The 461,373-nt window shown below is 57.3% G+C and carries 364 protein-coding genes, 14 tRNA genes, 58 pseudogenes and 1 riboswitch (2 of these 437 cut by a window edge); of the genes and pseudogenes, 203 read left to right on the top strand and 233 right to left on the bottom strand.

Going from position 1 to position 461,373, the window contains the following annotated elements; genetic code table 11:
• The 4 genes and pseudogenes from AAHB66_RS08140 to AAHB66_RS08125 form a co-directional block, all read left to right on the top strand.
• Positions 1–776: pseudogene (locus AAHB66_RS08140) on the top strand (SDR family oxidoreductase) (it extends 110 nt beyond the left edge of the window).
• Between the two features lie 427 nt (positions 777–1,203).
• Positions 1,204–2,205 (top strand): hypothetical protein, encoded by a 1,002-nt coding sequence (locus AAHB66_RS08135; RefSeq protein WP_347115817.1) that lies wholly within the window; start codon positions 1,204–1,206, stop codon positions 2,203–2,205.
• A 216-nt stretch (positions 2,206–2,421) separates the two neighbouring features.
• A complete protein-coding gene (locus tag AAHB66_RS08130) occupies positions 2,422–2,652 on the top strand; it encodes a hypothetical protein (protein ID WP_347115816.1) in 231 nt (76 codons plus the stop codon).
• Between the two features lie 178 nt (positions 2,653–2,830).
• On the top strand, positions 2,831–3,625 hold the full coding sequence (locus AAHB66_RS08125) for an SDR family oxidoreductase (protein WP_347115815.1): 795 nt from the start codon (positions 2,831–2,833) through the stop codon (positions 3,623–3,625).
• A 3-nt stretch (positions 3,626–3,628) separates the two neighbouring features.
• Here AAHB66_RS08125 and AAHB66_RS08120 read toward each other — a convergent pair whose 3' ends face one another.
• On the bottom strand, positions 3,629–3,988 hold the full coding sequence (locus AAHB66_RS08120; protein WP_307762532.1) for a winged helix-turn-helix transcriptional regulator: 360 nt from the start codon (positions 3,986–3,988) through the stop codon (positions 3,629–3,631).
• Positions 3,989–4,089: 101 nt separating this feature from the next.
• Between AAHB66_RS08120 and AAHB66_RS08115 the strand changes: the two genes are divergently transcribed.
• From AAHB66_RS08115 to AAHB66_RS08090, 6 genes and pseudogenes are all read left to right on the top strand, one after another.
• Positions 4,090–4,842, top strand: coding sequence for an SDR family oxidoreductase (locus AAHB66_RS08115; RefSeq protein ID WP_347115814.1), 753 nt, complete (start codon positions 4,090–4,092; stop codon positions 4,840–4,842).
• 118 nt (positions 4,843–4,960) lie between these two features.
• Entirely contained in the window at positions 4,961–5,197 is a 237-nt protein-coding gene (locus AAHB66_RS08110; protein WP_347115813.1) for a DUF1272 domain-containing protein, read from the top strand.
• A gap of 27 nt (positions 5,198–5,224) precedes the next feature.
• On the top strand, positions 5,225–6,598 hold the full coding sequence (locus tag AAHB66_RS08105; protein ID WP_347115812.1) for a M24 family metallopeptidase: 1,374 nt from the start codon (positions 5,225–5,227) through the stop codon (positions 6,596–6,598).
• Positions 6,599–6,750: 152 nt separating this feature from the next.
• Positions 6,751–7,689, top strand: coding sequence for a chromate resistance protein ChrB domain-containing protein (locus AAHB66_RS08100; RefSeq protein WP_347115811.1), 939 nt, complete (start codon positions 6,751–6,753; stop codon positions 7,687–7,689).
• Positions 7,682–9,051 (top strand): annotated as a pseudogene (gene chrA, locus AAHB66_RS08095) (chromate efflux transporter). The gene AAHB66_RS08100 and the pseudogene chrA overlap by 8 nt, the downstream one beginning before the upstream one ends.
• Before the next feature lie 34 nt (positions 9,052–9,085).
• Positions 9,086–9,538, top strand: a complete 453-nt coding sequence (locus tag AAHB66_RS08090) for a GNAT family N-acetyltransferase (protein WP_347115810.1) — start codon at positions 9,086–9,088, stop codon at positions 9,536–9,538.
• Here AAHB66_RS08090 and ttrA read toward each other — a convergent pair.
• From ttrA to ttrB, 3 genes and pseudogenes are all read right to left on the bottom strand, one after another.
• Positions 9,512–12,581 (bottom strand): annotated as a pseudogene (gene ttrA, locus AAHB66_RS08085) (tetrathionate reductase subunit TtrA). The gene AAHB66_RS08090 and the pseudogene ttrA sit on opposite strands and share 27 nt — an antisense overlap.
• Positions 12,574–13,569, bottom strand: coding sequence for a tetrathionate reductase subunit TtrC (gene ttrC, locus AAHB66_RS08080; protein WP_347115809.1), 996 nt, complete (start codon positions 13,567–13,569; stop codon positions 12,574–12,576). Before ttrC ends, ttrA begins: the two are co-directional and overlap by 8 nt.
• Positions 13,559–14,306: pseudogene (gene ttrB, locus AAHB66_RS08075) on the bottom strand (tetrathionate reductase subunit TtrB). Before ttrB ends, ttrC begins: the two are co-directional and overlap by 11 nt.
• Before the next feature lie 164 nt (positions 14,307–14,470).
• On the opposite strand from ttrB, the pseudogene ttrS reads away from it, so the two are divergent.
• Both ttrS and ttrR read left to right on the top strand, forming a co-directional pair.
• Positions 14,471–16,211 (top strand): annotated as a pseudogene (gene ttrS / locus AAHB66_RS08070) (tetrathionate respiration histidine kinase TtrS).
• A complete protein-coding gene (gene ttrR / locus AAHB66_RS08065; RefSeq protein WP_347116445.1) occupies positions 16,202–16,789 on the top strand; it encodes a tetrathionate respiration response regulator TtrR in 588 nt (195 codons plus the stop codon). Before ttrS ends, ttrR begins: the two are co-directional and overlap by 10 nt.
• Positions 16,790–16,818: 29 nt before the next feature.
• Here ttrR and ampC read toward each other — a convergent pair whose 3' ends face one another.
• The 6 genes from ampC to AAHB66_RS08035 form a co-directional block, all read right to left on the bottom strand.
• Positions 16,819–17,961 (bottom strand): CMY2/MIR/ACT/EC family class C beta-lactamase, encoded by a 1,143-nt coding sequence (ampC, locus tag AAHB66_RS08060; RefSeq protein WP_347115808.1) that lies wholly within the window; start codon positions 17,959–17,961, stop codon positions 16,819–16,821.
• Positions 17,962–18,061: 100 nt separating this feature from the next.
• Complete coding sequence (locus AAHB66_RS08055; protein ID WP_347115807.1) at positions 18,062–18,763, bottom strand: isoprenylcysteine carboxylmethyltransferase family protein; 702 nt, start codon at positions 18,761–18,763, stop codon at positions 18,062–18,064.
• Positions 18,760–19,482 (bottom strand): carboxy-S-adenosyl-L-methionine synthase CmoA, encoded by a 723-nt coding sequence (cmoA, locus tag AAHB66_RS08050; RefSeq protein WP_347115806.1) that lies wholly within the window; start codon positions 19,480–19,482, stop codon positions 18,760–18,762. Before cmoA ends, AAHB66_RS08055 begins: the two co-directional genes overlap by 4 nt.
• 211 nt (positions 19,483–19,693) lie before the next feature.
• A complete protein-coding gene (locus AAHB66_RS08045; RefSeq protein ID WP_347115805.1) occupies positions 19,694–19,918 on the bottom strand; it encodes a hypothetical protein in 225 nt (74 codons plus the stop codon).
• 16 nt (positions 19,919–19,934) lie between these two features.
• Positions 19,935–20,768 (bottom strand): hypothetical protein, encoded by an 834-nt coding sequence (locus AAHB66_RS08040; protein WP_347115804.1) that lies wholly within the window; start codon positions 20,766–20,768, stop codon positions 19,935–19,937.
• 65 nt (positions 20,769–20,833) lie between these two features.
• On the bottom strand, positions 20,834–21,499 hold the full coding sequence (locus AAHB66_RS08035) for a DsbA family oxidoreductase (RefSeq protein WP_347115803.1): 666 nt from the start codon (positions 21,497–21,499) through the stop codon (positions 20,834–20,836).
• A 108-nt stretch (positions 21,500–21,607) separates the two neighbouring features.
• Between AAHB66_RS08035 and AAHB66_RS08030 the strand changes: the two genes are divergently transcribed.
• Positions 21,608–22,522 (top strand): LysR substrate-binding domain-containing protein, encoded by a 915-nt coding sequence (locus AAHB66_RS08030; RefSeq protein ID WP_347115802.1) that lies wholly within the window; start codon positions 21,608–21,610, stop codon positions 22,520–22,522.
• 148 nt (positions 22,523–22,670) lie between these two features.
• On the top strand, positions 22,671–23,774 hold the full coding sequence (locus tag AAHB66_RS08025; protein WP_347115801.1) for an NADH:flavin oxidoreductase/NADH oxidase: 1,104 nt from the start codon (positions 22,671–22,673) through the stop codon (positions 23,772–23,774).
• Positions 23,775–23,944: 170 nt separating this feature from the next.
• Here AAHB66_RS08025 and AAHB66_RS08020 read toward each other — a convergent pair whose 3' ends face one another.
• Together AAHB66_RS08020 and AAHB66_RS08015 are read right to left on the bottom strand one after the other, a co-directional pair.
• Entirely contained in the window at positions 23,945–24,391 is a 447-nt protein-coding gene (locus AAHB66_RS08020) for a transposase (RefSeq protein ID WP_347115800.1), read from the bottom strand.
• Between the two features lie 178 nt (positions 24,392–24,569).
• Positions 24,570–24,657 (bottom strand) — tRNA-Ser (locus AAHB66_RS08015).
• A 178-nt stretch (positions 24,658–24,835) separates the two neighbouring features.
• On the opposite strand from AAHB66_RS08015, the gene AAHB66_RS08010 reads away from it, so the two are divergent.
• Genes AAHB66_RS08010 through AAHB66_RS07985 form a run of 6 tightly spaced genes read left to right on the top strand, consistent with a single transcriptional unit; the run spans position 24,836 to position 31,362 of the window.
• Positions 24,836–26,659, top strand: coding sequence for an iron ABC transporter permease (locus AAHB66_RS08010; protein WP_347115799.1), 1,824 nt, complete (start codon positions 24,836–24,838; stop codon positions 26,657–26,659).
• Position 26,660: 1 nt separating this feature from the next.
• Positions 26,661–27,740, top strand: a complete 1,080-nt coding sequence (locus tag AAHB66_RS08005) for an ABC transporter ATP-binding protein (RefSeq protein WP_347115798.1) — start codon at positions 26,661–26,663, stop codon at positions 27,738–27,740.
• Positions 27,741–27,766: 26 nt separating this feature from the next.
• On the top strand, positions 27,767–28,192 hold the full coding sequence (locus tag AAHB66_RS08000) for a hypothetical protein (RefSeq protein ID WP_347115797.1): 426 nt from the start codon (positions 27,767–27,769) through the stop codon (positions 28,190–28,192).
• Positions 28,107–28,871, top strand: coding sequence for a substrate-binding domain-containing protein (locus AAHB66_RS07995; RefSeq protein ID WP_347115796.1), 765 nt, complete (start codon positions 28,107–28,109; stop codon positions 28,869–28,871). Before AAHB66_RS08000 ends, AAHB66_RS07995 begins: the two co-directional genes overlap by 86 nt.
• A 39-nt stretch (positions 28,872–28,910) precedes the next feature.
• Entirely contained in the window at positions 28,911–30,338 is a 1,428-nt protein-coding gene (locus AAHB66_RS07990; RefSeq protein WP_347115795.1) for an inositol monophosphatase family protein, read from the top strand.
• The gene (locus AAHB66_RS07985; protein WP_347115794.1) at positions 30,328–31,362 is read left to right on the top strand and encodes a substrate-binding domain-containing protein; all 1,035 of its coding nucleotides are present in this window, start codon (positions 30,328–30,330) and stop codon (positions 31,360–31,362) included. Before AAHB66_RS07990 ends, AAHB66_RS07985 begins: the two co-directional genes overlap by 11 nt.
• Positions 31,363–31,540: 178 nt before the next feature.
• On the opposite strand, the gene AAHB66_RS07980 is transcribed toward AAHB66_RS07985, so the two are convergent.
• On the bottom strand, positions 31,541–32,920 hold the full coding sequence (locus AAHB66_RS07980; RefSeq protein WP_347114806.1) for a carbohydrate porin: 1,380 nt from the start codon (positions 32,918–32,920) through the stop codon (positions 31,541–31,543).
• Between the two features lie 447 nt (positions 32,921–33,367).
• Between AAHB66_RS07980 and AAHB66_RS07975 the strand changes: the two are divergent.
• Both AAHB66_RS07975 and AAHB66_RS07970 read left to right on the top strand, forming a co-directional pair.
• Positions 33,368–34,808 (top strand): annotated as a pseudogene (locus tag AAHB66_RS07975) (MFS transporter).
• Between the two features lie 46 nt (positions 34,809–34,854).
• Positions 34,855–36,535: pseudogene (locus AAHB66_RS07970) on the top strand (glycoside hydrolase family 43 protein).
• A 48-nt stretch (positions 36,536–36,583) separates the two neighbouring features.
• On the opposite strand, the gene AAHB66_RS07965 reads toward AAHB66_RS07970, so the two are convergent.
• Positions 36,584–36,671 (bottom strand) — tRNA-Ser (locus AAHB66_RS07965).
• A gap of 145 nt (positions 36,672–36,816) precedes the next feature.
• Positions 36,817–38,445, bottom strand: coding sequence for an ABC transporter substrate-binding protein (locus tag AAHB66_RS07960; protein ID WP_347115793.1), 1,629 nt, complete (start codon positions 38,443–38,445; stop codon positions 36,817–36,819).
• A gap of 267 nt (positions 38,446–38,712) precedes the next feature.
• Between AAHB66_RS07960 and yccA the strand changes: the two genes are divergently transcribed.
• Positions 38,713–39,372 carry an FtsH protease modulator YccA gene (gene yccA / locus AAHB66_RS07955; RefSeq protein WP_347115792.1) on the top strand — a complete coding sequence of 220 codons (660 nt, stop codon included), beginning with the start codon at positions 38,713–38,715 and terminating at the stop codon, positions 39,370–39,372.
• An 87-nt stretch (positions 39,373–39,459) separates the two neighbouring features.
• Positions 39,460–39,789 carry a sulfurtransferase TusE gene (tusE, locus tag AAHB66_RS07950; RefSeq protein WP_032617485.1) on the top strand — a complete coding sequence of 110 codons (330 nt, stop codon included), beginning with the start codon at positions 39,460–39,462 and terminating at the stop codon, positions 39,787–39,789.
• Here the strand turns inward: tusE and yccX are convergent.
• The 3 genes from yccX to AAHB66_RS07935 all read right to left on the bottom strand — a co-directional run bounded on the left by yccX (position 39,786) and on the right by AAHB66_RS07935 (position 41,486).
• A complete protein-coding gene (gene yccX / locus AAHB66_RS07945; protein WP_347115791.1) occupies positions 39,786–40,067 on the bottom strand; it encodes an acylphosphatase in 282 nt (93 codons plus the stop codon). The two genes, tusE and yccX, sit on opposite strands and share 4 nt — an antisense overlap.
• Positions 40,068–40,129: 62 nt before the next feature.
• On the bottom strand, positions 40,130–40,918 hold the full coding sequence (locus AAHB66_RS07940; protein WP_347115790.1) for a helix-turn-helix transcriptional regulator: 789 nt from the start codon (positions 40,916–40,918) through the stop codon (positions 40,130–40,132).
• 10 nt (positions 40,919–40,928) lie between these two features.
• Positions 40,929–41,486 (bottom strand): kinase inhibitor, encoded by a 558-nt coding sequence (locus AAHB66_RS07935; protein ID WP_347115789.1) that lies wholly within the window; start codon positions 41,484–41,486, stop codon positions 40,929–40,931.
• A 176-nt stretch (positions 41,487–41,662) separates the two neighbouring features.
• On the opposite strand from AAHB66_RS07935, the pseudogene rlmI reads away from it, so the two are divergent.
• Both rlmI and hspQ read left to right on the top strand, forming a co-directional pair.
• Positions 41,663–42,854, top strand: a pseudogene (gene rlmI / locus AAHB66_RS07930) (23S rRNA (cytosine(1962)-C(5))-methyltransferase RlmI).
• Positions 42,855–42,914: 60 nt separating this feature from the next.
• Positions 42,915–43,232 (top strand): heat shock protein HspQ, encoded by a 318-nt coding sequence (hspQ, locus tag AAHB66_RS07925; protein ID WP_032617412.1) that lies wholly within the window; start codon positions 42,915–42,917, stop codon positions 43,230–43,232.
• A gap of 39 nt (positions 43,233–43,271) precedes the next feature.
• Here hspQ and AAHB66_RS07920 read toward each other — a convergent pair whose 3' ends face one another.
• Positions 43,272–43,685, bottom strand: coding sequence for a CoA-binding protein (locus AAHB66_RS07920; protein ID WP_106992629.1), 414 nt, complete (start codon positions 43,683–43,685; stop codon positions 43,272–43,274).
• A gap of 171 nt (positions 43,686–43,856) precedes the next feature.
• On the opposite strand from AAHB66_RS07920, the gene AAHB66_RS07915 reads away from it, so the two are divergent.
• Complete coding sequence (locus tag AAHB66_RS07915; RefSeq protein ID WP_347115788.1) at positions 43,857–44,519, top strand: DUF2057 family protein; 663 nt, start codon at positions 43,857–43,859, stop codon at positions 44,517–44,519.
• A gap of 79 nt (positions 44,520–44,598) precedes the next feature.
• Positions 44,599–45,057, top strand: a complete 459-nt coding sequence (mgsA, locus tag AAHB66_RS07910; RefSeq protein ID WP_337015702.1) for a methylglyoxal synthase — start codon at positions 44,599–44,601, stop codon at positions 45,055–45,057.
• Between the two features lie 102 nt (positions 45,058–45,159).
• Here the strand turns inward: mgsA and helD are convergent.
• Positions 45,160–47,215 (bottom strand): annotated as a pseudogene (gene helD, locus AAHB66_RS07905) (DNA helicase IV).
• A 123-nt stretch (positions 47,216–47,338) separates the two neighbouring features.
• Between helD and AAHB66_RS07900 the strand changes: the two are divergent.
• Positions 47,339–47,785 (top strand): YccF domain-containing protein, encoded by a 447-nt coding sequence (locus tag AAHB66_RS07900; protein WP_347115787.1) that lies wholly within the window; start codon positions 47,339–47,341, stop codon positions 47,783–47,785.
• 18 nt (positions 47,786–47,803) lie between these two features.
• Positions 47,804–49,939, top strand: coding sequence for a YccS family putative transporter (yccS, locus tag AAHB66_RS07895; RefSeq protein WP_347115786.1), 2,136 nt, complete (start codon positions 47,804–47,806; stop codon positions 49,937–49,939).
• Here yccS and AAHB66_RS07890 read toward each other — a convergent pair.
• Entirely contained in the window at positions 49,924–50,550 is a 627-nt protein-coding gene (locus tag AAHB66_RS07890; RefSeq protein WP_347115785.1) for a TfoX/Sxy family DNA transformation protein, read from the bottom strand. The genes yccS and AAHB66_RS07890 overlap by 16 nt on opposite strands.
• A gap of 217 nt (positions 50,551–50,767) precedes the next feature.
• On the opposite strand from AAHB66_RS07890, the gene sulA reads away from it, so the two are divergent.
• Positions 50,768–51,280: an SOS-induced cell division inhibitor SulA gene (gene sulA, locus AAHB66_RS07885; RefSeq protein WP_347116444.1), complete on the top strand. Its 513-nt coding sequence runs from the start codon at positions 50,768–50,770 to the stop codon at positions 51,278–51,280.
• Positions 51,281–51,633: 353 nt separating this feature from the next.
• Complete coding sequence (gene ompA, locus AAHB66_RS07880) at positions 51,634–52,689, top strand: porin OmpA (protein ID WP_347115784.1); 1,056 nt, start codon at positions 51,634–51,636, stop codon at positions 52,687–52,689.
• A 67-nt stretch (positions 52,690–52,756) separates the two neighbouring features.
• Here ompA and matP read toward each other — a convergent pair whose 3' ends face one another.
• Positions 52,757–53,212, bottom strand: coding sequence for a macrodomain Ter protein MatP (gene matP / locus AAHB66_RS07875; protein WP_347115783.1), 456 nt, complete (start codon positions 53,210–53,212; stop codon positions 52,757–52,759).
• Positions 53,213–53,398: 186 nt separating this feature from the next.
• Here matP and AAHB66_RS07870 point away from each other — a divergent pair, with 186 nt between their 5' ends.
• Entirely contained in the window at positions 53,399–55,159 is a 1,761-nt protein-coding gene (locus tag AAHB66_RS07870; RefSeq protein ID WP_347115782.1) for a Lon protease family protein, read from the top strand.
• A 68-nt stretch (positions 55,160–55,227) separates the two neighbouring features.
• A complete protein-coding gene (gene fabA / locus AAHB66_RS07865) occupies positions 55,228–55,746 on the top strand; it encodes a bifunctional 3-hydroxydecanoyl-ACP dehydratase/trans-2-decenoyl-ACP isomerase (RefSeq protein ID WP_312188723.1) in 519 nt (172 codons plus the stop codon).
• Between the two features lie 73 nt (positions 55,747–55,819).
• On the opposite strand, the gene rmf is transcribed toward fabA, so the two are convergent.
• The 6 genes from rmf to rlmKL all read right to left on the bottom strand — a co-directional run bounded on the left by rmf (position 55,820) and on the right by rlmKL (position 63,751).
• On the bottom strand, positions 55,820–55,987 hold the full coding sequence (gene rmf, locus AAHB66_RS07860; RefSeq protein WP_032617397.1) for a ribosome modulation factor: 168 nt from the start codon (positions 55,985–55,987) through the stop codon (positions 55,820–55,822).
• Positions 55,988–56,242: 255 nt separating this feature from the next.
• Positions 56,243–56,809, bottom strand: a complete 567-nt coding sequence (gene pqiC, locus AAHB66_RS07855) for a membrane integrity-associated transporter subunit PqiC (RefSeq protein ID WP_347115781.1) — start codon at positions 56,807–56,809, stop codon at positions 56,243–56,245.
• A complete protein-coding gene (gene pqiB, locus AAHB66_RS07850; RefSeq protein ID WP_347115780.1) occupies positions 56,809–58,446 on the bottom strand; it encodes an intermembrane transport protein PqiB in 1,638 nt (545 codons plus the stop codon). Before pqiB ends, pqiC begins: the two co-directional genes overlap by 1 nt.
• A complete protein-coding gene (gene pqiA / locus AAHB66_RS07845) occupies positions 58,436–59,704 on the bottom strand; it encodes a membrane integrity-associated transporter subunit PqiA (RefSeq protein ID WP_347115779.1) in 1,269 nt (422 codons plus the stop codon). Before pqiA ends, pqiB begins: the two co-directional genes overlap by 11 nt.
• An 18-nt stretch (positions 59,705–59,722) precedes the next feature.
• Positions 59,723–61,630 (bottom strand): ABC transporter ATP-binding protein, encoded by a 1,908-nt coding sequence (locus tag AAHB66_RS07840; protein WP_347115778.1) that lies wholly within the window; start codon positions 61,628–61,630, stop codon positions 59,723–59,725.
• 12 nt (positions 61,631–61,642) lie between these two features.
• Complete coding sequence (gene rlmKL, locus AAHB66_RS07835) at positions 61,643–63,751, bottom strand: bifunctional 23S rRNA (guanine(2069)-N(7))-methyltransferase RlmK/23S rRNA (guanine(2445)-N(2))-methyltransferase RlmL (protein WP_347115777.1); 2,109 nt, start codon at positions 63,749–63,751, stop codon at positions 61,643–61,645.
• A gap of 99 nt (positions 63,752–63,850) precedes the next feature.
• Between rlmKL and AAHB66_RS07830 the strand changes: the two genes are divergently transcribed.
• The gene (locus AAHB66_RS07830; protein WP_347115776.1) at positions 63,851–64,960 is read left to right on the top strand and encodes a YcbX family protein; all 1,110 of its coding nucleotides are present in this window, start codon (positions 63,851–63,853) and stop codon (positions 64,958–64,960) included.
• Here AAHB66_RS07830 and zapC read toward each other — a convergent pair.
• Positions 64,957–65,493 (bottom strand): cell division protein ZapC, encoded by a 537-nt coding sequence (zapC, locus tag AAHB66_RS07825; protein ID WP_347115775.1) that lies wholly within the window; start codon positions 65,491–65,493, stop codon positions 64,957–64,959. The two genes, AAHB66_RS07830 and zapC, sit on opposite strands and share 4 nt — an antisense overlap.
• A gap of 168 nt (positions 65,494–65,661) precedes the next feature.
• Positions 65,662–66,672 carry a quinone-dependent dihydroorotate dehydrogenase gene (pyrD, locus tag AAHB66_RS07820; protein WP_347115774.1) on the bottom strand — a complete coding sequence of 337 codons (1,011 nt, stop codon included), beginning with the start codon at positions 66,670–66,672 and terminating at the stop codon, positions 65,662–65,664.
• A 248-nt stretch (positions 66,673–66,920) separates the two neighbouring features.
• Here pyrD and ssuE point away from each other — a divergent pair, with 248 nt between their 5' ends.
• From ssuE to ssuB, 5 genes are read left to right on the top strand one after another with little or no spacing between them, the layout of a single operon-like run.
• Positions 66,921–67,496, top strand: a complete 576-nt coding sequence (gene ssuE / locus AAHB66_RS07815; RefSeq protein WP_106992609.1) for an NADPH-dependent FMN reductase — start codon at positions 66,921–66,923, stop codon at positions 67,494–67,496.
• Positions 67,489–68,451, top strand: coding sequence for a sulfonate ABC transporter substrate-binding protein (locus tag AAHB66_RS07810; protein ID WP_347115773.1), 963 nt, complete (start codon positions 67,489–67,491; stop codon positions 68,449–68,451). Before ssuE ends, AAHB66_RS07810 begins: the two co-directional genes overlap by 8 nt.
• Complete coding sequence (ssuD, locus tag AAHB66_RS07805; protein WP_347115772.1) at positions 68,448–69,593, top strand: FMNH2-dependent alkanesulfonate monooxygenase; 1,146 nt, start codon at positions 68,448–68,450, stop codon at positions 69,591–69,593. Before AAHB66_RS07810 ends, ssuD begins: the two co-directional genes overlap by 4 nt.
• Positions 69,594–69,601: 8 nt before the next feature.
• Complete coding sequence (gene ssuC / locus AAHB66_RS07800; protein WP_347115771.1) at positions 69,602–70,393, top strand: aliphatic sulfonate ABC transporter permease SsuC; 792 nt, start codon at positions 69,602–69,604, stop codon at positions 70,391–70,393.
• Entirely contained in the window at positions 70,390–71,157 is a 768-nt protein-coding gene (gene ssuB / locus AAHB66_RS07795; protein ID WP_347115770.1) for an aliphatic sulfonates ABC transporter ATP-binding protein, read from the top strand. The genes ssuC and ssuB overlap by 4 nt, the downstream gene beginning before the upstream one ends.
• 149 nt (positions 71,158–71,306) lie before the next feature.
• On the opposite strand, the gene pepN is transcribed toward ssuB, so the two are convergent.
• Positions 71,307–73,919, bottom strand: coding sequence for an aminopeptidase N (gene pepN / locus AAHB66_RS07790; RefSeq protein ID WP_347115769.1), 2,613 nt, complete (start codon positions 73,917–73,919; stop codon positions 71,307–71,309).
• 264 nt (positions 73,920–74,183) lie between these two features.
• Here pepN and pncB point away from each other — a divergent pair, with 264 nt between their 5' ends.
• Positions 74,184–75,386, top strand: coding sequence for a nicotinate phosphoribosyltransferase (gene pncB / locus AAHB66_RS07785; protein WP_347115768.1), 1,203 nt, complete (start codon positions 74,184–74,186; stop codon positions 75,384–75,386).
• Between the two features lie 56 nt (positions 75,387–75,442).
• On the opposite strand, the gene AAHB66_RS07780 is transcribed toward pncB, so the two are convergent.
• The 4 genes and pseudogenes from AAHB66_RS07780 to dpaL all read right to left on the bottom strand — a co-directional run bounded on the left by AAHB66_RS07780 (position 75,443) and on the right by dpaL (position 80,463).
• Positions 75,443–76,606, bottom strand: coding sequence for a M20 aminoacylase family protein (locus AAHB66_RS07780; protein WP_347116442.1), 1,164 nt, complete (start codon positions 76,604–76,606; stop codon positions 75,443–75,445).
• Positions 76,607–76,623: 17 nt separating this feature from the next.
• A pseudogene (locus tag AAHB66_RS07775) lies at positions 76,624–77,863 on the bottom strand (Zn-dependent hydrolase).
• Positions 77,864–77,886: 23 nt separating this feature from the next.
• Complete coding sequence (locus AAHB66_RS07770; protein WP_347115767.1) at positions 77,887–79,176, bottom strand: aromatic amino acid transport family protein; 1,290 nt, start codon at positions 79,174–79,176, stop codon at positions 77,887–77,889.
• Between the two features lie 117 nt (positions 79,177–79,293).
• The gene (dpaL, locus tag AAHB66_RS07765) at positions 79,294–80,463 is read right to left on the bottom strand and encodes a diaminopropionate ammonia-lyase (RefSeq protein ID WP_347115766.1); all 1,170 of its coding nucleotides are present in this window, start codon (positions 80,461–80,463) and stop codon (positions 79,294–79,296) included.
• A 242-nt stretch (positions 80,464–80,705) separates the two neighbouring features.
• On the opposite strand from dpaL, the gene AAHB66_RS07760 reads away from it, so the two are divergent.
• The 4 genes from AAHB66_RS07760 (at position 80,706) to AAHB66_RS07745 (ending at position 85,892) form a co-directional block, all read left to right on the top strand.
• Complete coding sequence (locus AAHB66_RS07760; RefSeq protein WP_347115765.1) at positions 80,706–81,167, top strand: Lrp/AsnC family transcriptional regulator; 462 nt, start codon at positions 80,706–80,708, stop codon at positions 81,165–81,167.
• A 176-nt stretch (positions 81,168–81,343) separates the two neighbouring features.
• Positions 81,344–82,744, top strand: coding sequence for an asparagine--tRNA ligase (asnS, locus tag AAHB66_RS07755; RefSeq protein ID WP_347115764.1), 1,401 nt, complete (start codon positions 81,344–81,346; stop codon positions 82,742–82,744).
• 612 nt (positions 82,745–83,356) lie between these two features.
• Entirely contained in the window at positions 83,357–84,517 is a 1,161-nt protein-coding gene (locus AAHB66_RS07750) for a porin (protein WP_347115763.1), read from the top strand.
• Between the two features lie 184 nt (positions 84,518–84,701).
• The gene (locus AAHB66_RS07745) at positions 84,702–85,892 is read left to right on the top strand and encodes an amino acid aminotransferase (protein ID WP_347115762.1); all 1,191 of its coding nucleotides are present in this window, start codon (positions 84,702–84,704) and stop codon (positions 85,890–85,892) included.
• A gap of 110 nt (positions 85,893–86,002) precedes the next feature.
• Here the strand turns inward: AAHB66_RS07745 and AAHB66_RS07740 are convergent, their stop codons facing one another.
• The 7 genes from AAHB66_RS07740 to cmoM all read right to left on the bottom strand — a co-directional run bounded on the left by AAHB66_RS07740 (position 86,003) and on the right by cmoM (position 96,641).
• The gene (locus AAHB66_RS07740) at positions 86,003–86,650 is read right to left on the bottom strand and encodes an MBL fold metallo-hydrolase (RefSeq protein WP_347115761.1); all 648 of its coding nucleotides are present in this window, start codon (positions 86,648–86,650) and stop codon (positions 86,003–86,005) included.
• 19 nt (positions 86,651–86,669) lie between these two features.
• On the bottom strand, positions 86,670–87,218 hold the full coding sequence (locus AAHB66_RS07735; protein ID WP_347115760.1) for a YcbK family protein: 549 nt from the start codon (positions 87,216–87,218) through the stop codon (positions 86,670–86,672).
• A 178-nt stretch (positions 87,219–87,396) separates the two neighbouring features.
• Positions 87,397–89,220 carry a L,D-transpeptidase gene (gene ldtD, locus AAHB66_RS07730; protein WP_347115759.1) on the bottom strand — a complete coding sequence of 608 codons (1,824 nt, stop codon included), beginning with the start codon at positions 89,218–89,220 and terminating at the stop codon, positions 87,397–87,399.
• Between the two features lie 183 nt (positions 89,221–89,403).
• Positions 89,404–93,852: a chromosome partition protein MukB gene (gene mukB / locus AAHB66_RS07725; protein WP_347115758.1), complete on the bottom strand. Its 4,449-nt coding sequence runs from the start codon at positions 93,850–93,852 to the stop codon at positions 89,404–89,406.
• Positions 93,852–94,556: a chromosome partition protein MukE gene (gene mukE / locus AAHB66_RS07720; RefSeq protein ID WP_142488927.1), complete on the bottom strand. Its 705-nt coding sequence runs from the start codon at positions 94,554–94,556 to the stop codon at positions 93,852–93,854. Before mukE ends, mukB begins: the two co-directional genes overlap by 1 nt.
• Positions 94,537–95,859 carry a chromosome partition protein MukF gene (gene mukF / locus AAHB66_RS07715; RefSeq protein WP_347115757.1) on the bottom strand — a complete coding sequence of 441 codons (1,323 nt, stop codon included), beginning with the start codon at positions 95,857–95,859 and terminating at the stop codon, positions 94,537–94,539. The genes mukE and mukF overlap by 20 nt, the downstream gene beginning before the upstream one ends.
• Positions 95,856–96,641, bottom strand: a complete 786-nt coding sequence (cmoM, locus tag AAHB66_RS07710; protein ID WP_347115756.1) for a tRNA uridine 5-oxyacetic acid(34) methyltransferase CmoM — start codon at positions 96,639–96,641, stop codon at positions 95,856–95,858. Before cmoM ends, mukF begins: the two co-directional genes overlap by 4 nt.
• Before the next feature lie 124 nt (positions 96,642–96,765).
• Here cmoM and elyC point away from each other — a divergent pair, with 124 nt between their 5' ends.
• The gene (gene elyC / locus AAHB66_RS07705; protein ID WP_347115755.1) at positions 96,766–97,545 is read left to right on the top strand and encodes an envelope biogenesis factor ElyC; all 780 of its coding nucleotides are present in this window, start codon (positions 96,766–96,768) and stop codon (positions 97,543–97,545) included.
• On the opposite strand, the gene AAHB66_RS07700 is transcribed toward elyC, so the two are convergent.
• The 13 genes and pseudogenes from AAHB66_RS07700 to AAHB66_RS07640 form a co-directional block, all read right to left on the bottom strand.
• The gene (locus tag AAHB66_RS07700; RefSeq protein ID WP_347115754.1) at positions 97,522–98,415 is read right to left on the bottom strand and encodes a YcbJ family phosphotransferase; all 894 of its coding nucleotides are present in this window, start codon (positions 98,413–98,415) and stop codon (positions 97,522–97,524) included. The two genes, elyC and AAHB66_RS07700, sit on opposite strands and share 24 nt — an antisense overlap.
• 132 nt (positions 98,416–98,547) lie before the next feature.
• Positions 98,548–99,294, bottom strand: coding sequence for a 3-deoxy-manno-octulosonate cytidylyltransferase (gene kdsB, locus AAHB66_RS07695; protein WP_347115753.1), 747 nt, complete (start codon positions 99,292–99,294; stop codon positions 98,548–98,550).
• Positions 99,291–99,473, bottom strand: a complete 183-nt coding sequence (ycaR, locus tag AAHB66_RS07690) for a protein YcaR (RefSeq protein WP_039029479.1) — start codon at positions 99,471–99,473, stop codon at positions 99,291–99,293. Before ycaR ends, kdsB begins: the two co-directional genes overlap by 4 nt.
• A gap of 45 nt (positions 99,474–99,518) precedes the next feature.
• Positions 99,519–100,749, bottom strand: a pseudogene (locus AAHB66_RS07685) (winged helix-turn-helix domain-containing protein).
• Between the two features lie 15 nt (positions 100,750–100,764).
• Positions 100,765–101,769, bottom strand: coding sequence for a tetraacyldisaccharide 4'-kinase (gene lpxK, locus AAHB66_RS07680; RefSeq protein WP_347115752.1), 1,005 nt, complete (start codon positions 101,767–101,769; stop codon positions 100,765–100,767).
• Positions 101,766–103,514 carry a lipid A ABC transporter ATP-binding protein/permease MsbA gene (msbA, locus tag AAHB66_RS07675; RefSeq protein WP_333850269.1) on the bottom strand — a complete coding sequence of 583 codons (1,749 nt, stop codon included), beginning with the start codon at positions 103,512–103,514 and terminating at the stop codon, positions 101,766–101,768. Before msbA ends, lpxK begins: the two co-directional genes overlap by 4 nt.
• A gap of 36 nt (positions 103,515–103,550) precedes the next feature.
• A pseudogene (locus AAHB66_RS07670) lies at positions 103,551–105,816 on the bottom strand (ComEC family protein).
• 213 nt (positions 105,817–106,029) lie between these two features.
• On the bottom strand, positions 106,030–106,317 hold the full coding sequence (gene ihfB / locus AAHB66_RS07665; protein ID WP_032617358.1) for an integration host factor subunit beta: 288 nt from the start codon (positions 106,315–106,317) through the stop codon (positions 106,030–106,032).
• Positions 106,318–106,437: 120 nt separating this feature from the next.
• Positions 106,438–108,111, bottom strand: coding sequence for a 30S ribosomal protein S1 (gene rpsA, locus AAHB66_RS07660; RefSeq protein ID WP_010429251.1), 1,674 nt, complete (start codon positions 108,109–108,111; stop codon positions 106,438–106,440).
• A 111-nt stretch (positions 108,112–108,222) separates the two neighbouring features.
• Positions 108,223–108,906 carry a (d)CMP kinase gene (gene cmk / locus AAHB66_RS07655; protein WP_032617356.1) on the bottom strand — a complete coding sequence of 228 codons (684 nt, stop codon included), beginning with the start codon at positions 108,904–108,906 and terminating at the stop codon, positions 108,223–108,225.
• 188 nt (positions 108,907–109,094) lie between these two features.
• The gene (gene aroA, locus AAHB66_RS07650) at positions 109,095–110,378 is read right to left on the bottom strand and encodes a 3-phosphoshikimate 1-carboxyvinyltransferase (RefSeq protein ID WP_347115751.1); all 1,284 of its coding nucleotides are present in this window, start codon (positions 110,376–110,378) and stop codon (positions 109,095–109,097) included.
• 71 nt (positions 110,379–110,449) lie between these two features.
• Positions 110,450–111,538, bottom strand: coding sequence for a 3-phosphoserine/phosphohydroxythreonine transaminase (gene serC, locus AAHB66_RS07645; RefSeq protein WP_347115750.1), 1,089 nt, complete (start codon positions 111,536–111,538; stop codon positions 110,450–110,452).
• Between the two features lie 162 nt (positions 111,539–111,700).
• Positions 111,701–112,393 (bottom strand): DUF421 domain-containing protein, encoded by a 693-nt coding sequence (locus AAHB66_RS07640; protein ID WP_347115749.1) that lies wholly within the window; start codon positions 112,391–112,393, stop codon positions 111,701–111,703.
• A 139-nt stretch (positions 112,394–112,532) separates the two neighbouring features.
• Here AAHB66_RS07640 and ycaO point away from each other — a divergent pair, with 139 nt between their 5' ends.
• The 4 genes from ycaO to pflA all read left to right on the top strand — a co-directional run bounded on the left by ycaO (position 112,533) and on the right by pflA (position 118,834).
• Complete coding sequence (gene ycaO, locus AAHB66_RS07635; RefSeq protein ID WP_347115748.1) at positions 112,533–114,293, top strand: 30S ribosomal protein S12 methylthiotransferase accessory factor YcaO; 1,761 nt, start codon at positions 112,533–112,535, stop codon at positions 114,291–114,293.
• 405 nt (positions 114,294–114,698) lie between these two features.
• Positions 114,699–115,556: a formate transporter FocA gene (focA, locus tag AAHB66_RS07630; protein WP_347115747.1), complete on the top strand. Its 858-nt coding sequence runs from the start codon at positions 114,699–114,701 to the stop codon at positions 115,554–115,556.
• Positions 115,557–115,607: 51 nt separating this feature from the next.
• Positions 115,608–117,890, top strand: a complete 2,283-nt coding sequence (gene pflB / locus AAHB66_RS07625) for a formate C-acetyltransferase (protein ID WP_347115746.1) — start codon at positions 115,608–115,610, stop codon at positions 117,888–117,890.
• Positions 117,891–118,093: 203 nt separating this feature from the next.
• A complete protein-coding gene (gene pflA / locus AAHB66_RS07620) occupies positions 118,094–118,834 on the top strand; it encodes a pyruvate formate lyase 1-activating protein (protein WP_142488912.1) in 741 nt (246 codons plus the stop codon).
• 34 nt (positions 118,835–118,868) lie between these two features.
• Here the strand turns inward: pflA and AAHB66_RS07615 are convergent, their stop codons facing one another.
• The 10 genes and pseudogenes from AAHB66_RS07615 to lrp all read right to left on the bottom strand — a co-directional run bounded on the left by AAHB66_RS07615 (position 118,869) and on the right by lrp (position 133,100).
• Positions 118,869–119,381: an anti-virulence regulator CigR family protein gene (locus AAHB66_RS07615; RefSeq protein WP_347115745.1), complete on the bottom strand. Its 513-nt coding sequence runs from the start codon at positions 119,379–119,381 to the stop codon at positions 118,869–118,871.
• Between the two features lie 124 nt (positions 119,382–119,505).
• Positions 119,506–120,654: an MFS transporter gene (locus AAHB66_RS07610; RefSeq protein ID WP_347115744.1), complete on the bottom strand. Its 1,149-nt coding sequence runs from the start codon at positions 120,652–120,654 to the stop codon at positions 119,506–119,508.
• A gap of 274 nt (positions 120,655–120,928) precedes the next feature.
• The gene (locus tag AAHB66_RS07605) at positions 120,929–121,792 is read right to left on the bottom strand and encodes a dimethyl sulfoxide reductase anchor subunit family protein (RefSeq protein WP_347115743.1); all 864 of its coding nucleotides are present in this window, start codon (positions 121,790–121,792) and stop codon (positions 120,929–120,931) included.
• A 1-nt stretch (position 121,793) separates the two neighbouring features.
• Positions 121,794–122,411: a DMSO/selenate family reductase complex B subunit gene (locus AAHB66_RS07600; RefSeq protein WP_347115742.1), complete on the bottom strand. Its 618-nt coding sequence runs from the start codon at positions 122,409–122,411 to the stop codon at positions 121,794–121,796.
• A 10-nt stretch (positions 122,412–122,421) separates the two neighbouring features.
• The gene (gene dmsA / locus AAHB66_RS07595; protein ID WP_347115741.1) at positions 122,422–124,866 is read right to left on the bottom strand and encodes a dimethylsulfoxide reductase subunit A; all 2,445 of its coding nucleotides are present in this window, start codon (positions 124,864–124,866) and stop codon (positions 122,422–122,424) included.
• A gap of 208 nt (positions 124,867–125,074) precedes the next feature.
• The gene (serS, locus tag AAHB66_RS07590) at positions 125,075–126,367 is read right to left on the bottom strand and encodes a serine--tRNA ligase (RefSeq protein ID WP_142488906.1); all 1,293 of its coding nucleotides are present in this window, start codon (positions 126,365–126,367) and stop codon (positions 125,075–125,077) included.
• A 93-nt stretch (positions 126,368–126,460) separates the two neighbouring features.
• The gene (gene rarA / locus AAHB66_RS07585; protein ID WP_347115740.1) at positions 126,461–127,804 is read right to left on the bottom strand and encodes a replication-associated recombination protein RarA; all 1,344 of its coding nucleotides are present in this window, start codon (positions 127,802–127,804) and stop codon (positions 126,461–126,463) included.
• A 9-nt stretch (positions 127,805–127,813) separates the two neighbouring features.
• Positions 127,814–128,428, bottom strand: a complete 615-nt coding sequence (gene lolA / locus AAHB66_RS07580) for an outer membrane lipoprotein chaperone LolA (protein WP_347115739.1) — start codon at positions 128,426–128,428, stop codon at positions 127,814–127,816.
• A 131-nt stretch (positions 128,429–128,559) separates the two neighbouring features.
• Positions 128,560–132,472: pseudogene (ftsK, locus tag AAHB66_RS07575) on the bottom strand (DNA translocase FtsK).
• Positions 132,473–132,605: 133 nt separating this feature from the next.
• Entirely contained in the window at positions 132,606–133,100 is a 495-nt protein-coding gene (lrp, locus tag AAHB66_RS07570) for a leucine-responsive transcriptional regulator Lrp (RefSeq protein WP_000228469.1), read from the bottom strand.
• 549 nt (positions 133,101–133,649) lie between these two features.
• Here lrp and trxB point away from each other — a divergent pair.
• From trxB to infA, 6 genes and pseudogenes are all read left to right on the top strand, one after another.
• Entirely contained in the window at positions 133,650–134,618 is a 969-nt protein-coding gene (gene trxB, locus AAHB66_RS07565; RefSeq protein WP_347115738.1) for a thioredoxin-disulfide reductase, read from the top strand.
• A gap of 114 nt (positions 134,619–134,732) precedes the next feature.
• The gene (cydD, locus tag AAHB66_RS07560) at positions 134,733–136,499 is read left to right on the top strand and encodes a cysteine/glutathione ABC transporter permease/ATP-binding protein CydD (RefSeq protein WP_347115737.1); all 1,767 of its coding nucleotides are present in this window, start codon (positions 134,733–134,735) and stop codon (positions 136,497–136,499) included.
• Positions 136,499–138,220, top strand: a complete 1,722-nt coding sequence (gene cydC / locus AAHB66_RS07555) for a cysteine/glutathione ABC transporter ATP-binding protein/permease CydC (protein WP_347115736.1) — start codon at positions 136,499–136,501, stop codon at positions 138,218–138,220. Before cydD ends, cydC begins: the two co-directional genes overlap by 1 nt.
• Before the next feature lie 47 nt (positions 138,221–138,267).
• Positions 138,268–138,973: pseudogene (aat, locus tag AAHB66_RS07550) on the top strand (leucyl/phenylalanyl-tRNA--protein transferase).
• 173 nt (positions 138,974–139,146) lie between these two features.
• Positions 139,147–139,332, top strand: a pseudogene (locus AAHB66_RS07545) (hypothetical protein); the annotation flags it as partial.
• Positions 139,260–139,478: a translation initiation factor IF-1 gene (gene infA / locus AAHB66_RS07540; RefSeq protein WP_001040187.1), complete on the top strand. Its 219-nt coding sequence runs from the start codon at positions 139,260–139,262 to the stop codon at positions 139,476–139,478. The pseudogene AAHB66_RS07545 and the gene infA, both read left to right, overlap by 73 nt.
• A gap of 73 nt (positions 139,479–139,551) precedes the next feature.
• On the opposite strand, the gene AAHB66_RS07535 is transcribed toward infA, so the two are convergent.
• The 3 genes from AAHB66_RS07535 to clpS form a co-directional block, all read right to left on the bottom strand.
• Positions 139,552–139,968 carry a hypothetical protein gene (locus AAHB66_RS07535; protein ID WP_347115735.1) on the bottom strand — a complete coding sequence of 139 codons (417 nt, stop codon included), beginning with the start codon at positions 139,966–139,968 and terminating at the stop codon, positions 139,552–139,554.
• 644 nt (positions 139,969–140,612) lie between these two features.
• Positions 140,613–142,889: an ATP-dependent Clp protease ATP-binding subunit ClpA gene (gene clpA / locus AAHB66_RS07530; protein ID WP_106992563.1), complete on the bottom strand. Its 2,277-nt coding sequence runs from the start codon at positions 142,887–142,889 to the stop codon at positions 140,613–140,615.
• 30 nt (positions 142,890–142,919) lie between these two features.
• Positions 142,920–143,240 carry an ATP-dependent Clp protease adapter ClpS gene (clpS, locus tag AAHB66_RS07525; RefSeq protein WP_032617325.1) on the bottom strand — a complete coding sequence of 107 codons (321 nt, stop codon included), beginning with the start codon at positions 143,238–143,240 and terminating at the stop codon, positions 142,920–142,922.
• Positions 143,241–143,561: 321 nt separating this feature from the next.
• Between clpS and cspD the strand changes: the two genes are divergently transcribed.
• Complete coding sequence (gene cspD, locus AAHB66_RS07520; RefSeq protein ID WP_032617324.1) at positions 143,562–143,783, top strand: cold shock-like protein CspD; 222 nt, start codon at positions 143,562–143,564, stop codon at positions 143,781–143,783.
• Between the two features lie 140 nt (positions 143,784–143,923).
• Here the strand turns inward: cspD and macB are convergent.
• Both macB and macA read right to left on the bottom strand, forming a co-directional pair.
• Positions 143,924–145,865: pseudogene (macB, locus tag AAHB66_RS07515) on the bottom strand (macrolide ABC transporter ATP-binding protein/permease MacB).
• Entirely contained in the window at positions 145,862–146,977 is a 1,116-nt protein-coding gene (macA, locus tag AAHB66_RS07510) for a macrolide transporter subunit MacA (RefSeq protein ID WP_347115734.1), read from the bottom strand. Before macA ends, macB begins: the two are co-directional and overlap by 4 nt.
• 159 nt (positions 146,978–147,136) lie before the next feature.
• Between macA and AAHB66_RS07505 the strand changes: the two are divergent.
• Positions 147,137–148,094, top strand: a pseudogene (locus tag AAHB66_RS07505) (VirK/YbjX family protein).
• Here the strand turns inward: AAHB66_RS07505 and AAHB66_RS07500 are convergent.
• Positions 148,091–149,751, bottom strand: a pseudogene (locus tag AAHB66_RS07500) (ATP-dependent endonuclease). The pseudogenes AAHB66_RS07505 and AAHB66_RS07500 sit on opposite strands and share 4 nt — an antisense overlap.
• Before the next feature lie 156 nt (positions 149,752–149,907).
• On the bottom strand, positions 149,908–150,147 hold the full coding sequence (locus AAHB66_RS07495) for a hypothetical protein (protein WP_347115733.1): 240 nt from the start codon (positions 150,145–150,147) through the stop codon (positions 149,908–149,910).
• A 418-nt stretch (positions 150,148–150,565) separates the two neighbouring features.
• On the opposite strand from AAHB66_RS07495, the gene aqpZ reads away from it, so the two are divergent.
• The 4 genes from aqpZ (at position 150,566) to hcr (ending at position 155,121) form a co-directional block, all read left to right on the top strand.
• Positions 150,566–151,261: an aquaporin Z gene (aqpZ, locus tag AAHB66_RS07490; RefSeq protein ID WP_142488888.1), complete on the top strand. Its 696-nt coding sequence runs from the start codon at positions 150,566–150,568 to the stop codon at positions 151,259–151,261.
• A 184-nt stretch (positions 151,262–151,445) separates the two neighbouring features.
• Positions 151,446–152,345, top strand: coding sequence for a lysine exporter LysO family protein (locus AAHB66_RS07485; protein ID WP_347115732.1), 900 nt, complete (start codon positions 151,446–151,448; stop codon positions 152,343–152,345).
• A 143-nt stretch (positions 152,346–152,488) separates the two neighbouring features.
• Positions 152,489–154,141 (top strand): hydroxylamine reductase, encoded by a 1,653-nt coding sequence (hcp, locus tag AAHB66_RS07480; protein WP_347115731.1) that lies wholly within the window; start codon positions 152,489–152,491, stop codon positions 154,139–154,141.
• Positions 154,142–154,152: 11 nt separating this feature from the next.
• Positions 154,153–155,121 carry an NADH oxidoreductase gene (gene hcr, locus AAHB66_RS07475; protein WP_347115730.1) on the top strand — a complete coding sequence of 323 codons (969 nt, stop codon included), beginning with the start codon at positions 154,153–154,155 and terminating at the stop codon, positions 155,119–155,121.
• Positions 155,122–155,225: 104 nt separating this feature from the next.
• On the opposite strand, the gene AAHB66_RS07470 is transcribed toward hcr, so the two are convergent.
• On the bottom strand, positions 155,226–155,660 hold the full coding sequence (locus AAHB66_RS07470) for a DoxX family protein (protein WP_347115729.1): 435 nt from the start codon (positions 155,658–155,660) through the stop codon (positions 155,226–155,228).
• A 153-nt stretch (positions 155,661–155,813) separates the two neighbouring features.
• Between AAHB66_RS07470 and poxB the strand changes: the two genes are divergently transcribed.
• The 4 genes and pseudogenes from poxB (at position 155,814) to AAHB66_RS07450 (ending at position 161,125) form a co-directional block, all read left to right on the top strand.
• The gene (gene poxB, locus AAHB66_RS07465) at positions 155,814–157,532 is read left to right on the top strand and encodes a ubiquinone-dependent pyruvate dehydrogenase (RefSeq protein WP_347115728.1); all 1,719 of its coding nucleotides are present in this window, start codon (positions 155,814–155,816) and stop codon (positions 157,530–157,532) included.
• 38 nt (positions 157,533–157,570) lie between these two features.
• Positions 157,571–158,573, top strand: a pseudogene (gene ltaE / locus AAHB66_RS07460) (low-specificity L-threonine aldolase).
• 9 nt (positions 158,574–158,582) lie between these two features.
• A complete protein-coding gene (locus tag AAHB66_RS07455; RefSeq protein ID WP_347115727.1) occupies positions 158,583–160,019 on the top strand; it encodes a DUF2867 domain-containing protein in 1,437 nt (478 codons plus the stop codon).
• Positions 160,020–160,111: 92 nt separating this feature from the next.
• Positions 160,112–161,125 (top strand): NAD(P)-dependent oxidoreductase, encoded by a 1,014-nt coding sequence (locus tag AAHB66_RS07450; protein WP_347115726.1) that lies wholly within the window; start codon positions 160,112–160,114, stop codon positions 161,123–161,125.
• Here AAHB66_RS07450 and iagB read toward each other — a convergent pair whose 3' ends face one another.
• The 14 genes and pseudogenes from iagB to gspC all read right to left on the bottom strand — a co-directional run bounded on the left by iagB (position 161,126) and on the right by gspC (position 175,193).
• Positions 161,126–161,566: a type III secretion system invasion protein IagB gene (gene iagB / locus AAHB66_RS07445; protein WP_347115725.1), complete on the bottom strand. Its 441-nt coding sequence runs from the start codon at positions 161,564–161,566 to the stop codon at positions 161,126–161,128.
• Between the two features lie 63 nt (positions 161,567–161,629).
• Positions 161,630–164,290: a glycosyl hydrolase family 18 protein gene (locus AAHB66_RS07440; RefSeq protein ID WP_347115723.1), complete on the bottom strand. Its 2,661-nt coding sequence runs from the start codon at positions 164,288–164,290 to the stop codon at positions 161,630–161,632.
• A gap of 158 nt (positions 164,291–164,448) precedes the next feature.
• On the bottom strand, positions 164,449–165,219 hold the full coding sequence (locus tag AAHB66_RS07435) for a prepilin peptidase (RefSeq protein WP_347115722.1): 771 nt from the start codon (positions 165,217–165,219) through the stop codon (positions 164,449–164,451).
• A complete protein-coding gene (locus AAHB66_RS07430; RefSeq protein WP_347115721.1) occupies positions 165,216–165,701 on the bottom strand; it encodes a type II secretion system protein M in 486 nt (161 codons plus the stop codon). The genes AAHB66_RS07435 and AAHB66_RS07430 overlap by 4 nt, the downstream gene beginning before the upstream one ends.
• Complete coding sequence (gene gspL / locus AAHB66_RS07425) at positions 165,698–166,840, bottom strand: type II secretion system protein GspL (protein WP_347115720.1); 1,143 nt, start codon at positions 166,838–166,840, stop codon at positions 165,698–165,700. The genes AAHB66_RS07430 and gspL overlap by 4 nt, the downstream gene beginning before the upstream one ends.
• 15 nt (positions 166,841–166,855) lie before the next feature.
• Positions 166,856–167,872: a type II secretion system minor pseudopilin GspK gene (gene gspK, locus AAHB66_RS07420; protein ID WP_347115719.1), complete on the bottom strand. Its 1,017-nt coding sequence runs from the start codon at positions 167,870–167,872 to the stop codon at positions 166,856–166,858.
• A pseudogene (locus tag AAHB66_RS07415) lies at positions 167,869–168,545 on the bottom strand (type II secretion system protein GspJ). Before AAHB66_RS07415 ends, gspK begins: the two are co-directional and overlap by 4 nt.
• Positions 168,542–168,916 carry a type II secretion system minor pseudopilin GspI gene (gene gspI, locus AAHB66_RS07410; protein ID WP_347115718.1) on the bottom strand — a complete coding sequence of 125 codons (375 nt, stop codon included), beginning with the start codon at positions 168,914–168,916 and terminating at the stop codon, positions 168,542–168,544. The pseudogene AAHB66_RS07415 and the gene gspI overlap by 4 nt, the downstream one beginning before the upstream one ends.
• A complete protein-coding gene (gene gspH, locus AAHB66_RS07405) occupies positions 168,909–169,394 on the bottom strand; it encodes a type II secretion system minor pseudopilin GspH (protein WP_347116441.1) in 486 nt (161 codons plus the stop codon). The genes gspI and gspH overlap by 8 nt, the downstream gene beginning before the upstream one ends.
• A 3-nt stretch (positions 169,395–169,397) precedes the next feature.
• Positions 169,398–169,838: pseudogene (gene gspG / locus AAHB66_RS07400) on the bottom strand (type II secretion system major pseudopilin GspG); the annotation flags it as partial.
• Positions 169,839–169,840: 2 nt separating this feature from the next.
• Positions 169,841–171,049, bottom strand: a complete 1,209-nt coding sequence (gspF, locus tag AAHB66_RS07395) for a type II secretion system inner membrane protein GspF (RefSeq protein ID WP_347115717.1) — start codon at positions 171,047–171,049, stop codon at positions 169,841–169,843.
• Entirely contained in the window at positions 171,049–172,527 is a 1,479-nt protein-coding gene (gene gspE / locus AAHB66_RS07390; protein WP_347115715.1) for a type II secretion system ATPase GspE, read from the bottom strand. Before gspE ends, gspF begins: the two co-directional genes overlap by 1 nt.
• 14 nt (positions 172,528–172,541) lie before the next feature.
• Positions 172,542–174,449 (bottom strand): type II secretion system secretin GspD, encoded by a 1,908-nt coding sequence (gene gspD, locus AAHB66_RS07385; RefSeq protein ID WP_347115714.1) that lies wholly within the window; start codon positions 174,447–174,449, stop codon positions 172,542–172,544.
• A gap of 13 nt (positions 174,450–174,462) precedes the next feature.
• Positions 174,463–175,193: pseudogene (gene gspC, locus AAHB66_RS07380) on the bottom strand (type II secretion system protein GspC).
• Positions 175,194–175,494: 301 nt separating this feature from the next.
• Between gspC and AAHB66_RS07375 the strand changes: the two are divergent.
• Both AAHB66_RS07375 and AAHB66_RS07370 read left to right on the top strand, forming a co-directional pair.
• A pseudogene (locus AAHB66_RS07375) lies at positions 175,495–177,072 on the top strand (peptidoglycan-binding protein).
• Positions 177,072–177,671, top strand: coding sequence for a hypothetical protein (locus tag AAHB66_RS07370; protein ID WP_347115713.1), 600 nt, complete (start codon positions 177,072–177,074; stop codon positions 177,669–177,671). The pseudogene AAHB66_RS07375 and the gene AAHB66_RS07370 overlap by 1 nt, the downstream one beginning before the upstream one ends.
• Here AAHB66_RS07370 and AAHB66_RS07365 read toward each other — a convergent pair.
• From AAHB66_RS07365 to AAHB66_RS07355, 3 genes are all read right to left on the bottom strand, one after another.
• Complete coding sequence (locus AAHB66_RS07365; protein ID WP_347115712.1) at positions 177,646–178,269, bottom strand: helix-turn-helix domain-containing protein; 624 nt, start codon at positions 178,267–178,269, stop codon at positions 177,646–177,648. The two genes, AAHB66_RS07370 and AAHB66_RS07365, sit on opposite strands and share 26 nt — an antisense overlap.
• 281 nt (positions 178,270–178,550) lie before the next feature.
• Positions 178,551–179,381: an N-acetylmuramoyl-L-alanine amidase gene (locus AAHB66_RS07360; protein WP_347115711.1), complete on the bottom strand. Its 831-nt coding sequence runs from the start codon at positions 179,379–179,381 to the stop codon at positions 178,551–178,553.
• Complete coding sequence (locus AAHB66_RS07355; RefSeq protein ID WP_271269368.1) at positions 179,378–179,701, bottom strand: heavy metal-binding domain-containing protein; 324 nt, start codon at positions 179,699–179,701, stop codon at positions 179,378–179,380. Before AAHB66_RS07355 ends, AAHB66_RS07360 begins: the two co-directional genes overlap by 4 nt.
• A gap of 109 nt (positions 179,702–179,810) precedes the next feature.
• Between AAHB66_RS07355 and AAHB66_RS07350 the strand changes: the two genes are divergently transcribed.
• The 6 genes from AAHB66_RS07350 to artJ all read left to right on the top strand — a co-directional run bounded on the left by AAHB66_RS07350 (position 179,811) and on the right by artJ (position 184,319).
• On the top strand, positions 179,811–180,329 hold the full coding sequence (locus tag AAHB66_RS07350; RefSeq protein WP_347115710.1) for a lipoprotein: 519 nt from the start codon (positions 179,811–179,813) through the stop codon (positions 180,327–180,329).
• A 213-nt stretch (positions 180,330–180,542) separates the two neighbouring features.
• Positions 180,543–181,271, top strand: a complete 729-nt coding sequence (gene artP, locus AAHB66_RS07345) for an arginine ABC transporter ATP-binding protein ArtP (RefSeq protein WP_059308406.1) — start codon at positions 180,543–180,545, stop codon at positions 181,269–181,271.
• Between the two features lie 19 nt (positions 181,272–181,290).
• Positions 181,291–182,022 carry an arginine ABC transporter substrate-binding protein ArtI gene (gene artI / locus AAHB66_RS07340; RefSeq protein ID WP_347115709.1) on the top strand — a complete coding sequence of 244 codons (732 nt, stop codon included), beginning with the start codon at positions 181,291–181,293 and terminating at the stop codon, positions 182,020–182,022.
• 6 nt (positions 182,023–182,028) lie between these two features.
• Entirely contained in the window at positions 182,029–182,745 is a 717-nt protein-coding gene (artQ, locus tag AAHB66_RS07335; RefSeq protein ID WP_032617286.1) for an arginine ABC transporter permease ArtQ, read from the top strand.
• A complete protein-coding gene (gene artM / locus AAHB66_RS07330; protein WP_333850369.1) occupies positions 182,745–183,413 on the top strand; it encodes an arginine ABC transporter permease ArtM in 669 nt (222 codons plus the stop codon). Before artQ ends, artM begins: the two co-directional genes overlap by 1 nt.
• A 174-nt stretch (positions 183,414–183,587) precedes the next feature.
• Complete coding sequence (artJ, locus tag AAHB66_RS07325) at positions 183,588–184,319, top strand: arginine ABC transporter substrate-binding protein ArtJ (RefSeq protein WP_347115708.1); 732 nt, start codon at positions 183,588–183,590, stop codon at positions 184,317–184,319.
• Between the two features lie 91 nt (positions 184,320–184,410).
• Here artJ and AAHB66_RS07320 read toward each other — a convergent pair.
• The 11 genes and pseudogenes from AAHB66_RS07320 to nfsA all read right to left on the bottom strand — a co-directional run bounded on the left by AAHB66_RS07320 (position 184,411) and on the right by nfsA (position 195,130).
• Positions 184,411–185,867 (bottom strand): annotated as a pseudogene (locus AAHB66_RS07320) (ATP-binding protein).
• Complete coding sequence (locus tag AAHB66_RS07315; protein ID WP_347115707.1) at positions 185,864–186,556, bottom strand: response regulator transcription factor; 693 nt, start codon at positions 186,554–186,556, stop codon at positions 185,864–185,866. Before AAHB66_RS07315 ends, AAHB66_RS07320 begins: the two are co-directional and overlap by 4 nt.
• A gap of 145 nt (positions 186,557–186,701) precedes the next feature.
• Positions 186,702–187,829, bottom strand: coding sequence for a 23S rRNA (uracil(747)-C(5))-methyltransferase RlmC (gene rlmC, locus AAHB66_RS07310; RefSeq protein WP_347115706.1), 1,128 nt, complete (start codon positions 187,827–187,829; stop codon positions 186,702–186,704).
• Positions 187,830–187,869: 40 nt separating this feature from the next.
• The gene (locus AAHB66_RS07305) at positions 187,870–188,358 is read right to left on the bottom strand and encodes a YbjO family protein (protein WP_347115704.1); all 489 of its coding nucleotides are present in this window, start codon (positions 188,356–188,358) and stop codon (positions 187,870–187,872) included.
• Between the two features lie 59 nt (positions 188,359–188,417).
• A complete protein-coding gene (gene potI, locus AAHB66_RS07300; protein ID WP_333850378.1) occupies positions 188,418–189,263 on the bottom strand; it encodes a putrescine ABC transporter permease PotI in 846 nt (281 codons plus the stop codon).
• Positions 189,260–190,211: pseudogene (gene potH, locus AAHB66_RS07295) on the bottom strand (putrescine ABC transporter permease PotH). The gene potI and the pseudogene potH overlap by 4 nt, the downstream one beginning before the upstream one ends.
• A gap of 9 nt (positions 190,212–190,220) precedes the next feature.
• Positions 190,221–191,354 carry a putrescine ABC transporter ATP-binding subunit PotG gene (potG, locus tag AAHB66_RS07290; protein WP_347115703.1) on the bottom strand — a complete coding sequence of 378 codons (1,134 nt, stop codon included), beginning with the start codon at positions 191,352–191,354 and terminating at the stop codon, positions 190,221–190,223.
• Between the two features lie 96 nt (positions 191,355–191,450).
• Positions 191,451–192,563, bottom strand: a complete 1,113-nt coding sequence (potF, locus tag AAHB66_RS07285; RefSeq protein ID WP_347115701.1) for a spermidine/putrescine ABC transporter substrate-binding protein PotF — start codon at positions 192,561–192,563, stop codon at positions 191,451–191,453.
• Between the two features lie 349 nt (positions 192,564–192,912).
• On the bottom strand, positions 192,913–193,389 hold the full coding sequence (locus AAHB66_RS07280) for a YbjN domain-containing protein (protein ID WP_347115700.1): 477 nt from the start codon (positions 193,387–193,389) through the stop codon (positions 192,913–192,915).
• A gap of 43 nt (positions 193,390–193,432) precedes the next feature.
• Complete coding sequence (gene rimK, locus AAHB66_RS07275; protein ID WP_347115699.1) at positions 193,433–194,335, bottom strand: 30S ribosomal protein S6--L-glutamate ligase; 903 nt, start codon at positions 194,333–194,335, stop codon at positions 193,433–193,435.
• A gap of 72 nt (positions 194,336–194,407) precedes the next feature.
• Positions 194,408–195,130, bottom strand: a complete 723-nt coding sequence (gene nfsA / locus AAHB66_RS07270) for an oxygen-insensitive NADPH nitroreductase (RefSeq protein WP_347115698.1) — start codon at positions 195,128–195,130, stop codon at positions 194,408–194,410.
• 180 nt (positions 195,131–195,310) lie between these two features.
• On the opposite strand from nfsA, the gene AAHB66_RS07265 reads away from it, so the two are divergent.
• Positions 195,311–195,580: a GrxA family glutaredoxin gene (locus AAHB66_RS07265; RefSeq protein WP_337015837.1), complete on the top strand. Its 270-nt coding sequence runs from the start codon at positions 195,311–195,313 to the stop codon at positions 195,578–195,580.
• 13 nt (positions 195,581–195,593) lie between these two features.
• Here the strand turns inward: AAHB66_RS07265 and AAHB66_RS07260 are convergent.
• Positions 195,594–195,984: pseudogene (locus AAHB66_RS07260) on the bottom strand (inner membrane protein YbjM).
• Between the two features lie 275 nt (positions 195,985–196,259).
• Here AAHB66_RS07260 and AAHB66_RS07255 point away from each other — a divergent pair.
• Entirely contained in the window at positions 196,260–197,945 is a 1,686-nt protein-coding gene (locus AAHB66_RS07255) for an aspartate:alanine antiporter (RefSeq protein ID WP_347115696.1), read from the top strand.
• A 184-nt stretch (positions 197,946–198,129) separates the two neighbouring features.
• Here AAHB66_RS07255 and AAHB66_RS07250 read toward each other — a convergent pair whose 3' ends face one another.
• Positions 198,130–198,933 carry an FRG domain-containing protein gene (locus AAHB66_RS07250; protein ID WP_347115695.1) on the bottom strand — a complete coding sequence of 268 codons (804 nt, stop codon included), beginning with the start codon at positions 198,931–198,933 and terminating at the stop codon, positions 198,130–198,132.
• A gap of 346 nt (positions 198,934–199,279) precedes the next feature.
• On the opposite strand from AAHB66_RS07250, the gene AAHB66_RS07245 reads away from it, so the two are divergent.
• On the top strand, positions 199,280–200,272 hold the full coding sequence (locus AAHB66_RS07245; RefSeq protein WP_347115693.1) for a hypothetical protein: 993 nt from the start codon (positions 199,280–199,282) through the stop codon (positions 200,270–200,272).
• A gap of 397 nt (positions 200,273–200,669) precedes the next feature.
• Here AAHB66_RS07245 and AAHB66_RS07240 read toward each other — a convergent pair whose 3' ends face one another.
• Positions 200,670–201,518, bottom strand: a complete 849-nt coding sequence (locus AAHB66_RS07240) for a hypothetical protein (RefSeq protein WP_347115692.1) — start codon at positions 201,516–201,518, stop codon at positions 200,670–200,672.
• Positions 201,519–202,094: 576 nt separating this feature from the next.
• On the opposite strand from AAHB66_RS07240, the gene AAHB66_RS07235 reads away from it, so the two are divergent.
• Positions 202,095–202,631 (top strand): sterol desaturase family protein, encoded by a 537-nt coding sequence (locus AAHB66_RS07235; RefSeq protein ID WP_347115691.1) that lies wholly within the window; start codon positions 202,095–202,097, stop codon positions 202,629–202,631.
• Here AAHB66_RS07235 and crtB read toward each other — a convergent pair.
• From crtB to AAHB66_RS07205, 6 genes and pseudogenes are all read right to left on the bottom strand, one after another.
• Positions 202,570–203,496, bottom strand: coding sequence for a 15-cis-phytoene synthase CrtB (gene crtB, locus AAHB66_RS07230; protein WP_347115690.1), 927 nt, complete (start codon positions 203,494–203,496; stop codon positions 202,570–202,572). The two genes, AAHB66_RS07235 and crtB, sit on opposite strands and share 62 nt — an antisense overlap.
• Positions 203,493–204,972, bottom strand: a pseudogene (locus tag AAHB66_RS07225) (phytoene desaturase). The gene crtB and the pseudogene AAHB66_RS07225 overlap by 4 nt, the downstream one beginning before the upstream one ends.
• Positions 204,965–206,141, bottom strand: a pseudogene (crtY, locus tag AAHB66_RS07220) (lycopene beta-cyclase CrtY). The pseudogenes AAHB66_RS07225 and crtY overlap by 8 nt, the downstream one beginning before the upstream one ends.
• On the bottom strand, positions 206,141–207,046 hold the full coding sequence (gene fni / locus AAHB66_RS07215; protein WP_347116440.1) for a type 2 isopentenyl-diphosphate Delta-isomerase: 906 nt from the start codon (positions 207,044–207,046) through the stop codon (positions 206,141–206,143). Before fni ends, crtY begins: the two are co-directional and overlap by 1 nt.
• 120 nt (positions 207,047–207,166) lie before the next feature.
• Positions 207,167–208,087: a polyprenyl synthetase family protein gene (locus tag AAHB66_RS07210; protein ID WP_347115689.1), complete on the bottom strand. Its 921-nt coding sequence runs from the start codon at positions 208,085–208,087 to the stop codon at positions 207,167–207,169.
• Positions 208,088–208,297: 210 nt separating this feature from the next.
• A complete protein-coding gene (locus AAHB66_RS07205) occupies positions 208,298–208,864 on the bottom strand; it encodes a DUF2239 family protein (protein WP_347115688.1) in 567 nt (188 codons plus the stop codon).
• Between the two features lie 221 nt (positions 208,865–209,085).
• Between AAHB66_RS07205 and AAHB66_RS07200 the strand changes: the two genes are divergently transcribed.
• The 3 genes from AAHB66_RS07200 to AAHB66_RS07190 all read left to right on the top strand — a co-directional run bounded on the left by AAHB66_RS07200 (position 209,086) and on the right by AAHB66_RS07190 (position 212,689).
• Positions 209,086–209,820: a hypothetical protein gene (locus tag AAHB66_RS07200; RefSeq protein ID WP_347115687.1), complete on the top strand. Its 735-nt coding sequence runs from the start codon at positions 209,086–209,088 to the stop codon at positions 209,818–209,820.
• The gene (locus AAHB66_RS07195; RefSeq protein ID WP_347115686.1) at positions 209,817–211,493 is read left to right on the top strand and encodes a hypothetical protein; all 1,677 of its coding nucleotides are present in this window, start codon (positions 209,817–209,819) and stop codon (positions 211,491–211,493) included. The genes AAHB66_RS07200 and AAHB66_RS07195 overlap by 4 nt, the downstream gene beginning before the upstream one ends.
• Before the next feature lie 158 nt (positions 211,494–211,651).
• The gene (locus AAHB66_RS07190; RefSeq protein ID WP_347115685.1) at positions 211,652–212,689 is read left to right on the top strand and encodes an acyltransferase family protein; all 1,038 of its coding nucleotides are present in this window, start codon (positions 211,652–211,654) and stop codon (positions 212,687–212,689) included.
• Between the two features lie 46 nt (positions 212,690–212,735).
• On the opposite strand, the gene AAHB66_RS07185 is transcribed toward AAHB66_RS07190, so the two are convergent.
• Positions 212,736–213,281 carry a TetR family transcriptional regulator gene (locus AAHB66_RS07185; protein ID WP_347115684.1) on the bottom strand — a complete coding sequence of 182 codons (546 nt, stop codon included), beginning with the start codon at positions 213,279–213,281 and terminating at the stop codon, positions 212,736–212,738.
• 81 nt (positions 213,282–213,362) lie between these two features.
• Between AAHB66_RS07185 and AAHB66_RS07180 the strand changes: the two genes are divergently transcribed.
• On the top strand, positions 213,363–214,580 hold the full coding sequence (locus AAHB66_RS07180; protein WP_347115683.1) for an MFS transporter: 1,218 nt from the start codon (positions 213,363–213,365) through the stop codon (positions 214,578–214,580).
• Positions 214,570–215,382 carry a Cof-type HAD-IIB family hydrolase gene (locus AAHB66_RS07175; RefSeq protein ID WP_347115682.1) on the top strand — a complete coding sequence of 271 codons (813 nt, stop codon included), beginning with the start codon at positions 214,570–214,572 and terminating at the stop codon, positions 215,380–215,382. Before AAHB66_RS07180 ends, AAHB66_RS07175 begins: the two co-directional genes overlap by 11 nt.
• 54 nt (positions 215,383–215,436) lie before the next feature.
• Here the strand turns inward: AAHB66_RS07175 and AAHB66_RS07170 are convergent.
• A pseudogene (locus tag AAHB66_RS07170) lies at positions 215,437–216,674 on the bottom strand (MFS transporter).
• A 167-nt stretch (positions 216,675–216,841) separates the two neighbouring features.
• Between AAHB66_RS07170 and AAHB66_RS07165 the strand changes: the two are divergent.
• The 3 genes from AAHB66_RS07165 (at position 216,842) to deoR (ending at position 219,012) form a co-directional block, all read left to right on the top strand.
• Positions 216,842–217,570, top strand: coding sequence for a phosphatase PAP2 family protein (locus AAHB66_RS07165; protein WP_347115681.1), 729 nt, complete (start codon positions 216,842–216,844; stop codon positions 217,568–217,570).
• Positions 217,571–217,577: 7 nt separating this feature from the next.
• Positions 217,578–218,186, top strand: coding sequence for an undecaprenyl-diphosphate phosphatase (gene ybjG / locus AAHB66_RS07160; RefSeq protein WP_347115680.1), 609 nt, complete (start codon positions 217,578–217,580; stop codon positions 218,184–218,186).
• Positions 218,187–218,253: 67 nt separating this feature from the next.
• Entirely contained in the window at positions 218,254–219,012 is a 759-nt protein-coding gene (deoR, locus tag AAHB66_RS07155; RefSeq protein ID WP_347115679.1) for a DNA-binding transcriptional repressor DeoR, read from the top strand.
• A 106-nt stretch (positions 219,013–219,118) separates the two neighbouring features.
• Here the strand turns inward: deoR and dacC are convergent, their stop codons facing one another.
• Complete coding sequence (gene dacC / locus AAHB66_RS07150) at positions 219,119–220,324, bottom strand: serine-type D-Ala-D-Ala carboxypeptidase (protein WP_347115678.1); 1,206 nt, start codon at positions 220,322–220,324, stop codon at positions 219,119–219,121.
• Between the two features lie 256 nt (positions 220,325–220,580).
• Between dacC and AAHB66_RS07145 the strand changes: the two genes are divergently transcribed.
• Positions 220,581–221,207 (top strand): glutathione S-transferase family protein, encoded by a 627-nt coding sequence (locus AAHB66_RS07145; RefSeq protein ID WP_347115677.1) that lies wholly within the window; start codon positions 220,581–220,583, stop codon positions 221,205–221,207.
• 1 nt (position 221,208) lies between these two features.
• Here AAHB66_RS07145 and AAHB66_RS07140 read toward each other — a convergent pair whose 3' ends face one another.
• Both AAHB66_RS07140 and bssR read right to left on the bottom strand, forming a co-directional pair.
• Complete coding sequence (locus AAHB66_RS07140) at positions 221,209–222,327, bottom strand: PQQ-dependent sugar dehydrogenase (protein ID WP_347115676.1); 1,119 nt, start codon at positions 222,325–222,327, stop codon at positions 221,209–221,211.
• A 105-nt stretch (positions 222,328–222,432) separates the two neighbouring features.
• The gene (gene bssR / locus AAHB66_RS07135) at positions 222,433–222,816 is read right to left on the bottom strand and encodes a biofilm formation regulator BssR (protein ID WP_347115675.1); all 384 of its coding nucleotides are present in this window, start codon (positions 222,814–222,816) and stop codon (positions 222,433–222,435) included.
• A 244-nt stretch (positions 222,817–223,060) separates the two neighbouring features.
• Between bssR and AAHB66_RS07130 the strand changes: the two genes are divergently transcribed.
• On the top strand, positions 223,061–223,981 hold the full coding sequence (locus AAHB66_RS07130; protein WP_347115674.1) for a LysR family transcriptional regulator: 921 nt from the start codon (positions 223,061–223,063) through the stop codon (positions 223,979–223,981).
• 14 nt (positions 223,982–223,995) lie between these two features.
• Here AAHB66_RS07130 and AAHB66_RS07125 read toward each other — a convergent pair whose 3' ends face one another.
• Entirely contained in the window at positions 223,996–224,166 is a 171-nt protein-coding gene (locus AAHB66_RS07125) for a glycine cleavage system protein T (protein WP_347115673.1), read from the bottom strand.
• Positions 224,167–224,411: 245 nt separating this feature from the next.
• The gene (locus AAHB66_RS07120) at positions 224,412–225,011 is read right to left on the bottom strand and encodes a hypothetical protein (protein WP_347115672.1); all 600 of its coding nucleotides are present in this window, start codon (positions 225,009–225,011) and stop codon (positions 224,412–224,414) included.
• A 216-nt stretch (positions 225,012–225,227) separates the two neighbouring features.
• Here AAHB66_RS07120 and rimO point away from each other — a divergent pair, with 216 nt between their 5' ends.
• Positions 225,228–226,553 carry a 30S ribosomal protein S12 methylthiotransferase RimO gene (gene rimO, locus AAHB66_RS07115; protein WP_347115670.1) on the top strand — a complete coding sequence of 442 codons (1,326 nt, stop codon included), beginning with the start codon at positions 225,228–225,230 and terminating at the stop codon, positions 226,551–226,553.
• Between the two features lie 88 nt (positions 226,554–226,641).
• Here the strand turns inward: rimO and AAHB66_RS07110 are convergent, their stop codons facing one another.
• The 7 genes from AAHB66_RS07110 to AAHB66_RS07080 form a co-directional block, all read right to left on the bottom strand.
• Entirely contained in the window at positions 226,642–227,652 is a 1,011-nt protein-coding gene (locus AAHB66_RS07110) for an SIS domain-containing protein (RefSeq protein WP_347115669.1), read from the bottom strand.
• Positions 227,653–227,664: 12 nt separating this feature from the next.
• On the bottom strand, positions 227,665–228,726 hold the full coding sequence (locus AAHB66_RS07105; RefSeq protein ID WP_347115668.1) for an SIS domain-containing protein: 1,062 nt from the start codon (positions 228,724–228,726) through the stop codon (positions 227,665–227,667).
• 12 nt (positions 228,727–228,738) lie between these two features.
• Positions 228,739–229,584, bottom strand: coding sequence for a PTS system mannose/fructose/sorbose family transporter subunit IID (locus tag AAHB66_RS07100; protein ID WP_285128253.1), 846 nt, complete (start codon positions 229,582–229,584; stop codon positions 228,739–228,741).
• A complete protein-coding gene (locus tag AAHB66_RS07095; protein WP_106992490.1) occupies positions 229,565–230,341 on the bottom strand; it encodes a PTS mannose/fructose/sorbose/N-acetylgalactosamine transporter subunit IIC in 777 nt (258 codons plus the stop codon). The genes AAHB66_RS07100 and AAHB66_RS07095 overlap by 20 nt, the downstream gene beginning before the upstream one ends.
• A gap of 16 nt (positions 230,342–230,357) precedes the next feature.
• Complete coding sequence (locus tag AAHB66_RS07090; protein WP_347115667.1) at positions 230,358–230,828, bottom strand: PTS sugar transporter subunit IIB; 471 nt, start codon at positions 230,826–230,828, stop codon at positions 230,358–230,360.
• 16 nt (positions 230,829–230,844) lie between these two features.
• Positions 230,845–231,267 (bottom strand): PTS sugar transporter subunit IIA, encoded by a 423-nt coding sequence (locus tag AAHB66_RS07085; RefSeq protein ID WP_347115666.1) that lies wholly within the window; start codon positions 231,265–231,267, stop codon positions 230,845–230,847.
• A 95-nt stretch (positions 231,268–231,362) separates the two neighbouring features.
• Positions 231,363–234,125, bottom strand: a complete 2,763-nt coding sequence (locus AAHB66_RS07080; RefSeq protein ID WP_347115665.1) for a sigma 54-interacting transcriptional regulator — start codon at positions 234,123–234,125, stop codon at positions 231,363–231,365.
• Between the two features lie 455 nt (positions 234,126–234,580).
• On the opposite strand from AAHB66_RS07080, the gene AAHB66_RS07075 reads away from it, so the two are divergent.
• Positions 234,581–235,042 (top strand): hypothetical protein, encoded by a 462-nt coding sequence (locus AAHB66_RS07075; RefSeq protein WP_347115664.1) that lies wholly within the window; start codon positions 234,581–234,583, stop codon positions 235,040–235,042.
• Positions 235,043–235,232: 190 nt separating this feature from the next.
• Here AAHB66_RS07075 and AAHB66_RS07070 read toward each other — a convergent pair whose 3' ends face one another.
• A complete protein-coding gene (locus AAHB66_RS07070; protein WP_347115663.1) occupies positions 235,233–235,670 on the bottom strand; it encodes a GNAT family N-acetyltransferase in 438 nt (145 codons plus the stop codon).
• A 191-nt stretch (positions 235,671–235,861) separates the two neighbouring features.
• On the opposite strand from AAHB66_RS07070, the gene AAHB66_RS07065 reads away from it, so the two are divergent.
• The 3 genes from AAHB66_RS07065 to AAHB66_RS07055 all read left to right on the top strand — a co-directional run bounded on the left by AAHB66_RS07065 (position 235,862) and on the right by AAHB66_RS07055 (position 239,905).
• The gene (locus tag AAHB66_RS07065; RefSeq protein WP_347115662.1) at positions 235,862–238,291 is read left to right on the top strand and encodes a membrane-bound PQQ-dependent dehydrogenase, glucose/quinate/shikimate family; all 2,430 of its coding nucleotides are present in this window, start codon (positions 235,862–235,864) and stop codon (positions 238,289–238,291) included.
• A gap of 83 nt (positions 238,292–238,374) precedes the next feature.
• Positions 238,375–239,052 carry a type 1 glutamine amidotransferase domain-containing protein gene (locus tag AAHB66_RS07060; RefSeq protein WP_347115661.1) on the top strand — a complete coding sequence of 226 codons (678 nt, stop codon included), beginning with the start codon at positions 238,375–238,377 and terminating at the stop codon, positions 239,050–239,052.
• Positions 239,053–239,164: 112 nt separating this feature from the next.
• Positions 239,165–239,905, top strand: a complete 741-nt coding sequence (locus AAHB66_RS07055) for a nitroreductase family protein (RefSeq protein ID WP_347115660.1) — start codon at positions 239,165–239,167, stop codon at positions 239,903–239,905.
• Between the two features lie 390 nt (positions 239,906–240,295).
• Here the strand turns inward: AAHB66_RS07055 and AAHB66_RS07050 are convergent, their stop codons facing one another.
• The 6 genes and pseudogenes from AAHB66_RS07050 to iaaA form a co-directional block, all read right to left on the bottom strand.
• Complete coding sequence (locus AAHB66_RS07050; protein ID WP_347115659.1) at positions 240,296–240,685, bottom strand: hypothetical protein; 390 nt, start codon at positions 240,683–240,685, stop codon at positions 240,296–240,298.
• Positions 240,686–240,831: 146 nt separating this feature from the next.
• A pseudogene (gsiD, locus tag AAHB66_RS07045) lies at positions 240,832–241,744 on the bottom strand (glutathione ABC transporter permease GsiD).
• Positions 241,745–242,665, bottom strand: a complete 921-nt coding sequence (gene gsiC / locus AAHB66_RS07040; RefSeq protein WP_347115658.1) for a glutathione ABC transporter permease GsiC — start codon at positions 242,663–242,665, stop codon at positions 241,745–241,747.
• A gap of 47 nt (positions 242,666–242,712) precedes the next feature.
• A complete protein-coding gene (gene gsiB, locus AAHB66_RS07035) occupies positions 242,713–244,251 on the bottom strand; it encodes a glutathione ABC transporter substrate-binding protein GsiB (RefSeq protein ID WP_347115657.1) in 1,539 nt (512 codons plus the stop codon).
• Between the two features lie 35 nt (positions 244,252–244,286).
• Positions 244,287–246,158 (bottom strand): glutathione ABC transporter ATP-binding protein GsiA, encoded by a 1,872-nt coding sequence (gene gsiA, locus AAHB66_RS07030; protein ID WP_347116438.1) that lies wholly within the window; start codon positions 246,156–246,158, stop codon positions 244,287–244,289.
• 10 nt (positions 246,159–246,168) lie between these two features.
• A pseudogene (gene iaaA / locus AAHB66_RS07025) lies at positions 246,169–247,109 on the bottom strand (beta-aspartyl-peptidase).
• 189 nt (positions 247,110–247,298) lie between these two features.
• On the opposite strand from iaaA, the gene moeA reads away from it, so the two are divergent.
• Both moeA and moeB read left to right on the top strand, forming a co-directional pair.
• A complete protein-coding gene (gene moeA / locus AAHB66_RS07020) occupies positions 247,299–248,531 on the top strand; it encodes a molybdopterin molybdotransferase MoeA (RefSeq protein ID WP_347115656.1) in 1,233 nt (410 codons plus the stop codon).
• Positions 248,528–249,280 (top strand): molybdopterin-synthase adenylyltransferase MoeB, encoded by a 753-nt coding sequence (gene moeB / locus AAHB66_RS07015; protein ID WP_347116437.1) that lies wholly within the window; start codon positions 248,528–248,530, stop codon positions 249,278–249,280. The genes moeA and moeB overlap by 4 nt, the downstream gene beginning before the upstream one ends.
• Before the next feature lie 151 nt (positions 249,281–249,431).
• On the opposite strand, the gene fsa is transcribed toward moeB, so the two are convergent.
• Complete coding sequence (gene fsa / locus AAHB66_RS07010) at positions 249,432–250,094, bottom strand: fructose-6-phosphate aldolase (RefSeq protein ID WP_347115655.1); 663 nt, start codon at positions 250,092–250,094, stop codon at positions 249,432–249,434.
• A 126-nt stretch (positions 250,095–250,220) separates the two neighbouring features.
• Between fsa and AAHB66_RS07005 the strand changes: the two genes are divergently transcribed.
• The 4 genes from AAHB66_RS07005 to AAHB66_RS06990 all read left to right on the top strand — a co-directional run bounded on the left by AAHB66_RS07005 (position 250,221) and on the right by AAHB66_RS06990 (position 256,030).
• On the top strand, positions 250,221–251,120 hold the full coding sequence (locus AAHB66_RS07005) for a glycyl-radical enzyme activating protein (protein WP_347115654.1): 900 nt from the start codon (positions 250,221–250,223) through the stop codon (positions 251,118–251,120).
• 4 nt (positions 251,121–251,124) lie between these two features.
• Positions 251,125–253,557, top strand: a complete 2,433-nt coding sequence (locus tag AAHB66_RS07000) for a formate C-acetyltransferase/glycerol dehydratase family glycyl radical enzyme (RefSeq protein ID WP_347115651.1) — start codon at positions 251,125–251,127, stop codon at positions 253,555–253,557.
• Positions 253,558–253,800: 243 nt separating this feature from the next.
• A complete protein-coding gene (locus AAHB66_RS06995; RefSeq protein ID WP_347115650.1) occupies positions 253,801–254,616 on the top strand; it encodes a Cof-type HAD-IIB family hydrolase in 816 nt (271 codons plus the stop codon).
• A 151-nt stretch (positions 254,617–254,767) separates the two neighbouring features.
• Entirely contained in the window at positions 254,768–256,030 is a 1,263-nt protein-coding gene (locus tag AAHB66_RS06990) for a DUF1479 domain-containing protein (protein WP_347115649.1), read from the top strand.
• Here AAHB66_RS06990 and AAHB66_RS06985 read toward each other — a convergent pair.
• Complete coding sequence (locus AAHB66_RS06985) at positions 256,027–257,100, bottom strand: LacI family DNA-binding transcriptional regulator (protein WP_347115648.1); 1,074 nt, start codon at positions 257,098–257,100, stop codon at positions 256,027–256,029. The two genes, AAHB66_RS06990 and AAHB66_RS06985, sit on opposite strands and share 4 nt — an antisense overlap.
• Before the next feature lie 266 nt (positions 257,101–257,366).
• Here AAHB66_RS06985 and AAHB66_RS06980 point away from each other — a divergent pair, with 266 nt between their 5' ends.
• Positions 257,367–258,668: an MFS transporter gene (locus AAHB66_RS06980; RefSeq protein ID WP_166181929.1), complete on the top strand. Its 1,302-nt coding sequence runs from the start codon at positions 257,367–257,369 to the stop codon at positions 258,666–258,668.
• Between the two features lie 17 nt (positions 258,669–258,685).
• Complete coding sequence (locus tag AAHB66_RS06975) at positions 258,686–261,049, top strand: glycoside hydrolase family 31 protein (RefSeq protein ID WP_347115647.1); 2,364 nt, start codon at positions 258,686–258,688, stop codon at positions 261,047–261,049.
• A gap of 92 nt (positions 261,050–261,141) precedes the next feature.
• On the opposite strand, the gene AAHB66_RS06970 is transcribed toward AAHB66_RS06975, so the two are convergent.
• Positions 261,142–262,737 carry an ABC-F family ATPase gene (locus tag AAHB66_RS06970; protein ID WP_142488798.1) on the bottom strand — a complete coding sequence of 532 codons (1,596 nt, stop codon included), beginning with the start codon at positions 262,735–262,737 and terminating at the stop codon, positions 261,142–261,144.
• 219 nt (positions 262,738–262,956) lie between these two features.
• On the opposite strand from AAHB66_RS06970, the gene ldtB reads away from it, so the two are divergent.
• Positions 262,957–263,877 (top strand): L,D-transpeptidase, encoded by a 921-nt coding sequence (gene ldtB, locus AAHB66_RS06965; protein ID WP_347115646.1) that lies wholly within the window; start codon positions 262,957–262,959, stop codon positions 263,875–263,877.
• A 152-nt stretch (positions 263,878–264,029) separates the two neighbouring features.
• Here the strand turns inward: ldtB and AAHB66_RS06960 are convergent, their stop codons facing one another.
• The 6 genes from AAHB66_RS06960 to mntR all read right to left on the bottom strand — a co-directional run bounded on the left by AAHB66_RS06960 (position 264,030) and on the right by mntR (position 271,033).
• Positions 264,030–265,070, bottom strand: a complete 1,041-nt coding sequence (locus tag AAHB66_RS06960) for an aldo/keto reductase (protein WP_347115645.1) — start codon at positions 265,068–265,070, stop codon at positions 264,030–264,032.
• A gap of 98 nt (positions 265,071–265,168) precedes the next feature.
• Positions 265,169–266,692 (bottom strand): efflux transporter outer membrane subunit, encoded by a 1,524-nt coding sequence (locus tag AAHB66_RS06955; protein WP_347115644.1) that lies wholly within the window; start codon positions 266,690–266,692, stop codon positions 265,169–265,171.
• Positions 266,692–268,263: a DHA2 family efflux MFS transporter permease subunit gene (locus AAHB66_RS06950; protein ID WP_347115643.1), complete on the bottom strand. Its 1,572-nt coding sequence runs from the start codon at positions 268,261–268,263 to the stop codon at positions 266,692–266,694. The genes AAHB66_RS06955 and AAHB66_RS06950 overlap by 1 nt, the downstream gene beginning before the upstream one ends.
• The gene (locus AAHB66_RS06945) at positions 268,260–269,351 is read right to left on the bottom strand and encodes an HlyD family secretion protein (RefSeq protein ID WP_347115642.1); all 1,092 of its coding nucleotides are present in this window, start codon (positions 269,349–269,351) and stop codon (positions 268,260–268,262) included. Before AAHB66_RS06945 ends, AAHB66_RS06950 begins: the two co-directional genes overlap by 4 nt.
• A gap of 102 nt (positions 269,352–269,453) precedes the next feature.
• Positions 269,454–270,563 (bottom strand): anion transporter, encoded by a 1,110-nt coding sequence (locus AAHB66_RS06940; protein ID WP_347115641.1) that lies wholly within the window; start codon positions 270,561–270,563, stop codon positions 269,454–269,456.
• Positions 270,560–271,033 (bottom strand): manganese-binding transcriptional regulator MntR, encoded by a 474-nt coding sequence (mntR, locus tag AAHB66_RS06935; RefSeq protein ID WP_347115640.1) that lies wholly within the window; start codon positions 271,031–271,033, stop codon positions 270,560–270,562. The genes AAHB66_RS06940 and mntR overlap by 4 nt, the downstream gene beginning before the upstream one ends.
• Before the next feature lie 184 nt (positions 271,034–271,217).
• Here mntR and mntS point away from each other — a divergent pair, with 184 nt between their 5' ends.
• Together mntS and AAHB66_RS06925 are read left to right on the top strand one after the other, a co-directional pair.
• The gene (gene mntS / locus AAHB66_RS06930) at positions 271,218–271,343 is read left to right on the top strand and encodes a manganase accumulation protein MntS (protein ID WP_347115639.1); all 126 of its coding nucleotides are present in this window, start codon (positions 271,218–271,220) and stop codon (positions 271,341–271,343) included.
• A gap of 279 nt (positions 271,344–271,622) precedes the next feature.
• Positions 271,623–273,207 (top strand): annotated as a pseudogene (locus AAHB66_RS06925) (phosphoethanolamine transferase).
• A gap of 111 nt (positions 273,208–273,318) precedes the next feature.
• Here the strand turns inward: AAHB66_RS06925 and ompX are convergent.
• Positions 273,319–273,837 (bottom strand): outer membrane protein OmpX, encoded by a 519-nt coding sequence (gene ompX / locus AAHB66_RS06920; RefSeq protein WP_337015907.1) that lies wholly within the window; start codon positions 273,835–273,837, stop codon positions 273,319–273,321.
• A gap of 355 nt (positions 273,838–274,192) precedes the next feature.
• On the opposite strand from ompX, the gene rhtA reads away from it, so the two are divergent.
• The 6 genes and pseudogenes from rhtA (at position 274,193) to ybiO (ending at position 280,810) form a co-directional block, all read left to right on the top strand.
• Positions 274,193–275,080, top strand: a complete 888-nt coding sequence (gene rhtA / locus AAHB66_RS06915) for a threonine/homoserine exporter RhtA (protein ID WP_347115638.1) — start codon at positions 274,193–274,195, stop codon at positions 275,078–275,080.
• A 282-nt stretch (positions 275,081–275,362) separates the two neighbouring features.
• Positions 275,363–275,866, top strand: coding sequence for a DNA starvation/stationary phase protection protein Dps (gene dps, locus AAHB66_RS06910; RefSeq protein ID WP_142488788.1), 504 nt, complete (start codon positions 275,363–275,365; stop codon positions 275,864–275,866).
• Positions 275,867–276,227: 361 nt separating this feature from the next.
• Positions 276,228–276,975, top strand: a pseudogene (gene glnH, locus AAHB66_RS06905) (glutamine ABC transporter substrate-binding protein GlnH).
• A gap of 117 nt (positions 276,976–277,092) precedes the next feature.
• Positions 277,093–277,752 carry a glutamine ABC transporter permease GlnP gene (gene glnP, locus AAHB66_RS06900; RefSeq protein WP_039029408.1) on the top strand — a complete coding sequence of 220 codons (660 nt, stop codon included), beginning with the start codon at positions 277,093–277,095 and terminating at the stop codon, positions 277,750–277,752.
• The gene (gene glnQ, locus AAHB66_RS06895) at positions 277,749–278,471 is read left to right on the top strand and encodes a glutamine ABC transporter ATP-binding protein GlnQ (protein ID WP_347115636.1); all 723 of its coding nucleotides are present in this window, start codon (positions 277,749–277,751) and stop codon (positions 278,469–278,471) included. The genes glnP and glnQ overlap by 4 nt, the downstream gene beginning before the upstream one ends.
• 125 nt (positions 278,472–278,596) lie before the next feature.
• Positions 278,597–280,810, top strand: a complete 2,214-nt coding sequence (gene ybiO / locus AAHB66_RS06890) for a mechanosensitive channel protein (protein ID WP_347115635.1) — start codon at positions 278,597–278,599, stop codon at positions 280,808–280,810.
• Between the two features lie 36 nt (positions 280,811–280,846).
• On the opposite strand, the gene rlmF is transcribed toward ybiO, so the two are convergent.
• Positions 280,847–281,761: a 23S rRNA (adenine(1618)-N(6))-methyltransferase RlmF gene (gene rlmF, locus AAHB66_RS06885; RefSeq protein WP_347115634.1), complete on the bottom strand. Its 915-nt coding sequence runs from the start codon at positions 281,759–281,761 to the stop codon at positions 280,847–280,849.
• A 241-nt stretch (positions 281,762–282,002) separates the two neighbouring features.
• Between rlmF and mcbA the strand changes: the two genes are divergently transcribed.
• The 5 genes and pseudogenes from mcbA (at position 282,003) to ybiJ (ending at position 286,428) form a co-directional block, all read left to right on the top strand.
• Positions 282,003–282,263: a DUF1471 family periplasmic protein McbA gene (gene mcbA / locus AAHB66_RS06880; protein WP_333850447.1), complete on the top strand. Its 261-nt coding sequence runs from the start codon at positions 282,003–282,005 to the stop codon at positions 282,261–282,263.
• Between the two features lie 273 nt (positions 282,264–282,536).
• Positions 282,537–284,823: pseudogene (locus AAHB66_RS06875) on the top strand (catecholate siderophore receptor Fiu).
• Between the two features lie 41 nt (positions 284,824–284,864).
• On the top strand, positions 284,865–285,542 hold the full coding sequence (ybiX, locus tag AAHB66_RS06870; RefSeq protein ID WP_347115633.1) for a PKHD-type hydroxylase YbiX: 678 nt from the start codon (positions 284,865–284,867) through the stop codon (positions 285,540–285,542).
• Positions 285,543–285,614: 72 nt separating this feature from the next.
• Positions 285,615–285,881, top strand: a complete 267-nt coding sequence (locus tag AAHB66_RS06865) for a DksA/TraR family C4-type zinc finger protein (protein WP_337015918.1) — start codon at positions 285,615–285,617, stop codon at positions 285,879–285,881.
• Between the two features lie 286 nt (positions 285,882–286,167).
• Positions 286,168–286,428 carry a DUF1471 family protein YbiJ gene (ybiJ, locus tag AAHB66_RS06860; protein WP_103178785.1) on the top strand — a complete coding sequence of 87 codons (261 nt, stop codon included), beginning with the start codon at positions 286,168–286,170 and terminating at the stop codon, positions 286,426–286,428.
• 112 nt (positions 286,429–286,540) lie between these two features.
• On the opposite strand, the gene ybiB is transcribed toward ybiJ, so the two are convergent.
• Positions 286,541–287,506, bottom strand: coding sequence for a DNA-binding protein YbiB (ybiB, locus tag AAHB66_RS06855; RefSeq protein WP_347115632.1), 966 nt, complete (start codon positions 287,504–287,506; stop codon positions 286,541–286,543).
• Between the two features lie 279 nt (positions 287,507–287,785).
• Between ybiB and AAHB66_RS06850 the strand changes: the two genes are divergently transcribed.
• From AAHB66_RS06850 to AAHB66_RS06825, 6 genes are read left to right on the top strand one after another with little or no spacing between them, the layout of a single operon-like run.
• Positions 287,786–288,322: a fimbrial protein gene (locus AAHB66_RS06850; RefSeq protein ID WP_347115630.1), complete on the top strand. Its 537-nt coding sequence runs from the start codon at positions 287,786–287,788 to the stop codon at positions 288,320–288,322.
• Between the two features lie 58 nt (positions 288,323–288,380).
• The gene (locus AAHB66_RS06845; protein WP_347115629.1) at positions 288,381–289,055 is read left to right on the top strand and encodes a molecular chaperone; all 675 of its coding nucleotides are present in this window, start codon (positions 288,381–288,383) and stop codon (positions 289,053–289,055) included.
• Positions 289,056–289,062: 7 nt separating this feature from the next.
• The gene (locus tag AAHB66_RS06840; protein WP_347115628.1) at positions 289,063–291,030 is read left to right on the top strand and encodes a fimbria/pilus outer membrane usher protein; all 1,968 of its coding nucleotides are present in this window, start codon (positions 289,063–289,065) and stop codon (positions 291,028–291,030) included.
• The gene (locus tag AAHB66_RS06835) at positions 290,930–291,604 is read left to right on the top strand and encodes a fimbria/pilus outer membrane usher protein (RefSeq protein ID WP_347115627.1); all 675 of its coding nucleotides are present in this window, start codon (positions 290,930–290,932) and stop codon (positions 291,602–291,604) included. The genes AAHB66_RS06840 and AAHB66_RS06835 overlap by 101 nt, the downstream gene beginning before the upstream one ends.
• A gap of 16 nt (positions 291,605–291,620) precedes the next feature.
• On the top strand, positions 291,621–292,610 hold the full coding sequence (locus AAHB66_RS06830) for a fimbrial protein (RefSeq protein ID WP_347115626.1): 990 nt from the start codon (positions 291,621–291,623) through the stop codon (positions 292,608–292,610).
• An 8-nt stretch (positions 292,611–292,618) separates the two neighbouring features.
• A complete protein-coding gene (locus AAHB66_RS06825; protein ID WP_347115625.1) occupies positions 292,619–293,119 on the top strand; it encodes a fimbrial protein in 501 nt (166 codons plus the stop codon).
• On the opposite strand, the gene dinG is transcribed toward AAHB66_RS06825, so the two are convergent.
• Both dinG and rhlE read right to left on the bottom strand, forming a co-directional pair.
• On the bottom strand, positions 293,106–295,283 hold the full coding sequence (gene dinG, locus AAHB66_RS06820) for an ATP-dependent DNA helicase DinG (RefSeq protein WP_347115624.1): 2,178 nt from the start codon (positions 295,281–295,283) through the stop codon (positions 293,106–293,108). The two genes, AAHB66_RS06825 and dinG, sit on opposite strands and share 14 nt — an antisense overlap.
• A 95-nt stretch (positions 295,284–295,378) precedes the next feature.
• A complete protein-coding gene (gene rhlE / locus AAHB66_RS06815) occupies positions 295,379–296,743 on the bottom strand; it encodes an ATP-dependent RNA helicase RhlE (protein ID WP_347115623.1) in 1,365 nt (454 codons plus the stop codon).
• 246 nt (positions 296,744–296,989) lie between these two features.
• Between rhlE and cecR the strand changes: the two genes are divergently transcribed.
• The 5 genes from cecR to AAHB66_RS06790 all read left to right on the top strand — a co-directional run bounded on the left by cecR (position 296,990) and on the right by AAHB66_RS06790 (position 302,717).
• Positions 296,990–297,667, top strand: coding sequence for a transcriptional regulator CecR (gene cecR, locus AAHB66_RS06810; protein WP_347115622.1), 678 nt, complete (start codon positions 296,990–296,992; stop codon positions 297,665–297,667).
• Positions 297,664–298,659, top strand: coding sequence for a secretion protein HlyD (gene hlyD, locus AAHB66_RS06805; protein ID WP_347115621.1), 996 nt, complete (start codon positions 297,664–297,666; stop codon positions 298,657–298,659). The genes cecR and hlyD overlap by 4 nt, the downstream gene beginning before the upstream one ends.
• Entirely contained in the window at positions 298,652–300,388 is a 1,737-nt protein-coding gene (locus AAHB66_RS06800; protein WP_347115620.1) for an ATP-binding cassette domain-containing protein, read from the top strand. Before hlyD ends, AAHB66_RS06800 begins: the two co-directional genes overlap by 8 nt.
• A complete protein-coding gene (locus AAHB66_RS06795) occupies positions 300,381–301,514 on the top strand; it encodes an ABC transporter permease (protein WP_347115619.1) in 1,134 nt (377 codons plus the stop codon). Before AAHB66_RS06800 ends, AAHB66_RS06795 begins: the two co-directional genes overlap by 8 nt.
• Positions 301,515–301,610: 96 nt before the next feature.
• Positions 301,611–302,717: an ABC transporter permease gene (locus AAHB66_RS06790; RefSeq protein WP_347115618.1), complete on the top strand. Its 1,107-nt coding sequence runs from the start codon at positions 301,611–301,613 to the stop codon at positions 302,715–302,717.
• Here AAHB66_RS06790 and AAHB66_RS06785 read toward each other — a convergent pair.
• Positions 302,679–303,089 (bottom strand): YbhQ family protein, encoded by a 411-nt coding sequence (locus AAHB66_RS06785; protein WP_347115617.1) that lies wholly within the window; start codon positions 303,087–303,089, stop codon positions 302,679–302,681. The two genes, AAHB66_RS06790 and AAHB66_RS06785, sit on opposite strands and share 39 nt — an antisense overlap.
• A gap of 132 nt (positions 303,090–303,221) precedes the next feature.
• Here AAHB66_RS06785 and AAHB66_RS06780 point away from each other — a divergent pair, with 132 nt between their 5' ends.
• From AAHB66_RS06780 to AAHB66_RS06770, 3 genes are read left to right on the top strand one after another with little or no spacing between them, the layout of a single operon-like run.
• Entirely contained in the window at positions 303,222–303,983 is a 762-nt protein-coding gene (locus tag AAHB66_RS06780) for an endonuclease/exonuclease/phosphatase family protein (RefSeq protein WP_347115616.1), read from the top strand.
• A complete protein-coding gene (gene clsB / locus AAHB66_RS06775; RefSeq protein WP_347115615.1) occupies positions 303,980–305,221 on the top strand; it encodes a cardiolipin synthase ClsB in 1,242 nt (413 codons plus the stop codon). The genes AAHB66_RS06780 and clsB overlap by 4 nt, the downstream gene beginning before the upstream one ends.
• Positions 305,221–306,183, top strand: a complete 963-nt coding sequence (locus AAHB66_RS06770) for a YbhN family protein (RefSeq protein ID WP_347115614.1) — start codon at positions 305,221–305,223, stop codon at positions 306,181–306,183. The genes clsB and AAHB66_RS06770 overlap by 1 nt, the downstream gene beginning before the upstream one ends.
• A gap of 272 nt (positions 306,184–306,455) precedes the next feature.
• Here the strand turns inward: AAHB66_RS06770 and AAHB66_RS06765 are convergent, their stop codons facing one another.
• From AAHB66_RS06765 to moaA, 9 genes and pseudogenes are all read right to left on the bottom strand, one after another.
• Positions 306,456–307,337 (bottom strand): hypothetical protein, encoded by an 882-nt coding sequence (locus tag AAHB66_RS06765; RefSeq protein ID WP_347115613.1) that lies wholly within the window; start codon positions 307,335–307,337, stop codon positions 306,456–306,458.
• Positions 307,330–307,500, bottom strand: a complete 171-nt coding sequence (locus AAHB66_RS06760) for a hypothetical protein (RefSeq protein ID WP_347115612.1) — start codon at positions 307,498–307,500, stop codon at positions 307,330–307,332. The genes AAHB66_RS06765 and AAHB66_RS06760 overlap by 8 nt, the downstream gene beginning before the upstream one ends.
• Positions 307,463–309,824: pseudogene (gene vgrG, locus AAHB66_RS06755) on the bottom strand (type VI secretion system tip protein VgrG). The gene AAHB66_RS06760 and the pseudogene vgrG overlap by 38 nt, the downstream one beginning before the upstream one ends.
• Before the next feature lie 351 nt (positions 309,825–310,175).
• Entirely contained in the window at positions 310,176–310,880 is a 705-nt protein-coding gene (locus AAHB66_RS06750; protein WP_347115611.1) for a Bax inhibitor-1/YccA family protein, read from the bottom strand.
• A gap of 58 nt (positions 310,881–310,938) precedes the next feature.
• Positions 310,939–311,391 (bottom strand): molybdopterin synthase catalytic subunit MoaE, encoded by a 453-nt coding sequence (moaE, locus tag AAHB66_RS06745; protein ID WP_347115610.1) that lies wholly within the window; start codon positions 311,389–311,391, stop codon positions 310,939–310,941.
• A gap of 1 nt (position 311,392) precedes the next feature.
• Entirely contained in the window at positions 311,393–311,638 is a 246-nt protein-coding gene (gene moaD, locus AAHB66_RS06740; protein WP_347115609.1) for a molybdopterin synthase sulfur carrier subunit, read from the bottom strand.
• Complete coding sequence (gene moaC, locus AAHB66_RS06735) at positions 311,631–312,116, bottom strand: cyclic pyranopterin monophosphate synthase MoaC (protein WP_059308466.1); 486 nt, start codon at positions 312,114–312,116, stop codon at positions 311,631–311,633. Before moaC ends, moaD begins: the two co-directional genes overlap by 8 nt.
• A gap of 3 nt (positions 312,117–312,119) precedes the next feature.
• Positions 312,120–312,632 (bottom strand): molybdenum cofactor biosynthesis protein B, encoded by a 513-nt coding sequence (moaB, locus tag AAHB66_RS06730; protein WP_347115608.1) that lies wholly within the window; start codon positions 312,630–312,632, stop codon positions 312,120–312,122.
• A 19-nt stretch (positions 312,633–312,651) separates the two neighbouring features.
• Positions 312,652–313,641 carry a GTP 3',8-cyclase MoaA gene (moaA, locus tag AAHB66_RS06725; protein ID WP_347115607.1) on the bottom strand — a complete coding sequence of 330 codons (990 nt, stop codon included), beginning with the start codon at positions 313,639–313,641 and terminating at the stop codon, positions 312,652–312,654.
• Positions 313,629–313,763, bottom strand: a riboswitch (molybdenum cofactor riboswitch). (Overlaps the previous gene by 13 nt.)
• Before the next feature lie 225 nt (positions 313,764–313,988).
• Between moaA and yvcK the strand changes: the two genes are divergently transcribed.
• Positions 313,989–314,897: a uridine diphosphate-N-acetylglucosamine-binding protein YvcK gene (yvcK, locus tag AAHB66_RS06720; RefSeq protein ID WP_347115606.1), complete on the top strand. Its 909-nt coding sequence runs from the start codon at positions 313,989–313,991 to the stop codon at positions 314,895–314,897.
• Positions 314,898–314,990: 93 nt separating this feature from the next.
• Here yvcK and uvrB read toward each other — a convergent pair whose 3' ends face one another.
• Positions 314,991–317,006 carry an excinuclease ABC subunit UvrB gene (gene uvrB / locus AAHB66_RS06715; protein ID WP_347115605.1) on the bottom strand — a complete coding sequence of 672 codons (2,016 nt, stop codon included), beginning with the start codon at positions 317,004–317,006 and terminating at the stop codon, positions 314,991–314,993.
• Between the two features lie 747 nt (positions 317,007–317,753).
• Here uvrB and AAHB66_RS06710 point away from each other — a divergent pair.
• Positions 317,754–318,463, top strand: a pseudogene (locus tag AAHB66_RS06710) (ATP-binding cassette domain-containing protein).
• On the opposite strand, the gene bioD reads toward AAHB66_RS06710, so the two are convergent.
• The 4 genes and pseudogenes from bioD to bioB all read right to left on the bottom strand — a co-directional run bounded on the left by bioD (position 318,402) and on the right by bioB (position 322,054).
• Positions 318,402–319,127 (bottom strand): dethiobiotin synthase, encoded by a 726-nt coding sequence (gene bioD, locus AAHB66_RS06705; RefSeq protein ID WP_347115604.1) that lies wholly within the window; start codon positions 319,125–319,127, stop codon positions 318,402–318,404. The pseudogene AAHB66_RS06710 and the gene bioD sit on opposite strands and share 62 nt — an antisense overlap.
• Complete coding sequence (bioC, locus tag AAHB66_RS06700) at positions 319,120–319,875, bottom strand: malonyl-ACP O-methyltransferase BioC (RefSeq protein WP_347115603.1); 756 nt, start codon at positions 319,873–319,875, stop codon at positions 319,120–319,122. Before bioC ends, bioD begins: the two co-directional genes overlap by 8 nt.
• Positions 319,859–321,017 (bottom strand): annotated as a pseudogene (gene bioF / locus AAHB66_RS06695) (8-amino-7-oxononanoate synthase). Before bioF ends, bioC begins: the two are co-directional and overlap by 17 nt.
• Positions 321,014–322,054: a biotin synthase BioB gene (gene bioB / locus AAHB66_RS06690; RefSeq protein WP_337015954.1), complete on the bottom strand. Its 1,041-nt coding sequence runs from the start codon at positions 322,052–322,054 to the stop codon at positions 321,014–321,016. Before bioB ends, bioF begins: the two are co-directional and overlap by 4 nt.
• 70 nt (positions 322,055–322,124) lie before the next feature.
• Between bioB and bioA the strand changes: the two genes are divergently transcribed.
• Both bioA and AAHB66_RS06680 read left to right on the top strand, forming a co-directional pair.
• The gene (gene bioA / locus AAHB66_RS06685) at positions 322,125–323,432 is read left to right on the top strand and encodes an adenosylmethionine--8-amino-7-oxononanoate transaminase (RefSeq protein WP_347116436.1); all 1,308 of its coding nucleotides are present in this window, start codon (positions 322,125–322,127) and stop codon (positions 323,430–323,432) included.
• A 43-nt stretch (positions 323,433–323,475) separates the two neighbouring features.
• A complete protein-coding gene (locus tag AAHB66_RS06680) occupies positions 323,476–323,952 on the top strand; it encodes a kinase inhibitor (RefSeq protein ID WP_347115602.1) in 477 nt (158 codons plus the stop codon).
• 113 nt (positions 323,953–324,065) lie between these two features.
• On the opposite strand, the pseudogene hutH reads toward AAHB66_RS06680, so the two are convergent.
• The 5 genes and pseudogenes from hutH to hutI form a co-directional block, all read right to left on the bottom strand.
• Positions 324,066–325,587: pseudogene (gene hutH / locus AAHB66_RS06675) on the bottom strand (histidine ammonia-lyase).
• On the bottom strand, positions 325,587–327,272 hold the full coding sequence (gene hutU / locus AAHB66_RS06670; RefSeq protein ID WP_347115601.1) for a urocanate hydratase: 1,686 nt from the start codon (positions 327,270–327,272) through the stop codon (positions 325,587–325,589). The pseudogene hutH and the gene hutU overlap by 1 nt, the downstream one beginning before the upstream one ends.
• A 125-nt stretch (positions 327,273–327,397) precedes the next feature.
• Positions 327,398–328,132 (bottom strand): histidine utilization repressor, encoded by a 735-nt coding sequence (locus AAHB66_RS06665; protein ID WP_347115600.1) that lies wholly within the window; start codon positions 328,130–328,132, stop codon positions 327,398–327,400.
• Between the two features lie 44 nt (positions 328,133–328,176).
• Positions 328,177–329,116 (bottom strand): annotated as a pseudogene (hutG, locus tag AAHB66_RS06660) (formimidoylglutamase).
• Entirely contained in the window at positions 329,113–330,336 is a 1,224-nt protein-coding gene (gene hutI / locus AAHB66_RS06655) for an imidazolonepropionase (protein ID WP_347116435.1), read from the bottom strand. Before hutI ends, hutG begins: the two are co-directional and overlap by 4 nt.
• Positions 330,337–330,560: 224 nt before the next feature.
• Between hutI and AAHB66_RS06650 the strand changes: the two genes are divergently transcribed.
• The gene (locus AAHB66_RS06650; RefSeq protein WP_347115599.1) at positions 330,561–331,844 is read left to right on the top strand and encodes a putative acyl-CoA thioester hydrolase; all 1,284 of its coding nucleotides are present in this window, start codon (positions 330,561–330,563) and stop codon (positions 331,842–331,844) included.
• Between the two features lie 55 nt (positions 331,845–331,899).
• Here AAHB66_RS06650 and tisB read toward each other — a convergent pair whose 3' ends face one another.
• Entirely contained in the window at positions 331,900–331,989 is a 90-nt protein-coding gene (gene tisB / locus AAHB66_RS06645) for a type I toxin-antitoxin system toxin TisB (protein WP_347115598.1), read from the bottom strand.
• A 438-nt stretch (positions 331,990–332,427) separates the two neighbouring features.
• Complete coding sequence (gene pgl, locus AAHB66_RS06640; protein ID WP_347115597.1) at positions 332,428–333,423, bottom strand: 6-phosphogluconolactonase; 996 nt, start codon at positions 333,421–333,423, stop codon at positions 332,428–332,430.
• A 153-nt stretch (positions 333,424–333,576) separates the two neighbouring features.
• On the opposite strand from pgl, the pseudogene AAHB66_RS06635 reads away from it, so the two are divergent.
• A pseudogene (locus tag AAHB66_RS06635) lies at positions 333,577–333,789 on the top strand (HAD-IIB family hydrolase); the annotation flags it as partial.
• A gap of 159 nt (positions 333,790–333,948) precedes the next feature.
• Positions 333,949–334,779, top strand: a complete 831-nt coding sequence (locus AAHB66_RS06630; RefSeq protein WP_347116434.1) for a pyridoxal phosphatase — start codon at positions 333,949–333,951, stop codon at positions 334,777–334,779.
• Positions 334,780–334,821: 42 nt separating this feature from the next.
• On the opposite strand, the gene AAHB66_RS06625 is transcribed toward AAHB66_RS06630, so the two are convergent.
• Genes AAHB66_RS06625 through AAHB66_RS06615 form a run of 3 tightly spaced genes read right to left on the bottom strand, consistent with a single transcriptional unit; the run spans position 334,822 to position 336,307 of the window.
• Entirely contained in the window at positions 334,822–335,604 is a 783-nt protein-coding gene (locus tag AAHB66_RS06625) for a hypothetical protein (RefSeq protein ID WP_347115596.1), read from the bottom strand.
• 17 nt (positions 335,605–335,621) lie between these two features.
• Positions 335,622–335,873, bottom strand: coding sequence for a hypothetical protein (locus tag AAHB66_RS06620; RefSeq protein ID WP_347115595.1), 252 nt, complete (start codon positions 335,871–335,873; stop codon positions 335,622–335,624).
• Positions 335,870–336,307: a hypothetical protein gene (locus tag AAHB66_RS06615; protein ID WP_347115594.1), complete on the bottom strand. Its 438-nt coding sequence runs from the start codon at positions 336,305–336,307 to the stop codon at positions 335,870–335,872. The genes AAHB66_RS06620 and AAHB66_RS06615 overlap by 4 nt, the downstream gene beginning before the upstream one ends.
• A 55-nt stretch (positions 336,308–336,362) precedes the next feature.
• Here AAHB66_RS06615 and AAHB66_RS06610 point away from each other — a divergent pair, with 55 nt between their 5' ends.
• Positions 336,363–336,836, top strand: coding sequence for a glycoside hydrolase family protein (locus AAHB66_RS06610; RefSeq protein ID WP_347115593.1), 474 nt, complete (start codon positions 336,363–336,365; stop codon positions 336,834–336,836).
• Positions 336,837–336,860: 24 nt separating this feature from the next.
• Here AAHB66_RS06610 and AAHB66_RS06605 read toward each other — a convergent pair whose 3' ends face one another.
• From AAHB66_RS06605 to AAHB66_RS06590, 4 genes are all read right to left on the bottom strand, one after another.
• A complete protein-coding gene (locus AAHB66_RS06605; RefSeq protein WP_200143023.1) occupies positions 336,861–337,148 on the bottom strand; it encodes a hypothetical protein in 288 nt (95 codons plus the stop codon).
• A 166-nt stretch (positions 337,149–337,314) separates the two neighbouring features.
• The gene (locus AAHB66_RS06600) at positions 337,315–337,578 is read right to left on the bottom strand and encodes a hypothetical protein (protein WP_347115592.1); all 264 of its coding nucleotides are present in this window, start codon (positions 337,576–337,578) and stop codon (positions 337,315–337,317) included.
• 35 nt (positions 337,579–337,613) lie between these two features.
• A protein-coding gene (locus AAHB66_RS06595) for an IS3 family transposase (RefSeq protein ID WP_105580531.1) occupies positions 337,614–338,734 on the bottom strand; the annotation gives its coding sequence in 2 pieces (ribosomal slippage) (positions 337,614–338,476 and positions 338,476–338,734; 1,122 coding nt in all).
• A 68-nt stretch (positions 338,735–338,802) separates the two neighbouring features.
• Positions 338,803–339,243, bottom strand: coding sequence for a recombinase family protein (locus AAHB66_RS06590; RefSeq protein WP_347115591.1), 441 nt, complete (start codon positions 339,241–339,243; stop codon positions 338,803–338,805).
• A 40-nt stretch (positions 339,244–339,283) separates the two neighbouring features.
• Here AAHB66_RS06590 and AAHB66_RS06585 point away from each other — a divergent pair.
• Positions 339,284–339,895 (top strand): annotated as a pseudogene (locus AAHB66_RS06585) (pyridoxal phosphatase); the annotation flags it as partial.
• Here the strand turns inward: AAHB66_RS06585 and modC are convergent.
• From modC to AAHB66_RS06565, 4 genes are all read right to left on the bottom strand, one after another.
• A complete protein-coding gene (modC, locus tag AAHB66_RS06580) occupies positions 339,896–340,954 on the bottom strand; it encodes a molybdenum ABC transporter ATP-binding protein ModC (protein WP_347115590.1) in 1,059 nt (352 codons plus the stop codon).
• Between the two features lie 2 nt (positions 340,955–340,956).
• Positions 340,957–341,646, bottom strand: a complete 690-nt coding sequence (gene modB / locus AAHB66_RS06575) for a molybdate ABC transporter permease subunit (protein WP_347115589.1) — start codon at positions 341,644–341,646, stop codon at positions 340,957–340,959.
• A complete protein-coding gene (gene modA / locus AAHB66_RS06570; protein WP_347115587.1) occupies positions 341,643–342,419 on the bottom strand; it encodes a molybdate ABC transporter substrate-binding protein in 777 nt (258 codons plus the stop codon). Before modA ends, modB begins: the two co-directional genes overlap by 4 nt.
• A 179-nt stretch (positions 342,420–342,598) precedes the next feature.
• Complete coding sequence (locus AAHB66_RS06565; RefSeq protein WP_347115585.1) at positions 342,599–342,748, bottom strand: AcrZ family multidrug efflux pump-associated protein; 150 nt, start codon at positions 342,746–342,748, stop codon at positions 342,599–342,601.
• Between the two features lie 127 nt (positions 342,749–342,875).
• Here AAHB66_RS06565 and modE point away from each other — a divergent pair.
• The 7 genes and pseudogenes from modE to gpmA all read left to right on the top strand — a co-directional run bounded on the left by modE (position 342,876) and on the right by gpmA (position 350,630).
• Positions 342,876–343,665 (top strand): annotated as a pseudogene (modE, locus tag AAHB66_RS06560) (molybdenum-dependent transcriptional regulator).
• 67 nt (positions 343,666–343,732) lie between these two features.
• On the top strand, positions 343,733–345,202 hold the full coding sequence (modF, locus tag AAHB66_RS06555) for a molybdate ABC transporter ATP-binding protein ModF (RefSeq protein WP_347115584.1): 1,470 nt from the start codon (positions 343,733–343,735) through the stop codon (positions 345,200–345,202).
• Between the two features lie 205 nt (positions 345,203–345,407).
• Positions 345,408–346,424 (top strand): UDP-glucose 4-epimerase GalE, encoded by a 1,017-nt coding sequence (gene galE / locus AAHB66_RS06550; protein WP_347115583.1) that lies wholly within the window; start codon positions 345,408–345,410, stop codon positions 346,422–346,424.
• A gap of 9 nt (positions 346,425–346,433) precedes the next feature.
• A complete protein-coding gene (gene galT, locus AAHB66_RS06545) occupies positions 346,434–347,480 on the top strand; it encodes a galactose-1-phosphate uridylyltransferase (protein WP_347115582.1) in 1,047 nt (348 codons plus the stop codon).
• Between the two features lies 1 nt (position 347,481).
• Positions 347,482–348,631: pseudogene (galK, locus tag AAHB66_RS06540) on the top strand (galactokinase).
• Complete coding sequence (gene galM, locus AAHB66_RS06535; protein WP_347115581.1) at positions 348,625–349,665, top strand: galactose-1-epimerase; 1,041 nt, start codon at positions 348,625–348,627, stop codon at positions 349,663–349,665. The pseudogene galK and the gene galM overlap by 7 nt, the downstream one beginning before the upstream one ends.
• A gap of 212 nt (positions 349,666–349,877) precedes the next feature.
• On the top strand, positions 349,878–350,630 hold the full coding sequence (gene gpmA / locus AAHB66_RS06530; protein WP_032617105.1) for a 2,3-diphosphoglycerate-dependent phosphoglycerate mutase: 753 nt from the start codon (positions 349,878–349,880) through the stop codon (positions 350,628–350,630).
• A 67-nt stretch (positions 350,631–350,697) separates the two neighbouring features.
• Here gpmA and aroG read toward each other — a convergent pair whose 3' ends face one another.
• The gene (aroG, locus tag AAHB66_RS06525; protein ID WP_347115580.1) at positions 350,698–351,750 is read right to left on the bottom strand and encodes a 3-deoxy-7-phosphoheptulonate synthase AroG; all 1,053 of its coding nucleotides are present in this window, start codon (positions 351,748–351,750) and stop codon (positions 350,698–350,700) included.
• Positions 351,751–352,071: 321 nt separating this feature from the next.
• Here aroG and AAHB66_RS06520 point away from each other — a divergent pair, with 321 nt between their 5' ends.
• The gene (locus AAHB66_RS06520) at positions 352,072–352,569 is read left to right on the top strand and encodes a protein YbgS (protein WP_347116433.1); all 498 of its coding nucleotides are present in this window, start codon (positions 352,072–352,074) and stop codon (positions 352,567–352,569) included.
• 107 nt (positions 352,570–352,676) lie between these two features.
• A pseudogene (zitB, locus tag AAHB66_RS06515) lies at positions 352,677–353,613 on the top strand (CDF family zinc transporter ZitB).
• Here the strand turns inward: zitB and pnuC are convergent.
• The 26 genes and pseudogenes from pnuC to sdhC form a co-directional block, all read right to left on the bottom strand.
• Entirely contained in the window at positions 353,610–354,329 is a 720-nt protein-coding gene (pnuC, locus tag AAHB66_RS06510; protein WP_347115579.1) for a nicotinamide riboside transporter PnuC, read from the bottom strand. The pseudogene zitB and the gene pnuC overlap by 4 nt on opposite strands.
• A 29-nt stretch (positions 354,330–354,358) precedes the next feature.
• Positions 354,359–355,402 (bottom strand): quinolinate synthase NadA, encoded by a 1,044-nt coding sequence (nadA, locus tag AAHB66_RS06505; protein ID WP_347115578.1) that lies wholly within the window; start codon positions 355,400–355,402, stop codon positions 354,359–354,361.
• 261 nt (positions 355,403–355,663) lie between these two features.
• Positions 355,664–355,739 (bottom strand) — tRNA-Lys (locus tag AAHB66_RS06500).
• Between the two features lie 31 nt (positions 355,740–355,770).
• Positions 355,771–355,846, bottom strand: a tRNA-Lys gene (locus AAHB66_RS06495).
• A gap of 40 nt (positions 355,847–355,886) precedes the next feature.
• Positions 355,887–355,962, bottom strand: a tRNA-Lys gene (locus AAHB66_RS06490).
• Between the two features lie 3 nt (positions 355,963–355,965).
• Positions 355,966–356,042: transfer RNA gene (locus AAHB66_RS06485), tRNA-Val, on the bottom strand.
• Between the two features lie 27 nt (positions 356,043–356,069).
• Positions 356,070–356,145: transfer RNA gene (locus tag AAHB66_RS06480), tRNA-Lys, on the bottom strand.
• Between the two features lie 162 nt (positions 356,146–356,307).
• Complete coding sequence (gene cpoB, locus AAHB66_RS06475; protein ID WP_333850520.1) at positions 356,308–357,102, bottom strand: cell division protein CpoB; 795 nt, start codon at positions 357,100–357,102, stop codon at positions 356,308–356,310.
• A 9-nt stretch (positions 357,103–357,111) separates the two neighbouring features.
• Positions 357,112–357,633, bottom strand: a complete 522-nt coding sequence (pal, locus tag AAHB66_RS06470) for a peptidoglycan-associated lipoprotein Pal (protein ID WP_032617096.1) — start codon at positions 357,631–357,633, stop codon at positions 357,112–357,114.
• Positions 357,634–357,667: 34 nt separating this feature from the next.
• Positions 357,668–358,961 (bottom strand): annotated as a pseudogene (tolB, locus tag AAHB66_RS06465) (Tol-Pal system beta propeller repeat protein TolB).
• Positions 358,962–359,089: 128 nt separating this feature from the next.
• Entirely contained in the window at positions 359,090–360,436 is a 1,347-nt protein-coding gene (gene tolA, locus AAHB66_RS06460; RefSeq protein WP_347115577.1) for a cell envelope integrity protein TolA, read from the bottom strand.
• Between the two features lie 37 nt (positions 360,437–360,473).
• Positions 360,474–360,902, bottom strand: a complete 429-nt coding sequence (gene tolR / locus AAHB66_RS06455; protein ID WP_032617094.1) for a colicin uptake protein TolR — start codon at positions 360,900–360,902, stop codon at positions 360,474–360,476.
• Positions 360,903–360,905: 3 nt separating this feature from the next.
• Positions 360,906–361,598: a Tol-Pal system protein TolQ gene (gene tolQ, locus AAHB66_RS06450; RefSeq protein ID WP_072036639.1), complete on the bottom strand. Its 693-nt coding sequence runs from the start codon at positions 361,596–361,598 to the stop codon at positions 360,906–360,908.
• Positions 361,595–361,999: a tol-pal system-associated acyl-CoA thioesterase gene (gene ybgC / locus AAHB66_RS06445; protein WP_032617092.1), complete on the bottom strand. Its 405-nt coding sequence runs from the start codon at positions 361,997–361,999 to the stop codon at positions 361,595–361,597. The genes tolQ and ybgC overlap by 4 nt, the downstream gene beginning before the upstream one ends.
• A gap of 148 nt (positions 362,000–362,147) precedes the next feature.
• Positions 362,148–362,432, bottom strand: a complete 285-nt coding sequence (gene ybgE / locus AAHB66_RS06440; RefSeq protein WP_347115576.1) for a cyd operon protein YbgE — start codon at positions 362,430–362,432, stop codon at positions 362,148–362,150.
• On the bottom strand, positions 362,432–362,545 hold the full coding sequence (cydX, locus tag AAHB66_RS06435; RefSeq protein ID WP_006177208.1) for a cytochrome bd-I oxidase subunit CydX: 114 nt from the start codon (positions 362,543–362,545) through the stop codon (positions 362,432–362,434). The genes ybgE and cydX overlap by 1 nt, the downstream gene beginning before the upstream one ends.
• 14 nt (positions 362,546–362,559) lie before the next feature.
• Positions 362,560–363,700, bottom strand: a pseudogene (gene cydB, locus AAHB66_RS06430) (cytochrome d ubiquinol oxidase subunit II).
• A 15-nt stretch (positions 363,701–363,715) separates the two neighbouring features.
• The gene (gene cydA / locus AAHB66_RS06425) at positions 363,716–365,317 is read right to left on the bottom strand and encodes a cytochrome ubiquinol oxidase subunit I (RefSeq protein ID WP_347115575.1); all 1,602 of its coding nucleotides are present in this window, start codon (positions 365,315–365,317) and stop codon (positions 363,716–363,718) included.
• A gap of 733 nt (positions 365,318–366,050) precedes the next feature.
• A complete protein-coding gene (gene sucD, locus AAHB66_RS06420; RefSeq protein ID WP_032617085.1) occupies positions 366,051–366,920 on the bottom strand; it encodes a succinate--CoA ligase subunit alpha in 870 nt (289 codons plus the stop codon).
• Positions 366,920–368,086: an ADP-forming succinate--CoA ligase subunit beta gene (sucC, locus tag AAHB66_RS06415; protein WP_142488718.1), complete on the bottom strand. Its 1,167-nt coding sequence runs from the start codon at positions 368,084–368,086 to the stop codon at positions 366,920–366,922. The genes sucD and sucC overlap by 1 nt, the downstream gene beginning before the upstream one ends.
• 87 nt (positions 368,087–368,173) lie before the next feature.
• Positions 368,174–369,400, bottom strand: a complete 1,227-nt coding sequence (odhB, locus tag AAHB66_RS06410; RefSeq protein WP_347115574.1) for a 2-oxoglutarate dehydrogenase complex dihydrolipoyllysine-residue succinyltransferase — start codon at positions 369,398–369,400, stop codon at positions 368,174–368,176.
• A gap of 14 nt (positions 369,401–369,414) precedes the next feature.
• A complete protein-coding gene (gene sucA, locus AAHB66_RS06405) occupies positions 369,415–372,222 on the bottom strand; it encodes a 2-oxoglutarate dehydrogenase E1 component (protein WP_347115573.1) in 2,808 nt (935 codons plus the stop codon).
• A 242-nt stretch (positions 372,223–372,464) separates the two neighbouring features.
• The gene (gene sdhB / locus AAHB66_RS06400) at positions 372,465–373,181 is read right to left on the bottom strand and encodes a succinate dehydrogenase iron-sulfur subunit SdhB (RefSeq protein WP_039029333.1); all 717 of its coding nucleotides are present in this window, start codon (positions 373,179–373,181) and stop codon (positions 372,465–372,467) included.
• Positions 373,182–373,196: 15 nt separating this feature from the next.
• A complete protein-coding gene (gene sdhA, locus AAHB66_RS06395) occupies positions 373,197–374,963 on the bottom strand; it encodes a succinate dehydrogenase flavoprotein subunit (protein WP_337015998.1) in 1,767 nt (588 codons plus the stop codon).
• On the bottom strand, positions 374,963–375,310 hold the full coding sequence (sdhD, locus tag AAHB66_RS06390; protein WP_347115572.1) for a succinate dehydrogenase membrane anchor subunit: 348 nt from the start codon (positions 375,308–375,310) through the stop codon (positions 374,963–374,965). Before sdhD ends, sdhA begins: the two co-directional genes overlap by 1 nt.
• Complete coding sequence (gene sdhC, locus AAHB66_RS06385) at positions 375,304–375,708, bottom strand: succinate dehydrogenase cytochrome b556 subunit (RefSeq protein ID WP_337016656.1); 405 nt, start codon at positions 375,706–375,708, stop codon at positions 375,304–375,306. Before sdhC ends, sdhD begins: the two co-directional genes overlap by 7 nt.
• A gap of 640 nt (positions 375,709–376,348) precedes the next feature.
• Between sdhC and AAHB66_RS06380 the strand changes: the two genes are divergently transcribed.
• Complete coding sequence (locus AAHB66_RS06380; protein ID WP_166181881.1) at positions 376,349–377,635, top strand: citrate synthase; 1,287 nt, start codon at positions 376,349–376,351, stop codon at positions 377,633–377,635.
• A gap of 81 nt (positions 377,636–377,716) precedes the next feature.
• On the opposite strand, the gene nei is transcribed toward AAHB66_RS06380, so the two are convergent.
• From nei to AAHB66_RS06330, 10 genes and pseudogenes are all read right to left on the bottom strand, one after another.
• The gene (gene nei, locus AAHB66_RS06375; protein ID WP_347116431.1) at positions 377,717–378,508 is read right to left on the bottom strand and encodes an endonuclease VIII; all 792 of its coding nucleotides are present in this window, start codon (positions 378,506–378,508) and stop codon (positions 377,717–377,719) included.
• A gap of 13 nt (positions 378,509–378,521) precedes the next feature.
• Entirely contained in the window at positions 378,522–379,166 is a 645-nt protein-coding gene (pcp, locus tag AAHB66_RS06370; RefSeq protein ID WP_347115571.1) for a pyroglutamyl-peptidase I, read from the bottom strand.
• Between the two features lie 9 nt (positions 379,167–379,175).
• Positions 379,176–380,171, bottom strand: a complete 996-nt coding sequence (locus tag AAHB66_RS06365) for a DUF979 domain-containing protein (protein ID WP_347115570.1) — start codon at positions 380,169–380,171, stop codon at positions 379,176–379,178.
• On the bottom strand, positions 380,168–380,878 hold the full coding sequence (locus tag AAHB66_RS06360) for a DUF969 domain-containing protein (RefSeq protein WP_347115569.1): 711 nt from the start codon (positions 380,876–380,878) through the stop codon (positions 380,168–380,170). Before AAHB66_RS06360 ends, AAHB66_RS06365 begins: the two co-directional genes overlap by 4 nt.
• A 40-nt stretch (positions 380,879–380,918) precedes the next feature.
• Complete coding sequence (pxpA, locus tag AAHB66_RS06355) at positions 380,919–381,653, bottom strand: 5-oxoprolinase subunit PxpA (protein WP_347116430.1); 735 nt, start codon at positions 381,651–381,653, stop codon at positions 380,919–380,921.
• Positions 381,643–382,575 carry a 5-oxoprolinase subunit PxpC gene (gene pxpC, locus AAHB66_RS06350; protein WP_347115568.1) on the bottom strand — a complete coding sequence of 311 codons (933 nt, stop codon included), beginning with the start codon at positions 382,573–382,575 and terminating at the stop codon, positions 381,643–381,645. Before pxpC ends, pxpA begins: the two co-directional genes overlap by 11 nt.
• The gene (gene pxpB, locus AAHB66_RS06345) at positions 382,569–383,225 is read right to left on the bottom strand and encodes a 5-oxoprolinase subunit PxpB (RefSeq protein WP_347115567.1); all 657 of its coding nucleotides are present in this window, start codon (positions 383,223–383,225) and stop codon (positions 382,569–382,571) included. Before pxpB ends, pxpC begins: the two co-directional genes overlap by 7 nt.
• A 14-nt stretch (positions 383,226–383,239) precedes the next feature.
• On the bottom strand, positions 383,240–383,983 hold the full coding sequence (locus tag AAHB66_RS06340) for a type 2 GTP cyclohydrolase I (RefSeq protein WP_347115566.1): 744 nt from the start codon (positions 383,981–383,983) through the stop codon (positions 383,240–383,242).
• Between the two features lie 10 nt (positions 383,984–383,993).
• Positions 383,994–385,407 (bottom strand): annotated as a pseudogene (phrB, locus tag AAHB66_RS06335) (deoxyribodipyrimidine photo-lyase).
• A 591-nt stretch (positions 385,408–385,998) separates the two neighbouring features.
• The gene (locus AAHB66_RS06330; protein ID WP_106992808.1) at positions 385,999–386,205 is read right to left on the bottom strand and encodes a YbfA family protein; all 207 of its coding nucleotides are present in this window, start codon (positions 386,203–386,205) and stop codon (positions 385,999–386,001) included.
• Between the two features lie 310 nt (positions 386,206–386,515).
• Here AAHB66_RS06330 and kdpF point away from each other — a divergent pair, with 310 nt between their 5' ends.
• The 9 genes and pseudogenes from kdpF to potE all read left to right on the top strand — a co-directional run bounded on the left by kdpF (position 386,516) and on the right by potE (position 398,441).
• Entirely contained in the window at positions 386,516–386,605 is a 90-nt protein-coding gene (gene kdpF / locus AAHB66_RS06325) for a K(+)-transporting ATPase subunit F (RefSeq protein ID WP_071886481.1), read from the top strand.
• Positions 386,605–388,285 (top strand): annotated as a pseudogene (gene kdpA, locus AAHB66_RS06320) (potassium-transporting ATPase subunit KdpA). The gene kdpF and the pseudogene kdpA overlap by 1 nt, the downstream one beginning before the upstream one ends.
• An 18-nt stretch (positions 388,286–388,303) precedes the next feature.
• Positions 388,304–390,353, top strand: a pseudogene (gene kdpB / locus AAHB66_RS06315) (potassium-transporting ATPase subunit KdpB).
• A gap of 12 nt (positions 390,354–390,365) precedes the next feature.
• On the top strand, positions 390,366–390,941 hold the full coding sequence (kdpC, locus tag AAHB66_RS06310; RefSeq protein WP_347115565.1) for a potassium-transporting ATPase subunit KdpC: 576 nt from the start codon (positions 390,366–390,368) through the stop codon (positions 390,939–390,941).
• A pseudogene (gene kdpD / locus AAHB66_RS06305) lies at positions 390,942–393,619 on the top strand (two-component system sensor histidine kinase KdpD). It begins immediately after the preceding gene.
• The gene (gene kdpE, locus AAHB66_RS06300; protein WP_347115564.1) at positions 393,616–394,293 is read left to right on the top strand and encodes a two-component system response regulator KdpE; all 678 of its coding nucleotides are present in this window, start codon (positions 393,616–393,618) and stop codon (positions 394,291–394,293) included. Before kdpD ends, kdpE begins: the two are co-directional and overlap by 4 nt.
• Positions 394,294–394,572: 279 nt before the next feature.
• A complete protein-coding gene (gene speFL, locus AAHB66_RS06295; protein ID WP_138369585.1) occupies positions 394,573–394,677 on the top strand; it encodes a leader peptide SpeFL in 105 nt (34 codons plus the stop codon).
• 254 nt (positions 394,678–394,931) lie between these two features.
• Positions 394,932–397,130: an ornithine decarboxylase SpeF gene (gene speF / locus AAHB66_RS06290; RefSeq protein ID WP_347115563.1), complete on the top strand. Its 2,199-nt coding sequence runs from the start codon at positions 394,932–394,934 to the stop codon at positions 397,128–397,130.
• Positions 397,127–398,441, top strand: a pseudogene (potE, locus tag AAHB66_RS06285) (putrescine-ornithine antiporter). Before speF ends, potE begins: the two are co-directional and overlap by 4 nt.
• 80 nt (positions 398,442–398,521) lie before the next feature.
• Here the strand turns inward: potE and pgm are convergent.
• On the bottom strand, positions 398,522–400,162 hold the full coding sequence (gene pgm, locus AAHB66_RS06280; protein ID WP_337016020.1) for a phosphoglucomutase (alpha-D-glucose-1,6-bisphosphate-dependent): 1,641 nt from the start codon (positions 400,160–400,162) through the stop codon (positions 398,522–398,524).
• A 24-nt stretch (positions 400,163–400,186) separates the two neighbouring features.
• Positions 400,187–400,729: a replication initiation negative regulator SeqA gene (gene seqA, locus AAHB66_RS06275; protein WP_142488699.1), complete on the bottom strand. Its 543-nt coding sequence runs from the start codon at positions 400,727–400,729 to the stop codon at positions 400,187–400,189.
• A 183-nt stretch (positions 400,730–400,912) separates the two neighbouring features.
• Here seqA and ybfF point away from each other — a divergent pair, with 183 nt between their 5' ends.
• The 4 genes from ybfF (at position 400,913) to fur (ending at position 403,526) form a co-directional block, all read left to right on the top strand.
• Positions 400,913–401,686 (top strand): esterase, encoded by a 774-nt coding sequence (gene ybfF, locus AAHB66_RS06270; RefSeq protein WP_347115562.1) that lies wholly within the window; start codon positions 400,913–400,915, stop codon positions 401,684–401,686.
• 128 nt (positions 401,687–401,814) lie between these two features.
• Positions 401,815–402,102, top strand: coding sequence for a LexA regulated protein (ybfE, locus tag AAHB66_RS06265; RefSeq protein ID WP_347115561.1), 288 nt, complete (start codon positions 401,815–401,817; stop codon positions 402,100–402,102).
• A gap of 155 nt (positions 402,103–402,257) precedes the next feature.
• Positions 402,258–402,788, top strand: a complete 531-nt coding sequence (gene fldA / locus AAHB66_RS06260; protein WP_181247199.1) for a flavodoxin FldA — start codon at positions 402,258–402,260, stop codon at positions 402,786–402,788.
• A gap of 291 nt (positions 402,789–403,079) precedes the next feature.
• Positions 403,080–403,526, top strand: coding sequence for a ferric iron uptake transcriptional regulator (gene fur, locus AAHB66_RS06255; protein WP_032617055.1), 447 nt, complete (start codon positions 403,080–403,082; stop codon positions 403,524–403,526).
• Between the two features lie 125 nt (positions 403,527–403,651).
• On the opposite strand, the gene chiQ is transcribed toward fur, so the two are convergent.
• The 4 genes from chiQ to nagE form a co-directional block, all read right to left on the bottom strand.
• Entirely contained in the window at positions 403,652–403,987 is a 336-nt protein-coding gene (chiQ, locus tag AAHB66_RS06250) for a ChiQ/YbfN family lipoprotein (protein WP_347115560.1), read from the bottom strand.
• 44 nt (positions 403,988–404,031) lie between these two features.
• Positions 404,032–405,438, bottom strand: coding sequence for a chitoporin (chiP, locus tag AAHB66_RS06245; RefSeq protein WP_347115559.1), 1,407 nt, complete (start codon positions 405,436–405,438; stop codon positions 404,032–404,034).
• Positions 405,439–405,873: 435 nt separating this feature from the next.
• Complete coding sequence (gene glnS, locus AAHB66_RS06240) at positions 405,874–407,541, bottom strand: glutamine--tRNA ligase (RefSeq protein ID WP_347115558.1); 1,668 nt, start codon at positions 407,539–407,541, stop codon at positions 405,874–405,876.
• 179 nt (positions 407,542–407,720) lie between these two features.
• A complete protein-coding gene (gene nagE, locus AAHB66_RS06235; RefSeq protein ID WP_347115557.1) occupies positions 407,721–409,745 on the bottom strand; it encodes an N-acetylglucosamine-specific PTS transporter subunit IIBC in 2,025 nt (674 codons plus the stop codon).
• 326 nt (positions 409,746–410,071) lie between these two features.
• Between nagE and nagB the strand changes: the two genes are divergently transcribed.
• From nagB to AAHB66_RS06175, 12 genes are all read left to right on the top strand, one after another.
• Positions 410,072–410,872, top strand: a complete 801-nt coding sequence (gene nagB, locus AAHB66_RS06230) for a glucosamine-6-phosphate deaminase (RefSeq protein ID WP_337016032.1) — start codon at positions 410,072–410,074, stop codon at positions 410,870–410,872.
• A 56-nt stretch (positions 410,873–410,928) separates the two neighbouring features.
• Positions 410,929–412,077, top strand: a complete 1,149-nt coding sequence (nagA, locus tag AAHB66_RS06225; RefSeq protein WP_347115556.1) for an N-acetylglucosamine-6-phosphate deacetylase — start codon at positions 410,929–410,931, stop codon at positions 412,075–412,077.
• 8 nt (positions 412,078–412,085) lie between these two features.
• Entirely contained in the window at positions 412,086–413,306 is a 1,221-nt protein-coding gene (locus AAHB66_RS06220; protein ID WP_347115555.1) for an N-acetylglucosamine repressor, read from the top strand.
• 45 nt (positions 413,307–413,351) lie between these two features.
• A complete protein-coding gene (gene nagD, locus AAHB66_RS06215) occupies positions 413,352–414,104 on the top strand; it encodes a ribonucleotide monophosphatase NagD (RefSeq protein WP_347115554.1) in 753 nt (250 codons plus the stop codon).
• Positions 414,105–414,354: 250 nt separating this feature from the next.
• A complete protein-coding gene (gene asnB / locus AAHB66_RS06210; RefSeq protein WP_333850573.1) occupies positions 414,355–416,019 on the top strand; it encodes an asparagine synthase B in 1,665 nt (554 codons plus the stop codon).
• Between the two features lie 226 nt (positions 416,020–416,245).
• Positions 416,246–416,322 (top strand) — tRNA-Met (locus AAHB66_RS06205).
• Between the two features lie 8 nt (positions 416,323–416,330).
• Positions 416,331–416,415 (top strand) — tRNA-Leu (locus AAHB66_RS06200).
• 23 nt (positions 416,416–416,438) lie between these two features.
• Positions 416,439–416,513: transfer RNA gene (locus AAHB66_RS06195), tRNA-Gln, on the top strand.
• Positions 416,514–416,546: 33 nt separating this feature from the next.
• Positions 416,547–416,621: transfer RNA gene (locus AAHB66_RS06190), tRNA-Gln, on the top strand.
• A gap of 16 nt (positions 416,622–416,637) precedes the next feature.
• Positions 416,638–416,714: transfer RNA gene (locus tag AAHB66_RS06185), tRNA-Met, on the top strand.
• A gap of 44 nt (positions 416,715–416,758) precedes the next feature.
• Positions 416,759–416,833 (top strand) — tRNA-Gln (locus tag AAHB66_RS06180).
• Between the two features lie 39 nt (positions 416,834–416,872).
• Positions 416,873–416,947, top strand: a tRNA-Gln gene (locus AAHB66_RS06175).
• Between the two features lie 95 nt (positions 416,948–417,042).
• Here the strand turns inward: AAHB66_RS06175 and ubiF are convergent.
• Positions 417,043–418,219: pseudogene (gene ubiF / locus AAHB66_RS06170) on the bottom strand (3-demethoxyubiquinol 3-hydroxylase).
• 135 nt (positions 418,220–418,354) lie between these two features.
• Here ubiF and miaB point away from each other — a divergent pair.
• The 12 genes and pseudogenes from miaB (at position 418,355) to AAHB66_RS06110 (ending at position 432,533) form a co-directional block, all read left to right on the top strand.
• Positions 418,355–419,785 carry a tRNA (N6-isopentenyl adenosine(37)-C2)-methylthiotransferase MiaB gene (gene miaB / locus AAHB66_RS06165; protein WP_347115553.1) on the top strand — a complete coding sequence of 477 codons (1,431 nt, stop codon included), beginning with the start codon at positions 418,355–418,357 and terminating at the stop codon, positions 419,783–419,785.
• Positions 419,786–419,936: 151 nt separating this feature from the next.
• Complete coding sequence (locus AAHB66_RS06160; RefSeq protein WP_347115552.1) at positions 419,937–420,983, top strand: PhoH family protein; 1,047 nt, start codon at positions 419,937–419,939, stop codon at positions 420,981–420,983.
• Complete coding sequence (gene ybeY / locus AAHB66_RS06155; RefSeq protein WP_337016039.1) at positions 420,980–421,447, top strand: rRNA maturation RNase YbeY; 468 nt, start codon at positions 420,980–420,982, stop codon at positions 421,445–421,447. The genes AAHB66_RS06160 and ybeY overlap by 4 nt, the downstream gene beginning before the upstream one ends.
• A 103-nt stretch (positions 421,448–421,550) precedes the next feature.
• Positions 421,551–422,429 carry a CNNM family magnesium/cobalt transport protein CorC gene (gene corC, locus AAHB66_RS06150; protein WP_142488683.1) on the top strand — a complete coding sequence of 293 codons (879 nt, stop codon included), beginning with the start codon at positions 421,551–421,553 and terminating at the stop codon, positions 422,427–422,429.
• A gap of 5 nt (positions 422,430–422,434) precedes the next feature.
• Entirely contained in the window at positions 422,435–423,973 is a 1,539-nt protein-coding gene (gene lnt / locus AAHB66_RS06145) for an apolipoprotein N-acyltransferase (RefSeq protein WP_347115551.1), read from the top strand.
• Between the two features lie 395 nt (positions 423,974–424,368).
• Positions 424,369–425,277, top strand: a complete 909-nt coding sequence (locus AAHB66_RS06140) for an amino acid ABC transporter substrate-binding protein (RefSeq protein WP_347115550.1) — start codon at positions 424,369–424,371, stop codon at positions 425,275–425,277.
• Between the two features lie 158 nt (positions 425,278–425,435).
• Positions 425,436–426,173: pseudogene (locus AAHB66_RS06135) on the top strand (amino acid ABC transporter permease); the annotation flags it as partial.
• Positions 426,174–426,176: 3 nt separating this feature from the next.
• Entirely contained in the window at positions 426,177–426,851 is a 675-nt protein-coding gene (gltK, locus tag AAHB66_RS06130) for a glutamate/aspartate ABC transporter permease GltK (protein WP_337016042.1), read from the top strand.
• Positions 426,851–427,576: an amino acid ABC transporter ATP-binding protein gene (locus tag AAHB66_RS06125; protein ID WP_347115549.1), complete on the top strand. Its 726-nt coding sequence runs from the start codon at positions 426,851–426,853 to the stop codon at positions 427,574–427,576. Before gltK ends, AAHB66_RS06125 begins: the two co-directional genes overlap by 1 nt.
• Before the next feature lie 122 nt (positions 427,577–427,698).
• Positions 427,699–428,631, top strand: a complete 933-nt coding sequence (gene rihA, locus AAHB66_RS06120) for a pyrimidine-specific ribonucleoside hydrolase RihA (RefSeq protein WP_347115548.1) — start codon at positions 427,699–427,701, stop codon at positions 428,629–428,631.
• A gap of 374 nt (positions 428,632–429,005) precedes the next feature.
• Positions 429,006–430,683 (top strand): annotated as a pseudogene (locus AAHB66_RS06115) (ShlB/FhaC/HecB family hemolysin secretion/activation protein).
• Positions 430,684–430,751: 68 nt separating this feature from the next.
• Positions 430,752–432,533 (top strand): filamentous hemagglutinin N-terminal domain-containing protein, encoded by a 1,782-nt coding sequence (locus AAHB66_RS06110; RefSeq protein WP_347115547.1) that lies wholly within the window; start codon positions 430,752–430,754, stop codon positions 432,531–432,533.
• Between the two features lie 43 nt (positions 432,534–432,576).
• Here the strand turns inward: AAHB66_RS06110 and AAHB66_RS06105 are convergent, their stop codons facing one another.
• Positions 432,577–433,059 (bottom strand): zinc ribbon-containing protein, encoded by a 483-nt coding sequence (locus tag AAHB66_RS06105; protein WP_337016048.1) that lies wholly within the window; start codon positions 433,057–433,059, stop codon positions 432,577–432,579.
• A gap of 213 nt (positions 433,060–433,272) precedes the next feature.
• On the opposite strand from AAHB66_RS06105, the gene leuS reads away from it, so the two are divergent.
• The 14 genes and pseudogenes from leuS (at position 433,273) to lipA (ending at position 448,263) form a co-directional block, all read left to right on the top strand.
• Positions 433,273–435,855, top strand: a complete 2,583-nt coding sequence (gene leuS / locus AAHB66_RS06100) for a leucine--tRNA ligase (RefSeq protein ID WP_347115546.1) — start codon at positions 433,273–433,275, stop codon at positions 435,853–435,855.
• Positions 435,856–435,869: 14 nt separating this feature from the next.
• On the top strand, positions 435,870–436,448 hold the full coding sequence (lptE, locus tag AAHB66_RS06095; protein ID WP_347115545.1) for an LPS assembly lipoprotein LptE: 579 nt from the start codon (positions 435,870–435,872) through the stop codon (positions 436,446–436,448).
• Positions 436,448–437,479 (top strand): DNA polymerase III subunit delta, encoded by a 1,032-nt coding sequence (holA, locus tag AAHB66_RS06090; RefSeq protein WP_347115544.1) that lies wholly within the window; start codon positions 436,448–436,450, stop codon positions 437,477–437,479. Before lptE ends, holA begins: the two co-directional genes overlap by 1 nt.
• Positions 437,480–437,482: 3 nt before the next feature.
• Complete coding sequence (gene nadD, locus AAHB66_RS06085) at positions 437,483–438,136, top strand: nicotinate-nucleotide adenylyltransferase (RefSeq protein ID WP_347115543.1); 654 nt, start codon at positions 437,483–437,485, stop codon at positions 438,134–438,136.
• Between the two features lie 271 nt (positions 438,137–438,407).
• On the top strand, positions 438,408–438,725 hold the full coding sequence (gene rsfS / locus AAHB66_RS06080; RefSeq protein ID WP_032617029.1) for a ribosome silencing factor: 318 nt from the start codon (positions 438,408–438,410) through the stop codon (positions 438,723–438,725).
• A gap of 3 nt (positions 438,726–438,728) precedes the next feature.
• Positions 438,729–439,196 carry a 23S rRNA (pseudouridine(1915)-N(3))-methyltransferase RlmH gene (gene rlmH, locus AAHB66_RS06075; RefSeq protein ID WP_003858701.1) on the top strand — a complete coding sequence of 156 codons (468 nt, stop codon included), beginning with the start codon at positions 438,729–438,731 and terminating at the stop codon, positions 439,194–439,196.
• 30 nt (positions 439,197–439,226) lie between these two features.
• Positions 439,227–441,131 (top strand): annotated as a pseudogene (mrdA, locus tag AAHB66_RS06070) (peptidoglycan DD-transpeptidase MrdA).
• A gap of 2 nt (positions 441,132–441,133) precedes the next feature.
• Positions 441,134–442,246, top strand: coding sequence for a peptidoglycan glycosyltransferase MrdB (gene mrdB / locus AAHB66_RS06065; protein WP_039031364.1), 1,113 nt, complete (start codon positions 441,134–441,136; stop codon positions 442,244–442,246).
• A gap of 10 nt (positions 442,247–442,256) precedes the next feature.
• Entirely contained in the window at positions 442,257–443,378 is a 1,122-nt protein-coding gene (rlpA, locus tag AAHB66_RS06060) for an endolytic peptidoglycan transglycosylase RlpA (RefSeq protein ID WP_347115542.1), read from the top strand.
• Positions 443,379–443,518: 140 nt separating this feature from the next.
• Positions 443,519–444,730 carry a D-alanyl-D-alanine carboxypeptidase DacA gene (gene dacA, locus AAHB66_RS06055; RefSeq protein WP_347115541.1) on the top strand — a complete coding sequence of 404 codons (1,212 nt, stop codon included), beginning with the start codon at positions 443,519–443,521 and terminating at the stop codon, positions 444,728–444,730.
• Between the two features lie 107 nt (positions 444,731–444,837).
• A complete protein-coding gene (ybeD, locus tag AAHB66_RS06050) occupies positions 444,838–445,101 on the top strand; it encodes a DUF493 family protein YbeD (protein ID WP_003022706.1) in 264 nt (87 codons plus the stop codon).
• A 92-nt stretch (positions 445,102–445,193) separates the two neighbouring features.
• The gene (gene lipB, locus AAHB66_RS06045; protein WP_347115540.1) at positions 445,194–445,835 is read left to right on the top strand and encodes a lipoyl(octanoyl) transferase LipB; all 642 of its coding nucleotides are present in this window, start codon (positions 445,194–445,196) and stop codon (positions 445,833–445,835) included.
• 301 nt (positions 445,836–446,136) lie between these two features.
• Positions 446,137–447,090, top strand: a complete 954-nt coding sequence (locus AAHB66_RS06040) for a YbeF family transcriptional regulator (protein ID WP_347115539.1) — start codon at positions 446,137–446,139, stop codon at positions 447,088–447,090.
• Between the two features lie 207 nt (positions 447,091–447,297).
• On the top strand, positions 447,298–448,263 hold the full coding sequence (gene lipA, locus AAHB66_RS06035; protein WP_347115538.1) for a lipoyl synthase: 966 nt from the start codon (positions 447,298–447,300) through the stop codon (positions 448,261–448,263).
• 85 nt (positions 448,264–448,348) lie between these two features.
• Here lipA and tatE read toward each other — a convergent pair whose 3' ends face one another.
• Both tatE and AAHB66_RS06025 read right to left on the bottom strand, forming a co-directional pair.
• A complete protein-coding gene (gene tatE, locus AAHB66_RS06030; RefSeq protein WP_347115537.1) occupies positions 448,349–448,552 on the bottom strand; it encodes a twin-arginine translocase subunit TatE in 204 nt (67 codons plus the stop codon).
• A 126-nt stretch (positions 448,553–448,678) separates the two neighbouring features.
• Positions 448,679–449,467, bottom strand: a complete 789-nt coding sequence (locus AAHB66_RS06025) for a deaminated glutathione amidase (RefSeq protein WP_347115536.1) — start codon at positions 449,465–449,467, stop codon at positions 448,679–448,681.
• Positions 449,468–449,533: 66 nt separating this feature from the next.
• Between AAHB66_RS06025 and crcB the strand changes: the two genes are divergently transcribed.
• Positions 449,534–449,917: a fluoride efflux transporter CrcB gene (crcB, locus tag AAHB66_RS06020; RefSeq protein WP_347115535.1), complete on the top strand. Its 384-nt coding sequence runs from the start codon at positions 449,534–449,536 to the stop codon at positions 449,915–449,917.
• A gap of 220 nt (positions 449,918–450,137) precedes the next feature.
• Here the strand turns inward: crcB and cspE are convergent, their stop codons facing one another.
• The 7 genes and pseudogenes from cspE to AAHB66_RS05985 all read right to left on the bottom strand — a co-directional run bounded on the left by cspE (position 450,138) and on the right by AAHB66_RS05985 (position 457,629).
• Positions 450,138–450,347, bottom strand: a complete 210-nt coding sequence (gene cspE / locus AAHB66_RS06015) for a transcription antiterminator/RNA stability regulator CspE (protein WP_002439184.1) — start codon at positions 450,345–450,347, stop codon at positions 450,138–450,140.
• 190 nt (positions 450,348–450,537) lie between these two features.
• Positions 450,538–451,105 (bottom strand): annotated as a pseudogene (pagP, locus tag AAHB66_RS06010) (lipid IV(A) palmitoyltransferase PagP).
• A 172-nt stretch (positions 451,106–451,277) separates the two neighbouring features.
• A pseudogene (locus tag AAHB66_RS06005) lies at positions 451,278–454,396 on the bottom strand (efflux RND transporter permease subunit).
• Positions 454,393–455,592: an efflux RND transporter periplasmic adaptor subunit gene (locus AAHB66_RS06000; RefSeq protein ID WP_347115534.1), complete on the bottom strand. Its 1,200-nt coding sequence runs from the start codon at positions 455,590–455,592 to the stop codon at positions 454,393–454,395. Before AAHB66_RS06000 ends, AAHB66_RS06005 begins: the two are co-directional and overlap by 4 nt.
• Positions 455,589–456,845, bottom strand: a complete 1,257-nt coding sequence (locus AAHB66_RS05995) for a TolC family protein (RefSeq protein WP_347115533.1) — start codon at positions 456,843–456,845, stop codon at positions 455,589–455,591. Before AAHB66_RS05995 ends, AAHB66_RS06000 begins: the two co-directional genes overlap by 4 nt.
• Positions 456,846–456,856: 11 nt before the next feature.
• On the bottom strand, positions 456,857–457,171 hold the full coding sequence (locus AAHB66_RS05990; protein ID WP_347115532.1) for a copper-binding protein: 315 nt from the start codon (positions 457,169–457,171) through the stop codon (positions 456,857–456,859).
• Between the two features lie 56 nt (positions 457,172–457,227).
• Entirely contained in the window at positions 457,228–457,629 is a 402-nt protein-coding gene (locus AAHB66_RS05985) for a hypothetical protein (protein WP_347115531.1), read from the bottom strand.
• A 296-nt stretch (positions 457,630–457,925) separates the two neighbouring features.
• Here AAHB66_RS05985 and dcuC point away from each other — a divergent pair, with 296 nt between their 5' ends.
• The gene (gene dcuC, locus AAHB66_RS05980) at positions 457,926–459,299 is read left to right on the top strand and encodes an anaerobic C4-dicarboxylate transporter DcuC (RefSeq protein WP_347115530.1); all 1,374 of its coding nucleotides are present in this window, start codon (positions 457,926–457,928) and stop codon (positions 459,297–459,299) included.
• Between the two features lie 88 nt (positions 459,300–459,387).
• Positions 459,388–460,198: pseudogene (rna, locus tag AAHB66_RS05975) on the top strand (ribonuclease I).
• Here rna and AAHB66_RS05970 read toward each other — a convergent pair.
• Positions 460,192–460,821 (bottom strand): flavin reductase family protein, encoded by a 630-nt coding sequence (locus AAHB66_RS05970; protein WP_347115529.1) that lies wholly within the window; start codon positions 460,819–460,821, stop codon positions 460,192–460,194. The pseudogene rna and the gene AAHB66_RS05970 sit on opposite strands and share 7 nt — an antisense overlap.
• 411 nt (positions 460,822–461,232) lie before the next feature.
• Between AAHB66_RS05970 and rnk the strand changes: the two genes are divergently transcribed.
• Positions 461,233–461,373, top strand: partial view of a nucleoside diphosphate kinase regulator gene (gene rnk, locus AAHB66_RS05965; protein ID WP_347115528.1) — the 5' end (the start) only. 270 nt of this gene lie beyond the right edge of the window; only the first 141 of its 411 coding nucleotides appear in the window; it begins with the start codon at positions 461,233–461,235; its stop codon lies off the right edge, out of view.

Genomic DNA, 461,373 nt, shown 5'->3' with positions numbered 1-461,373 from the left:
CGAGACAAGTTATATCGGTTCAGGGAAACTCGCAGGCAAAAAAAGCGCTTATTACCGGCGGTGACTCCGGGATTGGCCGCGCCGTCGCGATTGCTTACGCCCGGGAAGGTGCCGATGTGGCCATTGGGTATTTACCGGAAGAAGAAACCGATGCGGCGGCCGTTATCGCGCTTATTCAGGCTGAAGGGCGTAAAGCCGTCGCTATTCCTGGTGATATTCGGGTGGAGTCGTTTTGCGATAACCTGGTTGAGCGGGCAGTGAGTGAACTGGGCGGTCTCGATATTCTGGTTAACAACGCCGGCCGACAGCAGTATTGCGAGTCCATTGAAGAGCTGACGACAGCCGCTTTTGATGCGACCTTTAAAACCAACGTTTATGCCCCCTTCTGGATCACGCGTGCCGCCCTGCGCCACCTGACGGAAGGCGCGGTGATTATTAATACCTCTTCGGTGCAAGCCTTTAAGCCCAGCGAAATCCTGCTGGATTATGCCCAGACTAAAGCCTGCAACGTGGCGTTCACCAAATCACTGGCCAAACAGCTGGGTCCGAAAGGCATTCGGGTCAATGCCGTGGCGCCGGGCCCCTACTGGACCCCTCTGCAATCCAGCGGCGGTCAGCCTCAGGAAAAAGTGCAGCAGTTTGGCGCAGATACCCCGCTGGGTAGACCTGGGCAGCCAGTAGAGATTGCGCCCCTGTATGTTCTGCTGGCGTCCGACAGCTGCTCCTATGCCTCCGGTCAGGTCTGGTGCTCAGACGGTGGTACAGGCGTCGCATAGTGGGTTATTAAATCCGGCGCGCCTGATAAAGCGTAAGGAATATTATAAAAACCGTTACCTTAAGCGGTAACGGTTTTTTAATGAGAGCGGCACATCCCTGAAATATTATTGCAGGCGGCCAGGTTGTGCCGGAAATTCGCAACTCATGCATCATCGCTGCCGCTACGCTTATTTGTTTGGATCAAAACGTGCCCGGAGTAAATTTATCAACTATCCTAAGATCATTGATTAGATGTCGCTATTCAATTTTCAGCTGTTTTATTTTCTTTAACTTTTAGCGATTGCCTCGTTATAAGTTGTACCGTTCGGTCTTTAAAGCGCTTCGATGTAGAAGTTGATAATGTTTGCTGTTTTTTCAATCAGTTCCTGGTACTGAACGCATTACAGACCTGCGTTCCGGCGTAAGATTATTTAAAGGACAACAGCTATGACTCACATTCACGATCATTCCACTGTTAACACTCAGTATGTTGATCCGCGTCTGCCCCTGCCCGACGCGGGCAGCAGCAGTGCCGTATCATGGGGCGCCATCTTTGCTGGCGCGGCGGCGGCGGCCTCCTTGTCGTTGATCCTGCTGATGCTGGGCGCCGGGCTTGGCCTGACGTCCATCTCGCCATGGGAAAACGAGGGGCTTGAAGCCGGTACGGTAGGTATTGCGGCGATAGGATGGCTGACGTTCACGCAGATCGTGGCGTCAGGGATGGGCGGCTATTTAGCCGGACGACTGCGCACTAAATGGGTTTCTACCCATACCAATGAAATCTACTTCCGCGATACCGCGCATGGATTTTTGGCGTGGGCCGTTGCTGCGCTGGTCTCAGCCATGCTGTTGACCACCACCGTGAGTTCCATCGTGGGAGGAAGCGCTAAAGTCGTGGGTTCCGTTGCCGGCGGTGCTGCCGCAGCCACCGTAGGCGGCGCGGCGGGTATGGCCAACGCCTCATCCGATTCATCAAGTTCACCGATGGCCTATTTCGTGAATTCGATGTTCCGTCCTGGTGCCCCTGCTGGCACACCTGCGACACCTAACACCTCAGTATCACCCGATGCAACAGCTCCCGCTCCCGCTGCTCCGGCACCCGCCGCGCCTCAGCAGGATCTCTCCCCTGCTCAGCTGAGTGAAGTGACCGGTATTTTCACCAACAGCATCACCACCGGCCAGCTGCCGCAGGAAGATCGCCAGTATGTTGCCCAGCTGATTGCTCAACGTACCGGTATCAGTCAGCAAGAGGCTGAACAGCGAGTACAAGCCACCTATGACAAAGCCCAGGCGAAGTTAAAAGAAACGAAAGAGAAAGCCCAGCAAGCGGCTGATACCGCACGCAAAACTACCAGCTATCTCATGCTCTGGACATTCATCTCTCTGCTGGCGGGTGCTTTCGTCGCCAGCCTGTGTGCGACCTTCGGTGGCCGTCAACGCGATCTTTAATACTTAATTTTGCAGGAGGTTTACATGCGCTCATTACTACTGTTCTTTTTAGGCGTCCCGATCCCAATCATTATCCTGATTGCGCTGTTCTGGCACTAACCGGTATCTGACAGGATACATTCAGTCAAAACATAAATGCCCGGAAGGGCATTTATGTTTTTTACCATTACAGTCAGTGATACAGTGGCTTGTAAACATATCAAAGGATTATAAGAAATGACGATTGTGTTTATCCCTGCGCTGATCGCCGTGCTGGTGGCTAAAGAACGCGAAATGGGACGGGAACTGACCCAGGAAGACGTTGAATTGATACGCGACAGCGCCACGGCCATCGAGCTGCCATCTGAGATTGCTGAAGATATGGCCAAAGAGCGCGGCTACCCTGACATCGATCCGGAGAATGTCTGGAGCGAGTGGCTGGCGTACAAAGCGACGCGATCGGCATAACAGTAAAATAATTTAGCGTTTCTCCCTACCCGGCGGCCAGCACCCTGCTGGGTCTTCGCCTCCTCCTCCACCGCAAAGATCAAAAAACCCCTCGTGAATGGTTGCATTATGAAACCAAATGACGCAGGCTCTATTTAGTTTCATGTTAAAACCAATTAACGCATTCCGAGGTATCACGATGACTACGCAACGTTCAACAGCTTTGATTACAGGTGCATCTTCCGGGATTGGCGCGGTTTACGCCGACCGTCTCGCCGCTCGCGGTTACGATCTGGTGCTGGTGGCCCGCCGGGAAGCGCGTCTGCTGACGCTGGCGGAACAGCTGGAGCAGCGCTATGGCGTGAAGGTCACCACCCTGACGGCGGATCTTACCGATGAAACCGGGATCCGCGCCGTGGAGGAGATCCTGCGCAGCAACACCGCTATCGACACGCTGGTCAATAACGCCGGCACCGCGCAGATGGCCCCCTTCCTCGCGGGGGATGTGGCGCAGCATCAGGCAATTAATATGCTCAACACCACCGCCATGATGCGCCTGACGTATGCCCTGCTGCCGCGTCTGGCGCAGAACAATCGCGGCACTCTGATTAATATCGCCTCGGTACTGTCGATCCATGCCCGGGCGGGCAGCGCACTCTACAGCGCCACCAAAGCCTGGGTGCTGAATTTTACGCGTGGATTGCAGGAGGAATTTGCCGACAGCCAGGTGCGGATCCAGGCGGTATTACCGGCGGCCACCGCCACCGAGATCTGGGAGCTGTCCGGCATCACTGCTGACGACCTGCCCGCCGGGTCGGTCATGACCACCGACAATATGGTGGATGCGGCGCTGGCGGGGCTGGATCAGGGGGAGCTGATTACCATTCCGCCGATGCACGATGAAGCCCTGTGGGCACGCTACGAAGAGGCCCGGCTGGCGCTCTTTGCCAGCGCCCGCACCGGCGAACCGGCGCCGCGCTATCTCCCGCGCTGAGGGTTACTGCTTAAGCTGGTCGCCGTACTCGTTCATCCAGGCGGCCAGCGGCGCCAGCGCGCTTTGCAGCGTCAGGCCGAGGTCGGTGATCTGGTACTCCACCCGGGGTGGGATCTCGGCAAACACGGTGCGGGTGACCAGCCCGCGCTGCTCAAACAGACGCAGCTGGCGGGTGAGCTCCTTCTGGGTAATCGGCGCCGCGGCGCGCAGCAGATCGCCAAAGCGCACCGGCGTATTAAGCACAATCAGCCGATAGATAATCGGAATTGCCCACTTGCCGGAGAGCAGGCCGATAAAGCGGGTCATCGGACAGGGTTGATGCTGACAATTTTTTTCATCTGCGCAGTTCAGTAATTCCGCCATCGCACACCTTTCGCCTCTTTAGTATCCATTTGGTACCTGGTTTCTTTTGGATACTAACGTTTCTATAGTGCTTTCTCCAGTGACAAATCAGGAGAAGCAAAATGGGTCGTTTAACTGATAAATACACGCTGATCACCGGCGGCACCAGCGGCATTGGTCTGGCAACGGCGCAGGCCTTTCTCGCCGAAGGGGCGCAGGTGGCGGTGACCGGGCGCAACCCGCAGACCCGTGCCGAGGCGCAGCGCGTGCTGGGTGATAACGCCTGGGTGATCGACGCCGATGCGGGCGATATCCGCGCGCAGCAGGCGCTGGCCGATACCCTTGCCACACGCTGGCCGCGACTGGATGCGCTGTTCATCAACGCCGGAGACGTGACGCATGGCCCGCTGGAGAGCTGGCAGGAGGAGACATGGGACAGGCTGATGGGCACCAACCTCAAGGGGCCGTTCTTTTTGATTCAGGCGCTGCTGCCGCTGCTGAATAATCCGTCGTCGGTGATTTTATGTGGTTCGGTCAGCGCCCATATCGGGCTGCCCACCAGCAGCGTTTACGCCGCCAGCAAGGCCGGATTGCTCTCCCTGGCCCGCACCCTCTCCGTTGAGTTATTGCCGCGCGGGATCCGCGTCAACGGCCTGAGCCCGGGACCGGTCGAAACCCCGGCGCTGAGCAAGCTGGGGTTAGACGATGAAGCGCTAAAAACCCTGCAGAGCGATATCGCCAGTCTGGTGCCGCTCGGGCGCTTAGGCCGGCCGGACGAGCTGGCGAAAGCTGCGCTGTATCTGGCGTCGGATGAGTCCAGCTATACCGTCGGCACCGAGCTGCTGGTGGATGGCGGAACGGCGGTCGGGCGGTAGAGGCGAAAGCAGTCCCTGAGCTTTGGACGCTGATCTCAACCCTGCGATATCGCTGTCGCGGGGTTGCGATCTCTCTGGCATAGTGAGACAGAAGCAACCTGCTGAAAGGAAGGAAACTATGCTCGAACTTCGCCCGAACTGTGAATGGTGTGACCGTGACCTGCCCCCTGACGCTCAGGACGCCAGAATCTGCTCCTTTGAGTGCACCTTCTGCGCCGACTGCGTAGAAACCCATCTCAACCATCGCTGCCCCAACTGCCAGGGGGAGCTTGTGCGCCGCCCGGTACGTCCGGCCAATAAACTGATCAACTCGCCTGCCTCCACCGTGCGGGTCCACGCGAAAAAAAGCGCCTGACTTCCCCGCTTTCTGACGATGAGGTAAATGATGATCCAGCTGCAGACCATCCCGCCCCCGCGCAACTTCTCCGACGTGGCCCCGGTATTGCTCACCGATGCCACGATGCTTGAGCGCAAAAATAAAGTGCTGACCCGCATGAGCGAGGCGGACTATGACGCCCTCGTGATCTATGCCGATAAGGAGCACGGAGGAAACTTCGAGTACCTGACCGGCTTTGTCCCGCGCTTCGAGGAAGGTCTGCTGATTGTCGATAAAACGGGCGCAGCAACGGCGATCCTCGGCAATGAAAACCTGAAGATGGCGCAGCATTCCAGGCTCCCGGTCACGCTGAAGCACTGCCCGTACTTCTCGCTGCCGAATCAACCGATGGACAATGAGACCTCGCTGGAGACGCTGTTCACCGACACAGGCCTTCATAAAGTCAACCGAATCGGGCTGGTCGGCTGGAAAATGTTTACCTCTGCCGGGACCGATAACAGGCAGCTTTTCGATCTGCCCTGGTTTATCGTCGAGGCGCTGAAAAACAGCACCGGCGCCCAGCTGGAAAACGCCGCGCACCTGTTTATTGGCGGCGATAACGGCGCCCGCGTGACCAACAACGAGAACGAAATCGCCCATTACGAATATGGCGCTAACCTCGCTTCCGGCTGCATGCTGAATGCCATGAACGCAGTAGAGCCGGGGATCCGTGAGACCGAACTGGGGGCGCTGCTCGCGGCGGAAGGCCAGTATCAGACGGTGGTGACCATTGCCGCTGCCGGGCAGCGTTTTGAGAAAGCGAATTTTTATCCCACCTATAAAAAGCTGGAACGCGGCCAGCCGCTGTCGATGACCACCGGGTTTAAAGGCGGGCTATCGAGCCGGACCGGGTTTGTGATTGCCGACGAGAGCGAGCTGCCTGACGCGCAAAAAGATTATCTGGATCGGGTAGCGAAACCCTATTTCGCCGCGGTCGCCAGCTGGCTTGAGACTGTCCGTATCGGGATGCCGGGCGGTGAGATGTATGCCCATATCGAACGGGTGCTTAACAAAGTACAGTATGGCTGGCATCTCAATCCGGGGCATCTCAGCGCCGATGAAGAGTGGATGTCCTCCCCCATTTATCCTCACTCCGCCGAGACGCTGAAAAGCGGGATGATCCTGCAGATCGATATTATCCCTTCGGTGCCGGGCTACACCGGCGTCAGCGCCGAAGAGAGCATCGCGCTGGCGGATGCGGCGCTGCAAAGCAAAATCCAGGCAGCCTACCCGGAACTGTGGGGACGGATCGTCACCCGACGGACGTACATTCGCGACGTATTGAAGATTAATCTCGCGGATGAGGTGATCCCGCTGTCGAATACCGTGGCCTATTTGCGCCCGTTCCTGCTGGCGAAAGAGAAGGCGTTCACCTGCTAAAGCACATCGCAAACCCGGGGGTGCCACGCCGCGTCGCCGTGACACCTTTTTTAGCGATACAGCCAGGGTCACTTGTTCGATTGTCACGAGCGGCTATATCATATTCCAAAACAATATGTAGAGCATGTTTCATCCTGTACTAATCTCTACATATGAAAATGCTGATCCTTATTCTCACGCTCTCGACAGAGCAAGCCACACTCCGGATGCGGGTCTGGCGCACCTTAAAAGCCTCCGGCGCGGCGGTATTACGCGACGGTGTTTACCTTATGCCGGAACGCCCGGAGGGTAGAGACACCTTTGAGCAGATAGCGCATGAAGTCTGTGCAGGCGGCGGCAGCGCCTTTGTGTTATTAGCCGAAGAGCCTGAAGGCGCGGATTTCCGTTCCCTGTTCGATCGCAGCGAAAATTACGCTGAACTGATGTCAGAGATACAGCGAACCCGTGCTGCTCTCACCCCGGATGCGGTGCTGATCCAACTGAAACAGATCCGTAAACTGCGAAAAGCCTTTCTCAAAACAGAGGCTATCGATTTCTTCCCCTCCGGTGCCAGGCAGCAGGCCGAATCCGCCCTGCAGGAGCTGGAGCTGTACGTTAATCGCATAATTTCCCCCGACGAACCCCAGCCTACGCAAGGCGAGCTGAGCCCGCTGGCTGTCAGCGACTTTAAAAATAAGATCTGGGTGACCCGCAGCCGTCCCTGGGTAGACAGGCTGGCCAGCGCCTGGCTGATCCGCCGTTTTATCGATCCAGAGGCCCGCTTTTTATGGCTGGAGGATATCGCCGCCTGTCCCGCGGATGGAGTGGGTTTCGATTTTGACGGAGCACGGTTCAGCCATGTGGATTCCAGGGTGACATTTGAAGTGCTGCTGAAAAGATTTGCGCTTGAAACCCGCCCCCTGACGCAGTTTGGGCTGTTAGTGCATTACCTGGATATCGGCGGTGTACAACCGCCCGAAGCCGCCGGGGTGGAAAGTGTGCTGGCAGGGCTCAGGGAGAGCATCACGGACGACGACACCTTGCTGGCCACAGCATGCACGCTGTTTGATGGCCTGTTGATGAATTATAAACTGGGGTCCGATCATGACTAAAAATCCGTCGCACGTTATCACCGATACAGAAAGCCCGCCTCATCCGGTGAGCTTCCGGGATGCGTTTTTGTTCTGGCTCAAGCTGGGGTTTATCAGCTTCGGCGGTCCGGCAGGTCAAATCTCGATCATGCACCAGGAGCTGGTGGAGAACCGGCGCTGGATCTCTGAGCAACGTTTCCTGCACGCCCTGAATTATTGCATGGTTCTCCCGGGCCCCGAGGCGCAGCAGCTGGCGACCTATATCGGCTGGCTGATGCACCGTACCTGGGGTGGGGTGGTGGCCGGCGTCCTGTTTGTGCTCCCCTCGCTGTTGATCCTGATTGCGCTCTCGTGGATCTATATCGCCTGGGGCGATCTGCCCGTGGTTGCAGGATTATTTTATGGGATCAAACCGGCGATCACCGCGATTGTGGTCCAGGCGGCGCACCGTATCGGTTCGCGCGCGTTGAAAAATAATACCCAGTGGGCAATTGCCGGTGCAGCGTTTGTCGCCATCTTCACCCTTAATGTCCCTTTCCCGCTTATTGTTCTGTCGGCAGCCATTATCGGTTTCCTCGGGGGGGCGTCTGTCGCCGGAGAGATTTTCCGGCGGCGCAGGCCACGGCACCGCCGGAAAATCTTATGGGCCCGCCATCATTGATGATGATACCCCGACTCCGGCACATGCCGTTTTCAAATGGTCACGACTGATGTGGGTGATCATCACAGGGGCGCTCCTGTGGGGGATACCGATGGCCACGCTCTGGTTGACGCTGGGATGGGAACACCCCATTACCCAGATGAGCTGGTTCTTTACCAAAGCGGCGCTTCTCACCTTTGGCGGTGCGTATGCGGTGCTGCCGTATATCTATCAGGGCGCCGTGACCCACTATCACTGGCTCACCCCTACCCAGATGATCGACGGGCTGGCGCTGGGTGAAACAACGCCGGGTCCGTTAATTATGGTTGTCGCCTTCGTTGGCTTCGTCGGCGGGTATGTAAAGGCGGTGTCTGGACCCGACATGCTTTTCCTCGGGGGGAGCGGTGGCCGCGACGATGGTGACATGGTTTACCTTTCTTCCGTCCTTTCTGTTTATCCTCGCAGGCGGACCTTTTGTTGAAACGACCCATAATGACATTAAATTTACCGCGCCCCTGACTGCCATCACGGCAGCCGTCGTCGGGGTTATCCTCAACCTGGCCCTGTTCTTTGGCTATCATGTGCTGTGGCCCGACGGTTTTTCAGGTCATTTTGACTGGCTGGCTGCGGTCATTGCGCTCTCCGCGGCGATCGCCTTGTTCCGTTTTAAACTGAAGGTGACGCAGGTGATTGCGGGCTGCGCCGTTGCGGGACTAATGTTGCATTTACTTTTTCGGGTGTAACGGCTGCCGGGAGGCAGCTCGGTTGAAGGTAATTATGATCAGAACCCTGCATGATGGAGACGCCCCCGCGCTGGCGCAGCTGTTCCTCGACGCGCGACGCCGCACCTTCTACTGGGTGGATCCGTCGCGGTTTCAGCTGGATGATTTTGCCCGCCAGACCCAGGATGAGCAGATCTGGGTGGCAGAGCAGGACGGGCGTCTGTGCGGTTTTATCGCCATCTGGGCCGAAGAGAACTTCGTCCACCATCTGTATGTCGACGAAGCCTGCCACGGCCAGGGACTGGGGCGCGCGCTGTTGGCGCACGGACTGGCGGATACAACGCAGCCGGCCTCACTGAAGGTGGCGACCCGCAACGCCCAGGCGCTGGCCTTCTATCACCGGCTGGGCTGGCAGGAGACCGATGAGATGGGCGTCTGTAACATCACCGGGCCGTGGCGAAGGCTGGTGCTGCCGTTTACATCACGCTTTCTCAATCCTCGCCGGTAACCCCTGGCGCACTGAGGATCCCGTGACCCATTCCAGCCACGGACCCGGCACTTTGCGGGTGGGATCGGCAAAACCGAGATCGTTGAGATTCACCCCGGAGGCAATCTGGCTGCGCTGCGCCAGCGGCTCGCCATCCAGCCAGTGCTGCCGTGCCCCCATCTCCCTGTGACCGTAGCCATGCTCCATGGCAATCACCCCCGGCATCACCCCGGAGAGTAAACTCACCTGCGCCTCCACGCTGCCGCCCGGCGTCTGTATCCGTGCGAGGTCGCCGTGCTGTAGGCCAAACCGTGCGCCATCCTGCGGGTGGATCGCCACCAGCCCCGTCGGCTTCACGTGATGCAACCGTTCCACGACGGTGCTTGAACTGCTCATCACGTTCGATTTAAACGACATTAGCTGCATCGGCCACTCCGCTGGCGGATAGACTGCCTCCAGCGCCCGGCCATCAGACAGGCGGGCCGGATACCAGGTCGGACAGCCGCTGAAGCGCTCGCCGGTGATGGCGTGTTTGTAAGCCGCCACCTGCGGGTTCCAGATATGCAGCGGTTTAGTCCACTCTGTCCCCATCATCTCCCCTTTGCGACCTGAGGCCTCCGGTGCAAACCGCCCTCCCCGGCTGTAGAGAAATGCCACCGGCAGGACCTCCTGAGCCGTCAGGGTCTGTTCGATCGCCGGGAAGATGCGATCCACACCCGACAAAACCCTATCCTGCTCGCTGGCGGCGGGCAGCGGCTTCTGCCCGGCAAAAGCGATATTGGCGGCAACGCGCAGATAGTAATCTTCAGCACGATGGAGAGGGTGCATTTCCCCCTGCGCATCCGGGATGGCGTTGTCGCCAAACCCCGGAAGCTGCATCCGTTTTGCCACCGCAATACAGAACGCCTCCATGGACACCGGCTCGCCCCCGGCGGTTTTCGCCGTCGCGGCGGCCACCACCGGCCAGCGTGCGGTGGACGTTTTACTCGCCACCCCGCCCCAGGGGGGCGCTGAATCCCCAGCTTTCGAAATTATGGGTATCCGGGACGATATAGTCCGCCAGGGCGGTGGTCTCATTCATGAACGCATCAATGGCGATAAACAGCGGCAGGCGCTGCGGATCCGCCAGGCGCTCCTCAATCACCGCCCGCAGCCCCGGAACGCCGTACAGCGGGTTGGTCATGTTGGAGATCCACGCCTTCAGCGGATAGGGATAGCCCGCCAGCGCGGAGGGTAACAGCTCGGTCAGTTGCCCGGCGACAAAGGGATACCATGGCGCTGCGGCGGGCCACGGCGACTGGCCTGCGGCGATTTTCGCCCGGTACTCCTCCGAGCCGGCATAATCGGCTTTACTGCGGGCGATATTGAGCCCTTTGGGCGCCACCTTGCCGGGGAACTGCTCCAGGTTATAGCAGGCCCCATTCACCTCACCGTTGAATTTGCCGCCGCCGACGAACACCCCGCCGCTGAGGCTCATGTTTCCCAGCAGCACGTTAAGCATCATCACCGCCCAGGCGTTATAGAACCCGTTTCCGGACATCATGCCGCCGTGAGTCACCACCGCCGCCTTACGACCGTAGCTTGTGAAAGCCGTGGCCAGCGCGACGATCCGATCGACTGCCACACCGCACTGCTGGCTGTAGGCTTCCAGGGTAAAGCGCTGCGCCGACTCTTTCAGACACTGGAAGCTGCTTTTCACCGTTACCCTGGTGCCATCGTGCAGGGTCACCTGCCGGGTCACCAACAGCGCGCCGCGATCGCACTGGCTGACGGGCACCAGACCACCCGCCTCGTTCACCACCAGCGCCTCATCTGCCTGCCCCTCCTCCCCGTAAAGATGGGAAAGGTGCAGGTGTTGCCCCGTCAGAGGGTGGTTTTCATCGGCAATCGCCAGCCAGGTGGCGTTGCTCCAGCTCTTCTCCCCGGCGCGCGCCATCGCCTCACGGCTGGTGAGCGTCAGATAGTCCGCAGCATAGCGCTCGTTATCGATGATCCAGCGGATCATCGCCATCGCCAGCGCCGAATCCGTGCCGGGCTTCACCGCCAGCCAGTGGCCATGATCGTCGGCCAGCACCGTGGTCAGCGGCAGGGCCGGTGAGACCACCACGTAGTTAAATTTCCGCAGCCGGGCGCTGGCAAGCTGGCGGGCCTGGCGCTTGAAAGGGTTGCCCGACTGGGCCGGCGAGGTGCCCATAAACAGCGCGAACTCGACGTTTTCCCAGTCCGGTTTGACGTGCGGGTTTTTATCCAGATCGCCCATCAGCGCCCCGGATCCTGCGCGGTAGGCCAGCCCGCAATAGGCCCCGTGGGCACCAAAGTTCTTCGATCCAAAGCTGTTGAGGGCAAAACGGTGCAGGAAGCCATCCCGGCCCTCATCGCTGGTGTTGGTCACCAGCAGCTGATTGACCTTTGGACCGTACGCTGGATGGCGGGCATCCACCGGAGTGGTGAGATCGCGAATGGCGCGCAGTCCGTCCACGTGCCCCTCCCCGAACAGATCCCCACCCTCCACGACCTCTTCGATCAGCTGCTCGAAGCTGATGCGCTGCCATTTCCCCTCGCCGCGTTTGCCCGCGCGCTTCATCGGGGTGAGGAGCCGCAGCGGGCTGGTCAGGCTCTCCAGCAGCGTAGCCCCGCGCGCGCAGGCGGTGGAGCGGGATTCGAGTCCGCTTTCTCCGGCAAGCCGGGCCATCGCTTCGGCAAACGGCATCGTGCCGGGAAACGGTTTTTCATGGGAGAGCGGATGCCAGGGGTTACCGGCGATGCGCAGCACCTGGTTCGCCTGCTTATCCACCCGTACCCGGATGCCGCACAGCGTCCAGCAGCCAAAACACTGGGTCATGGAGACCATCTGGCCGGGCGTGTTCTCCCAGCCGTTGCGGGCGCAGCCTTCCGGGGGAAGCGAGTTGCCGTGGATCCGGTCGCGGGTCACTTTGCCGGAGGTGCCGTTGACCAGCCCTTCAACGGCCCGCCGGGCGACATCGCGATAGCTCAGACCGAACGCGGCAAAACCACCGGCGGCCACGCCGATTTTCAGCCATTGACGGCGGGATAATTTAGGCATGCGGGTATCTCCTTGAAAGCCAGGTCACGCACTCCCCGAGGACGATCGTCAGGGCCAGCCACAGACCGAAGGTGCCGATAATCGCCAGCAGGCCGTCGGTCCCCATCGGCAGAGAGTAGTCATTCGTCAGGGCGTTGTATTTCGGGATAATTTGCCCACCCAGCAGCACAGCCCAGCGCAGCGTCCAGCAGAGGATCGCCACCAGCAGCGCGCTTGCGAGCGTGATAAAGAACGGGGGTTGATACCGGCTGGCATACAACGAGACCGCCAGCGCCGCTGTCCACAGCAGCATCAGGGTAAGCAGGTAAAGGCGGATCTCACCGCCGAGCTGCCACTGCTGGCGCAGCGCTTCCCCCGACAGGGTATCGCCGAGATACCACGCCAGCATCACCGCCCCGAGCAGGACGAGGGTCACAACCTGCCCCTGCGCCAGCCGCCGGGTAAGATCGCGCATCGCCAGGCCGAGCATCGCCAGCAGCACGCTCATGGCGCTGAAGAACATCGCCGCCGGGAGCCAGTAGCTGAACCACACCGGTCTGGCGCGCACCACGGAGACTTCCCGCCCGGTATAGAGCAGCAGACCGATGGCCGTCAGCGCCGTCGCCAGCGCCAGCGCGCGCAGCAGCCGGGTATCGCCCCTGCGCAGATGAAAAAGCAGGAACCACAGCCCCAGCAGCAGCGTGAACAGCGGTAAAAAGAGCGCGCCCCAGGGCATCCACGACCAGGGGGTCGGCCAGGCGTAAAAGTGCCAGAAGCGGGCAGTCTGGTGCAGGTCGGCGGTCAACGCCAGCGGAGCGGTGATCCCGCAGGTGAGAGCGATAAACAGGCACACCCGCTCACACTGCTCGCCGTGCCGGTGTCGCAGCCAGCGGGCCGCGCAGGCCAACAGGGCGGCGCAGGCGGCAATCCCGATAAAGAAAAAGTACTGCACGGCCCAGGGCAGCCAGGTAATCGCCTGGGGTTGAGCCAGCATCTCATTAATGACCATAGTCTACCTCCTGCCAGAGTGCAGGCCGGGCGCGGCCCTGCAGCGGCGAGACAAAGGCCTCATCCAGCCCGAGATAGAAGACGTGCGGCCGGGTGTTGTTTTCCGGCTTCAGCACCTTGATGTTGTCCCGGTGCGCCGCCAGCATCCGGCTCAGGGTGCTGCGGGGATCTTTCATATCGCCAATGATTCGTGCTCCCCCCCACGCAGGATTCCACGCAGGCCGGCAGCAGCCCGGCTTCGAGACGGTGCGCGCAGAAGGTGCATTTATCCGCCGTCTGGGTGGCATGGTTGATAAAGCGGGCATCGTACGGACAGGCCTGCACGCAGTAGGCGCAGCCGACGCAGCGGGTGTTGTCGATCACCACGATGCCGTCCTTACGCTGGAAGGTGGCCTGCACCGGGCAGACCGGCACGCAGGGCGGGTTATCGCAATGGTTGCACAGTCGGGGCAACAGCACGTTAGTCACGTCGTCGCGGTCGGCAAGCCGGACCTGATACTGGTTGACGGTGGTACGAAACGCCCCTTGCGGTGTCTGGTTCTCAATGGTGCAGCTCACCGTGCAGGACTGGCAGCCGATGCAGCGGCGCAGATCGATCAGCATGGCGTAGCGATGCTGGGCAGAACCTTCATGCCGCTCCGGGCCAAACGCGATCCCCGCCTCCGCCAGCGGTACCAGCGCCGCACCGGCCGTGACAACGCCCATTTGCTGTAAAAACTGGCGCTTACTGATGTCCATGTTGCCCTCCACTCAGTGCCCGTAAGAAAACGATCAGGGATGGTATTACCTGACCAAATGTGGTTATTTACAGTCTAAAAATCTGGCCGGGTCGCTCACTATTGTGGTTAACCACATAAACCCGACGGGCTTGATCTAACGCAAAAGAAAGGGGCAGGTATTGCATGGAGCGCAGCGTAAAAATCCTTTTGTTCCTGATCCTTACCGGCCTCACCTCCCCGCTGCGGGCAGCCGACTGGACCATCGGCATCCTGGCCTTACGCGGTGAAACCGCCACCCGCACCCATTGGCAACCGCTGGTCGACTCGCTCAATCACGCCGTGCCCGGCGCCCACTTCCGCCTGCTGCCGCTGGATCTCGACGGCATGCGCGAGGCGGTGAACCAGGGCAACATCCAGTTTGTGCTGACCAACCCGGGGCAGTTTGTGCAACTCAACAGCCACTATCATCTGCGCTGGCTGTCGTCGTTGCGCTCCGGGCAGGGCGACACCGTGGAGAGCATGACCACCGGCAGCGCCATTGTGGTCAGAGATGCCAGCGGCATTACCCGTCCACAGGATCTGACCGGAAAAACGCTGGGTGCGGTGGATGCGCAGGCCTTCGGCGGCTATCTGCTCGGCTACCGGGCGCTGCGGGATGCCGGGCTGCAGGTGGATGAAAGCAAGGTGCGCTTTGTCGGCTTTCCGGCCGATGCCCTGCTCTATCTGCTGCGTGAGGACGCTATCCAGGCCGCCATCGTGCCGGTCTGTTTACTTGAGAGCATGGACAGCGAGGGGCTGATCGACAAAAGCCAGTTTCGCGTGCTGCTGCAAAAAAACGTCGCCTGGCACTGCCTGACCAGCACCCCGCTCTATCCTGACTGGTCATTTGCCGCGCTGCCCGGCGTGGACGATCGGGTGGCGGATGCGGTGACCCGGGCCCTGCTGAGTTCTCCCCGCTGGGGTGCCCCTACCTCCACCAGCGACACCGAAGCCCTGCTGCGCGAACTTAATCGCCACCCGGAACAGCAGCGGATTGGACAGACGATAATCGACTGGGTGCGCCAGCACCGGCTGGCTATCGGGCTGTGTTTACTGCTGGTGGCGCTGTTCATCGCCAACTATGGCTGGGTGATGGTGCTGGTGAATCGCCGCGGCAAAGCGCTGGAGCAGGCAAACAGCCAGCTGCGCGCCCAGCAGCAGGCCCTGGAGCAGGCCCGGCAGATGAACATGCTGGGGGAGATGGCCTCCGGCTTTGCCCATGAGCTTAACCAGCCGCTGGCGGCCATCCGCATGTATGCCCAGGGCGGGCTGAACCATCTGTCAGGGGCTGAAAAACGTGGCGCAGTCGAGAAGGCGCTGATCAATATCGAATCACAGGCCGAACGCTGCGGGTTGATTATCCGCCACCTGCGGGAGTGGGCCAACCCGGCGCGGCAGACTGAACCTGCGACGGAAAATTACACCCCTTGCGATGTTGCCGGGACCCTGAGGCAGGTGCTGACCCTTCTGCAGCTGGATAAGGCCGCGCCCGGCCTGAGCGTTTATCTCAACAGCCACCAGAGCGTCCTGCTCTTTCTGCCCCCCGGTGGTACTGGAGCAGGTGCTGGCGAATATTATTTTGAACGCGGTTCAGGCGGGGGCCAGCAACCTGTGGATAGACCTCCACCCTGATGATCAGCAGTACCAGATTGTCCTGCAGGACGATGCTGGCGGCATCCCCGCAGAGCAGCTCTCTGACCTGTTCCGCCCTTTCCATTCCGGCAAAAAAACCGGCATGGGGCTGGGGCTGGTCATCTGCCAGCGGCTGCTGCGTGGCGTCGATGGCGATATCAGCGTGCACAACCACCGCGCGCCGGACGGCAGCGAGGGGGTACGCGTGACCCTCACCTTCCCCACTGATGAGAACAACGGAAAATCGCAATGATTCACCTGGTTGACGACGACGAGGCAGTTACCAGCGCCTGCAGTTATTTACTCGAGAGCCTGGGCCACAGCGTCCGGTGCTGGAACAAGAGTGAGCAGTTTCTGCACGAAGCCCCGCTAGACACAACGGGCGTCGCATTGCTGGATATGCGGATGCCGGAGATGGACGGGCATGCGTTATTTCAGGCCATGCGCGAAGCTCACAGCACCCTGGCGGTGATCTTCCTCACCGGGCACGGCGACGTGCCGATGGCCGTCCAGGAGATCCAGTCTGGCGCGGTCGATTTTTTACAGAAACCTGTCGCCGCCGGGGCGCTGAAGGCGGCCATTGAGAAAGGGTTTGCCCACTCGGCGCGCCTGACGCAGACCAACGATCTCCGGCTGCGCTACGCCACGCTGACGCCAAAAGAGAAAGAGGTGGCACACTGCGTCGCCGCCGGCCTGATGAATAAAGATATTGCGCTGAAAATGCATATCGCGCTCCGCACGGTGGAAGTTCATCGGGCGCGGGTAATGGAGAAAATGGACGCGAAGAGTATGGCGGAGCTGGTGATGCAGATTAACCGTTCAGGGGCATAAAAAAGGCCTGCCGGAGCAGGCCCCTGAATTTACTGCAACGCGTCGAGAATGCGATACGCCGCCTTCACCCGTTCCGGGTTGGGGTAATTTTTATTCGCCAGCATCACAATGCCGAGGTGCTTTTCAGGAATAAAGGCGATGTAGCTGCCAAACCCGCCGGTCGCCCCGGTCTTATGCACCCACGAGGCCTTCACCGGCGGCTGCGCCGGGGTGATGGCTGTAACATCGCGCGCCGCCAGGGCGTACTTATTATCTGCCCCCTGCTCCAGGGTGCGGGATGTCACCGGCCAGTTGAGCATCTCCCAGCCCAGGCCCTGATACATCTCCCCCACCTGCCAGTAGCGCGACCGGGCGATGGACATCCCTTTTTTCAGCGTCGCGTTCTGAATGTTTTCCGGCTGGAGGTTGGCCTGCAGCCAGCCCGCCATATCGACGATAGAGGTTTTCACCCCATAGGCTTCTGCATCCAGCATGCCCGGCGAGACGTGGACCGCCTTGCCGTCCCGATAGCCCCAGGCATAGTTCGCCTGTTCACTGGCCGGGACGGTAACCCACGTATGGTTAAGGTTTAGCGGTTTCAGCACCCGGCGGGTGAGCGCCTGCTCGAAATCCATCTTCGAGGGTTTGACCGCCAGGGCACCAAACAGGCCAATACTGGCGTTGGCATACAAACGCTTCGTACCCGGGGCCCACTCAGGCTGCCAGGACTGATAGTATTTTTCCAGCGCCGCGGCGTCGGTGACGCTGTCCGGCACCTGCAGCGGCAGGCCGCCCGCGGTGTAGGTCGCAAGATGCAGAAGCGTGATCCCTTCCCACTGTTTGCCCGATAACGCCGTCCAGTATTTACTTGCCGGATCGCTGAGCGCAATCTCCCCGCGCGCCACCGCATCGCCGCCCAGCACCCCGGTAAAGGTTTTGCTCACCGAGCCCAGCTCAAACAGCGTCTGGCGGGTGACGGGCCTGTTCCCGGCGACGTCCGCCTGCCCCCAGGTGAAGAAGTACGGTTTGCCCTGATAAACCACTGCCACCGCCATACCCGGGATCGCCTGCGCCTTCATCAGCGCCGTGATGGTGGGGTTAACCACCTGCGCGACCTGCGCCTCCTCCGGCGTGGTGGCCAACGCGGAGCCGGACAGGCAGACAAGGAGCGTACAGAGCAGAGATTTTTTCATCTGGATGATCTTTATCGAAAAGTGAGGAGGACTATTTTGCCGGTCTGGCGCGGGGATGTAAAACGGGGGCCCTGCAGCCCCCCTTGTTTACGGATAACGTTTAACGTGCCGGTTTCGCGCTGAGTCGCCCCGACTTCTTTAACGCCCGAATGCCAATGCAGGCCAGCAGAATCAGCCCCACCAGCCCGGCGGAGAGCACCCAGTCGTCTGAGGAGTCGTTCAGCACCCGCCCGCTCAGCAGGACCAGCACCAGCAGCGTGATGCTGATGGTGCTGTACTCTTTCACCACCACCCGACGCCAGTTAAATGAGAAGGTGCGTAGCGTCTGGCTCAGCCCGCGCAGGCGGGGCATCAGGCGCGGCGTGGTGGCGCAGTAGTGGCGGTAGGCGTCGCCAAAACGCCCCAGCAGGTAGTGCTCTTCGGCGGCGATAATGCAGGCATAGGCCAGGAAGAACAGCGGAAGGGTGATCGCCAGATACCAGGGGTTATTCGACGCCACACCAAACCCGACAATCATCAGCAGATTGCCGAGATAGAGCGGATTGCGGCAGTGCGCGAACAGCCCGTTCTGTACCAGGTCGTTGGCATAGACGCGCTTGTTACGCCCGCCACGGACAATATAGTCCAGCCCCACGGTGAGAATACGTATCCCCTGCCCGACCAGGGCGATCAGGCTGCCCAGGATCAGCATCATCACACTGGCATCGCTGACCCGCTGAAAGCCCGCAAAGAGGGTCAGGTACAGCAGGGGAAACAGGGCGTTGCGGGTGCGGAATAAGAAATTGCCGACAGAGACCATCATTTGATCGCCACCATGCCGCAGAAGTTATACCAGCGGAAGAAGACCTCCACCCGGCTGAACCCGGCATCGGCCAGCAGCTGTCGGTTCTCACTCTCCGTATAGGGGATCAGCACATTTTCCAGGGCTTCGCGCTTCTGGCTGATCTCCAGTTCGCTGTACCCGTGCCGCCGCTTCATGTCGTAGTAGTACCTGATAAATCGCCGGTTAAGATCGGGGGCGTCGCAGACCACCTTCTCCACCAGAATCAGCGCCCCGCCCGGATTCAGCGCCTGCGCGATAGAAGTCAGTACCGCCCGACGGTGAACCGGACGCACGAACATCAGCGTCAGCAGCATCGTGACCACCGAGGTATTTTCCGGGAGCTGCATCTCTTTCAGGTCGTGGCACAGAAAGTGCGGGGTGCGCCCCGAAGGACGTTGTTCAAATTTCGCCCGGCATCTCTCCAGCATCTCGGGAGAGTTATCAATGCCGATAAAGCTGACATCCGGCGCCACGACCCCGTCCATCAGCGCCAGGGTGGTGCCGGTGGCGCACCCCAGATCGCACAGGTGGCTACCCGGGACGGCAAAATCCGCCGCCAGTTCGCTCACCATCCGCTGTATTTCCTGATAAAACGGCACAGAGCGATCGACCATATCGTCAAATACCCCTGCCACCTGCTCATCAAAGCGAAAATCTTCGGCTTCTTTTTGCTGTGCAAACACCTTATCCAGAGTCATAAGTTATTCCGGTAAAAATACATCACAACGTTCCCCCGCCAGGAGAGGACGGGGCCTGAAATTAAATTTTTTATTAGTCAGAATTGAAATGCAGTTTATGGCGTCAGGCTTAAGAAAAGCTTAGTAACATATAGACGGGGGCAGAAGAGAGTGCCAGTGGAGTCAACCAACATGGCACGGTGGCATGGCGATCGTGCAGCATGGATCCCGATTATGCGCGGCCAAACAGCAGTCGGTCACCCATACTCATCCCCATTTTACGTAAATATTTACCATGAATAATTTGCTCCTGTTCCCACTCGGAGAGGGCCCTGTCCGTGTCATCAGGCCAGGCTCGCAGGGCATCCCCTAACGCCAGAGCATTGGCGGCCGCTTTTGAGGTGCTTGCTGCGGTATGAGGCCGGGGAATAGAAGCGGCATCACCCAGTAGAATCACCCTGCCCTTTACCATCTTATCGACGGCCAGATCGCGTATCGCCTGGGCAAAGGGCTCCTTTGTTGCCTGCACGATGTCGCGAAAACCAGGGGGGGAGCAAAGTTTTCGCTTCAGCATAAAGATGCGCCTTCCAGCGTGCGTCCAGCAGCCCTTCCGGCACGGAATAGCTTCGCGCAACACCGTCGGTCCCCGTCATGATCGCTTCCCGCTGCGCGTCGTCGACAACCCGGTACCAGACCCAGTTGTAAAAGCGGTGACCTGGCCGTAAATCGTTATCCGCGCCCGGCACCAGATAGCCCAGAATGTGCGACCCCGCGTTGCTGGCGAAAGCAAAGTCGCCGTGAAGCTGCTGTCTGGCCTGCTCGGGCATGTCGTTTTCCGGCACCAGCCCGCGCCATGCAATATACCCGGCGTATTCCGGCGTGTCGTTCCACAGCAGTGTGCGGACAAACGAACCGTTGCCGTCAGCCCCGATAAGCAGATCCCCTGTCTCCCTTGCGCCATCTTCAAAAATGGCGGTGACGTGCTGGTTATCAGGAAAGGCTAAATCCGTAAGCACACGGTTTTTATGGTAATGAATATCGCTAATCGTCGAGCGCATCAGGGAATAGATCAACGACCACGAGGTTTGCACCTGGGGCGCAGGCTGCCGTTGTTCCACCGATCCGTCCGGGCGGTAGACCACTCTGTGGGCCGAGCGCACACCCAGATTGTCCCAGTCGCGTTCGATGCCGCTGCGGCGGATTAACGCCACCACTTCGGGCTGCAGCACAATGCCGCCGCCCCGGCTGTCGAGATCCCGGGCCGAGCGTTCGAAAATATCGACGTCCCAGCCCGCCTGCTGCAGCATGTTTCCTGCAAATAATCCCCCCTAACGAGCCGCCGATAATCAGGGCGCGTTTTCTGGGGCGCATTTCACCGATCATGGCGGACTCCTCCACCTTTAAGCAGGTCGCGATAAGCATCCATAATGTAATAGCGCAGCTGATCCACCGGAACGGCGCCCGTCAGCCGGATACCGGCAATATCAAAGGTGGGAACGCTGTTGATATCGCCCTGCCGCGCCAGGTCTTCCAGCCGGATCACCTCCGCCTCTCCCGCGGTACTGAGCAGATAATGACGCGCGGCCTCTTTGTCCATCCCGCACTCGCCGGCCACCTCCGCCAGAACATCAGGGTCGCCAATATCTCTCCCCTCCTCGAAGTACGCCTGAAACAGTCGCTTTACCAACAGGGCTCGGGACGTTCCGGCAGGAGCAAACTGCGTCAGTCGATGCGCCGCAAAGGTATTGGGGACGCGTTGAATGGCAGGATAGTTAAAGGTGACATCGTCCGTTTCCCCTTTCTCAACGGTATGCTCATCCAGCTGATGTGAATATTCCCAGCTCCCGAATTTAGCGCGGCGATAGGCGACCCGGTCCATGCCCTCCAGCGGCATACCCGGGTTAAGCTCAATGGGCAGCCAGTCGACCGCGACCTCGACGTCTTCGGGTAACGATTGCAGCACTTTTTCCAGCCGGGCATCCGCAATCCGGCACCAGGGACAGATAAAATCTGATGTTACGTTGATGGAGACTTTCATGTTTCACCTCTCAGGATGGAGAAGGCTAACACTGTTACTTACAGGTGATAATATGGTTAAAACAGCTAACAGAGTTGCGCAAGGCGCAACGATTTGGGGAGAGTAATAATGGATATGCTGGCATCGCTTGAGGCCTTTATTACGGTCGTCGAAGAGGGCGGGTTTGCACCGGCGGGGAGAAAGCTGGCCCTGGCAACCTCTTCGGTCACCCGACAGATTGACGGCCTGGAGAAGGTGCTGGGCACGCAGCTGCTGACCCGCTCGACCCGCAGCGTGGCGCTGACGGCGGCCGGACATGTCTATTTCGAGCACGCGGTGAGGATCCTCAACGACCTGGAGTATGCCAATCAGGAGGTGCGGGACCAGACCGGGGAACCCCGGGGGGTGTTAAGGATCAGCCTGCCGGTCTCGTTTTCCAGGCTGCATATCGCCCCGCTGCTGGCCCCCTTCTCTCGCCGCTATCCGTTAATCTCCCTAGATCTGACCTTTACCGATGAAGTCGTCGATCTGGTGGAAAAGCGGCTAGACTTGACTGTCCGACTGGGCAAAGTCGACTCCCCCAACCTGATCGCCCGTAAGTTGCTTTCCCAGCGCCGGTGCATCTGCGCCAGCCCGGATTACCTGAAAGCGCAGGGTTATCCTGATGCGCCCGGGGATCTTAAAAACCATAACTGCCTGATCTTTTCCTATTCGTCCGGCAAAACGAAGTGGTATTTCAGCGGGGAGAGCCAGGTCGCTATCGATGTGAAAGGCACCCTGAAGTGCAACAACTCGGAAATATTGCGCGAGGCGGTGTTGAGCGGGTATGGCATCGCGCTGCTGCCTGACTGGCTGATAGGCAAGGATATTGAGGAAGGGAAGCTGATCCGGTTACTGCCGCAATGGCGCGCGGAAGTAAACGACGGGGAGGATGATTCCGCAATTTATGCCATCTACCATCCCACCCGCAGGAACACCAAAAAAGTGAAGGTGTTTGTCGATTTTCTGATGGCGCATCTTTCATCAGAGTCGGAAAGTGAATAGCGCAAATGGTGCAGCATTGCGTCTGACGCAACGTACTTTTGCGTAAAGGTGAGGTTCTGTTATCGCTGGCTGTGCGGTATGTTGATGAATATTCAAGGATAAAAATCGCCATATTTTATTTCTAACGCTGCAATCTGGAGTGACATGTATGTCTAAACCCAAGCTGTTTACACCGTTACGTATCCGCAATCTTGAACTCGAAAACCGTATCGTGATCGCCCCCATGTGCCAGTATTCCGCCGAAGAGGGCTGCATGACCGACTGGCACACGCTCCATCTGGGGCAACTCGCCCAGTCCGGTGCGGGCCTGCTCACCATTGAGGCGGCAGCCGTCTCCCCGGAAGGCCGCATTACCTACGCAGACGTCGGGCTCTATGATGACAAAACCGAGGAAGCGATGGCCGGGGTGCTCAAGACTATCCGTAAGTGGTCAGATATCCCTGTCGGCATCCAGCTGGCCCACGCCGGCCGCAAAGCCTCAACGTACAAGCCGTGGGATAAGCACGGTCAAATCCCACCCGATCAGGAGGGTGGCTGGCAAACCTTAGCCCCGTCTGCGGTGCCTTACAGCGAAGGCTATACGATCCCGACCGCCCTCGACAGCAACGGCTTAGCCGAAATCCGCAACCAGTTCGCGGAGGCTGCAAAACGTGCCGCCCGACTGAATATTGATCTGATCCAGATCCACGCCGCGCATGGCTACCTGCTACATCAATTCTTATCCCCGCTCTCTAACCAGCGCACGGATAATTACGGCGGCTCGCTGGAAAACCGCGCCCGCTTCCCGCTGGAGATCGTCGACGCGGTGCGGGAAGCCTTCCCTGCCGATAAAGCGATCAGCGTGCGTATCTCCGCGACCGACTGGGTCGAGGGCGGATTTAACCTTGATGAGGCCGTGGAATTCTCGAAAATGCTGGAAGCTCGCGGCGTGGATGCGATTCACGTCTCCAGCGGCGGTCTGCATCCCGATCAGCAGATTGAGGTCTACCCTGGCTATCAGGTGCCGCTGGCAAGAGCGGTGAAAGCTGCCGTGAATATTCCGGTGGTGGCGGTGGGCTTAATTACCGACCCTGAACATGCGGAATCCATCGTCGCCAGCGGGGATGCGGATATCATTGGTATTGCCCGTGGCGCGCTCTACAACCCGCGCTGGCCGTGGCATGCGGCGGCGGAGCTGGGAGCCCAGGTGCATGCGCCCGATCAGTATCTGCGCTGTCAGCCGCACACGCTGAAGAATCTGTTTAAGTCCTGATCCTGTCTCTGACAAGTACCCGTGGCATCACGGGTATTTTTCATGCGCCCAGGAATTAAAAAGCCAATACTCTGCGATAGCAGACAAGATAATGATGAAGCGAACCAAAGAACTCACAATTGCTCAGTTAAAAAAGAGTCAAGTTCTGCTCACAGCCGCGGGAATAAGAATTAATGCAAAATCATATATGCCGTGCAGAACGTAAACAAAATAACAAATATCCAGCTGAACCAGTAGAATGCATTACTTGCACCCACCCCTGTGCGAGAAACAAAGACATTATCCGTTGCAACAAATAACCCGGACGTCCTACGAAATTGAGCAATATAATAAACGCAATAACCCAGCATGAGAAATATGAATAACACACCGCCGACCTTATGAGAAAAGATCGCAAGCAGCAAGCTAACAGCTATTATGCCCAAATAGACGACTGCTGCGGTAGATTCCATTTTTTTTAATTTGTTCCTGATAGCGCTATCATGCAGCGCTTTCCAGCGTCGAAGCGTACTGATACTGAAAGCATATTTTTCGCACAACGCTTTATCAGGTACGCCTTCTTTAGCCTGGCGAAGAAAATCTGCAATTTGTTCCTCTGTAAAACGCTTTCTACTCATAGAGTCTCTTCCTTCGCAGAACATAGAGGGGATTTGTCCTCACCTGAAAGATGAGTAACGGAAAAGATTCTAAGTGAGAGAGGTACAGATTTTAGATACAAAAAAAGCCCGTTTTCACGGGCTTTTTTTATGCAGGAGAAACCAAAAGTTATCGTAAATTTTGATTTCGCCTTAAATTTGGCGGAAGCGTAGAGATTCGAACTCTAGAACCCTTTCGGGTCGCCGGTTTTCAAGACCGGTGCCTTCAACCGCTCGGCCACGCTTCCAGAGTGAGGCGCACTATAAACATCTCTGCGCGCTATGTAAAGGGGAGAAGTGAAGAATTTGATAATGTTCCGGTTTTGCACCCTGCGCACTTTTTTGCACATATGTGCAAACTGTTAGCAAAAATGTAACATTGCGTCGATATATTCCGGACTGTCTATCACAGCCAGGGATAAGCCCGTGTCTTACCAGTCTGATATCCACCCACGCCACAGCGCGTGGCAAAAGCTCCGCCATACGCTGTCGATTGTCAGCCATGAGCCCGCCAACCTGCTGGCGGTGCTGCTGCTCGCGCTGTTCAGCTGGATAATCCTGGCTCCGGTCATTTCCGTGTTGCTGAATGCGCTGCTGGTGCAGAGCGGGGATGAAGGTCGCACCGGGGCAACCGAAGGGGCATTTACCGCCTACTATCTGCTGCGCACGCTTAGCTCGCGCATGGCCGATCTCCTGCTCTGGACGCCGTTGCTCAATACCCTGGCGGTGGCGCTGAGTACCGTCGCCATCGCCCTGGTGGTCGGGATCGTTCTGGCGTGGCTGGTGAATCGTACCGATATCGCGGGCCGCAAGTGGTTTGCCACCCTGCTTATCGTGCCTTTCATGCTGCCCTCCTGGACCTTTGCCCTGGCGTGGAGCACGATTTTCAAGAACCATGCCATCGGCGGGCAGCCGGGATGGCTGGAGGCGATGGGGATCCAGACCCCGAACTGGATGGCCTACGGCTATTTCCCGATTGTGACCATTATGGTGCTGCACTACGCCCCGCTGGTGATCCTGATTGTCGGCAACGCCCTGAAGCGCATGGACAGCCAGATGGAGGAGTGCGCCCAGGTTCTCGGCGCATCCCGTCGGGTTATCGCTTTTAAAATTATCATCCCGCTGGTCCGCCCGGCGCTGCTCTCCGCCGCCCTGCTGATTTTTGCCGACTGTATCGGCGAGTTCGCCCTGCCCTATATTCTCGGCCTGCCGGTGCATTTCGATACGCTCTCTACCGGGCTGTACCGGGCCATTGGCACGCGTCAGTCCGGCGTGGCGGCGGTGATTGCGGCGGTGATCATGCTGATGGGCATGCTGACCCTGCTGCTGGATATGAAAATGCTGCGCGAGGCGAAACGCTTCGTGACCCTGGGCGGCAAAGGGGTGATGGAGCGCCGCCGCAGTCTGGGACGCTGGCGCAGCGCCGCGACCGCCCTGCCGCTGGCATTCGTCCTGCTGGGGGTGGCGATCCCGCTCCTGACCCTGTTCCTGTCGACGGTGATGATCCTTCCGGGCCGCTTCAGCGCCGACAACTTCACCCTCGATTACTGGATTGGTCACAACCTCGACACCGTGGCGTTGCACAACGGGATCCTGCTGAGCCGCGAGTTCTGGCACACGGTGTGGAACACCCTGGTCATCGTTGGCTCGGCCTCCCTCGCCTGCGGCGTGCTGGGTCTGCTGGTGGGCTACGCGGTGCTGCGCTGCCACTTCCGCTGGGCCGCCGCCGTCCTGCGCCAGCTGACCTTCCTGCCCTATCTGGTGCCGGGCATTGCCTTCGCCGCCGCCTTTCTGTCGCTGTTTGCCGTGGCGCGCGGACCGGTCCCGGCCCTGTACGGCACCCCGCTGATCCTGATCCTCGCGCTGATTGCCGAAAAAATGCCGTACGCCAGCCGCTCCGGCATTGCGGCGATGACCCAGCTCGGGAAAGAGGCCGAAGAAGCGGCGCGGATCGCCGGGGCCGGCTGGTTTGCCCGCCTCCGCCGTATCGTCATTCCGATTCAGGCCGCCCCGCTGGCGACCGGGATCTTATTGCCGTTTATCTCAGGGATTAAAGGGGTCAGCCTGTTCGTCATTCTTGCCACCCCGGCTACCGACGTGCTGACCACCTGGTCCCTGCGCCTGATTGACTACAACTACCAGCAGGCGGCCAATGCCGTGGTGCTGATGATTGCCCTCATTTCATGGGCTGGCACGGTGATGATCCAGAAGATCACCGGCACCGGTCTGGCTGATGGTCTGGAGAAATAAGATGCCCACTATACACTTAACGAATCTCAGCAAAACCTACCCGGGCAGCGATGCCCCGGCGGTCAACAACATTAACCTGACGGTGAAGGATGGCGAGTTTATGTGTCTGCTGGGGCCGTCCGGCTGCGGCAAGACCACCATCCTGCGGATGATTGCCGGTATCGAGCACGCCAGCGGCGGAGAGATTAGCATCGGCGACAGGGTTGTTGATTCCATCGCCCGGGGCACGTACGTGCCGCCGGAGAAACGCGGCATCGGGCTGGTCTTCCAGAGCTATGCGCTCTGGCCGCATATGACCGTCGAGCAGAACGTGGATTTCGGCCTGCGGTTGCAGAAAGTGCCGACCAAAGCGCGTATCGCCCGCTGTCAGGACGTAATGGAAAAGCTGCGCATTGCCGATTACGCCAAACGCTATCCGGCGCAGCTCTCCGGCGGTCAGCAGCAGCGCGTGGCCCTGGCCCGCATGCTGGCGGTCAATCCTGGCGTACTGCTGCTGGACGAGCCGCTGTCGAACCTCGACGCTACGCTGCGCCTGGAGATGCGCGCCGAACTGCGCCGCCTGCATGAAACCTTTGGCACCACCATCGTCTTTGTCAGCCACGATCAGTGGGAGGCGATGACCCTTGCCACCACCATTGCGGTGATGAGCGCCGGGCAGATGCAGCAGGTGGGCACCCCGGATGAGATTTACGCCACCCCGGCCAACCGCTTTGTCGCGGAGTTTATCGGTACCCCGCGCCTGAACATGATCCCGCTTCATCAACCCTGCAGCGAGCTGGCGCAGCATCTGCAGCGGCGCTTTACCCTGCACGATCAGACCCAGCTCTGCGGCATCCGTCCGGAGGAGATCGTGCTGAGCGCCGAGTCATGCAGCAACGCCGTTCCAATGACCATCGATAACATTATGCCCACCGGCGGAAGCTGGGTGATTGAGCTGGTGGCGGGCGAAGACCGGCTGTTCCACTCCACGCAGCTGCGACCGCGCTGGCAGGCGCGTCAGCAGGTGCATTGCCAGCTCCCGACCTCGTCCCTGCACTTTTTTAACCGCAACGGACTGCGTCACGACGTGACCGCGAATTAACCTCAATTGACTCTTAAGGAACACACATGAAGCGCAAGTTGTCCGCCGTCCTTATCGCCACTGCCCTGCTGAGCAGCACGCTTGCTCAGGCTGAAACCTTCGATCTGCAAAAGCTGATCGCCGCCGCAAAACAGGAGCAGCCGATTACCGTTTATGCCTCGACCGGTAAAATCGTGCAGCAGGCCAAAGCCTTTAGCGAGCAGTACGGATTGCAGGCCGTGGGGGTCAAAGCCGATGCGCCGCAGATCATTGAGATCATGAGCCGGGAAGCGCAGGCCAAAAACGTCCGCGCCGATGTTGCCATCGTGGAAGACGCCCCTGCCGGGATGACGCAGTTACTCAAAAAAAGGCTATGTTCAGAGCTGGGTGCCGGACGATCTGAAAGGCGACATTGCCGCCCGCTATCAGGACCCCCTGACCGTCGTGCTGGCCCCGAATGTGTTTGCCTATAATACCGATCATCACGCCACCTGCCCGGTGGCCAATCTCTGGCAGCTGACCGAGCCGAAATGGCGGGGCCGCGTCGCGATGCAGGATCCCACCAGCAAACCGGCCTATACCGACTGGTTCAGCCAGATGGAAACCCACTACGACCAGCAGGTTCGCGATGCTTATCAGCAGGAATTTGGCAAGCCGCTGCACACCGACGAGAAATCTGCCACCGCGGCCTTTGTGAAGGCGCTGGCGGGCAACGGCGTGCTGCTTACCCATTCTGATAACGATGCGGCCTCTGCCATCGGCGCGCCGGACAGCAAAACCGACTTTGTCGGCCTGGTGTCGACCGCCAAGTTTCGGGACAACAAGCAGGGAATGAAGCTGGGGCTGTGCAGCGGCCTGAAGCCGTTTATCGGCTGGAATTACCCAAGCCTCGGCGTGGTAGCCACCGGCAGCAAAAGCCCGAACACCGCGAAGCTCTTTGCCCACTATCTGCTGACCGCCGAAGGCATTGCGCCTCAGGGGGTGGACGGCAAAATGTCCACCAACCAGAAGGTGAACCTCCCCGCCGATGAAGCCTCCGGTATTGAGAAGCATCGCGGCGAGCTGATGGAATACCTGACCGCCACCGCCCAGGGCGACTGGGAAAGCCGCCAGGACTGGCAGGACATCTGGAGCCTGAACTACAAGAAGTAGTTTTTAGCGAACATTTTCATTCTGAACAGGCAGCACACTTTGACAACTCATGATATTGAACAGCGGGAAGCCGCGCTGAAGCGCATTATCGTTGACGCCGGAGATACCGCCCTGCGCTTCTTCCAGTCGCGCAAAGCCGGCGAGTATGAGCTGAAGGGCCATCAGGATATCCTGACCGAGGCCGATACTTTCGTTGAGAAGCAGGTTCTGGAAGCCCTTGCCGGGGCGTTCCCGGACGATCTGATCCTCGGCGAAGAGTCCGCCAGCCAGCCTGCCAGCGCGGAGAGCCTGTGGGTGGTGGATCCCATTGATGGCACCGCCAACTTCGCCCGCGGCATCCCCCATTTTTGCGTCTGTATGGCGTGGGCTCGCCAGGGCGTGACCGAGCTGGGGGCGATTTATAACCCGGTCAGCCAGGAGCTGTATCTGGCCCGTCGCGGCCATTACGCCCTGAAAAACGGTCAGCCGCTGCGCTGCACCGCCATTACCGACCCGCAGCGGGCCGCCGTTGAGCTGGGCTGGTCTTCCCGTCACAGCCAGAATCACTATCTGAATGTCATGAAAGCGCTGCTGATTCTGGGAACCAGCGTGCGCCGGGGCGGCTCCGGGGCGCTGGCGCTGGCCTGGGTGGCGGAAGGTCGTACCGACGGGTATCTCGAAATCCATATGAACGCCTGGGATTGCCTTGCGGGGCTGCTGCTGGTGCGTGAAGCGGGCGGCCTGACGGGGGTGGTTCCTGAAAGTGCCGAGGGTATTTTCAACGGCCTGCCGGTGCTGGCCGCCGCGCCGGGTATTGCGGCGGAACTTTCGGCTGCGGCGGGTATTCCCCTGACCATCGAAACAGAGGCGAAGCCCGCGGCAGGCCACTTCCCTCGCCCGCCCATCAGCCTGATCGCCGAGGATTTTCCCGGCTGGGACGTGAATATTTACATCGGCGGATCCAGCGGGGTAAGCGATGCGGCCCTGCTGGCCGAACATGATATTGGGATCGTGATTAACTGCGCGGTGAACCTCGATATCGACTGGGTGACGCACCCGGAAGCCAGCGCGCCTGTACAGCTGCTTGCCCATGGTGCAGGCCCGGTCCGCTATTACAAGCTGGGGCTGGTCGACGGCGAAGGCAACGTCCCTGAGATGCTGCACGCCGGCTATCAGCTGATGCGTTCCGCCCTGCTACAGCAGATCCCGGATAAAGCCTCTTATCGAAACCGTAAACGCGGCAATATCCTCGTCAACTGTCGCGGCGGGCGTAGTCGCTCTGTCGCCCTGGTGGCGCTGTTTATGCATCTGGAGTGCCCGGAACGCTTCCCGACGCTCGATGCGGCTATCGATCTTATTCGCGACCGACGCCAGCTCCATCCGGACGAGTGGTATGAAACGCCGAAGCCGTCGCTGATCCGCCTGGCAGAACATGCCATTATCCGCGAACGGGCCCTCGCCGGAGTGGAACAGCGTCATGAGCAATAACAGCCTGAGGAAAAACCCCGGCTTCGCCAGCGCCACCGAGGTGGCGCGCCTGGCGGGGGTTTCTCGTTCTGCGGTGTCGCGGACCTTTACGCCGGGCCGCTGCGTGTCTGAGGATACCCGGCGTAAGGTGCTGGCCGCCGCCGAAGCGCTGAATTATCACGTCAACCATCTGGCGCGGGGGCTCTCCCGGGAGGAGAGCCGCCCGGTCTGCATTCTTGGCGGCAATCTGTCGTTCCCCTGGCAGTCCAGCCTGCTTGACCATCTGACCCGCCGCCTGCACCAGGCCGGACGCGCGGTGATGGTGATCAACACCGATGACGACGAAGCCAGTGCCCGGGAGGCACTGCAGCAAACCCTGAACTATCGCTCAACCGCCACCATCGTGCTGTCGGGCAAACCGCCCGCGTCGCTGATTGAACTCTGCCTGCAGAGCGGGCAGCAGGTGATTGCCATCAACCGCATGGGGCAGTTCCCCAGCGCGGACAATATTGATATCGACTACAGCTCGACGATGAAGGAGGCTTTTGACCACCTGTTGGCTGCGCATTGCCGTCGTCTGGCTGTGGTCTCCTCCTCTGCCCGCTCCCCGAGCATGATTACCCGTGAAACCCGCTTTCTGGAGGCCGCCGCCGAAACGAACACCGAGGTCACGCTTATCCGCCCCGGCAGCGCCAGTTACCAGACCGGCGTCCTCGCCGCCCGGGAGTTGCTCAGCCAGGCCTCACCGCCGGACGGCGTCTTCTGCGTCACCGACTTAATCGCCTGCGGCTTTATCGATGCCGCGCGCCACGAGTTTGGCCTGCGGGTTCCTGAAGACATCAGCGTGATGGGTTTTGATGATATCGAACAGGCCAGCTGGCTGGGGTATCAGCTGACAACCTTCGCCCAGCCGCTGGCAGAGATGGCGGAGGCGGCCTGCGAGATGCTGCTCGCCGCCGATGCGGCAAAACCAGCCAGCCGGGTATTTACGGCGCGGCTGGTGGAACGGAGGACCACGGGTCCTGCTGGCTGCGGTGCGGCCTGATGCCCTCACCTCAGCCCTCTCCCACGGGGAGAGGGAGAAAATCGTAGGCCGGGTAAGCGCAGCGCCACCCGGCAGAGCAAGGGCCGGTGCGGCCTGATGCCCTCACCCCGACCCTCTCCCACGGGGAGAGGGCGCAAACACCAAAAACGGCAACGTTGCGTTGCCGTTTTGCTTTTACCTAGAACCACGCCTCCCACATCGCGCCGACGTTGAAGTCGTCGAGCGTTTCGTCCTGGGTGTTGTTCACGCGGGCGGTGCGTTCGTTATCCACCTTGCCGCCGGTGACGTAGAAGCGCAGCATCGGACGGAACTCCGGGCCCATGGCGATGGACATGTTCTGCGACAGGGTCAGCTTCCAGCCCTTGTTATCCCCGCCGTTGTCGTAATCAACATGCTGCCAGCCCGCTTCCAGCCAGGTGGAGTGCACGTCGTTCCACCAGTGCATCGGACGCACGATGGCGTTGTAGTTCTTGCGGTTGTCGGTGCTGTCCCGGCTGTTGTCGTAGTCGTGGAAGGCCAGGATGTACTCCACCTGGGTCGCCTGGGTGAACCTGTGCAGCCCTTCGAAGCTGGCGTACACCGTGGTCAGGTCCTCGGTTTTGTTGAACACGCTGTTGTCCGAGTTATCGGAGTAGCGGGCGATCACCTTGTTCACGCCGCTGTCGTTGGTGTGGCTCAGGACCACGCCACCCTGCCAGGCGTTGGTACGCTCTTCGGTGTCGATGGCTTTCGAGTCAAAGCCGTAGTTGGCGTACAGCTCCAGGTCGATCGGGCCGAGCTTCATGCCGTGAATTTTGGAGGTGGCGGCATAGTTGCCTTTGTCGCCGGTGCCGGAGCCGCCGGTACAGGTGATGCGCGAAGGGTTGGCCTCGTCATTCATCACCTGCGGGCTGCAGGATTCCACCGCTGCGACGGTCGCCACGTCAAACTGCACGCCGCCGATGTCGAAGTTCTTCACCCCGGCACCCTGGCCGTCGTGGTTCATCCAGAAGTAGTCGTTGATGCCCTGCTGCGGACGCTGGTGGAAGTCACGCCCGGCCCAGATGTAGGCGTTCGGGTTGGATTCCAGAATGTTGGTCACCCCGGCGTAGGCCTTTTTCAGGTTAACCTCGTCGCCCCAGTGGTCGATCATCACATTGACGTCCCAGATGGCGCCGTTTTCGCCCTTAAAGGCTTTGGAGAGCTGGAACTCGCCGCCGTTGCCTTCGTTACCCAGTCGGCCAATCGCTGACGCCCCGTTGTAGGAGCCGTCCACGGCGACGTATTTCTGGTCGGCGGCCTGGAAGTGCGCCCCGTAGCGGGCATAGCCGGTAAATTTAATCCCGAACGGGATCGCCATATCCGGGGACTGGGCGGCGCTTTGGGGCTCGGTCACCACGTCGGCTTTTTTCGCCACCGCGGCATCCATTTTCGCCTGGCGATCCGCCAGAGCTTTATCCACCGCTTTGGCCACAATGGCGTCGATTTGCTCCTGCGTAAACTCCTGGGCGAGGACAGAAATCGGGCAAAGCGCGGCGATAACCGCCATTGTTAATGGAAGTTTTTTAATCATATTCATGGTTATCTCAATATATTTAAATTTTATTCAGACAATAACCATCCCGTTCCGGATGGACAGAATATGTCGCTATCATCAGAACAGGTTGATTTTATTTTTTTAGGGTCCAGAGGTTTCACACTATTATCGTAAGGCTATCTCCTTCACTCAGATTTATTATTCAAAACGCTCTTTTGCCAAACGCGGAATGCGGCAAATAATCGACTGGGACATACCCTCTATTTTCCTGGCCGCTTGCTCAATTACGTTATTTCACTATCAGAGTAAGATAATGCTCAAACGTGAACCTCGTCGCAAAAATACCCTTATGTTTCGACGATCACAGAAATAAAAAAACATAATTACTTAATTTAAAAACGTAATGGATTCTCCCAGGCCACCTGTGTCAGAAAGAGCCTCACATTCATAAAACAAATCGGAGATCGGATTAGAATGAGTAAAAAGATAATGCAAAGCCGGCATGATGAATATCATAAATTATCTCGTGGGGAGCGCATTGGCTACGGGATGGGGGACTTTGCGCAAAACCTGGTGTTTGGCACTATTGGTGGTTTTCTGGCACTTCACATGTTGACGGTAAATACCATCGGTACCGCCACGGCAGGATTCATATTTCTTTTCGTCCGCATCATCAATGTTTTTTGGGATCCGATGGTCGGCACCTATGTCGACAAAAAGAAGTTCAACGGCCGGGAAGTATCGCCCCTGGATTTTAAGGGCGGGCGTTCCGCTCGTTATTCTTTCCGCTTTACTGTTTGCGCCCATTCCTGGCGTTAAAGGTTCCGTTCCCTTTGCCTTTATGGTTTATCTGGCCCTGGATCTCGTCTATTCCGTGGTGAACATTCCTTACGGTTCACTGAATGCGTCATTGACGCGAGATCCTGAATCCATTGATAAACTAACCAGCACGCGCATGATGCTGGCCAATAGTGCTAATCTTCTGGTCTATACCCTCTTTCCCATGTTTGTCCAGATGGCCTCGCCAAAGGATCGCAGCCTCAAGGATACGGGCTTCTTTGGGCTTGAACTCAATATGGGGAATTATACCGATCCCTCAGCGAACTACGCCTGGTTTGGCGTTTACGCGATCTATATGGTCATCGGCGCCGTTGCACTTTTCATCTGCTACAAGTTCACAAAAGAGCGCGTGGTTGCCTCTGCCGAGCAAACGGCTAACGTTAAAACGACAGATTTATTCCTTGAACTCAAAAATAATCGCCCTCTGGTTATTCTGGGATTATTTTTCATGCTGGCCTTTACGTTCATGTTCTTCATGAACACGGTGAATGGCTTTTTCAATCAGTTTGTTGTCGGCCATTCTGAATGGATGGGTGCCGTTGGCCTTGTCGCGTCCATTCCGGGTATCCTGTTCCCTATTTTTTGGCCAAAACTGAAAAAAATCTTTGGTAAAAAAGGTTTCTTCCATATCTTCCTGGGCATGTTTATTGTCGGTGAATTGCTGACTTACGTTTGGTCTCGCGAGGGTATGCATGATGCACTCTGGCTGGCTTATATCGCCACCTTCATTAAACAGTGGGGTTTAACCTCGGCGACCGGGTTCATGTGGGCGCTTGTCCCTGAAGTCATTGCTTATGGTGAATTAAAATCAGGCAAGCGAAATGCTGCCATCATCAATGCCATTATGGGGCTCTTTTTCAAGATTGGTTTTACTATCGGCGGAGCGATTCCACTCTGGTTACTGGCAGCCTATGGCTTTAGCGAAACAGGCGCGCAGCAAAGCGCGAACGCTATCGACGGAATAATTGTCACCGCGGTCTGGATCCCCATTGTTTTAGCCTTTATCTCGATGATCGTTATTCACATTTATCCTATCTCAGATAAACACGTCACAGACATTAATCGTCAGCTTGATGAGATCCGCGTTTAGTCTCAGAAGAATATCAGTCAGAAAAACATTAAAAAGGTAGAATGATATGTCGCTTATTCAGAACCCTGTACTCCCTGGTTTTAACCCAGACCCAAGCATTATCCGTGTAGAAGACACCTACTATATTGCAAACTCAACCTTTGAGTGGTTTCCCGGCGTTCGTTTACATGAATCCAAAGACCTGCAAAACTGGAATCTGCTGCCCAGCCCATTATCAACCACAGCGCTGTTAGATATGCGAGGCAATCCTTCGTCAGGGGGGGATTTGGGCTCCGGCACTCTCTTACGCCGACGGCAAATTCTGGTTGGTTTATACGGACGTGAAAATCACAGAAGGTGCGTTTAAGGACATGATCAATTATCTGACCACCGCCACCGATATTCGTGGTCCCTGGACAGATCCTGTCAAACTTAACGGCGTCGGTTTTGATGCGTCACTCTTCCATGACGACGATGGGCGTAAATATATCGTTCAGCAAACCTGGGACCATCGCGAATACCATCATCCTTTTGATGGCATCACCTTAACGGAGCTGGATACCCGGACCTTAAAATTAAAACCGGAGACCGCGCGGACTATTTATCGCGGCACTGCCGTTGCACTGGTTGAGGGGCCACATCTCTATAAACTGAACGGCTATTACTATCTTTTCGCCGCTCAGGGCGGGACTGTATTTACCCACCAGGAGGTGGTTGCGCGATCCAGAACCTTAGAGGCCAACAGCTTTGAAACACAACCGGGAGAGGTATTCTTAACGAACGTCGATACGCCAGACAGCTATATCCAGAAGCAGGGTCATGGTGCGTTGGTTTCGACCCCCGGCGGTGAATGGTATTATGCCTCGCTTTGCGCGCGTCCGTGGAATCGCCCGGGTGAATCAGCCTACGATCCGCGTGGCTGGTCAACCCTTGGCCGTGAAACGTCCATCCAGAAAGTGTATTGGGATGAAGATGGCTGGCCACGTATTGCAGGAGGCCATGGTGGAAAGACCTTTGTCGAAGGGCCAGCCGATGCCATTTTTACCGAAAGCGCAAAAGATCATAGCCAGCACGATAATTTCACCACCGCGACACTGGATATTAACTGGAATACGCTTCGCGTCCCGTTCACAGAAAAAATGGGGACCACGGGCGATGGAAAGCTGACGTTAACTGGACAAGGTTCTTTAGCGAATACCCATGACCTTTCGCTGATTGCCCGACGCTGGCAGGCCTTTTATTTTGATGCTCAGGTGAAAGTCAAATTTAATCCATTTAGTTATCAGCAAATGGCTGGCCTGACAAATTATTATAATGACCGTCACTGGAGTTTTGTGTTCATCACCTGGAATGAAATGAATGGCTCGGTGATCGAAATCGGTGAAAATAACCGTGGAAAATATACGTCTTATTTGAAAGATAACGCCATCAAGATCCCCGAGGGGACAGAATACGTCTGGTTCCGCACGAAAGTTCGTAAGCAAAGTTATACCTATGAATACAGCTTTGACGGCGTCAGTTTCACTGAGATCCCGGTCAAATTAGATGCTGCTGTTCTTTCCGATGATTATGTCCTGCAAAGCTATGGCGGGTTCTTTACCGGCGCATTCGTGGGCCTCGCGGTCGTCGATTACTCGGGTTACGATACTAGCGCCGATTTTTATGACTTCGTTTATCAGGAGCTTGGCGATAGGTTAACGGCAGATGGCGCCTTTAGCTGGGACGCCAGCGAATCACGGTTTAGTTAAGCAAAAGAAAAAACCCTGCGATATTGCTATCGCAGGGTTTTCCAAATTTGGCGGAAGCGTAGAGATTCGAACTCTAGAACCCTTTCGGGTCGCCGGTTTTCAAGACCGGTGCCTTCAACCGCTCGGCCACGCTTCCTAAGTGAGGCGAACTATAAACACCTCCGTATGCGCTGTAAAGTATGAGCACAATCGTTCGCCTGAAAAATAGTCAAAATGCGTTTAATCGGTTGAATAGACGACACTCTGACCATTTTATCAGCACAACATCTTACCGCCGGCCCTTAGTGCTTTTTGATGTACATATCTTTGGTGAAATAGTACCCCAACTTATCCGGCGTAAAGCCCCCAACCCACGGCTTCACCAGGTGGGTGCGCACGTAGTGATAGACCGGGATCGCCGGTACGTCCCGCGCCAGCAAATCCTCGGCCTGCTGGTAGAAAGTGCCGCGCTCGGCGGTGGTCTTCGCTTTTGCCGCATTAACCAGCGCTTCGTCATAAGCCGGGTTGCTGTACTGGCTGGTGTTCTCGCTGTCGCCGGTACGGAAGTTATTCAGGAAGGTGGCCGCATCGTCGTAATCGGCGATCCAGGCGTAGCGCACCGCATCAAAGTTGTGGGTGTGCATGGTGTCCAGCATCGTTTTCCACTCCTGGTTTTGCAGCTTCGCCTCCACGCCGAGGTTTTTCTTCCACATCGAGCTGGCGGCGATGGCAATCCGCTGGTGCGACTCCGAGGTGTTATACAGCAGCTTAAAGCTCAGCGGATGGCTGTCGTTATAGCCCGCCTCGTTCAGCAGCTTCTTCGCTTCGGCAATGCGTTTCTCCAGCGGCCAGCTGGCGTAGTCCGGATTGTGCAGTTTGACCCCGCCGATATCCGGCTGGCTGATAACCCACGCCGGACGCTGTCCCTGCCCTAACACTTTCCCGGCAATGACGTCTTTATCCAGCGCCATATTCAGGGCCTGACGCACGCGCGGGTCGTTAAACGGCGGACGGGTGGTGTTGAATTCGTAGTAATAGGTCGCCAGCTGCGGAGAGACATCCAGCTCGCTGCCCATCGTTTTTTGCAGCTGGGCAAACTGGTTGATCGGCACGGTGTAGACAATGTCAATTTCGCCCGCCTTGTAGCGGTTCACCTCGGCGGCTTCGGAGGTGATGGGCAGGTACGTCACTTTGTTGATCACCGTATGGGCGTTATCCCAGTAGCGCGGGTTACGCTCGGCAACGATCCGCTCGTTGACTACCCACTGGCTGAGGGTATAGGCCCCGCTGCTGACAAAGTGCTCCGGCTTGGTCCACTTATCACCATAGCGGCCAATCAGCACCTTATCGACCGGCACCAGCGACGGGTGCGCCAGCATGGCAAGAAATGCCGCGTTTGGCTGAGTCAGCGTCACTTCCAGGGTGGTGTCGTTCAGGGCTTTGACCCCCAGGGTGTCAGGCGCTTTTTTACCCTGGGCGATGTCGGCGGCGTTCACCAGGTGCATGTTGCCGAGGTAGCTGGCATACGGTGAGGCGGTTTTCGCATCCACCAGCCGTTGCCAGCTCCAGACCACGTCCTGAGCGGTGATGGCGGTGCCGTCGCTCCAGGTGATGCCCGGGCGGAGATGGAACGTCCAGACGGTGTTGTCCTTGTTCTCCCATTTTTCGGCCAGCCGCGGTTGGATCTCCCCGTCCGGCGAGACGCTGACCAGTCCGTCGAACAAATCGCTGATAATATTGAATTCGACGTCGCTTTCAACTTTATGCGGATCGAGCGATGCCGGTTCATTGCCATTATTCCTGACCAGTTCCTGCTTCTTTGCCAGCTCAGTGCCTGCCGGTACGCTGGCGGCAAAGGCCGTTGCGCTTGCGCAAAGGATACCTGCCGTCAGCAAAGAGAGTGTAAATGTAGCGCGTGATGAGGGTTTCATGTCCTTCGCCTTATAGTTTAGTTTTGACAATGCAAAATAACTCTTAGCGTTGCGGCTGGAATAAGGCAATATATTTCAGTGACCTATAAGAGCTTGATCTGATTAATCCTGACAAACCGCGGTTCGTTCTGTATATAGCGCGCTGTGGAACATTTCATGCTGGCTCTGCCCCTAAGACGCTGAGTAAAGATGGGTAAAACCACTTTGTAACCGGCGCGTCGTTTCCTATTCTTGCCGTTAATTACATCTGTCATAAGAGAGTGACTCATGGATCGTATAATTAGTTCTTCACGCGACCGCACATCGCTACTCAGCACCCACAAGGTGCTGCGCAATACTTACTTTATGCTCAGCCTGACGCTGGCCTTCTCCGCGCTGACGGCAACCGCCAGCACCGTGCTGATGCTGCCGTCTCCGGGGCTGATCCTGACTCTGGTCGGCATGTACGGTCTGATGTTCCTGACCTACAAAACCGCTGACAAGCCGGTCGGTATTTTGTCCGCGTTCGCCTTCACCGGTTTCCTGGGCTACATCCTGGGGCCAATGCTTAACACCTATCTGTCTGCCGGTATGGGCGATCTGATCGGTATGGCGCTGGGCGGTACGGCGCTGGTGTTCTTCTGCTGTTCCGCCTACGTGCTGACCACCCGCAAAGACATGTCTTTCCTCGGCGGTATGCTGATGGCGGGCATCGTGGTCGTGCTGGTTGGTATGGTGGCAAACATCTTCCTGCAGCTGCCGGCTCTGCACCTGGCCATCAGCGCGGTGTTCATCCTGATCTCTTCCGGGGCGATCCTGATGGAAACCAGCAACATCATTCATGGCGGCGAGACCAACTACATCCGCGCCACCGTGAGCCTGTATGTGTCGCTGTACAACATCTTTGTCAGCCTGCTGAGCATCCTTGGCTTCGCCAGCCGCGATTAACCGACAGTGCTGTATAAAAAAGCCCCGCTTATGCGGGGCTTTCTTTTTTTGGTAAACTGCGGCGGTTTTGATAAACCTGTGATGATTATGCTGAACTTTGAAGGTAAAGAGATTGAGACCGATAGCGAAGGCTATCTGAAAGAGACCAGCCAGTGGAGCGAAGGTCTGGCGGCCGTTATTGCCGAAAAAGAGTCTATCGCCCTGACGCCGGAGCACTGGGAAGTGGTGCGGTTCGTGCGTGATTTCTATCTGGAATTTAACACTTCTCCCGCCATCCGCATGCTGGTGAAAGCGATGGCCAATAAGTATGGCGAGGAGAAAGGCAACAGCCGCTATTTGTATCGACTGTTCCCGAAAGGCCCGGCAAAACAGGCGACCAAGATCGCCGGCCTGCCTAAGCCTGTGAAATGTATTTAATGGCGAATGCCGAAATTAACGTATTCCCGCTCGGGTTGATGCGGTTCTGACAGAACCTTTTCAACCCGGGCGATGCGCGGCCCGCCCGCCTTAAGCCAGGCAAGCAGTTTGTCGACCTGCTCCGCCTCGCCGCAGGCCACCACCTCGACGCTCCCGTCATCCATATTGCGCGCGTATCCGGTCAACCCCAGATCTGTGGCTTCACGCTGTGTACTGTAACGAAAGCCAACCCCCTGAACCGTGCCATGAACCCACGCGATGGTGCAGACTTTTGCCATGATATTTCCCCTTATCCGTGCCTGGCCCTGAACCACAAGAATAGCAAATTATGGCCGGGCGATTAGCGTAACGTTTTGGGTAAGCAGCCATAATGCTGGCGGAAACGGGCCGTAAAACGCGAGCTGGAAAGATATCCGCACTGCATGGCGATCTCCCCGACAGACAGCCGGGTCGACTGCAATTGAGACAGCGCAACCGCCATGCGCACCTCCTCCACAATCTGGCGAAAGCTGTGCGACTCTTCGCGTAAGCGTCGGCGTAGGGTCGGCACGCTGACGGCCAGGCGACTGGCGATATCCTGGGCGGTCCATGCCCGGGCGGGTGACATCATGATGAACTGCCGCACCTGCTCCGTGAGATTGACGTTGCGCTCGATAAGCAGCGGCCCCGCCATCCCGTCATGCAGCAGCGCCAGCAGCAGTCCGAAAGCCTGATGCTTTTGCAGCTCGTCGGAAAAATCATGCCGCACCGCGTGCAGCAGATTGCCCCACATAAAGGCCAGCCCTTCGCTGAGCGGCGCGCAGAGCGAGTCTGTTTTGCTCCGTGGCCAGTCCTGCAGGTAGCGGGTTTTAAACTCCGCAATAATCTCCGGTGACAACAGCAGCAAGTCAGAATGAAAAATGCCCTGTGCAGGCTGATTAACGATCTCCATCGGCGTATTCGCCGGGATGATGATTAACTCATCGGGCGTGGCGACCAGACGGCTATCCTCATGAATAATTACCTTGCTGCCGTGCGTAATATGACAGATGGCAGGATAAAACAGCTTAACCTGATGCAGGCGATGCATTTTGCTGGCACTGATCTCAGCCGTGGTCAGATGTTTATGTTGAAAATGAAAATCCTGCACCGGTCCCTCCCTATCTTGCGTATGTTGCGGTTAATTGCGCCTTCGCCAGCGCGTGGCTGTTGAGCATGAAGCCGACCAGTGCGCCGCTGGCGCTCTTATCGATGGGCAGCTCATCCACATCCAGCGCCCAGACGGTGATCTGGTACGGGTGAGGCTTGTCCCCTTCTGGCGGGCACGCGCCACCAAAGCCAGAGTAACCGAAATCATTACGCCCCTGTACCGCCCCGGCGGGTAATTTCTCGTTATTCTGGTTGCCGGCACCGGCAGGGAGATCCCGGGTTTGTACAGGTATGTTCACCACGGTCCAGTGCCACCAGCCGCTGCCGGTAGGCGCCGCGGGGTCATACACCGTAATGGCAAAACTTTTGGTGCCCTGTGGCTGATTTTTCCATGTCAGCTGCGGCGATTGGTTGCCGCCATGACAGCCAAACCCGTCGAAGACCTGATGCTGCGTTAATCGCTGGTCGCCGGAAATATCCCGACTGCTGATGCTGAAAGGTAATGCCGCTGAGACCGTAAAACTCATCCCCGCCAGAGTGGCTGCTGCGATTGCAATGTGCTTTTTCATTAGAGTTTCCTTTTGCTGAGCTGGAAACACCAATGTAAATCCTGCAGCAAAGGGGGGAATGTGCCAGAGCGATTTTAATTTGTGCCGAAACGCTCAATAGTGTCCGCAGATGATTGCCCCTGACCATCTGTGCTACTCTACGCGCCATTTCCCTGGAATCGACAGAATAGTAAATTATGAGTGTACGTTTAGTGTTAGCCAAAGGGCGCGAGAAATCCTTGTTGCGCCGCCATCCCTGGGTCTTCTCCGGCGCGGTTGCGCGTATGGAAGGCAAAGCCAACCTCGGTGAAACCATCGATATCGTTGATCATCAGGGGAAATGGCTAGCGCGCGGCGCATACTCGCCGGCGTCTCAGATCCGCGCCCGCGTCTGGACCTTCGATAAAGACGAAACCATCGATATCGCGTTCTTCGTGCGTCGTCTGCAGCAGGCGCAGCAGTGGCGCGACTGGCTGGCAAAACGCGACGGGCTGGACAGCTATCGCCTGATCGCCGGTGAATCCGACGGTCTTCCGGGCGTGACCATCGACCGTTTCGGTAACTTCCTGGTGCTGCAGCTGTTAAGCGCGGGGGCTGAATATCAGCGTGCGGCGTTAATCAGCGCCCTGCAGGCGCAGTATCCTGAATGCGCCATTTACGATCGCAGCGACGTTGCGGTGCGTAAAAAAGAGGGGATGGAGCTGACCCAGGGTCCGGTCACCGGTGAACTGCCGCCGGCCCTGCTGCCTATTGAAGAACACGGTATGAAACTGCTGGTGGATATTCAGGGGGGGCCATAAGACCGGTTATTACCTCGATCAGCGCGACAGCCGTCTGGCGACCCGCCAGTACGTTGCCGATAAACGCGTCCTGAACTGCTTCTCCTACACCGGTGGCTTTGCCGTTTCAGCCCTGATGGGCGGCTGCCGCCAGGTTGTCAGCGTCGACACGTCGCAGGAAGCGCTGGACGTGGCAAAGCAGAACGTTGAGCTGAACAAGCTGGATCTGAGCAAAGCCGAATTTGTCCGCGATGATGTCTTCAAGCTGCTGCGCAAATACCGCGACCAGGGCGAGAAGTTTGACGTGATCGTGATGGATCCGCCGAAGTTCGTCGAAAATAAAAACCAGCTGATGGGTGCCTGCCGCGGCTATAAAGACATCAACATGCTGGCGATCCAGCTGCTTAACCCGGGCGGCGTGCTGCTGACCTTCTCCTGTTCCGGCCTGATGACCACCGAATTGTTCCAGAAAATTATCGCGGATGCCGCTGTAGATGCTGGCCGTGATGTACAATTTATAGAGCAGTTCCGTCAGGCGGCCGATCATCCGGTGATCGCTACCTATCCGGAAGGGCTGTATCTGAAAGGATTTGCCTGTCGCATCATGTAACTTGAAAAGTGGAATGTTGCCCTCACCTATAGAGTAAGTAACGTTTCCCGGGAGGTGACTATGATTGCCAGCAAATTCGGTATCGGCCAGCAGGTCCGCCACTCCCTGTTAGGATACCTGGGCGTGGTCGTGGATATCGACCCGGAATATTCCCTCGATGAACCGTCAGCGGATGAGCTGGCGGTGAACGCAGAACTCCGCGCCGCCCCCTGGTACCACGTGGTGATGGAAGACGACGAAGGCCAGGCCGTGCATACCTATCTTGCCGAAGCTCAGCTCAGTGGCGAGCAGCAGGATGAACACCCTGAACAGCCTTCCATGGATGAACTGGCGCAAACGATCCGCAGACAGTTACAGGCCCCGCGCCTGCGCAACTAAAGAGAAACCCGGTAGCCCTCGGCTGACCGGGTTTTTTTATTACTTCGCCATGCCCAGGCGTGGGATCTCGATTGCCGGGCAACGGTCCATCACCACGTTCATCCCTGCGTCACGTGCCAGCACCGCGGCCTGTTCGTTAATCACCCCAAGCTGTAACCACAGGGTTTTCGCCCCAACCGCAATGGCTTCCTGAGCCACTCCCCAGGCGGCTTCCGAATTACGGAATACGTCCACCATATCGATTTTTTCCGGTACCTCCGCCAGGGTGCCGTATCCCTGCTGGCCTAACAGCGTTTTGCCCGCCACTTTTGGCGATACCGGGATCACGTGATAGCCCTGATCGAGAAGATATTTCATTACCCGGTAACTTGGGCGATCGGGTTTGTCGCTTGCTCCCACCAGCGCAATCGTTCGAGTGGTGGAAAGGATTTCAGCTATATCGTTCTGTTTCATGAACTTCCTCCTGGCGTGTTCAACATCAATATCAAGGCAGTATGAGCAACCGGCCATCCCATACGTCTGCATGAGGGCAAATGGCCAGATAATGTCTATATGTTAGTAAATATGTTTGAAGAAAAAATTTGATACATTCTTCGCGATGCGCGTCTTTTAAGAGGGCTTTTTATGAAAACCGGCATTGCCTGGAGTCTGTTTGCGCTGCTCATGCCGGTTTGCGTTTTTGCCACAACGCTGCGGCTCTCTACGGACATCGACCTGCTGGTGCTGGACGGAAAAAAAGTCTCCAGTTCCCTGCTGCGCGGTGCGGACAGCATTGAGCTGGATAACGGCCCGCATCAGATTGTGTTTCGGGTAGAGAAGACCATTCGCATCGGCAACCATGAAGAACGGGTCTATATCTCCCCTCCCCTGGTCGCCAGCTTCAACACCCAGCGCATCAGTCAGGTTAATTTTAGCCTTCCCCGGCTGGAAACAGAAAAAGAGTCGCAACTTTTTGATCGTTCACCGCATATTGAACTGCTGGATGGCGATGCGACCCCGATCCCGGTGAAGCTGGATATTCTGGCGATCACCGATACGCCGACCGGCGTGAACTACGAGTACGATACCGAGCGTTATAACAAAGCCGGTCAGAGCGCCTCGATACCGCAGTTCTCCACCACCATGGCCGATGACAGTACCCTGCTATCCGGCGTGTCGGAGCTGGATATGCCGCCGCCGCAGTCCCAGAATCTGACGGAGCAGCGGCTCAAATACTGGTTTGCCCAGGCCGATCCCGAAACCCGCAGCCGTTTTCTGCAGTGGGCGAAGCAACAACCCTCGTCCTGAGCCGCATTTTTTATCCCTTTCCCTTGCAGCGTCAGGTGCTTCCAGTAATCTGTAACCAGTTAACTAACGGATAGAGATTATGGAACTCACAACCCGCACACTGCCGGACCGCAAACATATCGCGCTGGTGGCGCACGATCACTGCAAACAGATGCTGCTCAACTGGGTTCAGCGTCACAAATCCCTGCTGGAAAAACACCAGCTGTCAGCCACCGGGACCACCGGTAATCTGATCCATCGCGAAACCGGGCTTCAGGTTAATGCGTTGCTGAGCGGCCCGATGGGCGGCGACCAGCAGGTGGGCGCGCTGATTTCGGAAGGCAAGATTGATGTGCTGATCTTCTTCTGGGATCCCCTGAATGCCGTACCGCACGATCCGGATGTTAAAGCGCTGCTGCGTCTGGCGACGGTCTGGAACATTCCGGTCGCCACCAACCTGTCGACGGCGGACTTTATCATTGCCTCTCCGCAGTTCAACGACCAGGTGGAGATTTTAATCCCGGATTATCAGCGCTATCTGGCTGAACGTCTGAAATAGTGGCCCTGCCGGGTGGCGGCTTCGCCTTACCCGGCCTACAAAAACCACAAACCGCACAACCCGTAGGCCCGCGCAAGCGAAGCGCCGCCGGGCAAATTATCGCTACGGTTTTCGCGCCACCGGCACATCAATCTCTTTCAACATGTCCACAAAGCGTGAAGGCTGCTCTTTGTTAAACAGCAGCCAGACGCGGTGACGGGCGCGGGTTATCGCCACGTACAACAACCGCCGCTCCTCGGCATCGGGAAAATCTTCCACCTCAGGTAGCAGCGCTTGCTCCATCACCGATTCACGCGCAGGTGCCGGGAAACCATCGCTCCCTTCCTGCAACCCCACCACAATGACGTAATCTGCCTGCTGCCCCTTGCTGGCGTGAATGGTCAAAAAATCGAGCTGCAGTTTCGGCCAGCGGGTCGCGGCTTTCTCCAGGCTGGCGGGCTTGAGGTGGTGATAGCGCGCCAGCACCAGAATGCGCTCTTCCGGCCTGGCGTAACCGCTCAGTTTATCCAGCAGGGCATCGAGCTGATCTTCAGCCAGCAGCGTGACCGCTTTTTTATCGCCTGCCGACAGGCTGTTCAGCGGTTTTGCCAGCTGGTGCGGGTTCTGCTGGATAAACCGGTTGGCGATCTCACCGATCCGGTTATTGAAGCGGTAGGTGGTGTCGAGATCGCAGCGATCGCCCTCGCCAAAGTAGTGATGAAACGCCGTGGTCAGTGACAGTTGCGCGCCGCTAAAGCGGTAGATCGCCTGCCAGTCATCCCCCACGGCAAAGAGGGTGGTGTGCTTATTCTGCGCCCGCAGCGCTGCCAGCAGCGCCGCGCGCTGGGGGGAGATATCCTGAAACTCGTCCACCAGGATGTGCTTCCAGGGGCTGATAAAGCGGCCTTTCTCGAGGATCACGATCGCCTGATGGATCAACCCGGAAAAATCGACGGCATTTTCTTCCTTGAGGGCGGTTTTCCACGCTTTTAACAGCGGGGCCATTAACTTCACCCGTTTTGAGAACAGGGCCCGGACCTCTTCGGGCGCACCGGCAATCATCTCGGCCTGCGCGCCGCCGTGCATCCGCATCAGGCTTACCCAGCGATCGAGCCGCGGAGCCAGCCGACGCGCCAGCTTCTCGTTTTGCCAGAAACTGCCTTCCGGTACGCTCCAGTCAAGCTCCTCTTCGAGCCACTGACGCCAGCCCTTGGCCTGCGCTTTTTTCTCACTGCACTGCTGTTTCCAGGCCTCGATAAAAATCTGTTGCCGCGCCACGGTGTCATTCTCAAGCTTGCTGACGACCGGCACCTTTTTGCTCCCCTGCTGGATGATGTGCAGGGCCAGGGAGTGGAAGGTTCTGGCGGTAATGTCGCGGGTGTGCAGCCGCGCCTCGATCCGCTCATCCATCTCCTGGGCTGCCTTACGGCCAAAGGCCAGGAGTAAGATTTGCTCGGGAACGGCTTCATTGCGGGTCAGCAGCCAGCCCGCCCGCGCCACCAGCACCGAGGTTTTACCGCTGCCGGCTCCCGCCAGCACCAGCAGCGACTGCTCACCGTTAACCACCGCCCGGGCCTGGGCCGGATTCAAAGGGGAAGACTCAATACCGGCAAAAAAAGTCAGCATACTGGCTGAGCATGGCGGTGGTCCACGCCTGGTTATGCGCCAGCCGGCTCTGGTCAATATCCTCCAGCCAGGCCCGGCACTGACGCCAGGCGTCCCGGCAGTTATCGAACTCCTCCAGACGTGAAACCGACAGCGGAAGGGCCTGGATCGCCTGGTTAATCTTTTGCTGCAGGCCCTGCGTTTTATCCCGCGTCATCCAGCTGTTTTGCGCGTTGCTGGTGGCGATGTCATTCAGCGCGTTTTGCAGCACCTGCGCCGCCACCTCACTCATTTCAGCACTCCATTGCTGCCAGAGCGTGTTCAGATGATGGTGAAAACGCTGGGTTTCCGCCCACTCCGTACCGTGCAGCCGCACCACTTTCTCTTCCGGCAGGACAAACTCCAGCTCGCCCCAGACCAGGCCGCGCTTGCAGTGAATCGCCAGCAGCTGATTGAAGGGAATGAGGTATTCGTGGCGTTCACCTGAGACTTTCACCCCGGCGTTGAGCAGAACGACTTTGTCGTACGGATGTTGTGCCAGGCGCTTGCCTAACGAAGTTGCTTTCAGTTCCATGTCCAGCCCGATCCACAACGTGAGTAATTGCCTGATAGTTTAACTGCCAGTTTTCAGGTGCTCCAGCGCAAAAAAACGTTACAATCAGCAGGGCTTCAACATTACGGAAAGAATTGAGGTTTTATGCGTACCGTTCTGAATATTTTGAATTTTGTCCTCGGTGGTTTTGCCACCACGCTCGCCTGGCTGCTGGCAACGCTGATCAGCGTGGTGCTGATCTTCACCCTGCCGCTGACCCGTTCCTGCTGGGAGATCACCAAACTGTCGCTGGTTCCGTACGGTAATGAAGCGGTCCACGTGGATGAGCTGGAGCCTGGCAGCAAAAACGCGCTGATGAACACCGGCGGAACACTGCTCAACATCCTGTGGCTGATCTTCTTCGGCTGGTGGCTGTGTGTCATGCACATTGCGGCGGGGATCGCCCAGTGCATTACGCTTATTGGTATCCCGGTCGGGATCGCCAATTTCAAAATTGCCGCCATTGCCCTGTGGCCTGTCGGACGCCGGGTCGTTCCGGTAGAAGTGGCCCGCGCCGCCCGGGAAGCCAACGCCCGCCGTCGTTTTCCGTAACAAGGATCCCGAGCGCTCATGCTAAGCCCGCTGCTTCGCCGCTACACCCTCAACAGCGCCTGGCTGTATAACGTCAGGATCTTTATTGCCCTGTGCGGCAGCACCGCCCTGCCCTGGTGGCTGGGCGACGTGAAGCTCACCATTCCGCTGACGCTGGGCGTCGTGGCCGGTGCGCTGGCCGATCTGGATGACCGTCTCGCCGGTCGGCTGCGCAATCTGGTGATCACGCTGATCTGCTTTTTTATCGCCTCGGCGTCGGTAGAGCTGCTTTTCCCCTGGCCGTGGCTGTTCGCCATCGGCCTGATGCTCTCCACCAGCGTATTCATCCTGCTGGGCGGGCTGGGACAGCGCTACGCCACCATTGCCTTTGGCGCGCTGCTGATTGCTATCTATACCATGCTGGGGGTGTCGCTTTACGACCAGTGGTATCAGCAGCCGGTTCTGCTGTTGCTGGGGGCTGTCTGGTATAACCTGCTTACCCTGGCCGGACACCTGATTTTCCCCATTCGCCCCTTGCAGGACAATCTGGCCCGCAGCTATGAGCAGCTGGCGCACTATCTGGAGCTCAAGTCCCGGCTCTTTGACCCGGACATTGAAGGCGATGGCCAGGCGCCGCTGTACGATCTGGCGCTGGCGAACGGCCAGCTGGTGACCACGCTGAACCAGACTAAAGCCTCGCTGCTTACCCGGTTGCGCGGCGATCGCGGTCAGCGCGGCACCCGCCGCACCCTGCACTACTACTTTGTGGCGCAGGATATTCACGAGCGCGCCAGCTCCTCGCATATTCAGTACGCCGATCTGCGCGAGAAGTTTCGCTACAGCGACGTGATGTTTCGCTTCCAGCGCCTGCTCTCCATGCAGTCGCAGGCCTGCCATCAGCTGTCACGATCTATCCTGCTGCGCACCCCCTATCAGCACGATCCACGGTTTGAGCGGGCCTTCACGCACCTGGATGCGGCGCTCGATCGCGTCCAGGCCAGCGGGACCTCAGCAGAACAGATGAAAGCGCTGGGTTTTCTGCTGAACAACCTGCGCGCCATTGACGCCCAGCTCGCCACCATCGAATCCGAGCAGGCGCTGGCTATGCCCCGCAATGATGTGGAGAACCAGCTTGCCGACGATAGCCTGCACGGTTTCAGCGATATGTGGCTGCGCTTAAGCCGCAACTTTTCACCGGAATCAGCGCTGTTCCGCCATGCGGTGAGGATGTCGCTAGTACTTTGTATTGGCTATGCCTTTATACAGATAACCGGGCTTAATCACGGCTACTGGATTTTGCTGACCAGCCTGTTTGTCTGTCAGCCGAACTACAATGCCACCCGCCACCGGCTGGCGCTGCGTATTATCGGTACGCTGGTCGGGGTCGCCATCGGGCTGCCCATCCTCTACTTCGTTCCCTCCCTGGAAGGCCAGCTGATCTTGATTGTGATCACCGGGGTGCTGTTTTTTGCGTTTCGCAATGTTCAGTACGCGCATGCCACCATGTTTATTACCCTGCTGGTGTTGCTCTGTTTCAACCTGCTCGGGGAAGGCTTTGAAGTGGCGCTACCGCGCGTCATCGATACCCTGATTGGCTGCGCCATTGCCTGGGCCGCAGTAAGCTTTATCTGGCCAGACTGGCGCTTCCGTAATCTGCCGCGCGTGCTGGATCAGGCGATGAATGCCAACTGCCGGTATCTGGATGCCATCCTTGAGCAGTATCATCAGGGCCGCGATAATCGCCTGGCGTATCGCATTGCCCGGCGTGATGCCTATAACCGCGACGCGGAACTGGCGTCGGTAGTCTCAAACATGTCCACGGAACCGCGGGCGACAGCGGAAACGCGCGAGGTTGCGTTCCGTCTGTTGTGCCTGAACCACACCTTTACCAGCTACATTTCGGCGTTGGGTGCGCACCGCGAGCGGCTGACCAGCCCAGCCATCCTGGCATTGCTTGATGATGCCGTTTGCTATGTAGATGATGCGCTGCATCAACGCCCGGCGGATGAACCTCGGGTTCAGCAGGCTCTGACCGAACTGGCGCAACGCATTTCGCATATTGAACCGGGTGCCGAGAGCAAAGCGCCGCTGGTGCTGCAGCAAATCGGTCTGCTTATCGCGTTGCTGCCAGAAATTTGTCGTTTACAGCAGCACGTTAATCAACTGCCAGAGTGAGTGCTGTTATCCACCGGCAGCCTTTTGTACCACTCCACCAGCTCCCGGCGTCTGTTCTCCGGGAGCGCCGCCTCGTGCAGACCGACGATTGCCCCTTCCAGCGCAAACAGCACCTTGTAGCTCAGGTGCTTGTTAAGTTCCCTGATCTTCAGCCAGCACTTCTCGGCGCCGAGGGTGCGTAACGCCTCTTCGTTGCTGATGCCCGCCTCGTTTAGCAGGATCTCAAGCTGAAAGGTGAGATTGGGTAAATCTTTCAGCCTGTCGCGCTTGTACCGCTCGCGGCGCTCCCGCCGCGCGGCTTCGAGGGCAAATGAGGAGAGCTGCAGGAGCTTATCCCGATCCTGCCAGAGCGCCTCATCGACACGGTAATAGTTCAGCAATACCGCGCGCCCCCGCTTCACCAGCGTTAAGTAAGAGGAGGCATTTTTGACGCAGTACTGTGCGCTCTCTTCACAGGCGCGCAGGTATAACTCCCCCTCTGAGACCATCGCAAAGACCGCATCATCCACCGCCAGGGTGTATCCGCCGAACAGGGCCCGATGCTCAACATCACCGAGTGATGAAAGATATTTCGTAGATTGATAGATCCGCTCATAGGATAACTTTTTCATGATATTTCCCTTTTAAATCATGCAGTAATAGTAAAGTCGTTTGTTAACGGATCCGTTAGCCAAAAAATAGGTAAGTTATGATCGAACGGCAAGATGATTTTTCAATCGGTCTGAATAACAAACCAAATTTGCGAGGAGCTTTCCGAAAATGAGGTTGATCTTTAGACGTACAGGGGTTACTGTATATCCATACAGTAACTACAGGGCTGGATTGATTATGTACTCTTCAGGCTATGCAAACCGTTCAACAACTTTCTCTTCTTCCGCTGGCAAAAGTGCACGGAGTTCCGCTGCTGCGTACATGTCCACCGGGCTGATTAGTGAAGTGCTTTACCGTGAAGACCAGCCCATGATGACGCAGCTGTTATTGCTGCCCCTGTTACAGCAGCTTGGTCAGCAGGATCGCTGGCAGCTGTGGCTGACGCCGCAGCAGAAATTGAGCCGTGAATGGGTACAATCCGCAGGTTTACCGCTGACTAAAGTGATGCAGGTGAGCCAGATGGATCCCTGCCATACTGTAGAATCGATGGTGAGGGCCCTGCGTACCGGGAATTACAGCGTGGTGATTGGCTGGTTTACGGAAGAATTAACCGAAACGGAACAACATCGCCTGGCCGAAGCGGCCGAAGAAGGTAACGCACTGGGCTTTATTATGCGTCCTGTTCGAATGAATGCTCTGGGCAACGGACACCTTTCTGGGCTAAAAATTCACTCGAATTTGTATCATTAAGTAAAAATAAGAGTTTTCCTGGAATTTTTTTTGCAAGCGCTGTACGCCATTGGTTCCCTTTCTAAAAGCCGCGACAAGTCTTGTCTGCCGCGGCTTCCTCCAGTTTAGCACGCCTAAATCTTCGCCATAAATGTTAAATATTGTGTATACAAAACTTTTTTTTCATATGCCTGACGGAGTTCACACTTGTAAGTTTTCAGGTACGTTGTAGACTTTACATCGCCAGGGGTGCTCGGCCTAAACCGAAGATATCGGTAGCTTTACTCTTTGTCCCCGCCCCCCGGTGAAGGATTTAACCGTGACTCTCATTGAGATTCTCATGGCGATTTTTGGATGATAACGAGGCGCAAAAAATGAAAAAGACAGCTATCGCGATTGCAGTGGCACTGGCAGGTTTCGCTACCGTAGCGCAGGCCGCTCCGAAAGATAATACCTGGTATGCAGGTGCTAAACTGGGCTGGTCTCAGTTCCATGACACTGGCTGGTATAACGACGCTCTGAACAACGACGGCCCAACTCACGAAAGCCAGCTGGGCGCAGGCGCGTTCGGTGGTTATCAGGTTAACCCGTACGTTGGCTTCGAAATGGGCTACGACTGGCTGGGCCGCATGCCTTACAAAGGCGACAACGTTAACGGTGCTTTCAAAGCACAGGGCGTTCAGCTGACTGCTAAACTGGGCTACCCAGTAAATGACGCTGTAGACATCTACACCCGTCTGGGCGGCATGGTATGGCGTGCAGACTCCAGCAACAGCATCGCTGGCGACGACCACGACACTGGCGTATCTCCAGTATTCGCAGGTGGCGTTGAGTGGGCAATGACCCGTGACGTTGCTACCCGTCTGGAATACCAGTGGGTTAACAACATCGGCGACGGCAACACCGTTGGTGTTCGTCCAGACAACGGCATGCTGAGCGTAGGTGTTTCCTACCGTTTCGGCCAGCAGGAAGAAGCAGCGCCAATCGTTGCTCCAGCTCCAGCACCAGCTCCAGAAGTACAGACCAAGCACTTCACTCTGAAGTCTGACGTTCTGTTCAACTTCAACAAAGCAACCCTGAAACCAGAAGGTCAGCAGGCACTGGATCAGCTGTACACCCAGCTGAGCAACCTGGATCCTAAAGATGGTTCCGTAGTGGTTCTGGGCTACACCGACCGTATCGGTTCTGACGCTTACAACCAGGGTCTGTCCGAGAAACGTGCTCAGTCCGTTGTTGACTACCTGATCTCTAAAGGTATCCCGGCTAACAAGATCTCCCCACGTGGTATGGGCGAATCTAACCCAGTTACCGGTTCTACCTGTGACAACGTGAAAGCTCGCGCTGCACTGATCGACTGCCTGGCACCAGATCGTCGCGTAGAGATCGAAGTTAAAGGCATCAAAGACGTTGTAACTCAGCCAGCGGCATAAGTTATCGTCTTATAAAAAAACCCCGCCATGTTGCGGGGTTTTTTATTGTCTGAAGAAAAGTAAAACACTACTTCTTACCGGAAAGCAGCGCCTGCAAATCGGTTTTCAGGGTGGACATCTGACTGGCGTACTTCTCTTTATGTTCCGCATCTTCAATCAGCTGCACGATGGTCTCTGACAAGGTTTTTCCGCGGCGCTGGGCAAGCCCGGCCAGACGTTGCCAGACCATAAACTCCAGATCGATCGACTTCTTCCGGGTATGCTGGTGCTCAGCATTAAAATGCCGTTTTCGCCGCGCGCGGATGGTCTGCTTCATGCGGTTCAGTAGCGCCGGATTGATGTGTTTATCTATCCAGCCGTTGACCAGAATGGGTTCGTTTTCGAGGGTCAGCAATAAATCTACAGCTTCTTTTGCAGCACTGGCTTCGAGGTAGCACGTGATCAATTCCCCTTCACGGTGTTTTTTGACCAGATACTTCCATTTCCAGCCGCTTTCGAGATTTTCCAGTTGTTGGTATTTCATCGCGATCTCAGTGTGACCGTGTAACTGTGTTCAGAATATCAGTTTTTTGGCAATCTGCTGAAAAGAAATCATATCCTGTGATACGCGGCGATGCATTCATCTCCGGAAACGCCCATTCCCTCATGGGCAGAGCCTGCGCCTTACGGTATACTCCATCGTTTTACTTCTGACTAAAAAACATCAACTTTGACCATTACGAAACTTGCATGGCGTGACCTGGTTCCGGATACCGATAGCTATCAGGAACTGTTTGCACAGCCAGATCTCGCGAAAGAACACGAATATATCCTCAGCGACACACAGCCCCGCTTGCATTACGCACTGGAGCAGGTGTTAAGCCCGTGGGCAACCTCACCATTCATGTTGTTGAAAGCGCCAGACGAAGCGGAGTACCTGAGTCTTCTGGCGGATGCCATGCGGCAGCTGCAACCAGAAACCGGGACGGTCTTTGGGGGTGAGTACAGCATTGACGGCCGTACTGTTACCTTTGAACCGGCAACCGTACCCGATGGCCGTTTTGCGGTCACAGGCAACATTGTCCCGGCGGGCTGGACAGAAGCAGAACAGCTGTTTGGCTGCCTGCGCCAGTTTAACGGCGAGCTGACCCTGCATCCCGGCCTGGTTCATCAGGCCAACGGCGGCGTGTTGCTCATCTCCCTGCGCACGCTTCTGGCCCAGCCTCTGCTGTGGATGCGCCTGAAAAACAGCGTCAGCCAGCAGCGCTTTGACTGGGTAGCCTATGATGAGTCACGCCCTCTTCCGGTCGCCGTGCCTTCTATGCCGCTCTCCCTGAAAGTGGTGCTGATTGGCGATCGCGAAGCGCTGGCCGATTTCCAAGAGATGGAACCCGAGCTGGCCGACCAGGTGGTATACAGCGAGTTTGAAGACAGCACGCAGATCGCGGACGCCGAAGATATGCTGCAATGGCTCCAGTGGGTACATGCCGTCTGTGAACGCGCGCAGCTGCCAACCCTGGCGGCAGATGCCTGGCCGGTGCTGATCCGCGAAGCGGTGCGCTACACTGGCGATCAGGAGACCCTGCCGCTTTGTCCCCTCTGGCTGGGTAAGCAGCTGCGTGAAGCTGCGGCCATGACCGAAGACGACACTATTACCGGCGAACAGCTCTCCCAGATGCTGGTGCAGCGAGAGTGGCGCGAAGGCTACCTTGCGGATCGCATGCAGGACGAGATCCTGCTGGAGCAGATCCTGGTCGAAACCGAAGGTGAACGCGTCGGACAGATCAACGCCCTGTCGGTGATTGAGTTCCCTGGCCATCCGCGCGCCTTTGGCGAGCCGTCTCGTATCAGCTGCGTCGTGCACATCGGTGACGGTGAGTTTATCGACGTGGAACGTAAAGCCGAGCTGGGCGGGAACATTCACGCCAAGGGCATGATGATTATGCAGGCTTATCTGATGTCGGAACTGCAGCTTGAGCAGCAGATCCCCTTCACCGCCTCCCTGACCTTTGAACAGTCTTACAGCGAAGTCGATGGCGACAGCGCCTCGATGGCAGAACTCTGTGCGTTAATTAGCGCCCTGGCCGATGTGCCGGTGAATCAGAGCATTGCCATTACCGGTTCGGTGGATCAGTTTGGTCGCGCGCAGCCGGTCGGCGGTCTGAACGAGAAGATCGAAGGCTTCTTTACCGTCTGCCAGCAGCGCGGGCTGAGCGGTAAACAGGGCGTCATTATTCCCCTGCCGAACGTTCGTCATCTCAGCCTCAGCCAGGAGCTGCTGACCGCGGTAGAAGAGGAACAATTCAGCCTCTGGGCGATCGAAGATATTGCAGATGCGCTACCCTTACTGACAAACCTGGAGTGGGATGCCGAAGGGCAGACAACGCTGATGCATACCATCCAGGAGCGTATTGCGCAGGCAACACAGCAGGAAGCACGCCATCGTTATCCCTGGCCGTTACGCTGGTTGAACTGGTTCACGCCAAACTGATCGGACTTGTTCAGCGTACACGTGTTAGCTATCCTGCGTCCTTCACTAAAATAAGGCATACTGAGAACATGGTAGATAAACGCGAATCCTATACAAAAGAAGATCTTCTTGCCTCTGGTCGCGGTGAACTGTTTGGCGCGAAAGGCCCGCAGTTACCGGCCCCGAACATGCTGATGATGGACCGTGTCGTGAAGATGACGGAAACCGGCGGCAACTTCGATAAGGGTTACGTAGAAGCAGAGCTCGATATCAATCCGGACCTGTGGTTCTTTGGTTGCCACTTTATTGGCGATCCGGTGATGCCAGGCTGCCTGGGTCTGGACGCGATGTGGCAGCTGGTTGGTTTCTACCTCGGCTGGCTGGGTGGCGAAGGCAAAGGCCGCGCCCTGGGCGTTGGCGAAGTGAAATTCACCGGTCAGGTTCTGCCGACCGCGAAAAAAGTGACCTACCGTATTCACTTCAAACGCATTGTTAACCGTCGCCTGATCATGGGCCTGGCGGATGGCGAAGTGCTGGTCGACGGTCGTCAGATCTACACGGCTAATGATCTGAAAGTGGGCCTGTTCCAGGACACTTCCGCATTCTGATTTTTGCTTTTACACAAGCATAAAACGGCGAAACCTCCGCACTGCGGAGGTTTCTTTTTTTAAAGAGACGCTATCAAGCAAGTACTGCCCTGTCTCCGATGGCTTCTCGCCAGCCCCCTAACCATTGCGACCTTTGATTAATGGTCTGATAGGGACACATTTCTTTAGAACGTCCGGCGATGCCAGCCTGATAACCACGTTGATGAGCCCTTTCAAGGCGATCTCGTTTCTGTCTCTTCATGCCTCGTTTCCCTCATTATTTGATCTGGTGGAAAAGAAAACAGTGATTACAAAATGTGCAACCACAGATAACGAATACCCTGATTACCGCTTAGCGTCAATGCGCAAAATTCACGCCAGTGTCATAAATGTGAGCTACTCAAAAGTTCATTTGTACAAAAAGTGTGACGCGGCACAAGTAACGGCCTGAGCGTAAAACGAAAAAAAGGCCGCAATTAGCGTCATGCTAAATGCGGCCCGGTGCGATGAATTTTACTTATGGCAGGCGGGAAATCTCTCTGGCAATGCTGGCGGACTCCTGCGCCCAGCCCTGCGCCAGCACCTTCACCATCTCATCGTAACCATCTTTCTGCTGCTTGAGCTCCAGATGGAAAGGCCGCTTAATCAGCTGGCCCTGATGGTTCAGCAACCACTCCCCGCTGACGATCACGCTGCCATCATAGCGACCATGGAAGTTGGTCACGTTGACGTTCAGCGTATCCTGAACGCTACCCAGCGGCTGCGACGCCACCACCCATCCCGGCAGCTGGCTGCTGAGATTGGCGACCAGCGTATTGCGCAGCTGCTGATCCAGCGGGCTGGCCCACAGGTTGTTGTTGGCGATGACATACTGCACATCGCTGGTTTGATATACCACGCCATTACCGGCCAGATAATCCGGCACTGCCACCTGCTCAACCCACAGCAGGCGGTTGCCCTGGCTGGCGATGCTTTGCCCGCCCGCCTGCGCTGCCACGGGCAGCTGGTAGTAGCTCTTGTTCTCTGCTGAGCTGCAGGCGGTCAGGAGCGCCGCCACTGCGGTGATCATTAGCCATTTTTTCATTATTTAGCCCCCTTCGGCTCAGGGTCCTTTTTGTCTTTCGCTTCGAATACCAGCGCGTTGCTCTTCGTGTTCAGCGTCTTCAGCACCGGCTGGAGTTCACGCAGAACCTGATCGAGGCGCTGCATATCTGCCACCATCTTGTTGTACGCCGCTGAACCCGGCTGGAAGCCCTGCATGCTGCGGTTCAGCTCACGCAGGGTTTTCTGCATGTCCTGAGGCAGCTGCTGCATCGACTGGCTGGCGGTCAGCTTGTTGAGGTTATCCAGCGTAGCCTGCAGACGGCGCATCGTCGCCTGGCTCTCACTGAGCGTGTTGGTCGCCTGCTGAATCATCGGATTAAGCGGCAGATTGTTGATCTTATCCAGCGTCTCCATCAGTCGCTGCTGGATCTGCGCCAGACCCCCGCTCACGGTCGGGATGATTTTATAGCCCGAGAATTCACGGATCTCTTTTACCGGCGGCTCTTTCGGGAAGAAGTCCATATCCACGTACAGCGCCCCGGTCACCAGGTTACCGGTTTTGAGCGAGCCGCGCAGGCCGCGCTTCATCAACCCGTCAATATGCTGAGCAATATCAGGTGTGTCGCCAACCTGATTAATCAGACGCTCCGGCTCGATGCGGATCAGCACCGGAATACGGTAGTCGTCATCCAGCACCTGACGCATCCCCGGCGCGAAGAACGGCACTTTGCCGACGGTGCCGAGACGGATGCCGCGGAATTCAACCGGCGCGCCCGGCTGCAGGCCACGGACCGAATCCTTGAAGAACATCAGGTAATCGATATGGTCGGTATAGAGCGAATCCTGAATGCTCTTCTGGTCGTCATACAGTCTGAACGCGGTCTTCTGCGCCACCGGCTGCCCCTGATCCATCCCTTCCGGCACGTCAAAGCTCACCCCGCCGCCAAACAGCGTGGAGAGTGAACCCATCTCGACGCGCATCCCCGCTGAAGTTAAGTCCACGGCGATACCGCTGTCTTTCCAGAAGCGGACGTTACCGGTGACCAGACGATCGTTCGGCGCATTGATAAACAGCTGATAGCTGATGGTCCGTTTTTGCGTATCAAAGGTGCTGGTTTCTACGGAACCGACACGGTAGCCGCGGAACAGCACCGGATCGCCCGGGCTTAGCTGACCGGCTTTTTTGCTGTCGAGGATCACGCGAATGCCTTTCGCATCAGGCGGTGCCAGAGGCGGGGAGTCAAGCAGCTGATACTGCCCCGGTTGCGAGCCCTTTTTCCCCGGCTGCAGTTCGATATAGGCCCCGGATAACAGGGTGCCAAGGCCGCTAATGCCTTCACGACCCACCTGCGGTTTTACCACCCAAAACACCGAGTCGCCATGCAGCAGCTTTTCCATCCCGGCATTGAGGCGGGCTGTAATCTGTACGTGCGTCAGGTCGTCGGTCAGGGTCGCGCTTTCGACCACACCCACATCCACGCTGCGGCTCTTGATGGTCGTTTTACCGCCCTCAATCCCCTCGGCGTTGGTGGTGATCAGCGTCACGACCGGGCCCTGGTGGCTGTAATGATAAAACAGGATCCAGGCACCGATCAGCGCGGTCACGATGGGGAAGATCCACACCGGCGACCAGTTCCTGACCTTCTGCACTTTCGCCTCTCCACTCTTATTTTCCATGCTTTTGCTCATCCTCATGGCTCGACTCTGGCTTACGATCCCACGATAAACGCGGGTCGAAGGTCATGGCAGCAAACATTGTCATTATCACAACCAATGCAAACATTAGCGCCCCTATTGCAGGGTAAATACTCATTAGCCCGCCTATCCGCACCAGTGCAGACAGAACGGCAATCACGAAAACGTCGATCATGGACCAGCGTCCGACAAACTCGACAACTTCATAAATCAAATGCATCCGCTCACTATCACGCTTGCCGTGTCCTTTGGCATCCCAGCAGAGCCAGGCAATGGCAATCATTTTGAGCGTAGGCACCATGATACTGGCAATAAAAATGACCAGCGCCACGGGATAAGACCCCTCCCCCCACAACAGGATCACCCCGGCCATGATGGTCGACGGCATTTCATCACCCAGCAGGTCGGTGATCATAATGGGCAGAATATTGGCAGGCAGATAGAGCATGATGGAGGTGACGAGCAGCGCCATCGTCCACTGAAGACTGTTTTTACGCCGCACGTACCCTTTCGTTTCACAACGCGGGCAGATTTCCTGGTCGGCCGGGAGAATGGCCGTACAGCAGGAGCAGCGACGCAGGTTCTGGTTGATCCCCGGCACGCCGACCTTCAGGGTTTGCGGTAGCGCCGGTGCAGGGGCGATATTATCCCATGCCCAGCGGCGGTCCACGCACTGAAATGCGCGTAGCTGCAGGACACAGTACAGGCACCAGGGAATAAAACTGAGTCCTATCCCTACGTCACCGTAGGCCATCAGTTTGACGAAGCTCACCAGGATCCCGGCAAGGAAGATCTCCGCCATGCCCCAGCTTTTTAGCTGGAACAGGATGCGTGCCATCCAGATTTTTAATGCCGCAGGCATCTGCACGCGGTTAACGAGCAGTAAAATAATCACCAGGCAACACGCCGGTACGATCTGGACGAACAGGAGGAAGAAAGTGCCCAGGCTGGCGTAATCTTCCGAGAACATTACGCCGGGTATCTCCAGTAAATCGACTTCACTGGTGATACCGCCCACTTTCATATAGATAAAGGGAAACAGGTTGGAGAGCAATAGCATGAACAGCGCAGCAATAGCGTAAGCAGTGGGACGCTGCCGGGGCGCGTCCCACTCTGTTGTCAGCGTCGCCCCGCATCGCGGGCATGCCGCTTTGTGTCCATGCTCGAGCGCGGGAAGCGCCACGAGCATATCGCACTGGGAACATAAAATATGCCGATCGGCATGGTGATGTTCACACATACTGGCTCCATGTTTAACTTATGCGCCGTTTTTCAGAGCCTCAAGATATTCCCAGCGTTCAAATGCCTCTTCCAGCGCCTGCTCAGCCTGGGCCATATCGGCCAGGACCTTTTGCGTATGGTCATGCGGCTGGCTAAAGAATGACGCGTCGGCCACCTGAGCCTGCAAACTTTCGAGACTGGCTTCGAGCTCTTCCAGACGCTGCGGCAAGCCTTCCAGTTCGCGCTGTAGGTTATAACTTAGTTTGTTACTGCTGCGTTTGACCGTTTCTGCTTTGTTAACAGCAACTTCCGCTTCGCTCTTCACTTTTGACTGTTTTGTCGCCAGCGACTGCGCCTGCTGCCCACGGGCATCGTGGTAACCGCCCACATAGCGTCCGATACGGCCCTGGCCTTCGAAGATCCAGCATTCGGTCACGGTGTTGTCGACGAACTGACGATCGTGGCTGACGAGCATGACGGTTCCCTGATAACTATCTATCAGTTCTTCAAGAAGTTCCAGCGTTTCTACATCAAGATCGTTCGTTGGTTCATCGAGGATCAGCAGGTTGCTGGGTTTCAGGAATAAACGCGCCAGTAACAAGCGGTTACGCTCCCCACCGGAGAGGGCACGAACCGGCGTCATCGCCCGTTTTGGATGGAACAGGAAGTCCTGCAGATAGCCCAGCACATGGCGCGGTTTCCCGTTCACCATCACTTCCTGCTTACCTTCTGCGAGGTTATCCATCACCGTTCTGTCCGGGTCCAGTTCGGCACGGTGCTGGTCGAAGTAAGCCACTTCCAGCTTGGTTCCGCAGTGGATGCGGCCGCTGTCGGCTTTCAGTTGATCCAGCATCAGCTTCAGCAGCGTGGTTTTGCCGCAGCCGTTCGGGCCAATCAGGGCGATTTTATCCCCACGCTGAACCTGAGCGGAGAAGTCTCGCACCAGCACTTTGCCGTCCACCTGGTAGTTGACGTTTTCCATCTCAAAGACGATTTTGCCGGAACGGCTCGCCTCTTCAACCTGCATCCTGGCGCTGCCCATCACCTCACGGCGCTCGCTGCGCTCACGGCGCATCGCTTTCAGGGCGCGGACGCGACCTTCGTTACGTGTACGACGGGCTTTAATCCCCTGACGGATCCACACCTCTTCCTGGGCCAGCTTGCGGTCGAATTCGGCATTCTGCAGCTCTTCTACCCGCAGGTTTTCCTCTTTTTCCAGCAGATAGGTGTCGTAATCGCCCGGATAGGTCACCAGCTTGCCGCGGTCGAGATCGACGATGCGGGTAGCCATGTTGCGAATAAACGAACGGTCGTGCGAGATAAAGATAATGGTGCCGCCGAAGGTTTTCAGGAACCCTTCCAGCCAGTCGATGGTTTCGATATCCAGGTGGTTAGTCGGCTCATCGAGCAGCAGCACTTTCGGCCCGCTGACCAGCGCCCGGCCCAGCGCGGCTTTACGCAGCCAGCCGCCGGAGAGGGAAGCCAGCGGCATGTCCGCTTCCAGACCCAGCTGGGCCAGCACTTCGTTGATGCGGTTTTCGAGCTGCCACAAACCGTGGTGATCCAGCAGCTCCTGCAGACGCGCCATCTCGTTGAGGTTTTTGGTGCTCGGGTCGGTCATTACCAGGTGCGAGATCTCGTGGTAGCCCTTCAGGTACTCCGCCTGCTCGGCGATCCCCTCGGCCACAAAATCATACACGCTGCCCTGCACGTTACGCGGCGGATCCTGTTGCAGACGCGCCACCACCAGGTCCTGCTCGTAAACGATACGCCCGTCGTCCAGCCCCTGCTCGCGGTTCAGGATCTTCATCAGGGTCGATTTACCGGCGCCATTACGGCCTACCAGACAGACGCGTTCGTTATCTTCGATATGCAGTTCGGCGTTATCGAGAAGCGGTGCGTCGCTGAATGACAGCCACGCGCCATGCATACTAATTAATGACATTTACTTTTCCTTTCAGGCGGCGGTGATCAGCCAGCAGTTGTGGATCTGACGGTTACGGGCAAAATCCTGAGACAGGGTTTTTTGACTGATTTCTTGTGCTTTCAGCCCCAGTTGTTCCAGCCCTTCGTGATCCATGCGGAAGCCGCGCTTGTTGTTCGAGAACATGATGGTGCCGCCTTTACGCAGCATCCGTTTAAGATCCTTCATCAGCGCCAGGTGGTCGCGCTGCACATCAAAAGACTCTTCCATGCGTTTGGAGTTGGAGAAGGTTGGCGGATCGATAAAGATCAGATCGAACTGCTCTTCTGATTCGCGCAGCCAGCCCAGCACGTCGGCCTGCAGCATACGGTGCGCCCGGCCGGTCAGGCCGTTGAGACGCAGGTTGCGCTCTGCCCACTCCAGATAGGTGCGGGACATATCCACGGTGGTTGTGGTCCGTGCGCCACCCAGACCCGCATGCACGCTGGCGCTGCCGGTATAGGAGAAGAGGTTCAGGAAGTCCTTACCTTTGCTCATCTGGCCCAGCATGCGACGGGCGATACGGTGGTCGAGGAACAGACCGGTATCGAGGTAATCGGTGAGGTTGACCCACAGGCGTGCGTTATATTCGCCCACTTCGATAAACTCGCCCTTACTGTTCATCTTCTCGTACTGATTTTTACCCTTCTGGCGCTCACGCGTTTTCAGGATCAGCTTGTTCGGGGCGATGTTCAGCACGCTGATGGTCGCGGCAATGATATCCAGCATACGCTGACGCGCTTTCTGCGGATCGATAGTTTTTGGCGGGGCATACTCCTGCACCACCACCCACTCGCCGTAGCGGTCGACCGCCACGTTGTACTCCGGCAGATCGGCGTCATACAGGCGATAGCACTCAATGCCTTCCTGCTTCGCCCATTTTTCAAATTTCTTCAGATTCTTACGCAGACGGTTGGCGTAATCTTCCGCAATGCTGGCCGGCTTGCTGTCGGCTTCTTTCTCGGCGAGATGGTAGTTTTTCTGCACGCAGTCCAGCGGGCCGTTTTTGGCTTTGAACTGACGCTCGGCGCGCAGCTGCAGGCAGCTCAGCAGCTCCGGCGAGGCGCTGAACAGGGAGAGGTTCCAGCCGCCAAACAGATCTTTCATGGTGCGACCCAGCAGGCTGTGCAGGGCAATCAGGGCCGGCTCGCTGTCCAGACGTTCGCCGTAAGGCGGGTTGCTGATCACCGTCCCGTACGGGCCTTTCGGCAGCGGGTTGGTGAGCTGGGAGACGTCTTTCACCTCAAAGGAGACCAGATCGCCAATCCCGGCGCGACGGGCGTTACTGCGCGCGCGTTCAATCACGCGGCTGTCGCTGTCAGAGCCGTAGAAACGGGATTCATAGGCCGCCAGACCGGCACGGGCGCGGGTCTGGGCTTCGGCTTTCACGTCCTGCCAGGTGGCTTCGTCGTGCTGTGCCCAGCCCTTAAAGCCCCACTGGCCGCGGTGCAGGCCCGGTGCGCGATCGGTTGCCAGCATGGCCGCTTCAATCAGCAGCGTACCGGAACCGCACATCGGATCGAGCAGCGGCGTGCCCGGCTGCCAGCCGGAACGCATCACAATGGCCGCCGCCAGGTTCTCTTTGATTGGCGCGATACCCGCCCGGTCGCGGTAGCCGCGCTGGTGCAGACCTTCGCCACAGAGATCCAGCGCAATACTGGCGATCTCTTTGTTCAGGCGTACGTTGATACGCAGGTCCGGGTTTTCGCGATCGACGTTCGGACGCTCAAGATTTTTGCGGGTGAAGCAGTCGACGATGGCATCTTTCACCTTCAGCGCGCCGTACTGGCTGTTGCGGATCTCGTCGTTCAGGCCGCTGAAGTGCACGGCAAAAGTGGCGCCCGGCGCAAAAATTTCTGTCCAGTCGATAGTCTGCACGCCCAGATAGAGATCGAGATCGCTGTAAACCTTACACTCTCTCATCGGCAACATGATGCGTGAGGCCAGGCGACTCCACATCAGGCTCTGGTAAATAAGCCGCGTGTCGCCCTGAAAATGGACACCACCCTGAACCACCTGGCACTCTTGCGCGCCCAGGCTTTCCAGTTCAGTTTTTAACAGCTCTTCCAGCCCACGGGCCGTACTGGCAAACAGAGAATTCATATCGTCACTTTTACTCTAAGAAAATTGCTGCGCATTATAGCCAATCTGGGCTCTATGTCATAAAGTTGAGGGCTTATTTTCATTTGAGGGGACGGTGCCGTGGCGACGTTATCCAGGCTTTTCATTCATCCGGTCAAATCCATGCGCGGTATTGGGCTTACCCATGCCTTCGCAGACGTCAGCGGTTTTGCCTACGATCGCATTTTTATGGTCACCGAACCGGACGGCACGTTCATTACCGCCCGCCAGTTCCCGCAGATGGTTCGCTTCACCCCAGCCCCGGTTCAGGATGGTCTGCATCTCACCGCGCCGGACGGTTCCAGTAGTCTCGTTCGCTTCAGCGATTTTGCGCCAGCGGATGCCCCTACCGAAGTATGGGGCAACCACTTTACCGCGCGTATCGCCCCGGAGGCGATCAATCGCTGGCTGAGCGAATTCTTTTCCCGCCCGGTGCAGCTCCGCTGGGTCGGGCCTGAAATGACGCGCCGCGTCAAAAATTATGCTGCGGTGCCGCTGTCGTTTGCCGACGGCTTCCCGTTCCTGCTCACCAACGACGCCTCGCTGCGCGATCTGCAAAAGCGCTGCCCGGCCAGCGTACAGATGGAGCAGTTCCGTCCGAATCTGGTGGTCACAGGCGCCACGGCCTGGGAAGAAGACACCTGGAAAGTGATCCGCATTGGCGACGTTATCTTTGACGTGGTTAAACCCTGCAGCCGCTGCATCTTTACCACCGTCAGCCCGGAAAAGGGCCAGAAGCACCCTGCCGGGGAGCCGCTGAAAACCCTGCAATCCTTCCGTACCGCCCAGGATAATGGCGATGTGGATTTCGGCCAGAACCTGATCCCGCGAACCAGCGGGGTGATCCGCGTGGGCGACGAGGTGGAAATCCTCTCGACCGGGCCAGGGCGGATTTACGGCGCAGGCGCTAAGGAAGAGGCTACCGAGGTGGAGACACAGCCCGCCACGGCGGTGACCATCCAGTGGCAGGGTCAGACGATACGCGGTAACAATCAGCAGGTATTACTGGAACAGCTGGAACAGGCCGGTATTCGCGTGCCCTATTCCTGTCGTGCGGGTATCTGCGGATGCTGTCGCATCACGCTGGTCGAAGGCGAAGTGAGTGCGCTGAAGAAATCGGCCATCGGCGGCGACGGCACTATTCTGTGCTGCAGCTGCGTACCGAAAACCTCGTTACAGCTGGAAGCTTAAACGGCCTGCTCGAGACTGAAGCTGACCGGCTGTGGTTTCAGTCGGTCGTTCATCACTTTAATCGGATCGCCGAGCTGCATGGTGCGCCCGGCGATAGTTACCGCCGGCTGCGCCAGTAAACAGAGCGCGGCGTTGTCACCCGGCTCCACCACCAGCAAATTCACCTGCTCGGCATTTTCACTCAGGCTGACGCACGCAGCATCGCCAGTAACCGGCGTCCAGCGCTCACCATGAGCAAGAAAGTGCCAGCTTTTTGGCATCTGAGGTTTAAGGAAGCGGATCGCCACCAGCGCATTAAGCACCAGTTCAGCGCGTTGCTCTTTCGACAGTTCGAGATCGCGGCACTTCTCTTCAAAGGAGAAATAGAGTGCGGCATCGTCGACGCAAAAACCGGTATCGGCAAAGGCGTCCGGGGTTAACATCCGGCGGGCAAAACGAGAGCGAAACAACATACCATTGGCCAGATCGAGCATCATGCGATCGTGCTCGTCACAGAAATACCAGCGCCAGTTATCGTCAGGTTTAATTCGCATCTGTCTCTCCCGTTCCCGAAACGTCCTGTCGTAAGAAAGTCCTTATTGCCGCTTCGCTTTTTTTAACTTCAATAATCAAAGACTACAATGTCTAATAAAGCAACAGTCCGGGAATATAAAACAACCAGAGCTGGAAATAAAGCCCTGGTTGTTAGTCATGCTAAAAGATTAGATATGATTAACGATTTCTTTAATCAGCGGCGGGCCTTTAAAAATAAAGCCGGAATATATCTGCACCAGCGAAGCGCCGGCCGCCATTTTCTCGCGTGCGGCCATCACCGAATCAATACCACCTACCCCAATAATCGGTAGGCGACCATTTAATTCCTGCGACAGGCGGCGGATAATTTCGGTGCTTTTTAACTGAACCGGACGCCCGCTCAGGCCACCCATTTCGTCGCAATGTTTCATCCCCTGAACCAGGGAACGATCGAGCGTGGTATTGGTGGCAATAACACCATCAATATTATGGCGAACCAAACTATCAGCGACCTGCGCCAGCTCTTCTTCGGTCAGATCCGGGGCAATTTTAACAGCCACCGGCACATATTTATGGTGCGTCGCCTGGAGTTCATTTTGCTTATTCTTGATGGCGAGTAATAAATCGTCGAGCGCTTCACCATATTGCAGCGTGCGCAGACCCGGGGTGTTAGGCGAAGAGATATTCACCGCAATATACCCGGCGTAGGCGTAGACTTTTTCCATACAAATCAGATAGTCATCTTTACCCTGCTCGACCGGCGTGTCTTTATTTTTGCCGATATTAATGCCCAGAACGCCATCGAAATGGGCTTTCTTCACATTCTCAACCAGATGATCGACGCCGAGGTTATTAAAGCCCATGCGGTTGATCAGCCCTTCGGCCTCTACCAGTCGGAACAGGCGCGGCTTGTCGTTACCCGGCTGCGGGCGTGGCGTGACGGTGCCAATTTCGATGGAGCCAAAGCCCATCGCACCCAGGGCATCGATGCACTCGCCGTTTTTATCCAGCCCTGCCGCCAGACCCAGTGGGTTCTTAAAGGTTAAACCCATGCAGGTGACCGGCTTCTCCATCACTCTCTGGCGCACCAGCGCTTGGAGCGGGGTTCCCGTAATACGACGTAACTGCTGGAATGTAAATTCATGAGCGCGCTCAGGATCGAGCTGGAAAAGGGCTTTACGAACGAAGGGGTAGTACATGAACTCTCCTGGATTCCCGGTGTGCAAACCGGGGCCGAATTATCAGCGATCGCAGCCGGAAAGGGAATTGACCTGCGGCAAAAAAAACCTCACCAGACGCAATCGTTTACTTTTCACCCCTCCTTTATTCATTTTTTGGCATTTATTCTGCGGATAAATCATTTAGTGGAATAAGTCGGCAATGCCACACTGCCAACAAATGTTATCAATGTTAGATAAAAGCAAATAATTGGTTATAAGGAGCATCTATGCGCGTCATTACATTGGCCGGCAGTCCGCGATTTCCTTCCCGCTCCAGCGCGCTGCTGGAGTACGCCCGGGAGCAACTGACTTCCCTGGATGTCGAAGTGTTCCACTGGAATCTGCATAACTTCGCCCCGGAAGATCTTCTCTATGCCCGCTTCGACAGCCCGGCGCTGAAAACCCTGAACGAACAACTTAAGGATGCCGACGGGCTGATCGTCGCTACGCCGGTTTATAAAGCCTCGTTTTCCGGTGCGCTGAAAACCCTGCTCGATCTGCTGCCGGAACGCGCGCTGGAGAACAAAATCGTACTGCCGCTGGCGACCGGCGGCACCGTGGCTCACCTGCTGGCGGTGGATTATGCCCTGAAGCCGGTGCTCAGCGCCCTGAAGGCTCAGGAGATCCTGCACGGCGTGTTTGCCGATGACTCACAGGTGATCGACTACCAGCACAAACCCCACTTTACCCCGAACCTGCAGACCCGTCTCGACAGCGCCCTGGAGACCTTCTGGCAGGCGCTGCATCGCCGCGACGTTCAGGTTCCCGCTTTTGGTCTTCAGAAAGGAGTCGCCCATGTTTAAATCCCTTTTACGCCTGAGCCTGGCGGGTCTGGTTGCCCTCTCTGGCCTGGCGCACGCCGCCGATCCGGCCCCTGAGAACCTGCGAATTGGCTACCAGAAAGGCAGCGTCAGCATGGTGCTGGCTAAGAGCCATCAGCTGCTGGAAAAACGCTACCCGGACACCAAATTCTCCTGGGTGGAGTTCCCGGCAGGGCCGCAGATGCTGGAGGCGCTGAACGTCGGCAGTATCGATCTCGGCAGCACCGGCGATATCCCGCCGATCTTCGCCCAGGCCGCCGGCGCGGACCTGGTTTACGTCGGCGTTGAGCCGCCAAAACCGAAAGCCGAAGTGATCCTGGTGCCTGAAAACAGCCCGATTAAAACCGTGGCGGATCTTAAAGGCCATAAGGTGGCTTTCCAGAAAGGCTCCAGCTCGCACAATCTGTTATTGCGTGCCCTGCAGCAGGCGGGTCTGACCTTTAAAGATATTCAGCCGGTTTATCTTTCCCCGGCGGATGCCCGCGCCGCCTTCCAGCAAAACAACGTCGATGCCTGGGCAATCTGGGATCCCTACTACTCCGCGGCCCTGCTGCAGGGTGGCGTCCGGGTGCTGAAGGACGGCGAAACCCTGAAACAGACCGGCTCATTCTATCTGGCCGCTCGCCCTTATGCGGAGAAAAACGGTGAGTTTGTTCAGGGCGTACTGAATACCTTTAGCGAAGCGGATGCTCTCACCCAGAGCCAGCGTCAGGCCAGTATCGCCCTGCTGGCAAAAACGATGGGTCTCCCGGAGCCGGTCATCGCCACCTACCTTGACCACCGCCCGCCAACCGTCATCAAACCGGTGGATGCCCATACCGCCGTGTTACAGCAGCAAACCGCTGACCTCTTCTATGACAACCGCCTGGTGCCGAAAAAAATCGATATTCGTGACCGTATCTGGCAACCCACTGCGCCAAAAGGAGCTAAATCATGAGTCTGAATCTGTTCTGGTTTTTACCTACCCACGGTGATGGGTACTATCTGGGCACCGATGAGGGCGCCCGCCCGGTGGATCATGCTTATCTTCAGCAGATTGCCCAGGCCGCAGACCGGATTGGCTTTACCGGAGTGCTGATCCCGACCGGACGCTCCTGCGAAGATGCATGGCTGGTGGCGGCGTCGATGATCCCGGTGACCCAGCGCCTGAAGTTCCTGGTGGCCCTGCGCCCGAGCGTGACCTCTCCGACGGTGGCCGCCCGCCAGGCCGCGACCCTCGACCGCCTGTCGAACGGACGCGCACTGTTTAACCTGGTGACCGGCAGCGATCCGCAGGAGCTGGCGGGAGACGGCGTCTTCCTGGATCACACCGAGCGTTACGAAGCTTCCTCTGAGTTCACCCACGTCTGGCGTCGTCTGCTGGAAGGCGAGAACGTCACTTTCGAGGGCAAACATATTCATGTTCGTGATGCTAAACTCTTCTTCCCGCCGATCCAGCAGCCACGTCCACCGCTCTATTTTGGCGGTTCGTCGGACGTCGCTCAGGATCTGGCCGCCGAACAGGTAGACCTCTACCTCACCTGGGGCGAGCCGCCGGAACTGGTCAAAGAGAAGATCGAGCAGGTACGTGCCAAGGCCGCGGCCCACGGTCGTAAGGTTCGCTTCGGTATTCGTCTGCACGTGATTGTGCGCGAAACCACTGAAGAGGCGTGGCAGGCCGCCGACCGCCTGATTGCCCATCTGGACGATGACACCATCGCCAAAGCCCAGGCCGCCTTTGCCCGTACCGACTCCGTAGGGCAGCACCGGATGGCCTCCCTGCACAACGGCAAGCGGGAAAATCTGGAGATCAGCCCGAACCTGTGGGCAGGCGTGGGGCTGGTGCGCGGCGGGGCGGGTACGGCCTTAGTGGGTGATGGCCCGACCGTGGCGGCGCGGATTAATGAGTACGCCGACCTCGGTATCGACAGTTTTATTCTGTCCGGCTATCCGCATCTGGAGGAGGCGTACAAGGTGGGCGAACTTCTGTTCCCGCATCTGGATGTCGCCATTCCGCAGATCCCGCAGCCGCAGCCGCTGTTGCAGCAGGGTGAAGCGGTCGCCAACGAATTTATCCCGCGTAAAGTCGCCCAGAGCTAAGGAGCCGCATGGCTAACCCATCCCAAAAATGGCTGCTGCGCATTGCGCCCTGGCTGCTCCCTGTGGGCATCGTCCTTATCTGGCAGCTGGCGTCCTCCGTGGGTTGGCTGTCGAGCCGCATTCTGCCCTCCCCGGAGGGCGTTGTGGAGGCGCTCTGGTCCCTGAGCGCCAGCGGTGAGCTGTGGCAGCATCTGGCGATCAGCTCCTGGCGCGCGGTAATTGGTTTTTCCATCGGCGGATCGATTGGCCTGACGCTGGGCCTGATCAGCGGCCTGTCCCGCTGGGGCGAGCGTCTGCTGGACACCTCCATCCAGATGCTGCGCAACGTGCCGCACCTGGCGCTAATCCCGCTGGTGATCCTGTGGTTTGGTATCGATGAGTCGGCGAAGATTTTTCTCGTCGCCCTCGGCACCCTGTTCCCGATCTATATCAACACCTGGCACGGCATTCGTAATATCGACCGCGGGCTGGTGGAAATGTCGCGCAGCTACGGCTTGTCCGGCTTCGCCCTGTTCATCCACGTTATCCTGCCTGGCGCGCTGCCCTCGATTATGGTCGGCGTGCGTTTCGCCCTCGGCCTGATGTGGCTGACGCTGATCGTGGCGGAAACCATCTCCGCTAACTCCGGGATTGGCTACCTGGCGATGAACGCCCGCGAATTCCTGCAGACCGACGTGGTAGTGGTGGCGATCGTTCTCTACGCCCTGCTCGGCAAACTGGCGGATGTCAGCGCCCAGTGGCTTGAACGCCGCTGGCTGCGCTGGAATCCGGCCTACGCGATAAAGGAGGCACACACATGAATACGGCTCGCTTAAATCAGGGTACGCCGCTGCTGCTCAACGGCGTGACTAAACGCTACGGCGAAAACACCATTCTGAATGAACTGGAACTGCACATTCCCGCCGGGCAATTCGTGGCGGTGGTGGGCCGCAGCGGCGGCGGTAAAAGCACCCTGCTGCGCCTGCTGGCCGGGCTGGAGCAGCCTAACGGCGGTGAACTGCTGGCCGGGAATACCCCGCTGGCGGAGATCCAGGACGATACCCGAATGATGTTCCAGGATGCGCGTCTGCTGCCGTGGAAATCGGTAATTGATAACGTCGGCCTGGGGCTGAAAGGCAACTGGAAAGCGCAGGCGCTGCAGGCCCTGGCCTCCGTCGGGCTGGATAATCGCGCGGGCGAGTGGCCTGCCGCGCTGTCCGGCGGACAAAAACAGCGCGTGGCGCTGGCCCGGGCGCTGATCCATCGCCCGGGGCTGCTGCTGCTGGATGAGCCGCTGGGGGCGCTGGATGCGCTGACGCGGATCGAGATGCAGGATCTCATCGTCTCGTTATGGCAGGAGCACGGCTTTACGGTGCTGCTGGTGACTCACGATGTGAGTGAAGCCGTGGCCATGGCCGACCGGGTGCTGCTGATTGAGGATGGCAAGATAGGGCTGGATCTGACGGTGGATATTCCTCGCCCTCGCCGGGTGGGTTCAGCACGGCTGGCGGAGCTGGAAGCGGAGGTGTTGGATCGGGTGATGAAGCGTGGCGCAAATGAGGTGCACGCCAGAAAGCACGGATAAAAAAAGCCGGGCGGCGCTTACGCCTGCCCGGCCTACATATTTGACCTTGTAGGCCCGGTAAGCGTAGCGCCACCGGGCATCAGGCCGCACAGCATTGCCGGGTGGCGGCTTCGCCTTACCCGGCCTACAAAACCGGCCCCAACTTTCTGTCAGGCCAGTGCCTTGCTGATCTTCTCGTACAGATCGCCAGACAGGTTCTCCAGCCCTTTCAGCTGCTCCAGTGCCGCACGCATCTTCGCCTGACGCTGTGCATCGTAGCGTTTCAGACGGATCAGCGGCTCAATCAGACGAGACGCCACCTGCGGGTTACGGCTGTTGAGCTCGGTCAGCATCTCCACCATAAACTGGTAGCCGCTGCCATCTTCCGCGTGGAAGGCGGCCGGGTTGCTGCTGGCGAAAGCGCCAATCAGGGAGCGGACGCGGTTCGGGTTGCTCAGGGTGAATGAGCGGTGCTGAAGCAGGCTGCGCACCTTGTTCACCACATCCGCGGCCGGGCTGGTGGACTGCAGAATAAACCACTTGTCCATCACCAGACCGTCCTGATGCCATTTGTCGTCATACTCCTGCATCAGGGCATCACGGCACGGCAGTTCTGCGGCAACGCTTGCGGCCAGCGCGGCCAGGGCGTCGGTCATGTTGTCGGCAGTGTGATACTGCTGGCTGACCAGCTCGTTAGCGAGCGCCGTCTCACCAAACGCCAGATAGCGCAGGCAGGTATTACGCAGCGCACGCTTGCCGATATCGGCATGCTCCACGCGGTACGCATCCAGCTTGTGGTGGTTGTAGATGGCGAGGAACTCATCCGCCAGCTCGGTCGCCAGCGTGCGGGTCAGCGCTTCACGCACCGCCACGATCGCAATCGGGTCGATAATCTCGAACAGCTCGGCGATTTCCGTCGCGGACGGCAGGGTCAGAATTTCAGCCGCCAGCGCCGGGTCAATCTTCTCATCCAGCAGAATGGCGCGGAAGGCGTCGGCCACATGGACCGGCAGAGACAGCGGCTGGCCCTGCTGATGACGATTGACGTTCAGCTTGATGTAGGTTGCCAGCAGGCTCTGCGCGGCATCCCAGCGGGAAAAGTCGTTGCGCGCGTGACGCATCAGGAAGGTCAGCTGCTGATCGCTCCACTTGTACTCCAGCTTGACCGGCGCGGAGAATTCGCACAGCAGCGCAGGCACCGGCTGGAAGTAGACGTTATCAAAGACGAAGGTCTGCTCGGCCTGGGTCACGTTCAGCACGTTATGCACCGGATGACCGCCCTTCTGCAGTGGGATCACCTTGCCTTCGTTATCGTACAGCTCAATGGCGAACGGAATATGTAGCGGGTGCTTCTCTTCCTGCTCGGCCGTCGGCGGCGTGCGCTGGCTGATGGTCAGGGTGTACTGCTCGGTTTCCGGGTTGTAGTCGTCTTTGACGGTCACAATCGGCGTACCGGCCTGGCTGTACCAGCGGCGGAAGTGGGACAGATCGATGTTGGAGGCATCTTCCATCGCCTGAACGAAGTCGTCGCAGGTGGCCGCGCTGCCGTCATGGCGCTCGAAATAGAGCTGCATCCCTTTCTGGAAATTCACTTCGCCGAGCAGGGTGTGGATCATGCGGATGATTTCAGAACCCTTCTCATACACCGTCAGGGTGTAGAAGTTGTTCATCTCGATCACTTTGTCCGGACGGATCGGGTGCGCCATCGGGCTGGCGTCTTCGGCAAACTGCAGGCCGCGCATGGTGCGCACGTTGTTGATGCGGTTAACCGCGCGCGAGCCGAGGTCGGAGCTGAACTCCTGATCGCGGAAAACGGTTAAGCCCTCTTTCAGGCTCAGCTGGAACCAGTCGCGGCAGGTGACGCGGTTACCGGTCCAGTTATGGAAATATTCGTGGCCGATGACGCGCTCGATATCGAGGTAGTCTTTATCGGTGGCGGTATCGGTACGCGCCAGCACGTATTTGGAGTTAAAGACGTTGAGGCCTTTGTTCTCCATCGCGCCCATATTAAAGAAGTCGACGGCGACGATCATATAGATGTCGAGGTCATATTCGAGGCCGAAACGCTCTTCGTCCCACTTCATGGAGTTGATGAGCGAGGTCATCGCCCACGGGGCACGGTCGAGGTTACCGCGATCGACAAACAGCTCCAGCGCCACTTCGCGGCCGGAACGGGTGGTGAAGGTGTCGCGCAGGACGTCGAAATCGCCCGCCACCAGCGCAAACAGGTAACAAGGTTTAGGGAACGGATCCTGCCACTGCACCCAGTGACGACCGTTCTCCAGATCGCCCTCGCCTACGCGGTTGCCGTTGGAGAGAAGGAACGGATAGGTGGCTTTATCGGCGATGATTTTAGTGGTGAAGCGGGCCAGCACATCCGGGCGGTCGAGATACCAGGTAATGTGGCGGAAACCTTCGGCTTCACACTGGGTACAGAGAGCGACACCCGACTGGTATAACCCCTCCAGCGCGGTGTTGGAGGCCGGGCTGATTTCGTTGACGATGCGTAAGGTAAAACGCTCCGGCAGGTTGTCGAGCACCAGCTGGTTGTTTTCTTCTTTATAGTCGGTCCATGCGGTGTCGTTGACGTGCACCGACACTAAGGTGAGGTCTTCGCCATCAAGACGCAGCGGCACCGCCGTGGCGTTATGGCGCGTGACCTGGCTGACCGCCGTGACAACGGTTTTTGTGGCATCCAGGTCAAAAGTCAGATCGATATCGCTAATCAGGTAATCCGGCGCACGGTAGTCGTGGCGGTATTTGGCTTGAGGCTGTTGTGTCATAGAAAACCTTTTGCATCGTTTGTCGAATAACGAGTCAGTCTATTCCTGTTGTGTAAATCGCGCTATGCAGAATGTTCATCTTTTCAGTCACAAACACTCTATTTGCTACATTTATATAACATGCGGCACGAAATGCACTCGACCCTGGTCCAGGCTTATGGTGTGATCGGGGTTCAATAAATCGCTAAACAAGGTATACTCCAGCGGTTTCAATAGTTGTTTATTGTACTAAACGCTCCCGTGAGAGGATGCTATTGCGCGCCTATGACTCGATTCGCTTCACCTGTTCTGCATACGCTGCTGGATACCGACGCGTATAAACTGCATATGCAGCAAGCTGTTTTTCACCACTACCACGACGTACAGGTTGCGGCTGAGTTCCGCTGCCGTGGTGATGATTTGCTTGGGATCTATGCTGATGCCATTCGTGAGCAAGTCGACGCTATGCAGCATCTTCGTCTGCAGGATGATGAGTTCCAGTGGCTTTCCGGCCTGCCTTTCTTTAAAGAAGACTACCTGCAATGGCTGCGGAATTTCCGCTACGACCCGACCCAGGTGCATATCAGCAATGATAACGGCAAGCTGCATATCCGCCTGGAAGGCCCGTGGCGGGAAGTGATCATGTGGGAAGTGCCGCTGCTGGCGGTGATCAGCGAGCTGGTCCACCGCTTCCGTACCCCGGAAGCTGGCGTTGAGCAGGCGCTGTCTGAGCTGGAACGCAAGCTGGTTGATTTTGCCCAACTGACCGACTCGCTGGATATGTCGCGCTTCCGCCTGATGGACTTTGGCACCCGCCGCCGTTTCTCCCGCGAAGTGCAGCAGGCCATCGTCGAGCGTCTGCAGCAGGAGCCGTGGTTTGTCGGCACCAGCAATTACGATCTGGCCCGCCGTCTGAACCTTACCCCGATGGGCACTCAGGCGCATGAGTGGTTCCAGGCGCACCAGCAGATCAGCCCGGAACTGGCGACCAGCCAGCGTGCGGCGCTGGCGGCCTGGCTTGAGGAATACCCGAACCAGCTCGGCATCGCCTTAACCGACTGTATTACGATGGATGCCTTCCTGCGCGATTTCGGCCCGGAGTTCGCCACGGCCTATCAGGGGCTGCGCCACGACTCCGGCGATCCGCAGGAGTGGGGTGAGAAAGCCGTCGCCCATTATCAGAAACTGGGCATCGACCCGATGAGTAAAGTGCTGGTCTTCTCCGATAACCTCGACCTGCCAAAAGCGGTAGGCCTGTACCGCCACTTCTCCTCGCGCATCAATCTGGGCTTTGGCATCGGCACCCGTCTGACCTGCGATATCCCCCAGGTAAAACCGCTGAATATCGTCATTAAACTGGTGGAATGTAACGGCAAGCCGGTGGCGAAACTCTCCGATAGCCCGGGCAAAACCATTTGTCATGACAAAGCCTTCGTGCGGGCGCTGCGCAAAGCGTTCGACCTGCCGCAGGTTAAAATCGCCAGCTGATTTCCAAAACAAAGGGCCCCTGCAGCGATGCAGAGGCCCTTTTGCTTTCCCTCGCGCTACAGCGGCAGACGGGTTCTGACGATCTCCGCGAAATACTCCGCCCCGGTCAGTAAAATCTCATCGTTAAAGTCATAGCAGGCATTGTGCAGCGGCGTATTGCCCTGCGGATCCGATGCATCGCCATTACCTAAAAAGACAAAGCAGCCGGGCACCTGCTGCAGGAAAGCACCGAAATCTTCCGAGATCATCATCGGCGCGACGTTGCCCTCCACCCGCTCTGCGCCCACCACGTTTACCGCCGCGTTCACGGCCACATCCACGCACTGCTGCCAGTTTACGGTCGGCGCGAATTCATGAGTGTAGCTGAACTCGCACTGGGCCCCGTGCATGGCGCAAATCGCTTCGCTGAGAGTCCGCATCCGCTCCTCCAGCAGGGTCTGCACCGCCGGAGAGTCGCTGCGGGTGTCGCCTTTGATTTCAACATGGGTTGGAATGGCATTGCGGATGCCGTCAGTGTGTAACTCCGTGCAGGAGATCACCGCCGGGACGTTCGGATCGACGTTGCGCGAGACGATGGTTTGCAGCGCAAGAATAATTTCCGCCGCAATCACCAGCGGATCTTTGGCCATATGCGGTCTTGCGGCGTGCGCCCCCTGGCCGGTAATACGGATAATAAAGTTATCTTCGCTGGCCATAATGCCGCCGACCCGGGTGGCGATCGTCCCGGCCTTCATCCCCGGCATATTGTGCAGGCCATAAATCTCTTCAATCCCAAAGCGCCCGATAACCCCGTCCGCCATCATCGCCTTCGCACCGTAACCCGGTTCCTCGGCTGGCTGGAAAACAAAGCAGACGGTGCCATTGAAGTTCTGGCGCTGTAACAACAGCTGCGCCGCCCCCAGCGCAATGCAGGTATGGCCGTCATGGCCGCAGCCGTGCATGCGTTCAGGAGTGTCTGAGCGATAAGGCACCTCACCCTTTTCCGTCAGCTGAATGGCGTCGATATCGGCGCGGATCGCGATAACACCTTTTCCCTCACCGCATTTCAGCACGCCAACCAGACCGGTTTTGCCAATGCCACGATGCACCTCAATCCCCATACTCTGGAGTTTATCGGCAATAAACTGCGCGGTTTTAACCTCCTCAAAGGCACTTTCCGGGTTGGCATGCAGGTGGTGACGCCATGCGATAAGCTGCTGCCTGAGCTGTTCCTGATTCATCATTCTCTCCAGTGAAGTTACGCCGGTCGTTGGGCGCGCTGTAAAACCACCTGCAGCAGCACGTTGGCGCCGGCAATCAGGTCTTTAGGGTCGCTGTGTTCGTTGACGTTATGGCTGATGCCGTCGACGCAGGGTACGAAGATCATCCCGGCCGGGCACAGCGAGGCCATAAACTGCGCATCGTGGCCTGCGCCGCTCGGCAGTCGCCGGAAGCTCAGGTTCTGACGCTGCGCCTCGTCTTCCACGGCGTTGACGATGTCATCGGCAAAAATGACAGGATTAAAACGCACCAGCGACCGGCGGGTAATCTTCACCCCTTCGTCCTGCGCCGTGGTGGCGACAAAGTCCGCCAGCCTTTGTTCAGCCAGTTTCAGGATCGCGTTATCGGTATTGCGCAGATCCACCGACATCACCACCTGGTTGGGAATGACGTTAATCAGATTGGGCTTGACGCTGATGTGCCCCACCGTGGCGACCTGATCGCCACCGAGAGTCATTGCCAGTTCACGGGCAAAAACAGCGATTCTGGCCGCAGCCAGACCGGCGTCGTGACGCATCGACATCGGCGTGGTTCCGGCGTGGTTAGAGACGCCGGTCAGGGTCAACTCCTGCCAGGATATCCCCTGGACGCCGGTGACTACCCCGATATCGGTTCCCTCTTTATCGAGGATCGGCCCCTGCTCAATATGCAGTTCGACGTAGCTGTCCACCGACATATCGCCAGGCCTGCGTTCACCTTTGTAGCCAATCGCCTGCAGCGCCTCGTCAAGGGTTATGCCATCGCGATCTTTCGCCGCCAGCGCCGTCTCCAGGGGATACTCTCCGGCAAAAACAACGCTGCCCATCATATCGGGCTGGAAGCGTACCCCCCTCTTCATTGGTAAAGAAGGTGACCGCCAGCGGACGCCGGGGGCGGATGCCCGCCTCCTGTAGCGTGGCGATAACCTCAAGCCCGGCCATGACGCCGTAGTTGCCGTCGTACAGGCCACCGGTGCCGACGGTATCAATATGCGAACCCATCATCACCATGGGCAGCGCCTCTTCGCCGGCATAAACGCCGGTGACGTTGCCGATCGCATCAATACTGATATCCAGCCCCAGGGCCTTCATTCTGGCGACAACAAAATCCCTGCCCGCTTTATCCTCTGCGGTGGCAGCGAGGCGACAAACGCCCCCACCCTCCAGCGCGCCGCATTCGCCGAGAGCGAAGAGAGAATCGATAAGCCGCTGGCCGTTAATCTGTAGATTGTGACGCATAAAAATCTCGCTATTGATCGTGGTTACTGGAACATGCCGTAAAAAATGGCGGATACGGTAATCAGCCCAATCAGGGTGACAAAAACATTGCTGGCTTTGCCGCGATACGGTGCCAGCGCGGGTAATTTATGGATGGCGTACATGGGTAACAGCAGCAGAATCACCGCCCCCGTGGGGCCGCTGATGTACTCAATGATCCCGAGGATGCTGGGATTTTTGTAAGCGGCGAACCAGCAGGTCAGAACCATAAAAATCAGGATCGCCGCGTCTACCGAGCGGATGGCCGGTTTTTTCCCCCGCGCGGCTGCGGCTTCAACGATCAGATCGCGCAGCGATTCATAGGCACCGATATAGTGGCCCAGAAAGGATTTGGTAATGGCGACAAAGGCGATAATCGGTGACAGCCAGGCGATGACCGGAGTATCAAACTGGTTGGCCAGATACGAGAGAATGGAGAGATTCTGTACCTTTGCCTCCGCCAACTGCTGTGGCGACAGGCTCAAGACGCAGCTGAGAACAAAAAAGAGCACCACCAGGGTCATCAACAGGATGCCGTAGCGCTGGATCTGGCCGCATTTACGCTCGGCCAGCGTCAGGCCGTAGCGCTGCTTCTGGCGCACCACCATCGGGGAGATGATCGGATAGTGGTTAAAGGACATCACCAGCACCGGAAACGTCATCCACAGCGTCAATATCATGCCGTATCCGTTACCCACCGTGCTGAGGTTCAGGGTGTGCAGGATCGCCCCGTTCCAGTGGGGGATCAGAAACAGCGCCATAAAAATAAGCGAGAGAATAAAGGGGTAAACCAGCGCGCTCATTACCCGCATGATCAACCGCTGCCCGAGTCGGACGATAAACATCAGTCCGAGGATCAGCACGATGGCCACCAGCGCACGCGGCGGTTCCGCCATCCCCAGTTGATGCGTGATAAAACTCTGCGCGGTATTGGTTATCGCCACCGCATACATAATCAGAATGGTGTAGACGGCAAAGAAATAGATGACGGTAAACACCTTTCCCGCCAGGGCACCAAAATGTTCACCGATCGCATCGGTAATGGTGCTTTCCGGGGTAGTAGATGAGTAAATTAATCGCGCCAGCCCGCGGTGTGCCAGATACGTAATGGGAAAAGCGAGGAGGAAAACAATCAGCAGCGGCCAGAAGCCGCCAATCCCGGCATTTATTGGCAGAAACAGCACTCCGGCCCCAATCGCCGTCCCGAACAGGCCAAGTACCCAGACGGTATCTTCGCTATGCCATTTTGCGGGATTGCAGCATCCTCTTTCTGTAACAGCATTTTCACTCTTCATCGGTCATGTTCTCTCTGTGCATTACGCGATACCGCGTATGTTTTATTGTCAGAACGCGTGCCATACCGAGGGCTTGTAGGGTAGGTAAAATGGCCCTCTTGTGATTACTGTGGGCGATTAACCGTTACGGCCAAACCAGACGATCTCCTCATAGATATCCGGGGAGGTGTCTCCTTCTGTGCTGATTAACAGGACGTGGGCATCGGTATTAAGGCGCAATGATTCGGCGAGTTCACGGTATTCCGGTTGCGTCATGAGGGCATGCAGCACCCCGACGCCGATCGCGCCAGACTCACCGGAAATAAAGGATTCATCGGTACCGGGGCGCGGCGCGGCAAGAAGGCGCATACCGTTGGCGGCAAGATGATCATCGGCGGAGATAAAACAGGTGGCGTGGTCGCGTAGCATCGGCCAGCTGGTAATATTCGGCTCGCCACAGGCCAGCCCGGCCATCAGGGTGGCCATATCGCCGCCCACGCTGTGTGGTTGCCCGTCATTAATGATCGCCGAGCGATACAGACAGTTGGCTTTATGCGGTTCCACAATGACGATCGTTGGCGCCTGGGGCTGCATCTTCTCGACAAAATAGCCCATGATGCTGCCCGCGAATGACCCCACTCCGGCCTGTAGAAAGAGATGTGTCGGTAACGGCGCACCGCTTTGCCGCAGCTGCTCCCAGGCCTCGACGGCAAGGGTCATATAGCCCTGCATAATCCAGGTGGGGATCTGCTCATAGCCCTGCCAGGCCGTATCCTGCAGCAGCACCCAGCCCTGCTCGCGGGCCATTTTGTCGGCCAGCCGCACGGTATCGTCGTAGTTGAGGTCAGTAATGGTGCACTCGGCCCCGTGCTGGCGAATATTTTGCGCCCGCACCGGCGAGGAACCTTTCGGCATATAGACCACCGCCCGCAGCCCGAGTTGCTCTGCCGCCCAGGCAACGCCGCGACCATGGTTGCCATCGGTGGCGGTGACAAAAACAATATCTTTTATACGCGCTTTAATTTCCGCTGAATTAAGGTCGCTGAAACTCAGGGTATTAATATCGCGATCGAGCAGGCCGGCGAGATATTTTCCCATGGCATAGGAGCCACCGAGCCCTTTAAAGGCATTGAGGCCAAATCGCTGGGCCTCATCTTTGATATGTAGCGACCCGAGCCCCAGACGCTGGCTTAAGTGGTTGAGCCTACGCAGCGGCGTCACCCGGTATGCCGGGAATTTTTGATGGAAAGCCAGCACCTCGCCGCCGACCTGCTCATTGAGCAGGCTGAGGCTCCCCCCCCTGAGCATACCCTTTGCGTCGGGCGTTAAATTGATAATTTATTTTATCCGTCATAAGTGCACCTTTATCGTGTGGACTGACTATTTGAAGCGGGTTAACGCTTTCCCGGTAACTGTGATGGTACACTTCGCCCGACGCGTAAATGGCGCAATATTGACCACAGATACGCAACTTTCACCCTTACCTGCCCCTTAAGCGCAACAAAATTGCATTAGTGAGGCCGATCACACTGTTTAAGGTTATCGACACGATGAAACTGGATACCTGGGATAAAAAAATCCTCACGCTTTTGCAGCAGACGAGTCGCCTCTCACAGCGGGAAATTGCCGATCGCGTCAGCCTGTCTGCCTCGGCGGTCAATCGCCGGATCGCCGCACTGGAGGAGGCGGGCATTATCAAGGGCAGCGTCAGCGTGGTGGACGCCAGCAAGGTGGGTCGCCCAATCACCATCATGGTTCAGGTCACGATTGAGAACGAACGTCTGGACCTGCTGGAGGAAGATAAGCAGCGGTTCGTGAATTGCCCGCAGGTGCAGCAGGTCTATTACGTCACCGGAGATTTCGATTTTCTGCTGGTGGTTAATGTGCGCGATATGGCGGAATACGAGGCGCTGACCCGCGAACTGTTCTTCGCTTCGGGAAATATTAAGTCCTTCCGCACCATCGTCTCGATGCAAAATGCCAAGCAGGAGATGACGGTAATGATTGAGTAGTTCACGCGAAAGGCAATAGCAGAGGGTACGTAAGCTGTCTGCACCATTATTATTTCCGAAATCCGCTCTTTCATATGCGAATTCTACTTGTCTGATGGAAGATGACAGGTAACATAGATATCCCCCCCATTGAAGGGGATACAGATTTTATTTTTGGACTACATAGAGAGACTATTATGAGCGTTGTGCCTGTAGCCGACGTACTCCAGGGCCGCGTTACCGTTGACAGCGAAGTCACCGTGCGCGGATGGGTGCGTACCCGCCGAGATTCAAAAGCTGGCTTTTCATTCCTCGCCGTTTATGACGGTTCCTGCTTTGATCCTGTACAGGCCGTTATTAATAATTCTCTGCCCAATTACAATCAGGAAGTGCTGCGTCTGACCACCGGCTGTTCCGTGGTGGTTACCGGCAAGATCGTAGCCTCTCAGGGCCAGGGTCAGAGCTTTGAACTGCAGGCCACCTCGATTGAAGTGACCGGCTGGGTTGAAGATCCGGATACTTACCCGATGGCGGCAAAACGCCACAGCATCGAGTATCTGCGTGAAGTGGCTCACCTGCGCCCGCGTACCAACATGATTGGTGCCGTGGCCCGTGTTCGTCATACTCTGGCGCAGGCGCTGCATCGTTTCTTTGACGAGCAGGGTTACTTCTGGGTCTCCACTCCGCTGATCACCGCCTCCGACACCGAAGGCGCTGGCGAAATGTTCCGCGTCTCCACGCTGGACATGGAAAACCTGCCGCGCACGCCGGAAGGCAAAGTGGACTACGACAAAGATTTCTTTGGCAAAGAGTCCTTCCTGACCGTATCTGGCCAGCTGAACGGCGAAACCTACGCCTGTGCACTGTCCAAAATCTACACCTTCGGCCCAACCTTCCGCGCCGAGAACTCCAACACCAGCCGTCACCTGGCGGAATTCTGGATGCTGGAGCCGGAAGTGGCATTTGCCAACCTCGATGACGTGGCTGGCCTGGCGGAAGCGATGCTGAAGTATGTCTTTAACGCAGTGCTCACCGAGCGCGCGGATGACATGAAGTTCTTCGCCGAGCGCGTCGACAGCGATGCCATTTCCCGTCTGGAGCGTTTCGTCTCTGCTGATTTTGCGCAGGTCGATTACACCGATGCGGTGAAAATCCTCGAAACCTGCGGCCAGAAATTTGAGAACCCGGTTTACTGGGGTGTTGACCTCTCCTCCGAGCACGAACGCTACCTGGCCGAGAAACACTTCAAAGCCCCGGTGGTTGTTAAAAACTATCCGAAAGACATTAAGGCGTTCTATATGCGCCTTAACGAAGACGGCAAAACCGTTGCCGCGATGGACGTGCTTGCCCCGGGCATCGGTGAAATCATCGGTGGTTCTCAGCGTGAAGAGCGTCTGGATGTGCTGGATGCGCGTATGGCGGAGATGGGCCTCAACAAAGAGGACTACTGGTGGTACCGCGATTTACGTCGTTACGGCACCGTGCCGCATTCCGGTTTCGGTCTCGGCTTCGAGCGTCTGATCGCTTACGTGACCGGCGTTCAGAACGTGCGTGATGTGATTCCTTTCCCGCGCACCCCGCGCAGCGCCACATTCTGATTCTGATTAAGTAGCACTCAATGGCCAGCCTCTGCTGGCCATTATTTTATTCTGCACTGTCAACTTATGTCAGTTGAAAGTCATCATCCTTAAAGAGCAACCCCGCAAAATCCTCTCCACTGTTACCTTTTATTTCCATGAAATATCTTTGCACACAAAATAAACCACAGTCTTATTGCGCCTAATACTTATCTCAAGCATTAGCACATTTTTTGTGCAAAAACCTGGCTATCCAGATGTCCATCTCCAGAGATAAGAAAAATAGTGCGCTAATGCTTCGGATCATAAAAAAAGTCATTAGCTAAAATTAAGATAAGCAATTCATATAGATAGAATTAGTGAAGCTTTAATTTTCACCATGTAACTCTGAACTTTGAGATGCCTCACAAAGTTCCTTAAAATACACCTTTTGTTACACATATTTTCTTTTTGTAACTCTATCTTGAGGTTTGTAGCACTTTCAGGGTGGCGGAACGGTAATTTGAATGGAAAGATGCCTGTCAGACACATAAAGACACCAAACTCTCATCAATAGTTCCGGAAATATTTATTGACAGAATTTATTGACGGCAGTGGCGAGTGTCATAAAAAAACCAATGAGGGTAATAAATAATGATGAAGCGCAATATCCTGGCAGTGGTTATCCCTGCCCTGCTGGCAGCCGGTGCAGCTAACGCAGCAGAAATCTATAACAAAAACGCTAACAAGCTGGACTTCTACGGTAAAGCTGTAGGTGAGCACATCTGGACCACCAACGGTGACACCAGCAACGAAGACACCACCTATGCCCGTATCGGCTTCAAAGGTGAAACCCAGATCAACGACCAGATCACTGGTTACGGTCACTGGGAATACAACATGGACGCATCCAACACCGAAGGCTCCCAGGGTACTAAAACCCGTCTGGCCTTTGCTGGTCTGAACTTCGGTGATGCAGGTTCTATCGACTACGGTCGTAACTACGGCGCAATCTATGACGTCGCAGCTTACACCGATATGCTGGTTGAGTGGGGCGGCGACTCCTGGGTTGCTACCGACAACTTCATGAACGGTCGTGCTACCGGCCTGCTGACCTACCGTAACAGCAACTTCTTTGGTCTGGTTGATGGCCTGAGCTTCGCTCTCCAGTACCAGGGCAAAAACGAGCGCAGCAACGCAATCTCTGCTTCCTACACTGACGACGGCCAGCTGATCAGCATCGGTCGCGGCGGTAACGGCGCTAAAGGTAACGGCGACGGCTTCAGCTCCTCTGTACAGTATGATTTCGGCGAAGGCTTCGCGCTGTCTGCAGGTTATGAAACCGCTGACCGTACCAACGAGCAGGTTGCTGCTGGCACCTCTACTGCATGGGCAAGCGCAGGCGGTGACCGTGCTGAAGCATGGGCAACTGCAGCTAAATATGATGCAAACAACGTCTATGCTGCGGTTCAGTACGCTGAAACCACTAACATGACCCGTGAAGCTGACAACAACTTCGCCAACAAAACCCAGAACATCGAAGCTGTGGTTCAGTACCAGTTCGACTTCGGTCTGCGTCCATCCGTGGGCTACGTGCAGTCTAAAGGTAAAGACCTGAAATCCCGTGGTACCTTCGGTGGCGGCGATGCTGACCTGGTTAAATACGTCGAAGTGGGTACCTGGTACTACTTCAACAAAAACATGAACGTGTACGCTGCGTACAAATTCAACCTGCTGGACGACAACAACTACTCTGAGTCTGCTGGTCTGGCGACCGACGACCAGGCAGCTGTTGGTATCGTTTACCAGTTCTAATCAGTACACCACTTTGTTATATGTTTAAAAAACAGGGCTTCGGCCCTGTTTTTTTATGCCTGAAAGCAAAAGATGGCGTCTTTTGAAAAGCCGCACGCTTTTTGTAGCAAACGGTTGGCATTTTGTAGAACTATCGTTAACCTGATAGCGGATTTCACTTCCGTAACCACAATGGAACTTCGTCATGTTTGAGAACATTACCGCCGCCCCTGCCGACCCGATTCTGGGCCTGGCCGATCTGTTTCGTGCCGATGACCGCCCTGGAAAAATCAACCTGGGTATTGGTGTCTATAAAGATGAGACCGGCAAGACCCCGGTGCTGACCAGCGTAAAAAAAGCTGAGCAGTATCTGCTGGAAAACGAAAATACCAAAAACTACCTCGGCATCGACGGTATTCCGGAATTTGGTCGCTGCACTCAGGAGCTGCTGTTCGGCAAAGGCAACGCGATTATCAGCGATAAACGTGCCCGCACCGCACAGACCCCTGGCGGTACTGGCGCCCTGCGCGTGGCGGCGGATTTCCTCGCCAAAAACACCAGCGTAAAAACGGTCTGGGTGAGCAACCCAAGCTGGCCGAACCATAAGAGCGTCTTCAACTCTGCCGGTCTGGAAGTGCGTGAGTACGCTTACTACGACGCGGCGAACCACGCTCTGGACTTTGACGGCCTGCTGGCCAGCCTGAGCGAAGCGCAGGCAGGTGATGTGGTGCTGTTCCACGGCTGCTGCCATAACCCAACCGGTATCGATCCAACGCTGGAACAGTGGGAACAGCTGGCGAAACTGTCCGTTGAAAAAGGCTGGCTGCCACTGTTCGACTTCGCCTACCAGGGCTTTGCTCGCGGCCTGGAAGAGGACGCCGAAGGCCTGCGTGCGTTCGCAGCGCTGCATAAAGAGCTGATTGTTGCCAGCTCCTATTCCAAGAACTTCGGTCTGTACAACGAGCGCGTTGGTGCCTGTACGCTGGTGGCTGCTGATGAGCAGACCGTTGATCGTGCGTTCAGCCAGATGAAATCCGTTATTCGTGCTAACTACTCCAACCCACCGGCTCACGGTGCGTCTGTGGTGGCGACCATCCTCAGCAATGACGCGCTGCGCGCCATTTGGGAGCAGGAGCTGAACGACATGCGTGAACGCATCCAGCGCATGCGCCTGCTGTTCGTGAACACCCTGGCGGAGAAAGGCGCGGATCGCGACTTTAGCTTCATCATCAAGCAGAACGGCATGTTCTCCTTCAGCGGCCTGACCAAAGAACAGGTTCTGCGTCTGCGTGAAGAGTTTGGCGTGTACGCGGTGGCTTCCGGTCGTGTTAACGTGGCGGGTATGACGCCGGATAACATGGCGCCGCTGTGCGAAGCGATTGTGGCTGTGCTGTAAACGTTAAGCCGGGCGGCACTGCGTTTGCCCGGCCTACACGTAGGCCCGGTAAGCGTCAGCGCCACCGGGCAAAAAAAAGCCTGCTTAAAGCAGGCTTTTTTTAATGTTCGTTACCAGACCGGCAGTTCATCCTGCAGGAACGGGTTGTGCAGCCGCTCGTAGCCCAGCGTCGACATCGGGCCGTGGCCGGAGATAAAGGTCACGTCATCACCCAGCGGCAATAACTTCTCTTTGATCGAGCGGATCAGCTGCGCATGATCGCCACGCGGGAAGTCGCTGCGCCCTACTCCACCTTTGAAGAGCACGTCGCCGGAAATCAGCAGACGCGACTGGTCATCAAAGAAGACAATGTGACCTGGCGTATGTCCCGGACAGTGTAAGACCTGTAAGGTCACATTACCGACGCTGACACTCTCACCTTCATTCAGCCAGCGACCCGGCGTCAGCGGCAGACACTCATCCAGACCAAACATGCGGCTTTGCGCCGGCAAGCCCTGCAGCCAGAACTCATCTTCTTTTTCCGGACCGACGATCGGCACACCGTAGTGCTGCGCCAGCTCGGCCGCCGCCCCCACGTGATCGAGATGACCGTGGGTGAGTAAAATCTGCATTAAGGTCACGCCAGCGGCAGCGACTTCCTGTTTGATCTTCTCTGCATCACCACCAGGATCGACCAGCGCTGCCAGTTTGGTTTGCTCACACCAGATAATCGAACAGTTCTGAGAGAACGCGGTGACCGGAATAATACGATAGTTCATACTGCTCCTGATTTCGTTATTACCAGTGCCGCAATGGCCCGGTATCAATATGCACAAAGTTGCTACGTGGGTAATATCCTACACCACCTGCGCGCATAGATAACGCAGCTTTGCGAACATTGGCTAACGAAACGCCTTCAATATGGAAATCCATCGCCTGCCCTTTGGTGTGATAACTTTTTTTAGCGACTCCACGACTGCGGGCGCGTAGTTCGTTATTGGTATCAAGGGAGCGGTAACCGGAGACAAGCTGGACCGGATTACGGGTTCCCAGCAGGCCCTGCAGGCGGTAAAGCTGATCGAATAATCCCGGATCGATGGCTTTAATCTTATTTGCGCGGAAATCACGGAAAAAATGATTAAGCTTTGCTAATTCATCCTGAATATAGCCCCGGCCGTCAAAAAACTCCGCTTTTATTGACTCACCTGTATGCAGGTTATTAAGCGTCAGAATGCGTGGTCGAGGGGTGGAGAGCGTGGCAAATGATGGCGTCGGTAAGATGGCAGCGCCCAGCGCAATGCCCCCTAACGCCAGCAACTTACGGCGATTAGCGTCGAATTTGTCCATGGTAATCAGGTCTACAGGTCAGTGTTATCGTCTATATGCACTACAGCGCACGAAGGGCACCTTACCGGGCAAACCTGTCACCGTCAAGGTAGCAGAATCCAGGAAATACGGGGCTTGCAGCCGCAAACCCCGTTCCTGTTTTTTACTTAGGCTAGCAGAATTTTCCGAACTTCTTCATTTACCTGATCAATTGCTCGGCCCTGGCAATAATTTGTGTGTTGGACCTGGCGATCTCATCATAATTGTAAATATCTGTACGATACTGGGTCCGACCGTCCTTGCCGACGAATGCAGTCAGATAATACAGATTAACCGGAATATTTTGGCGGATATTCACATAGCGCGTGTCGCCTTGCTTCAGCGCGTCGGAGATGCGTGTGTCGTTCCAGCCCGCATCCTGTAACAGCATGTTAGCCAGTTCTGACGCCTTGTTCACGCGCACGCAACCGGAGCTGAGCGCGCGAACGTCTTTCTGGAACAGGTTGTGGTTAGGCGTATCGTGCAGATAGATGGCATCCGAGCTGGGCATGTTGAACTTATAGCGCCCCAGCGAGTTATGCGCCCCGGGCGCCTGCTGGAAACGGAATGGCAGATTCGCAGGCGTAATAGTCGCCCAGTCTACCCGCCACGGATCGATCGCCTCTTTACTGTTCCAGCCGCGCAGAACGGTATAGTTGTGGCGTTCAAGATATCCGGGATCATCCCGCAGTTTCGGCAGGATATCGTTGCGCGCCAGCGTCGGCGGCACATTCCACGGCGGGTTGACCACCACGTTATTCAGGGCGCTGCTCATCATCGGCGTTTTACGATCCGGACGGCCAACGATGACTCTCGATGCCAGCACCTCGTTACCGTTCTGATAGTAGACCAGCGAGAAGGCCGGGATATTCACCATAATGCCGGTGGAGAGCGTGGCCGGCAGCAGGCGCAGACGCTGGATATTGAGCGCCAGCACCCCGGCACGCTGAGCAGGAGTGAGATTCAGCGCGTCACGCGTGCCCTGGCCAATCACGCCATCCGCGCCCAGCCCCTGGGTGGTCTGGAAGGCTTTGACCGCCTCTACAAGACTGCGGTCATAGGCGGCCGGCTTGCTGGAGACAGACTTCTTTTTCTTCTCAACCGGCGGGGCTGACGGACTGACAACCACGCTTTGCGGATCGTCGCCCGGCAGGGCTATTTTTGGCCCGCCGTCAATCATCCCGGAGCGTTTGAGGATCTCGCGCAGGGCCGGGACATCACTACTCCACTGCCCCGGACTCAGTTTGGCGGTTCCCTGCATTTGCGGCCAGGGTTGCGTATCGGCCACCAGCTGCAGCAGCGACTGGTGCATCACCGCATACTGCGGATGGGCCGGAGCGAGTCTGGTAATAAAGTTCGGTACCGTCCCGTTATCCAGCGCCAGCTGCCACTGGTTAATCACCGACAGCGGCGGGGTCGTCATCTTGTAGGGTTTTGTGCTGTAGAGCCAGCGGTTACCGTTGACCGGGATCCCCGCGACAAACTGCAGATAGCCCATCATCGCATCGGACAGGATCACGTCCCGCGCCATGCCGGTCACCGAAGGCTGGGTCAGCAGCTCCACCCAGGCGGTAAACTGCGGCTGAAAACCGGCGATAGCGACTTCGGCAAGCTGCTGCTGGAACGCCCGCACGGCATCGCGATCGTCCCACATGGGTTTCATGTCGCGTGCGGCATACAGCAGCGTAAGCTGATTGAGATAGACCGGAGAGTAGCCCGCCGGCAGAGCCGACAGCAGCTGTTGGCGGCGTTGTTCCGCGCTGACATCGGCAGGCAGCGGCCGGATACCGGCCATGATGGCGGTGGCTGGCGATTGTTCCAGCGGTTGTGACAGCGACGTAGGCTGCGCGCCCATCGTGGCAGAGCTGTCGACAGGAACCAGTTCGGGCTCATCGGCCCGGGCAGAAAACAGTGGAGCCACTACTACCGTCAGGCACAAACTGAGTGCCGACAGCTGACGACCGTACATTTTATTCAGCAACATCCCTTGCCCCCTGTTTGCTTTACGTCGCGCCCTCATCACCGGGGCTTCATTTCATTATAGGAAGACAGACCGGCACCAGCCTTGCCTTATGTAAAGAAGTTTAAAGTTAACGCAGCCGCCAGTACAAGCTTAAGGAACAAAAAAAGGCGGCCCTGAGGCCGCCATGGTGAACTTTCAGAATCGTCAGGAGGCGTCAGCCGTTCCCGGAAGGGATTCCGGCGGCTGCGGAGCAAAACCGCGCAGGCCGACAACGTGAACGTGCTCGCTGTTCTGGTAGACCTTACGCACCAGTTTATAGGTGGTGCCTTTCTCCGGACTGATGTTCTCCGGCGCGGCGATAATCAGCTGCATATCCAGACGGTCGCACAGCTCAAACAGCGTGGCGATAGAACGGGCATCAAGACGCGCCGCTTCATCGAGGAACAGCAGGCGGCATGGGGAGATATCCTTGCCGCGCAGGCGTCGGGATTCATCTTCCCAGCTCTGCACCACCATCACCAGAATCGACATCCCGGTACCGATCGCTTCCCCGGTCGACAGGGCGCCGGATTCCGCACGCAGCCAGCCGTCGGATCCACGGTTAACTTCAACTTCCATCTCGAGATAGTTGCGGTAGTCCAGCAGCTCCTCACCGATGGTTTGCGGCGTGCGCTGGCCCATGTCAATCTGCGGGTTCAGACGCTGATACAGCTTCGCCAGCGCTTCGGAGAAGGTCAGACGGTTGCTGTTGAACAGATCCTGATGCTGCTCGTGCTGCTCAGCCAGCACGTCCAGCAGCGTGGCGTGGGCTTCACGCACGTTAACGTTCAGCCGCACGCTGTTGACCTGGCCGAAGGAGACGCTTTGCAGGCCCTGGTTCAGCTGACGAATACGGTTCTGCTCTCGCTGGATCGTCTTACGGATGATATTGGCCACGCTGCGGGAGCTGATGGCCAGCTTCTGCTCGCGGGAGGTCAGCTCTTCCGTCAGACGGCCCAGCTCGATCTCCATCTGCTCGATGGCTTCGACCGGGTCGTCGGTACGGATGATGTCCTGACGAATACGCTCGCGCAGGTGCTGATAGACCGCCACGAAGAACTGAATTTTGCGCTCAGGGCGTTTCGGATCTTCCGACATGCGCAGCACATCGCGCAGGTGTTCGTTATCCGCCACCGCCAGACGCAGCGCGCCCAGCGCCTTATCCGACATGGAGCGCAGCTCATCCCCGGAGAGATAGGCCAGCTCGCGGCGGTGCAGACGGCGTTCAACGCCGTTGTCTTTCACCATCCGCATCACGGCGCACCAGCCCGCTTTGGCGGTGACCACCTGCTCGCGCTTCTCGTGGTAGTCGCGTTCCAGCTTGCGCAGACGACGGGTCAGGTTATCCATCTCCGCTTCGCAGAAGGTCAGCGCTTTTTCCAGCTGGTTGCGACGCGCGCGGTTGTTGCTGAGCTGGGCATGCAGTTCGTCGCGACGAATACGCGCCCGCTCCTCTGCCCCGCTGTCAGCCCGTACGCCGATATCCTGCAGTTCTTTATGCAGGTCGGTCAGCAGCTCTTTCTTGGTATCAAACGAGCTTTTCAGCGACGCCAGCACCTGGCTGTACTGACTCAGCTGTGCGGCATGGCTACGCATCGCCTCACGGGCGCGGGTACGTTCTGCTTCCGCCTGCTCCAGACGATGGCGCAGCTTCTCGTTCAGATCGCTGTTGCCATTCAGCATTTCCGCTGAATCGGAGTAGCTGAAGTGCGCGCGACGCTGGGCCACTTCGGTCAGGGCAAAGGCCTGCTGACGGGCTTCGCGCTGAACCTGCTGGGACCAGGCGTAATCTTCTTTCAGTTGTTCGAACTGTTCCGGGTCGCTCTGCAGGACTGAGAGCATCGGCTCCAGCTTCGCCAGCTGGTTGCCGTGCTGCTGCACAAAGCGCGCGGCTTCCTGCGCTTCATCGAGGCGCTCCTGGATCTCATCCACCCGATCGGCGAGGGTGTCATCCGCCAGCAGGTTGAGGCGCGGCAGAATGCGGTTAAGCGCCGCGACGCCCTCTTTGGCCTGTTCAAACTGAACGCGGCTCTGCTGGTTGTCGTTTTCGTGAGCGGAAAGCGCGCGTTCAAGTTCGGTACGACGCGTGGTGAACTTGCGGATCTCCGCTTCCGGATCGGCTTCAAAGGCTACTGCCAGATGGCTGCCGATAAAGCGGCTGAACGCCTGGTGCAGACGCTGGGTTTTCTGGACATCGAAAGAGAGCGTGGCGAAGCGTTCGGACAGCGCTTCGCGCTCGGTGTGCAGGCTCTCAATGCGGCTTTCACGCGCGGCGCGGCCAAACAGCGGCAGCGACGGGAAGCGCGAATAACGCCACTGGCGATCGGCGATCTTCACCACTACCGCTTTTTCCAGCTCGTCGACGCCAAAGACGCTGTCATCGAACGACTGCGGATCCCCTTCGATCAGATAGAGGTCTTCCGGGCAATCTTCCAGGCCTTCGAGCTGATCGGCGATCAGGGACAGATCCGGCACCACGATAGCGTGGCGGGATGGACCGTACAGCGCAGAGTAGTACGGCGCATCTTCGAGGCTGACGTCGTCATAGATTTCGGACAGCAGTACACCGCCAAAACGTTCGGCCAGGGTGTTCAGGCGCGCATCTTCTGCCCCGCCCGGCTGGCTTAAGCGCTCAATTTCTTCGTCGACGGCACGCTTGCGGGCGCCCACTTCATCACGCTCAACAATGGCTTCGCGTTCACGCTCCAGCAGCTGCTGGAGATACTCTGTCACGTCCTGCCCGGATTCGAACGCCTCGCCGCACTGCTCGCTGAGCTGGCTGAGGCTGCTCTGGGCTGCCAGCCAGATCGGGGCGCGCTGCATCAGCGTCTGAATACGCGACTGCAGCTGCTCCAGCTCCTGGCGCAGCTGCATGCGCTGCTCGCTGGCGCTGGAGACGCTGTCGGACAACGACGCGATACGGGCTTCCAGCTCCTGATGCAGAGCTTCCAGATCGTCAATATCGACCCGTTTGCCGTGGCGCTTGCAGAACTCAGCCAGCAGGCGTTCCGCCTCCTGCTGTTCGCGCAAACGTTGTTCCAGCTCGTTCAGACGCATGCGCAGCGGCTGAACCTGTTCTGCCATATGGCGCTGATTGACGCCATCGCGCAGCAGCTCGCGGGCCACTTCCCAGGCCTCAGCGCGCGCCAGCGGGCCGTTAATGGCCCCCACCAGCTGGTAAGCCTGTTCAAACTGGCTGTGCGCGGTTTGCGCCACGCTCATTTTCTGTTCGAGATTCAGGAGCTTCTCGGTGGCTTCCTGCTCTTTGGCCTGGAAGGTTTCCAGCCACCGATCCGCGCTCTCCGGGGTCAGATCCGGCAGATGGCAGAGGTCTTTCGCACGCTGCAGGGCCTGCAGCGCCTGGTTGTACTGAATGGCGCGGGTTTGCTGGACGTCCAGCGCCTGCTGGTAATCGGCAAGCTGGCTTTTCAGCTCATCCACCTCCAGCTCGGCGGCTTCGGCACGGCCTTCGTTCTCTTCCTGCTTATCGGCGGCTTCGGCCACCACTTCGTTCTGCTCTTCCAGACGAATTTGCAGCTCATCGAGATCGGCTTCGTAGCGCTCAATTTTTTCCTGCTGACGCAGCGCGGTCTGGACCAGATTCAGGTGATCGCTGGCGGCCTGGTAATCGGCCTCCAGATCCCCTTCCGCGCCGTTGTGCTCGGACAGCTCGCGCGCCATCTCGACGTGTTTGTACTGCTCGGACGCCAGCAGCTGGCGCGAGGTAAACAGCTCGCGGCGATACTCGAGGGCCTGATCCAGATGGATGCGGCGCTCGTTGGCGTGGCGCATATAGTCGGCGGCCACATAGTTGGTGGCTTCGCTGATCAGATGCTTGAACAGATCGCGGTCCGACTGGGTCACGCGGATCGCTTCCAGCGTCATGCGGTTTTCACGCAGCGCCGCTTCCATATCCTGGAAGGCCTTACGCACGCCGCTGTTCTCCGGCAACAGGTAGTCGCGTAGGGAACGGGTAATGGCGCTGGAGATCCCGCCGTACAGCGAGGCTTCGATCAGACGATAGTACTTGCTACGATCCGAGGCCGAGCGCAGACGACGCGCCACCACGCCCAGATCGAACATCAGCGAGTGGTAATCGGTAATGGAGTTGAACTGCTTAAACTGCACGCCTTCGATGGCTTCCAGCTTGTCTTTCAGCTCCTGGAGCGTCAGCACGCGCGCCTGACGTTCATTGAGGGTTTCCGTTAACAGCGAGGTTGGCTGAACGGAGGTTGGCAGCCCCTGAATGGCGAACGGCTTGATGTCGACCTTACGGTCACGTCCGGCGACCTGCTGCAGACGTACGCCGACGACCACGCGCTGGTGACGGGAGTTGATCACGTCCAGCACGGAGTAACAGACGCCCGCCTTCAGCTTACCGTGCAGACCCTTATCGCGGGAGCCGCTGGTGGCACCGGCTTCGGTGGTATTACGGAAATGCAGCAGCGTCAGATCCGGGATCAGGGCGGTGACGAACGCCGCCATGGTGGTGGATTTCCCGGCCCCGTTACCGCCCGAGAGCGTGGTTACCAGCTCATCGAGATCGAAGGTGCGGGCAAAGAAACCGTTCCAGTTAATCAGCGTCAGTGAGCGAAATTTACCGCGTTCAATCATTACTCTTCCTCCCCGCTATCCGGCTGATTGTCTTCATGCTCATCATTGAGCTGCAGATGGTTTTCCACCGGCATCGCTTCGCCATCGCGGATCATGCGCAGCTGCGCTTCACGGGCGTCGTCGCCCACGCGCACGTCGGCGCCAAAGCGGAATACCGATTCCGTGATGCGGAATTTACTGCTGTCGTGGCCCATAAACCACACCATCCCCAGACGGCGCAGGCGGTTCAGGGAGGAGCGCACTTTTTCCTGTAACTTCTGACGGTCAACGTCGGAACCGGTGGAGCGGTTGTTCACCAGCTTCAGCAGCTTGCCTTCGTCCGCCAGCGTCAGCAGCTCGTCATAGAGCTCCTGCTGGGTAAAGATGCCTTCGTTAGCCAGACGCTCCGGGCTGAGATAGAGGTAGCAAAGAATTTTACCGACCATCATGTCCAGCTCGGACAGCACCGAGCGCGGGATCAGCGTGGTGGAGCGCGGGCGCAGGTAGAAGAAACCTTCCGGGGCGCGGATCAGCTCCACGTTATAGCGGGCGTAAAACTCTTCCAGGTATTCCTGAAAATCCATCAAAAAGGCGTGATTATCCAGCTCGTCGAGACCAATGTGACGACCGGCACGCAGCTGGCTGTCCAGCGCCGGAAAGATCGGATTTGCCAGCGCCTGGGCCAGCTTAACTGGCATCACGTGTTCAATATTTGTCAATGACATGCGCCTGTACCTTGGCTCCGTAATCGTTAATCGGCTGCCACTTCGGCGGCAGGCCGGTGAAATCTGCTTGCGCGACGCCCAGACGTACCGCCTGATCGACCACGATGCGGGCGATATCGAAATGGCGCGCACGTGGGTATTGGGCGAGATAGTCGCGCACCACCAGACCGAGATCCAGCGGTGTGTTTTTGGCTTTGAAGATCGCCAGCTGCGCCTCGATCATCGCGGCTAGCTGTTCGCGTATTTCGTTAAACTCTTCGTATTCCAGATCGGCTGGCAGTTCGCCGGTCACCTCTTCGTCGCGCAGGCTCATCTCTTCGTCACGCATATCAAGCAGACGGTCGGCACTGGCGTAGGTCAGCGCCCATGGCGCATCGAAGTAGGTCTGGACCGACTGGCGCAGACGCTGGGCAAAGACGCGGTTTTTATCCATGTCGATGGCGGTACGGATAAATTTATGCACGTGGCGGTCATAGCCGATCCACAGGTCGATAGACTGCTGGCCCCAGCTGATAATGCGATCGAGTTTGCTTTGCAGGTCGAAGACCAGACGATCGACAAAATGCAGGTTGTCATGGGCCAGCGTGGCATCCTGGATGCGCAGCAGGTTGGCCTGCAGCTTGTCGCCCGCGGCCTCCAGCGTATCCTGCAGTTCACGCAGGGTACCTGAGGTTTCTGACAGCAGCATTTCGCAGCTGGAGATCGCCGCACGCCAGTCTTTGTTCAGCAGCTGGGCGATGTCGTCCTTCACCAGCTGCTGCTGCTCGTCCATGATGCGCTGGGTCAGATCGATGCTGTCGAAGATTTCGGCCACCGAATATTTCAGCGGCGCGTAGACGTTACGATGCCAGTGGAATTCGTCGCCGTCTTCTTCAGCGGCATCGGCCGCACGCTTCAGTTCGCCCGCCACAATGGAGAGCTGCATCGAGAGACGCAGGGTTGAGAATTCGCGCTGGCGAATGTAGTAGTCGGTGATGCCGATGCCCAGCGGCGTCAGGCGATAGATGGCGTTTCCTTCCGCCTGTTCGCTGGTAAAGCGGTTCAGCAGACGTTGACGCACCATATCGTTAATCGCGTTATTGGCACGCACATTAATGGTTTCGCTGGTTTGCTCAAACGCATCACTGACATGGCGGAACGCATCCACCAGTTCGCCCTCGCTCATTTCTCCATCCAGCCGTTCGCCGTTCAGCGTGGCAACCGCCAGCAGAAAAGAGAGTCTGTCGACCGGCAGCGAGAGGGAGAAATCGTTTTTTCGGGCCCAGGCAACCAGTTCGGGGACTGTCTGGGAAAATTCACTCATAAGTTATCCTTGCTCTGCGGCTTGTACGCGGTGACGTGTATGTAGCGGCCAAGGCTAATCCAGGGCTCCTGGCGACAGTACCGCGTCTCTAATTCTGTGAGGGCGTCAAAGCACTCATGCTGCTTTTGTTTATCACGCAGATAATCGTGAAACACCCTGATGCCGGTTTTCCCGGCGATCTGCCAGCCCATCGCTTCCAGCCAGCCGTAAACCTGCTGCGGATCGCGCGGAAAGTCCGGTGAAAGCGTGCGCCGTTTCTTTTTGTACATGCCCTGCTGCACATAGCCGAAATTGCCCACCAGCACGTTACGCATCAGCAGGCCGTTGGCGTTGTAGAACATCAACGACAGCGCACCGCCGGGGCAGAGTATCGACCACAGCGTCTGCAACAGCGCCTGGGGATCGGCCACCCACTCCAGCACCGCATGAGACAATATCAGATCAACCGGGCTTTCCAAATGTTGAGCGATGTCCTGAGCGGCGCAATGTATAAATTGCATGTTATCGCTCACACCTTTCTCCTTCGCGGCGCTTTCGGCCCGGACGATCATCTCTGCCGACAGATCGCAAAGGATGACATGGTGTCCGCGTTCGGCCATTTTTATTGCGGTCTGACCTTCACCGCCGCCGGCATCGAGAACGCGCAATTTTTTCGACCCAAAGCGGTCGAGCAGGATGTCCAGATCCTGCCAGAGGATCGTTTGACGCAGCTGGCCCTTGGTCGTGCCATAAATATTGCGGGCAAACTTTTCCGCGATGTCATCAAAATTGCGATCCCGCATTGGGAGAGCTCCACCCACTAACAACAAAACCGCTATTTTGTCACAGCCGGACGGAGAATGAACCTCTCTGGTGTAATATCGCTAACAATCCTCAGCTGTATGGTCAAAAAAGGAGCCAGAAAGGATGCTTTTTACCCTAAAAAAATATATTGGCGGCATGATGCTTCCCCTCCCTCTTCTTCTGCTGTGTATCGCGCTGGGTCTGGGGTTGCTGTGGTTCAGCCGCTTTCAGAAAACCGGTAAAATGATGACCACGGCAGGTTGGCTGATGCTGCTGCTGTTGAGCCTGCAGCCGGTGGCGGACGGTCTGCTACGTCCGGTGGAAGATAAGTACCCGACCTGGCAGGGAAATCAAAAAGTTGAGTACATTGTGGTGCTCGGCGGGGGCTATACCTGGGATACGGACTGGGCGCCCAGCTCTAATCTCATCAACAACAGCCTGCCGCGACTCAATGAAGGGATGCGCCTGTGGCTGGCTAATCCGGGCTCGAAGATGATCTTCACCGGGGCGGCGGCGCAAAGCAATCCGGTGAGTACCGCCGAGGCCGGGGCGCGCGTGGCGCAGTCGCTGGGGGTCCCGCGCGAGGACATTATCACCCTCGACAGCCCGAAAGATACCGAAGAGGAAGCCGCGGCGGTGAAGCAGGCGATCGGCGATGCCCCGTTCCTGCTGGTGACCTCCGCCTCGCATCTGCCGCGGGCGATGATCTTCTTTGAACAGCAGGGGTTACACCCGCTGCCCGCCCCCGCCAATCAGCTGGCGATTAGCGCCCCGCTCAACCCCTGGGAACGGATTATTCCGTCCCCGGTGTGGCTGATGCACAGCGATCGTGTCGGTTACGAGACGCTCGGACGCGTCTGGCAGTGGCTTAAAGGCCCTTCAGACGAGCCAGGGAATCAGTGATTTTGACGCCAGATCGAAGTTGGCACGGTTGAAGCGTCCGGTATTCACCAGCTGCGCCACTTCGTCCCATAATATGTACAGCCAGCGCCGCCAGAGGAATGACTCTGAGACCGGCGCGCGCTGCAGATAGTACCAGAGGAGATCCTCTGCCAGCCCGCTTTCGCTCAGGCGAAACAGTTCATACTCCCGCGGAGCCCACAGCATTACCCCCGGCCCGACCATCGCCAGAAGCTGATCGCTGCGCGGATCCTTGAGCATGCTGCGCAGGGTAAAGCTGCCGTGGATCAGCACGCTGTTGTCGTTGAAGCCTTCAAACAGGGCGGGCAGGCATTCACGGGTCCGAAACAGGATCCGTTTATCCTGCATGGTCAGGCCGGTGTTGCGATACTGGTTCAGCGTTCCCCACAACACCTCCACCCGCTGGCGATACCAGAGCGGCCAGAGGTTCTCCTGGGTGCTGTCCACCGCCCCGACCAACCCGCCGCTGTCCATCCGGTGCCAGGCCAGTAGCGCCTCGACAATTTGGTCTTTGAGCTGTTCCCAGCGTTCCGGGGAGCGGGCCGGCGCTTCAACTGAGACGCCGCGCAGGCGCTCGATCAGCAGTACGTCAGGACCCGGATGCTCTTCATGGGTCATTACGCCATACACGGTCGGCATTCTGACCGTACCGCTGCGAGCCAGCATGGAGATTTTCCACGCCAGCTGTCGGGCAACATCCGGTGAAGTGAAGCTTCGCGCCAGTAACGGCATGGGGTTTCCCTGGCTGTCATACAACGACCACAGCGTGGTATCCGCCTTTTCATGCACACATTCCAGACGGCTCAGTTTTTCACCCAGCAGATGGCTGAGTTCGGCACGCAGCTGTTCCATTTTAGATTACCCCCATTAAGACTACTGCTTTTATAATGAGCGTCTGGCGGGCGGATGTCACTCTTGTGAGGCGATTCTGATGAAGAAATTCGGAAGAAAAGCATCCCCCCCGGATGGGGGGGATGGCGGGGATTAACGCATCTCAGCGCGAACGCGGGCGAGATCCTCTGGCGTATCAACGCCCGTACCAGGCACTTCCTGCGCGACGGCAACATGGATCTTCTCGCCGTACCACAGCACGCGCAGCTGCTCGAGCATCTCGATGTTTTCCAGCGGGCTCGGCTGCCAGGTCACGTAACGGCGAATAAAGCCGGCGCGATAGCCATAAATACCCAGATGGCGCAGGATGCTGTCGCCGATCTCTTCGCGGGAGTGTGCGAAGCGGTCACGATCCCAGGGAATGGTCGCGCGGGAGAAATAGAGCGCGTAGCCTTCGCCGTCCAGCACTACTTTCACCGCGTTGGGGTTGAACGCCTCTTCGGCGCTGTGCACCGGCACGGCCAGCGTCGCCATACCCACCTGACGCTGGGCGAGGTTTTCAGCCACCTGGCGAATAATAACCGCCGGGATCATCGGCTCATCGCCCTGCACGTTGACAATCACCGTGTCGTCGCTGAAACCGCATTTTTCCACTACTTCCGCCAGACGTTCGGTACCGGACTGGTGATCGGCGCGGGTCATGCACACTTCGCCGCCCGCTGCTTCAACCGCTCGCGCTACGTCTTCATGATCGGTGGCGACGATAATACGCTCCGCGCCGGACTCGCGCGCACGCTCCAGCACGTGGACGATCATCGGCTTACCGTTGATGTCGACCAGCGGTTTACCCGGCAAGCGCGTGGAGGCGAAGCGCGCCGGAATGATGACAACAAAACTCATGGTTTGCTCTCTTCTGCCGCCAGCGAACGGGCTTCGGTTTCCAGCAGAACGGGAATGCCGTCGCGCAGTGGGAAGGCAAGGCTGTCCAGTTTGCAGATTAACTCCTGCTTATCCTGGCTGTAGTAGAGTTTGCCGTTGCACACCGGGCAGGCAATAATTTCCAGTAAACGGTGATCCATAGTTCCTCCGTATCAATGATCGGTAAAGCTTACCATATTCCTTTTTCAGACCGCGTCTATTTCCCAGCCACTTCGACAGGCAGCAAAAAGCCCGTCAGGAAGATGGCCCAGCGCGATCCGTGTTGCCCCCCTGCCAGCCCGCAAAGTCGCTGATTGCGGCAGTGAGCCCCTTTTCCAGCCCGGCGCTGACCCGGACACCCTCTTCCAGAAAGAGGGCGATAATCTGTAGCTCACCGGTTTTGCGGTGCATTTTGGCATCCATCCGCCCCACCAGCTGCCCTTTATGCAGCAGCGGCAGGACGAAATAGCCGTACTGGCGTTTCGGAGCCGGGGTATAGCACTCCAGCCGGTAGCTGAAGTTAAACAGCTGCTCCGCGCGTTTACGATCCCAGACCACCGGATCAAACGGTGACAGGACAGCGCTGTGGGTGGCGGTGAGCTTGCCTTCCTCTGCAAGAGGAAGCAGCGGCAGCAGATCGGCATGCAGCCACATCTCTCCCAGAGCCTCCACCTCAACGCGAACGACCTGCTGCTGCGCCTGCCAGCGCTCAAGCAGCGGGGCCAGAACTGGCCGACGGAGGCGATAATAATCGGCTAACCACTGGGCGCGGAAAATGCCCAGACTGCGGGCGCTGTTTTCCAGCATTACGGCTTCGGCCGCCGCCTGGGTCAGCATATCCCGGCTGTCATCCCACTCCGGCATCACCCGATGGGTGAGATCGTAAACGCGCTGGAAGTTACGTCTTTCTACAACCATCACTTTCCCGGCGGTAAACAGCCCCTCAAGATGGCGTTTGTGCGGCTTCCACTCCCACCATCCGCTGGCCCCTTTGCGGGGATGTTCGAAATCGGCAGAACGTACCGGACCCTTCTCATGAATATGGGCGATTAGCTGCTCAATGTCTTCCGCGTGCTCCTGCATCCAGGCCTGGCGGTATTTCCAGCCCATGTTGTCGGGGGAGAGCATCCGGTGACGCACCAGGGCAAAATCGCTGCGCGGCAGGAAGCACGCCTCATGCGCCCAGTACTCCATCAGCTCGCCCTGACGCAGCGCGTTATCCAGCCAGTCTGGCTGATAGTGGCCGAGACGGCTGAACAGCACCAGATACGGGCTGCGGGCAACGATATTGATGGTGTCGATCTGCAGCAGCGACATGCGCTGGATGGTGGTAAGAATATCGGCGGGCTGCGCGCGACGACGGGGCTTTTTCAAAAGCCCCTGCGCGGCGAGATGAAGATGACGTGCGGCTGAAAGCGTGAGTTGCGGTAGAGCCATGCCATGTCCTGTCAGTTAGTGCGCGGGTGAAACCTCGTTAACCTGCCCTGCGAGGGCGATAAGTTCCTGCAGCAGCCGTTCAGGCTGTTCGCCCTGCAGTTCAGCATCAACCGGTAAATACCACCAGTTGTCGCGGGCAAACGCGCGGCATTTCACCGCATCTTTTTCGGTCATGATCAGCGTCTGGCCGGGTGCGGTAAAGCCTGACACCTGATCCAGAGTCAGCGCCTGATGGTCGGCTAGCGGCACCGTATTAACGAGCCGGGCACCGCAGGCTTCGAGAGTAGTGAAAAAGCGCGGGGGATGACCGATCCCGGCCATCGCCACCAGATTATTAAGTTCAGCGACATCGCGCCGCTCGCCGGTCAGCAGATTCACCGCCAGACCAGGACGCAGCTGCATGGGGATCTCCCCCGCCTGCGCCGTACCGCCGTTAACGATGACCGCATCCACAGAACCTAAGCGAGACGCGCGCTCGCGCATCGGCCCGGCGGGTAACCACCAGCCGTTACCAAAGCGGCGCACGCCGTCAATCACCACGATCTCTTTGTCCCGGGCCAGGGCGTAGTGCTGCAGCCCATCGTCGGTAATAACAATCTGCACATTCGCCTGGCTCAGCAGAACCTGAACGGCCTCGCTGCGCACCGGCGAGACCGCCACCGGCGCACCGGTGCGCTGAAAGATCAGCACCGGCTCATCCCCCGCTTGCGCAGTAGTGGTTTGCGCGGTCAACAGTAGCGGATAGCGCTCCGCCTTACCGCCGTAGCCCCGGGAGACGACCCCCACGCGGATACCGCGTCGGGTCAGCTGTTCCACCAGCCAGATCACCACCGGCGTTTTACCGTTGCCGCCAGCAGTGAGGTTGCCCACCACCACCACCGGCACGGGGGCACGCCAGGCCCGCTTGAGCCCCACTTTATAGCTGAGGCGGATCAGGCCGCTGACCAGGCCATACAGCCAGGAGAGCGGCAACAGCAGCAGCCAGAGCGGAGACTCACCGGACCAGATGCGGGCAATCATGCGCCAAACTGCATCTTATGAAGTTGCGCATACACGCCCTGATGCGCCAGCAGATCGGTATGGCTGCCGCGCTCGACGATATAGCCATCTTCCACCACCACGATTTCATCGGCTTTTTCGATGGTCGACAGGCGGTGCGCGATCACCAGCGAGGTACGGTTCTTCTGCAACTCATCCAGCGCAGACTGGATAGCACGTTCGGATTCCGTATCCAGCGCCGAGGTGGCTTCATCGAGGATCAGGATTGGGCTGTCACGCAGCAGCGCGCGCGCAATGGCGATACGCTGGCGCTGACCGCCGGAGAGCAGCACACCGTTTTCACCGATAATGGTATCCAGGCCGTTATCCATCTTGTTGATAAAGTCCATGGCGTAGGCCATCCGCGCTGCGGCTTCAATCTGCTCGCGGCTGTACTCTTCATTACGGGCATAGGCGATGTTATTGGCCACGGTGTCGTTGAACAGGTGCACATTCTGGGAGACCAGCGCGACCTGATTACGCAGCGACCGCAAGGTGTACTCGCGCAGATCGTGGCCATCAATCAGGATCTCACCCTCATCAATATCGTAGAAGCGGGTGATCAGGCTGGCGATGGTCGATTTACCCGAGCCAGAACGGCCCACCAGCGCTACGGTCTTGCCTGCCGGGATCTTCAGATTGATGTTACGCAGAGCAGGCGTATCGCGACCCGGGTAGGTAAAGGTCACGTTGCGGAACTCCACGTCGCCGGTTGAGCGCTCGATTACGCGTTTGCCTTCGTCTTTTTCCTGTTCGGAATCGAGGATGGCAAACAGCGTCTGGCAGGCTGCCATCCCGCGCTGGAACTGGGCGTTAACGTTGGTTAACGATTTCAGCGGGCGCATCAGGGCAATCATCGACGAGAAGACCACGGTGATGGTACCGGCGGTTAAGGTTTCCATCACGCTCGGGAAGCTGGCGGCATACAGCACAAATGCCAGCGCCAGAGAGGCGATAAGCTGAATGATCGGATCGGAGATGGAAGAGGCGGAAACCATTTTCATCCCCTGCAGACGCATCTTATTGCTGACCTTATCGAAGCGCTTAGTTTCCACTTCCTGGCCGCCAAAAATCAGCACCTCTTTGTGCCCTTTCAGCATCTGCTCTGCGCTGGTGGTCACCTGCCCCATCGTGTTCTGCATGTTTTTACTGATGCTGCGGAAACGTTTGGAGACGACGCGGATGGCGATCGAGACGATTGGTGCCAGCACGATCAGGATCAGCGACAGCTGCCAGCTGTACCAGAACATCAGGACGAACAGGCCAATGATCGAGGCCCCTTCACGCACCACGGTGATCAGCGCGCTGGAGGAGGAAGACGCAACCTGCTCGGAATCGTAGGTAATGCGCGACAGCAGAGTACCGGTGGACTGTTTATCGAAGAACGCCACCGGCATGCCCATCATGTGGCTGAACAGGCGACGACGCATGGTCATGACCACTTTGCCCGATACCCAGGAGAGGCAATAGCTGGAGATATAGCTGGTGATGCCGCGTAAAATCATCAGGCCGATAACCACCAGTGGCATCCAGAGCAGCACTGAGCGATCCGTTTTACCAAAACCGTCGTCCAGTAACGGTTTGAGGAGCGATAACATGAAGGTATCGCTGGCTGCGTTGAGGATTAACGCTACGCCCGCCACGATAAGGCCCGTTCTGAAGGGTGCTATCACCGGCCAGAGTCGGCGGAAGGTCTGCCACGTGGAGAGATCTTTGTCGTTATGCATTCAAAAAACCAGCATTTGTTGAAATAGCCGCATATTCTACCCGTTATCTCCGGGCGCGCCAAACCACTGATGATACCAACGGGGTAAAATTTGATCCCGTAAGCGTTGGATTTGCCAGCCATGTTGCGAAAATGAAACCGTGATTTGTCCAGATCGGGGCGTTGTTAACCAGAGATACCCCTCCTTTCTGTAACGGCGAGCCACCTTGTTTGAGGGCAGTCGCCACGCGTTATAGCGGGATGCAGACACCAGGGCGATGCGTCCGCCCACGCGCTGCACCAGAGGAAGTGACGAAGAGGTATTACTGCCATGGTGCGGCACCTGGATAAGTGTAGACGCAAGATATTGCCAGTGACGGCTGAGCATCGCTTTTTCTCCCTGCGCCTCAATATCCCCGGTTAACAACAGGCTATGGGTGCCGTCCTCAATTTTAACCACGCAGGAACCGTTGTTGCCGCGCTGCGGTGTGGTGGCGAGGGGCCAGTGGGCGCTGAAGGTCAGCCCTTGCCACTGCCAGCGTTCACCGCGAAAACAGGGATCATGTCCGTCCTGGCGCAGCGGGCTGCGTATCCAGATGTTCGGCCATGCCTGGCGCAACGATGCCAGCCCGCCGATATGGTCCAGGTGTTCATGGCTGACAACCACCCCTTCCGGACGTAGATGGTGCCAGCGTAGCCAGGGGATAATCAGCTGTTGCGCGCTGTCGCCGCCCGGCCACGCAGGACCGGTGTCATATAAAATCGCTTTCCCCTGGCGCTCGATAACCACTGCCAGCCCCTGCCCGACATCCAGCATATGTACCGCCCACCCTTCCGTTTTGTTCGCCCGCCATAACGGACTCGTTGCCAGCACCAGTGCCGAGATACAGACCACCGGCCAGGTTCGCGTGCCGCACATCCGCCAGGCGATAATGGCCCCCCCAGGGCAGCAGGGTCAGCCACAGCCAGCGTTTATCGACCGGGATCCAGCCGTCTGGCAGCGAGGTCAGGAAGCCAAACAGCAGGGAAAGCGAGCCATCCGCCAGCGTCCAGACCATCTGTTCCGCCAGGGGCCACATCCCGAGATGCAGCCACATTGCCAGCAGAATGAGCGGCACCGAGATAAAGGTCACCAGGGGTACTGCCACCAGGTTCGCGACCAGGGATGATAGGCTAAATCCGTGAAAGACCATCACCTGCACCGGCAGTAACAGCAGCAGCATGCCAAGCTGCAGGTGCAGCAGATTAACCATCGCCCTGACTGCCCACGGCCCGGACAGACGGGGTTTGGGCACCCACTGATACCAGAAAATTAGCACCGCCACTGCAAAAGCCGATAGCAAAAGACTATGCGATAACACCGCCATCGGATCGACCAGCAGAATGGCGGCGATGCAGACCCGCCATACCTGCCAGGGCGACCAGAGACGCCCACTGAGCTGTAGCGCCAGGCAGGCCCCCAGCGAGACCACTGTGCGCAGCGCGGGGGGCTGCATTCCGGTGAGCCAGGCGTAAAAGGCGGCAAAGCAGAATCCCGCCACCAGCGGGGCGCGCCAGCCTACCCAGCGGGCGGGAATGACAAACTGTATGCCACGCACCAGCAACCAGATAACCGACGCCGCCAGCGCAATGTGTAATCCCGAGATCGCCATCAGATGCGATGTGCCCGTTTCCCGCATCAGGTTTTTAATTTCGGGCGTTACCGCCAGGCGCTCCCCCATGCCCAGCCCCAGTAACACCGGCCCCCAGGTATAAGACGAGAGCCTGGCCGTTAGCGTTGCCAGATACCGGGCGCGGAGGCTGCAGCGGGCATCCACCACTTCTGCGGCGGTAAAGCGCCCGGTCAGCGGCTGATGCTGCGCCAGAGCATAGCGCTGGGCATCGAATCCCCCTTCGTTAAGCTGGCCGTGAACGGGCCGTAACGATAAGGTCATCTTCCAGCGTTGTCCGGCACAGCCAGGCTGCGGCAGCGAGTTGCCATACAGCGTAACCCCCACCGCGGGCAGCATCGCTCTGCCGTTGAGTCGGACAATGCGGGCCTGGTACATCCTGTCGCTCCCGGCCGCCAGAATTTCCAGCTCAGCCTTCTGCGGCCCGGTGGTCAAATGCTGCATCGGCCAGACGGCGCTCAGCGCGGCAAGCCCGCCCCAGGCAAAAAAGAGCAGCCAGAAGCCCATGTAGCGCGCAATCTGATGGCGGATTAAGGCCAACAGGACCCCGGCAACAATCGTGGCCTGGATAACCGGCAACGTCGGCAGCGCGGGCAACCAGAGCAGCGGTAAGATGGCCAGGATCAGACATGTCGCGAGCGTTGACAGACACATACACACCTCCCTGTATCAGCGCAGTGTGCGGCAGGTCACGTGGCGTGTCAGGCAGGGAAATGTGAGGTTGCGGCGCAGGCTGGCGGGAATCGATCGGTTTGCAGCAACCGGGTGCAGAACTTGCAGCGCCGATTCAGGATCGGAAAAACAGAAACAAAAAAAGCACCCGAAGGTGCTTTCTTGAGGTGGCTCAGTTTCGCCCGCAGGCCAAACTCAGTCGCCGTAAATATTGGCGCGATCGCGCAGTTCTTTACCCGGCTTAAAGTGCGGAACGTATTTACCTTCCAGCTCTACTTTGTCGCCAGTCTTCGGGTTACGTCCGGTGCGTGGAGCACGATAGTGCAGAGAAAAACTACCGAAACCGCGGATTTCAATGCGCTCGCCCTGTGCAAGAGTGGTCGCCATATGCTCCAGCATCTCTTTTACGGCATCTTCCACTGCTTTAGCAGGTATGTGCGATTGCTGGCTGGCAAGTCTTTCAATCAATTCTGACTTGGTCATGATTCCTCCGGTTCCTTCAAACCCATTAGCTAAACAGCTTAAACAAGGGCGGCCGTAGCCGCCCTTTGTTATTGATTACAGGACGAATCCTGCAATCTGTCAAGTTACTCTACGAGTAACTTATTCGCCTTTAGCTGCTTTGAAAGCTTCAGCCATTGCGTTGTTAGAGAAGTTTGCATCTTCCTGTTTGTTAACAGTTGCGATTGCATCTTTCTCATCAGCTTCGTCTTTAGCACGAACAGACAGGCTGATTGCACGGTTTTTGCGGTCAACGCCGGTGAATTTAGCTTCAACGTCGTCGCCTACGCTCAGAACCAGAGTTGCATCTTCAACGCGGTCACGTGAAGCTTCAGAAGCGCGCAGGTAACCTTCAACGCCGTCAGCCAGTTCTACGGTTGCGCCTTTCGCGTCAACTGCAGTCACTTTACCGTTTACGATTGCGCCTTTCTTGTTCAGTGCAACCCAGTTGTTGAACGGATCTTCTGCGAGCTGTTTAACGCCCAGGGAGATACGCTCACGCTCTGCGTCAACCTGCAGAACAACTGCTGCGATTTCGTCGCCTTTTTTGTATTCACGTACTGCTTCTTCGCCTGCAACGTTCCAGGAGATGTCAGACAGGTGAACCAGGCCGTCGATGCCGCCGTCCAGGCCGATGAAGATACCGAAGTCAGTGATAGACTTGATTTTACCTTCAACACGGTCGCCCTTGTTGTGGGTTTCCGCGAACTGCTGCCATGGGTTGTTTTTGCACTGCTTCAGGCCCAGGGAGATACGACGACGTTCTTCGTCGATATCCAGAACCATAACTTCCACTACATCACCAACGTTAACAACTTTGGATGGGTGGATGTTTTTGTTGGTCCAGTCCATTTCGGAAACGTGAACCAGGCCTTCAACGCCTTCTTCGATTTCAACGAAGCAGCCGTAGTCGGTCAGGTTGGTAACGCGACCAGTCAGTTTAGTACCTTCTGGGTAACGTTTAGCGATAGCAACCCATGGATCTTCGCCCAGCTGTTTCAGGCCGAGGGATACACGAGTACGCTCGCGGTCGAACTTCAGCACTTTAACAGTGATTTCGTCGCCCACGTTCACGATTTCGCTTGGGTGCTTAACGCGTTTCCACGCCATGTCGGTGATGTGCAGCAGGCCATCAACGCCGCCCAGGTCAACGAATGCGCCGTAGTCAGTGAGGTTCTTAACGATACCTTTGACTTCCATGCCTTCCTGCAGGTTTTCCAGCAGCTGATCGCGTTCTGCGCTGTTCTCGGATTCGATAACGGCACGACGGGAAACAACAACGTTGTTACGCTTCTGGTCCAGCTTGATTACTTTGAACTCAAGCTCTTTGCCTTCCAGGTGCAGGGTGTCACGAACTGGACGAACGTCTACCAGTGAACCTGGCAGGAACGCACGAATACCATTCAGCTCAACAGTGAAGCCGCCTTTAACTTTGCCGTTGATAACACCGACCACAGTTTCAGCTTCTTCGTAAGCTTTTTCCAGCGTGATCCAAGCTTCGTGACGTTTAGCTTTCTCACGGGACAGCAGGGTTTCACCGAAGCCGTCTTCTACTGCATCCAGAGCAACGTCAACTTCGTCACCAACCTGGATTTCCAGCTCGCCCTGGGCGTTTTTGAACTGCTCTGCCGGAATGGCGGACTCAGATTTCAGACCGGCGTCAACCAGTACTACGTCTTTGTCGATAGCAACAACAACACCACGAACGATGGAACCCGGACGGGTTTCGATTGTTTTTAAGGATTCTTCAAATAGTTGAGCAAAAGATTCAGTCATGTTTAATCTTCAGGTTAATATTAACGTCCACCTGGCTCCGTGCCGGATGGGGTTGTTTCACATACCCGCCGTCAATCCATTGCAGCGGGGGTACTGCTAAATCGGTCGCGATTACGCGATTGCCAGTTTTTGGCGCGCATATTGTAGCGCTTTTTCAATCACTTGCTCAATAGTTAAACTGGTAGAATCCAGAACTAATGCATCATCTGCAGGAACAAGCGGTGCAACGGCGCGATTGCGGTCGCGATCGTCGCGCTCTTTTATCTCAGACAAAAGACGTTCAAAGTTAACACTAAAGCCCTTTTCCTGCAACTGCAGCATGCGGCGCTGCGCACGCTCTTCCGAGGAAGCGTCAAGGAAAATTTTGACCGGCGCATCAGGGAAAACCACGGTTCCCATGTCGCGTCCGTCAGCGATCAAACCCGGCGCATCACGGAAAGCACGCTGGCGACGTAACAGCGCCTCGCGAACGCGCGGGAAGGCCGCAACCTGAGAGGCGGCGTTCGCCACGTCCTGAGTGCGGATCTCACCGCTGACGTCTTCGCCTTCCAGAATCACTTCCAGGTTGCCGTTGGTGGAGACAAAACGCACGTCCAGATGGGCGGCCAGCGGAACAAGCGCCTCTTCAGAGGCCACATCAACATGGTGATGCAAAGCAGCCAGCGCCAGCACACGATAGATTGCGCCCGAATCTAAAAGATGCCATTGCAGTGCTTCCGCCATCGCTTTGCACAGGGTACCTTTCCCTGCGCCACTCGGCCCGTCAATGGTGATAACCGGGGCAATTGCCGTCATCTTTTTCTCCTTAAATTAGGCATACCGTTGTGTAAACGCCGCGCATTATACGCGTCAACGTCCACAACTGTTACCTTTGCGTGCAAATTACGAAATGTTTGAAGCTGAGTGTAGAAGAAATGGACGATGACAGCGTCATGAAGTGTAAGTAATTAAGCTGCCGCACCGGGCGGTGCGGCAGGGGATCGTCAGGCAAGCGTACTGATACGCGCCAGCTGGTCGAAATAGTCCGGGAAGGTTTTCGCGGTGCATTTTGGATCGAGAATGGTAACCGGCGTATCCGACAGCGCCACCAGCGAGAAGCACATCGCCATCCGGTGGTCGTTATAGGTACCAATTTCCGCAGCCTGCAGCTGTGCCGGTGGGGTTACGCGGATGTAGTCCTCGCCCTCTTCCACCTCGGCCCCCACTTTACGCAGCTCAGTGGCCATCGCGAACAGGCGATCGGTCTCTTTCACACGCCAGTTGTAGATGTTGCGCATCGTGGTCGTGCCTTTAGCAAACAGGGCCGCCGTGGCAATGGTCATCGCCGCGTCGGGAATATGGTTCATGTCCATGTCGATGGCGTTCAGTTCGCCGCGGGTACAGGAGATGAAGTCATCGCCCCAGGTGACTACCGCGCCCATCTTCTCCAGCACATCGGCAAAGCGAATATCGCCCTGCACGCTGTTGCGGCCAATACCGGTCACTTTAACGGTGCCGCCTTTAATGGCGCCCGCCGCCAGGAAGTAGGAGGCCGATGAGGCATCACCTTCCACCAGGTAGTTACCCGGCGTCTGGTACTGCTGCCCGCCGCGCACCACGAAGCGCTGGTAGCTGTGGTTTTCAACCTCAACGCCAAAGGTCTTCATCAGGTGCAGGGTGATATCAATATAGGGTTTGGAAACCAGCTCACCTTTGATGGTGATAGTGGTGTCCTGAGGTGCCAGCGGTGCGGTCATCAGCAGCGCGGTCAGGAACTGGCTGGAGACGCTGCCGTCCACCGCCACTTCGCCACCGGTAAAGCCCCCGCGCAGGCGCAGCGGCGGATAGTTTTCCTGCTCCAGATAATCAATCTGCGCGCCGCCCTGACGCAGCGCATCCACCAGGTGGCCAATCGGACGCTCTTTCATGCGCGGCTCGCCGGTCAGCACGATGTCGTTGCTGCCCAGGCACAGGGCCGCTGCCAGCGGACGCATTGCCGTACCGGCATTGCCGAGGAACAGTTCCAGCGCCTCAGCGGAGTGCAGCGCCCCGGCATTGCCCGTCACTTCGCAGCGGGTGCGATCGGCGGACAGGGTATAGTGGACTCCCAACGCTTTCAGCGCATTGAGCATATGGCGAACGTCATCGCTGTCCAGCAGGTTAGTGAGAACAGTGGTGCCATTTGCCAGCGCTGCCAGCAGCAAAGCGCGGTTCGAGACACTTTTTGAACCAGGCAGATTAATGGTGCCATCTACCCGCGCGATAGGTTGTAACGTCAGGGATTCCATGAAACTTAACTCTCAATTCAACATAATAAAAACCCCGCAGCCAGGCCGCGGGGGAATAAACACGGGCGTGATTAACCGTGGCGACGTTCGAAGTCAGTCATGAAGTCGGTCAGGGCCTGAACGCCTTCGAGCGGCATCGCGTTATAAATAGACGCACGCATCCCGCCCACTACGCGGTGGCCTTTCAGCGCGTGCAGACCAGCGGCGAAGGACTCTTCCAGGAACAGCTTATCGAGATTGCTATCGGCCAGCTGGAACGGCACGTTCATGCGAGAACGGTTCGCTTTGGCAACGTCATTACGGTAGAAGTCGCTACCGTCGATCACGCTGTACAGCAGCTCAGATTTCTGCTGGTTGATCTTATCCATCTGCGCCACGCCACCGTTGGTTCTCAGCCATTTAAAGACCAGGCCAGAGAGGTACCAGGCAAAGGTCGGCGGGGTGTTAAACATGGAGTCGTTATCGTTCAGCACGGTGTAATCCAGAATCGACGGGCAGGATTTGTGGGCTTTACCCAGCAGATCTTCACGCACGATCACAAGGGTCAGACCGGCCGGACCGATGTTTTTCTGCGCGCCGGCGTAGATTACGCCGTAGCGGCTGACATCCAGCGGCGCAGAGAGAATGGTGGAGGAGAAGTCTGCCGTGACCACTACATTTTCGCCAAAGTTTGGCTCTTCGTGGATGGCGATCCCGTCGATGGTCTCATTCGGGCAGTAGTGCAGGTAGGCCGCATCCCGGGAGAGCTGCCATTCGCTCATCGGCTTCACCGCGCGTAAACCGTCTACGGTAACCTTGGCATCAATCACGTTCGGGGAGCAATATTTGTGCGCTTCTTTTACTGCGCTGGCTGCCCAGTAACCGGCATCAACGTAATCCGCGGTGGTTTTGTCACCCAGCAGGTTCAGCGGAATGCCCGCAAACTGGCCGCGTCCGCCGCCGTGGCAGAATAATACTTTGTAATTTGAGGGGATATTCAGCAGGAAACGAAAATCTGCTTCTGCCTCTTCTGCCACCTGAATAAACTCTTTACCACGGTGGCTGACTTCCATCACCGACGTGCCAAGACCGTTCCAGTCACACAGCTCCTGTTGAGCCTGTTTGAGCACATCCGCCGGTAACATTGCCGGACCTGAACTAAAATTAAAGACCTGAGCCATTTCCCCTCACCACGCTAAAAGCAATAAGTTATAACTGTGGATATCGGTTTTATCATTCAGTGACACGCGCCGCAATGTCTAAAACTTATGACCCGGAAAATGTGCCCGCCGTCACACAATACATTCTGCCAGCGGGCTGTCACAAAACCGACAAAATTGCTGTCAGGTGATGCGTTTGGCCCGGCTAACCTTCGTCCATTCCGGATTCTTGCAGCGTGGGCATAATTGATGCGCCCCGGCCGATAGAGTCTCAACATGACCACAACGTCGGCAGGCATATTCGCCGACTTCCGGTATCGTCATAAAACGTTCCACAAATTCATCCGGCAGTATGCACAGCCCGGGCTTAACCTCGTCATCGTCGTAAAAGTAGACGCTTATCTGCCCGTTGGTCTCCATAATAGCAAGCTTAACCTGCCCAAGTTGCTCGACGCTGCTCACCCGCAGTTCCATAAAGAATTCAAACTCGGTCATGTTGGCGCGCTGTACCTTTTCCCAGGCCAGCTTGCCCTCTTCGACAATGGCTACCGGTTTTCCCTCAAGCAGATCTTCCAGCTTTTCACTTTTTGACATCAGCCACATCACCAGCCGGTAGAGCAACGCCAGGGTGACAAAAACGATAAAGACGGGAATCATCGGCACATCGTCATAAAACGCCACGTCACCCGCCGCCGACCCCAGCGTCAGAATGATTAACACTTCGAAGAGCGACATCTGGCGCACGCCGCGCCGCCCGGTAATTTTGAGGAACAGGAAAACCAGTACAAAGGTAAAGAGACTTCGCAGCGCGACCTCGCCCAAAAACTCAACGGGTACTTTATCAAAGGCCATTCGTTGAAGATCGAATGCTTTCATTTTTTATATTCCTTTACAGTAGGTTACTGGATGTAAGCATAGCCCAGCCTTTTATTTTCGCCGAAACTGCCGGGGAGATAGCGCCTGTCATGCAAAACCCGTATCATTGCGCGCTTTCCGTACGATATAAGTGATCGCCATGACTCAAACGTTTATCCCCGGCAAAGACGCCGCCCTGGAAGATTCCATTGCTCGCTTCCAGCAAAAACTGACCGACCTGGGCTTTAACATCGAAGAGGCCTCCTGGCTCAACCCGGTTCCCCACGTCTGGTCCGTGCATATTCGCGATAAAGAGTGCGCGCTGTGCTTTACCAACGGCAAAGGCGCCACCAAAAAAGCGGCGCTGGCCTCTGCGCTGGGTGAATATTTTGAGCGTCTGTCCACCAACTATTTCTTTGCCGATTTCTGGCTGGGCGACACCGTGGCAAATGGCCCGTTCGTTCACTACCCGAACGAAAAATGGTTCCCGCTGACCGAAGACGACGAGCTGCCGGAAGGGATCCTCGACGATCGCCTGCGCGCGTTCTACGATCTGGAAAACCAGCTGACCGCCAGCATGCTGATCGATCTGCAGTCAGGTAATGAAGATCGCGGTATCTGCGCCCTGCCGTTTACCCGTCAGTCTGACGAGCAAACCGTCTATATTCCGATGAACATCGTCGGCAACCTGTATGTCTCCAACGGCATGTCCGCCGGCAACACCCGCAACGAAGCGCGTGTTCAGGGGCTGTCCGAGGTGTTTGAGCGTCACATCAAAAACCGCATTATCGCGGAATCCATCAGCCTGCCGGAGATCCCGGCTGACGTGCTGGCCCGCTACCCGGGCGTGGTAGAGTCCATTGCCAAACTGGAAGCCGAAGGTTTCCCAATCTTTGCCTATGACGGCTCCCTGGGCGGGAAGTACCCGGTTATCTGCGTGGTGCTGTTCAACCCGGCGAACGGCACCTGCTTCGCCTCCTTCGGTGCACACCCGGACTTCGGCGTGGCGCTGGAGCGTACCGTTACCGAGCTGCTGCAGGGCCGCAGCCTGAAAGATCTCGACGTGTTTACCCCGCCAACCTTCGATGACGAAGAAGTGGCTGAACACGCCAACCTGGAGACCCACTTCATCGATTCCAGCGGCTCTATCTCCTGGGATATGTTCAAGCAGGACGCAGATTATCCGTTTGTTGACTGGAGCTTCGCCGGTACCACGGAAGAAGAGTTCGCCACCCTGATGGCGATCTTCACTGCCGAAGGCCAGGAAGTGTATATCGCGGATTACGAACACCTGAGCGTGTATGCGTGCCGTATTCTGGTCCCGGGCATGTCCGACATCTATCCGGTGGAAGATCTGTGGCTGGCGAACAACAGCATGGGTGCGCATCTGCGCGAAACCCTGCTGGCCCTGCCGGAGAGCGCGTGGGAGAAAGAGGACTACCTGAACCTCATCACCCAGCTGGACGACGAAGGCCACGACGACTTTACCCGCGTGCGCGAGCTGCTGGGCCTGGCGACAGGCAAAGATAACGGCTGGTACACCCTGCGTATCGGTGAGCTGAAGGCGATGCTGGCGCTGGCGGGCGGCGACCTGGAGCAGGCGCTGATCTGGACCGAATGGACTATCGAGTTCAACGCCTCGGTATTCAGCGCAGAGCGCGCGAACTACTACCGCTGCCTGCAGACGCTGCTGTTACTGGCGCAGGAAGAGGATCGTGAGCCGCTGCAATATCTTAACGCCTTTACCCGTATGTACGGTGCCGAAGCGGTAGAGAACGCCAGTGCAGCCCTGAGCGGTGAAGCGCCATTCCACGGCCTGCAGGCAGTGGATAGCGATCTGAAAGCCTTCCCTGCTCACCAGTCGCTGCTGAAGGCCTATGAGAAATTACAGAAGGCTAAAAGCGCTTACTGGGCTAAATAACGTTACATAACATTACAAACTGTAGGCGTATACAATCACCTACGTTATATTACGGGGCAATTTTATTGCCCCGTTTTTTATTTCTGCGGCAATAACTTTTAGTTGTAATAATAAAGTTAAATATTGGTAGCTATAATTATGGCGCCCTGGCGATTATTGTTACTTTTTATATGAAATACTCCATTCTAATTAACTGTCCGGGGGAAGGTCGGAAGAAAAAAATCAAATCATTTAGTAACTTTTAAAATTTATTTTTATACGTATAATCAAATACTTACTCCGCATTTGCTGAAAAACCACGCACTTTGCGGGCCTATAAGCCAGGCGAGATATGATCTACATCAATTTCTCTTCTATAATGCTTTGTTAGTATCTCGTCGCCGACTTAATAAAGAGAGAGTTAGTGTGAAAGCTGACAACCCTTTTGATCTTTTACTCCCAGCTGCAATGGCGAAAGTTGCCGAAGAAGCGGGTGTCTATAAAGCAACGAAACAACCGATGACGACGTTCTTCCTGGCCATCACTGCCGGGGTGTTCATCTCCATTGCCTTTGTTTTCTATATCACCGCCACCACCGGTACTGCCGGGATGCCTTTCGGTATCGCTAAGCTGATCGGCGGCATCTGTTTCTCACTGGGTCTGATCCTGTGCGTTATCTGCGGCGCTGACCTCTTTACCTCGACGGTTCTTATCGTGGTCGCGAAAGCCAGCGGTAAGATCACCTGGGGCCAACTGGCAAAAAACTGGCTCAACGTTTACGTTGGAAACCTGATTGGCTGCCTGCTGTTTGTCCTGTTGATGTGGTTGTCGGGTGAATATATGACCGCCAACGGCGCGTGGGGGCTAAACGTCCTGCAAACCGCCGACCACAAAGTACACCACACATTTATTGAAGCCGTTGCGCTGGGCATTCTTGCCAACCTGATGGTCTGCCTGGCCGTCTGGATGAGCTACTCCGGCCGCAGCCTGATGGACAAAGCCATGATTATGGTTCTGCCTGTCGCCATGTTCGTTGCCAGCGGCTTTGAACACAGTATTGCAAACATGTTTATGATTCCATTCGGTATCGTAATCCGTGACTTTGCCAGCCCGGAGTTCTGGACTGCAGTAGGTTCCAGCCCGGAAAGTTTCTCTCACCTGACCGTTATGAACTTCATCTCTGATAACCTGATCCCAGTCACAATCGGGAACATTATTGGCGGTGGTCTGCTGGTTGGGTTGACATACTGGGTCATTTACCTGCGTGGCGATAACCATCATTAATGGTTTTCTCAGGCAGTAAATAAAAAATCCACTTAAGAAGGTAGGTGTTACATGTCCGAACTTAATGAAAAGTTAGCCACAGCATGGGAAGGTTTTGCCAAAGGTGATTGGCAGAATGAAGTCAACGTTCGTGACTTCATCCAGAAAAACTACACCCCATATGAAGGTGACGAATCCTTCCTGGCCGGTGCCACCGACGCGACCACTGCCCTGTGGGACAGCGTTATGGAAGGCGTTAAGCAGGAAAACCGCACTCACGCGCCTGTTGATTTCGACACCTCCATTGCATCCACTATTACTTCTCACGACGCGGGTTACATCAACAAATCCCTCGAGAAGATCGTTGGTCTGCAAACTGAAGCTCCACTGAAACGTGCGATTATCCCGTTCGGTGGTATCAAAATGGTTGAAGGTTCCTGCAAAGCGTACGATCGCGAGCTGGACCCAATGCTGAAGAAAATCTTCACCGAATACCGCAAAACTCACAACCAGGGCGTGTTTGACGTTTACACCAAAGACATCCTGAACTGCCGTAAATCAGGCGTCCTGACCGGTCTGCCAGATGCGTATGGCCGTGGCCGTATCATCGGTGACTACCGTCGCGTTGCGCTGTACGGTATCGACTTCCTGATGAAAGACAAATACGCACAGTTCCTGTCCCTGCAGTCCGACATGGAAAACGGCGTAAACCTGGAAGCGACTATCCGTCTGCGTGAAGAGATCTCCGAACAGCACCGTGCGCTGGGTCAGATCAAAGAGATGGCCGCCAAATACGGTTACGACATCTCCGGTCCTGCGACCAACGCTCAGGAAGCTATCCAGTGGACCTATTTCGGTTACCTGGCGGCGGTTAAATCTCAGAACGGCGCGGCAATGTCCTTCGGTCGTGTGTCCACCTTCCTGGATGCCTACATCGAACGTGACCTGAAAGCTGGCAAAATCACCGAGCTCGAAGCACAGGAAATGATTGACCACCTGGTCATGAAACTGCGTATGGTTCGCTTCCTGCGTACCCCTGAGTATGATGAACTGTTCTCCGGTGACCCAATCTGGGCAACTGAATCTATCGCCGGTATGGGCGTAGATGGCCGTACCCTGGTGACCAAAAGCAGCTTCCGTTTCCTGAACACCCTGTACACCATGGGGCCGTCTCCGGAGCCGAACATCACTATTCTGTGGTCTGAAAAACTGCCACTGAACTTCAAAAAATTTGCCGCTAAAGTGTCCATCGACACCTCTTCTCTGCAGTACGAGAACGATGACCTGATGCGTCCTGACTTCAACAACGACGACTACGCGATCGCTTGCTGCGTAAGCCCGATGGTTGTTGGTAAGCAAATGCAGTTCTTCGGTGCTCGCGCTAACCTCGCGAAAACCATGCTGTATGCAATCAACGGCGGCGTTGATGAAAAACTGAAAATCCAGGTTGGTCCTAAATCTGAACCAATCAAAGGCGATGTGCTGAACTTCGACGAAGTGATGGATCGTATGGATCACTTCATGGACTGGCTGGCTAAACAGTACGTTACCGCACTGAACGTCATCCACTACATGCACGACAAGTACAGCTACGAAGCCTCTCTGATGGCGCTGCACGACCGTGACGTTGTTCGCACCATGGCATGCGGTATCGCAGGTCTGTCCGTTGCGGCTGACTCCCTGTCCGCAATCAAATATGCGAAAGTTAAACCAATTCGTGACGAAGACGGCCTGGCTGTAGACTTCGAAATCGACGGTGAATACCCGCAGTTTGGTAACAACGACGCTCGCGTTGATGACATGGCGGTTGACCTGGTAGAACGTTTCATGAAGAAAATTCAGAAACTGACCACCTACCGTAACGCTATCCCGACTCAGTCTGTTCTGACCATTACCTCTAACGTGGTTTATGGTAAGAAAACCGGTAACACCCCGGACGGTCGTCGTGCTGGCGCGCCATTCGGACCAGGTGCTAACCCAATGCACGGCCGCGACCAGAAAGGTGCTGTTGCCTCTCTGACCTCCGTTGCTAAACTGCCGTTTGCTTACGCGAAAGATGGTATCTCTTACACCTTCTCTATCGTGCCAAACGCGCTGGGTAAAGACGACGAAGTGCGTAAAACCAACCTCGCGGGCCTGATGGACGGTTACTTCCATCACGAAGCGTCCATCGAAGGTGGTCAGCACCTGAACGTGAACGTCATGAACCGTGAAATGCTGCTCGATGCGATGGAACACCCTGAGAAATATCCTCAGCTGACCATCCGTGTATCTGGCTACGCAGTACGTTTCAACTCGCTGACTAAAGAGCAGCAGAAAGACGTGATTACCCGTACTTTCACTCAGTCCATGTAAGTGGATTTGACTGAAATCACGCCGTAAAACGCGTACAATAAAGGCTCCACGCAAGTGGGGCCTTTTTAACACCTCCCGCACCATAGTCTCTTTTGCCCGGTATCTATAATAAATGGATAACAGCCAAAACAGACTCGACACAGCCGCTTGAGTTGTGCACATACACAGGCCCCGGACGGGCCGAATCTGGAGATATCACCGCAATGTCAACTATTGGTCGCATTCACTCCTTTGAGTCCTGTGGCACCGTCGATGGCCCGGGCATCCGCTTTATTACCTTCTTCCAGGGCTGCCTGATGCGCTGCCTGTACTGCCATAACCGCGATACCTGGGATACCCATGGCGGTAAAGAAGTCACCGTTGATGAATTAATGAAAGAGGTGGTGACCTATCGCCACTTTATGAACGCTTCCGGCGGCGGCGTGACCGCTTCCGGCGGGGAAGCAATCCTGCAGGCGGAGTTTGTCCGCGACTGGTTCCGCGCCTGCCATAAAGAGAGCATTCATACCTGTCTGGATACCAACGGTTTTGTCCGTCGCTACGATCCGGTGATTGATGAACTGCTGGAAGTGACCGACCTGGTCATGCTGGATCTCAAGCAGATGAACGACGAAATTCACCAGAATCTGGTCGGCGTCTCTAACCATCGCACCCTGGAGTTCGCGAAATACATCTCCGCCAAAGGCATCAAAACCTGGATCCGCTATGTCGTGGTGCCGGGCTGGTCAGATGACGACGACTCTGCCCACCGCCTGGGTGAGTTCACCCGTGATATGGGCAACGTTGAGAAAATTGAATTGCTGCCGTATCACGAGCTGGGCAAACATAAATGGGTAGCGATGGGCGAAGAGTACAAGCTGGATGGCGTTAAGCCGCCGAAGAAAGAGACTATGGAACGCGTAAAAGGCATTCTGGAGCAGTACGGTCACAAAGTCATGTATTAACAAAACGCCCGGTTTTCACCGGGCGTTTTATTTATTAGTCAAAGACGCCATTAATAATGGTGGTCACAATCGCCGTACTCAGCGCAATTAAGACCAGATCTTTACCGACCACCCGCCATTCATACCCCGGATAAGAAGGTAATTGACCCAGCATCGAGGCCGGTACGGCCTTTTTCGCGATGCCCGGAGGCAGCGGTTTACCGCGCGCGAGGTTTTTTGCAATACCCGGCGGCAGGGAGTCATAACCCGTCAGGCCATAATTTAACGCCAGATGCCGGGCATGATCGTAACTGACGCGTGCATCGACATCATCTTTAACGCTCTTATTTGATTTGCCTGAATTCTGGTGACCGTTATTTTGTTTATGGTCCTGGTTACCGGCATTCCCTTTACCGGAATTGCCGTTGCCATGATTGCCGCTATTACCTTGCCCGTTACCGTGGCCATTTCCGTTTCCATTGCCCGGATTGGCCATAGCAGGTGCAGTTGCAAAGGTTAAAGACAATACTACTGCCAGCGCTGTAGTGGTAAAACGACGAGTAGACATGATCGCTGCCTTTTAGTGATAGAACGCCTCTGAATTATCGTCTGACGCAATAAACAAACAATGCGTAAAACTCTTATATGTGACAGAGACAAAAAAAGCCTGTCAGCGACAGGCTTTTATTTATTCAGGCATGGGCCACGGGCGTGGGATGCTCGCCCACTTTACGCAGCAGCATGAGCAGATAAATAAATGACACGCTGGCGATCATGATAAACAGCAGATTGTCAGAATAGTTCTGCATCAGCATGGCGGTAAAGGTCGGGCCCAGCAGGCTGCCGATGGTATAGCTCAGCAGCAGCGCCTGGTTCATGGCCACCAGCTGATGATGTTCCACTTTCTCACAGGCCCAGGCCATCGCGACCGGATAGAGGGTAAAGCCCGCCGCACCCAGAATAAACAGCGCCGGTGCCATCGCGGCATTGCTGAGCATGGCGAGACAGCCCATGATCACCACAAAGACCTGAACGCGCAGCACCAGCAGGCGCCCGAAGCGGTCGGCAAGACGACCAACCGGCCACTGCCCGACAATCCCGGCGCTGACCATCACCGCCATCCAGAAACCGATCCCGGAATCACTGACTCCCTGATGGTTCAGGTAGAGCGGCATCAGGCCATACAGCGAGCCCAGCACAATCCCGGAGATAATGCAGCCGTTCACCCCGAGACGCGCATGACGCAGTCTCAGCATCGGCCAGATATGCGTTGCCTCCTGATGCTCGCTGCTCTGGTTCACAATGCGCGTAAAGAGCAGCGGCAGGATAGCGGCCAGCACCATGCCGGTCACCCACGGCAGGACGCTCATCAGGTCGGTTGGCAGTTTGCTGACCATCAGCTGGCCCAGCACGGTCCCGACATAATAGACCATCATATAGGCCGCCAGCAGACGCCCACGGTTGCGGGAGGTGCCGCTGCACATCAGAGCGCTCTCCACCACTACCCAGATCATGGCGCAGCCGACGCCCGCAATAAAGCGCCAGGCCATCCAGCTCCAGAAACCGACCATCAGCCCTAACCCGGCGCAGCCGGCGGCAAAAATAAGCGATGCCAGATAATAGCTGCGGTTAAAGCCAAACCGTTTAATCAGGCTTCCCGTCATCAGGGTGCCCAGCAGATTACCGGTAAAAAAGGACGAGCTGACCATACCCACCTGCCAGGTCGGTAAGTTTTCATGGGCGAGCCACAGCGGAACGAGCGTATTTAACACTGCGATCGCGAGGGTCAGCAAAAGCAGGCCACAGAGCAACAGGAGCACTGGCCGGGTATAGGTCGACATGGATTAAAAACCGTGAGGAAGTTCAGATTTCGTGCGCATCATGCCACTGGCAAAAACAAAGTCAATCCACCCAATCGAGCCGCGCGCACGATATGCTCCCTGTCGATTGAAAAAACTCATCCTGCTAATGCAAAGTCTGCTATCGATAATAATTATGTATTTGTTTTTGTTTATTTAAGGCCAACATTAAAGCCAAACGACAGTCGAAAAATTTCATGATTGAAAAAAGAAAAGCCGGGCACTAAGTCCCGGCTTTATATAACAATAATCTGCGTTAACTGGCGACGGCCATTCCAACGGTCATATGCAGACCGTAAAACACCCCGCGTCCGATCATTTCTCCTGCCAGCACCAGCAAAAATGCCAGCGACAATAGCGGGATTGCAGGCTGATAGCCTTTCAGCTGCGGCACAATCCAGCACACCAGCGCCGCCGCCAGCAGCAGCACGCGCCAGGCCATCAGCGAGCCGTAATCCGGCACCAGGGATGACGCCTGCTGAATGGCACTGTGGATCGTTGCCAGCTCTGCACCCTGCATCAGGGCCACCACCGTACTCACCGCCAGCGCCAGCAGCGACACGGCAGGTAGTAGACGCATGGCCCAGCCATCGACGCCCGCCACCCGCAGAAGCAGGAAGCCCAGCAGCGGGCCACCGATAAACATCGTCAGGAAGAAGCTCATCGGCGTCCAGACGCTGTACCAGGTCGGCACCGTGTCGATGGTGTTATAGACCCGCACCATCATCCAGACGAACACCACGCCCAGCACCATGGTCACCACCAGCCACAGAGTGCGTAAGCCTGCCGGCAGTTTTTTCAGCACCGCCAGCAGCCAGCCCAGCCCGCCAACCGCAAAGAAGATCGCGCCGCTGGCGATCTCGTTGCTGAGCGAGGACGCGCCTATGCGGTTCAGGGAGTTGAACGCGCGCAGGGGCGAACCGAGGTGCAGCGTGGAAGCGATAAATCCGATCCCCATCAGCACCCACAAACCAAACATGCTCAGCACCAGCCGCTGCTGCTGTTCCCTGTTCAGATTGCCTTTTAACAACGCCAGGGCGAGGACGATAAAACCGCCCGCCACACACTGTCCGAAGACCGTAAAAATCATCAACGGCCATTCATGCCATCCGCTTCCCATCTCACACCTCCTTCGGATTGGCCAGATAGCCGGTGGTATCACCCGTAGGTCGGCTGTTGGCATTGGGTTTTATGACGATACTCGGCTTCGTGAAGTGCGCCGACGGCAGCGGCGCAACCGCCGCCAGTTTGCCGTGTTTCTTACGCAGCTCCTCAATCGGGCCGAAATCCAGGGCCCGCAGCGGGCAGGACTCGACGCAGATCGGCTTGTGGCCTTCGGCGACGCGCTCGTGGCAGCCGTCGCACTTGGTCATATGACCTTTCGCGGCGTTGTACTGCGGCGCGCCGTACGGACAGGCCATGTGGCAGTAGCGACACCCGATGCAGACATCCTCATCCACCACCACAAAGCCGTCATCGCGCTTGTGCATCGCCCCGCTGGGGCAGACTTTGGTGCAGGCCGGATCCTCGCAGTGGTTGCAGGCAATCGACAGGTAGTAGGCAAACACGTTCTGCTGCCAGACGCCGTTGTCCTCCTGCCAGTCGCCGCCTGCGTACTCGTAGATGCGGCGGAAGCTGACGTCCGGGGTCAGGTCCTTGTAATCCTTGCACGCCAGCTCGCAGGTTTTGCACCCGGTGCAGCGGCTGGAATCAATAAAAAATCCATACTGAGTGGTCATCGGCTACTCCTTACGCCTTTTCAACCTGAACCAGGTTACTGTGAGACGGGTTACCTTTCGCCAGCGGCGACGGGCGTTGGGTGGTCAGCACGTTAATGCATCCCGCCTGATCGACACGGTTCGCGTCCGGGTTGTACCAGGCCCCTTCGCCTAACGCCACTACGCCCGGCAGGATGCGCGGCGTGACTTTGGCTTCGATATGCACTTCGCCGCGTCCGTTGAAGATCCGCACCCGGTCGCCGTTGGCGATCCCGCGTCGCTGCGCATCCAGCGGGTTGATCCAGATCTCCTGACGGCAGGCCGCCTTCAGGACATCAACGTTGCCGTAGGTGGAGTGCGTTCGCGCTTTGTAGTGGAAGCCGGTCAGCTGCAGCGGGAAGTCTTTGCTCTGCGGATCGTCGTAGTTCTCAAAGCCCGGACTGTAAATCGGAAGCGGATCGATCACATCGCCCTGCTCCAGCTCCCAGGTCGCGGCGATCTGCGCCAGCTCTGCGGAGTAGATCTCAATTTTGCCTGACGGCGTGGTGAGCGGATTCGCGGCCGGATCGGCGCGGAAGGCTTTATAGGCCACGTGATGCCCTTCCGGGTCACGCTGCTTGAACATGCCCTGCTGACGGAACGCATCAAACGACGGCAGCTCCGGAATAGCCTGCCGTGACTGTTCATACAGATGACGCATCCACTCTTCCTGGGTCCGGCCTTCGGTGAACTGCTGCTCAACGCCCATGCGTTTCGCCAGTGCCGAGGTCATCTCATAGATGGTTTTGCATTCAAAACGCGGTTTGATCGCCTGGTCGGCAAAAATCACGTACGACATATTGCCGCAGGAGGCGTCCAGGGCGAAGTCCATCTGCTCAGAGGCGGTGCAGTCCGGCAGCAGGATATCGGCATATTTCGCCGAGGAGGTCATATGGCAATCCACCACCACAATCAGCTCGCATTTTTTGTCGTCCTGCAGAATATCGTGGGTGCGGTTGATCTGTGAATGCTGGTTGATAAGGCAGTTTCCGGCGTAGTTCCAGATCATCTTGATCGGCACGTCGAGCTTCTCTTTGCCGCGCACCCCGTCGCGGGTGGCGGTCATCTCCGGGCCGCGCTCGATGGCGTCGGTCCACATAAACATCGAGATGCTGGTCTGAACCGGGTTTTCCAGGGTCGGCATGCGCACAAACGGCAGGGAGTACGAGCCTTCACGCGCCCCGCTGTTGCCGCCGTTGATCCCCACGTTACCGGTCAAAATCGCCAGCATGGCGATAGCGCGGGAGACCAGCTCCCCGTTGGCATGACGCTGCGGGCCCCAGCCCTGGGAGATAAAGGCCGGTTTCGCCGTAGCGATTTCACGCGCCAGCTTCACGATGCGCGCCTCAGGAATACCGGTAATGGCTGCAGCCCAGGCCGGGGTTTTGGCAATCCCGTCATTGCCCTGACCGAGAATATAGGCTTTATAGTGGCCGTTCGCCGGTGCGCCTTCCGGCAGCGTTTTCTCGTCGTAGCCGACGCAGTATTTATCGAGGAACGGCTGATCGACGAGGTTCTCTTCGATCATCACCCAGGCCAGAGCAGAGATCAGTGCCGCATCGGTTCCCGGGCGGATCGGGATCCACTCATCCTCGCGCCCTGCCCCGGTGTCGGTGTAGCGCGGATCGATAATGATCATGCGAGCGTTCGATTTTTGCCGTGCCTGTTCAACGTAGTAGGTCACCCCGCCGCCGCTCATGCGCGTTTCACCCGGGTTGTTACCGAACAGCACCACCAGCTGGCTGTTTTCAATATCCGACGGGCTGTTGCCATCGGCCCAGCCGCCGTAGGTGTAGTTAAGACCGGCGGCAATCTGCGCGGTGGAGTAGTCACCGTAATGGTTGAGATAGCCCCCGCAGCAGTTCATCAGGCGGGCAATCAGGGTTTTGCCCGGCGGCCAGGAGCGGGTCAGGGTCCCGCCGAGGGTGCCGGTACCGTAGTTAAGGTAGATGGACTCGTTGCCGTAATCCTTAATCAGGCGCTGCATATTACTGGCGATGGTGTCGAAGGCCTCGTCCCAGCTGATGCGCTCGAATTTGCCCTCGCCGCGTTTGCCCACCCGCTTCATCGGGTATTTCAGGCGATCCGGGTTATAGACGCGACGGCGCATGGAACGGCCACGCAGGCAAGCGCGAACCTGGTGCAATCCCTCGTAGTTATCATCCCCGGTATTGTCGGTCTCGACGTATTTGATCTCACCGTCGATGACATGCATTCGCAACGGGCAGCGACTGCCGCAGTTCACCGTGCAGGCGCTCCAGACCACTTTTTCATCCGACTTGATGGCTGCTACGGCTTCAGCCGCTGACGTCAGGCGTGAAAAAGGCAATGTTAATGCGCTACTGGCAACAGCCAGGCCGCCAATCGCGGTGGTTTTCATCAGCCCGCGACGGCTCACCTCGGCAGCCAGTAAGGCATCAGGCGTTTTTATTTTCATAGACTCTCACTTTGATTGCTCACAAAGATCCCTGTGCGGCAGCAACCGCTATATAGTTATTTATATAAGGAGTGATTGCGTTAGCAGAGGTTTATGCTACCAACTGCCAGGGGAGTATTACCCCTTTAGAGGGAGGGGGTATTGCCTGATGTCAAAAGCGGGGCATAAAAAAAAGCGCCCGCAGGCGCTTTTTTTACGTTAAGGCAAATTAGCCGATGTACTGCTGGCCTTTCATGTAAGGGCGCAGAACTTCAGGAATTTCGATACGACCGTCAGCCTGCTGGTAGTTTTCCAGCACCGCCACCAGGGTACGCCCCACTGCCAGGCCGGAGCCGTTCAGAGTGTGCACCAGACGGGTTTTCTTATCGGACTTGCTGCGGCAGCGTGCCTGCATACGACGCGCCTGGAAATCGCCAACGTTGGAGCAGGAGGAGATCTCACGATAGGTGCCCTGCGCCGGAACCCACACTTCCAGATCGAAGGTTTTGCAGGCGCCAAAGCCCATGTCACCGGTGCAAAGCGCCATGCGGCGGTACGGCAGCCCCAGCAGCTCCAGCACTTTTTCCGCGTGACCGGTCATCTCTTCCAGCGCATCCATGGAGGTTTCCGGACGCACGATCTGCACCATCTCAACTTTATCGAACTGGTGCATACGGATCAGACCGCGGGTATCACGGCCATAAGATCCTGCTTCAGAACGGAAGCACGGAGAGTGTGCAGTCAGTTTGATCGGCAGATCGTCTTCGTCGATGATCTCATCACGCACGAGGTTGGTCAGCGGTACTTCTGCGGTTGGGATCAGCGCGTAGTTGCTGCTGTCCGCTTCTTCGTCCAGCGGACGGGTATGGAACAGATCGCCGGCAAATTTCGGCAGCTGGCCGGTACCGTACAGCGTATCGTGGTTGACCAGATACGGAACGTAGGTTTCGCTGTAGCCGTGCTGCTCGGTGTGCAGATCCAGCATAAACTGGGCCAGCGCACGGTGCAGATGGGCAATCTGACCTTTCATCACCACAAAACGGGAACCGGTCAGCTTAACCGCAGCCGCAAAATCGAGCCCCGCGTGCATTTCGCCCAGCGTGACGTGATCGCGAACCTCAAAATCGAACTCGCGTGGGGTGCCCCAGCGTTTCACTTCGACGTTGTCATTTTCGTCTTTGCCGACAGGTACGCTGTCGTCAGGGGTGTTCGGGATCGCCAGCGCGATATCACGAATTTCGGCCTGAAGAACGTCCAGATCGGCTTTCGCCTGATCCAGCTCTTCACCGAGTTTGTTCACTTCCAGGCGTAATGGCTCAATGTCTTCCCCGCGCGCTTTCGCCTGGCCGATGGATTTCGATCGAGAGTTACGCTCTGCCTGCAAGTTTTCGGTTTGTACCTGCAGAACTTTACGACGCTCTTCAAGAGCGCGCAGCTTATCTACATCCAGTTTAAAGCCCCGGCGTGCCAGTTTTTCAGCGACTGCGTCTGGCTCGTTACGCAGCAGATTGGGATCGAGCATGCTTATCCTGTGCTTATCGAATTAAAAAATAGGAGAAAATGACCGCAGCCTGCGGTCATTAGATACATTGCCAACATTACCGCAACGATCGCCCTAACGGTAGCGTTTTATAGGGCTATTTTGATCCTGTCCGGCAAGCCAGGTGAGCTTTTCGCCAATCTTGCCCTCAAGGCCTCTGTTTGTCGGGCGATAATAGCGAGTTTGTGCCATTTCCTGCGGGAAATACTCCTCCCCGGCGGCGTAGGCATTGGGCTCGTCGTGGGCGTAACGGTATTGCTGACCGTAACCCAGCTCTTTCATCAGCCTGGTCGGGGCATTACGCAAGTGGTCAGGAACATCGTAATCCGGGCGCTCGCGGGCATCGGACATCGCCGCTTTGAAGGCGGTATAGACCGCATTGCTTTTCGGGGCGCAGGCCAGATAGACAATCGCCTGGGCAATGGCGCGCTCGCCTTCAGCGGGCCCGACGCGGGTGAAGCAGTCCCAGGCGGAGATCGCCACCTGCATCGCGCGCGGATCGGCATTACCAACATCTTCCGAAGCGATCGCCAGACAGCGGCGAGCCACGTACAGCGGATCGCCTCCGGCGGTAATAATGCGCGCATACCAGTAGAGCGCGGCATCAGGTGCGCTGCCGCGTACCGATTTATGCAGCGCCGAGATCAGATCGTAAAAGCGGTCGCCTTTATTATCAAAGCGCGCGCTGCGTTCGCCGGCGATTTCGGTCAGCAGTGCCGGGAGCAGCACCCGCTTGCCGCTGTCGTCGGCTTCGGCCATATCGGCCATCATCTCCAGGGTATTCAGCGCCCGGCGCGCATCCCCGTTCACCAGCTCTGCAATGGCCCGACGGGTATCGTCAGGCAGCACGATATCCTGGCCGCCGTAGCCTCGGGCCTTATCATCCATCGCCTGAGTCAGCACCTGCTCAATGTCTTCGGTGGTTAACGATTTCAGCAGATAGACGCGGGCGCGGGATAACAGTGCGGAGTTGAGTTCAAATGAGGGGTTTTCGGTGGTGGCACCGATAAAGGTGATGGTACCGTCTTCGATGTGCGGCAGGAAAGCATCCTGCTGGCTCTTGTTAAAGCGGTGCACCTCATCGACAAACAGGATGGTGCGACGACCGGCGTTGCGGCTCTGACGGGCACGCTCGATGGCTTCGCGGATCTCTTTCACCCCGGAGGTAACAGCGGAAATACGCTCGACGTCGGCATCGGCATAGCGGGCAATCACTTCCGCCAGCGTCGTTTTACCGGTGCCTGGCGGCCCCCAGAGGATCATCGAGTGCAGATGCCCGGCCTCAATGGCGCGTGGCAAAGGTTTGCCCGCAGCCAGCAGATGCTGCTGGCCAATATACTGCGCTAAATTTTCTGGCCGCATACGGGCGGCCAGAGGTTGAAACGCATTATCTGAAAAATCGAGCGACAGGTTGCTCACGCACGCCTCTTACTTATTACGTTGGTCATCCACCGTCACGCCCTTCGGCGGGGTAAAGGTGAATTTAGATGTATCAACCGCCCCGTTCTGCTGGGATTTCAGCTGATAGCTACTGCGCTGATCGTCCTGCTCAACCGCACCGAACTGATTGATGGTCCCATTAGTACTCACGTTAATGGTGAACTGCTTCAGGTTGCCGTTGTTGCCTTTCGGGGTCAGCACGAAGTCATCGCCGTTCTGTTTAATGTTGTACTGCTGCCAGTCGCTGGACTGGTTACGGGCAATCAGCATAAATGGCGTGTTGCTGGCGGCATCCTTCAGCCAGGTCGCCGTAGCCTGCTCAACAAACGGGTTGAAGAACCACAGGGTTTTCCCGTCGGAAACCAGAATGCTCTCATCCGGCTGCGTCATATGCCAGTTGAACAGATTTGGACGTTTCACCCACAGGTCACCCTGACCTTCCTGCACCGCATTGCCGCTGCCGTCAGTCACTTTCTGGGTGAAGCTGGCGTGGAAGCTGCTGACTTTGTCCAGACGGTTTTTGAGATCGCTGGCGGCATCAGCCCAGACGCTGCTCGCCACAAAGCTGGTCAGTAATGCACAGGTGATTGCAATTTTTTTCATTGGTAGTCCTTACAAAGCGTCATCCCGAAATGGGGGTTTTCTGTCAACTATTCTGGACCTGCCCGCAGGCAGGCGACAGAAGAAAATGCTTAATTATTGCTGATTTACCCATCTTTGCAATCGACGGAGGATTACTCAAACGGCGGCGGGGCAAGCACTTCACGGTTGCCGTTGTGCCCCTGCTCGCTGACGATGCCCTGCGCTTCCATCTGCTCAATGATGCGCGCCGCGCGGTTGTAGCCGATGCGGAACTGGCGCTGAACCCCGGAGATAGAGGCTTTGCGCTTCTCGGTGACGAAGTTAACCGCCTGATCGAACAGGGGATCGAGCTCTTCACCGCTATCAGCACCGCCACCACCGCCACCGCCTTCGCTTTCGCTGTCAGAGGTGATGCCATCAACGTACTGTGGACGACCGCGCGCCTTCCAATCCTGCACCACGGCATGCACTTCCTGGTCACGCACGAAGGCGCCGTGGACACGCACCGGCGAGGTGGAGTTCGGGCCGGAGTAAAGCATGTCCCCCATGCCGAGCAGCGATTCCGCGCCCCCCCTGGTCGAGAATGGTACGGGAGTCGATTTTGCTCGACACGGTAAAGGCGATACGGGTTGGGATGTTGGCTTTAATCAGGCCGGTGATCACATCCACCGACGGACGCTGGGTCGCCAGCACCAGGTGGATCCCCGCCGCACGTGCTTTTTGTGCCAGGCGAGCGATCAGCTCTTCCACCTTCTTACCGACGGTCATCATCAGGTCAGCGAACTCGTCCACCAGCACCACGATGTACGGCAGTTTTTCCAGCACCGGATGCTCGGCATCCATGCTGTCGCCCGGCTTCCAGTACGGATCCGGGATCGGACGGCCCATCTTCGCCGCTTCGGCGATGATCTCGTTATAACCGGCGAGGTTACGCACGCCCAGCGCGGACATCAGCTTGTAGCGGCGCTCCATCTCGTTAACGCTCCAGCGCAGGGCGTTGGCGGCATCTTTCATGTCGGTCACGACTTCGGTCAGCAGGTGCGGAATACCTTCGTATACCGACAGTTCCAGCATTTTCGGGTCGATCATGATGAAGCGCACATCTTCCGGCTGCGCCTTATACAGGATGCTGAGGATCATGGCGTTCACGCCAACAGACTTACCGGAACCGGTCGTACCCGCCACCAGCAGGTGCGGCATTTTCGCCAGATCGGCCACCACCGGTTCACCAGCGATGTCTTTACCCAGCACCACGCTCAGCGGCGAAGGATTATCGCGGAATTTGGCGTTATCCAGCACTTCGCGCAGGTAAACGGTCTGACGTTTTTTGTTCGGCAGCTCCAGGCCAACATAAGGTTTGCCCGGAATAACTTCGACCACACGCACGGCCACGGTGGACAGCGAACGCGCCAGGTCGCGGGAAAGATTGGAGATACGCGCGGCTTTCACTCCCGGAGCCAGATTCAGCTCGAAACGGGTGATCACCGGACCCGGTGAATAATTCACTACATCCGCTTTAATCCGGAAATCGGCCAGGCGGAGTTCAACCAGGCGCGCCATCTGATCGAGGGCGAAGGTATCAACCGGCTCGACTTCCGTTGGCGGCGGTGTTAACAGGTCAAATGACGGCAGCGGCGTGGTCGGTCTTTGCAGCGGACGGCTGTCACCGTTACGCATCAGCAGCGGATGGATCAGGCTCTGTTGAGACTGAGGCTGAGCCGGTGGCTGCTGCGGCTGTACGGGCTGCTGTGGCTGAGCATACTGCTGCGGCTGCGCGGGCTGCTGAGGTTGAGCGTACTGCTGCGGCTGCGCAGGTTGCTGAGGCTGAGCGTACTGCTGCGGCTGCGCAGGTTGCTGAGGCTGAGCGTACTGCTGCGGCTGCGCAGGTTGCTGAGGCTGAGCATATTGCTGCGGCTGTGCAGGCTGCGGCGGCGTAAAGGCCTGGCGCGGCGGCTCGGCTTCCGGCATCACGCCCGGCGTGAACAGCGGTTCGCTTGGCGTATCATCCACCAGATCTTTCATCGGTGAGAATTCAAAATCAGCCAGCGAGAACGGGTTCGCCCCTGTCGGCTGTTCACCGGCGTAACGCTGCTGCTGCGTGGCGGCGAACTGGCGAGCCAGCTCCGCTTCGGCGGCATCATCTTCGTCATCCCGGGCCTGATACGGCTGTGGCTCCGGCTGATATTCCTCGCCATAACGCTGCTGTTGCTGCTGGGCGAACTGGCGTGCCAGCTCATCCTGATGCATTTCGTCAGCGTCGTCTTCGTACTGGTCGTCATCGTATTGCTGACGCCCGGCTTTACGTGCTTCCTCTTCCGCTATTCGCTGAGAAGGCAGCTTGATGCCATACGAGGCCAGTTCACGACGGGTAGGAACGCGCACGCGGTTAGGACGCGGCAGCTGCGGGCCAATCCCCTCTTTCACCTGTGGACGCGGTGCGCCACTGGTCGCCAGGCTGAATAACGGTGCGGCAGCGCTGGCCGCTGCGGCACCCGCGGCCGTTGCCTGCTGGACGCTCGCCGCAACCGGAGCGACAACGGAGGCAGGCTCTACGGCCGGAACCGGTACAGACGGGATCTCAGCTGCTTTGACCGGGGCAGGCTCTTGCACTGCCTCTGGTACAGGCTGATACCAGGCGGCGAGCTGTTCGCGCTCACGGGCACGCTTCTCTTCCACCTCTTCAAAGTAATAAAGCGGCGGACGGGTCGGTTTCACCTCTTCAACCGGCGGCGCTTCGACGACCGGCGGGGTTACCACCGGCTCAGGCTGATACTCGGCCTGCTGCGGTTCATACTGCTGCGGCTGTGCATACTGAGGTTGTTCGTACTGTGGCTGCTCGTACTGAGGTTGCTGATATTGCGGCTGTTCGTACTGCGGCTGTGCGTACACCGGTTCAGGCTGATAAGGTGGCTGCCACTGCTCCTGTGGCGCGGCGGCATAAGGCTGCGGCTCCGGCGTATAGACCGGCGCTGCGGGTGCAGCAGGTTCCGCATGCCAATCAACTGCAGGCGGCTGCAGATGGGCATCCGGCATCGACGGGGTTGGAGGCGTCACCGGATCGACCGGGGCAGCAAAGGCCTGAGTGGCGGTGGTCGCAGCGGCAGCGGCGGCAAGCGGCTCAGCCACCGAGTGACCGTTGAGCAACGGATCGTACTCATCATAGTCGGAGGCCAGCGCGCGATTACCGGAGAACAGCACATCATCCGGATCGGCGGCCACGCCACGGGCGCTGTAAGCCACCTCTTCGTCGTCCATCCGTTTCCCGGAGAACAGCGCGGCATCGGTCTTGCGGCCTAACGGATTGGCAAACTTCTCTGCCACGCGCTTACGGCGCGCCAGGGCCCCACGCATAATGCGCGCGCGGCGGGATTCGCTACGCTCTACGGCTGGCTCAGCCTCGTCGTAGTCGTCGTCTTCATACTCTTCCTCAATCCAGGTGTCATCGCGACGGGTGCGGTTGCTGGCAAAGGTCAGGACGTTGAGGATCACGCTGCCGATTTTTTCAGCAATGCTGACCCAGGACCAGCCGGTAAACAGCGTCAGCCCCGCGCCCCACACGCAGAGCAGCGCGATGGTGCCGCCGCTGCTGTGCAGCATCGGCTGTAAAGCGGTGCTCAGCAGGCTGCCGATCACCCCACCGGAGGCAAAATACCAGATGTCATCGGCGTTAATTGCCGCCAGACCGCAGGAGGTGAGGATCAGCGCCAGCGCGCCAATCAGGCGCAGCGAAACGGCAAAGTAGTCGATGTAGTCATCGTTCTGGCGATGGCGCCAGGCAAACCAACAGCCACCAATAATGATGACGGGAAGGGTGTAGGCCATCACGCCAAAGATAAAGAACAGCGTATCCGCCAGCCAGGCGCCCGGTACGCCGCCTAAATTATGGATAGGCTCGTGCCATGCGGTCTGTGACCAGCTGGGATCGGAGGGATTGAAACTGAGTAAGGCTGCCATCAACCAGACGGCAAAAAGAGCAACAAGGATCAGTAACGCCTCAAGGAGTCGGCGCCCACTGCTGAGCTTGGTTAAATTGACTTCTTTGTCTTCGGTATATTCCTGGCTCAAAACAGGCTCTCCAGGTATCAGGCAATTCCTGCCTGAGTGCTAAACGGACAACAGTGCCGGGAGGCCCGACACTGTTGCTGTATGGATTACCAGGAGTGTAATCAAAGTACGCTGATAATGCACCTGTTCCGTGTTAGCGCGTCTTAATAACCAGACGATTGCTCTGTTTGACTTCTTCCATTACCACATAGGTACGGGTGTCGTTCACGCCAGGCAGTCGCAGCAGGGTTTCGCCCAGCAGCTTACGGTATGCAGACATATCAGGTACGCGGGTTTTCAACAGGTAGTCGAAATCACCGGAAACCAGATGACACTCTTGAATTTCTTCAAGTTTTTGCACGGCGGCATTGAACTGTTCAAACACATCCGGCGCACCACGATTCAGAGTAATCTCAACAAATACCAGAAGTGAGGCATCCAGGTAATGCGGGTTCAGCAGCGCTGTATAGCCCTGAATAAAACCCTGTCTTTCCAGTCGGCGCACACGCTCAAGGCATGGCGTCGGGGAAAGTCCCACACGTTTTGAAAGCTCGACGTTGGAAATACGCCCATCCTTTTGCAATTCATTAAGAATGTTACGATCGATACGGTCGAGATCTTTGCCAGGGCGCTTCTTGCTATCTACCATTATTATTGTCTCTCTGTATTCCTTCCCTAACTCCTGCCAGGACCCTGTGCACTTCACTGTTCAGAGTCTTTCCCCGCGGTTAATCGCATCGCCTGTTTTTTAGTTTGCGCGATTCGATTGGGGTTATGTGGTATGAAGACCGTTGCCCAGAGGCGGCCATCAACATCACGAATGGCATCTGTCCACACCATGCGTAGATTTCGCTGACCCGGTAAAAATGGTGATTTTGTGCATGACTATGCGTTACACAAAGACCGTTTTTTTTCTTCCTTGAATGTTTTCGCAAAAGCGCAGGGGATTGTCAAAGCAAAACATCGATTTTTAGTACAACATGCCGGATATTCATTACGACCGGCGATTAATCCTCATTTTATCGCCGTCGTTTCGAGCGATTTGCCATGATTATTGTTATAAAATCACCTTCCCTGCTCCGCCGTTGATTGGCGATTTCTATTACACACATCGTTAACAAAATCGCTACGCCCTTTTTTTACGACCGCAAATTCCCTACAATCCGGGAAAATGTCTGCCAACAACAATGGGGATCTCATGGGCACGGCCAAACACAGTAAGCTGCTAATCCTTGGTTCTGGACCTGCGGGATACACCGCAGCGGTCTACGCTGCACGCGCTAACCTGCAACCGGTACTGATTACGGGCATGGAAAAAGGCGGTCAGCTGACCACCACCACCGAAGTAGAAAACTGGCCAGGCGATCCTGAAGGCCTGACCGGGCCGCTGCTGATGGAACGCATGCACGAGCATGCCGCCAAATTTGATACCGAAATCATTTTTGACCACATCAACAAGGTCGATCTGCAGAACCGTCCGTTCCGCCTGACCGGTGACAACGCAGAATACACCTGCGATGCGCTGATTATTGCGACCGGCGCCTCTGCCCGCTATCTGGGCCTGCCGTCTGAAGAAGCCTTCAAAGGTCGCGGCGTTTCCGCCTGCGCTACCTGCGACGGTTTCTTCTATCGCAACCAGAAGGTCGCGGTCATCGGTGGCGGCAATACCGCCGTGGAAGAAGCACTGTACCTGGCGAATATCGCCTCTGAAGTGCATCTCATTCATCGCCGTGATACCTTCCGCGCGGAAAAAATTCTGATCAAGCGCCTGATGGATAAAGTGGCCAGCGGCAACATCGTGCTGCACACCCACCGCACGCTGGAAGAAGTGACCGGCGATCAGATGGGCGTAGCGGGTCTGCGCATTCGCGATACGCAGAACACCGACAACGTTGAAACGCTGGAAGTGGCAGGTCTGTTTGTTGCCATCGGCCACAGCCCGAACACTGCGATCTTCGACGGTCAGCTGGAGCTGGAGAACGGCTACATCAAAGTGCAGTCCGGGATCCACGGCAATGCCACCCAGACCAGCATCCCGGGCGTGTTCGCTGCGGGCGACGTGATGGACCACATTTATCGTCAGGCGATCACCTCTGCGGGCACCGGTTGTATGGCGGCGCTGGATGCAGAACGTTATCTCGACGGACTGGCCGATCAGAGTAAATAATTTTTACAAATCAGCAACAAACGTAAAAAAAGGCGGCGATAAGTCGCCTTTATTGTCTCTGCGATGTAACATTGCCGTGCCCAATACCTAATAACATCACCTGCAAATCACGCAATGGAAAAAACCCGTCAACAAGAGTTAACACGCTGGCTGAAACAGCAAAGCGTTCTTTCCCGCCGCTGGCTGAATATTTCCCGTCTTTTAGGGTTTATCAGCGGCGTGTTGATTGTAGGCCAGGCATGGCTGCTGGCCCGCATTCTTAACCATATGATCATGGAAAACATCCCGCGTGAGGCCCTGTTACTGCCTTTCATTGTGCTGATTCTGGTCTTTATTCTGCGTGCCTGGGTGGTCTGGTTGCGTGAGCGCGTGGGTTTTCACGCCGGACAGAACATCCGCTACGAAATTCGCCGCCAGGTGCTCGACAGGCTGCAGGAAGCCGGTCCAGCCTGGATCCAGGGCAAGCCCGCCGGTAGCTGGGCGACGCTTATCCTCGAGCAAATCGACGATATGCATGACTACTACGCCCGCTATCTGCCGCAGATGGCGCTGGCCGTCTTTGTTCCTCTGCTGATTGTGCTGGCGATCTTCCCGTATAACTGGGTCGCGGCGCTGATCCTGCTGGGTACCGCTCCGCTGATCCCGCTGTTTATGGCAATGGTCGGCATGGGCGCCGCCGATGCCAACCGCCGCAACTTCCTGGCGCTGGGTCGCCTCAGCGGCCACTTCCTTGACCGCCTGCGCGGCATGGAGACGCTGCGCATTTTTGGGCGCGGTGAAGCCGAAACCGACAACATTCGCCACGCCTCTCAGGACTTCCGTCAGCGCACCATGGAGGTGTTACGCCTGGCGTTCTTATCCTCCGGGGTGCTGGAGTTCTTTACCTCTCTGTCGATTGCCCTGGTCGCCGTCTATTTTGGTTTCTCCTATCTGGGCGCCCTCGATTTTGGTCACTACGGCACTGCCGTGACCCTCTCAGCAGGCTTCCTGGCATTGATTCTGGCCCCGGAGTTCTTCCAGCCGCTGCGCGATCTGGGCACCTTCTATCATGCGAAGGCCCAGGCCGTGGGCGCAGCCGACAGCCTGAAAACCTTCCTCGAAACGCCGCTGGCCCATCCGCAGCGCGGTGACTTGACCCTGAGCACCAGCAAACCGGTCAGCATTGAGGCAGAGAATTTCTGCGTGCTGTCGCCGGAAGGTAAGGTGCTGGCGGGGCCATTAAACTTTACACTCGCGGCAGGCCAGCGCGTGGTGCTGGTCGGTACCAGCGGCTCGGGCAAAAGCTCGCTGCTGAATGCGCTCTCCGGCTTTATGGCCTACAGCGGGTCGCTGCGCATAAATCAGGCCGAACTCTCCGCGCTCGATCCTGATGAATGGCGCACCCATTTAAGCTGGGTGGGTCAGAATCCGCAGCTTCCGGCAGCCACGCTGCGGGAAAACGTGCTGCTGGCGCGCCCGGATGCCAGCGACGAAGAGCTGCAGTCGGTGCTCGATCGCGCCTGGGTCAGCGAGTTCCTGCCCCTGCTGCCGAACGGGGTGGATACGATTGTCGGCGATCAGTCGGCTGGGCTTTCCGTCGGACAGGCGCAGCGTATCGCCGTGGCCCGCGCCCTGCTTAATCCCTGCCAGCTTTTACTGCTGGATGAGCCCGCTGCCAGCCTGGACGCGCACAGCGAACAGCGCGTAATGCTGGCCCTTGATGCCGCCTCGCAGCAGCAGACCACGCTGATGGTCACCCACCAGCTGGAGGGCATTGCTCACTGGGATCAGGTCTGGGTGATGGAAAACGGACAGCTTGTCGAGCAGGGCGATTATGCCACGCTCGCGGCAGCACAGGGGCCGTTTGCGGCCCTGCTGGCGAACCGTCAGGAGGATATCTGATGCGCGCTTTACTGCCTTATCTGGCGCTCTATATGCGCCACAAATGGATGCTAACCCTCGGCGTGGTGCTGGCGATCCTCACCCTGCTGGCCAGTATCGGCCTGTTAACGCTCTCCGGCTGGTTCCTTTCTGCCTCGGCGGTGGCCGGGTTTGCCGGGCTGTACAGCTTCAACTATATGCTGCCCGCCGCAGGCGTTCGCGGCACCGCCATTGCCCGCACCGCCGGGCGCTACTTCGAACGTCTGGTCAGCCATGACGCCACCTTCCGCGTGCTGCAGCACCTGCGCGTGACCACCTTCAGCAAGCTGCTGCCCCTCTCCCCTGCCGGGCTGGCGCGCTATCGCCAGGGCGAACTGTTGAACCGCGTGGTCGCGGATGTTGATACGCTCGATCACCTCTACCTGCGCGTTATCTCCCCGCTGGTGGGTGCCCTGGTGGTGATTGTGGTCGTTACTCTCGGCCTGTGCCTGCTTGACGTCAACATCGCGCTGGTGCTCGGCGGGATCATGCTCCTTACGCTGTTTCTGCTGCCGCCGCTGTTTTACCGCGCCGGGAAACCGACCGGTGAAAACCTGACCCGTCTGCGCGGCGAATATCGCCAGCAGCTGACGGGCTGGCTGCAGGGGCAGGCAGAGTTGACTATTTTTGGCGCCAGCCGTCGTTACCGCGCGCAGATGGAAAACACCGAGCTGAACTGGCACGAAGCCCAGCGCAAGCAGTCAGAACTCACGGCCCTGTCTCAGGCGCTGATGCTGTTGATTGGCGGTGTTGCGGTGATGGCGATGCTGTGGATGGCCTCCGGCGGCGTGGGCGATAATTCCCAGCCGGGTCCGCTCATTGCGCTGTTTGTCTTCTGCGCGCTGGCGGCGTTTGAAGCGCTGGCCCCGGTGACCGGGGCCTTTCAGCACCTGGGCCAGGTGGTGGCTTCCGCGCTACGTATCACCCAGATCACCGGCCAACAGCCGGAAGTGCAGTTCAGCACCGCCGCGTCCGACGTGCCTGAGCAGCTGGCCCTCCGCCTGGCGGATGTCAGCTTTGCCTACGACGGCCAGGCGCAACCGGCGCTGGACCATATAAACCTGACTATTCCTGCAGGCGCTCACGTTGCGGTACTGGGTCGTACCGGCTGCGGGAAGTCGACGCTGCTGCAGCTCCTGACCCGGGCCTGGGATCCGGCTCAGGGCCAGATCCTGTTCAACGATACGCCGCTGGCAGCGATGAGCGAGCCTGCGCTACGCAAAACGGTGAGCGTGGTGCCGCAGCGGGTCCATCTTTTCAGCGCCACCCTGCGGGATAACCTGCTGTTAGCCGCGCCCGGTGCCGCCGATGACGCGTTAAGCGCGATGCTGGAAAAAGTGGGTCTGCATAAGCTACTGGACGACGAGGGTCTGAACAGCTGGCTCGGTGAAGGGGGTCGTCAGCTCTCCGGCGGTGAGCTGCGTCGCCTGGCGATTGCCCGCGCGCTGCTGCACGATGCGCCGCTGATGCTGCTGGACGAACCCACCGAAGGTCTCGACGCAACCACAGAGCGACAAATTCTTGATTTACTGGAAAAAGAGATGCAGGGCAAAACGGTGCTGATGGTGACGCACCGCCTGCGCGGACTGGCGGATTTCGATCAAATTATTGTGATGGACAACGGACAGATTATTGAGCAAGGTAGTCACGCAGAGCTGTTAGCAAAACAGGGTCGCTACTACCAGTTTAAACAACGTCTGTAGTCTATATTTGAACCGATCCCCACTTCGCGTACTGGAGTTTTGTTGTCATGCGCCTGGTCCAGCTCTCTCGTCATTCTCTTGCGTTCCCTTCTCCGGAAGGGGCGCTGCGTGAACCTAATGGTTTGCTGGCCCTCGGCGGCGATCTGAGCCCGTCGCGTTTATTAATGGCGTACCAGCGCGGAATTTTTCCGTGGTTTTCCCCCGGCGATCCGATCTTATGGTGGTCGCCCGACCCTCGCGCCGTTCTGTGGCCCGCACAGTTTCATATCAGCCGCAGCATGAAGCGCTTTCACGCTCATTCCCCCCTATCGCGTCACACTTAATCACGCGTTTGGTCAGGTGATCGAGGGATGCGCCGACGATCGCTTCGAAGGAACCTGGATCACCCCCGAGGTGATCACCGCCTATCACCGCCTGCACGAACTGGGTTACGCCCACTCGATTGAGGTATGGGATAAGGATGAACTGGTGGGCGGGATGTACGGCGTGGCGCAGGGCACCTTGTTTTGCGGCGAGTCGATGTTCAGCCGCGCGGTCAATGCCTCGAAAACTGCCCTGCTGGTTTTCTGCGAGCGTTTTACCCGCAGCGGCGGCCAGTTGATTGATTGCCAGGTGCTGAACGAGCATACCGCCTCGCTGGGTGCGGTTGAGATCTCCCGCCATGAATATCTGCATCAACTGGCGACGCTGCGAATGCAGAAATTACCGCAGAATTTCTGGGTCCCCGGGACGTTATTTATGCCCCAAAGATAAATGTTTTCCGCATATTTTTCCTCAAGGTGCTATAATTCTGCCGCAGAGTAGGTTCTGCCTGTTGCCCCGCCGCCGTTTGGGAATAGTTCGCATCCGATAACGCCCTATCGTTTATCCTGCCACCTCCCCTTTACGTATGCGCTTTTCGTACGGTTCATCCGTGACGTCCGGGTAATACGCTGAAACTGCTTTGCTGCGTTTTAAACGCGCAAATCTTTACTTAATTGATGAATTTCGGCATTATCTTGCCGGTTCAAAACTTGGTAGTGATACCCCAGAGGATTAGATGGCCAAAGAAGACAATATTGAAATGCAGGGTACCGTTCTTGAAACGTTGCCTAACACCATGTTTCGCGTAGAACTGGAAAACGGTCACGTTGTTACCGCGCATATCTCCGGTAAAATGCGTAAGAACTATATCCGTATTCTGACGGGCGACAAAGTGACTGTTGAGCTGACCCCGTACGACCTGAGCAAAGGCCGCATTGTCTTCCGTAGTCGCTAAGAGTTTTTCGCCGCGAATGGCGTAGAGAGAATACTAAAGGCCGGGTTATCCCGGCCTTTTTTTATGCGCAGCGTCAGTGAACGCGCACCACAGTCAGATCCGCCAGCATCGCATGGCTGATCTCGTGCAGCAGGCCGGTGAGATGCGGAAGCATATCGCGGTCAAAATGCGACACCAGCAGCACGTGGTTTAACGCCCGGCAGTAATCACACTGGGCTTCGGTGCTGTCCAGCAGCCACTTCTGTTTGTGCGAGGGCGGGATCTCATCGTCCTCCAGCACGCGAAAATCGCTCATCGATTTTTCCAGCTCGCTTCTGAATGCGTCCAGGTATGCCGCAAGGCAGCGGCACACGGGCTGCGTTTGCGGCAACGAATTGCAATCGACCAGGATTTCGGTGAGCAGGTTGCAGCGCGCGGCAAGGGTGGAGAGATCGGGAGTGCTGAGTTCGAGTTCGCTATAAAGCTGGGCAACATTATTTTCATTAGTCATAAATCATCCTTTATGCACGGGAACATATCTGTGCACACAATTCAGGACGCCAATCCTGGCACCTGATTTTGCAGGTGCATCGCCATTCTATTACTGGGGTTTTATCCAGCAATACTCACATTTACATTCTGGATAACGCCTCGCAAAGTTTTGACGATGGTGCTCGCGATTCCCCCTCACCCTAACCCTCTCCCTCAAGGGAGAGGGAACCGATCGAGCTTGCAGCGAAAAGAGTGCTCGATAGTTACTCAGCACCTATAGCGATGCCCTGGTCCGGCTGAAAATCGCTGAGGCGTTGACCGCAGGCCGGGGCGAGGCGCATGGATGCGCCGAGAGGAGGCGACCTACATGGATGTAGGATCGCCCCCCGACCCGAAAGCCGAAGGGAATAAGCCGAAGGGACCGCGCAGCGGCGATTTTCTTTGCCGGAAGCCGGGATTGTTAAGGGGGCGGCGATAGCCCCCCTTAACACGTTCACCGGTGACGTGGTTTACAGAGAAGCAGCGAACGTGAGGTGAACGGAACCCCCACCGGAGTCGCATGTTTCCCCTCACCCTAACCCTCTCCCCAAAGAGGAGAGGGAACCGATCGAGCAGGCATAAAAAACCGGGCTTTCGCCCGGTTTTTATCATCATTCAACAAGGTTAGTGAGCCGCTTCCGGCTTGTGCTTCGCCGCACTCTGGAAATCGTACGTCAGCTCGTTCTTCGCCTGATCCAGCGCCACGGTCACCTGTCCGCCGTCCACCAGCGAACCAAACAGCAGTTCGTTAGCCAACGGTTTTTTCAGATTGTCCTGGATAACACGCGCCATCGGACGCGCACCCATCGCACGATCGTAGCCTTTCTCTGCCAGCCAGTCGCGGGCTTCCTGACTCACTTCCAGGGAGACCCCTTTCTGATCCAGCTGAACCTGCAGCTCGACGATGAACTTATCCACCACCTGATGGATCACCTCGGTAGAGAGATGATCGAACCAGATAATGTTGTCCAGACGGTTACGGAATTCCGGCGTAAAGACCTTCTTGATCTCTTCCATCGCATCGGTGCTGTTATCCTGGTGGATCAGGCCGATGGATTTACGCTCGGTTTCACGTACCCCGGCGTTGGTGGTCATCACCATCACCACGTTGCGGAAGTCCGCCTTGCGCCCGTTGTTGTCGGTCAGCGTTCCGTTATCCATCACCTGCAGCAGCAGGTTAAAGACGTCCGGGTGCGCTTTCTCGATCTCATCGAGCAGCAGAACCGCGTGCGGATGCTTGATCACCGCGTCGGTGAGCAGGCCACCCTGGTCAAAGCCCACGTAGCCCGGAGGCGCACCGATCAGACGGCTGACGGTGTGACGCTCCATATACTCGGACATATCAAAGCGCAGCAGCTCAATGCCCAGCGCTTTGGAGAGCTGAACCGTCACCTCGGTTTTCCCCACCCCGGTCGGGCCGGCGAACAGGAAGGAACCGACAGGCTTGTGCTCGTGCCCCAGCCCGGCGCGGGCCATCTTGATGGCTTCGGTTAAAGCCTCAATGGCTTTATCCTGGCCAAAGACCAGCATTTTCAGGCGATCGCCAAGATTTTTCAGCGTATCGCGGTCGCTCTGAGAAACGCTCTTCTCAGGGATACGCGCGATGCGGGCTACCACAGATTCGATATCCGCCACGTTGACCGTTTTCTTGCGCTTGCTGACCGGCATCAGACGCGCACGCGCGCCCGCTTCGTCGATCACGTCAATCGCTTTATCCGGCAGATGACGGTCGTTGATGTATTTCACCGCCAGCTCCACCGCTGCACGCACCGCTTTCGCGGTATAACGCACGTCGTGGTGCGCTTCGTACTTCGGTTTCAGGCCGTTGATGATCTGCACCGTTTCTTCAACGGATGGTTCAGTAATGTCGATTTTCTGGAAGCGACGCGCCAGGGCGCGGTCTTTTTCGAAAATATTGCTGAACTCCTGGTAGGTGGTCGAGCCAATCACCCGGATCTTGCCGCTGGAGAGCAGCGGTTTAATCAGGTTGGCTGCATCCACCTGGCCACCCGATGCCGCACCGGCGCCGATGATGGTATGGATCTCGTCGATAAACAGGATGCTGTTGGTATCCTGCTCCAGCTGTTTCAGCAGCGCTTTGAAACGCTTTTCAAAATCACCGCGATATTTGGTCCCGGCCAGCAGGGAACCGATATCCAGCGAGTAGATGGTGCAATCGGCAATCACTTCCGGAACGTCGCCCTGCACAATGCGCCAGGCGAGCCCTTCGGCGATGGCGGTTTTACCGACGCCCGACTCGCCCACCAGCAGCGGGTTGTTCTTGCGACGGCGGCACAGGACCTGAATCGCCCGTTCCAGCTCTTTTTCGCGGCCAATCAGCGGGTCAATACCGCCGACGCGGGCAAGCTGGTTAAGATTGGTGGTGAAGTTTTCCATACGTTCCTCCCCGCCTGCTTGCTCTTCGCTGTTGGCCTGATGGCCGGAATCCGATGCCTGATTCGGCTCGTCTTTTCGCGTTCCGTGAGAGATGAAGTTCACCACGTCGAGGCGGCTGACTTCGTGTTTGCGCAGCAGGTAGGCGGCTTGCGACTCCTGCTCGCTGAAGATGGCAACCAGCACGTTGGCACCGGTGACTTCGCTACGTCCGGAGGACTGGACGTGAAATACCGCACGCTGGAGTACACGCTGGAAGCTGAGCGTCGGCTGCGTGTCGCGCTCCTCTTCACTGACGGGCAGTACAGGTGTGGTCTGTTCGATGAAGGCTTCAAGTTCCTGACGCAGCGCCACCAGGTCCACGGAGCAGGCTTCAAGCGCTTCGCGGGCGGATGGATTGCTGAGCAGTGCAAGCAGCAAGTGCTCGACCGTCATAAACTCATGTCGGTGCTCACGCGCTCTGGCGAAAGCCATGTTTAAACTGAGTTCCAGTTCTTGATTGAGCATAGGCACCTCCCCCAATTTTCATTGCCTTATTCAGGCTTTTTCCAGCGTACACAGCAACGGATGCTCGTTCTCCCTCGCATACTGGTTCACCATCGCCACCTTCGTCTCTGCGACTTCTGCAGTAAAAACACCGCAGATGGCTTTGCCATGATAGTGAACGGTAAGCATCAGTTGCGTTGCACGTTCTACATCATAAGAAAAGAACTTTTGTAGCACGTCAATAACAAATTCCATCGGCGTGTAGTCATCGTTCATTAACATAACTTTATACATAGATGGCGGTTTTAGCGCGTCGCGCACTTTATCTTCCGCCAGCTTGTCGAAATCGAGCCAGTCGTTCGTCTTACCCATTGTCAGTCGTCATCTTCGTTTACGGTCTCCGGTCGCGGTTCTGATGCTGACAGGAGGCTATACATAACCTGAATCTACCTTAGATGTCAGATAACTCACATCTATTATTGCCATCCGCGATGTCTGTCACAATACCCACCAATAGCGTTAACTGCTTCAAATTTTGACGCATTTTCCCCCTCCCTTCCCCGGCAAATGCTTGACGCTGCCTTTGGTTTATCTAAATTGTACAGGCGTGAGTTGGCGAGGTTTTGAACAGCCCCCACTTCACCACCGGTTCATTACATCTAACTCAATAAGATTTACGAAGGATGTCGAAGCATGGAAACGGGTACAGTTAAGTGGTTCAACAACGCCAAAGGGTTTGGTTTTATCTGCCCTGAAGGCGGCGGCGAAGACATCTTCGCGCATTACTCCACCATTCAGATGGATGGTTACAGAACGCTGAAAGCCGGACAAGCCGTTCGGTTCGATGTACACCTCGGGCCAAAAGGCAATCATGCCAGCGTTATTGTGCCCATCGAAGCAGAAGTGGTGGCATAGCCCTCTGTTTCATTGTGTACACCCCGCACTCAAAATGCCAGCCCGATGCGCTGGCATTTTTATTTGTGGGCTTCCGTGCGGTCTGGTGCCCGGCGGCGCTGCGCTTGCACGGGCCTACGAATATTTGTGGGCCAACCGACTCACTCCCGGGCTAACGCATCCACCGGATCCAGCCGCGCGGCATTTCTTGCCGGCAGCCAGCCAAACAGCACCCCGGTAAAGGTAGAACAAAGGAAGGCGGTTAACAGCGCCATCGGTGAAAAACCAATTTCCCAGCCGGATAAAAACAGCTGCAGCGTAAAGGCAATTAACAGGGAGAGCGTAATCCCCAGCGCGCCGCCCACCAGACAGACCAATACCGCCTCAATTAAAAACTGCTGCAGCACGTCGCTGGCCCGGGCGCCGACCGCCATGCGAATGCCGATTTCACGCGTACGTTCTGTCACCGACACCAGCATGATATTCATTACCCCAATCCCCCCCGACCAGCAGGGAGATGATCGCCACCAGCGTGAGGAAGAGCTGAAGAGTACGTGTGGTCTTTTCAGCCGTTTTCAAGAGCCCGTCCATGTTCCAGGTGAAGAAATCTTTCTTGCCGTGGCGCAGGGTCAGCAGGCGTTCGAGCTGTTGTTCCGCCTGGGCGCTGTCGTAGCCCTCTTTCACCCGGACGGTAATCGAGTTTAGCCACGACTGCCCCATAATGCGCCCGGAGATGGTGGTGTACGGCAGCCAGACGCGCAAAATCTTGCTGCTGCCAAACATAGACTGCTTCTCCTCCGCCACGCCGATTACCGTGGCGGGCATATTGCCCACCAGCACGATCTCGCCCACCACCTTCGCTTTATTGGGGAACAGCTGTCGCCGCGAGTTGGCATCCAGCACCACCACCTGCGCCCTGCCCGCCAGCTGCTCTGCGTTAAAGGTGCCCCCTTCGCTGAAGGTCATGCCGTAGACGTTAAAGTAATCGCCGCTGACGCCGTTGGCGCTGGCCGCCACGTCGATGTTGGCGTAGCGCAGACGCAGGTTCTGCGACACCGCCGGGGTGGCAGAGTTGACCCACGGCTGCTTCTGGATCGCCGCCAGATCGTCATATTTCAGCGCCTGCTGGTACTGCGGTTCATCGTCGCCAAAGTCTTTGCCGGGATAGACGTCGATAGTGTTGGTGCCGATGGAGCGAATGTCCGACAGCACCAGCTGTTTGGCGGCATCGCCCACCACCACGATCGAGACCACCGAGGCGATACCGATGATGATGCCGAGCATGGTCAACAGGGTGCGCATTTTGTTGGCGGCCATCGCCAGCCAGGCCATGGTCAGCGCTTCACGAAAGCTGCTGGCAAACTGCCGCCAGCCGGACGGCGGAGGCAGTGCCACTTCCTGTCTGCGGGTAGCGTTAGTCGTTGCGGGAGGATTGCTGACCAGCTCGCCGTCGTGGATCTCCACAATCCGCCCGGCCTGGGAGGCCACCTGCGGGTCGTGGGTCACAATGATCACCGTATGCCCCTGATCCCGCAGCTGGTGCAGGATCGCCATCACCTCTTCCCCGGAGTGGCTGTCCAGCGCCCCGGTCGGTTCATCGGCGAGGATCACCTGCCCGCCGTTCATCAGCGCCCGGGCGATACTCACCCGCTGCTGCTGGCCGCCGGAGAGCTGTGAGGGCTGATAATCGACCCGCTCCCCCAGCCCCAGCCGCGTAAGCAGCGCCTGGGCCCGCTCAAGGCGCTTTTTGCGCTCCACGCCGGCATAGACCGCCGGTACTTCGACGTTCTGCGCCGCGCTCAGGTGCGAGAGCAGATGGTAACGCTGGAAGATAAAGCCGAAATGTTCCCGCCGCAGTTTGGCCAGCGCATCGCCGTCCAGCGTCGCGACATCGGTGCCTGCCACGCGGTAGGTGCCGCTGGTGGGTTTATCCAGACAGCCGAGAATGTTCATCAGCGTCGATTTACCAGAACCCGAGGCCCCGACAATCGCCACCATCTCTCCGGCCTCAACCCGCAGGGTGATGCCCTTCAGCACCTCCACCGGCCCGTCGCCGGAGGGGTAGCTCCGGCGGATATCATTCAGCTCCAGCAGGGCCGTCATTTGGCCGCCCCGGGCTGGCTCTCGCTGATGACGACCTCTTCACCCTCTTCCAGCCCTTTCACCACCACCACGTCGGTGTCGTTACGCGAGCCGAGGCTCACCTCACGCTCGCGCGTCTCGCCGTTACGCAGCACCCTCACTTTATAGCTGTTATCGCCCGCCGGTTCACCCAGCGCCGCCAGCGGAATGGTCAGCACGTTTTTCACCCCGGCCAGCTGGATATGCACCTGCGCGGTCATGTCCAGGCGCAGCACCCCCTGCGGGTTGGGCACTTCAAAACGGGCGTGATAGAAAATGGCGTCGTTGACCTTCTCCGGGGTCGGGAGAATGTCTTTCAGCACCCCTTCGTAACGGGTCTGCGGATCCCCCAGCACGGTGAACCAGGCTTTTTGCCCAGGCTTAAGGTGGATCACATCCGCCTCCGAGACCTGAGCTTTCACCAGCATGGTGCCCATATCTGCCAGAGTCAGAATGTTTGGCGCCTGCTGGGCAGCAATCACCGTCTGCCCCTGGAGGGTAGTGATTTGCGTCACTTCCCCGGCCATCGGCGCGACGATACGGGTGTAGTCGAGGTTGGTTTTGGCGCTGTCCAGCGAGGCCTGATTGCGTTTGATCTGCGCATCGATGGTGCCGATCTGCGCCTGTTTGACCGCCAGTTCGGTCACCGAGGTATCCAGATCCTGCTGCGAGATCGCCTGGGTGGTGGCGAGCTGCCGCTGGCGGTTCAGGGTCACCTGAGCCAGCTTACGCTCCGCTTCGGCCTGACTGCGCTGGGCGCGCAGCTCCATCAGGGTCGCCTCTACCTCTTTGATCTGGTTTTCGGCCTGCTCCGGGTCGATGACCCCCAGCAGCTGCCCTTTTTTCACCTTATCGCCAATCTCCACCGACAGCGTTTTCAGCTGCCCGCTGACCTGGGCCCCGACGTCCACCTTGCGCAACGCGTCCAGCTTGCCGGTGGCAAGCACGTTTTGCTGCAGCTCGCCCGGACGGACAATCAGCGTCTGATAGTGTGGCACCGGAGCGTTAAGCACCCGCCACAGCCAGAATCCAGCGACCAGTACAATCAGCACCAGCAGCAGAAACAGCTTCCTGCGTTTTCCCTTAAAGTTCATAAATATTCCAAATAGCTATTCTGGCTTACATAACTGTTGATTCTAACTAAACCGTTCCTCAACGAAACCCCTGCTTTCCAGGATGGTTGAAAATCGTTGAGGAGAGGTTGATAAAGCCCCTGCTGAAATAAAGATCTGGCAACAAGACCGGAATTTATTATGTCATCCATCGCAGAGTCATCTTATCCACATCAGCCGCAACCCAAATCGGGCTGGCAGCTGTTTCAACGTCTGGCCTCCGGGACATTAACCCCAGGACTTGCCTGGCGCAACCCGGCCTACCGCCGCAAGTTTATGCTGCGATCGCTGATGACGCCATTCAGCACCGCCCGCCTGCTGTCAAACCTGGCACAACAGCCGCAGCTGCTGCAGCTGCTGCAGGTTCAGCCAGGTCTGCCCTGCCGCCTGCATCGCCCGTGGCTGTCCGTTGCCATCAACCGCCAGCAAACCCTGCAGGCGCTGAGCTGGCACTATCAGACCATGCAGCGCCAGCTTCCGGCCGCGCTGATGAACGGCTATCTCTCCCGGGAAGGGGTGACGTTACTGACTCTGACCGGTAAAGACGACCAGCAGTTTACCCTGCGCCTGTGCGCCGATGCGTTTCTGGATAAAGAGGGGGGAAGCCACGCTGGCGTTTTGCGATGCTGAGCAGACGGTGCTGGCGGAGATAACCTTCACGCTGTGTCAGATTAACGGTACCGCGTCGCTGTTTATCGGCGGGATGCAGGGGGCCAAAGCCTTTGTGCCGCACGAGGCGATCCAGAGCGCCACCAAAGCCTGTCATGGTCTGTTCCCGAAGCGCCTGCTGGTAGAGGCCGCCATGACGCTGGGCAGCGCCCTGGCCGTGGAGCAGATCGTGGCGGTCAGCAACAGCACCCATATTTACCGCAGCTGGCGCTATCGCAAGAAAAAAGAGGGGAAACTGCTGGCCGATTACGACGGCTTCTGGCTGTCGCTCGGCGGCGAGCGCACCGACGAGGGCAACTTCCGTCTGCCGCTGGTCATGCCACGCAAACCGATGGAGGAGATCGCCAGCAAAAAGCGCGCCGAGTACCGCCGCCGCTTTGCCCTGCTGGACAGCCTGATTGAGCAGGTCAACCAGGCAACCCGCCGTTAATCGGCTCTCCCGCGCGCCAGCCACAGCACGCGGGAGAACATTTTCCGCAACAGGGTCGGTACGGCCTCAACCCCGCGCCGCCCGGCCTCCATCGCTACTTCAATCGCCAGATCGGGCTTCGACGAGCGGTGAATGGCTTTCACGATCACCCGCCGCATGTTCATCGGAATATCGTCAGGCACCATCGCCACCCGGTGAAAGACGTCCGAGAAGCCCTGACGGTACATGAAGTGCTCCATATCCATGGCGGGCAGCGCCGTCAGGTGCTCGCGCTCCTCTTCCCGGTCGTTGTTGATCAGCCCGCGCACGGTGGCAGCATATTTCTTGCCCGCCTCGTCGCCGTCTACCAGCACGTGCCACTCGATGCCCATCCGCCGGGCAAATTTGATCAGCGGTTTTAAGCCGGACTGGGCAAACTCAATCACCTTGATCCCTTCGGCATCGAAGTGGTGGCCGCACTGGCGGGCCAGCTCGTTAATCACCCAGGTTTCGGTCTCCCCTTCCACCAGCAGCCAGCAGCGGGCGAACAGGGAGGAGGCGCGATTAAAGCGAATATGGAAGGCGATCCGGCGGCTGTCTTCGGCGTTCATTCCCCCCCGGCCCGAGGCGAAAGGCCGTGACGCGCGACGATTCGCGCACCAGGCGACAGACGTGCTCCACCGGGGTTAATGACAGCAGTTCGCCGGAGTTGGTGGTGGTGATGCGCTGCAAAGGCAACAGATTCAGCAGGTGCCACGCCACCGAGAGCATAATCGGGTGCAGGCGCGTCTCGGGATCTTCCACCAGCAGCAGCGGGCGAGCATCCCGGTCGAGCCGGACGGTGCCTTTGGCCTGCAGCAGCGTCGAGAAGAGCCCCAGCAGGATCACCCGGTGCGAACGGCCGCCGGGCTTGTCGATCATCCGGTTGATAATGTCGAGATAGCGCCAGCTGCGCTGCTCATCGTGGGACCGTCGCCGCATCAGCCGGTTGCGGACCGGCGAGGTGCCCTGCTCGGTAAAGTAGTGCTCCAGCAGCTGCACCATCGCCGACAATCCCTGGCGGATCTGGCCGTCGGTTAAGTTTTGCGGACGGGCCACCAGCTCGCGCGCCAGATAATCCAGCTCGCGGGCGGTGACTTCCACGTCGGGCATATTGGGCACGGTGCCGTTGCGGATCCGGCGCATAAAGCGGGCGTCGCGCAGGCGCAGCACCGGCATCAGGCGTACCAGATGGCGCGCCCGCTCGTCGATATCCGCCAGCGGCAGAGGGTTGCCGTCGTTATCGAGAAAACCGCGCAGCGTCAGCACGCTATCGTCTTCTGCCAGCTCGCCCTCCAGACGATAAAAGATGCGCTGGTAGTCGTCCTGACACGGCACCCAGCAGTCGGCCAGGGGGGCGGTAGCGACGGACGCGATGACGGCCCGGCTCGGATTCGCGGAAGGTGAGAATGATATGCAGATGGTGCTCGCGCCCCAGCAGATCCCCGGGCGGGAACCAGAAGTCCTCCCGGACAAAGTGGTACAGGTCCGATTCAGGAGAGAGCAGCAGCGTCAGGGCGTCCAGCAGGCTGGATTTACCCCAGGCGTTTTCCCCGATCAGCACGTTATTGTGCTCAAGCATCAGCGACAGACGGTTAATGCCGCGGAACCCCACGATTTCCACACGTTCAAGCAACATGTACCCTCCGGGAGAGATAAACTTTTTCCTTTAAGTTATCAGGAGTATAGCGCTGGTGGCGAGGAGAGAGTACCCGGATGTGCGTCGGGTAAAGCTATTTGGCATACGAGAGGGTAAAAAAGGAGAGCAGGCTCTCCTTGTCAGACGGGCATTTAGTTATTTTTTAGAGAACAGGTCAGAGATACCGCCCAGGAGGCCCTGAAAAAGCGTTACGGAGACTTCCACAACCATTCCGATACCCCGGCCGAGCACTTCGCCAGCGGCGGTAGCGGCCGTGTTACCCTTATGGGCTGCGTCGATAATGCTACCGATGCCTTTGCCCAGCAGCGCTGCCGCGTCGGCAATATTGCCTGCGCCAGTAACAGAGGCCTGCTCTACGGTGTTTAATTCACGCATGTTGATAATCCTTATCCTGATAGTTAATAGAAGAATGCGTTATTTGGCACGATTAAAACTGAAAAATAGGTTAATTATATTTTTCGGGCAAATACTATTTCTTAACATTTATGCCTGTCAATGGCGCGCCAATTATTCGGAATTTAACCCGAGTTTATTTTCTATGAATTAAGATTATTCATTATCGTTACGTACTTAAATTAACTTTCTGTCGCGCTAAGACCAGGTTATATTGCGCCCCGCAGCAAATCATAGTCCGTTATCATTGTTCCAAATCAATTTTACCGGACTTATTCCTCTGGTGAAGGCATTACGCCCTATATAAAATATGGCCGTTTTCCGTTTTGCCCTCCTCCTTTGGGACAAGAAAACACTGCGCGCGGGAACAAGCGCAGAATATTAATATTATGAGGTGGTTATGTTCAGAAAGTTAGCAGCTGAATGTTTTGGTACATTCTGGTTGGTATTTGGTGGCTGCGGTAGCGCAGTGTTGGCGGCAGGTTTTCCGGAATTAGGGATTGGTTTTGTCGGGGTTTCCCTGGCCTTCGGTTTAACGGTATTAACCATGGCTTATGCCGTGGGGCATATTTCCGGTGGGCATTTTAACCCGGCGGTCACATTAGGTCTGTGGGCGGGCGGGCGTTTTCCGGCGAAAGATATTCTTGGCTATATTATTGCCCAGGTGATTGGTGGGATTATTGCTGCCGCTATTCTGTATGTCATTGCCAGCGGTAAAGCGGGCTTTGACGCTGCGGCCAGCGGTTTTGCTTCAAACGGTTTTGGCGAACACTCCCCGGGTGGGTTCTCCATGCTGTCTGCCATCGTGATTGAAATCGTGCTGACGGCCGGTTTCCTGCTGGTGATCCACGGCGCGACCGACAAACACGCTCCGGCCGGTTTTGCGCCGATTGCGATTGGCCTGGCGCTGACCCTGATCCACCTGATCAGCATCCCGGTGACCAACACCTCGGTTAACCCGGCGCGCAGCACCGCGGTCGCCATCTTCCAGGGCGGCTGGGCGCTGGAGCAGCTGTGGCTGTTCTGGGTGATGCCGATTGTCGGCGGTATCCTTGGCGGCGTGCTGTATCGCACCCTGCTTGAGAAACGCGATTAAGATTGTGCGCGTTGTGGTGCCGGGTGGCGGCTTCGCCTTACCCGGCCTACGAAATGCCAAACCGTAGGCCGGGCAAGCGTCAGCGCCACCCGGCATTAAACCGCCCCCCCCCATTTTCCACCTTTACTGAACAGCCTGAATTGGGTAGTGTCACAGCGCCACTCATATAAAGGACCGGTTGTTCATGTTTTCAGGACTCTTAATCATTCTGATCCCGCTGATCGTGGGTTATCTCATTCCTCTTCGTCAGCTGTCAGCGTTAAAACTGATCAATCGTTTACTGAGCTGGATTGTCTACGTCATTCTGTTTTTTATGGGCATCAGCCTCGCCTTCCTCGATAATCTGGCGACCAACCTGCTCTCGATCCTGCATTACTCGGTCATTACGATGGCGGTTATTTTGCTATGCAATATCGCGGCCCTGTTCTGGCTGGAACGCGTTATTCCGTGGAAAAACCACCACCATCAGGAAAAATTACCCTCGCGTATTGCCATGGCGCTGGAGTCACTGAAATTATGCGGCGTAGTGGTGCTCGGTTTTCTGCTGGGGCTGACCGGGTTCGCCTTTTTACAGCACGCCACCGAAGCCAGCGAATATACCCTGATCTTCCTGCTTTTCCTGATTGGTATTCAGCTGCGCAATAACGGCATGACCCTGAAACAGATCGTGCTCAATCGTCGCGGCATGATGGTCGCCGTCGTCGTGGTGGGCAGTTCGCTGGTGGGCGGGGTGATTAACGCCTTTATTCTCGGTCTGCCGCTTAATACCGCCCTGGCGATGGCCTCCGGTTTTGGCTGGTATTCCCTGTCCGGCATTCTGTTAACCGAATCTTTTGGCCCGGTGATTGGTAGCGCCGCCTTCTTTAACGATCTGGGCCGCGAGCTGATTGCCATTATGCTGATCCCGGGCCTGGTGCGTCGCAGTCGATCCACGGCGCTGGGCCTGTGCGGCGCCACCTCGATGGACTTTACCCTGCCGGTGCTGCAACGCTCGGGCGGGCTGGAGATGGTCCCTGCCGCCATTGTCCACGGCTTTATCTTAAGCCTGCTGGTGCCAATCATGATGGCCTTCTTCTCCGCCTGATACTTCTTTGGCGGTAGCCAGCTACCGCCAAAATTGCGCTAAATCAATAACCCTCTCGTTTGTAGCAGAAAGCCCTTTTCTCCGTATCGCCACAGGCATAATCTTAAACATGTATATCAAATATAACTTTAACAGGTGTGATTATGTTTTGTGTGCAATGTGAACAAACCATCCGTACCCCAGCTGGCAACGGCTGCTCTTACGCACAGGGCATGTGCGGTAAAACCGCCGAAACCTCCGATCTGCAGGATCTGCTGATTGCCGCCCTGCAGGGTTTATCCGCCTGGGCGGTGAAGGCCCGGGAATATGGCATTATCGACCACTACGTTGATAACTTCGCCCCGCGCGCGTTTTTCTCTACCCTGACCAACGTTAACTTCGATTCGCCACGCATTGTCGGCTACGCCCGCGAAGCTATTGCCCTGCGTGACGCCCTGAAAGCACAGGCCCTGAACGTTGATGCCAGTGCCCACGTTGATAACCCAATGGCCGAACTGCAACTGGTCAGCGACGATCTCGGCGACCTGCAGCGTCAGGCGGCAGAATTTACCCCGAACAAAGACAAAGCGGCGATTGGCGAGAACATCCTCGGCCTGCGTCTGCTGTGCCTGTACGGCCTGAAAGGTGCCGCGGCCTATATGGAACACGCGCACGTTCTGGATCAGTACGACAACGACATTTACGCCCAGTACCATAAAATCATGGCGTGGCTGGGAACCTGGCCTTCCGACATGAACGCCCTGCTGGAGTGTTCCATGGAAATCGGCCAGATGAACTTCAAAGTGATGAGCATCCTGGACGCGGGTGAAACCACTAAATACGGCCACCCGACGCCAACTCAGGTCAACGTTAAAGCGACCGAAGGCAAGTGCATCCTGATCTCCGGTCACGACCTGAAAGATCTCTACAACCTGCTGGAGCAGACCGACGGCACCGGCGTGAACGTCTACACCCACGGTGAGATGCTGCCTGCCCACGGCTACCCTGAGCTGCGCAAATTCAAACATCTGATCGGGAACTATGGCAGCGGCTGGCAGAACCAGCAGGTCGAATTCGCCCGCTTCCCGGGCCCAATCGTGATGACCTCTAACTGCATCATCGACCCTACCGTTGGCGCTTACGACGATCGTATCTGGACCCGCAGCATCGTCGGCTGGCCGGGCGTGAGCCACCTGGAAGGTGACGATTTTGGTCCGGTGATTGCCCAGGCGCAGCAGATGGCGGGCTTCCCGTACAGCGAAATTCCTCACCTGATCACCGTTGGTTTTGGCCGTCAGACCCTGCTGGGCGCGGCGGATTCCCTGATTGACCTGGTGAGCCGCGAAAAACTGCGTCACATCTTCCTGGTTGGCGGCTGTGACGGCGCACGTGGGGAACGTAACTACTTCACCGATTTCGCCACCAGCGTGCCGGACGACTGCCTGATCCTGACCCTGGCCTGCGGTAAGTACCGTTTCAACAAGCTGGAGTTCGGGGATATCGAAGGCCTGCCGCGTCTGATCGATGCCGGTCAGTGTAACGACGCCTACTCGGCGATTATCCTGGCGGTAACCCTGGCAGAAAAACTGGGCTGTGGCGTGAACGACCTGCCGCTGTCGCTGGTGCTCTCCTGGTTCGAACAGAAAGCGATTGTGATCCTGCTGACACTGCTGTCGCTGGGCGTGAAAAACATCGTCACCGGCCCGACCGCGCCAGGCTTCTTTACGCCGGATCTGCTGGCCGTCCTCAATGAGAAGTTTGGTCTGCGTTCCGTGACCACCGTTGAAGAAGACATGAAGCAACTGCTGAGCGCGTAAGGAGTTAACGAATGACAATGCCAACCCATCAGTGCCCATGGCGGATGCAGGTTCATCACATCCATCAGGAAACACCGGATGTCTGGACGATTTCGCTGCTGTGCCACGACTATTATCCGTACCGTGCCGGGCAGTATGCGCTGGTCAGCGTGCGTAACTCAGCCCAGACGCTGCGGGCGTACACGATCTCCTCAACGCCGGGTATCAGCGAGTACATTACGCTGACCATCCGCCGCATTGATGAGGGGGCAGGCTCTCAGTGGTTGACGCACGACGTGAAGCGTGGGGATTACATCTGGCTCTCCGACGCGCAGGGTGATTTTACCTGTGACGATAAGCCGGAAGATAAATTCCTGCTGCTGGCCGCCGGCTGCGGCGTGACGCCGGTGATGTCGATGCGTCGCTGGCTGGCGAAGCACCGCCCGCAGGCCGACGTGGAGGTGATCTTCAGCGTGCGCTCGCCGCAGGATGTGATCTTCGCGGACGAATGGCGTAACTACCCGGTCACCCTGGTGGCCGAAACCAACGCCACCGAGGGTTTTGTTGCCGGTCGTCTGACCCGCGAGCTGCTGCAGCGCGTGCCGGATCTGGCCTCACGCACCGTGATGACCTGTGGTCCGGCGCCCTATATGGACATCGTTGAAGAAGAGGTGAAGGCTCTCGGCGTGACCCGCTTCTTTAAAGAGCAGTTCTTTACTCCGGTCGCGGAAGCTGCCACCAGCGGACTGAAGTTCACCAAACTGCAGCCGGCGCAGACCTTCTTTGGCCGCGTGGGCAGCACGCTGCTGGAAGCGCTGGAGAGCAATAACGTGCCGGTGGTGGCCGCCTGCCGTGCAGGCGTCTGCGGCTGCTGTAAAACGAAGGTGGTGGACGGGAACTATACCGTCTCCAGCACCATGACGCTGACGGATGCCGAAGTGGCGGAAGGCTACGTGCTGGCCTGCTCCTGTCATCCGCAGGGGGATCTGGTGCTGGCCTGATGAAAAGCCCGGTGGCGCTGCGCTTACCGGGCCTACAACGTCCGTGCGTTAATGCAACATAAGGCAATGAACCGTAGGCCGGGCAAACGCAGTGCCGCCCGGCGTTACTTCCAGACGGGATCGTTTACTACCGCGTACCGCCCCGCCCCTAAAAATGCCACGGCCAGCGCGCCAACGAAGAAGTAGACCAGACTCTCAATCGCCCACGCCCCGACCGCATCCAGCGCGAAGGTTTTACCGGTGCCCACCATCAGCCACGCCACCACCATGGTAAAGGCCAGCACCAGCGCCGCCGGACGGGTAAGAATACCGAGGATAATCAGGATCGGGGCCACCACTTCGCCAATCAACACGCCGTAAGCAATAAAGGCCGGTAGCCCCTTCGCCACCAGCATGCCGGCAATACCCCCCACTCCGTCGATGGCCTTATGCATGCCGTGAAACAGCATTAAGCCCCCCACCGCCAGACGCAGCAACAGCTTGCCAGCATCGTCACTCGTTAGCGTTTTATTAACAGCCATTAACAATGATTTAACCATTTGAATTTACTCCTCTTTTTATTGGATACCTCACCACAATATGACGAAATGTTGCACATTGAAAGCAACGATTAATCAGGGGGGTTTAAACAGGCAGGGCGGTCAGTTTCATCTAAGCTTGAAAGCGTTATCACATTCAGGAGACGGACTACCATGAAACAAACCGTGGCGAACTACATCGCGAAAATGCTGGAACAGGCCGGAGTGAAACGGATCTGGGGTGTCACCGGGGATTCCCTCAACGGCCTGAGCGACAGCCTGAACCGGATGGGCACCATTGAGTGGATGCCCACCCGTCATGAGGAGGTCGCCGCGTTCGCCGCCGGGGCCGAGGCCCAGCTCACCGGGGAACTGGCGGTGTGCGCCGGATCCTGCGGGCCGGGCAACCTGCACCTGATCAACGGCCTGTTTGATTGTCATCGTAACAACGTCCCGGTGCTGGCCATCGCGGCGCATATTCCGTCGAGTGAAATCGGCAGCGGCTATTTTCAGGAGACGCACCCGCAGGAGCTGTTCCGGGAGTGCAGCCACTACTGTGAGCTGGTCTCCTCGCCGGAGCAGATCCCGCAGGTGCTGGCCCTGGCCCTGCGCAACGCCATCTTAAAGCGCGGCGTCTCGGTGATTGTGCTGCCCGGCGACGTGGCCCTGCAGGCGGCCCCGGAAAGTGCCAGCAACCACTGGTATCCGGCCCCCCTGCCGGTGGTCACCCCCGCCCATGCCGAACTGAAAAAGCTGGCGCAGCTGCTGCGCTACTCCAGCAACATCGCCCTGATGTGCGGCAGCGGCTGCGCCGGGGCCCATGACGAGCTGGTGGAATTTGCCGGCATGCTCAAGGCGCCGATCGTTCACGCCCTGCGCGGTAAAGAGCACGTGGAGTACGATAACCCCTATGACGTGGGGATGACCGGGCTGATCGGCTTCTCGTCCGGGTTCCACACCATGATGAACGCCGATACCCTGGTGCTGCTCGGCACCCGCTTCCCCTATCGCGCCTTCTACCCTACCGACGCGAAGATTATCCAGATCGACATCAACCCGGCCAGCATTGGGGCGCACAGCAAGGTGGATATGGCGCTGGTGGGCGACATCAAGGCCACCCTCGCCGCGCTGATGCCGCTACTGGAGGAGAAAACCGATCGTAAGTTTCTTGATAAAGCGCTCAGTGACTATCGTGACGCACGTAAAGGGCTGGATGACAAGGCGAAACCCAGCGACAAAGCGCTGCACCCGCAGTATCTGGCGCAGCAGATCAGCCACTACGCCGATGAGGATGCCATCTTTACCTGCGACGTGGGGACGCCTACCGTCTGGGCGGCACGCTACCTGAAGATGAACGGCAAGCGCCGTCTGATTGGCTCGTTTAACCACGGCTCGATGGCTAACGCCATGCCGCAGGCGCTGGGGGCCAAAGCCACCGCGCCGGAGCGGCAGGTAGTGGCGATGTGCGGCGACGGCGGCTTCAGCATGCTGATGGGCGACTTCCTCTCGGTGGCGCAGATGAAGCTGCCGATTAAAATCATCGTCTTTAACAACAGCGTGCTGGGCTTTGTGGCGATGGAGATGAAGGCCGGGGGCTATCTGACCGACGGCACCGAGCTGCACGACACCAACTTCGCTGCCATCGCCGAAGCCTGCGGTATCACCGGCATCCGCGTGGAGAAAGCCTCCGAGGTGGACGATGCCCTACAGCGCGCCTTCTCCACCGAGGGTCCGGTGCTGGTGGACGTGGTGGTCGCCAAAGACGAGCTGGCGATCCCACCGCAGATCAAACTTGAGCAGGCCAAGGGCTTTAGCCTGTATATGCTGCGCGCCATCATCAGCGGTCGCGGTGACGAAGTTCTGGAGCTAGCCAAAACCAACTGGCTCAGGTAAAACAATCGGCATCGCCTTTAAAATAATAAGGAAATGCCATGATTGATTTACGCAGTGATACTGTCACCCGTCCGACGCAGGCCATGCTCAGGGAGATGCTGGCCGCGCCGGTCGGGGACGACGTCTACGGTGACGACCCGACCGTTAACGAACTTCAGCGCTATGCCGCCGAACTGAGCGGCCACGAGGCCGCTCTTTTCCTGCCAACCGGCACCCAGGCCAACCTGGTGGCCCTGCTCAGCCACTGCGAACGCGGCGAAGAGTATATCGTCGGCCAGGGGGGCGCATAACTATCTCTACGAAGCCGGTGGCGCAGCGGTGCTCGGCAGCATTCAGCCGCAGCCGATCGATGCCGCATCTGACGGCTCCCTGCCGCTGGACAAAGTTGCCGCCAAAATCAAAGCCGACGACATCCACTTCGCCCGTACCAAACTCCTCAGCCTCGAAAATACCCATAACGGCAAAGTGCTGCCGCGTGAGTACCTGAAAGCGGCGTGGGAGTTTACCCGCGAGCGCAAGCTGGGGCTGCACGTCGACGGCGCGCGCATCTTTAACGCCGTGGTGGAGTATGGCTGCGAGCTGAAAGAGATTACGCAATATTGCGACTCGTTCACCATTTGCCTCTCGAAAGGGCTGGGCACGCCGGTGGGCTCCCTGCTGGTGGGCAATGCCGACTACATCAGGCGCGCCAACCGTTGGCGTAAAATGACCGGCGGCGGCATGCGCCAGGCCGGATTCCTTGCCGCAGCGGGTCTGTACGCCCTGAAAAATAACGTTGCCCGTCTGAAGGACGATCACGACAACGCGGCGTGGATGGCGACGCAGCTGCGCGAGATCGGCGCAGATGTGATGCGTCACGACACCAACATGCTGTTCATCCGCGTCGGGGAGGACAACGCCGCGGCGCTGGGTGAGTTTATGAAGGCGCGCGGCGTGCTGATCAACGCTTCGCCGGTGGTGCGTCTGGTGATGCATCTCGACGTCAACCGCGAGCAGCTTGCCGAGGTGGTTGCCCATTGGCAGGCGTTTTTGCAGCGCTAAGGAGCGAACGTGCCGCAACGTATTCTGGTGCTGGGTGCCAGCGGGTATATCGGCCAACATCTGGTGGCCGCCCTCAGCGCGCGCGGGCATCAGGTACGGGCTGCGGCACGCAACGTTGAGCGCCTGCAAAAGCAGAGCCTGCCCAACGTGACCTGTCATGCTATCGATCTCAACTGGCCGCAGGATCTGGCGGCCCTGCTTGAGGGGGTGGATACTCTCTACTATCTGGTGCACAGCATGGGCGAAGGCGGTAACTTTATCGCCCACGAGCGTCAGGTGGCGATGAACGTGCGCGATCTGCTGCTGGAGCACCCGGTCAAACAGATCATTTTCCTCAGTTCACTACAGGCACCCGAGCATGAGCAGTCCGATCACCTGCGCGCCCGGCAGCTGACCGCTGAAACGCTGCGCAGCGCCGGGATCCCGCTCACCGAGCTGCGGGCCGGGATCATCGTCGGGGCGGGCTCTGCCGCCTTCGAGGTGATGCGCGACATGGTCTATAACCTGCCGGTGCTGACTCCGCCACGCTGGGTGCGCTCCCGCACCACCCCGATTGCGCTGGAGAACCTGCTGCATTATCTGGTGGAGCTGCTCAATCACCCGGCCACAGAGCACCGGGTGCTGGAGGCCGCCGGGCCCGAGGTGCTGAGCTATCAGCAGCAGTTCGAACACTTTATGGCGGTGAGCGGCCGTCGTCGTCCGCTGATCCCCATCCCCTTCCCGACCCGCTGGATTTCGGTGTGGTTTTTAAACGTCATCACCTCCGTGCCGCCGACCACCGCCAAAGCTTTAATCCAGGGGCTGAAGCACGATCTGCTGGCCGACGACCGGGAACTGCGGGCGCTGATCCCGCAGGACTTAATCCGCTTCGATGACGCGGTGCGCAACACCCTGAAAGAAGAGGAGAAGCTGGTAAACTCCAGCGACTGGGGCTACGACGCGCAGGCCTTCGCCCGCTGGCGACCGGAGTACGGCTACTACCCGAAACAGGCCGGCTGTACGGTAAAAACTGCCGCCAGCCTGAGCGCCTTGTGGGAAGTGGTAAATCAGCTCGGCGGCAAAGAGGGCTACTTCTTTGGTAATGCCCTGTGGCAGACCCGGGCGATGATGGATCTGCTGGTCGGCCACAGGCTGGCGAAAGGCCGCCCGGCGGCGCCGTACCTGCAAACCGGCGATGCGGTCGACAGCTGGAAGGTGATTATCGTCGAACCGGAGAAGCAGCTGGCGCTGCTGTTTGGCATGAAAGCTCCGGGCCTCGGGCGGTTGTGCTTTACTCTCAAGGACAAAGGCGACCACCGGGAGCTGGACGTCCGTGCCTGGTGGCACCCGCACGGCATGCCGGGTCTGTTCTACTGGCTGCTGATGATCCCGGCGCACCTGTTTATCTTCCGGGGAATGGCCCGGCGTATTGCACTTCTGGCAGAACAAAAGTCAGAAAAAGTCTGATTAAAACTCCGAATCTTTCACGTTTCCCATTGCATACAGGCGTAATTCACGGAAGAATGCGCACGAAATTCTTTTCAAAACAGTGGATCGATATGAAGGTACTGGTTACCGGCGCCACCAGCGGCTTAGGCCGCAATGCGGTGGAGTTTTTGCGCAATAAAGGCATCAGCGTCCGGGCCACCGGTCGCAATGAAGCGATGGGTAAATTGCTGCAAAAAATGGGCGCAGAATTTGTCCATGCCGACCTGACGGAACTGGTCTCTTCCCAGGCAAAGGTGATGTTGGCCGGGATCGATACGCTGTGGCACTGCTCCAGCTTTACCTCGCCCTGGGGCACCCAGGAAGCCTTCGATCTGGCGAACGTGCGCGCCACCCGCCGTCTGGGCGAGTGGGCCGTGGCCTGGGGAGTGCGCAACTTTGTCCATCTCTCGTCCCCGTCGCTCTATTTCGACTATCACCACCATCGCGATATCCAGGAGGATTTCCGTCCGGCGCGCTACGCCTGCGAATTTGCCCGCAGCAAGGCCGCCAGCGAACAGGTGATCGATCTGCTGGCGCAGTCCAACCCGCATACCCGCTTTACCATCCTGCGTCCGCAGAGCCTGTTTGGCCCGCACGACAAAGTGTTTATTCCGCGCCTGGCGCAGATGATGCACCACTACGGCAGCGTGCTGCTGCCGCGCGGCGGGGATGCGCTGGTGGACATGACCTATTTCGATAACGCCATTCACGCCATGTGGCTGGCCAGCCAGAGCGAGTGCGACAGTCTGCCGTCGGGCCGGGCGTATAACATCACCAACGGCGAACCACGCTCCCTGCGCAGCATTGTGCAGAAGCTGATCGATGAGCTGAATATTGAGTGCCGGATCCGCTCGGTGCCCTACCCGATGCTGGACATCATTGCCCGCAGCATGGAGCGGCTGGGTAACAAGGCGGCTAAAGAGCCTGCCCTGACCCACTACGGGGTGTCGAAACTGAACTTTGACTTTACCCTCGATACGCAACGCGCCGAGAGCGAGTTGGGCTATAAGCCGCTGGTGACGCTGGATGAAGGCATTGAGCGCACCGCCGCCTGGCTGCGGGATCACGGTAAGCTGCCCCGCTGATTAACGCCTGCTGCGGGATTTGAGCTGCTGATATTTGTGCCACACCTTGCGGGCGTAGAGCATCCGCTGCGGGTAGTTCTCTTTTTTTAATCCGGCGTTATAGGCCCCCACCGCCTCCCAGTTGTAACCGTAGACCCGGATCATCCCCGACAGGATCGAGGCCCCGACCATAATCGAGGTGCAGGGCTCGGCGATCAGGCGATACTCGTCGATCCCCGCGCGCTGCAGTTCGGCAAAATGGATGCTGTTGATTTGCATCAGCCCGACATCCCGGGTGCCGTCGTGGTTCCAGCCTACCGCATAGGGATTCATTCCCGACTCGACGTTAGCAATGGCATACAGCAGATAAGGATCGACGTGATAGCGCTGCCCGGCGCTGTCCCAGCAGTTTGCCAGCGCGCTCTGACTGAGCAGCAACAGCAGAAGAAGTACGCGTTTCATTTTCATACCCGCCAGACGCAAAAAAGACGGGGGCTGAGCCCCCGTCATATCCGGTGCGGAAGATTATTTACAATCTGGTGCCGCGCCCACTTTCACCCAGACGTCGTTCTGGCCTGGTTTGTCACCTTTGGTCCACCATTTGGCACGGTACTCGTTGCCTTCGAAGGTGGTGGTGTCGCCGCCGTTGTAGACCATGGTCGGCATCCAGCCCATTTTCACGTTGCTTACCAGCTCCCAGGCATCCACGCCGAAGCCCGGCTGATTGCCCTGAGTCCAGTACTTCGCTTTCCAGACCAGGTTATCGAAGCTGACGGTGTTGCCGCTGGTGTAAACCTTGCTGCTGCTCCACGCCGGGTAGTTGCTGGCGTTAGCATCAACCGGGGTGCTGTCACAGCTGCCGTTATCGGTCGCCTCATCCGCAGGTGGGGTCACCTCGTCGGCCGGTGGCGTCACCTCATCGGCGGGCTCCTGCGCTTTTGGCGTCACGGTCACCTGGACGTTAGCCTGCACGGCGGTTTTACCGTCGCTCACCACCACGCTCAGGGTATAAGCGGTATCGCTACTTACGTCCGGGGCGGTAATGCTCAGGTTGGCGGTGTCGGTGCCGGTGGCGTTCATGTCACCCGGTACGCTCCAGGCGTAGGTCAGGGCATCCCCATCCGGATCCGCAGCCTGGGCATGCAGCGTCAGAGGCTGACCCGCTTCAACCGAGACCGGCGCCATAGTGTTGATTACCGGGGCCTGGTTGGCTTTCGGCGCTTTGTTCACCACCTGCACGTCGGCGGTGCTGCTCAGCCCTTTGCTGTCGGTCACGGTCAGACGGAAGGCCAGAGTCTGGTCATTCGCCAACGCCGCCACGCTGAAGCTGGCTTTCGCGCTGTTGCTGTTGGTCAGGGTGACCGATGGGCCGGCGATCTGGGTCCATTTGTAGGTCAGGGTATCGCCGTCCTGGTCGCTGGACGCGGAGCCATCAAGCGTGACGCTCGCCGGGCCGGTGACCGTCAGGTCGCTGGCGGAGGCCGCCGGCGCATGGTTGGTCACCGCCGGTACGTCAGACGAGGAGCCGCTCAGCAGGCTTTCGTTCATCGCATTCAGGATGTCGCCGTTATCGGATTCCAGTGACCAGGCAAACAGGCCGCCGAGGTTTTTGTTCAGCACGAATTTGCCTTTCGCCTCGACGGAACGGGCGTCGTCATAGGTGATCAGGGTGCCGCTGGCCTTGTTGAACAGGTATGGCGCTTCCGCGGTGGCGTCATATTTGTACTCCCAGCCCGCTTTGCCTTTGTATTTGTTGACGATATCGCGGTAATCGACGATGCCAGCCTCCCAGGAGCCCGGGATCGCACCGGTGGCGGTGCCGGTGAACGGATTGTCGCCGGTGTAGCCGTGAACGCCGGTCCAGCCGCGACCGTACATCGCCGCGCCGACCACGATTTTGCCCGGCTGGACGCCCTGGGCCAGCATCGCGTTAACGCTGCCTTCAGTGGTCACGCTGTCCGGTTTCCAGGTCGGGGCGTGCAGCGCGGTCTGGTGGCCGAGGTCGGTCATGCTCCAGGAGCCGTAGAAGTCGTAGCTCATCAGGAAGATGTAGTCCATGTACTTCTGCGCCGCGTTGTAGTCCACGTTGGCGATTTTCGAGGTGCCTGCGCCAATAGCGGAGGTCAGCTCATAGGTGCGGCCGGTCTGGGCGGAGAGCTCGTTGAGCATCGCGCGCAGATCGCGCATCAGCAGGGTGTAGGTCTCTTTGTCCACCTGCGGGTTGCCCAGCGCCGGGTTCTCACCGCCGCCGCCCGGGAACTCCCAGTCGATGTCCACGCCGTCATAGAATTTCCAGGTTTGCAGGAACTCTTTCACCGAGGAGACAAAGCGGGCGCGGATGGCGCTGTCGTGCATCTGGAAGAACGGATCGGAGAGGGTCCAGCCGCCAATGGATGGCAGAATTTTCAGGCCCGGATGCGCTTTTTTCAGCGCCATCATCTGGCCGTAGGTGCCTTTGTAGGCGTCGTCGTAGTTCGAGACGCCGGCCTGTGGCATCTGCAGCGCCGCCCACGGGTCGTGGATCGCCAGGGTGTAATCCGGACGGCCCTGGCAGGCTTTCTTCAGCGCTTCCAGCGCATTACCGGCGCTGGCGTTGATGTTGTCGCCGCACATCGGAATGAAGCCATAAATAATGTGGTTCACGTTATCCGCAGGAATTTGATCGATGTTGAACTTACGGTCGTAGACACCCCATTCCGGATAATACGCTGCCACCACTTTATCCGAATGCTGGGCGAAGGATTTGTTGTTTTCCTTCATGGTCGTGTTCAGCGGCAGCAGGTGGCTTCCGTCGGTATCGGCCACGATGATCAGCTTGCTGTCGCTGGTGCTGCAGCCGCTGGCGTTACACAGCTGGACCTGCTCCTGATAGCGACCGCCTTTTTTCACCTTGAAGGTGGCTTTGCCGGAGGCGCTGCCCGCGCCGCTCCAGACTTCCTGACCGTCCAGCAGAACTTTGGCTGATGTCGGGACATCACCGCTGTACACGTTCCACTCTACGGTCACGTCAGCACCGTCCTTGACCTTGATCAGCGAGTTATACGCCTGCGCTGACTGATCCACCTCAACAATGGCAAATTTGTCATTTCCGCTACTCAGCGACGGTTTACCCGGCACCGCTGCAAATACCGGGCTGACCGCCGCAGCGACAAATAAAGCCAGATATTTAGGCTGCATGATTTTCATTATTCATTCCTGTCGATATACGTGAACTTAAATAGACCATGCGATCCATTCGTCATGGTAAAAGGGTTAATTAACCCGCAGTTACGATATCGTTCGCCGCGCTATTTTTCGCCTCTTCACTTTTATGAAAAAAACTCAGGAAAAACTTGACCGGCAAATTAAAAAGTGAAAAACGCGTGCTGCAGAATAAATATCACCAGCCCGGAAAACGCCAGAAAAGGGCCGAACGGAATAACGTTGTCATTCTCCTGATGCCGGAAGCAGACCGCCCAGCCGAGAATACCGCCCAGCGCCGCCAGCAGCAGGATCGAGGGTAATGCCTGCCAGCCGCACCAGGCCCCGAGCGCCGCCAGCAGCTTAAAGTCACCGTAGCCCAGCCCTTTCCGGCCGGTGACCAACCGGTGCCCCTGATAGACCAGCCACAGCGCCAGATAGCCCGCCACCGCGCCATACAACGCATCGGTAAGCGGCAGCAGGTGGGTATGCAGGTTCAACAGCAGCCCCGCCCACAGCAGCGGCTGGGTCAGGCAGTCCGGCAGCAGCCGCTCTCGCAGGTCGATTATCGCCAGCGGCAGCAGGGCGCACCACAGCAGCCACAGGGCCAGCAGGACCGGTAAGGCGGGTATCAGCCAGGCGCTGAAGGCGAAAAAGAGCGCGCTCAGCAGCTCCACCATCAGCACCCGCAGGGGGATCGGCGCGCGGCAGCAGCGACAGCGTCCGCGCAGCATCAGCCAGCTCACCAGCGGGATGTTCTCCCACCAGCGCAGCCGGTGCTGGCACGCCGGGCAGTGCGACGGCGGGTACAGCAGGTTCCCGGCCCCCTCCTCTTCACGCATCCATCCCGGCAGGCGTTCCACCGCCACGCCAAGAAAACTGCCGAGGATCGCCCCCAGCATGCCGCTGGCAGCAAACAACCCGGGGCTCATCATGCGCGTTTTTTCCAGCTCAGCTGGATATCCGCTTTCACGTCGCTGAGGTGATCCACCGGCGTCAGGTTCATCCTCTCCAGCTGCACGCCGGTGGCGAGATTCATCTCCCGCAGCCAGTTTTTCAGCACATAGACGTTCACCCGGTTAATGGCAAAGGTCAGGGATTGTCCGTCCTGATGCACGTCGCTGAGCGTCAGGTTGATCTCATGGGCGCTGTTTTCCACCGCGCTGCGTGGATTATTGGTTTTCAACTGCTGAACCTGTAGATGATTTTTGGCAATTTCGTCGCGCATCCAGCGCAACGTCTCCTGTTGTCGGTTCAGCGTCGACTGGCTGCGACCGATCATCGTGTCCAGCGGCACCATGCCGCCATAATACACCGCCGCACAGCAGAGGGCCGCCGCGCCAACCTTTATCAGGTTGCGCTCGCGAGCGCTGTACTGCTGATAGCGATTTTTTAACTGCGCTATTTTTGTTTTCATTTATATTTCCCTGTCACCATCGCGGTATAAGGTGCCACCGTGGAAATAGGCTGTAAGGCAAAGGCAAAATTAGCGCTCGCCTGCTGCACAAATTCCTGCAGCTGCTGCGGGTTTTGTGCTTTTACGCTGAGCGTCATATTATTTTGCGCGTTGTCGTATTCGATACCCTCTATTTCCATCCCCGGCACGCGGCGTTTAATTTGCTCCAGCGCATCCAGCTGCTGGAAGAAACCTTTCTTCTGCTTTTTAATATTCTGACCAAAATGGTATTTGATGTTGCTCTGCTGGCGCAGGCTGGGGAAATGGTGCTGATAGAGCTGCACGATCTCCTGCTGGAGCTGGTTCTCCTCCTGCACCAGCATCCACGCCGTGGCGGCACGCGGTCCGGTCAGCAACCCGACGCACAGCAGCGCCATCAGCGCGGTGGCGAGGCGGATCTTTTTCGCCGCGCCGCTGTCTGCCACCCGCAGGTCAAACTCACCGTGCAGCAGGTTCACCCGGCATTTTTCCCAGCGCGGCTGGATCAATGCCAGCGGATGCTGCCACGGCAGGGTTTCACTGCATGCCACCCCGGCCGGGGCCTCACCGTAGCAGACGATCTCCCCGGCGGTTTTCGCCAGCAGCAGCGGCAGCATGGCGGCTTCTACCTGGCAGGCACCGCCCTCGGCGAAGCGCAGCCAGACCTGCTCCTCCAGCGGCACCAGCGTGCTGCTGTTTGCCTCGCCCGGCAGCAGCCAGGCATCCGGCAGCACCTGAACCACCTTCAGCCCGGCGTCATGGAAGCGCGCCAGCCACTGATGCAGGCGCGGGGCGTCGATGGCCACCGCATCCACCTCGCGTCCGGCTTTGCCCAGCACCGTCCAGTGGAGGGTATCGACATCGCCGATCAGCGTCTCTTCCGCCATCCACGAGAAGGGGATGCTCTGCGTCGAGAGCGTCTTTTTCGCCAGCGTGAAGTGGCGGAAGATCATCTCGCTTGCCGGTAACAGCAGACAGACGCGGGACGCCAGCGGATGAGTTGCCAGCTCGCTGAGCGCCTGATATCCGTTTAACGCCATCACCTGCTGACTGCCCGATTCGCACCACCATACTTTTGCGTCCTCGCGACTATCGGGACGCACAAAAATTACCTGTTTCATAGACTCAGACTTTTGTTATTCAATCATTCGGTAACGGCGCTGCCAGGTTCTGACCTCGCCCGCTTCGCGCTCTGCCCGCAGCTGGCTGACCACGCGCAGGGTCAACTCGTCGGTATTGCCGGTATAGTCCACGCGGAAAAAGCGGCTGTTGACGTCGAGCAGATCGGCGGCCTGCTTCAGATCGTCTTTCAGCTGCGGGGCGTTACGCTCCAGCTGCTCGCTGAACGCCTTAACGCTCTCCCAGCCGTCGTCCGGGCGGGATTCAATCACCCGCTTCGCCTCTTCTTCAGTCAGCTTGCCGGGGAACAGCGCCGCCAGCAGGCCCGCCTGCTGCGGCGTCAGGGTGTTGACATCCACCCGGCTGGCGGTGGTCGGCAGGGCGCAGAACAGCGTGCTCACCTTCGGCCAGGCCGCCGCCGGAAACGCGGGCAGCAGCTTTAGTTCGTTCAGACTGAGCATCATCCGGTTCGCCGGCAGGCGCGCGTGCTGGAGCCCGGCCCAGGCGTCATCCTCCTGACCCGCTCTGGCGGTGGTGGTGTCCTCATCGAGGTAATCCACCAGCTGGAGGTAAATCTCTTCTGCCGTGAGGGTGCTGACGCCGCTGTCGGTCAGCAGCTGCTCAACGATCTGCTGCTGGCGCGGCTTTTCCGTCACCGCAGGCGCGGGCGTCTGTTCCTTCCCGGCGGAGGCCGGCACCGCCAGCAGGTTATTGACGTTAAAGCAGTCCTGAGCGTCCTCCACCTGGCTGACCACCGTATAGAACTCGCCCTGGGTCTCCAGCGGCTCATGCCACTCGCCTTTCAGGGTCAGGACGCTCTCCTCGCCGCTGATGGCGGCCAGCAGTCGCTGTTTGACCGCCTCTTCCTGACGCTGCATCGCCCAGCGCAGCTGCTGCTGGCTCACCTGGTAGTGGGTTTTCTGCAAATTGCGGCAGAACTGCTGGCTGATTTTGGCCGCCAGGGCCGACATCATCACCAGCAGGATCAGCACCACCAGCAGGGCCACCCCCTGCTGTTTACGCACCCGGCTCATGGCTGTGCCTCCGCGGCGGGCGGGATCTCTGGAGAGGCCGACGCATCTGGCGGCGTCTCTGCCGGGACATCTGTCGGTTTATCCGCCGTCGGCTCTGCCGGTTTTGCCGCTTCCGGCGGCAGCTCGCCCGGCGTCGTAAAGACCCAGCGCCAGCGATCTCCGTTCTCCATGGTGAGCGTCAGCTCCACGCCGTCCGGCTGGGCGTCGCTGTCGTTCCATGCGTTTTGCCAGCCCCCCTGCCAGAATCGCCACTGCACGGCTTTCACCTCGTGAACGATCGGCACCTCGTCCGGTTTGCTGTTGGCCGGGCCGTCCAGGGTCGGCCAGACGTCGCGCCACAGGCGGCCGCCCTCCAGCCGCCAGCGCACGCGCTCCAGCTGGAGCTGACCGCTGACGCCGTTGAGAGTGGTCATCTCCAGAGCGTTGTTTTTCAGGCGAAATGCCCCCGTACCGTTACGCGGCGCGCGCCCCTGGAGCTGAAAAAATCGCGCTCCAGCAGGCTCCAGGCACGCTGCAGCTGGTTGAGCTTCGCCGCGCTGGCATCGGTGGCGGAGCTGGTGCGCATCGCGCCGTCCAGAATTTGCCAGGCCAGAGTGCTGATCACCGCGAAGATGGTCAGCGCAATCATGATCTCCAGCAGGGTGAACCCCTGCTGGCGCCTTGTCTGTTTCACTTGTTCTCTCCTGGCGGGATGATATCCAGGGTAATCACCGGCTGGCTGTCGTCGCCGTCGGCCCAGACGCGGATCTCATCCACCAGGCCGTGTTCGGTGGTTTTCACCCGCTGCTTGCGCCAGGTCCAGCTGCGCCCGCCCTGGGTTTCGTTCCCCTCTTCTTCGCTATCGGGGAAGTCGCTCTGCATCAGCTGCGCTTCCGCCAGCTGGTTTTCCGCTACCCAGCTGGCCTGTAACGTATCCGCCAGCCCGTAGGTAAAGCGCACGTTCAGCGACACCGAGTTCATCAGCGCCAGCGCGGCGGTGGAGAAGATCACCAGGGCGACCATCACCTCCAGCAGCGTCATGCCCTGTTGCTTTGCCTTAGCCATCGTTCTCTACCGTTACCGGGGCTGCGCCCCGGGAGACCACGCGGAAGACATGCTGTTTGTCGTCACTTTGCAGCGACAGGGTGAAGCGGCTGATTTCGCCATCCGGCAAAAAGAGGATCTGCGGATCGGCATCCGGCGTGGCTGCCAGCCGCTGGGGTGACAGCGAAACGTGCATCGCCTCCGGGAAATCACCGCGGGTAGTAATTCGCCCGGCGGATAAAGGCACCCAGCCGCGTTTGCCGTTTTTCTCTTCGAAGGTCACCAGCTGATAACGATCGGGAGTTATCGTCAGGCCAATAATATTGCCGTCCATCACCGCGCGATCGGATCCATATTCCACAAGGGCTTTTAACTGCTGGCCAAATATATCCGCGCCGCTGCGCGACGGAATGGTCGACACCACCATCATCGCGCAGCTGGCAAATATCACCAGCGCGAGAATAATTTCCAGCAGGGTAAAGCCGCGTTGCTTACTCATTATTTTTTTCGCGAGCGACCAGTTAGTAATATCGTCGGCGGTATTGGCTTCGCCGTCCGGACCGGCAGAGAAGACATCAATCGCGCCGTGTTCGCCAGGGCTGACCAGCAGATAGTCGTTGCCCCACGGATCCTGCGGCAGGCGGCGGATATAGCCGTCGGCGCGGTAGCCGTTCGGGATGGGCGCGATTTCCGGTTTGCTGACCAGCGCCTGCAGGCCCTGCTCGGTGGTCGGGTAGCGGTGGTTATCGAGCTTATACATATCCAGCGAGCCTTCGAGCGCAACAATATCGCTGGTGGCTTTCTGGCTATCGGCTTTCTTTTTATTGCCCATTAAATTCGGCACCACCATGCTGGCCAGCACCCCGAGAATAACAATCACCACCATTAATTCGAGCAAAGTGAAGCCCGCCTGACGGGTCAGGTTTTTACGTTTCATCGCCATGATTAACCTACCATGTTATTAAGTTGCAGAAGCGGCTGTAATATTGACAGCACAATAAACAGAACAATGGTTGCCATCGACACCACCAGCGCCGGTTCAAATACCGACAGCGTTAAGGTAATGCGATGCTGTAATGCTGATTCCTGGTTTTCCGCCGCGCGGTCCATTAAATTGCCTAATTCCCCGCTCTCTTCGCCGGAGGCGATCATATACAGCATGGTGGGCGGGAATAATTTCGCCTGATCCAGCGCGTTATACAAAGACGCCCCCTGACGCACGGTATCGGCCGCCTGCTCCAGCACCTGCCGGGCATAAAGGTTTTCGATACCGTCCATCGCGATATACATCCCCTCCAGCAGCGGCACGCTGCTGGCCTGTAAAATACTCAGGGTGCGGATATAGCGGGCGCTGTTGATGGCGCAGACCAGCTTTTTAATCGGGGCGTTGTTCACCAGCCAGCTGTGCCACAGAAAACGGTTTTTGCTGTTTCGCAGCCAGGTTTTGAAGCCGATAAAGGCCCCGGCGAGGCTGCCAGCGATATAAATGCCGTATGCCTGCAGGAAATCGCTCACCGCAATCAGGGTGCGGGTGGTGATCGGCAGCTGCTGCTTCATATGGGTGAACTGCTCGATCACCTGCGGCACCACCGCCACCAGCAAAATACTGATCACCGCGATGGCCACCACCGTCAGGGTGATCGGGTAGACCATCGCCTGGGTGAGCTTGCTTTTCATCTTCTGACGCTGCTCGTTGTATTCCGCCAACTTCTCCAGCACGTCGCCGAGGTGGCCGGTTTTCTCCCCGGCCATCACCAGGGTGCAGTAGAGCTTGTCGAAGGTGCGGGGAAACTGGCTGAAGGCGTCAAACAGCGTATGCCCTTCCACCACTTTTTCGCGGATCTCCACCACCATCGCCGCCAGCTTTTTGTCTTCCGTCTGTTTCGAGATCGCCTTCAGGGCGCTCTCCAGCGGCAGCGCGGCGTTGACAAGGGTCGAGAGCTGCCGGGTAAACATCGACAGCACCGGCGTCGAGAGCTTCGCCCCGGCTGCCGCTTTACCGGCAGCCGCCTTCTCGCGGGTTTCGGTGATGCTGACCGGGATCAGCTTTTGATCGCGCAGCATCTGGCGAACCTGCTTTTGCCCTTCGGCCTGCAGCGTCCCGCGCCGGGTTTTGCCCGCCGCGTCGGTCGCTGTCCATGCGTAGAAGGCCATTACTCGTCTCCTCCACGCTCGGCGGTCACGCGCATCACCTCTTCCAGCGAGGTGACACCGCTGATGACTTTCAGCAGGCCGTTCTCCCGCAGGCTGTAGGCCTGTTTGAAGAGCTGGGTTTCGATGGACATCTCATCTTTGTCTTCATGAATGGCGCGACGCATGGTGCTGTCCACTACCAGAAATTCATGAATGCCCGCCCGCCCCTGATAGCCGCTCTGACGACAGTGCTCGCAGCCCACCGCGCGATAGATCGCCTTCGGCGGAGTCTCCATAAAGCTGAACAGCGCCTTTTCATTGTCGTCCAGCGGACTGGTGGTCCGGCAGTGGCTACACAGCCGACGCACCAGACGCTGGGCAATGACACCGAGCAACGATGATCCGATTAAAAAGGACTCCAGCCCCATATCGCGCAGACGGGTAATGGCCCCGGCGGCGCTGTTGGTGTGCAGGGTGGACATCACCAGGTGACCGGTCAGCGACGCCTGGACCGCGATTTGCGCGGTTTCGCCGTCACGGATCTCACCGATCATCACCACGTCCGGATCCTGGCGCAGAATGGCGCGCAGCCCGCGGGCAAAGGTCATGTCCACGCGCGGATTCACCTGGGTCTGCCCGACCCCTTCCAGCTCATATTCAATCGGATCTTCGACGGTCAGAATATTGCGCTCGTGGCCGTTCAGCGCCGACAGGATGGCGTACAGGGTGGTACTTTTCCCGGAGCCGGTCGGCCCGGTAACCAGGATGATGCCGTGCGGGCGGTCGATCAGCCCTTTTAATTTCTCCAGCTCTTCATCAATCAGGCCGAGCTTGTTGATATCCGGCTTGAGATTGCTTTTATCCAGCAGACGCATCACCACCCGCTCGCCATACTGCGACGGAATGGTGGAGACACGCACGTCGATGGCCTTGCGGCCAATGCGCAGGGAGATACGCCCATCCTGCGGGAGACGTTTCTCGGCGATATCCAGCTTTGACATCACCTTAATGCGCGACACCAGCAGCGGCGCGAGCTTGCGCGCCGGTTGCAATACCGGGCGCAGTACGCCATCGACGCGAAAACGGATGCTCAGGGTGCGCTCAAAGGTTTCAATATGAATATCCGAGGCACCGTCCTTTACCGCTTCGCCCAGAATGGCATTGATCAGGCGGATCACCGGCGAGTTTTCGTCGTTATCCAGCAGATCCTCGTTATCGGGGATCTCCTCGGTTAACGCCATCAGGTCGATGTCGGCGTCCATATCGTCCACCAGCTGCTGGGAGACGCCGCTGTTCTGCTGCCAGATCTTCGCCAGCATCTCGTCAAAGGCCTCGGCCGTCAGGATCGTCGGGATGAAGGATCGCCCCAGCACCCGGCGCATCTCCAGCAGGGCAAACGCCGGGGCGTCATCACGCACCCAGACCTGATCCTGCCAGAAGAGGATCCCGTGGGTTTTGGCGTAGTTGCTGGTGCATAACTCTTGACTCAGTCCGTCCATGTTGCGCCTCGCCCTTACTCTTTAAACGGGTTGCGACTGGCCGGCGTGGCGCTGGCCGCGGTCGGGTAAGCGGGCAGCACGGCGTTGCTCTCAGGGGCGACGATACCGAGCTTTTTCTCCTCCAGGCGCTGCTGCTGACGGGCGCGGATCTGGTCGTATTTCTCTTTCGACGAGGCGCTGTAGGTGTCGTCGTCACGCAGAACGGTGGTATGGATAAAGACCATCAGGTTACGTTTCGAGGTGTCCTGGGAGGTGTAGCGGAACAGCTGCCCCACCAGCGGAATGTCGCCCAGCAGCGGCACCTTCGAGACGTTCTGCTTAGTGACGTTCTCCATCAGCCCGCCGAGCACCACGGTCTGCCCGCTGTGCACCATCACTTCGTTATTGATGGTGCGGGTGTTGAAGGTCGGGCCGAGGCTCGCATCTTCGGTGGCGCTGGCGTCAACGCTGGAGACTTCCTGCTCAATCTTGAGGTGGATAATGTCGCCGTCGTTAATCTGCGGCACAATTTTCAGCTTGGTACCGACGGTTTTACGCTCCACCGAGTTAAAGACGTTGTCGCCGCTGGTGGTCTGGGATCCGGCCAGCACCGGCACATCCTGACCGACGTTGAACGACGCCTCTTTGTTATCGAGGGTAACGACGCTCGGGGTCGAGAGAATGTCGTTTTTACCGTCGGTCGAGAGCGCGGTCATCAGGGCGCCAAAGTCGCCGTTAAAGAAGCCGGTCGCCAGGCCAGTGAAGCTGGCCCCTTTGATGGCCCCGCTCTTAATCTGGCTAATCGGCAGCCCGGTCGAGCCAAACTGCACCCCGCCGTGTTTGCCGGTCCACTGCACGCCGAGGTCAAGACCGCTCCCGTCCTGCACTTCAGCAATGATCGCCTCCACCAGCACCTGCGGACGGCGGATATCCAGCTTGTCGATCACCTTTTCCAGCGAGTTCATCACGTTCGGCTGGGCGGTGATCACCAGCGAGTTGGTGGCTTCGTCCGCGGTGATGTTCAAATCGCTGCTGGCTGAAGTGGTTTTGCCTTTCGCCGCCCCGGCTTTGTCTTTCAGCTGCTCGCCAATGCCGGTCAGCACCGGCACCACTTTGCTGGCGTTGGCGTATTTCAGGTAGAAGACGCGGGTGTTGCCTTCGTTGTTCTGCTCGCGATCCAGCTGGCCCACCAGCGACCGGGTGCGCGCCCGGGCTTCTTCCGGGCCGCTGATGATCAGGCTGTTGGTTTCGTCGTCGGCCACGACTTTAGTCGCCAGCTGCGGCGCGTTCTGCCCTTTCTGCTCCTCGTTATTGAGGTTGTTCAACATCTCGGAGAGCTCTTTGGCAGAGGCGTAGCGCAGCGGGACGATCTCCCGGCGCTGCACCCCGGAGCGATCGACGCGCTCCACCAGATCCACCAGCCGGTTAACCACCGAGGCGCGCCCGGTCAGCAACAGCACGTTGGAAGGCTCAAAGTGCACCACGTTACCGATGCCCGAGGCATCGTTCAGCTGACGTAGCAGCGGGGCCAGTTCGCGCACCGGCACGTTCTCCATGCGCACCACGCGGGTGATGATCTCATCGCCCTTGCCCGGATTTTTGCTGTCCGCTACCGGCACCCCGGCGGTGCGCGCCACGCTGGAGCGCACCACTTTGACCATGCCGTTATCCATCGGGATCACCGACAGGCCGTAGACATCCAGCACGCTGAGGAAGAACTGATAATATTCATCCTCGGTCAGCACGTTATAGGTTCTGACAGAAACGGTGCCCTGTACGGACGGATCGACCAGAATCGTCTTATTCAGGTTGCGGCTTACCGTATCGATAAATTCGCGAATATCGGTATTTTTAAAGCTGGCGCTAAAATTGGCCGCCAGCAATGAACTGGAATAGAGCGAGGCGGCGGTCAATACCAGACACGCCCAGGGAATTTTCTTCATGGCTTTACACTTGTTAATTGTTTAAAACATTAACCCGAATATTTTCAAGGTGAGCGTGACGTCTGACGACAACTTCCGCTTCTCTCATTTTCGACCAGCTGGCGATAATATTTTTCGCCTGTTCTTCTTTCGTCATGTCGACGGTATTCACTTTCACAACCACATCGCCTTTTTGCAGTCCGCTATGACTGAAAAAGGCGGAGGCATTCTTCGGCTTAATTTGATAGCCCTCGAGCTGCCCGTTATCGAACCAGGGCTTCAGCACGAAATAGTCGTTGAGATGTAAATTATCTAACCCCGCATCGGCCACGGGCCGCGGGGTGGGCGTATTACTGGTATCGCCTTTAAAGTAGTCGGGGCGTTTTATGGCCAGCGTCTGGGGAGTGCCCTGGTAGTTGATCACCACGTTGTCGCGGTTGATCTCCTCTATCCAGGCATCGTTGTAGCCCGTCAGGCTCTCGCCTTCCCGGTAGCTCTGCTGCCCGGAGGGGGGTTTTTATGACCGCAAACGACATCCATGCTTCGTCACTGTTGATAATCCCTTCCACCTCGGCGCTGATGGGTGCTTTTACCGCACGCTGGGGGACATCCTGATAAACGGCAGGCTGGAACAGGGCAAAATCCTGTGCCTTAACCGGCTCGCTTATCGCCTTGTCAGGATCCGATACCTTTTCGCTGACTTTTTTTATACTCTTTGAAGACCACATATCCCTGTTGTCCGCTAAATATCAGCGTAATAAACATTACGCAGGGCGTGATGAGTCCATATAAGCGCTGCATCTTCATTATTTAACGGGCCTTTTAAAATGCAGAAATACGCAGCCTGACGCTGCACCAAATTTCCGCTCATATTAATAAGGCCTTACCTGCCGCTCCATCGGCTTTGCCATTAACTTTAATGCAGAAAAATATTGACCCTCTACAGGGGGGGATGTTAGGCCCGATATTCAGGATATTTTTCTCCAGCCTGCAAATTGACCATCAATGCACCGTCCCGTACTTTCGGCAGCGAATATCTGTTTCTGTCATCCCAGGGTGTGTCGTTATGTATCTGAGCCATTTTAAATTCACCGGTCAGCCTTTCAGCAAGGTGACCCGTTCTGCGGGGGAGTTCTTCGTGCCCTACCACCAGGATGTGTTCGGCATGCTGAAGGACAAATCGCGCACACCTGGGATCGTGGGGCTGTTTTCCGACGACGAATCCCTGCTCGGCCAGTTCAGCAGCGAGCTGCTGGCGCAGACCTCTGCCGGGGTGGCGATCAATGCGTTTCCGAAACTGAGCGCCAGCGCCCTGCTCTATAAGCTCAATCCAAAGAACACCGATGCCAAAAACAGACTTCATGCCATTGATGCAGTGCTGCGCCAATGGCATGAGGCATTCCCGCGCTGTCGCACCCAGGGCCTGGTGCTGAGTATCTCGGCAGTCCAGGCGATGCGCGACAACAGTTGGGAGGTTCTGGGCATGCTGCTGACGCGGGCGCAGGAGAGCGCGTTGCCGCTGACCATCCTGCTGACCGGCACGGCGGATCAGGAGGCGCGTCTGCTGGCCGATACCGGCCTCGGCGCCCGGATGCATACCCGTCATACGCTGCGCGCCCTCACCGGCCGCGAGTGTCTGCACTATATTCAGGCGCAGATCGCCCACCACGGCGCAGATACTTCGCCGTTTACCCCGGCCCGCATTCGTCGGATGCAGGCCCTGACCAAAGGTTCCGTCAGCCAGCTGAACGCGCTGGCGCACCTGGCGTTGCTGGCCGCATGGACTGAACGTGCCGGGCTGGTGGGGACACGCCATCTGCGCCTCGCGGCGGGGGAAGTGTTACCGGTCAAACGCAGCAATAGACGTCTGGCGACAGTGGGGCTGTTTGCCTGCGTGCTGTTTGCTGCCTGCGGCTGGCACTTCTCTGACGCCATCACCGCGGCGCTGCCGTTCAAACCGCCGGTGCCGGCGCGCTGGATCCCGCAGGTGACTAAGACTCAGGCTCCGGTACAGCCGGCGATCGATCGCGAGGTGGTGAACCAGCCGGATGCCATGCATCAGCTCTACACCATGTGGGGATACGATGCCTCCGCCGAGGAGGCGCTGTGCCAGAATGCCGGGCGGGTGAATTTGCAGTGTAAACAGGGCAGCGCGCCGCTGGCGACGCTGGAGCAGGAGGGGTATCCGTGGATCGGCGAGCTAAAAACCGGGGATCATCTGAACTATGCGGTGGTCGCGCGGGTCGGGAAAGACTCTCTCGATCTGCTGATGAACAACCGCACCTAGCAGGTGAGTCGGACCTGGTTCACTCAACACGCTACCGGCAGCTATACCCTGCTGCACCGTCTGACGCCGTCGGGCAAAGAGGCGATCACCGCCGCCAGCGACAGCCAGGATGTGGGCTGGATCGATGCCCAGCTGAGCCAGGCCCTGAATGAGCCTGAAACGCATACCCACGTCTGGACACAAACGCTGGAGGCGCGCACTAAAGCCTTCCAGAAAAACATGCACTTAAACGTTGATGGCCTGCCGGGAGAAGAGACCCTGATGCAGCTGATGCGCGTCAATCACACCACACCCGCCATTCTGACGTCGGTGAGCGACAGCGCTTCCGCCACGCCGGTCCAGGGGAAAACGTCATAATGTCTACAATATGTCTTGCTGCCCAGCGCAGCTATACCACCGGCGAGGCGGTTTGGTTCTCATACCGCCTGCCGTCGATGAAACGCGTGCTGGGCGGAGTGCTGGCCAGTATTTTCTGCCTGTGCGCGATGGTTATCGCCGGACTCTACGCCCACCTTTACCATGACCTGCGCCATCCGGCGCCCGCGCCGAAACCGGTGGCCGTCGCCACGCCTGAAACCCAGGTGTCGGATATGCACTATGTATATGTGTCGAAACCCTTCCCGCAGCCGAAGCCAAAACCGGTGCCTGTGGCCCCGCTGCCTGCACCGGAAGAGAGCCCGATCGTAGACAGTGACGCCGACTGGCAACAGGCCCCGGACGGTGTACCTTTGGATCAGGCCCTGCCCGATACGCACGAGGAGGTACATACCCCCTCACTGCAGGAACGGTTTATGCAGGCCGTGAAAGAGCAGCAATTAGATTATTCTCAAGGGAAAATTCCGCCACAGCCGGAAGATGAGAACCTGGATACAGGACAAGAGGTAAAAAAATCTCCTCCGCTGGACACGAAGGAGATCGGGCGGGTGAATTTCAGTAGCGCTCCGGCAGATTATTAATGGTAATCAACTTGCCTTTTTCGACCACGATATAGTGACCTTTCTTAAGGTCGGAGAGAATTTTAATAATGGTGCTGCGTGCCAGGTTAGTGTATTCCTGAATATAGTCATAAACATTAACATCGCGTTTATGTAAAACGATCAAATCATTAATTTCGAGCAGGAATTCACGCACCACAGAATAGGCACTGCGGGCAACCAGGACATCGTCACGTTTAGTAAGGATGCCAATATACCAGACCAGAACCTGAGTCAGTTCAGCCCAGAGATTATTTTCGCGGATGATACGTTCGAAATCGGATTTTTTGATGGTGCGGATCACCGTGGTGGTGCGGGCCAGGCCGTACATGTGTGCCGCATTGTTGTAAACGGCTGCGACACCTAAAATGCTCTGATTACGCATGGTAAACATGCTCAATTCATCGGACATGCGGCGGATTTCTACCTCTCCGCTCACGACAACCTGAATATAATTGGTATCAGAAGTGACGATTTTCTGCCATTTCTTTAACGTTTTTTCCGGACAATCAGCAGTTGCTGCAATAATTGCTTCTATAGCCTGTTGCGGACGACAATTGTTACCGTAGATACTTAACATTATTATGCCTGTTTTCAATTTTTTATAAATAAAAGAGGTGCAGCGACAGAAATGTCACAGCAGATAAAAAGGGATCAGGTTCAGATAAAAAAGAAGATGTACGTTCTATTGAGAGTAACTCTCATATTTTGTTTTTATTTGCTAAATTGCTTAGCAAGCTATGCGTACATATTAAATGTGGGTAATTTTAAGTCAATTAACTAAAAATGAATTGCGGATGTACTTAAGATTAATCTCAATCAAATAAGGTAAAATTACTCAAAAAGGGTTATTTTTTAGGGCTATCCCTGCCCGTATTTTTCCAGTAAGGCTTCGGCAATGGCCATTGTTTCTTTATCAGAAACACCATTCCATAATTGTGGGCGAAAATGCATCTGAAACGCCATGATGACTCTTTTTTGCTGTGCTGAAGATATATTCTCCGGCACCTCATAACCGTAACGGGCTAACAGATCGAGCAAGGCCGACGTCTCCACCGGCTGATACGGCGACTGCCCGTTGAGGTAAAACGCCACCCGGGCCGGATCCGGCCAGGCCCCTATCCCCTGCTGCGCCAGCGCCTGCCAGGGAAACAGCGGCCCCGGATCGTCTTTGCGCTGCGGGGCGATATCAGCATGGGCCACCACGTTCTGCGGCTTGATGTCGTAGCGCTGAATAATGTCCTTTGCCAGCGGGATCAGGGCGGCAATCTGCGCCGGTTCAAACGGGACGAAGCGTTTCTGTCCGCCGCTTTTTTGCCAGCCGCGGTTTTCCAGCTCAATACCGATCGAGGTGTCATTAATCCGGGTCGCGCCGCGCCAGAAGCTGACTCCGGCATGCCAGGCCAGATCGCGCTCCGGCACCAGCTGCCAGATCCGCGGCTTGCCGTTGTGCTGCGGCGGGATCGCCGGGATCAAATAGTGGGAGCTGACGTTTTTATCGGTCAGGGTGGCCAGCGAGCTGTCGAAGTCGTCGGCGGTGTAGTGGATCACCAGCACTTTGATGCGCGGGTAAGCCGCCTGGGCCTGACGCCGGGTATCCAGCTCGTAAGCGCCTTTATCCACGACCCCTTTTTCTGTCGCACAGCCTGCCAGCAGCAGCGCCAGCAGGACGGGCACAATGGCACACTTCATCGGCGGGTTTTCACCGCCGTACCGCTGACGCTGACCATCAGCATGCTGGCGTCTTTACCGACGGTTTCGTAGTCGATGTCGATACCCACCACGGCATCGGCGCCCAGCGCCTTCGCCTGCTCGCCCAGCTCTTTGAAGGCGATCTCACGGGCTTTACGCAACTCTTTCTCATAGGCCCCGGAGCGGCCACCAACGATATCGCGGATACCGGCAAAAAAGTCGCGGAAGATATTGGCCCCAAGAATGGCTTCGCCGGTCACCACGCCGCAGTATTCGCTGATCGGCTGTCCTTCCAGAGTGGGAGTGGTTGAAAATTGCATCATTGTCTCCTTGTTACCTGCCTAACCGATTAAGAACAAAACCATTATCCGATCGTTACGCTATCATTTAAAGGTTAGTTAATTATTGCAGCCTAATAAGGAAATCAACATGCGCTATTCTGCTTTGACGCTTTTAGTGCCGTGCGCGCTGCTGCTCAGCGCCTGCACGACCCCGGTCACCCCGGCTTTTAAGGATATCGGAACCCGCAGCGGCAGCTGCATCACCGGCGGTCCGGATGCCGTGGCTCAACAGTTCTATGACTATCGCATTTCGCACAGCAGCAATGACTACACCGCGCTGCGCCCATACCTGAGCGATAACCTGGCCCAGCTGCTGAGCGATGCCAGCCGCGATCCGCAGCATAAAAACCTGCTGAAAGACGATCCGTTCTCCAGCCGCACCATTGCGCCGCAAACGGCCGAAGTTGCCAGCGCCTCGACCATCCCCAATACCGATGCGCGCAATATTCCGCTGCGGGTGAAACTGACCCAGGGCAGCGAAAGCTGGCAGGATGAAGTGCTGATGATCCGCGAAGGCCAGTGCTGGGCCATTGATGACGTGCGCTACCTCGGCGGAAGCGTCCATGCCCCGGCGGGCACCCTACGCCAGTCTATTGAGAACCGTTAAGCAGATAAAACCCCGCAAAATGTCTGGCATTTCGTGAGGAATGCCGACATTTATTCTCGTCGCCATCTCCGCTCGCTACTTTGTGCTATGTTTAGGGATAGATTCGGTTTATATTTAACTTTTAACGCATAAATATTGCATAACTATTCTGTCAACGGTACTATTTGCGGCCTCAATTGCTATAGATTGCCTGGATGAGTAAAGACTGCCCCGATGAGTATTCAACTAAACGGCATTAACTGCTTCTACGGCGCACACCAGGCGCTGTTCGACATCACACTGAATTGTCCTGAGGGCGAAACGCTGGTGCTGTTAGGCCCAAGCGGCGCGGGTAAAAGCTCGCTGCTTCGCGTCCTCAATCTGCTTGAAATGCCGCGCTCCGGTACTCTGGATATCGCCGGTAATCACTTTAATTTTGCCAAAGCGCCGTCTGAGAAAGCGATCCGCGATCTGCGTCAGAACGTCGGTATGGTCTTCCAGCAATACAATCTCTGGCCGCACCTCACCGTGCAGCAGAACCTGATCGAAGCGCCGTGCCGCGTGCTGGGCCTCTCCAAAGAGCAGGCGCTGGCCCGTGCCGAGAAGCTGCTGGAACGTCTGCGCCTGAAGCCCTACAGCGATCGTTATCCGCTGCACCTCTCCGGCGGTCAGCAGCAGCGTGTGGCCATTGCCCGCGCCCTGATGATGGAGCCTGCCGTGCTGCTGTTTGACGAACCGACCGCCGCGCTGGACCCGGAAATCACCGCCCAGATCGTCAGCATTATTCGCGAGCTGGCGGAAACCAACATTACGCAGGTGATCGTAACCCACGAAGTGGAAGTGGCGCGTAAAACCGCCAGTCGTGTGGTCTATATGGAAAACGGTCATATCGTCGAGCAAGGGGATGCGAGCTGCTTTGCCCAGCCGCAGACCGACGCGTTCAGAAATTATCTGTCTCACTAATCGAATCGAGAAAACGACAATGAAAAAACTAGTGATTGCCGCCCTGCTTGCAAGCGTTAGCCTCTCGGCAACAGCCGCTGAGACCATTCGTTTCGCCACCGAAGCCTCCTACCCTCCGTTTGAGTCTATGGATGCCAACAACAAGATCGTCGGCTTCGATGTGGATCTGGCGAACGCCCTGTGTAAAGAGATCGACGCCACCTGTACCTTCGCCAATCAGTCTTTCGACAGCCTGATCCCGAGCCTGAAGTTTCGCCGTATCGACGCGGTGATGGCCGGTATGGATATCACCCCTGAGCGTGAGAAGCAGGTTCTGTTCAGCACCCCGTATTACGAGAACTCTGCCCTGTTCATCGGTCAGAAGGGCAAATACGCGTCTATTGATGCGCTGAAAGGCAAGAAAGTGGGCGTGCAGAACGGTACCACCCACCAGAAATTCATCATGGATAAGCACCCGGAAATCACCACCGTCCCTTACGACAGCTACCAGAACGCCCGTCTGGATCTGCAGAACGGCCGTATTGATGCCGTCTTTGGTGACAACGCGGTGGTCACCGAATGGCTGAAGGCCAACGACAAGCTGGCTGCGGTCGGCGATAAAGTGACGGATAAAGATTACTTCGGTACCGGTCTGGGTATTGCCGTGCGCCAGGGTAACACCGCGCTGCAGCAGAAATTCAACACCGCGCTGGAAAAAGTGAAGAAAGATGGCACTTACGATTCCATCTATAAAAAATGGTTCCAGAAGTAAGATCTGATGAACGAAATTTTTCCATTAGCAAGCGCCGCCGGGATGACCGTCGGCCTTGCCGTTTGTGCGCTGATCATCGGCCTGGTGCTGGCGATGATCTTTGCCGTGTGGGAGTCGGCTAAGTGGCGACCTGTCGCCTGGACCGGCTCTGCACTGGTGACCCTTCTGCGCGGCCTGCCGGAAATCCTGGTGGTCCTGTTTATCTATTTCGGCTCCTCGCAGCTGCTGTTGATGCTGTCGGACGGCTTTACGCTCAATCTGGGCGTGGTGCAGATCCCGATTCAGATGCAGATCGAAAACTTCGACGTCAGCCCGTTCCTGTGCGGCGTGATTGCTCTCTCCCTGCTCTATTCCGCCTATGCCTCGCAGACCCTGCGCGGCGCGCTGAAAGCGGTGCCGGTGGGTCAGTGGGAGTCCGGTCAGGCGCTGGGGCTGTCGAAAACGGCGATCTTCTTCCGTCTGGTGATGCCGCAGATGTGGCGTCATGCCCTGCCGGGCCTCGGTAACCAGTGGCTGGTGCTGCTGAAAGATACCGCTCTGGTGAGCTTAATCAGCGTCAACGACCTGATGCTGCAGACCAAAAGCATCGCCACCCGTACCCAGGAGCCTTTTACCTGGTACATCGTGGCGGCGGCTATCTACCTGGTGATCACGTTGCTCAGTCAGTACATCCTCAAGCGTATTGACCTGCGTGCGACGCGTTTTGAACGGAGACCAGGCTGATGCTGGATTACTTACCCGAACTGATGAAAGGGCTGCACACCAGCCTGACGCTGACCGTCGCCTCCATTATCGTGGCGCTGGTGCTGGCGTTGATTTTCACCATCATCCTGACGCTGAAAACGCCGGTGCTGGTGTGGATCGTGCGCGGCTACATCACCCTGTTTACCGGCACCCCGCTGCTGGTGCAGATCTTCCTGATTTACTACGGCCCGGGCCAGTTCCCGACGCTGCAGGAGTATCCGGTGCTGTGGCATCTGCTCTCCGAGCCGTGGCTGTGCGCCCTGCTGGCCCTGTCGCTGAACAGCGCCGCCTACACCACGCAGCTGTTCTATGGTGCGATCCGCGCCATTCCGGACGGGCAGTGGCAGTCGTGCGGTGCGCTGGGGATGAGCAAGAAAGACACGCTGGCGATCCTGCTGCCGTACGCTTTCAAGCGCGCCCTCTCCTCGTACTCCAACGAAGTAGTGCTGGTGTTCAAGAGTACATCCCTGGCCTACACCATCACCCTGATGGAGGTGATGGGCCACGGACAGCTGCTGTACGGACGCACCTACGATGTGATGGTGTTTGGTGCCGCCGGGGTGATCTACCTGGTGGTCAACGGCCTGCTCACCCTGCTGATGCGTCTGGTTGAGCGTAGAGCGCTGGCGTTCGAGCGCCGCAACTAAAACTGCATACAAAGTGATTAAAAAAGGCGGGCAAGTCTAACAACTGTCCGCCTTTTTTTATGGTTAAAATAATAGTTAATCATTTTTATTGCATACAAATTCATTCAGTGGCATTGTAACTCCCAGCCGCAGACACGGCACATAATGACAAGATTGACAGACGGGAGCTTCACAATGAAAAAGTTAGTTCTGGCCGCTTTACTGGCAACCTTCGCCGCGGGCGCTTCTGCCGCCGATAAAATCAACTTCGGTGTTTCCGCTACCTATCCGCCGTTCGAATCGCTGGATGCCAGCAACCAGATCGTCGGTTTTGATATCGATCTCGCGAAAGCGCTCTGTACCCAGATGAAGGCCGAGTGCACCTTTACTAACCACGCCTTTGACAGCCTGATCCCGTCCCTGAAATTCAAAAAATATGACGCGGTGATCTCAGGTATGGACATCACCCCGGAGCGTAGCAAGCAGGTGACCTTCACCGAGCCGTACTACGCCAACTCTGCGGTGGTGATTGCGAAGAAAGGGGCTTACAAATCCTTTGATGAGCTGAAAGGCAAGCGCATCGGGATGGAAAACGGCACCACGCACCAGAAATACCTGCAGGATAAGCATCCGGAAGTGAAAACCGTGGCCTATGACAGCTACCAGAACGCGATTATCGACCTGAAGAATGGCCGTATCGATGGCGTGTTTGGCGACACGGCGGTAGTGAACGAGTGGCTGAAAACCAACCCGCAGCTGGGCACCGCAACGGATAAAGTCACCGACCCGCAGTACTTCGGTACCGGTCTGGGCATCGCGGTGCGTCCGGATAACAAAGCGCTGGTGGAGAAACTGAACGGCGCGCTGAAAGCGATTAAAGCGGACGGCACGTACCAGAAAATCAGCGACCAGTGGTTCCCGCAGTAAGATTGTTGTGCCGGGTGGCGCTGCGCTTACCCGGCCTACAAAACCGCATCATTCGTAGGCCGGGTAAGGCGAAGCCGCCACCCGGCGTTACTCACAGCGGCACAAAGAAGCGAAAACGGGCTCCGTTCGCCGCTTCCATCAGCCTGATCCCCCCCTCCGTGCAGCTCCAGCATTCTTTTGACGATCAACAGCCCCAGCCCGCCGCGATTATCCCGTGACGCCTGCTGGCTCAGCGCCGATGGCCGCATAAACAGCTGATCGCGCAGATGCTCATCCACGCCCGGCCCGCTGTCAGTCACCTCCACCTGCAGCTGCTCGCCCTGCAGCCACACTTTCAGGCCAATCTCGCCGCCCGGCGGGGTATGACGGATGGCGTTATCCAGCAGATTCGTGACGACCCGCTCGATCATTGACAGATCGGCATTGATCATCGGCAGCTGGCGCGGCACGTCGATATGCAGCCGGAGCTGGCGGGTCTCCACCGCCAGATCAAACTTTTGCGCCACGTCGGAGATCAGCTCCCCGATGGCAAAGCGCTCCCGCTGCGGCTTAATGCTGCCGTGCTCAAGGCGCGCCAGCTCAAACAGCTGCTGGGACAGATGGCGAACCTTATGCCCCTGGCGCAGGGCGATAGAGAGATAGTGCTGCGTCTCCTGCGGCGAGAGCGTGCCGGATTTCAGCGACAGAGTCTCCAGATACCCAAGCAGGGAGGTCAGCGGGGTGCGCAGATCGTGGGAAATATTGGCGATAAACTCCCGGCGCTGCCGGTCGCTGTCCGCCAGCTGATCCCACTGGCTGGCGATCTGCTGCGCCAGTTCAATAAAGGTGTTACGCAGCAGGGCCACCTCGTCAGACGGGGCGACCTGCGAAGGCTGGGCGGCCAGCTGCTTGATGACGTGCATACTTTCCCGATCCAGGCCGCTCACCTCGTCGGTTAACTGCTTCACCGGCCGGGTGACCCAGTACCAGACCAGGCCGCCCGCCAGCGCGCCGAAAAGGGCCACCAGCAGCAGCGACCAGAGCACCGTGCTCCACAGCGTTTTCTGCCACGCCCGCTCCGCCAGCGCGTTCAGCTCTTCCCCCCTGCAAAATGATGTACAGATAGCCGCGCAGCACGCCGTCCTGATGCAGCGGCACGGCGCTGAAAACCTTCTCTCCCGTCAGGGTGCGGGGATCGTCCCCGTAGACCGGCATCATCCCGCCGCTGAGAAACTGCTGAACCGGTGCCACGGCGAGCTTCTGCCGTTTGATATGCCCCGGCGGCGCGGCATCCGCGAGGATCTCCCCGTCCGGGGAGAGAATGTAGAGCTCCACGCTGGGGTTAAAGGTCATCAGCCGGTCGAACAGCGGCTTGAGCCGGGTGCGGTCGACCTGCCCGTTGGCGTCCAGCAGGGTTTCACGCTGGGCGATGTGCTGCGCCAGCCCGCCGGAGAGACGCTGCACCATGGCGTTGCCGTACTGCATGCTGGTCCAGAGCTGTACCGCGCAGGCCACCGCCGCACAGCCCGTCAGCAACAGGATAAACAGCAGGGTCAGACGACGCGTCATTCCGCCTCCCTGGCAAACCGGTAGCCTTTGCCCCAGACGGTGCGGATCACCTCCGGCTCGGCGGCGTCTTTTTCAATTTTTACCCGCAGGCGGTTGATGTGGGTGTTGACGGTGTGTTCGTAGCCTTCGTGCTGATATCCCCAGACCTGCTCAAGCAGGGCCAGGCGGGAGAAGACCTCCCCGGGATGGCGGGCGAAAAAGTAGAGTAAATCGAACTCACGCGGGGTGAGATCCACCACCTCGCCGTGCAGCAGCACGCTGCGGGCCAGCGGGTCGATGGTCAGGCCGTGGGCGGTAATAAGCCCGGAGGTCTGCTGGCCCATCGCCTGCTGACGGCGGAACAGCGCCCGAATGCGCGCCACCAGCTCCTGCACCGAGAAGGGTTTGGCGAGATAGTCATCGGCCCCGGTTTCGAGGCCCAGAATGCGCTCGGTTTCACTGCTGCGGGCGCTGATAATAATCACCGGCAGGTAGTGGTCGCGTTGGCGGATCGCCCGGCAGAGGGTCAGCCCGTCAACGTTGGGCAGCATCAGGTCGAGGATCACCGCATCCCAGTGGGCCTGGCCGAGCAGGTGCAGCGCCCTGCCCCCGTCCGCCTCATGGGTGATCGCATAGCCTTCGTCTTCTAAATTGAGGCGCAGTAACGCGGCGATATCGCCGTCGTCCTCCACCAGCAGGATCTGCTTCATCGGTCAGCCTTATTCAATCTCAACAGGTAAAGCTTACCCGATTTCAGGGGCGGGAAACGTTCACATTTTGTTTAAGATTGTGCGGGGTTTGCCCTCACCCCGACCCTCTCCCAAAGGGAGAGGGAGAAAACCGCCGGGCAAGGTCTCAGGACTTAACTAACAGGGTCAGCACTTCATAGTGTGCCGTATGGGGGAACATATCGAACAGCTGCACGCGCGCCAGGCGATAGCCCGGCAGTTCGCGGAGATCTTTCGCCATCGTCTGCGCATTGCAGCTGGAGTAGATAATAAACGGCGGGGCCATCTGGCTCAGGTAGTCGCAAAGCGCCTTGCCGATACCGCGGCGCGGCGGGTTAACCAGCACCAGATCCGGCACGTCGCCCTGACCGGTGGCGAACTGCGTTGAGTCGAGCGCCTGGAAGTGCAGATTCGTTAATCCCAGCTCGCTGGCCGACTGCGTCGCGCAGGCAATCGCCTCGGCGGAGATTTCGATGCCGGTCAGCTTCATCTGCGGGGTGGCGCAGTGCAGGCCAAAGCCGCCGACGCCGCAAAACAGATCCCACATATGGTTAACCGGCAGCTGCCGCACCCAGTCGCGCGCGGTGGCGTACAGCTGGCTGGCAACGGTGGGGTTGGTCTGGAAGAAGCTCTTCGGGCGGATCCACAGCGGCACGTTGTTAAACCGCTCCGCCAGCGCCTGGGCGTCGGTGAGGAAGATCTCCTCCTCACCCTCCATGATCGCCATATGCACCGGCTGAATGTTTGCGGTGATCACCTTCAGCTGCGGCAGCTGCTCCTGCAGCCACGGCAGCGCCGCGCGCAGCTGGGGCAGCTTAGCGTCGGATCGCAGCACGAAGCGCAGCATCATCCCGCCATCCAGCTGGCTTTCGGTGAGCAGAATGTACTTCAGCTCGCCGCGCTTGCGTTCCACGCTGTAAGGCGTGAGTCCTGCGCGGGCAATAAAGGGTTTCAGGGCGGCAAAGACCGGGGCAAACGAGTCGGGATAGAGCGGGCAGTCGGTCAGATCGACAGGGGTGCCGTCGCGGTGCAGCATCCCAAGCAGCGGCTTTTCGACGCTGCCGCTGACCACCATTTTGGCTTTATTGCGAAATGCCTGCTCCGGCCCGCTGACCGGCGCGCACCACTCCGCCACTGGCAGGCCAGACAGTAAAGTCTGCAGGTCGGCCATTTTGGCGGAAAGTTGAGAAGAGACCGGCTGCTCTATCCACTGACAGGAGCGGCAGCGACCGGCGTCATAGAGTGCGCACTGCATAACGAAACCTTAATACGTCTGGGGGCAGCGATTATACACGTTATTGCAGACGGAAAAACCGTCGGCTGGCGGCGGGCACAAACAGCAGGCCGAGCACCAGGATGTCGGGCAGTTTTTGCATCACCAGGGTGTGGAAGATCTCGCGTTTCGACTCGCCGGGGATGCTGAACAGTTCGGGATAACCGTAGCCCAGCGACGCGGCCCACAGATAGCCGGTGGCGATAACCTGAGTCAGCAGGTAGACGATCCGCGCCCAGTTACGCCCTTTCACCAGCGAAAAGGCGCAGTAAATTTCGATAAAGACCAGCATCAGGCTGGCGAAAAAGACCAGCGTCAGGTTCCATGTCTGGACGCTGCGGTGAATGAACTCACCCATACCGCGCACGCCCAGGGTATTGAAAATCATAAATACATCGAGGCAGCGGATCATAATAATGGCGAGCGCCGCCACCTGCACCAGAGCAGGAACATTCAGGCGGGCATGTGACCGGCTTGTTTTAGTGAAAAATCCCAACGTGATGTCTTCCATGAAACGATGCCGCGATAACGCGGCATCTCATTTACGCTTCTTTGCAGATTTTAGGAGCTTCAGCTGCGTCTTGCACGCTGGATATCGCGCTGACGCTGTTTTTCAGACCGCGCCATCAGATACCAGGCAATCAGCCCGATGATGCCGACCACGCCGAGAATGAGCGTCGCCAGGGCGTTGATCTCCGGGTTGACCCCCATGCGCACGCTGGAGAAGACCAGCATCGGCAGCGTGGTCGCCCCCGGGCCGGAGACAAAGCTGGCGATCACCAGGTCGTCGAGCGACAGGGTAAAGGCCAGCAGCCAGCCGGAGACCACCGCCGGCATGATCATCGGCAGGGTGATGATGAAAAACACCTTCAGCGGCGTCGCCCCGAGATCCATCGCCGCCTCTTCAATGGAGTGATCCAGCTCGCGCAGGCGCGAGGAGATGACCACTGCCACATAGGCGGTACAGAAGGTGACGTGCGCCAGCCAGATGGTCAGCATGCCGCGATCGGACGGCCAGCCGATAGCGTGCCCCATGGCCACAAACAGCAGCAGCAGGGACAGGCCGGTGATAACGTCAGGCATAACCAGCGGCGCGGTGATCATAAAGGCAAACCCGTTGGCACCGCGGAAACGACCAAAGCGCACCATCACCACCGCGGCGATGGTGCCGAGGATCGCCGCCATCGTCGCCGCACAGGCGGCAATGGTCAGGCTTAACCCTACCGCGCTCATCATCGCCTGGTCGTGGAACAGCTCGCCGTACCAGCGCGTGGACCAGCCTGCCCATACCGTCACCAGCTTGGAGCTGTTGAAGGAGTAGATCACCAGCATCAGCATCGGGGCATACAGGAAAGTAAAGCCAATCACCAGGATCAGGATCCGCCACGGCGAGCGCACTACCGGTAAGTTATTCATCCGTGATCTCCCATCTGTTTCTGCTGGTACTTGTGGAACCACATGATCGGCACGATCAGCAGCAGCAACATGACGATCGCCACCGCCGAGGCCACCGGCCAGTCGCGGTTATTGAAGAACTCCTGCCACAGCACGCGGCCAATCATAATGCTGTCCGGGCCGCCGAGCAGCTCCGGGATTACGAACTCGCCCACCGCCGGAATAAACACCAGCATCGACCCGGCGATAATCCCCCCCTTTGGTCAGCGGCACGATGACGCTGAAGAAGGTTTTCAGCGGACGGGCACCGAGATCAAGAGCCGCCTCTACCAGCGAATAGTCAATGCGCGTCAGGGCGGTGTAGATCGGCAGCACCATAAACGGCAGGTAGGCGTACACAATGCCGATATAGACCGCCAGGTTGGTATGCAGAATGGTCAGCGGCTGATCGATAACCCCCAGCCACATCAGGACGTTGTTCAGCACGCCGTTGTTTTTCAGGATCCCCATCCAGGCATAGACGCGGATCAGGAACGAGGTCCACGAGGGTAAAATCACCAACAGCAGCAGGATGTTACGCGTCGAGGGCTTGCTGTGCGCCACCGCCCATGCCAGCGGGTAGCCCAGCAGCAGACAGCAGATCGTCGAGATGGCCGCCACCTGCAGGGACTGCAGATAGGCGTCGAAGTAGAGCGGATCGTCGGTCAGCTGCAGGAAGTTGCCCAGGTTGAGCATGATCGACAGCTGGCTGTCCCCCCACTCCACCAGATCGCTGTAGGGTGGGATCGCACGCGCCATCTCCGCCAGGCTGATTTTAAACACAATCAGGAACGGCAGCAGGAACAGCAGGATCAGCCACACGTAAGGCAGCGCGATCACCAGCTTGCGCCCGTGGGCCATCTGCATCCGCGTCAGCCAGCTGGTATCAATGCCCGCCGCTCGGCGGGTTGCAGGTTCAGGTTTACTCATCGCCGTTCCTTATACCGTCAGCACAACGCAGCTGTCCGCTTCCCAGCACAGACGCACTTCGTCGCCCCAGGTCGGCAGCCCTTTGCGGTAGCGGTAAGTGTTCTGCAACTGGGCGCTGATCATCTGCCCGCTCTTCAGCCGGACGTGATAGATGGAGAGATCGCCGAGGTAGGCAATGTGCACCACCTCCCCCACCGCAAAGTTATAGCCGTCGGCAGGCGGCGCGTCGCAGAGGGTGATTTTTTCCGGGCGCAGGGCCACGTACACCGGGACGTTATCCACTACCGAGTTGTCGGCGGCGACCTTCAGCGGGTGGATCAGCCCCGGCGAGTCGAGCACCAGTCCGTCCTCTTCACGCGCTTTCAGCAGCCCTTCGAAGACGTTCATGGAGCCGATGAATTCAGCGCTGTAGCGGGTGGTCGGATGCTCGTAAATCTCTTCCGGCTCGCCAATCTGCACGAACTTGCCGCGGTTCATGATCGCGATGCGTCCGGCCATGGTCATCGCCTCTTCCTGATCGTGGGTCACCATCACGCAGGTTGCGCCCACCCGCTCCAGAATATCCACCACTTCCAGCTGCATGCGGTCGCGCAGTTTTTTATCCAGCGCGCCCATCGGCTCATCCAGCAGCAGCAGCTTTGGCCGCTTCGCCAGACTGCGGGCCAGGGCCACGCGCTGACGCTGGCCGCCCGAGAGCTGATGCGGCTTACGCTTCGCAAACTCCTGCATATGCACCAGGCTCAGCATTTCGGCAACGCGGGCGGCGATCTCGGCTTTCGGCATTTTGTCCTGCTTCAGGCCAAAGGCGATGTTCTGCTCTACGGTCATGTGCGGGAAGAGGGCGTAAGACTGGAACATCATATTGATAGGGCGCTGATACGGCGGCACCTGAGAGAGGTCAACGCCGTCGAGCATAATCTGCCCGGCGCTGGGCTGTTCAAACCCGGCCAGCATGCGCAGCAACGTCGATTTCCCGCAGCCAGATGCACCCAGCAGGGCAAAAATTTCGCCTTTGTAGATAGTCAGGCTGACATCATCCACGGCATTCTGACCATCAAAGGATTTGGTCAGGTTACGGATTTCAAGCAGCGGGGTCAGCGCTTTACGGGTTTTCGCCTGCGGGCGGGGGATCGCGTCGTTCACGGGGTGCTCTCCGGCATCAATCAAACTGGTGCAGGCGCACCAGAACGGTGCGCCTGTTGCCGGGGGCGCTACGCTTGCCCGGCCTACGAGGAGCGGTTATTTACCGCTTTTCACTTTGGTCCACGCACGGGTACGGACGCGGTCGATTTTCGGCTCCTGAACGCTCAGGGTGAACATCTTGGCGCGTACGTCGGCTGGGGGATAGATACCCGGATTGTCACGCACTTCGGCGCTGACCAGCTTCGTGGCCTCTTTGTTGCCGTTGGCGTAGAAGACGTGGTCAGAGATGTGGGCAATAACGTCCGGACGCAGCAGGTAGTTCAGGAACTGATAGGCTTCGTCTTTGTTTTTCGCATCAGCCGGCATCGCGAAGACGTCAAAGAAGGCCATCGCTCCCTCTTTCGGGATCGAGTAGGCGATATTCACGCCATTTTTGGCTTCTTTAGCGCGGTTCGCCGCCTGCCAGACGTCCCCTGCCCAGCCGATGGCCACGCAGATATCGCCGTTCGCCAGATCGTTGATGTACTGAGACGAGTGGAAGTAACGGATGTTCGGACGCAGCTTCAGCAGCAGATCGGTGGCCGGGCCGGTATAGTCATCCGCTTTGGTGCTGTTTGGGTCTTTGCCGAGGTAGTTCAGGACGGTGGCAAACACCTCTTCCGGGGCATCAAGGAACGAGACGCCGCAGCTTTTCAGCTTCTCGAGGTTCTCTGGCTTCAGTACCAGATCCCAGCTGTTCACCGGCGCATCGGCACCCAGCACCTGTTTCACTTTCTCGACGTTATAGCCGATGCCGGTGGTCGCCCACATGTACGGCATGGCGTACTTGTTGTCCGGATCGTGTTTGGCGATGAGCTTCAGCAGCTCGGGATCGAGGTTTTTCCAGCCCGGCAGTTTGCTTTTATCCAGCGGCTGGAACACGCCCGCAGAGAGCTGGCGCTCAAGGAAGCTGGCTGACGGCACGACCAGGTCGAAGCCGGTGCTGCCCGCCATCAGTTTGCCTTCCAGCACTTCGTTGGAATCGAAGACGTCGTAGACGACTTTAATGCCGGTCTCTTTTTCGAAATTCGCCACCGTGTCCGGGGCAATATAATCAGACCAGTTATAGATATGCAGCGTTTTTTGTTCCGCAGCAAGCGTGCCGGCAGAGACAGCCATCAGAGCACCTGCAACCAGACCCGATAACCATTTTTTATTTAAAGCGATCATAGCGGTAATCCTTCTGAAAGCGCGTTAACAAACGCGCTAAAAATGAACACTCTTAGCCTATGCAAGAAACGTGCATAATTTATCACTCTGCCTGCAGCAGAAGATGTTACTCAGGTGGCAGTATCTGCTCGCATTTAACAGCATCGCAAGAATAAACTGTAGCTTGTCTCCGTAGCTATAGCTCAGATTAAAAAACGCCTTTTAACAATTTTTTATGCAGTAAATGTCTATGTGATAAGCCGAATTGGCGGGATGGCGGTGAATAATTCTTTAAAGAAAGGTTAAATGCAGCAGAAACGAGGGTGTTATGCAGCCGCCACGACAGCGACTGCCTAAAAGTCAGACAGCTTTAGTGCAGAAAATTGCCGGAAGATTCAGGCTGTTCAGCGCCCTCTTCGGCGTTGTACAACAGATGATGGGCGCTGGCTTCAAGCATCACCATGGAGATCTGCTCTTCGCTCTGCTGAACGAAAGCCGCGAACTGTGGGAAGGTCAGCCCGACGGATACGGATAAAGACTGGCAAACCACCAGCTTTGGCAGATTATCATCCTGTATATCGAGAAATGCCTTCACCGTCAAAGAACTGGCATTGATGGCGGATAAATCCGATGCTAACGCCAGCAAGGCTGAGGGTTTGACCTCCGCCAGCGCGGAAAAAAGAATAACGTCGTTAATCAGATCGAGCTTGGCATCAAACACACCGTCAAAGTTTTGCATGTGCGGCAGGTGCAGCGCCTGGCAGGTGTCGCATTCGAAAAAGCTGACGCCCATGTTGTCGAGCCAGTGACGCAAGGTATCAAGTGTCGGTACTACAAGTGAATCCATAACGGTGGAACCTCTTAAAAAATAACAGTGCGTGGCAGGTCAGTTATCCGCCCGTTTTCAGGCAAAACTCCGGCGTGGCCTGACGCTCTATCCAGCCGATCATCTTCCCGGCGATATCCATCCCGGTGGTTTTCTCAATACCTTCCAGCCCCGGTGAGGCGTTAACTTCCATCACCAGCGGCCCGCGATCGGCACGTAAGATATCGACTCCGGCAATATCGAGCCCCAGCGTCTGTGCGGCCTTGAGTGCAATCTCCCGCTCGCGCGCGGTGATCTCGACCACCCGGGCAACGCCGCCCCGGTGCAGGTTGGAGCGAAAATCGCCCTCTTTGGCCTGACGTTCAATGGCCGCGACCACTTCATCGCCCACCACCAGACAGCGAATGTCGCGCCCTTTCGCCTCCTGGATGTACTCCTGCACCAGAATGTGCGCATTCAGGCCGCGAAACGCATCGATCACGCTCTCCGCCGCCTGACGGGTTTCGGCCAGCACCACGCCAATCCCCTGAGTACCTTCCACCAGTTTCACCACCAGCGGCGCACCGCCCACCATTTCGATCAGATCGCTGGTGTCGTCGGGCGAATGGGCAATACCGGTGATCGGCAGGTCGATCCCCTGACGGGCCAGCAGCTGCAGGGAGCGGAGTTTGTCCCGCGCCCGGGTAATGGCCACGGATTCATTCAGCGGATAACTGCCGAGCAGCTCAAACTGGCGCAGCGCGGCGGTGCCATAAAAGGTGATGGCCGAGCCAATGCGCGGGATAACCGCGTCGAAGTGCGGCAGCTGACGCCCTTTATAGTGAATGGAGGAGGCCGCCGGGCTGATATTCATATAGCAGGACAGCGGATCGAGGATTTCTACCTGATGGCCGCGCTGCTCCGCCGCTTCACGCAGGCGTTTACACGACCAGAGCGTTCCATCCCGGGACAATATGGCAATTTTCACCCTGCACCTCTCAGACATAATCCGGTAAAAGCCTGCGTATCATACACGCAGGCAGGCGCAGGATGAATGGACTTATCGCGTCGCCCAGCCCTGTTTATGCAAATAGTCGAGAATAAACGGACGGTTTTCTTTGATGATGGTGCGCCGGATATGGTCGCTCCAGGTGTCACGACGGTTATTGGTCGCGCGGCTGAGGTAGTAGTTCGCCAGCTCCTCGTCGTACTGCGCCAGCACCTCTTTATCGACCGGCTGATAGTGGTTTTCATGCACCACCATCGCCGCAGGCAGGCGCGGCTTGACGTCCGGGTTATCGGCCGGCCAGCCGAGGCACAGGCCAAACAGCGGCAGAACGTGCTTCGGCAGCTGCAGCAGTTCGGTCACCGCCTCAATGCTGTTGCGGATGCCGCCTATGTAGACGCCACCCAGTCCCAGCGACTCCGCCGCCGTCATGGCGTTCTGCGCCAGCATCGCGGTATCCACCACCCCGAGCAGCAGCTGCTCTGCCAGACCGAGCTGTGCCTCAGGGCAGATTTGCAGATGGCGGTTGAAGTCGGCGCAGAAAACCCAGAACTCCGCCGCCTGGGCGACGTGCTGTTGCCCGCCGGTGAGGGTCACCAGCTGTTCACGCATCGCGGGGTCGGTGATGCGGATAATGGAGCTGCACTGCAGGAAGCTGGAGCTGGAGGTGCCCTGTGCACCGGCAATAATGGCCTCGCGCTGGGCATCGCTGATAGGTTCAGGGGTAAAATGGCGGATGGAGCGGTGGGAACGTAGCAGATCAATCACTGGCGTCATCTTGTCTCTCTTTAAAGGCGTTACTGACATTTCGCCAGTATAGGCAAAGAAAAGGAGGCTGTAATTGGCCAAACATAGCCTGAAGATATCAATGCAACAGGCAGAACCTGCTTTCCATTACCGATAGTTATCGGCAATATAGCGTCATTCGCCGTCTGGCTTAGTTTCAGGAGAAAGAACATGTTTGCAGTGATTTTTGGACGTCCGGGTTGCCCTTACTGTGTGCGCGCAAAAGATCTGGCAGAAAAACTGACCGCTGAGCGTGACGATTTTAACTATCGCTACGTGGACATTCATGCCGAAGGCATCAGCAAAGCCGATCTGGAAAAAACCGTCGGTAAACCAGTTGAAACCGTTCCGCAGATTTTCCTCGACCAGAATCACATCGGCGGCTTTACCGATTTTGAAGCCTACGCCAAAGAGCACCTGGGGCTGTTCGCTGCCCAGTAAGCCTTTCACGCCCTCAACTTGAGGGCGTTTTTATTTTCTCGCGACGATTCTCGAGCGCCCGGCGCACAAACAGAAAGAACAGCGCACCTAACGCACACCAGAAAACGCCACTCAACAGCCAGGCTAACTCCTGCAGCAGCGAGCGTGACGAGATAAACATCATCCGCATCACCACCAGGCAGACCGGCGCGGCGAGTATTGCCCCCACCAGCGGCCTGATCACCTCTCCGCCACGGGAGAAGAAGCTGGCAGCGATACCCGGTAAGGTGAAGAACAGTAACCCCAGCCCAGGGTAGCCTGCGGAAATAAATGCCCCCCCTCACCTTAAACGTCAGACAGACGCAAACCGCGGTGAACAGTAAAAAGCAGCAAGCCACGCCAAACCAGTTACGTTTAATATTCAATCTATCCCCCCCTGCCAGTGTGGGCAAATAATTTTTCGTCCGGTGGACGCCAATTAGTTGAGTCACCCGGCATTCCTTGCCAAAATCAGCACGTCATTACGTCGTCGCTATCAAAAGGTGATATCTGTTAAAAATTAACTAATAGTTTGGTATTACTTTGTGGGATATATTATACTGCGCGATCAAGAGTGTTACTCCTTCTCTTACAGTGCAAAACAGTAGCCTAAATATCCCACCCATTCAACCACTTACTGGTAAACGAAAAGTTATCCTCCGTGAACATAAACGTCGCAGAATTGTTAAACGGGAATTACATCCTGTTATTATTTGTGGTACTGGCTCTGGGTCTTTGCCTGGGTAAATTACGTCTCGGCTCGATCCAACTCGGTAATTCTATTGGCGTTTTAGTCGTTTCGTTATTATTAGGCCAGCAGCATTTCAGCATTAACACCGACGCCCTGAATCTGGGCTTTATGCTGTTTATTTTTTGTGTCGGCGTCGAAGCCGGGCCCAACTTTTTTTCTATTTTCTTCCGCGACGGCAAAAATTATCTGATGCTGGCGCTGGTGATGGTCGGCAGCGCCCTGCTCATCGCGTTAGGTTTAGGCAAACTGTTTGGCTGGGATATCGGCCTGACGGCGGGGATGCTGGCCGGCTCGATGACCTCCACGCCGGTGCTGGTGGGTGCCGGGGATACGCTGCGCCATCTCGGGCTGGATAACGCCCAGCTGTCGCAGGCGCTGGATCACCTCAGCCTCGGCTATGCCCTGACCTATCTGATTGGTCTGGTAAGCCTGATTGTCGGCGCGCGCTATCTGCCGAAACTGCAGCATCAGGATCTGCAGACCAGCGCCCAGCAGATCGCCCGCGAGCGCGGCCTGGATACCGACAGCAAGCGCAAAGTCTATCTGCCGGTGATCCGCGCCTACCGTGTGGGTCCGGAACTGGTGGCCTGGGCGGACGGTAAAAATCTGCGCGAGCTGGGCATCTATCGCCAGACCGGCTGCTATATCGAACGTATTCGCCGTAACGGCATCCTGGCGAACCCGGACGGCGATGCGGTATTGCAGATGGGTGATGATATCGCGCTGGTGGGTTATCCGGATGCGCACGCCCGTCTCGATCCGAGCTTCCGTAACGGCAAAGAGGTGTTCGACCGCGACCTGCTCGACATGCGCATCGTCACCGAAGAGATCGTGGTCAAGAACCACAACGCCGTGGGCCGCCGCCTGGCACAGCTCAAGCTGACCGACCACGGTTGCTTCCTCAACCGGGTGATCCGCAGCCAGATTGAGATGCCTATTGATGACAACATCGTCCTGAACAAGGGGGATGTGCTGCAGGTGAGCGGCGACACGCGCCGCGTGAAGACCGTCGCCGACCGCATCGGCTTTATCTCCATTCACAGCCAAGTGACCGACCTGCTGGCGTTCTGCGCCTTCTTTATTGTCGGCCTGATGATCGGGATGATCACCTTCCAGTTCAGCAACTTTAGCTTCGGCATCGGTAACGCCGCCGGCCTGCTGTTCGCCGGGATCATGCTCGGCTTCCTGCGAGCCAACCACCCGACCTTCGGCTATATCCCGCAGGGCGCGCTGAACATGGTGAAAGAGTTTGGCCTGATGGTGTTTATGGCGGGCGTGGGCTTAAGCGCGGGCAGCGGCATTGGCCACAGCCTGGGCGCGGTGGGCTGGCAGATGCTTGTCGCCGGGTTAATCGTCAGCCTGGTGCCGGTGGTGATCTGTTTCCTGTTCGGCGCCTACGTGCTGCGCATGAACCGCGCCATGCTGTTTGGCGCGATGATGGGGGCCCGTACCTGCGCGCCCGCGATGGAAATCATCAGCGATACCGCACGCAGTAACATTCCGGCGCTGGGCTATGCGGGCACCTATGCCATCGCTAACGTGCTGTTAACCCTGGCGGGGACCTTGATCATCATCATCTGGCCGGGGCTGGGGTAAGGGAGAAATTTGCGCAAGGGCGAAAAAAATTCGCGATGTGCCGAACTTTTCTGTCAGACGTCAGTCATAACTATTGCCACTGCTTTTCTTTGATGTCCCCAATTTGTGGAGCCCATCAACCCCGCCGTTTTGGTTCAAGGTTGATGGGTTTTTTGTTGCCTGAAATTCATGATTATCCCCTCATCTACCATCGTTCATTACTGTGGCTGTCAAAACTAATACTGTTGGCATAACAAAAACCATCCACATCCGGAAAGAGAGTGAACTGCCTGATATCAAATAAACTCTCGAGCAAGCGCAAGCATTGCTGTTTAAGTTCAGGCGTAAGAGCAATCAGGTTGAGATAGTTCGGGTTCTCCCCAAAGACCAAACTGCCAGTCCGGGCATCGCTTACTCGGCTGTAAAGAAACTGTGCACTTTGAGCTGCGATTCTTTTCGTCACGACAGGAGGCTGCCAAAGTCTCGGAAAGTTTTCCAGCTCGTCGTCGGCTTTAGGGTCTCCCGTTCCGAAAATATCATTATAAGCACGAGGTTCAGGCCTTCCCTCAAAGCCATTAACTCCTGCCCAATACAGACCAAACAACAATCCTGTTTTGTCTCTCTCAGAATTACACGCAAACCAGAGAGCGACGAGCATGTTTCTTGAAAAATCGACCAGTCGCGTTGCTGCACCATGATGTTGCAGCTTTGCCAGGAGTTCAAAATCAGCCAGCATGCGACCATTTTCGTAATGGTAGCCTTGATGTTTAGCGTTTAATAAAAGCTCTCTCTCATAGTCACGCATACTTATTTCGGAAGGCGTACAGGTTTTGTTTTTCTCTAATCGCCTGTATGCCGAGCTATGTATTGGCCAGGCTATATTGCCTTGTCCTCTCCAGAGATAGATGTTTTTTGTCTCGCCCTCACCGGCAGAAGCAAGTTCGATGATTTGCCAAAACTCATCAGGTGCAACCACTGGACCAAATAAATCCGCATCAATTACTTTCACTGGTTCCCTCCGCTTCATTTCACTACAATTAAAATTAACAATAAAAATTAGCCAGCAGCACATCAGTATATACTCTGCTGTTATTTTTTCATAAATCTATCATTTACAGTCAGTACATTATAAAAGAACTAAGTTACCTTCACACCTTTACGGCCAACGCTTTTACTTAAGTCGTAATGGTGAGCATGCCTGATGCATTGCGCCAAAATCTTTAGATACAAATCGTAAACATATGGCTAAGCATAATTTTTCATCTCAATATACTGGCATTGTTAATAGCCTTGATGGTATTCTAACCATAGTTAAAGATATGGTGTTTAATAAAATAAATTTAAAGGAATGAGCTATGTCCATAGAAAATAATAAAAATAGCACTAACGATATTGATAAAAACAATAAAGATAATGACCTTATAATAAAAAGGTATCATGAACTTTTAAATGATGATTCAATTTACTTAAGTTTAAATGAACGCTCATATCTTAAAGAATTATTGACTAATGGCGAATTTAAGGAATTCGAAAAATACTATTGGCAAACTATTCGAAGAGAGAAAATGCAAAGAACGAACAAAAATGATGAATTTTTCATTCATAAAGATTTTGACATAAATGAGTTAACAATAGAAAAAAATGAACTTCGCGAGAGATTACGTATATTTACAAGTCGCCTGACTGCGCTTGAAGAATCTAATTCGACGTTACTTATCAAAAATGAGCATTTAGAAAACTTAAATTCTGAGAAAGACACATTATTAGAACAGACGGTATCTCGCATAAAGCAACTTGAATTGTCAAATAATGAATTACAAAGCCGAGTGCAACAAGAACGAATTGATGAGAAAATACCAGGGTATGTTGATAGTGTCAAAAACGAATTAAGTTCTGATGATAATTATTTTATTATAATGTCACAAATTTGGGCTGTTGTAGGTTGTATATTTGGACTACTTTCCGTATGCGCCTCATTTTATACTCTTTATACAACCATTGATTTTAACAATCTAAAGGGTTTCGAGTTAATATATTTCTTCACGCGAGGGTTAATTGGCATTTCCATTCTTTCTTGGTTAGCGTACATATGTCTTGGAAATTCTAAAAAATATACTCATGAATCAATCTTGAGAAAAGACAGAAGACACGCCCTTATGTTTGGACAAGTATTCCTTCAAATTTACGGCGCAACATCAACAAAAGAAGATGCTGTATTAGTATTTAAAGATTGGAATATGTCAGGAAATTCTGCATTTTCTGACAAAACAGAACTTCCTCCAGGAATTCAATCCTTATGGGATTCAGTAAAGGATAGAATGAAGCCAACTGATTCTGATAAAACATAGGATAGACAATAAGCATGTTTTTCTTTAGACATGTATTGTCTGATACTAAAATAAAAAAAACATAAAAGCCCTCAGACATAAGGGCTTTTTAATTAATTAAAAAATTCATTACCTGATAATAGATACATGGATGCTAATTTACTGGGCACAATGCATCGAGTTTTTGTAAGTAGTGCATTACTTAAGGCGAGGCGTTCGCTTGATACATTCATTTTTAGTATTTGAACTTCACAAAATGGAGGAAAAAGATGCAATGACATTAAATATGTGATGGGAGTATTATCGACCAATTCAATACCACTCCGGATTCAAAAACAGTCAAAAATCCATTTCTAATTTGAAACTTCTATTATACCCACCCTCAAAAGAACCTTGTAGTCTGGTTAATAATCCAACGTCAATGCCAAAGGATATATCTAAAGATAAATTGTGATTTACCTTTTTTTAAGTGATTTGGATTATCAATCATTTGTTTTGCTAATGCACGCAACGAAGGTACCAAATCTAATGAGCTAAGAGATTGTTCTGCTTTAAGAGTATCTAGAGTTCCGTTTAATTCAGAGTATAAGGCATAAGTTGACTTCCTATCAAAACTAAGGCCTATTTCAGCTGAAAGTTTCTTAAGTTCGCTTGTCAAGCTTATATTTGCATTACCATGTGACACTGTTTCATCTATCAAATTTATTTTTTTTGCATTTAAGTTTCCGAATACATTAATAATCCCTTCTCTAATATAAGACCACATTTGATCGGAATAATTAACTGAGGGGATGACTTGCCCAGCATTAACGACATAAATACCAACTGATGATATTTCCTCAATATAACAGGCATTAACTGTACCAATATCACAAATAAATATCTCAGAGTCGGTCGAAGGTAATGACTTTATTACCTCTTGAAAATGATTTTCTGTTTTAAATAACCCCTTAAATATTGAATTGTCGTACTTTACACCACCGGAAATAATAGCCTTTTTATTTATTATAAGAGAGCTTAGCATAATTTTAGACCAGATATCATTTTGGCCGGATGGCTTATCTATCTTTATAGTTTGCAATTCACATTCATCTTGATAAAAATATGTATAACCTGATTTCAAAAAAGAATAACTAAACATTAATTGGAATAAATTCTCTTTCTTCAAATTTTCTTTATAAATTTCCAAGAAATCTTTCTTTGTATTCTTAGTAACAAGGTAGCCTGGTTCGGCTTCCTTTGAATTAGTTATAAGTAAAAGTTTCATGATAATTGCTTACACTTCTCACAGAGGTTAGTGGTTCATATAATTCATCAGGGAATGATGTGTTATACAAGAAAATAATGATTTAACTGCTATATGTCAAATATTAATTTTGCAGCATAATTGTCCATATTTATTTTCTCATAGATCATGCTGACTAAATCTTTTTGTTTTCCCATACATGATTTGTTGAGGGCAACACTTTATCTTGCATCAACCAAAACTGGACACAGAAAATCTTTATACATTAGAAATGAAAACTTCGGAAACGTTAATGTAAAAAATGTGCGTCAAGGCAACTAGCGGCAGCAATAAGCAACTTGCACTAGCTACAATTCTTTAAAAAAAATATTATCCCCTTCAAGACCTAATATGAACTAATAAATTTTGTGGTCTACCATTCTGTTCGCCTAGTGCAAAAATTGCCCGTGATTTCTTTGCAAAATTCCATTGTTATCGTAGTAAACAGCCGTTCACGCAACTAATAGCACCTACCGCTCCCACTTTCCAACCAGTCCTTCAATTAAGTGTTACGCTTAATACCTGACACCACATCCCCCCCGAGCCCAAGGAGTACCAATGCTCGCGTTGTACAACACCATAATCGTGTTTTTAACCGTTGCCGCCATGGAGTTGGTCGCCGCCCTTGCGCATAAGTACATCATGCACGGTTGGGGTTGGGGATGGCATGAGTCGCATCACGAGCCGCGCACCCGCTGGTTTGAGGTTAACGATCTCTACGCGGTGGTATTCGCCGTGCTGGCGATTGTGCTGATTGCGCTGGGGACCTGGGGCCTGTGGCCGCTCCAGTGGATAGGTGCCGGGATGACGGCTTACGGCGCACTCTACTTTATGGTGCACGACGGGCTGGTGCATCAGCGCTGGCCGTTTCGCTATATCCCGCGCCGGGGTTATCTCAAGCGCCTGTATCTGGCGCACCGTCTGCACCACGCGGTGCGGGGCAAAGAGGACTGCGTCTCCTTTGGTTTTCTGTATGCGCCGCCGATTGAAAAGTTGCAGGCCACGTTACGCCAGCGCAAGGCCCGCAGTGCGGCTAGCGCGGGCGCTGCCAGAGCCCGGCGGGACGCGGTGCCGGCGTCGCAAAACGAGAAGTGAGTGCCAGCCCGGCGCCTTTCAGCAGTAATCCCGACTTCTCAAACGCGCTGGTTCCCTGCCGTGAATCCCAGGCGCGGGGGCCCGCTGCGCTGACCTTAATACCAATCTCACGATACACCCCGTGCGCCGAGGCGATCGCCCATGCGGATCGCAGCGGCAGCCCGGCCAGCCCCGCCCGGGCAGAGGCATAATAGGGTTCAGCTTCTGCCACCAGCCGCCGGGCAAGTCCCGCGAGGGGCTGACGCATCTGTGGCGTCGCAATCGCCTCCGGGGGGATGTTCTCCTCTACCAGCCACTGAGCCGGCAGGTAACAGCGGCCCACCCGGGCATCCTCGACGATATCCCGGGCGATGTTGGTCAGCTGAAACGCCAGGCCTAAATCACAGGCACGGTCGAGCACGGCTTCATCGCGTACCCCCATCACCCTCGCCATCATCAACCCCACCACCCCCGCCACGCTGTAGCAGTATTGCAGGGTGTCATCGAAGGTCTCGTAATGGGTCTCGCGCACGTCCATGGCAAAGCCGTCAAGATGATCGTAAGCCAGCTGGAGCGGGATATTGTGGCCCAGGGCCACCTCCTGAAAGGCGGCGAAGGCGGGCTCACTCATCTCGGCCCCTTCCCACGCGCGCAGGGTCTGATTTTTGAGCATCTCCAGGCGCTGTTCTGCCTGGACGCTGGCCACGGGCGTGACGTTAAATCCCAGCTCCTGGCCGTCGATAACGTCGTCGCAGTAGCGGCACCAGGCGTAGAGCATCAGCACGCTACGTCGGGTCGCCGGGTCAAAAAGCCTCGCCGCGGTGGCAAAGCTTTTCGATCCCACGGCGATGGTGTCGGTGGCGTGATCCATCAGGGTGGTGTTCATCGGGAAAGCGCCTCCAGCATCAGCCCTGCGGTGGCTTTGGCCGAACCGATCACTCCGGGAATACCGGCCCCCGGATGGGTACCCGCCCCGACGAGGTAAAGGTTGGGGATCCGGCTGTCGCGGTTATGCGGCCGGAACCAGGCGCTCTGGCGCAGGATCGGTTCGACAGAGAAGGCGGAGCCCAGATGAGCCCCCAGCTGGTCGCGAAAATCGAAGGGGGTGAAGATGCGGTGGGTCACCAGCTGGCTGCGCAGCCCCGGCATGTAGTGGGCTTCAAGCCAGGCAAAAATCCGGTCGCGCAGGCGCGGCCCTTCAATGTTCCAGTCGAGATCCGCGGTGCCTAAGTGAGGCACCGGGGCTAACACGTAATAGCTGCCGCAGCCCGGCGGCGCCAGGGAGGGATCGGTGACGCAGGGGGCGTGCAGGTAGAGCGAAAAATCCTCCGCCAGCGCGTTTTTATTAAAGATGTCGTCGATCAGCTCTTTATAGCGCGGCCCGAAACAGACGGTGTGGTGCGCGAGATCGTGCTGCTTATTGAGGCCGAAATAGAGCACAAACAGAGAGTTACTCATGCGTTTGCGCTTGAGCGATGCTGCCCGCGCGGCCCCCGCCGGATGATGACCCAGCAGCTTTTCATAGGTGTGCACCACGTCAGCGTTGGAGGCCACCGCCGCGGTCGGAATGGTCTGGCCGTCCTTTAGCTCCACGGCGCGAATATGCTCCCCCCTCGGCTACCAGCCGGGTTACTTCGGCATTCAGCTGCAGCTCGCCGCCGAGGTCCTGATAGAGCTTCACCAGCCCCTGCACCAGCGCCCCGGTGCCACCCCGGGCAAACCAGACGCCCCACTCACGCTCAAGGGCGTGGATCAGGGTATAAATGGACGAGGTCGCAAAGGGATTGCCCCCCACCAGCAGGGAATGAAAGGAGAACGCCTGGCGCAGCTGTTCATTCTCGATAAAGCGCGAGACCATGCCGTAGACGCTGCGCCAGGCCTGCAGGCGGGTGAGCTGCGGCGCGGCGCGGAGCATATCGCGAAAAGAGAGGAACGGCACCGTGCCGAGTTTGAGATACCCCTCGTTAAACACCTCCCGCGAGTAGGCGTGAAACTTGCGGTAACCCTCCACGTCGCGCGGGTTAAAACGTCTTATCTGCTCTTCCAGCCGGGTCTGCACATTGTCGTAATCAAACACCTCGCCCGTCTCCCAGCACAGGCGATAGAACGGCGTCACCGGCAGCAGTTCGACGTAATCCGCCATCCGCTTTCCGGCGAGGGTAAACAGCTCTTCGATGGCGCTGGGATCGGTGATCACCGTCGGCCCGGCGTCAAAGGTGAACCCTTTATCCTGATAAACGTACGCCCGCCCGCCGGGCTTGTCCCGCTGCTCCAGCAGAAGTGTGGCAATACCCTGCGCCTGCAGCCGAATGGCCAGGGCTAATCCGCCAAAACCGGCGCCAATAATCACTGTTTTATTCATGGTGAAACGCTCGCATCCGGGGAGTGAGTTTCAGTATGGCGAGCATCGCTTCGCCGACGGGAACGGGGGGCTTACCTGCCAGGATCCGCGCTTTATCGGCCAGGGTCAGCTGTCCGGCGTAAAAGCGGGCAATCAGCCCTTCGTTAAGAGAGTAAAAACGCTGCATCACCTGCCAGCGCTTATCGGCATCCCCCGCCAGGAACAGCATGCGGTTCAGGGCGCGGAAAAAACGCTGCGCGTGCCACTGGCACCGGGCATAGCGATGGATCACGGAAAAGATCGACGCCGCGCTGATATCCGCGGTTCCGGCAATGGCGTCGGCCAACGCCACCGCGTGCGGCAGCGAATAGCCGGTGGTGGCATGAAACAGACCGGCGCGCAGGCCGCTGCACGGCTGCTGAGCCCGCGCCTGCCAGTACGCCGGGAAATCGCCTCCCAGCATAATCGGCAGATGGCCCTGCTCTTCACGAATCAGGCTCTCCAGACACCAGCCCTGCTGGCGGGCATAGTCAGCAATGTGTTGCCGCGCAGCGCTGAGATGCAGGTCGGCGGCGTCAATGTAGTGAGTATCTTCGATCAGCAGTTCGGTTGCGGAAAGCGGAAGGGTATAGACAAAACGGTACCCGCCCTGCTGATTAACCGTGGCGTCCATCAGTATCGGCCGGGTCAGGCCGTGCGGCTGGCGCAGACGCCACTCCTGGCCGAGAAATGACTGGCTGCCGGTGTTGAGATGTCTTTCCGGGATAAAGCCCCGGCCATCGATCACCGTCCGGGCCCGGAGCGTTGTGCCATCGGCGAGCGTCACCGTCTCCGGGGTGAGTTCGGTGACGACGGCGTGGGTGTGCAGATTCACGCCCGCTGCGTCGGTCAGCACGGCAGCAAAACGCGCGGACGTGATGCTGAGATAGTCCCCGGCAAGGGTGCGGTTCAGATCGGGAAAGCGGACGTCGTACCCCTGCCAGCGGTGCGCGACCAGGGGGGGCAACCCACTGGTGCTGCTCAGGCGTAATGTCGCCCCCATGAAATGACCAGGTATGATTACCGCCAGGCCTGCCGTCGGCCTCGAGAAGCAGCACCCGCAGCTCCGGGCGCTGTTGCCACAGCTGCAGGGCGATCAGGCCGTTCGCCAGCCCACCGCCCACTAATATAAGATCCCACTCGTGCGCCATCAGGTTTGTGCTACCAGCGTGGCCTGACGCAGCTGCGCCAGGTTGGCGCTGCCGGTGCAGAAACAGGCGACGCGCAGCTGGTCGACGATCACCTGAAAATGGTCAATGACCGCCTCGCTGGAGACTAAAGCGCTTTGCAGCACCCCGGCCGCCTGCCCTACCAGGCTGGCACCCAGGCGGATGGCTTTGGCCACCTCGATGCCGTTGGCGATCCCGCCCGAGGCCACCAGCGGCATGTCGGGCAGCGCCTGATGCAGATCCTGCAATGCCGTGGCGGTGGGGATCCCCCAGTCGGCAAAGGCCATCGCCACCGCCCGGTCGTGTGCGGTGACGGCGCGTTCGCCCTCTACCGCCGCCCAGCTGGTGCCACCGGCACCGGCGACATCGAGCATCGCCACCCCCGCCGCGGCCAGCTGCCGGGCAACCGGTACCGAAATCCCATTGCCCACCTCTTTGACTACCACCGGGACGTGCAGCGCCTCGACGGTCTGATGAATGGCGTCGATAACCCCGCGCCAGTTGCGATCCCCGCCGTGCTGCAGCGCCTCCTGCAGCGGGTTGAGGTGGATAATCAGCGCGTCTGCCGCGAGCGTCTCTACGGCCCGTCGGGCATAGTCGAGCCCCTGCCGACCGGCGATTTGCGCGGCGCCGAGGTTGGCCATCAGCACCACGTCCGGGGCAAAGGATCGCAGTTCCCGCGTCAGGCCATAGTTCGCCTCGCTCTCCAGCGCCACGCGCTGGGAACCCACCCCCATCGCCAGCCCCAGTGCCTGCGCGGCAAGGGCCAGATGCTGATTGATCTGGCTCGCCCGGCGGGTGCCGCCGGTCATGGAACTGATCAGCAGCGGCGCGTTCAGGGTACGGCCAAACAGCCTGGTCGTGAGATCGATATCATCAAGATGCAGTTCGGGCAGCGCACAGTGCCCGAAGCGCCATTTTTCAAAGCCGTTAGTACACTTTTTTTGCGCCGGGCGCGCCGTTCAGTACGATATCGAGATGATCGCTTTTACGTTGCGACAGGCTGCTCATTGACACTCCGACAGGGATAACGACAGGCTCTGACTGATAAGCGTCAGCTGTTTTTCAAACCAGGCGTGAACATAGTAGCGGGCGGTGTTTCCCGGCTGACAGGCGGTGGCGATATGCTGATCGGCGCTGCGCACATGCTCGCGCAGCCGCAGGAACACGCTTTCAGCCCCGAGCACCGCGACCAGGGTCGATTTATCTTTATCCTGATGGGGATCTTTGCCGTTGGCATTTGAGCCGTCCGTCAGGTCATCGATCAGCTGGAAGGCCTGGCCAAGATCGCGGGCGAAAAAGCGCAGACGTTCGCTCACCTGAGGCGGGGCGTCGGCCGCGATGGCCGCCAGCTGCAGGGTGGCGTTGAACAGGCTGCTGGTTTTCAGCTCGTTGGTCAGCAGGATCTCATCCGCATTGCGGCTCTGCCGCGCCCCATTCAGATCGCGAAATTGCCCCTGCACCAGCCCCATGTGCCCCACCGAGGCCGAAAGCTCAGCAATCGCCCGCGCTTTTGCCTCGTGCGTCAGTGAAGCCGCGCGTGAAATCACGCAAAAAGCGTGGCTCAGCAGCGCTACCGCCGCCAGTATCGCGACGTTTTCACCGTACTGATAATGAACCGTCGGCCGCCCGCGTCTGAGCATGGCATTGTCCATGCAGGGCATGTCGTCGAGGATCAGGGAGGCGACGTGGACCATCTCAATTGCACAGGCCAGATCCAGAAGGCCGGTCTGCTCTGTTTTGTAGCCCATATCCGTCGCTGCCAGCAGCAGCAACAGAGGGCGCATTCGCTTGCCGGCGACAAGCGTGGCTTCACGCATGGCCGCATAGACCTGACCCTCCTGCGCGCCTTCAGGCAAAAGGTGTTCCAGACGCCGTTCAAACGCAGACAGCAGCATTTTTACATCATCTTCATGACTAAGGGTCATAGGGGCTTCCCCAGTGTTAGGTGGCGACTTCCGCAGAAGAGGTAAAAACGCTTGCCGCAGGGTGATTTACAAAGCGTAGCGTATCCTTCTGCGTTTTGTTGCCCGCCGGTAAAGGGGAAACCAGACTCCAATTTTATATCAATTAAAATCAATAAGTTAAAAGAAAACCCTCGCAGAAAATTGCACAGAAATTTACATTTGTAGAGATTTTTAGTCGCCCTGCTGTTCCTTACCAAACGCCAGCCGTAGCGCGTACTGGCGAATATCCTGCGGCCAGTTGCCGATACAGGCCGTAAACGCCGCCTCATCGTCAGCAAAGAGCGCGCGCAGGCTAGCCTCGTAGTCAGGCAGATCCCCCGCAATTTCGTACATAAAGTGGTAGGCGCGATCGTGACGCTGGCGCTTGTTATCCGCCACTTCCCCGGATTTTCTCGCCTGGTCGATAAGCCTGCGCAAGGTGGCGGAAGCGCCGCCGGGTTGGGTGGCTAACCACTCCCAGTGCCGCGGCAGCAATGTCACCTCTTTTGCCGAAACGCCCAGTTTCGGCCGTCCGCGGGTTTTTACTACAGGCGTCTCTGCCAGCTCCGGGTAAACCGCCAGGGTCGTCCCGATGTCGCCCTGAACGTGGATATCGAGACGTTTACCGCTGCGATCGTTAAAAATGAAAACGCTTTCATGCTGAATGTTAGCGGATTGGATCTGCTGTAACAGTTCGCTCAGTATCCCGTGGGCAATCTGCCGCTGCTGAGAGAAAGCAGTGAGGGTGATATTCGTCATACGGTTACCTTTTTTACCCGGATAAAAATAGAAGAGTACAGAGTGAGCCGCTTCCCGTCAATTATACCCGGGTAAAATTAGCGGCATTGGTCTGTAGCCGCTGGGGCATTACCCACCAGATTTGGAGATTGACGCATCAGCTCAACATGTTAAATTTCCTGAGATTTTTCTCATGGATGGTTCCCGAAAATAACCAACCAAAACGGACTTAACGGATGAATATGTCACGACACACTTTAACCCTGCGTAGCTTGCTGGTTCTGGCGTTAATTCTGGGGTTAAGTGGCTGCTCCGTCCGTTACGATAAAAACGGCAAGATTCTGTTCAATACCGATCTGGCGAGCGTGCTGGGAAACGAAGTCGGACAGTTCACCCTGGCGGATGGCTCGACCGGCGCATTGCGCGAGCTGAATGGTCGCTACAGCCTGAAGTGGAGCAATCTGATGATTGAGCGCCCAATCGAGGGCGTTAGCTGGGCGAGGATCATCAATCAATACCACATCGAAGGGCACACCCTGCTGGTGCTGAAAGTGGCTACCCCCTCCTGTCCGGCGCAGTATCGCCTGGTCGATCTGCAAAACACCCGTTCCCAGGAGTGGGCCTTCACTGGCGTATGTGATACCGGGCCGGAAATCACTCCCGGTGCCGACAAGCTGCAGCTGAACTTCCCCACCGGTAATCGTATCGAACAGTTCAACTGGCAGCATGGGGAGGTGTACCACCGTCGACTCCCCGTCCAACAGCAAAAAACGGTCGTGAGCAGCAGCAACGATAGCGTCAAAGCGGCCCGTAAAACCAAAGCACAGCCCGTGGCGAAGCCGGCAAAACGTACTCCGACCAAAACGGCGGATCCGCTGCCGCCTAAAGTGGCCCAGCCTGAGCTGGACAATTCCCTGCCGACGGAGATCTATGCTCCGACCAAAACCCGTCAGACCAGCCTGGATCTGAAGTCATGACCGACCAGGTTCAGGAACAGCAATGGGTGCAGAACGGCATCAAACGATCGGTTCTCCCCGCCTGGCAAAACTGGCTGGTGACGGGCATTACCCTCACCTATCTCATTTGTGAACTGGCGTTCAACTCTCGCCTGCTGGACCTGGTTGGCAGCGTGTCAACGGCCGACGAAGTGCACAATATGGAGCGCTACGGGCGGACCTTAACCGCCATCGCGGCGGCGCTGCTGGTGCTACAGTTCTCGCTGATCGGCATTGTCCGGCTGAAGAAAAGAGGCACTCATCTTACGGCTAAAGCCAGCACCGGCGCGGTGCTGCTGCTGTGCCTGATCGCCGGCACCCTGACGTGGCATGCGGTGGAATGGGTGATTGAACGCCAGGTATCGAAGAGCACGGGAGAATTTCGTCAGATGTCCCTGCTGGCGCAGCTCTACCAGCATGCGTTAATTGAAGGTCAGCAGACGCTGCAAGGCATCCCGCTGGACAGCGCCGGCGGACAGGTGCAAACCTGGACCAGCCCATCCGGGAAGGCGTTTCTGGCGACCTTACCGATCCTGTTAAGCGCCTCCGATCGCTACCGTAAGCTGCTGGAAAGCGGTACGGAGCATAATTTACGCGACAACATCAGCGCGCGTGAAGGTGGCCTCCTGGGCTACTACAAAGCCTGGCTCCAGGCGCGCGAAGAGGTGCATAAGCAGTACGTTGCCTATTACAACGATGAGATGGATATCACCGAAACGGTGCAGCTTGAGCAGGCCAAAGCCTGGCAACGCTATGAACGTTCCTTAGAGGCGAAGCGCCTGAAAACCTGGAACGTCCCGCGACGTTATTACGCCACCGTGCGCAACCAGGTTCGCGGCCAGGGCGTCCCGGTCAGCAATAACTGGTCGCCGTCAGATCGTTCCGGTTTCAATGCCGCGGTGGCGAAAGCCGCCAGACAGAAGTACCTCGCCCAGCGCACCGTGGTCTACAGAGGCGTGACCATTCCCAAGCGGCTCGACTGGGGCGTCTTTTTCCGCCTGAACGTGGTGCAGAAAGAGTTACGCGAAACGCTGCTGCTGCCGGCCAATACGCTTGTTCGGGAGGAGTACCCGTTAAACGACAAGTTAAAAAGTTTCGCCCTTGAGCTACACACGCCCCATCTTGACGAGGCGGTGAAGCGACAATTACCTGAACTGCGCGCGGCGGGATCAAGCTATAGCGCGGGTGGGGTAAATGAAAAGCTGGGTGAAGACGCCGCGCGAGCCGTGATTGTGCCGCCCATTGCGCTGATTTTCTCTCTTGCGGGGGCGCTCACGCATCTGGCAAAACTGCTCTATTTGCTTCTCGTGCCCCTGACGGCGGCGATCTTAACCCGTCGTGCCTCGCGCCCGGTGCGGTTCCTGAATCGTCATCCTCTGGCCTTACCCGTCGCGTTAATTGCCGCACTGGTGGTCACGTTCGGCGTGATCAATAACAGCATCACGGAATCCGGGACCTGGCAGAATCTCAAAGACGGATTAGCCGGCGCGAAAATTTCGATTACCGATGAACCCTTACCGCTGAGCGGCGGAGCGGTGTTGCGTGTGGTGCATGCCGTCAGTATCGGGCAGAGCTACAGCTATCCGATCAATCAGTATCTGCGTGAACATGTGCTGCAGGGCTTTGATTTCGGGTATGTGACACGTGAAGAATAGTTTGCAACACACCGGTAAGTGCTCATAACTACCCGTATCGAAAGGAGGTTTTCAATTCCATCTCCCAATGATGAATGATAAACTGAAGATTCGGTTAACTAATAATTCTCACATTAATCGTCGTGTTCACTTTAACATTTTTAATTCAGGGCTGAGGAATGAATCTGACAAGTATTAAACCCAGATATGATTGGGTAGATGCCATGAAGTTCTTAGGGATATCTGCAATATATTTGGGGCATTTAGGTGCATTCGCAGGAAAACTTTATCCTTTTGTATTTAGTTTCCATGTCCCCCTGTTTTTCTTTGCCGCTGGATTTTTTTCTAAGCATAAATCAAAAGTTAATTTTATTCAGTTTGTGGTCAGTAAAGGGCAACGACTTCTTCTGCCATACTTTGTTTTTGCCTTCATGACGCTGATCATCTCGTCTCTTGGCGCAGGCATCAGTTTTGGCGCATTAAAACAGAGCGTTATTGAGATTATTTTTGGCATTAGAAACGCCCCCGCAGTAGGCAGTCTGTGGTTTATTAATTGTCTGTTTACTATTTTCATCATTGATTTTATTTTTTCCAGAATTACGTCAAATCCTGTCGTGCTGTTAATCATCTCGCTAATAGCATATGTCTTATCACAAACTGTTTTGGGGCATAATCCCTTAGTCGATCCGAAATGGATTTTTAATGTCGACTCAGCGTTAGCATACTGGTGGTCTCTCGCGGCCGGGAGATGCTTATTTAACACATTGCAGAACAGTAAGGCATTTTCGAAATCTGTTTCCGGCGCTGTGTTATTTACAGTATTAGCGATTATCACTGCGTATCAGCTTTTCAATTCCAGCTCGCTGTTTTTAGCTGTTTTACAGAAAATCCAGCCATCCCTTTTAAGCTATGCTGCTATTGGCATGTTTAATAATATATTCACGACACTATCTTTAATTTTGATGTGCGTTTTTATTGCTAAAGGTATTTGCGAGTCAAATTATGTTGTTAGCGTAGGAAAGAACACGTTAAACATCTGTGGGCTTGAATACATTACAAAAGCGTTGATTCCTTTATTCATAGGTTTGCTGGGCTTGCAATTTACTATCCCAAATCCCCTGGCGGCCGTTATTTACGCGTGCATCTGCATCTACATCGCACACAGAATTGGCGTGTGGCTATCAGACATCGTGCGCGGCCCGTTTGTCATCAAATAAATCAAAGTCCGTCATGGACCCGGCGCGGTACATGACGGACAAGCCCTTATCCCTCCCCCGCTATCCTGCCCACCATCACCCGCAACGCTTCCCGCGTGAGCGGCTGGCGGTCGGTGACAAAATGCAGCGTCATCCCTTCGATAAACGCGTCCAGGGCGCGGGCGGTAACCGGGTCAAACCACTGCTCCAGCGTCGTCTGGCTGGTTTTCATCCAGTCCTGCATCACGGTTTTTAACGAGGCGCTGCGGTTCATAAAGGCATAAAGCTGGTACATCAATTCCATATTGTGCGGCGTGGTGACCTGGGAGCTGTAAATCAGGGTTGTGATCGCCTCGCAGGCCATCTCCGGCCCGGTGACTCCGGCAAAAAACTCGCGATACTGCACCGACATCTGCTGCGTAAACCAGGTGAAAGCCTCTTCGAGCAGCGCATCCATCCCGGAAAAATAGTAGGTCATCGACCCCAGCGGCACCCCGGCGCAGCTGGCGATTTTGCGATGGGTGACAGCGTTGAGGCCATGCTCAGCGATGGTGTCGAGGGTGGCCTGCAATATCCGTTCCCGCCGTTGCGGATCGTTGGGTCGTCTGTTCATTTTTACCTCAGCGCATTTATGTACAAATGTACACAAACTTGCTAGTGTTGTCTTCAATGTTGTCCTTCTGGTACAGAAACAATGACCGTCATCTCACCGCGCAAACTTCTGCAACGCCGCCTGTGGGCGCTGTTTATGTTCTTCTTTATCCCCGGCCTGTTAATGGCCTCCTGGGCCACGCGCACCCCCGCCATCCGCGACATTCTGTCGGTCTCGACGGCGGAAATGGGCATCGTGTTATTTGGCCTGTCGATAGGCTCGATGAGCGGCATTCTCTGTTCCGCCTGGCTGGTTAAGCGCTTCGGCACCCGGACCGTGATCCGCACCACCATGTGCTGCGCCATTGTGGGTATGATCCTCCTCAGCGTTGCGCTGTGGTTCGCCTCCCCGCTGGCGTTTGCCCTCGGGCTGACCGTGTTTGGCGGCAGTTTTGGCGCGGCGGAAGTGGCGATCAACGTCGAAGGCGCGACCATCGAGCGGGAGATGAACAAAACCGTGCTGCCGATGATGCACGGGTTTTACAGCCTCGGCACCCTGGCCGGTGCCGGGATCGGCATGGCCCTGACCGCCTCCGGTATCGCCGCTACAACCCATATCCTGCTGGCCGCGCTGGTCTGTATCGCCCCGGTTCTGCTGGGGATCACCGCCATCCCGGACGGCAACGGCAGGAACCTCGCGGGTGAAGCTAAATCGGGTGAAAAAGGGCTCCCCTTCTATCGCGATATGCAGCTGATGCTGATTGGTGTGGTGGTGCTGGCAATGGCCTTTGCCGAAGGATCAGCAAATGACTGGCTGCCGCTGCTGATGGTGGACGGCCACGGCTTCAGCCCGACCTCCGGCTCGCTGATTTACGCCGGGTTTACGCTGGGCATGACCGTCGGGCGCTTTACCGGCGGCTGGTTTATCGACCGCTACAGCCGCGTGACGGTGGTTCGTGCCAGCGCCCTGCTGGGCGGCCTGGGCATTGCCCTGATTATTTTTGTCGATGTCGACTGGGTGGCCGGCGTGTCGGTGGTGCTGTGGGGGCTTGGCGCCTCGCTCGGCTTCCCGCTGACCATCTCGGCGGCCAGCGACACCGGCCCGGACGCGCCGGGGCGCGTGAGCGTGGTGGCCACCACCGGCTATCTCGCCTTCCTGGTGGGCCCGCCGCTGCTCGGCTTCCTCGGGGAGCACTACGGCTTACGCAGCGCCATGCTGGTGGTCTTAGGATTAGTGATGATTGCCGCTCTGGTCGCCAGGGCGGTTGCCAAACCGGATTCGCAGGCTAAATCGGCCATGGAGAATGGATATGAGCGTTAAACTGATTGCGGTTGATATGGATGGTACCTTCCTGAACGATGCGAAGCAGTACAATCGCGCGCGTTTTCTGCGCCAGTACGCGCAGATGAAGGAACAGGGTATACGGTTTGTGGTTGCCAGCGGCAACCAGTACTACCAGCTGATCTCCTTTTTCCCGGAGATCGCCGATGAGATCGCCTTTGTCGCCGAAAACGGCGGCTGGGTGGTGAACGCCGGGCAGGATGTCTACAACGGCGAGCTGACCCAGGACCAGTTCGCCACCGTGGCGGAGTTTCTCTGCGCCATTCCGGAAGTGGAAGTCATCGCCTGCGGTAAAGGCAGTGCCTATACCCTGAAGCACTATGGCGAAGCCTTCCATGATCTCGCCGCCAAATATTATCACCGGCTGGAAAAGGTGGAGAACTTCGAGAACTTCAACGACATCTTCTTTAAATTTGGGTTGAACGTGCCGGATGACGAAATTCCGCGCATTCAGGCGATGATCCACGAGAAGCTGAGCGACATTATGGTGCCGGTTACCACCGGGCACGGCAGTATCGATCTGATCCTGCCGGGGATCCACAAAGCCAACGGTCTGCGTCTCCTGCAGGAAGTATGGGGCATCGACAACAGCGAAGTGGTCGCCTTTGGCGACAGCGGCAACGACGTGGAGATGCTGACCCAGGCCGGGTTTAGCTTTGCGATGGCAAACGCCCGGGATCACATCAAGGCGGTTGCCCGCTATGAAGCGCCGCACAATAACGACGAAGGGGTGCTGGCGGTGATTGACCGCGTGTTGAACCGGGAGGCCCCGTTCGATTAAGCAGGCGTAGTTTCGTAGGCCGGGTAAGGCGTAGCCGCCACCCGGCTTGATTGTTTACTCCGGCTGTAACGAACTGCCTACCCGCTTATCTTTCAGGAACACAAACATCAGCCCCAGCCACAGGATGCCGTTCGCCAGGTTGAACAGGCTGAACAGCCCGTTGCCGCCGCTGCTGAAGGCGTGTTTGCTGACCTCAATCCCGACGGTGAAGATCAGCATCTGCAACATCCCCATCGCCGCCGACACCGTACCTTTACTCATCTCGCTGGCAAACAGCGTCAGGCGCACCAGCCCGGCATTCGCCAGCCCAATACCAAACGCGTAGAGGCTCAGCCCGGCGGTCATCCACAGATAGGCGTGGGAAGAGACCACCGTCGCCACCGCAGCCACCACCAGCCCAATCACAATCGGCCAGCCGCCCATGATAATTAACGAGCGCACGGTGCGGCGTGAAGTCAGGCGGGCCAGCACCAGGTTACCGACAATCAGCGCGCCAAAAATCGGTACCTGCAGCAGGCCATACTCGTAGCTGCTGAGCTTTTCGCCGCTGATAATGATCACCGGCGACTGGGCGATCCACGCCAGCAGCGGCAGGCAGACAAAGCCAATCGCCAGCGACCCCGCCACAAAGCGGACATTCTTCAGCACCAGTTTATAGTCGCGCCCCAGCTCTTTTAGTGAGAGCTTCTCCCCGATGCGGGTCGCGGTTTCGGGCATCGCGCGGTACAAACCGTAAAACGAGATCGCCGCCAGGGCCGCAAACAGCACAAACATGCCTTCCCAGGGCGCGACGTGGACCCAGGCCGCACCCACCAGCGGGCCGAGCAGCGGCGCAATCAGCGCCACGTTAGCCATCAGGGCGGTGATTTTAATGCACACCGCCTCCTCAAAGGACTCCTGGATCGCGGCGTAACCGACGGCGCCGATAAAGCACAGGCTAACCCCCCTGTAAAAAACGCAGCACCATAAACTGCTCGATGGTTTGCGCCAGCAGGGTTGCCAGGCAGGTGACGATAAACCACACCACCCCGGTAAGCATCACCGGACGGCGGCCAATACGATCCGACAGCGGCCCGAGCAGCCACTGTAAAAACATCCCCCCCCGCCAGGTAGGCGGTCATGGAGGTAGGCACCCACTCGATCCCGGCGTTGTACTGCTCCACCACGGCCAGCATACCGGGCTGGATCATATCGTTACCGATATAGGTGGAGAATTCGTACAGCACCAGACACAGCGGGAACAGCAGCGCCTGACGCCCCAGGCGCGTGCGGGAAGAAGAACGGTTTAGCATGGAGTCTCAATATTCGATAAAAAATCGCGCAGAGTGTAATGAAATGGCTGCGCCAGAGATAGCAGATTAACGCAACTGGTCAGAAATAAAGCACAAATCGCCGTCGTTTAAGGTTTCCTTAAGTTGGCGTCCGTATGCTTGGGCTTTTCCAGTCATTGACCCTAATTATGACACAAATCGCCTCCGCTTCAGAATTGTCTAAGTTAAAGACTTCTAAGACAAAAGCCCTTTACCGCTTACCGGTTCGTTTTTATGGTTACCAGCTTATTGTGCTGCTGGTTCTGGCCGGGCTTTTTACCTGGCTTGCGCGGGATGAAACCCTCGACAGGCTGCTGACGGGCTACTGGTTTGACGCCGCGAGCCAGCACTTTCCGCTGCAGCGAAACGCGCTGCTGGATCTGCTCAATCATCGTCTGGCGAAATACGTGACCATTGCCGTGGCGGCCGGAACGCTGCTTTACGGCGCGTACAAACGCAGTCCGCGATTAGTCACGGCGGCGCTGCTGATGGGGCTGGGCACGGCGGTGGTGGGCATCCTGAAGGCCATCAGCCATCACAGCTGCCCCTGGGATCTGGTGGAGTACGGCGGCAAAGCGCTGGCGTATCCCCTGTTTGACGCGGCTCCCCTCGGTAGCGGCCCTGGCCGCTGCTTCCCGGGAGGCCACTCCTCAAGCGGCTTTATGGTGATGGGGCTGTTCTTCGCCTTCTGGCGCGAGCGTCCACGCCTGGCCTGGGGAATGGTGGTCGCCGGTGCCGTGCTCGGCCTGGTCATGGGCTATGGCCAGGTGATGCGCGGGGCACATTTCTTCTCGCACAACCTGTGGGCAGGTTGGTGGGTGTGGTTTTCACAGGTGGTGGCCTGGGGCCTGATTTCCACCTGGTTTGCAAAAGAGTAACGAGGGTATGTTAGAAAATCTGAACTACGGACTGTTTGAACTGATTAATGCCACGCCTGCTTCACCGGAGTGGAGCATCAAACTGGCCATCTTTGTGGCGAAAGACCTGATCAGCATTGTCCCGGCGCTGATTGCGATCCTCTGGCTGTGGGGGCCGCGCAAGCAGGTGGGTGCCCAGCGTCAGCTGGTGATTAAAATCGCCATGGCGCTGGCGATCGGCATGGCCGCTTCCTGGCTGCTGGGTCATCTGTTCCCTCACGATCGCCCGTTTGTCGATCGCGTCGGCTATAACTTCCTGCACCACGCCGCCGACGACTCCTTCCCGAGCGATCATGGCACCGCTATTTTCACCTTTGCCCTGGCGTTCCTGCTCTGGCACCGGGTCTGGTCTGGAATCGTATTGATGCTCGTGGCCTGCGCCATCGCCTGGTCCCGCGTCTATCTTGGGGTCCACTGGCCGATGGATATGCTGGGCGGACTGATGGTCGGGCTGCTGGGCTGCCTGAGCGCGCAGATCCTGTGGAACCTGTTCGGTCACGCGCTCTACCAGCGCCTCTCGCAGCTGTACCGCTTCTGCTTTGCCCTGCCGATCCGCAAAGGCTGGATACGTGACTAATTTGGGTCTCACGAGGTAAACTTGAGCCCCCGGCGTAACGGGGGTTCATTTATCGCTCTGAGGACCTATGGAAACACGACGTGACGAACGGCTGGCTCAACTGATTAATGCGCTTAAGCGCAGCGATAAACTGCATCTGAAAGAGGCCGCCGCGCTGCTCGGCGTCTCGGAAATGACCATTCGTCGCGACCTCAACAGTGAAAGCGGGCCCGTGGTGCTGCTCGGCGGCTACATTGTCCTCGAACCCCGCAGCGCCAGCCACTATCTGCTGAGCGACCAAAAAACCCGCCTGGTGGAAGAGAAGCGCAAAGCAGCGCGTCTGGCCGCCTCACTGGTGCAGCCGCATCAGACGCTGTTTTTTGACTGTGGCACGACCACGCCGTGGATCATCGAAGCCATTGATAACGACCTGCCATTCACCGGGGTCTGTTACTCCCTGAACACCTTTCTCGCCCTGCAGGAAAAACCCGAGTGCCGGGTGATCCTCTGCGGCGGCGAGTTCCACGCCAGCAATGCCATCTTTAAACCGCTTAACCTGCAGGACACCCTCAGCAATCTGTGCCCGGATATCGCCTTTTACTCCGCGGCTGGCGTGCATGTTCGCCAGGGCGCGACCTGTTTTAATCTGGATGAACTGCCGGTTAAGCAGTGGGCGATGAATATGGCGCAGTATCATGTGCTGGTAGTGGATCACAGCAAGGTGGGTAAGGTGCGCCCGGCGCGGATGGGGGAGCTGACGCGCTTCGACGCGATCGTCAGCGACTGCCGCCCGGATGAAGAACTGGTTACTTATGCTAAGGCGCAGCAGATTAAGTTGATGTACTGAGTGCGGCTTATTGCCCGGCGGCGCTGCGCTTGCACGGGCCTACAACACCTGGGAAACCCCGTAGGCCGGGTAAGGCGAAGCCGCCACCCGGCGATGCACGGAAGCTTTACTTAAACCAGCCGCCAAACCATTCGTGGAATTTCATCAGCACGTAATCCCACATCCGACCGAAGAACCCGCCCTCTTCCACCGCTTCCATCACGATCAGCGGACGCTGCTCAATGGATTTGCCGTTCAGCTGGAAGTCGATGGTGCCGACCACCTGGCCTTTTTTCAGCGGTGCGGTCAGCTGCTTGTCGGTCAGGGTGTAGCTGGCCTTCAGGTTTTTCAGCTGGCCACGCGGAATGGTGACCGAGCCGCCTTCACCGGCACCGAGATTCACCTCGCTCTTATCGCCAAACCAGACCCGCTGGCTGACAAAGGTGGCATCCGGCTTGATCGGGGTAACGGTTTCGAAGAAGCGGAAGCCCCAGGTGAGCAGTTTTTCTGACTCATTGAAGCGGATGCGGTCGGTTTTGGTGCCCAGCACCACCGAGATCAGACGCATATCGCCCTGGGTTGCCGAGGCCACCAGGTTGTACCCTGCCCCGGCGGTGGTGCCGGTTTTCATCCCGTCCACGTTGACGTTGCTGCTCCACAGCAGACGGTTGCGGTTCTGCTGGCGAATTTTGTTGAAGGTAAACTCTTTCTCTTTATGGATCGCGTACTCTTCCGGCACATCGTGAATCAGTGCCTTACCCAGCAGCGCCATATCGCGCGCGGTACTGAACTGGCCCGGCGCGTCCAGCCCGTGAACGGTTTTAAAGGTGGTGTTGGTGAGGCCTAATTTTTGCGCGTAGCCATTCATCAAACCAATGAAAGAATCCTGGCTGCCGGCCACATAATCGGCCAGCGCGATGCAGGCATCATTCCCCGACTGAATGATTACCCCTTTGTTCAGGTCGGAAACCGCCACCTGATCCCCCGGCTTGAGGAACATCACCGAGGAGCCGCGCAGCGCAGGGTTGCCGGTCGCCCAGGCGTCTTTACCGATGGTCACCATGTCGGTGAGCTTGATCTTACCCGCTTTCAGCGCCTGCCCTACGACGTAGCTGGTCATGATTTTGGTCAGGCTGGCAGGATCGAGTTTTTCATCTGCATTGCCTTCCGCCAGCACTTTGCCGCTGGCGTAGTCCATCAGGATCCAGGCGCGGGCATCAACGGGCGGAGCCTCTGGCGCCGCCTGTTCCGCTGCGTACAGCGAAGGTGCAAAAAGGACCAGCAGCGCAGAACCCGCTACCAGACCGCGTAAAGAAAAAGTGTTTCGCATCATAATGCCACCCGAGTTTCCATTCCAAAAATCACGTCACATCGCCGTGCCGCAAGAAGCGATGAGTAATAACGCACTCAAGACTTAAAAAAAACCAAAACCTGGTAAAGTTTTTAAAGTTTATGCAATAACAACCCGATACGCTTTGACCGCATCGATTTTTTTCGCGTCTGTTGCGTATTGGTTAGGTTTATCTCACCATGTAAAGCCATCAACACGGATTTCATCTTGATATCGGCTTTATTTATAAGAGGTTATTATGATTACTTTGTGGGGCAGGAACAATTCGACCAACGTTAAAAAGGTAATCTGGACGCTGGAAGAGCTGGATTTACCCTTTAAGCAGGTCATGGCGGGACTGGAACACGGGGTAAATAAAGAGGCCGAGTATCTGGCGATGAACCCCAACGGCCTGGTGCCGCTGCTGCGCGATGACGAAACCGACCTTACGCTGTGGGAATCCAACGCCATTGTGCGCTATCTCGTGGCGCAATACGGCCAGAACCGTCTGTGGATCGATGCACCTGCGAAGCGTGCCGTCGGCGACAAGTGGATGGACTGGGCCAACCAGACGCTCTCCCCTGCCCACCGGGTGATTTTGATGGGGCTGGTAAGAACCCCGGAAGCCGAGCGTAACTACGCGGCCATTGACGCTGCCAAAGCCACCTGCGAATCGCTGTTCGCCATGATGGATGAGACTCTGGCGGCACAGGCATGGTTCTCGGGCGACGACTTTGGCGTGGGTGATATCGCCGTCGCGCCCTTTGTCTGGAACCTGACCAACCTTGGCCTGGCGTGGGCACCGCGTCCGCACCTGGAACGCTGGCTGGCGAACCTGACCGAGCGCCCGGCCTACCGTAACGTGGTGATGATCCCGGTAACCTGATCTACTCCCTGGACGGGCTGACTTTTAGCAGTTGCCCGTCTGACTCATCGGTCAGGACGTATAAATAGCCATCCGGCCCGACCCGCACATCGCGGACGCGCTGATTGCGATCGCCGAGGATCCGCCCCTCCTCGGTAACGCTATTGCCGCTGACGTTCAGCACAATCACATCCTTATCCTTCAGCGCGCCGATAAAGAGTTTGTTTTTCCACTGCGGAAAGACGTCGCTGTTATAGAAAGCCATCCCGCTCAACGCCGGGGACTGTTTCCAGACGAAAAGCGGCGGCTCGGTTCCCGCAGCCGTTTCCCCTTTCGCTTCGGGGATCGGCAATCCACTGTAGTTGATGCCGTGGGTTGCCAGCGGCCAGCCGTAGTTTTTGCCTCTTTCCGGAATGTTGATTTCGTCGCCCCCGCGCGGCCCGTGCTCGTTGAGCCACAGGGTATTGCTCCACGGGTTCATCGCCATCCCCTGCGGGTTGCGGATACCGTAAGACCAGATCTCCGGTCGCGCCTGTTTGTTGCTCACAAAGGGGTTATCGTCCGGCACCGCGCCCTGATCGGTCAGGCGCACCACTTTACCCTGTAACTTATCCAGATCCTGGGCAGTCGGGCGCTGGTTATTCTCGCCTAACCCGATAAACAGATAGCCTTTGCCGTCGAACACCAGCCTGCCGCCAAAGTGATTGCCGGTAGAGAGTTTCGGCTGCTGGCGGAAGACTACCTTAAAGGCCTCCAGCCGGGCGTTATCCTCGCTCAGACGGCCATACCCCACCGCCGTGCCCGCTTTTCCGTCGTCCCCCGCTTCGGCATAGCTCAACCAGACCCGGCGCGAGGTGGCGAAGTCTGGGGCCAGCGCCACGTCGAGCAATCCACCCTGACCGCTATCCCAGACCTTCGGCACCCCGACAATGGGATCCGAGAGCCCTTTGCCCGCCTGCCAGCGCTTAAGCTGTCCGCCTTTCAGCGTGATCAGCATGCCCTGATCCTGCGGCAGGAACGCCAGCGCCCAGGGGTGATCGAGTTTATTTTGCAGCACCGAGACTTTCACTTCGGCAGGCGCGGCACACAGTGAAGCGGAGATGAGCAACAATGGCAGGGAAATAAGCGAGGATCGACGCATAATGCACTCCTTTTCGACGTATTCCTTAAAGGTAGCCACTCAGCGCAGGGGCATTGTTACTTTTACAAAAGCTTAATCAGATGGGGGGAGTTGCCTCCCCCGGGATCAGCTCTGAATCAGCGGTGCATGTGATTTCAGATACTGGATGCAGAGAGTGAGATCGTTCAGACAGTTTTCCAGCTTCTCTGCGTTGACGGCGATGAACGTCGGGCAATCGTGGTTGCCGGTCATCATACAGACGCCTGCGGTGGTGAGCGATCCGGCGGCGCGATAGAGCATCGCCTGCTCGTCGGCATTGCAGTACGCTCTCAGCTCCGGCGCTTTTTCACGCATGTAAGTACAGAGTTCAAAGAAGTTGTCACGCAGATGGTCGCTTTCGCTGACTGACATATACCCCTTCGCTTTTCTTAACTGCAGATAGGCCGCGAGATCGATGTGGGCATTAATCATCTTGTTAAGAAGATCGCGTTTCAGTCTGTCAACGGACATGCTATTTCCCCCCCTTGTCAGCTTTAGAACATCTTCAGATTATGTCTATTTTTTGTGCAGTTTAATGCGTCAGGTCAATAATCCGCGACGGATTACCGAAATTTACAATGTTAAAACTGCGGGCAAAAAGAGCTGCGAGAAGGCAGTGATTTTTGCTGGGCATAAAATCATGCTTCTCCCTCAACGCGGGGATCGGGAAGCCTGCTATTTTTGAGAGGGTTGCGGGGATGGTTGCAGAGGGCGTATGCCAACGATACCGGTGTCAGAAAAAATAATCTCGTTAAACCGGATCGACCTGAATCTGCTGACCCTTTTTTGCTTAATTTATAGCGTGGGTAGCATCTCGAAAGTGGCCGATATGCTGGACATCTCTGCCTCTGCCGTCAGCCAGTCGCTGCGAAAACTGCGCGAGCAGATGGGGGATAATTTGTTTGTTCGCAGCGGCAACACGCTGTTGCCCACCGTGTATGCGGATGAACTGTACGATAACATCCTGCCGATTATCGACAAGCTTGCCACCCTGCTCCCCCTCTCTTCCCGCATTAAAAAACGAAGACTGACCCTCTACACCGAGTCCTTTGTCTCGCCGTTAGTGGTGCCGGAACTGACGCAGAAGATCGTCGGGATGAACTCGGATGTCAGCCTGCTGCACCGCACCGCCGAGCTTAACGAAGCGAAGATTACCGAACTGTTGAACATGCGCCAGGCGGATGTGGTGTTCTCCACCTTTTCTGTTGAGAGCAGTAATATTTCTTGCCAGAAGATGAGTGATATGTCGCTGGTGCTGATTGCTGCAAAGGATAATCCTCTTTATGGGGATACGGTAACGGAAGAGATGTTCCGGGATGCCAATCTGGTGGGTTACAACACCAAAAACGAAAAGATCATTTATCATCGCAGCATCGTGGATAAAAAATTCCGCTCCAGCGAGCGCTGTCTGCTGACCACCTCTTTCGCCTCCATCTTACTGATTGTGTCTACCACCGACTGCCTGGGCATTATCCCGGAAAAAGTCTTTGCGACTTATTCCGGGATGTATCAGTTAAAAAGACTGGATACGCCATTTACATTGCCACAATTCAGTATCTATTCGTCCTGCCGGAAAGAGACCAATAAAATTCTCTTTTCCCTGTTGGCCGATTTTTACAGCAGTCAATCGGCCTGAAGCCCGGGACGTCATCAGTATGGTTTCGCCTGATGCCTGAATTCAAACTCATCGGCAATTTTTAATTCAGTGACTAATCTGGACGGGGTCAGCCCGGTGGCAACGGATATATGCGCCAGCTCGACGCCGTGGGTGTGGAGGGTTTTGGCCATTTCTAATTTGGATTGCAGATAGATATCTTTCATTACGTACCTCATTTAAGTAATCGACGAGGTGAAAGATAGATTATCTGTTTAGCGTATCCAATAAGGGACCCTTAAAGCCGGGATAAGTAAATCTAACTCGGCATGAAATAACACAACTTATTGATTATTCAATTAAAAATACGATAACCCACTTCTATGGCGAAATCGTTCAAGGCCTTGAACGCAAAGAGAGCGCGATGTGATTATCGGGCTGGCCGGAAAACGGCCAGCCGATGGAGTGGATGTTATTCCGCTTCAGCACCCACAATCACCATGCCAATCGCATGGCAGCTGTCCTTGTGCTTACTGCCCCTGCATTTACAGATATAGACCGGGTCATGTCGGTAGCTAAAGCCATTTTCCTTCAACCCACTTAACCTTTCGTCGGCCCGATTAACCGTCAGCGTTGAAAAATCCCGGTAAAAACCCACACCCCATATAGAGCGGCGTTTTTGTTTTGCTTTCGCGAAATGGGAGTTCACAACTTCATAATTCTTAATCAAATCTGTCGCTATGCTCTCGACAAGTTCGGTTGCTCGTTTGGCAAGCTTAAATTCAACATAAATAAACCTGTCCAGCCGCGTGCGTTTTTTCCTGAAAATGAGATCAACTATCACATGCTGTCGGCCACTTTGGTGTCTTTTGTCCGTATTTGCCCGTAATTCCCGTTTCGCTGAAAAGTCTAAATGATGTTCAAGGAAAAATTCGAACTCTATCTGAAGCCATTTTTCCCAGTCATTTGCTTCTTTATCGAGGATATGGGAGAGTTTTTCCTTTGTATTTTTATGTGCAAAAAAATCGGTTAACGCACCCTCAAGAACCTTTATATCACCGTTAACTGCCATAGTTATCCCTGGATGAAAGAGTAAAGTACATCATTGAATTCATTAGTTATCGGCGTATTTTAAAAGAACTTTAAGCAAAACTTTTTGGTTTTATAATACAAATACAGATCAGAAAATGATTGCCGGAATGTGAGGAAACATCTCCCCTATAAATCCTGCGCGGAAATCTGTACAATCCCTGCCCTGATAACTCCATAACTGACTACTTTTTAATCTATGAGCAATGTTACGCACCAGCCGAAAATCGGCTTCGTCTCGCTGGGCTGTCCGAAAAACCTGGTGGATTCCGAACGCATCCTGACCGAACTTCGCACCGAAGGCTATGACGTCGTGCCAAGCTACGACAACGCCGACATGGTGATCGTTAACACCTGCGGCTTTATCGACAGCGCCGTGCAGGAGTCTCTGGAAGCCATCGGTGAAGCACTCACTGAAAACGGCAAGGTGATTGTCACCGGTTGTCTGGGCGCCAAAGTCGATCAAATCCGCGAAGTCCACCCTAAGGTGCTGGAAATCACCGGCCCACACAGCTACGAGCAGGTGCTGGAACATGTGCATCACTATGTGCCAAAACCAAAGCACAACCCGTTCCTGAGCCTGGTGCCGGAACAGGGCGTGAAGCTGACTCCGCGTCACTATGCGTATCTGAAAATTTCCGAAGGCTGCAACCACCGCTGCACCTTCTGCATTATCCCGTCCATGCGTGGCGATCTGGTGAGCCGTCCGATTGGCGAAGTGCTGGCCGAAGCCAAGCGTCTGGCCGATGCCGGCGTGAAAGAGCTGCTGGTGATCTCCCAGGACACCTCCGCCTACGGCGTGGACGTCAAGCACCGCTCCGGCTTCCACAACGGCGAGCCGGTGAAAACCAGCATGGTCGGCCTGTGCGAACAGCTCGCTAAGCTGGGCATCTGGACGCGTCTGCACTACGTCTACCCGTACCCGCACGTGGATGACGTGATCCCGCTGATGGCGGAAGGCAAAATCCTGCCATACCTGGATATCCCGCTCCAGCACGCCAGCCCGCGTATTCTCAAGCTGATGAAACGCCCTGGTTCCGTTGACCGCCAGCTGGCGCGCATCAAGCAGTGGCGTGAGATCTGCCCGGATCTGACCCTGCGCTCCACCTTTATCGTCGGCTTCCCGGGCGAAACCGAAGAAGATTTCCAGATGCTGCTCGACTTCCTGAAAGAAGCGCGTCTGGATCGCGTGGGCTGCTTCAAGTACAGCCCGGTAGATGGCGCGACCGCCAACGAACTGGCCGATCAGGTGCCGGAAGAGGTGAAAGAAGAGCGCTGGAACCGCTTCATGCAGCTGCAACAGCAGATCTCTGCTGAACGTCTGCAGGAAAAAGTGGGCCGCGAAATTCTGGTGATCGTTGACGAAGTGGACGAAGAAGGCGCGATTGGCCGCAGCATGGCCGATGCCCCGGAAATCGACGGCGCGGTGTACCTGAATGGCGAAACCAAAGTGAAACCGGGTGATATCGTGCGCGTTAAAGTCGAAAACGCCGACGAATATGACCTGTGGGGTACCCGGGTTTAATCGACCCGGCCATAACGCCTGATGGCGCTGCGCTTATCAGGCCTACGGTTTTGTAGGCCCGGCAAGCTTGCGCCGCCGGGCGTTAATCTTAGTACTCGAACTGCCGGTAATAACGGCGAATATCCAGACTGTGGCCGGTGTAGTGCTCGAAATGGGCAGCCAGACGGTCCACCAGCAAGGTTGAGATCACGCACGGCGCCAGCAGCCAGCGGAACTCATCATCAATCCCCGCTAGCGCATACTCACGCGGATCAAACACCACCAGGTTATCGGTAATTTTCGCCGCGAAACGTTCAACACGGTCGTCCAGCGCCCGGCATTTGCCCTCACCTTTCACCAGGAACAGCGGAACGTCTTTCTCCAGCAGCTCCAGCGTGCCGTGGAAGAACTCCGCCGAGGAGACCGATTTGGTGCGCTTCCACTGCATCTCCTCCAGAATACACATCGAGAAGAGGTAAACTTCGCCCCACATCTCCGCCCCGCCAATCCACATCATATAGTCGGCGCTGTGGTATTTTTGCGCGATGGCGTCGGCCTGCGGATCAAATTGTTTTTTGGCGTTCAGGAGATTCTCAGGTAACAGCTCCAGCTGGCTGGCAAAGCGGTCATAGTGTTCAAATTCCCCGTTACCCTGCACCAGGCGGAAAAATACCCAATACAGCAGCATGTATTCATATTCCACGCCGTTTTTGTGGCGCATCGGAATATGCCAGGTGGCGGCATTGGCCAGCGGGGAATCGCTGTTTTTGGTGATCGCCACCACGCGGATCCCCTGGGCCTTGCACCATTCGGCAATCGCCACCGACTCTTTAGTATCACCCGATTTCGAGAGGGTAATCACCACGGAATCTTTATTTAAGCGTTTATGTCCGGCATGAATTAATTCCGCCGCCTGCTCAAGGTAAACCGGCATCTCGGTTATTTCCCGGGCGAAGGCGTTCATCGCCATCATCGGGGCTAACGAGCCCCCTACCGAGGCGAAAAATAACGTGCTGAAGCCCTGCTGAGTAATCTCGTCAGCAACCTGTTCCGCCTGTTTGCGCGCAGCAACAATCTCACGAGCACTGGTCAGGTACTCGTCCTGATTAAAACCTAACATAGTCATTCTCCTTTAGATTTTACTTTTTAAAACCCGATCGAAGTCGTCGAAAATACGCACCGAGAGATCGATGCCTTTGGCGCAGGCGGTACGCCAGGCCAGTATCTGGAAGGGGACAATCAGCAGCAGCGGCGAGAGCAGATGCGGCAGGCGGCAGTTCAGCGCCAGGGTATCCGGCCCCTCCTCGCCCGTCAGGGTGATCAGAAACGCCCGCTTCACCGCCGGGGCCATATAGTCCCGGAGCGCCCGCAGGCGTGGGTTCGGCGCATCCTCAATAAAGAACATCACATGCTCAGGGTTGGCCTCCAGATAGGGGCCGTGCATGTACGCCTCCAGCTCAAACCCGCCGGACGGCACCCGCACCGTTTCGGTGAACTTGGTCTCAAACTCTTTCGCCACCCCGGTCAGGGCCCCCTCGCCGATAGCGACGAAACGCGTCCCAGCCTGCAGGGTCTGAACATGCCGCTCGAAAAACGCCTCCGTGCGGGCGAGGGTGTCGGGGATCGCCGCCGCAAGCTGGTGCAGCGCCGCCAGATAGTCGTCCGTCTCCCGCTCATCGAGCTGCTGCTGCGCCCGGGCGATAGTCAGCGCGACCAGCAGCAGGTTCAGCACCGTGGCGCTAAAGCCGCGGGTCACGAAGCCCACCTTCTCGATCCCGGTATGGATATCCAGCACATGGTCGGAGCGGCGGCCTATCGGGCTGTCCGGATCTGAGGTCAGGGCAAACACCGGCAGGCCGGCGGCCTGCACTTTCTCCATCGCCGCCAGCGTCGAGGCGCTTTTCCCGCTCTGGGAAACGACCAGCACCATGTCGGTGTGCGGGTCGATGGCTTCATAGTGGACAAAGTTGTACGGCTCTTTGATCTCTACCAGCAGGCCAAAACGGTGTTCAAAGAAGTAGCGCGCGCACATCGCCGCATTCAGCGACGAGCCGGTCGCCAGCACCAGCAGGCGGCGCACCGGATGCTGGCGGGCAAAGGCCTCCACGGACGCCAGATGCTGCGGGTACGCGTTGAGGATCGCCCCCAGCGCCGCGGGCTGCTCTTCGATATAGGTCATCATTGTCGGTTGCATCGTTATCTCCGCTTAAAACAGGCCAATCCACGAACCCAGAATCCCCACCAGCGCCATGCCCCCAATGATGGTGAGCGGTTTAACCTTGCGCCCCAGCAGCCAGTAGACGATCCCGAAGCTGATGAGCGGCAGCAGGCAGGGCATGATGTTGTTGATGATGTCCTGAACGCCGGTTTTCGCCTCCCCCGCGCCGAAGGAGATGGGGATAGTGATGTTGATCATCGAGGCGGCCATCGCCCCCACCACCATCAGCCCGATAATCGACGCCCCGTAGGTGAGGCTCTCCATCATTCCGCTCTTCTGAACCCGATGGAGCACCCCGGTGCCGAGCACATAGCCCCAGCGGGTAAAGAGCCAGCGCACCAGAATATGCGGCACGTTAAACACCAGCAGGAACAGGATCGGCCCCAGGATGTTGCCCTGCAGCGCCAGGCTGGTGCCGATCCCGGTGGCGATCAGGCGCAGCGTGCCCCAGAAGAAGGAGTCCCCCAGCCCGGCCAGCGGCCCCATCAGGGACGCCTTGACGTTGTCGATCGCCGTGCCGTCCATCTCCTGCTGCTGGCTGTTCTTCTCCTCCATCGCGGTGGTGATGCCCAGCAGCAGGGTGACGATATGCGGCGTGGTATTAAAGAACACCAGGTGGCGTTTTAACGCCGCGGCCAGCTCTGCCTTTTGCGGGTAGAGCTTTTTCAGCACCGGGATCAGGGCGTAGACAAAAGCGAGGTTCATCTGCCGCTCATAGTTCCAGGAAAACTCCATCTGGAACGACCGCCAGAACACCCGGCGCAGATCGCGTGCGTTGATGGCATTCTCATCCTGCACCTGAGGCAGGGTCTCTTCAGAAATCTTCGTCGTCATCACTGACTCCTTGATCGGTCGTTGGACGAGGGGCGTTACGTGCAGTCGTGTTGACCATCACCACCGCCACAATGGCACCGAGAATGGCGATACCGGTGACGGGTATTTTCAGGTACGCCATCAGGGCAAAGCCGAGGAAGAAAAAGGGCGCCACTTTTTTGTTGATCAGCAAGCGGGCGAGCATCGCAAAGCCCAGCGCCGGAATGATCCCCGTCGCCACGCTGAGCCCGTGCTTAATAAACTCCGGAATGGCATCCAGTAAGGATTTCACCGCGCTGCTGCCCACCAGGAAGGAGACGGTGACCACCGCCGCCAGCATCAGCGACAGACCAAACCCGGCGATAAGATGCATTCGCTCGATACCGCGGGTGTCCGCCTGTTCGGCGTAGCCGTCGGCCTTCTGGCTCAGCATCGGGATAAACATGCCGAGATAGACGTTCTTCAGCACCAGGGTCAGGGTGGCGATCGGCAGGCCGAGAAGCAGCGCCGTTTCCGTGCCCGCCCCGGAGGTGATGGCAAACGCCACCCCCAGCACCCCGCCGGTAACCACATCCGGCGGGATCGACGCCCCCACCGAAAACGAGCCGATAAACGCCAGCTCCAGCGTCGCCCCCATAATCACGCCCGTCTGCACATCGCCTAACACCAGCCCGGTTAATAAGCCTGTGACAATCGGCCGGGAGAGCAGCGAGGTGCCCAGGGCATATTCCGACTGGGCGATAAACGCCACCAGCCCGAGTAAAAGTGCCTCTACCATAGTGAGTCCTCAGGAATTACAGCGATTCCGCTAATAACTGTTTGCGATCGTTAGGCACCTGACGTATTTCGACTTCAACGCCGCTGCCGACCAGCTGAGTGAGTTTTTCTATTTCGTCCGGCAGCAAATTGATGGCCTTCGAAATATTTCGCGCCCCCTCTTTCGCTTTAATACCGCCAAGGTTGATGCTCTTAATTCCGTCCACCGCCGAGGCTAACCGCCAGGCATCCTCCACCGACTCCACTACGATAAACAGGTTGTATTTATCAGTGACGCCGCTTTTGATGGCCTCGATTGAGTCGTTGATATTTTTAATCACCAGCTTGACCGACGGCGGCTTGGCCAGCTTGATGGTGGTTTTACGCAGTTCATCGTTGGGCACGCTGTCGTTGGCAATTAAGATGCAGTCCGCCCCGACATATTGCGTCCAGGAAAAAGCCACCTGGCCGTGTAATAAGCGGTGGTCAACACGCAGTAACGTAATCATTATTATTCCCCCCTGTTCAGAAGTCTTTATCTGCCTGTACCGCACTGGCAATGGTGTGGTTGCAATACTGAATACTTTCCCGGGCGCTTAATAACGCGTCATGGATTAATTTTTCGGTATCCTGTTCATCCGCGGAAATAAGCAGGCCGATGACCAGCGGCAAATTAAGCCCGGCGATCAGATGAAAATTCGGCTGATGCAGATAGCGGATAAATTCGTTATTGACGCTGCCGGCAAAAATATCGGTGATCGCAATCACCTCATCTTGTTCTGGTAGCCTGGCGAGCAGCTCGTCCACCTGCCCGGTGACGTCCTGGTGCTCGTCGACATAGGCGCAGAGGGTGTAGATGTCCTGCTGCTTGCCGAGGATCAGCTCGACCGAGTCGAGTACCCCGCGCGCTAAGGTGCCGTGACTGGCAAATATGTAATGTCGTTTCATCCTGTCCTCGAATGCTTATTCCACTTACCAGACAGAGATTGCAACCCACGTGCCAGGAAAAAGTGGCGCGTGGGCGAGGAGGAGAGAGGGAGGGATTAAAACTCTTGATCTGACTGAATAAATTCCGTTTCGAGGGTCAGAATATTGTGGATGTAGCAGAGCTCGACAACCGGGATTTTGACACTATAGCTGCTCTCAATGACACTAAAGGCCTGGCGCAGCAGCGCCAGCTCGCTTTCAGGACACTGTCGCCCGGCGTAGGTGGTGGGCGAGGCGTTGCGGATCAGCCGCTCAATCAGACAGCTGATGTGGACATAGAGCGCCACCTTACGTTCGTTCGGCACCTGACAGCCCGCCAGATGCTCATAGCGGAAGACAAACTGCTCCACCTGGTTGATCACTTTGGTGGTATCGAGAATGGTCACCGACTCAATCACCCGCCGCAGGGAGAAATTCTTCAGCAGCAGATTGTTGATCTCCGCCACCTGCTCCACCGTGGCGATATCGCCAAAGATGCGCATCAGCGGCCGCGTCCCCTCCCCGGCAATCAGTGAATCCAGCGAGATCCACGGCACATCCGGCACCTGTGGGTCGAAGGTGCCGACAATCGCCAGCATGTCGTAGCGGTTAAAGGCCACCGCCCGCTCCTGCGCGTCGCTGAGCATCTCGTAATCGCAGGCGATAATCTCAATCCCCAGCGCCTCCGGGATGCTGGCCTTCAGCAGCTGACAGAGATTGGCCGCCGCGCCGATCCCGGTGATGCAGGTGGTGAGAATGACCCGGGGCTTGCTGGCCTGCGGCCAGAAGAGCTGGTGCTCCACCGGCAAATCGCCGGCAATGTCGCTGGCAATCTCCTCGATGTGATGCCCCTGCAGGATCCGCTCCCCGACGTACAGCGCCATGCTGGTGGAGACATTATTCACAATCGCCACCGGGGTGGAGACCCGGCGCTGGAAGTGGCTGTGGATGGCGTTCAGCGAGCCCATATCCACCAGGATCATCAGCCCGGACGCCAGGGCGTTGCTTTCGATGTAGTGCATCACCTGCTGGGCAATCGCCTCCGGGGTGACGTCCAGCGGCATATCAAAAGATTCAAACACCGTATGTTTCAGCAGGCGGTTCGCCACGTTGGCAATGCTGCTGGCGGTGGCGTAGCCGTGGGCGAGGATCACCGCCCGCGTCACCTGGGACTGGCTCACCGTTCCCGCTTTATGCAGCCACAGCACCAGCAGCAGGGCGTCGATGCGCTGGGCCTCGATATCGAGCTTTTGCGTCAGGGCGGCGATCATCGCCTGGCAAAAGCGGTACAGCAGCGGATACTTTTGCGCCAGGAAGTCATCCAGCAGCCGGACCCGCTCCTCACTCAGGGAAGAGAGTGCGCTCCGGGCGCGATGCACCAGATAGTGGCTCAGGGCGTAGATGCCATTGCCGTTAAACTGGACGTTGAACTGCTGCTCCAGCCGGTAAAACTCCTCCCGCACCTGCTGGGTGGTGAGCTGTAAGACCGGCGAGGCGGTGGTCTCCCGGTGGTGAAACACCAGCCTGTCGAACAGGGTTTCGATCTCCTCCCCCATCCGCCGGTGAACCTCCTCCCAGCCCGAGCGACCGCTGAGCACCTCTTCGTACAGGGCCAGCACCTGACACTGGGTGTCGTGGATCATCCCCTGGGTGCGATCGTGGGCGCGAAGCAGCCACAGGAGGTTGGTCTCCGGCTCGATGGTCAGCGGCTCTTCCGCGACAGGGGCGTCGCTCATCAGTGGGATCGCGGCCAGCACCTTCTCCGGCAGATCCTGGATGGTGACGCCAATCGCCTCCTGCCCGCGCTGTCTGGCCCAGGCGGCGGCGACCGCATACCTGACCACGTTTTTCAGCTCGCCGACGTTGCCGCGATAGAGCGCGTGATGCAGCACCTGGCGCAGGCGGGGAGTCAGGTTCAGGCGCACGTTCAGCTTTTGCGCCTCCCGCCAGAAGAACTGGAGGATCAGCGCCTCTTTTTCCTGGCGGGATCGCGCTTGCAGGTCGGGCAGCGTAATCAGGATCGGAATGCGGCGCAGGAAGGTGGTTAAAAAGGTGCTGTGCAGCTCCTCGGTGGTGGCGAAGACCAGCCGCGTGCGGATGGGGCGACCCTGGGCGGTTTCCCCCACCCGGTAGATCTCCTTGCGGTCAAGCCAGGTAAAGAGTTTCTCCTGGCCCTCGGCGTTCAGGCGATGCACCTCGTCGAGAAACAGCATCCCGCCGTCGGCGGCCTCAAAAGCCCCCTGCTTATCGGTCTGCGCCCCGGTAAAGGCCCCTTTCACATAGCCGAACAGGTTCGCCGCCAGCAGCTCCGGGTTGCTGGCGTACTGGGCGCAGTTGAAGCTGACAAAAGGGGCATCGTCCGCCAGCAGCCCCTGGGAGATGGCGAAGGCGTGCATCAGGTTCGCCATATAGCTTTTGCCGGTGCCGCTGTCGCCGGTGATCAGCAGCGGCAGGCCGCCGTCGGGATAGAAGAGCGCGGTTTTCAGCTGGGCAATGGCCTTTTTCAGGCTGCCGTCATGACCGATGAGAAGCGAAAAGTGATCCGGCGGTTCCTGCCCGCTGTCGCCGTCGTTGAGCAGCTGGGCGATGCTGTCGTATTCGTTCCCGGCCAGGCCGAAAAACTGCTGGCTGAAGGCTTTTTTGTGCAGGAAGTAGACCGGGCGGGTGTTGATTTTGACCAGCTCCCCCTGAGCCACCAGCTGGTTCAGATAGTGGCTGGCGGTATTGCGTTTGAGGTCGAACCGCTGTGCGAGGTAGCGGGCGGTAAAGACCTCGCTCAGGTTTTCCGGGTCGAAAAAATCGGTCTGATTGGCGAGAAAGGTCAGGATTTCGTTGCGCATGGTGTATCCCACGTCTGAAGTGTCGTGGGGATATGATGCCCGCAAAGCTGCGGGCGAAGGGAGCGCGACGGCGGGGAATGTGCGCTTTTGTGGGGAAGTTCACAGGATTGCCTGAGGCAGGAATTGGCGGGGACTGCCCCCTCTCCCTCGAGGGAGAGGGCTGGGGTGAGGGGGAAAATGCGGCTCTGGTGGTGGTTCCGTTCACCTCACGTTCCTTGCTTCTCTGATACACCGGAACCAGTGAACGTGCCAGGTAGCCACTGTAAGTGCTTTATTCTTCCGGGGTTTCCTCGTTGCGTTAAAATTTTTGCGAGGCGCTTTCCAGGAATGATTTTCCCGGCTTGTCGCCGCGTTCTCCCCGCAGTATCTTCCTGATGCGCCTGCAAAATCAGGCGCCGGGATTGGCCTCCCGATAAAAGTTACAGGATCCATTCACTTAATCGGAGGCTGCCATTATGGCTACTACCCCAACCCATGCTCAGGCACTGTTTACCGTACCTTTCTCCCACAATACCGATTTCACCGAGCTGGCGAACCACTGCGAGCGCTTCGCCCATACCCTGCTGGAAACCGACGACCCGGCGGAGAAACTGGCGCTCTGCGCCCGCCTTTCTGCCTGTCTCACGCTGTTGCAGCCAACGCTTAACGAGCCCATTCCGCCGCACCTGGTTGAGCGCTTCACCCTGACCGATCTGCCGTCCCGCCTGCCCGCATTCGAACCGGAAAGCGAGCTGCTGGGGCTGTACTGCCAGACGCTCACGCAGCTGCTGATCAGCAACGCACTGCCGCGGGATATGGCAAAGGTGATGGAAGGACTGCTGTATGAGCTGGTGAACTTCTACGCCGACACGCTGAACGCGCCGCGCTGGCTGCACACGCCGGACGGACGCGTGGCGATTGATGCGTTGATTGACTGAGGATAGTCAACGGGGGAATGTGCGCGTTGTTCCCCCTCACCCTAACCCTCTCCCTCAAGGGAGAGGGAATTGACCCTGTAGGCCGGGCAAACGCAGTGCCGCCCGGCGCTGTTAAAGCGGAGTGCGCGTTGTTTCCCCTCTCCCTGACCCTCTCCCTCAAGGGAGAGGGGATCGTCCGTGCCAATCATTGCTAAATCGTAATCCGGTAGCGAACGTAATCATCCACCGCTGCCAGCTGGTCATACAGCGCCCGGGCCGGGTTGCCTGTTCGGGTCACCCAGTAGACCTTCGACCACGCCTTTTGCCGTGCCTCGTCAATGATGGCCTCAATCAACGCCCTGCCCGCCCCTTTGCCGCGCGCCGCGTCATCGACAAACAGATCTTCCAGATAGCACAGCGGCCGGGTCACCCAGGTGCCCTCATGGAGCACGCAGATGGCAAAGCCCACCACGCCCTGTTCGGTTTCTGCCAGTCGGCAAAACAGACCGGACTCCGGGGATAACACCCGCCGCCAGGTCGTCAGGGTCACCGCCTCATCCAGCTCGGTGCCGTAAAAACCCAGATAGTCCTTCCACAGTTTTAACCATGCGTCGAAATCGTCCGCGTTCGCCTCACGTATCTTAACCATCGTCGTTATTCCTTGTTCTGCCAGAGATAACCTTATGATACCAGGGTTCACCCCCTGCCTGCCCACCTCTTCAGAAAGCTATTTCTGGTAAATATATTGTTACCTGGTTGTTGTACACTCGCGCGCATTAGATTATAAATCGTCACTTTTGAGTGATTTCACTCAATCTTTGCCAATATCAGGGAACATTTATGTCCGTTCAAAAATTATCCAGAACCGCAGCGATATTGCTGGGGCTTCTGGGCGTCTTAATTCTGGCGATGGGGATATTCTTCGCTTACTACGGTGGGAAGCTGGTCAGCGTTAAAGGCAGCCCCTACTTTCTGATCAGCGGCTGTCTGCTTATCCTCTCGGGCGTGCAGATCCTGCGCCAGCGCCTGAGTGGCGCGGCGCTCTACTTTGTGGTGCTGGCGGGCACCGCCCTCTGGGCCCTGTGGGATGTCGGCCTCGATTTCTGGCCGCTGGTCTCCCGTCTGTTAACCCTCGCGGGCATCGCCATCCTGGTGGCGCTCTCCCTGCCCTCGCTGCTGCGCCGTGCCGGTAAGACGCCGTGCTGGAAAGGCGCAGGGGCGATGGCGGCGGTGCTGGCGGTTGCCTTCGCCGCCACCGTTGGCGGCATGTTTGTCCCGCACGATCCGGTGACGGCATCGGGCGCACAGCTTCCTCTCACCCCGGTCAAACCCGGTGAAGAGCAGAAGAACTGGGCCAACTACGGCAACACCCCCGGCGCATCGCGCTTTGTGGCCCTGGATCAGATCACCCGCGATAACGTAAAAGACCTGCAGGTGGCCTGGACCTACCGCACGGGCGATATTCCCGTCAGCCCGAACGGCGGCGGCGCAGAAGATCAGCAGACCCCGCTGCAGATCGGCAATACGCTGTTTCTCTGTACGCCGCATAACAACGTGATTGCCGTCGATGCGACCACCGGCAAGGAGCGGTGGAAAACCGAGATCAACGCCAGACAGAAAAAGTGGATGCGCTGTCGCGGTCTGGCGTACTTTGATGCCACAGCCCCGCTGCAGCAGCCAACCCTGCCGGGCTCTTCGCCGGTGGCCGCCGTTTCGCTGCCTGCGGATGCCCAGTGCAAACGCCGGATCATCATGAACAGCGTCACGCCGGAACTGGTGGCCCTGGATGCGGATACCGGTAAGTTCTGCGAAGACTTCGGCAATCACGGTCGCGTCAGCCTGAGCGCGCAGATGGGTAAAGGCGCCGATACCGGCCTGTACTATCCGACGTCAGCTCCGACCCTCGCCGGAACCACCGTGGTCGTCGGCGGCCGCGTGGCGGATAACGTGGCGACGGACATGCCGGGCGGCGTGGTGCGCGGCTTCGACGTCATCACCGGCCAGCTGCGCTGGGCCTTCGATCCGGGCAAACCGGACGATCAGAACGCCCCTGCCGATAACGAAACCTTCACCCGCTCCACTCCGAACGTCTGGGCCCCGATGTCTTACGATCCGCAGTCCAACACCGTGTTTATGCCAACCGGCAGCGCGGCGGTAGATCTGTGGGGCGTGAAGCACAACGCCCTGGATCGTCAGTTTGGTGCCTCGATGGTGGCGGTGGATGCCAGCACCGGTAAGGTGAAATGGGTTTACCAGACCGTTCACAACGACCTCTGGGACTTTGATGTCCCGATGCAGCCGACCTTCACCGACTTCCCTGCTGCGGACGGCAAAACCACCCCGGCGCTGATCTTCGGTACCAAATCCGGTCAGCTGTTTGTGCTGGATCGCGCGACCGGTCAGCCACTGACCAAAGTGGAAGAGCGCAAGGTAACCCAGGGCCAGATCCCGAAAGAGATCTACTCCCCGACCCAGCCCTTCTCTGTAGGCATGCCAACTATCAGCGCGGACGTGCTGAAAGAGTCCGACATGTGGGGCGCAACGCCGTTTGACCAGCTGATCTGCCGTATTGAGTTTAAATCCAAGCGCTACAACGGCCTCTTTACCCCGCCGGGGGATGATCCCTCGCTGAACCTGCCGGGATCGTTAGGCGGCATGAACTGGGGCGGTCTGTCGATTGACCCGGTGAATCAGTACCTGTTCATCAACGATATGCGCGTGGGCCTCGAAGTGCAGCTGATCCCGGCCTCCCCGGAGATTCAGGGCGCCAAAAATGACGGCAACGAAGCCGCGGCCATCAGCCGTCCGGTGCCGCTGGCCGGTACGCCGTACGCCATCAACGCCAAAGTGCGCTTTATGTCGCCGGTCGAGATCCCCTGCCAGAAACCGCCGTTTGGCACCCTGACGGCGGTGGATCTGAAAACCCAGAAAATTGCCTGGCAGGTGCCGGTGGGCACGGTGAAGGATACCGGTCCGTTTGGCGTGAAGATGGGGCTGCCGATCCCGATTGGGATGCCGACCATCGGCGGCACCATGGCGACTCAGGGCGGGCTGGTGTTTATCGCCTCCACCCAGGATTACTACCTGCGCGCGTTCGATACCTCGTCCGGGAAAGAGGTGTGGAAAGCCCGCCTGCCGGTGGGGAGCCAGAGCACGCCAATCAGCTACAAATCGCCGGTGGACGGGAAGCAGTATCTGCTGATCACCGCGGGCGGTGCGCGTAACTCGCCGGATCGCGGCGACTACGTGATTGCGTATAAGCTGCCGTAATAGTTCCGAATCAGCCATCCCTTCGGGGATGGCTGAGCCGAACCAGGCTACTTTTATATCTCGTATCATCACCGGAGATAACAATGAAAGTCTTAATGGTTCTCACCTCTCACAGCGACCTGGGCAATACCGGTAAGAAAACGGGCTTCTGGCTGGAAGAGTTTGCCGCCCCGTATTACATCTTCAAAGATGCGGGGGCCGAGGTGGTGCTGGCCTCCCCGGCAGGCGGCCAGCCGCCGCTGGATCCCAAAAGTGATTCCGCCGATTTTCAGACCGAACTGACCCAGCGCTTCAAAGCCGATCCGGCGGCCCAGCGCGAACTCGCCAACACCCTGAAGCTCGACAGCGTGCGTCAGGAGGATTTCGACACCGTCTTCTATCCTGGCGGCCACGGCCCGCTGTGGGATCTGGCCGAGTCACAGACCTCCATTGCCCTGATTGAAGCCTTCACTCGTGCCGGTAAACCCACGGGCTTCGTCTGCCATGCGCCGGGGGTGCTGCGTCATGTGAAGGCCGCCTCTGGCGAGCCGCTGGTCAAGGGCCGTAACGTGACCGGCTTTACCAACGGCGAAGAGGCCGACGTCGAGCTGACCGACATCGTTCCCTTCCTGGTGGAAGATGAGCTGATTGCCCTGGGCGCTAACTACCAGAAAGGCCCAAACTGGGGATCGTATATTGTTGAAGACGGCCAGCTGATTACCGGGCAGAACCCGGCCAGCTCCGAAGAGGCAGCAAAAGCGTTAGTCGCTGTACTGCGCTAATCCCCCCGCCCGGCCGTTGGCCGGGCAACTCTCTCCAGTGATTTTCGCATAGAGTGCTAAAGACAAAACGGTGCCGGGCTGTCAGGATTTTGCGATTCACACCGGAGATGCTATGAACACCATTATTGAACTCTTTAACGACCATAAAAGCGAGCGCAGTTTTACCGATCGCGCCATTGATGATGCCACGCTCGAACGCATTATCAGCACCGCATACCGTGCCCCTACCTCGGTGCATTCCCAGCAGGTGTCGGTCATCGTCACCCGCGATGCCGAAAAGCGGGCGCAGATTTCGCAGATCGCCGGCGGCCAGCCGTGGATTGCCAAGGCCCCGGTGTTTATCACCTTTGTGCTGGATATGTATAAAACCGGGGTCGGCATGAAGCTGGCGGGCAAGGAGCAGGTGGCGCATCAGAGCATTGAGAGCCTGGTGGCCGGCGCAACCGACGTGGGCATTGCCCTCGGCTCAGTGATGGCGGCAGCCCGCTCCGAAGGGCTGGGGATCGTGCCGATTGGCGGGATCCGTCTGCGCCCACAGGAGTTGATTGCGCTGCTCGACCTGCCGGAACACACCTTCCCGGTCGCGGGCGTGGTGATCGGTCACGTCGATGTCCCTTCGCATCACAAACCGCGTCTGCCGCTGGAGACTTTCCGCCACGACGAAGCCTATGTTACCAACGGGCTGGAGGCGAAAATCACCCGCTACAATCAGCAGATGACCGAACACTGGCAGGCCATTGACCGTAATGACGGTGATACCTGGAGTGAAAGCGTGAGCGGTTACTATCAGCACATTTACTTCCCGGACGTGCTCCCGGCGCTGCTTAAGCAGGGCTTTGGCGTCGATAAGTAACGTGTAAATTGCCCGGCGGCGCTGCGCTTGCACGGGCCTACGGGTTATGTGCCGGCTGCTGGCATTGCCCGGCGGCGCTGCGCTTGCACGGGCCTACGGGTTATGTGCCGGCTGCTGGCATTGCCCGGCGGCGCTGCGCTTGCACGGGCCTACGGGTTATGTGCCGGCTGCTGGCATTGCCCGGCGGCGCTGCGCTTGCACGGGCCTACGTGTGATGGGCCGGCTGCTGGCATTGCCCGGCGGCGCTGCGCTTGCGCGGGCCTACGGGTTATGTGCCGGCTGCTGGCATTGCCCGGCGGCGCTGCGCTTGCACGGGCCTACGGGTGATGGGCTTTTGTAGGCCGGGTAAGCGCAGCGCCACCCGGCAACAATGCAGGCAAAATGCCTTAATCAGGTCGGCATCGAGAAGGCGGTAACCTTATTGGTCTGCGGATCGATATTGATAATACAGATAGCGAAGTTGCCGCCAAAGCGGTCTTTACGATCGGAAATGCGCAGGTTGTAGCTCTCGGAGAAGGAGGTATAACCCGAGGAGTTGGTCTCGTTCAGCTTGAAGCCAACAATCTGTTCGAAATAGTCGCGGGATTTACCCACGCTGGTTTTGCACTGTTCATTGGTGATGGTGCCAGACTGTTTTGCCGCCGCCGCAGTTTGCGTGCCGGTGGAAGATTTCGGCGTCAGGGCCGTATTAACCGCTTTCATCCCGTCGCTCATGTTTTTCTGGAAATCAGCGCAAGAGGTAGAAAGTAAAACCATGCCGCATAAAAGGAGCTTTTTCATTGTAATCCTTACAATATTTAACGTTATTGAACCATTAAGCATTATAATTTTTACAAATAGTTAACTCCAGCAAACCTTTTACACGGCATTTACTAACTCACTGAATAACAATACCTTTCACAATAACTTCTACCATTATTGGTAGATTACCCCTTAATTCGCGGATCCAGCGCGTCACGCAGCCCATCTCCCAGAAGATTAAACGCCAGCACGGTGAGGAAGATTGCCATACTCGGGAACAGCGCCACGTGCGGAGCAATCACCATATCGGCCCGCGCCTCGTTGAGCATCGCCCCCCACTCCGGGGTCGGCGGCTGAGCGCCCAGCCCTAAGAACGACAGGCTGGCGGCCGAGATAATCGACACCCCGATACGCATGGTGAAATAGACCACGATGGAGGAGACGGTGCCCGGCAGAATATGGTTAAACAGGATGGTGGTATCGCTGGCGCCGATGCTGCGCGCCGACTCGATAAAGGTCTGCTGTTTCAGCACCAGAGTATTGCCGCGCACCAGACGGGCAAAGGCCGGTATCGAGAAGATCGCCACGGCGATAATCACGTTCGCCATGCCGTTGCCCATCACCGCCACCACCGCAATGGCCAGCAGAATACCCGGGAAGGCAAAGAGCACGTCGCAGATGCGCATGATAATGCGGTCCCACCAGCCCTCGTAATACCCGGCCAGCAGGCCCAGCACCGTGCCGATGGCCGCGCCGATCAGCACCGCAAACACCCCGGCGGCGAGCGAGATCTGCGCACCCATCAGTACCCGGCTGAAGATATCCCGCCCGAGAGAGTCCACGCCGAACCAGTGCATCATCGACGGCCCCTCGTTCAGCCGGTCGTAATCAAAATAGTTCTCTGCATCGAAGGGGACGATCCAGGGGGGCCAGCACCGCCACCAGGATCAGCAGCAGCACAAACAGCCCGGCGGTCATCGCCACCGGCTGCTTGCGAAAGCGCCGCCAGAATTCATGCCACGGGGTGCGGATCTGATCCGGTTTAAGTCCCGGCATCGCCTTTAACATCGCCTGCCGACGCCAGTTTAACAGTCGCATTTACTTGTACCTGATAGCCGGATTAATGGCGGCATAGAGCACATCCACCACTAAGTTGATAAGAATAAACTCCAGCGAAAAGAGCAGCACTTCCGCCTGGATCACCGGGTAGTCGCGCATGTCGACGGAATCGACCAGCAAGCGCCCGAGTCCCGGCCAGTTGAAGACCTTTTCCACCACGATCGAGCCGCCGAGCAGGAAGCCGAACTGCAGCCCCATCATGGTCACCACCGGGATCATCGCATTGCGCAGGCCGTGCTTGAGGATCACCCACTTCTCGCTGACCCCCTTCGCCCGGGCGGTGCGCATATAGTCTTCGTTCAACACGTCGACGAACGAGGCGCGGGTGAAGCGCGCCATCACCGCCGCCACCGCTGCGCCGAGCGTCAGCGACGGCAGGATGTAGTGCCGCCAGCTGTCGGCCCCCACGGTGGGGAGCCAGCCAAGCTCGACGGAGAAGACCTGCATCAGCAGCATCCCCAGCGCAAAAGCCGGGAAGGAGATCCCCGTCACCGCCAGCGCCATCCCCAGCCGATCCGGCCAGCGGTTACGCCAGACGGCCGCCACAATCCCGGCCCCCAGGCCAAACAGCACCGCCCAGGCCATGCTGGCAAGGGTCAGCCAGAAGGTGGGCATAAAGCGGCTGGCGATCTCTTCCGAGACCGGTCGGCGCGACACCATCGAGGTACCAAAATCGCCCTGTAGGACGCTGGTGATGTAGTGCCAGAACTGCCGGTAAAGCGGTTGATCCAGCCCCAGCTGCTTACGCACCAGCTCGATAACCGTGGCATCCGCTTCCGGGCCGGCAATCAGCCGCGCCGGGTCTCCCGGCAGCATATGGACGAATAAAAAGACCAGCACCGCCACAATCAGCAGCGTTGGGATCAGCCCCAGCAGGCGTTTAATCACATAATTCAGCATGCACATTCCTCTCATCCCGCAGGCGGATACCTGCGGGAATGAGTGCTCTATTTCAGATCCGCGTCGTCAAAGCTAAAGCCGGTATCCGGCATGATGTAAAACCCGGTCAGCGCCTTGTTGTGCGCCGAAACCAGCTTCTCAACCACCAGCGGCACCCACGGCGACTCCTTCCAGATGGTGTCCTGCGCGTCCTTGTACAGTTTCGCTTTCACTTCCGGTTGCGTGGTTTTCAGCGCTTCCGTCAGATCTTTATCCACCTGCGGATTGCTGTAGAACGCAGTGTTGAACAGGGTTGGCGGCTGGTTATTAGAGGCAAACAGCGGCGACAGCGCCCAGTCGGCTTCGCCGGTCGAGGCCGACCAGCCGGTGTAAAACATCCGCACCCCACTCTCTTTCTGCCCTTTACCTTCCACTTCCGCGGCACGCTGTCCGGCATCCATCGCCGTTACCTGCACCTTAATGCCCACCTGCGCCAGCTGCTGCTGGGTAAACTGCAGCACCTTCTGCGCGGTACTGTGATTGTGCGACGACCATAGCGTGGTGCTGAAGCCGTTCGGGAAGCCCGCCTCTTTCAGCAGCGCGCGCGCCTTCGCCGGATCGTACTCCCACGGATGATACTGCTGGGAGTAAGCGATGGACGGCGGCACCACGCCCGTGGCCGGGGTGGCGTAACCGGCAAAGGCCACCTTCACCAGCGCCTCGCGGTTGATGGCGTAGTTAATCGCCTCGCGCACTTTCGGGTTATCGAACGGCTTTTGCGTGACGTTCATGCTGATGTAGCGCTGCATGATTGACGGGCTGGCCACCAGCTCCAGCTTGCTGTTTTTGCTCAGCAGCGCCGCCTGCTCGTAGGGGATCGGGAAGGCAAACTGCGCTTCGCCGGTCTGGAGCATGGCCGCGCGGGTGTTGTTATCCACGACCGGACGCCAGGTGATGGTGTCCAGCTTCGGCAGCCCCTGCTGCCAGTAACCGGCGAATTTCTTCACCTTCACAAAGTCGGTCTGATTCCAGGTCACCAGCTCATACGGGCCAGTACCGACCGGATGGAAGCCGATCTCTTTGCCGTACTTTTTCAGCGCCTCCGGGGAGATCATCGCCGTAGCCGGGTGGGCCAGGATGTTAATAAAGGCCGAGAACGGCTCTTTAAGGGTGATTTTTACCGTAGTGGGATCGACCGCCTCGGTGCTGGCGATGTTTTTATACAGGTTATAACGCTTGAGGCTGTTTTCCGGGTTGCTGGCGCGATCGAGGTTGACCTTCACCGCTTCGGCGTTGAAGTCGGTGCCGTCCTGGAACTTCACGCCGCTGCGCAGCTTGATGGTATAGACCAGCCCGTCGTCCGAAACTTTATAGCTCTCGGCCAGCACGTTTTTCAGCTGCATCTCTTTATCGAGACCAAACAGCCCCTGATAAAACGACTTCGCCACCGCCTGCGACAGGGTGTCGTTGGCGTCATACGGATCGAGGGTGGTGAAGTTGGAGGCCACCGCCACCACCACGTCTTTTGCTGCAAAAGCCGGCGTGGCCGCCAGGGCTGCCGTTACGCTCGCGGCTAACAGCCATCTGCGAGCAACAAATTTTGTCATTGTTGTGTTCTCCTGTTGTGCTGTGCTGTTGTTCTTTATAGGTGTTTAAAAGCATTATCCTGACGCGGCGGCGCGACGAAGTGGCCGGGGGCGACCTCGCGCAATACCACGCGCTCGGTGACCTCCCCCCGCTTGCGAATGTTGCCGGGCAGTTCGTCCTGCAGCAGCACCCGCCGGGCCTGACGATGGGCCGGATCGGCCACCGGCACCGCCGCCATCAGCTTGCGGGTGTAAGGGTGCTGCGGGTTTTCAAACACAGCCCGACGCGGGCCAATCTCAACGATCTGCCCGAGATACATCACCGCCACGCGGTGGCTGATGCGCTCCACCACCGCCATATCGTGGGAAATAAACAGAAAGGCGATGCCCATCTCCCGCTGCAAATCGAGCAGCAGATTGATGATCTGCGCCCGGATGGAGACATCCAGCGCCGAGACCGACTCGTCGGCAATCACCACCTTCGGATTCAGGGCCAGCGCGCGGGCTATGCAGATGCGCTGCCGCTGGCCGCCGGAAAATTCATGGGGATAGCGCCAGGCGTGCTCCGGCTTGAGGCCGACGCGCTCCAGCAGCCACGCCACCCGCCGCTGGGCGGCGTCGCCATCCAGCAGGTTATGCACCCGCAGCGGCTCCATAATCGAATAGCCCACCGTCTGGCGGGGATCGAGGGAGGCGTAAGGGTCCTGAAAAATAAACTGAATATCCCGCCGCAGGGGTTGCAGCTTCCCGGCCGGCAGCGTGTCGATGCGCTCACCGTTAAAGGTGATGATGCCCTCCTGGGCCTCCACCAGCCGCATCAGCGCCCGTCCGGTGGTCGACTTGCCGCTGCCGGACTCGCCCACCAGCGACAGCGTTTCGCCGGGCCAGAGATCAAAGCTGACGCTCTCTACCGCGTGGACCTCGCGCTTAACGCGGTTCAGCAGGCCGCCGCGCAGCGGAAAACGGGTGACCAGATCGCGCACCTGTAAAATGGGTTCGCCGGGCACCACGGTATCCTGCTCGGTTTCGGCCTCCTGAAAACCCGGATTTGCCAGAGAGATCAGCGGAAAACGGCGCGGCAGGTCGCTGCCGTTCATCGCCCCGAGACGCGGCACCGCAGCCAGCAGCGCCCGGGTATAAGGGTGTTCAGGGGCGTGGAAGATCTGCTCCACCGGGCCGGCTTCCACCGCCTCGCCCTGATACATCACCAGCACCCGGTCGGCGATATCCGCCACCACGCCCATATCGTGGGTGATAAAGATCACCCCCATCTCCATCTCCTCCTGCAACACCTTTATCAGCTGCAGGATCTGCGCCTGAATGGTGACGTCCAGCGCGGTGGTCGGTTCATCGGCGATCAGCACCGCCGGACGACAGGAGAGCGCCATGGCGATCATCACCCGCTGGCGCATCCCGCCGGAGAGCTGATGCGGGTAGCGCCCCAGAATGGCGTCCGCCTCCGGGATCCGCACCTGCTCCAGCATGCGTCTGGCTTCGGCCAGCGCCTCCTCGCCGTTCAGCCCCTGGTGCAGGCGGATGGACTCGGCGATCTGCTCCCCCACCGGGAAGACAGGGTTGAGGGAGGTCATCGGCTCCTGAAAAATCATGGCGATATCCGCGCCGCGCACGCTGCGCGTCTGGGATGCGCTCAGGGTGGTGAGATCGCTCACCTGGCCGTTGCGGCGGCGCAGCAGCAGGCTGTCGCACTCCACCAGCCCGCCGGACTGTTCAATCAGGCGCATCAGTGACAGGGCGGTGACCGATTTACCGGAGCCGGACTCGCCGACGATCGCCAGGGTTTCGCCGCGTTTCAGCGAAAAAGAGAGATTTTTTACCGCCGGGATCGGCTGCCGTTCGCCGGGAAAGTCGACGTTCAGGTTATGCACCGCCAGCACCTGCTGGCTGTCGAGTTCATCGCTGTGCGGCATCCCTTTCCCCTTATTCACGGTAAATTCCGGTGCTCGGCGTATCGCCGGCATAGCCCCAGGCGCGGTACATGCCTTCGCTGTTGAACGGTAGTGCCACGTTGCCCTCGCGATCGACGGCGATCAGCCCGCCGCTGCCTTCCAGCGCCGGGAGTTTTTCCATCACCACCCGCTCGCAGGCTTCGGCGAGGCTTAAGCCGCCGTAGTCCATCAGCGCGGCGATGTCATAGGCCGCCAGGGTGCGAATAAACACTTCGCCGGTGCCGGTACAGGAGACCGCCACGCTGGCGTTATTGGCATAGCAGCCCGCGCCGGGCAGCGGGCTGTCGCCCACCCGACCGGGCAGTTTGTTGGTCATGCCGCCGGTAGAAGTCGCGGCGGCCAGATTTCCGGCTTTATCCAGCGCCACCGCGCCGACGGTGCCCGTTTTCGTGGATTCATCCAGGGGGGGCCGCGTGATCGAGCCGGGTCTCCCCCTGCGCTGCGTGCCGCCAGCAGCTGCTCGTAGCGTTCCGGCGTGGAGAAAATATCGGGCGACACTGCCTCCATACCGTGGGCGAAGGCAAATTTCTCTGCCCCCTCGCCCACCAGCAGAACGTGCGGGCTCTGCTCCATCACCAGACGGGCGGCCAGCACCGGATTGCGCAGATGGCTGACCCCGGCCACGGCACCCGCTTTCAGGGTAATGCCATCCATCACGCAGGCGTCCAGCTCATGGGTTTCGTCGCGGGTAAACACCGAGCCAATCCCGGCGTTAAACAGCGGGCACTCCTCCAGCAGGCGTACTGCTTCAGTAACCACATCCAGCGCGCTCTCCCCCGCCTCCAGCATCCGCTGGCCGGTTTCCACTATCGATGAGAGCGCCTCGATGTAGCGCCTCTCCTGCTCCTGACTGAGCTGCGCGCGGGTAATTGCCCCTGCGCCGCCGTGGATCGCGATGACTGCATTCCCCATCTACTTCACCTTTGCGCGCGTAAGTGCCGCTTTTTCTATAAATATCATTATCGTTGCCGGAACTTCAGATGATTTTTGAATATAGAAAGACGTAACTGTGATGTAAAGGCTAAGCCCATGGTGTCATACAGTTAAGGGCACTTTTCTGCCATAATGGCCGCCTTCGTTATTCTCTCGCTGGAGTGACCCATGGATTTTACCGCCGGACTGATGCCGCTTGAGACGGCCCTCACGCAGATGCTCGATCGACTTTCACCGCTGACAGAGCAGGAGACCCTGCCGCTGCTGCGCTGCTTTGGCCGCGTGACCGCTGCCGACATCGTCTCCCCTCTCAACGTACCGGGTTTTGATAACTCGGCGATGGACGGCTATGCCGTGCGGCTGGCGGATCTGGCGGCGGGTGCCGCGCTGCCGGTGGCGGGCAAAGCCTTTGCCGGACAGCCGTTCCAGGGTGAATGGCCTGCCGGAAGCTGCGTCCGCATTATGACCGGTGCCCCGGTTCCCACGGGCTGCGACGCGGTGGTGATGCAGGAAGAGACTGAGCAGACCGACGACGGCGTGCGCTTTACCGCCAGCGTGAAGCCGGGACAAAACATCCGTCGCAGCGGGGAAGATATTACCCTGGGCGCAACCGTCTTCCCGGCGGGTACAAAGCTGACCGCGGCCGAGCTGCCGGTGCTGGCCTCGCTGGGTATCCCGGAGATTGCCGTGGTGCGCAAGGTGCGGGTGGCGCTGTTCTCCACCGGCGATGAGCTTCAGCTCCCGGGCCAGCCGCTGGCCGAGGGGCAGATCTACGACACCAACCGCCTGGCGGTGCATCTGATGCTGGAGCAGCTGGGCTGCGAGGTAATTAATCTCGGGATTATCCCGGACGATCCGCAGAAGCTGCGCGCCGCCTTTATTGAAGCGGATCGCGTGGCCGACGTGGTACTCAGCTCCGGCGGCGTGTCGGTGGGCGAAGCGGACTACACCAAAACCATCCTCGATGAGCTGGGCGAGATCGGCTTCTGGAAGCTGGCCATCAAGCCGGGCAAACCGTTCGCCTTCGGCAAGCTGCCGAACAGCTGGTTCTGCGGCCTGCCGGGGAACCCGGTCTCCGCGGCGCTGACCTTCTATCAGCTGGTGCAGCCGCTGCTGGCGAAGCTCTCCGGCAACCGTGGGCACGGCCTCCCGGCCCGCCAGCGCGTGCGTGCCGCCACCCGCCTGAAAAAATCACCGGGTCGTCTCGACTTCCAGCGCGGCATTCTGGCGCGTAACGCCGACGGCGAGCTGGAGGTGAGCACCACCGGCCATCAGGGCTCGCATATTTTCAGCTCCTTCAGCCTGGGCAACTGCTTTATCGTGCTTGAGCGCGAGCGCGGCAACGTGGAAGCGGGTGAATGGGTTGAGGTTGAGCCGTTTAATGCGCTGTTTGGAGGCTGAGCATGGAACTGAGCGACCAGGAGATGCTGCGCTACAATCGCCAGATTGTGCTGCGCGGCTTTGATTTCGACGGTCAGGAAGCGTTGAAGGCGGCGAACGTGCTGGTGGTCGGCCTCGGCGGACTGGGCTGCGCTGCGGCGCAGTACCTGGCTGCCGCCGGCGTGGGGCGCATGACGCTGCTCGATTTCGATACCGTGTCGCTCTCCAACCTGCAACGCCAGACCCTGCACAGCGATGCGACCCTCGGCGAGCCAAAGGTGGTGTCGGCCCATGCAGCCCTGACGCGCATCAACCCCAACGTGCAGTTCACCCTGGTGAATGCCCTGCTGGATGACGCCTCGCTGTTGGCGCAGATTGCCCATCACGATCTGGTCCTCGACTGCACCGACAACGTTGCCATTCGTAATCAGCTCAATGCAGGCTGTTTCGCCCATAAAACGCCGCTGGTCTCCGGGGCGGCGATCCGCATGGAAGGCCAGGTGAGCGTCTTTACCTATGCCGAGGGCGAGCCCTGCTACCGCTGCCTGAGCCGCCTGTTTGGCGAGAACGCCCTGACCTGCGTGGAAGCCGGGGTGATGGCCCCGCTGGTGGGGGTGATTGGTTCGATGCAGGCGATGGAAGCCATTAAGGTGCTGACCCGTTACGGCACGCCCGCGGCGGGGAAAATTGTGATGTACGACGCGATGACCTGCCAGTTCCGCGAGATGAAGCTGATGCGTAATCCGGGGTGTGAGGTGTGCGGAGGTTAACGCAAACGGCAACCCGAAGGTTGCCGTTTTAGTGTTTGCTCCCTCTCCCAGTGGGAGAGGGCCGGGGTGAGGGCATCAGCGCGCACGAATCAACGCGCGCATTTCCCCCTCACCCTAACCCTCTCCCTCAAGGGAGAGGGGATTAACTGCGTCAGATCGATGTCCGTCCAAAAGCCCCCTGCCAGTCCTGCTCGAACTTCGCAATCGCCGCATCCACCGCCGGAGAGGTAATCAACTGCTGGGCGACATCCAGCGGCAGGGTAATGGATTCACAGCCTGCCAGCAGGCAATCCAGCGCCTGACGCGGGGTTTTGAAGCTCGCCGCCAGCACTTTTGACTGCGGCACGTGCAGGGTCAGCAGCTGCTGCAACTCGACCACCGTCTGGATCCCGTCCCCGCCCTGTGCATCAACGCGGTTCACGTAGGGCGCGACATACTCCGCGCCCGCCAGCGCCGCCAGCATCCCCTGCGCCGCGCTGTAGACCGCCGTCCCCAGGGTCGGCACGCCCTGCGCTTTCAGCATCTTGATTGCCGCCAGCCCTTCCGCCGTCACCGGCACTTTTACCACCAGATCGCCGACGATACCGCGCAGCTTCAGCGCGTCTTCCACCATCCCTTCTGCGGTCGTAGCCATCACCTGGGCAAACAGACGGCCCTGACCGCCCATCGCCTCCTGCAGCTGAGGCAGTAACACCTCCAGCGGCGTTTTGCCTGCGGCAACAATGCTTGGGTTAGTGGTGACGCCGGCCAGCGGAAACACGCGGGCCAGTTTTTTAACAGCGATAACGTCGGATGTGTCGAGATACAGTTCCATGATGGGGTCCTCAAAAATGACTATGCCGTAACCCTACACGGCAAAACCTGCTTCGGAGTTGATTTGCGTCAAGATAACTTTCATTCGAAAGTCATTTAATATTCATACGCAACAAGAGGCGACATTATGATCTTCAACATTCAGCGTTATTCGACACACGACGGCCCCGGTATTCGTACCGTGGTGTTTATGAAAGGCTGCTCGCTGGGCTGCCGCTGGTGTCAGAACCCGGAGAGCCGCGCGCGGTCGCGGGACCTGCTGTTCGATGCCCGCCTGTGCCTGGAGGGGTGCAACCTCTGCCAGCAGGTGGCGCCCGCGGTCATCGACCGGACGCTGAATGGCCTGGTGATCCACCGCGAGAAACTCGACGATACGCATCTGGATGCCCTCACCCACTGCTGCCCAACCCAGGCCTTGACCGTCTGCGGAGAAGAGCAGCAGGTGGAGGAGATCATGGCCACCGTCCTGCGCGATAAGCCTTTCTACGATCGCAGCGGCGGCGGGATCACCCTCTCCGGCGGCGAACCTTTTATGAACCCGGACCTGGCGCGCCAGCTGTTCCAGGCCAGCCATGAGCAGGGGATCCATACCGCGGTGGAAACCTGCCTGCATGTGCCGTGGCACTATATCGAGCCGTCGTTACCGTACATCGATCTGTTTCTCGCCGACCTGAAACATGTCGACGGCGCGGTGTTTAAGCAGTGGACCGACGGCTCCGCCAAACGGGTGCTGGATAACCTCAAACGCCTGGCCGCCGCCGGAAAACAGCTCACCATTCGCGTGCCGCTGATCCAGGGCTTTAACGCCGATGAGGCCTCCATTACCGCCATTACCAATTTTGCCGCCGACGAACTGAACGTCCACGACATCCATTTTCTGCCGTACCACACGCTGGGCATGAACAAATACACCTTGCTCGGCCAACCCTACTCTGCCCCAGATAAACCGCTCGATAACCCTGCTTTACTGGACTTTGCCCGGCAGTATGCCGCCCGGAAAGGGTTAACCGCGACCTTACGAGGATAATGTTATGACACAGCTGAATCTTACTACCCTGAGCGATCGCATTAAGGCGCACAAAACGGCCCTGGTCCACATTGTGAAGCCGCCGGTCTGTACCGAGCGTGCGCAGCACTACACCGAAATGTACCAGCAGCATATGGATAAGCCGATCCCGGTGCGTCGCGCGCTGGCACTGGCGCACCACCTGGCGCAACGCACCATCTGGATCAAACATGACGAGCTGATTATCGGCAACCAGGCAAGCGAAGTGCGCGCCGCGCCGATCTTCCCGGAATACACCGTCTCGTGGATTGAAAAAGAGATCGACGATCTTGCCGACCGTCCGGGCGCGGGCTTTGCGGTAAGCGAAGAGAACAAACGCGTTCTGCACGAACTCTGCCCGTGGTGGCGCGGCCAGACGGTGCAGGATCGCTGCTACGGCATGTTCACCGACGAGCAGAAAGGCCTGCTGGAAACCGGCATTATCAAAGCCGAAGGCAACATGACCTCCGGCGATGCGCACCTGGCGGTGAACTTCCCGTTAGTGCTGGAGAAAGGTCTCGACGGCATGCGTCATAAAGTGGACGAGCGCCGCTCCCGCATTAACCTCACCTGCCTGGAAGATCTGCACGGCGACCAGTTCCTGAAAGCGATTGATATCGTGCTGGAAGCGGTGAGCCTGCACATTGAACGCTTTGCCGACCTGGCGCGTGAGATGGCATCCACCGAAACCCGCGAAACCCGCCGCGACGAGCTGCTGGCGATGGCGGAAAACTGCGATGTCATCGCCCACGAACCGCCAAAAACCTTCTGGCAGGCGCTGCAGCTGTGCTACTTCATCCAGCTGATCCTGCAGATTGAGTCCAACGGCCACTCGGTCTCCTTTGCCCGTATGGACCAGTATCTCTACCCGTACTACCGCCGCGACGTGGAGCTGAACCAGTCCCTGGATCGCGAGCACGCCATCGAGCTGCTGCACAGCTGCTGGCTGAAGCTGCTGGAAGTGAACAAGATCCGCTCCGGCTCTCACTCCAAAGCCTCCGCCGGGAGCCCGCTGTACCAGAACGTGACTATTGGCGGCCAGAAGCTGGTCAACGGTGAGCCGATGGATGCGGTGAACCCGCTCTCCTACGCCATTCTCGAATCCTGCGGTCGTCTGCGCTCCACCCAGCCGAACCTGAGCGTGCGCTACCACGCAGGCATGAGCAACGACTTCCTCGACGCCTGCGTGCAGGTGATCCGCTGTGGCTTCGGGATGCCAGCGTTCAATAACGATGAAACCGTGATCCCGGAATTCATCAAGCTCGGCATCGAAAAAGCGGATGCCTACGACTACGCCGCCATCGGCTGTATCGAAACCGCCGTCGGCGGCAAGTGGGGCTACCGCTGCACCGGAATGAGCTTTATCAACTTCGCCCGCGTGATGCTGGCGGCGATGGAAGGCGGCCGCGACGCCACCAGCGGCAAGGTGTTCCTGCCGCAGGTCAAAGCGCTGTCGGCCGGTAACTTTAACAACTTCGACGAGGTGATGGCCGCCTGGGATCGCCAGATCAAATACTACACCCGGAAATCCATCGAGATTGAGTACGTGGTGGACACCATGCTGGAAGAGAACGTCCACGACATTCTCTGCTCGGCGCTGGTGGATGACTGCATTGAGCGCGCGAAGAGCATCAAGCAGGGCGGCGCGAAGTACGACTGGGTCTCCGGCCTGCAGGTGGGCATCGCCAACCTCGGCAACAGCCTGGCGGCGGTGAAGAAGCTGGTCTTCGACCAGGGTGCCATCGGTCAGCAGCAGTTGGCGGCGGCGCTGGCGGATGACTTCGAGGGGCTGACCCACGAGCAGCTGCGCCAGCGTCTGATTAACGGCGCACCGAAGTACGGTAACGACGATGACAGCGTGGATCTGCTGCTGGCGCGCGCCTATCAGACCTACATCGAGGAGCTGAAGCAGTACCACAACCCGCGCTACGGCCGCGGCCCGATTGGCGGCAACTACTACGCCGGGACCTCGTCTATCTCGGCTAACGTGCCGTTTGGTGCGGCGACCATGGCGACCCCGGACGGACGTAAAGCGCATACGCCGCTGGCGGAAGGGGCAAGCCCGTCTTCAGGTACTGACCACCTGGGGCCGACGGCGGTAATTGGTTCTGTCGGGAAACTGCCGACCGAAGCGATTCTGGGTGGCGTGCTGCTGAACCAGAAGCTCAATCCGGCGACGCTGGATAACGACAGCGACCGCCAGAAGCTGATGGTGCTGCTGCGGACCTTCTTCGAGGTGCACAAAGGCTGGCATATCCAGTACAACATCGTTTCGCGCGAAACGCTGCTGGAAGCGAAGAAACACCCGGACCAGTATCGTGACCTTGTGGTGCGCGTCGCGGGTTACTCGGCGTTCTTCACCGCCCTGTCACCGGATGCGCAGGACGATATTATCGCCCGTACTGAGCATACATTGTAAAAATGTATCCCCTCTCCCTTGAGGGAGAGGGTTAGGGTGAGGGGGAAATGCGCGCGCTGATGCCCTCACCCCGGCCCTCTCCCACAGGGAGAGGGAGCAAACCCAAAAAACGGCAACTCTTGTTGCCGTTTTGCGTTTACCTCGGCCACCCGGCTTTTTTTACTTTCATTCGAAATTAAATTTGTGCTCCACGTCACCTTGTTATTAGAATGTTTCAAACGCAGTGATTCAGGAGCGCAATGTATGACCGTTAAAGTTATCGTCACTGATATGGACGGAACTTTTCTTGATGACGCCAAGCAGTACGATCGTGACCGCTTTCAGGCGCAGTTCCAGCAGCTTCAGGCCCGGAATATTGAGTTCGTTGTCGCCAGCGGCAACCAGTATTACCAGCTCATCTCCTTCTTCCCGGAGCTGAAATCGCAGATCTCCTTTGTGGCGGAAAACGGCGCGCTGGTGTTCGATCACGGCGAGCAGATTTTCCACGGCGAGCTGACGAAGCACGAGTCGCAGATTGTGATTGGCGAACTGCTGAAAGATACCTCCCTGAACTTCGTCGCCTGCGGTCTGGAAAGCGCCTACGTCAGCGACCAGGCCCCAGAGGCGTTCGTCGCGCTGATGTCAAAACACTATCATCGCTTAAAGCGCGTCAGCGACTATCGCGACATCGACGACGTGCTGTTTAAGTTCTCGCTGAACCTGCCCGACAGCGATATCCCGAACCTGATCGATGCCCTGCATGTCTCGCTCGACGGCATCATGAAGCCGGTGACCAGCGGGTTTGGTTTTGTCGATCTGATTATCCCCGGTCTGCACAAAGCAAACGGCCTCAGCCGCCTGCTGAAGCGCTGGCATATCTCTCCGCAGGAGTGCGTGGCGATTGGCGACAGCGGTAATGACGCCGAAATGCTGAAGTTTGCCCACTACTCCTTTGCCATGGGTAACGCAGGCGAGAGCATTAAAGCCCTCACCCGCTATCAGGCCGACGACAATAACCACCAGGGCGCGCTGAACGTGATTCAGGCCGTCCTCGATAACACCCCGCCTTTCAGCCACTGATCCCCTCGCCGGAGCCTGCTCCGGCGAACCCCCCTTCTTTTTTCTCAGCCTGTGCACTTCATCAAGTTTTTTAACTTGCTTTAACTTATTTTTAACCTAAAGTATCACTTGTAATCACTTTTACTTTCGAATGAAAGATAGCGAGGCTGTTATGTCCTTAACCTTTACCAGCGAAACTTTGCCTGCTGACCATAAAGCGGCGATCCGCCAGATGAAACGCGAACTGCGGGCGCAGATTGGTGACGTGCAGGCGGTGTTCAATCGCCTGAGCGATAAGATTGCCAGCCGGGTGGCGGAAATTAACGCCCTGAAAAGCAAAGGCGATCCTGTCTGGCCGGTGATCCCCTTTGCCGACGTGCAGAGCGGTAACATCAGCCCGGAACAGCGCGAGGCGGTTAAGCGTCGCGGCTGTGCGGTGATCAAAGGTCATTTCCCGCGTGAGCAGGCGCTGGCGTGGGATAACGCGATGCTCGACTATCTGGATCTCAACCGTTTTGATGAGGTCTACAAAGGTCCGGGAGACAACTTCTTCGGCAGCCTGGCCGCGTCGCGCCCGGAGATCTACCCGATCTACTGGTCACACGCGCAGATGGAAGCCCGGCAGAGCGAACGGATGGCGCAGGTGCAGTCGTTCCTGAACCGTTTGTGGACCTTTGAGAGCAACGGCAAACAGTGGTTCAACCCCGACGTGAGCGTGATCTACCCGGACCGCATTCGCCGTCGTCCGCCGGGAACCACCTCGAAAGGCCTCGGGGCGCACACCGACTCCGGGGCGCTGGAGCGCTGGCTGCTCCCGGCGTATCAGCAGGTCTTCGCCCGGGTGTTTGATGGCAATATCGACCAGTACGATCCGTGGAATGCCGCGCACCGTACCGAAGTGGAAGAGTACACCGTGGATAACACCACCAAGTGCTCGGTGTTCCGCACCTTCCAGGGCTGGACCGCACTCTCCGACATGATCCCCAATCAGGGTCTGCTGCACGTGGTGCCGATCCCGGAAGCCATGGCTTACATTCTGCTGCGTCCGCTGCTGGATGATGTGCCGGAAGATGAACTCTGTGGCGTGGCGCCAGGGCGCGTACTGCCGATCTCCGAGAAGTGGCATCCGCTGTTGATTGAAGCCCTGACGAGCATTCCGGCGCTGGAAGCGGGTGATTCCGTGTGGTGGCACTGCGATGTGATCCACTCGGTGGCCCCGGTAGAGAACCAGCAGGGCTGGGGCAACGTGATGTACATTCCGGCGGCACCGATGTGCGAGAAAAACCTCGCCTACGCGAAGAAGGTGAAAGTGGCGCTGGAAACCGGGGCCTCTCCGGGCGATTTCCCGCGCGAGGATTATGAAGCTGACTGGCAGTCGCGCTTCACCACGGATGATTTAAACATCCACGGCAAGCGCGCGTTGGGTATGGCTTAAGCGTCGTACAGCCCGTCCCGCTCCACGGCGGTGCGTCTTTTCCCCGGACGTATCCGCCGTACCGACTCCCGCACTGCCAGCATTCCGTTCAGCAGCAAGGTGCCGGCCGGTGCCTCCGGGCGAATCAGCCGCTGCTGGAGCATATGCACCGCCTCGGTTCCCAGCTCATCGCGCGGCACATGCACCGCCGTTAAAGGCACATCCTGAATCGCCGCCAGATTAAAACCGTCAATGCTCATCACCGAGACATCCTGCGGCACCCGCAGGCCGTGTTTCTGGAGTGCGCTGATGGTCCCCGCCGCCATAAAATCGCCCCCCACCAGAAACGCCGTCGGCAGCGCTTTATCCGCCGTCTGGCTGAGCCAGGCGCTGACCTGTTCCCCGGTCTCTCTGGCGCTGAAGCTCGGCACCACCAGCAGATCGCGTTTGTCGTTGAATTTGAGGTTATGTCCCTGCCAGGCATCGCGGATCCCCGCCAGCCGCAGCTCCATGGTGTAGCGTCGCAGGCAGAGCACGTTCAGCACTTCCCGGTGACCCATCTCGAACAGGTATTCCGCCGCCAGCTCGCCAATGGCACGGTGATCGGGGGAGACGGCGGGCAGGCGCTGGCGTCGGTCGCGGCAGTTGATCAGCATGCAGGGTTTACCCACATCCACGGCGAGATCGTGGATGTGCGGATCGTCGATCCCCAGCAGAATGGCGGCCTGGGTTTCCGCTTCGTTCATCCGGGTCAGAAACAGCTGGGCATCGCTGTCGAACTCCTCCAGCGCGCAGTAGCGCAGCCTCACCTCATGCAGGCCGAGGGCTTTGCTCATGCTCTGGATCACCCGGTAATAAAAGATGTCGGACCGCTCGTCAAAGGCGCGCTGCGGCGCAAAAACCACCAGACTGTTAAGCAGCAGTCGTCCGGCAGCCATGCCCTCCATCACTCCCAGCTCCTTCGCGCAGGCCAGCACTTTGCTGCGCGCGGCGGGGCTGGTGTTGGCTTTTCCGGCCAGCACTCTGGACACCGTGCTGACCGAAAGCTGCGTCCGGGCGGCGATTTCCGCGATTTTTAGCCTTTTCTCCATTCTGTGATCTTGCCCCGATTGTTAAATGAATAAATTCTCACAACGTGAAAAGTGTGTCATAGCTGGCTTCATTAGCATCATCGCAAACTATTAATAACATTTATGAGAAAAATTGCACAAAATCCGCTACTGCTGATTCTTTTTCTGTCTTAAGTTCAATTTGTCACACAGCTTCCATACTAGTTGTATAGCAACACCATCAAAAACGACAAAGCGGTGTGACACCCTAACCTACGTACCCCTACAGTCCGTCTGGAGACAGAACAATGAGTCAGGACATCAATCACACCGTCGCGGTCGGCAAAACCCGCCGCGTTATCAAAAACCTGCGCTGGTATGTGCTGGTTCTGTTTTTACTGGGCGTCACCGTTAACTACATCACCCGTAACTCGTTAGGTATTCTTGCCCCGGAACTGAAAGAGAGCCTGGGCATTACCACAGAACAGTACTCGTGGATTGTCGGTGCCTTCCAGCTCGCCTATACCCTCTTCCAGCCGCTGTGTGGCTGGTTAATCGACGTTATTGGCCTGAAGATTGGTTTTATGGTCTGCGCCGGGATCTGGGCGCTGATGTGTATTTTCCACGCGGGCGCCGGCAGCTGGCTGCACCTGGCGATCCTGCGCTTCTTTATGGGCGCGTCTGAAGCAGCCGCGACCCCGGCAAACGCCAAAACCATTGGCGAATGGTTCCCTAAATCGGAGCGTCCGGTGGCGGCCGGTTGGGCGGGCGTGGGCTTCTCCATCGGGGCGATGCTGGCCCCGCCAATCATCTACTTCGCCCACGCCTCCTTCGGCTGGCAGGGCGCGTTTATGTTTACCGGCGTGCTGGCGCTGCTGTGGGTGATCCTGTGGTGGGCGTTCTACCACAACCCGGAGCAGCACCCGAACCTGAGCAAGGACGAGCTGGCGTTTATCAAGCAGGATAACGAGCCCCCGGCGGTGAAACTGCCCTTCCTGACCGCGCTGAAAACCGTCTCGAAGAACAAACGCTTCTACGGGATTGCCATTCCGGCGTTTATGGCGGAACCGGCCTGGGCGGTACTGAGCTTCTGGGTGCCGCTCTATCTGGCGAAAGAGCACGGCATGGATCTGAAGCAGATTGCGATGTTTGCCTGGCTGCCGTTCCTCGCCGCTGACCTCGGCAGCGTCGCGAGCGGCTATCTCACCCGTCTCTATACCCGCTGGTTCGGCTGCTCCCGCGTCAACTCGGTGGTGGCCAGCTCGGTTACCGGTGCCTTCCTGATGATCTCCCTCGGCATCGTCGCCCTCACCCGCGACCCGTACATCACCATTGCGCTGATCTCCATCGGCGGCTTTGGGCACCAGATCATCTCCTGCATGCTCAGCGCGCTGGTGGTGGAGTCTTTCGACAAGGGCCAGATGGCCACCGTCAACGGCATGCGCGGCTCGGCGGCGTGGATCGCCAGCTTCCTCTTCTCCCTGTTGATTGGTGTGACCGCCGACAAAATCGGCTTTAACCCGCTCTTTATTGCCATGGGGTTCTTCGACCTGATTGGCGCTGTTTTCCTGGTGGCATTTATTGCTGAACGTCGCGCCAAGCGCGCCTGATAGTGGATGTATTGCATATGAAAACCCTGAAAAACTGGACCGTAGATAAACAGTCAGCGAACCATCTGGAACTGCTGGTCGATAACCAGCATCGCCTGTGCCTGTACGTGCTGGAAGAGAACCTGTTCCGCGTGCTGATTAAGCGCCAGGGCGCACTGACCCTGGATCGTACCTGGAGCATCGCCCCCGAGCAGGACGTACCCTGGGAAGGCCGCCGCCGGGACGACCTCAGCGGCTTTACCTGCCCGGCCTGGACCCTGACCCAGCAGGACGATGTGCTGACCGTTGCCACCGAACAGCTGCGCGTCACCGTCCACCAGCCGCTGTGGCTGGAGTGGCACTATCGCGATGACGCGGGCGAGTGGCAGCCGCTGGTTAATGACCGTCCGACCAGCGCCTATCTGCTCAACGCCCACGGCGACGGCGTGGCGCACTACCTGAGCCGTCGTCAGGACGAGCGTTTTTATGGCCTCGGCGAGAAAGCGGGCGATCTGCAGCGCAACGGCAAGCGCTATGAGATGCGTAACCTGGATGCGATGGGCTATAACGCGGCCAGCACCGATCCGCTGTACAAGCATATTCCGTTTACCCTCACCCGCCGGGATGACGTGAGCTACGGCCTGTTTTACGACAACCTGAGCAGCTGCTGGCTGGATCTGGGTAACGAAATCGACAACTACCACACCGCCTACCGCCGCTGGCAGGCGGAAGCGGGCGATATCGATTACTACATCTTCACCGGCAAACGGGCGCTGGACGTCACCAAAGCCTTCGTGCGCCTGACCGGCAAAACCCTGTTCGGGCCGAAGTGGAGCCTGGGCTACAGCGGCTCGACCATGCACTACACCGACGCGCCGGACGCGCAGAACCAGCTGATGAACTTTATCCGCCTGTGCGAAGAGCACGCCATTCCGTGCGACTCGTTCCAGCTCTCGTCGGGATACACCTCGATCAACGGCAAGCGCTACGTCTTTAACTGGAACTACGACAAGGTGCCGCAGCCGAAGGTGATGAGCCAGGCGTTCCACGACGCGGGACTCAAGCTGGCAGCCAACATCAAGCCGTGCCTGCTGCAGGATCACCCCCGCTATAACGAGGTGGCGGAACGCGGCTTGTTTATCCGTGATTCTGAAACCGACGCACCGGAACGCTCCAGCTTCTGGGATGACGAAGGTTCTCACCTCGACTTTACTAACCCGCAGACGGTGCAGTGGTGGCAGGAAGGGGTAACCACCCAGCTGCTGGAGATGGGGATCGACTCCACCTGGAACGACAATAACGAGTTCGAGGTGTGGGACGGGGAAGCGCGCTGCCACGGCTTTGGCAACGAAATCGCCATCAAACATATTCGCCCGGTGATGCCGCTGCTGATGATGCGGGCTTCGCTGGAAGCGCAGCAGCGCTTTGCGCCGGAAAAACGTCCGTACCTGATCTCCCGTTCCGGCTGCGCCGGGATGCAGCGCTACGTCCAGACCTGGAGCGGCGATAACCGCACCAACTGGGCGACCCTGCGCTACAACACCCGCATGGGGCTGGGGATGAGCCTCTCCGGGTTATATAACGTCGGCCACGACGTCGGCGGCTTCTCCGGCGATAAGCCGGACGCCGAGCTGTTCGTGCGCTGGGTGCAGAACGGGGTGATGCATCCGCGCTTTACCATTCACTCGTGGAATGATGATGCCACCGTTAACGAACCCTGGATGTATCCGGGCGTGACGCCGGCCATTCGCGGTGCCATTGAGCTGCGCTACCGCCTGCTGCCGTATCTCTACACCCTGCTCTGGCAGGCCCATGCCGATGACGAGCCGATGCTGCGTCCGACCTTCCTCGACCACGAGCACGATGCGCAGACCTTTGAAGAGTGCGATGACTTCCTGCTGGGCCGCGACCTGCTGGTAGCCAGCGTCGTCGAAGCCGGTCAGCGCGAGCGCCGCCTCTGGCTGCCGGATAACGAAACCGGCTGGTACGATTTTTACACCCAGGAGTGGTTCTCGGGCGGGCAGTGGATCGTCCGCGACGCCCCGCTGGAAAAACTGCCGCTGCTGGTGCGCGCCGGGGCCGGTCTGCCCCTCAGCGAACGCATCACCCATGTGTCAGCCGAAAAAGACGATACCCGCGAGCTGAAGCTGTTCCCGGTGAAAGGCGTGGGTGCGACTTCGGGGCTGCTGTTTGAAGACGACGGCGAGAGCTGGGGTTATCAGAACGGCAATGCGCTGTGGGTGGAGTGGGAGATGGTGTGCGATGGGGCAACCATCAACCTGAAGATCAACGGGCGCGGGGATTATCGTCCGGCGTGGAAGGCGCTGAAGCTGTCGTTACCGGCCGGGGAAAAACGTAAGCTGCTGGTGAACGGTGTTGAAGGGAGTGAGTGGGTGATGTAGTGCGGCCTGATGCCCTCACCCTAACCCTCTCCCACCGGGAGAGGGAACAGATTCGTAGGCCGGGTAAGGCGAAGCCGCCACCCGGCTTTTTTCTAGTTATCGATACCTTTGCTGCGCAGGTAATCTTCATAGTTACCGCTGAAGTCCACCACGCGCTCTGGCGTAATTTCAATCACGCGGGTCGCCAGCGAGCTCACAAACTCACGGTCGTGAGAGACGAAGATCAGGGTGCCCTGATACATCTCCAGCGCCATGTTCAGCGATTCGATCGATTCCATGTCCAGGTGGTTGGTCGGTTCGTCCATCACCAGGATGTTCGGTTTCTGCATCATCAGCTTGCCGAAGAGCATACGGCCTTTCTCACCACCGGAGAGCACCTTCGCCGGCTTTTTGATGTCGTCCTGGCTGAACAGCAGACGGCCGAGGAAGCTGCGCACCACCTGCTCGTCATCGCCTTCTGATTTCCACTGGCTCATCCAGTCGAAAACGGTCAGATCGTTGTCGAAATCTTCGGCGTGATCCTGCGCGTAATAACCAATCTGCGCGTTCTCGGACCATTTTACGGTGCCGTTATCCGGGGCCAGTTCACCTACCAGGGTCTTCAGCATGGTGGATTTACCCACGCCGTTGGCGCCCAGAATAGCGATCTTCTCGCCCACTTCCAGCAGCAGGTTGAAGTTCTTAAACAGCGGACCGTTATCGAAACCTTTTGACAGCTCTTCGACGGCCAGGGCGTTACGGAACAGCTTCTTGTCCTGCTCGAAGCGGATGAACGGGTTCTGACGGCTGGAGGCTTTAACTTCATCCAGCTTGATTTTGTCGATCTGACGGGCACGCGAGGTCGCCTGACGCGATTTAGAGGCGTTGGCGCTGAAGCGGCTGACGAAGGATTGCAGGTCCGCAATCTGCGCCTTTTTCTTGGCGTTGTCGGCCAGCAGACGCTCACGCGCCTGGGTCGCGGCGGTCATGTACTCATCGTAGTTACCGGCGTACACGCGCAGTTCGCCGTAGTCCAGATCCGCCATGTGGGTGCAGACCATGTTCAGGAAGTGACGGTCGTGCGAGATGATGATCATGGTGCTGTTACGCTCGTTCAGCGTCTGCTCCAGCCAGCGAATGGTGTCGATGTCCAGGTTGTTCGTCGGTTCGTCGAGCAGCAGGATGTCCGGGTTAGAGAACAGCGCCTGCGCCAGCAGCACACGCAGCTTCCAGCCTGGTGCTACTTCGCTCATCAGACCGTAGTGCTGTTCAACCGGAATGCCCACGCCCAACAGCAGTTCACCGGCACGGGACTCGGCAGAGTAGCCGTCCATTTCGCCGTACTGCACTTCGAGATCGGCCACTTTATAGCCGTCTTCTTCGCTCATTTCGGCAAGGGCGTAGATGCGATCGCGCTCCTGCTTCACTTCCCACAGCTCACCGTGGCCCATGATCACCGTGTCAAGAACGGTGAACGCTTCAAAGGCGAACTGATCCTGACGCAGCTTACCGATGCGCTCGTTCGGATCGAGAGAAACGTTGCCCAGAGTCGGCTCTAAATCGCCGCCGAGGATCTTCATGAAGGTGGATTTTCCGCTACCGTTGGCACCAATCAGGCCGTAACGGTTGCCGCCGCCAAATTTGACGGAAATGTTTTCGAACAGCGGCTTACTGCCAAACTGCATAGTGACGTTGCTGGTAACTAACACGGGAGATTCCTGCGAGAAGTGTGATAAACCCGGCATTATGCCACAATTCCGAAATGAGATCCCGTGTAACAACATAACGCTAAACTTTAACGAAACGGAAAAAAGTGTGATTTAGTACACATCCGAATTCCATGCGGTCAGGAATGCACATATAATGCGCTCCCTAAACCGTTCAGACTTTTAAACAACCTGCCAAGTGGCACAGATACCTCGCACACCATGAATATGAAATTAACTTCGCTTTTTGCGGCGGCGTTTGCCGTAGTAGGGTTTTGCAAGACCGCTTCTGCTGTCACCTATCCACTGCCAACCGACGGTAGCCGTCTGGTGGGTCAGAACCAGGTTGTGACCGTTGAAGAGGGCAACAGCCAGCCGCTGGAATATTTCGCAGCTGAATACCAACTGGGCCTGTCCAACATGCTCGAGGCTAACCCGGGCGTTGATCCGTACCTGCCGAAGGGCGGTACCGTGCTGAACATTCCTCAGCAGCTGATCCTGCCGGACACCGTGCATGAAGGCATCGTGATCAACAGCGCCGAAATGCGTCTGTACTACTACCCGAAAGGCACCAACACCGTGATCGTGCTGCCAATCGGTATCGGCCAGCTGGGTAAAGATACCCCGATGAACTGGACCACCAAAGTTGAGCGTAAGAAAGCCGGCCCAACCTGGACCCCAACCGCCAAAATGCACGCGGAATACATCGCCGCGGGCGAGCCGCTGCCAGCCGTTGTTCCTGCTGGCCCGGATAACCCGATGGGTCTGTACGCCCTGTACATCGGTCGTCTGTACGCGATTCACGGCACCAACGCCAACTTCGGTATCGGCCTGCGCGTGAGCCACGGCTGTGTGCGTCTGCGTAACGACGACATCAAGTTCCTGTTCGAGAACGTGCCGGTAGGTACGCGCGTGCAGTTCATCAACGAGCCGGTAAAAGCGACCACCGAGCCGGATGGCAGCCGTTACCTCGAAGTGCATAACCCGCTGTCCACCAGCGAAGATCAGATCGACAACAACGTCACCGTGCCGGTTACCCTGACCAGCAACGTGCAGGCCATCACCGGCCAGCAGGACGTGGATGCGACCATCGTTGAGCAAGCGATCAACAACCGTTCCGGTATGCCGGTTCGTCTTAACTGATTGCGGAATGCGATATAAAAAAAGCGGGCCTGATGGCCCGCTTTTTTTATTGTCTGTTACTGCTGCGTGTGGCAATGCCCGGCGGCGCTACGCTTGCCGGGCCTACGGGTCGTTTGTAGGCCGGGTAAGGCGCAGCCGCCACCCGGCTGTGATTACTGCTGCGCCAGCTGATTACGGCGATACTCTCCCTGCCGCTCCAGCATCCACCCCGGATATTCACGCGGCAGCGCGCTCACCGCATCCAGCTGTTTCAGCTCCTCGTCGCTGAGATGGATCTCCGTCGCGGCGATATTGTCGTCCAGCTGATCCACCCGTTTCGCCCCCACAATCACGCTGCTGACCACCGGCTGATGGAGCAGCCAGGCGAGGGCAATCTGCGCGACCGACACCCCTTTGCTGTCGGCGATGTTGCGCATCACGTCCACACAGTCAAAGGCCCGCGCTTTATCCACCGGCGGGAAGTCAAATTCCTGGCGGCGGCCACCGCCCTGCACCTGGCCGTCGCGGTCATATTTGCCGCTCAGCAGCCCGCCCGCCAGCGGGCTCCAGACCATTAAACCTACCTTCTCACTCTGCAACATCGGCACCAGTTCGCGTTCAAGATCGCGGCCCGCGATGGTGTAGTAAGCCTGCAGGGAGGCAAAACGGGCCAGCCCCAGCCGTTCGGAAATGCCCAGCGCCTTCATTATCTGCCATGCCGCCCAGTTCGATACCCCGATGTAGCGCACATGCCCGTGTTGGACCAGATTGTCGAGGGCATAGAGCGTCTCTTCTATCGGGGTGGCCGGGTCAAAGCCGTGCAGCTGATAGAGATCGATATGATCCAGCTGCATGCGCTGCAGGCTCTCTTTTACGCTGCTGATGATGTGATGACGGGAACTGCCGCGGGAATTGACCCCGGCGGTGCCCGTCTCGCCAAAGACTTTGGTCGCTACCACCACGTTTTCACGCGGGATCTTCAGGTTTTTCAGCGCCTGGCCGGTGATCGCTTCCGAACGCCCTTCGGAATAGACGTTGGCGGTGTCGATAAAATTGATCCCCGCGTCCAGCGCACGCCCAACCAGCTGCTCGGCCTCCTGCTGCTGAAGCTGACCTATCTTGCCCCACATGCCGCCTTCGCCGCCAAAGGTCATGGTGCCGAGGCAGAGCTCAGAAACAAACAGGCCGGTATTACCCAGTTTTTGATATCGCATTTGACGCTCCTCGTGTGTTGAGTACCCGATAGTTATACCCGGCTCACGCCGACGGCGAATGTGCGGTTCCTGCCCGTTTCTTGCCCAATCCTCTGAACTTATCCGCGCGGGGCGTCGCCAAAGACGGCGTAGTCCGGCAGCTGTACCTGCTGGTACGGCTCCCAGCCCCCGCCGAGAGCTTTATAGAGCGCCACCAGATCCAGCGCGCTCTGTACCCGGGCCTGATCCCGCTGCTGCTGCGCCTGCGCCAGCTGGCGCTGGGCATCCAGCACGTCGATAAAGGTGGCGATCCCCTGGCGATAGCTGCTGCTCGCCAGATCGAAGGCGTTTTGCAGCGCATCGATGGTTTTGTTCAATCCCGCCTCCCGCTTCTGGTCGGTGCGATAGCTGACCAGCGCGTTTTCCACATCGCCCAGCGCGGTGAGCACCGTCTGTCGATACTCCAGCACGGCGGCGCCCTGCTGCGCGCGGGCAACCTTCACGCTGGAGACCAGCCGTCCGCCCTGGAAGATGGGGATAGAGACCTGCGGCCCGACGCTGTAGAAGTGGCTGCTCCAGTCGGTGAGCCAGCTGGCTTCGCTGTTACGCAGGCCAAACTGGCCGCTGAGCGAGACGCTGGGGAACAGCTGCGCCACCGACACGCCGATCTGCGCGGTGGCCGCATGCAGGTTGGCCTCGGCTTCACGCACGTCCGGACGTCGCCGCGCCAGCGTGGAAGGAATCCCGGTGGGGACAATCTCCGGTAGCGCGGGCAGCGGCTTGCTGGCCTGCAGCTCGCCGTCCAGCGCCCCCGGCGGTTTACCCAGCAGGATCGCCAGGCCGTTCATCGCCTGCCGCGCCTGGGCTTCATACTGCGGAAGCTGCGCCTCCAGGTTGCCGAGCTGGGCGCGGGCGTTCTCCACGTCCATCTGCGGAGACAGGCCGCCGCGCTGGCGGCTGTCGGTCAGCTCCAGGGTCTGCTGCGCGCTCTCGATCTGGGTGTTGAGGGTGGCGATGCTGCTCTGGGCCCCGCGCAGCTGGAGCCAGCCGCGGGCGACTTCGGCCTCCAGCGACACCAGGGCGTCGTTACGCTGCTCGATGGCCGCCTGCTGTTGGGCATCGGCGGCTTCCACCTGACGGCGCACCTTGCCCCACAGATCCAGCTCCCACTGGGCGTCAAAGCTGCCCTGATAGAGATTAATCGGCTGGGTCAGCGGCCCCAGCGCGCCGCGCAGCTCGGGATCGACGTCATCCAGCTGGTCGTACACGCCGTGGGATTTCAGCTCCCCCTCCAGCCCCAGCTGCTGCCGGGTGGCCTGCAGGTTGCCGTTCACCGCCGGGAAAAAGGCCCCGCCCGCCTGGTTGATCTGCTCCCGCGCCCCGGCAATGCGCAGCACGGTTTGCTGCAGCGACAGGTTGCCGGCAATGGCGCGTTCAATCAGGCTGTCCAGCTGCGGATCGCCGAAGGTTTTCCACCAGCGCGGGTTGATGGCGGTGGATGCGGTCTGCGATTTCACGCCGCCGTCGCCCGGATCGTTCCAGTGGGTCGGGGTTTGCGGCGCGGGCTGCTGGTAGTCGGGCCCCACGGCACAGCCTGCCAGCAACAGCATTAACATCAGGGGGCTTAAACGTCTGCAAATCATCAGTGTGCTCCTGCACTTCCCTCGCTCTTAACCGGCGAGAGCAACAAACAAAACGGAATCAGTAAGAGGGCCACCACGCTCAGAAGGGTGAAGACGTCGATGTAGGCCAGGAACCGCGACTGTTCGATCATCACCTGGTACATGCGCCCGGTGGCGATGCCGGCGGGGTCGCCTACCTGAGTGGTAAAGTTCTGCACCGCCTGCGCCATCTCGCGGATGGTGTGCTGGAACGGCTCGTCGAACGCCGAGGTATGCGAGGCCAGATGGGCGCTGTGGGCCTGCGAGCGTTCGGTAATGGCCGCCGTCGAGAGCGAAATGCCGATCGACCCCGCCACGTTGCGGAACATGGTAAAGAGCGCCGCGGCGTCGGCGTTCAGCTGCCGGGGAATCGAAATAAAGGCGATGGTGGTCAGAGGCACAAACAGGAACCCCAGCCCGATCGACTGAGCGCTGCGGAACAGCACCAGGGTCTCGAAGTCGATATCCGGCGTGAGCGTGCGCGACCAGAAGAACGACACCGCCAGGCAGGTAAAGCCGAAGGCGATGATCCAGCGCGTCTGCACAATCGGCATCAGCTTCAGCACCAGCGGGATGGTGAGAACGATCAGCACCGCGCCGGGCGAGAGCACCAGCCCCGACCAGGTGGCGGTATAGCCCAGATCCTGCTGCGCCAGCTGCGGGATCACCACCGAGCTGCCGTACAGGATCATGGCCATGCCGGCCATCAGCAGGCTGGAGACGGCAAAGTTTTTATCCTTCATGCAGTGCAGATCCACCACCGGCTTTTTGGCATACAGCAGCCAGTAGATGGCGCCGATAATGCCAATCAGCGTCAGCACCGCGAAGGTGCGGGTAAAGTTCGAGTTAAACCAGTCCTCGTCCTCGCCCCGGTCAAGCATCACCTGCAGGCAGCCCAGACCGAGTGCGATCAGGCCAATCCCGGTCCAGTCGATAGGGATCTTCTCTTTCGATTTACTCTCCCACGGCGGATCTTCCAGCAGCTGATAGATCGCCAGCACCGTCACAATCCCGACCGGAATGTTAATAAAGAACACCCAGCGCCAGGAGTAGTTATCGGTGATCCAGCCCCCGAGCGTCGGCCCCAGCACCGGGGCGACGATAATGGCGATGGACGACAGGCCAAAGGCCTTGCCACGATCTTCCGGCTTAAAGTAGTCGAGCAGCACCGACTGCTGGGTGGGCTGCAGGCCGCCGCCGAAGAAGCCCTGCATGATGCGGAACAGGATGATCTGCCACAGCTCGGTGGCGATCCCGCACAGGAACGAACAGACGGTGAACATCACGATGCAGATCAGGAAGAACTGCTTGCGGCCAAAGACCCGACTCAGAAAGGCCGAAATGGGCAGCACGATGCCGTTGGCCACCAGATAGCTGGTGAGCACCCAGGTGGATTCGTCGTAGCTGGCGGACAGCGAGCCCGCCACGTGGGGCAGCGCCACGTTCACGATAGTGGTGTCGAGGATCTCCATAAACACCGCGAGGGTGACGACGATCGCCACCGCCCACGGGTTGCTGGCGGGCCGCCAGTTTTCGTGGCTGTGCTCACTCATTCCACGGTTACCTTGGGTTCAACCGAGAGGCCGAGCGGCAGCGGCTGGTTGGGATCCAGCCCTTTATCGATAACGATTTTTACCGGCACGCGCTGGACGATCTTCACGAAGTTGCCGGTGGCGTTCTCCGACGGGAAGGCGGCGAAGCGCGAGCCGCTCCCCTGCTGGATAGAGTCGATATGCCCTTCGAGCTCCAGATCCGGCCAGGCATCCACGCTCAGCGTCACCTTATTGCCGGGGCGCATCCGCTCCAGCTGCGACTCTTTAAAGTTGGCGACCACCCAGATATCGGTCGAGACCAGCGAAAAGAGCGCGGTGCCCGCCTGCACCAGGGTGCCGGTCTGGACGTTGCGTTTGGTTATGTAGCCATCAAAGGGGGCGCGAACTTCGGTGTAAGAGAAGTTGAGCTCGGCGGTCTCCAGCTGGGCGCGGGCCTGCTCCACCTGGCGCTCCCGGGCTTCAACGTTGGTCTCCTGCTGGCGAATTTGCAGCTGCACCTGCGAGGCCACCTCAAGCTGCGCTTTGGCGCTGGCAAGCTGGGCCTGGGCGCTGCGCAGCTGGGCGTTGGCCGCGTCGATGCTCTGTTGCGTGGTGGCACGGGGATCGACGCCGCGCTGGCGGCGATACTCCGCCTCGGCATTGGCCAGATCCGCCTGAGCTTTGATCACATTGGCTTTGGCTTCATCGCGCTGGGCAGGATATTGCACCTTCGAGAGAGCCAGCTGCGCCTGGGCCTGATGTAGCTGGGCCTCGGCCAGACCTAGCTGGGCTTTGGCCTGGTCGCGCTGGGCGCTGGTGTCCCGGGGATCGATCGTCACCAGCAGATCGCCCTTTTTCACCCGCTGGTTATCGCGCACCCGCAGTTCGGTAACATAGCCTGCGGTTTTGGGGGCGATGGTCACGGCGTCGCCTTCGGTGAAGGCGTCATCGGTGGTCTCCTGGTTACGGGTCATAAACCACCACACCAGCGCCACGATGACCATCACGATCACCACAATGCCCAGAATGATCAGCGGCTTCTTGCCGGGGCGTTTACGTTCAGTCTCTTTATTATCGGTGTTTTCAGAGGGTTGGTTTTCTTCTGCCATAAACAGCATCCATCATGTTAGTGAACGGCATCACAATTTATGCCGCTCACTAAAGTTAGGACGTTGCTATACATTTGCCAGGAAAACCTGACAAATTTGGCACTATATGAGAAGGAATAATCCGAATCCGACGAGCGCCGCCCAAGCCAGCATTGGCAGGGACCAGAGGTGGAAGCGCCACCAGATCCGGCGATCGTTTGCCATCCGCAGGGCGATCAGGTTCGCGAGGGATCCCGGCAGCAGGCCAAAGCCCCCGACATTCACCGCCCACGCCAGCAGCGCCGTTGGCGGGACGTAGTTGAGCAGCAGGATGGTAGACGGCACGTTGCTGATAAACTGCGACAGCCCGATGGCCGTCAGCCAGAGGCCCGGCTGCGACAGATGGGTGACGTTTTGCAGCACGCCCTGTAGCGCCGGAACCTGAATCAGCAGATGCACGTCGATAAACATCGCCATAAACACCAGCAGCAGCGTCCAGTCGACGCTGATGAGCACCCGGCGCGCCAGCAGCAGGAATCCCCCCGCCACCAGCAGCACGCCCCACAGCTCCTGCTTGAGATCGAGGGCCACCAGAAACACCAGATAGAGCGCCAGACAGCTCCATGCCAGCCGCGGTTTCGACTGGGCCGCCGCGCTGCCGCTGTGATAGCGCAGCGCCGTTGCCGGGAAGGCAAACCAGCACAGGGCCATCAGGGTCAGCACCATCACCAGCGCCAGGGGGGCCATCTGCCAGGTGAAGGCGGCAAACGACAGCCCGGATCGTCCCCACAGCAGGATGTTTTGCGGGTTGCCGATCGGCGTCAGCAGCGATCCGGCGTTGACCGCCAGCGCCTCAAAGATGATCAGCCGGTTAACCGGGATTTCGCACAGCTTGCGCAGCGTGAGGGTGAGCGGCACCACGATAAACAGCGCCACATCATTGGTCAGAAAGGTCGACAGCAGCGCGGCAGAGAGGACCATAAAGAGCGCTAACCGTCGCTCGGTGGCGAAACGGCGCACCATCTTGCGCCCCAGCACATCGAAATAGCCGCTCTGCTCCACCCCTTTGGTCAGCATCATCAGCCCGGCAAGGGTAATGATGGTGTGCCAGTCAATGGCAGCAGGCCAGCGCTCAGGGGCGAAGGGCACCAGAAAACTGAGCCCGACCCCAACGACCAGTAGAAGATGGAAGAAACGATCGCGGGCCAGCGCCCGCAAGCCTGGCAGGGTCATTCTGCGGAGGATCCATATTTAAGCGTAAAGGCCTGGAACTGTTTCAGCGTCTCTTCGCTGACGTGATGCTCCATCCCTTCGGCGTCACGGCGGGCAATCTCCGGGCTGACGCCCAGCACCAGCAGGAAATTTTCGACAATCTGATGGCGCTCGCGGCTCGCCTGCGCCAGCTTCTCCCCTTCCGGCGTCAGGAACACCCCGCGCCAGGGGATCATTTCGATCAGGCCGACCGTTGCCAGGCGCTTGAGCATTTTTGCCACCGTCGGCTGCGAGACGCCAAGGCGTGCGGCCATATCCACCTGACGGGCCTCCCCCACCTCGCGGATCAGATCGGAGATCAGTTCGACATAATCATCGATCAGCTCGCGACGATGGGCTTCGCGAACCTGACGAAATCCTTCGACATGCTCTTCGACGTTGACCAGTTGCGTCATTCTTTTTGTTGTTGGTTTACCTGCACGGCGGTTCATTGTGCTTCCTCAAGCGGGGGACACATCAAGCGTATCAATAGATAAGCGGCCATTGTAAACCATCGCCCCACAAGCACAAAAAATTAACGATATAGCCGTAGCCATATAACATAGCCTGTGCTATATCTGTATGTAATGCAGTCACCCTTCACGGATCGAAGGGATCAACCCGCAGGAGGTAACAATGAACGAATTCAAGAGGTGTATACGCGTGTTCAGCCACTCTCCCTTTAAAGTACGCTTAATGCTGCTGAATATGATTTGCGACATCATTAACGGCAAACCACAGCAGAACAAACCCACCCACTAAGCGGCGTCGCGGTACGCCGCTTCATTTTTCTGTCATTTACCCCCTCTATACTGTTCGTCTTCACGCTATGCCCGGACCTTTTTTGCGGAAATGTAATCCCCTTCGCAAAACACCCCCTTTATAACTGTTGACCTTAACGGCCACTGGCTCTATCTTCTTGCAGCCCTGCACTATTTGCGGCTCGCAGATGCGGACCTCCTCTCCCCTTCTACGCATTCTCAGGCAGGTTTTGACCCTTGGCGCCAGGGTGAGCACATGGCGTTTTCACGATAGTGACCTATGAATTTAACCCTGAAAGACACGCTCATTACCCGCAGCCGGGCCTTAAGCCCGTGGACCGGATTCTACTTTTTACAGTCGCTGCTGATTAATATCGCCCTCGGCTATTCATTCAGCATCCTCTATACCGTCGCTTTCACCTGTATCCTGCATCTGCTCTGGCTGAGCGCGCCGCGCCTGCAAAAAGGGCTGCTCGGGATCTGCTCGCTGGTAGCGGCGATGTATTTCCCCTTTGGCCAGGCCTACGGCGCGCCCAACTTCAATACCCTGCTGGCGATGCACTCCACCAACATGGAGGAGTCGACGGAGATCCTGACCATCTTCCCGTGGTACAGCTACGTCGTCGGCCTGTTTATCTTTGCCCTCGGCGCGATCGCCGTGCGCCGCAAGCCGCAGCCTAAAAAGGCGTGGGGCAAAATCGACAGCCTGTGTCTGGTGTTCAGCGTGGTGGCCTTTTTCGTCGCCCCGGTGCAAAACCTGGCCTGGGGCGGCGTCTTCAAGCTGAAGGATACCGGCTATCCGGTGTTTCGCTTCGTTAAAGACGTGGTGGTGAACAACCAGGAAGTGGTGGAAGAGCAGGCCCGGATGGCCGAGCTGTCGCAGATGAAGGACACCTGGAACGTGCTGGCGGTGAAACCGAAATATCACATCTATATGGTGGTGATCGGGGAAAGTGCCCGCCGCGACGCGCTGGGCGCCTTCGGTGGACACTGGAATAACACCCCCCTTTGCCAGCAAGGTGAACGGCACCCTGTTTACCGACTACGTTGCCGCCAGCGGTTCAACCCAGAAGTCCCTCGGGCTGACGCTCAACCGGGTAGTGGACAATAAGCCGCAGTATCAGGATAACTTTGTCACTCTCGCCAACCGCGCGGGCTTCCAGAGCTGGTGGTTCTCGAACCAGGGGCAGATTGGTGAGTACGATACCGCCATCGCCAGCATCGCCAAACGGGCTGACGAAGTGCAGTTCCTGAAAAGCGGGGATTTCGAGGCGGATAAAAATACGCGGGATGAGGCGTTACTCAAGATGACCGAACAGGTCTTCAGCAGCCATCGCACCCAGCCGCAGCTGATCGTCCTGCACCTGATGGGCTCTCACCCGCAGGCCTGCGATCGCACCCAGGGGAAATATACCGAGTTCGTGCAGTCGAAAGAGACCTCGTGCTATCTCTACACCATGACCCAGACCGACGATCTGCTCAGCAAGCTCTATGCCCAGCTGCAAAACACCGGCGAGAGCTTCTCGATGGTCTATTTTTCCGATCACGGGCTGGCGTTTAAAGAGCGCGGCAAAGAGGTGCAGTACCTGGCCCATGCCGATACTTTCCAGCAGAACTTCCAGGTGCCGTTTATGGTGCTGTCGAGCGATGATAAAGCCCATCGCATCGTCAAGGCGCGCCGTTCCGCGAATGATTTTTTAAGCTTCTTCTCGCAGTGGACGGGGATCAGCGCAAAAGAGATCGCCAGTAAGTACCGCTTTATGTCGAACGACAAAGCGCCGCCGGTGTATGTGACCAACTTTAAGTTACAGAAAGTGGATTACAACCATCTGGGGACGGACCTGTTTGAGACGAAAAGCCGTTAACGGCGGTGCGGCCTGATGCCCTCACCCTGGCCCTCTCCCACAGGGAGAGGGAAAAAAGACAAAAAAAATCCGCCCCTTGAGGCGGATTTTTTTACTGGCTCACCGAAGTGATTAGAAGCGGTAACCTACGCCCGCGATCCAGGTGCCAACGTCAACGTTACGGATGCGGCTCTGCTCATAGGAGAAGTCCAGTGCAACGTTTTCGATTGGGTTGAACTGCATACCTGCGCCATAGGAGAAGCCGTAGTCGCTGGTGCTTGCAGAGCGGTTGAAGCCCTGGTTTTCAGTCTGCTGGAATTTACCGTAGCCAACACCCACAACACCGTAGATGCTTGCCCAGTCGTTCAGACGGTAAGCTGGACCTGCGGTGATGCCGTAGTACTGAGCTTTGTTGTAAGCGCCGTCTTCGGAACGGTCTTTCTCAGTGTAGGTGAAGGAACCGATAGCACCCAGCGGGTTGTTGTCCTGCTCGTAGCGATATTTCAGGTTGAAACCGTTGGTTTTATTCATCACGCCCTGCATATCGCTCTGAGCGTAACCGCCAGTCACGGTAGAGGTCGCTGCTACAGCGGAACCTGCGGAAACAGCCAGAACAGCTGCCAGTGCTGAAAGACATGCAATTTTTTTCATAACCACCTCAAATGTGCTTCAAGTAAATCCGTAAGTTTTAAATATATCAAAAAAAATTGTGAAACTCTTTGGGATTCGTGATGTCTAACGCGGGTTTTCATGTAACTAAACATTTCCACCAGCAGCTATCTTGTTCAAAAAACACCAGATTTGTGTTTCATAAAACTGATTTTGCGCGTCAGTCACAATACATTCATCCAGACGATTCCTAATCTGTTACAGAAATCACCCAGTGATATGAGGCTATTTTACGGATTTGCGGCGACTTTTTTTCAACAAAGTCTCAACCGCACGACGTTATTTCCTTTACACTCCCTCTCTTTACTTCCTTTGACAGAAATTGACAGGAGAAAGGATGCCTGGGTTGTCTCGCAGGGCGCCGGTCTGGTTGCCCGTAGTTGTCATTCTTATTGCCATGCTTTCGATTCAGAGCGGTGCCTCGCTGGCAAAATCGCTCTTTCCGATTGTGGGCGCCCCTGGCGTGACGGCGCTGCGTATTGCGCTCGGCACCCTGATCCTGGTCGTGATCTTCAAACCCTGGCGGTTGCGTTTCCAGAAAGAGCAGCGCCTGCCCCTGCTGTTTTACGGGCTGTCGCTGGGAGCGATGAACTATCTCTTCTACCTGTCGATTCAGACGGTGCCGCTGGGGATCGCCGTAGCGCTGGAGTTCACCGGCCCGCTGGCGGTGGCTCTGTTCTCCTCCCGTCGTCCGGTCGACTTTGTCTGGGTGGTGCTGGCAGTGCTGGGGCTGTGGTTTCTGCTGCCGCTGGGACAGGACGTCTCGCACGTCGACCTGACCGGCGCGGCGCTGGCGCTGGGCGCGGGTGCCTGCTGGGCGGTTTACATTCTTACCGGGCAGCGTGCCGGGGAAGAGCACGGCCCGGCCACCGTGGCGCTGGGATCGCTGATCGCCGCCATCGTCTTTGTGCCGCTGGGGATGGCCCAGGCCACCGAGTCGATCTGGCAGTGGTCGATCCTGCCGGTGGGTCTGGCTGTCGCGGTGCTCTCAACCGCACTCCCCTACTCGCTGGAGATGATTGCCCTGACCCGTCTGCCGACGCGCATTTTCGGCACCCTGATGAGTATGGAACCCGCGCTGGCGGCGATGTCCGGCATGGTGTTCCTCGGCGAAACCCTGACCTTTACCCAGACGCTGGCGCTCTGCTCGATCATTGCCGCCTCGATGGGGTCGACGCTCACCCTGCGCCGGGAGAGTAAAGTCGAAGAGGTGGATATCCGCTAGCCGGCGTTATTTTGCCGGGGAGCGACTTCCCGGCAAAATATTCCCATTCGCAATAACCGTCATTATTTTGAAATATGGCCCCCCCTTGCTCTGTAGTCTATTAAAAAATAAGATAAATTTACCCTTATATATAAATAGCCTTGCCATTTCAATAGGTTAACCATCACAACCCGCCTTTCACTATTAAACCAATAGGCAGTACCCAATCGCGCCTTCTATAGCCGGTGCTATACTTGATTTCGGAAATTACTTTGGACGCCAACATCAAGAGGAAATGAGATTATGCCTACCGCTAAACTGGTAAAAACGAAAGCACCTAATCTGCTCTATACCCGTAACGATGTCTCTGACAGCGATAAGAAAGCGACGATTGAGTTGCTGAATCGCCAGGTGATCCAGTTTATTGACCTGTCGCTGATTACCAAGCAGGCCCACTGGAATATGCGCGGCGCGAACTTTATTGCTGTACACGAGATGCTGGACGGCTTCCGTACCGCACTGACGACTCATCTGGATACCATGGCTGAACGTGCCGTGCAGCTGGGCGGCGTGGCGCTGGGCACCACTCAGGTCATCAACAGCAAAACGGCGCTGAAAAGCTACCCGCTGGATATCCACAGCGTGCAGGATCACCTGAAAGAGCTGGCGGATCGTTACGCTGTCGTGGCTAACGACGTACGTAAAGCGATTGGCGAAGCGAAAGATGAAGATACCGCAGACATCCTGACCGCCGCTTCCCGCGACCTGGATCAGTTCCTGTGGTTCATTGAGTCTAACATCGAGTAATCCATCGCGTTTTGCTCTTATACCCTCGCCTCTGGCGGGGGTTTTGCACTTTTATAGTGCAGTTATTTCCCCTTCCCCACCGCAAACGTAAAGCATTTGTAATAATCACCTCACACAATCGTTAACGAAAGATTGTTTTCTCATCAATATTTGCGCTTAATAGCATAACCGCTAGTGATGGCGTTGCCATGCACCAAAACAGTGCTTCGTTATGGTGCAATCGGCCGACATTGCTACACTTTTTGTGCAATGAAATGCGTACCAGCCCTTTAAAAACAATCTGTTGTAAAGTTGGCACGATTTTTTCATAGAGCCGTTCGTTCTCGCAGGGGATCGCCCCGTGGATATAAAAGGAAATGCTATGAAGTCTGTATTAAAAGTTTCACTGGCTGCACTTACCCTGGCTTTTGCGGTTTCTTCTCAGGCTGCTGATAAAAAACTGATTGTCGCCACCGACACCGCCTTCGTACCGTTCGAATTCAAACAGGGCGATCAGTACGTTGGTTTTGACGTGGATCTGTGGGCGGCCATCGCGAAAGAACTGAAACTGGACTACACCCTGAAGCCAATGGACTTCAGCGGCATCGTTCCGGCACTGCAAACCAAAAACGTTGACCTGGCGCTGGCCGGTATCACCATCACTGACGCACGTAAAAAAAGCGATCGACTTCTCTGACGGCTACTACAAAAGCGGCCTGCTGGTGATGGTGAAAGCGGACAACAACGACGTGAAGAGCGCGAAAGATCTCGACGGCAAAGTGGTCGCGGTGAAGAGCGGCACCGGTTCTGTTGATTACGCGAAAGCGAACATCAAAACCAAAGACCTGCGCCAGTTCCCGAACATCGACAACGCGTACATGGAGCTGGGCACCAACCGTGCTGACGCCGTGCTGCACGACACGCCAAACATTCTCTACTTCATCAAAACCGCAGGTAACGGCAAGTTCAAAGCGGTAGGTGAGTCTCTGGAAGCCCAGGAATACGGTATCGCCTTCCCGAAAGGCAGCGACGAGCTGCGTACTAAGGTGAACGGCGCGCTGAAAACCCTGAAAGAGAACGGCACGTATAACGAAATCTATAAAAAATGGTTCGGTACTGAACCTAAATAAAACTGCCTGTTAAGCAGGAACTGTACCGCCCGGTGGCGCTTGCGCTTACCGGGCATACAATTTTAGTCATCCCCCTGGCTAATTTTTTGTTTTCACCACGGTATACAGGAATACATCATGCAGTTTGACTGGAGCGCCATCTGGCCTGCCATTCCTCTCTTGCTTGAAGGCGCCAAAATGACCCTGTGGATTTCGGTCCTCGGTCTGGTTGGCGGGTTGATTATCGGCCTCGTGGCCGGTTTTGCCCGCACCTACGGCGGCTGGATAGCCAACCACGTAGCACTGGTTTTCATCGAAGTGATCCGCGGCACGCCTATTGTGGTGCAGGTGATGTTTATCTACTTCGCCCTGCCGATGGCCTTTACCGATCTGCGCATTGACCCGTTCAGCGCGGCGGTGGTCACCATCATGATCAACTCCGGTGCCTATATTGCTGAGATCACCCGCGGTGCGGTGCTGTCGATCCACAAGGGCTTTAGCGAGGCCGGTCTGGCGCTGGGTCTTTCCCGTCGCGAAACCATCCGCCACGTGATCCTGCCTCTGGCGCTGCGTCGTATGCTGCCGCCGCTGGGCAACCAGTGGATCATCAGCATTAAAGATACCTCACTGTTTATTGTTATCGGCGTAGCTGAACTGACCCGTCAGGGCCAGGAGATCATTGCCGGTAACTTCCGCGCCCTGGAAATCTGGAGCGCCGTTGCCGTGGTCTATCTGATTATTACCCTGGCACTGAGCTTCGTGCTGCGTCGTCTTGAAAGAAGGATGAAAATCCTGTGATTGAATTTAAAAACGTTTCCAAGCACTTCGGTCAGACCCAGGTGCTGCACAATATCGATCTGCAGATCCAGACCGGTGAAGTGGTGGTCATTATCGGGCCGTCCGGCTCCGGTAAATCGACCCTGCTGCGCTGCATCAACAAGCTGGAAGAGATCACCAGCGGCGATCTGATTGTCGACGGTCTGAAGGTCAACGACCCGAAGGTGGACGAGCGTCTGATCCGCCAGGAAGCCGGGATGGTGTTCCAGCAGTTCTACCTCTTCCCGCACCTGACGGCGCTGGAGAACGTAATGTTCGGTCCGCTGCGCGTGCGCGGTGCCAACAAAGCGGCTGCCGAGCGGCTTGCAAAAGAGCTGCTGGCAAAAGTGGGGCTGGCGGAGCGCGGGCATCACTACCCGTCCGAGCTCTCCGGTGGTCAGCAGCAGCGCGTGGCAATCGCCCGTGCGCTGGCGGTAAAACCGAAGATGATGCTGTTCGATGAGCCGACCTCGGCCCTCGACCCGGAGCTGCGCCACGAAGTGCTGAAAGTCATGCAGGATCTGGCGGAAGAAGGGATGACGATGGTGATCGTGACCCACGAAATCGGCTTTGCTGAGAAAGTGGCCTCGCGTCTGATCTTTATCGACAAAGGCCGTATTGCCGAAGATGGTAATCCGCAGGCGTTGATTGAGAACCCACCAAGCCAGCGTTTGCAGGATTTCCTCCAGCACGTTTCGTAATTTAACGCCGGGCGGCGCTGACGCTTGCCCGGCCTACGATTCCTCCGGAATCTTCCCAAAACTCCCCCGGTTCCGCTCGCCTTCTATACTTATCACTTTGCACAATATTGTCACCGGAGGACGCCGTGCCCTGGATCCTGCTGCTCCTGATAAGTCTGTTTTGCCTGCCTGCACAGGCCGTCAGCCTGCCGGGCGTCCCCGCTGCTACCACGCCTGAAGCGACTGCCCCGGCCGCCGAGCCGGATGTGGAGCAGAAGAAAGCCGCCTATTCCGCGCTAGCGGACGTGCTGGAAAATGACGCCTCGCGCCAGGAGCTGATCACCCAGCTGCGCAGCGTGGCTGCCACGCCGCCGCAGGATCCGGTGCCCAAAATCACCCCGCCGGCGATCGAGGAAGAGAAGACCGTGCTGGAGAACGTGACCGACATCAGCCGTCATTACGGCGATGCACTCTCCACCCGCTTCGCCCAGCTCTATCGCAACCTGATCGGCTCCCCGCATAAGCCCTTTAACCCGCAGACCTTCGTCGTTGCCGCGCGGCAGTTTCTGCTGCTCGCCGGTTTGGTGTTTGCCTTCTACTGGCTGGTCAGACTCTGCGCCTGGCCGTTGTACCGTAAGATGGGCAGCTGGGGGCGCAGAAAGAACCGGGAAAAAAGCAGCTGGGTCCATCTGCCGCTGACCATCGCCAGCGCCTTTATTATCGACCTGCTGCTGCTGGCGTTGACCCTGTTTATCGGCCAGATCCTCAGCGAATACCTGAATACCGGCAACCCCACCATCGCCTTCCAGCAGACGCTGTTCCTCAACGCCTTCGCGCTGATTGAGTTCTTTAAAGCGATCCTGCGGCTGATATTCTGCCCGCGGGTGCCCGACCTGCGTCCCTTTAATATCAGCGATCGCGCCGCCCATTACTGGTCGCTCCGCCTGAGCATTCTGAGCGGCATGATCGGCTATGGCCTGCTGGTGGCGGTGCCCATTATCTCCAATCAGGTCAACGTGCAGATCGGCGCCCTGGCCAACGTGCTGATTATGCTCTGCATTACCGTCTGGGCGTTGTATCTGATTTTTCACAACAAACGCGCCATTACCGAGGGGTTGCTGCACCTTGCCGATCGTTCGCTGGCCTTTTTCAGCCTGTTTATTCGCGCCTTTGCCCTGGTGTGGCACTGGCTGGCGAGCGCCTACTTTATCGTGCTCTGCTTCTTCTCCCTGTTCGATCCGGGAAACAGCCTGAAGTTTATGATGGGGGCGACCTTCCGCAGCCTGGCGATCGTCGGCGTCGCCGCCTTTGTGTCGGGGCTGCTGTCGCGCTGGCTGGCTAAAACAATCACCCTGTCACCGCACGTGCAGCGCAGCTACCCCGAGCTGCAGAAGCGTCTTAACGGCTGGATCTCCGTGTCGCTGAAGGTGGCGCGGTTCCTGACGGTGAGCGTCGCCATCATGCTGCTGCTCAGCGCCTGGGGGCTGTTCGACTTCTGGAACTGGCTGCACAACGGCGCCGGTGAAAAGACGGTGGATATTCTGATCCGCATCGCGCTGATCCTCTTCTTCTCCGCCATTGGCTGGACGATCCTGGCGAGCCTGATCGAGAATCGGCTCTCCTCGGATATTCATGGCCGTCCGCTGCCCAGCGCCCGCGCCCGCACGCTACTGACCCTGTTCCGCAACGCGCTGGCGGTGGTGATCAGCACCATTACCATCATGATTGTGCTGTCGGAGATCGGCGTGAATATCGCCCCGCTGCTGGCCGGTGCCGGGGCGCTGGGGCTGGCGATCTCCTTCGGCTCACAGACGCTGGTGAAAGACATCATCACCGGCATCTTTATCCAGTTTGAAAACGGGATGAACACCGGAGATCTGGTGACCATCGGGCCGCTGACCGGCACGGTGGAGCGGATGTCGATTCGTTCGGTAGGGGTGCGGCAGGACACCGGCGCGTACCACATCATTCCGTGGTCTTCGATCACCACCTTCGCCAACTTCGTCCGCGGCATTGGTTCGGTGGTGGCGAACTACGATGTGGACAGGCATGAAGATGCTGAGAAAGCGAAAGCCGCGCTGAAAGCGGCGGTGGATGAACTGCTGGAGAGAGAGGATATTCGCGGCCTGATTATCGGCGAGCCGTCGTTTGCCGGGATTGTCGGGCTGACCAGCACTGCCTTTACGCTGCGCGTGTCGTTCACCACCCAGCCGCTGAAGCAGTGGACGGTGCGTTTCGCCCTCGACAGCATGGTGAAAAAACATTTCGATCTGGCGGAAGTACGGATGCCGGTGCAGATGTATCAGCTGCTGCCGTCGCCGGGCTCAGCGCCGCCATCATCACAGGAACCTACGTTGTAGCCCCGGTAAGCGTAGCGCCACCGGGGACAAGGCCTGTCAGCGCTGGCGACGTTTGTCGTTATCCATAAAGGTCCAGGCGATAAAGCGGCTCTGCTTCTGACCCTGGGCCATCTCTTTTTTCACCACTTTCACCGCGCCAACGTCCGTCAGGGCGCGGTACAGCGGCGGCAGGTTTTCGCTGCGCGAGACCAGGGTGGTGAACCACTTCACCTGACGGGCGAACTGGGCGCTTTCGGCAATCATCTTCTTGATAAAGGCCACTTCACCGCCTTCGCACCACAGCTCCTGCTGCTGGCCGCCAAAGTTCAGCGCGGCATCGGCCGCCTGGCCGAGGTTGCGGCGCTTACGCTCGCTGCCCGCCCGGGCGGTTTCCGCCGAATCATGGAACGGCGGGTTGCACAGGGTGGCATCGTACTGTTCGTTTTTATGGATCACCCCGGCGAAAATGGCGGAAGCCTCTTTCTGACGGCGCAGACGAATGGCGCGGGCCATACCAGGGTTGCCGTTAATGATGGCGGTGGCGTTGGCAAAAGCCTGCGGATCCACTTCGCTGCCGGTAAAGCGCCAGCCGTACTCATGCACGCCAATCAGGGGATAAATCAGGTTGGAGCCGGTACCAATGTCCAGGATCGTCGCCTGGGCAGGCACCGCGCCGTTATTGCCTTCCGCCAGCAGATCGGCGAGATGGTGGATATAGTCGGCACGCCCAGGTACCGGCGGGCAGAGATAGCCGTCCGGAATGTCCCACTGCGCCACGCCGTAGAAATGGGCAAGCAGCGCCTTGTTCAGCGTCTTCACCGCCTGCGGATCGGCAAAGTTCACCGTCGGCTCGCCCGTCGGGGTTGCGGTGATAAATTCGCGCAGGGCCGGACAGCTCTCGCATAAGGCATTCATATCGTAACGGCTGCGGTGGCGGTTGCGTGGGTGCAACCCCGGCTTCTCGGGTGTCATGGCGTTCTCCTGTAAACAGCGGCGTAAGATACCCGTTGCGGACGCAACGGTAAATATTTCTCTGCGCCGCAGAATAAAACACCAAAAATCAGTCACCTGTATGTCGCTGATTTGTCATGAAATTGTCAAATAATGTCGTTCAAAAAATAAGCAGATCATCATCAGTTTTTTGCGCTAAATCACACTCTGACCCGTTCTACACTTAGTGTGCATCATCCGTTGTCAATCAGAGGAAGTGATTATGAAAAAATACCTGGTAATGCTCGCTGCCGCTTCTCTGGCAGGTGCGTCGTTTGCTGCATGGTCGATTGAATCACTCACCAACGGCGATACCAGTCAATTGAGGCCAGCCGGAACCGTGCAGGTTTCGGGTGCAAGAAACCTCGACGATCTGCAGGATAAACTGGCTGAAAAAGCGCGTGAACAAGGCGCCAAAGGCTATGTTGTTAACTCTGCCAGCGGCGACGACAATATGTTTGGTACGGCCACCATCTACAAATAGTTCCCCTCTCTGCACTCCACACTGCATCCTCTGGGGTGCAGTTCATCTTTTGCCCAAACTCCACTTTGTGAAGTTTTTTAGCAGACAATGTAAATTTACGTATTTCATTTTGTTGGCGAGAGTGATAAAACTTCACGCCAAATGATAATGTTTATCACAATTATTATCATTTGTAGGTTCATTACGGATATTCACGTGGCACAGGAAAAGGCACAGACCTGCCTGACATCGTAATGGAAACTCGATTCTAAAAATTATAAGTCGCTAAACAATATGGATAAAAATCGCAACGTTCCAAACAGCTTCAGCTCGCTGACCTTTTTTGCAGGGCTGTGTATTGGTCTCTCCCCTGTAGCAAGTGCTATCGCGGCGGATAATAACGATAAAAAGTCTGACGACACCCTGGTGGTGGAAGCGGCTCAGCCATCGCTCTACGCGCCGCAAAAGTCTGCCGACGCGAAGTTCAGCCGCCCGGTAGCGGATACCACCCGCACCATGACCGTGATCTCCGAGCAGGTGCTCAAGGATCAGGGCACCACCAACCTGACCGACGCCCTGAAAAACGTCCCGGGCGTGGGGGCCTTCTTTGCCGGTGAAAACGGCAACTCCACCACCGGTGATGCGGTGTACATGCGCGGCGTGGACACCTCGAACAGCATTTACGTTGATGGGATCCGCGACATCAGCACCACCACGCGCGACACTTTCAATACCGAACAGGTCGAAGTGATTAAAGGGCCTTCCGGCAGCGACTACGGACGTAGCGCCCCCAGCGGCTCCATCAATATGATCAGCAAACAGCCGCGTCTGGATTCGGGCATCGATGCCTCCGCCAGCATCGGCAGCGCGTACATGCGTCGCGGTACGATCGACATTAACCAGGTGATGGGCGACACCTCGGCGTTTCGTCTGAACCTGATGGGTGAAAAGACCCACGACGAAGGGCGCGATAACGTTAAAAACGAACGCTACGGGGTGGCCCCTTCCCTCGCCTTTGGCCTGGGGACGGAAAACCGTCTGTATCTGAACTACCTGCACGTGACCCAGCACAATACCCCGGATGGCGGCATTCCGACCATCGGGCTGCCGGGCTACTCTGCGCCATCGGCGGGCACCGCGGCGCTGAATCACTCTGGTAAAGTGGATACCAGCAACTTCTACGGCACCGATTCCGATTACGACGACTCCACCTCAGACACCGCCACGATGCGCTTTGAGCACGACTTCAACGACAACACCACCCTGCGTAACACCACGCGCTGGTCGCGGGTGAAACAGGATTATCTGATGACCGCCGTGATGGGTGGCGCGACCAACATCACCCAGCCCGATCGTAACAATATCGACACCTGGACCTGGTCGCGTAACGCCAACACCAAAGATGTCAGCAACAAGATCCTGACCAACCAGACCAACCTGACGACTAAGTTCTATACCGGCAGCGTCGGCCACGATATCAGCACCGGGGTAGAGTTCACCCGCGAAACCCAGACCAACTACGGCGTGGATGCCATCACCCCGCCGCCGGTGAATATCTATCACCCGAGCAGCAACGTCAGCCTGGGCGGCCTGAACAACAGCGGCGCTAACGCCAACGGCCGGACCGACACCTTCGGGATTTACGCTTTCGATACGCTGCAAGTCACCCGTGATGTCGAGCTGAACGGCGGGATCCGTCTCGACACCTATCACACCGAATATGACAGCGCCAGCGTCTGCGGCGGCACGGGTCGCGGCGCAGTGGCCTGCCCGGCCGGCACCCCGAAAGGCTCCCCGGTCACCACCGTGGATACCGCCACCTCGGGCAACCTGGTCAACTGGAAAGCCGGTGCGCTCTATCATCTGACCGAGCACGGCAATGTGTACGTCAACTACGCCATCTCCCAGCAGCCGCCGGGGGGGCAATAACTTTGCCCTGGCCCAGGGCGGCACCGGCAGCAGCGCCAACCGCACCGACTTCAAACCGCAGAAGGCCAAGACCAGCGAGCTGGGGACCAAGTGGGAAGTGCTGGATAAACGTCTCCTGCTGACCGCAGCGATCTTCCGCACCGACATCGAAAACGAAGTCGAGCAGAACGATGACGGTACTTACTCGCAGTACGGTAAAAAACGCATCGAAGGCTATGAGCTGTCGGCGGCGGGTAACATCACCCCGGACTGGCAGGTGATAGGCGGTTATACCCAGCAGCACGCCAGCGTGCGCACCGGCAGCGACGTGGCCCAGGACGGCACCTCTTCCCTGCCGTATACCCCGGAACATGCCTTTACCCTGTGGAGCCAGTACCAGGCCACGGATGCCATCTCCGTGGGGACCGGCGCGCGCTATATCGGCAGCATGCATCGTGGCTCTGACGGTGCGGTCGGCACCCCGTCCTTCACCGAAGGCTACTGGGTGGCCGATGCCAAACTGGGCTATCGCGTCAACCGCAACCTCGATATGCAGCTCAACGTCTACAACCTGTTTGATGAAGACTATGTCGCGTCCATCAACAAGAGTGGCTACCGCTACCATCCGGGCGAGCCGCGCACCTTTATGTTAACGGCGAACATGCACTTCTGATCCCGCGTGGGGCTTCGGCCCCACCCTCCGGAGAACCTTTTATGATGTATCACATTCCGGGCGTGCTGAACGCCGACGAGGTGGCGCAGTTCCGCTCTCAGCTGGATCAGGCCCCGTGGATCGACGGCCGCGCGACCGTGGGCAACCAGGGCGCACAGGTTAAAAACAACCAGCAGATCGACACTCAGAGCCCGCTGTACGCCTCCCTGCAGGCGGCGGTGTTGCAGGCGGTGAATCAGCACGCGCTCTTTTTTGCCGCCGCTCTGCCGCGCCAGATCTCCAGCCCGCTGTTTAACCGCTATCAGCAGCAGGAGACCTACGGCTTTCACGTTGACGGCGCCGTACGCAGCCATCCGCAAAGCGGCTGGATGCGGACCGATCTCTCCGCCACCCTCTTCTTAAGCGATCCCGACAGCTACGAGGGCGGCGAACTGGTGGTGAACGACACCTACGGCCAGCACAGCGTCAAGCTTCCGGCGGGGGATCTGGTGCTCTATCCCTCGAGCAGCCTGCACTGCGTGACCCCGGTAACGGCGGGCGTGCGGGTGGCCTCTTTTATGTGGATCCAGTCGATGATCCGCGACGATAAAAAGCGCAGCATGCTGTTCGAGCTGGACCGCAACATCCAGACCCTGCGCGCCCGTCACGGCGAAAGCGACGAAGTGCTCTCCCTGCTCAATCTCTACCATAACCTGCTGCGTGAATGGTCTGAAATCTAGCCCTGCGCCTTGATTGTGCGTTTTTTCACCCCATAGTTACTGTACAGCGCAATATCCTGTCAGGAGGGGTTTATGGCTTCCGGTTGGGCGAATGATGACGCCGTTAATGAACAGATCAACAGTACCATTGAAGATGCGGTGGCGCGGGCGCGGGGCGAGATCCCGCAGGGCGAAAGCCTGAAAAACTGCGAAGAGTGCGGGGAGCCAATCCCCGAAGCGCGGCGTAAAGCGGTGCCCGGCGTGCGGCTGTGCATCGCCTGTCAGCAGGAGAAAGATTCACATAACGCATCACACGCAGGATATAATCGCAGGGGATCGAAAGACAGCCAGTTACGATGACTGGCCTGGCGGCCACATCGCCACGCAAGCGGTTACTTCTTTGCGCACGATTTTTCGCCGCAGGTTTGGCAAAACGTGCCCTCGCTCTTCCCTCTGTAAAGCGCAACGGCAAGAAAGGTAAATTCATTCACTGAATTTATTAATATTCAATAACTTATTTGTCATTCAAATTTTTCGAATGATGACGTCAATTCTCTTCGATTTTATCTCTCGCAAAAAAAGCGTGATACTTATCACATCGACGGAACAACGTCCCCTTAACAGAATAACCTGCGAGATACTAACCATGAAAACCATCAAATATGCTGTTGCCGCTGTTGCCCTGACTACCCTATCCTTCGGTGCTTTCGCTGCGGAATCTGTGACCGCTGCGCAGGCAAACAGCATGAATAAAATCGGTGTGGTGAGTGCAGAAGGCGCGACCACCCTGGACGGTCTGGAAGCTCGCCTGGCGGCGAAAGCTGAAGCGGCTGGCGCGACCGGTTACACCATTACCTCCGCTAACACCAACAACAAACTCAGCGGCACTGCGGTTATCTACAAATAACCTGACCCTTATCTCTGCTCTGCTCGCCAGTTCGCTGGCGAGATGCTCCAACCCTCATTGACCCTGTTGTTATTTGTTTGGCCCGTCCATCGCTGGACGGGCCTTTTTTTATTTAAAAACTCAGGTTAACCCGCGCCAGCCCGGCGTCGACCGTCTCAACCTGGCCGGTAGCCAGCAGGCAGCAGGCCATCTGTAGTTTCAGGGAGTGCGGCACCGCTTCGCGCCCGGCCAGGCAGCTCTCTATCCAGCGGGCGGTAGTCTCCGGATCTTTGGCCGACGGCAGGGAGACGTCGCTGTTCTCTTCCCCGCGCTCCAGCACTACCCGGGTGCCCGCCGTGGGATCGATCAGGGTCTGCTGCGGACAGCGCTGCGGGTTGGCGTACACCTCCCCTTCGGTGCCGTGCATCAACAGCCCCCGGCCGCCGATATCGCCAAAGAAGGTGGCCACGCGGGTCACATATTCCGGGTGCGAGACGCTGGAAAGGCGCAGCGCGGCGTCTTCCGCAAAGGGCGTCGCCAGCTTGGCCAGGGTGTGCGCGCTGTTACGCACCCCCATCCGCCAGCGCATCGCGAGCTGTTTTTCCAGCGGCGGACACAGGGTGCTGACCGGGATATAGACCGGGTGATGGCCCTCAAGCTTCGCCTGCGCCTGGCCGCCGTGGCGGGTCGGCTCGATGCCCAGCAGGGTGAAAATGGTTTCGGTCAGCACGCGGGTGGGATCTTCGCTCACGCCGTGCACCACCACCGGGAACCCCAGCTTGTGCAGCAGGATGGCCAGCAGCGGGGTGAGGTTGGCCTGCTTGCGCGCGCCGTTATAGCTTGGGATCACCACCGGCATCGGCTTCGCCACCGGTGGCGTCAGGCGCAGGGTTTGCGCCTGCATCGCCTCATAGAAGCCGCGCATTTCGGCTTCGCCTTCACCCTTAATGCGCAGGGCAATCAGAATGCCGCCCATCTCCAGCTCCGGCACCTCGCCGTTGAGCATCGCGGTATAGAGCGCCCGGGCGGTCTCCTGATCCAGGTCGCGGGCGTGGTTTTTCCCGCGCCCGACCTCTTTAATAATCTTGCGATAATCCACGTTGTTTCTCCTTGTGACATCTTGTTAACACTATAGCGTTGATAAGGCGCCATCGGACAGACATTTCTCTTATCGCTGCCGGGCAGTAATAACACCATCCCTTTGTAATTACAGTAAAAATAAAAATTCAACCTGTAATGAAATCACTATTGACCCGGTCAATAGTTATCCATCAACGATTAATTTCGTAAATTAGCCCCCGATAAAAAGTCGCCCCGCTTTTTTCAAAAATTAATCACAACGGATGTTATTACCACCGGAATTCACTCAGGAATTATTATGCGTAAAATTGTCTCCGGCACCTTTATTGCCACTGCATTATGTTGTTCTGTTTCTGCCTGGGCTGCGAACAGCGGCGAGGGGCAAGTTAATTTCACCGGCGAAATCATCGACTCCGCCTGCCAGGTGGTCGATGGCACCAGCACCCCGCTGGACGTCTCGCTGGGCAAAGTGTCGCAAACGGCCTTTACCGGGTCAGGCTCCACCACCTCGACCACCCGTTTTGATATCCAGCTGAAAGACTGCCCGGAAACCATCACCAGCGCGGCCATCACCTTTGGCGGCTCTGCTGACAGCGCAAACACCAACGTGCTGGCCGTGACGCCGGGTACCGGTGCGGCGACCGGCGTCGGCATTCAGCTGCTGGATAAAACCGAAAGCCCGTTGAGCCTGTATACCGCCTCGACCAGCTATACGCTGCAGTCCGGTACCACCACCAACGACCTGATCTTTGGCGCCCGTTATATCCAGACCGGCAGCACCATCACCGCCGGCCCGGCTAATGCGGTCTCCACCTTTACCGTCATGTACAACTAATCCTGCGACGCCTGGCCCACTGCGGCCAGGCACCGTCAGCTTTATTCAGAGTCCCGCCATGCGTAAATCTGTTTTCATCGCCTCCCTGCTATTAATGACCACCGCCGCTCACGCCGGGGTGATTATCGAAGGAACCCGTTTAATTTATCAGGGAGATAAAAAAGAAGCGTCGTTAGGGATTTCCAACCCGGATAACCTCGACTACCTGGTGCAGTCCTGGGTGGAGAGCGCCGATATGGCGCGGGATAAAGCGCCGTTTCTCATCACTCCGCCGCTGTTCCGCCTCGATGGCAAACAGGATAACGTCCTGCGCGTGGTGCGTACCGGGGGCAATCTGCCGACCGATCGTGAATCGCTCTACTGGCTGAATATCAAATCCATTCCGTCCACCAATCGCGACGAGAGCAGCAACACCCTGCAGATCGCCATTAAAACGCGGATCAAACTGATCTACCGCCCAACAGGGATGAGCGGCAAGCCGGACGAGGTGGCCGATAAACTTCGCTGGCATAAACAGGGCAATACCCTGGTGGTGAGCAACCCGACGCCGTTTTACATGAACTTCCAGTCCATCACCCTGGGCGGTAAAAAGGTCAACAACGTCACCTGGGTTGCCCCCGACACCGACGCGCACTTTGCCGTGCCGGGCGGCATCTCCGGCAACACCGTCTCCTGGAAAATCATCAACGACTATGGCGCGGTGAGCCACGCCTGGTCTGCATCTGTGCAATAAGCCCGTCATGGCCTGGGACTACTCCACCAAAGCGCCGCGTAAAACCGCACGCAGCCTGCTGATTGCGCTGGGCTGTGCGGCGCTGAGCTTTTGCGTGCAGCAGGTGCTGGCGGAGGATTATTTCAACCCGGCGCTGCTGGATATCGATACGCCCGGCCAGGGCAAAACCGATCTCTCGCTGTATGAGAAGGGCCCCGGCATCGCGCCGGGAAGCTATCAGGTGGATGTCTATGTAAATAACAACAAAGTGGCCAACAGAAAGATCGCCTTTGGCCTGCAACAGTCGACCAGCGGACCGGCCACCCTGCAACCCTGCCTCTCGGTTGAAACCCTCAAGAGCCTGGGTATCCAGAGCGATAAATTCAGCGTCACGAAGGATGACGGCTGTGTCGATCTCTCTGGGCTCCCTGCCGCCAGCGCCACCTTCCGCCCCGGTCAGCAGCAGCTGCTGCTGAGTATCCCCCAGGCGGCCATCACTCCGGTGCCCCACGGTTACGTGGCACCGGAAGAGATGGATAACGGGATCAACGCCTTCCTGCTGAACTACAGCTACTCCGCCGGGGATAGCCGCAGCCGGGGCGAAGACGGCGGCCACCAGCGCAATGAGTACCTGAACCTGCGCCCGGGGCTGAACCTCGGCGCCTGGCGTCTGCGCAACTACTCCACCTGGAGCCAGACCCGGGACGATAGCACGACGCAGCGCGACTTCTCTTCGGTCTACAGCTATGCCCAGCGCAACATCCTGTCGCTGGGCAGCGTCGTCACCCTCGGACAAAGCTCCACCCCCTCGGACGTGTTTGACAGCCTGTCGTTCACCGGGGCGCAGCTCGCCTCGGACGACGACATGCTGCCGGACAGCCTGAAAGGTTTTGCCCCGCGCATCCGCGGCGTGGCACACAGCAACGCTCAGGTCGTGGTGCGCCAGAACGGCTACGTGATCTATCAGAACTACGTCGCCCCCGGCGCGTTCGAAATTAACGATCTCTACCCCACCGGCGGCAGCGGGGATCTGAACGTCACCGTCAAAGAGACCGACGGCAGCGAGCAGCACTTCGTGGTGCCTTACGCCTCGGTGCCGGTATTGCAGCGCGAAGGCCGGTTCAAATATAGCCTGACCGGCGGGCGCTACCGCAGCTATGACCACAGCGTGGAGAAAACGCCGTTCCTGCAGGGCTCCGGGATCTACGGCCTGCCGTACGATATCACCGCCTACGGCGGTATCCAGACCAGCCAGTATTACGATGCCCTGGCGCTCGGTACCGGGAAAAATATCGGTGACTGGGGCGCGTTTTCGGTGGATATAACCGCGGCGAAATCGCAGATGCAGGGGCAAAAAACCTCCCGTGGCCGCGCCTGGCGGGTGCGCTACAGCAAAGATTTCGTCACCACCGGCACCCACTTTACGGTGGCCGGGTATCGCTACAACAGCGCCGGGTTTGACACCATGGCGGATGTCCTGGACTCCCACACCCGCAACGACGACTGGAGCCCGGCGGATCGCCGCCGCAACCGCCAGGAAGCCACTGTCGATCAATCCCTGGGCGACACCATGGGCTCGCTGACGTTAAGCCTGGTAAAAGAGAATTACTGGCACAGCGACCAGAGCATGACCTCGCTGAGCGTCGGCTATAACGGCAGCTGGCACGGCATCAGCTACGGGATCAACTATGGCCTGAGCAAAAACGTCCAGGATGAGGACGAGGATAACCAGCGGGAGAGCGAGCAGACCTTCGGCTTCAACGTCTCGGTCCCGCTGGATCGCTGGCTGAGCAATACCTGGGTTAATTACACCCTCAACAACAGCAAGCATGACACCAGCCAGAGCATCGGCCTCAACGGCACCGCGCTGGCAGACAATAATCTCAGCTGGGGGGGTGCAGCAGGGTCACAGCCACGCCTCCGGCTACAGCACCAACCTGAACAGCGATTACAAAGCCACCTACGGCGAAATGACGGCGGGCTATTCTCAGGATAACCAGCAGCGCCAGCTCAACCTCGGCGTGCAGGGGAGCATGATTGTTCACGCTCACGGCGTGACCCTCGGCCAGCCGATGGGGGACACCGTCGCACTGGTGGAGGCGCCAGGGGCCAGCGGGACCGGAATCGACAACCAGACCGGGGTCAAAACCGATTTTCGCGGCTATGCCATCGTGCCTTACGTCACGCCGTACCATCACAACACCGTGGCGCTGGATACCGAAAGCCTGCCCGCGGGGGCCGACGTCGGCCAGGCGGCGAAAGTGGTTACGCCTACCCGGGGCGCGGTTGTGCGTGCCCGTTTTGATACCCGGGTCGGCAGTCGGATCCTGCTGACCCTCACCCGCGCCGACGGTCGTCCGGTACCCTTTGGCGCTACTGCGGCCCCGGCCCACGACAGCGGCGAATTTATCGTTGGCGATGGTGGCCAGGTCTACCTGACCGGAATGCACGCCCGCGGCAGCGTCAACGTCAGCTGGGGCAAAGGCGCAGACGCGCACTGCTCCGCCCACTATCAACTGCCGTCCCGATCCGCTGACCCGGTGATTAGCGTCACCGCCCAGTGCTCGTGACGGCGTCGAGGAAAAGATGAAACCCTTCCGTTACGGCTGTGTCCTGGCCCTGTTTGCCGCCCTGTTTCTGTTTATGCCGCCGGCCTTAGCCGCCTGCACTACATCGGATCTGCCCTGGACGGCCACGCCGGGCACGCTGGCGGTGCCCGCCACCCTCGGGGTCGGCAATGCCATTCCGGGCTCCGCCCGCTCGCATACGGTGAAAGGCCACTGCGATGCCGCCGACAGCGGCAAGCCGATCACCGCCTGTCATCTGGGCGAAGGGGAAGAGGTGCCGGGGATGCCGGGGGTCTACCGCAGCGGTATCGAGGGGGTGGGCATTGAACTGCTGAACAGCGCCGGCCAGCCGGTGCGCGGCCGCGCCGCCCACTGCGACAGCCGAAGCACGCCGCTGGGGTACGTCAGCAGCGACGGCTCCGGCAGCTTTAATGTGCCCCTGACGATGCAACTGATCAAAACCGCCAGCACGACCGGAAAGCAGACGACGACGACGGTGCGTAATGGCATCTGGTCGCTGGGCGTCTACCCCGATCGGCAGCTCGGCCAGCTGAATGCCGTGCGCTACGGCGGCAGCCTGGCGCTGAAGGCCACCACCTGCTCGGTGGATCCGAAAAGCCTGGTGATTACGCTGGGGGATTTCCCGGTCAGCCTCTTTACTCACGTCGGCAGCACCAGCGACTGGAAAACCTTCAACCTGACGGCGACCTGTACCGACACGGTAACCATGACCGCCCGGGTCACCAGCGCCAATGGCAGCACCTCGCTCGGTGACGGCGATGACGTGCTGAACCTGACCCCGGGCAGCGACAGCGCCACCGGCGTCGGGGTGCGAATGATGGTCGGCGGGGTGAAACTGCGCTACGACTACCCGATCCCCTTTGGCGATCGGACCGTTCCCAACCAGCCGTTCGACCTGCCCTTCCAGGTGCAGTATTACCAGGTTGACGCTCAGGCCACCGCCGGGCGTGCCAATACCATTGCCACCATCGACATTGAATACCAGTGAGAACCCCGATGAACTATGTAGCCCTGCTCGTGCTGCTGGCCAGCCTTCCCGCCTCGGCCACCGACGTGCTCCTCAGCATTAAAGGCAATATTTACGACACCGCCTGCGAGGTGGACAGCACCAGCCAGAACAAGGTGGTCAATCTCGGCCAGGCAGTGGCCAGTGATTTTAAGGCGGTGGGGGATACCGGGGTGTGGAAGAATTTTGACATCACCATCTCGCACTGCCCGCAAAGCCTGACCCTGGCGACGATCAACCTGGAGGGGCAGCGCGACACGCTCCACCCGTTCAAGTTCGCCAACACCGGTACCGCCCGAGGGCTGGCGCTGGAGCTGGCCGACCGCACCGACTCGATCATTCTGGCCCCGGAATCGCGCTTCAATGCGGTGATCGACCCGGTCACCCACACTGCCGATTTCCCGATGGCGGCACGCTATTACGCCTCGCATACCCCGGTCAGCGCGGGCGAGTTTTCAAGCGTGGTGCAGTTTACCTTCACTTACCAGTAGGACCGCGCCTCTTAGCATGGATGCTTTTTTTACGCCCGGCGGCAGGTTTAGCCGGGCGTTTTTTTACTTCGGGCACCTCGGGCTGCTCGATGGGAAAGATCGGCAGCGCGTTCAGCAGACGCTTGCCGTAGTTTTTGGTCAGCAGGCGCTTATCGTAGATCACCACTTCACCCCAGCAGCTGTGGCTGCGGATCAGACGCCCGACCTGCTGGATCAGGTTAAACGATGCCGCCGGCAGGCTCTGCACCTCAAACGGGAAGCGGTTGAGGCTTTTCAGCCACTCGCCCTCGGTGAGCACCACCGGGCTGTCGATGGGCGGGAAGGCAATCTTGTGGATATGCACCTGGGTCAGGTAATCGCCCTTCAGATCCAGACCTTCTGCAAAAGACTGGAGCCCCACCAGCACGCTGCGCTCCCCGGCCTCAATACGTTTACGGTGCAGCTCCACCAGCCGGTAGCGGGGCTGATCCCCCTGCACCAGCAACAGCAGGCGCAGATCGGTGACGAAGGTTAAAAATAGATTCATCGCCCGGGCGCTGGCGAACAGCACCAGCATGCCGGGATACTTTTTGCTTTCGAGCTGTTCGCGGAAGTAGGCCGCCATCTCGGCAAGGTGATTCTCTTCATTGTCGATCAGCGGCTCATGCTGCATGCGCGGGATCACCAGCTTGCCCTGCTCGCAGTGGTTGAACGGCGAGTCGAGAGCCACAAAGCGATCGCCCGCTTTCTCCTTCAGGCCGCTCATCTCCTGCAACCGCGAGAAGCTGTTGAGCGAACGCAGCGTGGCGGAGGTGACCACCACATGCGGAACGCTGCGCCAGAGCAGCTTCTCCAGCTGGTCGCTGACGCGAATGCCCGCGCAGTGGAAGAAGAGATGCACCTGCCCCTCTCTGACTTCCCGCGTCGCCCACTTGGTGACCGGCGCACCGGAGGCCTGGGCCATCGACGCCAGCCGCCAGAGCTTGCTCTGCCCCTCAAACATGCCCAGCGCGCGGTTCATCTGCAGCAGCACCCGGTGGACACGCACCACGTCATGGGTACCGGTCTTTTCACTGAGATCGTTCAAAAACAGCTCCGCCAGCCCGCGCAGCTTTTCGATAAGCTGGGCCAGCTCGCGGCACAGGGACATGATTTCATCCGGCAGCTCGCCCATCTCAAAGCGGTGCTCGGCTTCCTGGCCTGGCGGGAGATAGAGGTTAAGGATGTTGTTCAGCGAGGCGATATGGGTGTGGATGGTTTCGCAGTGCTCGCTGAGGCGCTCCGGGACCGCCAGCGGCGGGATGGTTTTCGGGCGGAACTGATCCATGCAGGTGGCGACCAGCTTGCAGAAGAGATCCAGTTGCAGGCGGAACCAGGGGGCGGTGATCTCGGCGCTCATCTCCAGCGCATCGCGGGCGACGTCCGGCAGGTGATGACCTTCATCCAGCACCAGCAGCAGGTGTTTCGGGTCCGGCAGTACCGATTCGCTCTCCATTGCCGCCATCACCAGCGCGTGGTTGGCGACCACCACTTCGGCCTCCTGAATTTCACGGCGGGCGACAAAGAACGGGCATTCGCGGTAGTAGTGGCAGTTGCGGTTCAGACAGCTGGCTTTATCGGTGCTGAGCCTGCGCCACAGGTCGTCGCTGATGGCCTGATCGGTGTGATCGCGCAGGCCATCCCACTTGTAGCCATCGAGATCGACCTTCAGCTTCGCGCACTGCTCCTGCTCGGCCTTGTTGTTGGGGGTCAGCTCGTCATCAAGAAACGCCAGCAGATCCTGCTGGCTCGGTTCGCTGCTGGCAAGGGCCGCCAGGTTACGCGGGCAGACGTAGCGCCCGCGCCCGAAAGCGGCGGTAAAGCGCAGCTCGGGGATAATCTTGCGCAGCAGGGGCAGGTCTTTGCTGTAGATCTGATCCTGCAGGGCCACGTTGGCGGTACTCACCACCAGCGTCTTTTGTTCTTCCCGGGCGATAGCGATGCCGGGGATCAGGTAGGAGAGGGTTTTACCGACCCCGGTCGGGGCTTCAATTGCCAGATGTCGGCCCTCGTCACCGGCCAGCGTTTTTGCCACATCGGCAATCATCTGCCGTTGCGGTGCGCGGGGGATAAAGTCGGGGATCTGCTCTTGTAGCGCCTTATACCAGGCGGCAATTTGCGCTTTCAGCGCGGCGGTTAAAGCCATGATGAACCTGAAACACTGTATAAACAGCCACTATTGTGGCACTTTCTTCAGCGGGCCGCAAAAGAAAAGCCCGGCTTTTCGACCGGGCTTCCAGATTACTGTGCGCTGGCAGGCTTGCGCGGACGGCGTCGGCGCTGGCCTTCCCCTGCCGGTTTCGCTTCACCATCGCGGCGCGGTGGCTTGCTGGCCGCTTTCGGCGCGCCGCCTTCGCTACGGCGCGGCTGCTGCTGACCACGACCGCCGCCGCCCTGCCCGCGTCCACCGCCCTGACCACGACCGCCACCCTGGCGACCGTTCTGGATTGGCTCGGCTTTGATGGACGGATCGACGTCATAACCCTCAAGAGCAATGCGTGGGATCTCTTTCTTCAGCAGACGCTCGATGTCGCGCAGCAGCTTAATTTCATCGACACAGACCAGCGACAGCGCTTCGCCGGTAGCCGCCGCGCGACCGGTACGGCCGATACGGTGGACATAGTCTTCCGGGACGTTCGGCAGCTCGTAGTTGACCACGTGCGGCAGCTCTTCGATGTCCAGACCGCGGGCGGCGATGTCGGTCGCCACCAGCACGCGGATATCGCCGGATTTAAAGTCTGCCAGCGCGCGGGTACGTGCGCCCTGGCTCTTGTTGCCGTGGATCGCCGCGCTGCGGATCCCGTCTTTGTTCAGCTGTTCCGCCAGGTGGTTGGCGCCGTGCTTGGTGCGGGTGAAGACCAGCACCTGCTGCCAGTTGCCCTCGCCAATCATCTGCGACAGCAGCTCGCGCTTACGCTTTTTGTCCACCATATGGAATTTCTGGGTCACCTGCTCGGAGGCGGTGTTGCGACGCGCCACTTCCACTTCCAGCGGGTTGTGCAGCAGTTTTTCCGCCAGGCCTTTGATCTCGTCAGAGAAAGTCGCGGAGAAGAGCAGGTTCTGGCGACGCGCCGGCAGTTTGGCCAGCACGCGGCGAATATCGTGGATGAAGCCCATGTCGAGCATGCGGTCGGCTTCGTCGAGCACCAGGATTTCCACGCTGTCGAGCTTGACGGCGTTCTGGTGTTCCAGATCGAGCAGACGGCCCGGGGTGGCGACCAGCACGTCCACGCCGCTGCGCAGTTTCATCATCTGCGGGTTAATGCTGACCCCACCGAACACCACCAGCGAGCGGATGTTGAGATAGCGGCTGTACTCACGCACGTTCTCACCCACCTGGGCGGCGAGTTCACGGGTCGGGGTCAGGATCAGGGCGCGCACCGGGCGACGGCCTTTGGCGTGCGGCTCTTTCTGAATCAGGCGTTGCAGCAGCGGCAGGGTAAAGCCGGCGGTTTTACCGGTACCGGTCTGGGCGCTGGCCATCAGGTCGCGGCCGGCCAGCACGGCAGGAATGGCCTGCTGCTGAATCGGGGTAGGTTCGCGGTAGCCCTGCTCTTCTACAGCACGCAGGATTTCCGGGTTCAGGCCAAGGGTATCAAAAGACATAACAACTCCGAACCGCCCCGACCATTTCAGGTGTAGTTTTCAGGGAGATAGTGACAAATAGAAGGACAAAAACCACGGTGTCGCGAAGCAGCGGAGTGTAGCAGCTTTTGTGACATGGCGCATAAAATATCCCGCCAGAAGGCGGATTTACGCTATTACGTAGGCCGGTTCCCGGCAACAAAACTGGACAAGCTCAAAAAACAGTCATAATCTTAATCAATCGATTGATTAATTTTCTATGACACTATGAATCCGATCCCGACCACCACCAAAGGCGAACAGGCCAAAAGCCAGCTGATTGCCGCCGCGCTGGCGCAGTTTGGCGAATACGGGCTGCATGCCACCACCCGCGATATCGCCGCCCAGGCGGGGCAGAACATCGCCGCCATTACCTACTATTTTGGCTCGAAAGAGGATCTCTACCTCGCCTGCGCCCAGTGGATCGCCGACTTCATCGGCACGAATTTTCGTCCGCACGTGGAGGCGGCTACCGCCCTGCTGGATGAGCCCGCGCCGGATCGCGCCGCCATTCGCGGCCTGATTTTAACCGCCTGCAACAACATGATTCAGCTTCTGACCCATGACGATACGCTGAACCTGAGCAAGTTTATCTCGCGAGAGCAGCTCTCGCCTTCCGCCGCTTACCAGCTGGTGCACGATCAGGTTATCGCCCCGATGCATACCCACCTGACCCGGCTGGTGGCGGCCTATACCGGCCGCGACGCCAGCGACACGCAGACCATCCTGCATACCCATGCCCTGCTGGGCGAAGTGCTCGCCTTTCGTCTCGGGCGCGAAACCATTTTGTTACGCACCGGCTGGACCGAATTTGATGAGGATAAAGCCCTGCAGATAAGTCAGGTCATCACCTGTCATGTCGATTTGATCCTGCAGGGATTAACGCAAAGGAGCCTGGAGTTATGAAAAAATCGGTCGTCATTATCGTGGCTGCGATCGTTGTGCTGGCCGCAGGGATCGGCGGCTGGCTGTGGTATCAGAGCCAGCAGGATAAAGCGCTGACCCTGTACGGCAACGTCGATATCCGCACCGTCAATATGAGCTTTCGCGTCGGCGGGCGGCTGGCGTCGTTAACCGTGGACGAAGGGGATACCATCGCCGCCGGGCAGACGCTGGGCGAGCTGGATAAAGCTCCTTACAAGAATGCCCTGTTGCAGGCTCAGGCGGGCGTCTCCGTGGCGCAGGCGCAATACGATCTGATGCAGGCGGGCTACCGTGATGAAGAGGTGGCCCAGGCCGCTGCCGCCGTCAAACAGGCCCAGGCTGCCGCGGACTATGCGCAGAACTTCTATAACCGTCAGCAGGGGCTGTGGAAAAGCCGCACCGTGTCGGCCAACGACCTGGAGAACGCCCGCTCCTCGCGCGACCAGGCCCAGGCGACGCTGAAATCAGCCCAGGATAAGTTGCGTCAGTACCGCTCCGGCAACCGCGAGCAGGATATCGCTCAGGCCAAAGCCAGCCTCGAACAGGCTCAGGCCCAGCTGGCCCAGGCGCAGCTGGATCTGCACGACACCACTCTGGTGGCCCCGGCTAACGGTACGTTGCTGACCCGTGCCGTCGAGCCCGGCAGCATGCTGAACGCGGGCAGCACGGTGCTGACCCTCTCCCTGACCCGCCCGGTGTGGGTGCGGGCCTACGTCAATGAAGCCAGCCTCGGTGAGGCTAAACCGGGACGCGAGGTGCTGCTTTACACCGACGGCCGCCCCGACAAGCCGTATCACGGGAAAATCGGCTTTGTCTCCCCTACCGCCGAATTCACGCCGAAAACCGTCGAAACCCCGGATCTGCGCACCGATCTGGTCTATCGCCTGCGCATTATCGTCAACGATGCCGACGACGCCCTGCGTCAGGGGATGCCGGTGACCGTCAGCTTCGACAACGGGCAAGCCCATGAGTGACGCGGTGATCCAGCTCTCCGGCCTGGTTAAGCGCTTTGCCGGAATGGACAAGCCCGCCGTTGCGCCGCTCGACTGCACGCTGCAGAAAGGCTACGTCACCGGGCTGGTTGGCCCGGACGGCGCGGGCAAAACCACCCTGATGCGGATGCTGGCCGGGCTGCTGAAGCCCGATGAAGGCACGGCCAGCGTGCTGGGGCTGGATCCCATTAACGACGATCGCGCCCTGCACGCCATGCTGGGCTACATGCCGCAGAAGTTCGGCCTGTATGAAGATCTGACCGTGATGGAGAACCTGACCTTGTACGCCGACCTGCGCAGCGTCACCGGCGAGACGCGGCAGAAGACCTTTCAGCGCCTGCTCGACTTTACCTCGCTGGGCCCCTTCACCGACCGGCTGGCGGGCAAGCTCTCCGGGGGCATGAAGCAGAAGCTGGGGCTGGCCTGCACCCTGGTCGGGGAACCGAAGGTGCTGCTGCTGGACGAGCCCGGCGTTGGGGTGGATCCCATCTCCCGCCGCGAGCTGTGGCAGATGGTACATGAGCTGGCGGGCGACGGGATGTTGATCCTCTGGAGCACCTCGTACCTCGACGAGGCGGAGCAGTGCCGGGACGTGCTGCTGATGAACGAAGGGGCGCTGCTCTATCAGGGCGATCCCACTAAGCTGACCCAAAGCATGACCGGGCGCAGCCTGCTATTGCACACGCCCCATGAGAACAACCGCCGCCTGCTGCAGCGGGTGTTGAAGCTGCCCCAGGTGAGCGACGGCATGATCCAGGGTAAATCGGTGCGGGTGATCCTCAAAAAAGAGGCCAGCATTGATGACCTGCGCCAGAGTGCGGATCTGCCGGATCTGGCCATCGAGGAGACCGCCCCGCGCTTTGAAGATGCCTTTATCGATCTGCTCGGCGGCGCAGAGACCGCCGAATCCCCGCTGGGGGCGATCCTGCATACCGTGGAGGGCACCCCTGGCGAGACGGTGATCGAAGCCAAATCCCTGACCAAAAAGTTCGGCGATTTTGCCGCCACCGATGATGTGAACTTTGCGGTGAAACGCGGCGAAATCTTCGGCCTGCTGGGCCCCAACGGCGCGGGCAAATCCACCACCTTCAAAATGATGTGCGGCCTGCTGGTGCCCACCGCCGGGAAGGCGCTGGTGCTGGATATGGATTTAAAGGTCAGCTCCGGCAAGGCGCGCCAGCATCTGGGCTATATGGCGCAAAAATTCTCCCTCTACGGCAACCTGACGGTGGAGCAGAATCTGCGCTTCTTCTCCGGGGTCTACGGCCTGCGCGGACGGGCGCAGAACGAGAAGATCGCCCGCATGAGCGAGGCTTTTGGTCTGAGCAGCATCGCCAGCCACGCCACCGACGACCTGCCGCTCGGGTTTAAACAGCGGCTGGCGCTGGCCTGCTCCCTGATGCACGAGCCGGATATTCTGTTTCTCGATGAACCGACCTCCGGGGTCGATCCTCTCACCCGCCGCGAATTCTGGCTGCATATCAACAGCATGGTGGAAAAAGGGGTCACCGTGATGGTCACCACCCACTTTATGGACGAGGCGGAGTACTGCGACCGCATCGGGCTGGTCTACCGCGGCAAGCTGATTGCCCACGGCACCCCGGACGATCTCAAAGCGCAGGTGGCGGACGCGCAGCAGCCCGACCCCACCATGGAGCAGGCGTTTATTTCGCTGATTAACGACTGGGATAAGGAGCATGGCCATGTCTGATACCGCTCTCTCCTGGCGCCGGGTGCGCGCCCTGTGCATCAAAGAGACGCGGCAGATCGTCCGCGACCCGAGCAGCTGGCTGATTGCGGTGGTGATCCCCCTGCTGCTGCTGTTTATCTTTGGCTACGGAATTAACCTCGACTCCAGCAAGCTGCGGGTCGGGATCCTGCTGGAGCAGCGCAGCGAAGAGGCGCTCGACTTCACCCACGCTATGACCGGCTCGCCCTATATCGACGCCACCATCAGCGACGATCGCCAGCAGCTGATCCAGATGATGCAGGCCGGGCGCATTCGCGGGCTGATTGTGATCCCGGTGGATTTTGCTGAGCGTATGGCAAGGCCGAACGACACCGCCCCGATCCAGGTGATCACCGACGGCAGCGAGCCGAATACCGCCAACTTTGTCCAGGGCTACAGCGAAGGGATCTGGCAGCTGTGGCAGATGCAGCGGGCGGAAGATCGAGGTGAAAAGTTTGAGCCGCTGATCGACGTTCAGACCCGCTACTGGTTTAACCCGGCGGCCATCAGCCAGCACTTTATTATCCCCGGCGCGGTGACCATTATCATGACCGTGATCGGCGCGATCCTCACCTCGCTGGTGATCGCCCGGGAGTGGGAGCGCGGGACCATGGAGGCGCTGCTCTCCACCGAAGTGACGCGCACGGAACTGCTGCTGTGCAAGCTGATCCCCTACTACTTCCTCGGGATGCTGGCGATGCTGCTCTGCATGCTGGTGTCCGTGTTTATTCTCGGCGTGCCCTATCGCGGCTCGCTGCTGGTGCTGTTCATCATCACCAGCCTGTTTTTACTCAGCACTCTGGGGATGGGGCTGTTGATCTCCACCGTCACCCGCAACCAGTTTAACGCCGCCCAGGTGGCGCTGAATGCCGCCTTTTTGCCGTCGATTATGCTGTCCGGGTTTATTTTCCAGATCGACAGTATGCCGGCGGTGATCCGCGCGGTGACCTACATCATCCCGGCGCGCTATTTCGTCAGCACCCTGCAAAGCCTGTTCCTGGCGGGCAATATCCCGGTGGTGCTGATTGTGAATCTGCTGTTTTTGATTGCCTCGGCGGTGATGTTTATCGGGCTGACGTGGATGAAAACCAAACGGCGGTTAAATTAGGTTGCGCCCGGTGGCGCTGCGCTTACCGGGCCTACGGGACCCGTTGATTTTGTAGGTCGGGTAAGCGAAAGCGCCACCCGACAAGAGGACGACACTATGCTTTACCGTTTATGGACATTGATCCGCAAAGAGCTGCAGTCCCTGCTGCGCGAGCCGCAGACCCGGGCGATTCTGATTTTGCCGGTGCTGATCCAGGTGCTGCTGTTCCCGTGGGCGGCGACGCTTGAGGTGACTAACGCCACCATCGCCGTCTATAACGAAGATAACGGCAAACATTCGGTGGAGCTGACCCAGCGCTTCGCCCGCGCCAAAGCCTTTACCCACGTGCTGATCCTCAACAGCCCGCAGGAGATTCAGCCGACCATCGACACGCAAAAGGCGCTGCTGCTGGTGCGCTTCCCGGCCGATTTTTCCCGCAACCTCGACACCCTGCAAACCGCCCCGATGCAGCTGATCCTCGACGGGCGTAACTCCAACAGCGCGCAGATTGCCGCCAACTACCTCCAGCAGGTGGTGAAGGAGTATCAGCAGGAGCTGATGGAGGGCAAACCGAAACCGAACAACAGCGAGCTGGTGGTGCGTAACTGGTACAACCCGAACCTCGACTACAAATGGTTCGTGGTGCCGTCGCTGATCGCCATGATCACCACCATCGGGGTGATGATTGTCACTTCGCTGTCGGTAGCTCGCGAGCGCGAACAGGGCACGCTGGATCAGCTGCTGGTCTCCCCGCTGGCAACCTGGCAGATCTTCGTCGGCAAAGCGGTTCCGGCGCTGATTGTCGCCACTTTCCAGGCCAGCATAGTGCTGGCGATTGGCATCTGGGCCTATCAAATCCCCTTTGCCGGTTCGCTATTGCTGTTTTACTTCACGATGGTGATTTACGGGTTGTCGCTGGTGGGGTTTGGGCTGCTGATCTCGGCGCTGTGTTCAACCCAGCAGCAGGCGTTTATCGGGGTGTTTGTCTTTATGATGCCGGCGATTTTGCTCTCGGGCTATGTCTCGCCGGTGGAGAATATGCCGGTGTGGCTGCAGAACTTAACCTGGGTGAACCCAATCCGGCACTTCACCGATATCACCAAGCAGATCTATCTTAAGGATGCGAGTCTGGATATTGTGTGGGGGAGTTTGTGGCCGCTACTGGTGATAGCGGCCGTGACGGGCTCAGTGGCGTACGCGATGTTTAGACGCAATATCGCGTAGCTTTTTGTCTTTGGTTAACAGTGAAACGACCGCAGGCCCTGCCAGGATCGCCAGGCCTGCGACGGCCAGCAAAAAGTTGTTTTGCAGCACGCGGGACAACAGCCATAGCACAATGACGGCCGCGCCAAAATACCAGGTGGTGGTCAGCTCTTCGAGCACGTCCGCCACTTCGCGCCAGCGCTCTTCATGATGACGCTGTAAAAAGAGCATTAACAGGACGGTGACGCCGTATACCACACATAAACCTAAGCCGACCCGCACCAGGGTTCCGCTCATCCAGGCCATCACCAGGACGGCTACCACCAATAAATGCAACATAATCTGCCAGCAACTGAGGCCGGTCGCGACGCGTATGCGTTGTTGCCACTTCATGGCACTCTCCTGAAGGATTTTACTCTGCTTGTTCAGACTATCGCACTTTACGGAAAATTCCGTAACACAGCACCTTTTTGTGACGACGACTACACTTTATTTTCATCAGGATAGTGACGCGGGAAGGAGTGTATGGCCCAACAAACCCGGCATTTTTCGCTTAAAGTCTTAACGATCAACATTCATAAAGGATTCGCGGCGTTTAATCGCCGTTTCATTCTGCCCGAACTGCGCGACGCCGTACGTACCGTCAGCGCGGATGTCGTCTGCCTGCAGGAAGTGATGGGCGCGCACGAAGTGCACCCGCTGCACGTGGAGAACTGGCCCGATACCAGCCACTACGAATTTCTTGCTGACACCATGTGGAGCGATTACGCCTACGGGCGCAACGCCGTTTATCCCGAAGGGCATCACGGCAATGCGATCCTCTCCCGCTATCCCATCGAACACTACGAAAATCACGATGTGTCGGTTGGCGAGAGCGAAAAACGCGGGCTGCTCTACTGCCGGATTGCCGTGCCGGAGCTGGCCATGCCGCTGCATGTAGCCTCGGTTCACCTTGGCCTGCGCGAGGCACACCGCCAGGCGCAGCTGCAGATGATGGCCGAATGGGTCAACGCCCTGCCGGAAGGGGATCCAGTGGTCGTGGCCGGAGACTTTAACGACTGGCGTCAACGCGCCAGCCATCCGCTGAAGGCGGAGGCCGGGCTGGAGGAGGTATTCACCCTCGCGCACGGCAGGCCTGCCCGCACCTTCCCGGTCAGGTTCCCGCTGCTGCGTCTCGATCGTATCTATGTCAAAAATGCCCATGCCAGCAGCCCAACCGCGCTGGCGCTGAGTAACTGGCGTCACCTTTCCGACCATGCGCCGTTAAGTGCGGAGATTCATCTATGAAATGTTCATGGCAAAGCGGCAACCGCATTAAGCTGCTGGAAAATGGCGATCAATATTACCCGGCGGTGTTTGCCGCCATCGATAAGGCCCAAAGCCGGGTGCTCCTCGAGACCTTCATCTGGTTCGATGACAGCGTAGGCCGCAAGCTGCATGCCGTTATTCTGCGCGCGGCCCAGCGCGGCGTGCATATCGAAGTGCTGCTCGACGGCTACGGCTCCCCCGATCTCGACGACGACTTCGTCGGGGAACTCACCGCAGCAGGCGTGGTATTCCGTTACTACGATCCGCGCCCGCCCCTGCTCGGCATGCGCACCAACGTCTTCCGCCGTATGCACCGTAAAATTGTGGTGGTGGATGAGCAGGTGGCCTTTGTCGGCGGGATTAACTACTCGGCTGAACATATGTCGGACTACGGTCCGGAAGCCAAACAGGATTATGCCGTCCAGGTCGAAGGCCCGGTGGTGCAGGATATTTTGCAGTTTGTCGTGGAAAACCTGCCCGGCAAAGCCGCAGTGCGTCGCTGGTGGAAGCGGCGTCATCGCGCCGAGGAGAACAGGACGCCGGGCGAGGCCCAGGCGCTGTTTGTCTGGCGCGATAACGAAGAGCACCGGGACGATATTGAGCGGCACTATCTGAAGATGCTGGCCAACGCCCGGCGCGAAGTGATTATCGCCAACGCCTATTTCTTCCCCGGCTATCGTCTGCTGCACGCCATGCGCAATGCGTCGCGGCGCGGCGTGCGGGTGAAGCTGATTGTGCAGGGCGAGCCGGATATGCCGATTGTCACGGTGGGCGCGCGCCTGCTGTACAACTATCTGGTGAAAGGCGGCGTGGAGATTTACGAATACCGCCGCCGTCCGCTGCACGGCAAGGTGGCGCTGATGGACGATCACTGGGTGACCGTCGGCTCCAGCAACCTCGATCCCCTCAGCCTGTCGCTGAACCTGGAGGCCAACCTGATTATTCACGATCGCCAGTTTAACCAGACCCTGCGCGAAAATCTTTCCACCATCATCGCCGAGGATTGCGTGCGGGTGGATGAGTCGATGGTGCCGAAACGCACCTGGTGGAATCTGGGTAAAAGCGTGGTGGTGTTCCACTTCCTGCGTCATTTCCCGGCCCTGGTGGGCTGGCTGCCGGCCCATACGCCCAAGCTGGCGCAGGTGCCGCCCCCGGTGCAGCCCGAGATGGAGACCCAGGATCGGGTCGAGGCAGGTAACACGGGAGTAAAACCCTGATGAGCAAAAAACATTCGCGCTGGCGTCTGGCAAAAAAGATCCTTACCTGGGTATTTTTTATTGCCGTTGCGGTGCTGCTGGTGGTTTACGCGAAAAAGGTCGACTGGACTGAAGTCTGGAAGGTGATTCGTGACTATGACCGTGTGTCGCTGCTGAGCGCGATCGCGCTGGTGGTGCTGAGCTATCTGCTGTATGGCTGTTACGATCTGCTCGGGCGGCGCTACTGCGGGCATAAGCTGGCCAAGCGCCAGGTTATGCTGGTGTCGTTTATCTGCTATGCCTTTAACCTGACCCTGAGCACCTGGGTTGGCGGCATCGGGATGCGCTACCGGCTTTACTCCCGCCTGGGGCTGCCCAGCAGTACCATCACCCGCATCTTCTCCCTGAGCATCACCACCAACTGGCTGGGTTATATCCTGCTGGGCGGGGTGATCTTCACCGCGGGCGTGGTGCAGCTGCCCGACCACTGGTACATCGACCAGACGACGCTGCGCATTCTCGGCGTGGTACTGCTGCTGGTGATCGCCGTCTATCTGTGGGCCTGCGCGTTTGCGAAGCGGCGCCATGTGACCATCAAAAAGCAAAAGCTGGTCCTCCCCTCCTGGCGCTTTGCAGTGGCGCAGATGGCTATTTCAGCCGGTAACTGGATGGCGATGGGGGCAATCATCTGGCTGCTGATGGGCGAGGACGTGAACTACTTCTTCGTGCTGGGGGTGCTGCTGGTGAGCAGTATTGCCGGGGTGATTGTGCATATTCCGGCCGGGATCGGCGTGCTGGAAGCGGTGTTTATCGCCCTGCTGGCGGGGGAGCATGTCTCCCACGGCACCATTATCGCCGCCCTGCTGGCCTATCGTATGCTCTATTACTTCCTGCCGCTGGGGCTGGCAACGGTCTGTTATCTGGTGCTGGAGAGCCGGGCGAAGAAGCTGCGGGCCAAAAACGAGCAGCAGATGGCGAAGTGATATCCCCTCACCCCAGCCCTTATGTCTTGATCTTATCTGCGAGGTGGAGAAGATCAAGACATAAGGGCCAGAGAAAGGGCATAAGACCGGATGTTATCGCCGAGCGTTATCATCCACTAAACGACGCTCATCATCTTCAAGGCGATGTCGAGCTTCGTCCAGCTGACGCTGGCGGTCATTCTGCTGGCGTCGCCGAGCCTGAGCTGCCTGCGACGGCTGTCTTAGAACGGCAGTAGCGGAGGAATCTCAAATTCTGTCGCGAGTAGTCCTCATCAGGCCTCAGACATCTCCATTGAGCGAATCACAAAAAAGTCCTGGGAGATACCCGCTCCTTTTTCAACGGTTTGCAGGTCGTGTACAAACCATGCGTACATTTCTGGCGGTGCAGCATCTATGGGAAATGGCTGGGGCTTACCGAGGTGCGCCGCATGGAAATAATCCAGAAATCGCTTCGCACGCCACAGCGCCGGCCCATACACATTCGGTACGATATCCCTGCGCCTGTCCATGGGGTCCTGTTCCATACTGTTTCGCATTCTGATGGCGGCATCCTTCACGTCATCAAGCCAGCCCCAGTTTTGCTGTAACACAGACAGTTCAGTGGCGTACTGCCCGGCGGTCTCTTTCGCCTCCTGAGTAATGCCTGCAAACCCTACTGATGCGCCAGCAGAGGCCAGCGTATCGCCGCGCTGCTTTTCGTATTTCATGCATTCCGTGCGGTACTGATAGTACTGACGGCCCAGCCAGTCGATATAGCTGTCCAGATGACGGTTCTGGCATGCGGTGCTTAATGCGGAAAAGGGCAGAGCGCTCTGGTACGCCTTTGCCCACTGCAGGACGGACTGGTTTTTGACATTGTCCTGGACGGTGAAATAAGCAGCCACATCCGTATCTGTTTTATCGAGTGACTGAAAATCAGGGAAAGGCACGCCCGCCATGGTCGCCTCACGGTACATTCTGTGGAGCGCCACGCGGCAGAGTTCCGCACTGGGTTTCTGTTCGTCCGGTTTCAGGCCCCCGCCGATGTCCTCCGCGCATCCGGGATAGAGTTCTTCCTTATGCGCCGGGTTATTGCCGGTGCGGTACAGGCAGCGCCAGACGCGGGTTTCATGGGCGGCAACCAGATGTAGGCTTTTCTTTACCGCCTCAGGCAAGGGGGGTGTCCTGGTCGATGGACTTGTCCCCCAGCAACACGCTAATCCCTTTTATCGGCCCGCCAAACGCCGAGATAAAGTAATCCACGCCGTTGTTGTTGCTGGCCGATGTGCGTCGCGAGCAGTCAAACAGGCCGGTAAAGACGATAAGCTCCCTGAACAATAGCGTCGTTGGCTCTGATGGCATTGAGGAGGCACTCGATACATATTGTGCCACTAAGCGGCGGATACTGACCCGGGAGAAGCGGAATGGGTAGCGGCATGGTGGCCGGGGCCGCCGCCATTGTCCTTTTTGTCCGGCGCAGGTAGGTCCCCAGGGTGCCGTACTCGATTTTCCCGGCTTCGAGCCGCAGATAGCTTCCGCCGCCGATGAGCGTGATGCGCTTCTTCCCGGTAAATGAGATATCGCTCACCGACGTCAGGGCGAGCTTCTTCTCCGCATACAGCTGCATTTTCCCGTTCTGCGCCTGTATCTCCACCGGGCCTTCACTGGCTTTCAGGCTCAGTTGCCCCGTTCTTGCAAACAGACCCAGTTTCTCCCCCGCCAGCGCCGTCATGTTCCCCATCACGCCGGTGCTGATATCGCCTCCGGCGTTAATGGCGACATTCTTCGCAGCCGTCATCTGCATATGTTCCCCGCTGGTCAGCGCCACCCCTTCCGGCGCGGAGAACAGCAGGGTTTCATTCAGCGGTTTCAGGCGCTTTTCAAACATCTGTATCTGGCTGTCAATGTCGGCTTTCAGCGCCTGCGCCTGCTCTGCCGCCACCTCAAGCTGCTGAAGCTGTTGCAGGCAGATGTCGATTTCCTTCAGGGCGGTATCCATATCCAGCACCTCGCCCGCAGCCTTCTGTTGCCCGTCAGCGGTGATAAACAGCCCTTTTGCGACGCGAATTACGCCATATTCATCGGTTCTGAGCTCAAATCCCTTTCCACGAGGTTTCTCCTGTGCATCCACCAGATGCCCGGTATTCAGCTGCGTTTTGCCGTATTCCGTGGCGAGCTTGATATGCTCCTCGCCGCGCTGGTCTTCCATCCGCATCTTGTTGTTCGCGGGCGTGCGCAGCACGTTGCGGGTGTGGTTGTCGCGGGCGACATGGTCCGGGTGCTCAGAATCATGCAGGGCGTGGGAGATATACGGCAGGTCAATGTCGCCGCTGCTGTACGCGATGACGACTTCAGCACCGTCGAGAAGCGGGGTGTGCCAGCCGTATGTTTCACCGGTATACGGCTTCGCCATCCGCAGCCACAGGTATGCAAATCCCTGCTCAGCAGCATCCCGGTCAAAGTCCAGCCTGACGCGGTAGCGACCCTGCTCATCCAGATGCGCGTAGATGTCATTCTTTTCCCGGCTTTCAACCCGCGCCGGGAGGGTGCCATGCACTTCCGGGCGTTCGGTTTCCGCCGGGCGGAAGCAGTAACGTTCGGTATACGGCATCCCGTCGACGGACACATGCAGGCGGGTGTCGCGGGCGGCGTGGTACTCCACGGTAGTGATGACTATCCCTTCCTTAAGCGCGCGAATCACCTCCCCCCTGCGGCTCCAGCACCTGACCGGGCAGCAGGCAGGCGGCGTTACTCTCAAGGTGAATATGGACCGAGGCGTTCAACTCCCGCTCAAGGTGGAGACGGGCATAAAAGGCACCGGACTCAGTTTCTGGCTCCGGGTCACTGTCATTGCCGGCCTCCCGGTACGGCTCCGCGTAGCGGTAGTACTCCCCGGTGGTCATCGCCTCACTGCGCACGAAGACGGACGCATCCATCGGCATACTGGCAGTACGGTAGTTGTAGTCCCGTGTGCTGACCATGCCCGGCACCACCTTATACCGGGTGTGCACGTCCCACACCGACTCCTGTGCCCCGTCGTACAGTCCTGACGGCTCGCGGTACGGTAGGCGGACGTCAAAGCGGTAGTTCAGCTGACTGTCGGCGAAAATCACCGCCTCCAGACCGCGCGCTTCGTCCATCTCCATGCGCCAGAAAATCCCGACCTCTGAAAGTATGCGCTGAATAAATTCCAGGTCCGTCTCCCGCCACTGGGTAATAAGCTCCCGCGCCGGGTAAGTGCGCTCCAGGCGGAAGTCAAAATCCGCGCCTTCCAGACTGTGGCCGCGCAGCACCTGCTCCACCACCTCCGGCACCGACAGGTTCTGAAAGAGGCGGCACTGACGGGTGCATCTGAGCAGCGCCAGACGGGAACTGAGCACCACCTGGTAATGCGACTGGTCGGCAGTAGTGGAAATCCACTCCAGACGGGTGATGATGCCGTGCACCGCCTTCCCGCTGTGCATATGCAGGGTGGCGTGTTTCATCAGCACATCCTGCGGGGCGATATTATCCTGCGGGGTGGTGAAGTCGATTTCCCAGCGGAACGGCTCGCTCAGAGCCTCCCTACCGCTGAAGCGCAGCACGTCGGGGGTGACGGCGGAGCCGGTAATCCGGAGGGTGTGGCGGGTCTGTCCGTCGAAAAGCGCCAGCCAGTTATCCATAACAAAGACTCAATTAACATGGGGTTAATGAGCGATGGTTGCACGGCGGGGGTAAGCTGTAAATGGCTGGAACAGGAGTCAAATTCTGAAAATTGCGGAGGAATCTCAAATGCTGACCGCTTTTTGCAGCGCCTGCGAGGCGAACAATAAAAATTCGGTACGTAATGACATGGTATCTCTCGCATCCCACGACATAAGCGACTCCATAACAGGGGGTTCTTATGCCTTAGTTGTAGGTGTCTACTATGTCCCCGAACAAGTGTTCATGATGTCACCGGACCGTACACCCCATAGTTGAAAGTGAGATATCCCTTGTAGGCCCGGCAAGCAACGCGCCGCCGGGCATCACAGTTAACGCCGGTTGCCGAAGATGCGCAGCAGCATCAGGAACAGGTTGATGAAGTCCAGATAGAGCGTCAGCGCCCCGAGAATCGAGTATTTGCGCAGGTTAGAGCTGTCGCGCACGTCGATCTGCTCCCCGATATTTTTCAGCTTCTGCGTGTCGTAGGCCGTCAGGCCGACAAACACAATCACCCCGATATAGGTCACCGCCCACATCAGCGCTTCGCTCTTCAGCCAGAAGTTCACCAGCGAGGCCAGCACGATCCCAATCAACGCCATAAACAGCATGTTGCCAAAGCCGCTCAGATCGCGTTTGGTGGTGTAGCCGTAGAGACTCATCGCGCCAAACATCCCGCCTGCCACCACGAAGGTGCTGGCAATCGAGGAGTAGGTGTAGACGATGAAGATACTGGAGAGCGTCAGGCCGGTGAGCGCCGAATAGAGCATGAACAGCGTGGTCGCCATCCCCGCGCTGAGCTTATGCACCATCCCGGACAGGACAAACACCAGCGCCAGCTGGGCGATAATCAGACCAAAGAAGGTAATTTTGCTGGAGAAGACAAACATCATCACGGCAGGCGTGTTTGCTGAAAACCAGGCGACAAAAGCGGTAAGCAGCAATCCGCAGGTCATCCAGCCATAGACCTGCGCCATATAGGTTTGCAGGCCGCTACGGGTCTGCACGATGGAATCGGAACGGGGAAATCTGTCCATAACGCACTCCTTTTTAAGTGGACACACTGTTATAGACTAACACATCCCGGCAATCCGGCTACCAGCGGCTGGCGGCTTCCTTATCGCTGTCGCGGGACTCCACCCAGCGATCCCCTTCCGGGGTGGCTTCGCGCTTCCAGAACGGGGCGCGGGTTTTCAGATAATCCATAATAAATTCACCCGCGGCAAAGGCGCTGCCGCGATGGGCGCTGGTGACGCCAACAAAAACGATCTCTTCCCCGGGCCACATCTCCCCGATGCGGTGGATCACCGTCACCCGGCCGAGCGGCCAGCGCTCGCGCGCTTGAACGACGATCTCCGCCAGCGCCTTTTCGGTCATGCCGGGGTAGTGTTCTAGCGTCAGGGCCTTCACGCTGTCGCCCAGATTATGGTTGCGCACTTTGCCGGTGAAGGTGACTACCGCCCCGTCTTCGTCGCGCTCCGCCAGCCAGCCGTACTCCGTGCCGACGTTGAAACGCGCCCGATCGACAACAATTTTGGTCTCAGTCATCTCAACCCCCGGTCACCGGTGGGAAAAAGGCCACCTCATCGCCCGGTTTGACCGGATGGGTGAACTCCACCAGCGTCTGGTTTACCGCCGCCAGCAGTTTGCCTGCGTCCAGCGCCAGCGCCCAGCGGTCGCTCTGCGCCGCCAGATGCGCCCGCAGCGCCTCCACGGTGTCGAACTCTGTATCCAGCGTCAGGCTGTCGGTATTGACCAGCTCGCGCACCTGCGCAAAAAACAGTACCTTAATCATTCTCTTCCGCCCTGAAATCACCTGATTTACCGCCGCTTTTCGCCAGCAGGCGAACCGGGCCGATAACCATATCTTTCTGCACCGCTTTGCACATGTCGTAGATGGTCAACGCCGCCACGGACGCGGCGGTTAAGGCTTCCATCTCCACCCCGGTTTTCCCCGTCAGGCGGCACAGTGACTCGATGCGAACCCGGTTATGCTCCGGCTCGGCCCGCAGGTTAACTTCCACTTTGCTGAGCATCAGCGGATGGCACAGCGGGATAAGATCCCAGGTGCGTTTCGCCGCCTGGATCCCGGCGATCCGCGCGGTAGCGAAGACGTCGCCTTTGTGGTGGCTGCCGTCAATGATCATTGCCAGGGTTTCAGGGAGCATGGTGACGAACGCTTCCGCGCGCGCCTCACGCACGGTTTCGGCCTTGGCGGAGACATCCACCATATGCGCTTCGCCAGCGGCGTTGATGTGGGTCAGTTGCGACATAGCTTACTTCTTAAGATGAGGATGGAAATTACACGGACGGGTGCGGGCATCCAGCTGCGGGGCAATGATATTTTCCCACGCGGTGCGGCACGCCTTAGTGGAGCCCGGCATGGCAAAAATCACCGTGTTGTTGGCGATACCGGCCACGGCGCGCGACTGCAGGGTGGAAGTGCCGATCTCTTCAAACGAGAGCATGCGGAACACCTCTCCGAAGCCTTCGATCTCGCGATCGAACAGTGGCAGCAGCGCTTCCGGAGCCTGATCGCCGGCGGTAAAGCCGGTGCCGCCGGTGATCAGCACCACCTGCACATCGTCGCTGGCTACCCAGCGCGACACTTCCGCGCGAATAGCGTAGCGGTTCTCTTTAACGATGGCCTTATCGACGATCTGATGCCCCGCCTCGTGGGCTGCCTCGCGCAGCCAGTGGCCGGAGGTGTCGTCCTCTTCGCCACGGCGTTCGGAAACGGTAAGGATAGCAATACGCGTCGGGATAAATTCAGCGCTTACCTGACTCATCTTCTGGTTCCTTTTGCGATTACCCGCCTATGTAGGACAGGTTCTGGGTGATCCCGGTGTTGCCCTGATGCAGGAAATGGGTCTGTTTTTTGTGCATCAGCGCCTCAGAAATGCGCCCTTCCAGCGCAGCCTGCTGGGCGTCATCGGCCAGCAGATCGCGCAGGTCGACGCCGCCGTCGCCAAACAGGCACAGGTGCAGCTTGCCCACCGACGAGACGCGCAGGCGGTTGCAGCTGGCGCAGAAGTCTTTTTCGTACGGCATGATAAGCCCGATCTCCCCTTCGTAGTCGGGGTGGCAAAAGACCTGCGCCGGGCCGTCGCTGCGCTGGCGAAGCTGATGGATCCAGCCGCGTTTGAGCAGTTCATCGCGCAGCACCATGCCGGAGATGTGATGACGGGAGAACAGGTCGCTGCCCTCGCCGGTTTCCATCAGTTCGATAAAGCGCAGTTGAATGCGGCGAGGTTTGATCCATGCCAGGAAGGTGTCCAGCTGATGATGGTTCACATCGCGCATCAGCACGGTGTTGACCTTCACCTTGTCGAAGCCGGCCGCAAAGGCCGCGTCGATGCCCTCCATCACCTGGTGGAATTTATCCTGGCCGGTGATGGCGTGAAACTGGCGGGCATCCAGACTGTCGACGCTGACGTTAATCGCCGTTAACCCGGCGTCACGCCACCCGGCAACGTCGCGCGCCAGACGATAGCCGTTGGTGGTGACTGCAATCTGGCGGATGGCGTCGTTTTCACGTACAGCGGCGATGATGTCGGTGAAGTCCCGGCGCAGCGAAGGTTCACCGCCGGTAAGACGGACCTTTTCTGTGCCCATGGCGGCAAACGCACGCGTCACGCGGCGCACTTCGTCCACGGAGAGAAAGCCGTTATTGGTGATGCCGCCGGGTTTGTAGCCGTCCGGCAGGCAGTAGGTGCAACGGAAATTGCACACATCGGTAATAGACAAACGCAGGTAAAAAAACTTACGCGCGAATGAATCGGTAAGTTGTGAAGCCATGTACACCTTTCCTGATACGGGAGGCACAGTCATTTCTTTCTGTACCCTGGTGGCGAAACCGCCACGGCCAGAGCACCATATCTGTCGACACAGGCGCAAAGGCTAGAGTGTATGTTTTCGATTAAGAAAACGTGGTTATGCCGATAGTAGCGTGTTAATAGCAGTTTCGCTATTCTCGTGTTTCGCTATATAAACTTGTATATATCGACATGTTCGTGCCATTTCGTTCCAGAATACGTCATTATCACATTCTTGCATTGATATATGTCATTTTGCCCCGGGCGAAGCATCGTCATTTAGGGGTAGTTGAGTTACTGTTAAGGTGTTCGTCTTACTAAGGAATTTCTATGCGCAATCGCACTTTTGCGGATCTCGACCGCGTCGTGGCTCTCGGCGGAGGCCACGGACTGGGCCGGGTGATGTCCTCCTTGTCATCGCTTGGCTCACGGCTCACCGGGATCGTTACCACCACCGATAACGGCGGCTCAACGGGGCGAATTCGCCGCTCCGAAGGGGGTATCGCCTGGGGTGACATGCGCAACTGTCTCAATCAGCTCATCACCGAACCCAGCGTCGCTTCCGCGATGTTTGAGTATCGTTTTGGCGGTAATGGCGAACTTTCGGGGCATAACCTCGGAAATCTGATGTTAAAGGCGCTGGATCACCTCAGCGTGCGGCCTCTGGAGGCGATCAATTTAATCCGCAACCTGCTCAAAGTGGATGCCTTTTTGATTCCGATGTCCGAACTTCCGGTCGATTTGATGGCCATCGACAGCAACGACCATGAAGTGTATGGCGAAGTGAATATCGATCAGCTGGACCTGCCGCCAAAAGAGCTGATGCTCTACCCCAGCGTTCCGGCGACCCGTGAAGCGGTAGAAGCCATTGGTGAAGCAGATTTAATTCTGGTCGGCCCGGGCAGTTTTTACACCAGCCTGATGCCGCTGCTGCTGATCAAGGATCTGGCCCAGGCGCTGCGCCGGACGCCCGCTCCCGTGGTTTACATCGGTAACCTGGGCCGCGAGCTTAGCCCTGCCGCCGCCGGGCTTTCGCTGGCCGCTAAGCTGGCGTTGATGGAGCAGTACGTCGGGAAGAAGATTATTGATGCAGTGGTGGTCGGGCCTAATGCTGATGTGTCAGGTATGGAAGGTCGGGTGGTAGTGCAGGAGCCGCTCGAGGCGAGCGACATTAAGTACCGCCATGACCGGCATTTACTGCGCGTAGCGCTGGAGAAGGCGGTGCAGGCGTTGGGTTAGGTTGGTGCGGTCTGGTGCCCTCACCCCGGCCCTCTCCCACAGGGAGAGGGTGCAAACACTAAAAACGGCAACTATGTTGCCGTTTTGCTTTTATTACGATGCCGCGATAAACAGATCCCGCAGCTGGTGCAGCTGGTCGCGGATCTGCGCGGCCTCTTCGAACTCCAGATTCTGCGCGTGCTGCATCATCTGCCCTTCCAGTTCGTGAATTTTCTGCTGCAGCGCTTTCGGCGTCAGGGCAACGGTATCGGCCTCCACCGGTGAGCGCGACTTGCCGCGTCCCTTGGCTTTGGTTTTGGCGATGTTCTGGCCGAGTGCCAGGATATCCACCACCTTCTTGTTCAGACCCTGCGGCGTGATGCCGTGCTCTTCGTTGTAAGCCTGCTGCTTCTCGCGGCGGCGTTCGGTTTCGCCGATCGCTTTCGCCATCGACGGGGTGATCTTATCGCCATAGAGAATCGCCTTACCGTTCACGTTACGCGCCGCACGACCGATGGTCTGGATCAGCGATCGCTCGGAGCGCAGGAAGCCCTCTTTATCGGCGTCCAGAATCGCCACCAGCGACACTTCCGGCATATCCAGCCCTTCTCGCAGCAGGTTGATCCCCACCAGCACGTCGAACTCGCCCAGGCGCAGGTCGCGGATGATCTCCATACGCTCTACGGTGTCGATATCCGAGTGCAGATAGCGCACCTTCTCGCCGTGCTCCTCGAGGTATTCGGTCAGGTCTTCCGCCATGCGTTTGGTCAGGGTGGTGACCAGCACGCGCTCGTTGATGGCCGCCCTGGCGCGGATCTCAGACAGCAGGTCGTCCACCTGGGTGGCAACCGGACGCACTTCGATAATCGGATCCAGCAGGCCGGTCGGACGTACCACCTGATCCACCACTTCGTCGCCGGATTTCTCCAGCTCGTAGTTGCCCGGCGTCGCGGAAACGTAAATGGTTTGCGGTGCCAGCGCCTCAAACTCTTCGAACTTCATCGGACGGTTATCCAGCGCGGACGGCAGGCGGAAGCCGTACTCCACCAGGGTCTCTTTACGCGCCCGGTCGCCGCGATACATCCCGCCAATCTGCGGGATGGTCACGTGAGATTCGTCCACCACCAGCAGGCCATCCGCCGGCAGGTAGTCAAACAGGGTTGGCGGTGCCTCGCCCGGCCCGCGGCCGGAGAGATAGCGCGAGTAGTTTTCGATACCGGAGCAGTAGCCGAGCTCGTTCATCATCTCGAGATCGAACTGGGTACGCTGGCTGATGCGCTGCTCTTCCAGCAGCTTGTTGTTATCCAGCAGCGTTTTGCGGCGATCCGCCAGTTCGACTTTGATATCTTCCATCGCCTGCACGATGCGCTCGCGCGGGGTCACGTAGTGGGTTTTCGGGTAGACGGTGAAGCGCGGAATAATCGACTCCACGTGGCCGGTAAGCGGGTCAAACAGCGACAGCCGCTCCACCTCTTCATCGAACAGCTCCACGCGCAGGGCGAAGTCGTCCGACTCCGCCGGGAAGATGTCGATAACTTCCCCGCGAACGCGGAAGGTACCGCGCTGGAACGCCTGATCGTTGCGGGTGTACTGCAGCTCCGCCAGACGTCGCAGGATGGCGCGCTGATCGATAATCATCCCCTGGGTCAGGTGCAGCATCATCTTCAGGTAGAGATCGGGATCGCCGAGGCCGTAAATGGCTGATACCGAGGCCACCACCACCACGTCACGGCGCTCGAGCAGGGCTTTGGTCGCGGACAGACGCATCTGCTCGATATGCTCGTTCACCGAGGCGTCCTTTTCGATAAAGGTATCGGAGCTGGGAACGTAGGCTTCTGGCTGATAGTAGTCGTAGTACGAGACGAAATACTCCACCGCGTTATCGGGGAAGAACTCTTTCATCTCGCCGTACAGCTGTGCGGCCAGGGTTTTGTTGGGTGCGAGCACCATTGTCGGGCGCTGCAGATCGGCGATCACGTTGGCGACGGTAAAGGTTTTACCCGAACCGGTCACCCCCAGCAGCGTCTGGTGTGCAAGCCCATCCTCCAGCCCCTCTTTCAGACGGCGAATCGCTTCGGGCTGATCGCCAGAAGGACGGAAAGCGGAATTCAGTTTGAACGGTTTACTCATGAACGGCGACCTGATGATGATTAATACGGCAGGTGTGTAATTTTACTCCTGATGGCTATTTTTGCCAGTAAATTATACTGGATATAAAACCAGTAACATATGCGCCATTTTGTGCCATCACCAGTGGGAATCAAGCAAAGCTGCGCAAAATTTCGGCTGCGGCGGGATAAAATTCCATCAGGGGTGGGTTATCCCCAGAATTTTTTGTTTTTTAACATTTGTCAAGGCGAGGCGCCGGTCTTTACCCCATCCAATTGACACTTTGATGACAATGATTGCTTTTATTTAACGCGTTGATCTGCAAAAAAAGTTTTCTAAAAGACGCGTTTCGCAGCAATTCAGGCGCAGGCCGCGTATTTTCTCGCTTACCGTGTGTTTTCTAACTCTAATGCACATGGTTATCCACAGGAATAGTGGATAACTGCCTCCAGCCCATACGGAACGTGACTCGGCCCGTTCCCGGTTTTTACCCCCAGCGCGGCGGTAAAAAATTTTTATCGCCTAATTATGGCGATCTTATGACAAAAAACAGCGAACGAATTGGTGCGGAGTTGCTCACATTTTAACCAAAATAGTACCTGCACCAGGCGCATCATACGGGGCACCGATGCAGTGCATTATCTTCTCGTCGTCTGGCTGTTTTTTGAACCTAATCCGAAAAAAGAAGGTTTAAGCGCCGTTTTCCGGGCAGTGGCAAGAGTCTTGCAGAGTATCAGGGGACACCGATGCCTGAAAAGGAGCAACAACATGTTAAGCCTGCGCGCCGTAAACCAGTATTACGGGGATCGCCACACCCTGTGGAACGTTGACCTCGATCTCCCTCCCGGCGTCTGCACCGGCGTTCTCGGGCTGCCCGGGATGGGAAAAACCACCCTTGTGAACTGCATTGCCGGCCTGCTGCCCATCGCCAGCGGCACCATGGTCTGGCATGACGCCGGTGCTTCCCCCCTGCGATTTACAGCAGGCCGGGGCGGGCATCAGCTTTGTACCGCAGGACAGGCGGATCTTTTCGCAGCTGACGGTTGATGAGAATTTGCATATTGCGCGGATGGCGAAAGGCATCGCGGGGGGGAACGGTGAGCCGCGACGTATTTGAGTTCTTTCCGGAGCTTTACCCGCTGCGCCAGCAGCGTGCCTCGGGCCTTAATGACGATCAGCAGTACCAGCTGGCACTGGCTAACGCGCTGGTGACTCGCCCTCGTCTGCTGATCCTCGACGAGCCCAGCCGCGGCACCGGCCAGCTGTTTACTCTCAAGCTGGCGCAGCTGCTGCTCAGGTTCAACCGGGAGCTGGGGTTATCGGTGCTGCTGGCGGAGCAGCACCTCTCCCTGATCCGTCGGGTGGCGGATCGCTTTTGCCTGCTTTACCGCGGGCGAAATGTGGCTCAGGGCCGGGTCAGCGAGCTGGATGACCCGCTGATTGCCCACTGGATGGGGCCGACGGCGTCAGCGCAGTAAGAGACAGATACTGCCCGACTGCCGCGGTGTCAGCCGCGTCGCCCAGCCACGGGATCTCGCCCAACAGCGGTGCAGGCAGCACGCGCTGCAGCGTCGCCATGTACTCGGCATGGCGTTTACCGGGCGGTACGACCCCGTTCGCCACCCAGCCGGCAAAATGCAGCCCCGCCTGCTGAATCGCCTGCGCGGTCAGCATCGCGTGGTTGATACAGCCCAGCTTCACCCCCACCACCAGGATCACCGGCAGACGCTCGGCCATCACCCAGTCGGCGAAGGTCTGCTCCTGCGACAGCGGCGTGAACCAGCCGCCCGCCCCTTCCACCAGCACCCAGTCGGCACGGCTCTCCAGGGTGCGTAACCCGGCGGAGAGCGTGCTGAACAGGATCGGGCGCTGCTCGTCGGCGCTGATGATGTGCGGCGATGTCGGCTCCGCGAAGGTGTAAGGGTTCACCGTCGGGTAGCTCAGCGTCACGCTGCTGTTGCGCTGTAACGCCAGCGCATCGCTGTTGCGCAGCCCCAGCGCAGTCATCTCGCTGCCGGACGCCACCGGTTTGTATCCGGCGGTATTACGGCCCAGGGCCCGTGCCGCCTGTAACAGGGCGGTGCTGGCGACGGTTTTACCGACCTCGGTGTCGGTGCCGGTGACAAAATAACGTTCAGTCACGTTCGATAATTCCATGAAAAAGTTGATAGGAGAGCGGGAATTTCCCCGCCTGCTGCGGCCAGGCCTGCGCCAGCTGCTGCAGCTGGCCGCGCGTTAAGGGCCTGTCGGCCCGCCCGGCGTGCAGATGGGTGGCGCCGATCCCCTTCAGGGACTGCATGGCGCTGAGCGCATCGTCAAACAGCAGGGTGACGGTCTGCACCGCACAGCGGTACTGCCAGCCGGACAAAGCGTCGTTCACCTGCTGCCCGCTCAGGAAGCGGTTGGCGTGCGGCTGGGTGTCCACCGCCTGCCAGGCCTGATTCAGCTCCGGCAGCGAGCCGTTGAGCAGCGTGGTGAAGGCCACCTTGCCTCCCGGCTGCGTCACCCGGTACAGCTCGGACAGCGCCTGCGGCAGGCTGGCGCACCACTGCACCGCCAGATGGCTCCAGACCAGGCTGAACTGCGCATCGGCCAGCGGAATGGCTTCGATATCGGCCTGCAGATAGCGGTCGGCCGCCTGGTTGCGGCGTGCTTCCTCCAGCATCGGAGCGCAGAGATCCATCGCCGTCACCACGCTCCCGGCCTGGCGCCATGCCAGGCTGTTGCTTCCCGGGCCGCAGCCGGCGTCCAGCACGCTGGCGAAGGTGTTCTCTGCGAGCAGGGCCCGCAGCCCGTCGGCACTTTGCCGCTGGAGTGCGTCGTGGCGTGAGTAGCTGTGCGCCGCCCGACCAAAGGCGGCGGCAATCGCCTGTTTATTCACTTGCGGCATGCAGCGCCTCCAGTAACGCGGTGATATCTTCCGGTTCATGCGCCGCCGTCAGGGTCAGGCGCAGGCGCGCCGTGCCCGCCGGTACGGTGGGCGGACGAATGGCGGTCACCCAGATCCCCTGCTCTCTGAGGGTTTGCGCCAGATGCAGGGCCCGCGCGTTTTCGCCGACGATCAGCGGCTGAATGGCGCTCTGCGAGGCGGTGATCGCCATCGGCAGATCGCGCACGCCCGCGCGGAACTGGTCGATCAAAGCAGCCAGCCGCTGGCGACGCGCTTCGCCTTCGTCGCTGCGAATCAGGTTAAAGGCCGCCAGCAGCGCCACCGCCTGGGCAGGAGGCATGCTGGTGCTGTAGATCAGATGGCGGGCGAACTGCAGCAGGTAGTCGGCGACAGAGTCGCTGCACAGCACCGCCGCCCCGCTGACGCCAACGCCTTTGCCAAAGGTCACCACCAGCAGCTCGGGTTTGATGCCCTGGCTGGCAGCGCTTCCGCGCCCTTCTGGACCGGTGACGCCGATGCCGTGGGCATCGTCCACCAGCAGCCAGCTGCCCTGCCGCCGGGTCGCCGCATGGATATCGTCCAGCGGGGCGCTGTCGCCGTCCATGCTGAAGATCCCTTCGGTCACCACCAGCTGTTGCCCGGCGCAGGGTTTATCCAGCAGCGAGGCCAGTTGGGCAACATCGTTATGGGCGAAGCGCCTGAGCTGGGCCGGGCTGTGGCTGGCGGCTTCCAGCAGGGAGGCGTGACTTAAGCGGTCGGCCACGATGCGATCCTCTTTGCCGGTCAGGGCGGCAATCAGCGCCTGATTGGCGGCAAAACCGGAGATAAACAGCAGCGCCCGGGGGGTAGCCGAGCCACCCGGCAAGGTGCTCCTCCAGCGCCTGATGCGCGTGAGTGTAACCGCTGACGTGGCCGGAGCCACCGCTGCCCACGCCGTACTGCTCCGCGCCCTGTTGCCAGGCACGGATGATGGCGGGATGCTGGCTCAGGCCGAGATAGTCATTGCCGGAGAAGTTGCAGTACCGCCGTTGCTCGCGGGTGAGAAAGCGCCCGGCGCCGTTCTCCACCGGGGTGCGTACCCGCAGGGCGTCTGCCGCCCGGCGTGCGTCGAGGGCGGCATCAATGCGTTGTTGCCAGGTCATACCGTTGCCGCGTTGTAGAACTGGTCGGTATCGGCGTTGAAAAGCTGCTGTTCGAGCTGGTGCTGCTGCTCGTTATCACCGGTCAGCACCGCCGTCTGCTGCGGGTTGAGCCCCAGCTTGCGGAACAGCTGGACGTCTTTGTCCTCTTCCGGGTTCGGGGTGGTGAGCAGCTTGCAGCCGTAGAAGATGGAGTTAGCCCCGGCCATAAAGCACATCGCCTGAGTCTGCTCGTTCATCTGCTCGCGGCCCGCCGAGAGGCGTACATACGAGGTCGGCATCATCACCCGCGCCACCGCGATGGTGCGGATAAAGTCAAAGGCGTCGACGTCGTCGTTATCGGCCAGCGGGGTGCCTTTCACCTTCACCAGCATGTTGATCGGCACGCTCTCCGGCGGGGTTGGCAGGTTCGCCAGCTGCAGCAGCAGACCGGCGCGATCGGTGACCGTTTCGCCTAAGCCGACAATCCCGCCCGAGCAGACCTTAATGCCCGCCTCGCGCACTTTGTCCAGCGTGTCCAGACGCTCCTGGTAGGTGCGGGTGGTGATGATGTTGCCGTAGAACTCCGGGGAGGTGTCGAGGTTGTGGTTGTAGTAATCCAGCCCCGCCGAGGCCAGGCGCTGAGCCTGGGTGTCGTCCAGCGTGCCGAGGGTCATACAGGCTTCGAGGCCCATCGCCTTCACGCCCTGCACCATCTGCTCGAGATACGGCATGTCGCGCTCGTGCGGGTTTTTCCAGGCCGCGCCCATGCAGAAGCGGGTCGAACCGGCATTTTTCGCCTGGCGCGCCGACTCCAGCACCTGCTCCACTTCCATCAGGCGCTCGGATTCGAGGCCGGTTTTGTAGCGCGCGCTTTGCGGGCAGTATTTACAGTCTTCCGGGCAGGCCCCGGTCTTGATCGACAGCAGGGTGCTGACCTGCACCTGCTGCGGGTCGAAATGCTGACGGTGGATCTGCTGCGCTTCAAACAGCAGTTCCAGCAGGGGTTTTTCAAATAATGCAGTGACTTGCGACAGTGTCCAGCGAGTCTGGTGAGCCATGGGGCATCTCCAAAAGGGGTTTTGTTCAGGATGGGTTCGGGTTATGCTTGTAAACCTAAATGTTTTCAAAATGGTTTACAAGTCGATTATGACAACGGACGATCTCGCCTTCGATCGGCAACACATCTGGCATCCCTACACCTCCATGACCCAACCCCTGCCGGTGTATCCGGTGACGGAAGCGCACGGCTGCGAGCTGACGCTGGCCAGCGGCGAACAGCTGGTGGACGGCATGTCCTCCTGGTGGGCAGCCATTCATGGCTACAATCACCCCCGGCTGAACGCGGCGATGAAAGCGCAGATTGACCGCATGTCGCACGTCATGTTTGGCGGCATTACCCATCAACCGGCGGTGGATCTCTGCCGTCGGCTGGTGGCGATGACCCCCGAGGCGCTGGAGTGCGTATTCCTGGCCGATTCCGGCTCGGTGGCGGTGGAAGTGGCGATGAAAATGGCGCTGCAGTACTGGCACGCGAAGGGCGAAAGCCGCCAGCGGTTTATCACCTTCCGCAACGGCTACCACGGCGACACCTTCGGGGCGATGTCGGTGTGCGATCCCGACAACTCGATGCACAGCCTGTGGAAAGGCTATCTGCCGGAAAACCTGTTTGCCCCGGCGCCGCAGAGCCGCTTTGACGGCGAGTGGGATGAGATGGACATGGTCGGCTTTGCCCGCCTGATGGCCGCTCATCGCCACGAGATTGCGGCGGTGATCCTCGAGCCCGTCGTGCAGGGCGCGGGCGGGATGCGCATGTACCATCCCGAGTGGCTGAAGCGCATCCGCAGGATGTGCGACCGCGAGGGCATCCTGCTGATTGCCGACGAGATCGCGACCGGCTTCGGGCGTACCGGCAAGCTGTTCGCCTGCGAGCACGCGGGCATTACGCCGGACATTCTCTGCCTCGGCAAAGCGCTGACCGGGGGCACCATGACCCTCTCCGCCACCCTCACTACCCGCCATGTGGCGGAGACTATCAGCAACGGCGAAGCAGGCTGCTTTATGCACGGCCCGACCTTTATGGGCAACCCGCTGGCCTGTGCGGTCGCCAGCGAGAGCCTCGCCCTGCTGGAGAGCGGTGAGTGGCAGGCTCAGGTGGCCGCCATCGAAGCCCAACTGAAAGAGGAGCTGGCGGCGGCGCAGGAATCAGAGTTTGTCGCGGACGTGCGGGTGTTGGGGGCTATCGGCGTCGTCGAAATAACCCATCCGGTGAACATGGCGGAACTGCAGCGCTTCTTTGTGGCGCGCGGCGTCTGGGTGCGGCCGTTCGGCAAGTTAATCTATCTGATGCCGCCGTATGTGATAAGCCCGGACCAGCTCAGCAGGCTAACCCGGGCGGTGGTGGATGCGGTACAGGAACCCGTGCACTTCAGGCTCTAGTTTTGCGTTACACTTCTGGCAGAGCTTATTACGGAGAAACGGTATGAAACTCATCAGTAAGGATCTGCGCGACGGCGATAAACTCCCGCTGCGTCATGTGTTTAACGGCATGGGGTATGAGGGAGATAACATCTCTCCGCATCTGGCGTGGGACGAGGTGCCGTCAGGCACCAAAAGCTTTGTCGTGACCTGTTATGACCCGGACGCCCCTACCGGCTCCGGCTGGTGGCACTGGATTGTCGCCAATATTCCCGCCGATACCCGCGTGCTGCCGCAGGGCTCCGGCTCCTCGCTGGTGGCGCTGCCGGAGGGGGCCGTCGAGACCCGCACCGATTTTGGTAAAGCGGGATACGGCGGCGCGGCGCCGCCAAAAGGCGAAACCCATCGTTATATCTTTACGGTGCATGCGCTGGACGTGGAGAGAATCGAGGTCGATGAAGACGCGAGCGGCGCGATGGTGGGCTTTAACGTCCATTTCCACACCCTGGGCAGCGCGTCGATTACGGCGATGTATTCGTAAAAAAAGCTGGCCTGAAAACCGCCCAAAACCGTAGGCCCGTGCAAGCGCAGCGCCGCCGGGCATTTGCCGGGTGGCGGCTTCGCCTTACCCGGCCTACGGTTTTGCCGTTCTGTTTACAGGAACGCAGGTAACAACCGGACCAGACTGCCTTCATCCAGCAGCCCCATCGCTGCATCAATATCCGGAGCAAAGAAGCGGTCGTCATCATAGTGCGCCACCTGCTCGCGCAGGATATGCCGCGCCTGCTCCAGCAGCGGGCTGGAGGTCAGACCGTCGCGCAGATCGCAGCCCTGGCAGGCCGCTAACCACTCTACCGCCAGCACCCCGCGGGTGTTGCCCGCCATCTCCCACAAACGGCGACCTGCCGCCGGGGCCATCGAGACATGATCTTCCTGGTTCGCCGAGGTCGGCAGACTGTCCACGCTGTGCGGGTGCGACAGGGCTTTGTTCTCGCTCGCCAGCGCGGCGGCGGTAACCTGAGCAATCATAAACCCGGAGTTCACGCCACCGTTGCGCACCAGGAACGGCGGCAGCTGGGACATATGTTTATCCATCATCAGCGCGATGCGACGCTCCGACAGCGCACCGATTTCGGCAATCGCCAGGGCCAGATTATCCGCCGCCATCGCCACCGGTTCGGCGTGGAAGTTACCCCCCGGAGACCACTTCGTTCTCCGCAGCGAACACCAGCGGGTTATCGGAAACGGCGTTGGATTCCACCAGCAGCACCTCTGCCGCCTGGCGCAGCTGGGTCAGGCAGGCACCCATCACCTGCGGCTGACAGCGCAGGGAGTACGGATCCTGCACCTTGTCGCAGTTGTGATGCGACTCGGCAATGGCGCTGGTGTCGGTCAGGACGTGACGGAACAGCGCCGCGGCGTCGATCTGTCCGCGCTGGCCGCGCACCTCGTGGATGCGCGCGTCAAACGGGCGGCGGGAGCCGAGCACCGCTTCGGTGGTGAGCGCCCCGCAGACCACCGCCGAGGCAAACAGGTCTTCGCCTTCAAACAGGCCGCGCAGGGCAAAGGCGGTGGAGGCCTGAGTGCCGTTGAGCAGCGCCAGCCCCTCTTTCGCCGCCAGCGTCACCGGCGCCAGACCCGCTTTTTGCAGAGCGGTGGCGGCCGGTAACCATTCGCCACGGTAGCGGGCTTTGCCTTCGCCGAGCAGGGTCAGGGACATGTGCGCCAGCGGGGCCAGGTCGCCGGACGCGCCGACCGAGCCTTTGGCCGGGATCCACGGGTAGACGCCGGCATTGACCATGGCAATCAGCGCCTCAATCACGCTCAGGCGGATACCGGAGAAACCGCGCGCCAGACTGTTGATTTTCAGCACCATCATCAGGCGTACGATATCGTCATCCAGCGGCTCACCGACGCCCGCCGAGTGGGACAGCACCAGCGAACGCTGCAGGTTTTCCAGATCGTGGGTGGCGATGCGCGTCTGCGCCAGCAGGCCAAAACCGGTGTTGATCCCGTAGGCGGTGCGCCCTTCGGCGACAATGGCTTCCACGCAGGCGACGCTGTCGTTGATGGCCTGGTGGGCGGTCTTATCAAGCGTCAGCTGTAGCGGCTGCCGCCAGACCTGGCGCAGCTGGGCCAGGGTCAGGGAACCGGGCGTCAGGGTTAAAGCGTTCATCAGTGCTTTCCTTGTTTAGCGGTGATCATCGGCAGGTTCAGGCCCTGCTCTTTCGCGCAGTCGATGGCAATGTCATACCCGGCATCGGCATGGCGCATTACGCCCGTCGCCGGATCGTTGTGCAGCACGCGGGCGATACGGGCCGCGGCTTCATCGGTGCCGTCACAGACGATCACCATCCCGGCATGCTGGGAGAAGCCCATCCCGACCCCGCCGCCGTGGTGCAGCGAGACCCAGGTCGCGCCGCTGGCGGTGTTAAGCAGCGCGTTCAGCAGCGGCCAGTCGGAGACCGCGTCGGAGCCGTCCTGCATGGCTTCGGTTTCACGGTTCGGGCTGGCAACCGAGCCCGAATCAAGATGGTCACGACCGATAACGATCGGTGCGGAGACTTCACCGCTGCGGACCATTTCGTTAAAGGCCAGACCCAGCTTCTGACGCCACTCCAGCCCTACCCAGCAGATACGCGCCGGCAGTCCCTGGAAGCTGATGCGCTCGCGAGCCATATCCAGCCAGTGATGCAGATGCTCATCATCGGCGACAATCTCTTTCACTTTGGCGTCGGTTTTGTAGATATCGTCCGGGTCGCCTGAGAGCGCCACCCAGCGGAACGGGCCGATCCCGCGGCAGAACAGCGGACGGATATAGGCAGGAACAAAGCCCGGGAAGTCAAAGGCATTGGCCACGCCCATCTCTTTCGCCATCTGGCGGATGTTGTTGCCATAATCGAAGGTCGGAACACCCTGCTGGCTGAAGGTCAGCATCGCATTAACGTGATCGGCCATCGAGCGCTTCGCCGCCAGCACGGTGCCTTCCGGATCCTGCTGCGCTTTCTGCTGGTACTCTTCCCAGCTCCAGCCTTTTGGCAGGTAGCCGTGCAGCGGATCGTGGGCGCTGGTCTGATCGGTGACCAGGTCCGGACGCACGCCGCGCGCCACCAGTTCCGGCACAATGTCGGCCGCATTGCCGCACAGGGCAATCGAGACCGCTTTACCCTGCTGGGTGTATTTGTTAATGCGCGCCAGGGCGTCGTCGAGCGAATCGGCCTGCTCATCGACGTAGCGGGTACGCAGACGGAAATCGATGCGGCTCTGCTGGCACTCAATGTTCAGGGAGCAGGCCCCCGCCAGAGTGGCCGCCAGCGGCTGTGCGCCGCCCATGCCGCCCAGGCCCGCGGTGAGAACCCAACGGCCTTTCAGGGAGCCGTTATAGTGCTGACGACCGGCCTCGACGAAGGTCTCGTAGGTGCCCTGGACAATGCCCTGGCTGCCGATGTAGATCCAGCTCCCGGCGGTCATCTGGCCATACATCGCCAGCCCTTTCGCATCCAGTTCGTTGAAGTGTTCCCAGGTGGCCCAGTGCGGCACCAGGTTGGAGTTAGCGATCAGCACGCGCGGAGCATTTTCGTGGGTTTTAAACACACCGACCGGTTTGCCGGACTGCACCAGCAGGGTTTCGTCGTTTTCCAGTTCGGTGAGCGCGTTAACAATGGCGTCATAGCACTCCCAGTTACGCGCCGCGCGGCCAATCCCGCCATACACCACCAGCTCGTGAGGATTTTCCGCCACGTCGGGATCGAGGTTGTTCATTAACATACGCAGCGGGGCTTCGGTGAGCCAGCTTTTGGCATTCAGCTGGGTGCCACGTGGGGCGCGGATCTCTTGCTGGCGGTACTTGCCTGACGACATGGTGTGCTCCTCATTGGGGACAGAATATACACTAAGATATACTTGTATAGACAAGTGCACACAAGGCCAGTTTTAACAATTACGATACATTTTTGTTATATTGCGTCAGCAATCACGCTTTTGGCTTATGACATGAAATGGCCCTGCAGCCGGTAGCGGTTGCCCGGGAACAGCAGTCTGGCGTGAGAGACAATATGCGAGGCTGACCAGGTGCGGCGGTGAATCAGCAGGCAGGGATCGTGCTCTTTAATGCGCAGCAGTTCGCACTCCTGCGGGGTGGCGCGTACCGCCTCGACGATATGCTCCCCTTCCGTCAGCGGTGCGACCAGCGACAGATACGCATGGGGCGTGGTGGCGGTGTAGTCCTGCTCCAGGTAATCCGGCACCAGCGCGGCATTGAGGCAGCGATCCTCGATCTGCACCGGGATGTCGTTTTCAAAGTGCAGCATCAGGGAGTGGAAGATGCGGGTGCCCTCTTTGACGTTCAACGCCGCCGCCTGCGCGGCGCTGGCCTGCGTCTCCTCAAGGAACAGCACTTCACAGCGGTGCTGATGGTTGCGGGAGGCGATTTCATCAGCAATGCTGCGAATCTCAAACAGCGCCGACTGCCCTTTCGGCTCGGCCACAAAGGTGCCGACCCCCTGCAGACGCACCAGCAGCCCCTCATCGGTCAGCTCCCGCAGCGCGCGGTTGATGGTCATCCGGCTAAAGCCGAACTGTGCTACCAGCTCTGCCTCGGACGGGATGCGATCGTGCGGACGCCAGACGCCGGTGGCGATCTGATGGCTGATCGCCTGTTTTACCTTTTCATAGAAAGGGGCTGGCGTATTAGCCTGCTGCTGCGGAGCGCGAGAGAACATAGCAATTCCTTAAGCCGTCATAAAAAGTCGAGTATATACAGAGATCAAATCCACCAGTGAGCAATTTGCCAGGCCAGCCGTGCGGCAAGCTTCGCCCCCCTGGCCGTCACGATCGAAGCCGGGGCTCAACTCCACCAGATCTGCCGCCTGCAGTTTGCCGCTGCGACAGATCCGCTCGATGACCGGAAGCAGATCCCGGGCGGGAACCCCCAGCGCGGCAGGTGCCGACACGGCGGGCATCTCCCCGGCAGGCATTACGTCGAGATCAATGGTGAGATAGACCCGATCCGCATCCTTGAGGATCTCCTCAAGTACCGGCAACGCCTGCCGCTGGAAATCGAGATCTTCGACCAGGGTAACGTTAAGACGAGCCGCCTCATCCCACAGCGCCTGAGTATTGGCCGCCCGGCTGACCCCGAGGCAGGCATAGTGAAACTCACGCTGCTGTTCTGCGCAGTACAGCGCCAGCTGGCGGAACGGGGTTCCGGAGGTCGCCTGGCTGGCGTGACGCAGATCGAGATGCGCATCGAGGTTGATAATCACCACCCGCTCGCCGGGAAAAGCATCCAGCACGCCGCGGCCGTGGGCCCAGGCGGTTTCATGCCCGCCGCCGAACACCAGGGTGCGCATGCCGGCCTGCAGGCAGGCGGTGACCGTCTCACTCAGCGCCTGTTGGGCGGCCTCCAGCGCTTCCCCTTCGACGCGGATGTTGCCCATATCTGTCAGCCGCGCGTGGCCCTGATGGCTGGCCATATTCCCCAGCGCACGGCGTAACACATCCGGGGCCCCGGCGGCACCGGTCCGGCCCTGATTGCGTCGGACCCCTTCGTCGCAGGCGAAGCCGATCAGGGCGATACCGTCCCCGGAGGGCGTTAGCGTGTCGCTACGTTGCACGGTCTGGAACAGGCGCAGCGCATTGCTGGCCTCGCTGCTATCGTCGCGCCCCTGCCAGATGTCAGGTGAAACCGGCTGCCACAGGTTCATTGTATTTTTCCTCTGAATACGCGCTGATAAAGCGGGTTACGACCCGGCTCATACACCATCTCCACCGGGCTTTTGGCATCCCAGATCGCCAGATCCGCGACAAACCCGGCCTTCAGCTGGCCGTGCGTTTCACCGCGGCCCAGCGCCCGTGCGGCGTGCCGGGTCACCCCTGCCCACGCCTCTTCCGGGGTTAAACCAAACTGCACGCAGGCCATGTTCATCGCCAGATGCAGGCTGGCAAAGGGGCTGGTGCCGGGGTTGTAGTCGGTGGCGACGGCCATCGGCACCCCATGCTGACGCAAGAGGGCAACCGGCGGGCGCTGGCGCTCCTGCAAAAAGTAGAACGCGCCGGGCAGCAGCACCGCTACGGTGCCGCTCTGCGCCATCGCGCTTACTCCGGATTCATCAAGATACTCAATATGATCGGCAGAGAGCCCGTGGTAGCGGCTCACCAGCGTGGTGCCGCCGAGGTTCGAGAGCTGCTCGACGTGGCCTTTAATCGGGATCCCCCGGGCCTGTGCCGCCTGGAATACCCGTTCACTCTGTTCCGGGGTAAAGCCGACATTCTCGCAGAAGACATCCACGGCTTCGAAAAGACCTTTCTCCCACAGCGCAGGCAGGGTGTGCTGACACACGTGGGCGATGTACGCATCGGGATCCTGACGATACTCTTTCGGCACGGCGTGAGCGGCAAGCAGCGTCGGGCTGATCTCAACAGGGTTGGTCAGGGCAAGACGCTGGGCCACGCGCAGCATCTTCTCTTCCGCCTCGTCGTTGAGGCCGTAGCCGGATTTAATTTCGATCGTGGTGACGCCTTCACGCATCAGCCGCTGTAAACGCTGCTGCGCCAGCTGCTCAAGCTGCTCGGGGGTGCTGTCCCGGGTGGCGGTTACCGTGGCGTTAATCCCGCCTCCCTGGGCGCTGATGGTCTGATAGGAGACGCCGTTCAGCCGCTGCTCCCATTCGGCGGCGCGATCGCCGCCAAACACCAGGTGGGTGTGGCAGTCGATCAGGCCCGGCGTGACCAGCCGCCCCTGTAAATCGTGGGCGTTGGGCAGATCCTGTGGCAGGTCAGATTCAGGCACGATCGCCAGGATGGTCTCACCGCGCACAATCAACGCCCGGTTCTCCAGCAGACCATAGGCCGTGCCGTGATCGGGATCCAGGGTCGCGAGGCGCAGGTTACGCCAGATTACGTCGTCGGGATGAAGTTGCAGCATCGGGCTTCCGCTTGTCATGAGTTGTATAGACATTTATTTTCATTCCCGTCGCTCTGTCAATCGGCTTTACCGAAATTGTTATTTATTTGTGACAACTTTCCCGCTAAGCGCGGGAATAAAAAGTAACTTTTTACCTTTTAATCTTCCCGTTTCGCTCAACTTAGTATAAAAAAGCAGGCTATTTCGGTTATCCCCCTATTGATATGCTTAGCAGGAGCTTTCCCTTGAACATTTCCAGGATTTCTCGTCTGGCGCTGGCCCTCGCATTTGGCGTGACGTTGTCTGCGTGCAGCTCTACTCCGCCGGATCAACTGCCTTCAGAGCAGGCCGCACCAGGCACGGCTTCCCGCCCGATCCTCTCCGCTGATGAAGCGAAAAACTTCCAGCAGGCTCGCTACTTTACGGCCATGGATCCAAACGCGGCGCCGTGGAGTCCTTACGCCATTCGCCTGCCTGAGCAGCCAAACTTTGTGGTTGGCCCGGCGGGAACGCAGGGCGTTACGCACACCACCATTCAGGCGGCGGTTGATGCTGCCATTGCTAAGCACAGCAGCTCCCGTCAGTACATCGCCATTTTACCCGGCGAGTACGAAGGCACCGTGTATGTGCCTGCCGCACCGGGTAGCGTGACTCTCTACGGTACGGGCGAAAAACCGATTGATGTGAAAATTGGTCTGGCGATCGACTCGGAGATGGATACCACCACCTGGCGTCGTCTGGTCAACCCGGGCGGTAAATATATGCCTGGCAAACCGGCCTGGTACATGTTTGACCGTTGCCAGAGCAAGCACAGCGCCACCGTCGGCGTGATGTGTTCAGCCGTCTTCTGGTCGCAGAACACCGGCCTGCAGCTGAAAAACCTGACCATTGAAAACAACCTGGGCGACAGCGTGGATGCTGGTAACCACCAGGCGGTCGCCCTGCGCAGCGATGGCGATCAGGTGCAGATCGACAAGGTGAATATTCTGGGTCGTCAGAACACCTTCTTTGTCACCAACAGCGGCGTCGAGAACACCCTGAAAAACAACCGTATCACCCGTACGCTGGTCACCAACAGCTACATTGAAGGCGATGTGGATATTGTCTCCGGTCGCGGTGCCGTGGTGTTTGATAACACCGATTTCCGCGTGATGAATACCCGTACCCAGCAGGAAGGCTATGTCTTCGCACCAGCGACGCAGTCTAATCTGTTCTACGGCTTCCTGGCGGTAAACAGCCGCTTTACCGCGATGGGTGACGGTGTGGCACAGCTGGGCCGCTCGCTGGATGTGGATTCTGCCTCTAACGGCCAGGTGGTGATCCGCGACAGCGTGATCAACGAAGGCTTTAACATGGCGAAACCCTGGGGCAACGCGGCGATTTCTCAGCGTCCGTATGCGGGTAATACCGGTGCGGTGGATGAGAAAGGCAACGTGCAGCGTAACCTTAACGACGCGAACTTCAACCGCATGTGGGAATACAACAACCGCGGTGTGGGTAGCAAAGTGATCGCAGAGCCGAAACAGTAATCGGATTAGCAAAAAGGGGGGAATCACTCCCCCCTTAATGCTGCGGCTGGGCACGTCAGGCACCGGTCTTAAGATACGCATCCAGCAGTTGCAATACTGCAACCATGAGTTGCAGGAACAGAATTATCCATCCCATACTGCTCATACGCCACTCCTTTGGTCAGGAGCACTTCCACTGACTTACCTTTTCGCTGCCTGTCACCAGTGGGCGTTGGTTTACATCGATGTGCTCCGCAGTTAAGGCACTGACGGCACCACCCGCCAGCCAGGACTTGAAAACGATCCCTGATAGCGGACTGCCACACATTGATACCAACAGCTGATTATAAACAGAGAAAGCTGTATATTTAAACAGCTCACCATCAAATAAGAATTTATAAAGAGCAGCAATTAAAATAATTTAAAATCAAATGGTTATGTTTATATCATCATAACCTGCTCTAGCATCGATACGTGTCTGAGGTTGTGTAAGCATTATCTGCGACGCTACAATAACTGAGTTGGTTTATGTCGATGTGCTCACCCGGCTACCACCGGGCATAAAAAAACCTCGCATTTGCGAGGTTTTTTTATTTCGTCCGCCTTAGCAGGCGTTAACCACTACCCACATTGGCCCCTGGCCGACGGCGTAACGCCCCTTCTCTTCCAGCAGCCCCTGCTCGCCCTGAATCTCATACAGTGCGATATGGTGCGATTTTTGCCCCGCCGCAATCAGGAACTTACCGCTGTGATCGACGTTAAAGCCGCGCGGCTGGGTCTCAGTCGGCTGGAAGCCTTCGATTGCCAGCACGCTGCCATCTTCAGAGATGCTGAAAATGGTGATCAGGCTTGAGGTACGATCGCAGGTATAGAGGTGGCGTCCGTCAGGGGTGATGTGGATATCCGCTCCCCAGCGCGTATCGGTGAAGTCAGCCGGCATCATGTCCAGGGTCTGCACACACTCGATATTGCCGTGCGGATCGCGCAGGGCCCAGACGTCCACCGAGCAGTTCAGCTCATTCACCACGTAGGCGTACTGTTGATTCGGATGGAACACCATATGACGCGGGCCTGCGCCTTCAACGGTAGTCACTTCTGCCGGCGTTTGCGCGGCCAGCTTGCCGTCGTCGCCCAGCGTGAACAGGCAGATACGATCCTGTTTCAGCGCCGGAACCCACAGGGTGCGGTTATCCGGGGAGATGTTGGCCGAGTGGCAACCTTCCAGGCCTTCAACCACCTCAACGGTCTCCGTTGGAATGCCGTCATCCAGGCGGGTCACGCTGACGCAACCGGCATTGTAAGAGCCGCTAAAGATAAAGCGTCCCTGCAGATCGGTTGAAATATGGGTCGGGCTACCTGGCAGAGCGGCTTCGGCCGTGTATGTCAGGGCACCATCGTCAGGAGAGATACGGTACGCCAGCACACGGAACTCCGGGCGCACACCCACATACAGGAAACGTTTATCCGGGCTGATCGCCATCGGCTGAACCTGGCCGGGAACATCGACGACCTGAACCAGGGTGAGTGTGCCTTCGGGATTCAGACGCCAGACATGGATCTGCTGGCTTTCAGGACTGGCGGTATAAACGGTTTGTTTCATGAATGCTCCTTTCCTCACTGCGCGTAAAAGTAATGTACCAGGATAGTCTTTTTTAACGGTGAATGCTGAATTTTAACCAGGAATTTTGCAGCGTTAGTCACGCGGTGTACCATCTGCACATCCTGCCATTTCAACATTAACCCGGAATATCAAATGACCTCGCGTGTGATTGCACTGGATTTAGACGGTACGCTGTTAACCCCGCAAAAAACCCTGCTCCCCTCTTCCCTCGACGCCCTGAAGCGTGCCCAGGAGGTGGGATACCAGCTCCTCATCGTGACGGGTCGACATCATGTTGCGATTCATCCTTTTTATCAGGCGCTGGCGTTAGATACACCTGCAATTTGTTGTAACGGTACCTATTTGAATAGTGGTAATAGTAAACAAACAAATTGTTACACCCTTCATTAATGCCTGCTTCTTACTGTCTCTTTGGCTTTGCCAGTACTATAGAGTAACGATTTTCAAGACTGCGGCAAGCCGTGTACTATCGGCAAAACCCTAACTCAATCAAAGTGAATAATGATGAACTATCAAGTAATTGCCCTTGATTTGGATGGCACACTTCTAACACCAGAGAAACGGATTCTCCCAGAATCATTAGTAGCCCTTCAAAATGCCCGTGAATCTGGGGCAAAAGTAGTGATCGTAACTGGACGACATTTTGTAGCCATTCATCCTTTTTATCAGGCATTAGCTCTTGATACACCTGCTATCTGTTGCAATGGTGCTTTACTGTACGATTACCACGAAAAAAAGGTGATTACGTCTGATCCGTTACAACCAGACCAGGCTACGCAATTAATTGATCTACTTGATAGTTACAATGTTCATAGTTTGATGTATGCCGATGATGCAATGTTCTATAGGGAACCTACGGGGCATATCATCCGTACTGAAAATTGGGCTAAATCATTACCAGAATCACAACGCCCGGTATTCAAACAAGTGAGTTCGCTACGTGAAACGGCTCAGAACGTTGCCGGGATCTGGAAGTTCGCCCTGACTGATACTGATACAGTCAAATTACAAAATTTCGGTCAGGTCGTAGAACGTGAACTTGGGCTTGCTTGTGAATGGTCATGGCATGATCAGGTTGATATAGCACAAGTGGGGAATAGCAAAGGTAAACGTTTAGCACAATGGGTTGAATCGCAAGGCTTATCAATGGATCAGGTTATCGCTTTTGGGGATAACCATAACGATCTTAGTATGCTTAAAAGTGCTGGTCTGGGTGTTGCTATGGGTAATGCCGTAGATGAGATAAAAGCCTGTGCTGATCTGGTAATAGGCAGTAATACAGAAACTGGAATTGCCGAGACGGTTAACAAGTACTATGAATGTGTGCCAGCCTAAAGAAAAAAGCCTGTACATGTACAGGCTTTAATAGCTATTCGTTTAGTGTTTAGGTTCAAAAACATCAAAGATAGAGACAGTATTTACATTCATTAACTTAAGATGGTTGTACAGGTCTTCTTTGATTCTTACTATTTCATTACATAACTTAATGCCTTCATCAACATTATAATTGTTAGAAAAATCCCATGTGAGATCTGTATATGCTTTTGAATCATCACCAGTAAAATCAATATTCCACGCAGATAATATAACTACAATATGTGTGCGGAGTTCAATCTCTTTATTTAAACACTGAGTAACTAAGTTTATATAAGAGTCCATATTACTTTTGTATTTACTGGTAACTGACCATGACAATACATTAAGAGTTTTCAAACCAGAGCGTAACTTAGATAATTCTTTAGATTCTCTTTTAATTATCTCACCATGTGGTTTCATACCGTTTCGAAAAGAAATTGTTTTAGGATAAGGAAAAAATTTATCGTCTTTAAATCCTAATAAATAACGTTCGGCCAACTTAATATATACTGTAGGGATAATTAGACCATTCAGCATTGGTATGGATTCTGTAAGTATTGATATAGAAACATCAACACCTTTACTTTGTGTAGCTTCTGCTTTCCATCTTTTAGCAACTAATAAACCCAACAAAGCAAAAAATGCCATAGATACATCAGCTATTGCTGATAATACGTCAGTACTTGAAAAGTCAGATTGTGCTTTATGTATTCCATAGAATGCGACAATGATAACTAATACTAAAAAAATGACTAAAGTAATATTCTTTTCGATTATAGCCTTAAATCTATTAATCCAATTCATACATTTCTCTTAATTGGTTAACTTCCGCCAATCAAGATTATAAGTATTTTCCATACTTCATCAAGTGGTATCAATGGGACTATTATACCTAACAATGCCAGTACTGGAATGATGATGAAGTTATAGATAACGATGAACACGAATACATACGCAATGTGATGCTTCCAGTTAACGTCTGATAGTCTATCGGTGGTCTTAGCAGTACCATCATCAGAATTAGTACCAGAACCTGTTAGAAAACGCTTTAAGTACTCAATCAATCCTTTCATGTTAAGTCCTCCAACAGTTCTCTAACCTTCTGCATATGTTCCTTGTTCATACGACCTGTAAACATGAACTTAGCCATCAGTGCTTTGTTAAGACTTCCCCACTGAGAACACAACATACAGATCAGTGCTGACTCACAGTGAAGTGCTTCGGCGTATGTTGGGTAACATGCCAGAATACGTTTACGGTACGGTTCACCCGCTTCAATCTTCTCTTTCACTGTCTTACTGCTACTACAATATTCTTCCCAGTTACTTTGTTTACTGTCTGCTTTAATTTCTGAGATATTTTTAATACCTTTCCATACTCTCTTTTGACCGATGTAAAATTCATCCGAATCGGTAAATTGAATTATATAGACAAAACACGCTGTTTCTTCTGGGATAAATTCTTCATCCTTGTACCACATTTGCCACTCACTTTCATTATTATCCATTTTCTTATTTTCCTTGATAAATACGTTATCAATTATTTATTAAGGATTATTAAAAATGAGCGTAAAACAGGAAGAAGTACTACAGATTATTAAGAGTCTTGAAGGTACTAAACAATATCAAGAAAAATTAGGTTATTTCAGAAACGGCAAGTTCAGAATTTATAAAGACTCATTAGGATATGAAACTATTGGATTTGGTCATTTAGTACTGTCAGAAGAAAGAGAGCATTTCGTTAATGGCATTACAGAACTACAGGCCGAACAACTTTTAGTACTGGATTATCAGAAAGCAGTTAAAGGTACTGATTCATTAAAATTAGGTCTACGTCCAGATGGTCGCTGGTATGCGATGGTAACGGTACTGGTATTCCAGTTAGGATTAGCAGGTTTCAGTAAATTCAAGCGTTGTATCTATGCCTTACAGAATCAGAACTATGCAACAGCATTAGCCGAACTACGTAACAGTAAACTATATCAACAGACACCAAACCGCGTTGATTATCTGATTAACTGGGTAACTAAGCAGTAAAAAAAAGCCAGCGTAATGCTGGCTTTAGTGTTTCTCATTTTTAACTTCCAGTAGTGTCAGAATACGGGATAACTTTACATCGATATCCAGCAAACGATTTTGTACTGATTTTAATTCTGTTTCAAAGAGTACCTGATCTTTACTCATCGAATCTATTTGTTGTTTTAATAATCGTTGTTCTGCTTCAAGATCTGAAATTCGCTTGTACAGTAAAGTAGAATCCATTTTATACTCTCTGTATCTTGTGAATAAAAAACCACCCAGTGCAATTACAGCACTGGTACAACCGATCACTGTTGTAGATATAACCATTTCCCTATCCTAATATAATTGACAGTACTATCACTACCCATAATGGTAAACCTGCAAAACAATGTAATGCTGCAAGTGCTATTACTGCTACTGCCCAAATTCCATATCCAATTTTAGATTTCTTCATAAATTACCCCATAAATTAATTGATACAGGGTATTTATTTTTATTCTTCTAAAAACGCCTCTTTTAACTGAACAAGAAACAAATGTACTTTAATACCTTTCACAAATAGTTTATAAGAATCGATAACCTGTACTTTATATTTCTCGTCATAATACTGCCATTCTGCCTGATCCCCCTTACTTAGTACTGGTACATCACCATCCTTAAATGCAATATTCATACAGTCAAAACCCATTACATCCAGGCCATAATCTTTAAAGTACTTTGCATCAAGTAATGATTGATTGAATGGAATATTACACATCAATACTGACCTGCCCCCAGGATTAGATACAACCTTCAGTTAGTAATGTCGGTTGGTTTTTCTTCATATTTCCCGTTTCGCCAGTCCGCTGCAAATTCAGCCGGAGTCTGGTAGTTCAGCGATGAATGTGGACGACACTCGTTATAATCCTGCCGCCAGTCATTAATCGTTTTCCTGGCGTGAACTATATCGCTGAACCAGTGCTCATTGAGGCACTCATCCCTGAATCGTCCGTTAAAACTTTCAATAAATCCGTTCTGTGTTGGCTTGCCCGGCTGGATAAGCCGCAGCTCCACCCCATGCTCATAAGCCCACTGGTCAAGTGCTCTGCAGGTAAACTCCGGCCCCTGGTCCGTTCTTATCGTCGCCGGATAGCCGCGAAACAGTGCAATGCTGTCCAGAATTCGCGTGACCTGAACGCCTGAAATCCCGAATGCGGCGGTAATCGTCAGACACTCCTTCGTGAAGTCGTCCACGCAGGTCAGGCACTTGATCCTGCGACCGGTGGCCAGCGCGTCCATGACAAAATCCATCGACCAGGTCAGGTTGGGCGCCTCCGGGCGGAGCAGCGGCAGACGTTCTGTTGCCAGCCCTTTACGACGTCGTCTGCGTTTTACGCCCAGCCCGTTAAGGTGGTAAAGGCGGTACACGCGCTTGTGATTAACATGAAGGCCTTCACGGCGCAGTAACTGCCAGATGCGTCGGTAGCCAAAACGCCTGCGCTCCAGTGCCAGCTCAGTGATACGCCCTGATAAATGCGCATCAGCAGCCGGTCGCTGAGCCTCATAGCGGCAGGTCGACAGGGACAAACCTGTAAGCCTGCAGGCACGACGTTGCGACAGACCGGTCGCATCACACATCAACACCACAGCTTCCCGCTTCTGGTCTGTCGTCAGTACTTTCGCCCCAGAGCCACCTGAAGCGCCTCCTTATCCAGCATGGCTTCAGCGAGCAGCTTCTTGAGGCGGGCGTTCTCTTCCTCAAGCGACTTCAGGCGCTTAACCTCGGGCACCTCCATACCGCCATACTTCTTACGCCAGGTGTAAAAGGTGGCGTCGGAAATGGCGTGCTTGCGGCAGAGCTCACGGGCAGAAACCCCGGCTTCGGCCTCTCGGAGAATACTGATGATCTGTTCTTCGGAAAAACGCTTCTTCATGGGGATGTCCTCATGTGGCTTATGAAGACATTACTAACATCGCGGTGTATTAATCAACGGGGAGCAGGTCATACTGACTCTTCATATGCACGTTGAGCAGACATCGTAACAATAGGTAGTAGCTGACTATTAGCAAGATTGATCCACATGTTGTTACTGGCATCAATCATCGTGATTTTATGACTTACTAACTCACTTATGTAACTTAGTACTGTAAATGGATTCAAGCGGCTAAAACGGTCAATACTTTCAACTACCAGTCTTGAACCATCCCACATACCTATACGTACTTGATCCATCCACTTTCCTAACTGCCCCTCAGACATATTTAAACCTTTGAATGCCGAGAGTGATTCGTCCAGTATCTCAACTACTTCTGGATCATCCATACCATCACATACGTTATGACGTTTGATGTACTCCCGTAGTACTTCTTTCTGACGGACAATTGATGCCCCATCACGTTGTTGTTCACTGCTGAAACGGTAGTAAACGAAGCATTTTTTCATTTGTTTATGCCTACACAAATTGTTTGTACAACTTAGTGTACATTTGTATGATTATCAAGCAAAAAAGGTTCTACAGGCCGATCCGCTGCCGGTTCCTCAGGCGCTGCAACTGATTGATCTGCTCGATGAACACGCCATTCACGGCCTGATGTATGTCGACGACGCGATGCTTTACGAACGCCCGACCGGGCATGTGATCCGCACCAGCAACTGGGCGCAGTCGCTGCCGGAAGCGCAGCGTCCTGTCTTCACCCAGGTACCTTCGCTGGCGCAGGCGGCCCGGGAGGTTAACGCCATCTGGAAATTTGCCCTGACCGATGAGGACACCACTAAGCTGAATGCCTTCGCTAAACACGTGGAGCAGACGCTGGGCCTGGAGTGCGAATGGTCCTGGCACGATCAGGTGGATATTGCCCGCAAAGGCAACAGCAAGGGCAAACGCCTGGCGCAGTATGTGGAATCCATCGGCGGGTCAATGAAGGATGTCATTGCCTTTGGCGATAATTACAATGACATCAGCATGCTGGAAGCAGCCGGTACCGGCGTGGCGATGGGCAATGCGGATGACGCCGTCAAAGCGCGCGCCAACATTGTGATTGGCGACAACACCACTGACAGCATCGCTCAGTATATCTATACCCATCTGCTGTGATCAGGTGGTAATCGACACGCTCTTGATCTGCGCATAGAGCCAGAGGCCAGGTTTGATCCCCAGTTCATCCCTGGCCCACGGGCTGATGCGCGCCCACAGCGTGCGGCTGCCAATTTCCAGCTGAACCTCAACCTGGCCGTTATCGTCGTAACACTGGGCTACTTTGGCGCGCAGAATGTTACGGATACTGCTCTGTAGCGGCGGCTGTAGCACCAGCGAGACATCCGACGCCTGAATGCGAATGCGCACACTAGTGTGCAGCGGTTTATCCAGCTTGTTGACCCAGACATGCTGATCGCCAATGGCCAGGGCGGTCATCGCGTAGTGCGGATGGTGCTCGAGCACGCTCACCTTGAGAATGCTGCTCTGCTGCTCCTGCGGCAGCCAGGGGTGCATCACGCTGCTCCCCCACACCTCTTCCAGATTACCGAACGCCTTCACGCTGCCGTTTTCCAGCACCAGCACCTTATCGGCCAGATGCAGGATCTCGTCCAGCGAGTGGCTGACATACAGCATCGGAATATTGATTTCACGCGCCAGGCGCTGCAGATAGGGCAGCAGCTCACGCTTGCGGGGAATGTCGAGCGAGGCCAGAGGTTCGTCCATCAGCAGCAGTTCCGGGGCGGTGAGTAGCGCCCGCCCTATCGCCACGCGCTGTTTTTCGCCACCCGAGAGCGACGACGGCAGGCGATCAAGCAGGTGCTCAATGCCCAGCAGAGCCACCAGCTTATCGAACTGCCCGGCCATGCTTTTCGCCATGCCGTAACGCAGGTTACCCAGCACTTTGTAGTGCGGAAACAGCCGCGCATCCTGGAAAACATAGCCGATCCGGCGCTTTTCCGGCGCCAGATAAATACGCTTTTCGACGTCGTTCAGCACCCGGTCGTTGAGCACGATCCGCCCGGACTGTGGCCGGGTCAGGCCGCTTATCGCATAGATCAGCGAGGTCTTCCCCGCCCCGGAGACGCCAAAAATGGCGGTGATCCCGCTGGCAGGCAGGGTTTCGTTGAGGGTCAGGCAGTGCTCGCCCAGCGTCTGGGTAAAATTGAGTTCCAGCATGATCAGTTCCCCATCCGTTCACGGCTCAGACGGGCCAGCCATTCCGACACCAGCAGCGACACCATCGCCAGCACAATGGAGATAATGCACAGACGCGCGGCAGCCCCTTCGCCACCGGGGGTCTGAATCAGGGTATACATCGCCGACGGGATGGTGCGTGTTTCGCCGGGTATATTGGAGACAAAGGTAATGGTCGCGCCAAACTCGCCCAGCGAGCGGGCAAAGGCCAGCACGGTGCCGACAATAATGCCCGGCAGCGTCAGGGGAAGCGTGATGGTCAGGAAGACGCGCCAGCGTCCGGCACCCAGCGTGCGGGCGGCCTGTTCAAGCTTCATGTCGACCCCTTCCAGCGCCAGGCGGATCGCCCGCACCATCAGCGGGAACGACATCACCGCCGCCGCCATTACCGCCCCGCGCCAGCTGAAAGCAAAGCTCAGGCCAAACCACTCGTACAGACGCTCGCCGATAAACCCGCGGCGTCCCATGGCGATGAGCAGCAGATAACCGACCACCACCGGCGGCAGCACCAGCGGCAGATGCAACACACTGTCGAGGAGCGCTTTGCCGGGAAACTTACAGCGAACCAGTAACCAGGCGAAGAAGATCCCAAAGGGCAAACTAAATGCTACCGCGAGGGTAGAGACTTTCAGGCTCAGCAGCACGGCCTGCCATTCAGGATCGGTCAATATCATTCGTGAGTCGTAAATCCGTAACGTTTAAAGATTGCCGACGCCTGCGGCCCCTTCAGATAATCGTAAAAGGCGCTGACGGTGGCGTTTTTATGTCCATCGACGATGGCAACAGGATATTCCACTTTCTTATGTGAGTCTTCCGGGAAGGTCCCCACCACTTTCACCCCTTTTCCGGCGACGGCATCAGAGCCGTAGACGATCCCCAGCGGCGCTTCGTTGCGCTCCACCAGCGCCAGCGCGCCACGCACATCTTCCGCCGGCGCCAGCTTCGGTGACAGCGTCTCCCAGGCCCCCAGTTTTTGCAGCGCCTCTTTGGCATAAATGCCCGCCGGCACGTGTTCCGGGTCACCCACCGCCAGACGCCCCTCTTTCAGCAGGCTGGTCCAGTTGGTCTCTTTATTGATGGCGATCTCGCCCTGGGCGCTCTCTTTTGGTGCCACGACCACCAGGCTGTTGCCCAGCAGGGTTTCACGGCTGGCGGTATCCATCGCTTTTTTCTCGACGGCGTAATCCATCCACTTCTGATCGGCAGAGATGAACAGGTCAGCGGGTGCGCCCGCTTCAATCTGGCGCGCCAGCGTCGAGGAAGAGGCAAACGACGACACCACCTCGACGTTTTTCTCTTTTTTATACTCCGCAGCAATATCCTGCATCGCATTCGTCAGGGAGGCCGCCGCGAAGACGGTAATTTTACCCTCATCCGCCAGGGCATGTCCGGTCAGGGTGAGGGTTAGCGTTGCCCCTGCGAAAAGGCGTAACCATGTACGTGCCATCTTTAACTCCTTTGAGTGTCGTTATATAAAAAGAAATATAACGATAACCACAGGGTTTTCCCAGCGCTAAATCGTACCGATTAGTGAGTAAATCAAATTGATGCCGTAAATAATATCGGCGCGGGAGGGGGAAACTTGAGAGCAAAACGCCCGGCGGAACCGGGCGTTTTTACAAGGAATTAATGCTGTTTTTTCGGCTCTTTTCTGTGGCCGATATTGGAAAAGATGTTGAACACCTCACCCAGGCCGTAGATGGCACCGAGAATGATAGCCATCACCACTGGCACCATGATCACGGCGAACACCAGACTTTTCAGCAACTCTAACATGGCTTTCTCCAGACAATGTGAATGCTTTATTCTAACCGGAAAAGCGAGAAATACATCCCCTTTTGTGCGGTTCAGTTTGCGCCCGAAACGAATTACGTCACAATAACCCTTTTGCCAGGACATTGTTATGCAGGCCGAAATTCTCCTCACCCTACGTCTCCAGCAAAAATTGTTTGCCGACCCACGCCGCATCGCCCTGCTCAAACAGATTGCGCAAACCGGCTCCATCAGCCAGGGGGCAAAAAACGCCGGCATTAGCTACAAAAGCGCCTGGGATGCTATCAATGAGATGAACACCCTCAGCGAGCAGACCCTGGTCGATCGCGCTACCGGCGGCAAAGGCGGCGGCGGTGCCATCCTGACGCGCTACGGGCAACGGCTGATCCAGCTCTATGACCTGCTGGCACAAATCCAACAGAAAGCCTTCGATGTCTTAAGCGACGACGACGCCCTGCCGCTGGACAGCCTGCTCGGCGCCATCTCGCGTTTCTCTTTGCAGACCAGCGCCCGCAACCAGTGGTTTGGCACCGTTACTGCCCGCGATGACGATCGCGTTCAGCAGCATGTGGATGTTTTGCTCGCCGACGGTACCACCCGCCTGAAAGTCGCTATTACCGCCCAGAGCGGCGAACGGCTGGGTCTGGATGAGGGCAAAGAGGTGCTGGTGCTGCTGAAAGCCCCCCTGGGTCAGTATCACCCTGGACAGGGAAAAGGCGAATCAGGCGGATAACCAGCTGCAGGGGATCATCAACCATATCGATCGTGGCGACGAGCAGTGTGAAGTGCTGATGACACTGCCCGACGGCCAGACGCTGTGCGCTACCGTGCCTGAGGCTCAAAGTCAGGGTTTAGAAGAAGGTGCTGAGGCGACGGCATATTTTAATGCTGACCGGGTGATTATCGCCACCTTGTGCTAAGCGCATTGACATTCGCCCCGACACTGGGTATCCCTGATGCTTATTGCTGCAAAAAATGGGATAAATCATGTCATCATTGCAAATCTCGCAAGGCACGTTTCGTCTTAGCGATACCCGAACGCTCACGCTCGCGGATTTTACGCTCAATGCCGGTGAAAGCTGGGCGTTCGTTGGCAGTAACGGCAGCGGCAAGTCTGCCCTCGCCCGGGCGCTGGCCGGGGAGCTGACGCTGCTGAAGGGTGAACGCCAGAGCACCTTTACTCGCCTCACCCGCCTCTCCTTCGAACAACTGCAAAAACTGGTCAGCGACGAGTGGCAACGCAATAACACCGACCTGCTCAGCCCCGGCGAAGAGGATACCGGTCGCACGGCCGCTGAGATCATCCAGGATGAGATCAAAGACGATGCCCGCTGTCGCCAGCTGGCGGAACAGTTCGGCATCGCTCACCTGCTGGACCGGCGCTTTAAATACCTCTCGACCGGCGAAACCCGTAAAACGCTGCTGTGCCACGCCCTGATGGCTGAACCCGAACTGCTGATCCTCGATGAGCCCTTCGACGGCCTCGATGTGAAATCGCGCGGGCAGCTGGCGGATCTGCTGGCCTCGCTCAATCAGCAGGGTTATACCCTGGTGCTGGTCCTGAACCGTTTTGACGAGATCCCCGATTTTGTGCACAACGCCGGGGTACTGGCCGATTGCACCCTGACGGCGGTGGGTGAAAAAGCGCACCTGCTGAACCAGGCCCTGATAGCCCAGCTGGCGCACAGTGAAAAGCTGAACGGCGTCACCCTGCCCGAACCGGACGCGCCCTCTGCGCGCCATGGCCTGCCGCAGAATCAACCGCGAATTGTGCTCAATGACGGCGTGGTATCGTATGACGATCGTCCGATCCTCGATCACCTGAGCTGGACGGTGAATCCCGGCGAGCACTGGCAGATTGTCGGCCCCAACGGCGCCGGGAAATCAACCCTGCTGAGCCTGATTACCGGCGATCACCCCCAGGGGTACAGCAACGATCTCACCCTCTTTGGCCGCCGTCGCGGCAGCGGCGAAACCATCTGGGATATCAAAAAGCATATCGGTTACGTCAGCAGCAGCCTGCACCTCGACTACCGCGTCAGCACCACGGTGCGCAACGTCATCCTGTCGGGTTATTTCGACTCCATCGGGATTTATCAGGCGGTTTCCGACAAGCAGCACAAGCTGGCGCAGCAGTGGCTGGATATTCTCGGAATGGATAACCGGGTTGCGGATGCCCCGTTCAGCAGCCTGTCGTGGGGCCAGCAGCGGCTGGCGCTGATCGTACGTGCACTGGTGAAACACCCTACCCTGTTGATCCTCGACGAGCCCTTACAGGGGCTGGATCCGCTCAACCGCCAGCTGATTCGCCGCTTTGTTGACGTGCTGATTAGCGAAGGGGAAACGCAGCTGCTGTTTGTCTCTCATCACGCGGAAGATGCCCCCGCCTGTATCACCCACCGACTGGAGTTCGTCGCCGACGGCGAGCGCTACCGTTACCAGACGGGAAGGGTTTGACATCCTGACGGGGGCCACGCCCCCGTCTTTTTCAGATAACCTGCAACATCCTTTACCGGGCGCTTTGATTTACAATCCTTTTTTAGCCGGGACGCTGCTGTTCTTCAGGCAGTGTAAACGATTCCACTATTTTATCCCATGTCACACTTTCCCGCGCTCTGTTATGCTAGGATTATCTCATACCCTAAGCCTAATGGAGCGAAATATGCGAGTTCTGGTAACAGGTGGTAGCGGTTACATAGGAAGTCATACCTGTGTGCAACTGCTGCAAAACGGCCACGACGTCATCATCCTGGATAACCTGTGCAACAGTAAGCGCAGCGTGCTGCCGGTCATGGAACGCCTGGCCGGTAAACAGCCTGCTTTTGTCGAAGGCGATATTCGTAACGAAGCGCTGATGACAGAGATCCTCCACGATCACGCCATTGACGCAGTGATCCACTTTGCCGGGCTGAAAGCCGTGGGCGAGTCGGTGTCAAAACCGCTGGAGTATTATGATAACAACGTCAACGGTACGCTGCGTCTGGTCTCCGCCATGCGCGCGGCGGGCGTGAAAAACTTTATCTTTAGCTCCTCCGCCACCGTCTATGGCGACCAGCCGCAAATTCCTTATGCCGAAAGCTTCCCGAACGGGACGCCGCAAAGCCCGTACGGCAAAAGCAAGCTGATGGTGGAGCAGATCCTCACCGACCTGCAAAAAGCCCAGCCGGACTGGAGCATCGCTCTGCTGCGCTATTTCAACCCGGTGGGCGCGCATCCGTCAGGGGATATGGGCGAAGATCCGCAGGGTATTCCGAATAACCTGATGCCGTACATTGCCCAGGTCGCAGTAGGCCGTCGTGATTCGCTGGCGGTATTCGGCAACGACTACCCGACCCCGGACGGCACCGGCGTACGCGACTACATTCATGTGATGGATCTCGCCGACGGTCACGTGGCGGCCATGCAGCAGCTGGCGGATAAACCGGGCGTCCACATCTACAACCTCGGCGCAGGCGTCGGCAGCAGCGTGCTGGATGTGGTTAACGCCTTCAGCGCCGCCTGCGGCAAGCCGGTGAGCTATCACTTTGCCCCGCGTCGCGACGGCGATCTGCCCGCCTACTGGGCGGATGCCACCAAGGCCGAAAAAGAGCTTAACTGGCGTGTTTCGCGCACGCTCGATGAAATGGCACAGGATACCTGGCGCTGGCAGTCTCGCCACCCGCAGGGCTATCCGGACTAAGGATCTGTCATGACCCAATTTAACCCCGTCGATCACCCACATCGCCGCTTCAATCCGTTAACCGGGCAGTGGATCCTGGTCTCTCCGCATCGCGCCAAGCGCCCCTGGCAGGGTGCCCAGGAGACGCCAGCTAAACAGACGCTGCCACAGCACGATCCGGACTGTTTCCTCTGTCCTGGGAATACCCGCGTGACCGGGGATATCAACCCCGATTACAAAGGCACCTTCGTTTTCACTAACGACTTTGCCGCCCTGATGACCGACACGCCGGACGCGCCGCAGAGTGACGATCCTCTCCTGCGCTGCGAAAGCGCACGCGGCACCAGCCGGGTGATCTGTTTCTCGCCGGATCACAGCAAAACCCTGCCGGAACTGAGCGTTGACGCCCTGACCGAGGTAGTGAGAACCTGGCAGGAACAGACCGCCGAGCTGGGGCAGAGCTACCCCTGGGTGCAGGTTTTCGAGAACAAAGGCGCGGCGATGGGCTGCTCCAACCCCCATCCCCACGGCCAGGTGTGGGCCAACAGCTTCATGCCTAACGAAGTGGAGCGGGAAGATCGCCTGCAAAAAACCTATTTCGCTGAGCAGCAGTCGCCGATGCTGCTGGACTATGTCCAGCGCGAGCTGGCAGACGGTAGCCGCACCGTGGTGGAGACCGAACACTGGTTAGCCGTGGTGCCATACTGGGCGGCGTGGCCGTTCGAAACCCTGCTGCTGCCGAAAGCCCACGTTCTGCGGATCACCGATCTGAGCGAAGCCCAGCGCAGCGATCTGGCCCTGGCGCTGAAAAAACTGACCAGCCGTTATGACAATCTGTTCCAGTGCTCTTTCCCGTACTCCATGGGCTGGCACGGCGCGCCCTTCAATGGCGAAGAGAATCAACACTGGCAGCTGCACGCCCACTTTTATCCGCCGCTGCTGCGCTCCGCGACCGTACGTAAATTTATGGTCGGCTACGAGATGCTGGCGGAAACCCAGCGTGACCTGACGGCTGAACAGGCCGCAGAACGCCTGCGTGCAGTGAGTGATGTCCATTTTCGCGAATCCGGAGAATAAAATGAGTCTGAAAGATAAAACCCACGCCCTGTTTGCTGAAAAGTTCGGCTACCCTGCTACTCACGCGATTCAGGCCCCTGGCCGCGTTAACCTGATCGGCGAGCACACCGACTACAACGACGGTTTCGTCCTGCCCTGTGCCATTGATTACCAGACGGTGATCAGCTGCGCGAAACGCGACGACCGCAAGGTGCGCGTGCTGGCAGCCGATTACGACAACCAGATCGACGAGTTCTCGCTGGATGCCCCTGTTGTTGAGCACGACAGCCAGCAGTGGTCGAACTACGTTCGCGGCGTGGTAAAACACCTGCAGAAGCGTAACAAAAACTTCGGCGGCGCGGATCTGGTGATCAGCGGTAACGTGCCGCAGGGCGCAGGCTTAAGCTCCTCCGCCTCGCTGGAAGTGGCGGTCGGCACCGTCTTCCAGCAGCTGTATCATCTGCCGCTGGACGGCGCGCAGATCGCCCTTAACGGCCAGGAAGCAGAAAACCAGTTCGTCGGCTGTAACTGCGGCATCATGGATCAGCTGATCTCGGCGCTGGGCAAAAAAAGGCCACGCATTACTGATCGACTGCCGCTCGCTGGGCACCAAAGCGGTCAGCCTGCCGAAAGGCGCGGCGGTGATCATCATCAACAGTAACTTCAAACGCACCCTGGTCGGCAGCGAGTACAACACCCGCCGCCAGCAGTGTGAAACCGGCGCGCGCTTCTTCCAGCAGTCTGCGCTGCGTGATGTCTCACTCGCTGAGTTCAATAAAGTGGCCCACGAGCTGGATCCGGTGGTGGCGAAACGCGTTCGTCACGTCCTGACCGAAAACGCCCGTACCGTGGAAGCGGCGGCTGCGCTGGAGAAAGGCGACCTGCGTCGGATGGGTGAGCTGATGGCCGAGTCGCATGCTTCCATGCGCGATGACTTCGAAATCACCGTGCCGCAGATCGACACTTTGGTGGAGATTGTCAAAGCGGCAATTGGCGAGCAGGGCGGCGTGCGTATGACCGGCGGTGGTTTCGGTGGCTGCGTGGTGGCGCTGGTGCCGGAGGCGTTAGTCCCGGTGGTTCAGCAAGCCGTTGAGCAGCAGTATGAAGCCAAAACCGGTATCAAAGAGACCTTCTATGTTTGCAACGCCTCACAAGGAGCTGGCCAGTGCTAAACGAAACCCCTGTTCTTGCCCCTGACGGCCTGCCGTACCGCCTGTTAACCCTGCGCAACAGCGCGGGGATGGTGGTGACGCTCATGGACTGGGGCGCCACGCTGCTTTCCGCCCGCGTCCCGATGCGCGACGGCAGCGTGCGCGAGACCCTGCTCGGCTGCGCGTCGCCCGAGCAGTACATTGAACAAACCGCGTTCCTTGGCGCCTCGGTGGGCCGTTACGCCAACCGTATCGCAAAAAGCCGCTTTGAGCTGGACGGCGTAAGCTATGCGCTGCTGCCGAGCCAGGGTGAAAACCAACTGCACGGCGGCCCGGACGGCTTCGACAAGCGTCGCTGGCGGATTGTGCAGCAGAACGATGGCGAAGCGCTGCTGGCCCTCGACTCCCCGGATGGCGATCAGGGCTACCCTGGCAACTGCGCGACGAGCGTCCATTATCGCTTAACGGAGGATAACCGGATCGCCATTACCTACCGCGCCACGGTGGATAAGCCCTGCCCGGTCAACCTGACCAACCACGCTTACTTCAACCTCGACGGCGACTGCAGCGACGTACGCAATCATAAGCTACAGCTGCTGGCGCAGACGTATCTGCCGGTCGATGAGATGGGGATCCCGCATGAAGGGTTAAAAGCCGTGGCAGACACCAGCTTTGATTTCCGCACCACCAAAGCTATCGCCCGGAATTTCCTGGCGGATGAAGACCAGCGCAAGGTGAAAGGTTACGATCATGCGTTCCTGCTCGATGCCCAGGGTGACCTGAGCCAGGCTGCGGCGCACCTGTGGTCTGCCGATGAAAAGCTGCAGATGACGGTCTACACCACCGCCCCTGCCCTGCAATTCTACTCCGGTAACTTCCTCGACGGCACGCCGGCGCGGGAAGACGGTGAGTACCGGGCCTGGCAGGGCCTGGCGCTGGAAAGCGAGTTCTTACCCGACAGCCCGAACCATGCGGAATGGCCGCAGCCCGACTGCATTCTGCGCCCGGGTGAAGAGTACATCAGCGTCACGGAATATCAGTTTACTGCGCAATAAAAACCGGCCCTCCTGAAGGAGGGCTTTTTTTTGCCCATCTTGCTGAAAATAGCGCCAGTTACGGACAAAATCACAACCCCTCATTCACAAGCATCTTACACTGCGACACTATTTTCGCTATGGTTAGGGTTAAGCGTTGCCCGTGGCTCAGCCGCGGCAATATAATGAGAATTGTTATCATTCAAATAATGCTTGTTCTGGAGGAGTAAAATATGGCTGTAACTAAGCTGGTTCTGGTACGTCATGGCGAAAGCCAGTGGAACAACGAAAACCGCTTTACCGGTTGGTATGATGTTGACCTGTCCGAGAAAGGCGTTGGCGAAGCGAAAGCAGCGGGCAAACTGCTGAAAGACGAAGGCTTCAGCTTCGACTTTGCTTATACCTCCGTGCTGAAACGTGCCATCCACACCCTGTGGAACGTGCTGGACGAACTGGATCAGGCCTGGCTGCCGGTTGAGAAATCCTGGAAACTGAACGAGCGTCACTACGGTGCGCTGCAGGGTCTGAACAAAGCAGAAACCGCAGAAAAATACGGTGACGAGCAGGTTAAACAGTGGCGTCGCGGCTTCGCAGTAACACCACCAGAGCTGACCAAAGATGACGAGCGCTACCCGGGCCACGATCCGCGTTACGCGAAACTGACCGATGCAGAACTGCCACAGACTGAAAGCCTGGCCCTGACCATCGACCGCGTTGTGCCTTACTGGAACGAAACCATCCTGCCACGCCTGAAAAGCGGCGAGCGTGTGATCATTGCGGCTCACGGTAACTCCCTGCGTGCGCTGGTGAAATACCTGGACAACATGGGTGAAGACGAGATCCTCGAGCTGAACATCCCAACCGGCGTGCCGCTGGTGTACGAGTTCGACGAAAACTTCAAACCAATCAAACACTACTATCTGGGTAACGCTGACGAAATCGCGGCTAAAGCTGCGGCCGTTGCGAACCAGGGTAAAGCCAAGTAATAAAAAAAGCCCGGTCATCGCGACCGGGCCTGAGGTTCTGAATGCCGGATGCTTATCCGGCATTTTTTTAGCCGCGACGGGCTTTCACCGCGTTCGCCAGCTGGCGCAGCACCGTTTCGGTATCGTCCCAGCCGATGCAGGCATCGGTGACGCTCTTACCGTAAACCAGCGGCTCGCCGCCTTCCAGATTCTGATTGCCTTCCACCAGGTGGCTTTCAATCATCACCCCGATAATGGCCTTTTCACCGCCGGCAATCTGCTGGCAGACATCGGTACCGACCTCCATCTGCTTTTTGAACTGCTTGCTGGAGTTAGCATGGCTGAAGTCGATCATCACCTGTGCTGCCAGACCCGCTTTATCCAGGCCCGCCTTCACTTCCGCCACGTGCGCCGCGCTGTAGTTAGGCTCTTTGCCGCCACGCAGGATGATGTGGCAGTCGCCGTTACCGCTGGTATTCACGATCGCGGAGTGACCCCATTTGGTCACGGAGAGGAAGCAGTGCGGCGCCCCGGCGGCATTGATGGCGTCGATCGCCACCTTGATGGTGCCGTCGGTGCCGTTTTTAAAGCCCACCGGGCAGGAGAGACCGGACGCCAGCTCGCGGTGAACCTGAGACTCGGTAGTACGTGCGCCAATGGCGCCCCAGCTCATCAGGTCTGCGAGATACTGCGGGGTGATCATGTCGAGGAACTCACCCGCCGCCGGCAGGCCGCTGTCGTTAATATCCAGCAGCAGCTTACGGGCGATGCGCAGGCCGTCGTTGATCTGGAAGCTGCCGTCCATATGCGGATCGTTAATCAGCCCTTTCCAGCCCACGGTGGTACGCGGTTTTTCAAAGTAGACGCGCATGACGATTTCCAGCTCATCCTTCAGCGCCTCGCGCAGCGTGAGCAGACGCGCCGCGTACTCTTTTGCCGCCGCAGGATCGTGAATGGAGCACGGACCGATTACTACCAGCAGACGATCGTCATTACCTTTCAGGATCTTATGGATCGCTTTACGGGCATGAGAAACGGTGTTGGCGGCATTTTCGGTGGCAGGAAACTTCTCAAGGAGCGCTACAGGAGGTAATAACTCGTTGATCTCTTTAATACGTAAATCGTCATTCTGATAATTCATGATCTTTCCAGCGTTGCCATACTTTTATAAATGAATGCAATGCCTTCAATCTATCTTGTCAGTCAGGAAGTGTAAACTCACTTTTACACTACGCACAGATAAATCCTGGAATTCGCTTAAAAAACGCCACAAAGTAGCGAAAAACAAGAACCGCCCTAAACTTTTTAACTGTATGCACTGCATTTATTACGTTTATCGCGATTCCATACTGACCTAAGTTTGGATCATGGCATCTTTAACCACTGAGCAGTATATCGATTTCGCATATGCACTGTGGAAAGAAGTTATCCAGAACATAACGACCAGAACAGGAGCAGCATGATGAAAATGACTAAACTCGCAACCCTTTTCCTGACCGCTTCCCTCACCATGGCAAGCGGTGCTGCGCTGGCCGCTGATTCCGCCGCCGGCTCTGACAGCAATAACGGCCAGGCCAATGCCGCCGCTGATGCGGGTGCAGTAGCGCCTGATGCGCGTCAGAATATTGCGCCAAATAATACCGGCAACAGCCAGATTAATACCGGTTCTGGCACCACAGGTACCACCAGTAGCGGTGGTAGCGGGACCATGCTTAATCCTGATGGTACTAACGCCACGACTAACGGTACGACTACCGGGAGCGGTAACAGCTCTACTACCGGTGGCTCCAATTCCATCATGGGTAATGACGACCCAAGCAAGATGGGTAATGACGGCATGAGCAAGGACGATCAGCACAAGAACTCGATGTGTAAAGACGGTAAATGCCCGGATCAGTCCGGCAAAGTGGATACCGAACGAACCCCACAAGAACAAAAAACTGACGGCACTACCCAGTAATTCACGGTAATGCGGTTTGATGAAGGAGAGCTACGGCTCTCCTTTATTTTTTGTGTAAGATGTTAAAAACGCTACACTTACAATAAAAATGGATCTGGACATCATACATGGCGCACTCCCACTCCCACGCCCCTTCTTCGCAGGACGACAATGTTAAACGGCTGAAGCTGGCTTTTGCCGTGACTGCCACATTTATGGTCATCGAAGCGGTCGGCGGGCTGGTTTCCGGCTCGCTGGCGCTGCTGGCTGATGCCGGGCATATGTTAACGGACGCGGCTGCCCTGCTGTTTGCACTGCTGGCAGTGATATTCGCTCGTCGCCCCCCAAGCCATGGCCGCACCTTTGGCTGGCTGCGTCTCACCACCCTTGCCGCATTCGTCAACGCCATTGCGCTGGTGTTGATCACCATTCTGATTGTCTGGGAAGCCTTCCAGCGCTTCCGCCATCCTCAGCCTGTCGCGGGCGTTACCATGATGGTAGTGGCGGTCGCCGGGCTGATCGCCAATATCCTGGCGTTCTGGATTTTGCATCGCGGCAGTGAAGAGAAGAATCTCAACGTGCGGGCCGCGGCGCTGCACGTGATGGGGGATCTGCTGGGTTCTGTAGGGGCCATCGCCGCTGCGCTGGTGATCCTCTGGACGGGCTGGACGCCGATCGACCCGATACTGTCGATTTTGGTCTCATGTCTGGTGTTGCGCAGTGCCTGGCGGTTATTGCAGGAGAGTGTGAATGAGCTGCTGGAAGGGGCCCCGGCATCGCTGGATATTCCGGCGCTGAAGCGCAACTTAACGCGCTCCATTCCTGAAGTGCGCGATGTACACCATGTTCACGTCTGGATGGTGGGAGAAAAACCGCTGATGACGCTGCATGTTCAGGTCATTCCTCCCCACGACCACGATGCGTTACTTGGGCGTATCCAGCATTTTCTGGAGCACCACTACGCTATTGCGCACAGCACCATCCAGATGGAGTACACCCCCCTGTAACGGACCGGACTGCCACCTCAACGAGATCGAGTCCGGCCACGCTCATCATCACCATTAACGTGCCAGCGCGTGGGAACCCCGTTCACGCGCGCTGTTAATCCACATCCTGCTGCCGTTCAGGGCAATAAAGGTGAGGATCATATACTCCAGCGACATGGCATAGACGCCCTGCAGGGCGAAGATCACCACGCTTATCACGTTGATGATCACCCACAGCAGCCAGTTTTCGACATATTTGCGGGTCATCAGGATCATGGCGGCAATCGACAGCACCATCATGCACGAATCCCAGAACGGGAAGGCGTCAGGCTGCAGCTCCGGCAGGGTGACGTTCAGGCCCAGGCTGCTCATCACCGATACCGCCACGCGGGTCAGGAAGGCGAACACCGGGTCGATATAGACCGTCATCAGGCCGATAGCCACCACGCAGGCGGCCAGCCAGCCGATGGCTTTTGGCAACGGCAGCCAGCGGATCTGCAGTTCCGCCTCCTTCTGGCTGTTCTGCCGCGACCAGGCGTACCAGCCATAGATATTGGCCACGAAGAAGAACAGCTGCAGCAGCAGGCTGGCATACAGCTGGATCTGGAAGAAGATTATGGCGAACAGCGTGACGTTCACCAGGCCAAACGCATAGTTGACGATCTTCTCCAGGCTGGCGAGCCAGATACAGAGCAGACCGGCAATCGTCCCGACGGCCTCAATCCATGACAAGTCATAGCCGCCGGTACCAATGGGTATATGTACCAGAATGTTTTGCGTGCTAAAAAAATCCATCTTTTTCCCTCAGCGTTACGTTACGTTGCTTAAGGACGTAGTGTAGCCGCAAAATCCAGCATCCGGTTAAGCGGAATTAACGCCCCTTCCCGCAGCGCCGCGTCGACATGGATCTCATGCGCTGCGCCGCCCGACTCCAGCCCCTCGGCAATCGCCTTCAGCCCGTTCATCGCCATCCACGGACAATGAGCGCAGCTGCGGCAGGTTGCCCCCTCGCCCGCTGTCGGCGCTTCCAGCAGCTCTTTCTCCGGCACCGCCTGCTGCATCTTGTAGAAGATGCCGCGATCGGTGGCGACGATAAGCTGGCGATGCGGCAATGTTTTCGCGGCATTGATTAGCTGGCTGGTTGAGCCAACGGCATCCGCCATGTTAACGATCGCCTGGGGTGACTCCGGATGCACCAGCACGGCAGCATCGGGGTAGAGGGCTTTCATGCGCTCCAGGGCCTGAGTTTTAAACTCGTCATGAACGATACAGGCGCCCTGCCAGCACAGAATGTCTGCCCCGGTCTGCTTCTGAACGTAGTTACCAAGATGTTTGTCCGGTGCCCAGATAATTTTCTCGCCCAGGCTGTCGAGATGCTCAATCAGCTCCACGGCGATACTGGAAGTCACCACCCAGTCGGCACGCGCTTTGACTGCGGCAGAGGTATTGGCATAGACCACCACCGTTCTGTCCGGATGGGCGTCGCAGAAGGCGGTGAATTCGTCGATCGGGCAGCCTAAATCCAGCGAGCACTCCGCATTCAGGGTTGGCATCAGGATGGTTTTTTCCGGGCTGAGGATTTTTGCCGTCTCGCCCATAAAACGCACCCCGGCCACCAGCAACGTCGATGCCGGATGTTTAGCACCGAAGCGCGCCATCTCCAGCGAGTCCGAAATGCAGCCGCCGGTCTCTTCTGCCAGCTGCTGAATTTCAGGATCGGTGTAGTAGTGCGCCACCATGACCGCATCACGCTCTTTGAGCAGACGCTTTATCTTCTCACGGTAAAACTGCTTTTCGTCCAGGCTCAGCGGAACAGGCTTCGGCGGGAAGGGATAGATAGCGGCTTCAGGATCAAACATCACACTCATTTTGGCTTCTCGTTTTACTGGCTTAACAAACCACCTTTATTTTGCGCGACATAGCAAAATGGACGGCGATTATGTTTTGTATACTAAACAAGATAGCGAATCTGGAGAGAAATGTCATCGGACTGGATAGCAAAAAGGCGCCTTTAGGGCGCCTTTTTACATTGGTGGGTCGTGCAGGATGACTCGGCTTCGCCTCGCCCTACGGGCCGTTGCTGACGCAACGTTATCCTTCACGTTTAACATCTGAACACGATGTTAAATTGGTGGGTCGTGCAGGATTCGAACCTGCGACCAATTGATTAAAAGTCAACTGCTCTACCAACTGAGCTAACGACCCCTTGCGGGATTTACTTCAATTTTATTCAGGCTGGTGGGTCGTGCAGGATTCGAACCTGCGACCAATTGATTAAAAGTCAACTGCTCTACCAACTGAGCTAACGACCCATTCGGGTGTTGCCTGAATTATCACTCGGACCAATAAAATTGGTGGGTCGTGCAGGATTCGAACCTGCGACCAATTGATTAAAAGTCAACTGCTCTACCAACTGAGCTAACGACCCGAGTGGTGGGTGATGACGGGCTCGAACCGCCGACCCCCCTCCGTGTAAAGGAGATGCTCTACCAACTGAGCTAATCACCCACTCTGTACTACCGGAACTGCTTTAAGTGGTGGGTCGTGCAGGATTCGAACCTGCGACCAATTGATTAAAAGTCAACTGCTCTACCAACTGAGCTAACGACCCACTATTTTGGCTGCTTTTGGGCTGTTTGATATCCCTTGGCAACGGCGGCATATATTACTGATTTAAGAATTCTGCGCAACTAATATTTTGATGAATATCACTTAACTGCTTAGGAAGTATGCGGCAAGACCAGAAAAAACACGATTTCTGGTCAACCGGCAATCATCCCATCGCAGCAAGACGTTTTTGCGCTTGTTTTGCACCTTCGGTGCCCGGGAACTTAGTGACCACCTGCTGGAAGACGGCCTTCGCTTTCGCGGTGTCGCCTTTGTCCTGCATGATCACCCCGACCTTGTACATCGCGTCAGGGGCTTTCGGTGATTTCGGGTAATTTTTTACCACGGAGGCAAAATAGAATGCCGCGTCGTCTTTTTTACCCTTGTTGTAATTCAACTGTCCCAGCCAATAGTTCGCATTGGGCTGATAGGTGGAATCAGGGTATTTCTTCACGAAGTTCTGAAACGCCGCCATCGCCTCGTCCTGGCGCGAACTATCCTGCACCAGGGCTATCGCCGCATTGTAATCAGTATTCGCATCACCGCTCTGTACAGGCGCGCCTGTTGAGGCTGACGCGTCAGCCTGCGGCGTTGCCGTGGCACCAGCTGCACCGGATTGATCGCCTGCGGCTGGCTGCGCTGCTGCGCCGCCACTGTTCAGGCTATCCATCTGTAGCAGGATCTGCTTCTGACGCTCCACAACCTGATTGAGCTGATACTGGCTTTCCTGGATCTGTCCACGGAGTGAGTCAATATCGGCCTGGTTGTCAGAGAGCTGCTGCTGAAGTTGGGTTAAAAGCTGGCTGTGAGCATTAGAAATACGCTCGAGTTGGGTGACCCGGTCTTCTACCGAGCCTGAGCCGACACTACTGATTGGTGCCTGAGCAAAAGCGGCCCAGGGGGCCGCTATACCAACCAGTAACGACAGACTCAACAGATGATGTCTGAAGTTACTGCTCATGCAATTCTCTTAGTAAACCAGTACGGCACGACGGTTTTTGGAGTAAGCCGCTTCGTCGTGACCCAGTACTGCAGGTTTTTCTTTACCGTAAGAAACGATGGAGATCTGGTCAGCAGAAACGCCTTTACCCTGCAGGTACATTTTAACGGCGTTAGCACGACGCTCACCCAGGGAGATGTTGTACTCAGGAGTACCACGTTCGTCCGCGTGACCTTCTACGGTGACTTTGTAAGACGGGTTGCTACGCAGGAAGTTAGCGTGCGCATCCAGCATCGCAGCGAAGTCAGAACGGATGTCGAACTTGTCCAGATCGAAGTAAACAATGTTGTTCTGCTGCAGCTGTTGCATCTGAAGACGCGCCTGCTCTTCAGAAGACATATTGCCGTTGCCGTTTGCGTCCATACCGGTGCCGGCACCCATCATGCCTTCGCCGCTCTGGTCGTTGCTGGCGTTCTTGTTAGAAGAACACGCTGCGATTGCCATAACAGGCAGAGCGATCATCAGCCCTTTCAGCACTTTGTTCAGTTGCATTTCTATGATTCCTTTATTATTCAATTAATTATTATTACAGGTACGGCGACCAGGCAGGTGATTTTACCTGTCCATCAGTTGCCGGAATACGCGCTTTGAAACGCCCATCGGTAGAAACCAGATTCAGCACGGATCCCATCCCCTGAGAAGAGCTGTAGATAACCATAGTGCCGTTAGGTGCCAGACTTGGCGTTTCATCCAGGAAAGTTGACGACAGAACTTGCACGCCACCCCCGCCCAGATCTTGTTTGGCAATGTGCTGCTGACCGCCGGCCGAGCTAACCATTACCATAAACTTGCCATCAGCGCTGACGTCCGCGTCCTGGTTCTGTGAACCTTCCCAGGTGATACGCTGCGGTGCACCGCCGTTAACATTAACTTTATAAACCTGTGGACGACCCGCCTGGTCAGAGGTAAAGGCCAGGTTCTGGCTATCCGGGAACCAGGTTGGTTCGGTGTTGTTGCTGCGACCGTCGGTGACCTGACGGATCTGGCCGGAACCGATATCCATCACGTACAGGTTCAGGCTACCGGTTTTAGACAGGGCAAATGCCAGTTTAGAACCGTCCGGAGAGAATGCCGGTGCACCGTTGTGACGTGGGAAGGAGGCAACCTGACGCACCGCGCCGTTAGACAGGGTCTGGATAACCAGCGCTGAACGACCGCTTTCGAAGGTCACGTACGCCAGCTTAGAACCGTCCGGTGACCAGGCCGGTGACATCAGCGGCTGCGGTGAACGGTGAACGGTGAACTGGTTGTAGCCATCGTAGTCAGAAACGCGCAGCTCATACGGGAACTGGCCGCCGTTGGTCTGCACAACATAAGCGATACGGGTGCGGAATGCGCCTTTGATGCTGGTCAGCTTCTCAAACACTTCATCACTCGCGGTGTGGCCCGCATAACGCAGCCACTGCTTATTCACCTTGTAGGTGTTCTGTGCCAGCACGGTACCCGGTGCGCCGCCGGTATCAACCAGCTGGTAAGCCACGGTATAACCGCCGTCCGGGTTAGGGGTAACCTGACCCACGACCACGGCATCAATACCCAGCGCAGACCATGCCGCCGGCTGCAGCTCAGCCGCAGTGCCCGGCTGCTGTGGCAGACGAGAACGATCTAAGGGGTTGAATTTACCGCTGTTGCGCAGGTCAGCAGCAACAATGCCACCCACATCTTCCGGCGCAGCGCCCGGCCCTTTCCACTGGAACGGAACCACGCCAATCGGACGTGCCGAGTCCACCCCCCTGGGTGATCTCGATACGCACTTCTGCGTGCAGCACAGCTGCCCACAGCATAAAGAAACCTACTGCTACACGTAATGCCTGCTTCATCATGTCTCCCATATCCGGGTAACCTTACCCGCGATAATTTAGCAGAATGTTAACAAACCCAAATAAACAAAACTACCAATCTACAGCCTCAAACTTAGACTGTTTTGCCAACTTTAGCGGGAAAAACGCTACAGTTTGAAGTCCAGTTTGGCATCTTTTACTTTTTCATAAACAGCCTGGCTAGGCGGTTTAGGAATTCTGGCAGTTTTAGCTGCCGTCAGGGCAGCCTGACACAACGCAGGATCGCCGCCTTCCTCACTCACATCCAGCAGCAAACCGTCTGGTGCTAGCTTGATATGCAGCACACAGGATTTACCGGCGTAGAGGTCAGCGCCGTATAAGCGGCTCTGAATGGCGTTACGGATTTGCGAAGCATAGGCACTAATATCAGCACCTGATGCACCACCATTCGCACCACTTGTTCCGCTATCTTTTGCCGGCTGGCCGTTACCTTTTGCCCCCCCCGATTTCGGCGCATTCTTACCTGAGCTCAAATCGCCGAACAGGTCGTCAACGTCCGAAGCGGCTGCTTTTTCCGCGGCGGCTTTTTTCGCTGCTGCAGCTTTCGCGGCGGCAGCTTTGTCAGCAGCAGCTTTATCGGCAGCGGCCTTCTTCTCTGCAGCCGCTTTTTCGGCAGCGGCTTTTTTATCGGCGGCGGCTTTTTCTGCAGCAGCAGCTTTCTTCTCAGCAGCGGCTTTTTCTGCGGCAGCAGCTTTCTCTGCTGCGGCTTTTTCAGCTGCAGCGGCCTTTTTAGCTGCTTCGGCAGCCGCTTTCTTCTCGGCTTCCTGGGCTGCCTGTTTGGCAGCTTCAGCTTCCGCTTTTTTCTGCGCGTCGGCAGCGGCTTTCTTCGCAGCTTCGGCTTCTACTTTCTTCTTCGCATCCGCAGCGGCTTTCGCTGCTTCGGCTTCCGCCTGTTTTTGCGCATCGGCAGCGGCTTTTTTCGCGGCTAATGCAGCGGCATCCGCGGCTTGTTTTGCCGCCTCAGCAGCTTGTTTCGCCTGAGCATCGGCCTGCGCTTTGGCATCCGCTGCGGCTTTGGCTGCTGCCTCTTCCGCCTGCTTCTGTTTTTCCTGCGCTTGCTTCGCTGCGGCCTCAGCCTGTTTCTGCTGCTCCGCCTGCTCTTTAGCTGCTTCCTGCGCCTGCAGACGTTCTTTCTCAAGCTGCTTCAGACGTTCCTGCTCGGCGGCCTGCTTTTCACGCAGCTCTTCCGCCTGCTGTTGCGCCTGTTTTTCGCGTTGCTCTTCAGCACGTTTTGCACTCGCCTGCTGTTGCTGCTGGCGGTTATAGTTTTGCACCACCGCGCCGGGATCGACCATCACGGCATCGATGGATGAACCTCCCCCACCGCCGGCAGCGGTATCGAGATGCTCATCGAACGAACTCCAGATCAGTGCTGCAAAAAGAATGACATGCAGCACCGCCGAGATAATGATCGCCCGCTTAAGCTTATCGTTTTGTTCGGTTGCCTTTGACACTATGGGTTCCCAAAAACTCTGTTGTGTACGCAGATGATCAAATAGGCTGCGTCATCAAGCCGACTGACTTAACGCCCGCGCTATGCAACAGGTTCAGCGCTTTTATTATTTCATCGTAAGGCACGTCTTTCGCACCACCGATTAAGAAGACCGTTTTCGGATTGGACTGCAGACGCCGTTGCGCTTCGGCAATGACCTGCTCCGGCGGCAGCTGATCGAGACGATCCTTTTCAACCACCACGCTGTACTGCCCTACTCCGGATACCTCAATGATGACCGGTGGATCGTCATTGGTGCTTACAGCCTGAGATTCTGTCGCGTCCGGCAGATCAACCTCAACGCTCTGGGTAATGATGGGTGCTGTGGCCATAAAGATCAGCAGCAGCACCAGCAGCACGTCCAGCAGCGGTACAATGTTGATTTCGGACTTTAGTTCGCGACGACCCCGTCCACGCTGTCTGGCCATGGTTTACCCCTTGTTGCTCTCGGTGCTGGTAAACGCCTGGCGGTGCAGAATCGCGGTGAACTCTTCCATGAAGTTGTCGTAGTTCAGTTCCAGTTTGTTCACGCGCTGATTAAGGCGGTTATACGCCATAACCGCAGGAATAGCGGCGAACAGACCGATTGCGGTCGCGATCAGCGCTTCTGCGATACCCGGTGCAACCATCTGCAGCGTTGCCTGTTTTACCGCGCCCAGGGCGATAAAGGCGTGCATGATCCCCCAGACCGTACCAAACAGACCGATATACGGGCTGATGGAACCAACGGTACCCAGGAACGGGATGTGCGTTTCCAGCGTTTCCAGTTCACGGTTCATTGAAATGCGCATCGCGCGGGATGCCCCTTCAACGACAGCTTCCGGTGCATGGTTGTTAGCGCGGTGCAAACGGGCGAACTCTTTGAAACCGCTGTAGAAAATTTGCTCGGAGCCGGAGAGGTTTTCACGACGCCCCTGGCTTTCCTGATACAAACGGGAAAGTTCGATACCGGACCAGAACTTATCTTCAAAGGCTTCCGCTTCGCGGCCTGCAGCATTGAGGATACGGGTTCTCTGGATGATGATGGCCCAGGATGCGATTGAAAAACCAATCAAAATCAACATGATAAGTTTAACCAGAAGGCTTGCCTTCAGGAACAAATCAAGGATATTCATGTCAGTCACTGCTTAAACTCCGCGACAATAGACTTAGGAAGCGCACGAGGCTTCATGATGAGTGGATCAACACAGACAATCAGGACTTCAGCTTCGTTCAGTACCGTATTTTCTGCATTGACGATCCGCTGCGTGAAAACCAGTGAGGTTCCGCGCATTGATGTTATTTCTGTTTGGACTTCGAGCATATCGTCGAGTCTGGCAGGTGCAAAATACTCCAGCGTCATCTTGCGTACCACGAAGGCAACTCGCTCCGCCAGCAGGACCTGCTGGCTAAAGTGATGATGGCGCAGCATCTCAGTGCGTGCTCGTTCATAAAAGGCAACGTAGCTGGCGTGGTAAACCACACCACCGGCGTCAGTGTCTTCGTAGTAGACACGAACCGGCCATCGAAACAGCGTTGTATTCACTTTACATCCCGGTAATACAAAAAGAGTAAGAGCTTTTAAACGTCGTTACTATACGCGCGGGAATGGTGGTTTGGAATGGGGGAAGGTAAACGGAGAGTAAATATTTATGGGCCAGGGTAAGCCCATAATATTAACGGATAGTTCTTATTCAGTTGAAAAAGAAAATCAGGCCGACAAGAAGCACCACATCAGCGATCAGCGGGCAGAAGATGCCCTGCCAGTGTACGGCTTTCGGCCGAAAGCCGACGCCGTGGATCACCCCAGCGCACACCGCCCATATGATGAGAAAACCGTGCCAGATTTCAAGCTCGCTGGTCTTCGCCGCAAAGCGCGACGGGTCCCAGAAGATGCAACCTGCCAGCAGCAAGGCCATCACTAAGGAAAGCGCCCGGAGCGGGCGCTTGTCCATGATCCCGTAGAGATACGCGATCATCAGTGTTTTTCTTCACCGGCTTTGGACGCTTCAACGTGCTCAAGCGCCAGGGCGGTAATCACACCAAATGCACAGGCAAGAAGCGTTCCTAAAATCCATGCGAAATACCACATATTCAGCTCCTTCCTTAATACATAGAGTGAGTATTGCTTTCGATATGTTCTTTCGTGATACGACCGTACATTTTCCAGTAACACCAGGTGGTGTAAGCCAGGATGATCGGTACGAACACGGCAGCCACAAACGTCATCAGGTTCAGGGTCATCTGACTGGAGGTGGAATCCCACATCGTCAGACTCGCATTCATCATGGTGCTGGATGGCATCACGAACGGGAACATCGCGATACCGGCCGTCAGGATGATGCACGCCAGCGTCAGTGAAGAGAAGACGAATGCCCATGCGCCTTTTTCCATGCGGGAAGTCAGCAGGGTCAGCAGCGGCAGCACCACGCCCAGGGCCGGAATAGCCCACAGAATCGGTGTGTTATTGAAGTTCACCAGCCAGGCGCCTGCCTGACGAGCCACTTCTTTGGTCAGCGGGTTAGACGGCGCGGTATGGTTAATCGCGGAGGTCACCACGTAACCGTCGATACCGAACATCACCCACACCCCTGCCAGCGCGAAGCCGACCAGGGTCACCAGAGCCGCAATCTGCGAAACGGCGCGGGAACGCAGGTGCAGTTCACCCACGGTACGCATCTGCAGGTAGGTGGCACCCTGAGTCAGGATCATCGCCACACTGACCACGCCCGCCAGCAGACCGAACGGGTTCAGCAGCTGGAAGAAGTTGCCGGTGTAGTAAAGGCGCATATATTCATCGAGGTGGAACGGCACGCCCTGCAGCAGGTTGCCGAACGCCACGCCGATCACCAGCGGCGGCACGAAGCTACCGATGAAGATGCCCCAGTCCCACATGTTGCGCCAGCGGGGGGTCTTCGATCTTCGAGCGGTAGTCAAAACCGACCGGACGGAAGAACAAGGACGCCAGCACCAGAATCATCGCCACGTAGAAGCCGGAGAACGCAGCTGCGTAGACCATCGGCCAGGCAGCGAACAGCGCGCCGCCTGCGGTGATCAGCCACACCTGGTTACCGTCCCAGTGCGGGGCGATGGAGTTAATCATAATCCGACGCTCGGTATCATTACGACCGAGGAAGCGGGTGAGCATGCCCACCCCCATGTCGAAACCGTCAGTGACCGCAAAACCAATCAGTAAGATCCCGACCAGCAGCCACCAGATAAAACGCAATACTTCATAATCGATCATTTGACGACTCCTGTCTTACCGTGCCGGCTGAGTAGTCACGGTGGACTGCTCGTAGTGGGACTGAGAAGCAACGGTTGACTGCTCATAGTGGTAGCGACCGGTTTTCAGGCTGCTTGGGCCAAGGCGCGCAAACTTGAACATCAGGAACAGTTCAGCCACCAGGAACAGGGTATACAGACCACAAATCAGCAGCATGGAGAAAATCAGATCCCCGGCGGTCAGGGATGAGTTCGCTACCGCGGTTGGCAGCACCTCACCGATAGCCCACGGCTGACGGCCGTATTCCGCAACAAACCAGCCGGATTCGATGGCGATCCACGGCAGTGGCATGCCGTACAGCGCAGCACGCAGCAGCCATTTACGCTGACCGATACGGTTACGAATCACCGACCAGAAGGAGGCAGCAATGATCAACAGCATGATGATGCCGCAGCCAACCATGATACGGAACGCGAAGTACAGCGGCGCAACGCGTGGAATCGAGTCTTTGGTCGCCATCTGAATCTGCTCTTCCGTCGCGTCAGAGACGTTCGGGGTATAGCGTTTCAGCAGCAGGCCGTAACCGAGGTCTTTTTTCACGTTGTTGAACTGATCGCGAACGGACTGATCGGTAGAGCCGGAACGCAGCTGCTCCAGCAGGGAGTAAGCTTTCATCCCGTTACGGATACGCTCTTCATGCTGCACCAGCAGATCTTTCAGGCCGATAACCGGCGTATCCACAGAGCGGGTGGCGATGATGCCCAACGCATAAGGGATCTGAATAGCAAAGTGGTTTTCCTGGGCATCCTGATCGGGAATACCAAACAGGGTGAACGCTGCCGGAGCCGGTTGGGTTTCCCACTCTGCTTCGATCGCTGCCAGTTTGGTTTTCTGCACGTCACCCATCTCGTAGCCGGATTCATCACCCAGAACGATTACGGAGAGGATAGCCGCCATACCGAAGCTCGCCGCGATGGCGAAGGAGCGCTTGGCAAAGGCGAAGTCACGACCACGCAGCATGTAGTAGGAGCTGATGCCCAGCACGAACATCGCGCCGCAGACATAGCCAGACGCCACGGTGTGAACAAATTTCACCTGAGCAACCGGGTTCAGCACCAGCTCGGAGAAGCTGACCATCTCCATACGCATGGTTTCGAAGTTAAAATCAGACGCGATAGGGTTCTGCATCCAGCCGTTGGCCACCAGGATCCACAGCGCGGACAGGTTAGAGCCTAACGCAACCAGCCAGGTGACAGCCATATGCTGCACTTTACCCAGACGATCCCAGCCAAAGAAGAACAGACCTACAAAGGTGGATTCGAGGAAGAAGGCCATCAGACCTTCAATGGCCAGCGGCGCACCGAAGATATCCCCGACATAGTGGGAATAGTAAGACCAGTTAGTCCCGAACTGGAACTCCATGGTCAGACCGGTGGCCACGCCCAGCGCAAAGTTGATACCAAACAACTTGCCCCAGAACTTGGTCATATCTTTATAAATCTGTTTGCCGGAAAGGACGTAGACCGTCTCCATAATGGCCAGCAGGAACGCCATACCGAGCGTCAGTGGCACAAACAGGAAGTGGTACATCGCGGTCAAGGCAAACTGTAAGCGCGACAGTTCGACTATATCTAACATCATGACTCCTTGCTCATCGCATGAAGACTCCGGGAGTGGATCCGTTAGAAAAGATCCACACACATGCCCCAATACAAATAATTATCAGCTTCCTTTCTTCGTAACTTAATCTTCCCAGGAGGAAAAAGCCATGATGAAAGGTTACAGATACGTTAATAAAAACCCGAAATTGATCCCGCAAATATATTACGCTGCAAAACCCTTACAATAAACAGGTTTTTATTGAAAGTGTTTTACGTTTTACGACGGTGATCAATATATAGCGAATTTACCACTTTTCGACCAGATTGATCGGGAGCAATTTAACGCTTTTTGATGCCCTTTTCCAGGCATTAAATATTGATATAAATCAATATTGATTGGCCGTGTTAAAGGTGTTTCTTGATGGTGAATCTGATGACTTTTTTGTTAATTTTATGTTGACGTCATGGGCTAATAGTTATTGAATCTGCGCTGTAATATCAATAAAGGTGATTTAAATTAACCTGTGGCGCGCCGGGAATTTTAATAAACCCCAGGACATGAAGCATTGTCACTTCGCCACATTTATTCAGAGAATGGATAGCGGGATAATTTAATAACAATTAATTTACTTTTAGCCCGCTTTAAATTAACACCACATGGTTATCATTTTGTATATCTCAAAAATAAAAAAGGCCATCTTACGATGGCCAACCATGTCGAAACGGACATTTATTATGTCAAAGCTCCCCGCACGGGGAGCAGAGAGGATTTACTTAATGATGGATTTCAGTGCTTCACCGATGTCAGCCAGGCTGCGTACGGTTTTCACGCCTGCTGCTTCCAGCGCCGCGAATTTCTCATCCGCAGTCCCTTTGCCGCCCGCGATGATGGCGCCTGCGTGGCCCATACGCTTGCCTTTCGGCGCAGTCACACCCGCGATATAGCCAACAACCGGCTTGGTCACGTGATCTTTGATGTAAGCAGCCGCTTCTTCTTCCGCGCTACCGCCGATTTCACCGATCATCACGATCGCTTCAGTCTGCGGGTCTTCCTGGAACAGCTTCAGGATGTCGATAAAGTTAGAGCCCGGGATTGGGTCGCCGCCGATGCCCACACAGGTGGACTGGCCGAAACCGTAGTCGGTGGTCTGCTTAACCGCTTCATAGGTCAGGGTACCGGAACGGGAGACGATGCCCACTTTGCCCGGCTTGTGAATGTGGCCCGGCATGATGCCGATTTTGCATTCGCCTGGGGTGATCACGCCCGGGCAGTTTGGCCCGATCATGCGCACGCCCGCTTCGTCCAGCTTCACTTTCACAGTCAGCATATCCAGGGTCGGGATGCCTTCGGTGATGGTGATGATCAGTTTGATGCCTGCATCGATGGCTTCCAGAATGGAATCTTTGCAGAACGGGGCCGGAACGTAGATCACGGTGGCGGTCGCGCCAGTCGCTTCTACCGCTTCACGCACGGTGTTGAACACCGGCAGGCCCAGGTGGGTGGTGCCGCCTTTACCTGGCGTTACGCCGCCAACCATCTGCGTACCGTAGGCAATCGCCTGCTCAGAGTGGAATGAACCCTGGCTACCGGTGAAGCCCTGGCAGATGACCTTGGTATCTTTATTAATTAAAACGGACATTATTTCCCCTCCACTGCGGCAACTACCTGCTGAGCGGCATCCGTCAGACTTTTCGCTGCAATAATATTCAGGCCGCTGTCAGCCAGTTTTTTCGCGCCGAGTTCGGCGTTGTTGCCTTCCAGACGGACAACAACCGGGACGTTAACGCCCACTTCTTCTACCGCACCGATGATACCGTCTGCGATCAGGTCGCAACGTACGATGCCGCCGAAGATGTTCACCAGAACCGCTTTTACGTTGTCGTCAGAGAGAATGATTTTGAAGGCTTCGGTCACGCGCTCTTTGGTCGCGCCGCCGCCCACGTCGAGGAAGTTTGCCGGCTCGCCGCCGTGCAGCTTAACGATGTCCATGGTGCCCATTGCCAGGCCCGCACCGTTAACCATGCAGCCGATGTTGCCATCGAGTGCAACGTAGTTCAGTTCCCACTGTGCAGCCTGCGCTTCACGTGGATCTTCCTGAGACTGGTCGCGCATTTCGCGCAGATCGGCCTGGCGGAACAGTGCGTTGCCGTCAGCGCCCAGTTTGCCATCGAGGCAGATCAGGTCGCCCTGCTTAGTGATCACCAGCGGGTTGATTTCGATCAGCGCCAGATCGCGCTCCAGGAAGATGTTAGCCAGACCCATGAAGATCTTGGTGAATTGCTGCACCAGTTTACCTTCCAGACCCAGTTTGAATGCCAGCTCGCGTCCCTGGTAAGGCATTGGGCCTGCCAGCGGATCGATAGCGACTTTGTGGATCAGGTGCGGGGTCTCTTCCGCCACTTTTTCGATTTCCACGCCGCCTTCGGTAGAGGCCATGAACACCACGCGACGGGAGCTACGGTCTACCACGGCACCAAGGTACAGTTCTTTTGCAATGTCGGTCGCCGCTTCAACCAGGATCTGGTTAACCGGCTGGCCGCTCGCGTCTGTCTGGTAGGTCACCAGACGTTTGCCCAGCCAGTGCTCCGCAAACGCACGAATCTCTTCTTTACTGTTAACAACTTTCACACCGCCCGCTTTACCGCGGCCGCCAGCGTGAACCTGACATTTCACTACCCAAGGACCGGCGCCGATTTTAGATGCGGCTTCTTCTGCTTCACGAGGGGTATTGCAGGCATAACCCACCGGAGCCGGCAAGCCATACCGGGCAAACAGCTGTTTTGCCTGATATTCATGTAAGTTCATGTGTTCTATCCATCCTTCAGGGTAATCGTTAGGTCATGCTTTTGTAGGCCCGGCAGGCAAAGCGCCGCCGGGCAGTACGGCTAAAAACTAAACGTCCAGCAGCAGACGGGTTGGATCTTCCAGCAGCTCTTTAATGGCGACCAGGAAGCCCACGGACTCGCGGCCGTCGATCAGACGGTGATCGTAGGAGAGCGCCAGGTACATCATCGGCAGGATCTCAACTTTACCGTCAACCGCCATCGGACGATCTTTGATGGCGTGCATGCCAAGGATCGCGCTCTGCGGTGGGTTGATGATCGGAGTAGACATCAGCGAGCCGAATACGCCGCCGTTGGTAATAGTGAAGTTACCGCCGGTCAGGTCATCTACGGTCAGCTTGCCGTCACGGCCTTTCACTGCCAGTTCTTTGATGTTCTTCTCGATATCAGCCATGCCCAGGGTGTCTACATCGCGCAGAACCGGGGTCACCAGGCCGCGTGGGGTAGAAACGGCCATGCTCACATCGAAGTAGTTGTGATAGACCACATCATCGCCATCGATAGACGCGTTCACTTCCGGGTAGCGTTTCAGCGCTTCAACAACCGCCTTCACGTAGAAGGACATAAAGCCCAGACGGATACCGTGACGTTTTTCAAACGCGTCACCGTACTGCTTACGCAGGTCCATGATTGGCTTCATGTTTACTTCGTTGAAGGTGGTCAGCATCGCGGTAGAGTTTTTCGCTTCCAGCAGACGCTCGGCCACGCGTTTACGCAGGCGGGTCATCGGCACGCGTTTTTCGCTACGTGCGCCCAGTGCAGGCTGTGCTGCCGGTGCCGCTGCAGGGGCTTTGGCTTCTGCTTTCGCGTCAGACGGCCCTTTTGCCAGATGCTTATCAATATCTTCGCGAGTCAGACGACCACCCACGCCGGTGCCTTTGATGGCTGCCGGGTCGAGGCTGTGTTCAGCCAGCAGGCGACGGATCGCCGGGCTGAGCGCGTCGTTAGTCTGCTCTTCCAGAGAGGCCTGCTGGCGCTGGGCTGGAGTAGAAGCTTTCTCATCTGATTTCGCGCTGGACTCTTTACCCGCGCTGTTGCCTTCGCGCAGGCGACCCAGGATCTGGCGAGAGGTCACGGTTGTGCCTTCATCTTCCAGCACTGCATCCAGAATACCATCCGCCGATGCCGGTACTTCCAGTACCACTTTGTCAGTTTCGATTTCTACCAGCACTTCATCGCGCTTAACGGCATCGCCAGGTTTTTTGTGCCAGGTGGCGACGGTCGCATCTGCTACGGACTCAGGCAGGTCGGGAACAAGAATATCTACGCTACTCATTATGTATCCTTTAATTAATCGACGTTCAGCGCGTCATTGACCAGATCTTGTTGCTGCTTCTGGTGAACGGATATATACCCTACCGCCGGAGAGGCGGAGGCCGGGCGACCTGCATAACGCAGGGCAGACCCAAATGGAATCACTTCACGGAAATGATGCTGGCTGCAGTACCATGCGCCCTGGTTAAGCGGCTCTTCCTGGCACCAGACAAAATCATGTACGTGAGCATATTGTTTCAGCACTTCCTGCATCGCCTGATGCGGGAACGGATAAAGCTGTTCGATACGCACGATGGCGACATCTTTCTGATCGTTCTTACGGCGCTGTTCCAGCAGGTCGTAGTAAACCTTACCAGAACACATCACCACACGTTTCACTGCCTGCGGATCCAGCTCGTCAATCTCGCCAATCGCCGGCAGGAAGGTGCCGTTCGCCAGCTCGTCCAGCGTGGAGACCGCCAGCGGGTGACGCAGCAGCGATTTCGGTGACATAACGACCAGCGGACGACGCATCCCGCGCAGCGCCTGACGACGCAGCATGTGGTAAACCTGTGCCGGGGTGGACGGAACACAAACCTGCATGTTCTGCTCGGCGCAGAGTTGCAGATAACGCTCCAGACGCGCGGAGGAGTGCTCCGGACCCTGCCCTTCGTAGCCGTGTGGCAGCAGCATCACCAGGCCACACATACGGCCCCACTTCTGTTCGCCAGAAGAGATGAACTGGTCGATAACCACCTGCGCACCGTTGGCGAAGTCACCGAACTGCGCTTCCCAGATGGTCAGGGTGCGTGGTTCTGCGGTGGCGTAACCGTATTCGAACGCCAGGACCGCTTCTTCAGACAGCACGGAGTCCCAGACCTTGAACTGGCCCTGACCGTTATGCACGTGCTGCAGCGGGGTGTAGGTGGAACCGTTGGTCTGGTTATGGATCACCGCGTGACGGTGGAAGAAGGTGCCACGGCCGGCATCTTCACCGGACAGGCGGACCGGAATGCCTTCGTCAACCAGGGTCGCGTAGGCCAGGTTTTCTGCACCACCCCAGTCGAACAGCTTCTCGCCAGCCGCCATTGACTGACGGTCAGAGTAGATTTTCTGTACGCGGGACTGCATCTCGATCGCTTCGGGTACGGTGCTGATGCGTTTAGCCAGCTCCTGCAGACGCTTCATCTCGACCTTGTTCGGGTAGCTCTCATCCCACTCGTGGTTGAGGTACGGCGACCAGGTAAAGGAGTGCATGTTCATCGGACGCAGCTCTTTCACCACGCATTCGCCGGCATCCAGCGCATCACGGTAGAGATTGACCATCTCGGTGGCATCTTCCAGCGTAACCACTTTCTCGCCTTCCAGCTTGTCAGCATAGATTTTGCGCGGGGTCGGATGCTTTTTGATTTTCTGGTACATCAGCGGCTGGGTTGCACTTGGCTCATCCGCTTCGTTGTGACCATGGCGGCGGTAGCAGAACAGGTCGATCAGTACGTCGCGCTTGAAGGTGTTACGGAAGTCCAGCGCCAGGCGGGTAACGAAGGCCACGGCTTCCGGGTCATCCGCATTCACGTGGAAAATTGGCGCCTGAACCATCTTACCGATGTCGGTGCAGTACGGCGTAGAGCGCGCATCCAGCGGGTTAGACGTGGTGAAGCCCACCTGGTTATTAATCACGATGCGAACGGTACCGCCCACTTCGTAACCACGTGCTTTGGACATGTTCAGGGTTTCCTGAACCACGCCCTGACCGGTGATCGCCGCATCGCCGTGAATGGTGATTGGCAGTACTTTGTTGCTGCTCGGCTCGTCCAGACGATCCAGACGCGCGCGCACGGAACCGATAACGACCGGGCTCACGATCTCCAGGTGCGACGGGTTGAACGCCAGCGCCATGTGGACCAGGCCGCCTTTGGTTTCGATATCCGATGAGAAGCCCATGTGGTACTTCACGTCACCGGTACCGAGGTGTTCTTTATGTTTGCCCGCGAATTCGTCGAACAGATCCTGCGGCTTTTTACCCAGCACGTTGATCAGGACGTTCAGACGACCACGGTGCGCCATGCCCAGTACCACTTCGCGGGTACCGCTGTTGCCCGCATGGCGGATCAGCTCTTTCAGCATCGGCACCAGCGCATCGCCGCCTTCCAGCGAGAAGCGTTTTGCACCCGGGAATTTGGCACCGAGGTAGCGCTCCAGCCCTTCTGCGGCGGTCAGTTCGCTCAGGAAGCGTTTTTTCTCGTCGGCATTGAAGGTGGATTTACCGGCAACCGATTCAATGCGCTGCTGGATCCAGCGTTTCTCTTCGGTTGAGGTGATGTGCATATATTCCGCACCGATAGAGCCGCAGTAGGTCTGCTTGAGTGCAGTCAGCAGCTCGCCCAGCTTCATCGTGTCTTTGCCAATGGCGAAAGAACCCACGTTGAAGGTTTCCTGGAAATCAGCTTCGGTGAGATCGTGATAAGCCGGATCGAGGTCCGCCACACGCTCCTGCTGCCACAGCCCCAGCGGATCCAGATTCGCATGCTGGTGGCCACGGAAACGGTAGGCGTTAATCAGCTGCAGGACTTTAACCTGCTTTGCATTGGTGTCAGGGTCGGAGATGGCGGAAGAGTAACGTGAGGCATCCTTCGCCAGACGACGGAAATAATCACGTGTTTTGGAATGAAATTGATCCGGTTTGACTCCTGTTCCAGGTAACTGCTGGAACATCGAACGCCAGTTAGCGTCCACTGAGTCAGGGTCGGTTAAGAAGTCTTCATAGAGCTGTTCGATCCAGCTTTGGTTTGCACCAGAGAGGAAGGAAGAGTCCAGCCAGGCTTTCATTGCGCCGTTCTGCATCGTGATCCCTTAAGCATTTTTATGCTTACTTTCGCCGTAGAAACTACCACGCACACCACGTGTACGTGCCGGGGTTCACCTGCGAGCTCTTCTTTATATAGCGGCTCGCGAAGGAACCTTTAGAAACTGTCTAAACTTCAGGGCAGTTTTTAAAGGTTTCTGCATTTTGCCCGGTGGCGCTACGCTTACCGGGCCTACTGTGACGTAGGCCGGATAAGCGCAGCGCCATCCGGCGTTGTTACTTACGCACTGCGCTGCAACAACATCGACTTAATGTGGCCGATAGCGCGCGTCGGGTTCAGCCCCTTAGGACACACACTGACGCAGTTCATGATGCTGTGGCAGCGGAATACGCTGAAAGCATCACTCAGCCCTTCCAGGCGGTTGTCGGTTTCGGTATCGCGGCTGTCAATCAGGAAGCGGTACGCTGCCAGCAGGCCAGCCGGGCCGATAAACTTGTCCGGGTTCCACCAGAACGACGGGCAAGAGGTCGAACAACATGCACAGAGGATACACTCATACAGGCCATCGAGTTTTTCACGCTGCTCTGGCGACTGCAAATGCTCGCGAGCGGGTGGATTTTGCCCATTATTCAACAAGTAAGGCTTAATCTTCTCATATTGTGCATAGAATTGCCCCATGTCCACCACCAAATCACGAACGACCGGCAGACCCGGCAGAGGACGGATCACAATCTTCTGTCCCGGACGGTTGAGCGCCGAAATCGGGGTGATACAGGCCAGACCGTTTTTGCCGTTCATGTTCAGACCGTCGGAGCCACAAACCCCTTCACGGCAGGAACGACGGAATGACAGTGTCGGATCTTTTTCTTTCAGCTGCATTAAGGCATCAAGCAGCATCATGTCGCGACCTTCTTCCGCTTCCAGGGTGTAATCCTGCATATGCGGAGCGTCATCAACATCCGGGTTATAACGATAAACTGAGAATTCGAGTTTCATTGTCCTGTCTCCGCATTAATAAGTACGAATCTTCGGCGGGAACGCCGGACGCAGTTTCGGTTCCATATTGACGCTACGACGTGTCATGGATTCCGACTCTGGCAGATACAGGGAATGGCACAGCCAGTTTTCGTCGTCACGATCCGGGAAGTCGAAGCGGCTATGCGCGCCACGGCTTTCGGTACGGAAGTTTGCAGAGACCGCGGTTGCATAAGCGGTTTCCATCAGGTTATCCAGCTCCAGACACTCGACGCGCTGGGTGTTGAACTCGCTGGAGGTATCGTCCAGACGGGCATTTTTCAGACGCTCGCGGATCGCTTTCAGCTGCTCAAGCCCTTTCGCCATCGCATCACCTTCACGGAATACCGAGAAGTTGTGCTGCATGCACTCCTGCAGCGCCTTACGGATTTCCACCGGATCTTCGCCGTTGCGGTTGCCGTTCCAGCGATTCAGACGTTCCAGAGAGGCGTCGATGTTGGCGTCGGTCGCATCACGCAGCGGACCCTGCTCGGCAATGGACTCCTGCAGATGCAGACCCACCGCACGACCAAACACCACCAGGTCGAGCAGGGAGTTACCGCCCAGACGGTTGGCACCGTGTACGGATACGCAGGCGATTTCGCCTACCGCGAACAGGCCCGGAATGACCACGTCTTCGCCCTGCTCGTTCACGGTCAGCGCCTGGCCGGTCACTTTGGTCGGAATACCGCCCATCATGTAGTGGCAGGTTGGGATAACCGGGATCGGCTCTTTAACCGGGTCGACGTGAGCAAAGGTACGGGACAGCTCCAGGATACCCGGCAGACGGGATTCCAGAACCTCTTTACCCAGATGATCAAGTTTCAGCTTAGCGTGCGGGCCCCATGGACCGTCGCAGCCACGACCTTCACGAATTTCGATCATGATGGAACGCGCCACCACGTCACGACCCGCCAGGTCTTTTGCATTCGGGGCATAACGCTCCATGAAGCGCTCGCCATGTTTGTTCAGCAGATAACCACCTTCACCACGGCAGCCCTCTGTAACCAGCACGCCCGCACCGGCGATACCGGTTGGGTGGAACTGCCACATCTCCATATCCTGCACCGGCACGCCAGCGCGGATTGCCATACCGACGCCGTCACCGGTGTTGATATGGGCGTTAGTGGTGGACTGGTAGATACGGCCTGCGCCGCCGGTCGCCAGCACGGTCGCGCGGGCTTTGAAGTAGACCACTTCGCCGGTTTCGATGCACAGCGCGGTACAACCCACAATCGCGCCATCTTCGTTTTTAACCAGATCCAGCGCATACCACTCGGAGAAGATGGTGGTCTTATTCTTCAGGTTCTGCTGATACAGGGTATGCAGCAGGGCGTGACCGGTACGGTCAGCCGCAGCAGCGGTACGTGCCGCCTGCTCGCCGCCGAAATCTTTCGACTGGCCGCCAAACGGACGTTGATAGATGGTGCCGTTCTCCAGGCGGGAGAATGGCAGACCCATATGGTCCAGCTCCAGAATCGCTTCCGGGCCGGTTTTACACATATATTCAATGGCGTCCTGGTCACCGATGTAGTCGGAGCCTTTCACCGTGTCGTACATATGCCATTCCCAGTTATCTTCATGGGTATTACCGAGCGCCACGGTGATGCCACCCTGCGCAGATACGGTATGGGAACGGGTCGGGAAGACTTTAGAGAGCAGCGCACAGCTCTGGCCGCTCTGGGAAATTTGCAGCGCCGCGCGCATACCTGCGCCACCGGCACCAATCACTACAGCATCAAATTCTCTGACTGGCAGTTTCATTACACACCCCACACCACAACGAATCCATAAATAACGTAAACCGCAAGCGCAACCACAATAGCCAGCTGCAGAACGAGGCGAATCGCCACGGGTTTAACGTAATCGGTCAATACCTGCCACATGCCAATCCATGCGTGGATCAGGATGGAGGCCAGCGCCAGCAGGGTAAAGACTTTGGTGAATGCCGAACCGAAGAAACCGGTCCAGATTTCCCACGTCAGGTCGCCGCTGGTGGCAAAGAAACCGATCAGGTAGATGATGTAGAGGGTGAGAACGATAGCGGTAGCACGGACCAGAATGAAGTCATGTACGCCGTTGCGTCCTAATGCGGAGGCGTTGCTTACCATACGAGAACTCCTGCGAGAAGTGCGAGCACGACAGTGATGACAAATGAAATGTTAGCGGTGCGTTTGCCAGCTTCGAAGGTCTCTTCCAGATAGCCGAAGTCCATCAGCATATGGCGGACACCGCCAACTACGTGATAGGCCAGCGCGGTCAGGATGCCCCACATGATAAATTTCACGAAGAAACCGTTCATGATGTCGGAGGCCTGCTGGAATCCTTCCGGAGACGAGAGGCTGGTACCCAGTAACCATAACAGGATACCCACCGCGACAAACGTGATCACACCGGATACACGATGAAGGATGGACGCTATTGCCGTTACGGGGAATCGGATCGTTTTGAGATCCAGATTGACAGGTCTTTGTTTTTTCACATTTCTTATCATGAATAACGCCCACATGCTGTTCTTATAGTTTCCTTCCTCCGGACTGCGATGCGGGTCAGACAGCGTGCCTTTTATATAACTGTGCGTCATGCAAAACATTGCTTCCAGATGCTTAAATGACACGTTACAACGCTGGTTGGCTCGGGATTGCAGGGTTTTCCGGAGACCTGGCGGCAGTATAGGCCGTTCACAAAATCATTACAATTAACCTACATACAGTTTGTCTGGTTTTATGCGGAACAGTGATCAGGGTCACGATAACAACATCTTTTTAATTTTTAATCATCTGATTTGACAAATGTTAAACATTATTGTTACAAACATCACCAGAAAAGGCATATAATGCGCAAAAGTTATGAGGTCTCTCTTTCACCTGAGAATAAGTTATGTAACAGTGTGATGGTATTGACCGCAGTTATCAGGACAGTTATTAGTGGTATACAGGTTTGAATAATTCGGACTGCACAAACACTGATTTGCTGTTATTTCTCTGATTTCTCATTTGTTTACCTGCTAGCGCCATTGCTCTGTACCCTGGTTTCTCCTCGTGAGCTGAGCGGCGAGCCAAATAACAAACTGGTAACAATGATAAATCAGCTGAATGCAAATCCGGTTAAGGGCAGTCTTAAGCAATAAGGCGCTAAGGAGACCGTAAATGGCTGATACTAAGGCAAAAATCACCCTAAATGGTGATACTGCTATCGAACTGGATGTGCTAAAAGGCACGCTCGGTCAGGATGTTATTGATATCCGTAGTCTTGGTTCTAAAGGTATGTTTACCTTTGACCCTGGTTTTACCTCCACCGCATCTTGCGAGTCCAAAATCACCTATATCGACGGTGACGAAGGCATCCTGCTGCACCGCGGTTTCCCCATCGATCAGTTAGCCACCGAATCCAACTATCTGGAAGTGTGCTACATCCTGCTGAACGGCGAAAAGCCGACCCAGGAACAGTACGATGAGTTCAAAACCACCGTTACCCGCCACACCATGATTCATGAGCAGATCACCCGTCTGTTCCATGCGTTCCGTCGTGATTCGCATCCGATGGCGGTAATGTGCGGGATCACCGGTGCACTGGCTGCGTTCTACCATGACTCCCTGGACGTCAATAACCAGCGTCATCGCGATATCGCCGCGTTCCGTCTGCTGTCCAAAATGCCTACCATGGCCGCGATGTGTTACAAATACTCCATCGGACAGCCGTTTGTTTATCCACGTAACGACCTCTCCTACGCCGGTAACTTCCTGCGCATGATGTTCGCTACGCCGTGCGAAGAGTACGAAGTGAACCCGGTTCTGGAACGCGCCATGGATCGTATTCTGATCCTGCACGCTGACCACGAGCAGAACGCCTCTACCTCTACCGTGCGTACCGCAGGCTCCTCCGGCGCTAACCCGTTCGCCTGTATCGCAGCAGGTATTGCCTCCCTGTGGGGACCGGCACACGGCGGCGCGAACGAAGCCGCACTGAAGATGCTGGAAGAGATCAGCTCCGTTGAGCACATTCCTGAATTCGTACGCCGTGCGAAAGACAAGAATGACTCCTTCCGTCTGATGGGCTTCGGTCACCGTGTTTACAAAAACTACGATCCGCGCGCAACCGTCATGCGTGAAACCTGCCATGAAGTACTGAAAGAGCTCGGCACCAAAGATGACCTGCTGCAGGTGGCGATGGAGCTGGAGCACATCGCGCTGAACGACCCGTACTTCATCGAGAAGAAACTCTACCCGAACGTCGACTTCTACTCCGGTATCATCCTGAAAGCGATGGGCATTCCGTCTTCCATGTTTACCGTGATCTTCGCGATGGCGCGTACCGTGGGCTGGATTGCGCACTGGAACGAAATGCACACCGACGGGATGAAAATTGCGCGTCCGCGTCAGCTGTACACCGGCTACGAGCAGCGTAATTTCGAAACTGACATCACCAAACGCTAAAAGTAACGCCCGGCGGCGCTACGCTTGCCGGGCCTACAAAACGACGTAGGCCGGGTAAGGCGAAGCCGCCACCCGGCTTTTTTACATCTGGCACCCAGGACACCAGTAAAACGGTCTCGATGACAGCGTCGTTTTCTCAATCACCCCGCCGCACCGCTCGCACTTTTTTCCCGCCCGATGAAACACTTTAAACCGGAACAACGCCCCGTGATGCTTCTTGTCATTCACCACCCCGCGGGTGTTGTACGACAGGCGCGGGATATCCAGCAGCGCGTGCGCCAGCGCATCGAGCTGTTCTTCGGTAAGCTGTGACGCCTTGTGCTGCGCCGCCAGCCCCACCTCCCACAGGATCTCGACCCGCAGATAGTTGCCTAAGCCGGCCAGAAACGCCTGATCCAGCAGTAGCCCGGAAAACTGCCGGTTGCGGAATTTTGCCGACAACAACCGCGCTTTCACATCCTCTGCCGTCAGGCGTAAATCCAGCACATCCGGCCCCACCCGCTGCAGGAAGGGATGGGTGCCGATCTGCTCCGTCTGCAGCATCTCAATATCCGAGGCGCTGTAGAGCAGAATGGTTTTATCGGCGGTCTGTAGCTTAACGCGCAGCACCCGCGTGGTCTGCGGCTCCTGACCGGTCTCCACCACCCGCCAGACGCCGTAAAGCTGGTTATGGCTGTAGAGCGTCATCTGGTTAGAAAAGTGCGTGAGCAGCGCTTTGCCGCGCGTCTCCAGATGCGTGACCTTCTCCCCGATAAGCCGGGACTCAAAGGGTTTTAACTGAGGGAAAGCAAACCACACGTCGGTGAGCGGTTTGCCTTTTATCGCCGCCTCCAGGCTATCCGCCGCGCGGCGGATCTCCGGTCCTTCTGGCATCATGACTCCTTATTTAGTGCGTCGCGCCGCCCACCACTTTGATGTCGTGCGCCTGACGCAGCGCCACGGCAATGGCAATTTCCAGCGCCTGCTTCAGGGTTTGCGTTGCCATGCTCGGGGCACCAGGATGCGCCGCCGCCTGCTCGGGCAGGTAAGGAATATGGATAAACCCGCCTTTCACCTCCGGCCGGTCGGCCAGCTTGTGCAGCACGCCATACATCACGTGGTTACAGACGAATGTGCCAGCCGTCTGCGAAACCGAAGCAGGAATACCGGCTTCGCGCAGCGCCTCTACCATGGCTTTGATCGGCAGCGTACTGAACCAGGCCGCCGGGCCGTCCGGCACGATGGCAACATCCACCGGCTGTTGCCCGCGGTTATCCGGGATGCGGGCGTCATCGACGTTGATCGCTACCCGCTCGACGGTCACATCCACGCGGCCCCCGGCCTGCCCTATCGCTAACACGACGGAGGGCTGAAGCGCGTCAATGGCCGCGTTCAGTACCTCCAGCGACTCGCCGAACACGCAGGGCAACTGCCGCGCCACCACGCGGGAGTCGTCAATAATCATCCCATCCAGCAGCTTCACCACTTCCCAGGACGGGTTAACGGTTTCGCCGCCAAAGGGCTCAAATCCCGTGATTAATACGGTTTGCATCATTTCTCCTTACAGGAACATCAGGAAGTAGAGCAGGAACACGTTGGCGATCAGCAGCAGTACCCCGGTCGGGACCTGCGCTTTGATGACCGCATTTTTATCGGGCAGCTCCAGCAGCGCGGCGGGCACGATGTTGAAGTTGGCCGCCATCGGCGTCATCAGAGTACCGCAGTAGCCGGAGAACATGCCAATCGCCGCCATCACCGCCGGGTTGCCGCCGTGTTGCAGCACCAGGATCGGAATGCCGATCCCCGCAGTGACAATCGGGAAGGCGGCAAAGGCGTTGCCCATCACCATGGTCAACAGCGCCATGCCCACAGCATAGACCACCACCGCGATAAACCGGCTGTCGACCGCCAGATAGGTCTGGGTGAGGTATGAAATCCCCTCCCCGACTCCGGCGGCAGTAAACAGCAGGCCAAGAGTGGCGAGGATCTGCGGCAAAATAAAGGCCCAGCCGATGGAGTCGAGCAGACGGCGCGCCTCCTGCAGGGGCTGATGCACTTTCTCATGGGTCATTTTGACCGCCATCGCCAGACCCACCAGCGAGCCGACGGTCATCGAGAACAGCGTCACCAGCGTCGAATGGTTACCTGGCCCGAACAGCGTCTCCTGCAGGCCCGGAATATGGTTAAACATCAGCACGCCCACGACCGTTACCACCGGAATGGCCAGCGCCGGTAAGAACAGGCGATTGCCCAGACGCTTCGCGCTGCTCTCGCGCTCTTCTGCCGTGCGCTGGTGATAGCTGCCCAGCCGCACGCCGCCAAAACCGGCGATCAGCGCCAGCCCGACCACCGCCACGCCCACCGCGATATGGACGGTGCGTTTGTCGCCCACCAGATCGTAAGTCCAGTTGCCGAGCAGGAACAGCAGGCCATAGATGCCCCAGAACAGCCCGGTGGTGATGCGTCGTGGGTTAGCTTTATCGCGAAACGACATCAGCGCCACGATGAGCAGGATCAGGCCTGCCAGCCAGTAGAGATAACTTTGCTGGAAATTCATTTCGCTTCTCCCTGCACTTTGGCCAGCTCACGCTGCAGATGCTTATCCAGGCGGTACAGGCGGGCAGAGTGGATCGCAAAGGCGCAGAGCGCGGTTGGGATCCCCCACAGGGCGATATGCAGCGGTTCGGTCTGGATCCCGCCGGATTCAAGCATAAAGTTATGCATAAAGATAATGGCGCCAAAGGCGACAAAGATATCTTCGCCAAAGAACAGCCCGACGTTATCGGTGGCCGCCGACATTGCCCGCAGGCGGTAGCGTACCGCCCCCGGCAGTTCGCCATATTGCTTCTCTGCTGCCCCTTCCGCCATCGGCGCCAGCAGCGGGCGCACCATCTGCGGATGGCCGCCGAGGCTGGTCAACCCCATCGCCGCGGTTGCTTCACGGACAAACAGATAGACGATCAGCAGACGACCGGCGGTGGCGCTGTGGATCTTCGCGATCCACGCCTGGGCCCGCTCTTTCAGGCCGTGACGCTCCAGCAGGCCGATAACCGCCAGCGGGATCAGCAGGATATACGGCAGGTTACGGGTATTGAGGAACCCTTCACCCAGTTTTTCCAGAATGGTGGCGATCGGCATCTGTGCCGCGAGGCCGGTGACGATCCCGGCGACTATGACCACCAGCACCGGGTTAAAGCGTAAGAGAAACCCGACCACAATCACCGCGATACCGATGAGTGGCCAGAGGGATAGCGTCTCTGCCATGTTAATGTTCCTTTGGTTGTGTTGTGTTTGCGGCCGTGCGTTACGCACTAATTTTTATATTATTTGCTTCAAATTCTGTGCGCAGGCGACGGGCAAAGGCCAGCGCGTGTTCTCCGTCTCCGTGGATGCATACCGTCTGCGCGTGTACGGTTGCCCATTCACCGGTAATACTCTTCACCCGGCCGTGCTGGATCATCTCCAGGGTTTGCGCCAGGGCCAGATCTTCATCCGCGATCAGTGCGCCGGCCTGGGTACGCGGCACCAGGCTGCCGTCAGCCTGATATCCGCGATCGGCAAACACTTCTTCCCGGGTAATCAGGCCATAGCGGGTGCCCGCGCGGATCAGCTCGCTCCCTGCCAGCCCCACCAGAATCAAATCCGGATCGACGGTAGAGATGGCCCGGGCGATGGCATCGGCCAGCTCGCGATCTTTTGCCGCCTGGTTATAGAGCATGCCGTGGGGTTTCACGTGATGCAGCTGCCCCCCTTCGGCGCGGACGATCGCCGCCAGGGCACCAATCTGGTACAGCATTTGCGCGTAGACCGTCTCCGGCGGCAGGGTCATGGCCGTGCGGCCAAAGTTTTCCCGATCCGGGAAGCTGGGGTGCGCCCCGATGGCGACCCCGTTTTTCAGCGCCTCGCGTACGCAGGCCAGCATGGTCTGGGCATCGCCAGCGTGAAAACCGCAGGCGATGTTGGCTGACGTCACCAGCTGTAACAGCGCGGCATCGCTGCCGCAGCCTTCCCCTAAATCGGCATTTAAATCAACCGCGATCATGCAACCTCCACGCCAGCTGTTCGATGTATTGTTTCTGTATGCGTCGCGCGTCGAGCGCCTCTTCCAGCGTACAGGGGACAAAGTGGATCGGCTGTCCGAGCGGGGCCTGCGCCAGGTGGTACATATCGGCCTCGATGATGCAGGCGATCCGCGGATAGCCCCCGGTGGTCTGCGCATCGTTCATCAGAACGATCGGCTGTCCGTTGTGTGGCACCTGAATTACGCCCGGCAGCAGGCCGTGCGACAGCATTTCACGCTCGGTAGTGCGCACCAGCTTCTGCCCCTGCAGGCGATAGCCCATACGGTTACTTTGCGGGCTGAGCTGCCACGGCAGACGCCAGAGCGCATCCTGCGAGGCTTTATCAAACTCGTGATACTCCGGCCCCGGCAGGGCGCGCACGCGGTTATCCCACAGCAGCTGCTTTACGCCCTGCGCTTCAAGGAACTTGCGCCCGCCAGGCCGGACGGCCAGGCGATCGCCATCTTTCAGCAGGCGCCCTTCGTGGCCGCCGAGGCCCACCTTCAGATCGGTGCTGAGAGAGTTCATCACCGACGGCACGTCGATGCCGCCCGCAATGGCCAGATAGCTGCGCATGCCGCGGCGGGGACGATTCAGGGTGAGCTGTTGTCCGGCCTTCACCGGCAGACGCCAGCCGGTCCAGACCGCCGCGCCGTCGAGCCGGGCGTCGCAGCCCGCGCCGGTCAGGGCAAACCAGCCGTCCTGTTCAAATTCGAAAGTACACTGCCCGAGAGTGATCTCCAGGGCGGCATCGTCCGGGTCGTTGCCCACCAGGATATTGCCAATCTGCAGGGCCGGTTTATCCAGCGCGCCGCAGTAGCTGATCCCCGACTGGCGAAAACCGATGCGCCCGCCGTCCTGCACCGAGGTATAGAGTCCTGCGCGAAGTATTTTTAGCATACCCCCTCCTTCTGCGGGATAAACCGCACGGTATCGCCCGGTCGCAGCAGCACCGGCTCGTCACGATGTGGATCGAACAGCGGCAACGGGGTGTGCCCGATCAGCTGCCAGCCGCCCGGGGTGGCTAACGGGTAAATGCCGGTTTGCGCCCCGCCAATCCCCACCGAACCCGCCGGCACCTGCAGCCGGGGTTCATCCCGGCGCGGCGTTGCCAGCTGCTCGGGCAGTCCGCCCAGATACGGGAAGCCCGGCTGAAAACCTAAGAACCAGACCACATAATCAATGGACGAGTGCAGCTCCACGACCTGTTTCTCGCTCAGCCCGGCGTGCCGGGCCACCTCGCCCAGATCCGGACCCGCGGCGGTGCCATACACCACCGGAATTTCGATATAGCGTGACTCAGGATCCAGCGCCTCGCTCTCCTCCCACCAGCGCTGCAGACGCTCAATGGCATCCAGCGCCAGCGAGTGGGGATTACGCAACACCACGGTGATATTATTCATCCCGGGTATGGCTTCCACCACCTCAGGGATTTCACCCAGTCGCTGGGTTAAGCGCCAGATCCGTTTTTGCGTCGCCAGGGTGACCGGCGGCTCCAGTTCCAGCACCACGGCGGTTTCACCTAACAGATAACAACGAGCTCTCTGCACTTATACACCTCTCATCAGGCTGGATTAGGGATATCCACAAAGGTGACATCCAGGTCAGTGGTTTCCGTCAGCCATTCGCTGAGGGCGCGAATGCCGCCGCGTTCCGTGGCATGGTGTCCTGCCGCATAGAAATGCAGCCCCTGTTCCCGGGCAGAGTGAATGGTCTGCTCTGACACTTCGCCGGTAATAAAAGCATCGACGCCAAAGCGCGCCGCGCTGTCGATAAAGCCCTGCCCGCCGCCGGTACACCAGGCGACGCGCTGTACTCTGTCCGGCCCGGTATCGCCGCTCCACAGCGGGCGACGTCCCAGACGGGCTTCAATCCACGATGCCAGCTCGAGACCCGGCACCGGCATGGAGAGCTCGCCCCAGGGCACCAGCGGCTCGATTTCACCCATGATGTTGATGCCGAGCAGTGCCGCCAGCTGGGCGTTATTCCCCAGCTCCGGATGGGCGTCCAGCGGCAGATGCCAGCCGTAGAGGTTGATGTCGTTTTCCAGCAGCGTTTTCAGGCGGTTGCGCTTCATACCGCGGATCACCGGGGATTCGCCTTTCCAGAAATAGCCGTGGTGAACAATCACCGCATCGGCTTGCTGGCGCACCGCTTCATCGATCAGCGCCTGGCTTGCGGTCACGCCGGTGACAATCTTCTGCACCTGCTCACGCCCTTCCACCTGCAGGCCGTTCGGCGCATAGTCGTTGAAGCTGCTGCTGTTCAGCTTGTCATTAATCAGTCTTTCCAGTTCACTGTTTTTCATTGTTGCTCCCTTACGCTTTACGAGCGGCTTCATACGCTGCCAGCGTGGCGACGCGTGCCTGTTTGTGATCGACAACCGGGCGCGGATATTCGAGGGTTACCCCCTGCTTGTCCGCCCAGGTCCAGGGGTCATGGAGGGCCTGGTCCGGCACGGTGGCCAGCTCCGGCAGCCAGCGGCGGATAAACACGCCGTCGGTATCGAACTTCTGCCCCTGGGTTGTCGGGTTAAAAATACGAAAATAGGGCGCGGCGTCGGTTCCGGTCGACGCCGCCCACTGCCAGCCGCCGTTGTTGGCCGCCAGGTCGCCATCGATCAGCTGCGACATAAAGTAACGTTCACCGGCTCGCCAGTCGATCAGCAGGTCTTTCACCAGGAAGCTGGCGGTAATCATCCGCAGGCGGTTGTGCATCCAGCCGGTTTCATTCAGCTGGCGCATGGCGGCATCGACGATCGGGTAGCCGGTCTGTCCATATTGCCAGGCCTTCTGCTGAACATCGTCAGACTGCCATTTCACGTTATCAGTCCAACGGATGAATGGTCGATATTTACATAAATCAGGGTGATACGTCATCAGATGACGATAAAACTCTCGCCAGATCAGCTCGTTGAGCCATACCGCGCCCGGACCACCCTCCAGCGCCTGGGGCTGCTCGGCCAGCAATCTGTGCAGGCACTGACGGGGTGATAGCACCCCCAACGCCAGACAGGCGGAGAGACGGCTGGTGCCTTCGATGGCCGGAAAATCACGCTGCGTCTCGTAGTTTCCTGCATCGTGCTGACAGAACTGGCGCAGCCGGGCAATCGCCTCTTTCTCGCTCGCCGGAAACAGGGCGGCATCGAACGCCTGCTGCGGATAGTCGAAATCCAGCGCCACCGGCGCGACCTTCTCGCCCTCGCGCGCGGCAGGCGCCGCCGCACAGTCGGGCAGCCCCTCTTTCAGCCGCCGCAGCCAGGCGTTTTTAAACGGCGTAAACACTTTGTACATCTCGTGATTGCCGGTCATCACGCTGCCGGGAGGGAGAATAACGCTGTCATCAAACCCCTGGCAGGTCACCTCCTCCAGCGCGCGCTCCAGCTGACGATCGCGCTGCTGCTCGTTCAGTTCGTATTGATAGTTGTAAAAAAAGATGGGTGACCTCATGCTCGGCACAGAGCTGAATCACTTTCTCAGCCTGCGCCGCAAAATCAGCGACCTGGGCATACAGCAGCGGAATGCCTTTATCAGCCAGCTGCTGCTGTAGACCGTTGAGATGGGCGTGAAGAAATGCGGCCTGACGCGGTGCCATCGCGTGCTGTTGCCACTGTTGCGGCGTGGCGATGAAAAGCGCCAACACGCGGGCGTTTTTGTCGCGACAGGCGGCGGCAAGCGCCAGGTTGTCGTGGATGCGCAGATCGGCGCGAAACCAGACCAGATGGGTGGCCATAACACTCCAGAATTATCGTCTGTAACATCTCCAGGTCATCGAGGATACTTCGCTTTAACAAGTGTAGCCATAATGGAATAAAAAAGGCCGCCCTGATGGCGGCCTTAACGCTACTTGTCCTGCGCGAACGGGGTAAGGGCAACGAAGACGTCTGGATCGTCACTTCTTACCACGAATACGCTGGCGACAATGAACGCGATACACAGATAGCGTTTCATTATGCGGTCCCTGCAAACTCACCGCTCCACCGTTCACCACCGGTGATAATCCGGCAGACACAAGTTCTGGAAGAACCTGATTTACGGTTGTGAATACACCTTTCCCGGGACCGGTGCCCATGTGCGAGATGGCGGAAAGGGACGACACATCATAGTCAACATCATGGGTCATATGCAGACCGCCACAGGCCTTTCAGAATTCATTTAGATTGCGCACATTTCTCCTGAGGGCGGTTAGGGATAAGATGGCGTTCTCTGGAAGAGCCTGGTAGCCCCTCCCAACGGACCGCGAATCCCGAGGGATAAAAAAACCGCCACATTGCTGTGGCGGTTTTTTTATTGCTGCAGGTGCTGTGTGTAGTCTTTCTAAAATTTAATAAAAATCACAAGTGGCTTTTTCGGCCTGATCCATCCACACCGGTTTATCGCTGGTTTTAGCCCAGACGCGATGCAGATAGCTATAAAAACGAGCACGTTCTTTCCAGAAAAGCATCACTGGTAACGCCAGAACCCCCGCCAGAACAGCGAAAGTGCGGCGAATAAAAACGATATGTGCCGGATATGCTTTGTAAAATTCCATCATTTTCTCCCCTTTCTCTGGCCGGAAACCCTCTCCGGAAAAGTAAAACTGGTTATCTGAAGAAAATAGTAACGCTTTGGCTGTAATTTTACTACTCATCCGACCACTTTTTCTCATCCATTTAGTGAATATTTACACTCCACGCCGTAATTTAGTTACAGGAAAGTTAAATTTATACTAACCATTAGTTAAATTAGGGTCTTATCCCTCTTTATACTTTTTTTACACCTCCCCCCTCTGATTTTTGCGAAATCTTTGCGACCGAAATTTTACGCTTTGCATCATTACTAATGTCACCCGGAGGTGAATTGTGAGTGCAGGTGTAATTGCGGGCATCGTGCTGGTGTTCCTGCTGCTGGGGTATCTGATTTATGCCCTGTTGAACGCGGAGGCATTCTGATGGCCGCACAAGGATTTCTGCTTATTGCCGGCTTTCTGCTGGTGCTGTTGGTGCTCGCCCGGCCGCTGGGGATGTGGCTGGCGCGGATGATTAACGGCCTGCCGCTACCCGGGGTGCAAGCCCTTGACGCAGGACTGCTGCGAATGCTCGGGATCGGCACCATAGAAATGGGCTGGCGTCACTATCTGGGCGCGATCCTGCTGCTGAACGGGGTGGGTCTGGTCGCGCTGTTCGCCATGTTAATGCTGCAGGGTTATCTGCCGCTCAATCCACAGCAGCTGCCTGGGCTCTCCTGGCATCTGGCGCTGAACACCGCCGTCAGCTTCGTCAGCAATACCAACTGGCAGTCCTATGCCGGGGAGACCACCCTGAGCTATTTCAGCCAGATGGCCGGGCTGACGGTGCAAAACTTCCTCTCGGCGGCCAGCGGCATTGCGGTGATCTTCGCCCTCACCCGCGCCTTCGCCCGCCAGAATATCGCCACGCTGGGCAACGCCTGGGTCGATCTGACCCGCATCACCCTGTGGGTGTTACTGCCCCTGTCGCTGCTCATCGCGCTGCTATTTATTCAGCAGGGCGTGCTGCAAAACCTGCTGCCGTATCAGCCCTTCACCTCGCTGGAGGGGGCCAAACAGCTGCTACCGATGGGGCCGGTGGCCTCTCAGGAGGCGATCAAAATGCTCGGCACCAACGGGGGCGGCTTCTTTAATGCGAACTCTGCCCATCCGTTTGAGAACCCGACGGCACTGACTAACGCCGTGCAGATGCTGGCGATCTTCCTGATCCCCACCGCGCTGTGCTTTGCCTTTGGCGATGCGGTGAGCGATCGCCGCCAGGGGCATGCGATCCTCTGGACCATGTCAATCATCTTTGCGATCTGCGCCGCGCTGGTGATGTGGGCGGAGTGGCAGGGCAACAGCCACTTTATGCTGCTGGGGGCAGACAGCAACAGCAATATGGAGGGCAAAGAGAGCCGCTTTGGCATTCTCGCCAGCAGCCTGTACGCCGTGGTCACCACCGCCGCCTCGTGTGGGGCAGTCAACGCCATGCATGACTCCTTCACCGCGCTGGGCGGGATGATCCCCCCTGTGGCTGATGCAGATCGGTGAAGTGGTGTTTGGCGGCGTCGGTTCCGGCCTGTACGGCATGCTGCTGTTTGTGCTGCTGGCGGTGTTTATCGCCGGGCTGATGATTGGCCGCACCCCGGAATATCTGGGCAAGAAAATCGACGTGCGCGAGATGAAGCTGACTGCGCTGGCGATCCTCGTCACCCCGGCGCTGGTGCTGCTCGGCACCGCGCTGGCACTGATGACCGAGGCCGGGCGCAGCGGCATCTTCAACCCCGGGATCCACGGGTTCAGCGAGGTGCTGTACGCGGTCTCATCGGCGGCCAACAACAACGGCAGCGCCTTTGCGGGCCTGAGCGCCAACTCGCCGTTCTGGAACTGCCTGCTGGCGTTCTGCATGTTGATCGGACGCTTCGGGGTGATAGTGCCGGTGATGGCCATCGCCGGATCGCTGGTGAATAAGACCCGCCAGCCCGCCTCTGGCGGCACGTTACCAACCCACGGCGCGCTGTTCGTCGGCCTGCTGATCGGTACCGTCCTGCTGGTAGGCGCCCTCACCTTTATCCCCGCCCTCGCCTTAGGCCCGGTCGCGGAACATCTCTCTTTACGCTGATTTTGCGGAGTATTGGTCATGAGTCGTAAGCAACTGGCCCTGCTCGAACCCTCGCTGGTTCGTCAGGCGCTGATGGATGCGGTTAAAAAAGTCGACCCGCGCGTGCAGTGGCGCAACCCGGTGATGTTTATCGTCTGGCTGGGCAGCCTGCTGACCACCCTGCTGGCCCTTGCCATGGCGGGCGGATGGCTGGCAGGAAGCGCCAGCTTTACCGCGGCGATCAGCCTGTGGCTGTGGTTCACCGTGCTGTTTGCCAACGTCGCTGAGGCGCTGGCGGAAGGTCGCAGCAAAGCGCAGGCCAACAGCCTCAAAGGGGTGCAGAAAACGGCGTTCGCCCGAAAGCTGCGCGAAGCGAAATACGGTGCCGATACCGACAGGGTTCCGGCAGACACGCTGCGCAAAGGCGATATCGTGCTGGTGGAGGCCGGGGACATTATTCCCTGCGACGGGGAGGTCATTGAAGGGGGCGCCTCGGTGGATGAGAGCGCGATCACCGGCGAATCCGCACCGGTGATCCGTGAGTCCGGCGGCGATTTTGCCTCAGTCACCGGCGGGACGCGCATTCTCTCCGACTGGCTGGTGATCCAGTGCAGCGTTAACCCTGGCGAGACCTTCCTCGACCGGATGATCGCCATGGTAGAAGGCGCTCAGCGGCGGAAAACCCCGAACGAGATCGCCCTGACCATTCTGCTGGTGGCGCTGACCATCGTCTTCCTGCTGGCGACCGCCACCCTGTGGCCTTTCTCATCGTATGGCGGCACGGCGGTGAGCGTGACCGTGCTGGTTGCGCTGCTGGTCTGCCTGATCCCGACCACCATCGGCGGCCTGCTGTCGGCCATCGGCGTGGCGGGCATGAGCCGGATGCTGGCGGCCAACGTTATCGCCACCAGCGGCCGGGCGGTGGAAGCGGCGGGCGACGTCGACGTGCTGCTGCTGGATAAAACCGGCACCATCACCCTCGGTAACCGTCAGGCCTCTGAGTTCCTGCCCGCCCCGGGCGTGGATGAAAAAACCCTGGCCGACGCGGCTCAACTGGCCTCGCTGGCGGATGAAACCCCGGAAGGCCGCAGCATCGTGATCCTCGCCAAGCAGCGCTTTAACCTGCGCCAGCGCGACGTCCAGAACCTGCATGCCACCTTTGTGCCCTTTACGGCGCAGACGCGGATGAGCGGGATTAACATTCAGGACCGGCTGATCCGCAAAGGCTCGGTGGATGCCATTCGCCGGCATATCGCCGCCAACAACGGCCACTTCCCGCCGCAGGTTGATACCCTGGTGGAGAACGTCGCCCGTCAGGGGGGCCACCCCGCTGGTGGTGGCCGAAGGCGCTACCGTGCTGGGGGTGATCGCCCTGAAGGATATCGTTAAAGGCGGCATCAAGGAGCGTTTTGCCCAGCTGCGCAAAATGGGCATCAAAACGGTGATGATCACCGGGGATAACCGTCTGACCGCCGCCGCCATTGCCGCCGAAGCAGGGGTGGATGATTTCCTCTCCGAGGCGACGCCGGAAGCCAAACTGGCGCTGATCCGCCAGTACCAGGCTGAAGGACGGCTGGTGGCGATGACCGGAGACGGCACCAACGACGCCCCGGCCCTCGCCCAGGCGGATGTGGCGGTGGCGATGAACTCCGGCACCCAGGCGGCAAAAGAGGCCGGGAATATGGTCGACCTCGACTCCAACCCGACCAAGCTGATTGAGGTGGTGCATATCGGCAAACAGATGCTGATGACCCGGGGCTCGCTGACCACCTTCAGCATCGCCAACGACGTGGCGAAATATTTCGCCATTATTCCGGCGGCGTTTGCAGCGACCTATCCGCAGCTGAACGCCCTGAACGTGATGCACCTGCACTCCCCCGCCTCGGCCATCCTGAGCGCGGTGATCTTTAACGCGCTGATCATTGTCTTTCTGATCCCGCTGGCGCTGAAGGGGGTGAGCTACAAGCCGCTCACCGCCGCCGCCATGCTGCGCCGCAATCTGTGGGTTTACGGTCTGGGTGGGCTGGTGGTGCCCTTTATCGGCATTAAGGCTATCGACCTGGTGCTCACCCTGTTCGGGCTGGTTTAAGAGGAAAATCAAATGGCTATGTTACGTCCCGCTATACTGTTGTTTATTCTGCTGGCCCTGATCACCGGCGGCGTCTACCCGCTGGTGACTACCGCGCTGGGCCAGTGGTGGTTTGCCGACCAGGCTAACGGTTCGCTTATCCGCCAGCAGGGGGAGATCCGCGGTTCACGCCTGATTGGGCAAGACTTTACCGGGGCGGGTTACTTTCACGGCCGTCCTTCCGCCACGGCGGAAAGCCCGTATAATCCGCTGGCCTCGGGCGGCAGCAACCTGGCGGGCAGCAACCCTGAGCTGGATAACGCCATTCGCGCCCGCGTAGCGGCACTACGCGTCGCCAATCCACAGGCCAGCCAGGCGGTGCCGGTTGAGCTGGTGACCGCTTCGGCCAGCGGGCTGGACTACAGCCTGACGCCGCAGGCCGTCGCCTGGCAGATCCCGCGCGTGGCCCAGGCACGTCAGCTCACCTCCGCGCAGCTCAGCCAACTGGTGGCTGAGCATACGCAAAAACCGCTGTTCAGCGCGATGGGCGGCGCGGTGGTCAATATTGTTGAATTAAATCTGGCGCTGGACGCACTAAGGAAAAACTAAATGATCGACGAGCCTCAGCGCCCGGACCCGGACAAACTGCTGGAGCAGGCTGCCGCACCCCATCGCGGCAAGCTGAAAATCTTCTTCGGCGCCTGTGCGGGGGTCGGCAAGACCTTCGCCATGCTCAGTGAAGCGCAGCGTCTGCGCGCCCAGGGGCTCGATATTTTGATCGGCGTGGCGGAGACCCACGGTCGCCAGGAGACCGCCGCCATGCTGGCTGGCCTGGCAACTCAGCCGCCCCGGCGCATTCATCATCGCGGACGTCTGGTAACGGAGTTCGATCTCGATGCCGCCCTCGCCCGCCGCCCGGCGCTGATCCTGATGGACGAGCTGGCGCACAGTAACGCCCCCGGTTCACGCCACCCGAAACGCTGGCAGGACGTTGAGGAGCTACTTGAGGCGGGCATCGATGTCTTTACCACCGTCAACGTCCAGCATCTGGAGAGCCTTAACGACGTGGTTAGCGGCGTCACCGGCATTCAGGTCCGGGAGACCGTCCCGGATCCGTTCTTCGACGCTGCGGATGAAGTGGTGCTGGTGGATCTGCCCCCGGACGATCTGCGCCAGCGCCTGCATGAAGGTAAGGTTTACATTGCCGGACAGGCCGAACGGGCAATCGAGCACTTCTTCCGTAAAGGCAATTTGATCGCCCTGCGCGAGCTGGCCCTGCGCCGCACCGCCGACCGGGTGGACGATCAGATGCGGGCCTGGCGCGACCATCAGGGCGAGGAGAAGGTGTGGCATACCCGCGATGCGATCCTGCTCTGTATCGGCCACGGCAGCGGCAATGAGAAGCTGGTGCGCACCGCCGCGCGTCTGGCGGCGAAGTTCGGCAGCGTCTGGCACGCCGTCTACGTTGAAACCCCACAGCTGCACCGCCTGCCGGAGAACCAGCGCCGCGCCATTCTCAGCGCCCTGCGTCTGGCTCAGGAGCTGGGGGCCGAAACCGCTACCCTGGCGGAACAGGCGGAAGACAAAGCCATCCTGCGCTACGCCCGGGAGCATAACCTCGGCAAGATTGTCATCGGCAGACGGTCCCATCGCCGGTGGTTTAACAGGGACACCTTTGCCGACAAGCTGGCACAGCGCGCCCCCGACCTCGACCTGCTGATCGTCGCCCTCGACGACAAACCCGCGGCCCTGCCCGCCAGAACCCCCCGATAACCGGACCTTCAGCGACAAATGGCGGATCCAGCTGCGCGGCTGTCTGGTGGCGGTGCTGCTCTGCGCCCTGATCACCTTTATCGCCAGTCAGTGGCTACCCGATTTTGACGCCGCCAACCTGGTGATGATCTACCTGCTTGGGGTGGTGGTGGTGGCGCTGTTTTACGGGCGCTGGCCTTCGGTGCTGGCGACGGTGATCAACGTGGTCAGCTTCGATCTCTTTTTCATCGCCCCACGCGGCACCCTGGCGGTGTCGGACGTGCAGTACGTGCTCACCTTCGCCGTGATGCTGGCGGTGGGATTATTAATCGGCAACCTGACGGCGGGGGTGCGCTATCAGGCGCGGATCGCCCGCTACCGCGAGCAGCGCACCCGCCATCTGTACGAGATGTCTAAAGCACTGGCGGTGGGCCGCACGCCGCAGGATATTGCCCACACCAGCCAGCAGTTTATCCACTCCACCTTTCACGCCCGCAGCCTGATCCTCGTGCCGGATCGCGAAGGTGTGCTGCGCCCGCTCTCCCCGGCCTCGGGCATGACGCCCTGGGATGAGGCCATTGCTCGCTGGAGCTTTGACAAGGGCCAGCCCGCCGGGGCAGGAACCGACACCCTGCCCGGGGTGCCGTATCTCATCCTGCCGCTGCAGCACCAGGGAGTGGCCATCGTCGAGCCGTCCAACCTGCGTCAGCTGATGATCCCCGAGCAGCAGCGCCTGCTGGAGACCTTCACCCTGCTGGTCGCCAGCGCTCTCGAGCGGCTGGCGTTGACCGCCAGCGAAGAGCAGGCGCGGCTAGCCAGCGAGCGGGAGAGTATTCGTAACTCCCTGCTGGCGGCCCTCTCTCACGATCTGCGCACGCCGCTGACGGTGCTGTTCGGCCAGTCGGAGATCCTGACCCTCGACCTGGCAGCAGAGGGCTCGCGCCACGCCCCCCCAGGCCAGCGAGATCCGCCAGCACGTGCTGAATACTACCCGGCTGGTGAACAACCTGCTGGATATGGCGCGGATCCAGTCCGGTGGCTTTAACCTGAAAAAAGAGTGGCTGACCCTGGAAGAGGTGATCGGCAGCGCCCTGAAAACGCTGGAGCCGGGGCTCGGTGGTCGGCATATCGCGCTGGATATGTCAGATCCTCTGGCGTTGATCCACGTGGACGGCCCGCTGTTCGAGCGGGTGCTGATTAACCTGCTGGAGAACGCCGGCAAATACGCCGGTAGCAGAGCGCAAATCGGGATTCACGCCAGCGTCACCCCTGACCAACTGCAGCTGGAGGTGTGGGATACCGGCCCCGGTATTCCGGTGGGTCAGGAACGGGCTATCTTTGATAAGTTCGCCCGCGGTAATAAGGAGTCGGCCATTCCCGGCGTGGGGCTGGGGCTGGCCATCTGCCAGGCAATTGTGGAGGTGCACGGTGGCACCATCACGGCCCATAACCGCCCCGAAGGCGGGGCCGGATTTTGTGTTACACTGCCGCGCGATACGCCCCCTGAACTGAATGAATTTCCAGAGGATTTGTGATTAACGTCCTGATTGTTGAAGATGAACTCGCCATCAGCCGTTTTCTGCGCGCCGCGCTGGAAGGGGAAGGCCTGCGCGTACACGATGCCGGGACGCTGCAGCGGGGCCTGATTGAAGCCGCGACCCGTAAACCGGATCTGGTGATCCTCGATCTGGGTCTGCCGGACGGGGACGGCCTCGACTTTATCCGCGAAGTGCGCCAGTGGAGCCAGATGCCAATCATTGTGCTCTCGGCGCGTCTGGAAGAGACCGACAAAATCGCCGCGCTCGATGCCGGAGCCGACGACTATCTCAGCAAGCCGTTTGGCATTGGCGAACTGCAGGCGCGTCTTCGCGTCGCCCTGCGCCGCCACGCGACCACCGCCCCCGTCGACCCGGTGTATAGCTTTTCCGATATTCGCGTCGATCTGGCCTCACGGCGCATTCAGCGGGGTGAAGCGGAAATCCATCTGACGCCTATCGAATTCCGCCTGCTGGCGGTGCTGCTCAACAATCACGGCAAAGTGCTCACCCAGCGCCAGCTGTTAAGTCAGGTCTGGGGACCGAATGCAGTGGAGCATAGTCACTACCTGCGCATATATATGGGTCACCTTCGCCAGAAACTCGAGGTGGACCCCGCGCGCCCTCGCCATTTATTAACTGAAACCGGTATCGGTTATCGGTTTGTGCTTTGAATAAGCATTCATTTTAATTTCACTTAAAAACAATACGCCGCGAATTTATATTTATAAAACAGCTAATCGTCTGTTTATTTCTTTATTTCCCGCCATTTAACACACTAAAAATACAGTGTATTAACATAACACCTACAAAACAGCATTTTGATCTGCGCTCAAAGCTAAATGTGGGGATTTATTTTTTAAATGATCGGCTAATGTTGATCATCTTCACGGTTTACCGCCCCTTTCCGGATAAAATGACCACGCTTTCAATTACTGAAAGGGAAAATAAAAATGGAAAACAACAATCGTTTCATGCCTCATATAAGACGGGTGACTCATATCATGAAGTTTGCCCATCGCAACTGCTTTGACTTTCATCTCTTCAACGCCCGGTAGTCCTTCGACTTCTGGCGCATTCGCTTACAGGCTTCCCTGAAAAGATCGCTTTTACAGTCAGTTGGCTGTGAACTCGTGCGCTCACCTCCCTTGATTCAGACACATCCGTAACCGGACGGACTGAATTTTATTGTGCAAAAAGCAATGTACTGATTTTTTATCAGCGGCCCGACTTTGCTTTTTTTCCGGCAACCAGCGATTTCTTTTTTATCAGAAATCGAAGGACCTCTATTATCTAAAATAAAGAGCGAAAGATGAAAACCTTAAAAATTGCCACCAGCCGTACCTGTCCACACTGCTTTACCACCAGCCGCGAAACGGTGGACGTGAACGACTCGGATTATATCGATGTCGCCGCAGTGGTACTGGCGGTCAGCGATATTGAAAATGGCACCATCGAAAAAATAGATGCGACGGGATTCAATATTCCCGTTTTTATTTCCACCCATAAAGAAGAGATTGTTCCGGCAGAGTATTTATCGCGGATTCAGGGCGTTTTTGAATGCGCCGATAACTGCAATGATTTCTACGGACGCCAGCTGGAAGCGGCCGCACAGAAGTACGAAACGCAGCTGCGCCCGCCGTTCTTCCGCGCGCTGGTTGATTACGTCGCGCAAGGCAACAGCGCCTTTGACTGCCCGGGGCATCAGGGCGGGCAGTTCTTCCGCCGTCATCCTGCGGGTAACCAGTTTGTCGATTTCTTTGGCGAGACGCTGTTCCGCTCCGACCTGTGCAATGCCGATGTGGCGATGGGCGATCTGCTGATCCACGAAGGCGCGCCGTGCATCGCCCAGCAGCATGCGGCGAAAGTCTTTAATGCGGATAAAACCTACTTCGTGCTGAACGGCACCTCCTCCTCTAACAAGGTGGTGCTTAACGCCCTGCTCACCCCGGGCGATCTGGTGCTGTTCGATCGTAATAACCACAAATCCAACCACCACGGTGCGCTGTTGCAGGCGGGGGCAACGCCGGTCTATCTGGAAACCGCGCGTAACCCGTACGGCTTTATCGGCGGTATCGATGCCCACTGCTTTGAAGAGGGCTATCTGCGCGAGCTGGTCTCAGAGGTGGCACCTGACCGCGCCCGTGACTCGCGTCCGTTCCGCCTGGCGGTGATCCAGCTCGGCACCTACGATGGCACCATCTATAACGCCCGTCAGGTGGTGGATAAGATCGGCCATCTGTGCGATTACATCCTGTTTGACTCTGCCTGGGTGGGCTACGAGCAGTTTATCCCGATGATGGCGGACTGCTCCCCGCTGCTGCTGGAGCTGAACGAGAACGATCCGGGGATCCTGGTCACCCAGTCGGTGCATAAACAGCAGGCGGGTTTCTCCCAGACCTCGCAGATCCACAAGAAAGACCGACACATTAAGGGCCAGCAGCGCTATGTCCCGCATAAACGCCTGAACAACGCCTTTATGATGCACGCCTCCACCAGCCCGTTCTATCCGCTGTTCGCCGCCCTGGATATCAACGCCCGGATGCATGAGGGACAAAGCGGCCGCAACATGTGGATGGACTGCGTGGTAAACGGCATCGAAGCGCGCAAGCTGATCCTGCAAAACTGCCAGTTTATTCGCCCGTTTGTGCCGGAAACGGTAGATGGCCGCCCGTGGGAGAGCGCCAGCACCGCCGACATTGCCACTAATCTGCGTTTCTTCCACTTCGTTCCGGGCGAGAACTGGCACGCCTTTGAAGGCTATGCCGAGCACCAGTACTTTATCGATCCGTGCAAACTGCTGCTGACCACGCCAGGGATCAACGCCCGCACCGGGGAGTATGAAGATTTCGGCGTCCCGGCCACCATTCTGGCTAACTTCCTGCGTGAAAACGGCATCGTCCCGGAAAAATGCGATCTCAACTCGATCCTGTTCCTGCTCACTCCGGCAGAGGACATGGGCAAACTGCAGCAGCTGGTCGCCCAGCTGGTGCGCTTCGAGAAGCTGCTCCAGACCGATGCCCCGCTGAAAGAGGTGCTGCCGTCGATCTGTAAGCAGTACCCGGAACGCTACGCCGGTTACACCCTGCGCCAGATCTGCCTGGAGATGCATGAACTGTACGCCCGCCATAACGTGAAACAGCTCCAGAAAGAGATGTTCCGCAAGTCGCACTTCCCTCGGGTGATGATGAACCCGCAGGAGGCCAACTTTGCCTACCTGCGCGGCGAGGTTGAGCTGGTCTCCCTGCGCGATGCGGAAGGCCGGATCGCCGCCGAAGGCGCTCTCCCTTACCCACCGGGCGTGCTGTGCGTAGTCCCGGGTGAAGTCTGGGGCGGCTCGGTGCTGCGCTACTTCGCGGCCCTCGAAGAGGGGATCAACCTGCTGCCGGGCTTTGCCCCGGAGCTGCAGGGTGTCTACGTCGAAGAGTGTGACGGACGCAAACAGGTTCGCTGCTACGTCATCAAAAAACCTGCCGCTCAGCCTGCGCTGCTGAAAGGAGAGAAATTATGAGTAAATCCAACAAAATGGGGGTGGTGCAGCTCACCATTCTCACCATGGTCAACATGATGGGCTCCGGCATTATCATGCTGCCAACCAAGCTCGCGGAGGTGGGGACGATCTCGATCATCTCCTGGCTGGTCACGGCGGTGGGTTCGATGGCGCTGGCGTGGGCATTCGCCAAGTGCGGGATGTTCAGCCGCAAGTCAGGCGGGATGGGCGGCTATGCCGAATATGCCTTCGGTAAGTCGGGCAACTTTATGGCCAACTATACCTACGGCGTGTCGCTGCTGATCGCCAACGTCGCCATTGCGATTTCGGCGGTGGGTTACGGTACCGAGTTGTTCGGTGCCACGCTCAGCCCGGTACAAATCGGGCTGGCAACCATCGGCGTACTGTGGATCTGCACCATCGCCAACTTTGGCGGGGCGCGTATCACAGGGCAGCTCAGCAGTATTACCGTCTGGGGGGGTGATCATCCCGGTGGTCGGGCTGTGCATCATCGGCTGGTTCTGGTTTAGCCCGACGCTGTACGCCAACTCCTGGAACCCGCACCATGTGCCGTTCTTCACCGCCGTTGGCTCCTCCATCGCCATGACGTTATGGGCTTTCCTCGGGCTGGAATCCGCCTGTGCTAACGCCGAAGTGGTGGAGAACCCGGAAAAGAACGTGCCGATTGCGGTGCTGGGCGGAACCCTGGGCGCGGCGGTAATCTATATCGTCTCCACCAACGTGATCGCCGGGATTGTGCCAAACATGGATCTGGCCAACTCTACCGCGCCGTTCGGGCTGGCCTTCGCGCAGATGTTCACCCCGGAAGTCGGGAAAGTGATTATGGGTCTGATGGTGATGTCGTGCTGCGGCTCTCTCCTCGGCTGGCAGTTCACCATCGCCCAGGTGTTTAAAACCTCGGCCGATGCGGGTTACTTCCCGAAAATCTTCTCCCGCGTCACCAGGTCAGAAGCCCCGGTACAGGGAATGCTGGCGATTGTTATCTTCCAGAGCGGTCTGTCCCTGATGACCATCAGCCCGTCGCTGAACAGCCAGTTCAACGTACTGGTTAACCTGGCGGTGGTGACCAATATCATCCCGTACATCCTGTCGATGGCGGCGCTGGTGATTATTCAGAAGGTGGCGAAAGTCGATCCGGGCAAAGCGAAGGTTGCCAATATTGTGGCGCTGGTGGGGGCAATTTACAGCTTCTATGCGCTCTACTCTTCCGGTCAGGAAGCGATGCTGTACGGAGCAATGGTGACCTTTATGGGCTGGACGCTCTACGGCCTGGTGTCACCGCGCTTTGAGCTAAAAAATAAACTGAGCTAATAAAAAAACGGCAACCCCAGGGTTGCCGTTTGAATTTCCAGGCCGGGCAAACGCAGCGCCGCCCGGCACACCTACCGCACTTATGCGTTCTTCAATACTTCACTCACAATCTCCACCGCTTCTTTCTCAATCAGCTGACGGTGCTCGTCGCCGAGGAAGCTTTCACAGTAGATTTTGTACGCATCTTCGGTACCGGATGGACGCGCTGCGAACCAGCCGTTCTCGGTCATCACCTTCAGGCCGCCAATCGACGCGCCGTTACCCGGTGCTGCCGTCAGACGGGCGGTGATCGGATCGCCTGCCAGGGTGCTGGCGCTGACCATTTCTGGTGACAGCTTAGACAGCGCCGCTTTCTGTGCCGAAGTAGCAGAAGCCTGCAGACGGTTGTAGCTCGGGGCACCGAAACGGGCTGCCAGCTCGTTGTAGTGCTCCTGCGGGTTCTTACCGGTGACGGCAGTGATTTCCGCCGCCAGCAGGCACATGATGATGCCGTCTTTGTCGGTAGACCACGGCGTACCGTTGAAGCGGAGGAAGGAAGCCCCCGCGCTCTCTTCGCCGCCAAAGCCGAAGCTACCGTCGAACAGACCGTCAACAAACCACTTGAAGCCCACCGGCACTTCCACCAGCTTGCGGCCCAGATCGTTAACCACGCGGTCGATCATGGCGGAGGAGACCAGGGTTTTACCCACGGCAACCTCTGCGCCCCACTGCGGACGATGCTGGAACAGGTAGTTGATGGCGACCGCCAGATAGTGGTTCGGGTTCATCAGGCCCGCCGGGGTGACGATGCCGTGACGGTCGTAATCCGGGTCGTTGGCGAAAGCGAGGTCAAACTTGTCACGCAGCGCCAGCAGGCCGGCCATCGCGCACTCGGAGGAGCAGTCCATGCGGATCGCGCCGTCTTTATCGAGGTGCATAAAGCGGAAGGTCTGATCGACGTGATCGTTGACGATGGTCAGATCCAGCTTGTAGTGCTCGGCAATACGTTTCCAGTACTCGATACCGGAACCACCGAGCGGGTCGACGCCCAGCTTCAGACCGGCTTTCTGGATCGCCGCCATATCGACGATATCCGCCAGCCCTTCGACGAACGGCTGCACCAGATCCTGCTCTTTCACATGACCTGAGGCCATCGCCTCGTCCAGCGAAATGCGCTTCACGCCTTTCAGGCCGTCGGCCAGCAGGGCGTTGGCACGATCTTCCACCACTTTGGTGACGTTGGTGTCAGCCGGGCCGCCATTTGGTGGGTTGTATTTGATGCCGCCATCTTCCGGCGGGTTGTGGGATGGCGTGATCACAATACCATCCGCCTGCGCGCCGCCCTTCTGGTTATGCACCAGAATAGCGTTAGAGACCGCAGGGGTCGGCGTATAGCCGTTGTTTTCCTGAATCACGACGTCCACGCCGTTGGCTGCCAGCACTTCCAGCACGGAAATAAAGGCGGGCTCTGACAGGGCGTGGGTATCTTTACCGACGTAGCACGGACCGGTGATGCCGTTTTTGGCGCGCTCTTCCGCGATGGCCTGAGCAATGGCCAGAATATGCGGCTCGTTAAAGCTGTGGCGTACCGCACTGCCGCGGTGCCCGGATGTACCAAACTTCACTGCGTGTTCTGCGTTACCCACTTCCGGCTTCAGCACGTAGTACTGCGCGGTAAGCTGGGCGACGTTAATCAAATCGCTCTGTTGTGCAGGTTGACCCGCACGATTGTGATTTGCCATTGCCTGGTCCTTCTGATGCAAGGGTTAGATAGTGCCGCAAACCTTATCAGTCAATTCCGCCGGGAACTGCATGGATTGCATGATGTGTTCGATCATGCTGCGCTTGCGTCCGGTGTTGGTATTGGTGATCACCCAGTACGGCGTACCAGGCAGGTGCTTGGGCTTAGTTTGATTGCCATTCTGTAACAGCGTTTGCTCGTCAGCCGCGAAATAGACGCGGGTACGACCGTGGAGAGACTCCGTCGCGTCGGCAAATGCGTTGTTATCCAGTGAATAGAGTGTAGTCAGCACCAGCATAAAGCGGTTAACTGCTTTCTTCTGCTCAGCGTATTCGTCAGAGAGCAGCAATTCGCGCATCGCACGCACTTTGTCTTTTACCGGTGACAGCGGCTTTTCCTGCGCGACAGCAGCGGGCTGGCGCGTTTCTTTGATGGCCGGAGCGGCAGACTGCGAGGCGGCGGCGATTTTCAGCATGCGCCGTAAAATGTCGGACGCGCTCTCACCAATGTGCCGCGTCTGGCTGGCGATATACTGATAAAGCTCGTCATCAACTTCGATTGTTTTCATCTTAATCCAGTGCGATATCTTATCTGAATACAAGTCGTTGGGAGTATAAGGTCAAAACCCAACAGCGGATAGCGTCAAGCCAGAATGGCGGCAAAAGTCAGAATTAACTGTTTCCTTGCAGCCGGGCGGCAGAATGGTCAACATGATACCCTAACCTGACATACGTAAAAAAAGAACTTTGCCATGAAATTGAATACCCGAGCGCAATCTGCACAATCGCCGCACAATAATTCTCCCATCGTCCTGGTGCATGGCCTGTTTGGCAGCCTGGATAACCTTGGCGTGCTGGCACGGGATCTGGTGACCGACCACGCGCTGCTGCAGGTGGACATGCGTAACCACGGTCTGTCGCCGCGCTCGCCGCAGATGACCTACGCCGATATGGCTCAGGATCTGCTGGATACGCTGGATGAACATAAGATTGAAAAGGCGATCCTGGTCGGTCACTCAATGGGCGGCAAAGCGGTGATGGCGCTGACGGCGCTCGCGCCAGAGCGGATTGCCGGCCTGGTGGCGATCGACGTCGCCCCGGTGGATTATGACGTGCGACGCCACGATGAGATCTTCGCCGCCATTAACGCCGTCACCGACGCAGGCGTCAGCACCCGCCAGCAGGCCGCGGCGCTGATGCGTGAACATCTGGACGAAGAAGGTGTAGTGCAGTTCCTGCTGAAATCCTTCGTCGACGGCGAGTGGCGCTTCAACGTGCCGGTTCTCTGGGATCAGTATGACCAGATCGTTGGCTGGCAGCCGGTACCGGCGTGGCCGCACTCTACCCTGTTCATCACTGGCGGCAATTCCCCCTATGTCACCGAAGCGTACCGCGACGCGCTGCTGGCGCAATTCCCTCAGGCCAAAGCGCATGTCATTGCCGGGGCCGGGCACTGGGTCCATGCCGAAAAACCAGACGCGGTGCTGCGCGCTATCCGCCGTTACCTCGCTGACATCAATAATTGATTAAAAAGAGAGCGACTGGTCGCCTGCGGGCCTCCAGTCGTTGGCGTGCCGTTTTCGGTGATGTATGATGGCGCGCTTATCGCCCGGGCATTAGCAGGGTGTCTTGTTTCCCCCGAAGTCTCAGAATCATGGCCAAAGAACACACGGACCGCACGACAATAGATCTGTTCGCGAATGAGCGTCGCCCGGGACGACCGAAAACCAATCCGCTTTCGCGTGATGAACAGCTGCGCATTAATAAGCGCAATCAGCTTAAACGCGATAAGAGTCGTGGGCTTAAACGCGTCGAGCTGAAACTGAATGCTGTAGCCGTCGATGCGCTGAACGAGCTGGCAAATGCCCGTGAGATCAGCCGCAGTGAGCTTATCGAAGAGATGCTGATTGCGCAGCTCGGGAAATGGCACGGCAAAGCGTAAGTCAGAAAACTCCCCTTCTTGTTGCTTTCATGTAGCACAGAGTGCAGTCCTGCGTGATAGCAGTTTCCGCAGGCTTCTCTGTTCTGCTATGATTGCCCTTATCCGTGGCTAAATTGCGCCACCATACCATTAAGTATCAAGAGGTTATTTTACTCATGGCAATCATCGGCATTTTTTTCGGCAGCGACACGGGTAACACCGAAAATATCGCAAAAAACATTCAAAAACAGTTAGGTAAAGACGTTGCCGATGTGCATGACATTGCGAAAAGCAGCAAAGAAGATATCGAAGGTTACGATATTCTGCTGCTGGGCATCCCGACCTGGTATTACGGTGAAGCGCAGTGTGACTGGGACGATTTCTTCCCGTCTCTGGAAGAGATCGACTTTAACGGCAAGCTGGTTGCCCTGTTCGGCTGTGGCGATCAGGAAGACTACGCAGAGTACTTCTGTGATGCCCTCGGCACCATTCGCGATATCATAGAGCCACGCGGCGCGGTGATTGTAGGCCACTGGCCAACTGCCGGTTACCACTTCGAGGCCTCTAAAGGTCTGGCCGATGATAATAACTTTGTGGGCCTCGCCATTGACGAAGATCGCCAGCCGGAACTGACCGCTGAACGCGTCGACAAATGGGTAAAACAGATTCGCGAAGAGCTGCACCTCGACGACATCCTTAATGCCTGATGATGTCGCGGCGCAACGCTAAAGTTGCGCCGCATCGATAGGTAATACCAATCAAAATAATTGCTACAAATTTTTAACTTTTGCTGCCATACCTGTACAATGATCCAGGAGTAAACGGGGAACCTTGTAACAACTTTGTTGGCGGTACCACGTTTTTATAAGCATACTTTACTTGAGACTTGCAGTTTTCATTACGTCATGGCAGTTCTATAATGAGACGCATTATCCCAGGTGCATTTTCTGTCACTTCTTCTTTAGAAGTGAATCGTTTAGCAACAGGACAGATTCCGCATGACTGACAACAATACCGCATTAAAGAAGGCCGGACTGAAAGTCACGCTTCCACGGTTAAAAATCCTGGAAGTGCTTCAGGGTCCGGATAACCATCATGTCAGTGCGGAAGACTTATACAAGCGTCTGATCGACATGGGCGAAGAGATTGGTTTGGCTACCGTTTACCGTGTACTGAACCAGTTCGACGATGCAGGCATCGTTACGCGTCATAATTTCGAAGGCGGTAAATCCGTGTTTGAACTGACGCAGCAGCATCACCACGATCACCTGATTTGCCTCGACTGCGGCAAAGTGATCGAATTCAGCGATGATTCCATCGAATTACGTCAGCGCGAAATTGCCGCACGTCATGGCATTCGTCTGACCAACCACAGTCTGTACCTGTACGGCCACTGTGCCGAAGGCGACTGCCGCGAAGATGACCACGCGCACGACACGAAATAATCTTTGCACTGATTCTGAGCCAACCTGACGGTTGGCTTTTTTTTTGCCTTTTACAGGCAAAAAAAAGAGCCCGGTGGCGCTACGCTTACGCGGGCCTACGGGCTCTGGGTGTGGCAAACAGCAGATTACTTCGCGTTGTTGTTGCTACGAATTTCCTGCCAAATCTTATCGCAGTTTTTGGTCACATCCTGATTGTTACCCGTCTTACGCGCCTGAATACAGGCCTGGTAATCCGCCACCCGGACGGTTTCCTGAGTCGCAAACTGCTCGTGCGCCTTCTCCTGACGCAGCACGTTCAGCACGCTCTGACAGGCTTCGATCTTTTCTGGTGACCCTTCAGCGGTATTGATGCACGCGCTGTAGGCCTCTTTCAGACGGGTGTCTTCTTTCTGGGTCTGGGGTTGTGCGCAGGCGGCCAGTCCTGATGCCAGCACCGCAACCAGTACGATTTTTTTCAGCATAGCGGTCTCCAGTCAGGCGGGGATCGTCCCCGCCTGGCTTGTCATCAGAAGATGGTGAACGGGGCGATAACCATAAACTTCACGTCACGCTCATCCTGGAAGATGTTGCCGTAACCGCCGCCGTAGCTTGGGATATCGGAGTGGTTGTCATACTGCGTGAAGTGCAGTTTGAACATGGTCCCTTTCGCGCGACCGTCCTGCAGGGTGTAGATCGCATCCAGGCTGTAGGCAGATTCCTTGATCTTGTTGGAGGCGATATCTTCACGCTGACCGGCGCTGTTGATTAACCAGTCTGCCGGTTTCGCATCCCAGGCGTAGACGTAAGACGCGCCGACGCTCCAGCCCGCCAGGTTCCAGTTGCTCAGGTCATACATGGCACCGAAGAAGACCGCTTTTTCGCCGTTGGCGTTAAAGTCGGAGCGGTTATCCCACCACACGTCCAGACGCCCGTTGGAAGAGGCGTAGGTTGGGGTCATACGCTGCAGGAAGTAGCCCTGCTGCCCTTCCGCCTTGACGTAAGTCCCTTCCAGACGTAAATCGACCTGGCCGACCTTGTAACCCAGCGTCAGCGCCTGCAGCCATGCCGTACCGTCGTAGATATCGTTCACGGTGCCGCTGTCGGCTTTATCACGCGTGCCGTAGAACTGATAGCTGGTAGAGAGCGGGCCGCCGATGATATCCAGCTTGTAGCTGGCTTTGGCAAAATACTGATCGATGAAGCCTTCAGCCTGACCAAAGGCGGCTTCCAGAATCAGGTTATTTTTGAAATCGTACTTCGCGCCGAAGGAGTGGAGATAGTCGACACGAGTTTTTCTGTCATTCTGATAGAACTTGTCCATCTCAAGGTGCCACGGCGCTTTGTACTCGTTGGTCCACATGTACGAGAAACTCAACGCACCGCTATCGCCGTAGTCAAAGTTGGCCCCGGCTTCGGCACCCTGATAGGTACCCGGCATAAAGCTCCAGTGCGGCGCTAACAGGGTTTGACCGGTTGGCTGCAGCCAGCCACCGCGCGCCCATACCGGACCGTATTTAAACTTTGCCGCCGCTTTATACAGGCTGATCCCGCTCTTATCACCGGACCAGTCCTCTTTATAGGCTTTGTTGCTGGAGGAGAAGGCAATTTCGTTCGGGTGGCCGCTGTCGCCGTTTTCCGCCATTTCGATAGCCGTGAACGCAGCCAGATCGAGACCGAACATGTCAGCGGCATAGCCGGACTGGAAATCAAGGTTGGCGTTCCAGGTGGAGTGAGCGAGGTTAGTTTTGTATTTGTCTGACTCGACATCTTTGCGGTCACGTTCACGCTGCCAGTAATAGACACCGCCCGTGAGGGTTGAATCATCGATAAAACCTTCGGCCTGGGCTTTCGGAGAAACCATCCAGCCTGACATTGCTGTAACACCGGCAATAGCCAGCGCAAGCGCACTACGTTTGCCACTAAACGTACGCATAATTAATCCTCTTTGACGTATTTAAAGCGCCTTAAACGGCGAAAAACAAAAAAATAAAAAGTGGAGGCAACCGGAAATACCCGCTTACATCTCCTGTCCTTAGACTATTTTTCGCGACGCGAATTATCAATGCTTTTCAGCGATCAAAAGTCAGGATTATGACAAAGCGCACATATTTGGTTGCGGTTTGTAACAAAGGAAACAGGGAAGAATATTTATTTAAAATAATGTGCAGAATGAGCGATTTATTTTTAATAAATAAAGGTTAATTACTTTAAGCGGTAGCAATAGCGGTTAATTTGCGAAAAAGAAGAGAAAGCTAACCGTTTTAAGAAACAGAATTAATTCGCAACGCGAAGATTTAAAGGGTTTAGGGTGCGATCGCCAGGCAAAAAAACGCCGCAGTACGCGGCGTTTTTTAAAAGGAGAAAGGGATTACTCGCCCGCTTTCGCCCAGGTATCACGCAGACCGACGGTACGGTTAAATACCAGTTTGTCAGCGGTCGCATAGCGACTGTCGAGGCAGAAGTAGCCTTCGCGCTCGAACTGATATGCGTGACCGGCAACGGCGGCTTTAAGGGATGGCTCGGCAAAGCCCTGCTTGATCACCAGCGAATCCTGGTTAATCACTTCCAGGAAATCCTCTGCCGCACCCGGGTTTGGCACGCTGAACAGACGATCGTACAGGCGGATTTCAACCGGCAGCGCATGTGCCGCGCTCACCCAGTGGATCACACCCTTCACCTTGCGACCGTCGGCCGGATCCTTGCTCAGGGTCTCGGCATCGTAGGTGCAGAAGATGGTGGTGATATTGCCTTCAGCGTCTTTCTCGACGCGCTCGGCTTTGATCACGTAGGCATTACGCAGGCGCACTTCTTTGCCCATCACCAGACGCTTGTACTGCTTGTTGGCTTCTTCACGGAAGTCGGCACGGTCGATCCAGATCTCGGCGCTGAACGGCACGTCACGGCTGCCCATCTCCGGTTTGCTCGGATGATTCGGCATGGTCACCAGCTCGCTTTCGCCCTGCGGGTAGTTTTCGATAACCAGTTTCACCGGATCGATAACCGCCATGGCGCGCGGCGCATTGTCGTTCAGATCTTCGCGGATACAGGACTCCAGCGACGCCATCTCGATGGTGTTGTCCTGCTTGGTCACGCCGATGCGTTTGCAGAACTCACGGATGGAGGCGGCGGTATAGCCACGACGACGCAGACCGGAGATGGTCGGCATACGTGGATCATCCCAGCCTTCAACGTGCTTGTCGGTCACCAGCAGGTTCAGCTTACGCTTGGACATCACGGTGTATTCCAGATTCAGACGAGAGAACTCGTACTGACGCGGATGCACCGGAATGGAGATGTTATCCAGCACCCAGTCATAAAGGCGACGGTTGTCCTGGAACTCCAGGGTACAGAGCGAGTGCGTAATGCCTTCCAGCGCATCGCTGATGCAGTGGGTGAAGTCGTACATCGGGTAGATGCACCACTTGCTGCCGGTCTGGTGGTGATCGGCAAACTTAATGCGATACAGCACCGGGTCGCGCATCACGATAAACGGTGAGGCCATGTCGATTTTGGCACGCAGACAGGCTTTCCCCTCTTCGAAGCCACCGGCACGCATTTTTTCAAACAGCGCCAGGTTCTCTTCCACGCTGCGATCGCGGAACGGGCTGTTTTTACCCGGTGCGGTCAGCGAACCGCGGTATTCGCGAATTTCGTCAGCGGAAAGCTCGTCAACGTAGGCCAGGCCTTTGTTGATCAGCTCAACGGCGTAGGCGTACAGCTGATCAAAATAGTCAGAGGAGTAGCAGATGTCGCCAGACCAGTTGAAGCCCAACCATTGCACGTCGTTCTTAATGGACTCTACGTATTCGATATCTTCTTTCACCGGGTTGGTGTCATCGAAACGCAGGTTGCATTGACCCTGATAGTCCTGCGCGATGCCGAAGTTCAGGCAGATCGATTTCGCATGACCAATGTGCAGGTAGCCGTTCGGCTCCGGCGGGAAACGGGTATGAACTGTGGTGTGCTTACCGGTGGCCAGATCTTCATCAATGATCTGACGGATAAAGTTGCTCGGGCGGGCTTCAGCCTCACTCATCGTGGATTCCTCAAAGCGTAAACGACATATAACGGCATATGATCTTATAAGCCGGGCGTAGTGACAACCTTTAGTTACGCAAAAAAAGGTCTCTGAAGAGAATTATCGGGGCGATTGCTGTAAAAAAAAGCGGCGGGGATATCCCCGCCGCTCAGGCATTAACGCTGACTCAGGAGCACTTATTTGCCTTTAATTTCATACAGAGGTGTCTGACCGGCAACAACCTGACCCTGCGCCTTAATGACCAGGCCGCTGAAGTCGTCGATATTGCTGCAGACAACCGGGCTGATCATGGAGCGTGCATTGGCGTTCAGGTAATCGAGATCCATCTCCAGAACCGGCTGACCTGCAACCACTTCGGCACCCTCTTCCACCAGGCGTTTGAAGCCCTGTCCACCCAGCGCAACGGTATCGATACCCATATGGACAACGATCTCCGCGCCTTTCTCTGTTTCCAGGCAGAACGCGTGGTTGGTGTTGAAGATCTTGACGATAGTCCCGGCTGCCGGGGAGACAACGGTTTTATCCGTTGGTTTCACCGCCACGCCATCACCCACAGCTTTGCTGGCGAAGGCTTCGTCAGGCACCTGCTCCAGGGCAACCACTTCACCGGTTACTGGCGAAACCAGCGCAGCGATGGTGGTGGCATTGGCAACGGCCTGCGGCTTAACGGCAGCAGCAGGTGCAGTAGCGGGTGCTGGTGCAGCTGCTGCAGCGGCAACCGGACCGGTAGTTTTCATTGCGTTAGCAATTTTCTCAGCCACAAAGCCGACGATAATCTGCACGCTGGTTTTGTTCAGGCGGATCACGCCAGACGCACCCAGGCGTTTCGCCATCGCTTCGTTAACCAGAGAAGAGTCTTTCACGTTCAGACGCAGACGGGTGATGCAGGCATCAATACCGGTCAGGTTGTCGGAACCGCCGACTGCCGCGATGTACTGACGCGCCAGACCGGAAACATCTTCCGTCGCGGTACCGCTCACGTTCACGTCCTGACCATCCGCTTCGCTACCGGCAACCGCCAGCTCGCGACCCGGGGTCATCAGGTTGAATTTGGTGATGGTGAAGCGGAACACCACATAGTAGATCACGAAGAACGCCAGACCCTGCAGGATCAGCATGTACCAGTGAACCGCCAGCGGGTTACGGGACGAGAGCACCATATCCACCAGACCCGCACTAAAGCCGAAGCCGGCAATCCACTGCATGCTTGCAGCGATGAACACGGAGATACCGGTCAGCACGGCGTGGATGACGTACAGTACGGGCGCAACGAACATGAAGGAGAATTCCAGCGGCTCGGTGATACCAGTGAAGAAGGCCGCGAATGCGCCCGCCATCATGATACCCAGCACTTTCGCTTTGTTCTCTGGACGCGCGCAGTGGTAGATAGCCAGCGCAGCACCCGGCAGACCGAACATCATAATCGGGAAGAAGCCCGCCTGGTAACGACCGGTGATACCGACAACCGCTTTACCTGCTTCGATGGACTGTGCACCGCCGAGGAAGTTAGGGATATCGTTAATGCCCGCAACGTCAAACCAGAACACGGAGTTCAGCGCGTGGTGCAGACCGACCGGGATCAGCAGACGGTTGAAGAACGCATACACGCCCGCACCGACGGAACCCAGTTTCTGGATGTGCTCACCGAAGTTCACCAGACCGTCGAAGATCACCGGCCAGATGTACATCAGGATGAAAGCGACAACGATCATCACGAAGGAGGTCAGGATTGGCACCAGACGACGACCGCTAAAGAAGGAGAGTGCTTTTGGCAACTCAACGCTACTGAAGCGGTTGTACAGTTCAGCGGAGATGATACCCACCAGGATACCCACGAACTGGTTGCTGATCTTACCGAAGGCTGCCGGAACCTGGTCCGCAGGGATCTTCTGGATCATGGAAACCGCAGCCGGGGAGCAGAGCGTGGTCAACACAAGGAAGCCCACAAAACCGGTCAGTGCCGCAGCACCGTCTTTATCTTTGGACATACCATAAGCCACACCAATGGCAAACAGTACGGACATGTTATCGATAATGGCAGAACCAGACTTAATGAAGAATGCCGCTAACGCGTTGTCTCCACCCCAACCCACCGGGTCAATCCAGTAACCGACACCCATCAGAATTGCTGCCGCTGGCAGCGTGGCGACCGGCACCATTAAGGCGCGGCCAACCTTTTGTAAATAACCTAGAATACTCAATTTGCTTCCCCCCTATGAGACCCCGTTAACGGTGTATTCTCAGCTGTGTTTTTATTGTGTCACTAACTTATATATACAGTTGATGATTCACTGGCTTTCTGAGTGTGTGGAAAATTAATTCGTATCGCAAATTAAACGCGTATTTTTTGTGAGTTTTGTCACCAAATATTGTTTATCACCCTCCCTTGCACTGGCAAACTGCCAAAACTTATTTTATGATACGAAAAATCAAGACAGATTGCCCCCTCTCGGTGTGAACCAGGTTAGTCTTAATCATACCCGGACAAGCAATCCGCCCACTTTTATGAAAACTTCAGAGGTGAATAATGAGACTGATCCCCCTGGCAACTGCAGAACAAGTCGGTAAATGGGCTGCCCGCCATATCGTAAACCGTATCAATGCGTTCAAACCCACTGCCGATCGTCCTTTTGTACTGGGTCTGCCAACCGGTGGTACACCTCTTACCGCCTATAAAGCACTGGTTGAGATGCATAAAGCGGGCCAGGTAAGTTTCGAACACGTTGTCACCTTCAACATGGACGAGTACGTAGGTCTGCCAAAAGATCATCCGGAAAGCTACCATAGCTTCATGCACCGTAATTTCTTTGATCACATTGATATTCAGCCGGGAAATATTAACCTGCTGGATGGAAATGCACCGGATATCGACGCTGAATGCCGTCATTATGAAGAAAAAATCCGCGCTTACGGCAAAATTCACCTGTTCATGGGTGGTGTAGGCAACGATGGCCATATCGCGTTTAACGAACCGGCTTCTTCTCTGGCGTCCCGTACCCGTATCAAAACCCTCACCCATGACACCCGTGTGGCAAACTCCCGTTTCTTTGATGGCGACGTAAACCAGGTGCCAAAATACGCCCTGACCGTTGGCGTGGGTACCCTGCTGGACGCGGAAGAAGTGATGATTCTGGTGCTGGGCAGCGTGAAAGCGCAGGCGCTGCAGGCCGCGGTTGAAGGCAACGTTAACCACATGTGGACCATCAGCTGCCTGCAGCTGCATCCTAAAGCGGTGGTGGTGTGCGATGAGCCGTCCACGATGGAACTGAAAGTGAAGACGCTGAAATATTTCAACGAATTAGAAGCAGAAAACATCAAAGGTCTGTAATGTAACGCCGCCTCTGTTCGCAGAGGCGGGATGCTATTTTTATACCGGGGGTCGTTATGTACGCTTTAACCCACGGTCGGATTTATACCGGCCATGAAATTCTGGATGACCATGCGATTGTGATCGCAAATGGCCTGATTGAACGTGTCTGCCCACTGGCCGAACTGCCGGCGGAAATAGAACAACGCTCGCTCAATGGGGCAATCCTCTCCCCCGGTTTTATCGACGTACAGCTTAACGGCTGTGGCGGCGTGCAGTTCAATGATACAGCGGAAGCCGTCACGGTTGAGACGCTGGAGATTATGCAGCGCGCCAACGAAAAATCGGGCTGCACCAGCTACCTCCCGACGCTGATCACCACCAGCGACGATCTGATGAAACAGGGCATTCGCGTAATGCGTGAATACCTGGCGAAATACCCGCACCAGGCGCTGGGTCTGCACCTTGAAGGGCCGTGGCTGAATATCGTCAAGAAAGGCACCCATAACCCGAGCTTTGTGCGTAAACCTGATGACGAGCTGGTCGATTTTATGTGTGCCAACGCGGATGTGATCACCAAAGTGACTCTGGCACCAGAGATGGTTGACCCGGAAGTGATTCGCAAGCTGGCGGGCGCGGGAATTGTGGTCTCTGCCGGGCACTCTAACGCCACGCTGAAAGAGGCCAAAGTGGGCTTCCGCGCCGGTATCACCTTCGCCACCCATCTTTATAACGCCATGCCGTACATCACCGGGCGCGAGCCGGGTCTGGCCGGGGCAATTTTCGATGAGCCGGACGTCTACTGCGGCATCATTGCCGACGGGTTACACGTCGATTATGCCAACGTGCGTAACGCCAAACGCCTGAAAGGCGACAAGCTGTGTCTGGTCACAGACGCCACGGCGCCAGCAGGGGCAAATATTGAACAGTTCATTTTTGCTGGTAAAACAATATACTACCGGAATGGACTGTGTGTGGATGAGAACGGAACCTTAAGCGGTTCAGCGCTAACCATGATCGAAGGCGTGCGCAATCTGGTTGAACATTGCAGCATTGCCCTGGATGAAGTGTTGCGTATGGCAACTCTCTACCCGGCCCGCGCGATTGGCGTGGACAAGCAGCTGGGCAGCATTGCCCCGGGCATGGTGGCTAACCTCACCGCATTCACACACGATTATAAAATCATCAAGACCATCGTTAATGGTAACGAGGTCGTCACAGAGTAAGTAAACGTATGACACCTGGCGGACAAGCTCAAATTGGTAACGTTGATCTGGTAAAGCAGCTGAACAGTGCTGCGGTATATCGACTGATCGACCAGCATGGCCCCATCTCGCGGATCCAGATTGCAGAGCAGAGCCAGCTTGCCCCCGCCAGCGTGACGAAAATTACCCGCCAGCTCATTGAGCGCGGGCTGATCAAAGAAGTGGACCAGCAGGCCTCCACCGGAGGCCGTCGCGCCATCTCGATTGTCACCGAAACCCGCAATTTTCACGCCATCGGCGTGCGCCTTGGCCGCCATGACGCCACCCTGACGCTGTACGATCTGAGCAGCAAAGCGGTTGCTGAAGAGCACTACTCCCTGCCGGAACGCACGCAGGAGACTCTTGAGCACGCCCTGCTCAACGCCATTGAGCTGTTTATCGAATCCTGCCAGCGCAAAATCCGCGAGCTGATCGCCATTTCGGTGATCCTGCCCGGGCTTGTCGACCCCGAAAGCGGCGTGATCCGCTATATGCCGCATATTCAGGTCGAAAACTGGGGGCTGATCGACGCCCTGGAAAAACGCTTCGCCGTCACCTGCTTTGTGGGTCACGATATCCGCAGCCTGGCGCTGGCTGAGCACTACTTTGGTGCGAGCCAGGACTGTGAAGACTCTATTCTGGTGCGCGTTCACCGGGGGACGGGGGCCGGGATCATCTCCAACGGGCGCATTTTTATTGGTCGGAACGGTAACGTCGGCGAGATTGGCCACATTCAGGTCGATCCGCTGGGCGAGCGCTGCCACTGCGGCAACTTTGGCTGTCTGGAGACGGTGGCCGCCAACGCCGCCATCGAGCAGCGCGTGCGTCATCTGCTGGAGCAGGGTTACCAGAGTCGCGTCACGCTGGACGACTGTAAAATCAACGCCATCTGTAAGGCCGCCAACAAGGGCGACGCGCTGGCCAGCGAAGTGATCGAGCAGGTTGGCCGGCATCTGGGCAAAACCATCGCCATCGCCATCAACCTGTTTAACCCGCAAAAAGTGGTGATCGCTGGCGAAATTACCGAGGCCGAAAAAGTGCTGCTGCCCGCCATCGAAGGGTGCATCAATACCCAGGCGCTAAAGGCGTTTCGTCAGAATCTGCCGGTGGTTCGCTCGGCCCTGAACGACCGTTCGGCGATTGGCGCCTTCGCGCTGGTAAAACGCGCCATGCTTAACGGTATCCTGTTGCAGCGTTTGCTGGAAAGCTGACAGCGTTTTATAGTGTCGCCTTCTTTTTTTGATGTCGGGAAGTCCATGACCATTAAGAATGTTATTTGTGATATCGACGGCGTGCTGATGCACGACAACGTTGCCGTGCCGGGCGCAGCCGAATTTCTTAACCGCATCATGGAAAAAGGTATGCCGCTGGTGCTGCTCACCAACTTCCCGTCGCAGACCGGGCAGGATCTGGCGAATCGCTTTGCCACCGCCGGTGTCGATGTGCCCGACAGCGTGTTTTACACGTCGGCGATGGCGACCGCGGATTTTCTGAAGCGTCAGGAAGGCAAAAAAGCCTATGTGGTGGGCGAAGGTGCGCTGATCCATGAATTATACAAAGCCGGCTTCACCATCACCGATGTGAATCCCGATTTCGTGATCGTCGGTGAAACGCGCTCCTACAACTGGGAGATGATGCATAAGGCAGCGTTCTTTGTCGCCAGCGGTGCCCGCTTTATCGCGACTAACCCCGATACCCACGGCCGCGGCTTTTATCCGGCCTGTGGCGCGCTCTGTGCCGGTATCGAGAAAATGACCGGCCGCATGCCGTTTTATGTGGGTAAGCCCAGTCCGTGGATTATTCGCGCGGCCCTTAACAAGATGCAGGCCCACTCGGAAGATACGGTGATCGTGGGCGACAACCTGCGCACCGATATTCTGGCGGGCTTCCAGGCCGGGCTGGAGACCATTCTCGTGCTGTCAGGGGTATCGACCCTCGATGATATTGATTCGATGCCGTTCCGGCCGAGCTGGATTTATCCCTCGGTCGCGGAAATTGACGTTCTGTAACCTGAAACCACGCCCCCGGGCGTGGTTTTTTCATTTTGTCGCGGTAAAAACAGAGCCGCATCTAACCAAAACAGCCATTCATTGAATAATCCTCAATAAAGTCGCTCAAGCCGTACGCTTTTTTCAACATTCGGCAATGACCGTTGAACTTTTTCTCTTTTACCCGGCAAAACGCTTGCCGCTTCTCCCCTTTTGCGGCATTTTCATAAGCAAGCAACATCACACTGCAACAGGGTTAATGGAGAAGGTTATGTGTTCAATTTTCGGCGTACTGGATATTAAAACTGACGCAGGCGAACTGCGTAAAAAAGCACTGGAGTTATCCCGTCTGATGCGCCATCGCGGCCCGGACTGGTCCGGTGTATACGCCAGCGATAAAGCAATTCTGGCTCATGAACGTTTGTCGATTGTTGACGTTAACGCCGGTGCCCAGCCGTTATATAACGAGAAAAAAACCCATGCCCTGGCGGTCAACGGTGAGATCTACAACCATCAGGCGCTGCGCGCAGAGTACGGCGATCGCTATGCCTTCCAGACCGGTTCAGACTGTGAAGTGATCCTGGCGCTGTACCAGGAAAAAGGCCCGGAATTCCTCGATGAGCTGCAGGGGATGTTCGCCTTCGCCCTGTACGACAGCGAAAAAGATGCGTATCTGATTGGCCGCGACCACATCGGGATCATCCCGCTGTACATGGGTCACGACGAATTCGGCAACTTCTATGTGGCATCAGAGATGAAAGCCCTGGTGCCGGTGTGCCGCACCATTAAAGAGTTCCCGGCAGGCAGCTTCCTGTGGAGCAAAGATGGTGAGATCCGCTCTTACTATCAGCGCGACTGGTTCGATTACGACGCTGTTAAAGACAACGTCACCGACAAAGTGGAGCTGACGCAAGCTCTGGAAGAAGCGGTAAAAAGCCACCTGATGTCAGACGTGCCTTATGGCGTGCTGCTCTCCGGCGGTCTGGACTCGTCCGTGATCTCGGCAATCACCAAAAAATACGCGGCGCGTCGCGTGGAAGATCAGGAGCGCTCCGAAGCCTGGTGGCCGCAGCTGCACTCCTTCGCCGTGGGTCTGGAAGGTTCTCCGGATCTGAAAGCCGCGCAGGAAGTGGCGAACCACCTCGGCACCGTGCACCATGAAATTCACTTTACGGTGCAGGAAGGCCTGGATGCGATCCGCGACGTTATCTATCACATTGAAACCTATGACGTGACTACCATCCGCGCCTCCACGCCGATGTACCTGATGTCGCGTAAAATTAAAGCCATGGGCATCAAGATGGTGCTCTCCGGCGAAGGTTCTGACGAAGTGTTTGGCGGTTACCTGTACTTCCATAAGGCGCCAGACGCCAAAGAGCTGCACGAAGAGACGGTACGTAAACTTCAGGCGCTGCACATGTTTGACTGCGCCCGTGCCAACAAAGCGATGTCTGCCTGGGGCGTGGAAGCGCGCGTGCCGTTCCTGGATAAGAAATTCCTCGACGTGGCCATGCGTATCAACCCGCAGGACAAGATGTGCGGCAACGGCAAGATGGAAAAGCATATCCTGCGCGAATGTTTTGAATCTTACCTGCCTGCAAGCGTGGCCTGGCGTCAGAAAGAGCAGTTCTCTGACGGCGTAGGCTACAGCTGGATCGATACCCTGAAAGAGGTGGCCGCGAAGCAGATTTCCGATCAACAACTGGAAACCGCAAGCTTCCGCTTCCCGTACAACACGCCGGGTTCAAAAGAAGCCTATCTCTACCGTGAGATCTTTGAAGAACTGTTCCCGCTGCCAAGCGCAGCAGAGTGTGTTCCGGGTGGCCCTTCCGTCGCCTGCTCCTCTGCGAAAGCCATTGAGTGGGATGAAGCGTTCAAAACCATGAACGATCCGTCAGGTCGCGCCGTAGGCGTACACCAGTCTGCGTATAAGTAAGCTAAAAGCGTTGCCATGAGGCCCTTCGGGGCCTCTTTTTTTGCCTCGCGTTTCGCTGGACAAAAACGATTAATAACCAATAATTGCCGAATATTCGGCCACGCTGTTCGCAACCTAACCAAACAGTCACATTCCAGACATTTTCGTTGAAAAAGGTGTTGACGCTGCAAGGGTCTATACGCATAATGCGCCCCGCAACGCCGATAAGGTAACGCGAAAAAAAGATGGCTACGTAGCTCAGTTGGTTAGAGCACATCACTCATAATGATGGGGTCACAGGTTCGAATCCCGTCGTAGCCACCATCTTTTTTGCGGGAGTGGCGAAATTGGTAGACGCACCAGATTTAGGTTCTGGCGCCGCAAGGTGTGCGAGTTCAAGTCTCGCCTCCCGCACCATTCCCATAAAAGCGTTGCACGGATGGGGTATCGCCAAGCGGTAAGGCACCGGTTTTTGATACCGGCATTCCCTGGTTCGAATCCAGGTACCCCAGCCATATTTCTTCGATTTTGCGGTTCTCCGCGGTTATTGGGGTATCGCCAAGCGGTAAGGCACCGGTTTTTGATACCGGCATTCCCTGGTTCGAATCCAGGTACCCCAGCCATCGAAGAAAGCAGTCTGGCTACGTAGCTCAGTTGGTTAGAGCACATCACTCATAATGATGGGGTCACAGGTTCGAATCCCGTCGTAGCCACCAAATTAGTAATTTATCGATTCTGTCGGTAAACTAGAAAAAATTGTTGGGGTATCGCCAAGCGGTAAGGCTCTGGTTTCTGATACCAGCATTCCGAGGTTCGAATCCTCGTACCCCAGCCAATTTAAAAAAGTCGTTAGATATTCTTTATTTAACGCAATTGGGGTGTCGCCAAGCGGTAAGGCTCTGGTTTCTGATACCAGCATTCCGGGGTTCGAATCCCTGCACCCCAGCCACACTAAAAAAGCTCGCTTCGGCGAGCTTTTTGCTTTTCTGCGTTTCTGAAAGTTATGCCGGGTGGCGGCTTCGCCTTACCCGGCCTACAACAGTTTTAAAGACCTAAGGCGTACTTCAGCGCCTGACGTTTTAGCCCGCCTGCGCGCTGTGCCGCCATCAATCCCACGTTACGCAGAACGCGCAGCGGCCCCAGATCGTTGCTGAACCCGGCATAAAACAGATCCATCCCGGACTGCATGATGAAGTTGTCCGCCATCCGTCGGGTCTGATAACGCTTAAGCACCTGGTGGCTGGCCCAGGCTTCGCCGTGGTTGCGGGCGTTGCTGAGGACCTCTATCAACGCGTCGACGTCGCGATAGCCAAGGTTTACGCCCTGCCCCGCCAGCGGATGAATGGTGTGTGCCGCATCGCCGACCAAAGCCAGCCCCTCCTGCGCATAATGCAGGGCATGACGGCGCGTCAGCGGGAAAGCACCCGCGGCGACGGGCGTGACCTTACCCAGCCGTGTCGGGAAATGGTGGGCGATTTCGCGCTGCAGCTGTTCCATCGACAGCCCCTGCAGCTGGCGAATACGTGCCGGAGTGTCATACCACACCAGGGAAGCCCAGCGATCGAACAGCGGTAAAAAGGCGTGCGGGCCGTTCGGGGTAAAGTGCTGCCAGGTGCTGTCGCCCGGATCGTTCTCGCAGTCGACGGTGATCAGCATGCAGGATTGTTGATATTGCCAGGCGTGAATGCCGATCCCGGCAAGCTCCCGCACCCGGGAATTCGCCCCGTCGGCACCCACCAGCAGTTTCACCGCCAGCTGCTCGCCGTTATCCAGCTCAATAAGATGCTGATCGTTGTGGCGGTGCAGATGCTTCACCGACGCGGGGACGCGCAGCGTAACCTGCGGATGCGCCTCCAGCGCCTGCCAGAGCGCCTGCTGCAGAACCGTATTTTCAACCATATACCCCAGCAGCGGGAGTTTGAGCTCTGCGGCATCAAACACCACATGCGCATTTTCCCACTCCCAGGTCTCCAGGCGGCGATAAGGGTGCGCGCGCATCGCCATGATGGCGTCCCAGACCCCCCAGTCCGCGCAGCAGATCGACCGACGCGGCGCTGATGGCGGAGATGCGGACATCCGGCTGCTGAGAAGCGTCAAAGGCTGGCGGCGGCGCCTGTTCGATCACCGTTACGTCGAAACCCTGTTGCGCCAGCCCCAGCGCCAGCGCCCCGCCGACCATACCGCCGCCGACAACGGCGATCCCGGTTTGTTGGATAGTCATGGTCATTTGTCCTTATTTGAGAATCCCTTAAGTTTACCGGATTTTTTCGCCTTGAGTCCGGGAACCTTCATACTGGTCACAACCGCACCAAAGCATTACAATACGCGCCCTGCAATCCTGAGCACGAGCAAGTCGATGACAAAAAAACTCCATATTAAAACCTGGGGCTGTCAGATGAACGAATACGATTCATCCAAGATGGCCGATCTGCTGGATGCCACCCATGGGTATCAACTCACCGACGTGGCGGAAGAGGCAGACGTGTTGCTGCTGAACACCTGCTCGATCCGTGAAAAGGCGCAGGAGAAAGTCTTTCACCAGTTAGGTCGCTGGAAGCTGATCAAACAAAAAAGACCGGAGGTGATCATTGGCGTCGGCGGTTGTGTCGCCTCGCAGGAAGGCAAACTGATCCGTCAGCGCGCCCACTACGTCGATATTATTTTTGGCCCGCAAACCCTGCATCGTCTGCCGGAGATGATCAACGCCGTGCGCGGCACCGGTCAGCGCAAGGCGATCATCGACGTCAGCTTCCCGGAAATCGAAAAATTTGACCGTCTGCCGGAACCGCGTGCGGATGGTCCGACCGCCTTCGTCTCGATTATGGAAGGCTGCAACAAATACTGTACCTACTGCGTGGTGCCTTATACCCGCGGTGAGGAAGTCAGCCGCCCTTGCGACGATATTCTCTTTGAAATTGCTCAACTGGCAGCGCAGGGCGTACGTGAAGTGAACCTACTCGGGCAGAACGTGAACGCCTGGCGTGGCGAGAACTATGACGGCAGCACCGGCTCCTTTGCCGAACTGCTGCGTCTGGTGGCGGCCATCGACGGCATCGACCGCATTCGCTTCACCACCAGCCACCCGATTGAATTCACCGATGACATCATCGATGTCTATCGCGATACGCCGGAGCTGGTGAGTTTCCTGCACCTGCCGATCCAGTGTGGTTCTGACCGCGTGCTGAACCTGATGGGCCGCACCCACACCGCGCTGGAATATAAAGCGATCATCCGCAAGCTGCGTGAAGCGCGCCCGGATATTCAGATCAGCTCTGACTTTATCGTCGGCTTCCCGGGTGAAACGGACGACGATTTTGAGCGCACCATGAAGGTTATTGGTGATGTGAACTTCGACGTGAGCTACAGCTTCATCTTCTCTGCCCGCCCGGGTACGCCAGCCGCCGATATGGTTGATGACGTGCCGGATGAGGTGAAAAAGCAGCGTCTGTATATCCTTCAGGATCGCATCAACCAGCAGGCTAACGCCTGGAGCCGTCGGATGCTCGGCACCGTGCAACGCGTGCTGGTAGAAGGCACTTCACGTAAGAGCATCATGCAGCTCTCTGGCCGTACGGAGAACAACCGCGTGGTGAACTTCGAAGGCACGCCGGATCTGGTGGGCAAGTTCGTCGATATCGAGATCCTCGAGGTACTGACCAACTCTCTGCGTGGAAAACTGGTGCGCACCGAAGATGAAATGGGTCTGCGCGTCGCCGAATCACCGGAGTCGGTGATTGCCCGTACCCGTAAAGAAAGCGATCTGGGCGTCGGCGTTTATCAGCCATAACGCCTCTGGCCTGCCATTTCCGGCAGGCCTTGTTTTCCCCTCTTCTCTCCCCCATATCCTTCGCAATGCTTGCGCCTTTATTCTGTGGCGTGAATACTTTCTTAAGACAGACCCACTGCCTTATGACACCCGAGACATTAAGAGGAACGGTTTGAATATAGAAACACGTGAAATTACCCTTGAGCCAGCAGACAACGCTCGCCTGCTGAGCCTGTGCGGGCCGTTTGATGACAACATCAAACATCTGGAGCGACGTCTGGGTATCGAGATTAATCGTCGCGATAACCAGTTCAAACTCACCGGACGCGCCATTTGCGTCAATGCCGCTGCGGATATCCTCCGTAGCCTGTACGTTGATACCGCCCCGATGCGCGGTGAAACTCAGGATATTGAGCCGGAACAGATCCATCTGGCGATCAAAGAAACGCGGGTGCTGGAGCAGAGCGCGGAGAGCGTGCCGGACTTCGGCAAAGCGATCCATATCCAGACCAAACGTGGCGTTATTAAGCCGCGCACGCCAAACCAGGCGCAGTACATCGCCAATATTCTCGATCATGACATCACCTTCGGCGTTGGCCCGGCGGGTACGGGTAAAACCTACCTTGCGGTGGCGGCTGCCGTGGATGCCCTGGAGCGCCAGGAGATCCGCCGTATTCTGCTCACCCGTCCGGCCGTTGAAGCGGGCGAGAAGCTGGGCTTCCTGCCTGGCGACCTGAGCCAGAAGGTCGATCCTTATCTGCGCCCGCTGTACGATGCGCTGTTTGAGATGCTCGGCTTTGAGAAGGTCGAAAAACTGATTGAACGTAACGTCATTGAAGTGGCTCCGCTGGCCTATATGCGCGGCCGTACCCTGAACGATGCGTTCATCATCCTCGATGAGAGCCAGAACACCACCATCGAACAGATGAAGATGTTCCTGACCCGTATTGGCTTTAACTCCAAAGCGGTGATCACCGGGGATATCACCCAGGTCGACCTGCCGCGCAGTACCAAATCGGGTCTGCGTCACGCCATTGAAGTCCTGTCCGAAGTGGACGAAATCAGCTTTAACTTCTTCCACAGCGAAGACGTGGTGCGCCACCCGGTGGTAGCCCGCATCGTCACGGCGTATGAAGCGTGGGAAGCAGCAGATCAAAAACGTAAAGCAGAACAGGCCGCGGAACGCAAACGCGAAGCCCAGGAGCAAGAGCAGAAATGAGTCAGGTGATCCTCGATTTACAGCTGGCCTGTGAAGACAATTCCGGTTTGCCGGAAGAGAGCCAGTTCCAGGCGTGGCTGAATGCCGTCATCCCGCAGTTTCAGGAAGAGTCAGAAGTCACGATTCGCCTGGTGGATGAAGCAGAAAGCCACGACCTGAACCTGACCTATCGCGGGAAAGATAAGCCGACCAACGTGCTCTCTTTCCCGTTTGAAGCGCCGCCGGGCATCGAACTGCCGCTGCTGGGTGATTTGATCATCTGTCGGCAGGTGGTTGAGCAGGAAGCGAAGGAGCAGCAGAAACCGCTCGAGGCCCACTGGGCGCACATGGTGGTGCACGGAAGCCTGCATCTGCTGGGTTACGATCATATTGAAGATGATGAAGCGGAAGAGATGGAGTCCCTCGAGACAGAGATAATGCTTGCTCTGGGCTATGAGGATCCGTACATTGCCGAGAAAGAGTAGTCTGTTCGGCGCTTTTGCGCCGGACTGACATAATGTGCCGTTGTGTCAGACCCAGGTCCGCGACGGCAGTTTTAAATCAACATGAGAACCCTTAACAAACGCCATGAGCGACGACAATTCACACAGTAGCGACACTCCAACCAGCAAAAAGGGATTTTTCTCCCTCCTCCTGAGCCAGCTGTTCCACGGTGAACCTAAAAACCGTGACGAACTTCTGGAGCTGATCCGTGACTCCGGGCAGAACGATCTTATCGACGAAGATACGCGCGAAATGCTCGAAGGGGTAATGGACATCGCAGACCAACGCGTTCGCGATATCATGATCCCCCGCTCGCAGATGATTACCCTGAAACGTAACCAGACCCTGGAAGAGTGCCTCGACGTCATCATCGAGTCTGCCCACTCGCGTTTCCCGGTCATCAGCGAAGACAAAGATCATATCGAGGGGATTCTGATGGCCAAAGATCTGCTGCCGTTTATGCGCAGCGAGTCTGAAGCCTTCAGCATGGAAAAAGTGTTACGTCCGGCGGTGGTTGTTCCGGAAAGCAAGCGGGTAGACCGCATGCTGAAAGAGTTTCGCTCTCAACGCTATCACATGGCGATTGTTATCGATGAATTTGGCGGTGTTTCTGGCCTGGTGACCATCGAAGATATTCTTGAACTGATCGTGGGTGAAATCGAAGATGAGTATGACGAAGAAGAGGATATCGACTTCCGTCAGCTGAGCCGCCACACCTGGACCGTGCGTGCGCTGGCGCCAATCGAAGATTTCAATGACACCTTTGGCACCCACTTCAGCGATGAAGAGGTGGATACCATCGGCGGGCTGGTGATGCAGGCCTTTGGACATCTTCCGGCACGCGGTGAGACCGTAGAAATAGACGGTTACCAGTTCAAGGTCGCAATGGCCGACAGTCGACGTATTATTCAGGTTCATGTAAGAATGCCGGACGACGCTCCGCAACCCACACTGGATGATTGATTTAAATGGCATTTGCCCCACTGCTTGAACGCCAGCGCATACGTCTGCTGCTGGCGCTGATCCTCGGAGCCAGCGGTACGCTGGCTTTTTCCCCTTATGACTTCTGGCCTGCGGCCCTCCTCTCCCTGATGGGACTGCAGGGGCTGACGCTTAACCGACGCCCTGTTCAGGCGGCGGCAATTGGCTATTTCTGGGGGCTGGGCCTGTTTGGTTCCGGTATTAACTGGGTTTACGTCAGTATCGCGCAGTTTGGCGGCATGCCGGGTCCGGTAAATGTCTTCCTCGTGGTGCTGCTGGCGGCCTACCTCTCGCTCTATACCGGTCTGTTTGCCGGTATTTTGTCGCGCCTGTGGCCGAAAACCAGCTGGCTGCGGGTGGCGATTGCCGCTCCGGTGGTCTGGCAGTGCAGCGAATTCCTGCGCGGCTGGGTGCTGACCGGCTTCCCCTGGCTGCAGTTTGGCTACAGCCAGATCGACGGCCCGCTGAAAGGACTGGCGCCGGTGATGGGCGTCGAGGCGATCAACTTCCTGCTGATGGTAGTGAGCGGCCTGCTGGTGCTGGCGCTGGTGCAGCGTAACTGGCGTCCGCTGGTGGCGGCGCTGATCCTCTTTGCCCTGCCTTTCCCGCTGCGTTATATCCAGTGGTTTACCCTTGAGCCGGAACGCGCCACCCAGGTGTCGATGGTGCAGGGGAATATTCCTCAGTCGTTAAAATGGGATGAAGGTCAGCTGATCAACACCCTGAAAATTTATCTGGATGCCACCCAGAAAGAGATGGGTAAATCCCAGCTGATTATCTGGCCGGAGTCGGCGATCCCCGATCTGGAGATTAACCAGCAGCGTTTTCTTGGCATGATGGACGACCTGCTCCGTGCCCGTGACACTACCCTGATCACCGGGATAGTGGATGCGCGTCTGAACAAGCAGAACCGTTACGACACTTACAACACCATCATTATGCTCGGGAAAGACAATCCGTACAGCTATGAGTCGACCAACCGCTACAACAAAAATCACCTGGTGCCGTTCGGTGAGTTTGTGCCGCTGGAGTCGATTCTGCGTCCGCTGGCACCGTTCTTCGATTTGCCAATGTCGTCCTTTAGCCGGGGCTCCTACGTTCAGCCTCAGCTGAGCGCCCACGGCTTCCTGCTGACCGCCGCCATTTGCTACGAGATCATCCTCGGTGAGCAGGTGCGGGATAATTTCCGCCCGAATACCGACTATCTGCTGACCATCTCCAACGATGCCTGGTTCGGTAAGTCGATCGGCCCATGGCAGCACTTCCAGATGGCGCGCATGCGCTCCCTGGAGCTGGCGCGTCCACTGCTGCGCAGCACTAACAATGGCATCACCGCCGTGATTGGCCCGCAGGGCGAAATTCAGGCCATGCTGCCGCAGTTCACCCGCGACGTGCTGACCGCAAAAGTCACCCCGACCAGCGGGCTGACGCCTTACGCCCGTACCGGCAACTGGCCGCTGTGGATCCTGACCCTGCTGTTCGGCTTTGGCGCCGTGCTGATGAGCCTTCGTCAGCGTCGTAAGTAACATTCCCCCTCTGTTGCCGGGTGGCGGCTTCGCCTTACCCGGCCTACATACGTAGGCCCGGCAAGCAACGCGCCGCCGGGCAATTTCTCCTCCGCTTCCCATTTCTGGCACGTCTATTGCTTTGTTTATTCATGTAAACGCGATTTGGCTTAACGTGCAACCGGGTCGCACCAGCATTGTTCACCGGTAGCACCGAAACGGTGCAACGGCAGATTTATGCCTCTGAATGGTGCGGCGCGCTTCGCAAAAATAAACAATAACGCAGCAAAATCTTTACATTAAGCCAAACTAAATGTTAACAAACACGTATAACACTGCACTCGTATCGCGCGAGCTATAACAACATCACACCGAATATCAATGCGCACCTGACGCTGATAAAAAAGGAGTTGGATATGCAATTACGTAAACTGGCCACAGCAATGCTGGTAATGGGATTGTCTGCAGGCGTCGTGCACGCCGAAGATGCTGCCCCGGCAGCGGGTGGCACCCTGGAAAAGATCGCTAAAAACGGCGTGATTGTGGTCGGCCACCGTGAATCCTCTGTTCCGTTCTCATACTACGACAACACGCAAAAAGTCGTGGGTTACTCTCAGGCTTACTCCAACGCCATCGTTGACGCGGTGAAGAAAAAACTGAACAAACCGGATCTGGAAGTGAAGCTGATCCCAATCACTTCACAAAACCGTATCCCGCTGCTGCAAAACGGCACCTTCGATTTTGAGTGTGGTTCCACCACCAACAACCTTGAGCGTCAGAAACAGGCTGCCTTCTCCGACACCATCTTCGTGGTCGGTACCCGTCTGCTGACCAAAAAAGGCGGCGAGATTAAAGACTTCGACGACCTGAAAGGCAAAGCGGTAGTCGTGACCTCCGGTACCACCTCTGAAGTGCTGCTGCACAAGCTGAACGAAGAGAAGAAAATGGACATGCGCATCATCAGCGCCAAAGACCACGGTGACTCCTTCCGTACCCTGGAGAGCGGCCGCGCGGTAGCCTTTATGATGGATGATGCCCTGCTGGCTGGTGAGCGCGCGAAGGCGAAGAAACCGGACAACTGGGAAATCGTCGGCACTGCGCAGTCCAAAGAGGCCTACGGCTGCATGATGCGTAAAGACGACGCGGAATTTAAGAAACTGGTCGATGACACCATCGCTCAGGTTCAGACCTCCGGCGACGCGGAGAAATGGTTCGATAAGTGGTTCAAGAACCCAATCCCACCAAAAAATCTGAACATGAACTTTGAGCTGTCTGACGACATGAAGGCGCTGTTCAAAGAACCGAATGACAAGGCACTTAACTAATTAGAACCATTAAGGGGCGGGACCTCCTGCCCTCTCGATTGTCGGGAAGCGCGGACAGACTAAACGTTGAGTGGTCGTTCCCCACTCAGCGCGAACATTAAAGCTTCTCACCAATCTTCGAGGGTAGCGCTGCTACCCTTTTTTTTCTGGAGTTTATTATGTCAATCGACTGGAACTGGGGCATTTTTCTGCAGCAAGCCCCGTTCGGCAACACCACCTATCTTGGCTGGCTGTGGAGCGGTTTTCAGGTCACGGTCGCACTGTCGATCACGGCCTGGATTATTGCCTTCCTCGTCGGCTCGCTGTTCGGTATTTTACGTACCGTGCCTAACCGTTTTCTCTCCTCACTGGGAACCTGCTACGTCGAACTGTTCCGTAACGTTCCGTTAATCGTGCAGTTCTTTACCTGGTATCTGGTTATCCCGGAACTGCTGCCGGAAGATATCGGCATGTGGTTCAAGTCTGAACTGGATCCTAACGTTCAGTTCTTTGTCTCCTCTATGCTCTGTCTCGGTCTGTTCACCGCAGCCCGCGTATGCGAACAGGTGCGCGCAGCGATCCAGTCCCTGCCCCGTGGACAGAAAAACGCCGCCCTGGCGATGGGTCTGACCTTACCGCAGGCCTACCGCTATGTGCTGCTGCCGAATGCCTATCGCGTGATTGTGCCGCCGATGACCTCGGAGATGATGAACCTGGTGAAAAACTCGGCCATCGCCTCCACCATCGGTCTGGTCGATATGGCCGCGCAGGCGGGCAAGCTGCTGGATTACTCCGCCCACGCGTGGGAATCCTTCACCGCCATTACCCTGGCGTATGTGCTGATTAATGCCGTGATTATGCTGGTGATGAACCTGGTCGAACGTAAAGTTCGCCTGCCGGGCAACCTGGGGGGGCAAATAATGTACGAGTTTGACTGGAGTTCCATTGTCCCTTCCATGCCCTACCTGATTGATGGCCTGATCATCACGCTGAAGATCACCCTGACGGCGGTGATTATCGGGATTGTCTGGGGCACGTTGCTGGCGGTAATGCGCCTGTCGAGTTTTAAGCCTGTCGCCTGGTTTGCCACCGCCTACGTCAACGTGTTCCGTTCTATCCCGCTGGTGATGGTGTTGCTGTGGTTCTATCTCATCGTGCCGGGATTGCTGCAGGATGTGCTGGGCCTGTCGCCTAAATCCGATATCCGCCTGATCTCAGCGATGGTGGCCTTCTCGATGTTTGAGGCGGCGTACTACTCAGAAATTATCCGCGCCGGGATCCAGAGTATCTCCCGCGGGCAGTCCAGCGCCGCCCTGGCGTTAGGCATGACCCACTGGCAGTCAATGAAGCTCATCATTCTGCCGCAGGCGTTCCGCGCCATGGTTCCGCTGCTGCTGACTCAGGGTATTGTGCTGTTCCAGGATACCTCGCTGGTCTATGTGTTGAGCCTGGCAGACTTCTTCCGCACCGCCTCCACCATCGGTGAGCGCGATGGCACTCAGGTTGAGATGATCCTGTTCGCAGGTGCGGTCTATTTTGCAATTAGTTTAAGCGCGTCGCTGTTGGTCAGCTGGCTGAAGAAAAGGACAGTGTAATGATTTCCCTGAAAAATGTTTCTAAATGGTATGGGCACTTTCAGGTGCTGACCGACTGCTCCACGGAAGTGAAAAAGGGCGAAGTGGTGGTGGTTTGCGGGCCGTCCGGCTCGGGTAAATCCACCCTGATCAAAACCGTGAACGGCCTGGAGCCGGTGCAGCAGGGCGAGATTATCGTCAACGGCACCAAAGTGAATGACAAGAAAACCAACCTGGCGAAGCTGCGTTCAAACGTCGGGATGGTGTTCCAGCATTTCGAACTGTTCCCGCATCTGTCGATTATTGAGAACCTGACCCTGGCCCAGGTGAAGGTCCTCAAGCGCGACAAAACGGCTGCGCGTGAAAAAGGGCTTAAACTGCTGGAGCGCGTGGGTCTTTCTGCCCATGCCGATAAGTTCCCGGCGCAGCTTTCTGGTGGTCAGCAGCAGCGTGTGGCGATTGCCCGTGCGCTCTGTATGGATCCAGTGGCCATGCTGTTTGATGAACCGACCTCCGCGCTCGATCCAGAGATGATCAACGAGGTGCTGGACGTGATGGTCGAGCTGGCCCATGAAGGGATGACCATGATGGTGGTGACCCATGAAATGGGCTTTGCGCGTAAAGTGGCGAACCGCGTGATCTTTATGGATGAAGGGAAAATCGTGGAGGACTCCGCCAAAGAAGAGTTCTTTGCTAACCCCCAATCCGAGCGCGCCAAAGATTTCCTCGCCAAAATCCTGCATTAATCTCTCCGGTGCGCAATCGCTCAGATTGCGCACTGCTTCACGCTTTTCATCTGTTTGCCTCGTCTGCTCCTCTCTTCAGCGTTAGCCTTGTCACAAAACAACACTGAGAAATGGAGAATTCTATGGCACTACCCATCATCCTCGATTGCGACCCGGGTCATGATGACGCGATCGCACTCGTCCTGGCTCTTGCCTCACCCGAACTGGAACTTAAGGCGGTAACCTCTTCTGCCGGGAACCAGACCCCGGATAAAACCCTGCGCAACGTGCTGCGGATGCTAACCCTGTTGAAGCGCAGCGATATTCCGGTTGCCGGAGGAGCGATTAAGCCCCTGATGCGCGACCTGATTATTGCCGATAACGTCCACGGGGAAAGCGGTCTTGATGGCCCTGCCCTCCCCGAGCCGGGCTTTGCCCCGCAGGGTTGCACTGCCGTAGAGCTGATGGCAAAGGTGCTGCGCGAAAGCCCGGATCCGGTAACTCTGGTCGCTACCGGCCCGCAAACCAACGTCGCCCTGCTGCTGAACAGCCACCCTGAGCTGCATGCTAAAATCGCCCGGATAGTGATCATGGGCGGTGCCATGGGGCTGGGTAACTGGACGCCCGCCGCTGAATTCAACATCTTTGTCGATCCTGAAGCGGCCGAAGTCGTCTTCCAGTCCGGTATTCCGGTAGTGATGGCCGGCCTGGACGTCACGCATAAGGCGCAAATTATGGCGGAAGATATTGAGCGTTTTCGTCGGATCGGTAACCCGGTGGCCACCTCGGTCGCCGAGCTGCTCGACTTCTTTATGGAGTATCACAAAACCGAGAAGTGGGGCTTCCAGGGCGCGCCGTTGCACGATCCCTGCACCATCGCCTGGCTACTGAAACCGGAGATCTTCACCACGGTGGAGCGCTGGGTAGGCGTTGAAACTCAGGGGAAATATACCCAGGGAATGACGGTAGTGGATTATTATTTCCTGACCGGTCATACCCCTAACGCTACCGTAATGACAGATATAAACCGTGAGGCCTTTGTTGAGCTGTTAGCCGAACGATTAGCCTTCTATTAATCGTCAGAATTAGCGTCTTCGCTGCCTGCTCAGGCGCTAATTCACCTTAAATCACATCGCTACTCATGACCGCGCCCTTCCTCATATTCAGAAACACTCAGTTCAGATATCATTTCATATAAAAAATGAGAAAAAGTCACTTCGTGGGCGTGCGGTTTTTCGTTACTCTACCACCCTTATTATTACAACGCAGCCTGTCTCGTGATAAACAAACCGCAACTTTCGAATGTTAACTCTTTCTTAATGCAAAATTAACTTCATTGTTAACCTGAATACGTTACTGTAGTGCTTCGGTGTCAATGTAATACATAGGAAAGGATTTCCTGTTGTACTTTTCTACCAGCCTTGATTATGAAACAAACGGATATTGCTTCATGCTGAAAAAAATCACCATTATTACTTTTAGCTCATTTATTTACTTCGCTTGCAGTATTTTCGCACAGGCGGAAATTGTTCATGCCAGCATCTATCAGTCTGAGCAGGATAAAGCGCGTAAAGAGGCGTTATCCCCTCGGGATCAAGATTATAAATCCAGTATCGCCCCCTCCGCTCGTGAAATAATAAACTTCCCCCATGAAAAACAGTGCAAATATATTCAGCACATTAACATCGAATCTGAAAATAATAATTTAACTAAAAAATTATTAGGAAAAATAATTAACCAGGCTAAAAATCGCTGTATGGGTGTCGCCAGTATTAAATTATTAGCGCAAACATTGCAAAATGAATTAATTGTGCGGGGATACGTGACGTCATTAATCGACGTTCCCACGCAATCGCTGGAAGACGGTACATTATCGCTGACGTTAAGCTATGGAAAGATTGGCCATATCGCCTGGGATGACCAGCAGGAAAACGATAAAACCCGTTTATGGAACGCCTTTCCAACACGGGAGGGCGAGATCCTCGTCGTGCCGGATCTGGAACAAGGGATGGCCAATCTGCAGCGTACGCCAGGTAGCAGCGCGCACATGCAAATTATGCCGGGTCGGGAGATTAACGAGAGCGACCTGATCCTAACCCGTAAAGCTAAAGATCGCTGGCAGATAGGTGCCAGGCTCGATGACGCAGGTAGCCGTACCAGCGGGCGCTACCAGGGAGGCGGAGCCCTTTATCTCTATAACCCCACCTCACTAAACGATGTTCTGTACGTTGCGAGAGGGGGGAGACGTTGAGTACAACCAGCATGATAATGGCAATAAAAATAAGAGCCTATATTATTCTGTGCCCTTTGGTTACTGGTCGGTAAGTGTGTATGCCGCTTACAGCCACTATTTACAACAGCTTAAGGGAAGATGGTCCACCACGGATTATGTGAGCAAAAACCGTTACTACAGCGCATCGCTATCCCGACTGCTTTCACATACTCAAACCCAGAAGACCACGCTTGAAAGCACAATATTTAAAAGCACGTCGCACTATTTTTTTGGTGACAGTGAATTAAGCATCATGCGTAAGCAAAACCCAGGCTGGCGAATTTCTTTGCAGCATCAGCACTATTTTGACAAAAAAATTGTGGATGTCAGTCTTGGTTTACAAAACAGACTGGCATGGCTGAGCTCAACGCCCACGCCTGAAGAGAAAGCCAGGATGTATAGCCACCACGCGAGAGTCTTCAACATTGATGCGCAATCGCTAATGAAATTCCGCATGACGGGGGATAAGTTTGCCTGGGCGCCCGCAATTAAAGTCCAGCTGAGCCCGGATGAATTATCTTCAGATAATAAATTCAACATCGGTAGCCGGTGGTCGGTCCGCGGCTTTGATGGGGAAAGATCGCTTTCTGGTAACCAGGGATGGTATTGGCGAAATGATTTTATATGGGATTTGTCTTTACCGGACCAGCAACTTTATGTCGGCCTGGATATGGGTAAAGTCATTGGAAAAGAGAAATATTATTCGGGCAATACCCTCTCGGGTGCAGTGAGTGGCCTTCGGGGAAAAATCCTGGCAACACAATACGATCTCTTCATGGGTAGCCCATTGGTTAAGCCAGGTAATTTCATGACGGATAAGTTCAATCTCGGTTTTTCATTACAATGGAGGTATTAACAAGCGCATCTTAATATTAACTTCGCTTTCATTTTTATGATGAATTTCTTATTTAAAGGGAAAATTAAATGTTTAAATTCAAACTCACCTGTGTTGCGCTTGTATCTGCTTTAACCTCGACTGTGACCTGGGCGGCTCCGGCATCTCATACCCTTAAGTCGGGCACCAACGTTATTGATATTGAAAGGCCAAACGCAGCCGGTGTCTCGCACAACGTTTACACTCAGTTCAACGTCAGTGAAAAAGGCGTTATTTTTAATAACAGCGGCACAGATACTAATCATGAAGTGCACGGCGCCATTGCTAAAAACAGTAATCTGACTGCGGGCAGTGCAAGCGTGATCCTTAATGAAGTGACGTCAAATAAAGCAAGCGTCCTCAATGGATTTCTTGAAGTGAATGGGCCACGCGCTGACGTAGTGGTTGTAAACCCGAACGGTATTACCTGTTCAGGCTGTAGCTTTGTTAATACCAACAAAGCCATTCTGACTACGGGTAATGTAACCCTGAGCGAGCAAGGGGCCATCAGTAAATATACCGTCACGGGCGGGGGAATTACCGTCGACAGCTTCGGTATGGAAGCACCTAACAGCTACGCGATGCTGATGGCTGATGCCATTACCTTAAGCGGGACGATCAATGCCGGGAATGCGCTGCTTGCAGGCGGAAATTTCACATATGATAACACAACCGGCGCAATGACCTCGGCGGGTAAAAGCGCCAACCTTATGCAAAGCCTGCTGCCAACATATAGCATTGACATCAAAAGGCTCGGCGGTATTAAAGCTAATAGCATCACTATGGTAGGAAATAACCTGGGTTTTGGGGTGCGTAACAACGGTAACATCACCTCAACGAACAATCTCAGTATGGCCAGCAATGGTACGCTAATGAATGTGGGTACCATCAACGGCGGTTTAGTGACGCAATTATCCAGCGCTGGTGACGTGTACAACAGTGGCACAATTAACACCAATAATATTGCCCTAATTAACAGCCAGAAGGCTGTTTTCAACTACGGCAACATTAAAAACAATAACCAAATGATTATTAATGCTTCAGGTGTTATTCAAAATAGTGGGACACTTAATGCCGCTAATACGCTGATTATTAATACGAACGGAACCCTGAAAACCAAGCATGGCTCCATCCTGAGGTCTGATAATGCGCTCAGTATTAGCGCCCTTGATAATGTTGAAAGCGCTGGCGCTATTGAGGCCCGCAGCACCTACATCACCTTTGGCGGCAGCAAGTTTTCCACCGGCGGCACTTTATCCGGAAGCGATACATTGATGGTTCAATCCGTTAAGAGCGGCGCCCTGAACAATGGCGACATTGCGAATACCGGTAAAATTTACGGCGGCAATACCATTCTTAATACCCGCGGTGCGATTACCCAGTCGCTGTATGGCACGATCACAGCCACAAAGGGCTTAACCGCAGCAAGCGACTCCCTCAGCAACCTGGGTGCTATCAATACCTCTGCGCTGACAATCGCAAACAACCAGACCAAAAATCAGGGCACAATTAATGCAGCGTCAGGCAACATTCAGTCTCAAACAGGCTTTACCAACGAAGGTAAAATTAACTCGACCTCGCATTTAACCATTACAACAAACAACCAGAGCACTGTGACTAACCGCGGCAGCATCCAGTCAGGAGGCACCTTAACCATGACGGGTAAAAAAGTCATCAACGGAGGCAGCAGCTGTGGATTCCTGGGTCTGTTCTCTTGTGGCAAAGGCACACTTTCTGCCGATAAAATCGTCGTAAACTCCTCACAGGAGTATGCACAGGATATCGGCGGAAAAATGACCTTCAAGAAATTTGAGATCAATACAGTAGAGTAAGTACAACTGGCGGTACGTTTAATCACACGTACCGCCAGCTTTTTTATGGCTCAAACGGCCGACGCTGGAACTGATCGTGCCCACATTTCGGACAAACGGGCAGCAGATCAGGGGTATAGACCGCAAGGTGGAAGTGACAATTTTCACAGACCAGGTTGCCGAGTCCGACCACCTCTCCACTGTGATACACCCCGTGATGGTTGAGATCCTGGAACACCTCGCGCCACTCCAGCTGCGTTTTATCGGTGATATCCGCCAGCTCCTGCCACAGACTCTCTTTGATCACCCGCATGAAGACGCTGTCAGCGACCTCATCCTGGCTCTCTTCATAGCTGCGGGCGAACTCTTCCAGATCGCGGCGCACCGCACGGGTCACCTCTTCCACTTCGGTACGTGTTAACTCACCCGTCTGCGTCACCCTCAGGCGCGCCTGCTCGACGAGCGCATCGATATCACGCTCACCATTACGCAGACGTTCAGTTAATGTGGCGACCAGTTCACGGTAAAATTGAGCAACCTTGTTCATCATTTGCCTCCCGGGTAAGTAACTCTCTCTAATGATAGACCTTATTTGCGCCCCGCTTTGTCAGGTCATCCACACTCTGCGTAAATTCCTGCAAGGCGCTTTTGAGGTAAAGGCTGTTTTGACGCGGGCGTTTGGGCTATGATATGCGGATCTGAATTACCACATCCATTGGCTACGTTTGTAGCTGTATTGAACACAGGACCACTGGCTGCCATGCAAGAGCAATACCGCCCGGAAGAGATAGAATCTAAAGTCCAGCAACACTGGGACGAGAAGCGCACTTTTGAAGTCACCGAAGACGAGAGCAAAGAGAAGTATTACTGCCTGTCGATGCTTCCCTATCCTTCTGGCCGACTACACATGGGCCACGTGCGTAACTACACCATTGGTGATGTGATCGCCCGCTATCAGCGCATGCTGGGTAAAAACGTTCTGCAGCCGATCGGCTGGGATGCGTTTGGTCTGCCTGCGGAAGGTGCTGCGGTAAAAAACAACACCGCACCGGCGCCATGGACCTACGACAACATCGCCTACATGAAAAACCAGCTCAAGATGCTGGGCTTTGGCTATGACTGGAGCCGCGAGCTGGCGACCTGCACCCCGGAATACTACCGCTGGGAGCAGAAGTTCTTCACCGAGCTCTACAAAAAAGGGCTGGTCTACAAGAAAACCTCCGCCGTTAACTGGTGCCCGAACGATCAGACCGTTCTGGCAAACGAACAGGTTATCGACGGCTGCTGCTGGCGCTGCGACACCAAGGTTGAGCGTAAAGAGATCCCGCAGTGGTTTATCAAAATCACCGCTTACGCTGACGAACTGCTGAACGATCTGGATAATCTGGACCACTGGCCCGATACCGTGAAAACCATGCAGCGCAACTGGATCGGCCGTTCTGAAGGGGTGGAAATCACCTTCAACGTTGAGAACTACGATCAGAAACTGACCGTTTACACCACCCGTCCGGACACCTTCATGGGTGCAACCTACCTGGCCGTGGCCGCAGGTCACCCGCTGGCGCAGAAAGCGGCAGAGAACAATCCGGAACTGGCTGCCTTCATCGACGAATGCCGCAACACCAAAGTGGCCGAAGCCGACATGGCCACGATGGAGAAGAAAGGCGTTGCCACCGGTTTCTACGCCACGCACCCGCTGACCGGCGAAGCGATTCCGGTCTGGGCAGCCAACTTCGTGCTGATGGAGTACGGTACGGGCGCAGTGATGGCCGTTCCGGGTCACGATCAGCGCGACTACGAATTTGCTACCAAATACAACCTCGCAATCAAGCCGGTTATCCTCGCGGCCGACGGCACTGAGCCGGATCTCTCCGAACAGGCGCTGACTGAGAAAGGCACCCTGTTCAACTCCGGTGAGTTCAGCGGCCTGAGCTTCGAAGAGGGCTTCAACGCCATTGCTGACAAGCTGGCAGAACTGGGCGTTGGTGAGCGTAAAGTTAACTACCGTCTGCGCGACTGGGGTGTTTCCCGTCAGCGTTACTGGGGCGCGCCAATCCCGATGGTCACCCTGGAAGATGGCACCGTCCTGCCTACGCCAGAAGATCAGCTCCCGGTGATCCTGCCGGAAGACGTGGTCATGGACGGTATCACCAGCCCAATCAAAGCCGATCCAGAGTGGGCGAAGACCACCGTGAACGGCATGCCTGCGCTGCGTGAAACCGACACCTTCGACACCTTTATGGAGTCCTCCTGGTACTACGCGCGCTATACCTGCCCGCAGTATCAGGAAGGCATGCTGGATTCCGATGCGGCAAACTACTGGCTGCCGGTGGATATCTATATCGGCGGGATCGAACACGCCATCATGCACCTGCTCTACTTCCGCTTCTTCCACAAGCTGATGCGCGACGCGGGCCTGGTGAACTCTGACGAGCCAGCAAAACAGCTGCTGTGTCAGGGCATGGTGCTGGCGGATGCCTTCTACTACGTCGGTGTGAACGGCGAGCGTAACTGGGTCTCCCCGGTTGATGCCATCGTTGAGCGCGACGAGAAAGGCCGCATCGTTAAAGCGAAAGATGCCGCGGGCCACGAGCTGGTCTATACCGGCATGAGCAAAATGTCGAAGTCCAAAAACAACGGCATTGACCCGCAGGTAATGGTTGAGCGTTACGGTGCCGATACCGTGCGTCTGTTCATGATGTTTGCCTCCCCGGCAGACATGACCCTTGAGTGGCAGGAGTCCGGCGTTGAAGGGGCTAACCGCTTCCTGAAACGTGTCTGGAAACTGGTTTACGAGCACACTTCTCAGGGCGAAGCACCGGCACTGGATACCGCGGCACTGACGGAAGATCAGCAGGCGCTGCGTCGTGATGTTCATAAAACTATTGCTAAAGTGACCGATGATATTGGTCGCCGTCAGACCTTCAATACCGCAATTGCGGCTATTATGGAATTGATGAACAAGCTGGCGAAAGCCCCGCAGGAAGGCGAGCAGGATCGTGCCTTGATGCGTGAAGCGCTGCTGGCGGTTGTCCGTATGCTGAACCCGTTCACCCCTCATGCCAGCTTTACCCTGTGGCAGGAGCTGAAAGGCGAAGGCGATATCGACAATGCACCGTGGCCGGTGGCGGATGAATCCGCAATGGTGGAAAACACCACGCTGGTCGTCGTGCAGGTCAACGGCAAAGTTCGCGGTAAAATCACTGTTCCGGTTGATGCAACCGAAGAGCAGGTCCGCGAGCGTGCTGGCCAGGAACATCTGGTGGCGAAGTATCTCGATGGCGTTACCGTACGTAAAGTGATCTACGTGCCCGGTAAACTGCTGAACCTGGTCGTTGGCTAAGCGCGGGAGGAAGCGTGCGACAACTGGCAACATTACTGTTATCGCTGGCGGTGTTAGTCACCGCCGGCTGTGGCTGGCACTTGCGTAACACTACACAGGTGCCGGAACAGATGAAAACCATGATTTTCGATTCGGGCGATCCAAATGGTCCGCTGAGCCGTTCTATCCGTAACCAGCTGCGCCTTAACGGCGTTGACCTGATCGAAAAAGGAACGCTGCGCCAGGATATTCCGTCATTCCGCGTATTAAGCTATACCCTGAGCCAGGATACCGCCTCCATCTTCCAGGATGGTCGTACTGCGGAATACCAGATGGTGATGGAAGTTCACGCTGCGGTACTGATCCCGGGTAGCGATATTTACCCTATCAGCACCAAGGTCTACCGTTCGTTCTTCGATAACCCGCAGACTGCGCTGGCGAAAGATGCTGAGCAGACCATTATCGTCAACGAAATGTATGACAAGGCGGCGGAGCAGCTGATCCGTAAGCTGCCGAGCGTCCATACCGCTGAAAAAGAGAATGACCGTAAAGCTGAAATTACCGCTCAGCCAGCGACATCCTCACCTCGCGTCACTACGACGCTGGGTCAGTAATGCTCCGGTTGTACCCTGAACAACTCCGCGCGCAGCTCAATGAAGGGCTGCGCGCGGCGTATCTGCTTCTCGGAAACGATCCGCTGCTGCTCCAGGAAAGCCAGGACGCCGTACGTCAGCTTGCGGCAACCCAGGGCTTTGACGAGCACCACAGTTTCACTCTGGATAACAGCACCGACTGGCAGGAGATTTTCTCTCTTTGCCAGGCGATGAGCCTGTTTGCCGCCCGGCAAACCCTGCTTATTCAGCTCCCGGAAAACGGCCCCAATGCGGTCATCAACGAACAGCTGGCCACGCTGGTGAGTCTGCTGCACGGCGATCTTCTGCTGATTGTTCGCGGCAACAAACTGACTAAAGCCCAGGAGAATGCCGCCTGGTTTACCGCGCTGGCAAACCATTCGGTGCTGGTGACCTGCCAGACGCCGGAGCAGGCGCATCTGCCGAAATGGGTGGCGGCCCGGGCGAAGCAGAACAATCTTCAGCTCGATGACGCGGCGAACCAGCTGCTCTGCTACTGCTACGAAGGCAACCTGCTGGCCCTTGCCCAGGCCCTTGAGCGGCTGTCGCTGCTCTGGCCGGATGGCAAACTGACCCTGCCGCGCGTCGAGCAGGCGGTTAACGATGCCGCCCACTTTACCCCTTTCCACTGGGTTGACGCCCTGCTCTCGGCGAAGAGCAAGCGCGCCCTGCATATCCTGCAACAGCTGCGTCTCGAAGGCAGTGAGCCGGTGATCCTGCTGCGCACCTTACAGCGGGAACTGCTGCTGCTGCTGACCCTGAAACGTCAGTCAGCGCACACGCCCCTGCGCGCGCTGTTTGATAAACACCGGGTCTGGCAGAACCGTCGCGGCATGACTACCGAGGCCCTGAACCGCCTGAGCGCGGAACAGCTGCGCCAGGCCGTTCAGCTGCTGACGCGTACAGAGCTGACCCTGAAGCAGGATTACGGCCAGTCGATCTGGTCCGAGCTGGAAAGCCTTTCCCTGTTGCTGTGCCACAAAGCGCTGGCCGATATCTTTATAGAAGGGTAAGAGATGCGCTCTCTCCAGGCCCTGTTTGGCGGCACCTTTGACCCGATACACTACGGGCACCTGAAACCGGTCGAAATTCTGGCGAACCAGATTGGCCTGCAGCGCGTCACTATTATGCCGAACAACGTGCCGCCGCACCGCCCGCAGCCCGAGGCAAGCCCTGCCCAGCGCAAAGAGATGCTGGAGCTGGCTATTGCCGATAAGCCCCTGTTTCACCTTGATGAACGCGAGCTGCGCCGGGACACCCCGTCTTATACCGCCGAAACGCTGCAGGTGTGGCGCACCGAGCAGGGGCCGGAAACGCCGCTGGCGTTTATCATCGGTCAGGACTCGCTGCTTAACTTTCCAAGCTGGTATCAGTATCAGACGATCCTCGATAACAGCCATCTGATCGTTTGCCGTCGCCCGGGCTATTCCCTGACGATGAAAGAGGAGCAGCATCAGCAGTGGCTGGAGCAGCATCTGACCTATCAGGTTGAAGATCTGCATACTCTGCCGGCCGGTAAAATTTACCTGGCAGAAACGCCGTGGTTTGATATTTCGGCCACGCTGATCCGCCAGCGTCTGCAGCAGGGGCTCCCCTGTGATGAGATGTTACCGGCTGCGGTGCTGCGTTACATTCAGCAGCAGGGTCTGTATCAGAAAAGCAGCAACTGACTGGACGGCGGGAGAAAAAGCGCGCCATTCGCGCTCTCGCCATTGACACCCCCGTCCAGGCTGATATCCTCCGCTGCCAGACTTCCCGCCAGCACTGTTTTACAAAAACTGTTTTACAAAAATGGCGATGCAATCTCCGGCATAGGGTGGGATGATACCCGCCTTCGCAGGCCCGTCCGGTGACATTTGTCCCGACACTGCGGCCAGTTCAGGTATACTGTCTGGCTACGAATTTACAGTTATTCAATCTCACTTTCCCAGGGGGGAAAACTTGCAGGGTAAAGCACTCCAGGATTTTGTTATCGACAAAATTGATGACCTGAAAGGTCAGGACATCATTGCCATCGACGTTCAGGGCAAATCAAGCATCACCGATTGCATGATTATCTGCACCGGTACCTCCACTCGCCACGTTGCGTCCATCGCTGACCATGTGGTTCAGGAATCCCGCGCTGCCGGTATGCTGCCGCTGGGCGTAGAAGGCGAAGCGACCGCTGACTGGGTCGTCGTTGACCTTGGCGATGTGATTGTCCATGTCATGCAGGAAGAGAGCCGTCGCCTGTATGAGCTGGAAAAACTCTGGGGTTAATGCGTGAAGCTGCAACTGGTAGCCGTCGGCACAAAAATGCCCGACTGGGTACAAACGGGGTTTACTGAATATCTGCGTCGTTTTCCGAAAGACATGCCGTTTGAGCTGGTGGAGATCCCCGCCGGCAAACGCGGCAAAAACGCAGATATCAAACGCATTCTCGACAAAGAGGGTGAACTGATGCTGGCTGCCGCAGGCAAAAACCGCATCGTCACGCTCGATATTCCGGGCAAACCCTGGGATACACCGCAGCTGGCGCATGAACTGGAGCGCTGGAAGCAGGACGGTCGCGACGTCAGCCTGTTAATTGGCGGTCCGGAAGGGTTATCTCCCGCCTGCAAAGCGGCAGCAGAACAGAGTTGGTCTCTCTCCGCGCTGACGCTGCCCCACCCGCTGGTTCGGGTGTTGGTTGCTGAAAGTCTCTATCGCGCGTGGAGCATCACGACTAACCATCCTTATCACCGTGAGTAATGATGACGTCCTGGATAAATTAAGCAGCGGATGAAACTACAGAATTCTTTTCGCGACTATACGGCTGAGTCCGCGCTGTTTGTGCGCCGGGCGCTGGTCGCCTTTTTGGGGATTTTGCTGCTGACTGGCGTGCTGATCGCTAACCTCTATAATCTGCAGATTGTCCGTTTTACCGATTACCAGACCCGCTCCAACGAAAACCGCATCAAACTCGTCCCCATCGCCCCAAGCCGCGGCATTATCTACGATCGCAACGGTACGCCACTGGCGCTGAACCGCACGATCTACCAGATTGAAATGATGCCCGAGAAGGTCGATAACGTGCAGGATACGCTTGAAGCGCTGCGCAGCGTGGTCGATCTGAATGATGACGATATTGCCGCCTTCAAAAAAAGAGCGCTCCCGCTCGCATCGCTTTACGTCGATCCCGGTAAAAACCAACCTCACCGAGGTGCAGGTCGCCCGTTTCGCCGTGAACCAGTACCGCTTCCCCGGTGTAGAAGTCAAAGGCTACAAACGCCGCTTCTACCCGTACGGCTCTGCCCTGACGCACGTCATCGGCTATGTCTCGAAAATCAACGATAAAGACGTCGACAGGCTGGATAAAGACGGCAAGCTCGCCAACTACGCCGCAACGCATGATATTGGCAAGCTGGGCATTGAGCGCTATTACGAAGATATGCTCCACGGCCAGACCGGTTACGAAGAGGTTGAAGTCAACAACCGTGGCCGGGTGATCCGCCAGCTGAAAGAGGTGCCGCCTCAGGCCGGGCATGACATCTATCTGACCCTGGATCTCAAACTGCAGCAGTATGTTGAAACCCTGCTGGCAGGCAGCCGTGCGGCGGTCATTGTGAGCGACCCGCGCAGCGGCAGCATTCTGGCGCTGGTCTCGACCCCAAGCTATGACCCGAACCTGTTCGTCGATGGCATCTCCAGCAAGGACTATTCTGGCCTGCTCAACGACCCGAACACGCCGCTGGTTAACCGCGCGACTCAGGGGGGTCTATCCGCCTGCCTCGACGGTGAAACCTTATGTGGCGGTCTCCGCGCTGAGCGCCGGGGTGATCACCCGCAATACCGGCCTCTTCGATCCGGGCTGGTGGCAGTTGCCCGGCTCGGAAAAACGCTACCGCGACTGGAAGAAATGGGGCCACGGTCATCTGAACGTCACTAAATCGCTGGAGGAGTCGGCAGATACCTTCTTCTACCAGGTCGCCTACGACATGGGCATCGACCGTCTGTCAGAATGGATGGGCAAATTTGGCTATGGTCATTACACCGGTATCGACCTGTCAGAAGAGCGCTCCGGTAACATGCCAACCCGCGAATGGAAGCTGAAACGCTTTAAAAAACCCTGGTACCAGGGTGACACCATTCCGGTGGGCATCGGCCAGGGCTACTGGACCGCCACCCCGATCCAGATGAACAAAGCGCTGATGATCCTCATCAACGACGGGGTGGTGAAAGTGCCGCACCTGCTGATGAGCACCGTCGAAGACGGCAAAAAAAGTGCCGTGGTCGCAGCCGCATGAGCCGCCGGTGGGTGATATCCACTCCGGTTACTGGGAAATTGCCAAAGACGGGATGTACGGTGTAGCCAACCGCGCGAACGGTACGGCGCACAAGTATTTTGCCGGCGCCCCTTATAAAATCGCGGCGAAATCCGGTACCGCTCAGGTGTTTGGCCTGAAAGCGAACGAAACCTATAACGCGCATAAAATTGCTGAGCGTCTGCGTGACCACAAGCTGATGATTGCGTTTGCTCCATACGATAACCCGCAGGTCGCCGTGTCGATTATTCTGGAAAACGGCGGTGCAGGCCCGGCGGTCGGTACCATCATGCGCCAGATCCTTGACCACATCATGCTGGGTGACAACAACACTGAACTGCCGAGTGAAAGCCCGGCTGCCGCCGGCGCGGAGGACCAATAATCGTGACGGATAATCCGAATAAAAAATCGCTGTGGGACAAGATCCACATCGACCCCGCCATGCTGCTGATCCTGCTGGCCCTGCTGGTCTACAGTGCGTTAGTCATCTGGAGCGCCAGCGGCCAGGATCTCGGCATGACGGAACGCAAGATTGGCCAGATCACTATGGGTCTGGTCATCATGGTGGTCATGGCGCAGATCCCTCCGCGGGTCTACGAGGGCTGGGCGCCCTATCTCTATATTTTCTGTATTATTCTGCTGGTGGCGGTGGATGCCTTTGGCGCCATCTCGAAAGGCGCGCAGCGCTGGCTCGACCTCGGTATTGTGCGTTTTCAGCCCTCAGAGATAGCGAAAATCGCAGTCCCCCTGATGGTGGCACGCTTCATTAACCGTGACGTTTGCCCGCCGTCGTTGAAAAACACCGCTATCGCACTGGTGCTGATCTTCCTGCCGACGCTGCTGGTAGCCGCCCAGCCGGACCTCGGCACCTCGATTCTGATCGCCCTTTCCGGCCTGTTCGTGCTGTTCCTCTCCGGGCTGAGCTGGCGGCTTATCGGCATTGCGGTGGTGCTGGTTGCCGCCTTTATCCCGATCCTGTGGTTCTTCCTGATGCACGATTATCAGCGCCAGCGCGTGATGATGTTGCTCGATCCGGAGAGCGACCCGCTCGGGGCAGGCTATCATATTATACAGTCGAAGATTGCGATCGGTTCTGGCGGCCTGCGCGGTAAGGGCTGGCTGCACGGTACCCAGTCGCAGCTTGAGTTTCTGCCCGAACGCCACACCGACTTTATCTTCGCGGTTCTGGCAGAAGAGTTAGGCCTGGTCGGGATATTGATCCTGCTGGCGCTGTACCTGCTGCTCATCATGCGCGGATTGTGGATAGCCGCCCGGGCGCAAACCACCTTTGGCCGCGTGATGGCCGGTGGCTTGATGTTGATTTTATTCGTTTATGTTTTCGTAAATATTGGTATGGTGAGCGGTATTCTGCCGGTGGTAGGCGTACCGCTTCCGCTGGTGAGTTACGGAGGCTCGGCCCTGATTGTTCTGATGGCCGGGTTCGGGATCGTGATGTCGATCCATACACACAGAAAAATGTTGTCAAAAAGCGTATAAGGGGCACGCAATGCGTAAGCAGTGGTCTGGGATCTGCATCGCAGTGAGTTTACTGGCAGCCTGTACAAGTGACGATGGTCAGCAGCAAGCGACCGTCGCACCGGCGCAGCCGGCAGTTTGTAACGGTCCGGTGGTTGAGATCAGCGGAGCCGATCCGCGTTTTGAACCGCTGAGCGCCACCGCCAATCAGGACTATGAACGCGACGGTAAAAGCTACAAAATCGTTCAGGATCCTTCCCGATTCAGTCAGGCTGGTCTGGCGGCTATTTATGATGCCGAGCCGGGAAGCAACCTGACCGCCAGCGGCGAAGCGTTCGACCCGATGCAGCTCACCGCTGCGCACCCGACTCTGCCGATCCCGAGCTATGCGCGTATCACCAACCTGGCGAATGGCCGGATGATCGTGGTGCGTATCAACGATCGTGGCCCTTACGGCAACGATCGTGCGATTTCGCTCTCGCGTGCTGCGGCCGACCGCCTGAATACGTCGAATAACACCAAGGTGCGCATCGACCCGATTATAGTCGCGCAGGACGGGTCACTCTCCGGCCCGGGTATGGCCTGTACCACCGTGGCGAAACAGACCTATGCCCTGCCCGCGCGTCCCGATCTGAGCAGCGGTATGGGTAGTGCATCGTCCGTTTCCGAACCTGCGCCGCAGGGTGACGTGCATCCCATCAGTAACGACACGCTGAAAAGCGAAGACAGCATGGGCGCGCCGGTCAGCAGCAGCGGCTTCCTTGGCGCGCCGACCACCCTCGCTCCTGGCGTGCTGGAAGGTAGCGAACCGCCTGCACCTCAGCCGGTGGTCACCGCGCCGGTGAACCAGACGGCACCGGTCACGGCTCCTGTCACAGCACCGACTCAGGCCCAGGTCACGGCACCCGTTTCTGCACCAGCCCAGACCGGCGGCTACGTCGTTCAGGTTGGCGCGGTCAGCGACCAGGCTCGTGCTCAGCAGTATCAGCAGCGCCTCGGCCAGCAGTTTGGCGTGCCGGGTCGTGTTGAGCAAAATGGCGCGGTATGGCGTATTCAGCTAGGCCCGTTTGCCAGCAAATCTGAAGCGGCTGCTTTGCAGCAACGTTTGCAGAATGAAGCGCAGTTACAGTCATTTATCGCTGTTGCAAAATGATTAATCAGCGGTATCCGAATTGTCATTTTTTGTCATGTTGATTCACACTCTCATGCTGAAAGTCGGATGCCTGCCTGTATAGCATTTGCTATAGTAAGGCACTTTTTTTTAATTCCATCACGGATGTCGTTGTTCTGACCATGAAGACCACTTTCTCCGCTCGTTTTATGCAGCGCATGGCGCTCACTACGGCGCTTTGCGCAGCAACGCTCTCCGTTGCTCACGCCGATGACCTGAATATCAAGACCATGATCCCTGGCGTTCCGCAGATCGACGCGGAATCCTACATCCTGATCGATTACAACTCCGGCAAAGTGTTGGCTGAACAGAACGCTGATGCACGACGCGACCCGGCCAGTCTGACTAAAATGATGACCAGCTACGTCATCGGTCAGGCCATGAAAGCAGGTAAATTCAAAGAAACCGACCTGGTGACCATCGGTAACGATGCGTGGGCCACCGGCAACCCGGTGTTCAAGGGCTCATCTCTGATGTTCCTGAAACCCGGCATGCAGGTTCCCGTTTCCCAGCTGATCCGTGGTATCAACCTGCAGTCCGGTAACGACGCCTGCGTGGCGATGGCAGACTTTGCCGCTGGCAGCCAGGACGCCTTTGTCGGCCTGATGAACAGCTACGTTACCGCGCTGGGTCTGAAAAACAGCCATTTCCAGACCGTTCACGGCCTGGATGCTGACGGTCAGTACAGCTCCGCGCGCGATATGGCCCTGATCGGCCAGGCGCTGATCCGTGACGTGCCGAACGAATACACCATCTATAAAGAGAAAGAGTTTACCTTTAACGGTATTCGTCAGACCAACCGTAACGGCCTGCTGTGGGATAACAGCCTGAACGTTGACGGCATCAAAACCGGTCACACCGACAAAGCCGGCTACAACCTGGTAGCCTCTGCCACCGAAGGCCAGATGCGTCTGATCTCTGCGGTGATGGGCGGTCGTACCTTCAAAGGGCGTGAAACCGAAAGCAAAAAACTGCTGACCTGGGGCTTCCGCTTCTTCGAAACCGTGAACCCACTGAAAGCGGGCAAAGAGTTCGCCTCTGAGCCGGTATGGTTCGGTGATAACGATCGCGCCTCTCTGGGCGTTGATAAAGATCTCTACCTGACTATCCCACGCGGCCGCATGAAAGATCTGAAGGCCAGCTATGTGCTGACCGCCAGCGAGCTGCACGCCCCGCTGAAGAAAAACCAGGTCGTAGGCACCATCAACTTCCAGCTCGATGGCAAAACCATCGATCAGCGCCCACTGGTGGTGCTGGACGAAATCCCGGAAGGCAATTTCTTCGGCAAAATCATTGATTACATTAAACTGATGTTCCATCACTGGTTTGGTTAAGAATTGAACACTTGAAAGTGTGATTTCCATCCCCATATACTATGTAACCTGATAACTCCCACCCGACGTGGGAGTTATTCTTTTTTTGACGTACTGCCGGAGCTCCCATGAAAACCAAACTTAATGAACTGCTTGAATTCCCTACTCCTTTTACTTACAAAGTAATGGGACAGGCGTTGCCTGAGCTGGTTGATCAGGTGGTTGAAGTGGTCCAGCGCCATGCGCCAGGCGACTACTCTCCGACGGTGAAACCAAGCAGCAAAGGCAACTACCACTCCGTGTCTATCACCATCACGGCAACGCATATTGAACAAGTCGAGACGCTGTACGAAGAGCTCGGCAATATCGATATCGTACGTATGGTGCTGTAACGCCTTTCGGTTACCCGCATCGCCGGGTAACCTGTTTCCCCTCTGTGATATACTCCCCGCTACAGTTTGTCCCTTCGTTCGGAGATATCGTTTTGTATCAGGATACTATTCTCGTCCGCCAGCTTGGGCTGCAGCCCTATGAACCTGTCTCCCAGGCTATGCATGAATTCACTGACACGCGCGACGAGAACACGCTGGATGAGATCTGGCTGGTAGAGCATTCCCCGGTGTTTACCCAGGGTCAGGCCGGTAAAGCAGAGCATCTGCTGATGCCTGGCGATATTCCGGTTATCCAGAGCGATCGTGGCGGGCAGATCACTTACCACGGACCGGGTCAGCAGGTGATGTATGTCCTGCTTAACCTGAAGCGCAGGAAGCTCGGCGTACGCGAACTGGTGACGCTGCTTGAACAGACGGTGGTCAATACGCTGGCAGAATTTGATATTGAAGCGCACCCGCGCGCGGATGCGCCTGGCGTCTATGTCGGCGAAATGAAAATATGTTCACTCGGTCTGCGTATTCGTAAAGGGTGTTCTTTCCACGGCCTGGCATTAAATATCAATATGGATCTTTCGCCTTTCCAGCGCATCAATCCTTGCGGTTATGCCGGGATGGAAATGGCGCAAATGCGTCAGTGGGTCGAGACCATTACCCCAGAAATTGCGCGGCCTCATCTGATTAATGCTTTTTTAGCCCTGCTAAACAATCCACCCCATAAATATATTACTGCTTAATTACCTCTCCCGTTTGGCTCATTATTTGGTGAGCCATTCTTATTTCAGGGCTTTTACGCTTTACAACAATCCGTAGTTTCTATATTTTCAAAAAGCCCGCAACGCGCCTGTGTATAAGCATTTACCTCTTTTCTGCTCCGGCATGGCCCACCGACTGGCACGGATTGCGCCTGCGCAAAGATTAGACAACGCAATGATTTAGCTTAAAATGTTTATTCGCAAAAACAGTTTGACCATAACAATAAGCACATTATTTAAATTCAACTATTATTTATATTGTGAATAAAGAGGGAGGAATAGCGTGGATAATAATAATTCACCAGAAAAGCGCTTGAGCGATCCAGATAGTGAAGCTAAACCACAAATTTTTCGGACTTTACGCAATATTGACCTCAATCTGTTGACCATTTTTGAGGCGGTGTATGTCCACAAAGGCATCGTTAATGCTGCGAAAATCCTCAATCTCACTCCCTCGGCAATAAGTCAATCCATTCAAAAATTACGGACAATTTTTCCCGACCCGTTGTTTATTCGTAAAGGCCAGGGCGTGACCCCCACCGCTTACGCCACGCATCTGCACGAATACATCAGCCAGGGGCTGGAGTCGATTCTCGGGGCGCTGGATTTAACCGGCAGTTACGATAAGCAACGCACCATCACCATTGGCACCACCCCGACCGTAGGCGCGCTGGTTTTGCCGCAGATCTACCAGGCCGTGAAGACGCATGCGCCGCACCTGATGCTGCGTAATATTTCGGTCAATGATGCCGAGACGCAGTTAGGCCAGTTCCAGACCGACCTGATCGTCGACAGCAACTCCCTGAATGCCCGTGCTTTGAGCCACAACGTGCTGTTCGCTGACAGACTGCTGCTGATCTGCCGTAAACACCATCCGGCACTGAGTCAGGCACCCACTGTGGACAATCTGCAGCAGTACGAGCAAACGCTGCTGATGCTGGAAGGGCAAAACCTGAATGGGCTGCGGCAACGTATTAACGACATTTTCCCTGAAAAGCAGGTGAACTTTAGCAGTTACAATCTCTTTACGATTGCCGCGCTGATTGGCAACAGCGATCTGATTGGTATCATCCCGGAGCGGCTGTTTAACCTGGTACGCCACTGCTGGCCGCTGGAGCAGATCCCCTTCGCCCCCCTCAACGCCGAATGTGTTGAAATCTCGCTGTATTACAACAAGCTGAGCCTGCGCGACCCGGTGCTTGAAAATCTGATTAACGTCATCCGCCAGGCCTTCTGAACAGAGGCCATGACCCGCAAAGCCGTGCTGACCCACACAAAAGGCACTAAACAACAACTATTTTACAATTTGGCGACCGGGCAGGCTGCTTTATCGTCCGTATCAATGATATACTGCCTGTCGTTCGTTCAAAAATAGTTGATAAATACAACATTCCCTTGAATTGAAACGCTTTCCTTCGATTTTCGCAACTGGAAGACGCACGCTATGAGTAAACCCATTGTGATGGAACGTGGTGTTAAATACCGCGATGCCGATAAAATGGCCCTAATCCCGGTTAAAAACGTGGCTACGGAGCGCGAAGCGCTGTTAAGAAAACCGGCATGGATGAAAATCAAACTTCCGGCGGACTCCTCGCGTATTCAGGGAATCAAAGCGGCGATGCGCAAAAACGGCCTTCACTCCGTTTGTGAAGAGGCCTCCTGCCCGAACCTTGCTGAATGTTTTAACCACGGCACCGCGACCTTCATGATCCTCGGCGCGATTTGTACCCGCCGCTGCCCGTTCTGTGACGTTGCCCACGGTCGCCCTGTTGCTCCTGACGCCAATGAACCGCAGAAACTGGGTCAGACAATCGCTGATATGGCGCTGCGCTACGTGGTTATCACCTCCGTTGACCGCGACGATCTGCGCGACGGTGGGGCACAGCACTTTGCCGACTGCATCACGGCTATCCGCGAAAAAAGCCCGAATATCAAAATCGAAACGCTGGTACCCGACTTCCGTGGCCGTATGGACCGTGCGCTCGAGATCCTTAACGCCACCCCGCCAGACGTGTTTAACCACAACCTGGAAAACGTACCGCGCCTCTATCGTCAGGTGCGTCCGGGTGCCGATTACAACTGGTCGCTGAAGTTGCTGGAGCGTTTTAAAGAAGCGCATCCGGAGATCCCAACCAAATCCGGTCTGATGGTCGGTCTGGGTGAAACCAACGAAGAGATCATCGAAGTGATGCGCGATCTGCGTCGTCACGGCGTTACCATGCTGACGCTGGGCCAGTATCTGCAGCCGAGCCGTCACCACCTGCCGGTGCAGCGCTACGTGAGCCCGGAAGAGTTTGAAGAGATGAAAGCCGAAGCGATGGCGATGGGCTTCACCCATGCTGCCTGCGGCCCATTCGTTCGTTCTTCCTACCACGCCGATATGCAGGCGAAAGGCGAAGAAGTGAAGTAAACCCGTCACAAAGGTTTACATTTCACCCATAAAAAAACCGGCATAAGCCGGTTTTTTTTCTATCGCAAGCCATGAGGCGTGGCCGTTACTCTTTGTGGGAGAGTTTCTCAGCAGTGATATCCGCATCGGCAGTTTTCTTCGCCGTGGCGTCATCGTCGTTCATCGCCTTCTTGAAGCCTTTGATAGCAGCACCCAGGTCTCCGCCCAGCGTACGTAATTTCTTGGTACCAAACAGCAGGACAACCAGTGCGGCTACCACCAGCAGTTTGGTAATACTAATCTCACCCATAGATACCTTCTTGACGTAAACAGGCTGCGTTTCGCGCCTTAAAAACCCGACGTTATTAACGGTCATTTGACGCCCGCACACAATAGCAATCTGTAACAAGGTGAATCAAGCGTTGTTTAAAAAACGTCACAATAATTGCGGAGGGGCGAAGCGTCGGTTGCGCAGGACCGGCAGCTGTTGACGCGCCAGGGTAACGCGCTCCCGGCTAATCTCAGCAAACAGCAGCGCTGGCCCCTCAGCCGCGGCCGCGATGGTCACGCCGAGGGGGTCGATAATACGGCTCTGACCGATATTCTTGTTGCCGCATTCCCCTGCTGCCACCACATAGCAGGTAGTATCCAGCGCCCGGGCGGCCAGCAGCGTTGACCAGTGGTGCTCCTTGAGCGGCCCTCTGACCCACGCCGCAGGCAGGACCAACACTTCTGCCCCCGCCAGCGCCAGATTCAACGCCATCTCCGGGAAGCGCAAATCGTAGCAGGTCATCAACCCCAGACGGATACCGTCGATCTCGATCAGCGGCGGCACCATCGTGCCCGCATCCACCAGCCTGGATTCCCGGATACTGAACGCATCGTAAAGATGCAGCTTGGCGTACTGCTCAACGATCCTGCCACCTCGCAGTACCACCAGGGTGTTTATCGCCCTGCCCGCAGTTGACGGGATATGCACGGTCAGCACGGTAGTCATCTGATTGTGGGCACTCTCCGCCCGCAGCATCGTCAAAAAGCCGCCGTCCAGCGGCTGGGCCGACTTCACGGACAGATCGGGATCGTTATCATCGCGGGCCAGCAGTGCTTCGGGCAGCACCAGCAGGGATGCCCCCTGCGCTGCCGCCTGCGCCATCAGCGAAGCGCAGGTTTCGGCATTTTTTTGCCAGTTTGCCGTTACTGCAAATTGTCCAACCGCAACATACATATTTTCCCCTTGCCGCAAACGGCGTTACACTCAAAGTCCTTACACATCAAATAGCAGGTATTGTTCGTGTTTCAACTTCTTTTAGCCGTTTTTATCGGTGGGGGCACAGGAAGCGTGGCTCGCTGGCTGTTGAGCATGCGGTTTAACCCTCTGCATCAGCAGATCCCGTTCGGTACACTCACGGCCAACCTGATCGGTGCTTTTATCATTGGGCTGGGTCTGGCGTGGTTCAACCGAATGACCCACATCGATCCGGTATGGAAATTGTTGATCACCACCGGCTTCTGCGGCGGGCTGACCACCTTTTCGACGTTCTCGGCAGAGGTGGTGTTTCTGCTGCAAGATGGCCGCGCGGCCTGGGCGCTGCTGAACATTGCGGTTAACCTGCTGGGTTCGTTAATGATGACCGCGCTCGCATTTTGGTTAATTTCTGCGGTTAATGCTCACTAAAAGACGCGGACCTTAATGTTGGCTTAATTTTTCTCAGGCAACCTGTCACCACAGACACTGAGGGTGACGCAATGAAAGAGAAAATAACAAATGCGGGGATGGTCGTACTGAGCGTGGCGATCCTGGCCAGCTTTTTGAGACTCTACTTGTTCAGCTGAGCCAGAACGAAAAAAACCCGCTCAGGGAGCGGGTTTTGAAATTCTTGCTGGTCTCGTCTGAATTACAGAGCGATGACGTTAGCAGCAGAAGGGCCTTTGGCACCGTTAGTGATTTCAAACTCAACGCGCTGACCTTCAGCCAGGGTTTTGAAACCATTGCTCTGGATTGCAGAGAAGTGTACGAACACGTCTTTGCTGCCATCTTCCGGAGTAATGAAACCGAATCCTTTGGATTCATTAAACCACTTAACGTTACCTTTAATCTTAGACATCAAAATTACCTTTACATGAAAATTGGACACAAATGCTGTGTCGGGTATCAGTACAACAATTGTGAGCGGTTTTGTCCAGCGCCTTTTTGAAGAAAAGTGACAAAAGTCGCGTTAATTTTTTGCCCCCAATTTTTATCCTTTACCTTCCAAGAAGTGACTATTAAATCACCAGTACGTAAAGTTTTTTCAGTTAAAACTGGAAGCGCATCCAGGCGAAGTAGACGTTACCGTTGTTATAGGTGCCCGGGATATAGGTCATCTGGAAAGTGGCCGGGCCGTACCCCACGGACGCCAGCGGCAGGACCAGCGGAACGGGGATATAGTTCCAGTTATCGCGCGCCGTCACGGCTGCGGTAAAACCGAGCCCCAGATGGAAATTATCATCGGCCAGCGGACGCCAGGTTTTCTCCCAGCCATAGCCCGCTATGGGCTCCCATTTATTGTAGGAGTCTTTGAATGCCATCGCGTAAAGGCCATGCCAGTTACCTTTGTCGTCCCAGCGTGACTGGCCAAACCCCGCCCCCCCACGGACGCTCATTATAACGATCGGTCTTCTCTTTATCGTAAGCAAAGCGGGCATGCCAGGTAATGGCAGGCACATAAAGATCGTAATGCTCGGGCGCTTCCCAGGTGTCAATCATATCGTTGTGGATAGTTTTGACCCAGGCTTTAAGAGGAGGAACGTCTTTAGCCGTTGCCACAGTCGAAAAAGTTAACTGAGCAAAAATAAAAGGAAAAATAATGAAAAACTTATTAATAATTGTCACAATCTTATTACCACTTAACTCTTCGCTGCGTGTTCTCGCCTAGAATAGTGGAATAGAAACCTGACGGCATGGGCGTTTATCTTAATTATTACGCCAGACAGTTAAGAATACTCCTGGTAAAAGCGTGTGCGCCTTAAAATATTTAAGGCGCAATTAAGGAAAATTAACGCTGATGCAATAGCTTATACAGCGCAGGAATTACCAGCATTGATAACAGCGGCGCGCTGACCATGCCGCCAATCATCGGTGCAGCAATGCGCTGCATCACCTCTGCACCGCTGCCTCCGCCCCACATTACCGGCAGCAACCCGGCCATGATGGTGGCTACGGTCATCACTTTGGGGCGCACGCGCAGGACGGCACCTTCGTGAATGGCCTGCATTAATACTGTATTCCCGTAATGTGAATCGCGCGTCCTGTGTTTATCCAGCGCCTGATTAAGATAGAGCACCATAATAACGCCAAACTCTGCCGACACCCCTGCCAGGGCAATAAACCCGACCGCCCCCGCCACTGATAAATTATATTCCAGCAGCCATAACAACCAGACACCTCCGATAAGAGAAAAAGGTAAGGTTCCCATGATGATAAGTACATCTGAAATACGTTTAAAGGTCAGCCAGAGCAGAACAAATATAATCACAAGGGTGACCGGCAGGACTATTTTCAGCTTCGCGGTGGCACGCTCCAGATATTCAAATTGTCCCGACCAGGCGAGCGATACCCCCCTGGGGTAAAATAACCTCCTGAGTCACCCGCTGCTGCATCTCCTCCACCGCCGATTTGAGATCGCGTCCGCGCAGGTCCACATAGATCCAGTTAGAGAGCCGGGCATTTTCACTTTTCAGCATCGGTGGCCCCTCGGTCACCAGGATATCCGCTAGCTCGCCCAGCGCAATCTGGCTGCCGTTGGCCGCCACCACCGGCAATGCCCGCAGCTTATCGACAGAATCCCGGCTATCGCGGGGATAGCGCAGATTGATAGGGTAACGCTCGCGCCCGAGGATCACCTCTCCCACCTTATCGCCCCCTACCAGCGTGGCGACCATGCCCTGCAGCTCCTCCACCGAGACGCCATAGCGCGCAGCCTTCTGGCGGTCGATACGGACATCGACATAACGCCCGCCAGCCAGCCGCTCCGCCAGCGCCGAGGTGACGCCGGGCACCTGTTTTACGACTTGTTCTATCTGCTGCGCAACACGTTCAATATCCGCCAGATTGTTGCCGTTGACCTTGATACCGACCGGGCTTTTGATCCCGGTCGCCAGCATGTCGAGGCGGTTACGGATCGGCGGCACCCAGACGTTGGCAATGCCTGGCACCCGCACGGTGCGATCCAGCTCCTCCACCAGTTTCTCCGGCGTCATCCCAGGTCGCCACTGGTCGCGCGGCTTAAAGTGAATGGTCGTCTCCAGCATGGTTAACGGCGCCGGATCGGTTGCCGTCTCCGCCCGACCGGCCTTGCCGAACACCGTGGCCACCTCCGGCACGCTTTTAATTAGCCGATCCGTCTGTTGCAGCAGCCGGGCCGCTTCCCGGGCCGAGATCCCCGGCAGGGTTGATGGCATATACAGCAGGTCCCCCCTCGTTCAGCGGCGGCATAAATTCGCTCCCCAGCCGACTCAACGGCCAGAGCGTGACCAGCAGCAGGAGCGCCGCCAGCGCCAGCGTCATTTTTGGAAAACGCAGCACCCGGTCCAGTAGCGGCTCATAGAGGCGGATCAGCACCCGGTTGATCGGATTCGCTTTCTCATCCGGGATGCGTCCACGAATGAAATAGCCCATCAGCACCGGCACCAGGGTAATGCCGAGCCCCGCCGCCACCGCCATCGCCCAGGTTTTGGTGAACGCCAGCGGGGCGAACATGCGCCCTTCCTGCGCCTCCAGCGAAAAGACCGGAATGAACGACAGAGTGATGATCAGCAGGCTGCAAAACAGCGCCGGGCCCACCTCAATGGCCGCCCGCTCCGCCAGTCGCCAGTAGTCAGCAGAAGTCGGTTCCTGACCCGGATTGTCGTGACGCCACTGCTCAAGCACCTTGTGCATGTTCTCGATCATCACGATCGCCGCATCAACCATCGCGCCAATGGCAATGGCGATCCCGCCGAGCGACATAATGTTGGCGTTGATACCCTGATAGTGCATCACCACGAACGCGCCCAGAATGCCCAGCGGCAGCGAGACTACCGCCACCATCGCCGAACGGAAATGGAACAGGAACAGGGCGCAGACCAGCACCACCACCACGAACTCCTCCAGCAGCTTGTGGGTAAGCGTTTCGACGGCATCCTCTATCAGCGTCGAGCGATCGTAAACCGGGACGATTTCCACCCCAACAGGCAGCGTTTTTTGCAGTTCAGCCAGCTTCGCTTTTACCGCATGCAGCGTCTCCAGCGCGTTCTGCCCGTAGCGCATCACCACCACGCCGCCCGCCACTTCGCCTTCGCCATTCAGCTCGGCCACGCCGCGACGGATCTCCGGGCCGTAGCCAACGCTGGCCACATCCCCCAGCAGGACCGGCACCCCGTCACGGGAGGCGATCACCACGTGGCGAAAATCCTCCAGGCTTTGCAGATAGCCGGTGGTGCGCACCATGTACTCCGCCTCGCCCTTTTCAAGCAGGGCGCCGCCGCTCTCTTTGTTGGCCGCCTGCAACGCCGTTACGATTTGGGCATGAGTGATGTTCAGGGCGCGCATTTTCGCCGGATCGGCAACCACCTGATACTGACGCACCATGCCGCCGATGCTGGCCACCTCAGACACATTGGCCACGCTTTTGAGCTCAAATTTCAGGGTCCAGTCCTGAATGGCACGCAGATCGGCCAGGCTGTGTTTGCCGCTGCGGTCGATCAGGGCATATTCGTAGATCCAGCCCACCCCGGTGGCATCAGGGCCCAGGGCGACGTTCACCCCGGCCGGCAGCTGCGACTGGACCTGACTTAAATACTCCAGCACCCGCGATCGCGCCCAGTACAGGTCAGTGCCATCCTCAAACAGCACGTAGACATAAGCATCACCAAACATCGAGAACCCGCGCACCGTTTTTGCGCCGGGAACCGAAAGCATTGAGGTCGTCAGCGGCCAGGTCACCTGATCCTCAATCACCTGCGGCGCTTTGCCCGGGAAACTGGCGCGGACAATCACCTGCACGTCCGACAGATCCGGCAGCGCATCCAGCGGCGCGCGCTGCACCGCCCAGAGGCCCCACCCCGCCATGATCAGGGCGGCGAGGATCACCAGCAGCCGGTTACGCAGGGACGCTTTAATCACCGCCGCGATCATTTCGCCACCTCCGGCAGCACGCTGCGCAGGCTGGCTTCGGAGTCGATCAGGAACTGCCCGGAGGTGACCACCTCATCCCCCTCCTGCACGCCGGAGCGAATTTCGGTCCACCCCTGCGCGGTCAGCCCGGTCTCCACCTTCACCGGCTGGAAATAGCCCTTGCCGCTGGCCAGCAGCAGGCGTTTGCTGCTCCCGGTGTCGATTACCGCCTCTTCCGGCACGGCCAGCACCGGCGCCCCCGCCGCCGACTGCGCCCGGGAGACGGTCAGGAACATGCCCGGTTTGAGCTGTTGCTGTGGATTGTCCACGACTATTCGCGCCTTCAGGGTGCGCGTGGCGGTATCCATCTGCGGCAGCAGCTCGCTGACCCGCCCGTGAAAACGCATCCCCGGGAAGCTCTCTGAGGTCGCCACCATCTCACTGCCGACGCTCAGGGCCTGCGCCTGCGCCTGGGGATAATCCACCACCAGCCAGACCGGATCGAGACGGGCTATTTCGAACAGCGCGGTCATTGCCGCCACCTGCGCGCCTTCGCGTACGTCCAGTTTCGCCACATAGCCCGCATGCTGGGCTCTGAGGATCAGCGAGGTCTGCGGCTTCCCGCTGCGTTCCAGCGCGCGGATCGCCTCCTCGGGCATAAACTGCAGCTTCAGCCGCTCGCGTGCGGCGGCGGATAAGGCGGCATCGCCAAGCGCACGCACCGCCAGATACTCCTGCTGCGCCTGCGTCCACTGGGGGATCCACAGCTGCGCCAGGGCTTCACCGGCCTGCACCTGCTGGAGCGGCGCCCGGACATACAGCTTCGTCACCACGCCAGCCGAGGGAGCTGAGAGCACAGTGACGCTGCGTTCATCCGCAGCGATGGTTGCAAAGGCCGTGAAGGGTGAAACCAGCTGACGCAGCTCAGCGCGGGCGGTCTTCATGCCCAGATTCTGCTGCTGGGCAGCACTGATCCCCACCCCTGCTGGCGCATCCTCCTCATCGGCATAGCGCGGCACGAGGTCCATATCCATAAATGGCGACCGCCCCGGCTTATCAAAACGCTGGCCTGGCACCATCGGATCGTACCAGTAAAGCACCTTGCGTTCGGCAGCGGCAGGCACTGCCTCGTGCGAAGCATGACGCTGCCCGGCGTAATAGCCGCCAGCGGCCAGCAGCAATGCCAGAGGCACTGCGACCCGGAATGTGATTTTCATTGTGCCAACTCCTGCGGGATTAACCATTGGATCGCAGCCCAGGTGCGCGCCATCTCGCGCTCGGCCTGATTGACAGCCAGTTCGCTGTCCAGCACGCTGCGCCGTGCCTCAAGCAGGGTGGGCAGCTCTGACTGACCCGAACGATATTGCGCATTCAGCACCGTCAGCCGCTGATGCTGTAACGGCAGCACCTCGTCGCGCTGGCGCTGCCACAGCGTCTGTGCGGCCTGGTACTGGGCTACCAGCGACTGCACCTGTGCGATGTGCTCCCGCTTTATCAGCGTGAATTCATCCACCGCCTGCAGCGAGCGGGAGACCTCTGCGGCATAGTCCTTGTCCTGGCGTCGCGACTGGAACAGCGGCAGATCGACCGTGAACATGACCCCGGCCATATCGTCATAGCCTTCGGCACGATGGGCGTAGAACACCTCGACATCCACATCCGGGATCGCCGCCACCGCCGACTGCGCCGAGCGGGCTTTCGCAGTCTCGGCTTCACGGAGTGCGGCTTCCACTTCCGGGTGACGGGCAATGGCCTCTTCGAGCTGGCTGACGTCGGCAGGCAGACGCTGGTAGCGTGGCAGCGGCCCCTTCACGTCCTCGACCCGCTGGCCGGTGAGTTGTAGCAGCCGACTCTGCGCCAGCTGGACGTCACGCCTGGCCAGGGTCGCTTTGTCGCGCATGGCGCTGAGGGTCATGCGCAGAGCCAGCACGCTGTCGGGGCTGGCGCTTCCGGCCCCCATGCTGGCCTTCTGCACGTTCAGCTGCTGCGCTGTCTCATCGACCAGCCGGCTGGCCGATTTCAGCCCCTGCTGCGTCAGGGCCAGCTCCAGCCAGGCCTGGGCAGTATCCCGCTGCAGGGCGGCACGCACCGCGTCCGCTTTCGCCAGCACGCCGCGCGCCTGAGCCTGCAGGGTTTGCGCCTTTCGCTCCCGCTTTTCATGACTGACGTAGCTCTGCATGATCCCGACCCGCTGCATGGTCATCCCTTCCCGGGTCAAGCGGCGGTCGTTGCTGCCCTGCACCGGCACGTTTTCAATGCCGAATTTCAGTTTTGGATCGGGCAATTGGCTGGCGGAATCCGCCATAGCATCCAGCGCCCGGGCCTCATTACGGCTGGCGGATAAGGCCGCCGAGTAGCGTTGGGCTTCGGCGAGGGTTTGCTCGAGCGTCCAGGGTGCGGCCTGCCCGGCCGCACTGATAAGCCCGAGCATCACCCCACCGAGCCAGATGCTCAGTGTTGCTCTTTTCATGGGATCCTCGCTTAGCGCAGCGGCGTGAGCGAGATTATCTGAAAGCCGTCGCCGGCCCGCGCCAGCGTAAATGCCACCCGCTCGCCCGGTTTCACGGCGCGGGTGTCGACATCGGCTGAAAAGGCAAACGGCATGGTCATGGCGGGCCACTTCAGGGCCGGGATAGGGTCATGCTGGATAACCAGCGCCCGGGCGTCGATCGCCCGAATAACGCCCTGTCCCTGCCACTGCGGAGTCACCGGAGAGGTGTTCGTGGTCGCCTGAACGGAATACGAAGAAAGGGTAAAGCACGCGCCAAGCAGCGCGGAAAAGAGTAAAGCACGCATGGTAAAGCTCCTGTTAAACGTAAATTTAAATAAAATCAACGGATTAACAGGTGGGTTTATTCCCGAAACCGGCAAAAGCGGATCGTTGCCGGCGGCCCCACGGCGGGCGGAGTGACGACGCTGGACGACGACGCGACAGCGGTGCAGTCCGGGTCATTGAGGGTAATCGTCATGGCGGCAGGCAGCGCCACCAGCTGCGGATGCCCGGTGTCTTTTTGCACCTGATCCGGCACGCAGTGTTTATCACATAGGCCCGACGGCGCAGGCGCGGCGTGATGCTGCGGCATCGCCATCATGTCCAGATGCTGAAGGGTGGCCGTCTCGCCCTGCACGTTGATGGCGCAGTCGTGTGAAGCCACCGCCACCTGGCTCTGGATCAACAGCCAGCCGAAAGCGAACATCAGCATCAGCAGATGTTTTTTCAGGTAGCGCAGTCGAAAGATCCAGCTGGCAGGCATAGCAGCGTCCTGGGGTCGCAAAAAGAGACCCGAGTATACGCAGGGATATTCCTGAGATAAAAGCCGTTTTAGATATATTTACGTTTTGTGTGGTTATTGCAGTCTTGGTGTCAGGACAGGACCAACACGTGCCCATTAACGTTACAACAGCAGCAAAATCGGGCTGGATACCCCTTTAGTAGTCGTTTTATTGATTTTGGTCAGCGAGGCCGGTCCATTATTTCGGCACATTTTGTCACCTTAATTTCATTGCTAATTTCTCCTTTCGCTCTGGGGCGTCGGGAACTGAGGGATCCATGCTAACGTTTATCGAGCTCCTGATCGGGGTGGTTGTCATTGTCGGCGTCGCGCGCTACATCATCAAAGGCTACTCCGCCACCGGGGTGCTGTTTGTCGGCGGCCTTGTCCTGCTGATCGTCAGCGCCCTGATGGGCCATAAGGTGCTGCCATCGAGCGCCACCAGCACCGGCTACACCGCAACCGACATCGTCGAATACATCAAAATTCTGCTGATGAGCCGCGGTGGCGATCTGGGAATGATGATCATGATGCTCTGCGGGTTTGCCGCCTACATGACGCATATCGGCGCTAATGATATGGTGGTCAAGCTGGCCTCGAAGCCGCTGAGCTATATCAACTCCCCCTACCTGCTGATGATTGCCGCCTATTTCGTCGCCTGTCTGATGTCGCTGGCCGTCTCCTCGGCCACCGGCCTGGGCGTCCTGCTGATGGCCACCCTGTTCCCGGTGATGGTCAACGTGGGGATCAGCCGCGGCGCGGCGGCGGCCATCTGCGCCTCCCCGGCGGCGATTATTCTCTCCCCGACCTCCGGCGACGTGGTGCTGGCCGCCAAAGCCGCCGAGATGCCGCTGATCGACTTCGCCTTTAAAACCACCCTGCCGATCTCCATTGCCGCCATTATCGGCATGGCGATTGCGCACTTCTTCTGGCAGCGCTACCTCGATAAAAAAGAGAACATCTCCCACGAGAGACTCGACGTCAGCGAAATCACCACCACGGCACCATCCTTCTACGCCATCCTGCCGTTTACGCCGATTATCGGGGTGCTGATTTTTGACGGTAAATGGGGCCCGGAGCTGCACATCATCACCATTCTGGTGATCTGCATGCTGCTGGCGGCGGTGCTGGAGTTTATTCGCGGTTTCAATACCCAGAAGGTCTTTAGCGGCCTGGAAGTGGCCTATCGCGGCATGGCGGATGCCTTCGCCGGCGTGGTAATGCTGCTGGTGGCGGCCGGGGTCTTTGCCCAGGGGCTGAGCACCATCGGCTTTATTCAGAGCCTGATCTCCATTGCCACCTCGTTCGGTTCCGCGAGCATTATCCTGATGATGGTACTGGTGGTGCTGACCATGCTGGCGGCGATGACCACCGGTTCCGGTAATGCCCCCTTCTATGCCTTCGTGGAGATGATCCCGAAACTGGCGCACTCCTCCGGGATCAACCCGGCCTACCTCACCATCCCGATGCTGCAGGCCTCCAACCTGGGCCGTACTATCTCCCCGGTCTCCGGCGTGGTGGTAGCGGTCGCCGGGATGGCGAAAATCTCGCCGTTCGAAGTGGTAAAACGCACCTCGGTGCCGGTTCTCGTCGGGCTGGTCATCGTGATTATCGCCACCGAAGTGCTGGTACCCGGCACCGCGGTGGGTTAACCGCCCTCACAGCATAAAGCGCCTGCGGGCGCTTTTTGTGCTTTAATAACTCCCAGCAATACCCTGCTTCCAACCACCAGGAATTGACATGTTCAGAAAGGATTTCGTTTTCGCTATCAGCGCAACCGCAGCTGCACTGTGCGCGCTCCCCGCGCAGGCAGCCCCGCTTCAGGCGACGCAATACGCGGATTTTGATCGCTACGTGCTGGCGCTCTCATGGCAATCGGGCTTTTGCCAGAGCCTGCATGACCGCAACCGCACGGCACCCGATGAGTGTCGCCTGCAAAAAGAGCGAGACGACAAAACCACGATCCTCACCGTTCATGGCCTGTGGCCAGGCTTACCGAAATCCATCGCCGCACGTGGGGTCGACGATCGCCGCTGGATGCGCTATGGCTGCGCCACCCGCCCCATCCCCAACATGCCGGAGGTGAAAGCGGGCCGTAAATGTGACGCCGCAGAGACCGGGTTATCGCTGACGGGTGCCGCGAAGCTGAACGAGGTGATGCCCGGCGCGGGGGGGGAACTCCTGCCTGGAGCGTTATGAATATGCCAAACACGGGGTGTGTTTCGGTTTCGATCCTGATGCGTATTTCGGCACCATGGTGCGGATGAACCAGGAAGTGAAGGCCAGCCCGCTGGGGCAGTTCCTGGCGGCAAACTATGGCAAAGCCGTCACCCGCAGCGCGTTCGACGCCGCGGTGGCTAAAAGCTGGGGCCCGCAGACGGTCAAAGCCGTCAAGCTCAGCTGCAGCGGCAATCCGGCCTATCTCACCGAAGTACAGCTCACGCTGACCGCCGCCAGCATTAATGCTCCGCTGGCGACCACCTCATTTATTGCCCAACCGCACCCGGGTAACTGCGGGAAGCAGTTTGTGATCGACAAAATCGGTTACTGACCGCTCGCTTTTCGGGCATCCGGACGCACCAGGTCAAAACGCTGCTCCTCCCCGATGGCGAAGTACGCCGTCGGGCCACCGGCGCGCAGTACCGGCTGCGCTTTTGCCGTCTGATAGATCCCGTCATGCAGCAGGCTTTCATCGATGTGGATCCCAACCACTTCTCCCAGCACCAGCCAGGTATCGATCTCCGCACCGTTTGCCGCCGTCAGCTGGATGCATTGCGACAGGCGGCATTCAAAGTTGACCGGGCTTTCCGCGACGCGGGGCACATTTACCACCCGGCTTTCCGCTTTGGTCAGCCCGGCACGTAAAAACTCATCTTCGCCGTGCGGCAGGCTGGCGGAGGTTTCGTTCATGGCGCTGGCCAGCTTGCGGGTAGTGAGATTCCAGACAAACTCCCCGGTTTCCACAATATTGCGCACGCTGTCTTTCCAGCCGGAGCTGGCAAAGCCAATGATCGGCGGATGGTAGTTAAAGCAGTTGAAGAAGCTGTACGGCGCCAGATTCGGGCGTCCTTCGGCATCGCAGGAGGCAATCCAGCCAATCGGGCGGGGTCCAACAATGGCATTTAACGGGTCGTGCGGCAGGCCGTGTCCCTGGGAAGGTTGGTAAAAATACATATTGCTCTCTGGAAAATTCAGGAAGAAAGACCGGCAGGCACGGATTACGCTTCGCTCATCCCCCCTACCCCAAGAGGATCAGCGTAACGCAATCCGTAGAAAAGTAAGACTGAATTTCGTGCTACAGTCTTCGTTGTTCTGCTGTTATGGGTGTTTCACGCTACATAACCTGCGCATAAAAAGGATAATCCAAATTGGCGAAGGATCACCTTTTTTGGCTGAATTTCATACTAATGACCCAGTTGACGCCCCCGGACTAAATCCACGCCATGAATGTGACATTCATCACTTCAAACCGGGGCACAGACTCAGTATTATCAGACATAGTTAAACCCTCGCTACCGGATGGCGAGGGTTTTCTTTTGGCATCTCTTCTGCGGTTGTCGCAGCATTAACGACATGGAGTAAATAATGTCCAGACCCACAATCATCATTAACGAACTCGATGCTGAGCGTATCGACCGCCTGCTGGAGCAACCGGCTTTTGCCTCGCTGCCCGTCGCCGCTGCTTTGAACGACGAACTGGATCGCGCGCAGATGTGCGCTCCGCAG

This window comes from Leclercia sp. S52 (genome assembly GCF_039727615.1).
Lineage (GTDB): Bacteria > Pseudomonadota > Gammaproteobacteria > Enterobacterales > Enterobacteriaceae > Enterobacter > Enterobacter adecarboxylatus_B.
Note: the sequence above shows the minus strand (reverse complement) of the source record. Positions and strands in the feature narration are given on the sequence as shown.

Coding starts and splice junctions, on each gene's coding strand:
- hcp (WP_347115731.1), top strand. CDS start 152,489: ATGTTTTGTGTGCAATGTGAACAAACCATCCGTACCCCAGCTGGCAAC.
- AAHB66_RS07130 (WP_347115674.1), top strand. CDS start 223,061: ATGCCAACGATACCGGTGTCAGAAAAAATAATCTCGTTAAACCGGATC.
- fur (WP_032617055.1), top strand. CDS start 403,080: ATGACTGACAACAATACCGCATTAAAGAAGGCCGGACTGAAAGTCACG.
- AAHB66_RS06990 (WP_347115649.1), top strand. CDS start 254,768: ATGTCCTTAACCTTTACCAGCGAAACTTTGCCTGCTGACCATAAAGCG.
- hutU (WP_347115601.1), bottom strand. CDS start 327,272: ATGTCGTCAGGCAAGTACCGCCAGCAAGAGATCCGCGCCCCACGTGGC.
- cspE (WP_002439184.1), bottom strand. CDS start 450,347: ATGTCTAAGATTAAAGGTAACGTTAAGTGGTTTAATGAATCCAAAGGA.
- potF (WP_347115701.1), bottom strand. CDS start 192,563: ATGATCGCTTTAAATAAAAAATGGTTATCGGGTCTGGTTGCAGGTGCT.
- artQ (WP_032617286.1), top strand. CDS start 182,029: ATGAACGAAATTTTTCCATTAGCAAGCGCCGCCGGGATGACCGTCGGC.
- AAHB66_RS07105 (WP_347115668.1), bottom strand. CDS start 228,726: ATGCAACCGACAATGATGACCTATATCGAAGAGCAGCCCGCGGCGCTG.
- nadA (WP_347115578.1), bottom strand. CDS start 355,402: ATGAGTGTGATGTTTGATCCTGAAGCCGCTATCTATCCCTTCCCGCCG.
- AAHB66_RS07195 (WP_347115686.1), top strand. CDS start 209,817: ATGACCGACCAGGTTCAGGAACAGCAATGGGTGCAGAACGGCATCAAA.
- AAHB66_RS07600 (WP_347115742.1), bottom strand. CDS start 122,411: ATGACCACTCAGTATGGATTTTTTATTGATTCCAGCCGCTGCACCGGG.
- hcr (WP_347115730.1), top strand. CDS start 154,153: ATGACAATGCCAACCCATCAGTGCCCATGGCGGATGCAGGTTCATCAC.
- leuS (WP_347115546.1), top strand. CDS start 433,273: ATGCAAGAGCAATACCGCCCGGAAGAGATAGAATCTAAAGTCCAGCAA.
- bioA (WP_347116436.1), top strand. CDS start 322,125: ATGGTTTACAAGTCGATTATGACAACGGACGATCTCGCCTTCGATCGG.
- pxpC (WP_347115568.1), bottom strand. CDS start 382,575: ATGCTAAAAATACTTCGCGCAGGACTCTATACCTCGGTGCAGGACGGC.
- artP (WP_059308406.1), top strand. CDS start 180,543: ATGAGTATTCAACTAAACGGCATTAACTGCTTCTACGGCGCACACCAG.
- ssuD (WP_347115772.1), top strand. CDS start 68,448: ATGAGTCTGAATCTGTTCTGGTTTTTACCTACCCACGGTGATGGGTAC.
- iagB (WP_347115725.1), bottom strand. CDS start 161,566: ATGAAACGCGTACTTCTTCTGCTGTTGCTGCTCAGTCAGAGCGCGCTG.
- gspD (WP_347115714.1), bottom strand. CDS start 174,449: ATGAAGAAAATTCCCTGGGCGTGTCTGGTATTGACCGCCGCCTCGCTC.
- mntR (WP_347115640.1), bottom strand. CDS start 271,033: ATGAACCGCCGTGCAGGTAAACCAACAACAAAAAGAATGACGCAACTG.
- gspH (WP_347116441.1), bottom strand. CDS start 169,394: ATGAGTAAGCAACGCGGCTTTACCCTGCTGGAAATTATTCTCGCGCTG.
- rlmKL (WP_347115777.1), bottom strand. CDS start 63,751: ATGAATTCTCTGTTTGCCAGTACGGCCCGTGGGCTGGAAGAGCTGTTA.
- asnS (WP_347115764.1), top strand. CDS start 81,344: ATGAGCGTTGTGCCTGTAGCCGACGTACTCCAGGGCCGCGTTACCGTT.
- AAHB66_RS07005 (WP_347115654.1), top strand. CDS start 250,221: ATGATCTTCAACATTCAGCGTTATTCGACACACGACGGCCCCGGTATT.
- cmoM (WP_347115756.1), bottom strand. CDS start 96,641: ATGCGGGATCGCAATTTTGATGACATCGCGGAAAAGTTTGCCCGCAAT.
- AAHB66_RS06665 (WP_347115600.1), bottom strand. CDS start 328,132: ATGTTCTCTCGCGCTCCGCAGCAGCAGGCTAATACGCCAGCCCCTTTC.
- cydD (WP_347115737.1), top strand. CDS start 134,733: ATGGAAAAAACCCGTCAACAAGAGTTAACACGCTGGCTGAAACAGCAA.
- AAHB66_RS08120 (WP_307762532.1), bottom strand. CDS start 3,988: ATGGCGGAATTACTGAACTGCGCAGATGAAAAAAATTGTCAGCATCAA.
- cspD (WP_032617324.1), top strand. CDS start 143,562: ATGGAAACGGGTACAGTTAAGTGGTTCAACAACGCCAAAGGGTTTGGT.
- kdpC (WP_347115565.1), top strand. CDS start 390,366: ATGGCTATGTTACGTCCCGCTATACTGTTGTTTATTCTGCTGGCCCTG.
- AAHB66_RS06620 (WP_347115595.1), bottom strand. CDS start 335,873: ATGAAAGGATTGATTGAGTACTTAAAGCGTTTTCTAACAGGTTCTGGT.
- galT (WP_347115582.1), top strand. CDS start 346,434: ATGACCCAATTTAACCCCGTCGATCACCCACATCGCCGCTTCAATCCG.
- AAHB66_RS07000 (WP_347115651.1), top strand. CDS start 251,125: ATGACACAGCTGAATCTTACTACCCTGAGCGATCGCATTAAGGCGCAC.
- infA (WP_001040187.1), top strand. CDS start 139,260: ATGGCCAAAGAAGACAATATTGAAATGCAGGGTACCGTTCTTGAAACG.
- AAHB66_RS07090 (WP_347115667.1), bottom strand. CDS start 230,828: ATGATTACGTTACTGCGTGTTGACCACCGCTTATTACACGGCCAGGTG.
- ybfE (WP_347115561.1), top strand. CDS start 401,815: ATGGCCAAAGAACACACGGACCGCACGACAATAGATCTGTTCGCGAAT.
- pgl (WP_347115597.1), bottom strand. CDS start 333,423: ATGAAACAAACCGTTTATACCGCCAGTCCTGAAAGCCAGCAGATCCAT.
- AAHB66_RS07350 (WP_347115710.1), top strand. CDS start 179,811: ATGCGCTATTCTGCTTTGACGCTTTTAGTGCCGTGCGCGCTGCTGCTC.
- AAHB66_RS07770 (WP_347115767.1), bottom strand. CDS start 79,176: ATGAAGAGTGAAAATGCTGTTACAGAAAGAGGATGCTGCAATCCCGCA.
- potI (WP_333850378.1), bottom strand. CDS start 189,263: ATGAATAACTTACCGGTAGTGCGCTCGCCGTGGCGGATCCTGATCCTG.
- AAHB66_RS07235 (WP_347115691.1), top strand. CDS start 202,095: ATGCTCGCGTTGTACAACACCATAATCGTGTTTTTAACCGTTGCCGCC.
- pflA (WP_142488912.1), top strand. CDS start 118,094: ATGTCAACTATTGGTCGCATTCACTCCTTTGAGTCCTGTGGCACCGTC.
- AAHB66_RS07245 (WP_347115693.1), top strand. CDS start 199,280: ATGTCCATAGAAAATAATAAAAATAGCACTAACGATATTGATAAAAAC.
- AAHB66_RS06840 (WP_347115628.1), top strand. CDS start 289,063: ATGGCCTGGGACTACTCCACCAAAGCGCCGCGTAAAACCGCACGCAGC.
- fsa (WP_347115655.1), bottom strand. CDS start 250,094: ATGGAACTGTATCTCGACACATCCGACGTTATCGCTGTTAAAAAACTG.
- AAHB66_RS08130 (WP_347115816.1), top strand. CDS start 2,422: ATGACGATTGTGTTTATCCCTGCGCTGATCGCCGTGCTGGTGGCTAAA.
- clpS (WP_032617325.1), bottom strand. CDS start 143,240: ATGGGTAAGACGAACGACTGGCTCGATTTCGACAAGCTGGCGGAAGAT.
- AAHB66_RS05970 (WP_347115529.1), bottom strand. CDS start 460,821: ATGTATTTTTACCAACCTTCCCAGGGACACGGCCTGCCGCACGACCCG.
- sdhB (WP_039029333.1), bottom strand. CDS start 373,181: ATGAAACTCGAATTCTCAGTTTATCGTTATAACCCGGATGTTGATGAC.
- AAHB66_RS07980 (WP_347114806.1), bottom strand. CDS start 32,920: ATGAATATGATTAAAAAACTTCCATTAACAATGGCGGTTATCGCCGCG.
- chiQ (WP_347115560.1), bottom strand. CDS start 403,987: ATGCTGAAAAAAATCGTACTGGTTGCGGTGCTGGCATCAGGACTGGCC.
- AAHB66_RS07745 (WP_347115762.1), top strand. CDS start 84,702: ATGTTTGAGAACATTACCGCCGCCCCTGCCGACCCGATTCTGGGCCTG.
- AAHB66_RS08055 (WP_347115807.1), bottom strand. CDS start 18,763: ATGATGGTCTCTGTCGGCAATTTCTTATTCCGCACCCGCAACGCCCTG.
- dinG (WP_347115624.1), bottom strand. CDS start 295,283: ATGGCTTTAACCGCCGCGCTGAAAGCGCAAATTGCCGCCTGGTATAAG.
- AAHB66_RS08135 (WP_347115817.1), top strand. CDS start 1,204: ATGACTCACATTCACGATCATTCCACTGTTAACACTCAGTATGTTGAT.
- AAHB66_RS08005 (WP_347115798.1), top strand. CDS start 26,661: ATGCCCACTATACACTTAACGAATCTCAGCAAAACCTACCCGGGCAGC.
- dcuC (WP_347115530.1), top strand. CDS start 457,926: ATGCTAACGTTTATCGAGCTCCTGATCGGGGTGGTTGTCATTGTCGGC.
- AAHB66_RS07485 (WP_347115732.1), top strand. CDS start 151,446: ATGTTTTCAGGACTCTTAATCATTCTGATCCCGCTGATCGTGGGTTAT.
- speF (WP_347115563.1), top strand. CDS start 394,932: ATGAAAACCTTAAAAATTGCCACCAGCCGTACCTGTCCACACTGCTTT.
- AAHB66_RS07920 (WP_106992629.1), bottom strand. CDS start 43,685: ATGAAACAGAACGATATAGCTGAAATCCTTTCCACCACTCGAACGATT.
- AAHB66_RS07840 (WP_347115778.1), bottom strand. CDS start 61,630: ATGTCATTAATTAGTATGCATGGCGCGTGGCTGTCATTCAGCGACGCA.
- AAHB66_RS07140 (WP_347115676.1), bottom strand. CDS start 222,327: ATGCGTCGATCCTCGCTTATTTCCCTGCCATTGTTGCTCATCTCCGCT.
- rmf (WP_032617397.1), bottom strand. CDS start 55,987: ATGAAGAGACAGAAACGAGATCGCCTTGAAAGGGCTCATCAACGTGGT.
- AAHB66_RS07740 (WP_347115761.1), bottom strand. CDS start 86,650: ATGAACTATCGTATTATTCCGGTCACCGCGTTCTCTCAGAACTGTTCG.
- AAHB66_RS05995 (WP_347115533.1), bottom strand. CDS start 456,845: ATGAAAAGAGCAACACTGAGCATCTGGCTCGGTGGGGTGATGCTCGGG.
- AAHB66_RS07915 (WP_347115788.1), top strand. CDS start 43,857: ATGAAAACCGGCATTGCCTGGAGTCTGTTTGCGCTGCTCATGCCGGTT.
- AAHB66_RS07125 (WP_347115673.1), bottom strand. CDS start 224,166: ATGAAAGATATCTATCTGCAATCCAAATTAGAAATGGCCAAAACCCTC.
- AAHB66_RS07095 (WP_106992490.1), bottom strand. CDS start 230,341: ATGGTAGAGGCACTTTTACTCGGGCTGGTGGCGTTTATCGCCCAGTCG.
- miaB (WP_347115553.1), top strand. CDS start 418,355: ATGACAAAAAAACTCCATATTAAAACCTGGGGCTGTCAGATGAACGAA.
- artM (WP_333850369.1), top strand. CDS start 182,745: ATGCTGGATTACTTACCCGAACTGATGAAAGGGCTGCACACCAGCCTG.
- ybjG (WP_347115680.1), top strand. CDS start 217,578: ATGTTAGAAAATCTGAACTACGGACTGTTTGAACTGATTAATGCCACG.
- bioC (WP_347115603.1), bottom strand. CDS start 319,875: ATGCCGCAAGTGAATAAACAGGCGATTGCCGCCGCCTTTGGTCGGGCG.
- modB (WP_347115589.1), bottom strand. CDS start 341,646: ATGATATTGACCGATCCTGAATGGCAGGCCGTGCTGCTGAGCCTGAAA.
- gspF (WP_347115717.1), bottom strand. CDS start 171,049: ATGGCCTTCTACGCATGGACAGCGACCGACGCGGCGGGCAAAACCCGG.
- rihA (WP_347115548.1), top strand. CDS start 427,699: ATGGCACTACCCATCATCCTCGATTGCGACCCGGGTCATGATGACGCG.
- kdsB (WP_347115753.1), bottom strand. CDS start 99,294: ATGAGTTTTGTTGTCATCATTCCGGCGCGCTTCGCCTCCACGCGCTTG.
- AAHB66_RS07470 (WP_347115729.1), bottom strand. CDS start 155,660: ATGGTTAAATCATTGTTAATGGCTGTTAATAAAACGCTAACGAGTGAC.
- mukE (WP_142488927.1), bottom strand. CDS start 94,556: ATGTCATTGACAAATATTGAACACGTGATGCCAGTTAAGCTGGCCCAG.
- pqiC (WP_347115781.1), bottom strand. CDS start 56,809: ATGAAAAAATGGCTAATGATCACCGCAGTGGCGGCGCTCCTGACCGCC.
- bssR (WP_347115675.1), bottom strand. CDS start 222,816: ATGTCCGTTGACAGACTGAAACGCGATCTTCTTAACAAGATGATTAAT.
- ycaR (WP_039029479.1), bottom strand. CDS start 99,473: ATGGATCACCGTTTACTGGAAATTATTGCCTGCCCGGTGTGCAACGGC.
- AAHB66_RS07610 (WP_347115744.1), bottom strand. CDS start 120,654: ATGTCGACCTATACCCGGCCAGTGCTCCTGTTGCTCTGTGGCCTGCTT.
- AAHB66_RS07120 (WP_347115672.1), bottom strand. CDS start 225,011: ATGGCAGTTAACGGTGATATAAAGGTTCTTGAGGGTGCGTTAACCGAT.
- fabA (WP_312188723.1), top strand. CDS start 55,228: ATGGTAGATAAACGCGAATCCTATACAAAAGAAGATCTTCTTGCCTCT.
- AAHB66_RS06985 (WP_347115648.1), bottom strand. CDS start 257,100: ATGGAGAAAAGGCTAAAAATCGCGGAAATCGCCGCCCGGACGCAGCTT.
- AAHB66_RS07640 (WP_347115749.1), bottom strand. CDS start 112,393: ATGAAAGCATTCGATCTTCAACGAATGGCCTTTGATAAAGTACCCGTT.
- cecR (WP_347115622.1), top strand. CDS start 296,990: ATGAATCCGATCCCGACCACCACCAAAGGCGAACAGGCCAAAAGCCAG.
- AAHB66_RS07435 (WP_347115722.1), bottom strand. CDS start 165,219: ATGATGAGCCCCGGGTTGTTTGCTGCCAGCGGCATGCTGGGGGCGATC.
- gsiC (WP_347115658.1), bottom strand. CDS start 242,665: ATGCTGAATTATGTGATTAAACGCCTGCTGGGGCTGATCCCAACGCTG.
- rlpA (WP_347115542.1), top strand. CDS start 442,257: ATGCGTAAGCAGTGGTCTGGGATCTGCATCGCAGTGAGTTTACTGGCA.
- AAHB66_RS07810 (WP_347115773.1), top strand. CDS start 67,489: ATGTTTAAATCCCTTTTACGCCTGAGCCTGGCGGGTCTGGTTGCCCTC.
- pncB (WP_347115768.1), top strand. CDS start 74,184: ATGACTCGATTCGCTTCACCTGTTCTGCATACGCTGCTGGATACCGAC.
- AAHB66_RS07450 (WP_347115726.1), top strand. CDS start 160,112: ATGAAGGTACTGGTTACCGGCGCCACCAGCGGCTTAGGCCGCAATGCG.
- AAHB66_RS07190 (WP_347115685.1), top strand. CDS start 211,652: ATGAATCTGACAAGTATTAAACCCAGATATGATTGGGTAGATGCCATG.
- AAHB66_RS06365 (WP_347115570.1), bottom strand. CDS start 380,171: ATGAATTTCCAGCAAAGTTATCTCTACTGGCTGGCAGGCCTGATCCTG.
- sucC (WP_142488718.1), bottom strand. CDS start 368,086: ATGAACTTACATGAATATCAGGCAAAACAGCTGTTTGCCCGGTATGGC.
- AAHB66_RS07085 (WP_347115666.1), bottom strand. CDS start 231,267: ATGAAACGACATTACATATTTGCCAGTCACGGCACCTTAGCGCGCGGG.
- hutI (WP_347116435.1), bottom strand. CDS start 330,336: ATGCTGCAACTTCATCCCGACGACGTAATCTGGCGTAACCTGCGCCTC.
- fldA (WP_181247199.1), top strand. CDS start 402,258: ATGGCAATCATCGGCATTTTTTTCGGCAGCGACACGGGTAACACCGAA.
- crtB (WP_347115690.1), bottom strand. CDS start 203,496: ATGAACACCACCCTGATGGATCACGCCACCGACACCATCGCCGTGGGA.
- ybiX (WP_347115633.1), top strand. CDS start 284,865: ATGATGTATCACATTCCGGGCGTGCTGAACGCCGACGAGGTGGCGCAG.
- ampC (WP_347115808.1), bottom strand. CDS start 17,961: ATGAAAAAATCTCTGCTCTGTACGCTCCTTGTCTGCCTGTCCGGCTCC.
- artJ (WP_347115708.1), top strand. CDS start 183,588: ATGAAAAAGTTAGTTCTGGCCGCTTTACTGGCAACCTTCGCCGCGGGC.
- AAHB66_RS06790 (WP_347115618.1), top strand. CDS start 301,611: ATGCTTTACCGTTTATGGACATTGATCCGCAAAGAGCTGCAGTCCCTG.
- AAHB66_RS07760 (WP_347115765.1), top strand. CDS start 80,706: ATGAAACTGGATACCTGGGATAAAAAAATCCTCACGCTTTTGCAGCAG.
- macA (WP_347115734.1), bottom strand. CDS start 146,977: ATGAACTTTAAGGGAAAACGCAGGAAGCTGTTTCTGCTGCTGGTGCTG.
- AAHB66_RS06520 (WP_347116433.1), top strand. CDS start 352,072: ATGAAAATGACTAAACTCGCAACCCTTTTCCTGACCGCTTCCCTCACC.
- nagA (WP_347115556.1), top strand. CDS start 410,929: ATGTACGCTTTAACCCACGGTCGGATTTATACCGGCCATGAAATTCTG.
- gspL (WP_347115720.1), bottom strand. CDS start 166,840: ATGAAACAGGTAATTTTTGTGCGTCCCGATAGTCGCGAGGACGCAAAA.
- cpoB (WP_333850520.1), bottom strand. CDS start 357,102: ATGAGCAGTAACTTCAGACATCATCTGTTGAGTCTGTCGTTACTGGTT.
- tatE (WP_347115537.1), bottom strand. CDS start 448,552: ATGGGTGAGATTAGTATTACCAAACTGCTGGTGGTAGCCGCACTGGTT.
- AAHB66_RS07075 (WP_347115664.1), top strand. CDS start 234,581: ATGGCTACTACCCCAACCCATGCTCAGGCACTGTTTACCGTACCTTTC.
- AAHB66_RS07175 (WP_347115682.1), top strand. CDS start 214,570: ATGAGCGTTAAACTGATTGCGGTTGATATGGATGGTACCTTCCTGAAC.
- AAHB66_RS07240 (WP_347115692.1), bottom strand. CDS start 201,518: ATGAAACTTTTACTTATAACTAATTCAAAGGAAGCCGAACCAGGCTAC.
- dacA (WP_347115541.1), top strand. CDS start 443,519: ATGAAGACCACTTTCTCCGCTCGTTTTATGCAGCGCATGGCGCTCACT.
- bioB (WP_337015954.1), bottom strand. CDS start 322,054: ATGGCTCACCAGACTCGCTGGACACTGTCGCAAGTCACTGCATTATTT.
- AAHB66_RS06680 (WP_347115602.1), top strand. CDS start 323,476: ATGAAACTCATCAGTAAGGATCTGCGCGACGGCGATAAACTCCCGCTG.
- dmsA (WP_347115741.1), bottom strand. CDS start 124,866: ATGAAAATAAAAACGCCTGATGCCTTACTGGCTGCCGAGGTGAGCCGT.
- AAHB66_RS08025 (WP_347115801.1), top strand. CDS start 22,671: ATGTCTAAACCCAAGCTGTTTACACCGTTACGTATCCGCAATCTTGAA.
- aroG (WP_347115580.1), bottom strand. CDS start 351,750: ATGAATTATCAGAATGACGATTTACGTATTAAAGAGATCAACGAGTTA.
- AAHB66_RS06830 (WP_347115626.1), top strand. CDS start 291,621: ATGAAACCCTTCCGTTACGGCTGTGTCCTGGCCCTGTTTGCCGCCCTG.
- uvrB (WP_347115605.1), bottom strand. CDS start 317,006: ATGAGTAAACCGTTCAAACTGAATTCCGCTTTCCGTCCTTCTGGCGAT.
- AAHB66_RS07055 (WP_347115660.1), top strand. CDS start 239,165: ATGAACACCATTATTGAACTCTTTAACGACCATAAAAGCGAGCGCAGT.
- AAHB66_RS08020 (WP_347115800.1), bottom strand. CDS start 24,391: ATGAGTAGAAAGCGTTTTACAGAGGAACAAATTGCAGATTTTCTTCGC.
- AAHB66_RS08000 (WP_347115797.1), top strand. CDS start 27,767: ATGAAGCGCAAGTTGTCCGCCGTCCTTATCGCCACTGCCCTGCTGAGC.
- speFL (WP_138369585.1), top strand. CDS start 394,573: ATGGAAAACAACAATCGTTTCATGCCTCATATAAGACGGGTGACTCAT.
- modA (WP_347115587.1), bottom strand. CDS start 342,419: ATGGCACGTACATGGTTACGCCTTTTCGCAGGGGCAACGCTAACCCTC.
- AAHB66_RS06105 (WP_337016048.1), bottom strand. CDS start 433,059: ATGAACAAGGTTGCTCAATTTTACCGTGAACTGGTCGCCACATTAACT.
- hlyD (WP_347115621.1), top strand. CDS start 297,664: ATGAAAAAATCGGTCGTCATTATCGTGGCTGCGATCGTTGTGCTGGCC.
- AAHB66_RS06600 (WP_347115592.1), bottom strand. CDS start 337,578: ATGTGTAATATTCCATTCAATCAATCATTACTTGATGCAAAGTACTTT.
- pcp (WP_347115571.1), bottom strand. CDS start 379,166: ATGCAAACCGTATTAATCACGGGATTTGAGCCCTTTGGCGGCGAAACC.
- sucD (WP_032617085.1), bottom strand. CDS start 366,920: ATGTCCGTTTTAATTAATAAAGATACCAAGGTCATCTGCCAGGGCTTC.
- ssuE (WP_106992609.1), top strand. CDS start 66,921: ATGCGCGTCATTACATTGGCCGGCAGTCCGCGATTTCCTTCCCGCTCC.
- AAHB66_RS08125 (WP_347115815.1), top strand. CDS start 2,831: ATGACTACGCAACGTTCAACAGCTTTGATTACAGGTGCATCTTCCGGG.
- odhB (WP_347115574.1), bottom strand. CDS start 369,400: ATGAGTAGCGTAGATATTCTTGTTCCCGACCTGCCTGAGTCCGTAGCA.
- nadD (WP_347115543.1), top strand. CDS start 437,483: ATGCGCTCTCTCCAGGCCCTGTTTGGCGGCACCTTTGACCCGATACAC.
- chiP (WP_347115559.1), bottom strand. CDS start 405,438: ATGCGTACGTTTAGTGGCAAACGTAGTGCGCTTGCGCTGGCTATTGCC.
- AAHB66_RS06220 (WP_347115555.1), top strand. CDS start 412,086: ATGACACCTGGCGGACAAGCTCAAATTGGTAACGTTGATCTGGTAAAG.
- AAHB66_RS07355 (WP_271269368.1), bottom strand. CDS start 179,701: ATGCAATTTTCAACCACTCCCACTCTGGAAGGACAGCCGATCAGCGAA.
- AAHB66_RS07935 (WP_347115789.1), bottom strand. CDS start 41,486: ATGAAAAAGCACATTGCAATCGCAGCAGCCACTCTGGCGGGGATGAGT.
- pgm (WP_337016020.1), bottom strand. CDS start 400,162: ATGGCAAATCACAATCGTGCGGGTCAACCTGCACAACAGAGCGATTTG.
- AAHB66_RS06785 (WP_347115617.1), bottom strand. CDS start 303,089: ATGAAGTGGCAACAACGCATACGCGTCGCGACCGGCCTCAGTTGCTGG.
- AAHB66_RS07900 (WP_347115787.1), top strand. CDS start 47,339: ATGCGTACCGTTCTGAATATTTTGAATTTTGTCCTCGGTGGTTTTGCC.
- galE (WP_347115583.1), top strand. CDS start 345,408: ATGCGAGTTCTGGTAACAGGTGGTAGCGGTTACATAGGAAGTCATACC.
- AAHB66_RS07430 (WP_347115721.1), bottom strand. CDS start 165,701: ATGAAAACAAAAATAGCGCAGTTAAAAAATCGCTATCAGCAGTACAGC.
- ldtB (WP_347115646.1), top strand. CDS start 262,957: ATGAATATGAAATTAACTTCGCTTTTTGCGGCGGCGTTTGCCGTAGTA.
- AAHB66_RS06025 (WP_347115536.1), bottom strand. CDS start 449,467: ATGTATGTTGCGGTTGGACAATTTGCAGTAACGGCAAACTGGCAAAAA.
- gltK (WP_337016042.1), top strand. CDS start 426,177: ATGTACGAGTTTGACTGGAGTTCCATTGTCCCTTCCATGCCCTACCTG.
- dpaL (WP_347115766.1), bottom strand. CDS start 80,463: ATGCTCAGGGGGGGGAGCCTCAGCCTGCTCAATGAGCAGGTCGGCGGC.
- serC (WP_347115750.1), bottom strand. CDS start 111,538: ATGGCTCAGGTCTTTAATTTTAGTTCAGGTCCGGCAATGTTACCGGCG.
- AAHB66_RS07750 (WP_347115763.1), top strand. CDS start 83,357: ATGATGAAGCGCAATATCCTGGCAGTGGTTATCCCTGCCCTGCTGGCA.
- AAHB66_RS06960 (WP_347115645.1), bottom strand. CDS start 265,070: ATGCGATATCAAAAACTGGGTAATACCGGCCTGTTTGTTTCTGAGCTC.
- sulA (WP_347116444.1), top strand. CDS start 50,768: ATGTACTCTTCAGGCTATGCAAACCGTTCAACAACTTTCTCTTCTTCC.
- yvcK (WP_347115606.1), top strand. CDS start 313,989: ATGCGCAATCGCACTTTTGCGGATCTCGACCGCGTCGTGGCTCTCGGC.
- AAHB66_RS07315 (WP_347115707.1), bottom strand. CDS start 186,556: ATGAAGCAGATCCTGCTGGTGGAGGACGACGGCGATATCGCCGCGTTA.
- AAHB66_RS07370 (WP_347115713.1), top strand. CDS start 177,072: ATGTCTACAATATGTCTTGCTGCCCAGCGCAGCTATACCACCGGCGAG.
- pqiA (WP_347115779.1), bottom strand. CDS start 59,704: ATGTGTGAACATCACCATGCCGATCGGCATATTTTATGTTCCCAGTGC.
- ssuB (WP_347115770.1), top strand. CDS start 70,390: ATGAATACGGCTCGCTTAAATCAGGGTACGCCGCTGCTGCTCAACGGC.
- AAHB66_RS06800 (WP_347115620.1), top strand. CDS start 298,652: ATGAGTGACGCGGTGATCCAGCTCTCCGGCCTGGTTAAGCGCTTTGCC.
- AAHB66_RS07180 (WP_347115683.1), top strand. CDS start 213,363: ATGACCGTCATCTCACCGCGCAAACTTCTGCAACGCCGCCTGTGGGCG.
- artI (WP_347115709.1), top strand. CDS start 181,291: ATGAAAAAACTAGTGATTGCCGCCCTGCTTGCAAGCGTTAGCCTCTCG.
- AAHB66_RS07185 (WP_347115684.1), bottom strand. CDS start 213,281: ATGAACAGACGACCCAACGATCCGCAACGGCGGGAACGGATATTGCAG.
- gspI (WP_347115718.1), bottom strand. CDS start 168,916: ATGGCTAAGGCAAAGCAACAGGGCATGACGCTGCTGGAGGTGATGGTC.
- cmoA (WP_347115806.1), bottom strand. CDS start 19,482: ATGACTCTGGATAAGGTGTTTGCACAGCAAAAAGAAGCCGAAGATTTT.
- cydC (WP_347115736.1), top strand. CDS start 136,499: ATGCGCGCTTTACTGCCTTATCTGGCGCTCTATATGCGCCACAAATGG.
- lolA (WP_347115739.1), bottom strand. CDS start 128,428: ATGAAAAAAATTGCAATCACCTGTGCATTACTGACCAGCTTTGTGGCG.
- AAHB66_RS06340 (WP_347115566.1), bottom strand. CDS start 383,983: ATGAAAAACAGTGAACTGGAAAGACTGATTAATGACAAGCTGAACAGC.
- AAHB66_RS06565 (WP_347115585.1), bottom strand. CDS start 342,748: ATGTTAGAGTTGCTGAAAAGTCTGGTGTTCGCCGTGATCATGGTGCCA.
- AAHB66_RS07200 (WP_347115687.1), top strand. CDS start 209,086: ATGTCACGACACACTTTAACCCTGCGTAGCTTGCTGGTTCTGGCGTTA.
- rlmC (WP_347115706.1), bottom strand. CDS start 187,829: ATGCAGTGCGCACTCTATGACGCCGGTCGCTGCCGCTCCTGTCAGTGG.
- lpxK (WP_347115752.1), bottom strand. CDS start 101,769: ATGATTGCCCGCATCTGGTCCGGTGAGTCTCCGCTCTGGCTGCTGCTG.
- ldtD (WP_347115759.1), bottom strand. CDS start 89,220: ATGTTGCTGAATAAAATGTACGGTCGTCAGCTGTCGGCACTCAGTTTG.
- moaC (WP_059308466.1), bottom strand. CDS start 312,116: ATGTCGCAACTGACCCACATCAACGCCGCTGGCGAAGCGCATATGGTG.
- pnuC (WP_347115579.1), bottom strand. CDS start 354,329: ATGGATTTTTTTAGCACGCAAAACATTCTGGTACATATACCCATTGGT.
- moeA (WP_347115656.1), top strand. CDS start 247,299: ATGGATTTTACCGCCGGACTGATGCCGCTTGAGACGGCCCTCACGCAG.
- AAHB66_RS07050 (WP_347115659.1), bottom strand. CDS start 240,685: ATGAAAAAGCTCCTTTTATGCGGCATGGTTTTACTTTCTACCTCTTGC.
- ybiJ (WP_103178785.1), top strand. CDS start 286,168: ATGAAAACCATCAAATATGCTGTTGCCGCTGTTGCCCTGACTACCCTA.
- yccA (WP_347115792.1), top strand. CDS start 38,713: ATGGATCGTATAATTAGTTCTTCACGCGACCGCACATCGCTACTCAGC.
- AAHB66_RS08115 (WP_347115814.1), top strand. CDS start 4,090: ATGGGTCGTTTAACTGATAAATACACGCTGATCACCGGCGGCACCAGC.
- pyrD (WP_347115774.1), bottom strand. CDS start 66,672: ATGTACTACCCCTTCGTTCGTAAAGCCCTTTTCCAGCTCGATCCTGAG.
- gpmA (WP_032617105.1), top strand. CDS start 349,878: ATGGCTGTAACTAAGCTGGTTCTGGTACGTCATGGCGAAAGCCAGTGG.
- AAHB66_RS07495 (WP_347115733.1), bottom strand. CDS start 150,147: ATGCGTGAATTAAACACCGTAGAGCAGGCCTCTGTTACTGGCGCAGGC.
- ompX (WP_337015907.1), bottom strand. CDS start 273,837: ATGAAAAAAATTGCATGTCTTTCAGCACTGGCAGCTGTTCTGGCTGTT.
- AAHB66_RS07100 (WP_285128253.1), bottom strand. CDS start 229,584: ATGACGACGAAGATTTCTGAAGAGACCCTGCCTCAGGTGCAGGATGAG.
- ybeD (WP_003022706.1), top strand. CDS start 444,838: ATGAAAACCAAACTTAATGAACTGCTTGAATTCCCTACTCCTTTTACT.
- moaE (WP_347115610.1), bottom strand. CDS start 311,391: ATGACTGAGACCAAAATTGTTGTCGATCGGGCGCGTTTCAACGTCGGC.
- nagB (WP_337016032.1), top strand. CDS start 410,072: ATGAGACTGATCCCCCTGGCAACTGCAGAACAAGTCGGTAAATGGGCT.
- mcbA (WP_333850447.1), top strand. CDS start 282,003: ATGAAAAAATACCTGGTAATGCTCGCTGCCGCTTCTCTGGCAGGTGCG.
- AAHB66_RS06980 (WP_166181929.1), top strand. CDS start 257,367: ATGAGTCAGGACATCAATCACACCGTCGCGGTCGGCAAAACCCGCCGC.
- tolR (WP_032617094.1), bottom strand. CDS start 360,902: ATGGCCAGACAGCGTGGACGGGGTCGTCGCGAACTAAAGTCCGAAATC.
- ybgE (WP_347115576.1), bottom strand. CDS start 362,432: ATGATCGCGTATCTCTACGGGATCATGGACAAGCGCCCGCTCCGGGCG.
- AAHB66_RS06770 (WP_347115614.1), top strand. CDS start 305,221: ATGAGCAAAAAACATTCGCGCTGGCGTCTGGCAAAAAAGATCCTTACC.
- mukB (WP_347115758.1), bottom strand. CDS start 93,852: ATGATTGAACGCGGTAAATTTCGCTCACTGACGCTGATTAACTGGAAC.
- AAHB66_RS06955 (WP_347115644.1), bottom strand. CDS start 266,692: ATGATTTGCAGACGTTTAAGCCCCCTGATGTTAATGCTGTTGCTGGCA.
- ssuC (WP_347115771.1), top strand. CDS start 69,602: ATGGCTAACCCATCCCAAAAATGGCTGCTGCGCATTGCGCCCTGGCTG.
- AAHB66_RS08110 (WP_347115813.1), top strand. CDS start 4,961: ATGCTCGAACTTCGCCCGAACTGTGAATGGTGTGACCGTGACCTGCCC.
- AAHB66_RS05985 (WP_347115531.1), bottom strand. CDS start 457,629: ATGCCTGCCAGCTGGATCTTTCGACTGCGCTACCTGAAAAAACATCTG.
- cydA (WP_347115575.1), bottom strand. CDS start 365,317: ATGTTAGATATAGTCGAACTGTCGCGCTTACAGTTTGCCTTGACCGCG.
- nagD (WP_347115554.1), top strand. CDS start 413,352: ATGACCATTAAGAATGTTATTTGTGATATCGACGGCGTGCTGATGCAC.
- yccX (WP_347115791.1), bottom strand. CDS start 40,067: ATGGCAAAAGTCTGCACCATCGCGTGGGTTCATGGCACGGTTCAGGGG.
- AAHB66_RS07615 (WP_347115745.1), bottom strand. CDS start 119,381: ATGTCTACTCGTCGTTTTACCACTACAGCGCTGGCAGTAGTATTGTCT.
- AAHB66_RS07065 (WP_347115662.1), top strand. CDS start 235,862: ATGTCCGTTCAAAAATTATCCAGAACCGCAGCGATATTGCTGGGGCTT.
- sucA (WP_347115573.1), bottom strand. CDS start 372,222: ATGCAGAACGGCGCAATGAAAGCCTGGCTGGACTCTTCCTTCCTCTCT.
- clsB (WP_347115615.1), top strand. CDS start 303,980: ATGAAATGTTCATGGCAAAGCGGCAACCGCATTAAGCTGCTGGAAAAT.
- lnt (WP_347115551.1), top strand. CDS start 422,435: ATGGCATTTGCCCCACTGCTTGAACGCCAGCGCATACGTCTGCTGCTG.
- gspE (WP_347115715.1), bottom strand. CDS start 172,527: ATGGACGGACTGAGTCAAGAGTTATGCACCAGCAACTACGCCAAAACC.
- gsiA (WP_347116438.1), bottom strand. CDS start 246,158: ATGCCGCACAGCGATGAACTCGACAGCCAGCAGGTGCTGGCGGTGCAT.
- AAHB66_RS06360 (WP_347115569.1), bottom strand. CDS start 380,878: ATGGCAGAGACGCTATCCCTCTGGCCACTCATCGGTATCGCGGTGATT.
- AAHB66_RS07305 (WP_347115704.1), bottom strand. CDS start 188,358: ATGGAAGACATCACGTTGGGATTTTTCACTAAAACAAGCCGGTCACAT.
- poxB (WP_347115728.1), top strand. CDS start 155,814: ATGAAACAAACCGTGGCGAACTACATCGCGAAAATGCTGGAACAGGCC.
- nfsA (WP_347115698.1), bottom strand. CDS start 195,130: ATGACGCCAGTGATTGATCTGCTACGTTCCCACCGCTCCATCCGCCAT.
- AAHB66_RS06140 (WP_347115550.1), top strand. CDS start 424,369: ATGCAATTACGTAAACTGGCCACAGCAATGCTGGTAATGGGATTGTCT.
- dacC (WP_347115678.1), bottom strand. CDS start 220,324: ATGATGCGAAACACTTTTTCTTTACGCGGTCTGGTAGCGGGTTCTGCG.
- pqiB (WP_347115780.1), bottom strand. CDS start 58,446: ATGGAAAATAAGAGTGGAGAGGCGAAAGTGCAGAAGGTCAGGAACTGG.
- glnP (WP_039029408.1), top strand. CDS start 277,093: ATGCAGTTTGACTGGAGCGCCATCTGGCCTGCCATTCCTCTCTTGCTT.
- zapC (WP_347115775.1), bottom strand. CDS start 65,493: ATGCGAATTAAACCTGACGATAACTGGCGCTGGTATTTCTGTGACGAG.
- AAHB66_RS07110 (WP_347115669.1), bottom strand. CDS start 227,652: ATGTTAGGTTTTAATCAGGACGAGTACCTGACCAGTGCTCGTGAGATT.
- sdhC (WP_337016656.1), bottom strand. CDS start 375,708: ATGTGGGCGTTATTCATGATAAGAAATGTGAAAAAACAAAGACCTGTC.
- yccS (WP_347115786.1), top strand. CDS start 47,804: ATGCTAAGCCCGCTGCTTCGCCGCTACACCCTCAACAGCGCCTGGCTG.
- AAHB66_RS07960 (WP_347115793.1), bottom strand. CDS start 38,445: ATGAAACCCTCATCACGCGCTACATTTACACTCTCTTTGCTGACGGCA.
- AAHB66_RS06950 (WP_347115643.1), bottom strand. CDS start 268,263: ATGAGTGAGCACAGCCACGAAAACTGGCGGCCCGCCAGCAACCCGTGG.
- rlmF (WP_347115634.1), bottom strand. CDS start 281,761: ATGACACCCGAGAAGCCGGGGTTGCACCCACGCAACCGCCACCGCAGC.
- AAHB66_RS07700 (WP_347115754.1), bottom strand. CDS start 98,415: ATGGAACAGCTGCGTGCCGAACTCAGCCATCTGCTGGGTGAAAAACTG.
- corC (WP_142488683.1), top strand. CDS start 421,551: ATGAGCGACGACAATTCACACAGTAGCGACACTCCAACCAGCAAAAAG.
- AAHB66_RS07165 (WP_347115681.1), top strand. CDS start 216,842: ATGACACAAATCGCCTCCGCTTCAGAATTGTCTAAGTTAAAGACTTCT.
- AAHB66_RS06630 (WP_347116434.1), top strand. CDS start 333,949: ATGAACTATCAAGTAATTGCCCTTGATTTGGATGGCACACTTCTAACA.
- tisB (WP_347115598.1), bottom strand. CDS start 331,989: ATGAGCAGTATGGGATGGATAATTCTGTTCCTGCAACTCATGGTTGCA.
- AAHB66_RS08090 (WP_347115810.1), top strand. CDS start 9,086: ATGATCAGAACCCTGCATGATGGAGACGCCCCCGCGCTGGCGCAGCTG.
- seqA (WP_142488699.1), bottom strand. CDS start 400,729: ATGAAAACAATCGAAGTTGATGACGAGCTTTATCAGTATATCGCCAGC.
- pepN (WP_347115769.1), bottom strand. CDS start 73,919: ATGACACAACAGCCTCAAGCCAAATACCGCCACGACTACCGTGCGCCG.
- AAHB66_RS07985 (WP_347115794.1), top strand. CDS start 30,328: ATGAGCAATAACAGCCTGAGGAAAAACCCCGGCTTCGCCAGCGCCACC.
- AAHB66_RS06845 (WP_347115629.1), top strand. CDS start 288,381: ATGCGTAAATCTGTTTTCATCGCCTCCCTGCTATTAATGACCACCGCC.
- pflB (WP_347115746.1), top strand. CDS start 115,608: ATGTCCGAACTTAATGAAAAGTTAGCCACAGCATGGGAAGGTTTTGCC.
- AAHB66_RS07145 (WP_347115677.1), top strand. CDS start 220,581: ATGATTACTTTGTGGGGCAGGAACAATTCGACCAACGTTAAAAAGGTA.
- rhlE (WP_347115623.1), bottom strand. CDS start 296,743: ATGTCTTTTGATACCCTTGGCCTGAACCCGGAAATCCTGCGTGCTGTA.
- ompA (WP_347115784.1), top strand. CDS start 51,634: ATGAAAAAGACAGCTATCGCGATTGCAGTGGCACTGGCAGGTTTCGCT.
- sdhD (WP_347115572.1), bottom strand. CDS start 375,310: ATGGTAAGCAACGCCTCCGCATTAGGACGCAACGGCGTACATGACTTC.
- trxB (WP_347115738.1), top strand. CDS start 133,650: ATGGGCACGGCCAAACACAGTAAGCTGCTAATCCTTGGTTCTGGACCT.
- AAHB66_RS07265 (WP_337015837.1), top strand. CDS start 195,311: ATGTTTGCAGTGATTTTTGGACGTCCGGGTTGCCCTTACTGTGTGCGC.
- ihfB (WP_032617358.1), bottom strand. CDS start 106,317: ATGACCAAGTCAGAATTGATTGAAAGACTTGCCAGCCAGCAATCGCAC.
- lrp (WP_000228469.1), bottom strand. CDS start 133,100: ATGGTAGATAGCAAGAAGCGCCCTGGCAAAGATCTCGACCGTATCGAT.
- AAHB66_RS06975 (WP_347115647.1), top strand. CDS start 258,686: ATGAAAACCCTGAAAAACTGGACCGTAGATAAACAGTCAGCGAACCAT.
- clpA (WP_106992563.1), bottom strand. CDS start 142,889: ATGCTCAATCAAGAACTGGAACTCAGTTTAAACATGGCTTTCGCCAGA.
- AAHB66_RS08105 (WP_347115812.1), top strand. CDS start 5,225: ATGATGATCCAGCTGCAGACCATCCCGCCCCCGCGCAACTTCTCCGAC.
- AAHB66_RS06590 (WP_347115591.1), bottom strand. CDS start 339,243: ATGAAAAAATGCTTCGTTTACTACCGTTTCAGCAGTGAACAACAACGT.
- cmk (WP_032617356.1), bottom strand. CDS start 108,906: ATGACGGCAATTGCCCCGGTTATCACCATTGACGGGCCGAGTGGCGCA.
- AAHB66_RS07360 (WP_347115711.1), bottom strand. CDS start 179,381: ATGAAGTGTGCCATTGTGCCCGTCCTGCTGGCGCTGCTGCTGGCAGGC.
- mgsA (WP_337015702.1), top strand. CDS start 44,599: ATGGAACTCACAACCCGCACACTGCCGGACCGCAAACATATCGCGCTG.
- AAHB66_RS07890 (WP_347115785.1), bottom strand. CDS start 50,550: ATGAAAAAGTTATCCTATGAGCGGATCTATCAATCTACGAAATATCTT.
- AAHB66_RS08100 (WP_347115811.1), top strand. CDS start 6,751: ATGAAAATGCTGATCCTTATTCTCACGCTCTCGACAGAGCAAGCCACA.
- AAHB66_RS07280 (WP_347115700.1), bottom strand. CDS start 193,389: ATGGATTCACTTGTAGTACCGACACTTGATACCTTGCGTCACTGGCTC.
- holA (WP_347115544.1), top strand. CDS start 436,448: ATGCTCCGGTTGTACCCTGAACAACTCCGCGCGCAGCTCAATGAAGGG.
- AAHB66_RS08040 (WP_347115804.1), bottom strand. CDS start 20,768: ATGCTGCAGCAGGCGGGCTGGGACGTCGATATTTTCGAACGCTCGGCC.
- moaB (WP_347115608.1), bottom strand. CDS start 312,632: ATGAGTCAGGTAAGCGCTGAATTTATCCCGACGCGTATTGCTATCCTT.
- serS (WP_142488906.1), bottom strand. CDS start 126,367: ATGCTCGATCCCAATCTGCTGCGTAACGAGCCAGACGCAGTCGCTGAA.
- AAHB66_RS07070 (WP_347115663.1), bottom strand. CDS start 235,670: ATGGTTAAGATACGTGAGGCGAACGCGGACGATTTCGACGCATGGTTA.
- AAHB66_RS07605 (WP_347115743.1), bottom strand. CDS start 121,792: ATGGGAAGCGGATGGCATGAATGGCCGTTGATGATTTTTACGGTCTTC.
- AAHB66_RS07080 (WP_347115665.1), bottom strand. CDS start 234,125: ATGCGCAACGAAATCCTGACCTTTCTCGCCAATCAGACCGATTTTTTC.
- AAHB66_RS07440 (WP_347115723.1), bottom strand. CDS start 164,290: ATGAAAATCATGCAGCCTAAATATCTGGCTTTATTTGTCGCTGCGGCG.
- AAHB66_RS07365 (WP_347115712.1), bottom strand. CDS start 178,269: ATGTTAAGTATCTACGGTAACAATTGTCGTCCGCAACAGGCTATAGAA.
- mukF (WP_347115757.1), bottom strand. CDS start 95,859: ATGAGTGAATTTTCCCAGACAGTCCCCGAACTGGTTGCCTGGGCCCGA.
- asnB (WP_333850573.1), top strand. CDS start 414,355: ATGTGTTCAATTTTCGGCGTACTGGATATTAAAACTGACGCAGGCGAA.
- cydX (WP_006177208.1), bottom strand. CDS start 362,545: ATGTGGTATTTCGCATGGATTTTAGGAACGCTTCTTGCCTGTGCATTT.
- AAHB66_RS06605 (WP_200143023.1), bottom strand. CDS start 337,148: ATGGTTATATCTACAACAGTGATCGGTTGTACCAGTGCTGTAATTGCA.
- AAHB66_RS06380 (WP_166181881.1), top strand. CDS start 376,349: ATGGCTGATACTAAGGCAAAAATCACCCTAAATGGTGATACTGCTATC.
- AAHB66_RS07780 (WP_347116442.1), bottom strand. CDS start 76,606: ATGAATCAGGAACAGCTCAGGCAGCAGCTTATCGCATGGCGTCACCAC.
- moaA (WP_347115607.1), bottom strand. CDS start 313,641: ATGGCTTCACAACTTACCGATTCATTCGCGCGTAAGTTTTTTTACCTG.
- dps (WP_142488788.1), top strand. CDS start 275,363: ATGCCTACCGCTAAACTGGTAAAAACGAAAGCACCTAATCTGCTCTAT.
- pal (WP_032617096.1), bottom strand. CDS start 357,633: ATGCAACTGAACAAAGTGCTGAAAGGGCTGATGATCGCTCTGCCTGTT.
- ybfF (WP_347115562.1), top strand. CDS start 400,913: ATGAAATTGAATACCCGAGCGCAATCTGCACAATCGCCGCACAATAAT.
- AAHB66_RS08035 (WP_347115803.1), bottom strand. CDS start 21,499: ATGAAAGTCTCCATCAACGTAACATCAGATTTTATCTGTCCCTGGTGC.
- AAHB66_RS07205 (WP_347115688.1), bottom strand. CDS start 208,864: ATGACGAATATCACCCTCACTGCTTTCTCTCAGCAGCGGCAGATTGCC.
- AAHB66_RS07210 (WP_347115689.1), bottom strand. CDS start 208,087: ATGACCCTTAGTCATGAAGATGATGTAAAAATGCTGCTGTCTGCGTTT.
- aroA (WP_347115751.1), bottom strand. CDS start 110,378: ATGGAATCCCTGACGTTACAACCTATCGCGCGGGTAGATGGCACCATT.
- AAHB66_RS06945 (WP_347115642.1), bottom strand. CDS start 269,351: ATGGCAGAAGAAAACCAACCCTCTGAAAACACCGATAATAAAGAGACT.
- AAHB66_RS06795 (WP_347115619.1), top strand. CDS start 300,381: ATGTCTGATACCGCTCTCTCCTGGCGCCGGGTGCGCGCCCTGTGCATC.
- ttrC (WP_347115809.1), bottom strand. CDS start 13,569: ATGGTCATTAATGAGATGCTGGCTCAACCCCAGGCGATTACCTGGCTG.
- tusE (WP_032617485.1), top strand. CDS start 39,460: ATGCTGAACTTTGAAGGTAAAGAGATTGAGACCGATAGCGAAGGCTAT.
- AAHB66_RS06865 (WP_337015918.1), top strand. CDS start 285,615: ATGGCTTCCGGTTGGGCGAATGATGACGCCGTTAATGAACAGATCAAC.
- deoR (WP_347115679.1), top strand. CDS start 218,254: ATGGAAACACGACGTGACGAACGGCTGGCTCAACTGATTAATGCGCTT.
- AAHB66_RS06940 (WP_347115641.1), bottom strand. CDS start 270,563: ATGACCCTGCCAGGCTTGCGGGCGCTGGCCCGCGATCGTTTCTTCCAT.
- glnS (WP_347115558.1), bottom strand. CDS start 407,541: ATGAGTGAGGCTGAAGCCCGCCCGAGCAACTTTATCCGTCAGATCATT.
- gspK (WP_347115719.1), bottom strand. CDS start 167,872: ATGAGCCGGGTGCGTAAACAGCAGGGGGTGGCCCTGCTGGTGGTGCTG.
- AAHB66_RS06610 (WP_347115593.1), top strand. CDS start 336,363: ATGAGCGTAAAACAGGAAGAAGTACTACAGATTATTAAGAGTCTTGAA.
- AAHB66_RS06330 (WP_106992808.1), bottom strand. CDS start 386,205: ATGGAATTTTACAAAGCATATCCGGCACATATCGTTTTTATTCGCCGC.
- moaD (WP_347115609.1), bottom strand. CDS start 311,638: ATGATTAAGGTACTGTTTTTTGCGCAGGTGCGCGAGCTGGTCAATACC.
- rpsA (WP_010429251.1), bottom strand. CDS start 108,111: ATGACTGAATCTTTTGCTCAACTATTTGAAGAATCCTTAAAAACAATC.
- aqpZ (WP_142488888.1), top strand. CDS start 150,566: ATGTTCAGAAAGTTAGCAGCTGAATGTTTTGGTACATTCTGGTTGGTA.
- mntS (WP_347115639.1), top strand. CDS start 271,218: ATGAACGAATTCAAGAGGTGTATACGCGTGTTCAGCCACTCTCCCTTT.
- ycaO (WP_347115748.1), top strand. CDS start 112,533: ATGACTCAAACGTTTATCCCCGGCAAAGACGCCGCCCTGGAAGATTCC.
- AAHB66_RS06625 (WP_347115596.1), bottom strand. CDS start 335,604: ATGAATTGGATTAATAGATTTAAGGCTATAATCGAAAAGAATATTACT.
- rhtA (WP_347115638.1), top strand. CDS start 274,193: ATGCCTGGGTTGTCTCGCAGGGCGCCGGTCTGGTTGCCCGTAGTTGTC.
- ybeY (WP_337016039.1), top strand. CDS start 420,980: ATGAGTCAGGTGATCCTCGATTTACAGCTGGCCTGTGAAGACAATTCC.
- AAHB66_RS05990 (WP_347115532.1), bottom strand. CDS start 457,171: ATGCGTGCTTTACTCTTTTCCGCGCTGCTTGGCGCGTGCTTTACCCTT.
- rimO (WP_347115670.1), top strand. CDS start 225,228: ATGAGCAATGTTACGCACCAGCCGAAAATCGGCTTCGTCTCGCTGGGC.
- AAHB66_RS06000 (WP_347115534.1), bottom strand. CDS start 455,592: ATGAAAATCACATTCCGGGTCGCAGTGCCTCTGGCATTGCTGCTGGCC.
- AAHB66_RS06780 (WP_347115616.1), top strand. CDS start 303,222: ATGGCCCAACAAACCCGGCATTTTTCGCTTAAAGTCTTAACGATCAAC.
- AAHB66_RS08030 (WP_347115802.1), top strand. CDS start 21,608: ATGGATATGCTGGCATCGCTTGAGGCCTTTATTACGGTCGTCGAAGAG.
- modC (WP_347115590.1), bottom strand. CDS start 340,954: ATGCTGGAACTCAATTTTACCCAGACGCTGGGCGAGCACTGCCTGACC.
- elyC (WP_347115755.1), top strand. CDS start 96,766: ATGCTTTTTACCCTAAAAAAATATATTGGCGGCATGATGCTTCCCCTC.
- AAHB66_RS06825 (WP_347115625.1), top strand. CDS start 292,619: ATGAACTATGTAGCCCTGCTCGTGCTGCTGGCCAGCCTTCCCGCCTCG.
- AAHB66_RS06110 (WP_347115547.1), top strand. CDS start 430,752: ATGTTTAAATTCAAACTCACCTGTGTTGCGCTTGTATCTGCTTTAACC.
- nei (WP_347116431.1), bottom strand. CDS start 378,508: ATGCCAGAAGGACCGGAGATCCGCCGCGCGGCGGATAGCCTGGAGGCG.
- modF (WP_347115584.1), top strand. CDS start 343,733: ATGTCATCATTGCAAATCTCGCAAGGCACGTTTCGTCTTAGCGATACC.
- AAHB66_RS06125 (WP_347115549.1), top strand. CDS start 426,851: ATGATTTCCCTGAAAAATGTTTCTAAATGGTATGGGCACTTTCAGGTG.
- AAHB66_RS07735 (WP_347115760.1), bottom strand. CDS start 87,218: ATGGACAAATTCGACGCTAATCGCCGTAAGTTGCTGGCGTTAGGGGGC.
- hspQ (WP_032617412.1), top strand. CDS start 42,915: ATGATTGCCAGCAAATTCGGTATCGGCCAGCAGGTCCGCCACTCCCTG.
- lipA (WP_347115538.1), top strand. CDS start 447,298: ATGAGTAAACCCATTGTGATGGAACGTGGTGTTAAATACCGCGATGCC.
- AAHB66_RS07535 (WP_347115735.1), bottom strand. CDS start 139,968: ATGACTAATGAAAATAATGTTGCCCAGCTTTATAGCGAACTCGAACTC.
- matP (WP_347115783.1), bottom strand. CDS start 53,212: ATGAAATACCAACAACTGGAAAATCTCGAAAGCGGCTGGAAATGGAAG.
- AAHB66_RS06995 (WP_347115650.1), top strand. CDS start 253,801: ATGACCGTTAAAGTTATCGTCACTGATATGGACGGAACTTTTCTTGAT.
- msbA (WP_333850269.1), bottom strand. CDS start 103,514: ATGCATAACGACAAAGATCTCTCCACGTGGCAGACCTTCCGCCGACTC.
- sdhA (WP_337015998.1), bottom strand. CDS start 374,963: ATGAAACTGCCAGTCAGAGAATTTGATGCTGTAGTGATTGGTGCCGGT.
- AAHB66_RS06850 (WP_347115630.1), top strand. CDS start 287,786: ATGCGTAAAATTGTCTCCGGCACCTTTATTGCCACTGCATTATGTTGT.
- AAHB66_RS06615 (WP_347115594.1), bottom strand. CDS start 336,307: ATGGATAATAATGAAAGTGAGTGGCAAATGTGGTACAAGGATGAAGAA.
- AAHB66_RS07060 (WP_347115661.1), top strand. CDS start 238,375: ATGAAAGTCTTAATGGTTCTCACCTCTCACAGCGACCTGGGCAATACC.
- AAHB66_RS06750 (WP_347115611.1), bottom strand. CDS start 310,880: ATGGACAGATTTCCCCGTTCCGATTCCATCGTGCAGACCCGTAGCGGC.
- gsiB (WP_347115657.1), bottom strand. CDS start 244,251: ATGACAAAATTTGTTGCTCGCAGATGGCTGTTAGCCGCGAGCGTAACG.